This window comes from Streptomyces sp. 840.1 (assembly GCF_003751445.1).
Lineage (GTDB): Bacteria > Actinomycetota > Actinomycetes > Streptomycetales > Streptomycetaceae > Streptomyces.
Map to the genome: position 1 here is coordinate 1,813,693 of NZ_RJUU01000001.1, position 461,373 is coordinate 2,275,065.

The following is a 461,373-nucleotide window of genomic DNA, read 5'->3' on the forward strand; positions in this document are numbered from 1 at the left end:
GTCAGCCCGAACCCGTACCCCGCCAGCAGCGACGACACGATGAGCAGCCGGCGCGGGTCGCGGTGCTGGATGAGGCGGGTGACCGGGATCTGGAGGACCACGATCAGCACACCGTTGACGGCGATGGCGGTACCGAAGTCGGAGCTGCTGAACCCGTCCGTCCCCATGGCCACCGGCAGCCCCACGTACCCCTGCTGGAAGATCAGGGCGATGACGAAGGACAGCCCGACGACCCCCATGAACCGCCCGTCGCGCAGCACCGTGGCGAGCCGCACGCCGTCGGCGTCCGGGACTCCCGGCGCACCGGCGGCAGTGGTGGGCGAGGCGGCCTTCTCCGGGCGGGACTCCGGCACCTTCAGGAAGACGACGACGGCGCAGAACAGGGTCATCACCGCCTCGGCGACGAAGCCGGCGCGATAGCTGTACTCCGCGATGAACCCGGCACCGGCCGAGGAGACCGCGAAGCCCAGATTGATCGCCCAGTAGTTGAGCGAGAAGGCCCGGACCCGGTCCTTCGCCGGGACGATGTCAGCGATCATCGCCTGGACGGCGGGCCGGGAGGCGTTGCTCGACATGCCGACGAAGAAGGCGACAGCGGCGATGGCCACCGGATGGACCATGAAGCCGAGCACCGCCACCGAGACGGCCGTCGAGACCTGCGCGGCCAGCATCGTGGGCCGCCGCCCGAACCGGTCGGCCATCACCCCCGCCCCGAGCGAGGACACGACCCCGCCGAGCCCGTGCAGCGCGGCGACCAGCCCGGCGTACGAGGCGGAGTAGCCCCGGTCCAGGGTCAGGTACAGGGCCATGAACGTGGCGACGAAGGCCCCGAGCCGGTTGACCAGGGTGCTGGTCCACAGCCACCAGAACTCCCTGGGGAGCCCGGAGACGGTGTCACGGGTGGCCCGTCTCAGCGCGGTGACAGACATGCGGGTTCCCCCCGGGACGTAAGAAAGCGCATCGGCGACGTCAGGTATCGGATCAGCGACGCAAGGAATCGGATCGGCGGCGGCCACCGGCACACCGGGCCGTTCCACCACCGAGCCGAACACTACGAACCCCGGATTCAGCCCTGCCACTCAATTGACGCCTGCCGTCAATCGAAGCCGCGCCCCCCTCGCGGCCCCCGTCCGGCTGTCCGCTCCGTGGCCGGGCGCGCGCGGCCCGCACGGGTTCGATTACGCTCGGACGCATGGCCGACGCACCGTACAAGCTGATCCTCCTCCGCCACGGCGAGAGCGAATGGAACGCGACAAATCAGTTCACCGGTTGGGTGGACGTCAACCTGACCCAGAAGGGCGAGAAGGAGGCGGTCCGCGGCGGTGAGCTGCTCACGGAGGCCGGCCTGCTTCCCGACGTCGTGCACACCTCGCTCCAGAAGCGCGCGATCCGCACCGCCCAGCTCTCGCTGGAAGCCGCGGACCGCCACTGGATCCCCGTGCACCGCTCCTGGCGGCTGAACGAGCGCCACTACGGCGCCCTCCAGGGCAAGGACAAGGCCCAGACCCTCGCCGAGTTCGGCGAGGAGCAGTTCATGCTCTGGCGCCGCTCCTACGACACCCCGCCCCCGGAGCTCGCCGACGGCGCCGAGTACTCGCAGAGCGGCGACGCCCGCTACGCGACGATCCCGCCGGAGCTGCGCCCGCGCACGGAGTGCCTCAAGGACGTCGTCGTGCGCATGCTGCCGTACTGGTACGACGGCATCGTCCCGGACCTGCTGGCCGGCCACACGGTCCTGGTCGCCGCGCACGGCAACAGCCTCCGCGCCCTGGTCAAGCACCTCGACGGCGTCTCCGACGCCGACATCGCGGGCCTGAACATCCCGACGGGCATCCCGCTCGCCTACGAACTGGACGCGGACTTCCGCCCCTTGAAGCCGGGCGGCACCTACCTCGACCCGGACGCGGCGAAGGCCGCCATCGAGGCTGTGAAGAACCAGGGCAAGAAGAAGTAAGCACACTCGAAGCAGCCCCCCGCCTTGCGGTTTCTCCGCGAGGCGGGGGCTTTTTGCAAGCAGGGAACGCCGGTTGGTCCGCGCGCATACCCTCGCGAGATGACGGTCGAGGAAGGCGCGGGGGAAGCCCGGCAGGCGAGTATCGGCGGCTTCGCCACTCAACTGGCGGGCCGCGCAAGCGGTCTGGTGAGCTGGGTGGGCGCGCTGGTCCTGCCGGCGTTGTCCGTCTTCGGCACTCTCCACTGGGCCTGGTCGCTCTTCTCGCCGCTGCTGGTGCTGACAGGCCTCCTCGTGTGGGCCGAGGCCGTCAGGACCAGGCAGGACACCTCACGGCTGCGGCGGTCGGGGCGGCCTGCGGTGGCGGAGGTCGTCGGCACGGAACGGACCGACCCCGGAGACGGATCGCCGGACGTTGCGGTGCTCACCTTGCGGATCAGCGGCGCGGGCGTCCCGTCCTTCGGGGCGACGTACCGGTGCGACCACGATGCCCGCTTCAGGGCCGGGGCGCGGTTCGTGGCTGTCGTGGATCCGTCCGACAACCTCTTCACCCTGCGGCCCCTGCGAACCGGACGAACCGCACGAACACCGCGAACCCCGTGAGCCACGCGCGCCGTTCGAGCCGCACGCGCCCTGCTCGCCGCGCGAGTCCCGCGAGATTCCGCCCGTCCCGCAGACCACGCACCGCGCCGCAGCCACTAACGTGGCACGAGAGCAAGGAGAGCGGGGAGAGCAACCATGGGTGAGCCCCTGAAGACCTTTGTCGGCGGCGCCGAGGTCGAGGTGCCCAACAGCATCCCGGCCATCCGCGCCGCCCTGCCCGAGGCGAGACGCGAGGAGTTCGACGGTGCCATCAACGGGGCCGGGGTGCATGAGATCCACGCCGTGATGCGGCACTGGATGCTGGAGGCCGTACCCGATCCGGAGGCCGAGCGGATCCTGGACCGGCTGGCCCGGGACGAGGCCGAGAGGCGGAGCGTCGCTTGAGCTTCCGTATCTCCTATGCGCCACCCGCCGATGACACCCTGGCCAAGATGCGGGACGGCGACATCTTCCGTCAGCAGATGGCGCGTTCGCTGGGGCGCGAGCCTTACGGGCACGGGTCCTCGGCCGTCAAGGAGGAGCACGATCGCCGTGAGGCCACCGTCGCCGGGGCGATCGTGCTCTATTACGTCTCCGGGTCGGTCCTGACCGTCACCGTGGTGCGGCTCGTCCCGCTGCCCTGACCTTGCGTCAGGCCAGCTTGGCGACCTGCGCGTCGATCACGGCGGTCGGCAGCTCGAAGTCCTTGCCGGACGCGGCCGCGGCCAGGTTGAGCGCCGTGAACGAGGCGACCGTGGAGCCCTGCCGGACCTGCACGAGCTTCATCGTCATCCGGTCGCCGTCCGATTCGGTGTTCACCGTCCAGCCGGCGGCCTCCTCGCCGCCCTCGACCTTCGCCTCCGTGATCTTGACGATCTTCTGCTTGGAACCGGCGGCCGTCAGCGTGAAGCCGGACGCGCACCCGCTCGCCGCGGTCCGCAGGCCGGCCACCGACTCCTCGGCGCCCTTGCCCTCGTAGGAGGAGAGCGTGGTGAGCGTCGTCGTGATGTCGAAGGCGGCCTCGAACGCCTCGTCGGCGTCCGCGCTGTTGTCGTCGACGCCCTTCTTCGGCTCGCTGGTCACCTTGCGCTTGGTGGACGCGGCGGGGGTACCGGTCGCGGCGCCCATCAGCGCGTCGGCGAAGACGTCGCAGGCGGCCTTGTCCGCGGTGATGTCATCGGCGGAGACGGAGTCCTCGGGGCCGGCCTTGGCGACCTTGTGGCCCTTGACCTCGCCCTGGACGAGCGCGACGTCCTCCAGCTCGGCGGCGCTCAGCACCTTCGCGGCGGAGGGCTGGGCCGAAGAGGTGCCGGCCGCCTTGCCCTTGTCGCCGCCCTCCTTGTCCGCGACGTCCGAACCGCAGGCCGCGGTGAGCAGGGCCAGGGACATCACGGTCGCGGCAACAGCGGTACGGCGTATGGCAGTGGGTCGCATGGCCCATCCTTCTGTGTCAAAGTCGTTCCGCCCGCACGAAGGCAGCCCTCGCCGGGTTCGGCGCGGCCGGGAGATCGTGGGGGTGCACCAACTCTATGAGCCCGCAGGGGTTTGGCAACGGGTCAGACCGGGCATCGCCCCTGATCGTGACTACGTCGTGATCACTCCGAGCGCGCTCTGAGCTGGGCCTTCCCCCGGCGGCCGCCACCGCACGCACCGGGGTGACCGCCCGAAGGGGGCCCGCAGATGCCGGTCGATTCCGTTCTGTCCGCAGTGTTCGGTTGCATAGGTGTGCCGCCGGAGCTGATCGCCTCGTGCGAACCGCTCACCGGCGGCACGTACAACGCCGTCACCCGGGTCGAACTCACCGACGGCCGCGCGTGGGTGGTGAAGACGCCGCCGGCTGCGAAGGCCGGAGCGCACCTCGGTTACGAGCGCGACCTGCTGGTCAACGAGGTCGCCTTCTACAGCGCGGCGGCCGCCCTCCCCGAGGAGGCCCCGGTCCCCCGCGTCGTGCACAGCGGGCTCGACCCGGCCGCCCCCGGCGGCGCGTACGTGGTCATGACGGCGTGCCCCGGGCTGCCCTGGCACGAGGCCGGCCCCACGATGGCCGACGGCGAGGAGCAGCGGCTGCGCGGGGAGCTCGGCCGGGCCGTCGGCCTGCTGCACACCGTCGCGGCGCCCGGCGGATTCGGCTACCCGTCGGCGGCGCTCGCCCCGTTGGCGCCCACCTGGCGGGCCGCGTTCACCACGATGACCGACGCCGTGCTGGAGGACGCGCTGGGATATGCGGCGAGGCTGCCCCGTAGCGTCCAGGACATCCGTGCGCTGCTCGGCGCAGCCTCGTACGTACTGGACGACGTCACGCGCCCCGCCCTGGTCCACTTCGACCTGTGGCAGGGCAACATCCTGGTCGCCGGGGAGCCGGGGTCGCGGCGGATCGGCGGGATCATCGACGGGGAGCGGATGTTCTGGGGCGACCCGGCCGCCGACTTCGTCTCGCTCGCCCTCTTCGGGGACATCGAGGAGGACAAGGACTTCCTTGCCGGTTACGGGAGTTCGGCGCCGGGCGGGCCCGTGGCGTTCGACGGCTCCCTGCGGCTGCGGCTCGCGCTCTACCGCTCGTACCTCTACCTGATCATGCTGGTGGAGACGGTGCCCCGCAAGACGTCCGGGGACGACCTGGAGTGGACGTGGAACGCGGTGGCGCCCCGGCTCGAAGCGGCCCTCGCTGAGGTGGAGTCGGCGCCTCGGTCACGGGGGTGAGCGCGGCGCCGACGGCCCGGGGGTGCCGCCTCGTCAGCCGAGCAGGGCCCGTTGGGCGTCGTGCAGGTTCTGCGGGCGGACGGTCTCCGGTGTGCCGTACGCCTCCAGGCGGGTGTGCAGGTCGCCGGTGAAGTCGGGGACGTCGATCTGGTCGAACTCCGTCACCTCGCTGATTCCGACGCTCGCGCTGTAGGGGGCGAGGCCGTCGATGCGCATCAGTCCGGCCCGGCCGTTGGTCACCCGGATGTTCCAGTGCGTGAAGCGGGCGCCGAACAGGGGTCCGGCGCTCGCGTCGCCGCCGTGCCGGCCGTTGTTGTTCACGGTGATGTCGGTGCGGACGTTCGCGAACGGCATCCCCCGGTGCGAGTCGAACGTCCCCATCTCCATCACCCCGCGCGACCAGGCGTTGTAGCTGGACAGGCCCTCGACGTTGATGCCGTGCAGCTGGGTCCCGGCGGGCGCGGGGACGGTGCGCTGCTCGATGGTGAAGTCCTCGATCAGGTTGTCGTGGCTGCCCTCGCGGCAGTAGTACGGGTGGTGCGAGCCCCGTCCCGCGACCCTCGTGCGCCGCAGGGTGCAGGCGGAGGCGCCGATCAGCCCGAAGCCGTTGTCGACGTGGCGGACGGTGATGTCGTCGGCCCAGCAGTCGTACGCGCACTGGAACGCGACGCCGTTGTACCCCTTGTCCAGCAGGTGCTGCGACTGCGGGGTCTCGACCGCTTCGAGCGTGAGTCCCTCGACGCCGGAGCCGGTGAGCGGGTCGGCGAGTGTGGTCAGGCGGGGGTCCCACTCGGGGCGGACGTCGAGCGGGAGGGGGCGCTCCAGGGTGACCCTGCGGCCGTGCACGGCGGTGATGCGGACGGGCCATTCGTAGGGGACGTACGAGGTCAGCTTCGTCTTGTCGTCCCAGTAGTACGCCTCGGGGCCCGGACCGCCGCCCGCCATGTGCTCCAGCAGGGTGTGCGCGGAGTCGTCGGCGAGGCGGAGCAGGACGAGGGCGCCTCGCTTCAGCTTCCGGGTGTCGTCGACGGTGATCGTACGGTCGCCGAGGCGGGCGGGCGCGACGGTGGTCAGGGTGCGCCACTCGTCGCGCTTGTTGCCGGTCCAGCCCTCGAAGGGCCAGTCCTTCGCCTTGATGGCGTCGGTGAGTGAGGTCCAACGGGCTTCGGGGCAGAGCCAGATGAGGCCGCCGGCCCAGGACCAGCTGGACTTGTCGCCGCCGTACCGGCTGCCGTAGACGCCGATCAGTTCGGTGAGGCTGCGGGTCGCGTACAGCTTGGTGCGGCCGCTGCCCGCGCCGCGTACGACGACGTCGCTGTGGCCGATGCGGATGATGTCGTCGATGCGGTACGTGCCCGCCGGGATGAGCACCGTGCCACCGCCGCGCTCTCCGGCAGCGGCGATGGCACGGTTGATCGCGGGGGCGGCGTCGGCGGAGTTGTCGGGCTCGGCGCCGTAGTGCAGGACGTTGACGGTGCAGCCGCGGCCGGCGCGGCGGCCGGGGAGGTCGGAGCCAGCCCGGTAGCCGGCCCTGCCGATGAACGGGATCTGCGGGTGCGTGAGGGGTGCCGAGGCGAACTCCCGCCAGAGCGCGGAGGTCTGCGCTCCGCCGCCCGCACCGGCCGGGGCCGCGCCGCGGCCTGTCGCGGTGGCGTCTCCGGCCGCCGCGAACGCCGTCCCGCTGCCGGCCGCTCCGGTGACCGCCACCGCCGCTACGGCCACCGCGCTGCCGAGCAGTCCACGCCTGCTGATGTTCCCCATGGTTGCCATGAGCTCGATCCGCCTTTCATGGATGTGAACGACGTTCATGTCTGCGTCGGCGGTGAGCATGCCACGGCACCCGGTCGCGACGGAAGGGTCGTGCGCCGGGGAATTGGCAGGCGAAAGGCCTCAGTTGGCGGGTGTCAGCCAGTGGGGCGCTGAGTCAGATGTGTGAACGCGTCCAGGTTTCGGGTGGACTCGCCGCGCGACACCCGCCACTCGTACTCCTTGCGGATCGCGCCCGCGAACCCGAGCTCCAGGAGGGGGTTGAAGGCACCGTCGGCGGCCTCCAGGACCACACCCAGCAGCCGGTCCAGCTCCTCGGGCGTGACCACGGACAGCGGCAGTTTGCCGACGAGGTAGACGTCCCCGAGCGAGTCGACCGCGTAACTCACACCGAACAGACGGAGGTTGCGCTCCAGCAGCCAGCGGTGCACCGCCGGCTCGTTCTCGTCGGGATGCCGGATGACGAAGGCGTTGACGGAGAGCGAGTGCTTTCCGACGAGCAGCGAGCAGGTGGTGGAGAGCTTGCGGGTGCCGGGCAGCTGGACGACGTAGCTCCCCGGGGCGGGGCTCTCCCAGTCGAGCCCGGCATCGTCGAGCGCCGTCCCGATGACCTGCGCCACCTGATCGGCCCGCGTCACCTGGTCGGCCTGTGCCGCGTGCTCGGCCCGCGCCGTCTGATCGGCCTGCCCGGCCTGGGTCTTCGGCGCTTCCTCGGGTGCATCAGCCATGGTCCGAGCGTACGTCGCCCGGGGGGCGGCGCCACATCCGCCGGGTCATCCCGTGCCGCCACGGCCTCCGGCCGGCCCGCGCCTCACGCGTGGCGCGTGCGCACCCGTCGGCGGTGGTCCTGCATCGCCTCCGTGTACACGTCCGCCGTCGCCGCCGCCGCGGTGTCCCAGCCGAAGCGCTGGGCGTGCTCGGCGGCCGCGCCGCCCATCCGGCCGACCAGCTCGGGCGCCGCCACGAAGCGCGCCAGCGCCTCCGCGTACGCCGCCGGGTCGTGGCCGGGGATCAGGAAGCCGCTGATCCCGTCCCGTACCGCCACCGGCAGCCCGCCCACGGCCGCCGCGACGACCGGGGTGCCGGCCGCCTGGGCCTCGATGGCGACCAGGCCGAAGGACTCGCTGTACGAGGGCATGACCAGCACGGACGCGGCCCGGAACCAGTCGGCGAGCTGGTCCTGCCCGACCGGCGGCTGGAACCGTACGACGTCGGCGATGCCGAGCCGGGCCGCGAGCTTCTGGAGCCCCTCCGGCTTGGCGAGACCGCTGCCGCTGGGGCCGCCGACGACCGGCACGACGATGCGCGAGCGCAGCGAGGGGTCGCGGTCCAGCAGGACGGCGATCGCGCGCAGCAGGACGTCCGGCGCCTTCAGCGGCTGGATGCGGCCCGCGAAGAGCGGGACCAGGGCGTCCTGCGGCAGCCCCAGCCGGGCCCGTGCCGCCGCCCGCCCGTCGGCCGGGCGGAAGCGGTCCAGGTTGACGCCGGGGTGCACGACGGCGACGGCACCCGGATCGGCCTCGTAGAAGCGGACGAGCTCGTCCGCCTCCTCCGCGGTGTTCGCGATCAGCCGGTCGGCCGCGCTGACGATCTGGGTCTCACCGATGACCCTGGCTGCGGGTTCGGGGGTGTCGCCCTCGGCGAGCGAGGCGTTCTTGACCTTCGCCATGGTGTGCATGGCGTGGACGAGCGGGACGCCCCAGCGCTGGGCGGCGAGCCAGCCGACGTGGCCGGAGAGCCAGTAGTGGGAGTGCACCAGGTCGTAGTAGCCGGGGCGCTGGCCGGCCCATGCCTGCATCACGCCGTGCGTGAAGGCGCAGAGCTGGGCGGGCAGCTCCTCCTTGGCCAGCCCCTCGTACGGGCCCGCGTCGACATGGCGGACCAGTACACCGGGCGACAGCTCGACCGCGGGCGGCAGCGCGCCGGTGGTGGAGCGGGTGAAGATCTCGACCTCGATGTTGATCGCGGCGAGGCGCTCGGCCAGCTCCACGATGTAGACGTTCATGCCGCCCGCGTCGCCCGTACCCGGCTGGTGCAACGGGGAGGTGTGCACGGAGAGCATCGCGATCCGGCGGGGCTTGCGGTGGGCGCCCGGGAACGAGCCGGAGAGGCCGGCGGGGAACCTGAGACGCGGTGCGACGCGGCTGCTGCCGAGCCGGGAGACGTACTGGCTCACGTCGTCCGGTCCTCCTCGTTCAGGGCACTGGTAACCGACTCGTTCAACCAAGGCACCACTCGTTCGGGCGCGGCGCCACTCGTTCAGGCATGGCCCCGCAGGGACACCGGCACGCCGTCCCTTCGATGGGCTGGAACAGCGCGACCTCCCCTTTCATTTCCGCTTTGCCAAATCATTACAGAGGGTGCCCGGCGCGTCGCCGCGACGCCGTCGCCACATCCACCCCCCACACCGCTGCCACATCCGCTTTCACGCCCCTTCCGCTTCCGCTCCCGAGCCCCCTCTGCTCCCCCTCCTGGACTGCCTCCGCTTCCGCTCCCACTCTTCTTCCGCTTCCGCGCCCCTCCGCACCGGCGCGGCATCCGTTCCGCGCCGCTCGTTACGCTCTGTGCCATGCGCCCCATCGGCACCGCGACCCGCGGGACCACCAACCCGAACCGGCTGCGCCGCATGGACCGCTGGATCGCCGCCACCCACGGCCCCGCCCTGCGCCGCGCCGAAACCCCCGTCGCGGTCGATCTGGGGTACGGCGCCGCGCCCTGGACCGCCGTCGAGCTGCTGGAGCGGCTGCGCGGCGCGGAGCCGCGCACCTCGGTGGTCGGCATCGAGATCTCCCCGGAGCGGGTCGCCGCGGCGAAGCCGTACGAGCGCGCGGGCCTCACCTTCCGGCACGGCGGCTTCGAGATCCCGCTGCCGGAGCGGCCCACGCTGATCCGGGCGGCGAACGTGCTGCGCCAGTACGACGAGGACGAGGTCGCCGCGGTCTGGCAGCGGCTGTGCGCGCGGCTCGCGCCGGGCGGGCTGCTGGTGGAGGGCACCTGCGACGAGATCGGGCGCCGGCACGTGTGGGTGGCGCTCGGGCCGGAGGGCCCGCGCACCGTGACGTTCGCGACGCGCCTCGGCTCACTGGACCGGCCGTCCGACCTCGCGGAGCGGCTGCCCAAGGCGCTCATCCACCGCAATGTGCCGGGCGAGCCCGTCCACGCGTTCCTGCGCGACTTCGACCGGGCCTGGGCCGCCGCGGCGCCGTACGCCTCGCTCGGGGCCCGGCAGCGGTGGATCACGGCCGTACGGGCGCTGTCGGGCGAGTGGCCGCTGACGGACGGGGCCCGGCGGTGGCGGCAGGGTGAAGTCACGGTGAACTGGGCGGCGCTGAAGCCCGAGCGATAGCCCAACACGCCGGGAACAGGGGGAACTCCCCGCCCGACGGGAACGTCGGCCCGGCATCGTTCGTCCCAGATACGGGGAGCGGTGCGGGGGAGCACGGCTGCGGCACCGGTGAACGGCCGGGATCCGCCGGAGATGTGTGAGCCTCTGTTGCTTTTCGGTACGGCATGGCACGATCTCGTCGGTGCCATAAGTTACTGACGGTAAATCAGATCCGTTCGGGTCTGTCCGGAGGGGGAGCTCGTGAACCGACGCCACAGTGCCGCCGCGGCGATCACACTGGTCTGCGCGCTGGCCGTACTGGCCGCACCGGTCCAGGCCTTCGCCGCGCCCGCGCCCCCCGCGCCGGAACAGCCGACGAAGCCCGGGGAGCCCGGCGTATCCGGCCCGTCCGGCGTATCCGGTCCGTCCGGCGCGTCCGATACGTCCACGAAGAAGAGCCTCGAAGAAGTGCGGGCGGAGATCGACGCCCTCTACCGCAAGGCCGGCGCTGCGACGGACGCGTACAACCTCGCCGAGGAGCAGTCCAAGAAGCAGTCGGGCGAGATCGTCAAGCTGGCGCAGGCCATAGTCGAGGGCCAGGCGAAGATCGCCGACCTCAAGAGCAGGGCGGGCGCCCAGGCCCGCGAGCAGTACCGCAACGCCGGACTGCCGCCCGGCGCCCAGCTGATGCTCAGCGGCGACCCGCGGCTCTTCCTGGACGGAGTCAGCCGCGCCCGCCAGGGCCAGCAGGCCGCCAAGGGTGTCCTGGGCGAACTGAACAGGACCCAGGAGGACCTGGAGACGTACACCCAGGACGCGAGCACCAACTGGACCAAGCTCGAAGCCAATCGCGTCAAGCAGGCCAAGGCCAAGAAGAAGATCAACGAGCAGATCGCGGCGGCGAAGAAGCTGGAGTCCCGGCTGGAGAAGAAGGAGCGGGCCCGGCTCCTCGAGCTCGAACAGCAGGCGGAGTACAAGTCGCAGACGGCCTGGCTGAGTTCCGGCGCGCTGAAGGAGATCAACCGGGGGGCGAGCGCGAGCGGCAAGAAGGCCGTGGCCTTCGCGACCTCGCAGATCGGCAAGCCGTACGAGTGGGGTGCCGAGGGCCCCTCGTCGTTCGACTGCTCGGGGCTGACGTCGCAGGCGTGGGCGGCGGCCGGCCATCCGATCCCGCGCACCTCGCAGGAGCAGTGGCGGCAGCTGCCGCACATCGCGGTCAAGGACATGCGCCCCGGCGACCTGGTCATCTACTTCGGCGATGCCACGCACGTCGGGATGTACATCGGCGACGGCGCGATCGTGCACGCCCCGCGTCCGGGCCGCGACGTCACGATCACGGGGGCGGGATCGATGGAGATCCTCGGGGTCGTGCGCCCGGACAAATAAGCCGGTCGAACGGCGCCGGGCGCGCATCGACATCGCCACCGGCACCGGGCGCGCATCGACGTCGCCACCGGCACCGGCACCGGCACCGGCCGCGCATCGGCATCGCGCTCGTCACGGGGCCGCGGACGCGCGATGCCGCCGGGCGCCGGAGGCCGCCCGGCCGGGCAACCTTAAGAGAGCCTCAAGGGACACTTAAGGCCTGCCGGGAGCGGCCGGACGGCGGAGAACGTACGGATTTCGTCGTCACCGGCGGGCCCCGATCGGCCCGCCGCGCCGCAGCCGTGACCCGCGCCACCCGGCGCCCGCCGCAGCACGTGACCTTTGTCATGCACCGGAATGGGCCGCACCCCCGCCGCATACCGCCGGATCTGCGTCCTTCCGCGGCTTAAGGCCGTTCCCGGAACGGCGGACACGCGTCGGGCGCCATTCCGTTCCCACATCCCGTACCGCTATCGTCCCCGTCTGGCGGGTCGTCGATCGTCGCTCCGCCGCGCCCTCGGGGGGAGGGAAGGAAACCCGATTTCGATGCCCGTACCCGTACCGCAGCAGCGTTCCGCTCCCGCTGCGGAGAACAGCTATGGCGCCGACCTCACCCTCCTGGTGATCGAGGACGACCCGGCGGGCACGCTCACCGTCCCGGAGCTGCCCGCAGCGGCAGGCACCCGGGTCCGTATCCGCACCGCCCGCAACCTCACCGAGGCGGGCCGGCTCCTCACCGACGATGTGGACTGCATCCTGCTGGACCTGGCCCTGCCGGCGGGCAGCGAGGCGCGTACCGCCCCCGGCGAGGAGGCGGACGGGCTGGCCACCCTCAAGCACGTGCTGCGGATCGCGCCCCGGCACGCCGTCATGGCCCTCACGGCCCAGGAGGACGCCGAGCTGGCCGCCGAGGCGGTACGGGTGGGGGCGCAGGACTACCTCTTCCGCGACGAGCTCGACGGCAGGCTGCTCAGCCGCGCCATCCGCTACGCCGTCGAGCGCAAGCGCGCCGACGTCGCCCAGCACCAGCTCACGGAGTCCCGGCTGCGGGCCCAGGAGAACGCCCGACTGGAACGCGGCCTGCTCCCCACCCCGCTGCTCGACGGCTCCGATCTGCACTTCGCCGCCCGCTACCGCCCCGGCCGCAGCCGCGCTCTGCTCGGCGGGGACTTCTACGACACGGTCCGTACGCCCGACGGCACGGTCCACGTGATGATCGGCGATGTCTGCGGGCACGGCCCGGACGAGGCCGCGCTCGGCGTGGAGCTGCGCATCGCGTGGCGGGCGCTGACCCTGGCCGGACTCTGCGGCGACGAGCTGCTCTCCACGCTCCAGCAGGTCCTGGAACACGAACGGGAGAGCGAGGAGATCTTCGCGACCCTCTGCACGGTCGACATCGCCCCCGACGGCCGCCGGGCCGGCCTCTGCCTGGCGGGCCACCCGGCACCGCTGATCGCCCGGCAGGGGCGGGCGGCGCAGCTGCTTCCGTACCAGGACGGCGGCCCGGCGCTCGGCCTGCTGCCGCGCGCCCGGTGGCCGCGCCGGCAGGTGGAACTGGGCGGCTCCTGGAGCCTGATGCTGTACACGGACGGGCTGATCGAGGGCCGGATCGGCACCGGCACCCAGCGCCTCGGGCAGGACGGGATGGTCGCGATGATCAACCGCCAGCTGGCGGAGGGCCTGACCGGCGAGGCGCTGCTGGAGGCCGCCGTCACCCAGGTCCGTGAGCTGAACGGCGGCGAGCTGACCGACGACGTCGCGGTCCTGCTGCTCGACCGCGACGAGGACGCCGAGCGCCGCAGGGCGCACCACGGCGACCGGGGCCGGAGCTTTCCGCGCCCCCGCCCCGGTCAGGTGTCAGCCGCAGGCGCTCAACGACCGCCGTTGTAGGGCCCGTACGGGCCGTCGCTGCTGGAACCGCCGCGGCGGTTGCCACCGCCCGTGACGGCCTTGAGTGCCGGCCGCACGTCCACGAAGAACACGATGGTCGCGACCAGTCCCGCGAGCTGGATGAAGAGCATGGGCACCCAGAGGTTCACCACCACCGTGATGCCGAGAATGATCAGCCAGAAGGGCTTGGTCTTCTTGTCGGCGGCCCGGTAGGCGTCCTCGCGGACGACCGCCGCCATGATCAGGGCGACGACGGCGAGGACGAGCATCGCCGTGTAGATCAGCCCGAGGATTGAGTTGAAGCCTTCGAGCAACATGATGTGCACCGCCTAGTACGTGGGTGAGCGCCTCGCGGCCAAGGTACCGGGACAACGGCCGGGACACCCCGAAAGGTGCCCGGCCGTCCTTCCGGCACTCCCGTCGGCACTGCTGCCGGCCGTCGCGCCGGTTGAGCTACTTGGCGGTGGGCGGCGTGGTCTTCTTGGCGGCCGGCTTGCGCGCCGGCGCCTTCTTGCCGACGGCGGGCGCGGGCTTGGCCTCCGCCTTGACGGCCTTGGCGGCGGGCGCGGGCTTGGCGGCCGGTGCGGGCCTGGCGGCGGGCTTCGGCGCGGCCTTGGTCCCGGCCTCCGCCCCGACGCCCGGCTTGGCCTGCGGCTTGGACTCCTTGCGCGGCTCGACGACGACGGCGATCTCGACGATCTCCTCGGCGGTCTCACCGCGCCAGGTGCGCACGGTCTGCTCGCCGCGCTCGGCGACCTTCTCGTAGGTCTCGCGGGCCCGGACCGCGTACTCGGCGGCCACGCCCACGCTGCGCAGCGCCAGGTCCTGGGCGCTCTCGCCCAGCTTCTTCAGATCGGTGTCGAACGCCCCGATCACCTCGGTGACCTTGGCCTGGAAGCTGGCCTGCGCCTCCTTGGCCTGCCCGGTCACCTTCTCCTGCACGACCTTGGGGTCGGTGTTGCGCACGGCCTCGATGCGCTCCGGCGCCTCGGCCCGCAGCTGCTCGATCAGCGCCGGAACCTTGCGCGCCTGCTGCACGGCGAGATCGGCCGTACCGGCGGCGAAGTAGAGGGGGGTCGGGTCGGTGAGGGTCTTGCGCAGGTCATCGGTGATGGCCATGACTGTGGTCCTCCCGGATCATCAGACTCAGTGTGAGGGTTTTGAAGGCTTTGAAGCTGTATCGGCAGCACTGCCGTCGGCATTGAAGGGCGCATCCGAACCGGACGCACTCCCCTCCTCGTCCCCGGGCCCGTCCTCGAACCCGTTCTCCTTGCGGAAGGAGGCGTAGATCTGCAGCAGCACGCTCTTCTGCCGCTCGTTGATCGACGGATCGGCCAGGATCACCGCCCGCGTCTCCAGCTCGTCCGGCTCCCGCTCGTCCAGGATCCCGGCCCGTACGTAGAGCGTCTCGGCGGAGATCCGCAGCGCCTTGGCGACCTGCTGCAGCACCTCGGCACTGGGCTTGCGCAGCCCGCGCTCGATCTGGCTGAGATAGGGATTGGACACCCCGGCGGCATCGGCGAGCTGCCGCAGCGACAGCTGCGCGGTGCGCCGCTGCTCACGCAGGTACTCGCCGAGACTGCCGACGTTGAGTGATGCCATGCCCCGATGGTGGACCCTCGGCGCTAACTTTTGCAAGCAGCCGCTTGCAAAAGTGTTCCGAACCACTCGTACGGGCCTGTGCTCCAGTGACCGGTCAGGGATTCTGTGGATCAAAGAAGACGCGCGTACGGGCTGGTTCGCACTCCTATACTCGTGCGAGCTCATGGAGGGGGAGGTGGAGACGGTGAAGCTTGCCGAGGCACTGGCAGAACGTGCGGAAGCGACGCGCCGGGTAGAACAGTTGCGGGCGCGCGTCGTCAGCAGTGCGCGGTTCCAGGAGGGGGAGACTCCCGCCGAGGATGCCGCCCAGTTGCTGGCCGAGGCCGGTGATGTGCTGAGCGCTCTGGAAACGTTGATCCGACGGATCAACCGGACCAACGCCACCGTGGAGGTGAGCCCCGACGGCACGCTCACCGATGCGCTCGCCCGCCGGGATGTCCTGCGGTTGCGTCACTCCTTGGTCACTGCTGCGGCGGACGCGGCGGCGGGTAGCGGCGAGCGGGGATACGGCCGGCAGCTCCGGTCCGAGCTGATGATGCTTTCCGCACTTCCGGTAGCGGAACTGCGCGGTCAGGCGGATGTTCTCGCGCGGGAGATCCGCGAGGTCGATGTGCGGATCCAGCGTACGAACTGGGAGGTGGACCTGCTGGACTGAGCAGTCCAGCAGATCCGGGCGATGTGGAGCAGGTAGCAGCTTCGGAGGCGTGCACACACCGAGGGCCGGCGGTTTTCCGGTCCACTCCTGGCGCGTGAAGAGCAACGCGGGGGTTCGACTCCCCATCAACAGTGCAGCTCAGCACGGCGTACAGGTAAAGGTGCACAGCACACAGCACATCACCACGTGCAGATCCGAAGCGGTGAGGGCGGGTTCGGGGCTTTCCACATCGCAGCACCACGGACAACCCAGTACTGGGCCGACGCTCCCGGGGCACGGGCACGGGCACGGGAAGTCGGCCGGGGGCGACCTCACTGCGTCGATTCCAGAATGCGGTCGAGTGTCCGGCGCCCCATGCGGCTCATCGTCGGATTGCTCGCGACGTAGTACCAGACGAGACCCATCGCCTGCTGGAACGCCCAGGCCCTGCCGCGCTCCCACTCCAGGTCGTCACAGGCGAGCGCCCGCCGGAGCACTGCCCTGGGTCCCGGCCCCAACAGGTGCCAGGCTCCGACCAGATCCAGCGCCGGGTCGGCCGGGCCGAAGCCGCCGGTATCGAGTACGCCACCGAGCCGGTCTCCCGCGACCAGTACGTTGCCGGGAGTCAGGTCACCGTGGCTCATCACGTCGGCGCCGGTGCGCGGCAGCTCCCGGAAGTGGCTCCACAACCGGCGCAGCCGGGGCACGTCGAGCAGCCCCTCGCTCTCCTCGAAGCACTTCGCCATCCAGTCAGCGTGGTGGGCGAGAACGCCGCCACGGCCTTCGCCGCCGAAGTGGCGCCCCAGCGTCCCGGCGCCGCGCAGGGTTGCGATGAAGGAGGCGAGGTCCCTGGCGAACGCGTCCGACCCGCTCGGGTCGGCATCGAAGGCGACCGTTCCCGGCAGCCATGTCTGGACCGACCACGGCATGGGGTAACCCGCCCCCGGCTCTCCCAGCGCGACGGGTTGCGGGGCGGGGAACCGGGACACCTGGGCCAGCTCCGCGCTCGACCGGGCCTCCTGTTCCAGAACCGCCAGCGCCTCGGCGGCATCGGCCGGCCGCAGTGGGAATCGCGCGGAGAGGTCGTTCCCGATACGGAAGATGGCGTTGACCGTCCCGGTCGATGCCACGCGCCTGATCGGCTTGCCGCTCCACCGGGGGAACTGTTCCCGGATCAAGGCCGCGACGATCTCGGTGTTCACGTCCACCTGGTCATCGTGCATGGTCAACCCCGCAGGCCCTTCGTCTGGTTGAGAACGCCGGATGCCGAGCGGGTCGTCCGGGACGTCGGCCGGTATTCCTGCGCCAGGGCCCGGATCGCGCCGGGACGGGACGCCGGGTCCCGGCGAACCGGCCTGCCTGCACGGTCCACCGCATGACTGACGGGTTCGATGTCGCTCAGGCTCCGCGCGACGGGGCACCCGGCAGGGCGCGGCGCCCTGGGTACGCGGACACTCGGAGCTGCCGGAGCTGCCGGGCTTACCCCTGGCCCCTAATCGTCATCCTCCTCGTCTTCGTCGTCGTCCTCGTCCTCGTCGAAGGGATCGGCGTAGATCGACGACAGCGTCTCCTCGACCGGGTCGCCGACTTCGTCCTCGGTGAGGAGGATCCGGCGGAGCATGTTCAGCGGGTACAGATAGCTCTCCGGGTCGTCGGGGGCGCCGACGCAGGGGTGATCGAGCGCGGAGGTCTCCCCGGCAGCTCCGAAGAACGGCTCCAGCTCCCCGCTGACGATGTCGGGGACGTACTTCCACACCATCTTCCGGTGGCGGCAGAACACCTCTCCCACGTACCAGATCGCGCCCTGGAAGAAGGGCGTCATGCGCTGGTCGGTGACCTCCTCCATGCTGCTCGCCGTCTGCCGGATCAGCTCGTCCAGGGCCTCCAGGGAGGCCGGGGTGAAGTCCAACGCGGTCGCGAAGGCGATCTGTTCGGCCCATCCCTCGTGGGCGTCCCGGCGCTCGTCCATCCACCTGAGCAGGCCGGGGTGCCGGGTCGGGTCGTACGTCTCGTCAGGTTCGGTCATGCCGACGACGGTATCGCCAACCACGCGCGCAGAGCTGCTGAATTGGCGCTCGAAACGCCCAACAACCCCTTGTGCAGGCGGCGTTGACAGCCCCTAGTGTGTTGAACGGCGGTCGGCTAAAGCTGACACGGGGGCCCGACCAGCCGCCCGCCCGAAACACCCAGGTCCCATGGCCCCCACGACCAGGGACACGTATGCGAACACAGTTATCCATCCGTACCCGGCTCCGGCGACGCCTGGCTTCCTGCCTCGCGGTCACCTCGGCGGTCGGGATGATGCTCGTCGGCGTCACCGGCACCGCGAACGCGGCGCCCGGCGACTACGCCAAGGTCACGTCCGGCGGACGCTGCGACAAGATGCACCTCGGCAAGACGCTCCCCCGCACCCCGGACAACTCCGGAGCTCCCACCGGTCAGCAGCACTGGGTCAAGGGCGGCGCGGACGAGGAGTACTACTTCAACCTCGAGTTCAAGGGCTTCGAGAACGTCCCCGCGCCGACCCGCGCCGACCTGAACAGCGTCGGGAACACCGACGCGGACGTCAAGAAGTGGGATTCCGCCTATCGCACGTCGCGGAACCCCGAGGACATGAAGCGCGCCATCTGGTCCCGCTACGCCCGCTACATCCAGGGCAAGCCGTCCCCGAAGGCGTTCAAGTCGTGGGTGCCGCAGAACCTGATCGGCGCCCAGCACTCCCGGGAGAAGGGGGGCGTCTTCGAGCGGAAGGCCGTCCAGGACTTCAACCTCGTCGGCCCCGACTGGCAGTGCGAAGTGAAGGTCGAGATCTTCGACAGGAACGGCAACAAGATCGCGTCCCGGCGTTACGACGCCTACAACCAGCGCACCGGCGAACTGGGCGAGTTCAAGGCCGACGGCAAGCGGAAGACCAGCCAGTTCAAGAACGACAAGATCATCCTTCGCCACCGGGACGCGAAGTACGACTTCACGAAGTCAAAGTTCACCATGTTCGCCGGGGAGAAGCCCAACAGGGCCACCACCAGGGAGTACGCGGCGGAGAACGCCAAGCTCCGCGCCGAACGGGGCTCGGGCAACAACCCGATCCGGATCGCGGAGCGGCGGGCGACGGCCAAGGGGCTGTGGCCGCAGACGAAGTACACCAAGACCTACCCGGTCTTCAACCCTCGCCCGAACACCGGCACCCAGGGCCCGATCAACTCCACGGCCTACGACTCCGGGAGGAACCCGGCGCAGGCGCGGCAGATCCAGAACCAGTACAACCAGATGAACACCCGCGGCGCCCTCGGCCGGGGCCCCGGCGGCGTCGACTTCTCCACCCTGGAGCTCCAGTACGTCGGCAGCCCCGTCAAGGGCAAAGGGCTGGACTACAGCATGAAGGCCGACTTCATGCCCGACGAGGACAACAACCCCGGCTGGGGCGGGCAGGCCAAGCTCGAACTGGCCTCGGACGCCCTGTTCACCTGGCTGGCCCTCACCCCCGACCGGCAGTGGGTGAACCTGAATCCGGACCAGCCGGACAAGATCATGGACAAGGGGTTCGGGGGGACCGACGCCGGACGCGTCCTCCTGGAGGCCGACATGGAGATGAAGCGGGACTTCTCCCGCGCCATGGACCCCAAGAAGTCCCCCGGCAAGGAGTTCATGAACGCCGCCCCCAAGGTGGACGGGGTGCCGTGCTGGGGATCCGGCCGCAACTGGATCGTGCCCGGCCGGGCGAAGGTCCGCGAGCAGGACGGCGGCATCTACATCCTCGACGCCCCGCTCAAGCTCAACCACGCGGCGATGGACTTCGACACCCCTGTTCAGGGCGAGGACTGCTCGAAGAAGCTCAGCAAGGCGGAGAACGAGCGCAGCCACGAGCTGATCACCCAGTACCTCGTTCCGCACGTGGAGAAGCAGGTCAACACCGAGAAGAAGTACGCCGACCTGCGCCGCGTCTACAAGTCCCGGGTGGCCGCCGAGTGGATCCGGCAGCAGGACGCCAAGAAGGCCACCGACTTCCGGCCCATCATCAACAGCAACAGCCTCAAGCGGTGGCCGCTGCGGGGTGAGAACGCCGACTGGGACAGCCGCACCGTGTGGAAGGAGATGGTGAAGTCCTTCACCGAGGGCGACTTCACCTACGAGTGGCCCCTCGGCGACGGACGGGTCTACACCTTCTTCGTCGGCGGCGTCGACTTCTCCAAGGCCCCCAAGCGCAACGTCACCCCTGCGGAGTTCCAGCTCCAGCACCGGCGCCTTCCGCAGACGACGAAGGACAGCGTGCGGGCGCAGACCTCCGAGCGGGACGCCGAGGTGACGTTGCTCGGCGGGAGCGGGTCCGCGAAGACCGACGGCGGCAAGCCCGACCCCACGCCGTCCCCCACGGACACGGGGAAGCCGACGCCGACGGACGCCCCGTCGACTCCGGCGCCGGATCCCACCACCCCGGGCCCCGGCGACACCCCCAAGCCGACCCAGCCCACGGCGAAGGACCCTGACGGCAACCTCGCCCACACCGGGTCGGATGTCCCGGTCGGCCTGATCAGCGCCATCGCGGCCGCCGCCGTCGTGGCGGGCGGAGCACTGGCGTGGTGGATGCGCCGGCGCAAGGCGGACACCACCAGCACCAGCTGACACCAACCCGCGTTCGCGGCTGCGTCTGTTGCCGTTACGGCTGTCGCTGTTACGGCTGTCGCTGTTGCGGCGGCTGCGGCTGCGGGCGGCCCCGATGGCGCAGCGGTCGCCGCGCGGAGCGTAGGCGGAAGGCGGTGCCACCGGCTCGACCGGTGACACCGCCTTCCTGCGCGTCCTGGCGGTTTCCCGGGCGGATGCGTGTGGCCGCCGTCATGCGGGACGGCCGTGGGGCCCGCGGTCATCGCAGTCCGACGCATTCGTCGGCCAAGGCGCAGAGCCGGCGGATCAGGCTCACGTACCCGGCGGGGTCCGTGGCGGGCCGCGCATGGGGCGCCGCATCGAGCCACTCGTGCCACAGGCCGCCCGGGGCCAGGAACGGGGCGGCATGGTCCGCCCCGAGGTTCAGGCCGGTGAACACGAGGGCGCCCATGACCACGGGCTGGTCGTAGCCGAGGTCGGGGCGGCGGAGGTAGCGGTCGAGGTAGGCCGCGAGCAGCTCGGCGTCACGCGGTGTGCCGAAGCGGGCCAGGGACACGCAGTACGCCAGACCCGCGCAGCAGACCGCACTGGCCAGCAGGAGCTCCCCGAGGCGCTCACGGAATTCGGTCCGGTCGGAGACCGCGATGAGCCATGCGGCGGTCCTCCGCTCGCGCCATCCCCCCTCCAGGAGCCTGTCGATTTCGTGCGGGGTGACGCGTCCCGCGTCGCTCCCGAGATCTCGCACGAAACGGTCGCGCTCAGGGCCGTCCAGACGCAGCGCGCTGCCGCCGAGTCTCAGGTAGCGCCGCTCCGGCGTGACGTAGCGGCGTACCAGGGACCGCAGTTCGGTGTCCTCGTGGGCATGTCTCATCGCCCGATCCTGGCTCTCCGGCACGTCACCGGGCCAGCCCTTTGCCCACGTCGTGCATCACCGGGCCGGCCCCTTCCCCACGTCGTGCAGGGGGCCGGGGCCCCGCCGGTCCGGGAGCCGCCGGGCCGCTGCCCACACGGCCAGGGCGGCGAGGGCGTAGGCGGCGCCGAGCAGGCAGGAGGCCGGCCAGCCCTCGGCGGCGTAGGCCCAGGTCGTGGTGGTGGCGCCGAGGGCGGAGCCGAGCGAGTAGAAGGCCATGTAGGCGCCGATGACGGTGCTGGAGCGTTCGGGGTGCGCGGCGGTGAGGAGGTGCTGGTTGCTCACGTGGACGGCCTGGACGGCGAAGTCGAGCAGCACGACGCCCGTGAGGAGCGGCCACAGGCTCGGGGCCGTCCGGGCGGTGAGGGCCCAGGACACGGCCAGCAGCGCCAGCGACCAGCCGGTGACGGCCTGGGCGCGCCCCGCGTCGGCCCAGACGCCCGCCCGCGCGGCGGCCACCGCGCCGATCAGGCCGGCCAGGCCGAACAGCCCGATGGCCGCCGTACCGAAGTGCCACGGCGCGGCCCCCAGCGGCAGGGCCAGCCCGCTCCACAGCGTGCCGAAGGAGGCGAACAGGAAGAACGCGATCAGCCCTCGGCCTAGGAGGAGGCGGTCGGTGGCGACGAGACGCCCCGCGCCGGCCAGGACGTCCCGGTAACGGGCCCGCGCCGGACGGGTGTCGGGGTGCAGTGTCACGTGGGCGAGCAGGGCGAGCGCGAGGCAGAGCGCCGCGAGTACGGCGTAGACGGCCCGCCACCCGAGGCTGTCGCCGAGTACGCCCGCGAGCAGACGGACGCCGAGGATCCCGAGCACCACGCCCGAGGTGACCGTGCCGATGTTGCGGCCTCGCTCCCCTGCGGGCGAGGTGGCCGCGACGTAGGCGACCGTGATCTGCACGACCACCGCGAACAGGCCGGCGAGCGCCAGGCCGGCCCCGGCGGTCGCCGCGCCGGGCGCGAGGGACGTGATCGCCGCTCCCGTACCGGTGAGGACCAGGTGCCCGACGATCAGCCTGCGCCGGTCGAATACGTCCCCGAGGGGCACCAGCAGGACGAGCCCGGCGAAGTAGCCGAGCTGGCCGGCGGCGACCAGCCGCCCCAGCGCCGGCCCGGCAAGCCCGAGGTCGCTGCCTGCGGACTCCAGCACCGGCTGGATGGCGTAGATCGTGGACACCGCCACCGCGCACACCGCCGCCAGGACGAATCGCCGGCCGTTCGTCATCGTTGACGGCATGCCGCCCACCCCTCGATTGGTTTTAATATGCAACCAATGGAGAGTAAGGCGTCCCGGCGTGAGGCACAATGGTTTCAATCTGCAACTCACGCGAGGGAGGGTCCGATGACGGACGCGGTACCGGCCGAGCGGGACCGGGAGGACACGCACCGGACCGGTCAGGACTGGACCGGTCAGGACTGGACCGATCCGGCGTGTCCGGTCGCGCGCGCGGTCGATCTCGTGGGCGACCGCTGGAGCCTGCTCATCGTCCGGGACGCGATGGACGGCGCGGCGTCGTTCACCGACTTCCGCAACCGCCTCGGCGTCGCCCGCAACATCCTCAGCGACCGGCTCCGCAAGCTCACCGCGCACGGCGTCCTGGCCACGAGCACTCCGCCCGGGGCCAAGCGCCACACCTACCGGCTCACCGACGCCGGCCAGGAGCTGTTCACCGCCGTCGTCGCGCTCAGGCAGTGGGGCGAGCGCCACGCCTTCGCGCCCGGCGAGGACCACTCCGTCCTGCTCGACGACGCGGGGCGGGACGTGCCCCGCTTCCACGTTCTGGACCGGAGCGGCCGGCCGGTCACGGCGGCGACATCACATGTGCGCAAGGCCGGTGAGTGACGCGGCCGGAGCGCCCGGCCCGCACCCTCAGCCGGCCGCCGCGCCGAACCACCTGGCCAGCACACCGAGCAGCTCCCGCTGATCCTCGCCGGCCCACGCCACATGGCCGTCCGGCCGCAGCAGCACCGCGGGGACGTCCATTTCCCCGCCGCCGTCGACGACATGGTCGACACGGTCCGCCCAGCCCGCCACCGAGAGAGCACCGGTCCGGTCGAGCAGCAGCCCGCGGCCCTCGTGCAGCAGCGAGTAGAGGCGTCCGCGCCCCAGTTCCACGTCCCGCATCCGGCGGCCGAGCAGTTCGTGGCCCTCGCCGAAGTCGTAGCGGACCCCGACCGCGGTGATCATCCCGGTGATGTAGGCGTTGACCTCGTCGAAGTCCATCAGCCTCCCGAACAGCTCCCGCAGTGCGGCCGCCCCCGGGTCGGTGCCAAGCAGCGTGCTCTGCGCACGCGTGTTGACGAGCACCTGGGCGCCCACCGGGTGCCGTTCGGCGTGGTAGCTGTCCAGCAGCCCCTCCGGCGTCCAGCCGTTGACCGATGCGGCCAGCTTCCAGCCGAGGTTGAAGGCATCCTGCACCCCGAGGTTGAGCCCCTGACCACCGTTGGGCGGGTGGACGTGCGCGGCGTCGCCGGCCAGCAGCACCCGGCCGACCCGGTACCGCTCGGCCTGCCGGGTGGCGTCCCCGAACCGGGACAGGCCGCGCGGCGAGTGCACACCGAAGTCGGTGCCCGCCACAGCCCGCAGCCGCTGCCTGAACTCGTCGAGGGTCGGCACGGCCGTACGGTCCTCGGCCACGCCCTTGGCCGGGACGACGACGCGGTACGTCCCGTCCCCGTTCGGCACGGCGCCGAAGCGCAGTTGGGTCCTGCGGACCCGTGCCACGATCCCGGCGACCACCTCCGGGTCCTCGGTCATCTCCATGTCACCCAGCAGCGTCTCGGTCCTGGCGGGCTCGCCGGGAAATCCGACGCCGAGCGCCCGGCGCACCGTGCTGCGGCCGCCGTCGCAGCCGACGGCGTAGCGCGAGCGCAGCCGCGTGCCGTCCACCAGGTCGACGCGCACCCCGTCCTCGTCCTGGCTCAGCCCGGCCACCTCGCGGCCACGCCGGAAATCCGCGCCGAGTTCGACGGCGCGCTCACCGAGCAGCCGTTCGGTGACCGGCTGCAGCGTGGAGAGGCCGTACGGATGCGCCGTGTCCAGCCCGTCGGGCCACGGCTTGCGGATGCCGCCGAAGAAGCCGCCGGCCTGGAACTTCTCGCTCACCGCGAGGAACCGGTCCAGCAGTCCGCGCTGGTCCATCAGTTCGACGCTGCGCGTGTGCAGTCCGCGCCCCCGGGCCTCCCCCGTCGGCCCGGACAGCTTCTCCAGTACGACCACGCGCACGCCGTGCAGCCGCAGTTCCGCTGCCAGCATCGAACCGGTCGGGCCCCCGCCGACCACGATCACGTCGGACATCACAACCCCTGCGACCCCTCGCGCCCGCAACCCGTTCCGCTTCCCGCCCGCCGCAGCGCCCGGACGGCCCCGGCCGCCAGCGCGGCGACGACGTCGGCCGCGGGCGGCACGTCCGTGATCAGGTCGATGTCCTCACCCGCCCAGACCGGCGCGGGCGGCACCTCGCCGTCCGCCACATCGGCCTGGTACCGCTGCCGGGCCCCGGGGTCCGCCGCGAGTTCCGCCTCCCGGTCCCGCCACCGGTCGAGGTAGGGATGGCCGAGGGTGCGAGCCGTGTACTTCGCCGGCCACCGGGACCCCCGGGCGATGTCCAGGACCCGGCTGCGCTCGGTGTCCTGCCCGCGCCCCCGCACGATCGCCTCGGTGGCCGAGGGGTCGGTGAGCGCCTCCGCCGTGGCCTGGAACCGGGTCCCGACGAGCGCCCCCGCAGCGCCCAGGGCCAGGGCCGCGGCCACCCCCCGGCCGTCGGCGATCCCACCGGCCGCGAGCACCGGGACGGGCCCCGCCAGGTCCACCACGACGGGCACGAACGGCAGCGTGGACCGCCCGTGCCGGGCCCCGTGCCCACCGCTCTCGGTGCCCTGCGCCACGATGACGTCGGCGCCCAGGTCCACCGCCTGCCGGGCCTCCTCCAGGTCCGTGACCTGGATGATCAGCGCGGCACCCGCCGCACGGACCTGTTCGGTGAACGGGCCCGGATCCCCGAACGACAGCATCACCGCCCGGGGCCCGTACTCCAGCGCCCGCCCGACCCCGCCGGCGTCCACCGCCCAGCTGAGGAAGCCGACGCCCCACGGCTCCTCGACGTCCGCCATGAGCGGCAGTTCGCGCGCCAGCCAGTCCGGGTCGCCCATCCCCGCGCCGAGCAGGCCGAGCCCGCCGCCGCGCGAGACGGCCGCCGCCAGCGCGCCCCCGGCCGACCCGCCCATCGGCGCCAGTGCGACCGGGTGCCGTACACCGAGCAATTCCGTGAACGCAGTAGACAGCTCCATGCCCCAAGCATCGCTCGTACCCACCTTTTTGTGGGTACTTGGCAGCCGAACCCGCCGGGGCGAACCTGGATACGGAAGACGGCGGAGCAACGCACCGAGCGGGAAGGAGGATTCGGGAGGAGAGGGCGCGTCCGGTCAGGACGCCGAGGCGGAACCGGTCAGCCGGTCCAGGCGGCGGTGCCCCCAGTCGGACAGCGGCCCCAGCGTCTCGGACAGTTCCCGCCCGAACGGGGTCAGCGAGTACTCGGTCCTGAGCGGCAGTTCGTCGTACACCTCCCGGTGCACCAGCCCGTCGTCCGCCATCTCGCGCAGCGCCTGCGTCAGCACCTTCTCGCTGAGCCCCGGCAGCTGCCGCCGCAGCTCCCCCGGGCGGCACGGCCCCGACTCCAGCAGCCAGAGCAGGGCGGTCTTCCACTTGCCGTCGATCACCGCGATCGCGGCCGTCACTCCACAGACATTCAGGTCCTTCGCACGGCTGCGCGTCATCTCGGTCCGTCCACCGCCTTCGTCCACGTTCTCAATGATCAATGGAGTTGAACCATGTCCACGTTCTCGTCCACGTCTTCGTCCACGCCCTCCGGACAGTCTGCCGTGACCGTGCTCGGCCTGGGGCCGATGGGCCGTTGTCTGGCCCGTGCGTTCCTCGACGCGGGCCTCCGGACCACGGTCTGGAACCGGACGCCGGGCCGGGACCGCGAGCTGCTCGAACGCGGTGCGACGGGCGCCCCGTCGGCCGGGGAGGCGGTCGCCGCGAGCCCGCTGACCGTGGTGTGCGTCGTGAACTACGACGCGGCCGACGCCGTCCTGCGCGACGACGCGGTCACGGCCGCGGCCAAGGGGCGCACGGTCGTGAACCTGAGCGCGGACACCCCCGACCGGGCCCGGTCCACCGCGCAGTGGGCCGCCGGACACGGCATCCGCTACCTGGACGGCGCGATCATGACGCCGACCACCACCATCGGCACGCCGGCCGCGGTATTCCTCCACAGCGGTCCGGCGGAGCTCTACCGGGAGCACCGGCCGGTACTGGACGCGCTGGGCGGCAGCCACACCCATCTGAGCGAGGAGATCGGCCGGGCGGCCGCGTACGACGTCGCGCTGCTGGACGTCTTCTGGACCGCCATGACCGGCTTCGCACACGCCCTGGCGATAGCACGGGCGGAAGGGATCACGGCAGGCGAACTGGCCCCGTTCACCCAGGGGATCGCCGCGATCCTGCCCCCGATCTTCGAGCAGTACGCACGGGCGCTGGACGACGGGGACTTCTCCGGCGACGACAACCCGCTCACCTCGGCGGCATCCTCGATGGCGCACATCGCCCACACCTCCGAGTCCCACGGCATCGACGCGGGCGTGATGCGCGCGGCCGGGGAACTCGCGCGGCGGGCCATCGACGACGGACACGGCGCCGACGGCTTCGTCCGGGTCGCAGAACTCCTGGGCCGGGCAGCCCCGTTCACCCCGCCCGCCCCGCTCACCCCGCTCACCCCGCTCAGCCAAGGAACGCCGCGACCGACGAGGTGAACCGGCCGGCGTCGTCCAGCCACGGATAGTGCCCGGCCCCCGGCTGAACGACGAACTCCGCGCCGGGGAACAGCGCGGCGAACCCGGCCACCGCCGAAGGGGGACTGTTCAGGTCGAACTCCCCGGCGAGCAGCAGGACCGGGGAACCGAAGCCCGCGAGCGCCGCACGGGTGGCTCCGGGATCGAAGGCGCCCTCGGCCCCGAAGCCGGCGACGGCCTCCGGGTTCTGCGGCCGGCTCGCCGCGGAGTGCTCCCGCGCCGCCGCGTCCCAACGGCCGTAGAAGAACGGGGCCACGGCCTCCCGGTCACCCTCCGCGCCCCGGGTGAGCGCCTCCAGCGCGGTGATCGCCTCCGGGTACCACGGCTCGCCCTTCCGGAGCGCCGCGAGCTCCATGCGCTCCTGCCCGGTGATCTCGATGCCGACGGCCCGGGTGCTGGGGGTGATCAGGGCGAGCCGGCCGACGCGCTGCGGGAACCTGGCCGCGTACAGCGTCGCGATGTTCGTACCGGCCGAGTGCGCGAGCAGGTCCGTCCGGGGCAGGCCGAGGTGTTCGCGCAGCGCCTCGACGTCGTCGACGAGCCGGTCGCACCGGTAGGAGGACGCGTCCTGGGGGACCGCTGACCGTCCGGTGCCGCGCAGGTCCGGGACGATCAGGCGGCGGTGCGCGGCCAGGCCGCCGAGTTCGCCCAGGTAGCGGGAGTCCGCAGGGCCTCCCGGAACGCAGAGGAGCGGGGCGCCGTGCCCGTACACGCGGTAGGCGAGCAGGGTGCCGTCGGATGCGGGGAAGGTGGTCATAGAAGCGATCGTGTCACCCATAACCTGGTTATACAACTGGGTTATGGGTGGCGGATCAGGGTATATAACTTGGTTGTGGCAGGTGGAGAGAAGGACACGCGGACGACGGCCCAAGATCCCGGGAGCTCCGGGAGCTCAGCGACGCCGGCTGAGGAGCTGACCGAGGCGCAGGCGGCGCGGATGCTCGCCGGGATGAACGACGTCATCCGCGCGGGCGAGGAGATGCGGCAGCTCCGCGCCGAGATGGTCAAGGTCTTCATCGGCTTCGGCTGGACCCAGGAACGTATCGCCCGGCTCACCGGCATGAGCCAGCCCGCCGTGTCCAAGCAGGTGGCCAAGTACCGCTCCACCGACCCCGGGCCGCCGCTGGACCTCGCCCTCGGACAGGGCGACGCGGCCTGGCTCGAAGGGCGCCTGTGGGCGCTGGCCGAGGACATCTCCGAGACATACGAAGATGCCGCCCGCTGCACCTCGTACGTCAGCGCCCTCGCCCGGGGCAGGAAGCGGTTCACCCCGGAGAACGTCGACGGGCTGCGGCGGCTCGTGGAGGAGGACCTGCGGCGGAACGCCGGGGAGCCGGCCGGTAGTGGCGGGGAGCCGCTCCGGGCGCACCGGCGCGCGTACGACGAGATCAGCCGCGGCCTCGACCTGCCGTCCGGCACGGCGGCCACCCCCGCCGGTCCGGCCTCCGCGCGCCGCGCCCTCGCCCACCGCATCCAGCGCGACCGGCTCAGGGGCTCCGCCTGAGCCCTGGGCGAGGCGCGACTCAGCCACCGGCGCTGGGACCCTGGGGGCACTGCGGGCCCGGAGACTCAGCCGGCGCTGCGGGCGCGTACAGCCAGGGCGGCTGCCAGGACGCTCGGTACGAGCAGTACGCCGAAGGCCGCGGCATACCCGGCCAGGTCTGCGGAGCCGATGCCCAGGAAGAGGTTGAACAGGGCCGAGGACACCCCCATGACCGCCATCTGGCCCAGGTTCTGACTGGTCTGCATCGCACTGCTCGCATACCCCTGCCGGCCCGGCGGACTATGCGTGAGCGAGAGCAGGGTGAGGGATGGTGCGACCATGCCCATGCCGATGGCCGCGAGGACCATGGCCCCGGCGGCGGTGAGCGCGGGCGTCCCGGGGAGCGTCCCGGCCGCGGCGATCACGACCGCCGCGCCCATCACCAGCGAACCGGCCGTGATCATGCGGTGCCGGGAGACCCGCCCCTGAAGGCGGCCCTGCAGCCAGGAGGCGCCCGCCCAGGCGATGGCGGCGCCGGTGAACGCCAGCCCCGTCCGCACGGGCGGCACATGCCGGGCGGTGTCGAGGAGCAGCGGCACGAAGGCCTCCAGCGTGAAGTACGCCCCCGACGTCAGACCGCGCAGCAGCACGGCGGCGGGCAGCCCTCGCGCGGCGCGCCAGGTGCCCGGCGGCAGCAGCCGGGGCGTGAACACCACCAGCAGCGCCACCCCCGCCACCCCGAACAGCAGATGGCGCAGGTCCCAGCCCGAGACGGCGTACTGCCCCAGCGCCGCGCCCACGCTCACCGCGGCGGCGACCAGAAGCGCGGGACGCGGCACCCGGTCAGCCGGCCGCGCGTCGGCCGGGTCCGCGGGGGCCGACTGCCAGGAGCGGCTGCGCAGCAGCAGCACCACGGCCAGCGAAGGGATCACGGTCAGGGCGGCCAGGCCGTAGAACACCACCCGCCAGGACCACCAGTCGGCCACCAGCCCGGCCAGCGGCGGGCCGGTCAGCGAGGGGATGATCCAGCAGGTGCTCATCAACGCCAGGGCGCGCGCCCGCAGTCGGTCCGGGTAGGCGTGGGCGATGGCGGTGTTGATGGCCACCGCGATCATTCCGGCCGCCACCCCGTCCAGGAAGCGGCCGGCCGCGAGTTGCCAGATGGTCGTGCTGGTCGCCGACACCACCAGGGTGACCACCGCAAGCACCACACCGGCCGCCAGCGGACGCCCCGCCCCGGCGCGGTCCGCCCAGTCGCCGCCCAGCACCCCTCCGAGCAGGCTCGCGGCGACGAAGCAGCCCGCGACCAGCGGGTACAGGTGAACCCCGTCCAGCTCCCGGGCGGCCGCCGGGAGGGTGGGCACCACGGCGAGCGCGGCGAACCCGGTCAGGAACATCACGGCGGCGAAACCGATGGTCGCGGGCGCGTAATGCCGGGAGAACAGGCGCTCCTCGACAGCCGCCTCCGGCTGCACCGGGGCCTGCCCGGTCACCGCCCTCCGCCCGTCGCCGGAACGGTGGCCGACCGGGCGCGGGGCACCCGTATCAACTCGTCGCGAGACACTTCCGGATCATGGGTCACGGGCGCCAAAGCTATGCGCGCGGCGCGGCGGCCTGCCACTCCTTTTCCGCACCGCCCCGGAGGGGTTCATCTGCCGGTCACGGCCGCCTCCGCCGCCCGGAGCGCTTCGCCGCGTTCACTCATCAACAGGTCTGTGCTGTCCGCCCATTGGTCCACGGAACCGGTCAGCGGCCGGCTGCGCAGTTCCGGATCGGTGACCGAGGCGGCGAGCGGGCGGGCGAAGCGTTCGGCGTGCAGGACCAGGAACGGCCTGCCGTGGTATGGGCGAGGGGACGGGTCCACCGGTTCGACGAGGCCGCTCTCGTTCTGGCGGATCGCGACCGCCCGGTACGCGGCGCAGAGGTGCCGTTCGCGTTCCGGGTAGCCGGTCGCCGCCAGCGCGCCGCGCAGGGACGGCAACAGACTCTCCGCCGAGTCCAGTTGGGCGAAGGCGCTGCCGAGCCATTTGCTGTACGGCGCGTACCGCCGCTCCAGGAGCAGCGCGAGGCGCATCAGATCGCGCACCAGCCGGCCCGCGACGACGGCCGAGCCGAGCTCGTCGCCGACCTCGGCGCAGCGCCCGACGAAGGCCTCCTCCTGGGAGATCCGCTGCCACTGGCAGGCCAGCAGATACCGCCACACCTGTTCGGGGTACCAGGCCAGCCGCCGCCGTGCGGTGGTGAGGAGGCCGGGGCCGTCGTGGAACACCGCACCGCCGGTGATCCCGGCGAGCCGCTGCTGGGGCATCGCGAGCCAGTCCCGTACGCCCGGTTCGGCGGCCGACGCGTCGAAGCCGGTCTCCCGGGTCAGCCGGCCGGCGATGTCGTGCGCGGCCACACGGTGGTTGACCGGCCCGTCGGTCGCCTCCATGTGCCCGACCGGGTCGAGCGGGTCGTCGGCGGGACGGAAGTGGGTGGGCCAGCCGCGGATCTCCTTCGGGAGCCGGTCCGCCAGGAGCCGCCGGATCGCGTCGCCGTGGGCCGCGAGGTCCGGCGCCGTGAGGAAGAGGTCCAGCCGGGGGCCCCAGTCGTGGTCGGCGGACCGGGCCGTGTCGAAGCCGAGTACCTCGGAGCCCGGCCCGATCCGCGCGGCGGCGTAGGGCAGCCCGGGGAAGGCGGCGTCCAGGAGCGGCCGCACCGCCTCCTCGTAGAGGATCCGGGAGAGCTCCAGACCGGGCAGGAAGGCGGCTTCGGAGTGGCTCATACGGCAACTCTGCCGGGGCGGAATCCGATCGGCCAGCCAATATCCCCTGGCTGCCGAGGGGCACCTCCCGGGAAAGTCCGGTTGCGGACAATCCATCACAGACCGAATTGTTACCCTGGCGGACATGACCGCCATGGCACCCACGCGCACCGCACCGGACCTCTCCTACTTCCTGAATCACACCAGCCACGTCCTGCGGACCCAGATGTCGGCGGCGCTCGCCGAGGTCGGGCTCACGCCGCGGATGCACTGCGTCCTGGTCCACGCCCTGGAGGAGGAGCGCACCCAGATCCAGCTCGCCGAGATCGGCGACATGGACAAGACCACGATGGTGGTGACGGTGGACGCCCTGGAGAGCGCGGGCCTGGCCGAGCGCAGGCCGTCCAGCCGGGACCGCCGGGCGCGGATCATCGCCGTCACCGAGAAGGGCGCGACGCTCGCCGTACGGAGCCAGGAGATCGTGGACCGGGTGCATCAGGGCGCACTGGCCGAACTCGACAGCGGCGACCGCGCGGCACTGCTGCGCGCCCTGGAGCAGCTGGCGGGCGACCGGCTCTCCACTCCGGCCGAGACCCCCGGGACGGCCCGCCGGGCCCGCCAGAGCCAGAAGTAGCCGGTCGGCCGCGGCCCCCTCGAAGACAGAGAATAGAACCGAAAGAAATAGTCCGCAACAAAACCTTCTGTTAGCGTCTCTCCTGTCGACCCACCGTCAGGAGAGCCCGATGTCTGCCCCCTTGCCGTCTTCCGCGCCCACCTCCGCACCCGGCTCCGCACCCGCATCCGCGCCACCGGCCACCGCCCGAACGCGGGGGCTCGCCCTCGGTGTGATCGCCACGGGCCTGCTGATGACCGTGCTCGACGGCTCGATCGTCAGCGTGGCCATGCCCGCCATCCAGAACGACCTCGGGCTGTCGCCCGCCGGCCTCAGCTGGGTCGTCAACGCCTACCTGATCGCCTTCGGCGGCCTGTTGCTGCTCGCCGGCCGGCTGGGCGATCTCATCGGCCGCAGACGGATGTTCCTGGCCGGCACCGCCGTCTTCACCGCATCCTCGGTGCTGGCGGGCGCCGCCGGCTCCCCCACCCTGCTGATCACCGCCCGCTTCCTCCAGGGCGCCGGCAGCGCCATGGCCTCCGCGGTCGGACTCGGCATCCTCGTCACGCTGTTCACCGAGAGCCGCGAACGCACCAGGGCCATCGCGGTGTTCAGCTTCACCGGAGCGGCGGGCGCGTCGATCGGCCAGGTGCTCGGCGGGGTCCTCACCGACACCGTCGGCTGGCACTGGATCTTCCTCATCAACCTGCCGATCGGGGTCGCGACGCTCCTCGTCGCGGTGCGCGTCCTGCCCGCCGACCGCGGCCCCGGGCTCGGCGCCGGGGCGGACGCCATCGGCGCGGTCCTCGTCACCTCGGGAGTGATGCTGGGCATCTACTCCGTCGTCGAGGCCGGGTCGTACGGCTGGCTGTCGGCGCACACGCTCGGCCTCGGGGCGCTCGCTCTGGTCCTGCTCGCCGCGTTCGTCGTCCGGCAGGCCACCGCCCGGACGCCACTGCTGCCGCTGCGCATACTCCGGTCGCGGAGCGTCTCGGGCGCCAACCTGGTCCAGATGCTCATGGTGGCCGCGCTGTTCTCGTTCCAGATCCTGGTCGCGCTCTACCTCCAGCGGGTACTCGGCCACGGCGCCGCCGCCACCGGTCTCGCCATGCTGCCCGCCGCCGTCGTCATCGGAGCCGTGTCACTCGGCGTCTCGGCCCGGCTGAGCGCACGGATCGGCGACCGCAACGTACTGCTCCTGGGCATCGCCCTGCTGATCGCCCTGCTCGGCCTGCTCACCCGGCTCCCCGCCCACGGGCACTACGCCACGGATCTGCTGCCGCTGATGTTCCTCTGCGCGGGCTTCGGCCTCGCCCTCCCGGCGCTCACCTCGCTGGGCATGTCGGGGGCGGGCGAGGAGGACGCGGGCCTGGTGTCCGGGCTGTTCAACACCACCCAGCAGATCGGCATGGCGGCGGGTGTGGCCGTCCTCTCCACCCTGGCCGCCTCCCGCACCGACACCCTGCTCGCCGGGGGCAGCGGCCGGGCCGAGGCACTGACCGGCGGCTACCACCTCGCGTTCGCGGTCGGCGGCGGGCTGCTCACGGCCGCCTTCGTCGTCGCGCTCACGGTCCTCGGCCGGACGCGGCCCGGCGTCCACCCCCGCGGCTGACGTCCCGGCTCCGCTGCCTGGACAGACGGCGGTATGACGACAGGCTCTAGGATCCCGCCCATGGCACCCGGACCCGGCTACACCTGCTCCCGCTGCGGCGGACACCACACGGAACTCCCGATGGGGTACTCGACCATGGCACCCGATGTCTGGGACGCGAGCCTGGAGAACGACCCCGACAGCATGCTCTCGACGGACCAGTGCATCGTCAGGCACGAGCACTACTTCATCAAGGGCCTGGTCGAGATCCCCGTGGCGGGCAGTCAGGAACCCTTCTCCTGGGGCGTCTGGGTGTCACTGAGCCGGGAGAACTTCGGCCGCGCCCTCGATGTGTGGGAGACCCCGGGCCGGGAGTCCGAGAAGCCGTACTTCGGCTGGCTGACCACCGAGCTGGGGCTCTACTCCCCCCGTACGACCAACCTGAGGACCAACGCGCACACCCGCGCGATCGGCCGGCGCCCGCTCATCGAGCTGGAGCCCACCGACCATCCGCTGGCAGTGGAACAGCGCAACGGCATCACGTTCGACCGGGTGCGGGAGATAGCCGAGGCGGTACATCACGCCGAGGACGGCCGCTAGGCGACGTCCTCCGGCACCGGCCCGAGCCCTGACCGCAGCTGCGCGAACCCCAGCTCGGCCGCATCGACCGCGTCCCCGTACACCTCGTCCGCGCTCTGCCCCTCGCTGATCCGGCGCCAGTTGTCCAGGGCCAGGATGCGCAGCACCGCGATGATCTGGCCCGCCGCCAGCCGGCCCGGCACCCCGTCCCCCAGTGCGCGGGCAAGGGCCGCCTCGGAGCGGCCCTGGTAGGCGTAGAGCCTGGCCACCAGGGACGGCGTCCCGTACAGCAGCCGGTGGAACGCCAGTACCGCGGGCACGTCGCACAGGCCGGTGACCGGGTCGCGGCGCTCCAGGCCGTCCAGGAAGTGGCGCCGCAGCGCGTCCAGCGGGGATTCGCCGTCCGCGCGAGCGACGACCACCCTGGCCGACTCGTCCTCGTGATCGGCGAACCGGTGCAGCGCCAGGTCCTCCTTGGACGGGAAGTACCGGAACAGCGTCGGCTTGGAGATGTCCGCGGCGGCCGCGACCTCCGCCACCGAGACCCGGTCGAAGCCGCGCTCCAGGAACATGGCGATCGCGGCGTCGGAGACGGCCTGGTACGTCAGCTGCTTCTTCCGCTCGCGCAGGCTCATCGGCGCGCTCGGCCCACGGGGCGCGTCATCGTCCGCCGCCTGGCCCGACCTGGGCTTCTCTCCGCTCATGAGCATGCAGCGTACGCTCTTGGCCCCAGCCGGACCCGATGTCCGCCGCTACGCCCCGCCGCCCTCCCCGCGCTCCTCGCGGGCCCGTTGGCGGATCAGCGCGTCGATTCCGTCCAGCACCCGTTCGAGGCCGAACCGGAACTCGTAGTCGGGCTCGTCCGGGACCCACATCACGTCGGTGGCCATCAGCCGGGAGAGCGCGGGGTGGCGTTCGGGGTCGACGAGCCGGGTCAGCGTGCGGGCGTACCCGTCCATGACCTCCCGCGCCGGTACGCCGCGCGCCTCGACGGCGGCGTCGAGGTCGCCCATCAGCAGCGCCTCGTTCCGCACGAAGCCGCTGACCAGGAGGATGACGGAGACCGCGTCGCCCGGTCCCAGGCCGCTGCTCCCGAGCGCCTGGAGGCCCTGTTCCCACCAGGCCACGGAGTGCGGGCTCGCGGGCGGTCCCGAGATGGGGATGCGGAGCATCCAGAGGTTGCGGTGGTAGACCCGGCGCTGCGCCCAGGCCCACTGCGAGAGCGCCTCCCGCCAGCCGGCGCCCTCGTCGAGTGCGGGCAGCGGGGGCGGCGGGCCCATGGCCGCCTCCTGCATCAGCACGTAGAGCTCGTCCTTGGCGGCCACGTACCGGTACAGCGACATCGTCGAGGCACCCAGGTCCTTGGCTACCCGGCCCATCGACACCCCGCCGAGCCCCTCGGACGCCGCCACCGCCACCGCCGCGTCCACGATGCGCTCCAGACTCAGCCCGGGTTTGGGCCCCTTCACCGGGCGGGACCGCAGCCCCCAGGCGGCCTCGATGCTGGCCGGCAGGCCCGTACCGCCCGGCGAACCGTTCTCTTCCGTCACCTGAAACCGCCTTCCCTTGACGGCCATCCTAGTTATGCGTAACCCTTACACAGTAACGCGTACGCCATACGCAGAGAGTGCACGGAGAGGCGCACCCATGCCACCAACCACACGCACACCACCAGCCCCGGCCGCCATGATCGAGGCCCACGGCCTGACCAAGTCCTACGGAGGATGCGCGACCCCCGTCCTGGACGGCGTGGACCTGCGCGTCGACCGCGCCACCGTCTTCGCCCTGCTCGGCCCGAACGGCGCGGGCAAGACCACCGCCGTGCGCGTCCTGGCCACGCTCACCACCGCCGACAGCGGCACGGCCCGCGTAGCCGGGTACGACGTCGTGGCCGACCGGAGCCGGGTACGCCGCGCGATCAGCCTCACCGGGCAGTACGCCGCCGTCGACGAGACACAGACCGGCGAGGAGAACCTGCGCATGATGGCCCGGCTCACCGGCCGGTCCCGGGCGGACGCGCGCCACCGGGCCGCCGAACTCCTCGAACGCTTCGGCCTCACCTCGGCCGCCCGCCGCACCGTCCGCACGTACTCCGGCGGCATGCGGCGCAGGCTCGACCTGGCGGCCGGTCTGGTCGGCAGCCCGCAGCCGGAGGTCTTCTTCCTGGACGAGCCGACGACCGGCCTCGACCCGCGCAGCCGCCAGGAGCTCTGGCAGGTGGTCCGCGACCTCGCCGCCGAGGGCGCCACGGTCCTGCTCACCACCCAGTACCTGGAGGAGGCCGACCGGCTGGCCGACCGCATCGCCGTACTCGACCGGGGCCGGAAGGTCGCCGATGGCACGGCTGACTCGCTGAAGTCACGCGTCGGCGGACACCGCCTGGACCTGGTCATGGCCGACCGCGCGAGCTACCTCCGGCTCACCCACCGCGCCGTGCACCACTCACCCGCCACCCTCACCCTCGGGCTCCCCACGGACGGCTCGGCGGCTCAGGTGCGGGCACTGCTCGACGAGGTGGACCCGGGCCGCGACGCGGTCGAGCGGTTCACCCTGCACAGCACCACGCTCGACGACGTGTTCCTGGCCCTGACCGCGACGAAGCCGAAGGAGGCATCGGCCGCCCATGTCTGAAGCGCCCGCCATCACCCGCACCGCCCGGCCCCCGGCCGAGGCTCTCGCCCCCGTCGCCCGCGCCCTCACCATGACCGGCCGTTCACTGCGCATCAGCAGACGCAACACCGACGCCCTGGTCACCTCGCTCGTGCTGCCGGTCATGCTGATGCTGATCTTCGTCTACTTCTTCGGCGGCGCGATCGACACCGGGATCCCGCACACCGCCTACGTGACCTACGTCGTCCCCGGCGTGCTGCTCCTGTGCGCCGGCTTCGGCTCCGCCACCACCGCGGTCGCCGTCAGCGAGGACATGAAGGGCGGCATCATCGACCGCTTCCGCACCCTCGACATCGGCGGCACCCCGATCCTCGCCGGCCACGTCGCCGCGAGCACGGCCCGCAACCTGGTCTCCACCGCCCTGGTCCTGGGCATCGCGCTGCTGATCGGCTTCCGCCCCACCCCCACGCTCACCGGCGTCCTCCTCGCCCTCGCCGTCCTGATCGCGTACATCGTCGCGCTGTCCTGGCTGTCAGCAGCGATCGGCCTGCTCGCCAGAACCCCGGAGGCGGCCGGCGGGTTCACCTTCCTGATGATGTTCCTGCCCTACCCGAGCAGCGCCTTCGTCCCGGTCGAATCGATGCCGGCCTGGCTCCACGGCTTCGCCGAGCACCAGCCGGTCACCCCGGCCATCGAGTCCCTGCGCGGCCTCCTGCTCGACCAGCCGGTGGGCAACTCCCCCTGGATCGCGCTGACCTGGGCCGGCGGCATCCTGCTGGCCGCGACGGCGCTGTCGGGTGTGCTGTTCGGGGTGCGGACGCGGTGACCGCGAAGCGCCGCCCGGCTCCAGGGGCTCAGAACACGTCCGGACACCAGGCCCGCCGCCCCGCCCGGAACACCCCGTCGGCCAACGCGGCCGCGCCCGGGGTCAGTTCCTCGACCCGGCCCAGCGCCGCCAGCCGCAGGACCGACTCGTCGCCGAGGTAGAGCGTCCCCAACTCCCGCACGTCCAGCGCGAGGTCGGCGCTGCGCGTGGTCGGGACGCAGGTGGCGCCGGACGGGGAGGCGTCCAGCTGGAAGCGGCCGGCGGTCAGGCCGGTGGCGTCGTGGACGTCCAGGACCAGTGAGCCGGGCACCGCGTAGGTGCGGGCCTCCAGCGCGCGTACGGCGTCCAGGAGGCGCACCCACAGGAAGTCCGCGTGCGTCACCACGCGGGCCGCGCGCGGGTCCGGGAGGAGCAGCGGGAGCAGGTCGTCGGGGGCGCGGTGGCCGGTGCGGATCGTGGTGACCCAGTCGACCGAGCAGAGGAAGTGCCACAGCGCCCGCTCCGCCGCCGGGTTCGTCGCGATCATGCTGCGTACCGTCGCCCGGTTCAACGGCTGCTTGGCATCGCCCCAGTTGTCATCGACGCGGTAGACGAGGAGGCCGTCCACGGTCCCCCCGGCATCGCGGTGGACGGCTTGGAACGGCTCGGTCCAGGGGTCGTTGGGGAAGAGCGCGTTTCCGGTCGTCAGGTCCCACCAGCGGTCGCCCCGGCTCACCGCCCCGTGCTGCAGGGCCCGCAGCCGGTCGTGGAGGGCCGGCCCGAGCTTGCGCACCTCGGCGCCGTCCACCAGGTCGATCCGGCCGCCGTCCCCTGCGGACGCGCCGGACAGCCGGGGGTCCAGGCCCGCCCGGGGGACGTCGATCTCCCACTCGGTGGTCCAGGCGGCGGGGCCGAAGCCGTACCGCCCGTAGATCGGGTACTCGGCGGCGATCAGGGTGGCGGCCACATCGCCGCGCTCCCTGGCCGCCGCCAGGTCGTTCGCCATCATCCGGGTGAGCAGCCCCCGGCGGCGGTGGGTGGGCGTGACGGTCACGTTGGTGATCGCGTCGGCCGGCACCGTCGCGCCGCCGACGACCGTCAGCTCCTGCGCGAACGAACGGAACGTCGCCACACACCTCCCGGCGTCGAACACCCCCTGGACGCGCGGCAGATCCATATGGGGCAGCCTCCCTGCCACCTCCTCGTCCGACGGGGTCGGCGCGCGCAGGAATCCGGTGTTCAGGGCCCGCAGCCAGTCGGCGAACTCGGACTCGGTGACGGGACGGACCTCAAGGCTGTTCATACGCTCCACGCTAGACACGGCTGTTCGGGTTGTCGCCCGCATTTCCGGTGCACGGGACGCCCGCGCGGTACGGGGCCGGCTCCCGCCCGCCCCGTACCGCGCCGGGTCAGAACGCCGCCCGGATCTCCCCCACCTCGGCCGCGCCGCCCAGCAGCGGGGCCCGGCCGATCCGCGAGACCACCGGGGCGTCCACCCCGAGCAGGCCGAGCGCTCGGGCCAGGACCGGGCCCAGCGCCCGGGTCGAGCCGTCGTCGATCTTGAAGGCCAGTGCCCTGCCGTCCGCGAGGGCCACCGCCTGGACCGCCTCCGCACCCATCTTGGACAGCGTGCCGGGCAGCTCGCGCATCAGCCAGGTGTCGGGGCGGCGGGTGCCCGCCACGTACTCGGGGTGCGCCCGCATCGCGTCCGCCACCCGGCGCTCCGCCGTACCCGGTGCCGCCGTGACGAACGTACGGAACGCCCGCGCGAGGCCCACCAGCGAGATCGCCATCAGCGGCGCCCCGCAGCCGTCCGTGCCGACCGAGGCGACCGGTTCGCCCGCCGCCTCCTCGACGACCCGGTGGACGAGGAGCTGGAGCGGGTGCGCCGGGTCGAGGTAGCCGGCCGGGTCCCAGCCGTTGCGCAGGCACACCGCGAGCATCGCCGCGTGCTTGCCCGAGCAGTTCATGGTGATCCGCTCCCGGACGTGGCCGGCGGCGAGGTACGCCTCCGCCTCGACCGGGTCCAGCGGAAGGTCGGGCGGGGTCTGCAGGTCGTCGGGCGACAGGCCGTGCTCGGCGAGCATCTTGCGTACGAGATCGAGGTGGAAGCCCTCGCCCGAGTGGCTCGCGGCGGCCAGCGCCAGCCGCTCCCCCGACAGGTCGAGCCCGGCCCGCAGCACGGCCGCCGCCTGCATCGGCTTGTTCGACGACCGGGGGAAGACCGGTGCCGCCGGATCGCCCAGGGCCAGCTCCACGCTGCCGTCGGCGGCCAGGACGACCAGCGATCCGCGATGGTGGCCCTCGATGAAACCGGACCGCACGATCTCGGCCAGTACCGGTGGGGCGGGCGGGCCGGGTATGGCGTCGGGCCGGGCGGACGGGGCTGCGCTGGAGGTCATGGTGGCCTTCCGGGGACGGGCGGGACCCGCCCCCGGAGGGGTTGCCTCAGGCGAGCAGGTCGTCTACTTGTGCTTCCCCGTCACGGTACCTGCGGGCGATCTCCGCGCTGCAGTCGTCCGCGGTGCGCTGGAGCCGGTGGCGGCGCCGGGAGACCTGCTGCTCGTAGCGGACCAGGCGCCCCATGGCGGCGTGCAGCTCTTCGTCCGTCCGGGCGTCGAGGTCGGACAGCTCGACCTCCGCGAGCGTCTCGGCCGCCAGCTGCCGGTACTCGTCGCTGCGCGGGGTGCTCAGCGTCACGTGCCGGGCGGAGGAGCGGTGCAGCGACGGGGCGTCCGCGAGGATCTCGGAGAGCCGGTCCACCACCGGCGACTCGGGGTCCCGCCGCCGGGCCAGCTCGGCCCGCAGGATGTCGACGCGCCCCTGGACCAGCCGCCGCACATAGCTGAGGTCGGCCTCGTCGCGCTGCGAGTCGCGGCGCAGGGTGCGCAGCTCCGGCAGCCGCAGGGCGCCCAGTTCGGGCGGGGGTGCGGCCGGACCCTCGTCGGAGCCCTGCCCGGTCCGCTGCACAGGCGGGCGCATGGTGCTCGTGCTCGCAGCCGCACTGCTGTTGACGCCGGCACGCGTGACCGGCACGGTGCCCGGGGAGTGCCCGGTTCCATGGGTGCTCATGCTTGTGTCCATCCCCTCGACCGGTGCGTCGGCGCACCGCCTCCGAGCATCGTGCCACCTGGAGGGTGCCGGTGGAGGTGCTCTGTACCCGTTCAGCCCAAGATAGGTTGGTCTGTATGCGTGCAGTGATACAGAGGGTGAACGGCGCGAGCGTCACGGTGGCCGACACCGACGGCGAGGGCGGCGGACCCGCGGTGGTCGGCGAAATCATCGGCGAGGGCCTGTGTGTGCTGGTCGGAGTCACCCATGGGGACACCCCGGAGAAGGCGGCACAGCTCGCCCGGAAGCTCTGGTCGGTCCGCATCCTGGAGGGCGAGAAGTCCTGCTCCGACGTGAATGCGCCGCTTCTGGTGATTTCGCAGTTCACTCTCTACGGGGACGCCCGCAAGGGCCGCCGGCCCACCTGGAACGCCGCAGCGCCCGGCGACATCGCCGAGCCGCTGGTCGACGAGGTGGTGGCGCGGCTGCGGGCGCTGGGAGCACGGGTGGAGACGGGCCGGTTCGGGGCGGACATGCGGGTCTCGCTCACCAACCACGGCCCGTTCACCCTCGTCGTCGACGTCTGACCGGGGCTTGGCCACGTCTGACCGGGCGGCGGGGGCTAGGGCCCTACGGCTCGACGACCGTCTCCTGGGCGGCGGCCGTGTTCTCGCCGGCCAGCAGCTCCGCGTCCACCGGCACGTTCCGCTTCACCAGGGCCAGGGCGATCGGCCCCAGCTCGTGGTGGCGGGCGGAGCTGGTGATGAAGCCGAGCTGACGGCCCTCGGCCCCGTCCGCCGCGAGCCGGATCGGGGTGCCGTGCCCGGGGAGCGTCACCTCGCTGCCGTCCAGGTGCAGGAAGACCAGGCGACGGGGCGGCTTGCCCAGGTTCTGCACCCGGGCCACGGTCTCCTGGCCCCGGTAGCAGCCCTTCTGGAGGTGGACCGCGCTGCCGATCAGGCCCAGCTCGTGCGGGATGGTGCGGTGGTCGGTCTCGAAACCGAGCCGGGGGCGGTGGCCCTCGACGCGCAGCGCCTCGTAGGCCAGCACCCCGGCGGCCGGGCCGTGCTGCGCCGCGTACGCCTCCAGGCCGGCGCGCGGCAGGAACAGGTCGCGGCCGTACGGCGTCTCCCGTACGGCGGCACCCTCCGGCGCCGGGGCGATGGAACCGGCCGGCAGGTACACGACCGCGAAGTCCTCGGTGCGGTCGGCGACCTCGACGCGGTAGAAGAACTTCATCGACTCCAGATAGGCGATGAGCTCGCCCTGGGTGCCCGGCTCGACGTGCATCCACAGGGTCTCGCCGTCGTCGACGAGGTACATGGCGTGCTCGATGTGCCCGTTCGCCGTGAGGATCAGGGAGTCGGCGGCCTGGCCCGGCGCGAGATCGGTGACGTGCTGGGTGATCAGGAGGTGCAGCCACGCCAGCCGGTCGCTTCCGGTGACGGTGACGACACCGCGGTGCGAGAGGTCGACGAGGCCGGAGCCGTCGGCGAGGGCACGCTGCTCGCGGAACAGGTCACCGTAGTGCGCGGCGACGCCTTCGTCGCGGCCCTCGGCGGGGACGGCACCGGGCAGGGACAGCAGGGGGCTCTTCATGCGACCAGCGTACGACTAGGGTCTTTCGTTTGGATCAGGCCGGATCAGGGAGCGGTGTCCGGTGCGTGCGGCTGCAAGGCGGAGGAGGGAGTGAATGCGGAGCATTGGCGACCGACGACAACGCCGCAGATGTGCGTGCCGGACACCGCGAGCCCGGCATGATCCAAACGAGAGGCCCTAGGGTCTTTCGCGTGCGCCCGCCGGGGATTACGGGACAGCCCTCAGGCGCCCCGGGCCGGATTCGCGGACCGCTCAGGCCGGATCGGCGGGCTGCCCGGCCGCCTTCGCCGCACAGTCCGCGCAGCGGCCGAAGATCGCGAAGTGCTTCATGTCCGTCTCGAACCCGAAGGTGCCGCGCAGCTTCTCGGTGAACTCCGCGACGACGCCGACATCGGCCTCGATGACGTCTCCGCAGTCCCGGCAGACCAGGTGGATGTGGTGGTGGCGGTCGGCCAGGTGGTACGTCGGTGCCCCGTGGCCCAGATGGGCGTGGCTGACCAGACCGAGCTCCTCCAGGAGCTCCAGGGTCCGGTAGACGGTCGAGATGTTCACGCCGGAAGCGGTCCGGCGCACCTCGGAGAGGATGTCGTCGGGCGTCGCGTGCTCCAGCGCGTCGACGGCTTCCAGGACAAGCTGCCGCTGCGGCGTCAGCCGGTAACCACGCTGCCGAAGATCGGTCTTCCAGTCGGTGCTCACCACAGGCCCCAGTCTAGGTCCTGTCCGGGTGCCGTCCCCAGCGGAATGCGGGACGGCACGCGACCGGCTACTTGAAGAACGCGATCCCGTCGTCCGGCAGGTCGCCCAGGCTCTTCGCCATCGCGGCGACCTCCTCGGGCGTGACGACCTTCTTGAGGTGCGCCGACATGTACGGCCGCAGCTCCACCTCGGGCGTGGACTTCTCGCCGACCCACATCAGGTCGCTCTTCACGTAGCCGTAGAGCCGCTTGCCACCGTTGTACGGGCCGGAGGCCGCGGTGCGGGCCACCGCGTCGGTGACCAGGTCGATCTGCGGCTTCTGGTGGGCCAGCTCGCCGTACCAGATCTCGATGACGCCCTGGTCGCGGACCATCACGACCTCGACCTTGCGGTCCTTGTCGATGCGCCAGTAGCCGGACTCGGACTCCAGCGGCCGGACCTTCTCGCCCTCGGCGTCGAGCACCCAGCTGTGCGAGACGTACTCCAGGAAGTCCCGGCCGTCGTGGCTGAAGGTCACTTCCTGGCCGAAGTTGCACTTCTCGGCGCCGGGGAAGTCGGACACACCCGCGCCCGCCCAGTTGCCCAGGAGGAATGCCAGCGGGACGAGGTCCGGGTGGAGGTCGGACGGAATCTCGATCATGAGCGGCTCAGACGATCTGTGAGGCGGGGGAACAGGGAGGGCGCGCGTGGAGCTGAGGGGTCAGCGCTGACCCTGGTACAGCTTCTTCACGGTCAGACCGGCGAAGGCGAGGGTGCCGACACAGACCAGGACCAGCAGGGTGGTGAAGAATGCCTCAAGCACGGGAGCTCCTTGAACGAGCGGTATGGCAGCAGTACGGGCCGGGTCCCAGCCTAATGGGTGGAGGCCCGGCCCGTCGGTTCGGGGCTTGCCGCGGGGCGGCTCGGCCCAGCAGCCGGTTCCGCGGGATCACCGTCCGGTGGAGGGGAACGCGCGGCACCGAAGGGCTTCGGCTCCATGGCCGGGTACGCCGGGCCCGGCTGCGGGAGGGCGCCCGGCGGGGGCGGTGCCCGCCGGGCGCCCGAGGATTACAGTTCCGCATATGCCGAAGAAGCTCGTGATCAAGGTGACCGCAGGTGCCGACTCCGCCGAGCGCTGCTCGCAGGCGTTCACGGTGGCCGCGGTCGCCGTCGCCAGCGGCGTGGAGGTCTCGCTCTGGCTGACCGGGGAGTCCGCGTGGTTCGCCCTGCCGGGGCGGGCCGCCGAGTTCGAGCTGCCGCACTCGGCGCCACTGCCGGACCTGATCGAGTCGATCCAGGCGGGCGGCCTGATCACGCTCTGCACGCAGTGCGCGGCCCGCCGCGACATCACCGAGCAGGACGTCCTGGACGGGGTACGGATCGCCGGGGCCCAGGTCTTCGTCAGCGAGATCATGGCCGACGGGGTGCAGGCGCTCGTCTACTGACGGAGCCGCCCGCTCACCGGCGGCGCTTCTTGCCGTCGAGCTCGTCCCACCACTCGTCCGACTCCGGATCGCCGGTGGGGCGCCCCTTGCCTGCCTGCTGCCGGGGGCGCTCCTTGCCCGGCCGCTGCGCCGGGTGCTCCTCGACCGTCCGCTGCCGGGGGTCCGGGGGCGGGTCGTCCCACCAACGGTCCTCCGGACCCTTCCGGTTGGCCACGATCGCCGCGACGGGCGGGATGACCATGGCGATCACGCACATGCTGATGGCTGCGGGAATCGACCAGAGCCGCACGAAGGCCCAGGACGAGATGAAGAGGACGAGACATCCGCCCATCATCAGAAAATAAGCGCGACGGCGTCGGGCGTACATAAGTCCAGCGTAGGCCTGATTCGTCCGCCCAGCCGGTCCTGGGCGGCGGGCTCCTCCGCCCGGACGGCACGAAGGGCCGTACCCCGGTTCAGTAGGGCGTCCAACCCCCTGGGGTACGGCCCTCCGGCCGGTCTTCGTGCCTCGTGCTAGACCGCGATGGCCACCTCGGACAGACCGCCCGTCTGTGCCACGACCGTGCGGTCGGCGCTGCCGCCCGGAACGAGCGCGCGCAGCGTCCAGGTGCCCTCGGCCGCGTAGAAGCGGAACTGCCCGGTCGCGGACGTCGGGACCTCCGCGGTGAACTCACCGGTCGAGTCCAGCAGGCGGACGTAGCCGGTGACGGGCTCGCCGTCGCGGGTCACGCTGCCCTGGATCGTGGTCTCACCGGGCTTGATCGTCGAAGCGTCGGGGCCGCCGGCCTTTGCTCCACACATGGCGTTCTGTCCTTCTGGTCGAGGGGCGTGCTGGTCCGGATGGTGCGGAGTTACTTGTTGGCGCCGAGCTCGATCGGCACGCCCACGAGGGAGCCGTACTCGGTCCACGAGCCGTCGTAGTTCTTGACGTTCTCCTGGCCGAGGAGCTGGTGCAGCACGAACCAGGTGAGCGCGGAGCGCTCACCGATGCGGCAGTACGCGATGGTGTCCTTCGCCAGGTCGACCTGCTCGGCCTCGTAGAGGGCCTTCAGCTCGTCGTCCGACTTGAAGGTGCCGTCGTCGTTGGCGTTCTTCGACCACGGGATGTTGCGGGCGCTCGGCACGTGGCCGGGGCGCTGCGACTGCTCCTGCGGGAGGTGGGCCGGGGCGAGCAGCTTGCCGCTGAACTCGTCGGGCGAGCGCACGTCGACCAGGTTCTGGGTGCCGATCGCCTTCACGACGTCGTCGCGGTAGGCGCGGATCGACTCGTCCTGCGGCTGGGCCTTGTACTGGGTGGCCGGGCGGGACGGGATCTGGTCGCCGTCGACCAGGTCGCGGGAGTCGAGCTCCCACTTCTTGCGGCCCCCGTCGAGCAGGCGGACGTCGCTGTGGCCGTAGAGCTTGAAGTACCAGAACGCGTAGGACGCGAACCAGTTGTTGTTGCCGCCGTACAGGACGACCGTGGTGTCGTTGCCGATGCCCTTGCCGGACAGCAGCTCCTCGAAGCCCGCCTGGTCGATGAAGTCGCGGCGGACCGGGTCCTGGAGGTCCTTGGTCCAGTCGATCCGGATCGCGTTCTTGATGTGGTTCTTCTCGTACGCGGCGGTGTCCTCGTCGACCTCGACGATGGCAACCTTCGGGTCGTCGATGTGGGCCTCGACCCAGTCGGCGTCTACCAGGACGTCACTGCGGCTCATTGTGTTCTCCTCCGGGGCAGTCTGCGGCGAGATGATGCGAATTGGTGCGTGATGCGGATGTACGGGGCGCGGGTTCGGCACGTGCACAGAGGCATCAGATGGCCCCGACGCGTGGTCGGAGGGCCGGGAATGCGGGAGTCGAGGTCCCGCTCAGACAGTGCGACAGAGCATGGCGGCGACGCGGCACAGGTCCACTGCCCGCCGCTTCGTGAGATCCGCCCGTCCCCGCTGCGGGAGACCGCTAATAGAGCACTGCATGGGACCGATCGTAGGGACGTACGGGCGGACATGTCACCGTCGTGTCGCCCATTGAGACGCGATCGTCCATTAAATGAGACTGGAGAGGGGTCGGGCCTTCCTCGCGGCCGCTCCCCGGAGCGCCGCGCACGTCGGACATCTGCGGAACGGACACGGCCGTCTCAGTATGTGGCGCACGGCTTCCGGACGCCGCGGGACGCGCCCGACGGTGGCGGGGGCTGTCCGGCGGGTGTCAACAGGCGGGTGTCAACAGGCGGGTGATCAGGCCAGCGATCAGGCGAGCGATACGTCGGTGCCGGTCACCGAGATCTCCAGGCCTGCGGCGGTCGGCTGGATCTTCTCCAGCTTCAGCCCCTTGGGCAGTCCGCCGACCTCGCGCTCGAAGTCGGTCTTCTTGCGCACCAGGCCCTCGAGGCCGGGAATGCCCTCGCCCGGCACCTTGTCCGCGTGCACCCGCACGGTGTGGCCGTCGACCAGGGTGACGGTGGACAGGACGGAGCGCGAGATCTCGCGGCCCAGGCCGGGGACCTCGACCGCGCCGGTCACCTTCACCTTGCCGTTGCCGCCGTACTCGACGGCGACGTCCGCGCTGGCCGCCTTCGTGAGGTCCGCGTACGACACCACGGCCGTTCCGCCCGCCCGTGCGGCGACGGCGCCGGAGAAGCCGTCGGTCAGCCGGACCTGGTGCAGGTCGGCGTTCATCTCGCTGATCCGGAGCGTGCGGCCGTTCGCGCTGGTCTCCAGGCCGGTGATCTTCACGTCCACCTCGTCGAGCTCCGACCCGGCGAGCTGCGTCAGGAACGGGAAGCCCTTGATCGAGACGTCCGTGGAACCGATCTCCGCCCCGGGCACCTGCACCCGCTCGGCGGCCTGGGACTCGGCGAAGTACACCGCCGCGCGGTCGACGGCGATGAACACACCGGCCAGGACCACCACGATGACCAGCAGTATGCGCAGTGCACGCATGCCTTGTCCTCCCCCACCCGCATCCGTTCGGACCCCTCGGCGCCCGTGAGCCTACTGCGGCCGCACATCACGCTCCGGGTGATCGACGAGAGAAAGCCCCCCATCGGTTCCCCGTGGAGGGCTTCGGCATCTCTGTGACGCGTGAGGCGCGACGGTCACGAGTGACGTGTCGCGGGCGACCGGCTACGAGATCGCGCGGCCGATCAGATACACGGCGGGCGCGGCCGCGGTGAGCGGCAGAGCCACTCCGGCGGTCATGTGCACGAACCGTGAGGGGTAGTCGTAGCTGGCCACCCGCAGCCCGATCAGCGCACAGCCACCGGCGGCGAGGCCGAGCAGCGCGCCCTTGGCCCCCAGGTCGGTGACGGCCCCCGCCGCACCACCGGCGGCCGAGGCGACGACCAGCGCCGCCACCACGGAGACCGGCCCCGGCAGCGGAAGCGCCCGTACGAGCACCGCGACGGCGACGGCGACCCCGCCGGCCGTCACCGCGTCCGGGACCGCCGCGAGGTGCCCGGCGGCCAGGACCGCGAGCGCGGCCGAGGCGACGGTCGCCATCAGCCCCTGCATCCGCTCGTCGGCGCCCGCCCGGCTGCGCAGCTGGAGGACGACGGTGAGCAGCACCCAGACGCCGAGTGTGCCGAGGATCGCGGCCGGACCGTTCTCCCGGCCGGCGGCCAGCAGCACCACATCGGCGACGAGCCCGCCGGCGAACGCGAGCGCGATGCCCTGCCTGGCCGGCCACATGCCGTTGAGCCGGAACCACCCGGCGGCGGTCACCGCCTGGAGCAGCACCAGCGGGACGACCAGGGCGTACGAGCCGATGGCCGCGGCGAGCGCGAGCAGCAGCCCGAGCCCCGCGGTGATCGCGGCGGGCTGCATCCCCGGCGCGATGATCGGCGAACGGCCCTCGGCGCGGGCGCGCTGGGCGTCGGTGATCCGGCTGTTGCCCAGCGTGGTGGGCGAGCTGTAGCCGTCCTCGTCCGGCGCGGCGCCCGCGGGCTCGGGAGCGGCCGGAGCGGCCGGAGCCGTCCGGACCTCCGGCGGCAGCGGATAGGCGCCGGAGGCGGACTGCACCGGCTCTGCGGGCTGCACCGGCTGTACGGGGTGTGCGGGCTGCTGCGCCGGGCGGAGGGTGGGCTGGTACTGGGTGTCCCAGGTCTGGCCCTCCCAGGTCTGCGCGACACCCTGCTCCCCGGCCTGCCAGCCGCCCCCGGTCTGCTGAGCCTGGTAGGGCTGCTGAGCCTGGTAGGGCTGCTGAGCTTGGTAGGGCTGCTGAGCTTGGTAGGGCTGCTGGGGCTCGTGCGGCTGAGGAGCCTGCTGAGGCTCGTAGGGCTGAGGGGCCTGCTGGGGCTCGTACGGAAGCTGTACGGCCTGGTGCGTCGGTTGGGCGGACGCGTACGGCTGCGGGGCGGCCTGTGGCGGCTCGTACGTGCCCTGCGGCGCCTGCGGCGCGTACGGGGCGCCCTCGCCCGCGTAGGGGGCCTGCTGCCCGTACTGCGCGTACGCGGGGTCCGGGTAGCCCTGGTCCGCGTACGGCTGGTTCCCGTACTGCTGCGGCTCCTGGCCGTACGGCTGCGGCTCCTGGCCGTACGGGCGCTGCGGCTGGTCCGGGTACGGATGCTGCTGATCGCTGCTGCTCATGTTCTGCGGTTCACCCTCCTGCGAACGGCGGGAGCACCTCGACCGTGCCGCCCTCGGCAAGGCGTACGGTCTCATGGCTCCGGGTCCCGACGGGGTCACCGTCTATGAGGAACGAGCACCTTTGCAGCACTCGGGTCAGCTCACCGGGGTGCCGCACGCGTGCCGCGTCGAGCGCCTCCTTGAGCGTCGCGGCGGTGTACGGCTCCTCGGCCGTTCCGGCAGCGGCCTTGGCGGCTGCCCAGTAACGGATCGTTCCCGCAGGCATGGCGGCGGCTCCTCTCGTCTCGCGTCGGCTCACGCTCGGCTGTCCATCATCGTGCACCCGGGTCACCGGTCCGCCGCCCAGTCTGCGATGCGGCCGAGCAGGGCAGCGTCCGACGCGTTCTCCGCGTGCCCCATCCCGCGCTCCAGCCACAGTTCGGCGGCCCCGTCCGCCGCGTCGGCCAGCATCCGGGGGTGGTCGAGCGGGAAGTACGGGTCCCTGTCCCCGTGCACGATCAGCAACGGGGCCGGGGCGATCGCCGGGACCGCCGCGACCGGCGAGAGCGGGACCGGGTCCCAGTCGTTGCGGTCGATCCGGGTCCGGAAGCCGTACCGCCCGACGAGCCGGCCGGCGGGCCGGGTGACCACCCAGTGCAGACGACGCATCGGAGCCGTACCCCGGTAGTACCAGCGCGCCGGGGAGCTCACGGACACCACCGCATCGGCGTACGCCCCCAAACGCGCTTCCGTGCGCCCCCCGCGCACCGGAACGGGCCGGACGCCCTCGCGCTCCGCCGCCGGATCCGTATACAGCGCCCCGTGCCGGAGCACCACGGAACCGCCCATCGAGAACCCGACCGTAACGACCCGCCGGTGCCCGAGCGACCGCGCCCAGGCCACCGCGGCCGCCAGGTCCAGCACCTCGCGGTCGCCCACCGTGGACCGTCCGCCGGAGCCGCCGTGCCCCCGGAACGAGAACGTGATCACGGCCGCACGCTGGGAGAACACCTCCACGGCGCGCCGCACCGCAGGGCGGTCGGCCGAACCGGTGAATCCGTGCGCGACGACGATCGCCGTGCCGGTGTCGTCCGCACCCGCGAGTGCGCCGTCATCCGCCGTACACGGGTCGTACACCGCCTCGATCGGCACGCCGTCATCCGCCCGCAATGTCGCTCGTGACGGCCGGCGCGTGATCAAGGGAACAGAGGAACTCCGAAATCGCCCCTCGGACACAGAACTCATGTGGGCTATTCTGCTGGGAAGAGGATCCGGGCAATGCAGCCCCCGGGTCCTTTTGTGCTTTCCGCGCGTTGTTACGGAGACGTTTCAACAAGCTCAGCGGCCCTGGGCGCGGGGCCGTACCCGTAAAACCCGTATGACGAAACGTTGTACGGCACAACACGAATAAGCGTACGAAGCAGTGCCGCATACTCCCCCGGGCCGGGCCCGGGAGTGCCCCTCTCGCAGGGAACGAGGAGGACCGACGTAATGGGCGAGCCAACCGTGCACGATCATCGACCGACGACCCAGGCAGGTGGGCGGCGATGAGTTCACTGCTGCTCCTGACGAATGCCCTTCAACCGTCGACGGAGGTGCTCCCCGCCCTCGGTCTCCTGCTCCACAGCGTGCGGGTGGCGCCCGCCGAAGGCCCCGCTCTCGTCGACACCCCCGGTGCCGACGTCATCCTCATCGACGGACGGCGCGACCTGCCCCAGGTGCGCTCGCTCTGTCAGCTGCTGCGGTCCACCGGACCCGGCTGTCCGCTGATCCTCGTCGTCACGGAGGGCGGTCTCGCGGCCGTCACCGCGGACTGGGGGATCGACGACGTCCTGCTGGACACGGCGGGACCCGCCGAGGTCGAGGCGCGGCTGCGACTGGCCACCGGCCGGCAGCAGATCACCTCCGACGACTCCCCGATGGAGATCCGCAACGGCGACCTGTCCATCGACGAGGCGACGTACAGCGCCAAGCTCAAGGGCCGGGTCCTGGACCTGACGTTCAAGGAATTCGAACTGATCAAGTACCTGGCGCAGCACCCGGGCCGGGTCTTCACCCGGGCCCAGCTGCTCCAGGAGGTCTGGGGCTACGACTACTTCGGCGGCACGCGGACGGTCGACGTACACGTCCGGCGGCTGCGCGCCAAGCTCGGCCCCGAGCACGAGTCGCTGATCGGCACCGTCCGCAACGTCGGCTACCGCTTCGTCGCACCCGAGAAGGTGGAGCGGGCCGCGGCGGAGGAGGCCAAGGCCGCAGCCGCGAAGGCGGCCGCCGAAACCCTCACCCGTTCGGAGCAGTCGGAGGCCGTCGAGGTTCCGGAAGAAGCCCCGGTCCGGCCTGCCAAGAGGTAGGTCGATCCGCGTAGACTGCCGCGCGTGGCCAAGGTGACGCGGGACGATGTGGCGAGACTGGCGGGGACGTCGACCGCGGTCGTCAGCTACGTCATCAACAACGGACCCAGGCCGGTCGCCCCGGCCACGCGCGAGCGGGTACTCGCCGCGATCAAGGAGCTGGGCTACCGGCCCGACCGGGTCGCCCAGGCCATGGCCTCGCGACGGACCGACCTCATAGGGATGATCGTGCCGGACGCGCGGCAGCCGTTCTTCGCGGAGATGGCGCACGCGGTCGAACAGGCTGCCGCCGAGCGCGGGAAAATGGTGCTCGTCGGCAACTCCGACTACCGCGACGAGCGCGAGGTCCACTACCTGCGGGCCTTCCTCGGCATGCGGGTCTCCGGGCTGATCCTGGTCAGCCAGGGCCCCAGCGAGCGGGCCGCCGCGGAGATAGAGGCCTGGGACGCCCGGGTCGTGCTGCTGCACGAGCGGCCCGAGGCGATCGACGACGTCGCGGTCGTCACGGACGACGTCGGCGGCGCCCAGCTCGCCACCCGCCACCTGCTGGAGCACGGCAACGAGTACGTGGCGTGCCTGGGCGGCGTGGAGTCGACCCCGGCGGTCGGTGACCCGGTGGCCGACCACGTCGAGGGCTGGCGCCGGGCGATGCACGAGTCCGGCCGCTCGACCGAGGGCCGCCTCTTCCAGGCCCCGTACAACCGGTACGACGCCTACCGGGTGGCGCTGGAGCTCCTCGCGGGCCCGGACCGTCCCCCGGCGATCTTCTGCGCGACGGACGACCAGGCCATCGGGGTGCTGCGGGCCGCGCGCGAGCTGCGGATCGACGTGCCGGGCGAGCTGGCGGTGGCGGGCTTCGACGACGTGAAGGAGGCCGGGCTCACCGATCCGCCGCTGACCACGGTCTTCTCGGACCGCCCGGCGATGGCACGGGCGGCCGTGGACCTGGTCCTCGACGACTCGCTCCGGGTGTCGGGCTCACGGCGGGAGCGGCTGAAGCAGTTCCCCTCGGCGCTGGTGGTGCGGCGCTCCTGCGGCTGCGGTGAGCCCCCGGCAGCCCGGCGCGGCTGAAAAGTCCAGGGGGCGGGCTCGGTCTGTCCCCCTACCTCCGCTTTCACGTAACGGGGCGTCGACCCGCGTGTCACAGCGGGGTCTTGATCCAACTCCGGCCGCAACGGCCCGCCCGACGACAGATGTCCTATGAAGCAACAACGCCCGCTCAGCCGGAACGGGCGTTCCCCCCACTGCTTCCCGGGAGTCCCCATGCGCGTCAAGAAGATCTCGGCCCTCGCCCTCGTCGTCGCCGCCGCCGGCCTCTCGCTGACCGCGTGCGGCGGCAGCGACGGATCGAGCGCTTCCGCCGACAGCAGCACGTCCACCTCGGCGAGCAGCTCCACCGGCGGTCAGGACGCCGGCTCCGGCAACGCGAGCGACTCCACCGAGGACGAGAGCTCAGCCTCGGGGCCGTCCTCCTCGTCCGAGTCCAAGTCCAAGTCCAACGCCTCCACAGGCTCCGGCTCCGGCAAGGACACCGGCCTCGGCACCGAGACCTCGGCATCGGCCGCCATGTGCCGGACCGACGATCTCGCGTTCAGCACCGCCTCCGCAGGGGTCAAGAACCAGCTGGTCGTCAACCTGAAGAACACCGGCTCCGGCAAGTGCAGCATGCACGGCTTCCCGGGCGTCGAACTCGTGGGTCCCGACGGACTGGGCGACACCGGCCCGGAGGCCGCCCGCACCGACGCCGAGGCGTCCACCGTCACCATCGCGCCCGGCGAGGAGACCCGCTTCCTGCTGCGTTACATCCCGGCCACCGACGGTTCCGGCAAGACCTACACCCGGCTCTCCGTCACCCCGCCCAACGAGAAGGTCTCGGCCATCGCGAACCTCGACGGCCTGACGATCACGGTCCCGTCCTCCGCCGGCTCCCCCGACGTCTTCGTCGACCCGATCGGCTACCACACCGGCTCCGGCAAGTAGCGGCGGAACAGCCCCGCCGGCGGGGCCGAGGGCGCACACGAGGGGCCTTTATATCGGGCATACGAGGTTCTGCCGGGCTTCTCAGGGCGTACTCACGCTCCTCTCATCTTCGCTGGACACTCTTCTAGACATGACAGAGAGCCAGCGCCCGAGCGGCGAGTACCCGATGTACCCCTCGTACGGCAACGGCGACGCGGCCTACCCGCCGCCGCCGTCATACCAGCCCGCGCAGTCGGCGGGCCCGGCCGGCGGTGACCCCGTGTGGCCGGCCCCCGAGCAGCAGCCGGCGCCCGAGTCGTCCGCTCCCCGGCGCCGGGCCCGCCGCCCGGTCGCGCTCCTCGCGGCGGTGGCCATCGCGGCGGCGATCGTCGGCGGCGGCACGGCCACCGTGATCGGGCAGCTCACCGACCACGGCACGAACAGCACCGGCAGCGGCATCATCCCGGGCACCACCGTCTCGCAGAGCAGCAAGGGCACCGTCTCCGGTGTGGCGGCGGCCCTGTCACCGACGATCGTCGAGATCAGCGCGTCCTCGAACGCGGGCCAGTCCACCGGCTCCGGCGTGATCATCACGTCCGGCGGCGAGATCGTCACCAACAACCACGTCGTCGCGGGCGCGTCCTCGGTCAAGGTGACGCTCAGCACCGGCAAGACGTACACCGCCGACGTCGTCGGGACCGACCCCGACAAGGATCTCGCGCTGATCAAGCTCCAGGGCGCGAGCGGGCTGAAGACGGCCACGCTCGGCGACTCCTCCAAGGTCGCCGTCGGCGACCAGGTCGTCGCCATCGGCTCGCCCGAGGGCCTCACCGGCACCGTTACCAGCGGCATCGTCTCCGCGCTCGACCGGGACGTCACGGTCGCCAAGGAGGGCGACAGCGGGCAGGGCCAGAGCCAGGGGCAGGGCCAGGGGCAGGGCGGTCAGGGTGACGGACAGCAGTGGCCGTTCGAGTTCGGCGGCAAGCAGTTCAACGGCGACACCGGCGACTCGACCACCACGTACAAGGCCCTGCAGACCGACGCCTCACTCAACCCGGGCAACTCCGGCGGTGCGCTGATCAACATGAACGGCGAGATCATCGGCATCAACTCCGCGATGTACTCGGCGAGTTCCGCCGCAGGCTCGGACAGCTCCGCCGCGGGCAGCGTCGGCCTCGGCTTCGCCATCCCGGTCAACACCCTCAAGGCCGACCTGGACACCCTGCGGGCCGGCGACAGCTCCTGACCCGAGCCTCAGCACCTGGACCGTGCGAGGCTGAGAAGCTGGACGCCAGCGCCCGGCCCCGTACGGATGAGAAGAGGACGAAGCAGCGATGAGCCCCGCCGAAGACGATCCGCAGCGCATCCTGATCGTCGACGACGAGCCCGCCGTGCGCGAGGCCCTGCAACGCAGTCTCGCGTTCGAGGGGTACGGCACCGAGGTCGCCGTCGACGGTCTCGACGCCCTCACCAAGGCGGAGTCGTACGCCCCCGACCTCATCGTCCTCGACATCCAGATGCCCCGGATGGACGGGCTGACCGCCGCCCGCCGCATCCGGGCCACCGGCACCACCACGCCCATCCTGATGCTCACCGCCCGCGACACCGTCGGGGACCGGGTCACCGGGCTCGACGCGGGCGCCGACGACTACCTCGTCAAGCCCTTCGAGCTGGACGAGCTGTTCGCCCGCATCCGGGCCCTGCTGCGCCGCAGTTCGTACGCGGCCACTTCGGGCGCCGAGCTCCCCGACAACAACGTGCTGGCCTTCGCCGACCTCCGGATGGACCTCGCGACCCGCGAGGTCCACCGCGGCACCCGCCTCGTCGAGCTGACCCGCACCGAGTTCACCCTGCTGGAGATGTTCCTCGCGCACCCGCGCCAGGTACTGACCCGCGAGCAGATCCTCAAGGCCGTCTGGGGCTTCGACTTCGAGCCGAGCTCCAACTCGCTGGACGTGTACGTGATGTACCTGCGCCGCAAGACGGAGGCGGGCGGCGAACCCCGCCTCGTCCACACGGTGCGGGGCGTGGGGTACGCGCTGCGGGCGGGCGGGGGCGAGGCGTGACCGGCCCGCTCCGGCGGATCCGCGCCCTGCCGCTCCGCTCCCGGCTGGCGCTGCTCGTCGCGACAGCGGTGGCCGTGGCGGTGGCTGCGGTGGCGGCGGCGTGCTGGTTCGTGACGAGGGCGCAGCTGGAGCACCAGGCGGATGCGACGCTGCGCAACTCCAACATCGACGAGCGCTATCTGACCAACCTGTACAACTACTGCCTGGGCAACGCCCAGATTCAGCCCAGTCCCTACTCCGGGCTCACCGTCCAGCTCATCGACGCCCAGGGAACGGTCTGCCTCGCCCCCGACTCGTCGAAACTCCCGGTGACCGAGGCCGACCTCGCGGTGGTCAACCGCGAGGGGAGCGGGGCGCTGCACACGGAGACCGATGCCGACGGGGTGACGATGCGTGTCTTCACCTACCGGGTCACGGTGTTCGGGTCCGGCCTGCCGCGTACCGACCTCGGCGTCTCCGTCGCCCGCCCGCTGAGCGAGACCGGCAAACCCCTCTCCACCCTCGCCTGGGTCCTCCTTCTCGTGTCCGGCATCGGCGTCATCGGAGCCGGCGCCGCCGGTCTCTGGGTCGCCCGCTCCGGACTGCGCCCGGTCGACGAGCTGACCGAGGCCGTGGAGCACGTGGCGCGCACCGAGGACCTCACCGTCCGCATCCCGGTCGAGGGCGAGGACGAGATCGCGCGCCTCTCCGAGTCGTTCAACTCGATGGCCGCCTCGCTCGCCACCTCCCGGGACCGCCAGGCCCAGCTGATCGCGGACGCGGGCCACGAGCTGCGCACCCCGCTCACCTCCCTGCGTACGAACGTGGAGCTGCTCGCCCGCAGCGACGAGACGGGCCGCGCGATCCCGCCGGACGACCGCAAGGCGCTGATGTCCTCGGTCAAGGCCCAGATGACCGAGCTGGCCTCGCTCATCGGTGACCTCCAGGAACTGGCCCGCCCGGACGCAGCCCAGCCGGGACCGCTCCAGGTGGTGGCCCTGCACGACATCACCCGCACCGCCCTGGAACGCGCCCGGCTGCGCGGCCCCGAGCTGACGATCACGGCGGAGCTGGCCCCCTGGTACGTACGGGCCGAACCGGCGGCCCTGGAGCGGGCGGTCGTCAACGTCCTGGACAACGCCGTGAAGTTCAGCCCGCAGCGCGGCACGATCGACGTCGTCCTGCACCGGGGCGAGCTGACGGTGCGGGACCGCGGCCCCGGCATCCCCGCCGACGAACTCCCGCACGTCTTCGAGCGCTTCTGGCGCTCCCCGTCCGCCCGCCAGCTCCCCGGCTCGGGCCTGGGCCTCTCGATCGTCGCGCGTACGGTCCAGCAGGCGGGCGGCGAGATCGCCCTGCTCCCGGCCACGGGCGGCGGGACGGAAGCGGTGATCCGGCTGCCGGGAGCACCGCAGCCGCCGCCGGACGCGCCACGGACGTAGGGACGCGGACGCAGGTCAAGCCGACGGTGGAGGCGCTCGAGAAGGCCGCTACCGAAACGCAGAAGGCCTACGACAAGGCTAGTAGCTCCGCTACGAGACCATGTCCGCGCCTTGCGATCGCACGCACCAGACGCCGCCGGCCCGCCCTCCGGGCGGACGACGCTACCTTCAAAACACGCCCTAGGCCTGGTATCAGCCACGCTGGGGCGAAGAGGTGTCACTGCGGATGGTGATGGTGCACGGGCTTCTGGGGTACGGCCGCCACAACGGGCACGCAGACCTTCTGCGTGAAGGCGTCGACGGGATCACCGCGGGGTCCTGTCCGGCCCTGTTCCCGCCGCCGGAAAGATCGTTGCTCTGCCCCGCCTCCGCATTCCATACTGAGTGCCGCCGCCAGAGATTCTGGCGGTGTTCAGGGGGGTAATCATGCGTATTGCTCGTAAGGCAGGCGTCGCGCTGACCAGTCTCGTGATGGCCGGGGGCCTCGCCACCGCGGCATCCGGTTCGGCTTCCGCCGCGGCGGACGAGATCTGCGGGTACCCGGCCGTCGATGTCTACAACAGCGCCGGCAAGTGGGCCGGCTCCGCCCAGTGGAGCGCGGACCCCGGCTGTGGCGTGACGGGGGACACCCTCGGCGCCTTCGATGCCACCGCCGACGGATACGGCGTCGTCGCCCACCTGAGCGCGCCCGACGGCAGCATCGCCGAACGTGTGGTCAGCACCTCCGGCCACAACTCGCCCTACACCGCGTGGAAGAGCGGCAACCTGCCCGAGGGCCATCAGTACGTCATCTGGGCCTGCCTGACAAAGGGCGGCGTCGCGTCCCACTGTACGAAGACGAAGACCGTGACCTCCTGACGCCCGAGTCCGCCGAAGGCTTGCGCCTGACGGGTCGCGTGCTCCTCGCCGGGTGAGCCCCGGCCGCCGCGGTGGATTCCGCGGCGGCCGGGGCTTTCGGCCGATCGGCGCAGAGACATCGCCGGGCTGCTGGAGGTGCCGCGGCCTGCGGTGGGCCGCTGAAGCGCCGTTATACGGGTTCGGGTTCGCCGCCGGACAGGCATCCCGGTGCGCACGGAGGACGACCGCCCCCGGCTCTACGCGTGGGGCCGGTGGTACGAGGTCGCCGCCCACCACCACGCGATCCCGGCAACGCCCTGGACCTCTACGGGCCCGGCCGTGCGCCTACGCCGTCAAACCGGCCGGCGGCCCCGCCGGGGGCCGCACGGTGATGCGGAATGACGGCTCAGCCCGCCGGGTTGTGCCGGATCAGCGATTCCACCAGCCCGGACCGGGTCGCCGGGAAGTCCAGCGGGACGATGCCGAGACCGGTCCAGCCGGATGCCTGCGAACTGTCGAGGAGCGACTGGACCTGCGGGTTGAGCCGGTCCGCGTTGGAGCGGACCGGGAGAAGGGCGGCGGTCGAGACGTAGTTCATGTAGAACTTGCCCGGCTGCCCGGCCGCCTTGCGGAACTGGGCCTCGATCTTGGGGTACTTGGCGAACGGCTCCGCCATGTAGTCGTCCTGGATGTCGAAGAGGGTCGGATCTGCGTAACGCACCCCGGGAAGACCGCCGTTGTCCGCGAGCAGGACGACCTTGCCGCGCGCACCGCCCAGCGTGGGCAGGGCGGAATCGATGTGGAACAGCGGCCGCCAGCCCCTGTTGTCGAGGTAGTCGTCGAAGACCGCCCGGAACGCCGCGTCGCTCTCCTCCGAGTACTCCTGCTTGACCCGCATCAGCACGGTCTCGGTGGGCCGCTCGGCCAGGAAGTCCCAGCACGCGCCCAGCACATCGCCGAACATCAGGTTCTGGAACGAGGCCCCGTGGTGGATCGCGAAGGATCCGCCGGTGATCCGGCACCGTACGTCGAGGAAGCGCAGCCCGCTGTTCAGCTGCTCGGCGATCGTGGTGTTCTGGCACTCGGTCCAGGGCCCGCCGTAGCGGGCGCCGGAGTCGTGCGAGCCCGGAATGGTGAGCCGCCGCAGCTCGGTGGGGTCCGCGATGCCACTCATCCAGTCCTGGGTGGTGAGGGCCCGGCGGGCCGAGGCGCGCGCGGGAGCCGTGCCCAGGACGGCGGTGGCGGAGACGGCCAGTGCGCCGGCCAGGAAGTTCCGGCGGTTGGCTGTGTACGGGCTCATGCGGGGACGCCTCCGGGTGCCGTGTGGGGGTCAGCGTGGTACTGGCGTACGAGTCGGGTCCATGGATTATGTCGGGTGCGCGCCACGGCAGGAAGAGGCCGTCTCCGGAGCATCCGGACACCGGTGGTCCGGTTCCGGACAGAGTGACTCAAGCACTGCGGCAGGCTGCTGACACGTGGTTAGAAATGAGCTCCCACAGAGGAGGAGCAGCTGATGAAGCTCGGAACAATCGGGATATGGAGCCTGGCGTTCACGCACGGGGACCGCGGGGAAGCCAAGGAAGCTGCCGCGGAGCTGGAGGACCTGGGGTACGGCACGCTCTGGCTCGGCGGCGACCCCGGCGGCAACCCGAGCGGGGACCTGGCCACCGCCGCCGACGTGCTGGACGCGACCGACCGGGTCACGGTCGCGACCGGCTGCGTGTCCATCTGGGACCGGCCCGCTACGCGACTCGCCGCCGCCTACCACGCACTGCCCGAGCACCAGCGGGCCCGGCTGCTGGTCGGACTCGGCGTCAGCCACGCCGAGTGCGTCGACCGCTACCGGCGCCCCTACGCGGCACTCGCCGGGTTCCTGGACGAGCTGGACGCGGCCTCGCCTCCGCTGCCCGCCTCCGCACGGATCGTGGGCGCCCACGGGCCCATGATGACCCGCCTCGGCGCGGCCCGGTCCGTCGGAGTGCACCCGTACCTCGTGGACGTCACCCACACCGCGCGGGCCCGGTCCGAGCTGGGTACCGCGTCCCTGCTGGCCACGCAACAGACCGTCATCCTCACCACGGCCCCCGCGACCGCCCGGTCCCGGGCCCGGACGATGCTCGCCCCGTACCTGAGGCTCGCCAACTACCGGGAGGCCTGGCTGCGCATCGGCTTCGACTCCGGCGATCTGGCCGACGGCGGCAGCGACCGGCTGGTCGACGCCCTGTTCGCCTGCGGGACGCCCGACGAGATCGCCGCCCGGATCACCGAGCACACGAAGGCGGGCGCCGACCACATCGCGCTCCAGGTAGTCACCGCCGACCGCAGTCACTTCGCCCGCGCCGCCTGGCGTGAACTCGCCGCAGCGCTGTGCTGAGACGGCAGGACGCGAGCACGGATGCGGGGGCGGCAGGCTCTCCCGCCCACCGCCCCCGCATCCGTGCCGCGTGCGTACGCCCTACTGAACGACCGTGATCCGGTCCGTCGCCGGCGGGGCCAGCGGCGCGGCGGCCGTGGAGTGCGCGGCCAGGTAGGCGTTGAACAGGTCCAGGTCGGAGGCGCCGACCAGCTTGTTGGTGCCCTGGCCGAGCGCCGCGAAGCCGTCGCCGCCGCCCGCCAGGAACTCGTTCATCGCGACGCGGTACGTCTTGGCGGGGTCGATCGCCTCGCCGTTCAGCAGAATCGTGTCGGCGACCACCCGGTCCGCGCCCGACTTCGTCATGTCCAGCGTGTACGTGAGGCCCTTCGACACCTGAAGGATCTTCGGGCTGGCCTCGTTCGCACCGCTGACCTGCTGCTTCAGTGCGCTGACGAGCTGCGCACCGGTCAGGTCGAGGACGTTCATCATGTTGGTGAACGGCTGCACGGTGAACGACTCGCCGTACGTCACGACGCCGTCGCCCTCGCTGCCCGTCGCCTTGTAGACGAGGTCGGCGCGGATACCGCCCGGGTTCATGAACGCGACGACCGCCCCGCCCTTGTCCGCCGGGGCCAGGCCCTCCAGCTGCGCGTCGGCGATCAGGTTGCCGAGCGGCTTCTCCGGGGCCGTGGAGCCGCGGCCGTTGATGTCTGCCGAGATGTAGCCCTGCGGCCGGTTCGCGATCGGCGCCGCGAGGGTGTTCCAGCGCGCGATGAGGGCCGTCATGTCGGTGGCCGGTGCCTGGTCCCGGTCGACGATGTGGTTCGCGGAGACCGGGTTCGCGGGCGCGGGGTGCGGGTGGTGCTTCGACGGCTTCGAGCCCTTCGTCCCGCTGCCCTTCACCGCCGTGCGCACGATGTCGCCGGTGCGACGGTCGTAGGTGAGCGTCGTGTCCGTGTACAGCTTGCCGAACGACGAGGCCGAGGTGACCAGGCGCGGGTTGCCCGCCGGGTCGGGGATGGTGCACACGTACGCCTGGTGGGTGTGGCCCGTCACCAGCGCGTCGACCTTCGGCGAAATGCCCTTGGCGATGTCGGTGATCGGCCCGGAGATGCCGTCACCGGCGGCCGGGCTGTCGCAGTCGTAGTTGTACGACGACGAGGCGGGCAGGCCTCCCTCGTGGATCAGGGCGACGATGGACTTGACGCCCTGCCGGTCCAGCTCCTTGGCGTACTTGTTGACCGTCTCGATCTCGTCGTGGAACTTCAGGCCCTTGACGCCGTTGGCGGTCACGATGTTCGGGGTGCCCTCCAGGGTCACGCCGATGAAGCCGATCTTGACGCCGTTCTTCTTCCACACCGTGTACGGCTTGAGGATCGGCTTGCCGGTCTTCTCGCTCGTCACGTTGGCGGCGAGGTACGGGAAGTCGGCGCCCTTGAACTTCTTGCCCTTCTCGTAACACCCCTCGACCGGGTGGCAGCCGCCGTTCTGGAGGCGGGCCAGCTCGGTGGCGCCCTCGTCGAACTCGTGGTTGCCGACGCTCGTCACGTCGAGGTCGATCTTGTTGAGCGCCTCGATGGTCGGCTCGTCGTGGAAGAGCCCCGACAGCAGCGGGCTCGCACCCACCATGTCGCCGCCGGCCGCGGTGATCGAGTACGGGTGGCCCTTGCGCGCGGTACGCAGCGAGGAGGCGAGGTACTCGACGCCGCCGGCCGGGACGGCCTTCACCGTGCCGTCGGCCTGCTTCTCGCTGACCGTACCGGCCGAGCCGGCCGGTGGCTCCAGGTTGCCGTGCAGGTCGTTGAAGGACAGCAGTTGTACGTCGACGGTCCGGTCCGGCGCGTGATGGCCGTGGTCCTTGCCGTGCCCGTGCCCGCGCTCCTGCGCGCCGGCCGGCATGGCCGCGACGAGCGCTCCGACGGTGGCGAGCCCGGCCGCGGCGGCGAGCACCCGCCGGGATGCGCGGTTCTTCTGTGGTGTCGCTGACATCGGTCCCCTTGTGAGTTCAGCGGAGGTTCGAGAGTGGTGACGAGTCTGGAGACTGCGTGCCGCAGCCTAGAGTCAACGCGCGTAGCGCGACAGGTGTTCGGGGTTACGAACTGGTTGCCGCCCGGTCGGAACGGGGCCATTCGCCCATATGGCGCCGCGCCCCGGAGCGCGGGGTTCCGTCCTCAAGCGCCGGACGGGCTTGATCGGCGCGGGTGCCCCACGCCCCGGACAAGGGCGAGGCCAGGGACAAGGCCAAGGCCGAAGAACCTCACGGCCGCCCGCCCGAGGGCCACGTACGCTCGTACACATGACGACTGACGTACCCCTCCCCGCCCCCGGACGCGAGATCCAGACGCTCGACGCCCTCTCCCCCGAGCAGGCGGAAGCCGTCTCCGGGCTGCTCGCCGAGGCGGCCCGGTCCGACGGCAGGCAGGCCGTGTCCGAGCAGGGGCGGCTGCAGCTGCGCGGCGGGCACCGGGAAGGTGTGCGGCACTTCCTGCTGACCGCCGGGGGCGTGCTCGTCGGGTACGCGCAGCTGGAGGACACCGACCCCGTGGAGGCGCCGGCCGCCGAGCTGGTCGTGCACCCCTCGCACCGCGGGCACGGGCACGGGCGGGCGCTCGGGGCGGCGCTGCTGGCCGCCACCGGGAAGCGGCTGCGGGTGTGGGCGCACGGCGGCCGGTCCGCGGCGCGCCACCTCGCGCAGGTGCTCGGGCTCTCGCTCTTCCGCGAACTGCGCCAGCTGCGGCGCCCGTTGAGCCCGTTGAACATCGCGGAGCCGGTGCTGCCGCCGGGCGTCACCGTCCGCACGTTCGTCCCCGGTCAGGACGACGCGGCCTGGCTGGCCGTGAACCGCGCCGCCTTCGCCCACCACCCCGAGCAGGGCTCGCTGACCCAGCGCGACCTCGACGACCGCAAGGCCGAGCCCTGGTTCGACCCGAAGGGCTTCTTCCTGGCCGAGCGCGCCAACGGCGCCGACGGCGCCGAGCTGATCGGCTTCCACTGGACGAAGGTGCACGCCGAGGACCAGCTCGGCGAGGTGTACGTCGTCGGCATCCGGCCCGACGCGCAGGGCGGCGGCCTGGGCAAGGCGCTCACCGCGATCGGGCTGCGCCACCTCGCCGCCGAGGGGCTGCCGACCGCGATGCTCTACGTCGACGCGGACAACACCGCGGCCGTGGCGGTCTACGAGCGCATCGGCTTCACCACCCACGAGGTCGACCTGATGTACCGCACGGAGTCCTGAGCCCTCGCAACTCAGCAGGGAGGCGGCGTCGGTTGACGCCGCCTCTTTTTTACGCCACCCTTTCACTACTCAATTAGTGAAAGGGGTGAACATGGCACAGTCCGCAGCGGTCGAGTTCCGCATCGACCGGCGCAGCGGCGTCGCCACGTACCTCCAGATCGTCCAGCAGACCAAACAGGCCCTGCGCCTGAATCTGCTCAGGCCCGGCGACCGGCTGCCGACCGCACGCGAGGTCGTGGAGGCCACCGCCATCAACCCGAACACCGTGCTCAAGGCCTACCGGGAGCTGGAGCGCGAAGGGCTCGTCGAGGCCCGGCGCGGGCTCGGCACCTTCGTCACCAGCACCCTCGGCGGCGCGGCGGCCGCCGACGACGCCCCACTGCGCGCCGAGCTCGCCGACTGGGCCCGCCGCGCCCGCACGGCCGGACTGGACAAGGACGACGTGAGCGCACTCTTCACCGCCGTACTGAACAAGACCTTCGAGGGAGAACAGGCCGGATGACAGGCGCTGCGATCGAGGCCGATGGCCTCGGCATGAAGTACCGGGGCAGGGGCGGGGGCTGGGCCCTGCGCGACTGCTCGTTCCGGCTGCCCGCCGGACGCGTATGCGCCCTCGTCGGCCCCAACGGCGCGGGAAAGTCCACCCTCCTGAGCCTGGCCGCAGGCTTCCTGCGACCGGCCGAGGGCACCGTGCGCGTGCTGGGCTCGACTCCGGGGGACGCCCGTGCGCGCATGGCCTTCGTGGCCCAGGACAAGCCGCTGTACCCGCAGTTGACGGTCACCGAGACCCTCTGGGCGGGCGCCGAGCTGAACCCGGACACCTGGGACCAGGACGTCGCCGAGCGCATCACCGAACCGCTCCCCGGCGACGCCAGGGTCCGCAACCTGTCCGGCGGCCAGCACACCCGGCTCGCCCTGGCCCTTGCCCTCGGCAAGCGGCCCGAACTGCTGCTCCTGGACGAGCCCATGGCCGACCTGGACCCGCTCGGCCGGCACCAGCTGATGGGCGCACTGATGGCCGAGGCCGCCGAGCGGTCCACCACCATCGTGATGTCCTCGCACATACTCGCCGAGCTGGAGGGCGCCTGCGACTACCTCCTGCTCGTCGACGGCGGCCGCGTCCGCCTCGGCGGCGAGACCGACGACCTGCTCACCGCGCACACCCTGCTCACCGGCCCGGTACGGGACCTCGCCCCGCACACCGTCGTCGAGTCCCGCACCACGGGACGGCAGCTGACCGCACTCGTCCGGAAGGAGGGCCCGGTGGACACCGACGACTGGGAGACCGCCGCACCGTCACTGGAGGAGCTGCTGCTGGCACACCTGCGCTCCCCCGACGCACCCCCGCTGCTCACACCGAGCGCGGCCACCGGGACCCTGGCGGCGGTGAGCGCCGCATGAGCGCCCTCGCCCTGCGCGGCCCGGCCCGCGTCGTCGTACTCCAGCACCGCCGCGCCCTGTGGATCACCGGGGCGGCCGCACTCGTCGGGATCGCCCTGATCGGCGTGGCCTGGTGGGTGACGTCGGCCGCCGCCACCGACTTCGACGACACCGGCTGCTCGGTCCGTCACACCGTCCGCGGCTGCGGTATCGAGGTCCGCCACGTCCTCAGCGTCGAGCTGTACTTCAACCGCCTGCTCGAGTACGCGGGCGCCGCCATGATGGTCCTGCCCGCGGTCATCGGCCTCTTCGTCGCCGGGCCCATGATCGGCCGCGAGCTGGAGGACGGCACCTACCGGCTCTCCTGGAGCCAGTCCGTCACCCCCGCCCGCTGGCTGGCCGCGAAGCTCGCCGTCCCCGCCGCCCTCACCGTGGCCGGCGTCTGCGTCCTGTCCGCCGTGTACGCCTGGGCCTGGATCCGGGCACGCGGCACGAACTACCCGGCCCAGTGGTTCGAGCCACAGGTGTACGGGGCGATGGGCCCCGCCCCCGTCGGCTACGCCCTGCTCTGCCTCGGACTCGGGGCTCTCGCCGGGGTGGCGCTGCGGCGCACGCTGCCCGCCATGGCCCTCACGGCGGCCGCCTACGCCGTCGTGGCCCTCGTCATGAACTACGTCCGCAGCGGTCTGTGGCCGATGCGCACGGACACCACGGCCCTGGGCAGCGAGCTCCGCTACCCGTCGGCGGCCTCCGACGTCCACGTCGGCTGGATGACCGGCGACGGGACCCGGCTGGGCGACGCCACCTGCATCAACGCGGACGACGTCGACGCGTGCATGGCCCGGCACGGGGCCACCTCGCAGTACATCGACTACCACCCGGCCGGGCACTTCTGGCCGCTCCAGCTGGTCGAGACCGGCATCCTGCTGCTCCTCGCGGCCGCCGCGGCCGCCGTCGCGTTCCGGGTGCTGCGCCGCAGCCACGGCTGAGCGGCCGCGAGGTCACCCGGTGGCCGTGTCCGGGGGCTCCATCCGCCCCCGGACACGGCCACACCGCTTCCTGCATGTCATGTCGCCGTTACCGGGCATTCAGACGCCCTTGCGACCCTCTCAGGATGCAGCCAGCTGTGCCGTCCCCCCGCAACGGGAGAATTCCCGGCAGAGAACGCGCCGACCGTGCGATCTCCGCGATCTCACCCCCCTCCGACGCGCCCCCGGAGCACTCCGCGCGGAAGAATGGGCCCATGAGCCAGCAGCCCAGCTCCGAGGTCCCGGTCCAGCCCGCCGCTCAGCCGTCCGTCGGCTCCCTCGCCGCACACCGGCCGCACGCCGTCGCCGCCCCCGCATCCGCCGGCTCCGCCCTGTCCACCGCGGCCGATCTGGACCCGGACATCGACGCCGACGCCGACGCGTACGAGCCCGATGTCGACGGGGACGAGCTGCCGCAGGGCCGGTTCCTGGACCGCGAACGCAGCTGGCTCGCGTTCAACGAACGCGTTCTGGAACTGGCCGAGGACCCCGCGACCCCCCTCCTCGAACGGGCTAATTTCCTCGCCATCTTCGCCTCGAACCTGGACGAGTTCTTCATGGTCCGGGTCGCGGGTCTGAAACGCCGCATCGCGACCGGCGTCGCCACCCGGTCCGCCTCCGGACTCCAGCCCCGCGAGGTCCTCGACCTGATCTGGACCCGCTCGCGCGAACTCATGGCCCGGCACGCCGCCTGCTACCAGCAGGACGTCGCCCCCGCCCTGTCCGACGAGGGCATCCAGCTGATCCGCTGGCCCGAGCTGACCGAGAAGGAGCAGGCCCGCCTGTTCACCTTCTTCCGCCAGCGCGTCTTCCCCGTACTGACCCCCCTGGCGGTCGACCCGGCGCACCCCTTCCCGTACATCTCCGGCCTCTCGCTCAACCTCGCCGTCGTCGTACGCAACCCGGTCAGCGGCCACCGCCACTTCGCCCGGGTCAAGGTCCCGCCGCTGCTGACCCGCTTCCTGGAGGCCTCCCCGCAGCGCTACGTCCCCATCGAGGACGTCATCGCCGCGCACCTGGAGGAGCTCTTCCCGGGCATGGAGGTCCTCGCGCACCACATGTTCCGGGTCACCAGGAACGAGGACCTGGAGGTCGAGGAGGACGACGCCGAGAACCTCCTCCAGGCCCTGGAGAAGGAGCTCATGCGGCGCCGCTTCGGCCCGCCGGTCCGCCTGGAGGTCGAGGAGTCCATCGACCCGTACGTGCTGGACCTGCTGGTCCGCGAGCTCAAGGTGTCCGACGCGGAGGTCTACCCGCTGCCCGGACCGCTCGACCTCACCGGACTCTTCGGCATAGCGTCGCTGGACCGTCCGGAGCTGAAGTTCCCCAAGTTCATCGCCGGCACCCACCGCGACCTCGCCGAGGTCGAGTCGGCCTCCGCGCCCGACATCTTCGCCGCCCTGCGCGAACGCGACGTACTGCTGCACCACCCGTACGACTCCTTCTCCACCTCCGTCCAGGCCTTCCTGGAACAGGCGGCGGGCGACCCGGACGTCCTCGCGATCAAGCAGACCCTGTACCGGACATCGGGCGACTCCCCGATAGTGGACGCCCTCATCGACGCCGCCGAGTCCGGCAAGCAGGTCCTCGTACTCGTCGAGATCAAGGCCCGCTTCGACGAGCAGGCCAACATCAAGTGGGCGCGCAAGCTGGAGGAGGCGGGCTGCCACGTCGTCTACGGGCTCGTCGGCCTCAAGACGCACTGCAAGCTCTCGCTCGTCGTCCGCCAGGAGAGCGACACGCTGCGCCGCTACTCGCATGTCGGCACCGGCAACTACCACCCCAAGACGGCCCGGCTGTACGAGGACCTCGGCCTGCTCACCGCCGACCCGCAGGTCGGCGCGGACCTCTCCGACCTCTTCAACCGGCTCTCCGGCTACTCGCGCCGCGAGACCTACCGCCGCCTGCTGGTCGCCCCCAAGTCGCTGCGCGACGGACTGATCTCCCGGATCAACAAGGAGATCGCGCACCAGCGGGCCGGCCGGCCCGCCTACGTACGCATCAAGGTCAACTCGATGGTCGACGAAGCGATCATCGACGCCTGCTACCGGGCCGCCCAGGCGGGCGTCCCCGTCGACATCTGGGTACGCGGTATCTGCGCGATCCGCCCCGGCGTCACCGGGCTCTCCGAGAACATCCGGGTCCGCTCGATACTGGGCCGCTTCCTCGAACACTCCCGGGTGTTCTCCTTCGGCAACGGCGGCGAACCAGAAGTCTGGTTCGGCAGCGCCGACATGATGCACCGCAACCTCGACCGCCGCATCGAGGCCCTGGTCCGGGTCACCGACCCCGCCCACCGGGCCGCGCTCAGCCGCCTCCTGGAAACGGGCATGGCCGACACCACCTCCTCCTGGCACCTGGGCCCCGACGGGAACTGGACCCGGCACGCCACGGACGCGGAGGGCCGGCCACTGCGGCACGTACAGGAAATGCTCATTGACGCCCGGAGGCGCCGGCGTGCGACGCCCTGACCACCAGACCCAGACGGACGTGACCGCGGGGGCGGTGCTCGCACCGTATCTCCGGTCGCAGGCAGCGGACTTCCTGCGGAGTCTGCGGCTGCACCGCGAGAACAGTGCCCCCACGGACGCCGGGCCGCAGGCCGCCGAACAGGCCGCCGGAGCGCTGCGCCGCTCCTCCCGCCGGATCGGCGGCACCCTGCACACCTTCCGCACCGCGCTCGACCCGCTCTGGGCCGAGCAGCTGCGCACCGAGCTGGCCTGGCTCTCCGGCACCCTCGCCCGCGAGCACGCGTACGCGGACCGGCTGAACCGACTCCTGGAAGCGCTGCACGGCCTCTCGGGGACCCCCCTGCCGGCGGCCCGCACCTCCTCCGGCGGCGCCGGCGCGAAGGAACGCGCCGGACTCGGCGTCGGTGCGGCGCGCGCCGGCGCACTGCTGGAGCGACAGCTGACCCTCGCCCGGACCCGCGCGCACTCCGCCGCGCTCCAGGCCCTCGGCTCCTCCCGCTTCCACGCGGTGGCCGACGCCGTCGCACTGCTCGCCTCCGAGGTCCCGCTCGCCCCCTCGGCCGCCGCCCCCGCCGCCGAACTGCTGGCCGAGCCCGCCGACCGGGCCGAACAGCGGCTGCTCGGCGCGGTCACGGCCCTCGCGTCGGACGAGTCGGCCGAGCCGTACAACGAGGCGCAGGACGCGCCCTGGCACCGGACCCGGCTGCTGCTGCGCCTGCACCGGTACGCCCACGAGGTGGTGCGCGGCGCCCCCGATCCGGTCCTGGCCGGGCCGGGGCACGCCCTCGACCTGCACCGGGACGCGGCGGAGGCGGCCGCAGCCGCGGCCTCGGCCGCCCGTACGCCCAGGATCGCGCCGGCGACCGCGTACGCCCTGGGGGTGCTGCACGCCGACCAGCGCCACGAGGTGGCGGCGGCGCGTTCGGTGTTCCGGGAGACCTGGCCGTACGCCGCGGCCGTGACCTCGCGATGAACGGCACGGTGCGGGCGGCGGGGTGCGTGCTCTGGCGCCGCCCGCCCGCGTCCGCCGTCGGTGTCGAACTCTGTCTCGTGCACCGGCCGCGTTACGACGACTGGTCCTTCCCCAAGGGCAAGCTGAAGCGCGGCGAGTCCCTCCGGGACGCGGCTCTGCGCGAGGTCCTGGAGGAGACGGGCCACCACTGTGTGCCGGGCGCCGTGCTGCCCATGGTCCGGTACCTGGCGAACGGGCGCCCGAAGGAGGTCACGTACTGGTCCGCCGAGGCCACGGCGGGCGCCTTCGTCCCGAACCGTGAGGTGGACGCCGTGCTGTGGCTCCCCTTCGACGCCGCCCGCGCCCGCCTGACCCAGCCGCGTGACCGTGCCCTGCTGGACACCGCCCTCCCGGTGATCCCGACGGCCTGAGGCGCAGTACCGCAGCGCTCCGGCCCGCGACCGGTGCCGGACCGCCCGCGCACGTTCCGGAACCGTCCGCGCCCATGCCGAACCGCCCGCAGCGGTTGCGGACCGTGCGGCCCCTGCGGACGACGGGGTGCCTGGACCCCGCTCCGCCGCCCGGAACCGGGCCGCCCGACACGGTTCACCTTCCGTTCACTCACCCCCGCAAACCACGTCACCTGTTCTGCCTAATTTCGGCAGTACACGGTGCGAGGCACAGACCGCACCGGTCACGACTTCGCACCACCCAACACCTCGCACGCCGTCGTAGAACGTCATCAACCGCGGCGGCTCCTGGAAGGAACACCCGAAAGTGAAGCTTCAGCGCAAGAACCGGCTTCGTGCCACCGCGCTCGGTGCCCTCGCCGTCTCCGGCGCCCTGGTCCTCACGGCGTGCGGTTCGGACAACAACAGCGGCGGCGACACCGGCGGGAGCGGCGGCAAGACGAAGGCCGCCTCGAACGTCAAGTGCGACGGCGCCAAGGGCCAGCTGCGCGCCTCCGGCTCCAGCGCCCAGAAGAACGCCATGGACCTGTGGGTCAAGGACTACATGGCCGCCTGCTCCGGTGTGGAGATCAACTACAACTCCTCCTCGTCCGGTGAGGGCATCGTCGCCTTCAACCAGGGCACCGTCGGCTTCGCCGGCTCCGACTCGGCGCTGAAGCCCGAAGAGGTCGCCGACTCCAAGACGGTCTGCAAGACCGGCCAGGGCATCAACCTCCCGATGGTCGGCGGCCCGATCGCGGTCGGCTTCCACCTCGACGGTGTCGACAGCCTGACGCTGGACGCCCCCACCCTCGCCAAGATCTTCGACACGAAGATCAAGAAGTGGAACGACGAGGCGATCGCCAAGCTCAACCCCGGCGCCAAGCTCCCGGACAAGGCCATCCAGGCCTTCCACCGCTCCGAGGACTCCGGCACCACGCAGAACCTCGGCAAGTACCTCGGCGCGGCGGCCCCGGCCGACTGGAAGTACGAGGCCGAGAAGAAGTGGCCGGCCCCCGGTGGCCAGGGCGCGACCAACTCGTCCGGCGTCGCCGCACAGGTGAAGCAGGTCGACGGCTCGATCGGTTACTTCGAGCTCTCCTACGCCGCCTCGCAGAAGATCACCACGGTCGACATCAACACCGGCGGCACCACCCCGGTCAAGGCCTCCTCGGAGAACGCCTCCAAGGCCATCGCCGCCGCCAAGGTCGCGGGCACCGGCAAGGACCTGGCGCTCGACCTCGACTACACCACCAAGGCCGAGGGCGCCTACCCGCTCGTCCTGGTGACGTACGAGGTCGTCTGCGACAGCGGCAACAAGGCCGACACCCTCGGCACCGTCAAGTCCTTCCTGACCTACACCGCCTCCGCCGAGGGCCAGCAGCTCCTCACCGAGGCCGGCTACGCCCCGATCCCCGAGGCGATCAACGCCAAGGTCCGCGAGACCGTCGCCGGCCTCTCGTAACCCGCACCACACGCACAACAGGCAACCCGCAACGCACGACACGTACCACGTAGACGCAACAGGCGGGCCGGTCCGGTACACCCCTCCGGACCGGCCGGCCACCACCACCCCCATCCGGTGCACCGCCGCCAGGGGAGCCTCCGCTCCCCCACACAGACCGGAAAGACCATGGCTTCCACCACACAGACAGAGACACCACCGGCCCGGCCGGGCGGGCGAACCCGCCCCAGGCCGACCGGGCGCCTCGGCGACCGGATATTCCTGGGCCTGTCACGAGGCTCCGGCATCCTGCTGCTCGCGCTCATGGCGTCGATCGCCGTGTTCCTCAGCTACCGGGCCGTCATCGCCGTCTCCAAGGACGAAGGCAACTTCTTCACCACCTTCGACTGGAACCCGGCAGGCAACCCGCCGGTCTTCGGCATCGCCGTCCTGCTCTTCGGGACCGTCGTCAGCTCGATCATCGCGATGGTCATCGCGGTTCCGATCGCTGTCGGCATCGCCCTCTTCATCTCGCACTACGCACCGCGCAGACTGGCCGGCCCGATCGCGTACGTCGTCGACCTGCTCGCCGCGGTGCCCAGCATCGTCTACGGCATCTGGGGCGCGCTCGTCCTCGTGCCGTACCTCGAGGGCCTGAACCTCTGGCTCGACCAGTTCTTCGGCTGGACGTACATCTTCGAGAAGACCGAGGTCGGCGTCGCCCGCTCGCTCTTCACCGTCGGCATCCTGCTCGCGATCATGATCCTGCCGATCGTGACCAGCGTCAGCCGCGAGGTCTTCCTCCAGGTCCCGAAGATGAACGAGGAAGCCGCGCTCGCCCTCGGCGCCACCCGCTGGGAGGTCATCCGCCTCTCGGTGCTGCCCTTCGGCCGCTCCGGCGTGATCTCCGCGTCGATGCTGGGCCTGGGCCGCGCGCTCGGCGAGACGATGGCCGTCGCCACGGTCCTGTCGCCGAGCTTCCTCATCTCGCTGCACGTGCTCAACCCGGGCGGCGGGACGTTCGCCCAGAACATCGCCGCGAAGTTCGGCGAGGCCGACGCGTTCGGGCGCGACGCCCTGATCGCCTCCGGCCTGGTCCTCTTCGTCCTCACCCTGCTGGTCAACGGCGCCGCGCGGCTCATCATCGCCCGCCGCAAGGAGTACTCGGGGGCCAACGCATGAGCCACGCATCCACCAGCGTCCAGGACCGGCCGACGCCGATCCCGCCCGCGCCGGACAACAGCCTCAGCAGCCGTACGCTGCCCCGCCTGGCACCCCTCGGCTTCGCCGCCGTCTCGATCGCCCTCGGCGTCGGCATCGGCGCGGCCGCCGGCTGGCACAGCCGCGTCCAGTGGGGCCTGATCTCCGCGCTGCTCTTCCTGGTGATCTCGTACGTCGCGACCAGCGTCGTGGAGAACCGGCGACAGGCCAAGGACCGGCTCGCGACCAGCCTGGTGTGGGTCTGCTTCCTGATCGCCGTCGTCCCGCTGGCCTCGCTGCTCTGGACGACCGTCAGCCGCGGCTCGGGACGCCTGGACATCTACTTCCTGACCCACTCGATGGCCGGTGTGCTCGGCTCCGAGGACAGCGGCGGTGTCTACCACGCGCTGATCGGCACGCTGGAGCAGGTCGGCATCGCCACGGTGATCTCCGCCCCGCTCGGCCTGCTCACCGCGGTCTACCTGGTGGAGTACGGCAAGGGCTCGCTCGCCAGGGCCGTCACCTTCTTCGTCGACGTGATGACCGGTATCCCGTCCATCGTGGCCGGCCTGTTCATCCTCTCGATCATGCTGATCGCGGGCCTCGAGCCCTCCGGCCTGATGGGCGCGCTCGCCCTGACGATCCTGATGATCCCGGTCGTGGTCCGCTCCACCGAGGAGATGCTGAAGCTCGTACCGAACGAGCTCCGCGAGGCCTCCCTCGCCCTCGGCATCCCGAAGTGGCGCACCATCCTGAAGGTGGTCCTGCCGACCGCGATCGGCGGCATCGCCACCGGCGTCATGCTCGCCATCGCGCGCATCGCGGGCGAGACCGCCCCGATCATCCTGCTGGTCTTCGGCAGCCAGCTGATCAACCCGAACCCCTTCGAAGGCGCCCAGTCCTCGCTGCCGTTCTACATCTACGAGCAGTACAAGATCGGTGAGACCGCGTCGTACGACCGCGCCTGGGCCGCCGCCCTGGTCCTGATCGCCTTCGTCATGATCCTCAATCTGGTGGCCCGCGGCATCGCCCGCTGGAAGGCCCCGAAGACCGGCCGCTGAGGCCAGCAGAAAGCAGTGATTCAGATGGCCAAGCGCATCGACATCAGCGGCCTCTCGGCCTACTACGGCAGCCACAAGGCGATCGACGACATCTCGATGACCGTGGAACCCCGCTCGGTGACCGCCTTCATCGGCCCGTCCGGCTGCGGCAAGTCCACCTTCCTGCGCACCCTGAACCGGATGCACGAGGTCACCCCCGGCGGCCGCGTCGAGGGCAAGGTGCTGCTGGACGACGAGAACCTGTACGGGGCGAACGTCGACCCGGTCACCGTGCGCCGCACGGTCGGCATGGTCTTCCAGCGCCCGAACCCGTTCCCCACCATGTCGATCTTCGACAACGTCGCGGCGGGCCTGCGGCTGAACGGCAGCTACCGCAAGAGCGCCCTGAACGACATCGTGGAGAAGTCGCTGCGCGGCGCGAACCTCTGGAACGAGGTCAAGGACCGGCTGAACAAGCCCGGCTCCGGTCTCTCCGGCGGTCAGCAGCAGCGGCTGTGCATCGCCCGCGCGATCGCGGTCGAGCCGGACGTGCTGCTGATGGACGAGCCGTGCTCCGCCCTCGACCCGATCTCCACCCTCGCGATCGAGGACCTGATCGGCGAGCTGAAGGAGCGCTTCACGATCGTCATCGTGACGCACAACATGCAGCAGGCGGCCCGGGTCTCGGACCGCACCGCGTTCTTCAACCTGGCGGCGGTCGGCATGCCCGGCAAGCTCATCGAGATAGACGAGACGGAACGCATCTTCTCCAACCCGTCGGTCCAGGCCACGGAGGACTACATCTCCGGCCGCTTCGGCTGAGCCCGGACGACGGCTCCACTCCCACAGACGGCCTTGGGGTGCTGCATGGCGGTGCCACCACAAGGCGAAGGGTCCGCCCCGCTCTCCACAAGAGAGCGGGGCGGACCCACATCAAGCAACGGACCAGGCCCGGAGCCGGCCGCATCAAGCCCGTCCGGCACCATCAAGCCCGTCCGGCGATTGAGGACAAAGCGCACGCCGGGCGCACCCGGCACCCGACCCAGTGGGGCCTCACCACCGTCAGCCGAACAGCAGCACGACGACCCCGTAGCTCGCCGCAGCGACCAGCGCCGCGGCCGGCATCGTGATGAACCAGCCCAGGATGATGTTCTTGGCGACACCCCAGCGGACCGCGTTCACCCGCTTCGTGGCGCCCACACCCATGATCGCCGAGGTGATGACGTGCGTCGTCGAGATCGGCGCGTGGAACAGGAACGCCGAGCCGAACATGATCGACGCCCCCGTCGTCTCCGCGGCGAAGCCCTGCGGCGGGTCCAGCTCGATGATCTTGCGGCCGAGCGTGCGCATGATGCGCCAGCCACCCGCGTACGTTCCCAGCGACAGCATCAGCGCGCAGACGAGCTTGACCCAGACCGGGATCGGGTCGCTGTACGTCTCGTGGCCGGAGATGACCAGGGCCATCACCACGATGCCCATCGTCTTCTGCGCGTCCTGCAGACCGTGACCGAGCGCCATGCCCGCGGCCGAGACCGTCTGCGCGATCCGGAAACCGCGCTTGGCCTTGTGCGGGTTGGACTTCCGGAACATCCACATGATGGCGACCATCACCAGATAGCCGACCACCAGGCCGATCACCGGCGAGATGAACATCGGGATGACGACCTTGTCGAGCACTCCCATCCAGTGCACCAGCGTGCCGCCGGCGAGCGCCGCACCGACCATGCCGCCGAACAGGGCATGGGAGGACGACGAGGGCAGCCCGAAATACCAGGTGACCAGGTTCCAGATGATCGCGCCCACCAGCGCGGCGAAGAGGATTCCCATCCCCTTGTCGCCCTCGGGCGTCGCGATCAGGCCCTCGCTGACGGTCTTGGCGACCCCGCTGCCGAGGAACGCGCCGGCGAGGTTCATCACCGCCGCCATGGCCAGAGCCGCACGAGGCGTCAGCGCCCGGGTGGAGACCGAGGTCGCGATGGCGTTCGCGGAGTCGTGGAAGCCGTTCGTATACGTGAAGCCGAGCGCGACGCCGATGGTCACGACCAGCACAAAGGTGTCCACGTGGTTCAGGACTCCTTGACCGCGATGGTCTCCACCGTGTTCGCGACGTGCTCGAATGCGTCGGCAGCCTCTTCCAGCACGTCCACGATCTGCTTCAGCTTCAGCACCTCCATGGCGTCGTACTTGCCGTTGAAGAGCTGCGCGAGCAGCTTGCGGTGGATCTGGTCGGCCTGGTTCTCCAGGCGGTTGACCTCGATCCAGTACTCGGTGAGGTTGTCCATGGTCCGCAGGTTCGGCATGGCCGCGGCGGTGAGCTCCGCCGCCCGTGCCAGTACCTCGACCTGCTGCTCGACACCCTTGGGGAGCTCGTCGACCTGGTACAGAACGACCAGGTCGACCGCCTCCTCCATGAAGTCCATGATGTCGTCGAGCGACGATGCGAGATTGTAAATGTCCTCGCGGTCGAACGGCGTAATGAAGGAGGAGTTCAGCTGGTGGAAGATCGCGTGGGTGGCGTCATCCCCCGCGTGCTCCGCTGCCCGCATACGCTCCGCGATCTCGACTCGGGAGGCAGAATCCGCCCCGAGCAGTTCCATCAGGAGTTTCGAGCCCGTGACGATGTTGTCCGCAGACGCGGAGAACATGTCGTAGAAGCTCGTCTCCCTGGGGGTCAGACGAAAGCGCACGTGGGGTCCTCGGGGTGCTTTGGATTCGGTCAGGCTGATGCTAGGCGCATCATCCGGCCACGGCTAACCGGCATTCTTCAGTGTCGCGCATCAGGCACAGTGATCAGCACGGGACCCCGGTCACGTTTCAGCTGAATTCGTTAAGATATACCCACCAGGGGTATATAAACGGCAGGGTATAGGGATAACGGGAGGCAGCAATGACCACCACCGAGGCCACCGGGGCGGACCGGTCGCCGGACACCGCCGACGCCACGACCCCGGCGGACACCGCCGTTCCCGCAGTCGAGATCGTCACCGATCACGACCGGGGCATACACGGCTACCACCACCAGAAGGCGGAGCACCTCAAGCGCCTGCGGCGCATCGAGGGCCAGATCCGAGGCCTGCAGCGCATGGTCGACGAGGACGTCTACTGCATCGACATACTCACCCAGGTGTCCGCCTCCACCAAGGCGCTGCAGTCCTTCGCGCTCCAGCTGCTGGAGGAGCACCTGCGCCACTGCGTCGCGGACGCGGCGGTCAAGGGCGGCGAGGAGATCGACGCGAAGGTCGAGGAAGCCACCAAGGCCATCGCCCGGCTGCTGCGCACCTGAGCCGCCGGCCCCCGCTCGCTGCTCCCATCCCCGGCCGGGCCCCGCCGGGGAAGCTGCCGCTCCGTCCCGGTCGGCCCGTTCCCGTCAGCCAGCCCCCGTAGACCCGTTCCCGCCTGCCCGCCGCCGTCAGCCCCGGTGTTCTCCCTGCCGGGGGACGGTGGTGCGTTCAGTGATCACCTTCACATCGAGCACCTCGTCGATACGGTCCGCACTGAGCCGTTCCCCGATCGCCGCCGACGCCGCGATCATCAGCTCCCCGCACAGCTCGATCTCGGCGAGTGCCACATGGTCCGATACGGTCCGTGCGCTGAGCGTCACCACGTCACTCACCTCTCACTGCCGTCGCCGACTTCCTAGGGTAGGGAGCGCACCACACACCGCGCATGGCACGGACGGACCATTTCGCCTCGGCCAGATGCCTACGCCCCAGCCCGAAGCCGGGCCGTCCGCGTCGGTTCCGCCCGCAGGACCGGCCCACGACGTCCCCTGTCGTGGCGGTTGCTCCCCTGGCGGTCACGGCTGCTGCCCCTGCCGGATCTCACCGGTGTAGATGTCGCGCCCGGCCGGGAGCGGTACGGAGACCGGCGACCCGAACCCGTACAGCAGCGTCGTGGACACCACCTCCACCGCAGGCCCCTCGTTGGCGAAGCTGAACCGGTGCCGCACCTTGCGCAGCCGGCCCTGCTCGTCCAGATACGCGTCGAACGGCACGGTGTCCGTACGGAACCCCTTGGCCGCCGCCGTCAGCGCACCCCGCGAGGGTGCCGGGGCCTGCCGCGCGGCCCGCCCGATGTCGGTGGTCCCCCGGTAGTGCCGCACCGTCACCCCGGCCAGATCGCTCTCGCCCAGATACGTCACGTCACGCGCCCCGAGCAGCAGCTCGGCCGCGGCCATCGGGTCGGTCGCCCCGCCGGTCACCAGGTTGCCGTCCGCCAGGGACGTCGTGTCGATCCGGACCCACTTGCCCTTGGGCACCCCGGCGCCCCGGTTCATCATGTAGAGCGCGCCGGGGGTGAGCAGTTCCGTGATGGGCAGGTGCTCCTCCTTGCCCACGGCGTCCTGCGGCAGCACCACGCGGAGCCGGCCGGACCGGCTGCGGAAGTCGTACGCCCCCCGGCCCCTGATCGTCACCCGGGTGCCGCCCGCCGCCGTCTCCATCGACGTGCTCACCTTGGCGGTGGTACCGGGGTCAGAGGTACGGGGGGTGCCGGAGGTGCGGGGGGACGCGCTGCCGGGGCCCGTCCCGGTGAGCACCGAGGCCGCCCGCCGGACCGCCTCGACGGCTCCGGGGCCGGCCCGGTCGTCGGCCGAGGCCCGGTCACCGCCACCACCCGAGCAACCGGCGGCCGCCGCCATCACGCCGATCGCGGCGAGGGCGCACACAGCGCGCGCCCCGCCTCCGGATCTGTGCTGCTGCACCACCATCGCCTGCCAACCCCCAACGCCGTGCCGCTTGCCCGAGCCCCCCACCCGTTCCGGATAACGACAGCCCCTGTCCCCCGTAACGCCGCCCGCCCACCCCTCACCACCGGACGGCCCCGCCCAGTACCGTGGACGCGTGTATGACCAACACACCGCAGAGGTTCCGCCGGCCGTCCCGCCGGCCGGGTCCGCCCACGAACCCACCACCGTCGAACGCGGCTCGTTCTGCACCGCCCGCTGCGGCTGCGGCTGGTCCGGACCGGCCCGCAGATCCCGCGACCTGGCCCGCTCGGACGCCGACGCGCACCGCAGGGCCCCCTGACCGGACCGCCGGCCACACCCCACGAGGACCCGCTCCCCCACCCCGGAGGTCCGATGACCCTGCCGAACCGGCGCACCGTCCTGACCGCGGGCGCCGCAGCCGCACTCACCGCGGTCACCGCCACCGCCTGCGACGACACCGGCTCCGGCACACCCACCGGCGGCTCGACCCCGGCCACGACGGGCGGGCCGACGCCGACCGGGGCGTCCGCGTCCGCCTCCACGGCCGCACCGTCCGGCCCGGCGGACTGGCCGGCGCTGGCCAAGAGCCTCGACGGCTCCCTCGTACGCCCCGACGACGCCGCCTATGCGACGGCCCGTCAGCTCTACAACACACGCTACGACAAGCAGAAACCGGCCGCGATCGCCTACGTCCGGCACGAGGCGGACGTCCGCGAGTGCCTGGCCTTCGCCCGGCGCAGCTCCACGCCCGTCGCCATCCGCAGCGGCGGCCACTCCTACGGCGGCTGGTCGAGTGGCGACGACCGGCTCGTCATTGACGTCTCGTCACTCTCGCGCGTCGGCGGGGACGGCACGATCGGCGCGGGCGCCCGGCTCCTCGACGTCTACCAGGGACTGGCCGCGCACGGTGTGACCATCCCCGGCGGCTCCTGTCCGACGGTCGCCATCTCCGGCCTGACCCTCGGCGGCGGCCACGGGGTCGCGGCCCGCGCCTACGGCCTGACCTGCGACAGCCTCACGGCCGCGACGATCGTCACCGCCGACGGCAAGACCCTCACCGCCGACGCCAAACACCACTCGGACCTCTTCTGGGCACTGCGCGGCGCGGGCAACGGCAACTTCGGCGTCGTCACCGAACTCCGCTTCCGCACCCGCCCGGCCCCGCAGACCGTCACCGCGTACATGTCCTGGCCCTGGTCGCGCGCCCGGTCCGTCGTCACCGCCTGGCAGGAGTGGGGACCGGACCAGCCGGACGAGATCTGGTCATCCGCGCACCTCGCGGCGGGCCCCGGCGGCGGAAACCCGACCGTGTCGGTCGCGGCCTTCAGCCTCGGCACGTACGGCGATCTGCAGAACGCCGTCGACCGCCTCGCCGACCGGATCGGCGCCCCGGCCTCCTCCGTCTCGCTGCGCCGCCGCAGCTACCAGGAGGCGATGCTCGTGTACGCGGGCTGCTCGGGCATCACCGACGCGCAGTGCCACCTGCCGGGCACCACGCCCGGCCGCACCTCGCAGGGCACGCTCGGGCGCGAGACGTACGCGGCCGCGTCCGACTTCTACGACCACTCGCTGCCCCCGGCCGGCGTCCAGGCCCTCCTCGACCGCACGGAGGCCTTCACCCGGCTCGACGCGTCGGGAGGCGGAGGCGGATCGATCGCGCTCACCGCGCTGGGCGGAGCCATCAACCGGGTGGCCCCGCAGACCACGGCGTTCGTCCACCGGCGCTCACGGATGCTCGCCCAGTACATCGGCGCCTGGCGCCCCGGCACATCGGGCACCTCACAACAGAACTGGCTGAAAAACACCCATTCCACGCTCCGCCGCTACGCATCCGGAGCGGCGTACCAGAACTACGCGGACCCGGCACTGACGGACTGGCGGGACGCCTACTACGGCACGGCCGCCACCCGCCTGGGCGACGTGAAGAAGCAGTACGACCCGGACGGGCTGTTCACGTTCCCGCAGTCGCTCTGAGCGGGTGACGGGCGGGCGGGTGACGGCCGGGCGGGCGGGTGACGGCCGGGCGCGGGCGGTCCGCCGGGCGCGGGCGGTCCGCCGGGGGCGGGGCCGGCCCGCCGGAGGCGGTGGGGCTGGCAGGTGCGGGGGCGGCGGGCGTACGGCGGGGCCGGCAGTGCCATGCGCTGCCGGCCCCGCCGTACCTGCGGTACCTCCTGGGCGTCCCCCGTGCCCCTAGGCCTCCGCGTCCCTACGCCGCGAGCCCTTTCTCACCGTCACCGCCGCCGCCCGAACCGGGCCTCGGCTCGGGAATCCCGAGGGCCTCGCCCCGGCTCCCGGAGCCGGCCGCGGACAGCGCCCGCCGCGACCGTACGAGCCGGCCCACCCGGGGAGACCGTGAGACGGCGCCCACCAGAGGCGTCAGCAGCATCATCGCGAGCGGGGCGAGCAGCAGCGCCGCGGCCGTGCCGAGGGCGAATCCGCCGATGACGTCGGTCGGGTAGTGAACGCCCATGTAGATCCGGCAGAAACCCTCCAGCAACGCGAGCCCGATGGCCGCGATACCGAACTTGCGGTTCGCCACGAAGAGCCCGACGCCGAGGGCCATCGCCATCGTGGCGTGGTCGCTCACGAAGGAGAAGTCGTTTTTCCCGTCCACCAGGACTTCCAGCCCCTGGTGGTCCTTGAACGGCCGCGGCCGTTCGACGAAACCGCGGATCGGGATGTTGATCAGCAATGCGATGCCCGCGGCGAGCGGCGCCCAGACGATCCCGGAGACAGCCGTCACCGAATCCTCGGGTGTGCCGCGCCGGCGGGCACTCCACCAGCACCACAGGACCACCAGGACCATGCCGAGCATGATCCCGTACTCGCCGATGAACTCCATGACCCGGTCGAACCAGGTGGGAGCGGACTTGGCGAGCCCGTTGATGTCGTAGAGCAGGCTGACGTCGGGGTTCGACCCATCCAGTGCGAGTCCAGCCATCTGCCGCGGCCCCTTGCCTTGTCTGCTGTTGGTACTGCGGCACACGCCCATGTGCACCGCTCTGACGAACCCCCGTGTTCGGTTCGATCACGTACGTGGGACGACGCTAGGTCAGTGGCTGCGGCGCCGGTCCAACCAGAGAACGACGCGTTCCGCGCGTACGTTCCACTCTCCACCGAATGATCACCATGACGTTATCGAAGAGTGACTCATCGTCGCAGCTCAGGGCCCAGGCTTCACAGAGAGTTCCGGCCACCGCCGCCCTCCGGTCAGGCGGCGGGCCGCGTGGTCGGAAGGGCTGCGGCACCGTCTTTGGTGACGCGTGTCGCACCGAAGTAGTCGGGCGAGTCGATCTTGTCGAACCGGATCACGGCGCCGGTGTACGGAGCGTTGATCATGTACCCGCCACCAACGTACAGGCCGACGTGGTGGATGGCGCGTGAGTTGGCCAGGTCGTCGGAGAAGAACACCAGGTCACCGGGGAGAAGTTCGTCACGTGACGGGTGCGGTCCGGCGTTGTACTGATCGTTCGCCACCCGCGGCAGCTCGATGTCCACGGTCCGGTACGCGGCCTGCGTGAGCCCGGAACAGTCGAACCGCCCGCCCTGCTCCACCGTCCCGTTGCCGCCCCACAGGTACTTCGTGCCGAGCTTCTTCTGTGCGAAGTAGATGGCGCCGGCGGCCTGCTGCGAGGGCTGTACCCGGCCAACCGGTTTGGCGAAGCTCTTCTCCAGGGACCGGATGATCTTGACGTAGTTCTCGGTCTCCGAGATCCCGGGGACCCCGCCGGCCTTGATGACCCGGTAGGCGCCCGCGTTGTAGGCGGCCAGCATGTTGTCCGTCGCGTCGCCGGGAACCTTCTTCACGTACCCGGCCAGTTCGCAGTCGTACGACGCGGCGGACGGAATCGCGTCGGCGGGATCCCAGACGTCCCGGTCGCCGTCGTTGTCCCCGTCGATGCCGTGTCCGGCCCAGGTCCCGGGGATGAACTGCGCGATGCCCTGCGCGGCAGCCGGGCTCTCGGCACCCGGATCCCAGCCACTCTCCTGGTACAGCTGAGCAGCCAGGAGGGCGGGGTTGATGGCGGGACAGAGATTGCCCCACTTCTCGACGAGCGGCTGATACTTGGCCGGCACAGCCCCCTTGGCCAGCCCGACGGCCCCACCGCCGCCGCCCCCGAGGCCGGCGGCGGCGGAGTACGTACCGACAACGAGCAACGCCACGAAGCACATGGCGGCCCCGACGCCGATCCCACCCACCATCCAGAATTTCCGCACCCCTCAACCTTCCCCCATCGGGGACGGGTTCATGGGTGTTTTCGACGGTGTGTGCGAGTCATCGGGGTCACTGATGGAGCATCAGGACGCTCCGGCGGACCAGAAGTCGGAGCGGACGTTGGGGGTTGGGACCGGCTCCCCCACATGCTCCGCCCCGCCGGGCGGCGGCGCAGGCATCGATACCTGAGACCTGTACACGCACGGCGTGGCCACTTCGAAGAAGGCTTGCCCACCTCCCCCGATGAGGAGTCTTACCCGAAATCCATCCGATGTCTCGAAATATGTTGCCGGACTGACCGCATTTGCATTAACGCCGATATGCCGATAGCCGGCGTCCGTCCACTCGCGTTCCACAACTCCAAGGAAGCTGCCCCTCCGCTTCTCGGAAATGACCGTAGTTACGGCCCTCCGACGAGAAACATCGCAGCTCCCCTCCGTCGACTCACCATGCACCCATTGAACCGGCGGCTTGATACCGGAGAGCGTATCGTCAAGAATTTCGTCCGCTCGATCGGCAGCTTCCTGCATATTCATATTCCGTCGACCTCCTCTATCCCCTGGACCATCTGACTTGATCGTCGAAGCGCATCCTGAGAGCAGAAGCACAGCGACCAACACAGCATGAGCCTTCACCTAAGACGCTCCCGTTCAATTTCCCCCGACCTGCCTGCCACGATTCGCGCAATGTTGTCCGCCGACCTCTGATCCTTGGCTGGGTCAAAATAGTTTGAGTGTGCCTCAGTCGGGCTATGGCCTCGCTCTAGTAGTCGAGGACCGTCACTGACTGCGAAACGATTGGCTCCAAAATCTCGATGCGCCGGGTCTGTGCCAAACCAGACATCACTCTCGTTGCTCTGAAGGTCCTGAGCTGTGTAACCAGCTGCCCCACCAGCAATACCCCCTGCGGCCCCTCCAATCACGGCACCAACAGGTCCGGCCCCTATCCCCAGCACAAATCCTGCGGAGGCACCGCCTGCCGCCCCACTCCCGAGGCCGCTCGCCTCCTGACTGTTAGGCAACTTGGTCACGGGATCATTCTCGGCCGCTCCGACAAATACGTGTTCCTTACCGACACCCAGGTCTGCTGCGGAGTGCGCGCCTGTGCCCGGACTTCCCACCAAGACCACATCGTCCGCCCCCGGGATTCCGCCTCTCTGCTGAGCAGCAAGACCAACGGTCAACGACCCATAGGAATGCCCAATCGCCGTCACATGCGGGTCCCCCTGCTGGTTCGTTGCAGAAATACCATCCATGAAACGGTTATACGCTGAAGCCCCAGCTCTGGCATTCGACTCACTCATTACATCCAAGTTTCCCACGAGATCGTCAGATGACGTTTGTGGCGCATCGTAGCCAAGCCACACGATTGACGCTGTGGGGGAACCAGGATCCATCTCCTTTGCTCCAATAGCGGTATCCCGAGCACGCTTGAGGTCATTCCGCGCGAAGTCCTCATCCAGCGACGTATTCAGCCCCGGGACATAGGCCGAAACATTTCGCGCCGTATCCGGGTTCCCGAACGAGACAATCGCACGGCCGTTCCCCTCCTCCCCGATACCGAGCAGGAACATGGGCGGCTGCCGGCCCGCACTGAGCTGCCGGTCGATCTCCCGGAGTCCCGCCAGCTTCGTCTCCGCCTCCTCGTCGTCCAGCCCGTCCAGCTTGCCGATCAGCAGCTGAAGGTTGTCGCGGTTGGCCGCGTCGCGGACGAGGGCCGGGATGCCGTCCAGGTTGCCGATCTGGTCCGGGTAGACCGCGAGGTACTCCTCGCGCTGTTCGTCCGTCAGGCCCGCCCACCACGCCTTGCGCGCGGCCGGGCTCGCGTCGAGGGGGATGCCCGACTTCAGGTAGCTGCGCGCCGCGTCGCGTACGTCTGCGGCGTCGCCCGCCGCGTCCGTCCACGTCCGGTCCGGGACCTTCAGGCCCTCCTCGGCCTTCAGCTCCCGCAGGATTCCGGCGAACCGCCAGTCGATCTCGGCAGCCGTCCGTACGGCTTTCGTCACCCGGTCCGCGATGTCCTGCGCCTTGGCCGTGTTCGGGTTCGGGGCCACCAGCCCGGACGGCGACAGGAGCCCCGGGGCCGACGTCACCGACGCCGTGCCGCCCGCCAGCGGTTTGCCGTCGATCAGGCTCTCCCCGGCCTCCGGGTACGTAACCGAACCGTCGGCGTGCACGGTGAACCGCAGCGCCTCCGCGTCGTCCAACGCGTCCCGCAAGGCCCGTTGCTGGGCCCGCATCTCGTGGGCGAGGCTGTTCAGGGCCGTACGGACCAGGCCGCACTCCGTGTACACGTACTGCAGGTTCTTGCCCAGTTGCCGGAGCCTGCCCACCGCAGCGTCAGCCGCGGCGCCCCGCTGGGTCTCACGCAGGCCGGTCAGCAGTTGCTTCTCGATCCGGTCCCGTCCGGCGTCCGCACGGTTGCTGGCCTTTCCCCATCCATCGGCCGCGCCCTCCAGCTCGGCGCACTTCAGGTCCCGTAACCGGGCCCAGGTCAGCGAGGCGCCCGGCGGGGTCAACGCAGGACTCCCCGCTCCGGCCTCGCCACGGGCATGAAGGACGACCTCACGGTCTCGTTCGTCTCGCCATGGGCTCGTGCGACGCCCCGCAGGTCCCCCGCCAGGGAACCGCACTCCCGGCGCGCGCACTCGAAGCGCCGCACCCACGACTCCCGTACGCTCCCCAGTTCCGCGAGCGCGCTCAGCCCCGCCGTGCCGGCCAACAGACCCTCGTGCGCAGCCGCGAGCTCCGCCTTCACCGGCCCGAGGTGCACGGCCATCCCCTCCGCACCGCCGGCGGCCCGTACCCACGCCTCGTCGCTGTGCCGAAGCTGATCCCCGGCAGACCCACCAGCCGCACCCGGCCCACCCGGCCCACCGGACCCACCCACCAGGTCCCTCAGCCTCTGCTGCCCCCCGGGCTGCCCCACAACGGCCACACCGCTCACCCCGCTCACCCCGTTCCTTGATCGTGGAGCGGCACTGTGCCAAACAGGGTGGCCGCGACACGCCGCACGCCCGGCGGCAGGAAGCGCACGGGCAGCCCGTTCCCCGGGCCCCCCAACGGAGTCCAATCCCGCACGGATCACCCGAACGGTGGACCGGTGCACCACACGCCGGCTCGCCCGGCAGGAAGAATGCGAGCCCATGAGCCATTCGCAACCCGTCCGCAACGAGTCCGCGTGGCACCGGCCGATGGTCGCCCGCCTGGCCGATGAACAGCACCGCACCGCGACCATGCTGGAACTCTTCTTCGACCTCTGCTTCGTCACTGCCGTCGCACAGGCGGCGCAGGCGTTCGAGCACGAACTGGCCGAGGGGCGCATCGGCCACGGCGTGCTCGGCTACTCGATGGTGTTCTTCGCGATCTGGTGGGCATGGATGAACTTCACGTGGTTCGCCTCCGCGTACGACACCGACGACGTGCCCTACCGGCTGCTCACCCTCGTACAGATCACCGGCGCACTCGTCCTGGCCGCCGGTGCGACCGAAGCGGTGCAGCACGAGGACTTCACGGTCATCACCTGGGGCTACGTCATCATGCGCCTCGCCATGGTCGCCCAGTGGCTGCGCGCCGCCCACGCCGACCCCGAACGGCGTCGCAGTTGTCTGCGTTACGTCGTGGGGATCCTCGTGGTGCAGATCGGCTGGGTGGCCCGCCTCTCCCTGCCCGAGGGAAGCGGGCTGGTGACGTTCGCGGTCCTCGTGGTCGGGGAGATCGCCGTGCCCGCCTGGGCCGAGCGGGCGGCCGTCACCACCTGGCACCCGCACCACATCGCGGAGCGGTACGGCCTGTTCACGCTGATCGTCCTCGGTGAGTCCATCACCGCCGCCACCGGTGCCGTACGCGTCGCGCTCGACACCCACGCGCCTCTCGGCGACCTCGCCGCGCTCGTCGTCGGAGGGCTCCTGACCGTGTTCGCCCTGTGGTGGCTGTACTTCGCGCAGAGCGCGCCCAAGCGGCTCACCACCCTGCGCGGCGCACTCCTCTGGGGCTACGGGCACTACTTCGTCTTCGCCTCCGCAGCCGCCGTCGGCGCCGGCCTGGCGCTCAACGTCGCCCACGCCACGGGCCACGGACACCTCTCCGACCACGCGGCGGCTGCGGTCTACACCGTTCCCGTCGCGATCTTCATCACGCTCGTGTGGCTGCTGCACCACCCCACTCCGGTACGGCTCGACGCCGCCGACGCCGTGCATCCCGTCGCGGTCGTAGCCGTGCTCGCCGCGACGTTCGCGCCCTCGCCCGTCCTCGTCACGGGCATCCTCACCGCACTCCTCATCGCGGCGAAGCTGACCCTCTCCGCCCGCGGCGCCAGGACGGCGTCACCCGCCCCCTCGATCAGTGATCACTGATCACTGATCGGCTGTCAGCGGGTGCTGCGCGCCGCCTGCCCCGGCAGGGCGATGCCGTTGGCCTGGGCGACCCGCCCCGGGCGCAGGGTCCACGGCACCGGTGAGGTGTCGGTCAGCCAGTCCTCGGCGACGATCCGGTGGACGACGAAGCCCCGCAGCGACCGCGACAGCTTCCAGCCCAGGCCCTTGCACAGCTGGCCGTAGCTGGGGCCGTGACCGTGTTCCGCGCGGAAGGCGGCGGCGAAACCGGCGGCCTGCGGTCCGCGGTCGGGATGCCCGTCCTCCCAGGCGTCGTAGGCGGTCAGCACGGACCGGGGGGCCGGGATGTCGGCCGGGGGGTACATGAACGCCTTGGCCACCCGCCCCGTGGAGAACCGGCACAGCGGGCAGTGCTCGACCGCCTCCACGTGCCGCCGCAGAGCCGGAGTGGTGCCGGACTTCCACGCGTCCCACGCGGCCGGGGTGATCTGCTCCGGCTCGGGGACGGCGGGCGGACGGTTCGCCTCCGCGCGCGCCTCCTCCGCGATCTCTTCGGGCGTACGGAACCTGCCCGCGAGGTGGCGCACCACCGGGGCCAGCCGGTACGCGTCGCCGGAGAGGTCCGCGAGGAACCCCTTGACGGCGAGCTCGGGCACGGCGGCGCGGCAGGCCTCCGGCAGTTCCCCGGGAATCCGCCCGTCGAGCCCGGACGTGCTGTGGGCCGCGAGGAACAGGGCGGCCAGCCGGGTGGCCGGCGGTGTCTTCCTGACCGGCTTCGCGATCCGGGCACGCATGACCCATCCGGACACCCGCGACCGGGTGCCCTTGCCCAGCGGCAGCGGGTGGTCCGCCTCACGGCTCAGGTCCGGCACCCTGATGCCCACCGGGACGTCCTGGTCCCCGTCGACCAGCGGACCCGGCACCTGCCATCCGACGGCCTCCAGATCGGCCACGGCCCGGCTCGGGTCCTCCAGCTTGAGCGAGCGCACGTCGGTTCCGGTGACGTTGCCAACACCGCCCCGCGCGGCCCGGATGGCCACGACGACGGCAAGGAGCTGCGCATCGGCGGAAGCGAGCGGCAGTCCGGCGACGTACGACAGGAGCGCACGCGCCCCCTCACCCTGACGCGTGGTCAGCAGAAACGGCGGCGGAGCGGGTTCGACGGGCGGCGGCGAAGCGGCGGTCTCTTGCGAGATGACAGTCTTGGGCACATCTCTCCTAACGCGGGTCGGCCGTCGAGGTCACGGGCAACGCCGTCACGGGCAACACTGCCACCGGCCGGGCCGGCCGGCCTGGTTGCATGGTGCCCCATAGACCGGCACGCCCGCCCACCCGCCGAGTCACGCCACCGGGCCATGCCTCGCCGGCTCCACCCGGCTCAACCGATAGCGATGCGTGCCGACCCGAATAAACGAATCGAACCGACCCAAGCGGCACCACGCTGCGCCTTCGCGCTGCTCCCCATACGACCCATCTCGGCTACCCCTACTATCCCGACCATCCCGACTCGGAAGTTCCTCTTCCTCAACTCACGCAATCCTTATACCCATTCGAGGGCTATGCCGCCTTCGGCGTCTCTGCCACAGTGACAAGGGTTGGACACCGCGTGCCGAACGGCACGTGTCCGAACGGGGGGATGAAGCGAGATGAGGAAAAGACAACGCATTGCGGGACTGGTCACCGGAACGGCGATGCTGGCGGGGGCGTTGGCCGGCACGGCATCACCGGTCCAGGCCTACAGCCCGAACCCGACGGTCAAGACGTACTACCGCGACACGGGAAGCTGCCCGTGCAGCGGCGGCACGCTCAGTGACCCGTTCGACGGCACGTACTTCCAGCGCGATCCCGGCGGTTTCGCCGTCAAGATGGAGCTGTCCGCCGGCGGCCGGTTCATCGGCAAGGTCGAGTTCCACCCGTACGACGAAAAGCTCTACGTCTACGACACCAAGAACGACGGCGACACCGTTTACGTGCACATCCAGTACTCGTACAAGGGAATTACGCACAGCCTCGGTACGCATGCGGCTCCGGGTACGTCGGCCGTGGTGGATTACGGCGTCTGGAACTTCGACATTCCCGAGGGCGCGTACGTGGACCTCACCGTCTACGACGGGGCGGGCTTGACCGATTACATAGGCGGAGCGGCCGGCACGGGCGGAGCAATAGCCTGAGGGCCGTCCCGTAGTAGCCGGTCCGCACGCCGATCCGGGCCTCGGAGCCGTGCCGGGAACGGGCCTCGGGCCGGCCGCCGGGGGCCTGTCACCGACCCGGAGCCAGGGTCAGGCGCCCCCGGCTCCGGGTCGGTATCCGGTGGTTCGGTTACGCGGACCGCAGCCGGTACGCGTAGGTGTACGTGCGCCCGGCGTGCAGCAGGTACGCCGCGAGCGGCGGGGCGCCCCAGGAGTCATTGCCGCCGACCCCCATCTGCCGGTGGTTGACGCCCAGGATCGTCTCGTCGCGCCGCTTCACCTCGTACGGGTGCTTCGGACCGTCCAGGTCGAACGGCGAATGGTGCAGGACGCTCGTCTCCAGCATCGGGCCGTCCTCGTCGGGATCGGCCCGCACGAGAAGTCCGGTACCCGTCCGGTCCGTCACCGACAGATGGCGTACGTCGGTCATGTTGCCGGTCTGCTCGGGACGGACGTACGGCGCGACCTGCTCGTCGACGGTGGAGCGGTATCGGCCCACGAACGCGCCGGTGTGCCGGTCCCAGTAGTTCTCCTGCGGGCCGCGCCCGTACCAGTCGATCCGCTCGAAGCCTTTCGGGAGCGTCAACAGCGCCCCCACCATCGGGAGATCGGGCAGTCCGGCGGCGGCCTCCAGGGTGTGCCGCACCCGGATCTCGCCGTCCCCGCGGACGGTGAACACGGTGGTCCAGGTGGAGGCCGTGGGGGCGGTGGGCAAGGTGCACGCCACTTCGACGGTGACGACCCCGGGCGACGGCCGGCCGGTCCTGACGGAGGTGACCTCGCGGTCGGTACCGGCGTTCCGCCAGGTCCGAAGGGAGTTCTGGGCACCGCGGCCGATGTCGTTGTCGGTGGGCCCGCGCCAGAAGTTCGGCACCGGGCCACCGACCAGCAGCAGCCGTCCCTTCACCCGGTACGACGCCAGCGTTCCGGTGGACTTGTCCAGGACCACCTCCATGTCGCGCCCGCTGATCCGGACACGGGCGTCGGTCTCGTCGAGGCCGAGGGCGGGCAGGGTGTCCGGGGCGGGGTCGGCGGGGGCCGGGGCGTGCCAGTCGAGGCCGAGCTGTTCGGCGGCCACGGTGTGCCCGGCATCGGCCCAACTGGCCGCCTTCCGCAGCACGAAGGCGACGTTCAGCCAGTACTCGGCACCCGGCTCGGGCTTCTGCGGCTTCCGCCAGGGGATGCGCACGGTCCCCTCGCCGCCCGGCGCCACCTTCGGCGCCGCGAGCGTGCCGTGCTGCACGCTGCGCCCGTCGCAGGTCACCTCCCAGTGCAGCTCGTACGCGTCCAGGCCGCTGAACAGGTGCTTGTTGCGCACCGTGACCGTCCCGGCCGCGAGGTCCGCCGCGGCGACGGCGACCGGCTGGTAGACCTTCTTGAGCTCCAGCAGGCCAGGGTGCGGGGTGCGGTCGGCCGCGACCAGACCGTTGCAGCAGAAGTTGGCGTCGGTCGGATAGCCGTCGTGCCAGTCGCCGCCGTACGACAGGTAGGTGCGCTTCGGGTCGCCCGGCACGGGGAGGCGGATCGCCTGGTCCACCCAGTCCCACACGAACGCGCCGTGCAGATTCGGGTAGCGCTCGAAGATGTCCCAGTACTCCTTGAGGTTGCCGCTGCTGTTGCCCATGGCGTGCGCGTACTCGCAGAGCATGAAGGGGGTCTGCTTGCCCGACTTGCCGTACGCCTCCACGTCAGCCGGCTTGGTGTACATCTCGCTGTGCAGGTCGGCGACCTCGTTCATACCCTCGTAGTGCACGGGCCGGGAGGCGTCGCGGGCGTGCACCCAGTCGGCCATGGCCTGGAAGTTGGAGCCCCCGCCGGCCTCGTTGCCCAGCGACCAGACCACGACGCTCGGGTGGTTCTTGTCGCGTTCGACCATGGAGCGGATCCGGTCGACGCAGGCCTCGGTCCACTCCGGCAGGGAGGCCGGCACGGTGTCGCGGACGCCGTGGGTCTCCAGGTTCGTCTCGTCGATGACGTACAGGCCGTACTCGTCGCACAGTTCCAGCCAGCGCGGGCTGTTGGGGTAGTGCGAGGTGCGCACGGCGTTGATGTTGTGCTGCTTCATCAGCCGGATGTCCTGGAGCATCCGCGGTTCGCGGACCGCCTGACCGTGGTCGGGGTCGGACTCGTGGCGGTTGGTGCCTCGGAACATGACGGGCTTGCCGTTCACGGTGAACCTGCCCGGTCCGTACTCGACCTCGCGGAAGCCGGTGCGCGTCCGCTGGACGTCGACCGCCCGCCCCGAGCCGTCGGTGAGCGTGACGACCACGGTGTACAGGTTCGGGTCCTCGGCTGACCACAGGGCGGGTGCGGAGACGTCCGCCTTCAGGGTGACCTCCGCGTCCCCCGAGCCCTGTGGGACCACGTCGCCGGTGAGCGGCCGGCCGACCCGGCGCCCCCGCCCGTCGTACAGCACCGCCTCGACCCGGTGGCGGCCGGCGCCGGCGGCGCCGCTGCTCCGGTCGCGCACCGTGGCGGTGACGGTGAGGACCGCGTCGCGGTACGCGTCGTCCAGCGCGGTCCGCACGAACAGGTCCTGCACATGGACCGGCGCGACCGCGTAGAGGTAGACGTCGCGGAAGATCCCGGACAGGTCGATCATGTCCTGGTCCTCCAGCCAACTGCCGTCGGACCAGCGGTAGACCTCGACGGCCAGGGTGTTGTCACCCGGCCGCACATGGTCGGTGATGTCGAACTCGGCGGGGGTGTAGCTGTCCTCGCTGTAGCCGACCCGCTTGCCGTTGACCCAGAGGAAGAACGCCGACTTCACGCCCTGGAACGAGATCAGCGTGCGCCGGCCCGACCAGTCGCGCGGCACGGTGAAGGTGCGGCGGTAGGAGCCGACCGGGTTGAAGTCGTGCGGAACGGCCGGCGGATCGGGCGTCTCGTAGCCGATCCACGGATAGCGGATGTTGAGGTAGATCGGCTCGGGGTAGCCCTCGATCTCCCAGTTGGACGGGACGGGGATCCGGTCCCAGCCGCCGTCGTCGTAGTCGGGCGCCTCGAAGCCGGTGGGTCGGGCGTCGGGGTTCCTGGACCATTTGAAGCGCCAGGTTCCGTTCAGGGAACGGAAGTACGGCGACTTCTCCATCTCTCCGTGCAGGGCGTCGGAGCCGCTCGCGTACGGCACGAGCCGGGCCCGCGCCGCCTCCCTGCCGACCTGGAACACCCTCGGCTCCGCGTCCCACTCGGGGCCGTCCGCGGCGAAGGCCTGTCTCTGCGCGGAGAAGACGGCCCAGCCCGCGAGGGCTGCTCCGGTGGAAAGGACGGAACGACGGCTCGGACGGTATGCGCTCATGAAGCGACTCCGAACGGAAGGCAACAAGAACCACCACCATCAGACGGAATCACTCAACACGCAAGACTCCGCGCGGGATCGCCGCGCGTGGCGGCCGACGCGGCCCCGACATCAGGGGCCCGACCACCTCAAAGGGCGTAACGGCATGGCTGAAGGTGGCCGGATTCGCGCGCCGCAGAGACAACTGCCGGACTCAGCCCTCGGCCACCGCCGGCTCTTGACCGCTGACCGCTGACCGCTGACCGCCGCCGACTGTTGACCGTCGGCCGCCGGCTGTTGACCGTTGACAAAACGGAACGGTGTTCCGTATTTTAAATGGAACGTCGCTCCGCTTTCGGTGCGACCGAACCAGTCCGACCCGCCCAGGCCACTGAGCCCGCGAGCGGCTGCCAGTCCACCCCTCACCCACTCGAAGGACCCGCCCGATGAGCGCACCCACTCGCACAGCCGGTACCGAAGCCGACACCTCCGCTTCCCCCGCCCCCGGCCCCACCCCCGCCCCCGTTCTCTCGGTCAGCCCGGTCGTGCTGCCGGCCCCCGGCCGGGCCGTGGACCTGGAGATCCGGGTATCCGCGCCGGTGACCGGGGGCGAGCTGCCGGTCATCCTGCTCTCGCACGGCCAGGGCCACTCGAACCACCTCTCCTCCCTCAACGGCTACGCCCCTCTCGCCAACTTCTGGGCGGCACACGGCTTCGTCGTGATCCAGCCCACCCACCTGAGCTCCAGCACCCTGAACCTGCCCCCCAACACCCCCGGGGCGCCCCTGTACTGGCGCTCACGGGCCGAGGACATGACGCGCATCCTCGACGGGCTGGACGCGGTCGAGGCCGCCGTCCCGCAGCTCCTCGGGCGCCTGGACCGGGACAGGGTCGCCGTGGCCGGGCACTCGATGGGCGGGCACACCGCGAGCCTGCTGCTGGGCGCCCGGCTCACCGATCCGGACGACGGCACGGAGGTGAACCTGACCGAGCCCCGCATCAGGGCGGGCATCCTGCTCGCCGCGCCGGGCCGGGGCGGCGATGCCCTCACCGAGACCATGGCCACGAGGCTGCCCTTCCTCTCGACCACGGACTTCTCCGGAATGGCGACGCCCGCGCTCGTGGTCGCCGGCGACAAGGACGCCTCCACCCATCTGACGGTGCGGGGCCCGGGCTGGCACGCCGATCCGTACTCCCTCTCCCCGGGCCCCAAGTCCCTGCTCACCCTGTTCGGCGCGGAGCACGGACTCGGCGGGGTCTCCGGGTACGACGTCGGCGAGACCACGGACGAGAGCCCCGAACGCGTCGCGGCGCTCCAGCGGCTGACCTGGGCCTACCTGCGCAGCACGCTCTACCCCGGCGACCCCGCCTGGCAGACGGCGCGCGACGCGCTGGCAGCCGGCACCGGGCCGCTCGGGCGGATCGAGTCCAAGTAGGCCACGAGCGACCGGGATCGCGCCCTGCCCGAAGCCGCCCGGCAGGCTGGGGAGCCCTGGAGCCGAGCGAGTGGGGCGCTGGACCGCCGGGCGGGACCGGGCACGTGTCCGAAGTCCTCAGCGCGGGCATGATCAATCGCATGAAAGCGGGCAAGAAGGACGTCGCGAGCAACAGCACGAGAGTCGACACGATCAACCGCGCAGGCAACAGCAGCGCGAAAACCGAGAAGACCCCGGCCACCACCTCGGCCCCCGGGGCGGGCAACGGCGCGGGCGACGCCACGGGCAACAGGCCAGGACAGATCCTGCGCTGGAACTTCTTCATAGGCGGCCATCTGAGCGCGTCCGTACCCGTGCGCCTCGTCGAACGTACGACCGCCGGTCAACTGGTGTGGATGGAGACCGGCACGCCGATGTGGCGCACCGTCCTGCCACGCGGCGCCACGCACCTACGGGACATCGCCCCGCACGAACGCCCCGCCGAGGGCTACCCCGTGGTCCCCGACCGCTGGCCGATGGGCAACGCCCTCTTCTACCAGCCGGCCGGTGCGGCCCACTCCGTCCTGTGGCTCTTCGGGCGCAGACAGAAGTTCCGCGGCTGGTACGTCAATCTGGAACGCCGGGTCCACCACGGCGAGGACATCGACATCGCGGACCACGAACTGGACCTCAACGTGGCGCCGGACCGCACCTGGCGGTGGAAGGACGAGCAGTCCTTCGCCGAGAAGACCGGTCATCCCGCGTACTGGACCGCCGAGGAAGCAGTCGCCATTCGCACCGAGGGAGACGCGGTAGCACGGCTCGCCGAGGCCGGATCGTTTCCCTTCGACGGCTCCTGGTGCGATTTCCGGCCACCGTCGACCTGGACAACACCACCCCGTCCGCCCAGCCCCCGCCGCTCGCTCCTCTGAACGGCATAAGCCCCCACCTGGCCACACATGTGCCGACGGGTGAGGTGCGGGCATCGATGTCAGTCTCGGCCAGGGTGGCGCGATGGCGATCATTGCCCGGCGTCACCCTCCGTGATACACAGAGTAACGATGTGCAATTCGCTCACACACCGATTCGATCCGCAGGTCAGGGCGGTCAGACCGGTCAAATGTGCGAGATCCGGGTAAAGAGAGCCGCCAAGTCGTCGTGCGAACGCAGTTTCATCAGCGAAGATAGAGGGTGACTCGTGCCGTGCGGTACGGGCACCGAACTACCCAGCAAGGGCGGTGACTTAAATGATCCTGGCAGCTGAGAAGGGCGACATCACCACCATCATCGGCGGAATCGCCCCGAACTGGGGCCCGTTCGGGACCTTGGGCAACGAGGCCCGCGTAATGATCGAGGTAGTGATGGCGATCGCCATCCTGCTCTGCCTCGGCATCGCGATCTGGGGAGCGGCGAAACAGCGGATCGGCGCGACGGCTCTGCGCGACACCTTCAGCGCGGAGCAGGGCAAGGGGCTGATCGTCGCCGGTCTCACCGGTGTGTTCATCATCGGATCGCTGGGAACCTTGTTCACCATCGTCTACGGGATGGCCGTCTAACCAGCCGTCAGCCCGCGTCCGGGGGCACTCCAGCCCCGCCCCCACCATCCGTCCGTCGTGCCCACCGGCAGAGGTTGCGTCTCCCTGATGTCGAGTCACCACACCGCGCCCGCGCGGAAACCAGCACGGCTACCGTCGTACTACGACGCGGTTCAGGCAACGGTTGAGGGGGCGTACGCGGCATGAGTCCCGGCGACGAGGACGGCTACGGCAACGACTCCGGCCGTTCGAACGACGGCTACAGCACCCTCGGCGGCACGCGCCAGACCCGCACCCGCCTCCCCGACGGCCAGGGCGGCGACGGCTACGGCCCCCGCCGCCCGGCCCGCAACTCCCGCTCGCTCTTCACCGTGCTCGGCGTGGTGGTCCTGCTGCTGGCCGCTATCGCCTTCGCGAACATGGGCGGAGGCGGCGGTGACGACGGCGGCGGCAACGGCACGCCGGGAAGCGGCGGCAAGAAAGCCGGCTCGGCACCGACCGCAGCCACGGGGACGAAGCCGGTGGCGGGGAAGAACGGCTCGATTCCCTCGGGGTTCGCACATGACGAGCAGGGGGCGCAGAGCGCGGCGGCGAACTATTCCGTGGCGCTTGGTTCCGCGGACATGTTCGACAAAAACCGCCGCCGCGCGATCGCCACGGCTGTATACGCACCAGCAGTGGCTTCCGCCCGCCAGGATGCCCTCGACAAGGTCTACTCCGGTGAGGCTTTCCTGGCGAACATCGGCCTGAACACCGACGGCACCGCCCCTGCCGGCCAGACCTTCATCTCACGTTCTAATCCAGTCGGAACCAAGGTGGAGAAGTTCAACGGCGATACGGCGAGCGTCTCTGTCTGGTACTCAGCGTTGTTCGGCCTGGCCGGTGAAGGGTCGAAGAACCCGGTCTCCGAGAGCTGGTTCACCAACACCTTCGCCCTCACCTGGATCAACGGAGACTGGAAGGTAACCGACTTCACGCAGAAGGACGGCCCGGCTCCGGTCGGCCGTGACCAGGCTGCCTCCCCTGCCGGAGAGATGGCCGATGCAGTGGAACAGTTCGGAGGGTTCACGTATGCCCGGTAAACGACAGAGTCGTGTCCTCTCGTTGTCAGCCCTTGTGGGCACTGTTCAGGTCTCTCTCGTCCTGCTGACCACTCGTGCATTCGCGGCGCCCTCACCGAGCCCAACACCCAGCAAGGGCAGCAATGCCTGTGATCTGATCCGTGGCCCCGCCAAGGACTACTGCGAAGGCGGCGCAGGCACCTCCAAATCCAACGCCCCCAAGAGCACCGACCCCGCCCTGGACCCCCTCACCTCACTGGGCCGCGGCTGCGCCGACGCCGCCGCCTGGATCGTCGGAAAGCTCAGCGACGCCGTCAAGAGCACCGCCAACGTCGACTTCACGAACACCCGGTTCCTCCAGCAGTACGCGATCGTCTTCGCGGCCTCCACCGTGCTCACGCTCGTCCTGTGGCTGCTGGCCGTCGCCAAGCGCGCCATCCGCGGGGTGCCGCTCACCACAGCCATCTCCGAGGCCATCGGGTTCCTGTGGCTGACGGTCCTCGCGTCCGCGTTCACGCCGCTGATCCTGTACACGATCGTCTCGGCCACCGACGCGGTCACCGAGGTCATCGCCTCGTCCTCCGGCGGGCAGACGGACGTCTTCTTCGGGTCGTTCGCGGACGCGCTCAAGAAGGACTCCGATATTGGCGGCGGGCCGATCATGCTGATCGTCGTCTCGCTGGTGTCGATCCTGGCCGCAGGCATCCTCTGGCTGGAACTCGTGATCCGGGCCGCCCTGCTCTACGTCGGCGCCCTCCTCGGAACCGCCGTGTACGCGGGGCTCGTCGACAAGAACATGTGGGGGCACGTACGCCGCTGGGCAGGCATCATGATCGCGGTGATCATGGTGAAACCGGTCATCGTCATCGTGCTCGGCCTGGCCGGCGCGCTGTCGTCGGACGACGGGCCGAACGCGTTCTCCGCCGTCGTGTCCGGGCTGGCCATCATCCTGCTCGCGATCTTCGCCTCCGGCATGATCTACCGCTTCGTCCCCGGCTTCGGCGACGAGATCCAGGGCGCCCGCACCAACCGCAAGCAGGCCACCGACGGCTCCCAGGCCGCCGCGATGATCAGCTCGCCCGCCGCACTCGTCTCGCAGGGCATCAAGACCCACAGCAGCCGCGGTGGCGGCCCGGACGGCGGCAACAACAACAGCGGCGGCGGACGCCCCGCCAATCCGGTCAGCGGCGGAGTCGCCGCCCACAGCTCCCGCAACTCCGGGAGCGGGGTCGGCGGCGGATCTGTCCCCTCCGCCGCACCTCCGCCCCGCAGCGGGTCGGGTCCCACCTCCGGTACCCCGCACAGCAGCCGCGGCCCGCGCCGCGGGTCAGGCAGTTCAGGTAGCAGCAGCACAGGAGGTGGCGGGCGTTGAGCACGCAGTCCCATCCGATCGCGCCCCGCCGTACGTACCTCATCGGCCGGGCCAGGCCCAACGCCATGGTCGGCAAGAACCGCGAGACCGGCGAGATCGCCCTGATCATCGGCGGGGCGTTCCTCGGCATGATGAGCGGGCTGCTCGTACCCGTGCTGTCCATGCGGATCCTGCTGCTCACCGGCTTCCCGATGCTGGCCCTGGCGATCGTCTACGTGCCGTACAAGCACCGGACCTTCTACAAATGGTTCGAGATCAACCGCAGCTACAAGCGCTCCCTGCGCCGCGGCGCCACCTACCAGTCCGCCGCCATGGAGGCGGGCACCAGCGCAGACGGGCGCGAGGTCGAGATCGGGCCACCCCCCGGCATCGGCCGGATCAACTGGCTGGCCGCACCCTTCGGGCCCGACGAGATCGCCGTCCTGCTGCACGCCGACCGCCGCACCGTCACCGCCGCGATCGAGATCGAGGGGCCCGGCGTCGGGCTGCGCGACAGCGAGGACCAGGAAGCGCTCGTCGACCGGTTCGGCACCCTGCTCAAGCACGTCGCCAACGGCGACGGCTTCGTGACCCGCATCCAGATGCTGGCCCGCACCCTGCCCGCCGACCCCGACGCCCACGCCAAGGACGTCGCCCAGCGCGGCGACAAGGCCTCCCCGGGCTGGCTGCAGGAGTCCTACGACCAGCTCCAGTCCATGGTCTCGACTTCCAGCGAGCAGCACCGCGCCTACCTCGTCGCCTGCATGGAGTTCGACCGCGAGCTCGCCGCCGAGGCCAACGCCATGGCCCGCGCCGCCCGCCCGCACGGCGGCCGCAAGCTCGACCGGGACGCCGGCCTCGCCGTCGTCATGGCCCGCGAGCTCACCGACATCTGCGCCCGCCTCGCCGAGGCCGACATCCGGGTACGGCAGCCGCTCGGCCAGAGCCGCCTCGCCTCGCTCGTCCACTCGATGTACGACCCCGACCACCCCATCGACCACATCCAGGCCATGACGAAGCGCAACGCCTGGCCCGCCGAACTGGACGCGGTCGAGCCGACGTTCCTCCAGGCCAAGACCCGCGAGTCGTCGACCCGCGCGCCCTGGTGCCACTCCACGGCCTGGGTGAAGGAGTGGCCGATGACACCCGTCGGCGTCAACTTCCTGGCCCCGCTCCTCGTCCACACGCCCGATGTGATCCGTACGGTCGCGGTCTGCATGGACCTCGAACCCACCGAGATCGCCATCGAGCGGATGCTCACCGAGAAGACCAACGACGAGGCCGAGGCGAGCCGCCAGGCCAAGATGAACCGCACCGTCGACCCCCGCGACATCGCCGCCCACGGACGGCTCGACCAGCGGGGTGAAGATCTCGCGAGCGGCGCGGCCGGGGTGAACCTGGTGGGGTACATCACCGTGTCGTCCCGTTCGCCCGAGTCCCTCGCCCGCGACAAGCGGACGATCAGGGCCTCGGCCGGCAAGTCGTACCTGAAGCTGGAGTGGTGCGACCGCGAGCACCACCGCGCGTTCGTGAACACTCTGCCGTTCGCCACCGGCATCCGCCGATAGCCCCACCCGCCCGAGAACACCACCCGCCCGAGGGCACCCGAGACAGCACCCCAGAACACCGAGAGAGCACCGAGAGAGACGAAAGGGAGGTCGGTCACGCCATGCGAGATCCGCTGTCCGCGTTGTCGGACGCCTTTACCGCCTTCCTCTTCGGGAAGGTGGAGACGACCCGACTGCCCGTCCGCACCTCCACCGGACAGGCACAGGCGGTCTACCTGCCCACCGCCGCCCCCGGCCTCGGTGACTCCGGCGTGATCATCGGCCGCGAGGTGTACTCCGGCAAGGGCTACATCTACGACCCCTTCCAGCTGTACGGGCAGCAGCTCCCTGCCCCGCACTGGCTGGTGCTCGGCGAGTCCGGCAACGGCAAGTCCGCGCTGGAGAAGACGTACGTGCTCCGCCAGCTCCGCTTCCGCGACCGCCAGGTCGTCGTCCTGGACGCCCAGGGCGAGGACGGCGTCGGTGAATGGAACCTCATCGCCCAGGAACTGGGCCTGACCCCCATCCGCCTCGACCCCACCTCCGCGCTCAACGGCGGCATCCGGCTCAACCCGCTCGACCCCGCGATCACCACGACCGGGCAGCTCGCCCTGCTCCGCACGATCATCGAAGTCGCCATGGGCCACGGCCTCGACGAGCGGTCCGGCTTCGCGCTCAAGGTCGCGCACGCCTTCGTGAACGAGACGAAGACCAACCGTCAGCCCGTTCTGATGGACATCGTCGACCAGCTGCGCCACCCGGAACCCGAGTCGGCCGAGGCGATGAACGTCGACATAGACGACGTACGGGCCTGGGGCCTGGACGTCGCCCTCGTCCTGGACCGGCTCGTCGACGGCGACCTGCGCGGCATGTTCGACGGGCCGACCTCGGCCGACATCGACCTGGACGCCCCACTGATCGTCTTCGACCTCTCCCACATCGACCGCAACTCGATCGCCATGCCGATCCTGATGGCGATCGTCGGTGTGTGGCTGGAGCACACCTGGATCAGGCCCGACCGGAAGAAACGCATCTTCCTGGTGGAGGAGGCCTGGCACATCATCAACTCGCCCTTCGTGGCGCAGCTCTTCCAACGCCTGCTGAAGTTCGGCCGGCGGCTCGGCCTGTCCTTCGTCGCCGTCGTCCACCACCTCAGTGACGTCGTCGACGGAGCCGCGGCGCGGGAGGCGGCGGCCATCCTCAAGATGGCATCGACCCGCACGATCTACGCCCAGAAAGCCGACGAGGCCAGAGCGACCGGCCGGGTGCTCGGGCTGCCCCGATGGGCGGTCGAGATCATCCCCACGCTCACCCCGGGCATCGCCGTCTGGGACGTCAACGGGAACGTACAGGTCGTCAAACACCTGATCACCGAGGCCGAACGCCCCCTCGTCTTCACCGACCGTGCCATGACCGAGTCCTCCGCGATCGACCTGCTCCCGGAAGACGTACGCGCCGCCGAACTGGAGGCGGAGCAGCGCGCGGCCCGGATCGAGAACCAACAGCGGCTCAACGAGTCGTCCGAGTCAACGGTGGCATGACATGGCACGGCGCGGCGCGGCACGTTCCGGCGGCAGCGAGGACGGGAACGGCGGCATCTCCGACGGGCTGCTGATCGGCCTGCTGGCCTTCCTGCTCGGGCTGACGCTGCTGGCCTGGACGGCCACCGGTCTGTCCGGGCTCCTCGCGCACGGCGCCTGGCCGCACGGCGTCACCCTCGCCGAGACCCCGCTGGCCATGCGGCGCCTGGTGGAGGCCCCGCACGACCTGCCGGCCGCCTGGCCGACCACACCGGCCGGCGCGCTCTCCGGATACGGGCTGTTCTGGGGGCTGTTCATCGGCGAACTGCTGGTGCTGGTGGTGCTGAGCATCTTCGTGATGGGTGTGGTCGCACGCTGGCGCGGCGTACGGTCCAGGCAGCGCGACCAACGGCGCGAAATGCTGCACCAGCTGAGGGAAGGCCAGCCGGAACAGGCAGCCACCCGGCAGCTCCCCGGCCTGGAAAAGCAGCAGGAGTACGGCCACCAGCCCTCGCCCCCCACAGCCGAAACCGAACCCGGACGCGGCCCCGCACCCGCAGAACACCTCCCCGAACCAGAGCAGCACCCCCGGAGCACACCCCAGGCCACCACAACCATCGCCACCCCCGTCCCCACCCCCACCCCCACTACCGCATCAACACCAACATCAACCAGCATCACCACCGAGCTGCTGGCGACCGCCGCCCCGCTCACCGTTCCCTCGCCCCGCGCACCCCTCGTCGTCTACGGCCCCGCCGCCACCCGCCGGCCCACCGTCGTCCAGGCCATCAGCGAAGCCGACGGCCCCGTGCTGGTCGTCACCTCCGACCCCACCGTCTGGGCGGAGACCAAGGACGCCCGCGCCAAGCTGGGCCCCGTCCTCATCTACGACCCCGGCCACCTCTGCGACACCCCGGCCAGGCTCCACTGGGCCCCCACCACCGGCTGCGAACAGCCCGACCAGGCCGCCGCCCGCGCCGCCGCCCTCCTCGCCCCGGTCCGCCCGCAGGCCCGCATCGACGCGGCGACGGCCGACACCGCCGAGACGCTCCTCCAGTGCTGGCTGCACGCCGCGGCCATCGACGGCCGCCCCTTCCGCCAGGTCCACCGCTGGGCCCTGGGCGGCACCGGCCACGAACCGGTGCGGCTGCTCCGTACCCACCCCAAGGCCGCGTCCGGACTCGCCGGACTTCTGGAGTCCGCGCTCACCGCTCACCCCGAACGCCGCGAGATGGCCCAGGAACTGACCGTCCGGGCCCTCGGCGCGCTCTCCTCGGTCCACATCCGCGACGCCTGCACCCCGAACCGGGCCGATGCACTCGCGCTGGATTCTTTTGCGGACGAGGGGGGCACTCTTTATGTGGTGGGTGAACCCATCGAGAATCCCCGATCGGGCCCCGGAGCCATGCCCCTGCTCACGGCGCTCGCCTCAGACGTGGTCGAGCACGGCCGCCGCATGGCCGCACGGTCATCCGACGGTCGGCTCGACCCACCAATGACGCTCGTCCTCGACGACGTCGCAGCCGTCGCACCGCTGCCCCGGCTGCCCGAGCTGCTGGCGACCGGCAAGAAGCTGGGCCTGCCCACCGTCGCCCTGCTTCGCTCCCCCGAACAGGCCCGCGCCCGCTGGACCCAGCAACTCCAGACGCCGAGCGCCCCCTGACCGAGCACGCCACCACCCCCCGGACCAAGAACCCCAGCCCGCTCCCCCGCGGCCCGTTACGGCCGGGCCACCGCGTACTCCAGTTCAAGTGTCGCCGGGTCGCCCTGCATCGGCACCGTCTCCCCGGTCGGCACGAACCCGATCCGGCGGTAGAACGCCGAGGCCCTCGGGTTGTTCTCGTGCACGTGCAGCCGTACGCGTTCGATCAGCGGCTCGCCCAGCGACCACGCCCAGTCCATGCCGGCCCGAAACAGTTCCCCGGCGACGCCTCCGCCCCGGGCCTCGGGGCGCACGAACACCCCCACCACGTGTGCCTGGTGGATATCGGCCCCCGCACCGAACCGCACCTCCGCGCCGGGCCGTTCGACCAGCACGGTCAACGAACCCGCCCAGCTCCCGTCCGGTGCCTCGGCGATGAACTGCCGCGCCTCACCGCCGCCGGTCTCCGAAGAACCGGCCGTCCGCTCCTGCCAGAACGCGTCGGGCCGCTCCACGGCCTGCTCGTACGTCTCCAAGAACGCCACCGGCGCCACCGGATCCTGCAGCGCGGCCAGCCTGAGCACCTTCGCCGACTGCCATTCATCGGCACGCACAGGCCGTATCACGTAGTCCATGCGCCGATCCTCACCTGCCGCCGACAGCCGTGCAAACGAGTTCCCGTCGCGACCCCGGCGTCGTACCCGGTACTACGCGCACCGCCACCTCCCGCCCCGGTCCGACGCCCCGCGCCCGCCCGCTCGCGAGCGACTTCCTGATCAAGGACGCCTTGTCGGAGGAGCTGCTCTCCGGTGTACGGGCGGTTGCCGGCGGCGACGCGGTGGCGGACCTGCCTCATCGGACCCCCGTATCACGCGCCTCACGGACCGGGAGCGGGAAATCCTCACCATCATCGGCCAGGGCCGGCGCAACTCCGAGATCTCCGAGGGATTCCATCTCGCCGAATCGACTGTGAAGACGTACGTCTCCCGCATCCTCGCGAAGACCAAGGCCCGGGATCGTGTGCAGGCAGTCGTCCTGGCGTATGAAACACACCTGGTCGGCCCGTCCTGACGGCCCGTTCGGGCTTTCCGATCGGGACCGGTTCTGGTCGGGAACGCAGAAAAGCCCCGTGCCACAAGGGCACGGGGCTTAACCATTTTAAAAGGAGTTCGGCGGCGTCCTACTCTCCCACAGGGTCCCCCCTGCAGTACCATCGGCGCTGAAAGGCTTAGCTTCCGGGTTCGGAATGTAACCGGGCGTTTCCCTAACGCAATGACCACCGAAACACTATGAAATTAACCAACACCGGAACACAACACGGCCGTTCGTTATTTCAGAACTAACACAGTGGACGCGAGCAACTGAGGACAAGCCCTCGGCCTATTAGTACCAGTCAGCTCCACCCGTTACCGGGCTTCCACATCTGGCCTATCAACCCAGTCGTCTACTGGGAGCCTTAACCCTTCAAGAGGGTGGGAATACTCATCTCGAAGCAGGCTTCCCGCTTAGATGCTTTCAGCGGTTATCCTTTCCGAACGTAGCCAACCAGCCATGCCCTTGGCAGGACAACTGGCACACCAGAGGTTCGTCCGTCCCGGTCCTCTCGTACTAGGGACAGCCCTTCTCAATATTCCTACGCGCACAGCGGATAGGGACCGAACTGTCTCACGACGTTCTAAACCCAGCTCGCGTACCGCTTTAATGGGCGAACAGCCCAACCCTTGGGACCGACTCCAGCCCCAGGATGCGACGAGCCGACATCGAGGTGCCAAACCATCCCGTCGATATGGACTCTTGGGGAAGATCAGCCTGTTATCCCCGGGGTACCTTTTATCCGTTGAGCGACAGCGCTTCCACAAGCCACTGCCGGATCACTAGTCCCGACTTTCGTCCCTGCTCGACCCGTCGGTCTCACAGTCAAGCTCCCTTGTGCACTTACACTCAACACCTGATTGCCAACCAGGCTGAGGGAACCTTTGGGCGCCTCCGTTACTCTTTAGGAGGCAACCGCCCCAGTTAAACTACCCATCAGACACTGTCCCTGATCCGGATCACGGACCCAGGTTAGACATCCAGCACGACCAGAGTGGTATTTCAACGACGACTCCACAACCACTGGCGTGGCCGCTTCAAAGTCTCCCACCTATCCTACACAAGCCGAACCGAACACCAATATCAAACTATAGTAAAGGTCCCGGGGTCTTTCCGTCCTGCTGCGCGAAACGAGCATCTTTACTCGTAGTGCAATTTCACCGGGCCTATGGTTGAGACAGTCGAGAAGTCGTTACGCCATTCGTGCAGGTCGGAACTTACCCGACAAGGAATTTCGCTACCTTAGGATGGTTATAGTTACCACCGCCGTTTACTGGCGCTTAAGTTCTCAGCTTCGCCGACCCGAAAGTCAGCTAACCGGTCCCCTTAACGTTCCAGCACCGGGCAGGCGTCAGTCCGTATACATCGCCTTACGGCTTCGCACGGACCTGTGTTTTTAGTAAACAGTCGCTTCTCGCTAATCTCTGCGGCCACCCCCAGCTCACGGAGTAAATCCGATCACCAGTGATGGCCCCCCTTCTCCCGAAGTTACGGGGGCATTTTGCCGAGTTCCTTAACCATAGTTCACCCGAACGCCTCGGTATTCTCTACCTGACCACCTGAGTCGGTTTAGGGTACGGGCCGCCATGAAACTCGCTAGAGGCTTTTCTCGACAGCATAGGATCATCCACTTCACCACAATCGGCTCGGCATCAGGTCTCAGCCTCAATGTGTGACGGATTTACCTACCACACGGCCTACACCCTTACCCCGGGAACTACCACCGCCCGGGTTGGACTACCTTCCTGCGTCACCCCATCGCTTACCTAGTACAAGTCTGGTTCGTCGGCTCCACCACTACCCTCAACTCCGAAGAGATCGGGCCGGCTTCACGGACTTAGCATCGCCTGATTCAGTATTGGGCGTTTCAAAGCGGGTACCGGAATATCAACCGGTTGTCCATCGACTACGCCTGTCGGCCTCGCCTTAGGTCCCGACTTACCCTGGGCAGATCAGCTTGACCCAGGAACCCTTAGTCAATCGGCGCACACGTTTCTCACGTGTGTATCGCTACTCATGCCTGCATTCTCACTCGTGAACCGTCCACAACTCGCTTCCGCGGCTGCTTCACCCGGCACACGACGCTCCCCTACCCATCCCAGCCCCCGTTGGGGGTATGTGCTGGAATGACACGACTTCGGCGGTACGCTTGAGCCCCGCTACATTGTCGGCGCGGAATCACTTGACCAGTGAGCTATTACGCACTCTTTCAAGGGTGGCTGCTTCTAAGCCAACCTCCTGGTTGTCTCTGCGACTCCACATCCTTTCCCACTTAGCGTACGCTTAGGGGCCTTAGTCGATGCTCTGGGCTGTTTCCCTCTCGACCATGGAGCTTATCCCCCACAGTCTCACTGCCGTGCTCTCACTTACCGGCATTCGGAGTTTGGCTAAGGTCAGTAACCCGGTAGGGCCCATCGCCTATCCAGTGCTCTACCTCCGGCAAGAAACACACGACGCTGCACCTAAATGCATTTCGGGGAGAACCAGCTATCACGGAGTTTGATTGGCCTTTCACCCCTAACCACAGGTCATCCCCCAGGTTTTCAACCCTGGTGGGTTCGGTCCTCCACGAAGTCTTACCTCCGCTTCAACCTGCCCATGGCTAGATCACTCCGCTTCGGGTCTTGAGCGCGCTACTAAATCGCCCTATTCGGACTCGCTTTCGCTACGGCTTCCCCACACGGGTTAACCTCGCAACACACCGCAAACTCGCAGGCTCATTCTTCAAAAGGCACGCAGTCACGACTGCATGTGCAAGCACATACAGCGACGCTCCCACGGCTTGTAGGCACACGGTTTCAGGTACTATTTCACTCCGCTCCCGCGGTACTTTTCACCATTCCCTCACGGTACTATCCGCTATCGGTCACCAGGGAATATTTAGGCTTAACGGGTGGTCCCGCCAGATTCACACGGGATTTCTCGGGCCCCGTGCTACTTGGGTGTCTCTTAAACGAGCCGTTAATGTTTCAGCTACGGGGGTCTTACCCTCTACGCCGGACCTTTCGCATGTCCTTCGCCTACATCAACGGTTTCTGACTCGTCTCACAGCCGGCAGACCGTGAAAAAGAGATCCCACAACCCCGCATGCGCAACCCCTGCCGGGTATCACACGCATACGGTTTGGCCTGATCCAGTTTCGCTCGCCACTACTCCCGGAATCACGGTTGTTTTCTCTTCCTGAGGGTACTGAGATGTTTCACTTCCCCTCGTTCCCTCCACACTGCCTATGTGTTCAGCAGCGGGTGACAGCCCATGACGACTGCCGGGTTTCCCCATTCGGACACCCCCGGATCAAAGCTTGGTTGACAGCTCCCCGGGGCCTATCGTGGCCTCCCACGTCCTTCATCGGTTCCTGGTGCCAAGGCATCCACCGTGCGCCCTTAAAAACTTGGCCACAGATGCTCGCGTCCACTGTGCAGTTCTCAAACAACGACCAGCCACCCATCACCCCACCCTTACCGGGCGAGTTCACTGGGGCCGGCAACCGAAGGACGACCATGACGGCCGTACCTTCAGATACCCAACAGCGTGCCCGACCCGATCAACCAATTCCCATTTTCCACGCCGAAGCAGTACTCACGAAAACCAGCCAACCGTGCCGAATAGTCAACGTTCCACCCATGAGCAACCAGCACCGAACATTCGCCGGTGTACTGGCCTCTGACCAAAGCCCGTAGACTCTGGTAAGAAATGCTCCTTAGAAAGGAGGTGATCCAGCCGCACCTTCCGGTACGGCTACCTTGTTACGACTTCGTCCCAATCGCCAGTCCCACCTTCGACAGCTCCCTCCCACAAGGGGTTGGGCCACCGGCTTCGGGTGTTACCGACTTTCGTGACGTGACGGGCGGTGTGTACAAGGCCCGGGAACGTATTCACCGCAGCAATGCTGATCTGCGATTACTAGCAACTCCGACTTCATGGGGTCGAGTTGCAGACCCCAATCCGAACTGAGACCGGCTTTTTGAGATTCGCTCCGCCTCGCGGCATCGCAGCTCATTGTACCGGCCATTGTAGCACGTGTGCAGCCCAAGACATAAGGGGCATGATGACTTGACGTCGTCCCCACCTTCCTCCGAGTTGACCCCGGCAGTCTCCTGTGAGTCCCCATCACCCCGAAGGGCATGCTGGCAACACAGAACAAGGGTTGCGCTCGTTGCGGGACTTAACCCAACATCTCACGACACGAGCTGACGACAGCCATGCACCACCTGTATACCGACCACAAGGGGGGCACCATCTCTGATGCTTTCCGGTATATGTCAAGCCTTGGTAAGGTTCTTCGCGTTGCGTCGAATTAAGCCACATGCTCCGCTGCTTGTGCGGGCCCCCGTCAATTCCTTTGAGTTTTAGCCTTGCGGCCGTACTCCCCAGGCGGGGAACTTAATGCGTTAGCTGCGGCACCGACGACGTGGAATGTCGCCAACACCTAGTTCCCAACGTTTACGGCGTGGACTACCAGGGTATCTAATCCTGTTCGCTCCCCACGCTTTCGCTCCTCAGCGTCAGTAATGGCCCAGAGATCCGCCTTCGCCACCGGTGTTCCTCCTGATATCTGCGCATTTCACCGCTACACCAGGAATTCCGATCTCCCCTACCACACTCTAGCCTGCCCGTATCGACTGCAGACCCGGGGTTAAGCCCCGGGCTTTCACAACCGACGCAACAAGCCGCCTACGAGCTCTTTACGCCCAATAATTCCGGACAACGCTTGCGCCCTACGTATTACCGCGGCTGCTGGCACGTAGTTAGCCGGCGCTTCTTCTGCAGGTACCGTCACTTTCGCTTCTTCCCTGCTGAAAGAGGTTTACAACCCGAAGGCCGTCATCCCTCACGCGGCGTCGCTGCATCAGGCTTTCGCCCATTGTGCAATATTCCCCACTGCTGCCTCCCGTAGGAGTCTGGGCCGTGTCTCAGTCCCAGTGTGGCCGGTCGCCCTCTCAGGCCGGCTACCCGTCGTCGCCTTGGTAGGCCATTACCCCACCAACTAGCTGATAGGCCGCGGGCTCATCCTTCACCGCCGGAGCTTTTAACCTTCCCCCATGAGAGGGAAAGTATTATCCGGTATTAGACCCCGTTTCCAGGGCTTGTCCCAGAGTGAAGGGCAGATTGCCCACGTGTTACTCACCCGTTCGCCACTAATCCACCCCGAAGGGCTTCATCGTTCGACTTGCATGTGTTAAGCACGCCGCCAGCGTTCGTCCTGAGCCAGGATCAAACTCTCCGTGAATGTTTTCCCGTAATCGGGACCACACCACGAGAGCGGAACAGTCGAGTCGGAATAAGACCGACTGTTCACTGTGTCCTCGCTATGTGCATTGCCTGGTAGAACCACTAGTGTGGTCTGCCAGGACTTTCAAAGGAACCTCGAACCTACCGAAGTAGGTCGGGGTATCAACGTATCTGGCGTTGACTTTTGGCACGCTGTTGAGTTCTCAAGGAACGGACGCTTCCTTTGTACTCACCGCAGAACATTTTCTGCGACTTTCCTCCGGGCGCTTCCCTTCGGTCTTGCGTTTCCGACTCTATCAGACTCTTTCGTGTCCGATTCCCGGTCGAAGCGGGTCTCGCATTTTCGCTTTCCAGTTCTTCGCTTTCGCGTTTCCCTTTCCGGCGAGTCCGACTCTATCAGATCCTTTCGGGCCTGATTCCCAGTCAGTGGGGCTTGTCTTCCCGGCTGTTGGGCCGTTCTGACGTCTCAAACTCTAGCGGATCTTCCCGGTGACTCATAATCGAGTCCTCGAAATGAATTTCGGCATACCGAAATTCTCCCGGGTGGGAGATCGTGCTGAGTTTTGGTTGCCGCATTCGCGGCGGGATCGGTTGTCGTAGAACCGTTCCGGCTCCGTGACAACTCGAAGAACCTTACGGATCGCGGTGGGGTGTGTCAACCCCTCCCCGGGCCGGTCCGCAACCGGTTTTCAGTCCAGGTCGGTGAGGCGGCCGCCGGCGTCCGGCTGGGCATGCTCCACGCGGCGCAGCAGCCGGATCAGCATCTCGCCGAGGACCCCGCGCTCGTCGCCCGAGAGGTCCTGGAGCAGGTCCTCCTCGAAGTCGGCGGCCATCCGCATCGCCTCGAGCCACTTCGCCCGCCCCTCGTCCGTCAGCTCGACGATGACGCGGACCCGGTTGTTCTCGTCGCGGTCGCGGGTGACGAGGCCCTCGCCCGCCATCCGGTCGATGCGGTGGGTCATGGCGGCCGGGGTGAGTCCGAGCCGCTTGGCCAGCTCCCCCGGGCCCAGCCGGTACGGGGTGCCGGCCAGCACGAGGGTCTTCAGGACCTCCCACTCGGTGTTGCTGATGCCGAGCGCGGCGACCTGGCGTCCGTACGCCACGTTCATCCGGCGGTTCAGCCGGCCGAGTGCCGATACGACCTGCTCCACCTGTGGGTCCAGGTCCCGGAACTCGCGCTGATAGGCGGCGATCTGCTCGTCGAGGCTCGGCTCCTGGAGACCGGGCTCGGTGGTGTCAGACATGGCGCGCAGTATGGCACGCCGCCAGTAGGCGTCGAAGTCCTTCGATCTGTATTGTTGACGTTCTAACTTTAGTGCTAAAGTCTTCGGGTTCGAGTCGTTCAGATCGCTCGATCACATGGCTTCGAGACCTTGAGGTAGGTGAGTGTGACCAGGGAAATGGGTGCAGCACTGCGGCGGATCCAGCTGGGGAGCGCGCTGAGCGCGTTCGGGCTCGGGTTCACCGTTCCGTATCTGTACGTCTATGTGGCGCAGGTACGGGATCTGGGTGCCGGTACGGCGGGAGTCGTGCTGGCGGTCTTCGCCATGGCGGCGCTCGCCGTCCTGCCGTTCACCGGGCGGGTCATCGACCGGCGCGGGCCGCTGCCCGTGCTGCTCGCCGCCTCGGTCGTCGCTTCCCTGGGCGCCGCTGCCCTCGGCTTCTCCTCACAGGTGACCGCCGCCGTCCTGTCGGCCGCGGTCCTCGGCGCGGGAACGGCCGTCATGCAGCCCGCTCTCGCCACGATGCTCGTCCGGTGCTCCGACACCGGCACCCGCACCCGTGCCTTCGCCATGCAGTTCTTCCTGCAGAACCTGGGCCTGGGCATCGGCGGACTGGTCGGCGGGCAGATCGTCGACACGGAGCGACCGGCGTCCTTCACCCTGCTGTTCCTGATCGAAGCGGTGATGTTCCTCGTGCTCGGCGCCATCACGGCGACCGTGCGGATGCCTCGTACGCCTGCCGTCGTGGCGGGGGTTTCCGGTGCCGGTGACGGCGCGCCGGGCGGCGGGATGCGGGCGATGCTCTCGCACCGGGCCATGGTGCAGCTGTGCGTGCTGGGGTTCGTGGTGTTCTTCGCCTGCTACGGACAGTTCGAGTCCGGGCTCGCTGCGTACGGCACCGAGGCTGCCGGGATCGAGCCCTCCACGCTCGGGATCGCGCTGGCCGCCAACACCGCGGTCATCGTCGTCGCCCAGTTCGTGGTGCTGCGCCTCGTGGAGCGCCGCCGTCGCAGCCGGGTGATCGCCTCGGTCGGCCTGATCTGGGCCTTCGCCTGGATCGTGGCGGGCTACGCCGGGCTCGGGCACGGCAGCCAGACCATGGCGACGGCCGCGATGATCTCCACGTACGCGCTGTTCGGGCTCGGTGAGTCGATGCTCTCGCCGACCGTCGCACCGCTGGTCGCCGACCTTGCGCCGGAGTCGATGGTCGGGCAGTACAACTCGGCCTTCGCCCTGTGCAAGCAGCTGGCGCTGGCGGTCGGCCCCGCCGTGGGCGGCCCCATGGGGGCCTCGCTGCACGGGCCGTACATCGTGACGTTCGTACTGTTCTCGCTCGGGATCACGGTGCTCGCGCTGCGGCTCGGCCGGCGGCTCACCCCCGTACAGGACCAGCCCTCGCTCGCGGCGGTGCCGTCGCGGGTGGTGGCGGTGTCCTTGCCGGAGAGTACGACCGCCGAGGTGCCGGCCCCGGTCGCCGCCGTCCACTGACGGCCGGGGCCGCTCGCCCTGCCGTCTAACGCGGCAGGGCGAACTCGCACCAGACGGCTTTGCCGCCGCCCGGGGTGCGGCGGCTGCCCCAGGACGTGGCGATCGTCGCGACGATGGAGATGCCCCGGCCCGCCTCGTCCGCCGGTTCGGCGCGGCGGCGGCGCGGCAGGTGGTCGTCGCCGTCCGTGACCTCGATGATCAGCCGGCGGTCGGTGCGCCGCAGGCCCAGACGCATCGGCGGTGTGCCGTGCTGGAGGGAGTTGGCGACCAGCTCACCGGCGGCGAGAACGCCCAGGTCGCACAGTTCCACCGGGAACCGCCACGACGTCAGGACGCCCGTCGCGAAGGCGCGGGCGCGCGGCGCCGCCTCGATTCCGCCGAGCAGATCGAGCGAGGCGTTGTGGAAGAGCTCCGCGGTCGAGCCGGTGCGGGCGGGGTGCTGCACCACCAGGACCGCCACGTCGTCATCGTGCTCCGCGGTGATGTTGAGGGAGCGCATCAGGCGGTCGCACACCACCTGCGGTGCGCCCTTCGCGCCGGACAGCGCCCGTTCCAGGGCGGCCACGCCCTCGTCGATGTCCTCGTTGCGGCGCTCGACCAGGCCGTCGGTGTAGAGGACGGCGGTGGAGCCGGGCGGCAGCGCGATCGTGCCGGAGGTGTGGGTCCAGCCACCGGTGCCGAGCGGAGGACCGGTCGGCCCCTCGGCGCGGTGCACCGTGCCGTCCTCGTCGCGCACCAGGATCGGCAGGTGGCCGGCGGAGGCGTAGACGAGCAGGCCCTCGTTGGGATCGTGGACCGCGTACGCGCAGGTGGCGATCTGGCTGGCGTCGATCTCGGCGGCCAGTCCGTCGAGCAGCTGGAGCACCTCGTGCGGCGGGAGGTCGAGGCGGGCGTAGGCCCGGACCGCGGTGCGCAGCTGTCCCATCACCGCGGCGGCGCGCACTCCGCGCCCCATCACGTCCCCGATGACCAGGGCGGTGCGGCCCGCGCCGAGGGTGATGACGTCGTACCAGTCGCCGCCGACCGCCGCGTCCGTGCCGCCCGGCTGGTAGGTGGCGGCGATCCGCAGGTCGTCGGGCTGTTCCAGCTCCTGCGGGAGCAGTGAGCGCTGGAGGGTGACGGCCGTTTCGCGGTGGCGTCTCTCGCTGGTGCGCAGCCGCTCGGCCGCTTCGGCGTGGTCGGTGACATCGGCGGCGTAGACGAGCACTCCGCCCTCGTGCCCCTTGTCCTTGTCGTGCTGGACCGGGGTGCAGGTCACGGTGTAGGAGTTGCCGCTGCCCGCCTTGCGGGACTTGACCGTGCGGGGTGTGCCGCTGCGCAGGACCTGGTCCATCAGGGGCAGCAGGCTGAGCTCGGTGAGCTCGGGCATCGCCTCGGCGGCCGGGACGCCCGCCGGGCGGGGGCCGAAGGCCGCGGCGTAGGCGTCGTTGACGTACGCGACGCGGTGTTCGGGGCCGTGCACCAGGGCGACGAGGGCGGGCAGCTGGCCGAGGATGTCGCGGGCGGAGAGGTGCTCCAGCGCGGGCGCGGGGGGCCGGGTCGCGGGCCCGTCCGGCTCGCCCTGCGGCGGGCCGGATCCGGTCTCGTCCTGTGCGTACTCGGCGCGGGCCGCCGGTACGGCACTGTGGTCGTCCCGGGCGGCTCGGCGCTGCGTACCGGGTAGGCGGGCGCTCCAACGCGTGAAGTTCACGGAATTTCTGGCCTCGTGTGTCGGTCTGGTCCGCTCGGGCGGGCTGCTTCCTCTGCCGGGTCCTGTGCTGCCTGTTCTTCCTGCCGGTCTGTTCTTCCTGCCGGTCCGCTCCGACGGTCCGGGCCGGACCTGCGGAGAGTGCAGCCGGAGCCCGTCGCTGCCGGTTACTGTCGGTCGCCGCCTGCCGGGTCACTCTGTGCAGATGTGAGCCCACCTATGGTCACACGTCCAGTGTGACGGACCCTACTGACAGTCGTCGCCGTCGCCCCCGGGGCGCCTTCCTGCGGCGATTTCGAACTCGGCCCTGGGGTGTTCCAGTGAGCCGAGGGAGACGATCTCGCGCTTGAACAGGCCGGCGAGCGTCCATTCAGCGAGCACCCGGGCCTTGCGGTTGAACGTGGGGACCCGGCTCAGGTGGTACACGCGGTGCATCAGCCACGCAGGGTAGCCCTTGAGCCTGCGTCCGTAGACGTGCGCGACGCCCTTGTGGAGGCCGAGCGAGGCGACGGAGCCCGCATAGCTGTGCCGGTACTCCTTGAGCGGTTCGCCGTTCATGGACGCGACGATGTTCTCCGCGAGGACCTTGGCCTGGCGGACTGCGTGCTGCGCGTTGGGCGCGGTCTCCCGTCCGGGCTCGTCGGAGGTCAGGTCGGGGACGGCGGCCGCGTCACCGGCGGCCCAGACGTGCCCGGCCCCTTCGACGGTGAGCTTCGCCGTGCAGATGAGCCTGCCGCGTTCGTTGAGCGGGAGGCCGGTGGCGGCGAGCAGCGGCGCGGGTTTCACGCCGGCCGTCCACACGAGTGTGCGGGTCGGGAAGCGGGAGCCGTCGCTGAGCACGGCCACCCGGTCCTCGCAGGAGTCCAGCCGGGTCTCGAGGCGTACGTCGATGTTGCGGCCGCGCAGCTCCCGTACGGCGTACTTGCCCATCGCTTCACCGACCTCGGGCAGGATGCGGCCGGTGGCCTCGACGAGGATCCATTTCAGGTCCTCGGCCTTGATGTTGTGGTAGTACCGCGCGGTGTAGCGGGCCATGTCCTCCAGCTCGGCCAGCGCCTCCACACCCGCGTAGCCGCCACCGACGAAGACGAAGGTCAGGGCGGCGTCGCGGATGGCGGGGTCGCGGGTGGCGGAGGCGATGTCCATCTGCTCGATCACGTGGTTGCGCAGCCCGATGGCCTCCTCGATGGTCTTGAAGCCGAAGCCGTGGTCGGCGAGGCCGGGGACCGGGAGGGTGCGCGAGACGGAGCCGGGCGCGATGACGATCTCGTCGTACGGGATCTCGACGGCTCCGGTGCCGTCCTCGCCCGTGGCGAGCGTGGTGACGGTCGCGATGCGCTTGACCGGATCGACACGTTGCGCCTCACCGATCACGATCGTGCAGTGCGGCAGGACCCTGCGCAGCGGGACGACGACATGGCGCGGTGAGATCGAGCCGGCGGCGGCTTCGGGAAGGAACGGCTGATACGTCATATAAGGATCAGGGGTGACGACGACAATCTCGGCCTCGCCGCTTCTCAGCCGCTGCTTGAGCTTCCGCTGGAGACGCAGCGCGGTGTACATCCCGACGTAGCCGCCACCGATGACGAGAATGCGCACGCCCGGCGGGGGGCCGGGGGGTGTTCCCCCGGAATCTGAAGCCATCACCACCCCATGACGCAACGCGCTCCGGAGTTTGTCCACAGCCCCGGCAAATTGTGTGACCGGAGCTTCCGAACGGGCCGCTCCGGTTGATCGCCGGCGCAATACGGAAGCCCCGCAGGTCAGGGGTTGCGGTGAGGGGTACGGACGTAGGACGAATCGGTGATCAACCGGTCCTTGTTCCGATCGGGGGGCGCTCCGGGCGGAACTGCCCCCTTCTGAATTGACCCCGGCTCAACTATGTTCGTGTGTCGTCGGGGTGACGGATGGGACCATCGCTCAACCCGGCAGACACGGCGGGAGTCTCCGGGGGGAGACGTCATAACCGGGGGAAAAGTTATGCATATTCAGGAATCGCATTGGCCAACTGCTGCTGTCACGCCCGAAGGAAACGGGCGAATCGGCGCAGTCGGTACAGTCAGCGCGGTCGGAACGGTCGGAACGGTGAGCGGAATCGGGTCGTCAGGGACCTCCGCGGCACCGGGAGCGGTGAGCACGCTGAGTGCCGCACTCGGCTCGGGCGCGGTCAACGCCGGAGCGCGGGGCCGCTCGGCCCCGCTGCGGGTCGACGCGCAGCGCAATCTGGAACACGTGCTGCGCGCGGCACGCGAGGTGTTCGGTGAGCTCGGCTACGGCGCTCCGATGGAGGACGTGGCACGTCGTGCCCGGGTCGGTGTCGGCACGGTGTACCGGCGCTTCCCCAGCAAGGACGTGCTGGTGCGGCGGATAGCCGAGGAGGAGACCTCCCGGCTGACCGACCAGGCCAGGTCCGCGCTGGGGCAGGAGGAGGAGCCGTGGTCGGCGCTGTCGCGCTTCCTGCGGACCTCGGTCGCCTCGGGCGCCGGGCGGCTGCTGCCTCCGCAGATACTGCGGGTCGGCGTGGACAGCGACGACTCGACGGTGGCCGGCGATCCGGGCGCCGCCCGGGACGAGGCGCGGGTGCCGCAGCAGCGGCAGGAGACGGGCCAGGGCGGGCTGCGGGTCGTGGAGCCCCGGCAGGAGCCGGAGACGGCCGAGTCGGAGTTCGAAGCGGGCAGTGGAGCGGCCGAGCTGCTGGAGGTCGTGGGTCGTCTGGTCGACCGGGCGCGGACGTCGGGTGAGCTGCGCCGCGATGTGACGGTGGCCGATGTGCTGCTGGTCATCGCGACGGCGGCGCCCTCGCTCCCCGACGCGGCTCAGCAGGCGGCGGCTTCGGCCCGGCTGCTGGACATCCTGCTGGAGGGGCTGCGCTCACGGCCTGCGTGAGCGCGGCGCCCGCGGCCTGGGTGAGTGGCGGGGCGGGTGCGGCCTGCGTGAGTGTCGCGGCGGGGCGGGCATGATCCGGCCCCGCTGCTGCGGCCTCGTTGCCGCGAGGGCGGGCCGGCCGGGCGGCCGTGGCCGCCCTCCGCCGTCGCTTTCGGCATGACCGGATTCAATGACGCCCGACTGCCGCGTCCGCCCAACTCGCTACCCCTTCCCCGAACTGGTGTCCGCTAGTGCTGATATTCGGGAGAACGCCCCGGATGAGTGGTTGCCAGGGCTGAGGGGTGGCCGCTCCTGCCCTCTGTGGCACGCTTGCCCGGTATTCGGGGTCCGAAAGCGCATACGGGGGCGTCCGCGATGAGCGGTGACGGGCAGCAGGAAGAGTCGTTCGACGGTGTCTCCACCACGGGCGGCGGGGCCGGCACGGGCGGCCGGCCGGCCGAGCAGGTGCCGAGCCAGGCGGGGCCCGGACGCCAGGGCGCCGACGAAGAGGGCGGCGGCACGGTTCTGCCCGGACCCTGGCCACCCGCACCGGTCGAGAACCCGGCGCCGTCGGACTCGGACACGGACCTGGGCTCGGACGCCGACACCCCCGCCGATGCCATCGATGGCGCGGCAGCGGCGGCCGCGGTCCCCATGCAGCGGGTGGGCGGCGGCACGAACGCCGCCGGGCCCGCCGGACCCGCCCTCTCCGACGCCCAGTTGATCCAGCAGATGCGGGACGGGGACGACCTCGCGTACGACGAGTTGTTCCGCCGGCACTCGGACGCGGTGCGCAGGTACGCGCGCACCTGCTGCCGGGACGCGCACACCGCCGACGACCTGACGGCCGAGGTCTTCGCCCGGACACTGCAGGCGGTACGGGGCGGCAAGGGGCCCGAGGAGGCGGTGCGCGCCTACCTGATGACAGCGGTCCGGCACGTCGGCGCCGCCTGGACGAGGACCGCCAAGCGGGAGCAGCTGGTCGACGACTTCGCCGCGTTCGCCGCACAGGCGTCACGCTCGTCGGAGGTGTCGGACGCGGACACCCTCGATCTCGGCGCCGATGTGATGGCGATGCACGAGGCCGAGCAGTCGATGGCCATGCAGGCCTTCCGCAGCCTCCCGGAGCGCTGGCAGGCGGTCCTGTGGCACACCACCGTCGAGGAGGAGTCGCCCAGCGACATCGCCCCGCTGTTCGGGCTGACCGCCAACGCCACCTCGGTGCTGGCCAGCCGGGCCCGCGAGGGGCTCAAGCAGGCCTACCTCCAGGCCCATGTGAGCCAGGCGCTCACCTCCGGCGGCGACTGCGCGCGCTACGCCGACCGGCTCGGCGCCTATGCCCGTGGCGGGCTGCGGATGCGGGCCGAGCGCGGCCTGCGCGGACACCTGGACGAGTGCGCTCAATGCCGCCTGGCCGCCGGTGAACTGGCTCATGTGAACGCCGGGATTCCCGCGCTGCTCCCGGTCGCCGTCATCGGCTGGTTCGCCGCCGGATACGCGGTCAAGGCCGCCGGGATCGTCGCGGGCGGCGCAGCGGGTGCGGCGGGCGCGGGGGCCGCGGCCGCCGCGACCGGCGGAGGTTCGTCCGCGTCGTCGGCCGGTGGGGCCGCCGCCTCCGAGGGGCTCGGCGCTCCGGCGAAGGCCGGCATCGCGGCGGCGGTCGCCGTCGCGGCCGCGGCCGGACTGGTGTGGGCACTGGTCGGCGACGACCAGCCCCGGCCCGAGGCGAAGCCGGTGGCCAGGCCGCCGGCCGTGGCGCCCGCGGTGCCGTCGCCCGCACCCCCGAAGCCGAAGCCGGCGCCGCCCGTTCCCGTACCGCCGAAGCCGGCGCCCACCCCTACGCCCACGCCCACGCCGCCCGCGAAGCCCACCCCGCCGGCTCCCGCGCCCCCGCCGCCCGCCCCGAAGCCGACTCCTACGCCCACCCCGACTCCGACCCCGACGCCCCCTCCGCCGCCCGCCCCCGCACCGGCGCCGGAGGTCTACCAGGTCAACGAGTTGAGCTACAGCCTCCTCGGCGACCACACCGGCCCGGAGGTGGTGCTCGGGGAGAGCAGCTGGGTCTGGCAGCGTTCCGGGATGTCGATCGGCGACACGCGGTACGACCACGGGGTGACGGTCCACAGCCGCTCGTCGGTCGTCATCGAGCTGAACCGCCGGTGCACCCGTTACGAGGCGATGGTCGGCGTCGACGACCTGACCATGGGCCTCGGGTCCGTGCGCTTCTCCGTGTTCAACGGTGACGGGGCGCGGCTGTGGCAGTCGCCGGTGATGAACGGCGACGATCCGGCCGTGCCGGTCGGCGTCGGCATCGAGGGCCAGGACCGCATCCGGCTCGTCGTGGAGCCGACCACCCCCTTCGGCGGGGTGGCCCTCGCGAACTGGGCGGAATCCCGGATCAGCTGCCGCTGACCTCCGGCCCCTTGATCACCGGGCCGCTCGCCTCCGAACCGGTGACGTACGACCCGCTCGCCTCCGAACCAGCGAGCTACGACCCGCTCGCCTCCGAACCAGCGAGCTACGACCCGCTCGCCTCCGTACCAGCGAGCTCCGCGAGCAGTTCGACGACGTCGTCGAGGGTCAGTGCGCGGCCCGCCGCGCGCTCCTTCTCGTAACTCCGCTCCCCCAGCGCCTCGCGGGCCAGCTGCCCGGCCTCGTCGACCGCCGCCTGCTCCACCGCGGTCCTGGGGCCGGAGAGCCGCCAGCTGTCGGCGGCGGCCAGGACGCGCACGGAGGCCGCGTGGTGGCCCAGCTTCGGCAGCACGGTCCCGAGGCCGTCCGCCAGCTGTCCGGTGATGACCTCGGCGTACTGCGCGTCCCTCGCCGCTGCCAGGGCCGAGGCCAGGCCGCGCAGGGCTACGGCCGGGCCGCCGCGGGGCTCCGGCTCGTACGCGGCGATGCGGGCCGACAGCCCGTCCAGAAGTGCGGGCATCTGCGTGGGCGGGTTGCTCTCGTCGTTCCTCCCCTGCGCCGCGGTGAGGCTCTCTCTGGCGGCCGCGATGTCGCCCCGGTCCAGAGCGATGACGGCACGGAGGTAGTGGACGTACGCGGTCGCTTCGTGCGTCTGGTAGCGGTCGGCCTCGGACTCCGACCGGTCCAGGCCCCGTTCGGCGGCGGCCACGTCGCCGGTGCGGTAGGAGAGTTCGGCCAGCCGGGCCAGGAGGAACGGGGCCTCGGCGTGGGCCCCGACCTCGCGGGCGAGCAGCAGCGCCTCCTCGTAGGCCGGACGCGCCTCCTCGTACCGCCCGCGCATCATGCCCGCCTCGGCCGCGGCGCTCTCGACCTGTGCGCGCATCCAGCGGTCCCCGACGCGGCGGCTCAGCACCCGCAGTTCCGCGAGGTCGTCGTCGACTCCCGGCATGCCGCCCGGCATGTCGACGACCATGTGCGTGCGGAACATCAGCGAGACGCCGTACTCCCAGGCGTCGCCGTGGATGCGGGCGTTGTCGACGACCGCGTCGATCTTCTCGCGTACGTCCCGCATGTCCGACGTGCCCAGCGTGATGAACGAGGTCATCGGCCAGAGCAGCCCGGGGAAGCGTGCGGCGTGGGGTCCGGACGAGACGAAGGCGTCGGCCATCCGTCGCACCAGCCCCTCGTCCGGCCGCCCTTCGTGGTCCGCGTCGGGCGCACGGCTCTCCGCCGCCAGGAAGAACCGCAGCATGTGCAGATTCATCCAGGGCCAGTAGCGCGGGTCGGTGGCGTCGGCGGGCTCCGGGCCGAACGTCAGCGCCCGCGCGGTCCAGCCGAGACCCTCGACGCGGTAGTTGCGCAGCCACCAGAACCAGCCCATGCCCAGCACCAGACGCGCCGCGTCCGACTCGGAGGAACCCGACGACGGACCGACCCGGCCCGCGGAGGCGGTGGTGCGGTGCAGCGCGGCCCTGATGTTGTCGAGATCCGTCTCCAGGCGCTGGATCCAGGAGAGCTGTTCGGCGGAGCGCAGCTTCGGCTCCGCCTCCTCGACGAAGGCCAGGAAGTACGCGGTGTGCGCCCGCCCGGCCTCGGCCCGTACCTCCGGGGTCTCGGCGCAGCGCTCGATGGCGTACTCGTGGATGGTCTCCAGGAGGCGGTAGCGCATGCCGCCGTCGGCGGCCGGGGTGGCGACGACGAGGGACTTGTCGATGAGCGCCCCGACGAGGTCCGCAGTGTCGGCGGCGGTGTGCCGGGCGGGGCCGGACGCCGTGGTGAGGACCGCCTCGGCGGCGGACAGGTCCCAGCCGCCCGCGAAGTCCGAGACCTGGCGCAGGGCAGTGCGCTCGTCCTCGTCCAGGAGGTCCCAGGACCAGTCGACGACGGCGCGCAGGGTCTGCTGGCGCGGCAGTACGGTCCGGCTGCCGCCGGTCAGCAGGCGGAATCGGTCGTCCAGCCGGTCGGCGATCTGGCGCGGGGTGAGCATCCGGAGCCGGGCGGCGGCCAGCTCGATGGCGAGCGGCAGCCCGTCGAGGCGGCGACAGATCTCGGCGACGGCGTCCGCGTCGTGCGCCGCTTCCCGCTCGGGGTCGAACCCGGGCCGCACGGCGCGGGCCCGCTCGGTGAAGAGCCGGTGGGCGAGACCGGCCGGGAGCGGGTCCACCGGCCGGACGGATTCGCCGGGCACGCCGAGCGGTTCGCGGCTGGTGGCGAGGATGCGCAGCCGGGGACAGCGGGTCAGCAGGGTCTCGGCCAGCGCGGCCGCCGCGCCGATGACGTGCTCGCAGTTGTCGAGGATGAGGAGGAAGGGGCGGGATCGGGAGGAGTGCGCGAGGTGGTCGGTCAGCAGGTCGACCGGCTCGGTGCGCGGATACGTTCCTTCGTGACCGCTGTCCCGCAGCAGGGCTGTCTCGCGGAGCCCGAGCGCGGAGAGCACGGCTCCCGGGACGGCTTCGGGATCCTCCACCGGGGCGAGTTCCGCGAGCCAGACCTCACCGGCTGCGGCAGGGCCCCCGTGCGCTGCGGACTCCTCGGCCAGCCGGGTCTTCCCCGAGCCTCCCGGACCGGTGAGGGTGACCAGCCGGGAGCGGGTCAGGTCGTCCCGGATGGCGCGGAGTTCGGGCTCGCGCCCGACGAAGGAGGTGAGCCGGGGGCGGAGGTTGCCCCGGTGTTCCGGCCCCTCGGCGCCGGGCGCGGACGGTGCGGGGCTGAGCAGTGCGCGGTGGAGGGCGGTCAGCTCCGGCCCGGGGTCGGTGCCGAGCCCCTCGGCGAGGCCGCGGCGCGCGTCCTCGTACGCGGCGAGCGCGTCGGCCTGCCGGCCCGCCGCGCGCAGGGCGCGGATGAGCTGGGCCCGGAAGCGTTCGTCGTACGGGTGCGCCGCTGTCAGCTCCACCAGTTCGGGGACGAGAGCGGCGGGCGGGAGCGTGGCCTCGGAGGGAGGAGGTGTGGTGGCCGCCGGTCCGGCGGGCACCGCGCAGCGCAGGTCGGCCTCGATGCGGTGCTCCAGTGCGGCCAGCCGGTGGGCCTCCGGGCGCAGTGCGTGGCCGTGGTCGCGGTCGGGCAGGTCCGCCAGGGCCGGTCCACGCCACAGGGCGAGTGCCGTACGGAGCGTGCGGGCGGCCTCCTGTGGCGCGTCCGCCTCCAGCTCGGCCGCGCCCTGCCGGGCGAGCCGCTCGAACACGTGCAGGTCGACGTCCTCCGGGCCGGCCACCAGGCGGTAGCCGCCCGGGGTGCTGGCGAGCGCGTCCCTGCCCAGCGCCCGGCGCAGCCGGCCCACCAGGGCCTGGAGCGCGGCGGGGGCGTCCGCCGGAGGGTCGTCCGCCCACACGTCGTCGACGAGCTCGGCGATCGGCACGGACCGGCCGGGCCGCAGCGCCAGGGCCGCGAGGAGGGACCGCAGCCGCGTCCCTCCGAGGGGCAGCACCCCGCCCCGCCCGTCTCGCGCCTCCGTGACGCCCAGGATCAGATACCGCACACCGCCATTGTGTCCCGCCGGTCCGACAACGGAAGGCGGACCGCGGCGGACCGGCGCCGGAGTACGGCCCTCGGGTACGGCTGCGGAGTACGGCCTACGGCTGGAGCGTCCGCCGGGCCGGGACCACTCCGCCGGCGACGGCTCGCTGACGCGGTGCCGCCGTGCCCGTCCAGCAGGTGCCGCGGCGCGACACGAGGCGGCGCAGCCACAGTTCGGTGGAGGCGAGGTCCGCGAGGCCGTCCAGCGGGAGGGGCTCGCCCTCGGCGGCCGCGCGCAGGGCCTTGCGTACGACGCGGGCCTCGACCAGGCCCGCGTCGGCGAGCAGCGGGGCGTCGAAGAGGGCGATGAGCTCGGGCAGCGCGGCGCGCAGGCCGGTGCGGGTGACCTCGGTGGAGGTGGCCTGCGACGGCGCGCCCCAGCCGGGCGGCAGCTCGTGGATGCCGGTGCCCGCCAGGACCCGGCGCAGGACCGCCGCGCGGGCGCCCGGCTGGACCCTGAGGGACTCGGGGAGCGCGCGGGCGGCGCGTACGACCTGGTTGTCGAGGAAGGGTGCGTGCAGCCGCTGGCTGCGGACCTCGGCGGCCTGCTCCAGGATCCGGTGGTCGGCGGCGTTCCGGGCGAGCGCGGCTCTGGCGCGGGCCTCGCCGGGGCGTTGGACGGAGGTGGGGCGGATCGCCGCCTCCTGAAGGCGAACCGATACTTCAGCGAGCGCCTCCCCGGTCAGCCAGCGGGCGGCGGGACCCGGGCGCGACCAGGTCAGGGCGGCGAGCGAGGCGTCGGTGGGACTGTCGAGGTCGGGGGTCAGGCGGTTGGCGTCGGGAAGGCGGTCGGCGGCCGCTTCGAGACCGGTGCGGTACGACGTACGGGCGAGGCGCCGCGCCGCCCGGTACACGGTCAGCGGGACGAACAGGGAGTGCGCGGAGGGCCCTTCGGCCTTGGCCAGCGCGGCGACCGGGCGCACGAGATGGCGTCGGCGGCGGTCGATCAGCAGGTCGGCCAGGCGGGCCGGGTGGGCGTCGAGCACCTGCCGGGCTCCGTCGCCCACGAAGTGGTCCGCGCTGCCCGCGGCGAGCCGGCGGCGATGGCGTTCGACGACGACGAGGGAGGGGGCCGGCTCGTCGGTCAGCGGGCCGTTCTCCAGCTCCGCGTACGGCAGGGCCTCCTCGCCCGCGGCGACGACCACATGGTGGAGCCGGGGGTTGGCGGCGATGACACGGGCGCGTTCGAGCTCGTCCTCGTGGTCGCGGGTGGTCAGGTCGTTGAACGTGACGGCCAGCAGCCGTTCGCCCGCTCCGGTGCCGTGGCCCAGGAGCGTGCCGGGCAGTCCGGGAAGCCCGGCGGCGAGCAGGGCGAGGGTGGCGGACGCGCTGCCTCCGGAGAGGTCGGAGCCGATGCCGGGCACGGGCGCCCCTCGTGCGGCACGGCGTTCGGCGGGGCCCATGCCGGGGACCGGGCCGGGGTCGGGCGGCAAGGTCTCCGGGGCGTGGCGGGGCGCCAGCAGCCGGGCACGCACGGCTTCGACCAGGGCGTCGCGCACCCCGTCGACCGCGCTCACCGGATCGAGCTCGGGCGCGGCCACCGCGAGGGAGGCCACGGCCTCGTACCCGGTGATCTCCCGTGAGCCCTCGCGGAGGATCAGCGCGTGTCCGGGCGGGATGCGTTTCACCCCGGCGTACGGGGTCCCGTCGCGCAGCGCCTCCGGGGTCTCGGGGCAGGCGAGCAGGGCCGCGAGGTGGCCGATGTCGAGCTGCGCCTCGATGAGGTCCGCGAGCGGGAGCGCGGCGGTGGCGTACGCCGTGCCGCCGGCCCACGGTGTGTAGAAGACGGGACGGGCTCCGGCGAGGTCACCCACCACGGTGATCCGTCGCCCTATCTGGACGACCGCCGTGTAGCTGCCCGTCCACGCGGTGAGGTGGCGCAGGGCTCCGCCGCGGGCGGCGAGCAGCCCGACGCGCAGCTGTTCGTCGCTGGCGCCGCAGCAGCCGAGCACGGCGAGCCGGACCGTGGGCGCGCCCTCGGCCGTGTCCACCCGGACAGTGCGGATCTCGTCGGGCCGCCAGTCCCCGACCGCCCAGAGCGGATCCGGGTCCCCCCAAAGGAGTTGGGAACCCACGGGGTGCATCGTGCGCCCCTCGTCACTCGCGCCGACCACTCCGGCCGTGCCGAAGCTCGCGGCGATACTGCTCCAGCCCACCAACCAACGCATCGCCGCCTCCACAGGCTGTGGACAAAACGGCGCGGCTGGGCGTTATCGGGAGAACTCCGGTAACGCGCGGCGCCGTTGCGGACATGCTGCCACGACAAAGGCGTGCAGGAGTGGCTACGGACGGCGCACGTCGTGAGCGCATGCGCCCCTGGCAAAGGCCGGAGCGGGACTGCCGGCCGCACCGACGGGCAGATCGCCCGCGCGCGTCGTACCCGGCAGCAACGGAGTTACGGATGCCGCCTGTTGCCTCCTTCCGCGCGTACCGCCGACGGGACCCCGATCCGGCCACGGCGCGTACCCTCGCCCCGGCAGCCGACGCGATGTCCGCGAACCCGCCGGCCCAACCTCGCCCGACGGGCGACATTCGGCCAATCTCAGGACGCCTTGGAACCGGATCACCGGAAGTCCATGACCGCCTTCATCCGCATATCTCCCATTCTGTTCCCGCCCTCATCGGACAAGATCACGGGCCGCCGCAGGCCACCTCAAGGTCCGGGAACGGTTCGGCGGAGCCGCACGCGTCCCCGAGCGGGCTCCCGCCGGGGCTCTCACCGGGATCCCGAGCGGCCGCCCGCACGAACTCCCGCCCGAACCTCCCACGCGAGCGCGCGCGTGGGTGTGTTTCGACCGGCTGCCTCATGACCCCCCGCGCGGGCCACGCCGGACACCCCGGCACCGATTCTCGCCCCGCCCGACGCAGGTTCCGCCGCGCGGCCCGAGGCGGGGCCGGCGTCCAGTCCGGGAGGCACGGTTCGCCTCCCGGACCTGTCCACCGCCTGCGGGGAATGAGACGGCGGTTTCCCCCAGCCCGAAGCGTCCAGCGCGACGGGCCGACCCACGCAGCACCCATGCAAGCGCTTCCGTACGGACCCGGCCAGAGCGCACGGCCGGGCGCACGGCCACACGCCAGGAGCGCGGCGGAAGGCCCGGAACGGGACCTCCACAAGGGCCGGCCCGCCCCCGCGAACCATGCGTCGTCCGACCGTCCGGCACCCGGACAACGCCTGGTCAGAGCGGAGTTCAGGGATGCGGACGACGGATCGGCGCCCGCCCGCGCGCCCCGTGCACGCCTCCCCGCCACCCCCGTCCGCGCCTCCCCGGCACGCCGCCCGCGCCTCCTCGACACCCCGCCCGCACCTCCCCGGCCCGCCCCTGCCCGCGCCTCCCCGGCGCCCCGTCCGCGCCCCTCCGGCCGCCATCCGGGCCCGCCCCCGAACGCCGCTCCCCCGGCTCGTCCCTGGACGCTTCCCCAGGTGCGCACGGCGGACCACACCCCTCCTCCACCTCCCCCCGCATTCCCTCCGCCCGGCCTTCACTTCTCCTCCGCCTGCCGCCCACCACGTCCGCCCCGCCCGCTCCTCCCACCTCAGGAGCCCCCCGGTTCGCCGCTGTCCGCCGTCGCCCGACGCACTCGGCAGCCGAAGGCGCCGGGCGGGCAACAATCCCGCCATACGGACGTCCGCCCCTTAACGGTAGGGATGCGGCGAACTACGCTGGGTTTACTGATGTTCTCAGCAGAGCGGCATATTCCTCGGGGCTCGGCCAAATGCGTGTGCGGTCGGAGTGCGAGGGTTCGTCCCTGGGGAGAACACGGTACGAATGCCGCGCGCCGCAACGGTGTCGCGGCTGCCGTCTGTGTGTCGAGGGGTGGCGCATGTCCAGGGAGCAACGCGGACCGAACGACAAGCTCGGAACCGTTCTCGCCCTCGCGGGAATCAGCAACGCCGGGCTCGCCCGGCGGGTCAACGACCTCGGGGCGCAGCGCGGACTGACACTTCGGTACGACAAGACGTCGGTGGCCAGGTGGGTCTCCAAGGGCATGGTGCCGCAGGGCGCCGCGCCCCATCTCATCGCTGCGGCGATCGGCGCCAAGCTCGGCCGGCCGGTCCCGCTGCACGAGATCGGGCTCGCCGATGCCGACCCCGCGCCGGAGGTCGGTCTGACGTTCCCGCGCGATGTGGGTGAGGCGGTGCGCTCCGCGACCGAGCTGTACCGGCTGGATCTGGCCGGGCGGCGGGCCGGCAGCGGTGGCATCTGGCAGTCGCTCGCGGGCTCGTTCTCGGTGAGTGCGTACGCCACTCCCGCGTCGCGCTGGCTGATATCCCCCGCCGACCCGTCGGTGGCCCGCGCCTCGGCGGCCGCCGAGGCGGCGGTGCTCGGCACGCAGGGCGCACGGGGCGCAGCGGGGGCGCAGGGCGCGCCCGGTGCCGCGGCGCCGCCCGGCGTACCCGGGCAGCACATCCTGACCGGGACGCCACTCGTACCCGGTCAGGCGGGGGCGCCGCCGGTCCACGGGCACGGTGCGCCGCCGGTGCCGGGGCACAGCGTGTCGATCCCGGCCCAGCCGGGGCCGGAGTCCGCGCACGGGGTCTCGCCGCTGCGGGTCGGCCACAGCGATGTGTCCAAACTGCGCGAGGCCGCCCAGGACGCCCGGCGCTGGGACTCCAAGTACGGCGGCGGGGACTGGCGTTCGTCCATGGTGCCGGAGTGCTTACGGGTCGACGCCGCACCGCTGCTGCTGGGTTCGTACAGCGACGAGGTGGGCCGCGCGCTCTTCGGAGCCGCTGCCGAACTGACCAGGCTGGCCGGCTGGATGGCCTTCGACACCGGCCAGCAGGAGGCCGCGCAGCGCTACTACATCCAGGCGCTGCGTCTGGCGCGCGCCGCGGCCGACGTACCGCTCGGTGGCTACGTCCTCGCCTCCATGTCCCTGCAGGCGACCTACCGCGGCTTCGCCGACGAGGGGGTCGACCTGGCGCAGGCCGCCGTGGAGCGCAACCGGGGGCTCGCGACGGCGCGCACGATGAGCTTCTTCCGCCTGGTGGAGGCGCGGGCCCACGCGAAGGCGAGCGACGCACCGGCCGCGGGGGCCGCGCTGAAGGCCGCCGAGGGGTGGCTGGAGCGCTCCCGGGACGGGGACGCGGACCCGTCCTGGCTGGGCTTCTACTCGTACGACCGGTTCGCGGCCGACGCGGCGGAGTGCCACCTCGACCTGAAGGCGCCGAGGCAGGTGCGGCGCTTCACCGAGCAGGCGCTGTCCAGGCCGACCGAGGAGTTCGTCCGCTCGCACGGGCTGCGGCTCGTGGTGTCGGCCGTCGCGGAACTGGAATCGGGGAATCTGGACGCGGCCTGCGCGGCCGGCACCCGCGCGGTGGAGGTGGCGGGCCGCATCTCGTCGGCGCGGACCACCGAGTACGTGCGCGACCTGCTGCACCGGCTGGAGCCCTACGGGGACGAGCCGCGCGTCGCCGAGCTGCGGGAACGCGCCCGCCCGCTGCTGGTGGCACCCGCGTAGGACCCCTCTCGCCGGGTGCCGGGCCCGCGGGTCCGGCACCCGCGCCGCCGGAATCCCGGGCGCCACGCTGGCCCCGCGGGGTTTGAGTGCGTTGTCAGTGGGTCAGTGCACTATCGGGGTGGGAGGTGGCGTGATGATGACGCACGCGGCGTACGACTGCGATGTGCTGGTGATCGGCGGCGGGATCGTCGGTCTGTCGACCGCGTACGCGATCACGCGGACCGCTCCCGGCACCAGGGTGACCGTGCTGGAGAAGGAGTGGGGCCCCGCGCGCCATCAGACGGGCCGCAACAGCGGAGTGATCCACAGCGGCATCTACTACCGCCCGGGTTCCCTCAAGGCACGGTACGCGCTGCGCGGCGGCGCCGAGATGGTCGAGTTCTGCCGGGAACACGGCATCGCGCACGCGGTGACCGGCAAGCTGATCGTCGCGACCGGGCGCTCCGAGCTCCCCCGGCTGCACGCACTGGTGCAGCGCGGCCGCGAGCACGGGCTGCCGGTGGCCGAGCTGGGACCGGCGCAGATCGCGGAGTACGAACCCCGGGTGCGCGGCCTCGCCGCGATCCGGGTGGGCACGACGGGGGTGTGCGACTTCGGAGCGGTCACCGAGCGGTTCGCCGCCGAGGTCCGGGCCGGCGGCGGGCTGATCAGGTTCGGCGCCGAGGTGACCGCGATCGACCGGCGCCCCTGGGGCGTCGCGGTGCGGACGGCGGACGGCCTGGTGGTGCGGGCCCGGGTGCTCGTCAACTGCGCGGGGCTGCACTGCGACCGGGTGGCCCGGCTGGCGGGCGACGACCCGGGGATGCGGATCGTGCCGTTCCGGGGGGAGTACTACGAGCTGGCCCGACCCGATCTGGTGCGCGGCCTGGTCTACCCGGTGCCCGATCCGGCGTTCCCGTTCCTCGGCGTGCACCTGACCCGCGGCCACGACGGCGGTGTGCACGTCGGACCGAACGCGGTGCCCGCGCTGGCCCGCGAGGGCTACGGCTGGCCGGTCGTGCGCCCGCGCGAGCTGATGGACACGCTGAGCTGGCCGGGCTCCTGGCGGATCGCGCGCAGACACTGGCGGTACGGGGCGGGCGAGGTGCACCGCTCGCTGTCGAAACACGCCTTCACGACGGCCGTGCGACGGCTGCTGCCCGAGGTCACGGAGGCCGATCTGCGGCCCGCGCCGGCCGGGGTCAGGGCCCAGGCGGTCCTCCGGGACGGCACCCTGGTGGACGATTTCCTGATCCGCGAGGCGCCGCACACCGTGCATGTGCTGAACGCCCCGTCGCCCGCCGCCACGGCCTCCCTGCCCATCGGGCGGGAGGTCGCGCGCAGGGCGCTGCTGAGAGCGCAGGGGACGGGGTGGAAGCCGCCCGCCGTAGAATCGGGGCATTGTGTCTGAGCCCATGAACCCCTCCCCCGCGACGCCCGGCGACGCCGCGCCCGGAGCCGAACCTGCGCCGACCGCCTCGTCCGCCACCGCCGGAATCCCGGACGAGCTGCGCGCCGCGGCCCTGGACCGCCAGCGCAGGCTGCGTCAGGCGCCCCGCTTCCCCGGGGGCCCGGCGGCCGATCCCGCCGGCTCGCACCACGAGCGCCGGATCCGCAGCTTCCAGCCGCGCCGCAGCCGGGTCTCGCCCGGCCAGCAGGACGCTCTGGAGCGGCTCTGGCCGAAGTGGGGCCTGGACATCGACGGGCTGCGGGTCCTCGATCTGCCCGAGCTGTTCGACGGGCTGCCGGTGGTGCTGGAGATCGGCTTCGGCATGGGCGAGGCCACCGCGCAGATGGCAGCCGACGACCCGGGCACCGGCATCCTCGCCGTTGACGTGCACACCCCGGGCCAGGGCAACCTGCTGCGTCTCGCTGACCGGAACGGCATGTCCAACATCCGGGTCGCCAACGGCGACGCGATCATCCTGCTGCGGGAGATGCTGACGCCGGACTCGCTGGACGGGCTCCGGGTGTACTTCCCCGACCCGTGGCCCAAGTCCCGCCACCACAAGCGCCGGCTGATCCAGCCGGAGTTCCTCGACCTGGTGGCGCAGCGGCTGAAGCCCGGAGCGGTGCTGCACTGCGCGACCGACTGGGAGCCGTACGCCGAGCAGATGCTGGAGGTGCTGAGCGCGCACCCGGGCTTCGAGAACACGGCGGCGGACGGCGGTTACGCGCCTCGGCCGGAGTTCCGGCCGCTGACCCGGTTCGAGGGGCAGGGCCTGGACAAGGGCCACGTAGTGCACGACCTGCTGTTCGCCCGCCGCTGACCCCGTCGCTGACCCCTCAGCCACCCGGGCCGCCCCGGCCGCGGCAGCCTGGGCCACGCCGCGACAGCCGTGGCCAAGAAGGCGTCCCGGTGGGCGGGACCCGGCCGAACGCCATGGCCGTTGTCAGTCCTCCTCGTTAGGGTCAAGGGGTGTCCGACGGTTCTGTCCAGCATCAGCGGCAGTCGCAGCCGGCCGTCCCGGTGCTCGAGGAGCAGCGGGTCGGCGAGATCCTGGCTGCCGTGCCGGAGCACGGCCAGTGGCGTTACCACCCACGCCGCGTCGGCATGCTGTGGCGGAGCAAGACGCTCCGCGTCGTCGCCGTCTTCACCGCGCTGGCTCTCTGCGGCCTGGTGATCCTCGCTCTGGTCCGGGATCAGACGGGCACTCAGGGGCTCCTCGTCGGACTGGGCCTCGCGGTGCTGCCGGTCCCGTTGCTGATGACGGCGTTCCGCTGGCTGGACCGGGTCGAACCGGGCCCGTGGCGCAACATGCTGTTCGCCTTCGCCTGGGGTGCCTGCGCGGCCGCCCTCGTCGCGATCCTCGCCAATTCCTTCGCGACCCAGTGGATCGCCACGGCCACCGCCGACCCGGGCAGCGCGGACACCCTGGGCGCCACCGTCATAGCGCCCGTCGTCGAGGAGAGTGCCAAGGCCGCGGCCGTACTGCTGCTCTTCCTGTTCCGAAGACGCGACTTCAACGGGATCGTCGACGGTCTGGTCGTCGCCGGATTCGCCGCGACGGGCTTCGCCTTCACCGAGAACATCCTCTATCTGGGCAACGCCTTCGGCGAGGACCAGCAAACGGGCTCGGGGTTCGCGTCGGTGACGGTAGCGACGTTCTTCGTACGGGCGGTGATGTCGCCGTTCGCGCATCCGCTGTTCACCGTCATGACCGGCATCGGTTTCGGGCTCGCCGCGAGCAGCGCACACCACCAGCGGTTCCGCCGCATCGCGCTGCCGCTGCTCGGCCTGGTCCTCGCGATGGGCATGCACGCCCTGTGGAACGGCTCGGCGACGTTCGGCCCGTACGGTTTCTACGTGGTGTACGGCGTGTTCATGGTGCCCGCCTTCGGCCTGGTGACCTGGCTGGCCATCTGGTCCCGGCTGCGCGACCTGCGCACCCTGGCCGTCGAGCTGCCCGCCTACGCAGCGGCCGGCTGGCTCTCCCCCGCCGAGCCCCTGGCCCTGTCGTCGATGCGGGCACGCGGCATGGCCAGGGACACCGCACGCCGGTGGCAGACGACGGGAGCCGGCCCGTACGGCCACCGGGGCTACGTACCGGCTCCGGTCACCCCTCAGGCCAGGGCCCATGCCAAGGCCCGGGGGAAGGCGGCGGCCCGTGCGGTCGCCGAGTACGAGTCGTTCGCGACGTCACTGGCCTTCCTGCGCCGGCAGGCCCGCCGCGGCACGGCCGGCCCGGATCTGGCAGAACGCGAGCTGGAGCTGCTGCACCATCTGTGGCAGCGCCGCGAGGTCGCCGGGCCCGCCCTGGCGTACGCGGCGGGCCGCCTGCGCCCCCGGCACACCCGTCCGACGCGCCCGTCCTACCCGGGCTACGGGGCGCACCAGCCCCACGGCGCCCCCGCCCCGCACCCGGGCCCGGTCCCGTACGGCCAACAGCCTTACCCCGCGTACCCGTACGGCCAGCAGCCCTACGGCCCGCAGCCGTACAGCCCGCCGTCCTACGACCCGCAGTCCTACAACCCACCGCCGTACGGGCAGCAGCCCTACGGCCAACAGCCGCACGGCCAACAGCCTTACGGCGGGCCGCAGTCCTAGGCGGATGCCTCGGTGAGCGTGGTCAGCTCCTGGTCCGTCAGACGCAGGTCCTGGACGGCCAGCAGCGCGGGGAGCTGCTCGACCGTGCGGGCGGAGGCGATCGGCGAGACCACGGTCGGCCGGGAGGCCAGCCATGCCAGCGCCACCGTGGCGATCTCCGCGTCCCGCTCCCGCGCGATCTCGTCGAGCGCGGCGAGGACCTTCTGGCCGCGCTCCGTCTCCAGGTGCTGGGCGGCGCCGCCGGCGCGGGCACTGTCCACAGTCGTGCCGGGGCGGTACTTGCCGGTCAGGAATCCGGAGGCCAGGGCGAAGTACGGGACCGAGGCCAGTCCGGCGCTGGCGGCCGTGTCCTGGAGCTCGCCCTCGTAGGTGTCGCGCGAGACGAGGTTGTAGTGCGGCTGGAGCGCCACGTAGCGGGCCAGCCCCTCGCGCTCGGAGAAGTCGATCGAGGCGCGCAGCCGCTCCGGGCTGATGTTGGAGGCGGCGATCTCGCGGACCTTGCCCTCCTTCACCAGCTGGTCGAGGGCGGTGATGATCTCCTCGACGGGGACGGTCTCGTCGTCGTGGTGGGTGTAGTAGAGGTCGATGTAGTCCGTGCCGAGCCGGCGCAGCGATTCCTCGGCCCCGGCCTTGATGGTGGCGGCGGCGAGCCCCTTGTACTCGGGGTGCGAGCCGACCTTGGTGGCGAGGACGACGTCGGAACGGTTGCCCCGCGCGGCGAACCACTTCCCGAGGATGGTCTCCGACTCGCCGCCCACGTTGCCGGGAATCCAGGAGGAGTACGTGTCAGCCGTGTCGACGAAGTTGCCGCCGCCCGCCGTGTACGCGTCGAGGACGGCGAAGGACTGCGCCTCGTCGGCGGTCCAGCCGAAGACGTTGCCGCCGAGGGAGAGCGTGGAGACCTGGAGATCGGAGGAACCGAGCTTGCGGAGAGAAGTCATGCATGGAACAACCCGCCGCACGGTGCCCACTATTCCATGGCAGCTACAGGTATACCCCCGCATCCCGGACAGGACCGGCAGCCCTGACGTCGGGGGTGAGCGTCAGGGCTGCCGGGGTGGATGGGCCGCAGAACGGCACGGGGCACGGGCGGGCGCGACACGGCCGGAGCTGCGGGCCGGAGCCCCCGGCTCCGGCCGTGTGCGGTGGAACTCAGACCGTCAGGCCCCGGGCGCGCAGCCAGGGCATCGGGTCGATGCCGGTGCCGTCCGGGGTGTGGACCTCGAGGTGGAGGTGCGGGCCGGTCACGTTGCCGGTCGCGCCGACGCGCCCGATGGTGTCCCCGGTGGTGACCTTCTGGCCCACACTGACGCCGATCGAGGACTGGTGGCAGAACCAGAGCTCCGTACCGTCCTCCAGTTCCAGGACCGTGCGGTAGCCGTACGCGCCGGACCAGCCGGCGGACTTGATGGTGCCGCTGTGGATGGCCTTGATCGGGGTACCGGTCGGCGCCGCGAAGTCGAGGCCCGTGTGGTAGCCGGAGGACCACATCGAACCGGCCTCGCCGAAGGTCGAGGTGATCGTGTACGAGGAGGTGGGGATGGCGTAGCTGGCGGCGAGCTTGGCGAGCCGTACCGCCTCCGCCTTCTTCTTCGCCTCTTCCGCAGCCTTCTTCTTCGCCGCGGCGGCCTTGGCCTCCGCAGCGTCCTGCTGCTTCTTCGCCTCGGCGGCGGCCTTCTCCGCAGCGGCCTTCTCCTCGGCCGCCTTGACCTCGGCGTCGGCGGAGTTCTGCTGCTGCTCGGCCTGCTGGAGGATGCGGGCGCGGAGCGCCTCGCCGGCGTCCGTCGTGCCCTGCTCGGCCTCGGTGGTGGTGATGCCGGCCGTCGTCAGCGGGGCGGAAGCGGTCGCGACTTCGGCCTTCTGCGCCTCGGACTCACCCGAGAACAACGCACCGACGCCCGGCAGGGACTTGGCCTCGGGGAGTTTGTCCGAGATGGCGTCGGGAAGAGAAATAGACACGGGCGGCTTGCTCTGGGCGGAGGCCATGCCACCCGCGCCGACGGCCGCGATGACGCCGACGCCGAGAACGGTGGAGCTACGGGCGAGACCGTTGCGCTGCTTGGCGACGCGGTGCTTGCCGCGTACGGGGCGGACGGACTCCTCGGTGGGGTTCCATTCCTCCCACGCCCTGTCGGCCTCGGCTTCGTCGGCGCGGAAGCCGTTGCCGAACTCGCTGCCCCGATCGGTCCCGAAAGCGGTTCCGTAGGCGGTCCCGTGATCGGTTCCGTAAGCGGTTCCGTGGTGGGTGCCGTAGGGGGCACCGGGCCCGGTTCCGAAGTCATTTCCGTGTTCGGGAACGAACCGGGAGGGGGCTTCGGGGGCAGGCTTGTTGGACGCCACTGGGGCGCGCTCCTTTCCTTCCTTCTCGCCTACCGGGTTAGCTGACGGGTTCGGAGCAGGAAGGTCTCCTACGGGTTCCTCCGTCTCTCGACGAGACAGAGATGCCCGATTCACCCCATGTAGGTGGTTCCCCGGTTCCCTTGCGGAATTCGGCGCTCGCGCACGGTGCCGCCTCTGACGGCGGCTGGGACAACCGCGCTGCGTTATCGAACGTTAATAGACACACGGGTCCGATTCCAAGCTGTTCCAACTGATCGTTCCGGTCCTTGGCCTGGACTTTACGGGACACAACCGGGTGGAATCGGGCGAGTTGATCGCCCCTCAATCGTTATCTGTTTTCTGACATTGCGTCAAATGTTATGCGGAGGGGTTCCTTACGGTTACGCACGGTGGCAACAGCCGCACCCTTCCCCCACAGCCGCACACACCCTCCCCCGTCCGGCCCCTCGCCTTCACTGGGCGCCGCCCTCCAGGCCCACGATCTTCACGGTCGTGCGCCGGTCCGGCTGCCCCTCGGTCGGGCGCACCACCGCGAGCAGCGCCATGTCATCGGTCGTCACCCCGCCGGTGTGCAGCCGCACATCATCGGCCAGCGCCGACAGCAGCTCCTCGGGGCCCGGGAAGATGCGTCCGCGCAGCCGCTCGGCGGGATCGTAGAAGACCCCTGCGGCGTCACGCGCCTCGGAGAGGCCGTCCGTATAGAGCAGGAGCGTCGACCCGGCGGGCAGCTCCCACTCGTCGGAGCGGTCCGGCCACACCCCCAGGTCCATCCCCAGCGGCAGCGCGGGCAGCGTGGGCCGCAGCACCTCCAACGCCCCGTCCGAGTGCAGCAGCAGCGGTTCGGGGTGACCCCGGTTGACGACGCGCACCCGGTTGGAGCCCTGCGGGATCTCCGCCAGCGCGGCGGTGACGAACCCCTCGACCGCGTCGAGACCGCCGCGCCTGCTCGATTCCCGCGCCAGCGCACGCTCCAGCCGCTGAGCCACCCCCTCCAGCGACCGTTCCTGCTCGGCGGCCTCCCGGAACGCGCCGATGATCACCGCCACCGCCTCCACCGCGTCCAGACCCTTCCCGCGCACGTCCCCGACGACCAGCCGCACCCCGTACGGGGTGTCCGTGACCGAGAACAGGTCGCCGCCGACGAACTCGTCCGCCTGCGCCGCCTCGTACCGCGCGGCCACGTACAGCCCGCCGATCCTGTCCGACGGCGTCGGCAGCACCGCGCGCATGGCGGTCGCCGCGATGACCCGTGCGGAGGCCAGCTGCTCGTTGCTGCGCCGTACGACCCCGTTGATGAAGACCGCGAGGACCGAGACGGTGAGAATGGTGAGCAGCTCGATGAACGGCACGACGCGGATCAGCGTTCCGGAGGAGAGCCGCAGCCCGGCCACGCACAGCAGCGCGCCGACCCCGACCCGGATCGTGCCGGCCCGGGAGAAGAACGGCGCCGCGATCAGCGGAGCCGCGGCGAAGAGGGGTACAGCCGTGAAGGCGGGCGGGGTGAAGAGGTCGAACGCCAGCCCGCCGATGAGCATCAGCCCCGGCAGCGCCCGGACGAACCGGCGGTTCCGGATCTCGTCCGGACTCCTCCCCCGCCGCTGCTCCCGCTTCCCCACCTGTGGTCTCCTGCCCGGTGCACTCACGGCCGCGGACGGTACCGCGCACCACTCCCAGACTTCCCGGGGCAGGATCGCGGGGCGAGTCCTCGACGGCCAATGGGAGTACGTGCGCGGCGAGGCGCGGCCCGCACCGATCGGTTGCCCCGGGCCCCACGAACGTACACACGTACATACATGGACACGTACAGAAACGAATCAGACCCGGCACGCTGCATGCGTGCCGGGTCTGATTCTTCAGTAGCGGGGACAGGATTTGAACCTGCGACCTCTGGGTTATGAGCCCAGCGAGCTACCGAGCTGCTCCACCCCGCGTCGGTAAACACAACTCTACGGCATGTTCGACGCACTCATGACCACCCCGCGCGCCCCACCCCCACGACGGGCCCCACGGCGAAACCCACGCACGCCCCCGGGGCACCAACGTGCTGCAAACGAGAAGGTGTTGCCCGGGGCCAGTCCGCCGGTCACTCCGCCGGGTCACTCCGTCCGATCATTCCGCCAGGTCACTCCGCTCGGCCACTCCGTCCGGGCGGAGACGACGACCGGGCTTCACTCCGAGCCGGCGATCCGGGGCGTCCTGTCCCCGTCCTGGCCCTGGTCCCGGCTCCCGTCCCGGCGCAGGTCCTCACCCAGGTCCTCGCCCAGGTCCTCACCAGCAGCCCGGTTCCCCGTACCGCGCTCCGGAGCCGCCCCCGTGTCCGTACCGCGTTGGAGCGACTGGAGGATCGCCAGTCCCTGGCCGACGACGCCCGCCGCCATCTCGTTGACGCCGTCGGTGCCGTTGAGGACGGTGAGGCTGGCCCCGGACATCCCCCGGGCTGCGGCATCGGCCAGCGCCGGCAGGTTCTCCACGATGCGGTTGGCCGCGATGAGCTCCTGGTTGCCCTCCCGCAGCGAGACCGCGCGGGCCGTGTTGGCGTCCGCCTGGGCCTGGGCGAGGGTCCGTTCGGCGTACGCACTTCCGTCCGCCTGGAACTTCGCCTGGTCACGGGCGGCCTCGGCCAGCGTGCGCTGCCGGTAGGCCTCGGCGTCCGCCGGGCGCCCGACCTCCGCCTCCAGGCGCTGGGCGGCCAGTCCCGCCTGGCGCTGGGCCAGCGCGGTCTGCTCGTCGATGACCTCGTGCGAGGCCCTGGCCTGCGCGAGCGGCCCCGCCTGGGCGGCACGGGCGTTGTACTGCTCGGTCTCCGCGAGGAACCCGGCCCGCTTGATCGCCGTGTCCCGTTCGTACTCGGCCTTGAGCGCGGAGGCCTGCTGCTCGCGTTCGGCGGCCTCCTGGTCGGCCTTGGCGCGGGCGATCCTGGCCTGGCCCGCGACGGCGGCGGCGTGCGGGGCGGAGAGGTTGTCGATGTACCCGGTGGCGTCGTCGATCTCCTGGATCTGGAGGGCGTCCACGACGATGCCGAGCTTCTCCATCTCGCCGTGGCTGCCGGCGATGACCTCCTGGGAGACCCGGCTGCGTTCCCGGATGATCTGCTCCACGGTCAGTCCGCCGACGATGGAGCGCAGGTGTCCGGCGAAGATCCGGCCGACGAGCTCCTCCATCTGGTTCTGCTCGGACAGGAACCGGCGCGCGGCGTTGGCGATGGACACCGCGTCGTCTCCGACCTTGAAGACGGAGACGGCCCGGACCGTGAGCCGGATGCCCTGCTGGGTGACGCAGTCCTCGGTGATCTCCGCCTCCCGGAGCGCCAGGGACAGCATCCGCGCCTTCTGCTTGATCGGGAGGACGAAGCTTCCGTGACCGGTGACGATCCGGAACTGCGTGTCCTGCGTCTGCCGCTTGGAACCCGATATGAGCATCGCCTCGTTGGGGGCGGGAACGTGCCAGAACAACATGAGAGGACTCCTGTCAGACGTCACTTCTCGGGTCAGGACGGCAAGCGCTCCACCACCACGGTGCGTGCCGAGACTGCCTCGACGACCACGACGCGCACGTCCCTGCCGATCGACGTGGACGACCACGCGGTGTAGGCCTCGGACCCGCCGCGTACGGCGACCAGCACTTCGCCCGCCCCGTCCGGCGGGATCGGCACGGTGACACGCCCTACCGTCCCGACCGGGCTCCGGTCGGACTCATCGGCCGCGCGCACGCGCGCACCGCCCGAAGTCCCTGCACGGACACGTCTTCACAGCCACGAGGCGAACCGCCTCCCGGAGGCCCACGCCTCCCTCGACACGTCAACCGTACTCCTCGCGGCCCCGTCGGCATCGTCTCCGGAGCCCACCGCGCGGGGGGTGAATTGCGATGGTATGACTTATTTCGTATTCACCCATTCGACGCGGCTCCCTGGAGTGGACGATGGACGACTACCCCTTGCTCAACCTCTTCTGGACCATGCTCTGGTTCTTCCTCTGGATCATGTGGCTGTTCCTGCTGTTCCGCGTGATCATGGACATCTTCCGCAGCGACGACCTGGGCGGATGGGCCAAGGCGGGCTGGCTGATCCTGGCCCTGGTGCTGCCGTATCTGGGCGTCCTGATCTACGTGATCGCCCGCGGCAGGTCCATGGGGTCGCGCGACGCGAAAGAGGCGAAGGAGCGGGATGCGGCGTTCAAGGCGTACGTGAGAGACGCCGCGGGCACGGACGGCGCGGGCGGCGGGTCGAAGGGCAGCCACGTGGATGACCTGGCGAGACTCGCCGACCTGAAGGACAAGGGCGCGATCACGGACGAGGAGTACCAGCAGGCGAAGACGAAGCTCCTCGTCTGACCCCGGGCGCCGCACGGCTGCCCCCGGCGCCGCACCGCGTGTGCCGGGGGCAGCACCCATGCCCGGATTGAGCACGGTGACATCGATACCTGTGCCTGTGCCCGTCCCTGTGTCTACGCCCGTACCTGTGCCTGTGCCTGTGCCTGTGCCGTACGTGGCGTAGCTCCGGGCGTGCGGCCCCGGGATGAACGGGTAGGCGCCGGGCGCGCTGGTGTCCCTGAGGCCCAGCGGACGGATGATGCGGTCCTGCAGCTCTTGCGCCCAGCTGTGGCCGGTCACCTCACGGATGACCGTCGCGGCGAGAACGTAGTTGGTGTTGGAGTACGACCAGTCCGTGCCGGGCTCGAACTCGGGCGCGTGCCGCATGGCCGGCCCCACCAGCTCCTGAGGCGTGTACGTACGGAACCGCTCGGCCCGGTAACCGGCCGCGCTGTTCAGCGCCGGTATCTCCGGACGGCCCGATACATTCCGCGTGGGACGCAGCACTTCAGGGGTGAACGAAAAACTCGAAAAGGCTCAGGGCGTGACATACAGACGCAAGAGATGTCTTTGTGGCCGGATCAGTGCCGTCCGCCAAAACGGAGTCATCCCGGCGGGAACCTCGGGCCGGTTGCCGGACACGACTAGAGCATGGAACTGAACGACGCCGGCCCCGCCGCACCGGTCGGAGGGATATCTGACCGAGAGCTGTGGGCGAGAGCCGTCGACGGTGACCGCGAGGCGTTCGGCCGGATCTTCGACCGCCACGGCAAGACCGTCTACAACCACCTGTTCCGGCGGACCGCCGACTGGTCCGAGGCCGAGGACCTCACGTCGACCGTGTTCCTGCACGCCTGGCGGCGGCGCTCGGAGACGGTACTCGACCGCGACTCGGCCCTGCCGTGGCTGCTGGGCATCGCCGACCGCCTGGTCTCGAACACCAGACGACGGCTGAGACGGGCCGAGTCGCTGCTGCGGCGGCTCGTCTCGCACGACGAGCCGGTGGGCGACCATGCGGACCGCGTCGCTGTCATGGTCGACGACGAGCGCCATATGTCGGAGATCCACCGGGCGTTGGCCCGGTTGCCGCGCCACGAACGCGAGGTCGTCGAGCTCTGTGTGTGGTCGGGCCTGGACCAGCAGGCGGCCGCGGCAGCGCTGCAGGTGGCGGTCGGGACCGTGAAGTCCCGGCTGCACAGGGCGCGGCGGAGGCTGGGCGCCGACCTCGTCGGCGGAGCCTCGGGACCGGCGTCGTTCAGTCCGATGAATCCCGTCAATGCGGAAGAGGTCGCACGATGAATGACACGCAGGGCATTCCTGCGGCTCCTTCCGATCGTGATCTGCCGAACCACCGGCGGACCCGAGAGGAGCTTCTGATGAAGATCGATCCAGAGGACAACCGTGCTTCGCTGCGCCGCAAGTGGGGAGTGCCGCTGGGGGTCGCCACCGGCGTCGCGGCGCTGAGCGTCGCGGCAGTGGCGGTCTTCAGCGGGGTGGGGGACGCCAAGCCGCTCCTCGCTTCCCCCGCCGGAAACCCGGCGGGCACCGGCTCACCGAGTCCGAGCCCGAGCACCCCGAGCACCCCGCACGGCTCCAAGTCGGCCGGGGCCGGCTCGTCCCCGTCCTCGGCTCCCGAGGCTCCCGCCCCGGACGCCTTCTCCATCACCAGCAGCAGGACGACCCCGATCGACGCCGGGACCGTCGCCAAGATCCTGTCCTCCTGCCTGGGCGCGGACGCGTCGCGCTACCACGCGGTGGTCGCGGTCCGCACCCCCATCGCCTCGCCGGACTGGGACGGCGTGGTCGTCGCCGTCAACTCCGCAGACCAGTACGTGCAGTGCGAGTCGAAGGGCGACAAGGGCAACAGCCCGGACTCCCCGCCCACGTTCATCAACAATCGCCTCTGGGGCACCGGCCGCACGATCGAGTACTTCGACTCCGTCAGCCAGCCCGACGGCAAGGGACAGCACCTGATGCTGGGCGCCGGGCACTACGCGTCCGGCATCGCCAAGATCACCATCAGCTACGGCGACGACCCGAAGGAGTACCCGGCGCGCATGGCGGGCGGCGCGTTCGTCTACGCGGCGGCCGTGTCCCCCGGCACACCGAAGCCCGACCCGCACTACTCGGGACCGAACCCCTACGTCCACGCCTACAACGCGGCCGGCAAGGAGATCTACAGCCAGAAGAAGGACCCGCAGTTCGTCGACGAGAGCTGAGAACCGGACGAGACCGAGCGGGCCCTCTCGACCGCCCGCACCGCTGCCCCGGCGATCACCGGGGCAGCGGTGGCTTCGGCGACCGGCCGCGCAGGACGAGCCGGCTGACGCCCCCGCGCGCGTGAGCCCGTCATGCGGCCCCTGCCCTCGCCTCGATCCACGTGCGGACATGGCCTTCGCCTGCTGGACCCGTCTCGTCGTAGAGCGTGAGCAGCACGGCCCGCCTTCTCTTCTTTTCTTCCTCGGCCGTCGCACGGCTATCGGTCGAAGACGAACCGCAGGTTCTCGTCGTCCAGGTACCGGATGTTCACTTCTCGGCCCGCCAGCACCTCGGCCTCACGGCGGACGGGGACGGTCTCGGTGCCGGTGACGCGCTTGGGCCCGCCGTTCTCCGACCACGAGAGCGTGTATCGGATGGTGACCGAGTCGCTGTCGTTGCGCGCGATGACACCCACGTCCTCGACGAGAGCACGGACATCGCGTCCGTGCACCGCGATCCGATGGTCGCGGACGAAGAGGGTGACGATCCAGCTGACACAGATGACCCCGCCCACGATCCCGATCGCCACACCGACCATCATGGCCGCCGCCTCATGACCGAGACCGAGACCGAGACCGAGACCCGCCCGGCTGGCCCGCCGCTCGCCGTCACCGCAGCGATTCCCGGTGCGCTTCTCACGGGTCCCCTCTCATCGAGCCTCTTCGGCGGTACCGCTCGGGGTCGAGGATAGGGGACTTGGTTCACCCGCCGAGTACGGCGGTCCTCCGCTTCCTCACTGAGCCGTTCCAACCTGTCGGGCGGTCCGAAACGACGCCCTGGTGCACGCGGCCGGCCTCATCGTCTTCCGGTGTTCCGGTGTTCCGGTGTTCCGGTGTTCCGGTGTTCCGGTGTTCCGGTGTTCCGGTGGGGACAGCGCTCTGTTGGCCACTGGGTCCGCTCTGTGAGCCGTCAGGGGGGTTGGCCCGGGGTTCCAGTTCCTCCGTTGCCCGGAGCGGCGAACGGCTGATGAGCTCAGCGTTCGCACACAGGGCCCGCGCAAAAGAGCGCCCCGGCCGGCCAAAGCCGGTCGGGGCGCTCCACCGCAGGTAAAAGGGTTGCCCCTCCCCCGCTCCCGGTAGGCCGTGTGGGACTCGAACCCACAACCAACGGATTAAAAGTCCGCTGCTCTGACCAATTGAGCTAACGGCCCCTGGCAGATCACTCCCCGAGCATAGCCCGCCGCGACCCGGCCGCCGATCGGGTATCGGTTGCCGGGCCCCGTCATGGTGGAGGCGTTTCGGTCAGCGCGGCGTATTGCGGGCGATCGTGCGCTTGTGATCCGGATTGAGGAACCAGTGACGGGCCGAGGCGAGCCACCAGGTGGCGGCGAAGCCGAGGACCACCAGGACGGCGATCGGGGCGTAGTTGAAGGTCTCCCAGGTGACGGGCGAGACCTGGGGCAGCATGAAGAGCACCGTGATGACCGCCACCCACACCACCGCGACGATGCCGATGGGGCGGGACCAGCGGCCCAGGTGCCAGGGGCCGCGCCGGAAGTCGTCGCCGCGCAGGAGGCGGAGCAGGGTGGGGATGACGTAGGCGATGTAGAGGCCGATCACCGCGATGGAGGTGACCGCCGCGTACGCGGTGACGTTGATCAGGTACGGGAGGCCCAGCACCAGCGCACCGGCGGCGGCCAGCCAGACCGCTGCCACGGGGGTGCGGGTGCGGGGGCTGACCGTGTGCCAGACGTGGGAGAACGGGAGGGCGCCGTCCCGGGAGAACGCGTAGATCATGCGGCTGTTGGCGGTCACGGACGCCATTCCGCAGAAGAGCTGGGCCCCGATCACCACCAGGAGCAGCAGCTTGCCGGTGGTGGCGCCCAGGGCGTCCAGGAGGATCTGGGCCGGCGGGGCGCCGGTCGGGGAGGCCAGGGCGCCGTCGTAGGACTGGATGGCGAAGGTGAAGCCGAGCAGGAGGACGAAGCCGGCGATCCAGGAGGTCCAGATCGACTGGACGATGCCGCGCGGGCCCGCCGTCGCGGCGTCGTGGGTCTCCTCCGTCATATGGGCGGAGGCGTCGTAGCCGGTGAAGGTGTACTGGGCCATCAGCAGCCCGATCATCACCACGTAGAAGCCGCTGCCCCAGCCGGTGTTGTTCACGAACTCCGTGAAGACGAACGACGCCGACTGGTGCGAGTCCGGTACGAAGGTCAGCGCGCCGACGATGACCGCGACGCCGAGCACGTGCCACCACACGCTGACGCTGTTGAGGATCGCGACGATCCGGACCCCGAAGGTGTTCAGCAGCCCGTGCAGGAACAGGATCGCGGCGAAGAGGAGGATCGTGCGGCCGGGCGTGATCCCGAAGTCGAACTGGAGGTTGAGGTAGGCGCCCAGGAACGACGCAGCCCCGAAGTCGATCCCGGCGGTCACGGCCACCTGGCCGAGCACGTTGAACCAGCCGGTGAACCACGCCCACGCCGCCGCCGAGCGCGGCGGAGCCAGCCGGTGGGCCCAGAAGTAGAGGCCTGCGGAGGTCGGGTACGCCGAACAGATCTCGGCCATCGCGAGCCCGACGAACAACGTCATCAGCCCGACGCCGACCCAGCCCCAGGTGATCAGGACCGGGCCGCCGGTGTTCATGCCGAACAGGTAGAGCGTCAGGCAGCCGGAGAGCACCGAGATGATCGTGAACGAGACCGCGTAGTTGGAGAACGCCGACATCCGGCGGGCGAGCACCTGCGTGTAGCCGAGCTCGGCCAGCCGCTCCTCGTCCGAGCCGGGGGCGGCCGGCGAAGACGGCGGGGCCTGCGCGGACGACGACTCCGCCCGGCCGGGTCGCCCGGACGGGGCACTGCGGGGATTGTTTGTCATGCCCCCAGCGATTCCCTCGCCGGGGGCACGACATGCACCGCTCGCCGCCCCCTCGGGGGCGAGGGCCCGTCAGCCCCTCAGAAGATCCCCTTGTACGTCCACCCCGTGGCGATCTGCGTACGGGCCCCGAACGAGCCCTTGCCGTTGCCGTTGTTGCGGTACAGCTTCCCTGCCGTGTCGCGTACGACGAGGTCGTTCCTGCCGTCGCCGCTCAGGTCGCCGACGCCCACCATCAGGTTGTACGAACTCCCCCAGCCCGAGAACACCTTCACCCTCGGCGCGAAGCGGCCGTTGCCCAGGCCGTTGTAGCGCCACAGGCCGCCGCTGCGGTCATGGCCGAGCAGGTCGGGACGGCCGTCGCCGGTGATGTCGCCGACGCCGGTGATCTGGGAGTACGTCTTCCAGTTGGTGAAGATCCTGACCTTCGGCGCGAACTTGCCGCCGGCCGCGCCCGCGTAGAAGTACATGTCGCCGGTGGACGTCTGACGGGCCACGAGGTCGGCCCGGCCGTCCCCGTTCAGATCGCCGGGCGAGGTCAGCACGTCGTACTGCTGCCAGCCCCCGCTGATCACGGTGTGGCTGCCGCCCGGCGTGTAACCGGACCTGCCGCAGCGGCCGGCGTACTGGCGCAGTTCGCCGCCCGGCATCCGCACGATCAGTTCGGAGCAGCGGTCGCTGCCGGTGTCCGCGAGCGGCACGGCGAGCGTGCCGGCCGGCCAGCCGGTACCGGTCGTCTTGCCGTCGAAGGTGCCCGGGGCCTTCCCGAACTGGACGGTCAGCCCGCCGGAGGAGTTGAGGGTGACGAGGTCGCCGATGCTGTACCGGCCCTGGTCGTGGAAGCCCGCCTTACCGCCGCCCACCCCGATGGAGCCGCTGGTGGTGTACGTCCCGGACCCGTCCTCGGCCGTCGCTTTCAGGCTCCAGGTGTGAAGGCCGTTGCCCGTGTATCCGCCCGCGTCCGTGCGGCCGTCCCAGGCGACGTCCGCCTCGGTGCCGGAGCCGGTCCCCTTGAGGGCGCGTACCGTGCGGCCGGCCCAGTCCTTGACGGTGTACGTCCAGGTGACGGGTTTGTTGAACTGCCAGGTGCTGAGCCACGCGTCCAGGCCGTCCGTTCCCTTGAGGTCGATGGACGTGTCGCCGACGTCGGAGGCGATCCTGGCGAGGGGCTGCGCGGGTACACCGCTGGGCACGATGTGGACGGAGTTCGCGGCGTCGACGTACGCAATGTCCCCGCCGAATTTGTCCACCGCCCAGGTGAGCCGCCGCTGGTCTGCGGTCTTCCCCGCCGGCAGGTCAGCCACCGCACGGGGAGCTGCGGCCTTGCCCGTGTGGAAATCGGTCAGCAGCAGCTTGCCGGCGGTCCTGTCGTGCCGGACGAGGTACCCGTCGCCGACGAGGGCGGGCCCGGACGGCACGGTGAACGACTTCTTCGCCGTCCGGTCGTACACCCCGGCCGCGCCGGTCGTCCCGCAGTTCCAGTAGACCCAGCGCCCGGCCGCACGGACCTCCTTGATCACGCAGGGGGCGCCGGTGGCGGCCTTCTCCACGACCTTGTTCTTCGTGATGTCGGTCGCGGTGAGCGCGCCGGTCGTGGAGGTCGCCGCCCAGAGCGAGGTGCCCCAGACGGAGGCGGCGGTCGCGGTACGGACGAGAGGAGCGGCGGTCGAGTAGTAGCCCGGGTACATCCCGGCCCGCTGCTTGACGGGTGAGCCGCCGTTGACCACATAGGCGCGGGCCGTCAGGTCCACGATCTTCGCGGTGCCCGCGGGGTAGCGGACATCGCCCCCGCTGTACGAGTTGCCGGGCCCCCAGAACTGGACGCTCTCGGTGCCGGCGCCGTCGCCGTTGACGAACACGGCGCCGAAGTCCCCGTGGCCCGAGGCGACCAGCACCACACAGGAGCCCATGTCGCAGGGCACCGTCCTGAAGTGCGCGCCGTTGGCCATGGGCCCGGCGTACGCCCGGCTCTCCCGCTTCCCCACGGTCGCGCCGTCGGCGGACACCCGGCGCTCGAAGATCATCGTGTCCCCACTGAGGCTTTGCTCCGCGGTGACCAGCCGCCCGCCGGCGAAGTCGAGGCCCTGGACGCCGGTGGTCGCCACGGTGGCCGGAGCCCCGGCGGCGCCGGCCGCGAGGGGCACGAATCCCGCCCCGATTCCAAGTGCCGCCATCATCGCGACAGCACCGCGTACAACAGTGTGGCGTCTCACAGCCAGACCCTCCCGGGAACTACCAAAAGAGCATGAGGAGGACGCGGCAGATTGCCGCGGTCTGTGCGAAGTGTGAAAGCCCCCCGGCCCCGACCCCTCATGCGAGGGGGCCGACTTTAACAGCATTCGCACAGGCGGTGACAGGGAGATTCGAACCGGTTCAAATGAAACAGGGCCCGCCCAGCACCGAAGTGCTGGGCGGGCCCTGATCAGCAGTCAGGCGATCGGACGATCAGCCGTTGCGCTTCCAGCGCGGCTTGTCGTCGCGGCGGCCGAAGGAGCCGGTGCTCGTGCCGGTTCCCGTGGAGCGGTGGTCGTCGCGGCGGCCGGTGGGACGGTCACCGCCGCCCGAGCGGAAGCCGCCCGAGGGACGGTCGTCACGACGGTCGCGGTTGAACGGGCGGTCGCCGCCACCGGAGCGGAAGCCACCGGAGGGACGGTCGTCACGACGGTCGCGGTTGAACGACGGGCGGTCGTTGTCGCGGTTGAAGGACGGACGGTCGTTGTCACGACGCTCGAAGGAGCGGCCGCCCCGGTCGTCACGACGGTCGTTGCCACCGGAGCGGAAGCCGCCGGAGGGACGGTCGTCACGACGCTGGAAACCACCTCGGTCGTCGCGGCGGTCGTTGCCGCCGGAGCGGAAACCGCCACCGACCGGACGGTCCTCACGGCGGTCGTTGCTGCCGCGGAAGGACGGGCGGTCGCTGCTGCCCCGGTAGCCGTTGCTGCCGGCGGGACGGCCGCTGCGCTCGCCGGTGCGGTCGTTGCCGCCCCGGTAACCGCCGCGGTCGCCGCCACGGTTGTCCCGGCGCTCGAAGTTGCCACGGTCGTCGCGGCGCTCCTCGCGCGCGGCCTGCTGCTCCGGCACGGAGGCGGCGGCCAGCAGCGCGGCCTCGGCCTCGGCGGCAACCTCGGCCACCGCTGCCTCGGGGTCGTCGCCCCGCTCGCGGGCGGCACGGGCGACCAGGCGGTCGGCCTCCTCGCGCAGCTCGACGGCGCGGCGCTGGATGCGCTCCAGCTGCTTGGTCAGGTCGGCGGCCTCGCGCTCGGCCTGCTTGGCGGCGTTGTTCGCGGAGTCGGCCTGGACCTCGGTGAGCGAACGGGCGCCGGTGATCTCGGCGACCTCGGGCTCGAAGACGCCCGCGCCCTGCACGATGTGGCGCGAGGCGTCGACGCCCGCGTCCTCCATCAGGCGGAAGATCTGACGGCGCTGGTGCGGCAGCGCCAGCGAGACGACGACACCGGACTTGCCGGCACGGGCGGTACGGCCCGAGCGGTGCAGGTAGTCCTTGTGGTCACCGGCCGGGTCCACGTTCAGGACCAGGTCGATGCCGTCGACGTGGATGCCTCGGGCGGCGACGTCGGTGGCGACCAGGGCGTTGACGTAGCCCTTCTTGAAGTCCTCCAGGACGCGGGTACGAGCGCCCTGGGTCATGCCGCCGTGCAGCGCGTCCGCCTTGACGCCCGCCTCGACGAGCTGCTCGGCGATGCGGTCGGCGCCCAGCTGGGTGCGGACGAAGATGATGGTGCGGCCCTTGCGGGCGGCGATGGCGGAGGTGACCGGCGCCTTGTCCTTCGGCTTCACGACGAGGACGTGGTGCGACATGGTCGAGACGTTGCCCTGGGCGGAGTCGACCTCGTGGGTGACCGGGTTGCTCAGGTAGCGCTTGACCAGGGTGCCGATCTCGTTCTCCATGGTGGCGGAGAAGAGCATGCGCTGGCCGCCGCCGGGGATCTGGTCGAGCAGCTCGGTGACCTCGGGCAGGAAGCCCAGGTCGGACATCTGGTCGGCCTCGTCGAGGACGGCGACCTGGACGTTCTCCAGGGAGCAGGCGCCCCGGTTGATGATGTCGCGCAGCCGGCCCGGGGTGGCGACGAGGACGTCGACACCGCGCTCCAGCGCGTAGATCTGGTTGCCCATCGACGTACCGCCGCAGACGACCTTCATCTTCAGGCCGAGCACGTCGCCGTACGGCTGAAGCGCGTCCGCGACCTGCATCGCGAGCTCACGGGTCGGGGTGAGGATGATCGCGCGGGGCTTCTTCTTCTCGGTGTGCCCACCGGCCAGCGAGGCCAGGGTCGGCAGACCGAAGGAGAGGGTCTTGCCGGAGCCGGTACGGCCTCGGCCGAGGATGTCCTTTCCGGCCAGGGCGTCCGGGATGGTCGCTGCCTGGATCGGGAAAGGCGCGGTCACACCGTTCTGCGCGAGCTTGCGGACGATGCCGTCCGGCAGGCCCAGGTCGGCGAAGGTGACGGTCGGCTCGGCGTCCGCCTCGTCGGCGGCGGAGTCGGCGTCGGCCTGCTCGGCCCGGGGGGCCTCGGTCACGGCCTGCTCGGCCGTCTCGGCCTGCTCCGTCTGCTCGCCCTGAGGAGCCTTGATGTAGTCCTCGATGGAGACGGCGGACTCGGCCACAACGGCCTCGGCGGCCACGACGAGCTCGTCGTTCTCGATGTTCTCGGGCAGCACGGTGTGGTCAGAACTGGAAATTGACATGCGAAATGCGAAACCTTCCGGAGTCTCGGCACGCGCCCGTAACTCCGTGTTTTCGCAATTTCGACCGCCTCAATGCGGTCCAGCCACGGCAAGGGAGAGTACGCGCCACACGGCGCTCTTCTGTGTCGGCGCCGGGCAATGGATCAAACGATCTACTACCATACGCACTAACCCCACCATCGCGCAAGCCGGACTCCTGGCGGCACCCCGTCAAGCCGGTCCCACCTGCGGCGATGCCTCCGGAGTCCGCATCTCCTCCACCTGGCCCGGCGCCCCCATCGCCTCATTGCGGAGCTGCGCCGCAGGCGACGCCGAAGGCACCTCCGGCGGCGCCGAGGGCTCCGGCTCGGGTTCCACCGGCGGAGCCGGCGGCTCGGGGGTCTGCGCCTCGGAGGGAGCCGGAGGCTCGGGCTGCTCCGGAACCCCCGGCTCCGCCCGCGGGGGCGGCGGGGCCGACACATGACCGCCCCGGGCCCGGCCGGGCCCGGCGGACTTCGTGCCGGAACTGCGCGAGGGGCCGGCGGAGGCGCTCGGGGCGCCGGACTCGGCGGCCACCCGGTCGGAGTGCGCCTCGGAGCCGCCGGTACGGCCCGACCGGCCGGTGCCGGTCACCGTGGAGCCGTCGGGGCCGACCAACGCCTCCTTCGATGCGGCGGACCGAGAGGGCGCCGGTTTCCCACTGTCGTCACCGACGCTCATACAGCCGGCGGACGCGGCGATCGTCACGACGGTGACGGCCGCCCAACGGACGGGGGCGGGTACGGACAACTGGCGCACGGGGGCACCTCCGGGGGCGCGAGGAAGGACGTGGCGGTAGGGAAACGAGCCGGGGAGCGCTGTGCCCAACTCCCACCGCCCCGCCGGGGACACGCCCACGGGCCCGGCCCGCACACCTCATTCACACCACGCCGCCCCGGGCGCCTCACCCGTAACCGAGTGCGTGCAGCCTCTCGTCGTCGATGCCGAAGTGGTGCGCGATCTCGTGGACGACGGTGATCTCCGTCTCCGCCACCACGCGCTCGCGGGACTCGCACATCCGCAGCGTCGGCCCGCGGTAGATGGTGATCCGGTCCGGCAGCACGCCCGCGTACCACTCACCGCGCTCGGTCAGCGGCGTGCCCTCGTAGAGCCCGAGCAGATCCGGATCACCGGCCTCCGGCTCGTCCTCGACGAAGACCGCGACGTTGTCCATCAGCCGGGTCAGCTCCGGCGGGATCCGGTCCAGGGCCTCGCCCACCAGTTCCTCGAACTCTTCCCGCGTCATCTCCAGCACCCCGTCATTGTCACGTACCACCGCCGGAAGCGCCCGGACATCCCGCAAGCACCCACGAGCACCCGGAAGCTCCCGGGAACAGCCGGCAGCGCCTGTGAGCACCCGGGAGCGCCAGGAGCGCATACCCGCCTGCGGACCGGGGCACAGTCGCCCAATGGCCCGCGACCCGTTCCGTGCCGCAGCAGCCCGCGTCCGGCACCGCCTCCGCCCTCGCCCCCGGCCGCGCACCGGCGGCCGGGTCCGTCGCTCGGGCGGCGCGCTCGCCGTCTCGCCGCGGCCGTTCGCCCGCGCGCTGGGGCTGGTGACCGTGGTGCTCTTCGGCGCCTGGCTCGGACTGCTGGCCGTGGGCAGCGTCCGTACGTCCGTCGGCCCGATGGACACGACGATGACCCTGCGCCCCTCCCTCACCGGCGGCACCAAGATCAACGTCTCGCCGCTGGGCGCCCTGGAGCTGGATTCGCACCACGCCCCGGTCCGGCTCGACGTCGATGTCGACCGCCTCGACCCGGTCCGCTCCGAGGCGCTGGTCCAGCACCCCGAACGGCTGTCCGGGCTGGAGGACGAGGTCACCGGCGACGTCAGCGCCGGCACCCGCGAGCTCGCCGTGCGCTCGTGCGTCGCGGTCGTCTCCGGGGCCACCGCGCTCGGCCTCGCCGTCTACCGCAGGCCCCGCCGCGCCCTCGCCGCCGGCGGGCTCGCACTCGCGCTGCTGGCCGCCTCCGGGGTCAGCGCGTACGCCACCTGGAACCCGAAGTCGGTCCTGGAGCCCAAGTTCTCCGGCCTGCTCTCCAGCGCCCCCTCCGTCGTCGGGGACGCCCGCTCGATCGTCACCGACTTCGACGTCTACCAGCAGGAGCTGGCCCGGCTGGTCACCAACGTCACCAAGCTGTACGACGCCACATCGACGCTCCCCGTCTACAGCCCGGACCCCGCCACGCTCCGCGTCCTGCACGTCTCCGACATCCATCTCAACCCGGCGGCCTGGCACATCATCGGCTCGCTCGTCGAGCAGTACGACATCGACGTGATCATCGACTCGGGCGACACGATGGACCACGGCGCCGCCGTCGAGAACAACTTCCTCGACCCGGTCGGCGATCTGGGCGCCCCCTACGTCTGGGTCCGCGGCAACCACGACTCCGCGACCACCCAGAAGTACCTGGCGAACGCCAAGCGGTTCAGGAACGTGCACGTGCTGGACGAGGGCCGGGCGGTGAACGTCGGCGGACTTCGGGTGGCCGGCATCGGGGACCCGGAGTTCACCCCCGACCGCACCGGGCCCGAACAGGCCGAGGACGTCGAACGGACGGCGGGCCTGCGGCTGGCGGCCGCCCTGCGCGAACAGCAGCGCGCCGGCACCCCGGTCGACATCGCCGTCACCCACGAGCCGGCGGCGGCCCGGGAGACGGACGGCACGGTCCCGCTCGTGCTGGCCGGTCATGTGCACCACCGGCAGAACGAGGTCATGAAGCACGGCACCCGGCTGAAGGTCGAGGGCTCGACGGGCGGCGGCGGGCTGCGCGCCGTACAGAACAAGAAGCCGGAGCAGGTGCTCGCCTCGGTGCTCTATCTGGACCGCTCCACCCGCCGGCTGCAGGCCTGGGACGAGATCACGCTGGGCGGGCTCGGCCTGACGACGGCCGAGGTCAGCCGCCATCTGCCCCAGGGCGACCCGGCCCTCCCGGCCCCGCCTCCGACGTCTTCCACCCCCTCCCCGTAAACCGTTTTGGCGATAGCCGCCGCCATCCCATATGCTTCTGACGTCCCCGACGCGCTGGAAAGCGCGCAGGTGGGCCCTTAGCCCTCATCGTCTAGTGGCCCAGGACGCCGCCCTTTCAAGGCGGTAGCACGGGTTCGAATCCCGTTGGGGGCACGCTTTAACGTGTGCGAGACTTGTTCTCGCACATTGCTTGGTCCTGTGGAGCAGTTTGGAGTGCTCGCCACCCTGTCAAGGTGGAGGCCGCGGGTTCAAATCCCGTCAGGACCGCTGCAGCCCGTATGAGCTGCGTGGCTGGGTAGCTCAGTTGGTACGAGCGATCGCCTGAAAAGCGATAGGTCGCCGGTTCGATCCCGGCCCCAGCCACCACCCGAAGGCCCCGTCCGATGGACGGGGCCTTCGTCGTGTCAGGCACCCTCCCGGTCAGCGGTGTTCGCCTCGTCAGCGCCGGTCCCGGCCCCGGCCCGGCGGCGAGCGGCCCGTACCGCGAGCACCAGCAGGACCACGGCCACCACCGCCACCAGCGCCGCCGCGTCCGGCACCCGCTCACCGACGCCCTGGGCCCACTGCTCCACGGCGAACGACTGGTCCACGTCCAGCAGCCCGGGAAGCGCGGTCGTCCCGTCGTACGCCAGGAACATGGCGCCGAGCCCGATGAAGAAGAGCCCCGACAGCAGCGACGTCGTGTGCAGCTCGAAGCGGCCGAGCCGCAGGACGCGCCCGCGCAGCCAGGCCCGGCGCCCCAGCTCGAACCGCTCCCAGAGCAGCGCGAGCAGGAAGAGCGGCACCGCCATGCCCAGCGCGTAGACGGCGAGCAGCAGTCCGCCGTACGCCGGGCTGCCGCTGACGGCCGCCACGGTGAGCACGCTCCCGAGGATCGGCCCCGCGCAGAAGCCGGCCAGTCCGTAGACCGCGCCGAGCGCGTAGACCGATACGGCGGTCGTGGGACGGATCCGGCCGCTGAGCGCGGCGATCCGCCGCGAGGCGAAGCCGAGCCCGACGATCTGGGCGACGCCGAGGACGATGATCAGCCAGCCCGCGCCGAGGACGAGGGCGTCACGGTGGCCGTAGAACAGCCGCCCGGCGTACGAGCCCGCCGCGCCCAGCGGGACCAGGGTGGTGGCCAGCCCCGCGTAGAAGATGCCGGTCCGGGCGAGCAGCCGCGAGGTGGAGTTGATGGAGTACGCGAAGAAGGCGGGGAGCAGCAGGGCGCTGCACGGGCTGAGCAGGGCCAGCAGCCCGCCGAGAAGCGCGGCGAAGTAGCCGATACCGGCCGTCACTTCGCGGCGCCCTCGGGGCTGGTGGGGGCTGCCGGGCCCTCAGGGGCCGTGGAGCCCTTGGCGTCCCCGGCCGGTTCCGAGCCCTTGGCGTCCCCGCCCGCACTGCCGGTGTTCTTCGCCCGCTCCGCCGCCTGTTCGATGGCCTGGGTGAAGGCCCCGGTCGGCTGCGCCCCCGCGATCGGGCGGCCGTTGATCAGGAACGAGGGGGTGGACGTCGCGCCGATCCCGTACCCCTGCTCCTGGTCCTTGCTCACCGCGGCAGCGGCCGCCGCGCCGTCCGCATCGGCCTGGAATCGGTCCAGGTCGGCCACCCCGGCCTGCTGGGCGAGCGCCTTCAGCCGGTCCTTGCCGAACCCCTGCTCCTTGACCCCTTCGGCGTAGGCGGCACGGTGGAACTGCCAGAAGCGGCCCTGCTGCCCGGCGGCCCAGGAGGCGCGTGCGGCGGCCTCGGACTCGGCGCCGAAGATCGGGAAGTTGCGCCACTCGATGCGCAGGGTGCCGTTGTCGACGTACTTCTCCACCAGGGCGGGTTCGGTGTCCCGGGCGAACTTCGCGCAGTAGCCGCACTTGAAGTCGGCGTACTCGATGAGGACGACGGGCGCGTCCGCCCGGCCCTGCGCCAGCTTGTCCCCGGCGTCGCGCCGGGCCAGCTCCGCCAGCTCGGGGTAGACGCCGGCCTCCGGGTCCGCGGTGACGTCGGCGACCGCGGAGGATCCGGAGTGCGGGGCGTCGGGGGCGGTGGCCCGGTAGGAGACGTAGCCGAACAGTGCGGCGGCCACGACGATCCCGGCGCCGTAGACGAGCGGCTTTTTGGAGCGGGACGGCCGGACGGACTTGCGGGCACTGCCTGACTCGGGGGACGGCTTGGGGGTGGATTTGGGCGTGGGCATGCGGAACTCCGTGCTGGTGTGCGGGAGGGATGAGGGGACGGCCGTGGGGATGCGGCCGTCTACACCCTCAGTACGGAGAGTTCCACCGGGCTCGGCGCGGTCACGTCGGGGCCGCGCAACGCCGCAGGGGCGGGCGGCCGCACCGGTCCCGGTCCGGTGGCGACGGGCAGGCCCCATCCGGCGAGGCCCGGCGCCTGGTCCTGGGCCGCCGCCCGGGTCCGGCCGGGAACCGCCGGCTCGCCGCCCTCGCGCTTCCCGCCCCTGCCGCAGCCCGGAACGCCGTCCCCGCTGTCCACGGTGACCGCCACGGCAGGGGCCGGGTCCGACGACGCGGCCACAACCACTGCCGGGGCCGGGGATGTCACCGGGGCGGCCGCGACCGAGGCCCGGCCCGCCGCCGACTGCCCGCAGAACAGCCCCAGGACGACCGCGAGCACGGCCGCCAGGCAGCACCACTGCGAACGGGACACGGACACGGGCCTTCCGGGAGGGGACCGAAGCAATCCAATGGAATCGAGAGAGACCGAGAGGGATCGACAGGGATCGCGGGGATGATCGACTGTCCGGAATGGTACGTGCTGTGACCGCGCAGCCCCTCACCGTGCGGGCGCCGCACCCCACCGGTCCTGTGCCGTGACGGACCCCGCGCGAAATAGGTTCGCCGTTCCCCGGGCCCGGGTGAGATCCTGGAACCCGTATGTCTACTTCCTTTGCCGATCTCCAGTCCCAGCTCGGGCAGCTCTCGCTGCGCGACGCCCACCGGCTCGGCCGACGTCTCGAAGGCGCCCGCCGCATTCGTAAACCCGAGGCCCAGCAAGGCGTGCTGGACGAGATCGCCGCCCAGGCCACCAAGGCGGCCGGGCGGCTCGCGCTGCGGGCCGGGCGGCTGCCTGCCCTCTCGTACCCCGAACAACTGCCGGTCAGCCAGAAGAAGGACGAGATCCTGGAGGCGATACGCGACCACCAGGTCGTGATCGTCGCGGGTGAGACCGGCTCCGGCAAGACCACCCAGATCCCCAAGATCTGCATGGAGCTGGGCCGTGGCGTCCGGGGCATGATCGGGCACACCCAGCCCCGCCGGATCGCGGCCCGCACGGTGGCCGAGCGGATCGCCGAGGAGCTGAAGACCCCGCTGGGCGAGGCGGTCGGCTGGAAGGTCCGGTTCACCGACCAGGTCAACCAGGACGCGACCTTCGTCAAGCTGATGACGGACGGCATCCTGCTCGCCGAGATCCAGACGGACCGCGAGCTGCTCGCGTACGACACGATCATCATCGACGAGGCCCACGAGCGGTCGCTGAACATCGACTTCCTGCTCGGCTACCTGGCCAGGCTGCTGCCCAAGCGCCCGGACCTGAAGGTCGTCATCACCTCGGCGACCATCGACCCGGAGCGCTTCGCCCGCCACTTCGGCGAGGCGCCGATCGTCGAGGTCAGCGGCCGTACCTATCCCGTTGACGTGCGCTACCGGCCGCTCCTCGAAGAGGACAGCGAGGACTCCGACCGCGACCAGATCACCGCGATCTGCGACGCCGTCGACGAGCTCCAGTCGGAGGGGCCCGGCGATGTGCTCGTCTTCCTCTCCGGCGAGCGCGAGATCCGCGACACGGCGGACGCGCTCGGCAAACGCAACCTCAGACATACCGAGGTGCTCCCCCTCTACGCACGCCTGTCGCACGCCGAGCAGCACCGCGTGTTCCAGCGCCACACCGGACGCCGGGTCGTCCTCGCCACCAACGTCGCCGAGACCTCGCTGACCGTCCCCGGCATCAAGTACGTGATCGACCCGGGCAACGCCCGTATCTCCCGCTACAGCCACCGCACCAAGGTCCAGCGGCTGCCGATCGAGCGGATCTCGCAGGCCAGCGCCAACCAGCGCAAGGGCCGCTGCGGCCGTACGTCGGACGGCATCTGCATCCGGCTGTACTCCGAGGACGACTTCCTGACCCGGCCGGAGTTCACCGACCCGGAGATCCTCCGGACGAACCTGGCCTCCGTCATCCTCCAGATGACCGCGGCCGGCCTGGGCGAGATCGAGAAGTTCCCCTTCATCGACCCGCCGGACCACCGCAACATCCGCGACGGCGTGCAGCTCCTCCAGGAGCTGGGCGCGCTGGACCCGGAGGAGAAGGACCCGAAGAAGCGGCTCACCCCGCTGGGACGCAAGCTCTCCCAGCTGCCGGTGGACCCCCGGCTGGCCCGGATGGTCATCGAGGCCGACCGCAACGGCTGTGTCCGCGAGGTCATGGTCATCGCCGCCGCGCTCTCCATCCAGGACCCGCGCGAGCGGCCGTCCGAGAAGCAGACGCAGGCCGATCAGCAGCACGCCCGCTTCAAGGACGAGACGTCGGACTTCCTGGCGTTCCTGAACCTGTGGCGCTACATCCGCGAGCAGCAGAAGGAGCGCGGCTCCTCCAGCTTCCGCCGGATGTGCAAGCAGGAGTACCTGAACTTCCTGCGCATCCGCGAATGGCAGGACATCTACGCCCAGCTGCGCACGGTCGCCAAGCAGATGGGCCTCGATCTGGAGGAGTCCTCGACGGGTGCTGCGGCGCCGGAGCAGTCGGTGCACACCGCACTGCTGTCCGGTCTGCTGTCGCACATCGGCCTGAAGGACACCGAGAAGAACGAGTACGTCGGCGCCCGCAACGCCAAGTTCGCGATCTTCCCCGGATCGGCGCTCTTCAAGAAGCAGCCCCGCTTCGTGATGTCGGCGGAGCTGGTGGAGACGTCCCGGCTGTGGGCGCGGGTCAACGCCCGGGTCGAGCCCGAGTGGATCGAGCCACTGGCCCAGCACCTGCTGAAGCGCACCTACAGCGAGCCGCACTGGGAGAAGGACCAGGCCGCGGTGATGGCGTACGAACGGGTCACGCTGTACGGCGTACCGATCGTGGCCCAGCGCAAGATCAATTTCGGCCGCATCGACCAGGAGGCCTCGCGGGACCTGTTCATCCGCAACGCCCTGGTCGAGGGCGACTGGCGCACCCATCACCAGTTCTTCCACGACAACCGCAAGCTCCTGGGCGAGGTCGAGGAACTGGAGCACCGCGCCCGGCGCCGCGACATCCTCGTGGACGACGAGACGCTGTTCGACTTCTACGACCAGCGCATCCCGGAACACGTCGTCTCGGGTGCGCACTTCGACTCCTGGTGGAAGCACAAGCGCCGGGACGAGCCGGACGCGCTGGACTTCGAGCGCTCGATGCTCATCAACGAGAAGGCCGGGAGCGTCACCAAGGACGACTACCCGGACTCCTGGCGGCAGGGGAAGCTCAAGTTCCGGGTGACGTACCAGTTCGAGCCGGGCGCGGACGCGGACGGCGTGACCGTCCACATCCCGCTCCAGGTGCTCAACCAGGTCACCTCGGAGGGCTTCGACTGGCAGATCCCGGGGCTGCGCGAGGAAGTGGTCACCGAGCTGATCCGCTCGCTGCCCAAGCCGATCCGCCGGCACTACGTGCCCGCGCCGAACTACGCGGACAAGTTCCTGGACCGGGCCGTGCCCCTCCAGGAGCCGCTGCCGGTCACCCTGGCCCGCGAGCTCCAGCGGATGGTCGGCGTCCCGGTCACGGCCGACGACTTCGACCTGACGCGCATCCCGGACCACCTCAAGATCACCTTCCGCATCGTCGACGAGCGGCGCCGCAAGGTCGCCGAGGACAAGGACCTGGAGGCGCTCCGCGTCCAGCTGCGCCCCAAGGCCCGGCAGGCGCTCTCCAAGGCCGCCGCGGCGACCGCGGGGCCGTCGGGGGAGTCCATCGAGCGCTCGGGCCTCACGGACTGGACGATCGGCGCGCTGGACCGAGTCTTCGAGACGCGGCGGGCCGGCCAGCCGGTCAAGGCCTTCCCGGCCCTGGTCGACCAGGGCGAAACGGTGGCCGTGCGGCTCTTCGACACCGAGGCCGAGCAGCAGCAGGCGATGTGGCGCGGCACCCGGAAGCTGATCCTGCTGAACATCCCGGTGAACCCGGCGAAGTTCGCCTCGGACAAGCTCACCAACCAGCAGAAGCTGGCCCTGTCCCGCAACCCGCACGGCTCCGTCCAGGCGCTCTTCGACGACTGCGCGACGGCGGCCGCCGACCGCCTGATCGCCGCGCACGGCGGCCCTGCCTGGGACGAGGCGTCGTTCCGGAAGCTGTACGACAAGGTGCGCGCCGACCTGGTGGACCTGACCGTCCGCACGGTCGGCCAGGTGCAGCAGGTGCTGGCGGCCTGGCAGGCGTGCGAACGCCGGCTGAAGGCCACCAACAGCCTGGTCCTGATCAACAACGTCACCGACGTACGGGAGCACCTCGCCCGGCTCGTCCCGCCCGGCTTCGTCACCGCGACCGGGCTGCGCAGGCTGCCCGATCTGATGCGCTACCTGGTCGCGGAGGACCGCCGGCTCCAGCAGATGCCGACCAACGTCCAGCGCGACACCGCGCGCATGGAGAAGGTCCACGAGATGCAGGACGAGTACGCCTGGCTGCTCGAACAGCTGCCGAAGGGCAGGCCCGTTCCGCAGGAGGTCCTGGACATCCGCTGGATGATCGAGGAGCTGCGGGTCAGCTATTTCGCGCACGCGCTGGGCACCGCGTTCCCGGTCTCCGACAAGCGGATCGTGAAGGCGATCGACGCCGCGGCCCCGTAGGGCCTGTCGCGGCCGTCCACCGGTGGCCGGGTGACCGTCCGGCCACCGGAAGTGAGGTCGACCGCACCCTCTGACCTCCTGTACAGTCTGTCTTCGCAGCCAGCCGCAAGGCAGCCGCGAAAACCTGGTCCTGTGGAGCAGTTTGGAGTGCTCGCCACCCTGTCAAGGTGGAGGCCGCGGGTTCAAATCCCGTCAGGACCGCAGTAACGAAAGCCCGGATCCCCTGGATCCGGGCTTTCGCGCGTATTGACTCCGGCGCCCGCCGACGAGTACTCAGAAAACAGGGGCTGTCCCTGATTTCTCGGCAGGGGACGGCGCGCATCCACCGGGAGGTGGCGCGGATGACGGCATCCACGGGCGAGGGGCTCCGGGTCGACGAGGGGTTCCGGGCCGACGAGGGATTCCGGGCCGGCACGTCGGGCACACCAGTCACACCGGGCACTTCGAACATGCCGAGCACGTCTGCCACAACGGGCACGCCCGCAACGCCCACCGCGGCCGCCGCGGTCGCCAGGACCGCCACAACTGCCACGACTGCCACGACTGCCACGACTGCCACCCGCGAACCGGTCCGGCGCCGGACGGTGGCGCGGAGCGCTCCCCGACACGAGATCCGCGCCCTGTTGCGCGCCCATCTGGCGGCCGCCACCGGCTACCGCCACCTCACCCGGCACTGCGCGGTCTGCGCCCGGCTGCTGCGGCTGGCCATGGAGCCCGTGACGGCGCCTGTGGCGGGCGGAGCGACCGAAGACCCGGCCGGTCCGCCCGGGGCGCCCGCAGGGCCTCAGAAGGGCGCACCGCGGGCCGCCGGGGAGCCGTACAGGGAGGACCCGTCACCGCCGCCCGCCGACGCACCGTCACCTGAAGGCTCCGGCCCGGCCCGTGGGCCGGGCGTCGGGCAGCGCGTCGGGCCGGGCGTCGGGCCGGTCCGTGACGGCCGGTCCTCCGCCCGGCGGGCGGAGGACGAAGGTCCTCCCGCCACGTGACCAATGGCGCGCTCCCACGCCCCTATGCAGTGGCAGGCTCGTACTTGGCAAGAGTCATGCCATGTGACGGGAGTCACCGAATCAGTTTTGAGAAGGGGTGGCCTTACACCCTTCCTACAACTGGCGAATTTAATATGTGCAATTGCACCACTCCGACGGGACCCGCCCAGGAGCCCCCGAACCGTCCCGGCACGGCCTTCCCGGGACGAGGTCGCACAGTCCCGCACAGACCCGAGCAAGCCCGCACGAGACCCATCGGGAGCCAACCGGGCGTCCGGTTTTCCCACGCCCGAACGGGCAGGGACTCGTGGACCGGTGCCCGGAACACGGCCGCCCCCGTAGGCACAAAAAAAGATCGCGCTGGACCCGGCGGAGTCCAGCGCGATCTGACGACGTGACCTGCTTGACACAGGTACGGCGCCCGTTGGGGCGGGCGCCCGTCATATGGAGCTATGGGTGGGCTATGCGGGTTGGGGGACCCAAAAGCCCAGTTGTGCTGCGGCGACAGGGGTTTTTCAGGCCTCGCTGCGCTGCTGCGGAATACCCGCAAGCAGTGCGCGGACCTCTGCCTCGCGGTACCGGCGATGTCCACCGAGCGTGCGGATGGACGTGAGCTTGCCTGCCTTGGCCCAACGGGTAACCGTCTTCGGGTCCACGCGGAACATCGTGGCAACCTCAGCCGGGGTCAGCAGCGGCTCGGCATCAGGGGTGCGAGCGGTCATGAGCGGCCTCCTCGGGAGAACCGAACCATCTCGGTTCTTTCCTCTAAATTCTGCACCTTGACCCACGTTGCCCGAAATGGCGGACGCGGGCCGAGTCGGTTATAGGACGAACGGCTTGTCCTCGGCACTACAACTACACCATCCGTCCAGCCACGTCGGCCAAACCGATGGAATTGCCCTCCCAGGTGTTCATCAGCGACGGAAGCCGATGGACCATGCCATAGCGGACAGTCACACCACCGTGACGATCAGTCACAGAGCGATCAGGAGTCGTCAGACCCCCCATAGAGCGCAATGCAGAGCACTTCGCCCATAATTGGACGAACAGAGTCCTCCCCGGACTCCTTGTCCTATTTTGGCACGAGGAGTAGGTAAGGGCGCAAGGGCCCCGTAAGTGCTATCCATCACGCTTGAGGCAAAGGCCCGGTTCGGGACGTAGGTCCTAAGACAACAGGAGTACGCTTCCGCCTCTTCACCCTCACGTGTCACACAGGACGCAGGTTCATCGAGTATCAGTTCGCGAACTGACGATCCCTTACGGACCTCCAGCGCTCCGAAAGACGGGCGTACGCCTCGCTCGCGCCCTCGGCGTCACCGGCGCGCAGCGCCGAGATGCTCTCGGCCACATCGGCGGCGCTCCGGTCCTCGGCCAGATCCTTCGCCGGCAGGGCGTGCACCAGCCCGCCGTAGTCCAGCTCGACCAGCGCTCGCGGATGGAACTCCTCCAGCCAGCGGCCGACATCCACCAGGCCCTCGGTGAGCGGTCCTTCGTCCATCGTCTCGCGCAGCGTCTTCAGTGCCCGCGCCAGCCGGCGCCGCGCCTGGACCATCGGCGTCCGGTACCGCAGGACGGCCGGCTCGCCGTCCTCGCCCGCCGCCCGGTGCTCGCGCTCCTCGTCCGAGACGAGGACGAACCAGCGCACCGGGACCTGCCACACCGCCGTCCTGATCCAGGGCCGGGCGTCCGGATTGCGCTCCGACCAGCGTTCGTGGTCGGCGACGGCCTGCCCGCGCACCACCGGCGGCAGCACCGCGTCGAGCACCGGCCCGGGGAACATGTCCGCCAGCCCGTCCAGCGCCAGCCAGCCGCGCAGCCGGGTCCGCCACGGGCAGACGCACACCACACCGTCCACCTCGGCGACGAACGCGTCGGCGCTCTCGTGGGCCGGCACGCCGGTCGGCGGGGTCGCCGCCAAGTCGGCCAGCGAGCGGCGCAGTTCGTCCTGGGCCGTGGGAAGCAGGTCGCGACCGGCATAGCGCGACCAGTGGGCGCGTTCGGCCTCCGGGAAGGCCGCCAGTGGCTCGTAGACCCGGAGGTAGGACGCGTAAGGGACGAGCACCGAAGACACCACCGACATGCAGTGATCGTGTCACGCCCGTACTCCGGTCGTGGGTGATCCGCGGCACTGGATCAGATCTCCGCCGGTGCGGGACCGACGGCCTTAAGCTCTTGCCACGGGCTGTCCGCACCGGACGGCCCGCGGCTCTCCCCACCTTCAGGAGGGCCTCTCCGCCGCTTCGTAATTGGGAGTCACCACCGTGACCGATGTGACCGGCGAGCCTGTCGACGCACTGCACACCCTGTTCCACTCGGATCAGGGTGGCCACGAACAAGTCGTGCTCTGTCAGGACCGTGCCAGCGGCCTCAAGGCCGTCATCGCCATCCACTCCACCGCCCTGGGCCCGGCCCTGGGCGGTACCCGTTTCTACCCGTACGCCTCCGAGCAGGCCGCCGTCGCGGACGCGCTGAACCTCGCACGCGGCATGTCGTACAAGAACGCCCTGGCCGGGCTCGACCACGGTGGCGGCAAGGCCGTCATCATCGGAGACCCGGAGGCCTTCGAGGGCGACCGCAGGACCGAACTGCTCCTGGCCTACGGCCGGTCCGTGGCCTCGCTCGGCGGCCGCTACGTGACGGCCTGCGACGTCGGCACGTACGTCGCCGACATGGACGTCGTGGCCCGCGAGTGCCGCTGGACCACCGGCCGCTCCCCCGAGAACGGCGGCGCCGGCGACTCATCGGTGCTCACCGCGTTCGGCGTCTTCCAGGGCATGCGGGCCTCGGCCCAGCACCTCTGGGGCGACCCGACGCTGCGTGGCCGGAAAGTGGGGGTCGCCGGAGTCGGCAAGGTCGGCCACCACCTGGTCGAGCACCTGCTGGCGGACGGGGCCCAGGTCACGATCACCGATGTGCGCGAGGAGTCCGTGCGCCGGATCACCGAGAAGCACCCCGGGGTCGCCGTCGCGGCGGACACCGAAACCCTGATCCGCACCGCGGGCCTGGACATCTACGCCCCGTGCGCCCTCGGCGGCGCACTGAACGACGACACCGTTCCGGTGCTCACCGCCTCGGTGGTGTGCGGCGCGGCCAACAACCAGCTCGCCCACCCGGGTGTGGAGAAGGACCTGGCCGACCGCGCGATCCTGTACGCACCCGACTACGTGGTGAACGCCGGCGGCGTCATCCAGGTCGCGGACGAGCTGCACGGCTTCGACTTCGAGCGGTGCCGGACCAAGGCGGCGAAGATCTTCGACACGACGCTGGCCATATTCGCACGTGCGAAGAGTGACGGCATTCCGCCGGCCGCCGCGGCCGACCGGATCGCCGAACAGCGGATGGCCGACGCCGCCGCCGGCCTCTGACCGTGGCCGGCCTCTGACCGTCGCCGAACGCGCAGGGGGCCCTACAGGGCGTCATCCCCCGCGCACGGCCTGCCGCACCCGCCGGTCGGGGAGACATGCCTCACCCCGGTCGGCGGGTCGCATGCCGAGAAGAGGTTAAAATCGCAGTTGACCAGCGAGGAGATGGCTTCTCGCGGGTCCTCTTCCGGGGCATGTGACGCGGGCGGCGTACCGTATGGCCGCGGAAGCAGGTACCGTTAAAGCTCTACAGGCACGGTCTCTCTGCCGAGAGTCCGTCCTGAAACATGAACGCGTGTCAAGACTCTGGGGCCGTCGAGCCCCGTCACCGAGGGGGTCGAGCCATGGGGCGCGGCCGGGCAAAGGCCAAGCAGACAAAGGTCGCCCGTCAGCTGAAGTACAGCAGCGGCGGGACTGACCTGTCGCGTCTGGCCAATGAGCTGGGCGCATCACCTTCGAGTCAACCACCGAACGCCGAGCCGTTCGAGGATGACGACGAGGAGGATGACCCGTACGCACAGTACGCGGATCAGTACAACGACGACGATGACGAGGACGAGGACGATCAGTCCGGTCCGTCGTCACAGCGCCGCGGCGCTTGACCTCGCGCTGACACATCAACCCGGTCCGGGCCTGCCCCGGACCGGGTTCTGTGCTGTCCCGATCCGGAGCGTGTGCCGTCCCTGGCCGCCGGGCGGGCCATATCGACCCGCCCGGCGTCCGGGACCGTGTGCCTTGTCCGCGCTTCAGCGCGCGTACCCGCCCACGAGCTCCGCGCCCGTCGTATGCGCGCCTCGGTCGGTGATCTCGCCGGCGATCCAGGAGTCGACGCCTCGGTCGGCCAGTGTCGTCAGGGCCGCGTCGGCCGACTCGGCCGGGACGATCGCGATCATGCCGACGCCCATGTTCAGCGTCTTCTCCAGCTCCAGCTGCTCGACCTGACCGGCCTTGCCGACGAGGTCGAAGACCGCGCCGGGCGTCCAGGTGGAGCGGTCCACCGTCGCGTGCAGCCCGTCCGGGATGACCCGGGCCAGGTTGTTGGCCAGGCCACCGCCGGTGACGTGGCTGAAGCCGTGCACCTCGGTCGTACGGGTCAGCGCCAGGCAGTCCAGGGAGTAGATCCTGGTGGGCTCCAGGAGCTCCTCGCCGAGCGTCCGGCCGAACTCCTCGACCTGGCGGTCCAGCGTCCAGCCGGCCCGGTCGAAGACGACGTGGCGGACGAGCGAGTACCCGTTGGAGTGAAGCCCGGACGACGCCATCGCGATGACGGCGTCACCCTTGCGGATGCGGTCGGGGCCCAGCAGTCTGTCGGCCTCCACCACGCCCGTACCGGCGCCGGCGACGTCGAAGTCGTCCGGGCCGAGCAGGCCGGGGTGCTCGGCGGTCTCGCCGCCGACCAGGGCGCAGCCCGCCAGCACACAGCCTTCGGCGATGCCCTTGACGATGGCCGCGACACGCTCGGGGTGCACCTTGCCGACGCAGATGTAGTCGGTCATGAAGAGCGGTTCGGCACCGCAGACGACCAGGTCGTCCACGACCATGCCGACGAGGTCGTGGCCGATCGTGTCGTACACGCCCATCTGGCGGGCGAGGTCGACCTTGGTGCCGACGCCGTCGGTGGCGGAGGCGAGCAGCGGACGCTCGTAGCGCTTGAGGGCCGAGGCGTCGAAGAGTCCGGCGAAGCCGCCGAGGCCGCCGAGGCCCGCGACCTCGGGGCGCTGGGTCTTCTTCACCCACTCCTTCATCAGCTCGACGGCACGGTCGCCGGCCTCGATGTCGACGCCCGCTGCCGCGTAGGAAGCACCTGTTGTCTCAGACATTGCCTGGGATCTTTCGTGTGGAGATACGGGGCTGGTGGGAGGGCCGGCGGACGGTCCTGGTCACGGACGGCGCAGCGCGTCGGCCGCGGCGGTCGCCGCAGGGCCTGCCGCCAGCTCGGTCTCCAGCAGCTGCTTGCCGAGCAGCTCCGGGTCGGGGAGCTCCATCGGGTACTCGCCGTCGAAGCAGGCGCGGCAGAGGTTCGGCTTGTCGATCGTCGTCGCCTCGATCATCGCGTCGATCGAGATGTACGAGAGCGAGTCGGCCCCCATCGACGTGGCGATCTCGTCGACGGACATGCCGTTGGCGATCAGCTCGGCGCGGGTCGCGAAGTCGATCCCGAAGAAGCAGGGCCACTTCACCGGGGGGGACGAGATCCTGATGTGGATCTCGGCGGCGCCCGCCTCGCGGAGCATCCGGACCAGCGCGCGCTGGGTGTTGCCGCGGACGATCGAGTCGTCGACGACCACCAGGCGCTTGCCCTTGATGACTTCCTTGAGCGGGTTCAGCTTGAGCCGGATACCCAGCTGCCGGATCGTCTGGGACGGCTGGATGAAGGTCCGGCCGACGTAGGCGTTCTTGACCAGTCCGACGCCGAACGGGATTCCGCTGGCCTCCGCGTAGCCGACGGCGGCAGGAGTGCCGGATTCCGGGGTCGCTATGACCAGATCCGCCTCGACCGGGGCCTCGGCGGCCAGCTTGCGGCCCATCTCCACGCGGGAGAGGTAGACGTTCCGCCCGGCGATATCGGTGTCGGGGCGGGCCAGGTACACGTACTCGAAGACACAGCCCTTGGGCTTCGCTTCCGCGAACCGGGAGGTGCGCAGGCCGTTCTCGTCGATGGCGATGAGCTCGCCCGGCTCGATCTCGCGGACGAAACTGGCACCGCAGATGTCGAGGGCGGCGGACTCGGAGGCCACCACCCAGCCACGCTCGAGGCGGCCGAGCACCAGCGGGCGGATGCCCTGCGGGTCACGGGCGGCGTAGAGGGTGTGCTCGTCCATGTAGACGAGGGAGAAGGCGCCCTTCACGTCGGGAAGCACCTTGGTGGCGGCTTCCTCGATCGTGAGCGGCTTGCCCTCGTCATCGGTCTGGCCGGCGAGCAGCGCGGTCACCAGATCGGTGTCGTTGGTCGCGGCGACCTGGGTGGCGCGGCCGTCCTTGCGCGGGAGGTCTGCGACCATCTCGGCGAGCTGGGCCGTGTTCACCAGGTTGCCGTTGTGACCCAGGGCGATCGAGCCGTGCGCGGTCGCACGGAACGTCGGCTGCGCGTTCTCCCACACCGAGGCACCGGTGGTGGAGTAGCGGGCATGACCGACCGCGATATGGCCCTGGAGCGATCCCAGGGAAGTTTCGTCGAAGACCTGCGAGACCAGTCCCATGTCCTTGAAGACCAGGATCTGGGACCCGTTGCTCACTGCGATGCCCGCGGACTCCTGTCCACGGTGCTGCAGGGCATACAGTCCGAAATAGGTGAGCTTGGCGACCTCTTCGCCCGGAGCCCAGACACCGAAGACGCCGCAAGCGTCCTGGGGGCCTTTCTCTCCGGGGAGCAGGTCGTGGTTGAGTCGTCCATCACCACGAGGCACGCCACCGAGTGTAGGCGAGATCGACCACTGGTCCGAATGGGGACACCTGGCCGCAGCCCGGGTCGGACGCCCCCGCAGCCGCCTCCGAATGCCGCAGGGCCGGTGACGCAGGGTGATGGGCGCGCGGGGCCGACGACGGGCGGCGAGGGCCGCAGGGCAGTAGTCGCCCGGATCACCGGCGGATTACCGACCGGTTCCGGCCGGCGGGCCGAGCCTCCGACAGACCGGATCGTGGCACTCCGTTAGCTGACCCCCAGCACCGTCCGGCGGGGTGGCCGAACGCTCGTTTCGTGGTGAGCCTCACATCGTCCGGCAGCCATGACGACCGGCACGACGACCGGTATGCGGTATCTGGGGGGGGAGCGGAAGGGGCGCTGGGCTGACGTGTGATGCGCGCGGGGCCGGGGCTCGCGGGTTCATGGGATCGAGGGTTCGAGGGTTCGCGACTTCGGGGCTTCGGGGCTTCGGGGCTTCGGGGCTTCGGGAGTGGTCCTGCGGTGGCGGCGGTACAGACCGGGCGGTCGGTCTCGAACCGGCCCTGAACAGTCTCGAACCAATCCCTGCCGACCCCGATTCGATGCCGGACGGTCTCGAACCGATGCGGTCGGCCCGGGTGAGCTGGTTCTCGGCCCCCAGCCCGTCCACCCCTCAGCGCATCCGCCCCTCAGCGCATCCGCGGCTCAGCTCATCTGCGGCTCAGCTCATCAAGGGAAGCAGTGCGGCGAGGTCGGCTCGCTCGCCGCTGGCGCTGACCTTCGCCGCGTCGAGTGCCTGCGCCCACTCCGCCCGCCCGGTGGCCAGCCGGAACCAGGTGACCGGGTCGGTCTCGACGACGTTGGGCGGCGTGCCCCGGGTGTGCTTCGGGCCCTGGACGCACTGGACGACGGCGAACGGCGGGACCCGCACCTCGACCGAACCGCCCGGCGCCTTCTCCGCCAGCGCGTCGGCGAGCAACCGGGTACAGGCGGCGAGGGCCTGGCGGTCGTACGGGATGTCGAGCCCGGCCGCCTCGTTGAGGTCGTACGTGTGGACGACCAGCTCCACGGCCCGGGTGACCAGGAAGTCGCCGAGCCGCATGACACCGACCCGGGTGGGCAGCAGGCGGTCCTGGGAGGCGCCGGCCACGACCGCCTCGAAGCGGTCGGCCACCTCCCCGTACAGCGCGCCCAGATCCTGGTGACCTGCGGCGGCCGACTCCGCCACGTCCTCCGCGATGCGTCCGGCCCGCCCGGCGGTGGAGAACGGCCACTCCAGCAGCGTGACCTCGGGCTTGGCGAGGGCCGGCTCGGGGAGCTCCAGGTTCTGACTGACGTGCGAGAGCGCCATGGTCAGGTGGACGGCCAGCTCTCGCACCGTCCAGGTACCGAGACCGCTCGGCCCTTCGAGCTGCCGGTCCGTCAGGGCAGCGACGGCTGCTCGGACATGGGCGAACTGCGCCAGGACCGCGGTGCGGGTCCTGACCGGGTCATAGCGGCGGACGCGCTTCTGGGACGGCGGCATGACCAGGAGCCTACGGCTTCGCCCCCGGAGCCTTTCAGTCGTCGCCCCGAGCCCGGGTCGCGTAGTCGCCCAGCCCCTTCTCGAGCAGGTCGAATCCGCGCCCGGCGATCGCCACGGCGTCCGCCGCGATCTCCTCGGCCGACTCCCCCGCCAACAGCCGGCGGTGGTTCTCGGTGATCAGCGCGTTGCGAGTGCCGATGAGCTGGGAGGCCACGATGCGCGCAATGGCCGACTCCTCACCCTCTTCGACCAGGACATCGGTCAGCTGATCGAAGGTGAGCACGAAGAAGGCATGGGCCCGGGTGAGCAGGGCGGGCGTCTGCTGGATGAGCTGAAGAATCCCGAGCGCCAGCGGCGAATCGCTCATACCCACCGAGGCGTCCCGGTCCTCGACGGCGGTCAGGAAGTGGCGGCGCACGGCGGCCACGGCGGACTCACCGGGCTGCCGGTCGCGCACCACCTGAGCGACGTCACCGATGTGTTCCTCCATCGGTGCGAAGACCAGGTCCTCTTTGCTGTCGAAGTAGTTGAAGACCGTCATCTTCGACACATCGGCCGCTTCAGCGATCTCCGCGACCGAGACCTGGTCGAAGCCACGCTCGGTGAAGAGCGTCATGGCCTCACTCAGCAGACGCCGTCGCGTCTGGATCTTCTTGCGCTCGCGCAGGCTCAGCCCCTCAGTCATGACATCACTGTACCAGGATGAAATTTAAGCCTGGATGAAAATTTGACTCAGTATACTTAGATCGGGAGAGTGGGTCGGCACCGTACTGAGCCGGGTGTACGCAGCCCGCGGACCGGGCGGGCCCTCCGGCTAGATCGGTCAGCTGACGGGAGCCGCCCACCAGCAGGCGCTGCACGCCTTCACCTCGTCGGTCAACGTGGTGTTCTGCTGCGCCACCGCCGTGATGACCGTCGCCGTTTTCCTGGCCACCCGGCTGCCCGGGGCCGTCCGGACTCAGGTGGCCTGAGCACCTCTCGGCTCCTCGGCCGGACTTCCGTGAACTGCTGCCCCGACCGTGAATATCTCGCCGTTGCCCGGCACTCCCGCCCCCCGCCAGGTAAATGGAATTCCCACCGCCACATCCAGGTCCGGATCGTCCATCAGCTGGAAATGCACATGCGGTTCGGTGGAATTCCCGGAGTTTCCGCACTCGGCGAGCTGCTGCCCGGCCCGGACCCTCTCCCCCGCCCGTACCCGGAGCGACCCGTGTCGCAGATGGGCGTACATGGCATAGGTGCCGTCGCCCAGGTCAAGCACGATGTGGTTTCCGACGACGGCGCCGGCACCGCGCATGTCCCGCACGGACGCCTCGATCAGCATCAAGTAGACGAGCGCCGGGAAGGAGTTGCGGCTGAGGTGGTCGCGGCTGTCGTGCGAGGCGTGCACGACCGTGCCGTCGGCCACCGCGAGGAGCGGCGCCCCGAAGGCCGGGAAGTGGTGGTTCCGCCGGGCTATCGGCCACACGGCGCGGAACTTCGGGCGGGAGGGCGGAGCCGGCTCGCCCTCGGGCACCGCAGGGGACTCGGGCGCCGCAAGGGACTCAGGCATCGCAAGGGACTCGGGTGCCGCGACAGGCTCGGGCCCCGTCGCGGGCCCCGTCCCGGGCTCCGCCACGATGTCGATCGCGTACGTCTGCCCGTAGGCGTGCACCCCGTGGCTGGGCACCTTGTCCGCAGGGCTGTTCAGGGCCTTCCAGCGCCCCGTCACCGGCGGCCCGACCTCCACCGCGGACGGCGGGTCCGCCATCGCGGCCCGGCCCCTGCGCCCCGTCGTCAGGCCGAGGGCGACCGCGGCGGCGGCAGGCACCCAGGTCAGCCAGTACGGGAACGGCGGCCGGGGAAAGAGGCTGATGACCACCATCACGAAGAAGGCGATCCAGCAGACCCGGTACAACACCATGACAGCTTTACGGACGGACATGACTTCCCCCTGGATTGCCTGTTTCGTCGTACGCGTTCATCGAATTGCTCTTGGCACGCGTTGCTCGAATTACTCGTCGCCCTCGGTCGCGTCGTCGCCCTTGGTCGCGTCGTCGCCCTCGGTCGCGTCGTCGCCCTCGGTCGCGTCGTCGCCCTTGGCCGTCGTCGCCCTTGGCGCTCGTCCTCGTGCGCGTCCCTCAGGGCCTGGCCGCCGTGAGGACCACCAGCAGCGGCACCACCCGTACGCCCGGGACCTCGTACCGTCCCCGGCCCGTCGTGTGCAGCCAGCCCGCGCCGGTCAGCTGACGCAGATGGTGGTAGATCTGCCCCGTCGTACCGGTCTCGTCGAGCGCGGCGAGCTCTGCGGCCGTGCGCCGACCACCGAGGATCTCCCGCAGCAACCGCAGCCGCACCGGATGCCCGAGCGCGGCGAACGACTCGGCGGCATCCGACCAGTCGGCACCCGAACCCCCGCCACCAGGCCTACCGGGCCCACCAAGACCGCCAGGTTCACCGGAATCACCCGGACCAGCCGGGCCACCCGCCTCGTCCGCCTTTCCGTCGGAGCCGGCTCCCAGCAGCTGCTCCGTGAGCGCGCCGTACTGCCACTCATACCGCTCGCCCGTCGGCAGCCGGACCGCACCGGTGTACATCACCCCGCCGTCGGCCGCACCGGCCTCGGAAAGCTGCTGCTTGAGCCCTTCAAGGGCCCAGAAGTCGGCCCCTGTCGGACGCGGCACATCTCTGTGGTCACCCATGAGCGCCTCAAGCCGACGCTCCAGTTCCGAGACCCGCTCCTCCAGCTCCATTCCTCAAAATTACGTAACTACGTAATCCCCGTCAAGCACGCACGGCAAACTCGCGGCACGGAGCGCAGAGCGCAGAACGCACAGCACGCGCACAACGCACGCAGAAGCCCCCGACCGGTCGGACCGGTCGGGGGCTTCTGCGTGCGTTCCGTGCTCTGAGTTCCGTGCTCTGAGTTCCGCGCTCCGCGCTCGCGAACCTACGCGAGCAACGCCGGGATGGTTCCCTCGTGCGCCGTGCGCAGCTCGCTCAGCGGAATGCTGAACTCGCCCTGGACCTCGATCTCCTCGCCGTCCACGACACCGATCCGGACCACGGGCAGACCCCGCGCCCCGCACATGTCGTTGAAGCGGAGCTCCTCGCTGCGCGGGATCGAGACGATCGCGCGTCCCGCGGACTCGGAGAACAGGAAGGTGAACGCGTCCAGGCCGTCCGGCACGACCAGCCGGGCACCCTTGCCGCCGCGCAGGCAGGACTCGGTGACCGCCTGGATCAGGCCGCCGTCGGACAGGTCGTGCGCCGCGTCGATCATGCCGTCGCGGGATGCCGAGATCAGGATCTCGCCGAGCAGCTTCTCGCGGCCCAGGTCGACCTTGGGCGGCATGCCGCCGAGGTGGTTGTGGATGACCTCGGACCAGGCCGAGCCGCCGAACTCCTCGTCCGTGTCGCCGAGCAGGTAGAGGAGCTGGCCCTCTTCCTTGAAGGCGACCGGCGTACGCCGGGTGACGTCGTCGATCACACCGAGCACGGCCACGACCGGCGTCGGGTGGATCGCCGTCTCGCCGGTCTGGTTGTACAGCGAGACGTTGCCGCCGGTGACCGGGGTGCCCAGCTCCAGGCAGCCGTCCGCCAGACCACGGGTGGCCTCGGCGAACTGCCACATGACGTCCGGGTCCTCGGGCGAACCGAAGTTCAGGCAGTCCGAGATGGCGAGCGGCTTGGCGCCGGAGGCGGCTACGTTGCGGTACGACTCCGCCAGCGCGAGCTGCGCGCCGGTGTACGGGTCGAGCTTGGCGTACCGGCCGTTGCCGTCGGTCGCCATGGCCACGCCGAGGTTGGACTCCTCGTCGATGCGGACCATTCCGGCGTCCTCGGGCATCGCGAGCACGGTGTTGCCCTGCACGAACCGGTCGTACTGGTCCGTGATCCAGGACTTCGAGGCCTGGTTCGGGGAGGAGACCAGCCGCAGGACCTGCTCGCGCAGCTCCGCGCCGTTGGCCGGACGGGCCAGCTTTCCGGCGTCGTCGGCCTGCAGCGCGTCCTGCCAGGACGGGCGGGCGAACGGGCGGTGGTAGGTCGGGCCCTCGTGGGCGACGGACCTCGGCGGCACGTCCACGATCTGCTCGCCGTGCCAGAAGATCTCCAGCTGGGAGCCCTCGGTCACCTCACCGATAACGGTGGCGATGACGTCCCACTTCTCGCAGATCTCCAGGAAGCGGTCCACGTGCTGCGGCTCGACGATCGCGCACATGCGCTCCTGCGACTCGCTCATGAGGATTTCCTCGGGCGAGAGGGAGGAGTCGCGCAGCGGCACGGTGTCCAGCTCGACGCGCATGCCGCCCGAACCGGCCGAGGCCAGCTCGGAGGTGGCACAGGAGAGCCCGGCGCCGCCGAGGTCCTGGATGCCCGCGACGAGCTTCTCCTTGAAGATCTCCAGGGTGCACTCGATGAGGAGCTTCTCCTGGAACGGGTCGCCGACCTGGACGGCCGGGCGCTTGGCCGGACCGGTCGAGTCGAAGGTCTCCGAGGCCAGCACCGAGACGCCGCCGATGCCGTCGCCGCCGGTGCGGGCGCCGTACAGGATGACCTTGTTGCCGGGCCCGGAGGCCTGGGCGAGGTGGATGTCCTCGTGCTTCATCACGCCGATGCAGCCGGCGTTGACGAGCGGGTTGCCCTGGTAGCAGGCGTCGAAGACGACCTCGCCGCCGATGTTCGGCAGGCCCAGGCAGTTGCCGTAGCCGCCGATGCCCGCGACGACGCCCGGCAGGACGCGCCGGGTGTCGGGGTGGTCGGCCGCGCCGAAGCGCAGCGGGTCGACGACCGCGACCGGGCGGGCGCCCATGGCGAGGATGTCGCGGACGATGCCGCCGACGCCGGTGGCCGCGCCCTGGTAGGGCTCGATGTACGAGGGGTGGTTGTGCGACTCGACCTTGAAGGTGACCGCGTAACCCTGACCGACGTCGACCACACCGGCGTTCTCGCCGATGCCGACGAGCATCGCTTCGTTCTCGGGGACCTTCTCGCCGAACTGCTTGAGGTGGACCTTGCTGCTCTTGTAGGAGCAGTGCTCGGACCACATCACGGAGTACATGGCGAGCTCGGCGCCGGTGGGACGGCGGCCCAGGATCTCGCGGATCCGGGCGTACTCGTCCTCCTTGAGGCCGAGGTCCTTCCAGGGCTGCTCGGTGTCCGGGGTTTCGGCCGCGTGCTTGACCGTGTCCAGGCTCATGCGTTGACCAGCTTCTTGATGATCGAGGTGAAGAAACCGAGACCGTCGGTGCCACCGGTGCCGATCAGCGGCTCGACGGCGTGCTCCGGGTGCGGCATCAGGCCGACGACGTTGCCCGCGGCGTTGGTGATGCCGGCGATGTCACGCAGCGAGCCGTTGGGGTTGACGTCCACGTAGCGGAACGCGACACGGCCCTCGGCCTCCAGCTCGTCGAGCGTGTGCTCGTCGGCGGTGTAGCGGCCGTCCATGTTCTTGAGCGGTACGGAGATCTCCTGGCCCTCGGAATAGTCCGAGGTCCATGCGGTACCGGCGTTCTCGACGCGCAGCTTCTGGTCGCGGCAGATGAAGTGCAGGTGGTTGTTGCGCAGCATCGCGCCGGGCAGCAGATGCGCCTCGGTCAGGATCTGGAAGCCGTTGCAGATGCCGAGAACCGGCATGCCCGCCTTCGCCTGCTCGATCACCGTCTCCATGACCGGCGAGAACCGGGAGATGGCTCCGGCCCGCAGATAGTCGCCGTAGGAGAAACCGCCCGCCAGGATGACCGCGTCGACCTGGTGCAGGTCCTTGTCGCGGTGCCACAGCGATACGGGCTCGGCGCCGGCGACCCGTACGGCCCGAAGGCTGTCCTGGTCGTCGAGGGTGCCCGGAAAAGTGACGACTCCGATACGAGCAGTCACTTCGACTCCTCGGCCTTCTCCACCTTCACGGTGAAGTCCTCGATCACGGTGTTGGCGAGGAACGTCTCGGCCATCTCGTGAATACGGGTGAGGGCGGCCTCGTCGACCGGTCCCTCGACCTCCAGCTCGAAACGCTTTCCCTGACGTACGTCCGCGATTCCCTCGAAGCCGAGACGGGGCAGCGCACGCTGCACAGCCTGTCCCTGCGGGTCGAGGATCTCGGGCTTGAGCATGACGTCGACTACGACGCGTGCCACTGGCACTCCCGGTGTGGTGGTGTGGTGCGGCTGTTTCTCCGGGGGGTTCCCCAGGACCCCCGCGGGTCCACTCAGCGTACCTGTCCAGAAATTCTACGCGGGTAGATATCGGACGGCAGAGATCACATCGGGATTTCGACCGCGCCGGCGAAGGCGGCGGGGACACAACTGCGGATCTACTGCGGATGCCACATGGGATGCAAAAATCCCTGCGCAAAAATCCCCACCAGCCGCACAGATAGCGGGCTGACACGCGCAGGTAATTGGGTGGGCTTCACAATGCGGTGCCCATCGCTGTACAAATGATTACCGGGGAAAGCGGCATTGCCCCGGAACGGCCGACAACAGTCGGCCCTCATCCGCGCTCACAGCCGGAAGGCCGGCATCCGCGCATGTCAGGCGCGCCGATGCCGCAGGAAAGGACCGATATCCGTGGCTCAGCGCGTAGTGGTCACACTCTCCGACGACATCGACGGGGGAGCGGCAGCGGAAACGGTCACCTTCGCGCTGGACGGGAAGTCGTACGAGATCGACCTCAATCCGTCCAATGCAAAGAAACTGCGCAAGGCCCTGGCTCCGTACATGGCGGCCGGCCGTAAGCAGACAAATGCCGGCAAGCACGGCAAGGTTCCCGTCTCGTACCGGCACACCTCGCTCGCACCCGACCCGGCGGCCGTACGCGCCTGGGCCCGGTCGCACCGGATGGAGGTGCCGGCCCGCGGCCGGATTCCCAAGAAGGTCTACGAGGCGTTCCAGGAAGCCAGTTGAGCGGAAGCTCCGGGCGGCCGGTGCCGGACGGGGGCCTCACACCGTCCGGCACCGGCCTCTTCGACGACACCTCGCGGGAGCCGACTTGCGCGACACCCCCGCAGGTCGGCTAGAGTCTGGAGCACGCCGAAGGGCAAGGCCGAAAAGCCGGACCTCAAGCAGCGTGCGGGTGTAGTTCAGTAGTAGAACATCCCCCTTCCAGGGGGAAGGCGCAGTGTGCAATTCCTGTCACCCGCTCTGCATCACTCTTCCTCAACCACTCCGGTGGATCGGGTAGAGTAGTGCTCGCTCCACCGGTGAAAGCCGAGTGGTTGCAATGCGGACGTAGCTCAGTTGGTAGAGCGCAACCTTGCCAAGGTTGAGGTCGCCAGTTCGAACCTGGTCGTCCGCTCGTCAAGCAAGAAGCCCCCGGCCTTTCGGCCGGGGGCTTCTTCGTGTGCCGTGAGACTCCCTCGTATTCGATCTCGGTCATATCCGCCTCCCCGCACGGCGTTCGCTCCCCTCACGGCGTTCGCTCCCCTCATGACGTCCGGTACCTCACGGCGTTCGCTCCCCCATGACGTCCGGTACCCCATGACGTTTGTCATGTACTGCGATGACAGCTCGCACTGCTCCCGGCACCGTCCGGGAGGAAGTCTTGACTCATGACCTTCGACGAAAATCCCCATGAGTGCGTGATCGAGGCGGCCGATGTCCGACGCAGTTATGCGGGCGGCTTCGAGGCCGTGGCCGGCGTCTCCTTCTCCGTGGCACGCGGCGAGCTGTTCGCCCTGCTCGGCACGAACGGCGCCGGCAAGACCTCCACCGTCGAACTGCTGGAAGGCCTGGCCCGTCCCGACAGCGGCACGGTGCGCGTGCTCGGCCACGACCCCTTCGCGGAACGCGCCGCCGTCCGCCCGAGGATCGGAGTGATGCTCCAGGAGGGCGGCTTCCCCTCCGACCTGACGACCACCGAGACCGTACGGATGTGGGCCGGCTGCACCAGCGGGGCCCGGCCCACCGGCGAGGCCCTGGACCTGGTGGGGCTCGGCCACCGGGCGCGCGTCCGCGTCAAGCAGCTCTCCGGCGGTGAGCGGCGACGGCTGGACCTCGCGCTCGCCCTGCTCGGCCGGCCCGAGGTGCTCTTCCTCGACGAACCGACCACCGGGCTCGACGCCGAGGGCCGGCGCGACACCTGGACGCTGGTGCGCCGCCTCCAGGAGGGCGGCATCACCGTGCTGCTCACCACGCACTACCTGGAGGAGGCCGAGGCGCTCGCCGACCGGCTGGCGATCATGCACCGGGGACGGGTCGTGACCTCGGGCACCACCGCGGAGGTGACGGCCGAGCGCCCGTCCCGGATCCGGTTCGAGCTCCCCGCCGGAACGGCGCCCGGACAGTTGCCGCTGAACCTGCGCGCGGCGGCCGACGGACCCCGGATCGAGATCCGTACCCACCGCCTCCAGGACTCGCTTGCGGAACTGCTGCGCTGGGCAACGGAGTCCGGCATCCAGCTGATCGGGCTCGACGCCCGGTCCGCCTCGCTCGAGGAGGCCTTCCTCGACATCGCGAGGTCGGCGGCGGAGAACGAGCCCACGACCCGCTACGGAACCAGGAACGCAACCGAGTCCGAGACCGAAGAGGTGGCTGCGGCATGACGACCGCGACAACGCGTGCGAACACCACGACGACCGGATCCCCGACCGCCACCACCACGGCCCGGGGGCGGCTGACAGCCCTCGGCCGGGCCGAACTGACGCTGCTCCTGCGCAACCGGACGGCCGTCTTCGTCGCCCTGTTGATGCCCGCCGCCATGGTCATGGCCATGAAATCGACGTTCGAACAGATCGATCTCGGCGGGACCGGACTGACCGTTGCCGGAGCGGCGCTCACCGGCGGCATCGGAACGGTCCTCATCCAGGCCGTCTACATGAACATGGTCGCCGCCTATGTGGCGCGGCGCGAGGAACTGGTGCTGAAGCGGCTGCGCACCGGCGAGGTCACCGACGGGGAGATCCTGACCGGAACCGCGCTGCCCGCGGGCGCACTGGCCCTGACACAGACCGCGTTGATCATCGTGGCCGGTACCGTCTTCCTCGGACTCGGCGCACCCGAACGCCCCGAGCTGCTCCTGCTGGGGCTGGTGATGGGCCTGGTGCTGCTGACGGCACTGGCGGCGGCCACCGCGGTGATCACCCGTACCGTCCAGACCGCCCAGCTGACGACCCTCCCGCTGTTCTTCGCCTCCATGGCGGGCTCCGGGCTCTTCGTGCCCCTGGAGGTGCTTCCGGACCGGCTCGCGTCGGTGTGCGAGCTCCTGCCGCTGACCGGCGTGATGACGCTCGTACGGGCCGGCTGGCTGGGCACCACCGAGGGCACGGACCTGCTGGGCGCCGCGCTGACCGGGTTGGTCTGGACCGTGGTCGCGGTGTTTGCTGTCAGGCGATGGTTCCGCTGGGATCCGCGACGCTGAGGGGTGTGGTGGCGTGCTGACGCGCGTACGTGGCTGGCGCCGCGGCTGGCAGGAACGCAGCAAGCTGGAGCGGATCGACCTGTACACCCGGCTGACCATGTCGGTGATCCCCTGGATCTTCACCCTGTCGTGGCAGCTGACCCCGTTCGCCTCGGGCATCCGCCACGCGCCGCTCCCGCTGGCGCTGGGACTGGCGCTGCTCCTGGTCTGCGTGGCCCAGTGCGTGCTCAGCAACCGCAATGTGCGGCCTTCGTACGCCGTCTACAACGGCACGGCCGAGTTCCCCCGGCGGCGGTTGATCGCACCGGCGGCCCTGCTGCTGGTCGGACAGGGCCTGCTGGCGGCGCTGGCCGCCGTGGACGGGGTCGACCCCCCGGGGCTGCTGATGATGGCGATGAACGTACCGCTGGCGCTGGTGATGACGCAGGTGCTGCTGGTCCCGGTCCGTACGTTCCTCTTCCAGTCGCTCGGCCTCGTCGCACTGACCGTCGGCGCCCTCGCGGCGGCCGGGGTGCGCGGCGGCCTGCTGGCCGGTGTGGTGCCGGCCACGCTCTTCGGCTGTCTGCTGGTGCTGATCTCCATCCGGCCCAGCGCCTGGAGCCTGAGCGTGATGTGGCAGGCGGAGGAGGCCCGCGACGTGCAGGCCAGGCTCGCGGTCGCCGAGGAGCGGCTGCGGTTCGGGCGGGACATGCACGACGTGCTGGGCCGCAACCTCGCCGTGATCGCGCTCAAGAGCGAACTGGCGATGGAACTGGCCCAGCGCGGCAGGCCCGAGGCGGTGGACCAGATGGTCGAGGTGCAGCGGATCGCCCGCAGCTCCCAGCAGGAGGTGCGCGATGTCGTACGCGGTTACCGGGAGGCCGATCTGACCACGGAACTGGCCGGGGCGAAGGGCGTGCTGCGGGCGGCCGGCATCGAATGCGCGGTGGTGGGCGACAGCGGGGCCGAACTCCCCGCGCCCGTCCAGGCCGCCCTCGGCTGGGTGGTGCGTGAGGCGGCCACCAACGTGCTGCGGCACGGCGACCCCCGGCGCTGCACGATCCGGCTCACCGCGTCGGCGCACGAGGTGGTGCTGGACGTGGAGAACGACGGCGCGCAGACGGCCACCGCCACCGGGGACAGCGGTTCCGACGGGACCTGTTCCGGCGCGAGCGGATCCGGGCTGCCCGGACTGCGCGAACGGCTCGTCCAGCTCGACGGCTCACTGGACGCGGGACCGGCCGGCGACGGGCTCTTCCGGCTGACGGCGAGAATCCCGCGTACGGAATCCCGTACCGCCCTTCTGAAGGAGCGACGATGACCGCGGTACGGGTGCTGCTCGCCGACGACGAGCACCTGATCCGGGGCGCGCTCGCCGCGCTGCTCGCCCTGGAGGACGACCTGGTGGTGGTCGCGGAGGCGGCGACCGGGCCCGAGGCGCTGGCCATGGCCCGTGCGCACCGCCCCGACGTGGCGGTCCTGGACCTGGAGATGCCGGGCGCGGACGGTGTGAGCGTCGCCACATCGTTGCGGTCCGAACTTCCGGGCTGCCGCACCATGATCGTGACCAGTCACGGCCGGCCGGGGCACCTGAAACGGGCCCTCGCGGCGGGCGTGCGGGCGTTCGTCCCGAAGACCGTGAGCGCCCGCCAGCTGGCCGGGATCATCCGCACCGTGCACGCGGGCAACCGTTACGTGGACCCGGAGTTGGCGGCCGACGCGATCGCGGCCGGGGACTCGCCGCTGACCGTGCGCGAGGCCGAGGTGCTGGAACTGGCGGCGGACGGGGCGCCGGTCGCGGAGATCGCGGAGCGGGCCTCGCTGTCGCAGGGAACGGTACGGAACTACCTCTCGTCGGCCGCCTCGAAGCTCGGGGCCGAGAACCGTCACGCCGCGGTGCGTCTCGCACGGGAGCGGGGTTGGGTATAGTGGTCTTCGCGCTCAGGCGCTTGCGGACGTAGCTCAGTTGGTAGAGCGCAACCTTGCCAAGGTTGAGGTCGCCAGTTCGAACCTGGTCGTCCGCTCGGTTCAGCAAGAAGCCCCCGGCCTTTCGGCCGGGGGCTTCTTCGTGTGCCCCGGTGCGGCTACTTCCAGGACGTGCCGGTGAGGAGTTCGTACGCCTCCAGGTACTTGGCCCGGGTCGCGTCCACGATCTCCTGCGGCAGCGCCGGCGGCGGCTGCTCGCTCCTGCGGTCCCAGCCGGACGCCGGGGACGTCAGCCAGTCGCGCACGAACTGCTTGTCGTACGAGGGCTGGGCGTGACCCGGCTCCCAGGTGGCGGCCGGCCAGAAGCGCGAGGAGTCCGGGGTCAGCACCTCGTCCGCGATGATCAGTTCCTCGCCGCCGTCGGCGGTGGGGGCGAAGCCGAACTCGAACTTCGTGTCCGCCAGGATGATGCCGCGCTCGCGCGCGATGTCACGGGCCCGGCCGTACACGTCCAGCGTCGTGCGGCGCAGCTGCGCCGCCGTCTCGGTGCCGACCTGGCGGGCCACTTCCTCGTAACTCACGTTCTCGTCGTGGTCGCCGACGGCCGCCTTGGTGGCCGGCGTGAAGATCGGCCCCGGCAGCTCGGAGCCGTCGGTCAGGCCCTCGGGGAGACCGATGCCGCAGACGGTGCGCGAGGCGTTGTACTCGACCAGGCCGGAGCCGGTCAGATAGCCGCGCGCGACGCACTCGACCGGCACCATCCGCAGCGACCTGCAGATCGTGGTGCGGCCGGCCCAGTCGGCGGGGGCGCCGGCGGGCAGCTCGGTGGACAGCACGTGGTTCGGTACGAGATCGGCGAGCTGGTCGAACCACCACAGCGAGAGCTGCGTCAGCACGCGGCCCTTGTCCGGGATCTCGGTGGGCAGCACCCAGTCGTACGCGGACATCCGGTCGCTGGCGACCATGACGAGGTCACCGGCCTCGTTCCGGTACAGGTCGCGCACCTTGCCCGTGTGCAGGTGGGTGAGCCCCGGAACCTGCACGGGCTCGGGCTTTTCTACAAATCCGGACACGCTGCCTCCGCGTAGGTTGATCCAGGAGTCGTTCCGATTGTCCCGTATCCGGGTACGGACGGCCGCGCAGGGGTGCGGAAGGGGCGCGGGGGCGCTGAGGGGCGGCCAGGGGGCTTGCCCCGGGTCTTGGGCGCGCTTGGCCCCGGGTCTCGGGGGCGGCCGGCTCCGGGCCTCAGGCGCGCTTGCAGATGCGGTCGAGGAGGTTGGCGGTGGCCCGCTGGATGCGGGGATCCACATGTCCGGGGCGGTCCAGGGCCGGGGACCAGGCGAAGGTGCCGGAGGCGAAGACGAGCGCGCCGGACGGGGCCCGGTAGAGGGACGTCTCCTGGTGGCGCGTCACCCCGTCGCCGTCCTGGTACGGGGAGTGGGCGAGCAGGATGCGGTTGTCGTGCTCGGGAAGCGTGGTGCGCGGGAAGTAGCGGTCGGCCTCGCCCGCGACCAGGCCGTCGATCTCGTCGCCCTCGCCCGCACCGGTGGCGTCCCAGAGCCAGTGCTCCGCGTTCCGCACGACCAGCGGGTGGGGGTCCGGGACCCGGCCCGCGTACTGGATGCCGAGGAGCTGCTGCTCGGCGCGGTCGACCTCGCGCCAGAGGGCGGGCTTTCCCGGGCCGCGCCGCTTGCGGCAGGTGAGCAGCCGGTCGGGGACGCCGGAGGCCGACGGTGTGAGGCTGACCTGCCAGTACATGGTGTTCGCGGAGAGGAAGACCAGGGACGTGCCGTTGTCGCGGGCACGTTCGGTGGTGCGCCGCATGGGCACCGACCAGTACTCGTCGTGGCCGGGGAAGACCAGGCCCCGGTAGCGGGTCGGGTCGATCCGGCCGGCGTGCAGATCGCGGGTGTCGGCGTAGGCGATGTCGTAGCCGTAGCGCTCGGCCCAGCGGATGAAGTCGTAGGCGTGACCGACGTGCAGCGGGAGGCCCGCGCCCGCGTAGGGGCGGTCGAAGGAGACGGTGACCGCCGCGTCCTCCTCGCCCAGCAGCCGGCCCTGCTCGTCCCAGGCGTGGTAGAGGCTGGCGCCGGTGCGGCCGTCCTCCGGGTACAGGTTGTACGCCTGCCAGGTGATGTCCGGGAGGATCAGGAGCAGGTCGGCAGGCTGGTTGTCGCGGACCGTGAACGGGATGTGGGAGCGGTATCCGTCGACGGTCGTGAGCACGGCGACATAGGCGCCGATCGACCAGTAGGCGGGGATCTGGAGCCGCCAGGACTGCCACCAGTGGTGGCAGGACACCGTGCGGTCGGCGGTGAGGGGCGCGGGCTGGACGATGCCGGAGAGCCGCGGACTCGTGGTGATCTTGGCCGCGCCGTCGCCCCCGTAGTGGCCGATGCGGTAGATGTCCACGGAGAACTGCTGGGGTGGGTCCACGGTGATGTGGAAGTCGATCGCCTCACCGGGGGCCGCGGCGCCGGTGGAGCTGAAGCCCTTGATCTGCCGGTGCACGTCGTCGGCGGTACGGGTGCCGCCGCCGGTCGAGCCTCGGGGCAGCGTCGGATCGGCGTACCAGGGCACCACTTGGCCGGTGTCGTCGAAGTAGTTCTCGCTGCCGCGCAGCCAGGGGAGCGGCCCCTGCCCGAAGGGGTCGGTGACCGCGTGCGCGAGGGCACCTGATTCCCAACGACGAATCTGCTCCGCCCCCATAACGCGCTTCCCTCTCTCGGCCCCCGGAACAACATGTGATGCGCCGACTGTCAGCGCCGGTCCCCAGCACATCACATAACGCATCCACTCCGTCACCGTTCGTCGCGAATTAACGTTAACGGAACCTGATCTTCCGGGTATTGAACGCCGTAGACCAGCGATACGCCCCGATATCAGCCGAGTTGTGCACGCGAAGCTCCCGGAATCGGGCCGGAGAACCGCTCGAGGGCCATGGATCCCCCGGGCCCTTTCGGCCACACCCGGGTTCGGACCTGTTTCAGACGAGGCGCACGGGTTTGTCGGTGCGCACGCCGACCGAGGCGAGCCAGGAACGCAGCGGGCCCGCGTCGCCGTCCTCGACGAGGCTGAGCACCGGAGTGCCGAGATCGGACCGGCGCTCTCCGTCGACCAGCAGCGTGGGCCCGTCGAGCCAGTCGAGGCCGGGGGCCGCGCCCGCCGTGTCGACGGCGGCGCAGCAGACCATCGCCGCGACGTGGTCCGCGAGCAGCTCGGTGCCCGTACGGGGCGGCTGGAGCGGGAACAGCGGGAGGGGGTCGGGCCCCCAGAAATCCAGCACGTCCCCGCCTGAGCCGCCGGAACCGTGGGAGCTGTGGGAGCCGGGGGCACCGCCGGTGTTGCCGGAGCCCTGGGCGTTGCCGGAACCGTTGGCCCCGCCGGAAGTGGTGGCCCCGCCGGATGGCGGCTGGGCGTTCTGGCCCTCTGCGTGCGCCCCGTCGTCGGCGCGGCTCCGCGCCTGTTCCTGGTCCCGGCTCTCGTCGCGGGCCACCGCGGCACTGATCCCCGCCGCGAGCTCCTCGCCGCTGTCGTTTGCCGCGGACAGATGCTCGACGACGCGGGCCAGGGTGGGCACCGCGGCACCCGCGGCATCGGATGTGCCGGCGGAGGCCGCGGGCGGTACGCCCATGTCGTCCAGGACACGGTGCAGACGGGCCGCCTCGGTGCGCCACTTCCGGTCGACGACTTCTTCCGGGTACTGCTGCCAGTCCACCGGAGCCCAGCCGGGCCCCGGCTCCGCCGGACCGCCGTGGAACAGCCGTGCGGCCAGCAGGGAGGCCGCCTCGTCGGCCGCTCCCGGCTCCTCCAGGAGGTCACAGGCGGGCCGCTCTCCCAGCCGGGAGGTGAAACCGTCGGCCAGCCGGTCGCGGCGGGACAGCTCGGTGAGGGCGGAGACGACTCCGGCGTCCAGCCGGGACGGCCAGCGCCCCATCCGCCAGGCGGGCAGCGCGACCCGGGTGAGCAGCCGGTCCCAGCCCGCGTACGCGAGCCCCACCTGCTCCTGGGCGACGATCCGCAGCCCGTAGTCCACCGACTGGGCGCGGGTGGACGCGGCTGCGGCCACGCCGCGCTCCATCTCGGCGGCGTGGGTGTGACAGCTGCGCAGCAGCAGCCGGGCGATCCGGCCGATGAAGGCGTGCGGCAGCCGCAGTACCTTGCGCACCGGCCCCTGGGCGGGGACTGCCGCGTCGGCGACGACCCCGTCGAGTCCCCGGACGAAGCGCCGGGCGGCGGCTATGTCGGGGTGGGCGGCGGGACCGGTGCCCGCGACGACCGGGGCGAGCACGGCGCGCAGCTCCGCGACCCGCATCCACCAGAGGAACGGCGAGCCGATCACCAGCACGGGCGCGGCCTGCACTCTGCGGCGTCCCGGACCGGCCCCCGGCCCGCCCGGATCGCGGCGGGCGGCTTCCCTGGCCGCACGGTCGGCGGCCGGGTGGGTGCGGTCCTCCAGCCAGCTGTCGCAGTCGGGCGTCAGCGCTATGGCCGAGGGCGCGGGCACGCCGAGGCGCTCGGCGAGATCACGGACCAGCCGGTAGAGATCGGGGGCCGCCTTCTCGCTGAGCGGGACGGTCGGGCTGACCGCCGGCCTGGCCCGTACGACCGCGACGGCGACGGCGGCCGCGATCAGCAGGGCGAGGACGGCGCAGGCCGTCACGGCCCAGCTCACCGCCGCCCAGCCACCACCGTCGACGAATCCGCGCGCACCTGCGGCGAACAGCACGACGGCGACGGCCGCGGGCAGCAACGCCACTGCCGTTGCCCTGCTGCGGATGCGCAGCAGGGCCAGCGCGCGGGCGCGCGCAGCCTGCGCACCCAACTCCTCACCTGTACCGGTAACGGACACGGCTGGATGTCACCCCCTCTGCCCTCGCGACGGTGTTGCTCACTCCCCCACTGTGGCACCCGTCACTGACATCGCAATGCCGGTGGGCCAAGTGCCGGAAAGCTTGCGCCGCACCCTAGTTGGGGCTTCGGCGGGCGTCATCCGGATGGCTCAGCCGTCACTCGATGGAATGGCTTTGGGTAAAGCTGCTGACGCGCCGCCGCCCATGGGGCAACGGCGCGTCGGCAGAGCTCGGACCTCGGCCGGAACAGCAGGGTGCGGGCCGTCGCCCCCGCTGCGGCGGCTCCCCTCCCGGTGGGCGGATCAGGCCTCGGCGGCCTTCTTCGCGATGTCCGTACGGAGCTGGGAGCCGTCGAGCCGGATCCGGGCCGCCGCCGCGTAGGCGCGTTCGCGGGCGCCCGCGAGGTCCTTGGCGGTCGCGGTCACGGAGAGCACCCGGCCGCCCGCGCTGACGACCGCGTCGCCGTCCTGCCGGGTCCCGGCGTGCAGGACGTACGCATGCGGGGCATCCTGTGCCGCGACCTCGTCGAGGCCCTCGATCGGGTCACCCGTTCGCGGGGTATCCGGGTAGTTGTGCGAGGCGATGACCACGGTGACCGCGGCGTCGTCGCGCCACTTCAGCGGCGGCAGCTCGTCCAGGGTGCCGTTGGCGGAACCCAGCAGGACACCGGCCAGCGGGGTCTTCAGACGGGCCAGGACCACCTGGGTCTCCGGGTCGCCGAAGCGCGCGTTGAACTCGATGACCCGTACACCGCGCGAGGTGATCGCGAGACCCGCGTACAGCAGCCCGGAGAAGGGCGTACCGCGGCGGCGGAGCTCGTCGACGGTGGGCTGGAGGACGGTCTGCATGACCTCGTCGACCAGCTTGGGGTCGGCCCACGGCAGCGGGGAGTACGCGCCCATGCCACCGGTGTTCGGGCCCTCGTCGTTGTCGAGAGCGCGCTTGAAGTCCTGGGCGGGCTGCAGGGGCAGCACGGTGGTGCCGTCGGTGATCGCGAAGAGGCTCACCTCGGGGCCGTCGAGGAACTCCTCGATGACCACGCGGTCGCAGGCCAGCGCGTGGGCGCGGGCGGCGTCGACGTCATCGGTGACGACGACACCCTTGCCGGCGGCGAGACCGTCGTCCTTGACGACGTACGGCGCACCGAACGCGTCGAGGGCCGTCTCGATCTCGGCGGCCGTGGCGCAGACGTAGCTCCGGGCGGTCGGGACGCCCGCCCCGGCCATCACGTCCTTGGCGAACGCCTTGGAGCCCTCCAGCCGGGCCGCCTCGCCGGACGGGCCGAAGCAGGGGATGCCCGCGGCGCGCACGGCGTCCGCGACCCCGGCGACAAGCGGTGCCTCCGGGCCGACGACCACCAGCTCGGCACCCAGCTCGGTGGCGAGGCGCGCGACGGCAGCGCCGTCGAGGGCGTCGACCGGGTGCAGTTCGGCCACCTCCGCGATGCCGGCGTTGCCGGGGGCGCAGTACAGGGCGGTGACGTCGGGGTCGAGGGAAAGAGAGCGGCACAGGGCGTGTTCGCGGGCGCCGCCGCCGATGACGAGAACCTTCACGGGGTGGAGCCTAGCCGCCGGGGCAGTGCGCCCTTGACGGGCGTCCGTGGACACCGGGGCGCCCTGCCTACTCGTTGTTGAACTCCTCAACGACCGTGGCACCCAGCTCGCGGACGATCAGCTCGTGGCCGGAGAGGGCGGAGTCGACCATGTCCGGGTCGTCCGCCTCGGGGGTGTCGTCCTCGGGCGCCACCGAACGGGGCGGTGCGGGAGCGTTGTACTGCGGGGGCGCGGGCTCCCCGGCGGGGTCGCCGCCGCCCTGCTGCTGCCGCTCCTGGGCCGGCCGGGGCTCGTACTGCTGCTGCGGCGCGGCAGGCGCCGGCCTCTGCGGTGCGGGCGGGGCCGCAGGACGGCCGCCGAGGGGCTGCGGGGGCTGCCCGGCGCCACCCGACGGGTCGACGATCGCCTCGATCTTCCACTGGGCGTTGAACCGCTCGGCCAGCGCCTGCTTCAGCACGTCCTCGCTGCCGCTGCTCGTGAAGTTGTCGCGGGCTCCCGAATTGAGGAAGCCGATCTGGAGGGTGGCGCCGTCGAAGCCGGTCACCTGGGCGTTCTGGCTGAGCAGGATCCAGGTGAACCTGCGGCGGTTCTTGACGGCCTCCAGGATGTCGGGCCACATGGTGCGCACCTGTCCGGCGCCCTGCGTCACGCCCGGGGCCGGTTCGGGGGCGGCGGGCCCGGGAGCGGGCGCGGACGCGGCCGGTGCGGCCGGTGCCGGAGCGGCGGCCTGTGGGGCCGGTGCCTGGCCGGGGGTGGAGGCGGTCGGCCAGCCTCCGGGGCGGCGGCCCTGCTCGGGCGCGGCCGCGGCGGGCCAGGCACCGGGCCGCTGACCGGCTGCCGCGGCGGGCGGCGGCTGGACGGGCTCGGCAGGCGGGGCCGCGTGCACCGGGGCGGAGGGCTGGGCCGGGGCGGACGGCGGGGCCGGCGGCGGGGCGTCCCCGCGAGCGGCGGCACGCGCGGCGGCGGGCCCCGGCCCGGCGTCCGGCTGGGTGGGGGCGGGGGGCTGCGGGGCCTGTGCGGGCTGCGGGGCGACGGGGGCGTGGGCCAGGGCCTCGGGCCCGGGGGCGTACCCCATGGCGGGCCCCGGTCCGGTGGTGGCGAAGGACGCGCCGCGCTCCAGCCGGTCCAGCCGCGCCTGCAGTGAGCGCTCGTCGTCGAAGGCCGCGGGCAGCAGGACCCGGGCACAGATCAGCTCGACCTGGAGCCGGGGCGAGGTCGCCCCGCGCATCTCGGTGAGCCCCTCGTTGACCAGGTCGGCGGCGCGGCTCAGCTCGGCGGCCCCGAAGACGGACGCCTGCGCCTGCATCCGCTCGACGACATCGGCGGGGGCGTCGATGAGCCCCTTCTCCCCGGCATCCGGCACCGCGGCCAGGATCACCAGGTCACGCAGCCGCTCCAGCAGGTCGGCGACGAAGCGCCGGGGGTCGTTGCCGCCCTCGACCACCCGGTCCACGACCTCGAAGGCCGCGGCCCCGTCACCCGAGGCGAAGGCGTCCACGACGGAGTCGAGCAGCGAACCGTCCGTGTAACCGAGCAGCGACGTCGCCATGGCATACGTCACACCGTCATCGGCGGCACCGGCCAGCAGTTGGTCCATGACCGACATCGAGTCCCGCACGGAGCCGGCACCGGCGCGCACCACCAGCGGGAACACCCCGTCCTCGACGAAGCTCTCCTCCTTGGCGCACACCTCCACGAGGTAGTCGCGCAGCGTCCCCGGCGGCACGAGCCGGAACGGATAGTGGTGCGTACGCGACCGGATGGTCCCGATGACCTTCTCGGGCTCCGTGGTCGCGAAGATGAACTTGAGGTGCTCCGGCGGCTCCTCGACCACCTTCAGCAGGGCGTTGAACCCCGCCGACGTGACCATGTGCGCCTCGTCGATGATGTAGATCTTGTAACGACTCGACGCGGGCCCGAAGAACGCCTTCTCCCGCAGATCACGGGCATCGTCCACACCACCGTGCGAAGCGGCGTCGATCTCGATCACATCGATCGATCCCGGCCCGTTGCGCGCGAGGTCCTGGCAGGACTGGCACTCCCCGCAGGGTGTGGGCGTGGGCCCCTGCTCACAGTTCAGACAGCGGGCGAGGATGCGCGCACTGGTCGTCTTGCCGCAGCCGCGCGGACCGCTGAACAGGTACGCGTGATTGACCCGGTTGTTCCGCAGGGCCTGCTGCAAGGGGTCAGTGACATGCTCCTGACCGATGACCTCGGCGAACGACTCGGGGCGGTAGCGGCGGTACAGCGCAAGGGACGACACACATACGAGGCTATAGGGGCGGACCGACAACCGGTCCCGGGCCGGGCGCACCACCGGCTCCGAGGGCCCAGCCACCGCGAGAACCCGGGCGCCGCACGTACCGGAAGACCCCGGAAACGTAAGGACCCCCCACGCACCCGCCAGAGCCAACCTACCCTTGCTGCCTTCCGGCCCTGGGGGAGTTCAGTCAGATAGCGCCACGTGAGGGGCTGACGCCCACCTTAGCCGATCCCCGCCCCCGCAAGTCCACCTCCCCACCCCTCACGACCCGACCGGAACCGCCGCCGGCAGCTCGAAGGGGAACGGGTTCGCGAGCACTCCTCAACGTCTTGTATTGTTTGCCCCGGAGGATTCGCCTAGTGGCCTAGGGCGCACGCTTGGAAAGCGTGTTGGGGGCAACCCCTCACGAGTTCGAATCTCGTATCCTCCGCCATTGCTCTCACCGGGCAATACGTCGAAGGCCCCCGCAGCTTGCTGCGGGGGCCTTCGACGTTGGCGGCGCAGTCCTCACCAACGGGCTGCCGACAGCTACAGCCCGTTCAGGGCCCCACGGCACACGCCGCAGAACATAGCCGTGCGGCGGCCGTACCGGCGCATCATCGGTGTCTGCAGCAGCGGGCAGAATCGCCGCGCGCGAACTCGGTGATTCCGGGTATGACCCGAGCATTGACGCCAGTTCCATGGACACAGCTCGGTCCCCAAGATCACTCGCTCGGGACAGCTTCCCTGACCGAAGCCCGCTTGCCGGCGTCGGCGAAGAGGAGCGTGGGCTCGGCCAGGATGTCCCTGCCGGCCTCGCTCTTGTAGATCTCGTCGACACTGCCGAATCGTGCCTCGGTGTAGTCGAGGTCGAGCAGGACGGCTGCCTGGCGGACCGATGCCTCGTCGGGTCCTTCGATCTCGACGAAGGTGGGGAGGTCCGGCCAGGTGTCGAAGTCGAAGGCGACTTCGCCCAGGCGCCACTCCTCGCGGTAGTTCTCCTGGTAGCGGACTTCGCGCAGGCCGACGTTGCGGAGGATCTCGGCCATGGCGTGCAGGTCGGACACCTCGGTCTCGATCTCGGTGGTGCCGTCGATCGTCGTGGAGTCGGTGACCTGCTTCAGCGTGAGAGTGGAGCGGGTGGCCTCGTCCCTCAGGCGGACCCAGGCGCCGCCTTCGAGGGCGTCGTTCTCGAAGATCTTCCGGGTGAGGAGGGTGCGCGGAAATGCCTGGACGGCTCCGAGCGCCGTCAGTTTGGCCTGGAGGCCGTCGACGTCGACGGCGAGGAACTTGGCCTCGTACTCGTGCTTCATATGTCCTTCTTCCCGTAGCTCTAGGAGGGGGTGGACGCGCGGGCTGCGAGGAGAAGGCCCATGCGGTGGTTGTGGTCCTGCAGCTGTCCGACGTGCGCCTGCTCGGTGAACTCGTTGGTCCGCAGTGTGAGCAGGACGTCCCAGTCCCCGATGAAGTAACGCCGCAGTTTCTCGGGGGATGTGTAGTGCTCCAGCACGTGGTGGCGTTGCGTGAGGGGCATCATGAACTCCGCGCCGAACAGACCGCCGGGCCGGACCAGGCGCTGCATGCGGTCGACGAACTCGCCCAACGGCCGGTGGTGGTTGGCACTGTAATGCCACGAGCAGCTCGTCCAGACGGCATCACAGGGGGCGGTGACGGGTTCGGAGGCGAGGAAGTCCTCCTCCACGACCTGGACACGGTCGTGAAGCCCTTCCTGCTTCAGCCGCTCGATCATGCCCGTCGCGTGACCGGTTCTGCCACCCGGGAGTTGGACCTCGCCGCCGTGGAGGGCGAGCGGGTCGCGCTCGATGGCGATGACGCGGTAGCCGGCCGCGGCCAGCGGTACGACGAGTCTGCCGTCGCTCGCGCCGACGACCGTCACGGTGGAGTCAGGCTCCGTGCGCTCCTTCAGCGCTGCGAGGAACTGCGGAAAGAAGGTGAGGGTGTGCCGCCACATGCTTGGTGTCTCCACTGGCTTGCTCTCCTAGCGGGTGGGTGCTCAGGACGGCTCGGAGTACCTCGTCAGGGGTGAGACCGGTGGTTTTCACTCGGTGCATCGGGAACGAGGCGTAGGCGTCGGTGATCTTGTCTGCGGTGATCTCGGCGAAGGCGTCCCAACGCGAGACAGGCTTGTCGCGCCTGGCGAGTCGGCGCTGACGCTCGTCCTCCGCGCAGACGAGGTAGTAGGTGACGGGACGCGGGATGCCCGGTGGCAGGGACACGGAGAGGTTGGTTCCGAAAGCGCGGTGGTTGGCCAGGCACCGCGCGAAGTAGCTTTCGACCACGACGGGGATGCCGGCAAACAGGTGCCGCTGGATCTGATCGGCCGCGGTGAACAGAGCCGAGAGGTAGAAGCACATGCGGGCCTCTACATTGGCCAGCCGGTCGACCTCCTGCCGCAGTGCCTGGTAGGTAGGCGGCACGGTCGGGACCAGCACCGCGCCACGGGCGGCCGCGAGCATGGGAGCGAGCGTCGATTTACCGGTGCCGCGGAGCCCTTCGACGCTCTCGAACGACGCCGGGTCAGACACGTCCGTACACCACGTCCGGCACCGCGAGGGTGAGTTCGTCGGTGGCGGACGGCCGGTGGTCGATGTGGTCGGTGAGCTTGTCGTACCAGAAGGCGTGCGAGTCCTTGCCGACAGCCTTGCAGGACATGGTGAGCGCGCCGCGCGGGTCGGCTTCGATCCGCTCGATCTCCACAGGGCCCCCGGCGGGGAGGCAGGCGTCCGGCGCACCGAGCTCGGACAGGTCCTCGTCGAGGATCACCTCGATGTCCAGCTCGGCCGAGGCCAGGCCCTCCCGGAGACGGGTGTAGGACGTGGCGTCGTTGACGAGGAGCTCGGGGTGATCGGCTGCGTTGCCGACCGGGCGGAGGCAGTGGAGTTTCAGCTGCTCCACCCCGTAGTGCTGTAGTGTGCGGGCGAGCGGCACGACCTCGTCGATGTTGCGTGAGGTGACCGTCATGGTCGCGCCGGCGCGGACGCCGAGCTGCTGGGCGATTTCGAGTGCGCTCAGAGCACTTCGGTAGCTTCCGAACTTCCGGATCTTGTCGTTGGTCGTACCGATGCCCTCCAGCGACACCCGGAGCAGGTCCAGGTCGGGGGCGATCTCGGCGAGCCGGCGCTCGATCCGGTAGCCGTTGGTACAGACCTCGACCTGCATGCCCAGGTCCCGCTTGGCGTACCGGACGACCTGGGCGAGGTCCCGGTAGACGAACGGCTCGCCGCCCAGCAGGGTGACGGCCTCGGTGCCGTACTCGTCACGCATCAGCGTGAGGAGGTTGACCGCCTCGTCCGTGGTGAAGGCGTCGGCGTGCTGGAGCCGTTTGCCGTGGAAGCAGTGCAGGCATTCGAAGTTGCAGCGATAGAGCAGCTGCAGGTACAGCATCCGGATCCTGCGGATCCCGGTGACTTCGCTGATCACGAGGGTCTCCTTCGAGGCGCTTGCCTGGTGGGAGACCTGATATTGGCGGGACACGCACGGACCCCGTCACCGCGTATAGGGACGCTCCGAGGACGTCCTGGGACGTTTTCAGCGTGCGGAGAGCGCCTCCAGGATCCCGAGCACACGGCCGGTGTCCGTCAGATCGGGCAGAACCGTACGGGCACCGGCTTCTGCCAGCTCTTCGGTGCTGTGGACGCCGGAGGCGACCGCGATGATCTCGGAGCCCGTGGAGAGCGCGGCCTCCACGTCCCTCGGGGTGTCTCCGACCAGCACGACGGGCACGCCATCCGGGGCGCCCCGCAGCCGCTGGGCCCGCTCCCGGGCGACAGCGACCAGGTCGGGGCGCTGAAGTGCATCGGCCCCGTAGGCGCCGACCGGCAGGTCGAGGAGGGGATCAAGGCCGAAGGCCGCGACCTTCACGCGGGCGTTGTCCGCGATATTGCCGGTGAGCACCGACGACACCCAACTGTTGCGCACAGAAACCTCCTTCAGGACCTCCCGCACGCCGGGCAGGGCCGTCCCCCGCTGGCTGAGGGCGTGGAGACGCGCCTCACCTGCACCGGCAAGCGCCTCCTCGACCGCTGCCCAGTCCGGCTCGACCAGGCCGTTCCGCTCGAACATGTCGCGCATGATCAGCCGGTCCGTACGCCCTTCCGTCCGCGCCGGCCCCGCGGGCGCCCTTTGCGCCAGGGCCGTGAAGGCGGCGGCGTAGATCTCCTTGCTGACCCCTGAATTCTCGATGAGGGTGTGGTCGATGTCCCACAGGACGATGAGCTCCATGCATCCAGCGTAAATACAGCGGTCACGGCCTCTTCCTTCTGTGGAACGTCCCGAAACGTCCTTGCCGCTCCTGACCGTCTCGGCTTGTATGGCGCCTGTGAACGAGCGATTGCACTCCGTGCTCGCCCAGCGCGGCATCCCACCCGAATCACTCGCCGAAGTCTGCGAGGTGGACCCCAAGACCGTTGGCCGGTGGCTCGGCGGACGCGTTCCCCATCCTCGCCACCGCTTCCGCGTCGCCAAGCACTTACGGGTCGAGGAACTGTTCCTCTGGCCCGCGCCGGCGCCGAGCACGTCGCAGCAGCTCACCGATTCAGGGCAGGAGCTGGTCGGGACCTACCAGAACCGGGCGAGCGTCCCGCGCGACACGTGGCTGTCGCTGCTCAACGGCGCCCAGGAGCAGATCAGCGTCCTCGTCTTCTCCGGCACCTTCTTCGCCCAGTCCAACCCGCACGTCGCCAAGATGCTCGCCGAACGCGCATCAACCGGGGTGCAAGTGCGGCTCTGCTTCGGCGACTCGGAGGGACGGGCCGCAGCAATCCGGGGCCACGAAGAGGGAATCGGCGACACACTCGCCGCCAAGATCCGCGCCTCCCTGACCTACTACCGGCCCTTGTTGTCCGAGACCGGCTGTGAGGTGAGGCTGCACGACACCACGCTCTACACCTCCATGTTCCGGTACGACGATGATCTTCTGATCAACCCGCACGTCTGGGGCCAGCCGGCCAGCGCCAACCCCCTTCTCCATCTCCGCAGAGCAGACACGACGGGCTGGTTCGACAACTACGCTCAGAGTTTCGAAGCTGTCTGGGCCACCGCACGGCCCTGGACACCAGACCAGGAGGGGCCCTCGCCACATGGGCAGGACTGAGTACTACAACGACCCCAAGGCCCCCAAGGCGAACACGCTCATCCCCGCCAACAACCTGCTCGTCGTCGACGACAACGGCGCCATACTCCTCCAGCGCCGCCGGGACACCGGCCAATGGGCCCTGCCGGGCGGCGCACAGGACATCGGCGAGACGGCGGCCCAGTGCGCCGTGCGTGAATGCCTGGAAGAGACCGGAATCATCGCCGAGGTCACGGGCTTTCTGGGGGTCTACACGAACCCGAAGCACATCGTGGCCTACACCGACGGCGAGATCCGCCAGCAGTACGAGAACACCTACATCGGCCGGCCCGTGGGCGGCGAGCCCACGATCAACGACGAGGCCGACGGCGTCCGCTACGTCCAGCCGACCGACCTGGACCAGTACGACATCCACCCCAGCATGCGCCAACAGATCGGCGACTACCTCGCCGGCACGTACCCCTACCTGGGCTGAGCAACCAATGCCGCTTCCACCCGGCCGACGGCTGCACGGATGTCCGGCTCCGCCCTGCGAATGAACCGCCCCACGAGGCTGTCCACCCCGTAGCGGCTCACGATCTCCGCCACCCGCTCAGCTGCAGTGGTTCTCTCGCCATCGGGCGTCGTTGTCATGTCGCAGTACACGAGCGCGTCCACAAGTAGCCCCTCATGCAGCAAGGGGAACTCGCGTACCAGTACCTCCATCAGCCCGCGCTCCTCGGCTTCCAACAGCGCAAACGAATGGTTCGCCACCAACCGGACCAAGCGCTCATCAGCACCGTGCTCGTCCCGGAGGAACCGGGCCCCGTCGAGCGGATGGAAACCCGTCTCGGCCAGCCGAGGTGCGTAGCCCACGTCGTGCAACACCGCCCCAGCAATGAGCAGCTCAGCGTTCCCTGCCAGGGCCGGACTGAGCACTGCGGCACGCGCCGCCACACCCTGCGAATGGGCCCAGCGTCGAGGAAGCACGTCACAGAGCTCCTTCTCAGCTACCTGCGTCGCCCACTCCAGCATCGTTTCGTCCATGGCTCGTTCGATGCCCAGCAAGGACCAAGATCAGTCACTGGCATCGAACACCACAGCGCGAATCATGCTCGGCACGGTAATGCGCCGCGCAACGCCCTGTACGGATGGGCTCCCGAAGCCGCGGCGACGCGGCCGAGGAAATCTGAGCTCCGTAGCCCAAGGTAGTCGGCCGGGATGAGCCCCCTGAACTGGCAACGAGTATGGCCGAGTTGCGTTCTATCTGCGCCCTTGTGTTCCTGCTCCCATAGCAAGGGGACACCATCAAGCCGAGGGGGTCGTTGGCATGGGCACATCCACACGCTGGCTGGGTCCGGGGGGCCGGTCAGGTACGGCAGCCGAGTGGAGCGCCATAAGCAGTCGGCTGTCCAGATGGAACAGCGAAGGACCGCAGGCCGAACGGCTTCTCGACAAGATCCTCGATGACTATCTGGATGTACTGCACCGAACCATGCGCGAAGACCATTCCGCCTTCGGCCTCGTCGACGCCGCGACCGAGGCCGGCTACCGCCTTGCCGACGCCATGGCCACGATGGCTCACGACGGCCCAAGGGCTTCTGCGGACGACTTCCTGGCCCGATTCACCGACGAAGTAGGCGGGAGCGGCAGCACGATCACCGACGCAGCGATACGTCGGGCCGCGACGGACACGGCCGAGCGGCTTTTGGAGCGACAGAACGCAGAAACCAGCGGAGGGGAAGCAGCGGGCGGACGTCTCACCGGGGATCTGCTGTGCCTGCTGTACCAGTGGTTCTTTGCGGACATCGTGACCGAGTTCCTACGTTCGGTCATTGCCGAGAAAGTCAAGCTCGTCGTGCCTGTCCTGCACGTTCTCGACCCTGGTGATCACGTGGCCGACTGGGCCGCCGACAAGGTCGTCTCGCTGGTACCGAATCTTTGCGAGGAGGAGGCCGAGTCCGCGGAGACAGTGATCGCAGACCCTGGCGGCTCCCTACCCGACATCGCCCGGAGCCTGGTCCCCGGCACGGTGGGCAAAGTGCTGGGTCTGGTCGTCGAGGACGTACGGGAACACCAGGAAGGCGCCCAGGAGGCATCCGTATGACGGCCACCCATCGCCCCTACTTCTGGATCGAGCCCGGCGGGGCAAAGTCACCCGCCGGATGGCAGCCCCTGAGCGACCACAACTACTGGGAGGCAAAGTCCCGCGCCCCGCAATGGCAGTCCTTCCTGGGCTCTGCTCCTTCCTGGGCGGACGACCTGCACCGAGTCGGCCGTGCGGTCTTCGCAGCAGACAAACATTCCCGCCGTGATGCCTCCTTCGACCGCTGGACTCGCCACATGCGGCTCTCCATACCCGTCGCCGCATACGAACGCTGGCAGTCCGTCCGACCGCTTCTCACTTCCCTGCTGCGAACCATGACCGCCGACCGGTGGGATGTGGAATTCCGTGAAGCCGACTTGGCCACCAACGTGCCCTTCACCTTCGACCCGGACTCCAGGGCCGGAGAGGTCGCCTTGTTTTCCGGAGGTCTGGACTCCCTGAGCTGGGCGGCTCAGCGCGCCTCTTTCCGTACATCCGAAGAGCTGCTGCTCATCTCCTTCGGTGAACAGAACTTCGGGCACCTTCAGGACTCCGTATATGACGGCATCTACAGGCGCCGCGCCCGCCCGGTCCGCCGCATCCCCCTGAGCCAGAACGTACGCATCCAGGACAGGGAAGAGGGAGACCCGGCCCCGGAGCGCACCACCCGCTCTCGTGGCTTTCTCTACGCGACCGCCGCCGTCCGCGCGGCAGCCGCCGAGGGCGTCCCCTTCGCGCACATCCCCGAGAACGGCCAGCTCTCCATCAATCCGCCCCTGACCCCCGCCCGTGCCGCCGCCTGCTCCACGCGATCCGTCCACCCCTGGACGCTGCATCTGCTGAACCGGCTGATCGCTGCCGTGGCAGACGGAACTGTCGTACACCTCCAAAACCCGCTCGCCCACCTCACCAAGCGCCAGGTCTGCCAGTCCGCGCTCGATGCCGGCCTCACCCCCGCCGACCTCGCCGCCACCCTGAGCTGCGGCACCCCTCCCAAGCACCGCCCGCATGGCTCCGGCCTCGCCAACTGCGGTCATTGCTACCCCTGCCTGGTGCGCCGCGCGGGCCTGTTCGGCATGGACCACACTCCGTACGACTACGACCCCTGGGATCCGAGTCTCAGCTGGGACCAAGCGGAACACTGGCACGCCCTGCAGAGCTGGCTCGCTGCCTCCTACTCCCTCCGAGACCTGATAGCCGACACCCCGCTCCCTCCGGACACGGATACGCAAGCCACGCTGGCCGTTATCAAGCGGGGGCGCGAGGAGCTATCGGAATTGGGGGAGATCGAAGGCAAGGCTTGATGCCGGCGCCGATCCCGCGCTGCGTACCTTCGTGATCACCATCGCGTCCGTGAGCAACTGCTTACAAGAAGCGTAATTCGCGCTCGCCACCAGGGGGCACCGACCTCTGAGGTGAGGTCGGTGCCCCCGGTCGCGGACGGGCCGTGCGCTGCTGACAAATCAACCCGACCCACTGGCAAGGCAACTCCTCTCGATCTCCTGCTCGGTGAAGGTGGGTGTCCGCTGTCATATTTGGCACCTACCTGAACCCAGGGCTGCTACGGCCTCGGCCGTCCGCGGTGCTTCCGACGCGGGCAACCGACGCAGTCACAGGGCTCAACCTGGTGTCAGACCCGTTCTGTAGCCTGGCTGATGGTCGCGACCAACGCTGAACGGGGTGCCATGGCCGAGCTAGTGAAGGAAGCAGCGCGATTCTATTGGGCTGCGCGCGAGAGGCGCATGCAAGGAGCCATTCGCGGGGACGCCTCTGCCAATGGGATCTCAGCGATCAGAACAGGCGGCAGGTTCGATGACCTGGTGACAGCTTTGATCGGTGCCCTTACTGAGCACGGAATCGACCAATCATGGATTCGGGTCGGTCGGGCTGCCGAATTCCCAGGCTCTTACGGTCTCGGCCGTTCGGCATGGGACGTAGCCATATTCAGGGATGATATCCCCCTAGCTGCCATCACCATTAAAACGCTCGGCGGCCCCGGCTACGGAAATAACTTCAACAATCGCATCCAAGAGCTGACCTCAAACGCTTTCGCAGTCAGGCAGCACGACGGCCAGAGCATCGAGAGATTTCGCCCATACCTTGGCATCTTCTTCCTTCTCGAAGAGGGAAAAGGCGCAAATGCCCCCCTACGGATACCCCAGGGAATCTCCTACAAGGAGCGACTGGGTGAAACATTCGCCCAGTTTCATAGCGACGGTCTTTACGATGGCGTCGCCTACGTGTCTGCGAGCAAAGGCGAAGACCCTTCGTTTGAAGAGCCCCGTCCAGACATGTCAGTTAAGGGCTTCGTCGACGGTCTGAGCACGCGAGTACTGTCGTACTCTGCGGCGCTGTCCGCGGCAGGCTCGACCACGAGCACTACCGGGACACACACACCTTCCACACCGTCAACGCGCTTCCCGGAGGGCCTCAGCCGCTACAAGGAAATTCTCCTAACTGCGTCCGGAGATCGGAACGCATACGCGCTCGATCGCCTGCCGATGGGAGAGGGGGGCCAGGCTCAAGTATTTCGCGCCGTTCACAAGCATTCAAAGACGGAGGTAGCCTTCAAGCGTCGCCGATCCAAGCGAGACCTTGCTGTTGCTCGAATGCAGCGCGAGATTGAGATATCTCGCCTACTGAGCACCCATCCGCACGCTATGCCAGTTCTCGACGCCGAGCCGGACGGCGCCTGGTTTGTAATGCCCGTGGCTGATGCGACGGCAGAAGACCGTCACGAGCAGCTCCGAGACCCTGATCAGCTCCGCGACCTAGTGCATTCCATGACATCCGTGCTAGCTGAGGCACACAAACGGGACTGGGTGCACCGCGACATAAAGCCCTCCAATATCCTCCTTCTCCAGGAGCGCTGGGTCCTCGCCGACTGGGGAATCGGGCGCAGACCTCGGGGGCAGACAACTATGCCTGGTCGGACAGGCCACTACATCGGTACCGAGGGATTCGCTGCACCTGAACTGTCCGTGGACCCTCATGACACCACCACTCATGCAAGTGACATCTATAGCCTTGGGCGCGTGATCGCTTGGGCGCTCACCGGCAAGACGCCCCAGGCGAACGTGGTCCTGCTCCCACCCGCCGGCCCATGGCGCAGCATCGTCAGGGCTACCACGCAGCCTGACCCCGCACAGAGGCCCCAGAGCATCGAACAACTACTCACTCTGATCGCACGGGAATTCAGCGTGCCTCAGAGCCCACCCGTCGAACAGGCGGCAGCGCTGTTGGCCTCCGCCAGTACAGGCGACTCCGCCTCCATCGGCGCATTCCTCGTGCTCATCTCGGACTATCCCGACGACTACGACCTGTATCTGAACGTCCTGACCCAGCTCCCTCCCGCGCTCGCGGCGCCGCCCCTGTCCCGCGCCCCCCAGCAAGCCAACGCACTAATGCACGCATTCGCTGAACATGTGGGTGGAGATGGCACGCGGCTGGTGCAGTTCGGTGAGGCAGCGCGTGCTGTCTCCTGGCTTCACGCTGTATCTGCACACGCAGCCGAGCGGAGCGAATGGGACCTGCTAGATGAGGCCGTTCGTACGATGTGCAAGTGGGATGAGTCCTGGAATCAGTGGGACCCTCAGGGCGCGATCCGACCTTGGTTGCGCTCGCTCGACGGAGACGCCGCAAGCATCGTGGCATCCGCGTTCCGAGACCATCCGGATTCAGCAGGCCACTTCGCAGGGCTTGCTGACGAGCAGGGAGTCGACCTGGGCATAAGGCAGGCCATCCGGACCGCCGCTGGAACGCGTCGCAAAGCGTGACCAGCCGGGTCGGCCGTCGCTCGATGCGGGTCGGCATCCGCACAGTGGTCCGCTTCTGCGGTCTCAGTCCTGGTCTCATTCACCTCCGTCCGAGACTGTTCAGACAGGGCTGGTTCGCGCACTCCACCGCAGGTCAGGACAGGCGCAGCCTCCCCCGAACCCCCAGACGAACATTTGGAAAGCGTGTTGGGGGCAACCCCTCACGAGTTCGAATCTCGTATCCTCCGCCATTGCTCTCACCGGGCGAGGGCGAACTTCTGGGCGGCCGGGCCGTCGCAGTCCTCGCATCCTCCGCAATGGCCCACCCGTACCCGCAGTTGCCCGGCACGGCTGACGTCGGCCCGGACAGCGTCCCTGTCCGGGCCGACGTGGTTACAGGGTTGCGGTTCGGGTCGCCTGCCATGATCCGGTACCCCCTATCCTCGCCGGGTGATAACCGTCAGTCGCACTCGCCAGCTCGGGACCACGCTGCGCCGCTGGGCGCTCCTGCCCTCCGGCGACGGGGGCGCGGAGCAGAGCCTCGCGGCGCGGCCCGTGCCGCGCTCGCCCCGCCTGCCCGCGCGCGCCGTGGATCTGGTGCTGACGGCCGTCGCGATGCTGCTCGCGGTGTGGATCAGCGTCCAGAACCCCTCCATGGGGCCGGCCGCTCCCTGGGCGAATCTGCTGATCGCCGCGGTGAGCGCGCTGCCGCTGCTCGCACGGCGCCGGGCGCCCGAACTGGTCCTCGCCATGGGGCTGGCCGCCAAAATCCTCCAGGTCTCGGCTTTCGCGGCGCCGCTCGCCTACTACGCGGAGGGCGCCTATCGCGGCCCGCACAGCCGCCGGGCCGTCTGGACTTCGGCCGGTATCGGACTGGTGGCCCTCGCACCCTGGAATGCGGCAGCATGGTCCAATTCCCGGACTGTGGTGACCTGGTTCGCGGTGAACTTTGTCTTCTCCTGCCTGGTACCGCTGCTGCTGGGGCTCTACGTGGGCCAGCGGCGTGCCGTCGTCGCCGGTCTCGTCGAACGGGCGGAGCGCGCCGAGCGGGAACAGCGGCTCGTCGCCGAGGCCGCGCGGGAACAGGAGCGCCGGCGCATCGCCGGAGAGATGCACGACGTGGTTTCCCACCAGGTGAGCCTGATCGTCGTACACGCCAACGCGCTCGGCGCTGTCGCCCACGACCCGGAGGTCACGGGCGAGACCGCGCAGATCATTCAGACGGCCGGCCGGCGCGCGCTCACCGAACTCCGCGAGATGCTGGGGCTGCTGAGGAACGGCCCGGACACCGGGGCGGGGGAACCGCCGGCATCCGCTGGAAGCGACGCTGCGGAGGGTGGATCAGCGGCCACCCCACACGATCCTGCCGCGTCGGCCGAGCGGCGGCCCGTCCCCGGCACGGCCGTCGACAGGATCGCCGAGCTGGCCGACGGCTCACGGACCGCCGGGCTGCCCGTCACCGTGCTCGTCGAGGGCGCGCCGCAGCCTCTGGCAGAGCCGGTCGAGCGTGCCGCACACCGGGTTGTGCAGGAGGCTCTGACCAACGTGCACAAGCATGCACCGGGCGCCACGACGCAGATTCGCCTCGCCTTCAGCCCGAGGACCGTACGGGTTCGGATCGTCAACGGCCCGCCCGAAAGGCCCGCCGAACCGGCTGCCGACGGTGGCCCTCTGCTGCCCAGCGGCGGACACGGGCTGATCGGTCTGATGGAGCGGGTCCGCTTGGCCGGAGGCACCATGGGGTCCGGACCCACCGGTGACGGCGGCTTCCGGATCGATGCCGCTCTGCCCACCTCCGCGCCCGGAGCGTCCACAACCGGAGCGTCCACAACCGGAGTGTCCACAACCGGAGCGTGACTCTGCCCGTGATCGTGGCGTTCCGCCGAGCAGGCGCCTCTCCGGCTGCCGCACGCCGTGTCCCGCGAGCCGCAGCACTCGGTGATCGAGCCGGCCCCGTACGCCCGTAGCGCTCATCGCTGCCACCGCCGCCGTCCGAGCCATCCGTTCGGTGACGTCGCGGACGGGTCAGACGTTCAGATCAGTCCGGCGTCGTGGGTGATGAGCGCCACCTGGGTGCGGTTGGCTGCGTCGAGCTTGGTCATGATCCGGCTGAGGTGGACCTTGACCGTGGACTGGCTCACGGACAGGTCGGTGGCGATCCGGGAGTTGCTGTGGCCCTGGGCGACTGCCAGGGCGACCTCGCGCTCGCGAGCGGTCAGCTCCGCCATCCGCGATCGCGTCTGCGGGGCGCCCGCCCCCGTGGCGAAGACGGACAGCAGCTTGGTGGTGATGCGCGGTGAGAGCATCGCCTCGCCGCGCGCGAGAACCCGTACCGCGTCGGCGAGTTCACGCGGCGAGGTGTCTTTGAGCAGGAAGCCCGCCGCGCCGTGCTGGAGTGCGGTGTAGACGTATTCGTCGACGTCGAAGGTGGTGAGCACCGCGACGGCCGGCGGATCGGGCAGCGCGGTGAGCTGCCGGGTGACCTCCAGGCCGCCGACGCGGGGCATCTGGATATCGGTGAGCACCACGTCCGGGCGGTGCCTGGCCACCAGTTCCACTGCCACCGAGCCGTCATCGGCCTCGGCGACCACCTCGATGTCCGGCTCGGCGTGGAGGATCATCCGGATGCCCTTGCGCACCAGTCTCTCGTCGTCGAGGAGGACTACCTTGACGGTCACTCACGCCACCACCTCGTCCGCGTACGGGCAACATCGCCTGCACACGGTATCGGCCATCGCCGGTGCTTCCGGCACCCGATGATCGTGCCGTGGTCGGATCAGCCCGGCATCAGCCCTCGCGGCGCCGCCGCTGTCGACCGGTCGGCCCGTGCCCCCGGTGGGGGCGTCGGCACCTCGGCGATGGCGGCTTCCCCGTCACCGAGCGGTCGTCCCCCAGCACGATCCGGCGAGTGTGCCGTACGACTTTCGGGCAAGTCCACCCGGGCGGAAAGGGTGACGCGCCGAGCGTGCCGGCCGGGACAGGCTGGACGGTGTCGGGCCCGGCCGGGTCCGACGTGGAGGTCCGGATCCAGAAGTCCGGGCGGACTCCGAGAGATCTCCAAGAGGGCTTCACCGAGACGCAGGAGGACAGATGACCAAGCGCGGCAAGGCGGCACTGTGTGCGGCGGCGGGCGCGATCGCACTCACCATGGCGGCGGCACCGTCGGCATCGGCGATCATCGGGGGGCACGATGCCACCTCGCCGTACCCGTTCATGGTGAGCATCCAGAAGGACGGTCACCACTACTGCGGAGCCTCCCTGATCAAACCGGACTGGATCGTGACCGCCGGGCACTGCACCGTGAATGTCAAGCCCGAGCAGCTTTCCGTGCGGGTCGGCGACCACGATCGGACGAAGGGCGCCGAAGCCGAGGTCATCAAGGTCATCGCACACCCGGACTTCTCCTACGAGCCGTTCCGCAACGACGTGGCCGTCATGAAGCTGGACCACCCCGTGGACGCGCAGCCCATCGGGCTGGCAGCGACTTCCGGGCCGGTGGGCACCGGTACTCGGATCCTCGGCTGGGGAATGACCTGCGAGGACGGCAGCGAGTGCCCCAACCCCCCGATTCGCCTGCAGGAACTGGACACCGAGCTCGTCGCCGACGACCGGTGCAGCGAGAACTACAGCGCGGACAACGAGCTGTGCACCGACAGCCCCACCAAGAACGCGCAGGCGTGCATCCTCGACTCCGGCGGGCCGCAGATCAAGGGCCGCCCCGGGCGGTGGGAACTGATCGGAGCAACCAGCCGCGACGGTGACGCCGATCCGGAGTGTGCCACCGGTCCCGGCATCTACACCGACCTGACGGCCCACCGCGCATGGATCGAGCGGGCCACCGCGAAGTGACCGGCGACGCCTCCGTCCGCCTCGCCGGCCGGTACCTCGTCCCCGCTGCCCGGCGCCGCTTCCCGCCGCCGACCGCCGGTCACGTAAAGCGCGAGGGCACTGCGTACCGGCTGGTGCCGCCCGCCCCCGGGGGCACGACACTCCGCGGCTGAACCGAGGGCCGGGGCCGGCGCCGGACCGGCGCGTTCCACTTCTTTCCGGCTCCTGGAAGCCGGCCGAGACCATAGACCGGGAGCGGCCGGAGAACGCGTCGGTGGCCCAGGGCGCTCTCCGGCCGCACGTGCCGCGGAGGCAGCCCCGTCGGGGTTGTGGTGCGACGGCTGTGCTCGGACGTGCCCGTCGGCCCGACGTCGTCTCTGACCTGCAGGCACGGAACGGCCCCCGCGGGGGCTCAGCGGCACAAGGCGGTGTCCACCGCGCGTTCGAGACTCCTCCGGGCCGCCTCGCCGGTGAGCTGCGTGGTGACCGCGACGCTGGTGGCGCGGCCGTCCTCGGTGACGCCGCCACGGGTCTCGTACCCCGGAAAACTGCCGCCGTGCCCCCAGGCCAGGCCGCCGCACGGCAGCGGCCGGCTGACGAGTCCCAGACCGTAGCGGGCACCCGGGCCGAAGGTCGCTTCGGCCGGGACGGTGGAGCGCATCTGGGCAAGCTGGGCCGCAGGCAGGAGGCGGCCGGCCAGGAGTGCGGTGAAGAAGCGGTTGAGGTCGGAGTTGGTGGAGATCATCTGTCCTGCTGCCCAGCCCCAGGAAGGGTCCATCTCCGTGATGTCGCGCAGGGGCGTCCGCGCCGACTCCTGGTAGTAGCCGTGCGGGTGGGGCTCTCGGATGCTCGCGTCACCGGGAGCGGGGAAGTAGGTGTGGCGCAGCCCGATGCGCTTGATGATGCGCCGGTCGATCTCGTCGGCGAGAGGGCGGCCGGTGACCTTCTGGACGATCAGGCCCGCGAGCACGTAGTTGGTGTTGCTGTACTTCCAGCTCCTCCCGGGGGCGAACTCGGCCGGGTGACGGAGAGCTTTGGCGAGCAGTTCACGAGGGTCGTAGTACCGGACGTCGTCCCCCAGGTCGTCGGTGTAGTCGGGTAGTCCGCTGGTGTGCTGGAGGAGCCGGCGGACGCTGATGCGCCGTCCGTCGATGCCCTCTCCGCGGACGAGGCCGGGCAGGTAGGTGTCGACGGTGGCGTCCAGGTCCACTCTCCGCTCCGCGACGAGCTGGAGAACGACGACCGAGACGAAGGTCTTGGTGTTGCTGCCGATCCGCACCTGCCCGTCGACGGGTACCGGCGCGCCTGTGGCCAGGTCACCGACCCCTGCGGTGTAGGTCCGGTCGCGGCCGCCGGGACCCTTGACGCTCGCCAGCGCGGCGGGCGTCCCACCGTCGCGCACCAGCGCGTTCAGGCTCTGCTGGACGGCATCCGGCCCGGCGGCCGAGGCGACGGGCGGGACCGGGCCGCCCAGTGTCATGAGACCGATGGTCACCGCGACCGCGGCGGGCAGGGCCTGTCGCCGCGTGCCGTGCCGCCGGCCCGCCGAGCTGGATACTCGCCGCTTCTGTCCACGCATGAATGACTCCTGAGTAATCGTCGGATCGTCGTTCGGGTTGCCGGTTGCGTGGTTCAGCCGCACAGGGCCCTGTCCACGGCCTCGTTCACGTGCCGTGCGGCCGCCTCGTCCGCCGGGATGCTGGTGACCGCGACGTTGGCAGCGCGGCCGTCGTCCGTGACGCCGCCCCGGGTCTCGTATCCCGCGATGTCACCGCCGTGGCCCCAGTAGACGCCGCCGCACGACAGTGGCCTGCTCGTGAGTCCCAGCCCGTAGCGGAGGCCGGAGGTCCCGGCGGGGACGGTCGTGCGCATCTCGGCGAGCTGGGCCGCCGGGAGGAGGCGGCCGGCAAGGAGCGCGGTGAAGAAGCGGTTGAGGTCGGAGTTGGTGGAGATCAACTGGCCTGCGGCCCAGCCTGCGGAGGGGTCCATCTCCGTGAAGTCGCGCAGCGGTCCGTCCGCCGGGCTGCGGTGGTAGCCCCGAGGGTGCGGCTCTCGGACGGTCATCTCGCCGGGGGCGGGGAAGTACGTGTGGCGCAGCCCGATGCGCTTGACGATGCGCCGGTCCATCTCCTCGGCGAGAGGGCGGCCGGTGACCTTCTGGACGATCAGGCCGGCCAGGACGTAGTTGGTGTTGCTGTACCCCCAGGTCTCCCCCGGAGCCGCGTCGGCCTGCTGCCCGAGCGCGAGGTCAAGCAGCTCGCGGGGCTCGAAGTACCGGTTCCTGATCTCGCCGTCGTCGAGGTGGACGCCGTAATCGGGGAGTCCGCTGGTGTGCTGGAGGAGCTGGCGGACCGTGATGCGGCGCCCGTCGATACCCTCCTCGCGGACGAGGCCGGGCAGGTAGGTGTCCACGAAGGCTTCGAGGTCGATCTTTCCCTCGCCGACGAGCTGCAGCACCACAACCGCCGTGAACGTCTTGGTGTTACTGCCGATCCGCACCTGGCCGTCCCGGGGCACCTTCGAGCCGGTGGTCAGGTCGCCGACTCCCGCGGTGTAGGTGCGGGCGCGGCCGTTCCGGTCCCTCACGCCGGCCAGCGCGGCGGGCATCCCGTCATCGCGCACCAGGGTGTTCAGGGCCCGCTGCACGGCGTCCGGCCTGGCGGCAGCATCGGCGGAAGCGGCGGGCGGGGCGAGGGCGCCCAGGGTCATGGCGCCGATGACCACCGCGGCAGCGGCCGACACGGCTCGTCGCCGCCGACCGCCCTGCCCGGTCGAGGAACGAAGGCTCTGTCTTGTCCGAGCACGCATGAGTCAACTCCTGGGAGATCGTTTCGCCGAGGCACGATCGTTGCTTCCAGGGCCCCCTGACCACATCGCGGGAAAGCGGGAGAAGTCGCTCCCCCGATCGGGGGAGGCCGCGTGTGGGCCGCCCGGCGATACTGACGATCATGAACAGGGGAATTCGGCTGCTGCTGCGCGGCTCCACGTACTCAGGTGTGCTGTTCGCCTATTGCGGCGCGTTGGCGAGCCTTCCGCTACTGCCTTTCGCCCTGTTGCCGGCGCTGTCGTGGCGATCCGCCCCCGAGAGCGTGCAGATCGTCGTGGTGCTGCTGGTCTGGGCGGCGCTGGTCGGCGTGGTCGGACTGGCGCGTCCCGTACGGCGAGCCCTGGTCGTGTCCGCCCGCCGGCTGCTACGGGTGCCGCTGCCGAACCCGGCGGCCGGTCGCCGGACCTCCGGTCCGCTCGGCCTCGACCGCTGGCGGACCCCGCTCTGGCTTGTGCTGCACGCGGCCGTCGGGTGGACGGGGGCACTGGCGAGCGGGGTGCTGTTCATCATGGGCCTCTCCCTGCCCATGAACTGGCTCGGCGGCGAGGTGCGGGCGAGCCTGTTCGGCACGTCGGTCCGGGTGTCGGGCGGGTGGAGCTGGGTGGCGGCTGCCGCGTGCGTCCTGCTGGCGGCAGCCGTCTGCGTACTGGTCACGAAAACCCTGCGGTGGTCGGCGCCACGGTTGCTGGGGCCGTCGGCGGCCGAACGGCTGGCGCTGGCTGCCGAGCGAGAGCTGCTGCTGGCCGAACGCAACCGGATCGCCCACGAGTTGCACGACTCGATCGGGCACACGCTGACGGCGGCCACCATCCAGGCGGCGGTGGCCGGCGAGGTGCTCTCCACCGACCCGGCTGCGGCGCGGGCCGCCATGCGCAGCATCGAGGACTCGACGAGGGCCGCGTTGGAAGACCTGGACTACGCGCTCGGAGTGCTGCGCGAGGAACAGTCGGGAACGGCACCGACCCGGACCCTGACCGACCTCCCCGAGCTACTGGAACGCCTGCGGCACACGGGGGCAGTGGTGGAACCGAAGCTGTCGGGCGACCTGGCGCGGGTACAGGGGACGCTCTCCCGGGCGGCCTACAGGATCCTCCAGGAGGGGCTGACGAACGCGCTGCGCCACGGGGCGGGCGGCCCCATCGAGGTCCGGGTGGCGGCCGGACCGGACGGACTGGACCTCGCGGTGGTCAACCGGACCGGAGCGCGGACGGGGCCGAACCCGGGATCCTTCCCGACGTCCGGCCACGGGCTGCCCGGACTGGCCGAGCGCGTCCGGCTGCTGCACGGTGAGTTCGGGTCCGGCCCGGACGGGACGGGGCACTGGCGGCTGACCGTCCGGCTGCCGGTACGGGCGTCGGCGTGAGTGGATCCGACGCCGACGTGGACATGGCCCTCCCCGCAGGAGCCGGCCCCGCCGTCACCCTCCTGGTCGCGGACGACGACGAGGTGACCCGCAGCGGTCTGAGCATGCTGCTCGCCGCGCAGCCGGGGATCTCGGTGCTCGGCCAGGCCGCCGACGGCCTTGAGGCGGTCGACCGTGCGCTGAGCCTGCGGCCGGACGTGGTCCTGATGGACGTGCGCATGCCACGTTGCAACGGGATCGACGCCACACGCCAACTGCTGGCCGAAGCGGCCGACCCGCCGAAGGTCGTGGTGATCACCACCTTCGAGAACGACGGCTACGTCACCGCCGCCCTCAGCGCCGGCGCCAGCGGCTTCGTCCTCAAACGAGTCCCGGTCCGCCGGATCGCCGAGGCGGTCCGAGTGGTGGCGGCCGGCGAAGCGGTTCTCTTTCCGGCCGCACTGGGCCGCATGGTCGCCGCCCGCCCGCTGGGCTCCGCCAAGGCCCTGCCGCAAGCCGCCCTGACCGGCCGGGAGGAGGAGGTACTGCGCCTGATGGCCACCGGGCTCTCCAACCCGGAGATCGCAGAGTTCCTCACGGTGAGCCTGGAGACGATCAAGACCCACGTCGGGAACGTGCTGACCAAGCTCGGCGCGCAGAACCGGACCCATGCGGTGGTTATCGCCTACGAGTCCGGCCTGGTGGTCCCGGGCTTCGCCGGCTGACCGGCTCCGCTCCTCTTCACGGTCGCCCGCACGGAACTCCGCTCTCAGTCCCGGTCTCGTTCGGCCCTGTCCGTCTCCCCGGCTCCCCGCGACGGAGCCTCGGAGAACCGGCCCGTACCTGGGACGGGACAGGCCGCCACGCCTGAGACATATCGACGTGCGCACCGCGTTTCCGCACGCTCCGGATGAGCCGATGTCACAAGCCGGGGCGCTGACTCGTCCCAGGTGCGGGTGTCCTCGATCAGGGAGTTGATGATGAACGTCGCACTGTGGATCACGTGGCGAGAGAGTCACGATCATCAGCGGCCTGATCCGCCCCGTTCCGGCCGCCTTCGCCGCCCAGTGCCGCTTCGGCTGGCGTACTTCAGCGGCTGACCACCGGGGCGTCGGTCGTGGCCGTGGCCGTGGCCGTGGCCGTGGTCGGCGTGAGGGGGATGCGGGTGAGGTCGGTTCCCGCGTAAAAGACCGTCAATTCGTGCTGTTCCTAAAGAAAGATCACTGGCATGGAGACTCTTCGGTACGTGTTCCTCGTGTTCCATCTCTTCGGGTTCGCCGCGCTTCTGGGCGGCATCTTCTACCAGCTGCGCGGAAAGGACCTGGTGACTGGCGGTTACATGGTGACCAGCGCGGTCGTCCAGCTGGTCACAGGTGCAGGACTCATATGGACCCGCTCGTCGCTGGACCTGCCGGTGATCGACGCGAAGATGGGGGTGAAGCTCGCCCTCGACGCCTTGGTGGCCGTGGCCGCGCTGATGGGCATGCGCGACAAGAAGCCCTGGGCCTTCTACTCCGTGGGGACGTTCACGGCGGCCGCGGTCGTCGTGGCCGTCGCGTGGACGTAGGCCCCCGTCACGCTCGGGTCTCCGCCACCGCGCCCGCCGGGTGATACGTCGAAGGGCCCCGCAGGTCGCTGCGGGGCCCTTCGGCTTCGGCGGGCCCGGTCGATGGATTCGGGTCGATGGATTCGGGTCGATGGACTCGGGTCGACGCCTGCCACCCTCGCCCGGGGCGTCACGCCTTGCGGGCACGCCCCAGGCGGAGGGCGGAGACGAGGAAGAAGACGCCGCCGAGGAAGGCGTAGCCGGCCAGGTTGTTCAGGGAGGCGCCGTCCTTGCCCGCCTGGGCGATGAACGAGGCGCCGGCGAGCGTGGAGATGGCCCCGCTGGCCATCATCGCCCACTGGCCGCCGAGTTGACGCCGCAGGGCGCCCACGACGAGCTGGACGATGCCCGCGGTGACGGCCCAGGCGCCCCAGACCCGCAGGACGGCGGGGATCCCGGAGGTGGCGGCGGCAGCGAGGCCGATGCCGGTGAGGGCGCTGAGCGTGATGTTCACGTACAGGCCGCGCACCGGCTGATCGTTCACCCGGGCCGACCTGATGTCGGCGATCGCGCAGGCCACGTCGAACAGGGGGTAGACCACCAGCAGTACGACGGTGAGCGGGCCCAGTTCGCCGGCCGTCACGAACAGCAGGGCCGCCCATACCGCGGCGAACGCGAAGCGCAGGAAGTACAGCTTGCGCAGGGCAGCGGGAACGCTGGTGGGAGCGGTACCGACGAGGGTGTCCACGGTGGTTCCTTTCACGGAAACGAGCTGGTCCCGGATCTCGGAACGGATTGGTCCCGGCCGGCCGAGCAGCGAGGGAGAACGTTCGGTCTCTTTAGATAGTCGGGGCACGGCCCTTCACTGTCAAGACCGAACGTTCTCCCTCGCGAGTGGGGGTAACCTGGCCGCATGAGTGAGGGCAAGGGCGGGGGCGGCACGTCGGCGGCGCGGGCGCGGCTGCTCGACACGGCGACCAGAATCTTCTACGCGGAGGGCATCCACTCCGTCGGCGTCGACCGGATCATCGCGGAGGCGCAGGTCACCCGCGCCACGCTGTACCGGCACTTCACCGGCAAGGAGGAACTCGTCCTCGCCTATCTCGACCAGGCCGACCGGGGAATCCGGGCGGGGACCGAGAGCGCGCGGACGGGCCCGGAGTCGGCGGCCGACGCGGTCCGGGCGGTCTGCCGGTTCATCACCGGAGGCATCCAGAGCCCCGGCTTTCGCGGCTGCGCCTTCCTCAACGCGGTGGCCGAATACCCCGACCCGGCCCACCCCATCCACCAGGCCGTCCTGGCCCACCGCCAGTGGTTCCTGGACACGGTCACCGAGATGCTGGCGCAGGTCGGCGACGAGCCCGCCGACGAGGCCGGCCGGCACCTCGTCATGCTCCGCGACGGTGCCATGGCCGCCGGCTGCCTCTTCGACCCGAAGCTGATCGCCGAGACCTTCCTCCTGGGCGTCGAAGGAATCCTGCGCTCACGCGGCGCCTGAGCGGCTTCGACCCGGCGTACAGCAGCGCACAGTACGTCTTCTGCCTGCTGCACCACAGGGACAAGGGGACGCTCGATCCGCTCGATCTCGGCCATGGACCTTCTACGTGCTGCCCACCCGGGTCCTGGACGCACACTGCCCGGTCCAGAAGACCATCAGGCTGTCCGGCCTGGAGCGTCTCGGCCCGCTGAGGACGGATTTCGCGGGGCTGCCGAGGGCGGTGTCGGTGTGCGCCGAAGGCCCAACGGCAGCCCTGGTCCGGCGGCCGCCGCGTGCCGGATGATGGGAGGAGCGGACGGACGTGAGGGGCAGCGAAGTGACAGACAGCGGATCCATCGGCGCGGAGCCGGGCCTTCGGGCGGAGGCCGGTGGGCCGGAGTCCGGTGGGGGCGGAGCGCGGACTGAGGCCGTGGGGCATTCCGGGGCTCAGGACGGGGCTTCGGACGGGGCTCAGGACGGGGCTCAGGACGGGGCTTCGGACGGGGCTCAGGACGGGGCTCAGGATGGGGCTTCCGGCGGGAGTACGAGTCCTCGGCGGCGTTTTCCGGGGCGGCGGGTGGCCGTGGTGCTGCTCGTCCTCATGGTTCTCTGCCTCCCGCCCTGGTGGACGCTGTTCGCCTCCGGCGCCGACTGGCCGTTGCCGGTCTTCCTGACGGGGACGGTGGTACTCGCCGCCTGGATGGTCTCGTTCCCCTTCCTGATGATCGCGGGCCACGGGTCCCGGCACTCGGACCGGTCCGCTCGCATCGCGGACACCAGTCTCGGGATGATCTGGGTGCTCTTCACCTGGTCGGTACTGGGCGCCCTGGTGAACCTGGTGCTGATGGGGCTCGATGTCGGTGGCACCGGCCGGGCCAGGGCCGTTTCCGTGGCCGTCGCCGCGGTCTCGGCCGGGCTGCTGGCCTGGGGCCATTACGAGGCCATGCGCGTACCCCGGGTGAAGCGGCTGGACGTCCACGTCCCGCGGCTCGGGGACGGTCTGGACGGGACGCGGGTCGTCGTGCTGGCCGATACGCACTACGGGCCGATCGACCGGGCGGGCTGGTCGGCCAAGGTCACCGAGGCGGTCAACGCGCTCGACGCGGACGTCGTGGTCCACGCCGGTGACATCGCCGACGGCACCCCGGTCCAGCGCCGGGAGCAGTCCGCGCCGCTCGGCGAGGTCCGGTCGCGGCTGGCCAAGGTCTACGTCACGGGGAACCACGAGTACGGCAGCGAGGCCCAGGGCTGGCTGGACCGCATGGCGGAACTGGGCTGGGAACCGCTGCACAACCGCCACGTGGTGGTGGAGCGCGGTGGGGACTCCCTCGTGCTGGCGGGCGTGGACGACGTGACCGCGGAGTCCTCCGGTCTGGCCGGTCACAGCGCGAACCTGCTCGGCGCGCTGGCCGGGACGGGCCCGGACCAGCCGGTCCTGCTCGTCGCCCACCAGCCCAAGTTCATCCCGCAGGCCGCTGCCGCCGGCATCGACCTGCAGATCTCCGGGCACACCCACGGCGGCCAGATCTGGCCGTTCAACTTCCTCGTCCGGATCGACCAGCCGGTGGTGAGCGGCCTGAGCCGGCACGGGGAGCGGACCCAGCTCTACACCAGCCGGGGCAGCGGTTTCTGGGGGCCGCCGTTCCGGGTCTTCGCGCCGAGCGAGATCACGGTGCTGACGCTGCGGTCGGGCGGCGGGCCGACGGCCGCGTAACGCTTGGCCCCGGGCGGAACTGCCGTTGAGGGCCTGGCGTCGTACGGATCATGATTGCCGATGCGCGGGAACTGGCCGACGACTGGGAGTCGATCCGGCAGGGGTACTACCTGGGGGAGCACGACGAGACCGTGCTGAGCTGCGTGGAGCGGCTCGGCCGGGCGCGAGCCGCCGTGCCCCGGGACCCGGACGCGACGATGTTCTTCACGCTGGGGCTGGTGCTGATGTACGGCCACGCGGTCTGGGACGCGGAACCCGAGGTCGCGGACCGGGCCTCGGTGGCGCTGCTGGACGCTGCCTCGGATGCGGAAACGGCCGGAGGTCCGTGCGGCCACGACGCCCATCCGTGCGACGACGACGATCTCGACGGCCTCCTCGAATCCTTCGAGATGCTGCTGTCGCTGGTCGCCGGCGATTCGGAGTACCGGTGGGAGGACCTCGACGAAACGGGCGAGGGCACCGGCGCGGAGGCCCGCTGGCGCTGCCCGCGCAACGTGGCGGGCCTCGCCCGGTGGGCGGGGACGGCGGTACGTGACAGGTCCCGCTCCCCCGAGGCGAGCCACTGAGGGCCGGCCCTGCCCGGACACCCGGTGCCTCCTCCGCCCGGCATGTGCCGGACGGGGCGCGCCCGGCGTCTGCGCCGCGACGGGCACGCGGCCGCGTGGCCTGCGGCGCCCCTCCCGTAGGCCCCCGCCGTAGCGCCGCTCATACGGTTCGGGCTTACGCGTCGCGGCAGGCGGCCAGGAGTGCGGCGAGGCGTCGGGCCGGGGCATCCGGGCGTACGGCCAGGTACGTCTGCAGGGCCAGGCCCGGAGGGGCCAGGGGCCGGAAGACGGTGCGCCGGGTCCGGGGCAAGACCTCGGCCTGGGCCGCGTAGTAGACGGTCCAGCTCGCCCGGCCCGTGCCGATCGCCGCGAGGGTGTCCTGATCGGTGGTGAACGCGGGCCCCATGACCGGCTCGAAGCCGGCCGCCCCGCAGGCGGCTCCGACCGTGTCGAACAGGTGGGGATTGGCCCCCCGCGCGACGATCCGCAGCGGCAGCTCCGCGAGAGCGGCCAGGTCCACCACCGGACCGTCGGCCAGCGGGTGGGCGGCCGGAATCGCCACGACCAACGGGTCCTCCCAGACCGGGATGAGTTCGAGCCCGGGACTCCCGCTCCCGCCCCGGACGAAGGCGGCGTCCAGATCGCCGTCGCGCACGCCTCGCAGCCGGGCCGCAGGACCCGCGCTGATCAGTTCGACCGTGATCCCCGGGGCGTCCGTCGCCAGCACGTCGAGCACGCGTTCCAGCCGCGCACCGAGTCCCACGTTGGTCCCGATCCGCAGCGTGGCCGCCCCCTCGGAGCGCAGGGCGGCCATCGTCTCCAGGCCGGCCCGCTCGGCGTCGAGCAGGGCCCGCGCATGCGGCAGGAAGGCGCTGCCGGCCGCGGTGAGCGTCACCCTGCGGGTGGTCCGGTCGAAGAGGTCCATGCCCACCTCCCGCTCCAGGCGCCGCACTTGCTGACTGACGGTCGGCTGGGCGATGTGCAGCCGCTCGGCAGCCCGCCCGAAGTGCAGCTCCGCCGCTACCGCGAGGAAGTACCGGACCTGCCGCAGTTCCATTCCGCCCCTCTCCGCACTCCTCCGCGTGGCTCCACAGGGCCACGGCTTCACAGCTCCACAGCCCGCGCAGCCTGCGGTCATTCATTGCTGTTCCCTATGAGTGTACGAGCGAACCGCCCCTTGGTCGCGAGGACTTATGGAGATGAACTGGTCTCACACCGACCGAGGAGCAGCGATGACTTTCGCCCCTGTCAACGGCATCGACCTCTACTTCGAGGAGACCGGCACCGGCCGGCCCGTCCTCTTCCTGCACGGCTGGGGAACCAGCGGCCGGGCCTGGGACTCCCAGGTCGCCGGCCTCGCCCGCGACCACCGTGTGATCACCGTCGACTGGCGCGGCTGCGGCCGGTCGGACCACCCGGCGACGGGCAACGACACCCCCGGCAACGTCGCCGATGTCCTCGCCCTGATCGAGGTACTCGGCCTGGAGCGCCCGGTACTCGTCGGAAGCTCGATCGGCGCCACCTTCGCGCTCGAAGCCGCTCTGGCGGCCCCGGAGCGCGTCGCCGGCGTCATCTCGGTCGACGGACCGGGCTACTGGCCGAGCCAGGCGATGGGCGAGCAGCTCGGCAGCCTGCTCCACGCCTTCGCCACCGACCGCGCGGCCACGGTCGCCGCCTGGGTCGCCAACTGGTTCGGTCCCGCGGCCACCGCCGACATGGTGGCCGGGACCGTCCGCCAGATCCTCGACTCCGGAACGGCCATCGACGCGCTCTTCACCGAGGCGCTCGGCCACGACCCACGTCAGGCCCTGCGCGCCCTCGCGGTCCCCGCCGTCTTCCTGCACGGCCGCCTGGACGCGGAAATCCCCGTGGAGGTCTCCGAGACCCTCGCCGCACTCGCCCCGGACGGCGAGGTCCACATCATCGAGAACGCCGGGCACATGCCCCACCAGGAACAGCCCGCCGCCACCAACGCCGTGCTGCGCGCCGCCCTGCGGCGCATGTCCCCGGTCCCCGCCCGCTGATTCCACGACGGCTGTGCGGGCGGGCGGCCGAAGGGCGTTCCGGTCACGACCGGCGGGTGCGCGGGGTCAGTTGCCGCCGGTGAGTTCGCCGCTGAGCTTCTCGTGGATCCGGGCGCTGGGCTGGTTGAGGCCGATGATCTCGACGGTCTTGCCGCGTTGGGCGTACTTGGTCTCGATCGCGTCGAGCGCCGCGACGGAGGAGGCGTCCCAGATGTGGGTGGCCGTCAGGTCGATGACGACCTTGTCGGGGTCGGTGGCGTAGGCGAACCGGGTGACCAGGTCGTTGGACGAGGCGAAGAAGAGTTCGCCGGTGACCGAGTAGACGACCTGGGTGCCGTCGGGGTCGACGACGGCGGTGACGTCGGCCAGGTGGGCGACGCGCCTGGCGAAGACGACCATCGCGGTGACGGTGCCGACGACGACGCCGATCGCGAGGTTGTGGGTGGCGACCACGCAGGCCACGGTGACGGCCATGACGGCGATCTCCCCGGCGGGCATCCGCTTGAGCGTCTTCGGGGCGATGGAGTGCCAGTCGAAGGTCGCGAAGGACACCATGACCATGACGGCGACCAGCGCGGCCATGGGGATGTCGGAGACGACCGGGCCGAAGACGATGCACAGCACCATCAGGAACGAGCCCGCCAGGAACGTGGAGAGGCGGGTGCGGGCGCCGGAGACCTTCACGTTGATCATCGTCTGGCCGATCATGGCGCAGCCGCCCATGCCGCCGAGGAAGCCGGTGACGATGTTGGCGATGCCCTGGCCGATGGACTCGCGGGTCTTGGAGGAGTGCGTGTCGGTGATGTCGTCGACCAGCTTGGCCGTCATCAGCGACTCCATCAGGCCGACCAGCGCCATCGCGAGCGCGTAGGGGGCGACGGTGGTCAGCGTGTCCGGGGTGAAGGGCACATCGGGCAGGCCCGGCACGGGCAGCGCGGACGGCAGCTCCCCCTTGTCGCCCACGGTCGGCACCGCGATCCCCGCGGCGAGCGTGATCACGGTGAGGATGACGATGGACACGAGCGGGGCCGGGACCACCCTGGTGACCTTCGGGAAGAACACCATCAGGGCCAGTCCGCCGGCGATCAGCGGGTAGACGGGCCAGGGCACGTCGTGCATCTCCGGGACCTGGGCCATGAAGATGAGGATGGCCAGGGAGTTGACGAAGCCGACCATCACGCTGCGGGGCACGAACCGCATCAGCTTCGCGATGCCCAGCGCCCCGAGGACGATCTGGAACACCCCGGCCAGGATCACCGCCGCCACCAGGTAGCCCAGCCCGTGCTCGCGGTTGAGCGGGCCGATGACCAGGGCGACGGCACCCGTCGCGGCGGAGATCATCGCGCGGCGGCCGCCGACGACCGAGATGGTCACGGCCATGGTGAAGGACGCGAACAGGCCGATCGCGGGGTCGACCCCCGCGATGACCGAGAACGAGATCGCCTCCGGGATCAGCGCGAGCGCGACCACCAGTCCGGCCAGCACCTCGGTGCGCCAGACCTTCGGGTCGGACAGCCAGTCGGGACGCAGACCGCGCAGCCGCGCGGCCGGGGACAGTGCGGAGGAAGTCAAGGGAGGCGGAACCTGTCGTGCTCGGGCCCACCCGGCGTCACCAGGGGGCGTGCGGAACGGTACGGACGGCCGGGGCGGCAGTCCGCGCAGCCCGCGACCGGCGGACTGGAGCCGGAGAGGGGCTGGGGGTCGATCGGGCCGGGGCCGATCGGGCTGGGACCAGGGGGCTGCGGTGGCACCGGGCCGCTCCGGGGACGCCGTCGGTCCCGGCACGGCTTTTGGCGACCGGTGGACCCGTCCCGCACCATGAACACGCAACGGTGGTGGTTCAACCCTGACAGCCGCTCACTCTACTCTAACGTTACGGTAGAGATGGGCGCAGGCCGCACCCGGCCCCGACGACAGACGAGGAAGGCGCCCGCGTGAGCAGCGAGCACATGCAGATCGGCGAGGTCGCCACGCGGACCGAGCTGTCGCTGCGCACCATCCGGCACTACGAGGAGACCGGCCTGGTCATCCCCTCGGCCCGCTCCCGGGGCGGCTTCCGCCTGTACACCGAGACCGACGTGGCCCGTCTGATGGTGATCCGGCGGATGAAGCCGCTCGGCTTCACCCTCGACCAGATGCGGGACCTCCTCGACGCCACCGACCACCTGGACGCGGTCCCGCCGCCGACGGGCGCCGAGCGCGAGGAACTCCTGGACCGGGTGCGTCACTTCGAGCAGGCCGCCGCCGGGCGCGTCGCCGACCTGCGCAAGCAGCTGGGGCGGGCCGAGGAGTTCGCCGGCACCCTGCGCGAGCGGCTGGGCGAGGACGCACCCACCCGCCCCTGAAGCGCACCGGGCGAGCGGCCTTCCGCCGCACCGGACAAGCGGCCCCGTCGCCGTGGCGGACGAGCAGCCTCCCCCGCCGCCCCGGACGAGCCGGCCCGTCGCCGTACCGCACAAGCAGCCCCCGTACCGGACAAGCGGCCCCGTCGCGCCGGGTGGGCGACCTCTCTTCGTACCGGGCGCGGAACGCCACCCCTGGCGGAAACCCGAGTTTTCGCCAAGTCCGCCTCTCACGCCCCTTCGTGCACCAATGAGCCCCGCCCTGCCCGTATGTGGGCCCTGACGGGCCCTGACCTCACGGTCAACGCCGGTCGACGCCGCGTGAGGGGGCGGCGCACGCACGTGCCGGGGCGGACGGGTGAGGAGGGTGCGACAGAGAGTGGCGGCGCTTCAGGCCGTCCAGCTGGCACTTCTGTCCCTACCGGCCGGTACCCGCGATGTGGCGCGAAGCACACCCCTGAAAGTGACGCTCTGGGACCATCAACGCCTATCAAATCCAGCCGTCCGGACCTGCCGCGGGGGGAGTGGCCATGGGGCTGCTCGGCAACGACCTGGCCTTCGCACGCGCCCTGACGGCCCACGAGCACGAGAACGTCATGGCGCTCGGGAACCGCAAGCTCTACGCGGCCGACACCCATCTCCTGTCGGAGGGGGACCGGTCCGGTCACGTCATGATCATACTTCAGGGGTGGGTGACCGTTTCCGTGGCAACGGACCGAGGCGCCACCCGGCTGATACTCGGCCTGCGCGGCCCCGGTGAACTCATCGGCGAAATGGCGGCGTTGGACAACCACCCCCGCAGCGCCACCGTCCGGGCGCTGGGCCCCGCGGCGGCGCAGGTCATCCCGGGGGACGCGTTCCGCCGCTTCCTCGCCCAGCACCCCCGCGTCAGCGGACTGGTGATACGTCAGCTCACCTTCCGGCTCCGCAGCGCCGACCAGGAACGGTCCGCGCTCGCCTCGCTCACCGTTCTGCAGCGGCTGGCCGTGCGGCTCACCGAACTCTCCCGCGCCGAACCCGCCGGCCCCTACACGCCGTCCGCGCCACGGCCCGCGCCCCTGCCCGCCGGCACCGTCGTCCACCTGGCCCAGGACGAGCTGGCCGCCACCGTCGGAGCCACCCGGGAGGCCGTCGCCAAGGCGCTCCGGCTGCTGCGGGACCAGCGCATCGTGCGGACCGGGACCCGGCAGGTGGAGATCCTCGATCCGGAACTGCTCGCGCTCCTCGCGGACGGCCATCAGGAGTAACTCCCCTCCTGTCGTGTGTAAACGACTACAGACGGCCCTCGTCCCGGGCCCGAGGCTGATGGGGGACGGCACAGCGACCAGGACAGGGGCACGAGGTGGACCACGACGTGACGGATGTCGCCGAGGCGCGCTACGAGCTGGTGATCAGCGTCGACGCCAGACGTTCCGGCGAGTACGACGACATCGAGAAGACCCGCATGCGTGCCCGGATCTACCGGGTACTGGAGACGGCGTTCACCCACACCAAGATCGCGCGGGACTCCCTGCACCTGGAGGACCGCGGCGACGGCGTGCTCGTCTCGGTGTCCGGCCAGGTCCCGGTCGCCCGGCTGCTCGGCCTGTGGATGGTGGAGGTGCACGAGAAGCTGCGGGACGAGAACCGCGCCCTGCGCGTACCGCTGGGGCTGCGGGTCGGCATGCACGTCGGGCCGGTCCGGCACGACGACCGGGGCATCGCCGGACGCGCCGTCGACCTCGCCTGCCGGCTCGCCGACTCCGCCGTCGCACGGCAGCTGCTGGACGCCGAGCGGGCCGATCTGGTGCTGGTCGTCTCCGGTTCGCTGTACGAGGACGTGGTGAGCGGCGGCGGCAAGTTCATCGAGCCCGCGCGCTACTCCGCCGCCCGCCTGGAGCTCAAGGAGGGCGCGGTCACCGCCTGGTGCCACCTCCCCGGACGGCCCGCGCCGGCCATTGGGCCCCGGGGCCCGCAGCCGGCCACCCGCGCCGGCGCCCACGACGTGAACGGCATGGACGAGGCGGACGACGTGAACGACGAGACGGACGCCGACGTCACCGCATCGCGCGACTCCGGCGAGGCCGACGCCCGCTACCACGTGCAGGGCGACATGTCCCAGCACTCGCAGAACATCTACCAGCAGCCCGTGCACATCGGCCGCACCACCGGCGACGCCGGCCGCCGGAAGGGCTGATCACCATGGGCGACGAGGAACAGGCGGGCGGTCCCCCGGACGTCGCTCCGCCCGACGCCGGCGACAAGGACGGCGGCCGGGGCAGGGAGCGGGAGCAGGGCAAGGAGAGGGACCGGGAACGAGGCAGGGACCGGGAAGGCGAACGGGACCGCGACCGGGACAAGCGCGGGGAGAAGGAGAAGGGCAAGGACCGCAGGCCCTCCTCCGACGAGCCGAAGAACGCCGCCGACGACGAGGACGACGACGGCCGGTCCGACGACAAGGACGCGGACGACCGGGAGTCGGAACGGGAGCGGGCCGCCGGGCGGTTCAGGGAGCACACCCGCAACCCGCTCGCCGAGGAGCAGAGCGAGGACGGCCCCACCAGCCTCGCCGCCGCCTCACGGGCGCACGGCGACGCCCGGCTGCTGTTCAACACCGGCCGGGACCTGCACAACTTCGACCGTACGCACATCGGCCGCGCCCATATCGGTGACACATACGTCCAGTTGGACGCGCGTCGCCCCGGTGCGGGCATGCGCAGCGGACCCGTGCCCGCCGACGAGCTGCGCAGGCTCCGCCGGGCCCACGTGGCGCCCGCCGGCTACGTACGGCTGCGCAACGCGCTCAGCGCCCGGCGGCTGCTGGTCCTCGGCGCCGCGCCCGGCACCGGCCGTACCGGTACGGCGCTCTCGCTGCTCGACGACATCACCAACTCCGCGGTGACGGACGCGGACAGGAACACGGGCGGGGACAGGGACACCGGTAGGCGTACCGGCACCGGGTCCCCGGCCGAGGACCGGGTGTGGCGGGTCGATCCGGACGACGGGGTGCGGCAGCTGGCCGAATCGCTGAGCGGCGAGGAGGCGCGCCGGGGCACGGGATACCTGCTGGAGCTGTCCCTCACCCGGCCCGGTGTGCTGCCGCCCGACGAGATCGACCTGGACCGGCTGGCCGCGGCCCTGGCCGGCTGCCGGGCCTTCGCGGTGATCGTGGTGACGGTCGGCTCGGCGGCGAACCCACTGCTGGCGGGCCGGTACGGGATGCTCTGCCCGCCCGCACCCACCCAGGAACTCCTCACCACCCGGCTCCGGGAGCGGCTGGAGGACCGGCCCGAAGCGGCCGCCGACGGCGCCGCGCCGACCGCCGAACTGCTGGCGCGCGCGGAGGAGCTGGCGGAGCGCGAGGAGGTCAGGAACGCGGTCGGGCTGGCGGACCTGCGCCCCGCCGAGGCCGAGCTGTACGCCGCGCTGCTGGCCGGACACGTGCTGGGGAACGTCTCCTACGAGGAGTTGCTGGCAGGGTGCCGGAGCCTGGCCGCCGAACAGGCGCAGGAGTGGTTCGCCGGGGTGGACCGGGCACTCGCCGTGCTCCCGGCCGACACGGAGGAGAACACAGGGCGGGCGGCGGCGCTGTTCCACCCGGTGGCGTTCCGTATCGCGCTCGCCGTGCTGGGCGGGGCATCGCACAGCGCGGTCGCCGCCGCGGCCCACCTGCTGACCTGGGAGCTGTCCGTACAGAGCGACCCGGACAACACCCCGGCCCGGCCGCTGTTCTGCGACGACCCGGACTCCGACCTGGCGCTCTCGCGCGCCGAGCTGAAGACCGGCCGGGTGGAGGTGGCCGGGGTCGACGTGGCGGCCCGGCTGATCTGGTACCGGGGAACCGCCCTGCCCGGCGCGGTGCTGACCGAGCTCTGGGACCGGCACTTCCCGGCCCGCGCCCCGGTCGTGCGCTGGCTGCGGCTGCTGGCGGACGACCCCAGGCCGCAGGTGTGGATGCGCGCCGCGGTCGCCGCCGGGGAGCTGTGCGTCCAGGACTTCGACCACGGTTACGTGGAGCTGGTCCGTCCGCTGGCCGAGGCGTCCTCGACCCGCCGCCGGTTCTTCGCGGCCACCATGATGGACCAGGCCGCCGGACACGCCTCGCACCGCAAGGCCGTCCGCAAGCTGGTCGACGACTGGGGCCGGCACGGGACGGACGCGCTGCGCTGGTCCGCTGCGATGGCCCTCGGATACGGCAACGCCGCCGCCTCGACCGGCGCCGCCCTGGACGCCCTGGCCCGCATCGGGGTCCGGGACGAGGGCGAGCAGATGGCGGTCGCCTCGCTCAACGTCGTACGGCTGCTGGCGCTTCCGGACGGGCCCGAGGTGCTGCGGCGGATGGCCGAATGGACGGGCCACAAGCTGGTGACGTACCAGGACCTCGGTCTGGTGACCACGGTCCGGCTGATGCTCACCTCCGTGGAGGAGGTGCTGTTCGACGCCGCCGGATCGCCGCTCGGCGACCTGGGCGACCGGGGTGACGGCGGCGACCGGCCGCTGGCGCTCGCCCTCGCCGCCGCACGCCCCGAACTGGTGCGGCCGATGGCCGACTTGATGTGGACCGCACTGAACACCGCACGGTCGAGGGACGTGGCGATGGACGCTCTGGAGTCCTTGCTGCGCTCGGCCGTGCGCGAGAACGGCTCCGAACGGGCACGACCGGGCCTGGCGGCACTGCTGCCCGTGCTCATGGCCGGGGAGCAGGACAAGCGGCGGCTGGACTGGCTGCTGCGCCGGATGATGAACGACCCCGAGAACCGGCTCCCCGACACGCAGGCGCGCGACCTGTGGTGGCTCGCCGTGCCGGCGCGGGGCCGGACGGGCGAGGAGGAGAGAAATGGCTGAGGACGAAGGCCCGGCACCGGCGGGCCCGCTCCTGCGGGAGTACACACCCACCGGGATCTTCCGGCAGACCAGTGCCCGCACGGCATCGGTGCTGTTCTACCGGAAGGGCGGCTACAGCGTGGCCACCGCCTCCGGAATCGAGCACTACAACAGACGACCGCTGGCCCGCGCGCACACCGTGTGCGAGATCGCGCTCGGCACGTACGGGACGACGCTGGAGATGGAGCTGCCCGCCAGGGGCGGCGCCTCGTTCTTCAAGGTCGAGATCGACATCCACTGGACGGTGACCGATCCGCACCTGGCCGCCACCGAGGTGGTGACCGATGTCGCCAAACGGCTCACCGCCCCGATCCTGGAGCGGCTGCGCGAGGTGTCGTCGGACTTCCCGGTGGCCGAGGCCGAACAGGCCAACCGGGCCATCACCAGTCACTGCGCGGGCGGGCGCTGGGCCGATCTGGGCGCCGATCTCGGCCTGCGGGTACGGCTGTACGTCCGGATGCGGGTGGACGACCGCACGATCAACCACATGGACGACATCCGGGCGGCACACGCCTCCGCCGAGGTGACGCGGGTGCACCAGGAGAAGTTCCGGGCCATGCTGCAGGGCGGCGAGCTGGACCAGCTCAGCTACATGCTGGCGGCCGAGCCCGAGGCGGCCAAGGACTTCCTGGAGAAGATCCGCCAGGAGGGCAGGCAGGACGAGAAGGAGCGCGTCGAGCGGCTCTTCGACATGGTCGACAGCGGCCAGATCCAGTCCAACGACCTGGAGACGCAGGCGCTCGCCCTCCTCAACCGGGGCCGCCGCCCCGTGCAGGGGCCGGTCGGCACGCTGCCCGCCCACCGCAGGGCCCCGGAGCTGGAGCCCGGGGCCGATGAGCCGTACGCCCCCGACTGGCTGGCGGACGGGCCGCCCGCCGGGGCGGGCCGCGGGACCGGGCCGAGGGAGCCCGAGGACCGGGCACCGGAGCGTCCCCGTCGGCGCCGGGACGCGGACGACGGATGGTCCTGGGCGGAGGAGGACTGATGACTGCCGACGGCGGGGCACGGACCTCCCCCGATCCGGTCGTAACCGTGCAGGGCGGGGGGCCGCACGGCTACGACCGGACGGGGGAACGCATCGCCGAACGGCTGCTCGGCACGGTCCGGGAGGACCTCGGCCGGGCCGACTCCAAGGCGGCGGTGCTCCTTTCCGGGGCACTGGCGCTGCCGGCCTTCCTGATCGGGCGGCACGGGGCGCCCGACTGGCACGGGCCGGCCGACGCCACGCTGATCGCGGCGGGGGCGCTCTGGATCGTCGCGGTGACCGCGCTGGTCCGGGCGCTCATGCCACGTACCGGCACGGTCCGCAGCGGGCGCGGGGTCACCTACTTCGGCGATCTGCTCGCCCCGTACGACCTGGTGCGGCTGTCCGCCGAGGTCGCCGAGGCCGGGCGGGACCCGGCCAGGTGGCTGCTCATCCAGGCCGTGGACGTCAGCTCCATCCTGGCCGCCAAGTACCGGGCCATCCGCTGGGGCGTCGGCACGCTGGCGCCCGCGGCGGCGCTCGCCATGGGCTGGAGCCTGATCGCACGCTGAGCCGCCCGCGACGACGCCGCACGGGCGCGCACCACGGCCCGTCACAAAGAACCGCAGAGCCACAGAGACTGAATAAGGGGACGGCCGTGGGAAGAGTCAGGGCAGGACGGCGGACGGGAAGGGGCCGGCTGCGCCGGAGCGCGCTCTGCGCGCTGGGCGGCGCCGCCGTGCTCGCGGCCCTGTTGTCACCCGCCGGTCATGATCCGGTGCCGGTGGCGGCGTCCGAACCGGCCTCCGCCGCGGTCAACTACGCCGTCGGCGTGGACGAGTCCGCCAGTCTCGCGCCCGCGGACATGAAGGCGGAGAAGGCCGCCGCCTCGCGGATCGCGATCGGTGACGTCTCCGAGGCCTCGAACGTCACCGTCTTCGGCTTCGCCGCCGCCGAGACCGGTGACCAGCGGGCGGTCGACCCGGTGTGCCCGCGCACCCAACTGGACGCGGCCGGGCGCGAGTCGATCGGCGGGTGCGTCGGCAGACTGCGCAGCCGCAAGGCGGACGAGGGCACCGGCACGGACTTCCCGAGCGCGATACGCCAGGGGGTGCACGATCTGAGCACCGGCACCGACCCCTCGGTGCCCCGGGTGCTGTTCCTCCTCACCGACGGCCGGATGGACGTCACCGACAGCGAGAAGTACGGCGGCGAGGCGCACCGCGCGGCCGAGGGCGAGCGCCAGCTGACCGCGGCGCTCAAGGAGGCCGCCGCCCAGCAGGTCCAGGTCTGGCCGCTGGGCTTCGGGTCCGCCCCGGACAAGGCGCAGCTCGACCGGATCGCGGCCGGCGGCTACCAGAAGGGCTGCGTCGAACTGCCCTCCGCGCGCCCGAAGGCCGGCAAGGTCTCCGGCGCGAAGGACGTCGGCCCGATGCTGGAGAAGATCTTCGCCGCGGCCCACTGCCTGCGCTACAGCCGGGGCCCCAGTGACCGGCCGCCCACCACGCTGGAGATCGGGGTCTCGCCGCTGGCGACCGTCGGCAGCATCGTGGTCGACAAGGGCGACCCCGAGGTGACCGCGACCTACTTCGACCCGAGCGGCCACAAGGTGCCCACCTCGGGCACGTACCGCAGCTCGAAGTTCGAGCTGGCGGGGGCCGGCGGCACCGTCGAGGCGCTGAAGATCACCGACCCGGTGCCCGGCGTCTGGAAGGTGAAGGTCGAGGCCCCGGAGGGGCACCGTTCGCTGCCCGTCGGCGTCAGCGTGCTCTGGCACGGCGAGCTGCGCGGAGCCATCACGATGGACCCGCCGTCGCCGCAGGCCGGCCAGAAGACCAAGGTGTCCATGCGGCTGCAGACCCGCGAGGGCTACGAGATCAAGGACCCGCGCGACTACGCGGGGCTGCGGGTGTCGAGCACGCTGACCGGGGACGGGTTCGAGCCGCTGGAGCTGAGCCTCACCGACGACGGCACCGGCGCCGACCCGGAGAAGGGCGACGGCTCGTTCACCGGGACCGTGCAGATCCCCAAGGGGGCCGGGGGCGCGCTGAAGGTGACCGGCACCCTGACCGCCTCGGGGCTCACCGCCGACGTGCGCAGCGAGAGCGGCGAGGTCCCGCCGGGCGAGCCGGCCGTCGTCGCCGGGCTCAACCTGCCCGCCGCCGACGTCCATCCCGGCGCCACCGTCGAGGGCACCCTGTCCGTCCACAACACCAGCAACGCCCCGCACACCCTTCGGCTGTCCGTCGCCGACATCGGCCGCGACATGCTCACGGCCGGCCCGGCGCAGATCGTGCTGAAGCCCGGCGAGACCGGCACCCGGAAGGTGAGCGTCGAGGTCGCTCCCGCCGACGTCTTCGGCGACCGGCTCGGCGACGACGGGCTGCGGCTGGGCGGCACCCTGCGGGTCGTCGACGCCACGGACTCCGACCGTCCGCTGGTGGGGTCCCCGCTGTCGGTGCGGGTCACGCCGGAGCCCGGGATCTGGGAAAGGTACTGGTGGGCGTTCATGGCCGGCGCCGTGCTCGCCGTACTCGCCGCCGTGGCGGTCGCCGCCTGGCGCAGGCTGCGCCGGCGCCGCCGCGACCCGTTCGGTCTGGTGCTGCAACTGGTCTCCGAGCAGGGCGACATCCTCAGCGAGCACCCGGCCGGGCACGGGCACAAGCAGTGGTACGAGTTCGCCGTCGTCGAACCCCACCGCAGCCCGCGCATCGAGCGCCGCGCCCACGGCCAGTACGCCGTCCAACGCAGCCCCGAGGGCGGCGCCGTACTGCGCACGCGTGGCGGCGGGCGGACCCGGCTGCCCGTGCAGGGCCGGGTCGAGCTGACGGACTCGCTGAGCCTGTCCCTCGGCGCCCAGCCGGGCGCCCCCGCCGCGGGCCCGTCCGCGCCGACGGCCGCGGACGGGGGCGCGAGCACCTACGACGAGACGTACCTGTGACGGGCGGGGGCGGGCCGGTGCGCCGGAATCCCGCCCCCCGTGCACGGGCCCGGGGCCGCCGAGCCAAGGGGGCCCGTGGACGCAACGAGGACGTACCGAGGACGAACCGGCCGTCGACACGGCCGTAAGCGGGGAGGAACCCATGAAGATCTTCCAGCCGATGCTCTTCGTCGGACTGGGCGGCACCGGTGGTCTGGTCGGCGCGGAACTGGAGCGCAAGCTGCGCGCCGAACTGTGCGGTCCCGACGGTGTCGCGCTCAGCCACCTGGGCGGCCACGCCCCCTACCAGCTCCCGGACTGCCTGCAGTTCGTGTACGCCGACTACAGCGAGTCCGATCTGCAGCGGCTGCCGCAGTTCAATGTGGACCCCTCGCTGCGGGCCGCGTACGCCCGCACCTCGCGGGCCACCCACAACCTGCTGCCGAACTTCGACAGTTCGCCGGAGGTGACCAAGATGCTGCGGGCGAGCCTGCGCGAGGAGGTCTCCGACTGGCTGCCGCCGCGCACCGACGAACCGAAGGTCACCCCGCTCCACAACGGTGCGGGCCAGCTGCCCACCGTCGGGCGGGCCGCGCTCTTCGCGACGCTCCGGCACAGCCTGGCACCGGTCCTGGAGCCGCTGCTGCAGGCGATCGACGCGATCGCCAGGGCCTCCGGCGAACTGAGCGAACTGGGCGGCGGCAAAGCCACCGGCTGCGATGTGTTCGTCGCCTTCTCGGTGGCCGGGGGGACCGGCGCCGGGATCTTCCTGGACTACCTGCACCTGATCAACTACGCCTTCCAGCTGCGCCGTTTCGACGGGGTGAAGATCTACCCGCTGGTCGTGATGCCGTCCTCGTTCTCCGCGTCCGGCGGCGGCGGCCGGGAGGCCGAGCTCAACGCGGCCCGCGCCCTGGTCGACCTGTTCCGCCTCGTGGACGGGCAGAACGCGCCGACCGAGGGCGAGGAGATCGGCGACCTGGACCACAGCCCCGGGATCGGCATCCGCTACCCGGGCATGACGCCGATCCGGCTGCGGACCGGCATCCTGCCCACCGCGTTCCTGTTCAGCCCGACCGCGGGCATCCGCCAGGACGACCTGCGCCGCTCCATCGTCTCCCTGGTGATGTCGCTGATCGGCACCGAGTTGGGCGACGGGCGCTCACGCGGCCGGGTGACGGCGGCCGACGACGACTTCCAGACCTTCGCCGCGAGCTTCATCAACCGAGGGGTGCAGCGCAGCGCCGTGTCCCCGACCGGGATCGGCAGACAGGGCGTCTCCACCAGCCTGGTGGCCTCGATGACCGCGCCGATGGACCAGCTGGCCGATCTGGTGGCCGGCCGGCTGCTGCGCAAGGCGGTCACGGATCTGGTGGAGCGGCCGCGCGCCACGCTGCGGGAGAGCGCCGTACCGATGATCCGCCAGCTGTTCACCGACGCCCAGCTCGAAGAACTGTGGGAGCGTCGGCAGTTGGACGTGCCGGAGCCCGATCCGCTGCCGCGCGGCAGCAAGGCCATCGAGCAGGCGCTCGCCGAGCGGAGCGCGGACATGCAGCGGCTGCTGTCCGACCTCCAGTTCAAGGCCGACCGGCAGGCCGCCTCGATGGCCGACCGGTTCTCGCCGCGCCCCGCCATCGACAAACTCCTCCAGACCGTCGACCCCTTCCTCGCCGAACGTGTCGTACGGGGTGTCCCCGGGAGCGACGAGCAGATCGCCCGGCTCGGCTTCCTGGGCATGCTCAACAGCCGGGCCGGCGCGCCCCAGCGCCCGCCGGGCGTGACGGAGCAGCCGCCGAAGAACCCCCGGATCAAGGGCCGGCTGGCGGGGATGTCGCCGGCCCGCTGGGGCGACGACGACGTGCAGGCCGCGCTCCGGGCGCAGGACAGCTGGTACCAGTGGCGCAGCCGCTCCGTCTGGCACGAGGCCTGGCGCGAGCAGCAGCAGCGCTGGCAGTCCCACGCGGACACCGCCGGCACCGATCTGGGCCGCCTGGTGAACGCCTTCCGCAAACACTCCGACCAGGAGCGCAAGATCTCGGCGCAGAAGGGCCTCGAACTGTACGAGGACCGCACCGGAATCTCCTACCTGCTGCCGCCCCAGCGCACCCTCAACCACTTCTACGAGGACCTGGTCACCCGGCTGATCCGCCGGGAGGGCCTGCGGGAGCACGACGACGAGGCGGCGCTCCTGCTGAAGATGATCGACGGGGACACCTGGCGCAACGTCCACACGCTCAGCCGGCGCAGCCCGGACAGCGCCGTCGCCGTCGTCAAGGCGCAGTTGGAGGGCCGCATCACCCGGCTGTTCGCGGAGAGCGGCGAACAGCTGGAGGAGCGACCGCTGCTGCCGCCGATGGGCACCCTGCTGGCCGCGGCGGCGGGTGACGCGGACGCCGCGGACCAGGTCAGCAAGGAGGCCCTGGACCTGTTCGGCCGCAAGCTGACCGGGCTGCTGCCGGTGGGGTTCACCCCGGAGGGCACCGGCCCCCTGCGGGTCCTGGTCACCCACCCCCGGGTGCAGGCCGTGGACGAGGTGAAGGAGTACCTCGGCAAGACGCTCCGGCTGCCGTCCGACGCGAAGAACTCGGTGGACTACCGGGGCGTGGAGAGCGACTCGATCACCGTCGTCCTGTTCCGCAGCGAGATGAGCCTCACCCAGGTGCCCGAGGCCCGCAAGGTGCTGCGGCAGTGGGCCAGGGCGAAGGAGTCCGAGCAGGCCCAGGACGTGCTGCGCTGGCGTCAGCGGCTCGGCTACCGCGACAGCTGGATGGTGAGCAGCGAGGAGGACCGGCGCACGATCCTGCACCGGCTGCTGTGCTGCATGTGGAACGGCCAGGTGGACGTCGTGGACGGTGACCCCGCGTCGCCGGACCGGGTGCGGCTGCGGCTGTTCCCCGAGACCGGCCCGAGTGTGCCCGGGGTCCGGCTGCGGCTGGGCGACTTCCCCGGTGGCGTGTCGAGCTGGGCGGAGCTGCTGCGGGCGTACGAGCGCTGGACCGTGCTGGACGACGAGCGGACCGTCGAGGACTACTGCCAGGGGCTGATGGGTGCCCAGCCGCTGGGGCTGGCCAGGACCGGCAGCGATCCGCATCCGCTCTTCGTCGAGCTGGTCGAGAAGATCGCCCCGCGCCAGCTGGAACTGCTGGCCGAGCGCAGGGAGCGGGGCGGCGAGCGGGTCGAGGGCTGGGTCCGGCCGCTGTGGGAGTTCTGGGCGGAGACGCTGCCGGCCGCGCTGGACACCGAGTTCGGGGACCAGCGCGCGGTGCAGCCGACCCTGCGCACCCTGCTGGAGCACGTGCGCGGCGGTACGCCCGAGCCCCGGGCCCGCAAGGAGTTCCCGGAACCCCGGCGTCCGGTCGCCGATGACGACGACTTCGGCACCGCACCGGGCGCCTCCAGCGGCTACGCGGCCTCCCGGAGCGGTGACGGCGGGGGCGGCGGCGCGTACCGCTCGCGCGACCCGTACCCGGAGCCGGAACGCGGCACCCGGGGCGAGCGCGGGCGCGAGGCGTATCCGGAGCCCGAGCCCGAACCCGTCGCACGGCGGGAGCGGGAGGCCTACACGGACCGCGAGCGGCACACGGACCGCGAGGGATACAGGGACCGCGAGCAGCACGGGGAGCGCACGGCGTACGACCCGTTGGGGGCGGACCCCGACGACGATCCGTTCGGCGGCGGCCCCCGGCGGTCCGCGCCCGGGGAACGCGCCGACAGGCCGGCGCCCTGGGACGACGACTCCGGCGACCGGGACCCGTACCGCGACAACGGCGACAACGACCGCTACCGGCGCGGCCCCCTGGACGGTGATGCGGAGTGATCACGCGCGAGGACGTCGCCACCGTCATCCACCTGGACCTGCGCAGCGGCGCCGCGGCGCTCGACGCCGCCGCTCCCCTGCGGGCCAGGATCGCCCGGCAGCTCGGCCTCGCCGGGCTGCCGGAGCCCGACTACCCGCTGTTCCTGGTGGTCGACACCCCGGCCGGACTGACCGACCACCAGCGGCAGTACGAGCTGCTCACCACCTACCGCGCCGTCGGCGAGGTGCGGATGCTGGTCCTGCTGGTGGGCAGCGCGCCCGGCTCGTACGCCGGTGAGGACGAGGCGTTCCAGCCGGACCGGCGGCTGGAGCGGCCCTCGATACTGCGGTCCTCCGGCATCGCCCTGCTGTGGGCGGGCGACCTGCGCTCCGCCCGCACCGCGCTGGAGCAGCCCGCGCCCGACGACCCGGACGCCCTGGCCGTCCTGGTGGACCTGCTGTCGGTCCCGGACGTCTTCCTGCGGGTGCTCGACGACCTCGGCTCCCTGCCGGAGGCCGTCGCGACGCCCGGGGTGCGGCTGCTGGAGCAGGACCTGCCTCCGGAGGTACGGGAGCGGGCCTGGCGCGACGCGCTGCGCCGGTTCGCGGGCGAGGACACCGAGCCGGCGCCCGACCTGCCGGTGGCCACGTGGTCCGGCGCCGATCTGCCGGAGCCGCTGCGCGGGCTCGCCACCGGCCGCTCGGGGCGCGACCAGCGCCACCGGGAGCCGGGCGGTCTGGCGGACAGCGCGTACGGCTCGTGCGCGCGGGCCCTGGACCAGGCCCGCTCCACCCTGGCCGGGCTGCGGGCCCTGACCGGGCTGCTGCGGGCCTCGCACCGGGAGGCGTTCGAGGCGGATCTCGACCAGGCCCGCGAGGCGCTCGGCCAGTACCGGGAGCTCGTCACCACCGCCCTGCACAGCGACGGCGGTTCCGGCGCGGCGCCCTCGTCCGCCGAGGCCGCGGCCAGGCTCGCGGCGCTCGGGCTGCGGGTGCCATCGGCCGAGGGGGTGGGCGAGCGGATCGGTGAGGGGCTGCGGGAGTTCGCCAAGAAGCTGATGGGCCAGAAACTGGCGCTGCGCGCGGTGGCCCAGCGCTTCACCGGCCTTGCCGGTCAGGTGGAACCCGTGCCCGGTTCCGCGCTGCTGCCGAAGCTGGCCGACCACTCCGCCGAGGCCGTGGCCCGGCGGTCCGGCACGCGCGGCGGACCGCTGCCCGACTTCGTCACCGGTCCGGCGGCGACCGCGCTGGCGGCCGCGGCGGGGGCACTCGGGGCGCTCTGGCAGTGGCCGCTGGCGCTGCTCGCGGTCATCGTCCCGCTGGTGTTCTTCGGCGTGGCGGGGCTCGGCGCGTCCCGGCTGCGCGACGAGCCGGCCGCCCACCGGTCGGCCGGCCCCCGGATCGCGGCGGTCGGCGGCGCGGCGGCCGGGCTGGCCGTCGCCTACACGACGGACCCCCCGGCCTGGCTGAGCACCGCCGGACTGCTGGTGGGGGCCGTCCTCGCGGTGGAGACGGCCCGCAGGCTCTGGGACGCGGCGGCCGCCTACTGGGCCGCCGGCCAGGGCGCGACGGCCCTGCGCCGGGCGCTGGACGGGCTCGACGGCCTGCTGGCCGAGGTGGTCCGTGAGCACTGGGCGGCGGAGGAGCGGCTGTACTGCGCCGACGCGGCACGGTCCGTCGCCGGGATGCTGCGGGCCACGGCGGCCGCCGCGGACGCCGAGGCGGTACCCGCGCCGGAACAGGTCCCGGTGCACGCGGGGCCGGTGGCCGACCCGCTCGCGGCGGAGAGCTGGCTGGACAACCCCTCGGCCCTGGAGGGCGACGCGTTCGCCGCCTCCGACGACGTGGACGACGAGGACGCCGGCTGGGCGAGCGCGTACACCCGGCAGGGGGAGCGGTCCTGGGACGAGCCGGCGGACGGGTGGCACCCCGCCGCCATGCCCGCCGACCCGTGGGAGGACCACACATCCGCGACGCCGCGCTGGCTGGACCGCGAGAGCGGCGAGGGCGGGTCCGAGCTGGTCGCCACCCTGGCCGACGACCTGACGGACGCCGCGATGGTCGCGATGAACCAGTACTGGGGCGCCGTCGAACGCGGCCAGGCCGGTACCCGCGCCATCCACAACACCGAGGTGCGGGTGCGAGAGCTGCTGTCCTCGGCCCGCCACCACCTCCGGCGCAACGGCGTACTGGCGCCACCGCCGTTCGCCGCCGCCCACCGCACCCGCACCGGTTCCGCGAACCTGCTGGGCACCGACCCGCACGGACTGGCCGAACTGGTCGGCGCCGAGACCGACCGGCGGGCCGTGGTGCAGCTGTCCTCGCCCGAGCAGGGGACGCTGCTCAGCCGCGACCCGGACGCGGCGGTATGGATCCGCTTCGCACCGCAGGCCGTCCGGGGCGAGGTCGAGACGGCCTGGCGGGCCGGCGGTTCGCCGCAGCCGGAGGACGTGCTGTGGACCTCCTCGGGCCGCTACGCCGGCCTCATCCGGCTCACCCCGCTGCGCATGGGCGTGGTGGAGAACGTCCGGCCGTACCAGAGCCCCCAGCAGAACCCCGGGGGCGACTGGCTGGAGTACGAAGCGAAGGACGGCGACCGCTGGTGACCAGCACCTCTCACTCGCACCTGGCGGACGGCCCGCAGAGCCCCCGGCGGCTCACGCTCACGTTCAACACACCCTCGGGCCTGCGCCGCACCACGCCGGCCCGCTTCGGCGCGCGGGTGTCCCGACGCGATCCGCAGCTGCCGCAGCTGATCCGCAACACGCTCCTGGAGGACCAGGGCCAGAACTGCGTCCAGGTGCGGCTGACCGCGCCCGACGCGGCGAACCCGGCGGCCCGCGCCCTGCTGGACACGGAGGTGGGCACCGCCCTGCGCCTGCACCGGGCCTTCGGCGGCTCACCGGCGGGCGCGGCACTCTTCCCGAAGATCATCGGTCATGAGCTGGACACGGCCGAGCCGTACCTCCTGTACGAGCCGCCGCGCGGATTCGCCGCCGCCCACACCCATGTGATGTCCGCGACCGACCAACGGCCCCTGGCCCACGGCCTGATGCGGGCGCTGTGCCTGCTGGGCAGCCAGGGCCTGGTGCCCCGCGGCATCTCGCCCTCCACCGTGCTGTGGGACGGCGAGACGCTCCAGCTCTGGGGCCTGGAGGCGGTGGCCCGCGCCGGGCGGCCGCGGACCCGCTGGGGCCGGGCGCCCTACTGCTCGCCCGAACAGCGCCGCGCGGAGGGGCTCATCGACCCCCGGGACGCGGTGTGGAGCGCCGCCCAGGTGCTCTACCAGCTGGTCACCGGCCGGCCGGGCCCCGCCGACCGGGTGCCCGCCGACCTCGCCTCGCACCGGGTGCTGGCCGAGACGCTGCGTGGCGCCTTCGCCCCGCTCGCCCGGGACCGGCCGACCCCCGCCCAGCTGCTCGAACTCCTGGACCCCGGCGCGTCCCGGCGCCTCGCGCTCGACGTGCCCGCCGACGAGGCGCAGCCGCACCGGGAGGCCTTCGAGCAGACGCTGCGCCTCAAGCGGCAGGCGCCCGCCGCCGAACCCCACGACGAGCCGGACGGGCCGGGAGCCGGCCAGGTGGTCTGCCCGTACTGCCTGGAGAACATCCAGCTCGACCTCGGCTCGCTGTTCGTCACCGACAGCCGGATGCAGTACCAGCCGCTCAACCCCTCGGGCATCGCCAACCCGTTGCGGCGCCAGGACGTGATGCGCGGCGCCGTACAGAAGTGCACGGCCGACCCGGAGTTCCCCGAGCACTTCATCCCGGTGCCCTATCTGACGTACGGGAAGCCGCTGACCATCGCGATGGTCGGCCAGTCCTCCACCGGCAAGAGCCATCTGCTGACCCAGATGATCGCGGCGATCACCGACGGCGGCCTGGAGCCGTTCGGACTGAAGTGGCAGTCCGTCAACCCGGAGCAGCACGCCCGGTTCGTACGGGAACGGGTGCAGCCGCTGCGCAACGGCAAGGTCCTCGACCACACCAGCGGCGTCGGCCTGGACGGCTTCGCCCGCTTCGTGGAGTCCCTGCTGATCACCGACGCGCAGGGACAGGTGCGGCCGGTCGCCTTCTTCGACCTGGGCGGCGAGGACCTCGTACGGACCGACTCCGCGCTCCGCTTCCTGCTCGGGGTCGACGCCATGGTCTTCGTCGTCGACCCGGCGCTCGCGCTCCCGCTGCCGCAGCTGGACCACGCCAGGGAGCACCTGGGCCTGGAGGTGAACCGGGACGGCGATCTCGCCTTCGCCACGGTTCTGGACCGGCTGCCGAAGAACGGCCCGTACCTGGACGTGGCGGCCGCGATGGTGCTCGGCAAGGCCGACCTGCTGCGGTTCCAGCCCCCCGTCGACCGGTGGCTGGACGAGGCGGCGCCGACCGCGCTCGACCCGGCGCTGGCCCGGGAGGAGAGCGGGGACGTGTACGCGTTGCTGCGCCGGCTGGCCGGACAGGCGTGGCTGCGCCCGTTCGACTCGATCCGCCGGTGCACCCTGCACGTCTCCTCGGCCACCGGTGGCCAGGAGGCCGAGGGCCGCTACCCGGTGGGGGCGGGCCCGCGCCGGGTGCTGGAGCCGCTGCTGTCGCTGCTGGCGATGCACGGACTGATCGAAGTACCCGGCGGCGCCGAGGCGTTCGCGGTGGGCGGGGCGACCGCGATGGAGGCGGTACCGCTGCCGGAAGCGAGTGATTCCCCGAGAGAGGAAACGATGTGAGCGACTTCCAGGACCGGAGGCCCGCTCACCGGGACCCGGCCGGACCCCGCCGCCGGGACGGGCAGCAGCCCCGGCGGCGCGGCGACGACCAGGGCCCGGTGCACCAGGCGGTCTTCCGCTGGGAGGGCAACCAGGGCCGCCAGGGCACCGGCATGAAGGCCGTGGCCCACTCCTGCCCGGCCGAACTCGCGGACGAGCTGGGCCGGGAGCTGGGCCGGTTGCTGTGGGTGTCCGGTACGGCGGCCCCGAGGCAGAGCGTCGTGCGCACCCGGACGGCCGACGGGCGGATCATGCTCGTACGGCGCTGGCCCACCACGGACCGGGGCGGCCGGCCCAGCACGGTCAGCCACGCCCTGATCGGTGACGCGCGGACCCTGGGGACCGAGAAGTGCCTCGGCCTCACGCACGGCGGCTGGGGCAGCACCCGGGAGTCCGCCGAACGGGCTGCCGGTGAACTGAAGCTGGTGGATCTCGCCCGGCTCGAACCGCGGGTGTCCCAGTGGCTGAGCGGCATGACCGGGCAGCTTGAGACCGTCCGGCGCACGCTGATCCTGGTCGCCGCGGAGTGGCTGCGCGATCCGGAGCAGCGGGTGTCCCTGCTGACGGACGAGGTGGACCCGGGCGGCGGACTCGGCCCGGACGACGTGCCGTTGGTGTACCTGGGCCTGTACCGGCTGTTCGGTTCCTGGCTGGGCCGGGACTGGACGTTCGCCACGTACGACACGTCCGACACGCATCAGCTGCGCCTGATGTGCGTGTCGCGCTGGGAGCCGGACGCGGGCGGCTCCGGCCCGCTGGCCCGGATCACCGGGCGGATGGCGGGCGAGCGGAAGTTCGAACACCTCGCGGCCGCCCGGCTGGTGGACCACCTCCTCGCCCACCCGGCCGCCGCCCCGGGCGTACCGCAGCTGACGGACCTGCTGAGGGACGGTGCGGCCCTCGGCTGGCAGCGCCGGCGCGTCCTGCTGAACGAGATCCTGGAGGCCGAACACCGCCGCGGCGCCCGCGCCACCGCTCCCCCGCAGCGCCACCTGGACACGGACCACGACCCGGAGGAGACGGACCGCCTCCCGGAAGAACCGCCCCGCGCCCCGGACCGGGCAGCGGCCGAGGGCCCGTCGGACCCATGGCCCGAGCACCCGGCCGCGACCCCGGCAGCCGAACGCCCCGCCCCGCCCCCCGAACCCCTGACACCACCGCCCCCGGCCGTACCACCGGCACCCGCATCTCCGGCACCCCCCGCATCCCCCACGCACCGCTCCGGGCCGCCCGCAGCCGGATACACGAGGGCCGACGACAGTTACGCGGCCGCACCGGCCGCACCTGCGGCCAGGCTCGAAACGGCGCTCCACGAGGAGCTCCTCGACCACCGGCGCGGTGACACCGTCGGGCGCGGCGTGCTCGCTGAGCGGATGCGCGCTGTCCCCGACGAACTGCTGCTGGCCGAACTGCGGGCCGACGGGATGCCGCAGGAGTCCGTGGAACTGCTGCTCGACGAGCTGGGGAGCGTCGGCCGGGTCTCGACGCGGCCGGAGTCGATGCGCCACGAGCTGTGCGCGGAAGCGCTGCGCAACGGCCTGTACTTCGCACCGAACAGGCCGGGCGCGGACTCCGTCTCGCGGACCGTCCTCGCCGAACAGTCGGCCGCGCTGTTCACCTGGGCCGTGGCTCCGCTGGCCCGGGACGGACGCTATCTGCGCGATCTCCAGGAACTGCTGCACCGCATGAGCCGGGACCGCAACCCCGCCGCGGGCAACTGGCTCCGGCAGAGCATCACCGACCCTCCCCTCGGCAGCGCACCCGATCTCCCGCCCGTCCTGTGGCAACAGCTCCTGCGGGACAGGATCACCCAGACCCCGGTGACCTACCCGGCCCCCCGCACCCAGCAACCACCCCCGTCCCCGCTCGCCCCCGCCCCGGCCCCCGTCCCCGCACCCGATTCCCCGTCGGCCACGCGGGAACCCCCGACCTGGCTGGACCGGCTCACCGAACGGACGAACCAGGTCGGCTGCGTGGTGGGGTCGTCCCTCGGCCTGGTCCTCGTGGCGATCGCGGCCGTGCTCATCTTCGGGTGACGGCCCCGGCCGTAGTGGGGCTTCGGAACGGGGCGCAGCACCGCATCCGGAGTTCACGATTCCTTCACGTCTGCCACATATCAGCGCTACCGTTCCCCTGGTGTGCAGCGAGTTGCGCTGCGTAACGAATCACCATGTGGCCGCCGCCAGGGCACGTCCCCGACGCGGTGGCGCGTTTTCTGGGGGGCGGGAACCGTATGCGGGAGCTGAGCAAGGGCGCCAATGTAGGCCTGGCGGAGCTGAGTGCCGATGCCGGGTCGGTCATCGCGAGTCTGAGCTGGAGCAGCAACGCGGGGGACGGCGACGCCGATGTCTCCGTGCTGCTGCTGGACGCCAACGGAAAGGTCCGCAGCGACGCCGACTTCTTCTACTACAACAACCCGGCGGCGGACGACGGCAGCGTGCACCTGCTGGGCAAGACTCCGACGGACAGCGGGAGCGAGGACCGCATCAGCCTCGACCTGACCGCGGTCCCCGCCGACGTGGAACGTCTCGTGGTCGCCGCGAGCCGGTACGGCGGCTCCCGGTTCGGCGAACTCGACGATCTGCGGATGACGGTCGCCGACCGCGCCGGGGAGGTGCTGCTGGGCTTCTCGATCGGCGACGCCGGGGTGGAGAGCGCCTTCATCTTCGGTGAGCTCTACCGGCGCGGCACGGAGTGGAAGTACCGGGCCATCGGCCAGGGGTACGAGACCGGACTGGCCGGCCTGGCCACGGACTTCGGTATCGATGTCGACGACGAGGGCGAGCACGAGGAGGAGAGCGGCGAGCAGAGCGGGGAGCAGCACCTGGAGGGCGGCGCCGACGGCGGGACCGCGAACGCGCCGGAGCTCGTGGAGCGGCCCCCGTCTCCGGCCGATGAGCCCCTCGCGCCGGCCTCCGCGCCGCATGCCGTCCCGCCGCCTCGCCGGCCGGCCGGCGAGGCCGTAGCCGTAGCTGATCGGGGTACGGGCCCGGCGGCAGCGCCGCCCAGGCGCACACGCGGCCCCAGGACCGCGAAGAAGAAGGTGACGCTTCCGGCTGTGGCGAAGAAGACGCTCGCCGAGAACGACACATGGAGGTCCGCGCGGCTGTTTCCCGCGCCGTCGCTCAAGAGCGACAAGGAGCGGGAGGTGCGGGCCACCTCCGTACTGCTGTCGGTGATGGCGCAGGTACCGGAGTTCGGGCGCAGGCTCACGGCTGCGTTCGGCGCACCGGCCGGCCGCATGGAGACGTTCACCGAGGTCTCGCTCCCGCACGGGGACACCCCCAAGCGCCCGGACGGGGTGATCCGGGTGGAGCGGGCCGGCAAGCTGTGGACCGCTCTCGTCGAAACGAAGACGAACGGGAACGGACTGAAGTCGGAGCAGGTTCAGAACTACATGGACATCGCCGCCCGGCGTGGTTACGAGGCCGTCATCACGCTGTCCAACGACGTTGCCCTGGAGGGCAGTCCACTCGTCGACGTCAAGACCGACGGGCGGCGCAAGCACAAGGTCGCCCTCTGGCACCTGTCCTGGGCCGAGGTGACTCATCAGGCGCACATGCTGATCCGGCACGAGGGTGTCGGAAACGCCGCACACGCCTGGCTCCTCCAGGAACTCCTGCACTACCTCCAGCACGAGAACTCGGGCTGCCACGGCTTCCAGAACATGGGCGCGTCGTGGGTGCCCGTACGCAACGGCATCGACACGGAGACGCTCGGCCAGGACGATCCACGCGCCGTCGAGGTCGTCGAGAGCTGGGAACGGCTCATCCGCCAGGTATGTCTGCGGCTCGGTGGACAACTGGGCCAGAAGGCCCTCCCCGTGCAGCGCGCCCCGCGCGGCACCACCCCGCAGTCCCGGCGGGCGGCGCTCGCCGCACAGCTCTGCGAGGAAGGGCGCCTCACCGCAGGCCTGCGCGTCGACGGTTCGCCCGGCGTCATCACGATCACCGCGGACCTCCGGACCGGGAAGCTGCGCACCTCGGTGGAAATCCCTGTGCCGGAGGGCGCGTACCCGCTCACCTCGGCCAAGCGGCTGATGCGTCAGCTGGCCGAGGCACCCGCCGATCTCCACGTCGAGACGCTCATCGAGGGGCACAGCGGCCCGCGCGGGACCCTGGAGCGCCTGCGGCCCGAGCCGGGCGACATGCTCCCCAAGGACGGCAGCCGGATCGCAGGCTTCCGGCTCTCCCTCTTCAAGGGCATGGGCGGCTCACGCGGCAACGCCGAGTCCGGCTTCATCCGCAGCGTCGACGACGCGGTGGACCGCTTCCACGCACACGTCGTCGCGCACCTTCCGCAGGCCGAGCGCCGCACCGCGCGCCGGTCCCCGGAGCAGGTCTCCGCACCGGCTGCCGCATCAGATGCGCCGGTGCCCGTCTGAGCACGCGACGTGCCCGCGCGGGGGCCGCCCGGGAGATTCCCGGGCCGCCCCCGGTGGGCTGTTCCGGGAACTTTTCGGGTTCTCGCGAGAAATCTCCGGCGCGGTGTCGAGGACCGTCCCGCGGTTCCGACGTCCCCTGTGAAAGCCGCCCACGAGGGGCGGCGGGGACACAAGGAGCGCAACGATGAAGTACATGGTGATGGTGCAGGGCTCGCAGGCCGGCTACGAGGCGATGCGCGGCAACGCGAGCGCCGGTGTTCCGGCCTGGAGCGAGAAGGACGTGCAGGCCATGTTCGCGTTCATGGGCGCGGTCAACGACGATCTCGCCGAGAGCGGTGAGCTCGTCGACGCCAACGGACTGACCGAACCGGCCAGGGCCCGGTTCGTCCGGGCGGGCGAGGACGGCCGTCCGGTGATCACCGACGGTCCGTACGGGGAGACGAAGGAGCTGCTCGCCGGGTACTGGATCCTCGACTGCGAGAGCCTGGAGCGGGTCACCGAGATCGCCGCGCGCGTCGCGCAGTGTCCGGCGCCCGCCGGAACCCCCGACAGCGCGGTGGTCATCCGGCCCGTGGACGACCTCGGAGGCGATGTGTGAGACGTACGAGCGAGGTCGAGGACCTGCTGCGGCTGCACGCCCCGCAGGTCCTCGGCGCGCTGGTACGCCGGTACGGGCATTTCGACCCGGCCGAGGACGCGGTGCAGGAGGCGCTGCTCGCCGCAGCGCGGCAGTGGCCGGAGCAGGGGGTGCCGGACAATCCGCGCGGCTGGCTGATCAGGGTGGCCTCGCGGCGGCTCGTTGACCGGCTGCGCAGCGACGAGGCGCGGCGGGCACGTGAGGAGACGGCGGCGGCGCTCACGCCCAGGGACGCGTTCACCACGCCGCCGCCCGACGAGCCCGCGGCGGGCGGCGGCCGGGCGCCGTCCGAGGACGACACCCTCACCCTGCTCTTCCTGTGCTGCCATCCGGAGCTGGCCCCGGCCGCGCAGATCGCGCTCACGCTGCGGGCGGTCGGCGGACTGACCACCGCCGAGATCGCCCGCGCGCATCTGGTGCCGGAGGCGACGATGGCGCAGAGGATCAGCCGGGCGAAGCGGCGGATCCGGGGCGCGGCCTTCGTCCAGCCGGGTCCGGCGGACCGCGACGGGCGGCTGGGCGCCGTGCTCCAGGTGCTCTACCTGATCTTCAACGAGGGGTACACGGCGACCTCCGGCCGCGCCCTGCACCGCGCCGAACTGGCCCGGGAGGCGATCCGGCTGACCCGTTCGGTGCGCCGGCTGCTGCCCCGGGACGGTGCGGTGACCGGGCTCCTGGCCCTGATGCTGCTGACCGACGCCCGCAGCGCCGCGCGCACCGGGCCGGACGGGGAGCTGGTCCCGCTCGACGAACAGGACCGCACCCGCTGGGACCGGGCGGCCGTCGCCGAGGGCACCGCACTCGTCGAGGAGGCGCTGCACGAGGGCCCGGCCGGGCCGTACCAGGTGCAGGCGGCGATCGCGGCACTGCACGACGAGGCACCCCGGGCCGAGGACACCGACTGGCCGCAGATCCTCGCGCTGTACGACGTCCTGGTGCGCCTCGCCCCCGAACCGATGGCCGAACTGGGACGGGCCGTCGCCGTCGCGATGGTGCACGGCCCTGCGGCCGGACTGGCCGAGGCCGACGCGCTCGCGGACCGGCTCGCGGGCAACCACCGGCTCGACGCGGTCCGCGCCCACCTGCTGGAGCGGGCCGGTGACCCGGCCGGGGCCCGCGCCGCCTACCTGGCGGCGGCCGCCGCCACGCTGAGCCTCCCGGAGGCCCGCTACCTGCACGGACGGGCGGACCGGCTCGGCGGCTGAGGGCTCGTCCCCCGTCCGGTCCCGCGCCGATGTCACACTCCTGCCCCCGGCAGCGCTCTCAGGGTGTAACCGCGACAGGAGGCACCTGATGTCCGACCCCGCCCCCGGCCACCGGCCCGGAACCGACCCGGACCCCGGTCCCGACGGCGCCACCGATGTGTTCGTCGACCATCGCGAGCTGCTGTTCTCACTCGTCTACAACATGCTCGGCAGCGTCACCGACACCGAGGACGTGCTCCAGGAGACCTGGCTCTCCTGGACCGCCCGCCACGAGGCGTCGGACGCCGGACCGATCGAGAGCCCGCGCGCCTACCTCGTACGGATCGCCGTGAACAAGGCCCTCTCACGCCAGGCCGCCATCAGCCGCCGCCGCGAGACGTACGTCGGTACGTGGCTGCCCGAACCCCTCGTCTCGAACGCCGACACGCCGCCGCCCCCGGACGACGGGACCGCCGAGCGGGCGGAGCAGGCCGAGTCCGTGTCGATGGCGATGCTCGTCGTGCTGGAGACGCTGAGCCCGCTGGAGCGCGCCGTCTTCATCCTCCACGAGGTGTTCGGCTACGCGCACACCGAGACGGCCGGGATCCTGGGCCGCAGCCCCGCCGCCGTACGGCAGCTGGCCCACCGCGCCCGCGACCACGTCCAGGCCCGCCGGCCGCGCCACCGCCCCGATCCGCTGCTGCACCGGCGGGTCACCGAACGCTTCCTGGACGCGGTGTTCGGCGGCGACCTGGCCGCGCTGATGCGGCTGCTCGCCCCCGACGTCACGCTCTGGGCCGACGGCGGCGGGAAGTCCCCGGCGGCCGGGCCGCTCCCGGTGCACGGCAGCGACAACGTCGCCCGGCTGCTGATCTCCCGCGCCTCGCACCGCGAGGGCCTGGAGATCGCCTACCGGCAGGTCAACGGCGACCCTGCGGCAGTGCTGTTCAGCGGCGACACCCCGTTCGCCGTGATGGTCCTCGACCTGGCACCGGACGGTGAACGGATCAGCGACATCTACAACGTCGCCAACCCCGACAAGCTGCCGCCCGCCGCCCACGGCTGAGCACCCCGACAACGAAAGACGGGAGAAACACCATGCTGTTCGTCCTCTACGCCGTGGTCACCGCGCTGACCGCCGCCATCAACCTCATGTCCGCGATATTCGACTTCCGCCGCTACGAGCCGATCCTCGTCAACATGGAGAAGGCGGGAGTGCCCGCCTCCTCGCTGTTCGGGCTGGGTGTGCTCAAGGCGGCGGGGGCCGTCGGGCTGCTCGTCGGCTTCGGCGTCCCGCTGATCGGCACGGCCGCCGCCGTGGGGCTCGCGCTGTTCTTCACCGGGGCCATCGCCGTCCATCTGCGCGCCCGCGACCACGGGTACTGGCTGCCCGCCGCCTTCCTGCTGCCGGCCGTCGCCTCCCTCGTCCTGGGGGTGGCCCACCACGGTGCCTGGTGACGAAAGCAACGGAAAGTGGCGGCAAACGGCTGCAATCGGCGGCGAACCGCTCCGCCCACGGTGATGGTGCTGGCCGTCGCACCCCGCTCTCGCGATGATCGGGCCATGACCAAGAGCGACAACGGACGAGACATCACCCTCCGGATCGCCCAGGAGCCGGAGGCGGACGAGTTCCTCGCGCGCAGTCCGCTCGCGGCCCTGGTGGGCATGCTGCTGGACCAGCAGGTGCCGATGGAGTGGGCCTTCTCGGGCCCGTACGCCCTGGCGCAGCGGATGGGCGGCGACGATCTGGACGCCCACGAGATCGCCACGTACGACCCCGAGGCGTTCGCCGAGCTGTTCACCGCGAAGCCCGCGCTGCACCGCTATCCGGGCTCCATGGCCAAGCGGGTGCAGCAGCTGTGCCAGTACCTGGTGGCGCAGTACGACGGTGTGGCGAGCGCGGTGTGGAGCGATGCCGCCACCGGGGCCGAGCTGCGCAAGCGGCTGAACGCGCTGCCCGGGTACGGCACCCAGAAGTCGCAGATCTTCCTGGCGCTGCTGGGCAAGCAGTTCGGCGTCCGGCCGCCGGGCTGGCGCGAGGCGGCGGGACCGTACGGGGAGGACGGCTCGCACCGCTCGGTCGCCGACATCACCGGCCCCGATTCGCTCGCCGAGGTCCGTGCGTACAAGCAGGAGGCCAAGCAGGCGGCCAAGGCGGCGAAGGTCGCCGCCAAGGGGAAATAGGCGCACCCGTCCGATACACGAAATCCCGCCATAGCCGCTTATATGCCTTGTGACCGGTGATGCAGTCCAGCCCCATGGCTGCGCCCGGAGGCCCTTGGCCGGTAGGCTTTCCGTGTGATCTTCAAGCGCATCGGAAATGGGCAGCCTTATCCAGACCACGGCCGGGAAAGCACCCGGCAGTGGGCGGATGTCGCGCCGCGCCCGGTCCGCCTCGACCAGCTCGTGACCACAAAGGGCCAGCTGGATCTGGAGACCCTCCTCGCCGAGGACTCCACCTTCTACGGTGACCTGTTCGCGCACGTCGTGAAGTGGCAGGGCGACCTCTACCTGGAGGACGGACTGCACCGCGCGGTCCGGGCCGCGCTCCAGCAGCGCCAGGTACTGCACGCCCGCGTGCTCGAACTCGGCTGAGCCACCACACCGCCGCACCGGCCACGCCGGGGGCCCGTCCGCCCAGCGACCGTTCGAGCTCGTCCGGGGCGTGTTCGAAGCCCGTCCGGGGTCCGTTCGGGGTTCGTTCGGGTGCTTTCCCACTCGGACGGGTGCGATCCATTGATCATTTAGTAGGCATCATCACCGGGTCGCACTACGCTGCGCCCATGAGCATGCTCACTCCCCCAGGCATGGGCGGAAAGTACCGCATCACGGGTGACAAGTACCCGCGCATGCGGCGCCCCCGCCGCCGCAGCAAACTGGTCCTCGCGACCGCCGCCTCCGTGGTCGCCCTGGCGGTGGCCGGATGGGGCACGCTGCAGCTCATCGATGTCTTCACGGGCGGCGACAAGACGGCCAGCGCGGCCGACCGCAAGGCGGACTGCCCGTCCGCCAAGCCGTCCGCGCCCGCCGTGGCACTGCCGAAGCCCGGGAAGATCAAGGTGAACGTCTACAACGCGACCCCGCGCGGCGGGCTCGCGAAGTCGGCGGCCGATGAGCTGAAGAAGCGCGGGTTCGCGATCGGCAAGGTCGGCAACGCCACCGCCACGTACGACAAGAAGGTCTCCGGGACCGGCATACTGCTGGGCTCTCCGACCTCGCTCAACGGCACCTTCCCGGTGCTCGGCACACAGCTGCCGGGTGCCGCGACGAAGACCGACGCCCGCAAGACCGCGGACGTCGATCTGATCATCGGTACGAAGTTCAAGGCGTTCAGCACGCCCCAGGCGGCCTCCACCGCCCTGACCGCCCTGCTCAAGCCCTCCCCCGCGCCGTCCTCCTGCTGAGCAGGAGGAGGACCGCGCGGGGCGGGCGCCCCCAGGGCCTGTCTTCAAGCTGCTAGTCGGCGGTGCCGTACATCCGGTCACCCGCGTCGCCCAGGCCCGGCACGATGTAGCCGTTCTCGTTGAGGCGCTCGTCGACCGAGGCGGTGACCACGGTGACCGGCGTACCCGCCAGCTCGCGCTCCATCACCTCGACGCCCTCGGGCGCGGCGAGCAGCACGACGGCGGTGACGTCGTCCGCGCCGCGCTTGATCAGCTCCTGGATGGCCGCGACCAGGGTGCCGCCGGTGGCCAGCATCGGGTCCAGGACGTACACCTGGCGGCCCGAGAGGTCCTCCGGCATCCGGGACGCGTACGTGGACGCCTGCAGCGTCTCCTCGTCGCGGATCATGCCCAGGAAGCCCACCTCGGCGGTCGGCAGCAGCCGCACCATGCCGTCGAGCATGCCGAGGCCGGCCCGCAGGATCGGCACGACCAGGGGCCGGGGGTACGAGAGCTTCACACCGGTGGTGGGTGTCACCGGGGTCTCGATGTCGACCTGCTCGGTGCGCACATCGCGGGTCGCCTCGTACGCGAGCAGGGTGACCAGCTCGTCGGCGAGGCGCCGGAAGGTCGGGGAGTCGGTGCGCTTGTCGCGCAGGGTGGTGAGTTTGTGCGCGACCAGCGGGTGGTCGACGACGTGGATCCGCATGGGTCCCACAGTAGCCGCGCCTCCCGCACCCGTGCGCTGGCATCAACCACACGTTCGGGGGGAAGGTGGGGGCATACGGACCCAGCCTTGGGGTGATGAGCCGATGCCGGACGGGGCACAGCGGAAACGGGACGGGGCGGACCCGCCCGGCCTCAGGGATGCGCGGAACCCGCAGGACGTACGGAACCCACAGGACGTACGGAACCCGCAGGACGTACGGGACGCGCAGGACGTACGGGACGCGCCGGACGCGCCGGACACCGACGCGCAGGAGAACGACGCGCAGCGTCGCAGGCGGCGCGCCCAGTTCCTCCGCGAGCTTCACGAGGCCAAGGCGCTGCGCGACCGGGTCCAGCCCCGGCGCGTCAAGGCCGCCCGAATGCGCCAGGCCATGCGGATGCGGACGTTTCGCTGGTAGCCGTCCGGCCTGCGGAAGAACCCCCTGGTGGCCGCCCCGGACAGAACTGATGGCCGACGCAACGTCCGAACTGCTCTCGCGAAGCCCTCGTTTCTGCCACGATTCCGATGGGCGGGACACAGGACAGCCGGACCACCGACTGCCCTCCCGCCGGACCGACACCCCTATGACCAGTGGGAGAGTCACGGTGTACTTCGCCGCACTGCTCGCGCGCACCGAAGACGGGTGGGAAGCGAGCGACACGGATCTCGACGATGTGGAGACCCTGTCCGATCTGACGGATCTGGCCCGTGAGGCCTCGGTTGACGAGGACACGGTGCTCGTTTTCATCGAGCAGGAGGACGCCTGGTTCGGCGTCATCCGGGTGGACGGTGAGGAGGACCCGCGTATCTACGTCTCGAACGCCTCCGCCGCCACCCGCTCCTCGTACGGGGAGATCCTGCTCACCGATGAACTGCTCGGCCGCGAACCCGGGGCCGAGGACTCGATTGCCGCCCTCGAAGAGCTCGTCGGACTCGACGGTACTGAGGACGACGAGCCGGACAACACCCCCGACAACGACAACGACACCGCCGACCACGACAACGACGACGACGGACTCGACGCCGTACCGGCAGGCCCACTCGGTGACACCGGGCTCCTGTCCGACCTCGGGCTTCCCGAGGCGGAGCTGCTGATGCTGCGGTCGGACGCACTGGTGGAGATCGCGGACGCGCTGGGAGCGGCCGAGGTCCTGGAGACCGTCCGTTAAGGTCCGCGGGTGACCGAAGCACCGCACCCGCAGGACCCGCCCCAACCGCTCGACGCACCGCGCGATCCCGTACGGGACCCGTGGCGGGTGGCCATGCGCCGTGCCCTGGACGAGGCCGACCGGGCGGCGGCGACCGGCGATGTGCCGGTCGGCGCCGTCGTCCTCGCCCCGGACGGCACGCTGCTCGCCGCGGGACACAACGAACGCGAGGCGACCGGCGACCCGACCGCCCACGCCGAGATCCTCGCCCTCCGCCGGGCCGCCGCCGCGCTCGGCGAGTGGCGGCTGTCCGGATGCACCCTGGTGGTCACCCTGGAGCCCTGCACGATGTGCGCGGGCGCCCTGGTTCAGTCCCGGGTGGCCCGGGTCGTCTACGGGGCCCGGGACGAGAAGGCCGGCGCGGCCGGATCGCTCTGGGACGTCGTGCGCGACCGCCGGCTCAACCACCGCCCCGAGGTGATCCCCGGAGTGCTGGAGGCCGACTGCGCGGCCCCTCTCACCGCCTTCTTCCGCCACCGCTGACCTGGCATCCCCACCTCGGGGCAGTCCTGCGGGGAATCGGATTTCGACGCACGGCCGAGATGGTCTAAGCTCTCTCTCGGTAGCGTGTCCGAGCGGCCGAAGGAGCTCGCCTCGAAAGCGAGTGTGGGGAAACTCACCGAGGGTTCAAATCCCTCCGCTACCGCCGCATGAAATCGCCCCCGACCTGTCACGACAGGCCGGGGGCGATTTGGTTGCTCAGACGATCCAGTGGTCTCCGACACCGCACGGGGCGATTTCGAGCCGGGCGTCGTTGCCGGCGGAGGCACCGCCGGTCGGGCGCAGGCACAGGTCGTTGCTGACGACGTTACGGATCCAGTTCGTCCCGTCCCCGCGGGGGTCGAGCCACCAGAGCTGGTTGTCGCCTGCCGGGCGGCAGTTGAACTCGCTGACCTTCGAGCCGGCCGGCCTGGCGTCGTAGTAGCCGACGTCCAGGCAGAGCCCGTCCTTGCTGTTGCGGATCAGGAAGACGGGGGCGTTCTGTGGCCCGCCGCTCTTGCGCACGATGTCCAGACTCCACAGCTGGTTGTCGGCGGCCGTGGAGTTGCACGGGTACTGGTTGACCGGATCGGTCGGCTTGCCCTTGCCGTAGTCCGCGATGTCCACGCACTGGGACGTCGACGCGTTCTTGATCACCGTGTTCTGCACGCCCGAACGGCCGTTGGCCCACCGGCGGAGCTTCTCCGCCCCGGTCAGCCCCTTCGGCTTGGGCTTCGTCCTGGGCTTGGGCTTGACCTTGACCTCGGCCTTCTCGGACGCGCTCGGGGAAGGCGTGAGCGTCTGCTGCGGGGCCGGCGGCACGGCCTGCTTCTCCTTCTCCTTCTCCTTCACCTTCTTGCTCGGCTTGACGGAGGGGGTCGGCGACTCGCTCGTGTACGTGTCCGGAACGGCTGAACGCTCGCTGCCCAGGACCGTGCCCGCCGCGTTCTGCGTCCGGGTCCGCTCGGGCTCACGGTCGTCCTGTCCGGCTACGAGGAACGGGACCGCGATCAGGATCGCGCCGGCGATCGCCGCAGCCGCCAGCATCGGCTTCTTGGGGCGGCGGCCGGGCGGCTCACCCTCCGCGTGGGAATTCGCGCCCGCGCCACCGCTGCCGGCCGCTGCCGCAGCCACGGCCGCGGCCGGTGCGTCGGGCGCGTCGGGCACCGCGCCGACCGTTCTGACGGCCGGCGGCGTGCCGGTCTCCGCGGCGGACGCGGAGGACGCCGACTCGGAGGACTCCGCAGACTCCGCGGACTCCGCGGACTCCGCAGGCTCGGGGGAAGCCGCTGAGGTGGCGTCGGGCGCGGCGGTGGCCGACGGGGCCGGGGCGCCGCCGACGGTGCCGGCGCCTGCTCCGTCGGTGCCGGTCGTCGCCTCGCCGGCGCCCGTGCCCTCGGAGGACGGGGACGGGGACGGGGACGACGGGGACGTGGACGGGGCGGTCGGACGCCCGCCCGGCGTCAGCGCACCGCCCGGGTCCCCGGCCGCTCCTCGCATCGTCACGGCCCGGCGGACCGACACCGGCGAGTTGCCGGACGTTCCGGACGCACCGGCGGACGGGCCGGACGGTGACGGTATTTCGTTGGAAGGATCATGCTCACGCGCCATGCAATTCCCCTACTCGTCTATGGGTGTGGGTGTCGCGTCACGGCCCGGCGCCCACGGATCCGACGCAGCGCTCCGGCCAGTGGCCGGTGCTCTCGGGAGCCGTCGGGAGCCCGCGCACGGCTTCGTCCAGCCGGGCGAGTACGGCACGATCCGCGTCGGGATCGGGCGCGGTCGCCGTGGCAGGACCGGTCATTTCACGCAGGAAGATCTGTACGGACGGGCCGTCGCGGCGGACGTCCAGCACCCGGAAGAGGGTCCCCGGGGCGAACACCACCTCCTCGGGCCCACGGCTGTGGTCGGCCAGCTGCCGGACGCGCCGGCCCGCCACCGACCAGATGACGTAGCTCCCGCCCGGCGTCACGGCCGTGCGGGTGGAATCGAGCGGCGTGGTGCTCAGCACGCCGGCATCGCGCAGCAGCGTCCCCGGACGGGGCAGCGCCGCGCCGGCTGCCGGGTCGCTGCCCGTGCCGCGCAGCACGGCTCCCCGGTAGGACGGCAGCCTGTTCAGCGCCGAGGCCACACAGGCGCCGTATGGGAGCATGTCGGGCTCGTACTCGCGCAGCGCCCGGACCACCGCGCCATGGCTCAACGGGCCTTCGGGGGTGAGCAGATACATCCGCAGCGCGATCAGATCGGCGCGGGCCGCCTCCTGTTCCTTGCCGCGCAGCGCGGGCAGCCGGGCGAGGGACCTGGCGACGGCCGCGCCGTGCCGGTCCCACCCCCGGTCCGCGAGCGCGCGGAAGGCGGTCCGTTCGGCTTCGGTGCTGCGGTGTCCGGGGTCCAACGGGACGGGCGCCAAAGGTGTGTCGGGGACCTCGGCCGGGGCCGGGCCCTCCGGGGCACCGGGGTTCGCCGGGGTGGCCGGGGCGTCCGGGGTCGCCGGGGCGTCCGGGGCGTCCGGGGTCTGTGCCGCCTCGTCCCCTGCGGTTCCGGTCCCGTCCGGCTCCGTCGGCGCCTCGGCCGTCACGTCCCGGGATGCCGTGGCCACCGGGGACGCGGGGGCAGGGTCGGCCGGTGCGGCGGATTCCACGCGCACCGGTTTCGCCGGGAGCACGTCGTCGGGGAGATCCGGCGCCTCGGTCACGCTCGGCGTGGGCTCGCTCGGCGTGGGCTCACTCGGCGTGGGCTCACTCGGCGTGGGCTCACTCGGCCTCGGCTCACTCGGCCTCGGCTCGGTCGCGGGCTCCTCGGACGGGCTCCGCCCGGCGAGCGGCTCCGGGCCGTCCGCCGCTGCCGGGTTCTCCTCCGCCGCAGGCTCGGCCTGATCGTCGCTTCCGTCGGGTGTGTCGGCTGTGTCGGCTCCGGCGCGGGCGTCGCCTGTGCCGCCTGTGCCGCCTGTGTCGCTTCCATCGTCCGGGTCGGGTGCGGCGGCTGCGGCTTCTCGCGGTTCATCCGAACCGGAGCCACCGGGACCGGGGCCGGGACCATCGGGCCTCTCGGACCGGCCCGGCCCGGTTGTCGGCGGCCCGGCGGGCTCGCTCTGTTCCGGCAGGGGCGCGGTGCGGCCCGGCGTGGTGCCGGACGCCGCTCCCCCGGCCGCTTCGGCCCGCCTCCTGGCGCGCCCCAGCGAGCCGATCGGGACGCCGTCGTCCGATCCGTCGAGCTCCTCGGGCTCCGGGCCGGCGCCGGTCCTCCGGGGCGTCCCCGGCTTCCCGGTTGCCGGCTCGGCTACGGGCCTCCGGGCCGCACCGGGACCGGAAGGCCGTCCGGGTGTCCCGGCACCGGCCCCTGCCCCAGCGCTCGCCGCGGCTCCCGCTCCTGCTCCTGCTCCTGCCCCGGCGCTCGCCGCCGCCCCCGTGGCCATGGCTTCGCGGAGCTGCCCGGCGCGCTCGGCACGCGCCGTGCGCCCGGCGCCCTCCGACGGGCGGACGGGGGCCGATCCCGTGGTCCGGCCCTGCGGTCCCGGTCGCGACGGCTGGGGCGGCAGCTCGGGCCTCGACGACTGCGTCTGCGGTCCCGGCACCGCGCCCGGCCGGCTCACCGGTGCGGGGGCCGGGCGGGCCGGAGCCGGCGGCCTGGCGCGGGCCGGGGCCGGCGCCGGGGCGGCGTAGCGCAGGGTGCGCAGGCCGTGCTGGGCGGAGAGCCGGCGCAGTTCGAGGCCGCCGTCCAGGGACACGCCGTGCACGTGCAGCGTCGCGCGCGCACGCAAGGCCGGTGCCAGGGCACCCAGCAGACCCGACAGGGCCGGCCACAGCGACGCGTCCATGACTTCGCCCGGCATGCCCAGCTCGATCACCGGTCCGCCCGGGTCCACCTGACGTGCCGTGGGGGACAGCGAGGGGCCGCCGCGCGGGCCGACCCACAGGCCCGCCCTGGTGACGGTGACCTGCCAGCGGTCGGTCAGGCCGACCACGCCCTCCTCCGGACGTGCGGGACCCGGCAGCGGCGGGGTCCAGCGCAGCACCCGGGGCGGTCGCGCACGGCCGCTCTCGTCGGGCGGCCGGCAGACGACGGCGTCCACGAACGGCATCCACGTCGGCGTCCCGTCCGGTGCGGCCAGCACCGAACGCACGGAGTACGTCCCCAGCGGGCCGCCCGCCGCGACGAGCGGCAGGCCGGTCAGGACCTCCACATCGGCGTCCGTCCGGTCGGACACCGACTGGGCCAGTGACAGCAGGTCACGCCGGCCGCCGGGCACGAGCCGCGCACTCGATCTGGCCTCCTGCGGCAGGGAGTCGAGGACCTCGGCGACCTCCTCGGCCGAGACATCCTCCCCGTACGGCACACCGATCACCACGGCCGCGCGCCGGGGGTCGACCGGCACGGCGTGGTAGAGATCGCCCGGCTGCGCGGGAGCCGCCCCTGCGGGCCGCACCAGCAGCCCGGCCGGGATCTGTTCCACCACGCAGCCGCCGGCCGTGCCCGAAGGCACACCGCGCAGCGCGGACTGCCAGGACGGCTCCGGGCTGCGCGGGCCCAGCGGCTGCGGCTTGGCGCCGGGGGCGAACCGCCACCAGCCGCCTGCGGCCGCACCCCCGTTGGATGTGGACGCGACGGGGACGAAGAGCGAACCGCCCGGTACGACGAGGGGCGGCCCGTCCGGGGCCCTCACCTCGAACCCCCAGGCGTCGGCGATCCGGCGGGCGGTGGCGGGCCGGTCCTCGGCGTCGTGCCCGGCGCCGGCCATGACCAGTTGCACGGACTCGGTGCCCGAGTCGCGCAGCGAGTCGAGCAGTTCGCTCAGCCTCGGCCAGAAGGAGCGGGCCTCCGTGCCCCCGGCGCCCGCGATGACGGTCACCGTGCCGTCGTCCGTGCGCATGCTGCGCGCCAGATCGGCGACATCCGCAGGGGTGAGCGTGTCGTCCGACGGGGTCCGGAGCAGCAGCAGGCCGTCGTGGTCCTCCACCACGAGACCCTCGGGTGCCGCTTCCGGCAGGTTCGTGGCGGCCCGTTCGACGGGGGCCGGGGAGCGGTCGCCCCGGCGCCGCGCGAAGGGACCACCCCAGCGAGTCACTTCTGCGGCCTTCCGCCGGCCGGCGCACCGGTCGTGCCGGTGCCCGGGACCTGGGCAACCGCCGGGTCTTTGACCCGTGTCGCGTGGATGCGCGGCGTTCCCGCCCCGCCCGGCTCCCCGGGCCGCACCGGGCGGGCCTCACCGCGTTCCTGGGCCGCGATCTCCTCGGCCAGCGCCTCGGTGTCCATGACCATCCCGGCCGGGCCGGTCGGGTTGACGTAGAGCGAGTGGCCCTCGGGCAGCCCCTCGACGACGTCGGCCACCGGGACCACCCGGGCCGCGAACGTCCCGACGACGCGGTAGTAGGCGGGGGCGGTGAATACGGGGACCACGGGCTCGCCCTCCGCCGACCGCACGGCCAGCGGATCGCCGTCGGGGCCGAGGAGCACCGCGACCTTCGCGGCGGCCAGCGTACGAAGCACCTCGCCGGGCGGGCCGTAGCCGGTCACGGCGCGCTGGACGGCGGACTCGACCGGGTCGGTGGCCCTGGGCCAGCCGCGCGCCTGAGGGGAGGGGCGGTACTCCGCGCTGTCCTCCCACGCCACGATCGTGCCCGTGGAATCCGTACGCCAACGGCCCGGGACCGCCCAGTCCGGCGGCACGCCCGTACCCGACCAGGCGGGATCGGGCACGCTCAGCCACCGGTCGGGAAGGCCCAGGGCGGCCTCGGTCACCTCCGAGGGCGGTTCGGGGAAGGGCTCGGTGACGTCAGCGGATTCGGTGACGTCAGCGGGCTCCGTGTCCCCGGTGGGCTCCGTACCGGCGGTGAACTCCGTAGCGGCGGTGGCCCCGGTGATGGCCGTGGACTCGGTGACCGGTCGGGCGTACGCCGGTATCGCCCCGGCGTCCTCGTCGGCGGGGAAGGGCTCGGGCTCGGGCGGAGGGGGCATCGTGGGAAGGGGCCCGTTGTCGTACTCAGTCACCGGCGGGCACTCCCGACACAGAAGACACGGTCCATCCCTTCGAACTCACCCTCATCGTTTGACAGTCTGGTGGTGCCGACCCCGAAATCCGGTTTCCCCGCGATGACATACCGGGGTCCGAAGTGTGAACCTCCCATGACATCGCGGTACGCGACCCCACAGCACCATGGCCCCCACCCCGACGACAACGTTGTTCCCGGCCTGCCCGGCGGCATCCGGATGCCCGGTTCGTACTCCTGGAGAGACACCGTGCTCCGCCCCCGCGTTCCACCGTTCAAAGGTCAACCGTACCCGCACAACACCTCAGGCCGGCCACTCGTCGGGGGGCTCCTGCGCCTCGTACTCCTCCAGTTCGGCCACGCCCGCGCGCAGTTCGGTCACCGTGACGAGCTGCCCCACCGGGGCGGACGAGCTGAGGAACAGCACTTCCCTCCCGGGTGGCAGCCGGTCCAGGAGTTCGGGCACGAACATCACCTCGTGCGGTGGCAGTTCGCCCGCCGCCGGCTCCGGCGCCGCCGAGAAGACGGGCACCGCCTCCGTACCGTCCTGCGCGTCGGTCACCGTCAACCCGCCGCTCCCGTCGACGCACACGGCCAACTCGGCGTCGGCGAGCATCAGGGCGAACAGCTCCTGCGACGCGTAGCCGGTGGCGACCAGTTGTAGGGCGGCGTCCACCGGGCTGACCGGCGGGGCCCAGCCGTGCGCGTCGGGCGAGGGGCGGTAGCCGGGGTTCTCCTCCCACTCGACGATCTCCCCGTTCCCGTCGCTCCGCCAGCGTCCGAGCCTGGCCCACGAGGGCGGGGGCTCGTCCTCGTCACCGCTCCAGTGCCGGTCGACCACGGACATCCAGTGGCCGGGGGCCTCCCTGGCCGCCCTGACGTAGTCCTCGGGCGGCTCGCGGAACCCCGGCCGGCCCCTCAGCACGGCGGTCGGACCGCCCAGGGTCCCGGAGGGGCCCGCGCCCACGCCTTCGTCCGGGGTGCCGGAAGGGCTCGTCATGCGGGGCCCGTCCCGTCCCGCGAACCGTCCGCCCCGCGCGCCGCCGCGTCGACCGCCTGCCGCAGGGCGTCGGTCTCCACGGTCATGCCGACCGGTCCCGACGGGTTGAGGTAGAGCACGTGGCCGTCCGGTATCCGGTCGACCACCTCGGCCACGGGCGCCAGTTCGTAGCCGAAGCGCCCGGCCGCCTGCAGATAGCCGGGGGACGTGAAGACGGGCACCACAGATGCCCCGTCGGGAGAAGTGGCCGACAGCGGGCTGCCGCCGGGGCCGAGCAGGACGGCGACCTCCGCCCCGGCCAGCGCCCTCGGCACCGCCTCACCCGGGCCGTACCCGGTGGCCGCGAGCTGTACCGCCTCGTCCACCGGGTCGGCCGGTGCGGGCCAGCCGAGCGCCTGGGGCGAGGGGCGGTACCCCTCGTTGGCGCGCCACTCCTCGATCTCACCGTCCGGGCCGGACCGCCACTGGCCCACCACCGCCCAGTCCGGCGGTTCCCCCTTCCCGGACCACGCGGGGTCGACCATGCCCAGCCAGTGGTCGGGAGCCAGTCGGGCGGCTTCCTCGATCTCCGCGGGGACCGGCGGCGCGGTGTCGTCGACGGGCCCGGGTCCCGCGGTGGGCGCACCGGCGGCGGTGTTGTCGTTCATGAGCTCCTCGCTGGGAAGTTATGCGCGGTCGTCCAGTATGCGGCGGAGCTTTCCGGCCAGGGAGCCGGACGTGTCCAGGCCCCGCGCGCGGAGCCAGGCGTCGATCAGCTGCTCCAGCCGGTCGTCGGTCAGGACCCCGTCGCCGGGTCCCGACAGGATGTCCGGGCTCAGCGCCTCCAGGATGCGGAGGACGTCCGCCAGGAGGTTCTGATGGGCCGCCAGCCACGCGATCACGGCCGGGTCGCCCGGCAGATCCAGCGCCTCCGGGCCGCCCGGGAGGTCCGGCGCCGTGCCGGCCGGACCGCCGGTCGTGCCCAGCGCGTGTTCGTCGGGGAACCGGCCGTCCGTGGCGACGTGTTCGCGCAGCTCCGCCTCGGTCAGCGGGGCGATGCGCCAGTAACGGCCCCAGTTGTCGGTGTAGTCGAGCTCGGCCGCCTCCGCGCTGCCGCTCCGCCGCAACCGGTCCAGGACGAGCTGGGAGCCGCGCATGATCTCGTCCAGCGAGTGGTGCTCCGCCTGCAGCATCTCGGCCATCACCCCGAGCCGCACCAGGCCCAGATCGACGTCCAGGCCCCATGCCTCACGCATCTTCGCGGCCTGCGACATCAGCCGGTGGGCCGATCCCGAGGTGCCGGCCAGGACCAGGCTGCCGTCCGCTTCGGCGTCGGACTGCACGGGGGTGCTCATCGCGATGTGGAAACGGTTCATCCCCGGGATCCACGGGACGGACTCCTGCCCCATCAGATCCCGCTCGGCCTCACTCAGCGGCGGCGAGAGGTCCTCGGGACGCACCGCCGTGCGCAGCGTCCGCCCGGCCTCGTCCATCAGCGTCCGCTCGCCGGGGGTCAGGGCCGGCTGCCCGCTGAGCGCCGTATAGGCCGTCATCGCCTCCGACTGCGGCCTCGACGACCGGTATTCGGCGGTGATCACCTCGGGGTTCGGGTCGGGGCTGCCCAGCAGGTCCGAGATCAGTCCGCCGTGCCCGTCCGGCGACTGGGCGCCGATCCACAGCATCCCCATCCGCTCCCGCAGGTTGCCCGACTCGACCACCGCCAGGAGCCGTTCCCGGCCGGTGCCCACCGCCCCGTCCACGGTGGGGTCGTCCGAGCCCAGCTCCGACCAGCGGCCCACCGCCTCGGCCCGCTCCCACAGCTCGCGCACCATCACGCCGAGCTGGGCGTTCGCCGCCTCGTGACCGCCGAGATACCGGCCGAGGCGCTGCTCGAAACGCTGCGCCTCCCGCGCGTAGCGGACGCGGGCCATGACCCACTCCGGGGCCGGACGGGCCGTCAGCAGGTCCCGCACCGCGAGCGGCGCGCCGGACAGGGCGTCCGCCACCCGGCGGGCCCGCGCCTCGCTCCCGGTGGCGGGGGCGCCCGGCCCGTCCGGCAGTCCGGCGAGCAGGCGGTCCCCGTCCCGGACCAGGAGGGCGGCCGGTGTGCTCGCGTCGGGTTCGCCGTGGAGCGTCGTCGTGCCGTCCGGGCCCGCCACGGCCACCGCGACGCCGAGCCCGCGGGCCGCCGCCGCCACGAGCGGCCCCATCGGCACGTCCACGCCCTCGCCCCCGTAGGAGGGGTCGCTGAGCAGCGCCCGGAGACGCTGGACGGGGTCCGGTGAGATCCGTGCGGCCGGGAACCGGTCGCCCAGCAGCATCGCCTCCGCACGCTGGTCGGTCGCGAGCGCGACGCCGATCCTGTCGAGGAGCCCCAGCGGAAGGCTCCGGCCCCCGTCGAGCGGTGGCACCGTCACCTCGGACACGTCGTCGGCGGTGAGGGTGCGGTCCAGCCAGTCGCGGAAGTCCCCGGCGGTCTCGAGGCCCCCCGAGCGCAGCGCGTCGGTGGCCACGTACCGGAGGGCGAACAGCACGGTGTCCACGGTCCGGTCGCCCTCTCCGGGCGACTCGTGGAGCGCGAACACGGTGCCGCCGAACTCGGCGGAGTCCGGTCCGGTACGCCGGTAGCCGGGCGCGGGCTCCTGCGCGGGGGCCGTCCGCGCTGTCGTCGTACCGTCGGCGGACAGCTGCCCGGTTCCGAGGTCGAACAGGCCCTCGGCCGGGTCCGCGAACTCGGCGGGAGTGAAGGGGAGCGGGACGTCCTGCGGCAGCGCGGCGAGGCTGTCCGGCACCGGGGTCGCCTCCTCCACCAGCTCGCTCAGCATCGGGGGCCGCTTCTCGGTGTGGACGAGCCGCCGGCTGACGACGTCGAACCGCATGCCCGGCGGATACAGCGCCTCCCCCTCCGACAGGTGCTTGAAGAAGGGCACGCCGTCGCGCGCGGTCGAGTCCCTGATCTCGATCAGCTTGCGGTGCGAACCCGAGGGAACGGACTTGTCGCCGAGTGCGAACTCGACCGCCTCCCCGACCACGAGGGAGGCGCTGCGGAAGAACGCCACGTCGATCGTCTCTTCGCCGTACATGGGGCCGCTCACATCCGGCGCGTCCACGGGGCCGGGCGCCCCGCGCTCGCCCCACCAGGCGGTCCGTCCGACGGGCGGCAGGATGTCCAGCGCCTCGATGGCCATGTCGATGTGCAGCTTCAGCTCACCGTGCAGCCGGTCCGCCATCATGTCGACGCGGCGCCGCAGCCGGGCCAGCTCCGGGCTCGGCGCATCGAGATCGGGCAGGTCGCTCAGCGCGTCGTACAGCTCGGTGAACTCCGGCCGGCTCACCAGGGTGAGCGGCGGCATGTCCAGCTCCTCCTCGCGCGCCGAATCCAGGATGTAGCGCCAGGTGTGGAAGCGCACCAGATGACGGCTGACGCCCTGGCCGAGCCGCTCGCCGTTGAGCAGCGCCTTCATCAGCCGGTAGTCGTACGAGCTGTAGAGGTACAGGGCCGTCATATGGGCCGGGGTGAGCCGGCGCAGCGCCTCGGCGCCGCGCTCGCCGTGCCGGTCCAGCCACGCGGACATGGCCAGGAGCCTGCCGGTGGGCCGGGGCGGGAGTGCGCCGTCGAGCGCGGAGTCGGCCATCGCGACCAGCGCGTCGGGCACGTCCATCGTCCCGGTGACCTCGGACGGGAACGACATCCGCTGCTGGTACATGACCTGGTGCGGCGGGGCCAGGCCGTCGAGCGCGCCGCTGTCGGGGTCGGCCGGCAGCAGCCCGCTCCCCAGGAAGTGGCCCACCGCCCAGGTGTGCAGCGAGGCGCCGTCCCGGGCGGCGGCGGCGCGTTCGTCCGCGGCGCCCATGCCGATCAGGTGGGAGGCGCGCAGCACCTCATGCAGCGACTGCAGGTCGCCCGGGATCATCCAGGCGGCCAGGGCGGCGCGGAACGCCGGCAGTACGGCGGGCGGCAGTTCGAGGGCGGCGGCCATCCGCAGCAGGCGCAGCGCGGGGCCGCGCTCGCCGCCCACCCGGCGGAAGCCGCGGCTGTCGTGCACGGCGCGGTAGGCGCTGTCCCCGGCGAACCGGCCGAAGCCGCCGCCGGTCCCGGCCAGGGCCTCCTCGACCTGGCGCGGCAGCTCCCGGCCGGCGTACGCGGCGCGCAGGAGGACCCGCATCAGGCCGTCCAGCGCCTCCGGGCCCGCAGGCGTGCCGAGCAGCTGCTCCAGCTCGGCGACCGGGTCCTGGGGCGCCTGGTCCGGCGCGAAGAAGGCGTGCTGTGCGGCCTCCTCCCCGTGCCGCTCGGCGAGCGCCGCGTACAGCTCGCGCACCACGTCCCCGACCGCCTCGGCGAGTTCGGGCGCCTCGCTCAGCGCCTCGGCGAGGGAGTCCTCCCAGTCGACGGCGGCCTGCCGCCACTCGCGCTCCCGGTACAGGCCGGTGAACCGGGCGGTCTCCGGGGCCCCGGCCGGCTGCCAGGACGACACCGCCCAGGGCGCTTCGGCGGACTGCTCCGGGACGGTGTCCGGCGTACCGCCCGTGGCGTTGAAGTGGTCCCGCGCCGGACGGGCGAACGCGGCGCGATTGCCGGTTCCCGCGTCCGGGGCCGGTGTCCGGGGGCCCTGCCGGCCGCCGGGGTACTCGGTCACCCATGCCGTTGCTTCCCCCTCGGCGTCCTCCAGCAGGTGCGGCAGCCCGTCGGACACCGCCGAGCGGCCCACCGGCATGTGGACCGGCAGCCCGGACCCGTCCGCCATCCGCCGGGCCCGCGCACGGGCCTCGGCCTCGCTCCTCGGCACGTCGCCGGGGCCGCACGCGAGCACCGTCACACTGCGGGCGCCACTCTCTCGCGCCGACCGCAGCAGCCGCCCCGCGTACGTACCGTCGTCCCGCCGTACCCCGCCGTCCTCGGTGACCAGGGCGAGCCCGTCGGGGCCACCGTGCGACGCGAAGAAGAACGTGCCCTCGGCCGTGCCGCCGCCCGGCAGCGCCCGCTCGGCCGCGACCGGCCGGTCCTCGCCGTCGCGCTTCCACGACACGAAGCCCCTCGCACCGCCGAGCCGGGCGTACTGCTCCTGGCGCACCGCCCAGTCCGCGTCGTCGAACGAGGCCACGCCGATGAGTTCGCCGTCCTGCCCGTGGATGGACCGCAGCACCGGCGCGGGCAGCTCCCCCGACTCGGCGGCGCCGGCCGAGGGGCCGATGCCGAACAGCTCGTCCACCGGTCCGGCTTCCGCGATCCGCCGGCCGGCGCCGGGCATCCGGTGACGTGTGGTCACCTCCGTCGCTTCCACGGACTCGTAGGGCTTGGTCTGCGAGCCGCCCGGAACGACCGTCCGGGTGGAGACGCCGAAGGAGGCCCCCGGCGGGTACAGGGCCTCCGTCTCCTTCGGCCGGACCACGAACGGGCTGACCTCCCGCGCCGTCGAACCCGCCACGTGCACCAGCCCCCGGTGGGCGTCCCCGGGAATGCCCTTGCTCCGGTGCATGAAGCCGAGCGCTTGGTCGCGGACCAGCGCCGTGCTGCGGAAGAACGGCATCGTCATCCCGTTCCTGCCGTACACCGGCCCGTCCGCGGGCGGCTCGCCCAGCGCACCCGGCATCCCCCGGTCGCCCCACCAGACGTCCTGGTTCAGCGGGGGCAGGATCTCCAGGGCCTCGATCGCCATGTCGACGTGCAGCGGAAGGTCCGCGTACAGCGCGTCGGCCATCGCGTCCAGGCGCCGCCGCAGGCCGGCCACCTCGGGCGTCGGGTCCTGGAGGTCGTCCACCTCCCACATCGCGTCGAACAGGGCGGTGAAGTCGGGCTGCTTGCGGAGCGTCATCGGCAGCAGGTCGGGGGCGCCGACCTCCGCCATCTTCCGGGTCATCGTCCAGGTGTTGAGGCGCACCAGCCGGCGCCCCATGCCAGGGCCGAACCGCTCGCCGTTGAGGAACGCCTTCATCTGCCGGTAGTCGGCGCCGCTGTAGAGGTGTACGGCCGTCAGATGGGCGGGGTGCAGCCGCTCCAGGGCCTTCCTGCCCTCGTCGCCGTAACGGTTCAGCCAGGTCCCGAGCGCCCGGCCCCGGTCGGTGTCGGGGAGCGGGTCCCCGGCGAGCGCGGCTTTGGTCAGGGCCACGAGGCCGCCGGGGAGGGCGAGCCTGCTGGGTGTGATGTCCTGGCCGAACTTCATCCGCTCGGCATACAGGGCGCGATGCGGTGGTTCGAGCGGCCCGGCGGGCGGGGCGTCCGGGTCGGCAAGGGGCGCGTCGGTCGTCGCCGCGGTGTCCGCCGCCCAGTTGTGGAGGCCGGCGCCGTCGCGCAGCGCGACGTCGCGTTCCTCATCGGTTCCCAGGCCCAGCCGGTGGGAGGCGCTCAGGATCTCCGGCAGCGACTGCAGATCGGCCGGGACCGCCCAGGCGATGACCGCGTCGCGGAACGCGAGCAGCTGTGCGGGCGAGGCGCCGAGCGCGGCGTAGGTCCGCAACAGCCTCAGCGCGGGCCCCCGGTCACCGCCCACCCGGCGCAGGCCCCGGCTGTCGTGCACCGCCCGGTACGGGCTGCCCGGCGCGAACCGCGCGCGCCCGCCGGCCGGCCGGGACAGGGCTTCGGCCACCTCGCGCGGCAGCCCCGGACCCGCGTACGACGCGTACGTGAGCGCGCTCATCAGTTCGTCGACGGCGAGCGGCCCCGGGGGCAGCGCGAGCAGCCGCTCCAGGCCGGCGGCCGGGTCCCCGGCGACCGCGTCCGGGGCGAAGAACGCCCGCCGGGCCGCGGCCTCGCCGTGGCGCTCGGCGAGCTCCCCGTACATGCGGCGCACCGCGTCGCGGACGGACTCGGTGAGCCCGGCGGTCCGGCTCAGGTGCCCGGCGAACGCGAGCTCCAGGGCCACCCCGAGCCGTCGCCACTCACGGTCCCGGTACATGCGCGCGAACCGCACCGCGCCCGGCGATCCGGCGGGCCGCCAGGACCGCACCGCCCAGCCGGGACCGGTGTCGGAGGCGGTCCCGGGGTCCGCCTCCGGGGCGTTGTCCGGGGCGCTCTGCGGGGCGTTCTGCGGTCCGGCCGGGGACACCGGGGCGGCGTTGATCCGGGCGGGGGACGGATAGCCGATGCCGGACCGCCCGTCCCGCTCACCGGGGCCGGTGCCCGTGCGGACGGCGCCGTCCGGGACGGTTCCGGGAGCGAAGTGGTACGTACCGACGCCGGACTCCCGCCGGGCCTGCGGCGCCGGCCAGGACGGGCGGGACGGGTCCGGGGCAGCGCCCCCGGGGCCCGGGAGCGGCTCCGCCTCCTGCGGGGCGGAGGTGGCTGCCGCGGTGCCGAAGAGGGTGAGTGCGGCGTCGGTGGTGGCGCCGGGGGCGGCGAACTGCCGGACGGTCCCGGTCCACTGGCCCGGGTTCTTGGTCGCCGGGTCGAGGAGGGCGAGGATCACGAGAGGGGTGGCGGCATCGGGCGCGTTCAGCATCATCGGCGCGTCGTAGCCGAAGGCCGGACGTCCGGTGCGCTGGGAGAACCGCTGCAGCATCCCTTCGGGCAGCGCCCCGGGGCCGGTGGTCAGGAACAGCACCGGGAGGTTCAGCGGGACCGTGCGCAACGCCGGGTCCATCTCCATCAGCGCCAGGAACTCGCCCTCCGAGACCTCGACGGGGGCGCGGCCCGGCAGGTGCAGCACGATGGAACCGGCCCAGTCCACCTCGACCACGTTCAGCAGCGGCATGGGCCGGCCGGGACCCGTCCAGACCGGCTGGACCGGCTGTGTGACCGTCCCGTTGGGCCCGTGCGCGATCCGCCGCACCCGGGCCCAGTCGACCCCGGCGGGCGCCGGCGTACCCGACCAGTTCACACCCTGGACGTTCGGCCCCTGCCGCAGCAGAGCCGCCGGGCCGAAGGCGCCGTTCTCCTGCAGATGACGCGCGGCCAGCAGATCGTGGTCGGAGGCGTCCGCGCCCTCCGCGATCGCCTTGGCCATCAGCTTCCACAGGGTCTCCTGCCCGGCCCGGTCCCACACGGCGTTCACACCCAGATGGAGAACCTTGCGGCCCATCGTCTCCCGGTCGGCGGGCGGCATCGACCGGAAGATCTGGGCCACACGGGCCATGGCCCAGAGCGTGGAGGCCGCATGCCTCGGAGTGAACGGCACGCCGGGCGCGAGCGACTGCACGTACCGCATCTTGTCCATGCCGTTCTCACCCATGTGCTTGAGGGTGAGCTCGAGCACCGGCGCGGGTATCTCCTGCGTCAGCTGCGCGTCCGGATCGGCGGCGATCCGGGCCGCGGCGAAGTCGAGCAACGCCACGTACCCGGCCGGAGCCGGAGCCTTCCCGCTGTGCTCCTGGACGAAGAAGGCCCACATGTCCAGGCGGAACGGCGTGAGCCCGCTGATCGCCGGATCGTTCGCCCGCATCCGCTCCAGCGCGCCGATCCCCTTCAGCACCCGCTCGTAGCGGCCCCCCACCACGCCGCGGTGATCCTCGATCTGATTGCCGAACACCTCCCGCAGCGCCCGTACCAGCCGCAGCGTCGTGGCCCGGACCTCCAAGGACGCCTCACCCGGGCCGCGGTGCAGTCCCGCCTCGCGCGCCAACTGGTCCAGCTCGTGATCCAGCGGCTCGGGACGGGCGACGACCCGGCGGCCGCGCTCACCGTCGGCGGCCTCCAGAGCCACCCGCATGGTGTTGTCCATGCCGGTCTGCCTGGTGCTGCCCTCCGTCTCCATCCGGCTCAGATTCGCGACGTGCCCGATGAGCGAGACGTCCTCCAGCGGATCGTCGATATGCGGCGCGGGCGTGTACGAGCGCTGATGCTGCCTCGGGTCGCCGTCCGACGCGCTCCAGCAGATCTCCAGGTGCATCCGGTGCCCCGGCGGCAGCTCCCGCACCTCGCGCAGGCCCGTGATGTACGCGGCGGCGTCCCGCTTCTCCAGCACCACCGTCCGGCCGTCGAGGAGCGGAAGCCGCATCCGGCCCGGATAGCCGTGCGCGGCGAAGAGGTACACCGCCGAAGCCATCGACACCGGCTCCGTACCGGTGTCCTGGTAACCGGTGTCGGCGGATGTGCGATGCACGAGGCGGCGCATCTTCCGGAAGATCCGGAAGCGCTCCTCCCGGGCCCGCAGCGCGTCCCCCTGCGCGACCGCCAGCCGGCCGTACCGCTGGTGGCTGTCGTCCGCCAGCGGCCGCGTGTCCACCTCGCTGTCGCGGAACACCGTCCCGTCCATCGCGGTCCACTGACGGTCCTCGTACGACGTGTTCGTGGACGGGTCGACCGAGATCCACAGGCCGACCGGCGCGTCCGGATCGCGGTCGACCATCACCACGACGTGCGCGTCCCCGGAACTGTCGGCGATCAGGCGCCCGTCACCGCTGGGGCCCCACACCCTGCGCCCCAGCCGGTCGGCCACCGTCCGCAGCGTCCGCTGGTACTGCGCCCCCGCGAACGGCACGGCCAGCACCACCGGCACGTCCTTCGCCAGCTTGCTCAGCTCGGGATCGGCCTCGAGCGCGTCGGCCAGCCCCTCGGCGTCCAGCACCCGGCCGTCCGGCAGGCGCACGCGCCCGCTCTCGCCGTCCGCCGACACCACGTACGCGTCCTGCGGCCACGGCGCCGCCTCACTCGAAACCTGCTTGGGGACCACGCCGGCCCGGGTCTCGATGACCCGTACCTCCGGCAGGACCCGGCTCACGGACGCCTTCTTCCAGCTGCGGCCCCGCGAAGGACCGGCGGACGCGGCGGACGCGGCGGCCCCGGAGAACGCGGCAGGTCCGGCGATCATGGTGCGCGCCGAGAGCATGTCGTCATTCGGCCCCGTGAAGCCTCCGGTCACGGCCGGGGGCGCGGCGGGGGTCACCGCGGGCGTCTGCGTCGTGGGTCCCGGCGGCGGCCCGAAGAGGGACATCTCCGCGTCCGGCGCCGCCCCGCCGACAGCGTTCGCGGTTGCCCCGTCCCAGGCCCGCACGCTCTGGTACCGAGGAGTGAGCCGGAGTCCGGACAGCTCCAGATCGGCGCCCACCGAACCCGCCGCCTCGACCAGCAGGAACTGCAGAGCCACCGGCAACGGAGGCATCGGCTGCCCCCGGTCGGCGAAGTACGCGCCGGCCGCCGAGCGCAGAGCGCTCCAGGTCAGCAGGGACGCCGAGCCGTTGGCCGCCCGTACCCGGTCCAGCGCCCAGAACCCGCCCAGCAGCGCCTCGAACGCCGCACGGTCGTCCTCCAGCAGCGGACCGTAGACCAGCCGGATCGCCCGCACCCAGCGGAGTACGGCCGGAGCGCGCCCGCGGTCGCCGGTCACCCGCTCCGCCAGCCGGGCCAGCTCCGCGGTCGACGGCTCGCTCCGGAAGCCGACCCACCAGTCCCCCTCCGCCAGCTGCCACCGCGCCGGCGCACCTCCCTCACCCGGGACGAGGACCGGCTCGCGCCCGCTCCCCGTCCCCCACACCCAGCGGTCGAAGCCGTCGGAGAGCACCTGGCCAGGGAGCGGGGCCTCCAGCGGATCGGCCACCGGCGGACCCGCCAGATCGGCCCCCGCCACCACCACGGCCGTCTCGGGCAGCGCCGCCGTCAGATCGCCGTCCACGGCGAACAGGAGGTCCACGATCCGCGCGTAGTCGAAGGCCGCGTCGCTGCCGTCCGACAGCGCCAGCACCGCGCCCCGGGCATCGCCGCGAAGGCCCACCAGCCGCGCCCTGCCGAACGGCAACGGCTGCAGCGGGCTCTCCAGCGGCACCGGCCCCCGCCGCACCAGCGTGAACCCGCCCGCCTCCGGCATCGCCCCGTAGGCGTGCCGGTGAGCGTCCTGCCAGTCCTGCACCGGACGCGAGGACAGCCCCACCGACCGCCCGTCCGCGTCCCGGTGGGTGACCGTCAGCACCCGCTCCAGCAGGACCCGGGACCCGTCGAGCGCGACGATCTCCGCCTTCCACTCCAGGACCGGCGGCGTCCGCCCGGGATCGGCCAGGATGCCGAGGGCGCCCCGCGCCCCGTCGACGAGCGCCCGGAGCCTGGGCTGATGCTGCGCGGGAAGGCCGTCGATGGCGTCGGACGCCTGGTCGACGGCCGCCCGGAGCGCCCGGTGCACGGGGTCGTCGGCGGGCAGCGGGGTGCCCAGGGCGTAGGCGCCCAGCGCGCGGGCGGTCCGCTGGCTGTCCTCCACCGACATCAGCCTGTTGGCTCCGCCGCCGGCCCGGGGCAGACCGGCCAGCAGGGCCATCTGCACGAAGGCCGCCAGCCCCCGGACCACCGGGTTCTCCACGATCCGCCCGATGGACTCGCGCAGGACGTCCTCGGGCAGCGGGGCCGCGTACTTCTGCGCCCGCCGATAGGCCTCCCGGCTGAGCTGCGACAGCTCGGCGACGGCCCGCCTGATGTCCTCGGACGTCATCAGCGCACCGTCGTAGCCGAAGTGCCGCAGTTCCGTGAGGACCAGCGGGATCGCCAGCCTGCCGTCGTCGGTGTCCAGGGTCGGGTACTGGTCGTCGTCCATGTCGACCATCTGCTTCTGCGTGACGGTCCTGCCCTCGGAGGTGCGTCCCGTCAGCACGGAGGTCAGGTGCTCGCGGGGGGAGGGCACGTCGCCGATGGTGGCGTCGAAGAACCCCGGGAAGAACGGCTCCCCCGGTGTGACGGCCTTCCGGTAGAGCTCCAGGAGTCTCGCGAGCGTCGCGGCGACACCTGCGCTGATGGCGTCGTGGTGCTGGTCGAGGAGGCGCCGGCTGCGCGGCCGCAGAGCCCGCAGGACACGGTCCAGCGAGGGCCGGGACGCCACCGCCAGGGCGTTCTTGACCATGAACGGGGACGGGCCCCGGTTGAGGATGACGCCGGTCGGCCTGGCCACGGTGTGGGCGAAGCCGAACCGCAGGTAGCCCCACATGTCGTCGACGTCCGGGATGACCGCGAGGAAGGGAACGGCCACGTCGGGCACGTCGTCGCGGCCGGTGAAGTCACGCAGGACCTCCGAGAGGGCCTTCATCCCGAATTCCCGGCTCGACCCGTCCACCGACCCGAAGGGCCCCGGCGGCAGCCGGTCCGCCGCCTGGTCCTGGAGCACGCTCAGGCCCAGGGCGGGCAGTCCCGTGGTGGGCTGGACGTAGGAGAGGCTCGTCCTGACCGGGGTCCGGCCGACCAGGATGCTGTCACCCAGGTCGGTGGTGGTCCAGCCGTCGCCCGCGGGGAAGAGCTGGGCCAGGGGGACCCGCTCGGGCGCGCCGGGCTCGTCCCTGGCGTCCAGCGCCCGCTCCATCCTCCCCAGCTTCGCCAGCGCACTCTCCTGGGACTGCCTCCGCTCGCCCGGCAGCACCGCCATCGGATCGATGACCATCTCGCCGATGAGATAGGAGCTCTGAGTGGGCTTCGGCGCTCCCGGCGGCAGCGCGGGGTACATGAGGTGCAGCCGCCCGTCGGCGGTCCGCCAGAACCCGCCGTGATCGGTAACGATCTTGAAGCCGGGGGCAGTGGCCAGCACCAGCTTGGCGGGAAGGTCGCCGCCCCCGCTGATGAGGAAGACCTGACGCTTCTCGACCTCCAGGCCGATGGCTCCGTAGACGCGCCCGGGTGCCGGGTCCAGCAGCGCGGCCGCCGTCGACGACGACTGCGCGAACACCGGCAGCGCGTGCTCCACCGCCTTCCCGGCGGGGTCGATCACCAGCGCCTGCCCGTCGGACGGCACGACCCTGGGCGGGAACGCCGACACCTGGCGGTCGGCACGGGCCGACACGTCCACCCACACCACACCGTCCCGCCCGCCGAGGTGGTACGCCGCCCACGCGTGCCCCGGCGCGTCGCTCTGACTCCGCGCCAGGACGAGCCCCACGGCGCCCGGCCCGGCCGCGCGGACCGCGTCCGCCACCGCGCCCCACGACTCCACCCCGCGCCACCCGGGCCCGGCCACCAGCGAGGACGGCGGGCCGGGGCGGATCGCCGAGCCGTCCAGCGTGACGGCCGGACGCACACCCCGCGGATACAGGCTGTCCCGCAGGTCCGCCAGCAGCGTCAGGCACCGCTCGACGGACATGCGCCCCGCCGGCTCCCGGCCCGCCACCTCGCGCACCTTCCGCGTCAGCTCCGCACGGCTGAGCACCGGAAGGGGCGTGAGGGGAGCCGTCAGGGCCGCGCGGGCACGCTCCCGCGCCTCGGCGCTCGCCGTCGCGGCGGCGGGCCCGACCGGGTGTCCGGGCGCCGGGGCAGGGCCGTGGGGCTGCGGCACGAGCGCGTCCCCGGCCGGGTCCCACATCGCCCGGAAGCCCGCCCAGACGTCCTCCTCCTGCCGGGGGTTGGACTGCCAGGGGTGGAAGCCCCTCGGGTCGGGGCCGTACAGCTCCCGCAGCAGCGGCAGCAGCTTCGGCTCGTGCTTGCGGACCCACTTGGCCCCGTTGTTGCGCGGCAGGCCGGTGTACGGGTCCGTCCCGGCGTTCGTCGAGAGGTAGACGTTGGTGAGCTGGGCGAAGTACTCGAACTCGTCACGGGAGGAGTAGTTGCGGTGCGTGCCGGATTCGTCGTACAGGGACCCGTCGGGCCAGTCCGTGAAACTGCCCTTCCGGGTCTTCTCGCGGAACGCCTCGGTGATCAGCCGCCGCTGGCTGCCGGTCAGCCCGTAGCGGTGGACGGCGTGCGCGAACTCGTGCGTCGTCGCGGAGTAGCCGTCGTGGTGCAGGCCCGCCCCCGGCACGCTCGTGGTGCCCCCCAGCAGGTTCTCCTCGGCGGCCGCGACACGCAGGCCGACCTGGACGCCGCGTTCGGTGTCGAAGGGGCGCGAGTCCTCGGTCGACTCGCCCTGGAGGGTGCGGAACGCCTCCAGCGAGGTCATGGCCGCGTCCTTCGGGACGACGATCATCCGCGCGCCCTCGTTCAGCATCCGCTCCGCCGCGGCGGGCGAGCGCAGCATCCGCGCCACCTGTGCCCGCGCCTCGATCCCCGCCGAGACGTTCAGCTCGGCACCGGCCGGGACATCCACCATCAGCAGCGCGGCCGTGCGCGCGAACTCGTCGGCGGGCAGGCCCCGGCGCAGGGCCGCCACCAGCTCCCGGTCGGCGGCCAGGGTCTCGCGGTCCCGCTGTGACAGCGGCAGCAGCCGGGCGGTCCGCTCCGGCCCGGCCATCGTGGGCAGGAGGCCGGCCAGTGCCGCCAGTTCCGCCGCCGGCAGCGAGGGCCGCACCGTCGTCCCGGACGGCGGCGCCGCGGCGGGCGCGGCGGTGGCGGCCGCCGCCCGCTCCCGCGCCGGCGGCGCGGGCAGGGGCTGCCCGCCGAACCGGCCGGAGCGGGTCGGCCGGGCGGGCGCCGAGGACATGGAGCTGAGCAACGACGGCCCGGTGCCGCTGCCCTCCGCGCGGCGGCCGGTCTCCAGGGTGCCCACGAGGCCGGGCAGCCGCCCCCACGCCTCGGTGTGACGGCGCGCCTGCTCGCTCAGGTCCTGCCGGGCCTCGGTCAGGTCCCGCTCGATGGACCGGATCTGGGCCCGGATCGCTTCGCGGGTCGTGGTCGCGCGCCGCAGGGCAGCGTCCGCCCGCAGCAGCGCACGCGCCGCCCGGGTCACGTCCGCGTCGGCGCCGGCGAGCTCCTGAACGAGGCGGCCCTCCTCCTCGCGGGCCGCGGCGAGGGCCTCCTGGGCCTCGGCGGCCGCCTCGCGGGCGGCGGTGACCGCGCCGGCGTACCGCAGGCGCTGGTCCCGGGCGGCGATCCCCTGCTCCCGGATGGCGTCGGCGCGCTCCTCGGCCGCGTCCAGGGCGCTCTCCCGTTCGGCGGCGGCCGGGCCGGTCACCGGGGAGGTCTCGTCGAGCTCTTCGAGGCGCTCCACCTCGGCCAGCGCCTGCCGCCACTGCTCCTGCAGCCGCCGTTCCTCCCCGGCGGCGGTGTCCTGCCCGGTCTGCGCGTCGCGCCCGGTCTGCTCCAGCCGCGCGATCTCCGTCCGCGCGTCGGTGATCCGGTTCCGGACGCCGTCGAGCTCCGCGCGGGCGGCCTCGGCGGTCCGGACGGCGTCGGCGCGGGCCAGGTCGGCAGCCCGGTGCGCGGTGGTGGCGGTGTCCACGGCACGGCCGGCGGACTCCAGGGCCCGCAGAGCGCCGGGCTGCCGCCGTGCCGCCACGCCTTCCCGGTGCCGTGCCGTCGCCTCGGCCCGCACCGCGCGGAGGTAGTTGCCGACGTCGTCCCGTATCCCCTCCCAGGCGCCCCGGGTGGCGTCGGTCGCATCGGCGAGGGAGCCGTCGGCGGCGAACGGCCAGTGCCGCAGCCCCTGGTCGGTACGGACGACCAGTTCGACCGGCCGGCCGGCCAGCGCGGCCGTGCGGGAGCCGGTGAACAGGGCGCGGGCCAGGCGGGTGCCGTCCGGGTCGGGTCCGAGCGCGAGCCACAGCTCCGCCGTCGTGTCCTGCTCGTCGATGCCGCTCGCCAGCACCCCGGGCAGGTCCGTGACCGGGTGCCGCGCCCAGTCCCGCAGGTCGTCCGCGTCCTGGTCGGCGAGCATCGCGGGCACGTCGTAGATCCGGGGGCCCGGCCTCGGCCGGGTGACACCGAAGCCCAGCACGTCGCGTTCCCACAGCCGCACGGTGAGGCTGCCGGTGACGTACCGGGTGCCCTCGGGACCGGTCACCGTGATGACAGTGTCGACCAGCGTCTCGTGGGCGGGCGTGCCGCGCCCGTCGGCAGGGGCGGCGGCGGTGCCGGTCCGCACGCTGGTGAACCGGGAGACGGTGGCGTTACCGCCGGAGGTGTTGGTGTGGGGCTGCTGCGCCAGCAGCGGGAAGGTCAGACCGACCAGCTGGGAGTTGCCCTTCGGCAGGCCGAAGTTGCTCTGGTGGTTCAGGTTCAGGGCGAAGGAGCTGCCGGCCGACGAGGTCGTCGCGGAGGTGCGGACCTGCCTGCGGACCCGGTCGACGGCGCCGTCGCCCGATTCCGATGCCGAGCGCGGGTTGTACAGGGCGATCTGCAGGGACGGCGCGGTGCCGGGCGCCTGCAGCGGCCAGCTGCCGGGCATCGTGGTGGTCAGGCCGGCCGCCGTGCGCGCCGGGTCGAGGCTGACCTCCCCGGACTGGATCAGCTCGCCCAGGCGGACGGCGACGGCCTCCGCCGAGGCGTTCGCGGGCAGGCCCCAGGACGCGGCCGTGTGCGGGGCGACCTGGAGCAGCGCCTGCATCAGCTGCGGTACGGCGTTGGCCTCGTGCACCGGCGTCGGCCCGGTCGGCAGCAGGCGCGCGTCGCCCGCGAACGGCAGTGTGCCCAGAGCGGCGGCGTCGGCCGCCGACAGCCCCAGCGGGTGGCGCGTGAGCAGGGCCGGGGGCCGGGGCCCGGCGTGCTCACGCGGCGCCGTGGCCTCGGAGGCGACGAAGCGCACTTCGGTCGCGACCGGGACCGTGATCGAGCGCTCCGGCCGGCCGTTCAGCAGCCGGGTGATCCAGGTGCGCACCTGCTGGACCGCATCCCCTTCGAGGCCGGACAGGTTCAGGAGCCCGCCCTGGAAGATGCCGCCGGGGATGTTGGCCGGCCACTCCCAGATGAGCTGGGAGCGGACCGTCCCGGTGACCCGGTAGTCGAGCTCGAAGTCGGCGCCGAGTGCCGTACGCGTCCAGAACCGGTCCTCCGTCGCCGTGTCGTTCCGGGCGGTGCGGGCCCTGACGCTGGTCAGCGCGAGGGCCGGGCCCTCGCGGTCGGTGCGCCCGGTGGTGCCGGGCCTCGGGTAGCGGGAGATGACGTTGACCGCGAGCTGACGTGACCTGGTGACGCCGGAGGCCGTGGCCCTCGCCTGCGGGGTGTGCGTGTCGACCTGCTCCAGGCCGCCGCCCTCTCCGGCCGGCCGGCCGCGTACGGCGCGCAGGGCGGGCGTCTGGAGGATCGGCTCGGCGCGCAGGGTCACCTCGACCAGCCGCACCCCGCCGAACGCGCTGTGCAGGAAGTGGAGGCGCGAGCGGCCGCCGGGGCCGCGTCCGGGCAGGGCGCGCAGCCCCACGGGGCCGGTGCGGCGGGCGATCTCGCTCTCCACACCGGGCAGGTGGGCGGCGTGTCCCGGCTGGAGGGAGCCCGTCGCCTCGCTCTCCACCAGCACGGTCAGCTCCCGGCCCAGCCGGTCGCGCCGCTCCCTGCGGTTCGTCGTGTCGTCGAGCTGGGTCACGGAGAGCACGCCCGCCTTGCCCAGCTGCCGGCTCCGGACGAAGCGGGCGGGCAGGGGGACGCCGGGCCCCGGCGGTGTCAGGGCCGGGATGCCCGCCATGCCCTGGAACCACTGCGCCGCGCGGGCCACGCTCTGCGCGGGAGCCAGGTACGTGACGCCCCGGGCGAGGTCGATCGCGACGGTCACCGGGGCGTAGCTGCCCAGGCCCACGGCGTTCCCGGCCACGTTGCGCACGCCCCACTTGACCGTCACCAGCAGCGTCACGTCGTTGACGATCCACAGCTTGTCGCCCGTCTCCTCCAGGGCGTGCGTGACCTTCGTGGTGGAACTCACCGTGCTGGTGTCGTCGGCCCGGCGGGAGTGGGCGTAGCGGCCGATCGGGTTGGCCTGGTGGACCAGTTGCTGGGGCGGCGGAGGCGGCGCCTGCACCGCGGTGACCTGGAAGCTTCCCTGGTGGACGCGCCCGACGGCGCGCTGCCGGCCTGCGGTGTCACCGGAGTTGACGTCCTGCTCGGAGTAGAGCGACCCGGAGCCGAGGGGCCGGGGGTTGGTCAGATAGCCCCTGATCTCCAGCGTCATGGTCCGGTCCGCAGCCATGCCCGGCAGGGTCAGGCCCTCCACCACCTGCACGCCGTCCAGGATCTGCGCGGCGCGGGCGATGAGCTGGGACGGCCGGATCGCGCCCTGCCGTGCCTCGGTCGCCAGGGTGCCCTGGTCGTTCAGCGAGGCTCCCGCCACGGCGACGGACGTCCACTTGTAGCTCGCCGCCGCCCCGTCGGCGGAGGTCCTCGCCGCCCAGGTCACCGGCGTCGCGGCCCAGCCGACGGCCGCGCCGACCCGGTTGACGGCACCGGTCAGGCTCGCGGGCAGCGCCTCCTTGACCGCCGATCCCCGCCTGGCGGTCTCCGTGGCGAGGTCGTTCAGCTGCGCGGAGGCACGCCGTACCGCACGCCCCACCGCCCCCTGCTCGGGGCGGCCCGGGTAGGTCCCCGCGATGATCTGCCCCAGCGCCTCCGTCAGGGCGGCGGTGCCCCGGAAGGTGTCGACGAGCGCGCCCACCGGCAGCTTGGTCAGCCCCGGCAGCGGGTTTCCCTCGTTGTCGACCCGGTCCAGGCGGCGGTAGTCGTCCGTCGCCCCGCCGTCGGTGACCGGTTGCCGGATCACGTGTCCCGCCCTGGGCGTGGCGGGCACGGGGGCCGCGTCCGGGACGCGGGTGCGGTAGTTCGGGACCAGCACGGTGACGGTGCCCGGCACGGTGTGCGGGATGGCGCCCGGGACCCGCAGCACGATGCCCTCCGCGTCCTCGGCGCCGTCCTCCGCGTCGGCGCCCGCGTCGTCGGCGAACCGGACGAGCGGGTCGTCACTGGCGCCCTCGTACACGTCGAGGGCGAGCCTGGCCGGTATGCGGAAGAGTTCGCTGCCGTTCGCGCTGGTGAGGATGAACTGGTCGTACGCGACCGAGTCACCGGTGTTCGAGGCGTCCGTGAGCTGCTTGGTGCCCAGGTACTCCGGGCCCGGGTTCATCGCCCAGGCGCCGTCCGCCACGGGGATGCCGAGCGCTCCGCCGCCGCCCAGGGAGCCGCTCAGCGCGGTGCCGCGCTGCCGCCCGCCGGTCGCCTCGTGCGACGTGAGTCCGACGTGGTGGACCTCGGGCAGCCTGCGCTCGTGGACCGAGGGGCGGGCGGTGTCCCCGGCGGCGGAGAACCGCAGCTGCACCCGCCGGGTGCCCGTGAGGGTGTTCGGCCGCTCGAACCACACCGGCTGCCCGCCGTCCACCGCGTCCGCCAGCGCCGTGGCCAGGCCGAACCGTGAACGCATCTGCGCCAGCCGCCGCACGTTCTCCAGCTGCGCCAGGACCAGCGGCTCGTCCAGCCGGAACGGGTTCGTCCTGCTGCGGGGTTCGGTGGGCGGCAGGAACCCTTCCTGCCGCAGCCAGGCCTCCGCCCGCGCGAACATCTGATCCGCCCCCTCGACCTTCAGGGGGGTCTCGGCGTATCCGACGCTCTCCAGGTTCTTCAGGTGCTCGGGAGGTTCACGGAGTTCCTCGGCCGACGGCACGGTTCCGCGCATCGTCGTCCGCTGGGCGATCCGCAGCCGCAGGCCGTCGTCCCACGGCCCGAACGTGCCGGTGACCCGCCCGCCGCCGGCCCGGTGCAGCGTCACGTCGTAGGTGACGCGGCCCGAGGTGAGCACATGGCTGCTCTTGGAGCGCAGCCCGTGCGTCATCGTCGTGCTCTCGACGGTGTTGAGCGCCTCGTTCACCTGCCAGGCGACCCCGGCCCTGCCCAGGAAGTTCCCGCCGAACGACTCCGTGGCACGGGGGTGACCGGCGCCGCGGTCGGTGGTGAACGTCGGCCCGCCCGAGATCTCGGCCCCCAGGCCCGAGGTGAGCTTCGCCGACCGGTCCAGGGTGGAGGTGTGCGTGAGCCATGTCTCCAGCAGGGCCTTGCCCTCGGGACTCTTGCGCAAGGCCTCACCCGGTTCGATCCGCGCGGTGAGCTGGAGCATGCCGATCGCGTTGCCGTCCTTGTCCAGCAACGTCGAGGAGGACACCCCGCCGTCGATCTGGAGCTGCGGAGTTCCGCGCAGCATCTGCTCGTGCAGGAAGTTCTCCAGCGCCCGCTCGGAGTCCGCGGGCAGGTCGCGCAGATCCGCGAAGTCGTCGTCGGCCAGGATCTCGGTCAGCAGCCGGCGCGGTTCGGCGACGCTGTCGACACCCCACAGCGGCAGATCGCCCAAGTCCCCCGGCTCCGGCAGGTCGCCGGTCTCGGAGCCGTCGAACGCGAGGTGCTCGTGGAACCAGATGGTGAGGGCGCCGTGCGACTGCTCGGGCTGCCAGTTGCCGGCCACGTCGTCGCGGTCCGTGTCCACCTGGACCTGCCACTGCCCGTCGACGTCGATCGGGTGGGCCGGGTCCTCGGCCTGCTGCTTGTTCAGGACGAGGAACGTCTCGCCGACGGTGACGGACTCGGCCAGCTGGTTGTGCGTCGCGGTCACGTTCAAGGTGCCGTCCAGCCAGCGCAGCGGGCCGGCTCCGTCGGTCGGCAGGACCGCGGTCCAGGGGACCGAGCCGGTACGGAAGGTGCCCGAGCCCTCCGCGTCCGAGGACATCTGCCCGCCCGAGGCCCGGTACTCGACCTGCATGCCGGGCAGCGTCGCCGGGAGCTGGTCGCCGCTCTGCCCGTACTTCGCCGACCGCACGGCACCGGTGTAGGCGAGCCGTACGTCTACCGACCGGTCGCGGCCGTTGTGCCGGACGGTGATCCGGTGGCCCTGCCGGCTGCGCAGGTAGGGCCGGTTCAGCTCGATCTCCTCGGCGCTCAGGACATCGCTCAGCCGGGTCCGCAGCTCCTGCCCGGCCGTGCTGTCCGGGTCGGCCCCGAGCGCCAGGATGACCTGGCGGTGCAGCCCGTCCAGGACGGGGTCCGGGGTCGGCTCGTGGATGACGAGGCCGATGTGCCCGTCGTGCCGGGTGCCGTGCGTGCGCAGGTACTGCGACAGTTCGCGGTTTACGTTCGCCTCGGCCGGCGGTGCCACCGCAGGCGGGGGCACGACCGTGCCGGCGGTGCGCGAGCTCTCGGCGACGACAGCGGGCACCGGCACGGCCGGGCGGTCCCCTCCGGCGAAGGTGTGGATGGTGCCCTGTTCGTCGGAGGTGCCGGGCAGTAGGGCGGGCTGCCCGGTCTGCCAGTGCGCCGCCGGCTGCGCCGGGTCGCCCGCCAGGACGATGACGTTCTCGTTGCGCGCCGTGTCGAGTACCGGGGCGCTCGGGAGCTCGGAGAGGGCCGTCGTCCGCGCCGTGCCCGACCGGCCGGCGACGTGCCGCGCCAGCCCGACGGGGTTGGTGTGGGTGCCGACCATGAGCAGCGGGACGGACAGCTCGAGCTGCCGGTGCACCCGGTCGTGGCGCAGCAGCGCGGCGATCTCGCTGCCCGGCACCCACCGGTTCGAACCGTCGGGGAACGGCATCGACACGTGCCCGTTCGTGCTGTCCGCGTAGATCACGTACGCGGCCGCCGGGGAGCCGGCCGGGGAGCCCGGCCAACCCGGTGCGTACGGCGTGCCGTTGTGCACCGAACCGTCCGGCGAGACCACGTAGCCCTGGGTGGAGATGTCGCCGTCGACCGGCCGGCGGGTCCAGTTGCGGCCCATCGGCACACCGCGCGTCATGAGCCGGGTGTTGTCGTCCAGCATTCCCTGGCGCACGAGGTCCCACGCGGCCAGATCCGCCGGGTCCGAGGGATCGAACCCCGTGACGGCGGCGCCCGCCATCAGCCACAGCAGCCGGTCCCCGGCCTCGTCCGCCGACAGCTCGGCCGACGCCGGCAGGTGCAGCACCTTCCTCGCGTGCGCCACCGGGTCCGCGACACCGCGCAGTGCCTCCGCGCCCTTGACCGTGCCCCACACCAGCCGGCTCACGTCCGCCTGCGTCACGGCCTGCCCGGGAGGCAGCCGCAGCACGTCGGCGGCGAGGGCGGAGAGGTCCTGCCCGCCCAGCCGCCTCAGGGCCCAGTCGAACGAGGGCAACTGCGTGTACCCGTGCAGCGTCAGCTGCCCGGCTGCGGCCTCGTCCGCCCTGCGCGCGGCGTCGTGGAGCACGGCCCGGATCTCGTCGGGCGTGGGTGCGTCGTTGCCGGTGCGCTGATGGCGCGCGTGCACGACGAGGTGCAGATGGTGCAGGGTGAACGGGCCCGCCACCCGCAGGTGCCGGTCGGCCCGGCGCATGTTCTCCAGCGCGCCCGCGCCCCGCAGCAGCGTCCGGAACTCCGGGTCCGCCGCCACCTGCCCGCCGAACGACCGGCGCAGCGCCCGCACCAGCCGCGTCGTCGCGTCCGCGTCCTCCGGCGACACGGACCCCGCCCCGGAGTGCAGTCCGCTCCACCGCGCCGTCCGCGCCAGGTCGGCGCCCCGGGGCTCCGGGGGAAGCAGCACCTGCGCCCCCTGCTCGCCCGAGGGCCCGGCCATCGCGCCCGTCTTCGGGCCCGCGGCGCTCCGCTGGTACGCGTGGACACGGTCCACCGCCAGCACACCGGCGGTGCTGCCGTTCGCCACCCCCTGGGCGTACGACGTCATGCCCAGCACATCGAAGACGTACGGGGGTGTCGCCGCGTCCGTCAGGTACGGCAGGTCCTCCGCCAGTGCGTCGGCCCAGCACGAGCCCAGATCGATGACCGCGCCGGGGCCGAGCTTGCGCATGCTCGGCCGGCGGCTGATGAAGCGGCCCGTCTCCACGCCGTCCACCTGGATGGGCGGACGGCCGTCCGTCACCTCCATGACGCCGCGCATCGGCATGCCGTGCTGCGAGAAGTGGTAGACCGGCAGCCCGTCCTCCAGGAGCGGCACGGCGGTGCCGATCTCCCGTGACGTCACCGGATCGAACTGCGAGAACCCGGAGATCTCGTCGAGGGCTTCGAGGACGGGTTCGTTGATCACGAGGTCGGCGTCCGACATCGTGACGCGGCCGACCGACCGGCCCTCGTCGCCGATCGTCCGCGACTTGACCGCACGGTCCGGGATCACCGTCCCGTCCAGGGCGGTCACGAAGCCCTCGTCCACGATGCCGTCCGGCCCGAGGTCGTCCGCGTCACTGCCGAACCAGCCGCCCAGCGGCACGTTCCGCGCACGCTGGTTCTCGACGACGATCCTGCTGAACCCGGTCTCCGCGTCGAGGACCAGCCCCACCTGGCCGCTGTGCGCCCAGATCCCGTTCCGGCCGGTCCTGAACGCCAACGACCTCGGCATGACCAGCCCCTGGTCGCCGCCGTGGTTCAGCACCAGCACCACCGGAACGCCCGGCGGAAGCCCGGCCAGCCCCGGATCACGGGCCACCAGCTCCACGAACTCGCCCCACGGGACCGACAGCTCACCCTGGCCCCAGGGGATCAGCACCTGTTCGTGATCACCCGTCACCGCGACCACGTACGCACCCGAATCCGTGTCCCACAAGGGTTCGATGGGGCCCTGGAACCGGCCGTCGCGCCGCTGCCACACCTCCGAGGTGTTCACCACACCCACCGGCCGGCCCGTCAGGTTCAGCCCCTGGTACGAGCCGTCCGCCAGCACGATGTGGCGCCCGTGGTCCAGGGCGCCCCCGGCCGCCAGGTGGTAGGCGCCCAACGACGTGACGCTGGTGGACCATCCGGCGGCCATCGCGTTCTCCACCAGCGCGAACAGCTCGGCGTGGAGGGCGGCGGACACCTGGACACCCGCCGGGACGTGCAGCACGCGCCGGACCAGGCCGTCCGCGTCGAAGTCACCACGGGGATCCTCCAGCAGCGCCAGCCGCTCCAGCTCGGCGGCGGCCCGGGAGTGGTCCGGCGCCGCCGGGGAGAACCCGGGCGCACCGCCGGGCAGCCGCGGCGTGAGCCCCAGCTCACGCCGTGTCCGACTCGCCAGGTCGGCGCCCGAGACGGCGTCCGTGCCGTGTACGGCGAGGTGTTCGGCCACCTGCCGCACGGCAGCGCGCAGTTCGGCGTCCGTGTGGCGGGAGTCGGCGAGCACCGGGTGCAGCTCCAGCGGCAGGACCAGCGACACCGCCCGCCGCCAGGCGTCGGCCGGGTCCGTGCCGGCCGGCACTCCGGACGCCCGGAACGTCGCGAGCGCGAAGTCCTCGTAGGCGGAGCGCCAGGTACGGCGTGCGGCGCGGGCCGCGACGGCGTCGAGCGCCTCGCTCCAGGGGCCGGGCCGGTTCATCAGCACCCGGACGTGGCCGACGGGGTCCAGCCCGCTGTCCTGGACCTGCACGGATCCGTTCAGCGCGGCCTGGAGTGCGGGGCCCTCGCCCAGCGTCACCCCGCCGGCGGTCAGCTCCGCAGTGGTGACGGTGCCGTCGGACGGCAGCCTGGGCGCACCTGCGGTCAGGTCGTCGGCGGTGATCAGGGCGGCGGTGCGCCGCCGTTCGGCGTCCGTACGGCCGACCCGTGGCACGATCGCGGCCAGCGCCGCGTCGGCGGCGGCGTCCGCGCCGAGGTCGCGCAGCCGGTCCACGGCCGCGTCGAGCCGCCGCTGGGTCCGCTCGACGTCCAGCTGGGCTTCGTAGAACCTACCGGCGTCGTCGTTGCCGCCCCGGCCGCTGCCGACCCGCCTGCCGAGCAGGTCCGCGGTCCGGGCGGCCCGGTTGAAGGCGGTGAGGGCGTCGTCGTGGTCCCGGCGCGCCTCGTCGATGGCGAGGGCGACCGGGAAGATGTCGCCGATGCCGTCCGGGGCCTGATCGGAGGCGAGGTCCGTGCCCCGGTCCACGCCCTTGCCCTTGGGGCCGGGCTCCTGCGCCTGAGCGGCCCCGGATTCGGTCTCCGCCCCGGTCCCGGTCTCTTCGGGAGCCGGCGGCGTCGCCGTCTCCGGCCGCCCCTCGTCCTGCCCGGTCACCAACGGGACGTCCGTGCCCGAGGTCGTCCGGACCGGGGCCGGCGGCGCGATCGGACCGGGTGCGTCCGGGACACCCCGGGCCGGGCGCCCCTGCCCGGGACGGGCGTCGGGCCCGGCTTCGGAACCGGCCCGGCCGGTCGACGGCGGCTGCGCGGAGGCGGGCGACTGTGCGGCGGCGGCCGTCTGTGCGTTCGGAGCGGCCGGCGCGGGCGGGGGCGGCGTGGTCGCCAGGGGCGTGACCGGTCCGGTGGCTGCCGAAGGATCGCCGGAGGAGGTGCGGAACCCGCCCGGCCCGGCGGGCAGCGGCTCCGGCACGGAGTTCCCGGGCACGGTGGCCGCGTCCCCGTCGGCATCGGTGGAGAGCGGTTCCGCGCCGTTCTGCGGTGGTGTGCCCGGCTGCCCGGGACCGTCGCCGAGGCCCGTCCTGCCGTCCTGCTCCGTGCGGCCGTCCTGCCCGGTGCGGCCGTCCTGCCCGGTGCTGCCGTCCTGCTCCGTGCTGCCGTCCTGCTCCGTCAGGTCCGTTCCGCGCTGCTGACCGTTCTCGTCCGCCGGACCGGACGACCGCTGCGACTGGTTCCCCGTACCGGACGTGCCCTGCGAGGCCCCGGGCGCGGGCGCGCTCGAACCGGGGGGCGTGCCCACGGGCGTCACCTGCGGGGCGGCCCCCGCGTCGGCGTCCGCATCGACGTCGTCATCGGCGTCCACGTCGCCATCGACATCGACGTCCGCGCCGGAGGACGCCGGTGCGCCCTCCGGCGCGGGCGAGCCCTTCGGCGTCGTGAGTCCCTGCTGGAGGTCACCCTGCGAACCCGGAACGTCCGAAGTCCCGTCGGGTGCCGTACCGGGCGCGAGGTCGGGCGACAGGTCCGGCCTCTGCTCCGGCGACAGGTCCGGGCTCAGGTCCGTGTTCAGGTCGGGCGACGTGAGGTCGGTGTCCGTGCCGTACGGGGACCCGGACGTGCGCCCGGTGTTCGACCCGGACGTCGACCCGGGCGGCAGCGATGAGAGGTCGGGCTGGGACGAGGCCGGGAGCGTGAAGGGGGAGGTCGTCGACGGAGAGCTGGACGGGGAGGGCGGCGACAGATACGGAATCTGTGACCCGCTCGTGCCGGTCACGCCGGTCACGCCGTTCAGGACGTCCGGACTGTTGAACCCGCCGATGCCGCCCGTGGCCCCTGTGCCGCCCGGCGAGCGCGTGCCGGGTCCGGCGGACCCGGAGGTGCCGGGGCCCCCGGTGGTCGTCGGGTTCAGCACGGCCGGCGGCTTGTACGGCGCCGGCGGCGGCGCCGTGTTGATGCCGCTGCCTATCCCGCCCGGGAACGCGGACGAGACGGTCGTGTTGGGAAGGGGGACCGCCGGACCGGGGGTGAGCGGAGTGTTGTTCACCGTTGCCGGAGCGGGGACGGCCGGGCCGGGCGAAGACCGCACATTGGAGCCGGGAGTCCCGGAGGGCCCCGAACCGCCGCCGCCGAGCGGGCTGTCAGGTGCGGGCGGGTTGTTGAGGTCGGTGAACTGGTTGTTGTTGTTGAAGTACTTGTTGAAGATGATCGCGGCCCCGCCGCCGATGGCAAGCCCCGCGCCCACGTCGAACAGGCCACTGGTGCCCGACCCGACGAAGGTCTCCCACTTGAAGCTCCAGTTGTCGTAGAAGGCGCCGTTGATGATGACCTCGGCCGTGCTCTCGGCGGCGCCCGAGACGACGAAGACGGTGACGACGGTCGGCGGACCGTTCACCAGCCCCTTGAACAGCAGCCCGTCCGGCTTGAAGTTGAACTTGGTGAACACGTCGTCCAGCAGGTTCTTGAAGTAGTTCGTGATCGGCTTCAGGAACGTGTCGAAGATCCCCATGAAGGCGCCGGTCAGCGCACCGAACGCGCCCGCGACCCCGACGTCCTTCCAGTCGATGCCGCCGGGCCTGCGGCCACCGGTGTTCAGACCGATCTGCGCGAGGCGGACCGCCAGCGTCTGGATGGCCTCCTCGATCGCCTCGCTCAGGCTCGGCGCGATGTGCGTCATCCGCAGCAGCCGGTCGATGATCATCAGAACGGCGAGCTTGCTGCGGGCCCTGGCCAGGAACATCTGCGACACCGACGCACCGCCGGTGAACGCCATCAGTGCTGCCAGCAGCGCCAGTTCGGCGAGCAGCATGATGATCTCGGAGATGATCTCCCACTTCGATCCCTGGATCGACTGCGAGTAGGTGACCTGCCCGTTGGCGAGCTCGTCCAGCTGGAAGAGCAGTTTCTGGACGGGATCGTTGCCGCCGGGCTCATCGGTGAGCATGCGCACGCTCTCGATGTACGGCTGGGCCACCTCCGGCGGCAACGACTCCTCGACCAGCTGGATGGTCTCCCGCGCGGCGGAGCGCAGGTCCATCAGCCCCTTCTGCAGGGCCAGGTAGAGATGACGGCTTTCCCACGCCAGATTCTCCCTGGCCTGCAGGGGCATCTCCCCGAGCAGGATCCAGAGCATCGTCTTGACGTCAGGTGGAAAGTCGATCTCGTCCACTTAGTGCTTGCCGCCCCCGCTGGAGTCCCCGTCGGGGCCGTCGAGGCTGGACATCTGGCGCCCGATCTGTTCCTTCGCGTAGGACTGGACACCCTCGATGTGCTGCCCGTTGGCCCAGACCGCTTCCCGGAGCCCTACGAACGCGGAGCCCAGGGCCGTGACCAGCTCCAGGCACGAGGTGTTGTTCGCCTCGTACTTGGGCAGCACGCCGTGGGCGAAGTCATCCGTGTATCCGGCCCAGCCCCGGTAGGTCTGCGAGTCGCGGATGAAGTCCTCCCGGATCTTCTTCGTCCGCTCCGGCAGCGACTCCATCATCTCGTCGCTCCGTCGCAGACCACCGGGGTTCGCCACGTACTTGCCCGTTGCCATGAGTACCTCCCTGGTTCGCTTCCTGGAGTCAGTCGGTGTCTTCGTGGATCTCGTCGTGCAGCCGGGCCGAGGAGCGCCTCCGCCCGTCGGCCGGATCGTCCAGTGCCGAGCCGAAGGCCCGGTCCCAGTCGATGTCAACGCCCCTGAGGCCGGTCGCGCCACCGCCCGACCGCGTCAGCGGCTCGAAGACCTCGATCACTCTACGGGCCATCCGGGAACGCCCCTCCTGGACCGCCTCCATCACGGAGGCGGCCAGTTGAGGTCCCGTCATGTTCAGGTACTTGTTGTCCGGGAACTTCAGCGCCGTCAGCTCACCCTGCGGGCCCACGGTGACCTCGACCGCGCGGTCCCGTGAACGAGTGGTGGCCGAGGCCTGGCCGAGTTCTCCCTCGGCCCGCACGACGGCCTCCTGCACCGCCGTCAGTTCGGCCATGGCCTGGGCCAGCTTCGCTTCCATCGACTCGCTCAACGGACACCTCTCCGAATGCTGCTGTGGATACGTTCGCGCCGGGGGCCCGCCCCGGTAGCGGTCATCGTCCGATCACCGCGGGGGCGCCGCCCTCGTCCGTGCCCCATACGTCCTCGTCCTCCGGGACCCACGAGTCACGGGCACGCTCACCGCTCTCGGTCTGGGTCCGGCCGGAGTCGCCGCCCGCCCCGGCGCCACCGCCCATCGGCGCGAGGAAGGGGGTGCGGCCCGCGGTGGGGCCGCCGGCCGCCACGCGCACCTCGTCGTCCGCGTACCGGCCGCCGCGGGGAGCGCCCGCGCCGGGACGGGGGCGGCGGTTGTTGACCACTTCGCCGTCGATCACGTTACGGACGCGCTCGCCGGAGTCGGACTGGCCGCCGCCCTTGCCGCCCATGCCACCTCCCATACCGCCGCCCATACCGCCGCCCATGCCGCCACCGCCGCCCGTCGGCGAGCCGGCCGCGCCCGTGCCGCCACCGGCCGCCGCGCCCGAGCCGCCCATGCCGTCGGCGGTGGGGCCGGGGAACGGGCCGCTGTTCAGGAACGGGCGGTTGTGGCTCGGCGCGGCCGCCGCGTCCGCGCCCCCGCTGCCGCCCAGGGGCGATTCGTAGGGGTTCTCGTCGAACAGCTCCTCCTCGTAGGAGGGGGAGTCGTACGAGGGGGCCGTGAAGTCGAGCGAGCCGTTGTTGAGGTGGCCGGAGCCGAAGGACGAGCCGGAGTCGTCGAGGTATCCGGAGGTCGTCGAGCCGTCCGGGTGGGTGACCGTGGTGGTGCCGGTGTCCGGGTTGACCGTCTGGGTGGAGCCGTCCGGGTAGTCCGTGACCACGTTGCCGCCGGGGTCCAGGTGGGTGGTGCTGCCGCCTGGGTTGGTCAGCAGGTCGCCGGTGTTGAGCGGGCCCGAGGTGGTCGAACCGTCGGGGCTCGTCACGGTCGAGGAGTGCGTGACCGGGTCGATCGTGGTGGTGGAGCCGTCCGGGAACTCGGTGATCACCCGGCCGCTGGAGTCGATGTGCGACTCGCCGCCGCCGGGGATGTCCAGCGCGCCGTCGTTGACGGGACCGGAGATGTGGGTGGACGACAGATCGGGCAGATCGCCGCCGTTGAGGGTTTCCCGGCGGGTGTTGTCGTACTTGGCCTCCGCCTCGGCCTGCTTCTTCTCCTGCTCCTGCCGGACCTGGTCCTGCTTGGTCTCGGCCTCCTTCTGCCGCTGCTCCTGCTCGGACCGGTACTGGTCCTCCTTGGCCTCCTGCTCCTTGCGGATCTGGTCCTGCTTGGCTTCCTGCTCCCCCTGCTTGGCCTCCTGCTTGGCCTGGGCCTCGGCCTGCTTCTGCTCGGCCTCCTTCTCCTTCGCCTCCTGCTTGGCCTCCTGCTCCGCCTGCTTCTTCTCCTGCTCCTCCTGCTGCTGCTCCTGGCGCTCCTCCTGCTCGGTGCGGATGCGGTCCTGCTTCTTCTCCTGTTCGGCCTGCTTGGCCTCGGCCTCCTTCTCCTTGGCCTCCTGCTTGGCCTCCTGCTCCTTCTCCTTCGCCTCCTGCTTGGCCTCCTGCTCGGCCTGCTTCTGCTCCGCCTCCTTCTCCTTGGCCTCCTGCTCCGCCTTGGCCTGGGCCTCCTTGGCGTCCTGCTCCTTCTTCGCCTTCTCCTGTTCGGCCTTGGCCTGGTTCATCTGGAGGATCTGCATGTTCTCCGAACGAGCCTGTGCCGCAGCCTGCTTGGCCTCCTGCTCCTTGCGGATCTCCTCCTGCTTCTTCTCCTGCTCGGCCTGCTTGGCCTCCTGCTCCTTCTCCTTGGCCTCCTGCTTGGCCTCGGCCTCCTGCTCCTTGGCCTCCTGCTTGGCCTCCTGCTCCTTCTCCTTCTCCTCCTGCTTGGCCTCCTGCTCGGCCTGCTTCTGCTCGGCGGCCTTCTCCTTGGCGTCCTGCTCGGCCTTGGCCGCCTTCTCCTTCGCCTCCTGCTCGGCCTTGGCCTTCGCCTCCTTCTCCTCGGCCTCCTTCTCCTTGCGCTCCTGCTCCTCCTTGGCCGCCTTCTCCTTGGCCTCCTGCTCGGCCTTGGCCTTGGCTTCCTTGGCCTCCTGCTCGGCCTTGTCCTTCAGCCGCTGCGCCTCCGCCTTGGCGGCCTGGTCCTTCTGCCACTGGATGAACGCCGCCTGCTTGGCCGCGGCGTCAGCGGCGGCGGCCTTGGCGTCGGCATCGTCCTTCGCCGCCTTCTCCTCCGCGACGTCGGCCTTGTCGTCCTTGTAGTCCGACTCAAGCGTGCCGCTGGTGCCCCGGGACTTCACTTCCCCCAGGTCGAAGCTGCTGTTGCTCCAGCTGTTGCGCACCTTCTCCATGGCGGCGATCGCGGCCTTGTCGAGCTGGTCGATGACCGTCTGCTGCCACATCTCGACAGCCTTGTTCCCAATGTTCAGCCAGGTCCCGAGCTCCTTGAGCTCACCGAACTCAGCCGCCGGGACGACCAGTTCCCCGTCATAGGACGAGATCTTCTCGATGGCGGCCTTGTTGTCGAAGCCCGCCTCGGCGATGTAGTTCGTGTAGTAGGACTCCCCGGCAGGCTCGATCTCATAAGTGATCTTCGTTATGTTGTTGTCCCACACATGGTTCATCACCGCGGTGAGCAGCTGGTTCAGCAGGATCAGCGGGTTCCCGTACCTCCATTCCCACTTCATCCACGCGTTGTGCAGATCTACGACGGCATCGCTGAAGTCCTTCTTGGCCGCCCTGATCTCGTTGCCCTGCTTCGAATAGCCGGTACCCGAGGTCATGTCCTCGGCATAGTCCGAGTACTGCTTGTTCACCTTGTGGACCAGGTCCCAGAAGACACCTGCGGCCTTGCCGCGCCAGGCGTCGTTCTTCTCCTTGCCGACCCTGCTCTGCCACTCCTCGACCAGCTTGTGCTGACTGGCGAAGAACTGGGCGACCCGGTCGAAGGAGCCGGCCACCACGTCGAAGTTGCCGAGGGTGACGGAGTCGGGGTCGTCCACCGACTTGCCGCCCCAGCTGAAGCCGTAGGTGCCGTACTGCTCGTTGTTGCGCAGCTCCTCCAGCGCCAGTCCAGTGCCGAAGGCGTACTGGGTGACCGGCGTGGTGTCCCAGGTGGGCTTGCCGTCCATTCCCAGGTGGCCGTCGATGTGGCTGGAGAACTGCCCGCCCTCGAAGTACCCCTGGCTCGGGCTCTTTCCGCCGCCCGAGTTGCCGAGCATCGTGATCCGCGCCTTGTGCATCGTCACGTCGGATCCCTCACCACCGGAGGAGTGGTAGAAGGGGATGACGAAGTCGGTGCTCTCGATCTTGTAACCGGCGTTTTCCGTCAGCCAGTTCATGTCCTCGGTGTCGACGTAGTCGACATAGCCGACGTCGGAGATCTCCACCTTCATCAGCGGAATGCCCTCGTTGCCGACCAGGGTGTCGAAGAGGTCGCTCCTGGCCGGCGCCTTGTATCCCGTGAAGAAGTGGGCCGCCTCGGCCCACTTGTCGTTGGCACTGGTGAGTTTGTTGGTGATCTTGCTGGAGTCGAGCGCCATGCCAGGATGCCTTTTCGGTCAGGGCGGATGATGAGGAGAACGGGCCGGGCGGTTCCGCCCTGCGGGACAGCCTTGGGGCAGCGCGCCGCAACGACCCCGCGCATCACGCGGTCATGACGCCTTCACGGGGAATCCGCGGCGGGCAGCGCGGGCCGGCGTTGCCGCGGGGACTCGGTCGTCGTCATCAGTCGTCGTCATCGTCGTCCCCGCCGCCCTTCGAGTCACCGGTGCCTTCGGAGAGAATGTCGTCCACGCCCTCGAAGAAGTTGACGAACTTCTTCCCCTCGATCTTCTCCATGTTGTCGTCCTGGGTCTTGAACATCTCGTCGATGGTGTCCTGGAGGTTGTCCTCGATCTCCTCGAAGAGCTCGATCTGGAACTTGAGGATCTCGTCGATCTGATCGACCATCGCGTTCAGGGACTTGATCAGGTAGCCGCCGTTGGTCCGGCCGTCCTTGTCACCTGCCATCACGCCGATGGCCAGCGGCACCTTCTGCCCGTCGTAGAAGCCGTGCGCCTTCTTCGAGCCGTCGTCCCCGCCCTGGAGGTTGGGGATACCCGGCACCAGCACCCCGTCCGGGGCGTTCCCGTCCTCCCTCACCTTCTTGATCGAGGCGAGGAACGGAACGACGTCCTTGTCGAGAAAGCTCTGCAGCCAGGCCTTGTTGAGATTGACTGCGGGTTTGTCGGCCATTGCGCACTACTCCTGTTTTCCTTGGGTTTCCACCGGCTTCGGGGCGTTTCGCGGATCTCCGTGGGGCATCGGCGCACCGCCCCACGGAAGCGGGCGGCCGCTCGCGTGACGCACACGCGGGCGGCCGCCCGAAGAGACACAGGGGGCGTGTCGCCCTACGACAGTCCCTGGGTCAGCTGCCGATGCGCACGCTCTCCCACAGCGAGGTCAGGGACTTCTCGCTGTACTGGTAGGTGTCGGAGACGTCGTTCAGCAGGGCCGAGTTCTCGGCGAGGATGCGCTTCATCTCCTGGACCGCGTGGTCCCAGGCCGCCTGCTTCTCGCCGTACACCGCCTTGTCGTCACCTTCCCAGGTGCGCTGGAGCTCCTGGAGCTCCGCCTCCAGGTTGGTGAGGATGCTGTCGATCGCCTTGGTCTGGTGGACCATGTCGTCGGCGGCGTTCTGCATGTGGGAGTAGTCGACGTAGATCTGGCCGTCGGTGAAGTCAAGCGGGGGGGTCATGGTCGTCCTCGTCTCGCGGCGGTTGCTTCGGGTAGGGGGTCGTGCCGAGCCCGGGTGGCGGTCACAACGCCCGGTGCGGGGGCGGTCGTCAGCTGCCGGCCGTCGAGCCCGCCAGGGCGTTGAAGATCTCCTCGGCGCGACTCTGTGCCTGCTGGATGGACTCGTTCGCGGTGGACTGCTGGATGCCCTGCGCGCGCATCGTCTCCTCCAGCGTCCCGATCATGTCGCGAAGGTTCTTGGAGATGATCTCCGCCTGCGAGTCCCACCGGTCGAGCAGGTTCTGGAACGCGCCACCGTCGCTTCCCGCGTATCCGGAGGACAGGTTGTGCTTCATGTTCTCCACGTCCTGCCGGCTGTTCTGGACGCCGCTGAAGGCCATTTCCAGAGCCGTGACACCGTTCTGTGTCGCTGACGCCAGTGACTGCTGTCCGCCTGTACCTGCCATATGCCTGTGCCTCCTGGAGTGTCACGCCGCCGGTCACAAGATCCGGGCGGCGCGATGCGTGTACGGACGCGGCCGGAGGACCGGCGTCCGGACGGGATGGACAAAGGGAGCCTAAGGACAGGTGAGTTGACAGCTCAATGGCCTGAGTCACCCTTTCCGCTCCAACCCGGTGTTTCGGCCGATTCGTGAGAGGGATTCGGCCTCGACGTCAGTTGTGTCCCTTTACGTGGGCGTAGTTGTGCTTTCACCTACCAGGACGCCCATCGTGCACGTCCCGTTTCGCCACCGCGGGGACTTTCTCTCGCGTCACACGATGTTCATCTCCCCCGCCACCACGATGTGCCACTCGCGCGTCACGGTGCGGTGCGCCGTGCGACGTTCCTGTTTCCGGGTGCTCACTTGCGCTCGCAGCGCGGCGTCGTGTTCGCGCTCCGGCCCATCGCGGCGGCCTCCTTCGTCAGGTCCGGGCCCGTCGGCAGCATCGCGAGCAGCGGCGCGGGCAGTCCGCGCGCCTGGGCCTGCGAGTAGCCGAGCGCCGTGAGCGCGTCCACCGTCCCCACCCGGTACTTCATCCCGGTGTCCGTCACCAGGTAGACCGTGGTGCCGAGCGGGCTCCCGCCCGCCCCGAGCGCGCGCACCAGGGATCCGGCGCCCGGCTGCACGGCGACCGTGCCGACCGGCATGCACGCCGGGGTGAGCCCCTCGGGCGGCGCCTGCGAGGCCGGGCCCAGGGCGCCCGGCGCGGTCATGGCCACGCTGATCCGGGGGCCGCGCTCGCCGGGCTCGACCCGTACGCAGACGGTGCGGTCCTCGCCGAGGGCCACCGCTTCCGGCGGCGCCGCGGGCAGGTCCGGGTCCTGTGCGCTCTCGCCCGCGCCCGGGGCCAGCCGGCCGCTCAGCACGTCCGCGCCCAGCGCGGTCACCTTGGCCGCGCCGCCCCCGTACACCTTCTGGCGGGTCTCCGGGTCGCCGAGCACGAGCGCGGCGCCGGTCGCGGTGAGGGGGCTCAGGCCCTCCTTGCGGAGCAGGTAGTAGCGGTCGGCGGAGCCGGGCACGGTGACCCGGAACACCTCGCCGACGCGGGTCTTCCGGCCGCCCAGCGAGGGCCCATCCTGCCCCTTGCCGGGCACGTCGGGCGCGCTGAGGTCGGGCCCCGAGGGCAGGGCGTTCAGGAAGGGCGCCGAGACGGGGATCCTCGGGGTGGTTCCGTAGCCGAGGGCCTCGCGGGCGCGGCCGTCCGCGTCGAGCCGGAGCTTGCTGCCCCGCCACACCAGATAGCCGGCCTTGTCCGGGCCCGTCACCAGCATCGCCTGGTCGGTGGGCAGCCCCGCCGCGTCGGCCTCCACGCCCACCGCGACGGTGGTGGCCGTCGACGCGGTCGCACCGCCCGAGCAGACCTGCCACGGTCCGGTGTCCAGGTCCGTGCTCGCGGGCAGCGCGTCCGGCGCACCGCTGATCCCGATCGGCGCCCCGTGCGGCGTACCGCTCAGGGAGCCGCTGCCGACGGACGTCGCCTTCATGTCGGCGCCCCCGAGCAGCCGCGCGGAGGCGTAGTTGCGCACCGGGCGCAGCCGGCCGTCCAGGTAGAGGTAGCGGGAGCCGGTGTCCTTGTTCACGACGAGGGTCCCGGCCGTGCGCCAGGAGTCCGTGCTGCCGGGCTTGAGCAGACCGAGGACGAACGACCCCGCCGTCAGCAGGACGGCGATGACGATACCGATCACCACGCCCCGGTTGGTCCGGCCCTGCGGGCTCTCGGGGGCGTCCGGATCCGCGCGCAGCATGCCGGAGGTGAGCCGGCCCATGACGAACATGTGCGCCTGGACCTGGTCGCGTTTGGACTGCATCGCAGCGTGTCTCCCTTCCGGTCAGCCGTTGATGGACCGCAGGGCGCTGTACACGCCGAGCACCCAGAGCGCGAGCGGCAGCATGCTGATCGCGAGCGCCGAGTGCAGCAGTTCCCCGGCACGGCCCCAGTACGGCACGAGCCGGCGCCCGGGGACGGTCCAGGCGGCGATCGCGACCGCCGCCGTCACGGCGAGCAGCCCCGCGGCCGTCACCAGCCGGTTGGCGGGCGAGGCGGCCGGGGCGGCGACCAGCACCAGCAGGATCAGTCCGCTCACGCCCGGGACCACCAGCGACATGCGCTGCCAGATGTTGCCCAGTCCCCGTGCGTGCAGGATGAGCAGCAGGGACAGGGCCACCGTCATGATGATCTCGGCGAGTTCGTCCTCCCGGCCCAGTACGACGACGCAGCCGAGGCCGACGACACCCACCGCCCCGTACAGCGCGGTCATCCAGCCGTCGGCGAGCACGGCGCGGGCCGAGACCACCGAGGTGGCGTGCGGCTCGATGCCCTCCTGGAGCTGCTGGGCGTTGGTCGGCAGCGGTGGCATCCGCATCCCGGACATCCGGAAGGCCAGTGAGGGCACGAACGCGCCGAGGATCACCGCCAGGACGGCGACGATCCCGGCGGCGTGCACGGGTGCCAGGTCCGTCACGATGAGCAGCACGGCGACCAGGGCCGCGAACGCCGAGACGACGGCGACGCCCAGGAACAGCGCGGCGAACGCGGCCACGACGGCGAGGGCGAGGACCGCCCCGCCCGCCGCTGCGGCGCCCGCGGCGAGCAGCCGCGCGCCCAGCGTCTCGTACGCGTGCGGCCCGCTGAGTTCACCGCCCGGCAGCAGCCAGCCGGCCAGCGCCAGGTAGGGCGCCACCATGAAGCCGAGTGCGGCCCCGGCGCCGGCGTCCCCGACCGCCCGGCTCGCCGCGCCGGCGCCCGCGAGCAGCAGCAGGCCCGCCGCGGTGGCGAACACGGCCCGGGTCAGCGCGGAGCCGCCGGGCCACGCGATCACCACCATGCCGCCGACGAGCACCGCGACCGCGATGCCGAGCAGGACCCAGCGGCTGACCTTGGGGGTCCAGCCGTAGGGGTGGTCCCGCATCGTGGTGGAGATGCCGTCGACCAGGTCGTCCAGGTGCACCTCGGGCAGGGCGTCGGTGCGCGGTCTGAGGTAGAGGGTGTCGCCGTCGCGCAGGCCGTAGGAGTCGAGGGTGCGTTCCTCGTCCAGGGGTTCGCCGCCGAGCCGCTGGAGTACCCAGCCGCCGTGGTCGATGCCGGCCTCTTCGAGGTTGTCGCCGGCGTATCCGAGCACCGCCGGCAGCAGGTCCGACACGGGGACGTCGGCGGGGACGGCGAGATCGATGCTCCTGGCCGGGGCTCGTACCGTCAGACGGCACAGCTCGGCCACCTGAGTGTCAGTCATCGGGATGGCTCACGCTTCTCCGGTTACTGCTGAGAACGGGCAGGGGAACGCGGACTGACTGACCGCCGGAATTCACTGGTGCCGGGCGCGTCCCAAAGCCCCGGGAAAGGGCCGGTTGTTGGCGGTCGCCGTAATGATCGTAGTATCAGCCGCCTGTTGTGGGCGATGTGGCCCATGGCACCGGATGTGATGTGACCGTCGGCGCACCAGGTGTCCGACGCTGAATTCGGCGTGGCGAATGGCACGGGAGGCCGCGTGACAAATTCGCCGCGTGACAAGGAAACCGGCGTGGTCCGGACGGTGCCCCGGCCTGCGGTACGACGTGGCGCCGGTCTGCCGGCCGGTGGCCGCACGACCCGGCAGGGCCGTGATTCGGCCCGGACGGGTTGCGGCGAGACTGTGACAGAGCGCCGCGCCGACATGGCGGTGCGGGATGCCGGGTGCCGGTCGTACCCGGCCCGGCACCGACGAGGGGCGACACCGGCGCCGTGCCGCCCGCGCTCCACCCCTGCCCCGTAAGGAGACGGTTCCTTGAGTGTGGTCCTGTTCCGCCGACCGGCCCGACGCCGGGGCCCGGAGATGCCCGGCGGGGAGCTGAATCTCCAGGAACCGCCGGTCCTCCCCGAGACGGTGCCCGACACCTCCGCCGTGTGGACGTATCTCCCCATGGCGATGATGTCGGTCTCCATGATGTTCATGTTCATGCGGCCCGGTATGACGCGGGGCAGCGGCGGGTTCATCTACATAGCCCTGGGCATGATGGTGCTCGGCGCCGCCGCGATGTTCATCGGCCAGTTCATGCGCAAGGCCGCCGAACGCAAGCAGAAGCTGAAGGGCGAGCGCCGCGACTACCTGCGCTATCTCACCCAGATCCGGCGCAAGGTGCGCGGCGCCGTCGTGGACCAGCAGCGGGCCCTGGCCTGGCGCCACCCCGAGCCCGCAGCCCTGTGGTCGATGGTCGGCACCACCCGGCTGTGGGAACGCCGTCCGCGCGACGAGGACTTCGGCGAGGTCAGGGTGGCGGTCGGCGAGCAGAAGCTCGGCCTGAAGCTGAATCCGAACTCCAGCAACCCCGTCGAGGACCTGGAACCGCTCAGCGCGCACGCCCTGCGCAGCTTCATCCGCGCCTACTCCACGGTCCCCGAGCAGCCCATCGCGATCTACCTGCGGGCCTGGGCCCGGGTGCTGTTCCGGGGCGACGAGGAGCGCACCCGGGCCGTGGCGCGGTCCCTGGTCGCCCAGCTGGCCACCTTCCACTCGCCGGACGACGTGTGGATCGTGCTGTGCGTCTCCGACGAGCGGCGCCCGGACTGGGAGTGGACGAAGTGGCTCCCGCACAGCCTCCACCCGCACGACACGGACGGCGCGGGCCCGACCCGGATGACCGTCTCCGCCCTGGGCGAGCTGGAGGACCTGCTCGGACCGGAGTTCATGGAGCGGCCCCAGTTCGACCCGGACGCCGTACCCGGGCGCGAGGAGCCGTTCACGGTGATCGTGGTGGACGGCGGCACCGTCCCGGCCGGTCACCGCGCGGACGGTGCAGGCTTCCGCAACACCGTCGTACTGGACCTGGGCGGCGCCCTCACCTGGCGGCCCGGCCGCAGCACGCTCCGCTTCACCGTCGCCGAGGGCGACCTGGGGCTGGTGCGCACCGACCGCGAGCGCAAGGAGCAGACCACCACGCTCGGCAGCCCCGACAGCCTCGGGCTGGTGGGCGCCGCCTCGCTCGCCCGGCGCCTCGCCCCGTACCGCATGGGCCTGGGCACCGCCTCGGACTCGTCCGAACCGCTGTCCGCCAACGTCGAGCTGACCGCCCTGCTCAACATCCCCGACCTGCACCGCCACGACCCGGAGACGCTGTGGCAGCAGCACACCGGCCCCAACCGGCTGAAGGTGCCGATCGCGGTCGGCGCGGACGGCGAGCCGGTGGAGCTGGACATCAAGGAGTCCGCCCAGGGCGGCACCGGACCGCACGGCATGCTGATCGGCGCCACCGGCTCCGGCAAGAGCGAACTGCTGCGCACCCTGGTCCTCTCGCTCGCCCTGACGAACTCCTCGGAGACGCTCAACTTCGTCCTCGTGGACTTCAAGGGCGGTGCGACCTTCCTGGGCCTGGACGAACTCCCGCACACCTCGGCCGTCATCACCAACCTGGCCGGTGAGGCCGCGCTCGTCTCCCGCATGCAGGACGCCCTGCACGGTGAGCTGATGCGCCGCCAGGAACTGCTGCGGTCGGCGGGCAACTACACCTCGGCGCTCGACTACGAGAAGGCCCGCGCCTCGGGTGTGCCGCTGGAACCGCTGCCCAGCCTGTTCGTCGTCGTCGACGAGTTCAGCGAGCTGCTCGCCGCACACCGCGAGTTCATGGAGCTTTTCGTGATGATCGGCCGCCTCGGCCGGTCCCTCGGGGTGCACCTGCTGCTGGCCTCGCAGCGTCTGGACGAGGGCCGGATGCACCAGCTGGAGAGCCATCTGTCGTACCGGATCGGTCTGCGCACGTTCTCCGCGATGGAGAGCCGCGGCGTCCTCGGTGTGCCGGACGCCTACCAGCTCCCGCCGCAGCCCGGCAGCGGCTACCTGAAGTCGGGCGTGGAGGCGCTGACCCGCTTCCGGGCCGCGTACGTCTCGGGCTCCTACCAGCAGCGCCGAGGCAGCGCCAACCAGGCGCGGGTGGCCAGCCAGACCGTGCCGTGGACCAACAGCTACGTCGTGCCGCGCCAGTTGCCGGACGCCCCGGAGCCGGAGCCCGCGCCCGACCAGGAGGAGACCGCCGACACCCTGCTGTCCGTGGCCGTGGAGCGGCTGCTGACCGCCGGGCCGCCGGCCCACCAGGTCTGGCTGCCGCCGCTGGATCTGCCCGCCACCCTGGACCAGGTGCTGCCGCCGCTCACCCCGGACCCCGAACTCGGCCTCACCTGCGCCGGATCACCCAACCGGGGCCGGCTCACCATCCCCATCGGCATCATCGACCGCCCCTTCGACCAGCTCCGGGACCTGCTGACCGTCGACCTCTCGGGCGCGGGCGGGCACATCGCCATCGCGGGCGGCCCGCAGAGCGGCAAGAGCACGATGGTGCGCACGATCATGGCCTCGCTGGCGCTCACCCACACCCCGCGCGAGGTGCAGTTCTACTGCCTCGACTTCGGCGGTGGCACACTGGCCGGGCTGGCCGGACTGCCGCACGTCAGCGGGGTCGCGGCCCGCCTGGACACCGAGCGGGTCGGCCGTACGATCGCCGAGGTCACCACGCTCCTCGCGGAGCGCGAGCGGTTCTTCCTGGACAACGGCATCGACTCGATGGCGAACTTCCGGCGCCGGCTGGCCGCCGGGGAGTTCCCCGAGCACCGGCACGGCGACGTGTTCCTCGTGATCGACGGCTGGTCGACCGTGCGCCAGGACTTCGACCGCTACATCCAGACGTTCGGCGCGATCGCCGCCCGGGGTCTCAACTACGGCATCCACCTGATCGTCACCACTGCCCGCTGGGTGGAGCTGACCTCGTCCATCCGGGACCAGGCGGCGACCCACCTGGAGCTGCGGATGGGTGACCCCATGGACTCCGAGATCGACATGCGGCGTGCCGCGACCGTACCGAGGCTGCCGGGCCGGGGCCTGACCCGGGACGCCAAGCTGCACTACCTGACCGCGCTGCCGAGGATCGACGGCGCGGAGTCGGCGGACGACCTGTCCGACGGCGTGGCGGGTCTGGTGGCGGCGGTACGGGAGAGCTGGCTGGGCCCGCCGGCCCCGCCGGTGCGGATGCTGCCGGCCAAGCTCCGGCTGGCCGACCTCCCGGCGCCCAAGGGCGACTTCAAGATGCCCATCGGCCTGGAGGAGGAGCGGCTGTCCACGGTGTGGCACGACTTCTCCGAGACCCCGCACATGATCGTGGTCGGCGACACCGAGAGCGGCAAGACCAACATGCTGCGGCTGACGGCCAAGGCCATCATGGACCGGTACAGCCCGGCCGAGGCCCGGATCATGGTCGTGGACTACCGGCGCGAGCTGGTGGAGGCGATCCCGGACGAGTACCGCCTGGGCCACGCGGTGTCGATGGACGCCCTGAAGGAGCTGATCGCGGGCGCCGCCCGCGCGGTCGCGGCCCGCGTGCCGGGCCCGGAGATCAAGCCGGCCCGGATGCGCACCTGCGACTGGTGGGACGGGCCACGGCTGTTCATCCTCGTGGACGACTACGACATGCTGGGCACCAGCGCGATGAACGCCCCGTTCGACCCGCTGCTGAACCACCTCGCCCTCGGGTACGAGGTCGGCCTGCACCTGGTCGTCGCCCGCTCCGCCGCCGGCGCGGGCCGGGGCCTGAACGAACAGATGCTGCGCCGCATGCAGGAGGTCAACACCCCGACACTGCTGCTGTCGTGCCCCCCGTCGGAGGGCTTCATCATGGGCAGCGTCAAGGGCCGCAACCTGCCGCCCGGCCGGGGTACGCGGGTGACGCGGCGCAAGCAGATCCAGGTGCAGACAGCGGTGCTGGAGGACGACACCGCGTCATAACGGGGCCGCGAGGACGGGGCCGGCCACCGGGCCGGCCCCGTCAGCTGCCCGCCGGCCGCCAGTTCCGGGCCCGGCCGCGCGGGATGATCACCGCACCGGCCGCCACCAGCAGCACCAGACCGCCGCCCACACCCGCGATGACCAGGGCCCGGGTGCGGGGCTGGGTCGGCGGCGGGGGCGGGAGCACCGCCCGCTGCTGCTTGGGCGCCGCGCCCTTGGCCTCGGTCAGTACGGCCGTCAGCGCGGCGTACGGGTCGAGCCGGGGCGGCGTCGCCGGGTAGGCCGCCCCGGTCAGCCGGCGCGAGACCTGGGCGGCCTTCAGCTCCGGGTAGCGGGCGCGCACCTGCGCCGCCGCGCCCGCGACGTGCGCGGCGGCGAACGAGGCGCCCGAGCCGATGAAATGGCCCGAGCCCTTCGGCCCGATGCTCACCACCACGTCACCGGGCGCGGCCAGGTCCACCCCGCTCACCACCGGCGCGTTGGTGGGCCGCCCCCCGTCCGGGCCGTAGTCCGTCACGGACAGCGCGCCGGGCGCCGCCGCCGGCCAGTACCAGGGCGCCGGCTCCGTGTTCCTCGGCAGCGCGTCCGGCGCCGCCGGGGCCACCACCAGCGCGTCCTTGCCGCTCGCGTACGCGACGGCGTCCGTCAGCTGCGCCTTGCCGCCGTCCAGGGCCACGGCCACGTAGATGACGGAGACCCCTTCGTCCGCGGCTTGGCGTATCGCCTCGGCGACCCGGGCGGCCGTCGTGACGCCACGCTCGTCCGTGCCCCGCACGGCCAGGATCCGGGCCTTGGGCGCCAGCCCCGCCGGGCCGCCGTCCCCGCCGGGCTTCGCCGCGATCAGACCGGCCGCGAAGGTGCCGTGCCCGACGCAGTCCTCACCGGCCGCACCCAGCGCGCTCACCCGTCCCGACAGCGCGGGCGCCGCCGTGGCGACGCCCGTGTCCACGACCGCGACCGTCGTCCCCGCGCCCTGGGAGAGCGGCCGGGCGCGGGAAGCGCCCAGGACTCCCATCGTCCAGGGCTCGGCCTGGGCCTTCTTGCCGGAGGCGACGGCGCAGGTGTCGTCCTCCGCCAGGACGGACCGCACGACGGGCAGCCCCACGGAGTCGGCCGACGCGGGCGCGGCCGGCACGACACCGACGACGCCCAGCGCGGCCGGGATCACGGTCATCAGCAAGGTGGCGGCCACGGCCGATGCGCGGGGGTGACGGCGGAGGCGAACTCGGGCACGGGGCATGGCGCGCATGATAGGCGCCGGAGGCCGGGTCGCGCGGACCGGGACATGGCCGGCGGCCGTCCACCGGGTGCGCGGCCTGGCGCCGCCGCCGGCGGATCCGGTCCGAACGGGGCTGTCCCTCCTGGAACATCGCGCCACCGTTCCCGTAGCCTTCAGCGCGTGCGCACAGCCGTACGTACCCCGGACGCGAACCAGTCCCCGGCCGGTCCCCTGGGTGGGAGAGGCACGCGGCGGCGGCACCACAGCGAGGAGGACCGAGCGTGTCACGGCAGTTGCTCAGGGTCGGGTCGGAACAGCCGGACGGCTTCCGGACGATCGGTGATGCCCTGGACAAGGCGCGCACGGGTGCGGTGATCCGGGTCCACCCCGGCCGCTACCCGGAGAACCTCGTCGTCAGGACGCGGGTCACCATCGTCGCCGACGGCGATCCGGGCAGCGTCGAGATCTGCCCGCGCCGGGGCACCGCCGTGGTCCTCGTCGCCGACGCCGTCATGCTCACCGACCTGACCCTGCGCGGCGGGAGCGACGACCTGCCGGTGGTCGACGTGCCGCGCGGCCAGGTCGCGATGGACGGCTGCACGGTCATCGGCGCCGGCTGGACGGCCGTGCTGGCCCGCGAGGAGGGCTCGCTCGCGATGCGCGACTGCCGGGTCAGCAACCCGAAGGGCGCCGGGGTCGTGGACTCCGCGCCCACGGGCAGCGTCATCGCCGGCTGCCTCATCGAGAACCTCGGCACCTCCGGCGTCGTCATCGGCGCCGAGGCGCGAACGACCGTACGGGACTGCCGGATCCGCGACGCCCGCGCCAACGGCGTGCTGACCTCCGACGAGGCGCAGGGCGTGGTGGAGGACTGCGACATCTCCGGCACGGACAAGCCGTCCATCGCGCTGGAGGGCCGCAGCGGCACCAGGGTCCTTCGCACCTCGGTGCACGACACCTCCGTCGGCGTCTACATCACCAGCTCCGCCCGTCCGATCCTGGAGCACGTCGCCGTGTCCGGCACCTCGGGCCCCGGCATCATGCTGGCCGCGAGCGCCGACCCCGAGTTCCTGAACTGCCGCACCGCACGCACCGGCGGCAGCGGACTCGCCGTCACCGAGCGTTCCCGGGGCACCTTCCAGGACTGCGAGTTCGACTCCGCGGCCGCTCCCGCGATCCGGGTGATCAATTCCAGCGCGCCCACCCTGACCGGCTGCGCGGTACGCGACTGCGCGGACACGAGCGGCGCCGTGCTGCTGGAGGAGGATTCCTCCGCGGAGTTCGACGACCTGCTGGTCGCGGACGCGGCCGGGGCCGGCATCCGGATACTCACCGGCGCCAACCCGCTGCTGCGCCGCGCCCGGGTCACCTCGCCGGGCGGCCACGGCGTCGAGGTCGCCGAGGACGGGCGCGGCCGGCTGGAGCACTGCGAGATCGACCGGGCGGGCGGCTCCGCGGTACGGATCGCCTCCGGCGGCAACCCCGAGATACGCGACACCGTCATGCGGGCGGCGACCGACACCACCGTGTCCGTCGGCTCGGAGGGCCTGGGCGCCCTGCGGGACTGCCGGATCGAGTCCGCCGTGGCCGGCGGCATCACGGTGGACTCGGGCGGTGAACTCACCGTGGTGCGCGCGCACATCACCGACTGCGGCGCCCACGGCGTCATGCTCTCCAACGGCTCCCGCGCCACGCTCACCTCCTCCCAGGTCATCGGCAGCGTCGGCGACGGCATCCGGATCGACAGCGCCGAGGCGATCACCGTCACCGGCTGCACCGTCCGCGACAACCGGGGCGCGGGTCTCAAGCAGACCCGGGTGAACGAGCGGCTCACGGTGGAGGACCTCAACAGCGCCGGCAACGTGGCCCCGGACGCCTGGGGCGACACCCTCCCGCCGGACGCCGCGAGCGGTGGGCCCGGCGAGCCGGCCAAGGGGCCCAGGGGCCCGCTGGAGGAGCTGGAGTCGCTGGTCGGCCTCGCCGAGGTCAAGAGCCAGGTGCGGACGCTCGTCAACCTCACCCAGCTCAACGAGCGCCGCGCCCAACTGGGCATGCCCGTTCCGCAGATGAGCCGCCACCTGGTCTTCTCCGGCCCGCCCGGCACCGGCAAGACGACGGTGGCCCGGCTGTACGGCGGCATCCTGGCGGATCTGGGCGTACTGCGCTCCGGTCACCTGGTGGAGGTCTCCCGGGCCGACCTGGTCGCGCAGGTCATCGGCGGTACGGCCATCAAGACGACCGAGGCGTTCAACGAGGCCATCGGCGGCGTCCTGTTCATCGACGAGGCGTACACGCTGCTCTCCGACAGCAAGGGCTCCGGCGCCGACTTCGGCCGGGAGGCCGTGGACACGCTGCTGAAGCTGATGGAGGACCACCGCGACGAGGTGGCCGTCATCGCCGCCGGCTACACGGGCGAGATGGCCGCCTTCCTCTCCTCCAACCCGGGACTGGCCTCCCGCTTCACCCGCACCATCGAGTTCGCCAACTACGAGGTCGGCGAACTGGTGACGATCACCGAGAACATGTGCGCGGCCCACCGCTACGCGCTGGACCCGCGGACCCTGGACACCCTCGCCTCGCACTACGAGCGGATGCCGCGCGACGCCTCGTTCGGCAACGGCCGCGCCGCGCGCCGCGTGTTCGAGGAGATGGTGGACCGGCAGGCGCTGCGGCTGAGCTCCATGAAGAACCCGGCGGAGAGCGACCTGACCCTCCTGCTGCCCGACGACGTGGGGCCGGACGCCGGAACCCCGGCGGACACCGGCCCCGGCTCCGAGGAACTGCTCGGCCGGCTCCACGCCATGATCGGTCTGACGGCGGTCAAGAACGAGGTGACCGCCCTGGTCAACCTGCTCAGTGCGACCAGGCAGCGGCGGGCCGCCGGACTGCCCACGCCGAAGATCAGCCAGCACCTCATCTTCTCCGGCCCGCCCGGCACCGGTAAGACCACGATCGCCCGGCTCTACGCCGACCTGCTGCGCTCCCTGGGCGTCCTGCCCAAGGGCCAGCTCGTCGAGGTGGCCCGCGCCGACCTGGTGGGCCGCTACGTCGGGCACACGGCCCAGCTCACCAAGGAGGCGTTCGAGAGCGCGCTGGGCGGTGTGCTGTTCATCGACGAGGCGTACACGCTCACCCCGGAGGGCGCGACCTCCGACTTCGGCCGGGAGGCCGTCGACACGCTGCTGAAGCTGATGGAGGACCACCGCGACGAGGTCGTCGTCATCGCCGCCGGCTACACGCGCGAGATGCGCCGCTTCCTCGACTCGAACACGGGTCTGGCCTCGCGGTTCTCGCGGACGGTGGAGTTCGAGAACTACTCCACGGACGAGCTGCTGGAGATCCTGTCCAAGCAGGCCACCGGCTACGGCTACGACTGCGACCCGGAGGCGCTCACCGCGCTGCGCGGCTACATGGACGGCCTGACCCGCGACCAGTCCTTCGGCAACGCGCGCACGGCCCGGCAGATCCTGGAGACGATGATGACCCGGCAGGCCGGCCGGATCGGCGCGATGCCCGCGCCGGACCTGGACGACCTGCGGCTGCTGCTCCCGGAGGACCTGCCGCCGGAGACCGCCGGCACGCTGCGCTGAGCGCGCGGGCGGGGGAGGAGTCAGGTCGGGGGAAGCGGCATCGGGGGGACAAGCCGCTCCCCCCGATGAGAACAGGGCCTTACAGTCCTCGCCGCGATCGGGGGGTATGCCGCGGCGAGAACCCCACAGAGGGGCCCTGTTCCTCGCCCTGCGGATCTTCTGCCACATCCGCCGGGCTCGTCATCCATGCTGCCTCGTGCCGGGGGCCACATGGGCGGGCGAAGGGCCCCGGTCACCGGGTCCTTGGTCCCTAAAGTCCGGATGAGTGATCGGAAACACCACGTGGATACGGCCATTCGTGCGGATAGACTCGCCCGACCGCGCAGGGGATCGAAGGGGTGTCAGGGGCCGATGGTGCAAGCGAAGAAGATCGCTCTCTACTTGATAGTCGTCTTCGTGCTCTACACGATCATCACGTCCCCGGCCCGTGCCGCGGACCTCGTCCAAGTAGGCTTCGAGGGCGTTTCGAGTGCCGCGCAGAGCGTCGGTGACTTCATGTCCGAGCTCGTGAAGTAGGAGTACCCCCATGATCCGCCATCTGGTCCTGTTCAAGCTGAACGACGGCGTCGAGCGGGACGACCCCCGGGTCGTCGCGGGGGCCAGGGCCTTCCAGGAGCTGGCGGGCAAGGTCCCCGGCCTCGAGTTCTGGGAGTGCGCCTGGAACATCACCGACCGGCCGATCGCGTACGACTTCGCGATCAACTCCGCCGTCGCCGACGAGGCCGCGCTGAAGAGCTACATCGAGCATCCGGCCCACCAGGCGGCCGCCGGTCAGTGGCGCGAATTCGCCACCTGGGTGATCGCCGACTACCCGTTCTGACCCCTTCGGCCCTGCGAGCCCCTCACCACAGCGGTGAGGGGCTTTTCTTTGTGTTTAAACCGATTCGATGTCAACACGGCGCAATAGGGTGCTTGCACATAGTGGACATGTCTTGTGATGCTATGACCGCTTTTGACGGATGAGTTGACCGAAGTTGACCGCAAAGGGGTGGCGTCACCGTGCCGGCCAGTACAGCGCCTCAAGTGCCTCCCCAGACCGCCCAGCCACCGCAGCAGCAGGCACTGGCGCAGTCACCGCAACAACCGCCTGCACAGTCACCGCAGCAGCCGGTGCCGCAGTCGGTGCAGCAATCACCGCAGCCGTCGGCGCAGCAGGCGGTGCAGACGATCGAGACCGAGACGCCCGACGACACCGTCACCCCCGCCAGGACCAGGGGCGCGGACACCAGGGCGCTCACCCAGGTGCTCTTCGGGCAGCTCAAGGGGCTGGAGCCGGGCACCGCGGAGCACGGCCGGGTCCGGACGGCACTGATCGAGGCGAACCTCCCCCTCGTGCGCTACGCGGCGGCCCGGTTCCGCAGCCGCAACGAGCCGATGGAGGACGTCGTCCAGGTCGGCACGATCGGCCTGATCAACGCCATCGACCGGTTCGACCCCGAACGGGGTGTCCAGTTCCCCACCTTCGCCATGCCCACCGTGGTCGGCGAGATCAAGCGGTACTTCCGGGACAACGTGCGCACCGTCCACGTACCGCGCCGGCTGCACGAGCTCTGGGTCCAGGTCACCGGCGCCACCGAGGACCTGACGACCGCCCACGGCCGCTCGCCCACCACTGCGGAGATCGCCGCCCGGCTGAAGATCTCCGAGGACGAGGTGCTGGCCTGCATCGAGGCCGGGCGCTCGTACCACGCGACCTCGCTGGAGGCCGCCCAGGAGGGTGACGGGCTGCCCGGACTGCTCGACCGGCTCGGCTACGAGGACCCCGCCCTGGCCGGTGTCGAGCACCGCGACCTGGTCCGTCACCTGCTCGTGCAGCTGCCCGAACGCGAGCAGCGGATCCTGCTGCTGCGCTACTACAGCAATCTGACGCAGTCCCAGATCAGCGCGGAACTGGGTGTGTCGCAGATGCATGTGTCAAGGCTTCTTGCCAGAAGTTTCGCCCGACTTCGATCCGCAAACAGGATCGAGGCGTAACCGGAACGGGTAGACCGTTCCTTGGGCATTCCCGCCCCGCCACATGCGGCAAACCCCTTGTTAACTGCACAGACTCACCCAAGACTTGTCGACAAGTCACTACAGCGTGTTGCCGACATGTGACATTCTGCGGGAACCGCGTTTGCCGCCGCCTCGCTTCCGGTATTCAGGTGGAGGCTGCGTTCCTCCGATGGTCGCGGCCACCGCGACCGTCCGCGACCTCAAGGGGGTGGCATGTCCGCAGAACAGGGCAGCTCGAAGGTGCTCACGCTCACCAAGAGCGCACCCGCACCCGTTGTGCTCACCAGCTCGTCGGAAGCCATCGACACCCGCACGCTGTCCCGCTCGCTGTTCGTGCGGCTCGCCGCACTCGGCCCCGCACCGGGGCCCGATGGAACGGACAGCCCGGAGCGGGCCTATGTGCGGGACACACTCATCGAGCTCAACCTGCCGCTGGTGCGTTACGCCGCGGCGCGGTTCCGCAGCCGCAACGAACCCATGGAGGACATCGTCCAGGTCGGCACGATCGGCCTGATCAAGGCGATCGACCGGTTCGACTGTGAACGCGGCGTGGAGTTCCCGACGTTCGCCATGCCCACGGTCGTGGGTGAGATCAAACGCTTCTTCCGCGATACCTCGTGGTCGGTACGGGTGCCCCGCCGGCTCCAGGAGCTGCGGCTCGCCCTCACCAAGACCAGCGACGAGCTCGCCCAGAAGCTCGACCGCTCGCCGACCGTTCCGGAGCTGGCCAAGGCGCTCGGGGTCTCCGAGGAGGACGTCGTCGACGGCCTCGCCGTGGGCAACGCCTACACCGCCTCCTCGCTGGACTCCCCCTCGCCCGAGGACGACGGCGGCGAGGGCTCGCTGGCCGACCGGCTGGGGTACGAGGACTCGGCCCTGGAGGGCGTCGAGTACCGCGAGTCCCTGAAGCCGCTGCTGGCCAAACTCCCGCCCCGGGAGCGGCAGATCATCATGCTGCGGTTCTTCGCCAACATGACCCAGTCGCAGATCGGCGAAGAGGTCGGCATCTCGCAGATGCACGTCTCGCGCCTGCTGACCCGGACGCTCGCCCAGCTCAGGGAGGGGCTCATCGCCGACTGATTCCGTGTGCGGCCGCACACGGGTTTCGATTTGACGGGCCGTCAGCCACACTGACGCGATGCGACGTCAGACATTCGGTCCGCACGGCCGCCGGGGCACCCTGATCGCCGCCTCGGCGGCCGTGCTGTGCCTGGGCGGCTCCCTGGCAGGCTGCGGCGACGGAACGGGCGGCGAGGGCTACACGGCGGTCGGCGCGGCACAGTCGGGCCCCGGAAGGACCCCTTCGGGGGCGGTGGCGCCCTCGGGGAAGGTCACGCTGGTCCCGCTGGACGGGGACCGGCGCGGGGGCGGCGACGGGAGACCGGGGAGCACCGCACCCTCGGGCTCACCGGGCTCACTGCGCTCACCGGGCTCATCGGCCAAGGGACGCGGCACCGGAGGGCCGGGCGCACCCGGTACGCCCGGCCGTACGGCGGACGGCACCGGCTCGGGCACCGGCACCGGCTCGGGCGGAGGCGGCACGGGCCCCACAGGCGGCTCCGGCGGCTCCAACGGCTCCGGAAGCGGCGGCTCCACCCCGTCCGGCTCCAACGGCCCGGGAGACTCCGGCAGCTCGGGAGGCTCCAACGGCTCCGGCGGCTCCACCGCCCCCGCCACCCCGCCCGCGCCCGGCTCCACCGCCCCCGCAGGCCCAGCCGTGCTGAAGGTCGGCGCTCCCGGCCGGGCGGCGGCGGACCACCGCTGGTGCGAGAAGGTGACCGTGGAGTTCCGCAACACCGGTGGCTCACCGGTGCGTTCGGGCACCGTCACCTTCGCCACGCACATCATCGGCGGTCTCGGCATCGACTGGGCGACCCGGGAATCGACAGCGCCGCTGCCCGCGCCGATCGACGCGGGAGCGGCGCGGAAGAAGACGTACACCGTCTGTATGGACGACTGGCGGGTGCCCCTGGGCATGCATGTCGAGACCCGGGACGTCACCGCCGTCTGGAAGTGACGGGCTGGAAGTGACGGATGGGACGGGGTGACCGGAGGGCCGGTCAGCCCAGCGCGAGCCAGGCGACCGCGCCGAGAACGATGATCACCGCGACGACGGCGGCGATCAGTCCGGTCCTCGGGCCGGACGACACGGCCGCGGGCTGCTGCCGGCGCTGCGGCTCGCCCTCGTCGACGAAGGCGCGGAACATCTGCGTGTTGCCTGCCGGGTCGCTTGTGCCCTCGGGACCCTGCGGGGCGTGGGGGTTGTGTGCCATGTCGCAGGACCCTAGCGAACTCGGCGCGGGCGCCCAACCCCCGGGGCATTGAAGGCGCGAGGCCGCAGCGGGGCAAACGGTGCGCAAGCGCCGGGTGGGACTCGGGCGAGGACCGCGCGAGGGGCGGGGACGGCACGGGTGTGCGACGGGGAATCCGCCGGGCCCACCGGACCCCGCACCGCGCCCCGAACCGCCCCCGGCCCCTCCCCCGGCGCGCAACACCGCTGCGTCCCGGGCCACTTGGGCGTCACGGCCGTCCCCGCCCGCCCGCCTTCCCGTATATACGCGCGAAGGACGACCGCGCACCGTTCGCCGGCCGCGCGGCAGCGCCGGAGGGGTGTCCCGGCCCACCCGGAATCCGGGTCGCGGACCGCGTCACCCGAGCCCCTGGTGTGGCAGGAGACACATCCCGTTCCTTACACACCGCAGACGCTGGGGCTTTGACTTCGCCCCTACTCAGCCTTTTGGGTTCCTTTACTTATGCAAGCCCTATTTCGTTTGCCTGCAGCAACCAACGGCTTCTATGGTTGCCCTAAGCAACAAGATGACCGGTGTGATGATGTCTGGGGGTCCCGTGGCCGCACGGAGTCAGTACGAAGAACTGGCCCGGCAGCTGAGCGCCATCGGCGCCGTGAAACGAGGACTCGCACGCACCCTGCCGGCCGAGTGTCCTGCGGGCTCAGCGGCCGTACTGGCTCTGCTGAGCCGGCACGGCGAGATGCGGATCAGCAGTCTGGCCGAACTGCTCGACGTCGACATGTCGGTCACCAGCCGACATGTCGCCCATGTAGCGGAGCGCGGCTGGATCGAACGGTCCCCCGACCCGGCGGACAAGCGTTCCCGGATCCTGCGGCTGACCCCTGCGGGCGTGGGCGTGCTCTCCGACCTGAACTGCCGGACCACCGAAATGTTCGCCCACCACCTCCAGGATTGGTCCGACGAAGAGGTCGGGCAGCTCAACTCCTTGTTGGCCCGGCTGCGCGACAGCTTCTCCTGTCGCGGTTCCGGCGGGTGCGCCCCCGGAAGGCACAGCGGCGACTGCCGCTCCCGGCCGGCCGACAACAACGACGGCTCGTACACCCGTACACCCGTGTAACAGAAGCAAAGACAAGGATTTAAATGGCTACGACCACACCAACCGGTGTGCGGGGCGGCCACGCCAAGCACGGAGGGCACGACTCCTCCGACGGCACGCCGATGACACACCGGCAGATCATGGAAGCACTCACCGGGCTGCTGCTCGGTATGTTCGTCGCGATTCTGTCGTCCACCGTCGTCTCCAACGCCCTGCCGGAGATCATCTCCGACCTCGGCGGCAGCCAGAGCTCGTACACCTGGGTCGTCACGGCCTCGCTGCTGGCCATGACGGCGACCACCCCCCTGTGGGGCAAGCTCTCCGACCTGTTCAGCAAGAAGCTGCTGGTCCAGATAGCCCTGATCATCTACGTCCTGGGCTCGGTCGTCGCCGGTCTCTCGACCAGCAGCGGCATGCTCATCGCCTGCCGTGTGGTGCAGGGCATCGGCGTCGGCGGTCTCTCCGCCCTCGCCCAGATCGTGATGGCCGCGATGATCGCCCCGCGCGAGCGCGGTCGCTACAGCGGCTACCTCGGCGCGGTCTTCGCCGTCGCCACCGTCGGCGGCCCGCTGCTCGGCGGTGTCATCACCGACACCAGCTGGATGGGCTGGCGCTGGTGCTTCTACGTCGGCGTGCCGTTCGCGGTCATCGCCCTCATCGTGCTCCAGAAGACCCTGAAGCTCCCGGTCGTCAAGCGCGAGGTCAAGGTCGACTGGACCGGCGCCTTCTTCATCAGCGCCGCGGTCTCGCTGCTGCTCCTCTGGGTGACCTTCGCGGGCGACAAGTACGACTGGATGTCCTGGCAGACCGGCGCCATGCTGGTCGGCTCCCTGGTTCTGGTCCTGCTCTTCATCTTCACCGAGTCCCGGGCCAGTGAGCCGATCATCCCGCTGCGGCTCTTCCGCAACCGCACCATCACGCTGGCCTCGGTGGCCTCGCTGTTCGTCGGTATCGGGATGTTCGCGGGCACCGTCTTCTTCAGCCAGTACTTCCAGCTGGCGCGCGGCAAGTCGCCGACGATGTCCGGTGTGATGACGATCCCGATGATCACGGGTCTGTTCCTCTCCTCCACCATCTCGGGCCAGATCATCACCAAGACGGGCCGCTGGAAGATCTGGCTGGTCAGCGGTGGCTTCCTGCTCACCGCGGGGCTCGGCCTGCTCGGCACCATCCGGTACGACACCACGTACTGGCACATCGCGATCTTCATGTTCGTGATGGGTCTCGGCATCGGCATGATGATGCAGAACCTGGTGCTCGCCACGCAGAACCAGGTCGACCCCAAGGACCTCGGTTCGGCCAGCTCCGTCGTCACCTTCTTCCGTTCCCTCGGTGGTGCCATCGGTGTCTCGGCACTGGGCGCCGTCCTGGCGAACCGTGTCACCCACTACGTCAAGGACGGCCTGAGCGACCTCGGTCCCCAGGGCGCGTCCATGGGCACCGGCGGCGGGGGCATCCCCGACCTGGACAAGCTGCCCGCGCCGCTGCGTACGGTCGTCGAGGCGGCCTACGGACACGGCGTCGGTGACGTCTTCCTTTACGCGGCCCCGGCCGCACTGCTCGCCTTCCTCGTCACGATCTTCATCAAGGAGGTTGCGCTGCGGACGAACGCGGGGAACGACGCCCCGGCCCCGGCCGAGGCAGCACCCGTCGAGGCCGTCCCGGCACAGGCAGCGGCCCCGGTCGACGCGGCGGCCCTCGCCGACGCCACGTCCGGTACCACCGCGCTGGTCTCCGAGGGAACGGCCGGGGTCACCTCGGTCGACACCCACCAGGACGCTCCGGTGGCGACGCTGCAGGGCACCGCGGTACGCGGTGTGGTGCGCGGCGCCGAGGGCGCGCCCGTCGGGCACGCCGCCGTCACGCTGATCTCGCTGGGCGGCCGGCAGCTGGGCATCTCGGCCGCGCAGGCCGACGGCAGCTACGGCCTGGCCGCCCCGGGCGCCGGCTCGTACGTGCTGATCGCCTCCGCCGACGGCTTCCAGCCGCAGGCGTCCACCGTGGTGGTCGGCGAGGAGCCGCTCAGCTACGACATCCTGCTCGCGGGTACGAGCGGGCTGGCCGGAACCGTGCGGGCCGCCGAGGGCGGTGCGCCGGTCGAGGGCGCCATGATCATCGTGACCGATGTCCGCGGCGACGTGCTGGCCACCGGCAAGTCCGGCGAGGCGGGCGAGTTCGCCTTCGGTGAGCTGGTCCCCGGTTCGGTGACCGTCGCGGTCAACGCGGCCGGCTTCCGCCCGATGGCCCTGCCCGTCGAGGTCGGCGGCCAGGGTGTCACCCGGGTCGACGCCGCACTGCGGGCCGGCGCGCTGGTCCAGGGCGTTGTGCGGGCCGGCTCCGGCCGGCGGCCGCTGCCGGACGCGCGTGTCACGCTGATCGACGCGGCGGGCAACGTCATCGCCAACTCGACGACCGGGGAGGACGGGGCGTACGCCTTCACCGACCTGGACGCGGGCGAGTACTCGGTCATCGCGACCGGCTACCCGCCGGTGGCGGGCGCCCTGACCGTGGCCGGTCGCGGGGTCGACGGCCACGACATCGAGCTCGCCCACCCCGGCGAGTAACCGGTCCGGTCACGGACGCGCAAGAACGCCCGGGAAATCGGGGGGTGGGTGAAGGAGCGGGGGCGCTTACCCACCCCCACGACGCCGCCCCCTGATTTCCCGGGCGGACCAGACCCCTGGCCGGACAGCACTTCGAGCGGAGAGGCTGTCAGGGCCGGTGGAAATGGGCCCCGGTGCGGGGACGGCAGGCAGGGGACGGCCTGCCGCGTCCGCCCCGGGGCCCGACTCATTGAGTGACCCGTACCGGGAGCGGATGGGCCATTGAGCAAGGACGCAAGGAGAGAAAACGGGATGGGACTTCGCGCACAGGTACGGACGCGGGACGGCTGGGCCGTCCAGCACGCGGTCGTGACGGTCACCGACATGACCGGTACGCAGGTGCTGCGGGCCGCCGCCGACGAGGACGGGGCCGTACGGGCCGACGCCCGGCTGCCCGCCGGCGCCTACACGGTCATCGTCACCGCGGTCGGGTACGCCCCCGCCGCATCCACCGCCCTCGTCACGGCGAGCGGCCGGGTCGAGGCCGGCACGGTGGTACTGGCCCGCCAGGGTGGTGTGGAGCTGCCGCCGCCGGGCGTCTGGTCGCTGGACCCGGCGCACTCCTCGGTGGGCGCGGTCGCCCAGCACCTGGGCATCTCCAGCGTGCACGGCCGGTTCACCGACTTCGGCGGCCGGATCGAGATCGCCGAGGACGTGCAGCGCTCCCGGGTGGACGCGGTCATCAGCGCGCCCAGTATCGACACCGGCAACGGCATGCGGGACAAGCACCTGCGGTCCCCGGACTTCCTCGACACGGACCGCTTCCCGGAGATCACCTACCGCTCCAGCGGGCTGACCCCGGCCGGACCCGACCGGTGGACCGTGCACGGCGAGCTCACACTGCACGGCGTCGCGCGCTCCGTCGACCTCGACCTGAGCTACCTCGGCACCGGCCCCGACCCGTGGGGCGGCGTGCGCGCGGCCTTCCGGGCCACGGCCGAGCTGCGCCGCGAGGACTTCGCCATGAACTACAACCAGGTGATCCAGGCGGGCATCTCCGCGATCGGCACGACCCTGCGCGTGGAGCTCGACATCCAGGCCGTGCAGGGCGATTCCGTTCCGACGGCCTGACCCGCACGGTCGTAGGGTCTGTTCCATGGCATCCAACATCGCGACCAACACCGCCGTGGAACTCGATGAACTGCTGGCGTTCGTACGGCCCCGGCACCGGGCGATCCTGCTGACCACCCGGTCCGACGGCCGCCCCCAGGGCTCCCCGCTCACCTGCGGCGTCGACGACGCCGGCCGGATCGTCGTCTCGACGTACCCCGAACGGGCCAAGACCCGCAACGCCAAGCGGGACGAGCGGGTCAGCCTGATCGTGCTGTCCGACGAGTGGAACGGGCCCTGGGTACAGATCGACGGCTCGGCCGAGGTGATCGACTCACCGGATTCGGTCGAGCCGCTCGTCGAGTACTTCCGCAACATCTCGGGCGAGCACCCCGACTGGGACGAGTACCGGGCGGCGATGCTCAAGCAGGGCAAGTCCATCATCAGGATCACCCCCGAGCGCTGGAGCCCGGTGGCGACGGGCGGCTTCCCGGCCCACCTGGCATCCGGTGGCTGAGGGCAGGCCCGGCCGGGCGACCGGGGGCGCCGGGGCCGCCCGGTGAACACGCCCCCGGTCAGTACCGAACTCCTCGCACGGGCAAGGCTGCTGGCCGCGCCCGGCCTCGCCGCGCCCGTGGCCCGCTCGCTGGAGCGGATCGCGGGCCGGCCGGTGGAGCGGGACGGCGGCGTACCGCAGGAGCCCTACGTGTACGTGGGCGCCACCCTGCCCGAGGCCCTGCGCGGGGACGGGCTGCTCTGGTTCCACAGCGTGAACGCCGGTACCGACGCCCTGCTGGACGCCGGACCGTGGCCGCCCGGGGCGCTGCTCACCCGGACAGTGGGGCGGATGGGCGAGCGGATCGCGCAGTACGTGCTGGCCTGGGTGCTGGCCGACTGCCAGTCCGTACCGGAGTTCGCCGCACAGCACGGGCGGGCCGAGTGGCGCCGCATCCCCTCCGAACTCGCCTCCGGGCAGACCGCGTTGATCCACGGCACCGGCCGGATCGGCTCGGCCGTCGCCGCGCTGCTGCGGGGCTGTGGCATCCGGACGGTGGGCGTGGCGCGCACCCCGCGCGAGCTGCCGCCCGGCTTCGACGCGCTGGCCGGGCCGGACGAGCCGGTGGACGCCCGCTGGGTGGTCGCCGCCCTTCCGCTGACCGGGACGACGGCCGGGTACTTCGGCGCCGAGCGGTTCGCGGCCATGGGCGGCGCCTCGTTCATCAACGTGGGCCGGGGCGCGACCGTGGACCTGGCGGCGCTGGAGGGAGCGCTGCACGCGGGGACGGTGGGGCGGGCGGTGCTCGACGTGCTGGCGGACGAGCCTGCGGGACCGGGCGACCGCTGCTGGCGGCTGCCCCGGACGGTGGTCACCTCGCACTCGGCGGGCATCACGGCGGACGAGGACATCGTCACGGACTTCGCGGCGTGCCTGCGCGACCTCACGGCGGGCCGCGTCCCGGCGCTCGCGGTGGACCCGGCGCACGGTTACTGATCCGCTGCCGCCCCGGAAGAAGCCGCCTGCGTACCGGGAACGGTCTGCCGGAAGGTGCTTCCGGCAGACCGCCTCACCGACCGACACTTCCCGCGCGGGTCAGCGTGTGATGTCGAACGTGGCGGCGCGGGGCACGAACGTCGTGCCCCCGTCCTCGGCCGTCGCCAGGGCCGAGAGGTGCCAGGTGCCCTTGTTCAGGTCGGCCTCCCGCTTCGTCACCTTCAGGGTGTAGACGCAGCGGGCGCTCCCCTCCGATGTGCTCCGGCACTTCGCCCTCTCCGCCGGGCCGAGCTCCGCCTCGGTCGGGTCGAGGTGCGAACTCGCGGGCCATGCCAGAACCTTGAGGCTGCGGATACCCGATTCGTCGCGTACGTCCACGGTGTAGGTGAACGAGCCCGCGCTGCTGCCGGACGGAGCCGTATAGCGAGCCGATCCGTGTTCCAGGGCCGGCTCCGTGGGGGTCGAGGCCAGGGCGAGGCTGCCGTAGGCCGTTGCGCCGAGGGCGACCGCGGCGATGAGCGAGGAAAAGAGAATGCGCTTGGACATGGGAGACCCTCCTGAGTGCGCCTGATGGCGCGGGAAAGCTGGACTGGATGCGTGCAAGAGCGTGGAAACACCGCCGGCAGGGACGGTCCTGGAAGAAGTCGCAGAAGCGGTGGCCGACCGCGTTCTCGATGTGATCGAGCCTATGACCGGGACAACCGCGTCGTCCTCGCGCTCCAGGACGACTGGCGCGTCGAACCACAGGCAGAGGCTCTCCAACCCAGGTAAGAGGCCGTCATCCGCCTCCAGCCGGAGGCGGGCCCCGCGCCTGCGGTCATAGCCTTGATCCGACATGAACCGAACCGACGACCGGCTGCTTCCGGTCCTGCTGCTCTGCGCCCAGGCCGTGGTGTGGCCCGGGGCGCCGCTGCTGCGCGGAGACGTGCCGCCCGCGTCCGCTCTTCTCGCGGCGGCCATGGTCGCCGGTGTGGTGACGGCCGCGCTCGTCCTGCGGCGTAGCCGCCCGGTGGTCACCCCGGTCGTCGTCGCCGCCGCCTGCGCGCTGGGCGCCGGGCCGCTGCCCGCCGGGGCGACGGCGGTGCTCGGGACCGCGGGTGTCGCGCTGGCACTGTTCACCGTGGCGACCGGAACCGACGCCTTCACCGCCGTGACGTGCGTCGTGGCGCTTGCCGCCTGGCAGCTCCTGCAGGGGATCAGCCTGCACGGACTCAGCGACCGTAACGGGCTGGACGTCGTCCTGACCGCCCTGCTGTACGCCGCCGTGTGCGGCGCCGGGCTGCTCGTGCGGCGAACCCATCGCGCACGGCGGGCGGCCGAACAGCTACTGAAACGGGCCGAGTTCGAGCGCCATCGGCTTCCCTCGGCCGAGCAGCGCCGCATGGAGCGGGAGCTGCACGACGTGAGCGCCCACCATCTGACAGCCGTGGTGGTCACGGCGGGGGCGGCCCTCGGGTTGCGCGACCGCCGTCCCGAGCTCGCCGGGCAGGCACTGGAGTTCGCGGTCGAGACCGGCAGCGAGGTCACCCGCGCACTCGGTGCGGTACGAGCGCCGTCCCCTTCCCACGGGAGTGCGCCGTCGCCGCAGGAGCGGCTCCTGGACCTGGTCGCGGGGTTCCGGCGCCTGGACCAGCAGGTGGACTGCGAGATCGCCCCGCTGCCGGAAGGCGCCGTCGCGGACGCGGCGTACGGCATCGTGCGCGAGGCCCTGACCAACGTGGCCCGGTATGCCCCCGGCGCGCAGACGAGGGTGCTGTGCCGGTACGGCGACACCCGCACCGACGTCGTCGTCACGAGCACGCGTTCGCCGGCCGGTGCGGTGGCGCACGGTGCGGGACTCGGCAGCGGCCGCGGGCAGGGATTCCTGCGCTCCCGCGCCCGGGAAGCGGGCGGCACGGTGCACAGCGGCCCGACGGCCGACGGCGGTTGGGAGGTCAGGGCGGAACTGCCGGGCCGGACGGCCACGACGGCGGAGCCGTCCGCGCCGAGGTCCTACCGCGTGGCACAGGTGGTGGCGGCGATGGCCCTGGTCACGCAGCCGCTGCTCCCCACCCTGGTCATCCGGTCCCAGGACGCGTCGAGCGGCACGCCGTCCGCGGGTGTCCTCTTCGCGCTGCTCGCTGCGGGCCAGGCGATGGCCCTGCTGTGGCTGGGGAGGGCTCCGCGGACGGTGTACGGGACGCTGCTGGGGCTGGCCCTGTTGTGGCCGGTGGCGATGGCGGCGGGGAACTACGGGGGCCCGGTCCTGCTCCCTCCCGCGTTGAGCCTGCTGGTCACGAGCGTGGCCCTCGCGATGGAACCGACCCGGATCGCAACGCCCCGCAAGGGGCGCGGAGCCGTACCGAAACCCCGCCCCGCCCCGATGCGGGTCCCCCATGAGTACGGGGGCGACGAGCCCCCACCGGCCCGCGGCCACGTCACGGCCACTCTCCTCACGGTGCTGGTGCACGCCGCGGCCGCCACCGCCGCAGTTCTGCACCGGGGTACGGCCGCTCCCGTCTGGACGGTCGTCGCGGGGACCGCGGTGGGCGCGGCCCTCACGGGCACCGCGGCTCACCTCACCGGACGCCGCCGCGCCCGGTGCCGGCGCCACGACCGCCGCGCCCACGACGAACGCGTCGCCGCCTGGACCGAGGAGGCCGTCCGCGACGCATGGACAGAACGCCGCCGGATCGCCGCCGGTCTGGAAACGACGGTACTGGCCCGCACCGCCGACATGGTCACCGATGCGGAGGCGGGCCGGCTCGACGCGACAGCGACCCGCGCCCGCGAGGCCCTGTCCGCGATGCGCGCCCTGCTCGACACCGTCCGGGACGGCGAGACAGCGCCCGGACTGCGGCCGCAGCCCACCCTCCAGGCGCTCGACCTCCTCGCCCACCAACTCCGTGCCACCGGACGCGACATCGAGATACGGCTCACCGACCGGGTACCCGAACGACTGCCCATCGCCGTCGACCTGGCCGCCTACCGCGCCGCCGAGACAGTGCTGACGGCCGGCGGCGAGGAGCCCGCGACGCTCGAAGTCGATGTGGAGAGCGATACGCTGACGCTCACGGCCACGGGGGTGCCCCGGGCCGCCGGCTCCGCCGTACGGGAACGGCTGACCACGCGGATCGCGGCGGTCGGCGGCACCCTGACCACCGGCCCGTGGGGGACGGTCCGCCTCCGGCTGCCACTCGCCGTTGTGCAGGACAACGAGGAGAGAAGCCGATGAGCCTCAACGTGCTGGTCGCCGACGACCAGGGCATCGTGCGGGCGGGGTTCGCCGCCGTGATCGACGCCGAGGAGGACATGACGGTCGTCGGCGAGGCCGCCGACGGCGCGGCCGCGGTGCGACTGGCCGAAGAGCTGGCCCCCGACGTGGTCGTCATGGACGTACGCATGCCGGAACTGGACGGCATCGCCGCCACCCGCATCATCACCGGACCGGAGAACGCGCCCCGCGTTCTCGTTCTGACCACCTTCGACCTCGACGCGTATGTCCTGGAGGCGCTGCGCGCCGGGGCGTCGGGTTTCCTCCTCAAGGACGTACACGCTTCGCAACTGCTGGAGGGTATAAGGCAGGTGGCGGCAGGCGAGAGTGTGCTGGCCCCCTCCGCGACCCGCCGCCTCATCGGCCACTTCGCAGCCGGGCCGCCCGCCGCGGTCCCGGCCGGGAGCTACCCCGCACTGGACAGCCTGACCGGCAGCCAGCGGGGCGTCCTCGCTCTGGTCGCGGCCGGACTCACCAACGCGGAGATCGCCGGCCGGCTCGGCATCACCGTGGGCACCGTGAAGTCCCACGTGAACGCGCTGCTCCGCAAGCTCGGCCTGCGTGACCGCGTGCAGGCGACGATCCTCGCGTACGACCTCGGCCTCGCCCGCCCGAACCCGCCCGGCACCCACCTCTGACCACCGAGGCGTACCAAGGAGCTGATCCCATGACCGATACCGATACCGGCCGGTCCGTCCCGCGCCGGCTGCGCGACCGCGTCGGCGTCGTCGGCCTCGTCTACCTCGGTCTCTGTGCCGTCCTGCTCGTGTGGGCCCTGGTGGTGACCGCCATGGACAGCTCGGACGAGTCCATGGCCGGTGTCATCCCGGTTCTCGCCAGCGCCCCCGCCAGCCTCGTGTTCCTCGTGCTGCCGGACAACAACGCCATGTTCATCACCGCCATCGCCCTCGGGGCGGCGGCGAACGCGGCGATCATCGGCTGGTGCACCCGCGCACTGCGTCGCGGCGGTCGCACGGACCGGTAGTGCTTGATTCAGGCCGGGCTCGCGCCGCGTGCGCGCATCGCCTCGATGCCGGCGATCAGCAGGTCGAGGGCGAAGGTGAAGTCCCGCTCGCGCATCTCCTCCACGGTGTCCCCGCCGCGCGCCTCGATCAGGCTCTGCGAGGCCGCCATCAGCTCCTTCAGCTGCGGCTGGGTGCGGATCGTGCCCAGCGCCTGCCGGTAGAACTCGTCCTGGCTGAGTCCCGCGTCCGCCGAGCGCTGCACGACGTGGCCCTCGATGGTGCCGAATCCGTACACGAACTGGAAGACCGCCGACATCGCGCCCGTCTGATGCCTGAGCGGCAGCCCGGTGGCGCGGACGGCGTCCTGCATGGCGTACGAGAAGAGCAGCGAGTGCGGGCCGATGTTCAGGTAGTTCCCGGCCAGCGCGGAGGCCCAGGTGTGCCGGACGAGCATGCTCCGGTAGCTGGTGGCCAGTTCGCGCAGCCGCTCACGCCAGTCGGCTTCTGCGGGCGGGGGCGCGATCTCGGCGAAGACCGAGTCCAGGGCCAGTTCCAGCAGGTCGTCCTTGGTGTCCACGTACCAGTAGAGGGACATCGCCGTCACGTTCAGCTCGGCGGCGAGGCGGCGCATGGAGAATTTGGCGAGGCCCTCGGCGTCCAGCAGCCGGACCGACGCCGCCGTGATCCTCTCCCGGTCGAGACCGTCCGGCTGGTCGGCCTTCCGGCTGCGCGTCGGTGACCTGCCGTCGAGCCACACACTGGTCCTGGCAGGGTTCTTCACGCGATCGGCCGCGGACACCATGGCGCACTCCCTCGTCTCGCCGGCGGGACGAACCGGATACGTACTCCATGCCCACTCCGTGCCCAAAAACCGGAGTCGTACGGTCCGCAACGTCCCGCCCGATGCTATGCCGCTGCCGCGGCCGGGTCAGCCCGAGCCGATTCTCCTCGCTCCGCACGGCGCAGCAGCACCGCGGCCAGCACTCCGCCCGCCAGCACCGCCACCGCGCCGGTCAGCTGGCTCGCCTCAAGACCCGAGGCGAAGGCGTCCGTGATGCGCTGCCGCTCCCCCGCCCCGCTCGCCGCGGCCAGTGCCGCGGGCAGCGAGGCCGCCCCCACGGCCGTCGGGACGAGCGTGGAGAAACGGGAGTTGAGCACCGCGCCGAGCACCGCGACCCCGAGGCCGTTGCCGCATTCGGCGAGGGTGCCGTTGACGCCGGCGCCGACGCCCGCCCTCGCAGGCGGGATCGCGCTCATGATCGCGTTGGCCATGGCGGGCGCGGCGAGCGAGATGCCCGCGCCCATCACGACCAGGCCGAGCAGCATGCCCCCGTACCCGCTGCCGCCGAGCAGCGCGATCGAGGCCAGGCCTGCGGCGAGCAGGCCCATGCCGGAGGCGATGGTGACGGGCGTGCCGAGCCTGGGCAGCAGCCGGGCGCCCAGCCCGGCGAGGTTGAGCACGATGACGCTCACCGCCAGCGGAGCCGTCCGCAGACCGGTCTCCAGCGGGCCGTAGCCGAGGACGAACTGGAGCTGCTGGGTGAGCAGGAAGAGCGAGCCGCCCATCCCGAACGCGACCAGGATCGCGCCCGCGACCGCGCCGACGAACCGCTGGTTCCGGAAGAAGTGCATGTCCAGCATGGGGTAGGGGATGTGCAGCTCCCACAGCACGAATCCGGTGAGGACGGCGACCCCGGTGAACGCGGTCAGCAGCACCTGGCCGGAGGTCCAGCCGTGCCCGGGTCCGGAGATGATCGCGTACACGACCGAGGCCATGCCGATGGTGGAGAGCAGCGCGCCGAGCAGGTCCGGGCGGTCCCCGGTGCGGCTCTTGGACTCCGGCACCAGCCGCGCCACGGCCACCAGGCCGAGGAGTGCGACCGGGATGTTGACCAGGAAGATCGCGCCCCACCAGAAGTGGTCGAGCATGACCCCGCCGATCAGCGGGCCGACGGCGAAGCCGAGCGAACCGACGGTCGACCAGACGCCGATCGCCTTCACCCGCTCGGTGTCGTCGAAGATCTGGACGACGACGGCCAGCGTCGTGGTCATCAGCAGGGCGCCGCCGATGCCCATGCCGGCCCGTGCGGCGATCAGCTGCGCGGAGGTCTGGGCGAGCCCGGCCACCAGCGAGCCGACGCCGAAGAGGGCGAGCCCGGCGAGCAGCATCTTCTTGCGGCCGTAGCGGTCGGCCGAGCTGCCGGCGGTCAGCAGCAGACCCGACTGGACGAGCGAGTAGGCGTTGATCATCCACTGCACGTCGGCGGTGGAGGCGTCCAGTTCCCGGGTGAGGGAGGGGATCGCGATGTTGAGGACGGTGTTGTCGAGCACCACGGTGAGCTGGGCGAGGCAGATGACACCGAGGATCAGCCAGCGCTGCGGATGGCTCGTCTGCGTGAGGGGGTTCTGCTCGGCGGCGGACGCCGTCATTCGGACTCCCGGGCGTTCGGTCATGAGGCCCTATACGGTGTACAGGGAAACTGTTGTACACCGTATAGCCAGCTCTTCGCGGCCTACAACCGACTTTCCCGCGGTACGGTGCCGATCGCTGATCCGACAAGGGCTGGAGTGGTATGTCACTGCGTCGCCGTACGGTGGAAGTCCTGGTTGCCGCAGGCCTGTTGGGGGCGGCACTCGCGCCTCCGGCGACGGCTGCGGGGCACGGGCCGCAGGGGTCGGTACCCCTGCGTGTGGCCACGTACAACATCCATGCGGGTGCGGGCATGGACAACGTATTCGACCTCGACCGGCAGGTGGCGGAGCTCCGCTCGCTGCACGCGGACGTCATCGGGCTGCAGGAGGTCGACGTCCACTGGGGCGCGCGCAGCGAGTGGCGGGATCTGGCGGGCGAGCTGGGCCGGCGGCTCGGCATGCGGGTCTCGTTCGCCCCGATCTACAGCCTCGATCCGGCCACGCCGGGCGCGCCGCGCCGCGAGTTCGGGGTCGCGGTGCTGTCCCGGTACCGCGTGGTCGGCGCCGAGAACCACGACATCACCCGGCTCTCCACCCAGGACCCGAACCCGGTCCCGGCCCCCGGACCCGGCTTCGGTGAGGTGGTGCTGCGGGTGAAGGGGCTGCCCGTGCACGTCTACGCCACGCACCTGGACTACCGCGGCGACCCGTCCGTCCGGATCGCCCAGGTGGCCGACACCCGCGGGATCATGGCCGAGGACCGGAGGCAGGAGCGGGGCCCGGTGCGGCAGATCCTGCTCGGCGACTTCAACGCGGCCCCGGCCGCTCCGGAGCTGGCCCCGCTGTGGGAGGAGCTGACGGACGTCGAACCGGGCGGGCCCACCTTCCCGGCGCAGGACCCGGTGCAGCGGATCGACTACGTGGCGGTGTCGAAGGACACCGTGCGGGTACGCGGCGCGGCGGTGGCCGGGACTCTCGCCTCGGACCACCGCCCCGTCGTCGCGGACCTGTTGCTGCGGCGCTGAGTCTCAGCCGCTCGTCTGCCGGGTCAGGTCGTAGAAGGTGGCGCTGCCCGCGGTGACCTTCTCGAAGTTGGCCGCCACCCAGGCGGAGATCTTCGACGAGGTACCGCTGTTGCCGCCCATGCCGCCTCCCTCTCCGCCGGAGATGAAGTAGTGGATGCGGCCGTCCTCGACGTACTTCTTGAACTGGGAGAGCGTCGGGGACGGGTCGCTGCCGTTGAAGCCGCCGATCGCCATCACCGGGTCACCGGTGGCGAGCTGGTAGCTGGCGGCGTTCTGCGAGCCGATGGCCGCGGCGCTCCAGGTGTAGTCGTCGGCGTTCGCCGTCAGCAGTTTCTCGGCCGCCGCGTCGACGGTGGCGCCGTTGAGCAGTCCGCCCATGCCACCGCCGCCGCCCCGGAAGCGTTCCCCCGCGCCGGGCATACCGGTCATGCCACCGGGCTGCTGCCCCTGCTGCTGCCCTTGTCGGGAGGCGCCGGGCCCGCCCTGCTGCTGTCCCTGTCCCTGTCCCTGCTGTCCGCCGGTGGGCGGCAGCCCCATGCCCGCGCCCCGCTGGTTGCCGGTCGGGGGGCGCATGCCACCGCCCGGACCGCCGCGGCCGCCGCCACCGCCGAATCCGCCCATCCCGCCGCCCGACGGACCGGCCGTCACGATCGAGCCCTGGTGCCCGGTGTTCAGCGTGTTCAGGGTGTACGCGACCGGCCCGGCCAGTGACGCGGCGAAGCCGAGTCCCACGGCGACGAGAGCCAGTTGACGCCCCAGCCGGGCCGCGAGCACCAGGCCCACCGCCCCCACAAGGCCGGCGGCCAGGACCGCCTGGCGCAGCCACGGCAGGTAGTCCGGGGTCCGTCCCAGCAGCACGTACGCCCACCACGCCGTCACCGCCACCGTCAGCGCGAGCGCGGCCCCCGCCCACCAGCGGGAGCGCTCCTCCCACAGGACCGTGACGCCCATGCCGACCAGCGCCGCGATGTAGGGGACCAGGGCCACCGTGTAGTACTGGTGGAAGATCCCGGCCATGAAGCTGAACACGCCCGCCGTCATCAGCAGCGAGCTGCCCCAGGCGAGGAACGCCGCCCGGACCGCGTCCGTTCGCTTCGCCCGCCAGGTCAGCCACACACCCGCGACCAGCAGGATCAGCGCGGCGGGCAGCAGCCAGGAGATCTGGCTGCCGATCTCGGAGTTGAACATCCGGCCGATGCCGGTCTCGCCCCACTGACCGCCTGCCCCGCCGCCGGGGCCGCCCCCGCCGCCGACGCTGCCGGTCTCGTCGCCGTTGATCCGGCCGAGCCCGTTGTAGCCGAAGGTCAGCTCCAGGAACGAGTTGTTCTGCGAACCGCCGATGTACGGGCGTGAGGAGGCGGGCCACAGCTCGACGATCGCCACCCACCAGCCGCCCGCGACCAGCATCGCCAGCGCGGAGAGCCCCAGTTGGCCGAACCTCCGGCGTACGGAGACCGGCGCGAACACCGCGTACAGCACGGCCAGCGGCGGCAGGATCAGGAACGCCTGAAGGGTCTTGGACAGGAACGCCAGACCGACCGCGGCACCCGCCCACACCAGCCACTTGGTGCGGCCGTCCTCCATCGCGCGCAGCACGCAGTAGACGGTGACGGTCATCAGCAGCGCGAGCAGCGCGTCCGGGTTGTTGAAGCGGAACATCAGCGCGGCGACGGGCGTCAGCGCGAACACCGCCATCGTGATCAGCCCGGCGGCCGCGCTGAAGCGGCGCCGCACGGAGGCGTACAGCACCCCGGCCGTCGCCGCGCCCATCAGCACCTGCGGGAACAGGATCGCCCAGGAGCTGAGGCCGAACACCCGCACCGACAGGGCCATCGGCCACAGGGTGGCCGGGGGCTTGTCGACGGTGATGGCGTTGGCCGAGTCCAGCGAGCCGAAGAAGAAGGCCTTCCAGCTCTGGCTGCCGGCCTGCGCGGCGGCGGAGTAGAAGGAGTTGGCGTAGCCGGAGGCGCTGAGGTTCCACAGGTAGGCCGCCGTGATGGCCAGCAGCATGCCGAGGAAGGCCGGCCGCGCCCACCCGGGGTCCTCGGGCCGCCCCCGCCACACGCGCTGCGGGAGTGAGCGGGCCGAGCGCGCGTGTCCGGTCGCGCCCCGGGGCGGTGCCGGGAGGTGGTCGAGCGTGGTCATCGGGTGTTCCTCAGTTCGTGGTGGGTGTCGTCGGCCGGCTCGGCGGACGGGCGGGGCGCCGGGGTATGCACCGGGCCGCCCGCGTCTCCGCCCCGGTCGCGGTCCGGGAAGACCCAGGCGCGGAAGAGCAGGAAGCGCAGCACCGTCGCCGCGAGGTTGGCCGCGATCAGCACGGCGAGTTCGGTGGAGTGGGACGGCGATCCGGCGGCCGCTCCCAGCGCGGCGAGCGAACCGCTGGTCAACGCGAGGCCGATGGCGAAGACGACGAGCCCCTGCGCCTGATGGCGTACGGCCCCGCCCCGGCCCCGTACGCCGAAGGTGAGTCTGCGGTTGGCCGCCGTGTTGGCGACGGCCGACACCAGCAGCGCACCGCCGTTCGCCAACTGCGGTCCCACGCCCAGCCGGAAGAGCGAGTACAGGGCCAGGTAGGCGAGCGTCGACAGCGCGCCCACCACGCAGAACCCGACCAGCTGCCGGGCCAGTCCGCGCGGCACCCCGCCGATGCCCCGGTCGCGCGGATCGTCGCCGAAGGGCCGGGCCAGCCGGTCCAGCGGCAGCGCGCCCACGGCCAGCGCCCGCCCGACGCGCCAGACGCCCTTCAGGTCATCGGCCGCGGTCCGCACGAGGTGCACGGTCGAATCGGGGTCGTCGACCCAGTCGACCGGCACCTCGTGGATGCGCAGCCCGGCCCGCTCGGCCAGCACCAGCAGCTCGGTGTCGAAGAACCACCCGGTGTCCTCGACCATCGGCAGCAGCCGCTGCGCGACGTCGCGGCGGATCGCCTTGAACCCGCACTGCGCGTCGCTGAACCGGGCGGCCAGCGACGAGCGCAGGATGATGTTGTACGCCCGCGAGATGAACTCCCGCTTCGTCCCCCGCACCACCCGCGAACTGCGGGCCAGCCGCGAGCCGATGGCGAGGTCGGAGTGACCGGAGATCAGCGGGGCGACCAGCGGGAGCAGCGCGTTCAGGTCGGTGGAGAGGTCCACGTCCATGTAGGCGAGGACCGGGGCGTCGGAGTGCGACCAGACGGTCCGCAGGGCCCGCCCACGCCCCTTCTCCTCGAGGCGGTACGAGCGCACCCCCGGGAGGGTCCGCGCGAGCCGCCGCGCCACCTCGGGCGTCCGGTCGGTGCTGGCGTTGTCCGCGACGGTGATCCGGAAGGCGTACGGGAAGGTGCGTGCGAGATGGCCGTGCAGCCGCAGCACGCACGGTTCGAGGTCCTTCTCCTCGTTGTAGACGGGTACCACCACATCGAGCACGGGGGCCCCTGCCGCATCGGCCTCGCCGGCCAGGAGGTGGTCCCGGGCCGGCAAGGCGCTCCAGGGAGTGTCGGTTCGCATGCCACGACACTCGCCAACCGCGCTGTCACGCCTGTGTGCTGAGCCTGTGGTCCCGCTGTGAGTGCACCGGGTTCGTGTCTGCGCGGACTGGGTTCGCATACGGGTGGGCCGGATGAGCGTCCGCACGGACCGGGTGCGCGTCCGTGTGGGCCGGATGAGCGTCCGCACGGACCGGGTGCGCGTCCGTGTGGGCCGGGTGCGCGTCCGTGTGGGCCGGATGAGCGTCCGCACGGACCGGGTGCGCGTCCGTGTGGGCCGGGTGCGCGTCCGTGTGGGCCGGGTTGGCGTCCGCACGGACCGGCTCCGCCGGCAGGTGTACGGCGAACACCGTGTCGCCCGGCACCGACCGCACCTCGACGACACCGCCGTGCGCGGCGACGACGGCCTGCACGATGGCGAGTCCGAGCCCCGTCGACCCGGCGTGCCGGGAGCGCGAGGCGTCCCCGCGCGCGAACCGCTCGAAGACGTGCGGCAGCAGCTCCGGCGGGATGCCGGGCCCGTCGTCGCAGACCTCCAGTGTCACCCAGGAACTCCCGGCCCCCGCGCGCACCCGGGCCGTGACCGTAGTCCCGGGCGGGGTGTGCGTACGGGCGTTGGCCAGCAGGTTGACCAGCACCTGCTGGATCCTGGGCGGATCGGCCCGCACGGTCGCGGGCGCCTCGGGCAGCTCCAGGCGCCAGTGGTGGGCCGGGCCCGGGTCACCCGGGTCACCCGGTCCTGCGGCCGTCGCGCCCGCGACCCGGGCATCGCTCACCGCGTCCACGACGAGCGGCGAGAGATCGGTGCTCTCGTGGGAGAGCGGCCGTCCGGCATCCAGCCGGGCGAGCAGCAGCAGATCCTCCACCATGCCCGTCATACGCTCCGCCTCCGACTCGATCCGGCCCAGCGCGTGCCGGGTGTCGGTGCCGGTCTCCTCCCGGCCGCGCCGGGTCAGTTCGGCGTAGCCGCGGATCGAGGCGAGCGGGGTGCGCAACTCGTGACTGGCGTCCGCGACGAACTGGCGGACCCGCACCTCGCTCTTCTGCCGCGCGTCCAGGGCCGAACCGACGTGGCCCAGCATCCGGTTGAGGGCAGCGCCGACCTGCCCCACCTCGGTGCGCGGATCGGCCTCGGCCCCCGGGACCCGCTCGAACAGGGCGACCTCGCCGCTGTGCAGCGGTATCTCGGAGACCCGCGTCGCGGTGGCGGCCACCCGGCGCAGCGGGCGCAGGGCGACCGTGACCATGGCAGCGCCCGCGATCCCGGCGGCGATGAGCCCGGCCGCGGTCACGCAGACCTCGACGAGGATCAGGGTGCTGAGCGCCTTGCTCACCTCGGCGGTGGGGATCCCGACCAGCACGGTCGTGCCGTCGTCCATCGGGACGGCCTCCACCCGGTAGCCGCCGAGTCCGGGCAGCTCGACATCGTGCGCGTCCCGGTCCGCGCGGATCCCGGCCGCCTCCAGGACGTCCTGCTGGGCGCCGGTCAGCGGCTCGTTGCCCGGCTGCGCGTCAAGCCTGCCCGCCTTCACGACCAGGGAGGAGGTGACGGCGCCGTCGCTGAGGACGGCGCCGAACGTCTTGAGCGGCTGGCCCCCTCCACCTATGAAGCCGAGCGGCTCCTTGTTCTTGAGCCCGCCGGGGACGGGCGCCCCCGGCAGGTGCTCGGCCCGGACCGCGATGTCGCGCAGCTGGTCGTCGAGCTTGCCGTACATGTAGCTGTGGAACGCGATCGCGGTGACCGAGCCGATGACGGCCGCGACGACCGCGATCAGCGTCACCGCCGAGACGACGAGCCGGGTCCGCAGCGTCCACGGCCCCTTCCGCAGCCACCGCACCGGGTCACTCACCCGGCTTGATGAGGTATCCCGCCCCGCGCCGGGTGTGGATCATCGGTGTCCGGCCCGCGTCGATCTTCTTGCGCAGGTAGGAGATGTACAGCTCGACGACATTGGCCTGGCCGCCGAAGTCGTAGTTCCAGACCCGGTCCAGGATCTGCGCCTTGCTCAGCACCCGGCGCGGATTGCGCATCAGGAAGCGCAGCAGCTCGAACTCGGTGGCCGTGAGGTGGATGTTGGCGCCGCCCCGGCTCACCTCGTGGCTGTCCTCGTCCAGCAGCAGGTCCCCGACGGCGAGCGTCGACTCGCTGCGCACCGCCGCCGTACCCGAGCGCCGGATCAGCCCGCGCAGCCGGGCCACGACCTCCTCCAGGCTGAACGGCTTCGTGACGTAGTCGTCGCCGCCCGCCGTGAGCCCGGCGATCCGGTCCTCGACGGAGTCCCGGGCGGTCAGGAACAGCACCGGTACGTCGGACAGCTCCCGGCGCAGCCTGCCGAGGACGGCGAGCCCGTCCGTGTCGGGCAGCATCACGTCCAGGACCACCGCGTCGGGCCGGAAGTCCCGGGCGGTACGGACGGCCCCGGCACCGTCCCCGGCGCTGCGCACCTCCCAGCCCTCGTAGCGCAGCGCCATGGAGAGCAGCTCCGCCAGCGGGGCCTCGTCGTCCACGACCAGGACCCGGACGGGGCTGTGGTCCGGCCTGAGCAGTTCGCTGCGCCCCTGGGGCGAGATCGTCGTCGTCATGGCCCCACCCTGTGAGACGCCCCTGAGAGAGTTCTTTTCCGATTCTGTGAATTCCCTGAGAAAGGCGCGCAAACGTGTGACCGCACCGCCTCAGAGGTCGAACAGGGCCTTCGCGTTGTCGTGGCAGACCGCCCGCAGCCAGTCGTCCCCGAGCTCCAGCCGCTCCAGGGCGTGCAGCTGGTGGGCGTACGGATAGGGGATGTTCGGGAAGTCCGTGCCCAGCAGGATCCGGTCCCCGAGCGCGGCGAGCCGCCCCCGCTCCACCGCCGGGAAGGGGGTGAAGCGCTCGGTGAAGTCGGTGAACGCCATCGTCGTGTCGAGCCGCACCTGCGGGTACGTCTCCGCGAGCGTCAGGAACTCCGCGTACTCCGGCATCCCCATGTGGGCCACGATCAGCGGCAGCCGGGGGTGCCTGGCGAGCAGCCGGCCGACGGGCTGCGGCCCGGTGTGCTTGCCCGGCGCGGGCCCGGAGCCGCAGTGCATCACGACCGGGACGCCCGCGTCCGCGAGCAGCCCCCACACGGGGTCGAGGAGCGGGTCGTTCGGGTCGTACGCGCCGACCTGGAGGTGCGACTTGAAGACCCGCGCCCCGGCGCCGACCGCCTCGGCCACGTACCGCTCCACGCCCTCCTCCGGGAAGAACGTGGCGGTGTGCAGGCAGTCGGGCACCCGGTCCGCGAAGCCGGCCGCCCAGCCGTTCAGCCAGTCAGCCATCCCCGCCTTGTGCGGGTAGAGCATCGAGGTGAACCGCAGAACGCCGAACGAACGCAGCAGCGCGAGCCGTTCGTCCTCGTCGTGCCGGTAGGCGATCGGCCACTCCATGCCGGTCAGCGGACCGACGGCGTCGAAGTAGGCCCAGACCTTGCGGAGCACCTGCTCCGGCATGAAGTGCGTGTGGACGTCGATCAGTCCTGGCAGCCCGAGCCGTTCCCAGAACCGCACCACGTCCTCGCGGCCGCCGAGTTCGCCGTCACTCATCCCGCACCCTCTCCGTCCGTCCGCCCGCCGGCCGCCCGGTTCTCCCCGGCCGTCCGTACCCGCGCCCGACGATCTCAGAACAGCCCGTCCTGCGAGACGCCGCCCCCGATACCGAGGGTCGGCACACTCACCCCGGCCTCCGGACCGGCCGCCGCCAGCGCCCAGCCGGTCATCAGCCGGGTGTCCACCACGACGACACCGTCCGCGCCGGTCTCCAGATGCAGATCCGGCCCGGCCGCCGCGACCAGCCGCCCGGCGACCACCCCGCCATCCACCAGCCCGGTCACCGCCCGCACGGTCCCACCGCCCCCGCCGCCTCCACTGATCCCGAAGATCCCCGCGTGGTCGACGGCCTCGAACGGCAGCCGCTCCAGCGCCTCGGGCCAGCCGCCCCCGTCGAGCGCCGCGAGCGCCGCGGCACGCCCGTACAGCTCGGCCACCTCACCGGCCCGCTCGGCCGCCCCCGGGAGCTCAGCCCGCACCGCCCGCTTTTTCGCGTACGGAATCCGGTCCGGCACCCCGAGCGCGGCCCGCAGCAGCTCCTCCGCCCGGCGCGCCGCCATCAGCGGCCCCCGCCCCAGCCAGCTGAAGACCACCGCGCCCTGCTCCCGCAGCCGGGCCGCGCCACGCTCCTGCGCGGTGATCCCGACCTTCACCATCCCGGGCCCGAACCAGGCCAGGTACACGCGGTAGGTGCGCGGATCATCCGGAATCGTGTCGGCCGCCACCGAGTGCGCCCGGTCCAGCCGCCCGCACTCCGGGCACCGCCCCCCGGTGCTCCGCGCGGGCACCACCGCGCCCACCGGGCACGCGTTCCCCCGGGCCCCCGAGCAGCCCCGCTCCCCCTCGGCACGGAACCCGAACCCGGCCCCGTACGCCAGCGCGCTCCCCCGGACCTCGCGCCCCCTGCGCCACCCGAGCACGGGGCCGCCCCGCTCCTCGGGCCAGCGGAGCCCGGTGCATTGCCATTCCACGCGGGAAACCCTACGACCGGACACTGACAGCGGACACCGACAAGGGCGCTGCTGATCAGACAGGCCCTAGGATTCGGGCCATGCCCCTGAGCGCGAACGACGTGGCGCGGTTCGAGGCCGCCAGGCCCCGCCTGGAGGCCATCGCCTACCGCCTCCTCGGCTCCGCGAGCGAGGCCGAGGACGCCGTGCAGGACACGTTCCTGCGCTGGCAGGCCGCCGACACCGGCCGGATCGAGGTCCCCGAGGCCTGGCTGACGAAGGCCCTCACCAACCTCTGCCTCAACCAGCTCACCTCGGCCCGCGCCCGGCGCGAGACCTATGTGGGCCAGTGGCTGCCCGAACCGCTGCTCGCCGGGGACTCGATGCTCGGCCCCGCCGACACCGCCGAACAGCGCGAGTCTCTCTCGTACGCGGTGCTCGTCGTCATGGAACGCCTCTCCCCCAACGAGCGGGCCGTGTACGTGCTCCGGGAGGCCTTCGGCTACCGGCACCGCGAGATCGCGGAGATCCTCGACATCACCGAAGCCTCCTGCCAGCAGATCCTGCACCGCGCCAAGAAGCACGTCGCGGACGGCAGGACCCGCACCGAGGTCGACGAGGAGACCGCCCGGCGGATCGTCGGGGAGTTCCTCGCCGCCGCCACCAGCGGCCGGACCGAACCGCTGGTGCGGCTGCTCACCGCGGACGCCGTCTCCGTCGGTGACGGCGGCGGGAAGGTCCCGGCCCGCGCCAAGGCGTTCGAGGGCGCCGTCGCGGTCGCCACGTTCATGCGGGGCCTGTTCAAGCCCGGCAAGGCCAAGCGCAATCTGGTCGGCGGCTCACCCGGTGTCCACGTCACCACCGCCAACGGCGCCCCCGCCGTCGTGGCGGTCTTCGAGGGCCGGGTCATCGGGATCATGTGCCTGGACATCACCACCGACGGCATCACGGCGATCCTCAACCAGGTCAACCCCGACAAGCTCGAACGCGCCACCCGGCACTGGGCGGCCGCCGGGGACCACGGGGACCCCCTGTTCAACACCTTCTAGCGCCATGTGACGCACGTCACATTTCACCCCTGTCAGGAAACGGCGGGCTGCCCGGTTCAAGGGGCGAACCCGCGTGAGACAGGAGCAGGGAAATGCAGCACCGAATCATCGTTCTCGGAGCCGGCTACGCCGGAGCCGTCGCTGCCGGGCGCCTCGCCAAGCGCCTGCGCCGCGAAGACGTCGCCATCACCCTCGTCAACGCCGAGCCCGACTTCGTCGAGCGGGTCCGGATGCACCAGCTGGCCACCGGCCAGAACCTGAGGCCACGCCCCTTCCGCGAGATGTTCGCGGGGACCGGGGTCGAGCTGAAGCTCGCCGAGGTCACCGCCGTCGACGTGGACCGCAGGACGGTCACCGTCACGGACGCGGACAGCGCCGAGGCGCAGGAGCTGGCCTACGACAGCCTCGTGTACGCCCTCGGCAGCCACTGGAACACCCACGGCGTCCCCGGCACCGCCGAGCACGCCCACGAGATCGCCGGCCGCCCCGGAGCCCTCCGGCTGCGCGAACGCCTGGCCCGGCTGGAGGCCGGAGAGCCCGTGGTCGTCGTCGGCGGCGGCCTCACCGGCCTGGAGGCCGCGACCGAGATCGCCGAGGCCCGCCCGGACCTCGACGTCGCCCTCGCCGCCCGGGGCTCCCTGGGCGACTGGCTCTCGCCCAAGGGCCGCGGCCACCTGCGCGACGTCTGCGCCGGACTCGGCATCACCGTCCACGAGAACACCGCCGTCACCCGCGTCGACGCCGACCACGTGACCACCGCCGACGGCACCTCCGTCCCGGCCGCGGTCACCGTGTGGACCACCGGCTTCGCCGTCCACCCGATCGCGAGGGCCACCACCCTGGAGGTCTCCGACACCGGCCAGATCGTGGTCGACGCGACCATGCGCTCGGTCTCCCACCCGGACGTCTACGCCGTGGGCGACGCGGCGATGGCGATGGGCCCAGGCGACAAACCCCTGCGCATGTCCTGCGCCTCGGGCACCCCCGCCGCCTGGCACGCCGCGGACACCCTCGCGGCACGCCTGACCGGCGGCAAGCTCCCGAACGCCTCGCTGCGCTACTTCAACCAGTGCATCTCCCTGGGCCGCAAGGAGGGCCTGATCCAGTACGTCACCGCCGACGACCGCGCGGTCCGGGCAGCCCTGACCGGACGGCTCGCCGCCCTCTACAAGGAACTGGTCTGTAAGGGCGCGGCCTGGGGCGTCGCCAACCCCACCCTCGGCATGCCGACCCGCCGCCGGCCGGTCGTCGGGTCGGGCACCCGCGCCCAGGAACCCTCGGCCGTCGACGCGGAGGCCTGAGCTGCGGCGCGGCGGGCCCGTGCCGGGCCCAGGGGCTCCAACGCCTCTGCGCCCGGCATCACCCGCCGGCCCGAGGAGCTGTCGCTGTCGACGTCCGGGCTCCGCACCGGTCAGGTCAGGTCAGGTCAGGTCAGGTCAGGTCAGGTCAGGTCAGGTCAGGGTCGCGCCGAGCACCGGTACGCCCACGCTGCGCCCCGGTGAACTCGTACAGCAGCACCTCGTCCACGAGCCGGTTCGTGTACAGACGGCGGGTGTCCCTCTCCCCGAGGTTCTCCAGGGCGGCGAGCACCAGCCCGGGGTCCGTCGCGGCGGCCGAACGCAACTGGACGACCTCCTCCCGGGTCAGCCCTTCGACGCCGTACGACGGACCGTCGGCGCACACCACGGCCCACGGCTCCCCCGCATCGGCCACAGCGCGACGGAAGGCCCCGGGCGGGTCCGTACGCCCATGAGCCACCGGCTCCTCCCGGTCACGCGCCAGAGCGACGGTGATCCAGGCCGCCGGGCGGACCGGCCGCCATCCGGGGGCCAGACCGCAGAGCTCGGCGGCGATGTCACGGGCGTCGAGGCCGCGGTCGATGAGCGGGCGCAGCGCGTACGCGAGGCGGCGCAGCCCCTCGTGCTGGGTCCAGGCGACGAGCGGCCGCACCTGCCGGGCGACGGCGATGTCACGGGCGACCCGTAACGGGGACCGCCGCGTCGCGCGGCCGGGCGTCGCGCGCCCGCGCGAGGTGTGGTTCGTGCGCGGGGTGTAGTTCACCCTCCCACTCACATCAGCCGTGCGTACGTTGTGGCGGGGCCCGGAAGAATGGGGCGCACGCCCGCCTGGACTGCGGTTTTCCACAGGCGAGTTGCCCACGGGCCGGGAGTCCACCCGCGCCGCCTCCACCGCACGCTCCCGGCCGGCGTCCGTCAGCCCGCACACCCGCGCCTCATGACCGGCGCCCTCCAGGCGGTGGCCCATCGCCGAGTCGTACACGGGCGGAATGGTCGCGGCGTAGACCGTCGCCGTGCCCGCGTACCGACGCCCGGACAGGTGCAGATTCCGTTTCGACCCGTGCCGCCGCCAGACCAGCGCCCCCAGCTCTCGCAACACGCGGACGTGCCGCTTCACCGTGGCCACCGACACCCCGCACCGGGTGGCGGTGCCCTCCAGGTCGTACAGCACGAAGCCGAGCCGGTAGTCCATCCGCCCGGCCAGGTCGCGCGCGACGGCCAGCGTCGTCGCCCCCGCCCGGCGGTGCAGGCCCGCCTCGACGAGCCACACCACCGCACGCAGCCACGCAGGCGGCCGGGCCCTCCGGGAGGGCGTCGTATCGAGCTCCTGAAGGATGCGGGGTACGGGGATCCGGTCCGGATCAGGGCATGACGGAGAAGCGCAGCACGAAGCCGCGCCGTTGGGGTGGCGCATCACAGTCCGTGGGGTGAGGGGCGGCCGGAGGGGCCGCAGAAGGTCACAGCTGGGCGGGGCCGTTCGGCCGGCTCAAGGCGTGGGAGTGGTCACCACGCGGGGGTTGGCCCTACGATCGAACGCGAATCCTTCTCTTCACATGGGTGGATTTCGGATCGGCGGGGTGATGACCCGCTGGTCACCACGGCCGGGCGGTCTCTACACCGCTCGGCCGTTCTTATCCGGCGGCAGGCCCCTGTGCTTCCCGATCGGCCCTGCGCCGTTGCGCTCCGCTCTGGCCCTTGCCGATCTGCTGGGCACGGGCGGCCGAGACCCCTCCGAGGAGTTGCCCGATTTCCCTCCATGTCCTGCCTTGCTCCTTCAGGGCGTTGACACGCTGCTGCCGCAGCTCTCGCAGCTTCGTCTGATAGCCGGGCCAGCTCTCCAACGCCCGCGACACGGCCAAGGCGCAAGCCTCGTCGTCCTCGATGTCCTTGAATGCCGCGATGGCTTCCATCAGGCGTTTCACCTCCTTGACCTGCTCGGAGTCATTCGCCATCCCCGCGCTCCCTCCTGCGGTGCGGCCCACACGACTGTAAACCCCGGGCTTGACGCAATCAACCCCGGGGTTTAACTTCGTTCTCGCGAGGCCGACCAACGGTCCCGTAGCAACAGAACGGCCCCGGCCCGGAGTTCGCACCTCCATGTGGCCGGGGCCAGTCAGAAACCTGAGATCACCAGGAGACCGACCATGCGCCATCCTTCCACCCCGGACCCCGCACCCGACAGGCGGCTCGTCACGCTGCCTCCACTCCCCACGCTGTCCACCGAGCAGCAGCGAGGCGTGCACTGCGTCTTCTGCGGTACGAGCCTGCACACAGGCGCGGTCCGCGACCTCGGTCCACGACTGGTCGAGGCGCACGGATCGGTGGTCCGCTGGTTTCCGCGCAGCTGTCCGTCCTGCCCGGGGGAGCAGGAATGCCGCTGATGTGCGACCGGTGCGGGAAGCCGATCGCCGCCGGAGAGGAGGAGCGCGCAGCGATCCACGGGGCGTCGGGGCCGGGCGGCACGATCATCGTGCACGCGGCGTACTGCCTCGCCCCACGGTCACGCCCAGCCACTGCGCATCGCGCATAGGACACGACAGCGGACGGGGCGACAGGACTGGTCGCCTCGGGCTCCGAGGCAGCCCATGTCCACCACCGGCCCTGTAACTCTGCTGAAGGAATGGCCCTGTTCTCCGTCACCGGCGCGGTGCTCGCCGATGCCGGCCCCTCCGCGCCACCCGAGCCTCGGACCGACCGCGTCCCACACCCCGCCATCGCCACCAGCACTACAGCCGTCAGGCCCGCTGCACGCACCACCCCGGCATAGCAGCCGACGCGACATGAGCGGACGCCTTATCCACGGGTATGGAACCAGGCGGGCAACGCGAGAGGCCCCCAGGATTGCTCCTGGGGGCCTCTCGCCTGCTGTGCACTCGGCAGGATTCGAACCTGCAACCTTCTGATCCGTAGTCAGATGCTCTATCCGTTAAGCTACGAGTGCTTGGCGTCCTGGGCTTTTCTGCCCCGTCGGCGTTGCGAGAACAACATTACATGACCTGCGGCGTCACGCGAAATCCATTAGCCGTACCGCTGCTGAGCTGCGAGAACACCGGTTCGAGGCGTCCCCGATCGACCTCGCCGCAAGCTGTTCCGGCCCGGGAACGACCGAAGCCCCGGCCAGTGGCTCGGGGCTTCGGTGATCACGCGGAGGCGGAGGGATTTGAACCCTCGATGGGCTTTAAGACCCAAACCGCATTAGCAGTGCGGCGCCATAGACCGGACTAGGCGACGCCTCCAGCACACCCACGCGAGCGCGGGTGGTGCGTGCAGATGATGACACAGCTGCTCGCCGTGTCACCAATCGGTGCCTACGGTACTAGGCAGTCGGCCGCGAGGGCAAAGTGCCTGCGGTTGCGCAACGCCGTGGCGTGCGAAGCGTTAGTCATGCGGGGGCGCCGCCCCCTCCGTTCCCCTCGGTCGCCGGCCACCGCCGCCGGCGTGCACGACCACAGGAGCCCGCATGCTGCGTCGCCTCGCCCTCACCACTGTCGTGTCCCTCGCCGTACTGTCCGCAGCCGCCCCCGGCGCCCTGGCTTCGGAGGGTCCGCTGCCCCGGCCGTTGCTGCCGCTGCCGCTGCTCCAGGGCGCGGACGGCCCGACGCACCTGACCGTGGTCGTCTCGGGGTCCGGTGACCCGGCGGCGGACGGCAGCTACGAGCTGGAGTGCGAGCCGGCGGGCGGCAGCCACCCCGTGGCGCAGCAGGCCTGCGACCGGCTGGCGCAGCTGCCCGGCGAGCGCACGGACCCGTTCACGCCGGTGTCCCGGGACGCCATGTGCACGCAGCAGTTCGGCGGGCAGGCCACCGCCCGGATCACCGGTAGCTGGCGGGGGCGAAGCATTGATGCCGCGTTCGACCGGAGCAACGGGTGCGAGATCGGGCGCTGGAACAACCTGCGTCCGGTGCTCCCGAACGTCCGCTGAGCAGCGGCTGCACGGGGCGCGGGAGGGCGCGCGGGGGCACGTAATGGGCCAGAGTCGTGCACCGTATGTACAGAACCTTGGTGAGAGCTCCCCCTCATCCGCCGCCCCTTGCCCCTCCCCTGCCTTTAGACTCCTTCAGTGACAGCCTGAGGCCCGAGGGGCAAGATGGGGCCGCTGTCGGCAAGGTGCAGTAATCAGGGAGGAAGCGTCGTCGTGAGCAGCAGGCCATCCCGAGGCGCTGCTCGCCTCGCAGCCATACTCGACGCCCTGCCGGACGGGCTCCTGCTCGTCAACTGCAACGGCACGGTCGTCAACGCCAACACCATCGCCCTCGAAATGTTCGAGACGCCGGGCACCGCGCTCGTCGGACGCGGACTGCTCGATCTGCTGCCGGAGTTCGACTCCAAGCTGATCCCGGGGTCGATGCGGAGGCCAGAGGCTGCGGACGAGCGGGGCCGTACCAAGCCCACGCGGATGACCGCGCGGCGGACCGACGGCAACGAGTACCCCGTCGAGGTGACGAGCGCCAGCCTGGAGGACGGGCAGGCCGCGTACAACGACGTCCAGGTGAGCTACAACGGCACCTATACGGGTGACGAACTGCTGATGCTCGTCGTGCGCGACCTCTCGGGCACCGTCGACACCGAGGCCGAGCTGGCCCGCTCGCAGCGGCAGACCGAGATGATCCTGCGGGCCGCGTCCGAGGGCGTCGTCGGTACGGACACGGACGGCCGGGTCGTCCTGGTCAACCCCGCCGCCGCCCAGATCCTCGGCTTCCGCGCCACCGACCTCGGCGGCCAGGAGCTGCACCCGCTGATCCTGCACTCGCGGGCCGAGGGCGAGCCGTTCCCGTACGAGGAATCGCCGCTGGCCGACACCCTCAAGTCCGGGCGCAAGCACCGGGTGCGCGGGCAGGTGCTGTGGTCCAAGAGCGGCGCGCAGGTGCCGGTCGACCTGACGACGGCCCCGGTGCGGGACGGCGACCAGCTGGTCGGCGCCGTGATGACGTTCACCGACCGCCGGCCGTACGAGGAGCTCGGCGAGCAGCACGCGGCCGAGCTCGCCGCGCTGAGCGCGAACCACACCGGCGCGGTCACCGAGCTCACCGCGAACCACGCCGCCGAGATCACCGGGCTCACGGAACAGCACGCGGCCGAGCTGGCCGACCGGACCGAGCGCTACGCCTCCGCGCTGGAGGAGCAGGCCGACCGGATGCAGGAACAGGCCGGACGGCTGGCGGAGCTGTCCGCCCGTCACACCCAGCTGACCGCGGTGCTGGGCGAGTCGCTGCGCGGACCGCTGGAGGAGCTGCGCGGCGAGCTGTCCACGCTCGCCGCCGACCCCGCGGGCCAGCTGTGGCCCGAGGCCAACCAGATCCTGCACCACCTGGCCGCCGGCTACGCACGGATGACGACACTCGTCGACAACGTACTGAGCTACCAGCGTCTGGACGGCGGTGCCGAGGCGCTCGTCAAGACGAACGTGCTGCTGGACGGCGTGGTGACCGCCGGTATCGACGCCGCCGTCGAGCTGATCGGCCCCGGCCGCGCCCAGTTCGCCGTCCACGCCCCGCCGATCGAGGCCGAGGTCGACGCGGGGCGGCTGGTGACCGCGCTCGCGCACCTCGTCGCGGACGTCGCCGGGGTCGACTCGACCGGCAAGGCCCGGCTGGTGCCGGGCGGCGGCTACGTCGACTCGACGGTGGTCGTCGCGGCCGCACAGCGTGGTGACGTCGTACGGATCGAGGTACGCGGACCGTTCGCCGGGGGAGACCCGGTGCACGAGCCGATCGTGCGCGGGATCGTACGGGCGCACGGCGGCGTGCTCCAGACCCACGAGATGCCGGGCATGAGCGGGAGCGCGTACGTGCTCGAGGTACCGCTCGGCGCGGGCTCGGGCACCGTAATGTCTCCCATGGCCCCGGCGGCTCCGGAGGTTCCGGGAGTTCTCGACGGTCCGGGAGCTCTCGACGGTTCGGGGGGTCTGGACGGTTCGGGAGTGCTGGACGGTCTCGGGGGGCCGGCGAGCTCCACCGGGCTGGAGGTGGCTCAGGCACCTCAGAACGCTCAGGTTCCTCAGACGCCTCAGGTACCCCAGGCTCCTCAGACGCCTCAGGTTTCCCAGGCGCCTCAGGTTCCTCAGACGCCGCACGTTCCTCAGGTCGACGCGGCTCCCGGGGGCGCGGGTGTTCAGCAGGGCGGCGGGGGGCGGCGCCGGGCGCGCAGGGGCTCCACCGACGCCTTCCTGGAGAGCCCCGGGGGCGGTTCCGAGGGTGCGGGCGAGCCCGGGGCCGCGAGCGGGGACACCGGGGCGGCCGAACCGACCGGCCGGCGGCGGGCCCGGCACCGGCCTGCGGCCGAAACCGTCGACGAGTCCGCGGCCCAGGCCATGGACCCGTCCGCGACTGCCGCAGCCGTGACCTCGGCCGCGGCCGTCCTCGACCACGACGGCCAGATCCCGAACGAGATGGTTCCGGCCGAGCGGAGCGGGGGCTCCGGGCGCAGGCGCGGCCGGCCCAGTCCGGCGGAGACCGGTGCCCAGGCAGCCGACGGGCGGCAGGGGCCGGGGCAGGCCCTGGCGCTGCCCGCTGCTTCCGGGGCGCCGTCGGAGGGGTCCGTAGTGACGGCCGCCGAGGGCGCTCAGGGGGCAGGGGGCCGCCCGCAGCGCGGGCAGACCGTGCCGCCGCAGGGCGTTCCGGCCGAGGCGCCGACGCCCGTACCGGCCGGCGGACACCGGGCGCGCCGGGGCGGCGCGAACCAGGGCGGCGAGAACCGGCTGGCCCTCCCGGCCGCCATGCCGTCGGTGAACGCCGTCGCGTCCGAGGGCTCCGGCGCCTTCTCCGACCTGGACGACGCCGCCCGGATGCAGGCCCCGGCGCAGGAGGCCCGTCCCGCGGCGCCCGCTCCGGAATCCGCCCCCGTACCCGCGCGGCAGCAGCCGACCGGGCGACGGGCCCGGCGCGCGCTCTCCGCCGCGCAGGACCGGGCAGCGCAGGCCGAGCCGACGGGCCCCCGGGTCCCCTTCGCGCTGCCGCCCGCCGCCGCCGACCGGCTGCCGTCGCCCGCCGAGGCCGACGCCTCGCTGCCGGGGCGGCACGACACCGTGTCCGGCCCGGTGGACCACGACCACACCCCGCCGCAGGCCCACCCGCTCCCGACCGGACGCCGCCGCGCCCGCCACTCGGACGCGACCGCCGGCCCGGAGGCCGCAGCGGCGACGGCAGGGGCACCGGAAGCAGAGCCCCCGGCCGTCCCGGCGGCCGCCGGGCCCTCCGGGGAGCAGTCCGACCGCGACGCGGAGTGGCCCGGGACGGGTCACACCACGCACACCACCGGCACGACCACGGCCGCCGGCCACGCGCGCGGCTCCGGCCCCGACGACGGCTCCGCAGGTCACGGCGGTCACGTGGGGCCCGAGGAGACCCGTCCGCGGCCCCTCGTGCCCGGACCCGACGCGCGAAGGCAGCCGTTGCCCGCCGAGGCGCCGATGCCCGGAGGGTCCTCGGACTCGACGCACGGGCGCGCGTTCAGCGTGCGGACGCTCGGACAGGGGGTGCCGTTCGCCCAGCACATCGCGCACCAGCAGAACCAGACGCTCGGCGGCGCCGGCCGGCGCCGCAAGCTGGCCGCACCGCCCGAGACCGACCTGGCTGAACAGGCCGCCCTGCCGGCGTCCGCCGCCCCGGCACCGCAGCAGACGAACACGCAGTCCGGTGCGGCTACCGGCGGCCCCGGCCCCGGCGGCACCGGCGGCACGGTGCAGGGTTCGGGATCGGGGACGCTGCTCCCCGCTCAGGCGGCCGAAGGACGCGCGTACGCCATAGGCGCGCCCGACGAGGGAGCAGCCGAGGGCCCGGAGCCGCTGGACGGCCCCGGTGGCGCGGTCGAGGTCGCCAACCGCCCCTCCCCGCAGCCCGTGGACGACGAGCTGCCCCCGGAGCCGCTGGACAACCCGCGCCGGCTGCTCGTCTGGCCGGCGCCCGACGTCTCCACCCAGCAGGCCCTGAGCGACCGCGGCTACCGGCCGGTGATCGTGCACTCGCGCGAGGAGGTCGACGCCCAGATCGCGGCCTTCCCCGCCGCGCTCTTCGTCGACCCGCTGACCGGCCCCATCACCCGCAAGGCGCTCCAGTCGCTGCGCCAGGCGGCGGTGGCGGCCGAGGTGCCGGTGCTGGTGACGGCCGGCCTGGGGCAGGCCTCGCGGGAGGCCGCGTACGGCGCCGACCCGGCCGTGCTCCTGAAGGCGCTCGCCCCGCGCGACAGCGAGCAGCACCCGCCCCGGGTCCTCCTGATCGAGGAGCACGAGGACATCGCGCACGCGCTGACGCAGACGCTGGAGCGCCGCGGCATGCAGGTCGCCTGTGCCGCCACGGACAGCGAGGCGGTCTCGCTCGCGACCCGGATGCGGCCGAACCTGGTGGTGATGGACCTGATGCAGGTACGCCGCCGCCGGGCCGGGATCGTCGACTGGCTGCGCGCCAACGGCCAGCTGAACCGCACCCCGCTGGTCGTCTACACCTCGGCGGACATGAGCCAGTCGGATCTGCCGAAGCTGAGTTCGGGCGAGACCGTGCTCTTCCTCGCCGAGCGTTCGACGAGCGACGAGGTGCAGGCCCGCATCGTCGACCTGCTCGCGAAGATCGGCACGAACTGACCGCCGTACGGTGACGAAGAGGGCCGGCGCGGGATCACTCCCGTACGGACCGGAAGAGGGCGCACGGGAGTGATCCCGTACGGACCGGGAGAGGGCGGCACGGGAGTGGTCCCGTGCCGCCCTCTTCGTCTGAGCCCCGCGGGGCTCAGAGCTGGGTGATGTCCAGCTCGCCCTGCGCGTACTGCTTGCGGATCACCTTCTTGTCGAACTTGCCGACGCTCGTCTTCGGTACGGACGCGATGACCGACCAGCGCTCGGGCAGCTGCCACCTGGCGATGCCCTGCTCCGCGAGGAACGCCTTCAGCGCCAGGTAGTCGGCGCTCGCGCCCTCCTTGAGGACGACGGTGGCCAGCGGACGCTCACCCCACTTGTCGTCCGGGACCGCCACGACCGCCGCCTCGGCCACATCCGGGTGCGCCATCAGGGCGTTCTCCAGCTCGACACTGGAGATCCATTCGCCGCCGGACTTGATGACGTCCTTGGCGCGGTCGGTGAGCGTGAGGAAACCGTCGTCGCTGATCACACCGACGTCGCCGGTCTTCAGCCAGCCGTCCTCGCTGAACTTGTCCTCGGGCCGCAGCGCCTCGCCGTCCGCGCCGCCGTAGTACGCACCGGCGATCCAGGGGCCCCGCACCTCGAGCTCGCCGGCCGACTCGCCGTCCCACGGCAGGTGCTCACCGCCGGGCCCGACCAGCCGGGCCTCGACACCGGCCGGGAACCGGCCCTGGGTGACGCGGTAGGGCCACTCCTGCTCCTCGGTCAGCCCGGCGGGCGGGTTGGCCATGGTGCCGAGCGGCGAGGTCTCCGTCATGCCCCAGGCGTGACAGAGCCGGACGCCGAGCCTGTCGTACGCCTCCATGAGGGAGGGCGGGCAGGCGGCGCCGCCGATGGTGACGCGCGCCATGGAGGTGAGGTCGCGCGGGTTGGCGGTGACCTCGGCCAGCAGTCCCTGCCAGATGGTGGGGACGGCGGCAGCGTGGGTCGGCCGCTCGCGCTCGATCATGTCGGCGAGCGGGGCGGGCTGCAGGAAGCGGTCCGGCATCAGCATGTTGACGCCGGACATGAACGTCGCGTGCGGCAGGCCCCAGGCGTTGACGTGGAACTGGGGGACCACCACCAGGGTGGTGTCCTGGTCGGTCAGGCCCATCGACTCGGACATGTTGACCTGCATCGAGTGCAGGTAGACCGAACGGTGGGAGTAGACGACGCCCTTCGGGTCCCCGGTGGTGCCGGAGGTGTAGCACATGGCGGCGGCCTGGCGTTCGTCCAGCTCGGGCCAGTCGTACGTGGTGGCCCGGCCGGCGATCAGCTCCTCGTACTCGTGCACCCGGGGCACGGCGCCGTCCAGGACGGAACGGTCACCCGGCCCCGCCACGACCACGTGCTCCAGCGACGTCAGCTGGGGCAGCAGCGGCGCGAGCAGGGGCAGCACGGAGCCGTTGACGATGAGGACCCTGTCGTCGGCGTGCTTGACGATCCAGACCAGCTGTTCGGCGGGGAGCCGCAGGTTGAGGGTGTGGAGCACGGCGCCCATGGACGGGATGGCGAGATACGCCTCCACATGTTCGGCGTTGTTCCACATCAGCGTCGCGACGCGCTGGTCCCCGTCGATACCGAGCTCGTCGCGCAGGGCATGGGCGAGCTGGGTGGCCCGCCGGCCGATCTCGGCGAAACTGCGCCGCTGCGGCTCGGGCTCTCCGGTCCAGGTCGTTACCTGTGACTTCCCGTGGATGGTCATCCCGTGGTGCAGGATGCGGGTGACAGTCAGCGGTACGTCCTGCATGGTGCTGAGCACGGCGTCCTCCCGGTGGGCGCTACGCGGCAGTAAGGTTCCGCTGATTCTGCGCACATACCGAGCGGTATGTCACTACTCCTGGATGTACGGATCGGTGTGGCCCGACAAAATCACACCATCCGTACGCTTTCCCCCGCCCCGTACGCTCTCCCCGGCCCGCAAGCCCTCCCCCGGCGCCGGCGCATCACCTGACCGGCGTCAGCTCCGGGTCCTGGCGCAGCTTGCCGAGCGCCCGGGACACGGCACTCTTGACCGTGCCGATGGACACTCCCAGCACTTCGGCCGTCTGCGCCTCGCTGAGGTCCTCGTAGTAGCGCAGGACGACCATCGCCCGCTGGCGGTCGGGCAGCTTCAGCACCGCCCGCCACATGGCATCGTGCAGGGACTGCTGCTCCGCGGGGTCGGGTCCCGGGGCCGTCTCCTGCTCGGGCACCTCGTCGCAGGCGAACTCGTCGACCTTGCGCTTGCGCCACTGCGAGGTCCTGGTGTTCAGCAGCGCCCGGCGGACATAGCCGTCGAGAGCCCGGTGGTCCTCGATCCGCTCCCAGGCGACGTACGTCTTGGTGAGGGCGGTCTGCAGCAGGTCCTCGGCGTCGCTGGGGTTCGCGGTGAGCGAGCGCGCCGCGCGCAGCAGCACGGGCCCCCGGGCCTTCACGAAGGACGTGAACGACGGATACGGGACGTACGGAGCGCGTGCACCGTACGAGGTGCGCGCGGCGGCCGACGTGCGCGGCACCGCGTACGGAGCGGCGGACGTCTGTGGAGCACGCGGGGCCGTCGATGCGTGTGTCGGTACGTCCGTCGACACGAGCGTCGACCCGTGTGCCGATACGTGTGCCGATACGTGTGCCGATACGAGTGGCGGATGTCCGGCGAGCGGCGCATGCGGGTTGTGCGGCGTGCGTCCGGCGCCGGCAGCGGCTCCCCTGAAGGTGTCCGTGCAGACTGGCGTGGTCATGCCTCCACGCTAGGAGCGGGCGCCGCCCCGGGGATCGGCCCCAGGTCCCGACCCCGGGTCCGCCTCAGGGTGTAGGGCCGGTCCCCCCTCCACCTCCTGTAGGTGGAGGGGCCGCACGGCGGTACTCAGGGTCGCCCCGGACACCGCGCTCCGCGGGCCCGGCCGCGCCCCTCACTCCCCCCGGCCCAGGACCAGGCCCGAGGTGGGCACCCCCGTGCCGGCCGTGACCAGGGACCGGGCCGCGCCGGGTATCTGGTTCACCGAGGTGCCCCGGATCTGCCGGACCGCCTCCGCGATGCCGTTCATGCCGTGCAGGTACGCCTCCCCCAACTGGCCGCCATGGGTGTTCAGCGGCAGCGCGTCCGCCGCCACGAAGTCGGCGGCCTCGCCCGGTCCGCAGAAGCCGAACTCCTCCAACTGCATCAGCACGAACGGGGTGAAGTGGTCGTACAGGATCGCCACGTCGATGTCGGCGGGGGAAAGGCCGGAGTTCCGCCAGAGCTGGCGGGCGACGACATCCATCTCCGGCAGCCCGGTCAGCCCGTCACGGTAGAAGCTGGTCATCTGCTCCTGTGCCCGCCCGGCCCCCTGAGCGGCGGCGACGATCACCGCGGGCGGCTGCCGAAGATCCCTGGCCCGTTCCGCGCTGGTGACGACGATCGCCTGGCCGCCATCGGTCTCCTGGCAGCAGTCGAGCAGCCGCAGGGGCTCGACGATCCAGCGGGACGCGGCATGCTCGGCGAGAGTGATCGGCTTCTCGTAGAAGTACGCCGCCGGGTTGCGCGCGGCATGGCGCCGGTCGGTGACCGCGACATGGCCGAAGGCCTCCGGCGTCAGCCCGTAGGTGTGCAGGTACCGCTGGGCGGCCATGGCCACCCAGGAGGCCGGGGTGAGCAGTCCGAAGGGCAGGTTCCAGCCGAGCGCCGCGCCCTCGGCGGTGGGCTCCCGCTGCTGCACCCCCGAGCCGAAGCGCCGCCCCGACCGCTCGTTGAACGCGCGGTAGCAGACGACCACGTCGGCCACCCCGCAGGCGACGGCGAGGGCCGCCTGCTGGACGGTGGCACAGGCCGCCCCGCCGCCGTAGTGGATGCGGGAGAAGAACGACAGCTCACCGATGCCGGCCGCCTGGGCGACGGTGATCTCGGGGCTGGTGTCCATGGTGAAGGTGACCATCCCGTCGACGTCGGCGGGGCTGAGCCCCGCGTCGTCGAGCGCCGCCCGCACCGCCTCGACGGCCAGCTTGAGTTCGCTGCGGCCCGAGTCCTTGGAGAACTCCGTCGCGCCGATCCCGGCCACGGCCGCCCGTCCGCCGAGCGAATCGGCTCTGCGCACGCTCATGCGGGCCCCTCCGGAAGGCTGACGGTCACCGTGCCGGTGACATGGCTGCCGAGCCCGTTGGCACCGACCACCGACACCTCGGCCGTCCCGTCGCCGGCGAGGGCGGTCACCTTGCCCCTCAACACCATCGTGTCGCCGGGATAGTTCGGAGCGCCCAGTCTGATGGCGACCCTTCTGAGCACCGCCGAGGGCCCGAAGTGGTCGGTGACGTACCGCCCGACCAGGCCGTTGGTCGTCAGGATGTTCATGAAGATGTCCGGGGAGCCCTTCTCCCGGGCCAGCTCCGCGTCATGGTGCACGTCCTGGTAGTCGCGGGAGGCGACCGCCCCCGCCACGATCAGGGTGCGGGTCACCGCGATCTCCAGCGGTGCCAGCTCTTCTCCGACCTTCAGCACTCTTCCGGCCTTCGTTCCTTCTCCGACCTTCGTTCCTTCTCCGGCCTTCATCGCGATCCCTCCTCCACGAGCAGTCCGCCGAGTTCCTGAAGCACTTCGCTGCCGCAGCCGAGGTAGGCGTCGAGCTGGCGTCCCCAGAGGAAGTGCCGGTGCACGGGATGGTCGAGGTCGGCGCCCGTGCCCCCGTGCAGATGCTGGGCCGCGTGCACGACCCGCCGCCCCGCCTCGGACGCCCACCACGCGGCGGTCAGTGCCTGCGCCGCACGGGGCAGCGACCGGTCGTGCAGCCAGGCCGCCTCGTAGGCCGTGACCCGTATCGCCTCGGTGTCCATGTGGGCGTCGGCGGCGCGCAGCAGCACGCCCTGGTTCGTCGAGAGAGGACGCCCGAACTGCTCACGTGTGCCGGTGTGTTCGACAGCGCGCGCCACCGCGCCCGCGCACACCCCCGCCTGTAGACCCGCGAACGCCGTCCGGGCCGTCGCCAGCACCTCCTCGTACGCCGCCGCCCCGCCGAGCCGCTCGCCCGCCACCCCGTCGAGCACGAGCCGTCCCGCCGCCCACGGGGCGGTCGTCTCCACGGGCTCGGTGAGAACCCCCGCGTCGGCCGTCCGCACCATCCACAGCGAGCGGTCCGCGGCCGCCACCAGGACGTGGGTGGCCTCCCGCAGCCACGGCACCAGCGGCACCGTGCCGCTCAAGCCCCCCTCGGGCCCGACCCGCACGGCGCCGGCTGCCGGGAAGGCCCCCGTCGCCACCGCCGTGCCGTCCCGGAACCGTGACAGCAGCCGCTCGCGCTGTTCGTCCGTACCGTGTCCGGCGACGGCGAGCAGCCCATACACGCAGCTCGCCGCGAGGGGCACCTGCGCGGTCGTCCGGCCCTGTTCCTCCAGCAGAAGAACCAGGCCGAGGAGTCCGATCTCCTCGACCGCCCCCGGCAGTCCGGCCGCGCAGAGCTCCTTCCAGAGCTCGGAGTCCGTACCGGTACCGGCCGCGACCAGGCGCTCGTGCGTCGACAGATCACCGAAGATCCGGGCGGCGAGCCCCTGTGCGGCGGCCTGCTCCTCAGTGGGTGTGAAGTCCATGTCAGCCCTCGCTCCCCCGGAAGACCGGCAGTTCCAGTTCAGGGTCCGCTCGCAGGAATTCCAGCCGGACCGGCATCCCCACCCGCACCTTGTCGTACGGCACCCCGATGACGTTGCTGACCATCCGGACCCCCTCCGCGAGCTCCACCAGCGCCACCGCGTACGGCCCGGCCTCCTCGGACGTGCTGAACGCGGGGAAGGGCGGGTGGTGCATCACCACGTACGAGAAGACGGTGCCCTCGCCGGATGCCTCGACCGTCTCCCACTCGGACGAGCCGCAGGCGTTGCAGCCGGGCAGCCAGGGGAAGCGGAGCGTGTCGCATGCCCGGCAGCGCTGGATCAGCAGCCGGTGCGACGGGATGCCCTGCCAGAAACCGGCGTTGTCCCGGTTGATCACCGGCCTCGGCCGCAGGCTCCTGCCGCCCCGCGTCTCCCCGGACCGCTCGGCCCCCCTGCCCCGGCCCGCCCCTCCGGCCCGCGCCGACTCCTCGGCCGGGGCCCCTGCATCGAGCGCCTCCTGCGGCTTATGTGGCTTATGCAGCTCCTGTACCTTCTCCGACTCCTGTGACTCCGGGCCGCCGGTGCCACTCGTTGTCACTGCCCTCGCTGCCGCCCTCGCCGCAGGCCGGTACTTGAGGATCCGGAAGCGGTGCGTCCCCGCCGGCTCGTCCTGTGCCCGGACGTCCATACGCGTGGTGATGAAGTAGCCCGTCCCCAGCTTCGTCGTCTTCCGCTCCGACACCGCCTCGATCACCGCGTCGAAGGTGATCCGGTCACCGGGCCGCAGCGGCCGCAGGTACTCCTGCTCGCAGTCGGTCGCGACCACCGAGGCGTACCCCGCCCCGTCGAGCAGGCCGAACAGCTCGTCGTAGGCCTCGCCCCGGTCCGTGTGCCCCGAGAGCCCGCCCATCGTCCAGGCCTGCAGCATGGCCGGAGGGGCGATGGCGCCGGGTCCGGTGTATGCCGGGTTCGTGTCTCCCATCGCCTCGCACCAGTGTCTGATCATGGGCTCGTTGACCAGGTCCTTGCCGCTGCCGGCGATGGCGGCCGGCTGCCCCTCGTACGCCCTGAGCCGCTCGTACAGTTCGTCCCGCACGCCCTGCCCGCCCATCACCGTTTCCCCCTCTTCATCCCGAGCCGCATCGTCGCGACGATCTCCCGCTGCACCTCGCTCACCCCGCCCCCGAAGGTGTTGATCTGTGCCGCCCTGTTCATCCGCTCCAGCTCCCCGTCCCCGAAGGAGCCGGACGAACCGGCCCGGATCATTCCGGCCTGCCCCGTGATTTCCTGGCACATTCGGTACACCTCCACAGCGCTCTCGGTTCCCACGAACTTCACGCCGCTCGCGTCGCCGGGGGCCAGCGCACCGGCCCCGACATCCCCCACCAAGCGCCAGCTGAGCAGGCGTGTCGCCGCCAGCCGGGCATAGGCCTCGGCCAGCCTGGACCGAATCCACGGCTCGTCGGCCGGTCGCCGTCCAGTCAGCGGATCGGGCGTACGGGCGAAGGTGAGCGCCGCGTCGTAGAAGTCCTCGGCCTGCATCCCGATCGCGGCCAGCGCGACCCGCTCATGGTTCAACTGGTTGGTGATCAGCCCCCAGCCGCCGTTCTCGGCGCCGACCAGCCCGGTGGCGGGTACCTGCACGCCGTCGTAGTACGTGGCGGTCGTGGTCAACCCGCCGACCGTCTCAATGGGTGTCCAGGAGAAGCCGGGCGCGTCCGTCGGTACCAGGATGATCGAGATGCCCCGGTGCTTGGGCGCCTCCGGATCCGTGCGGCAGGCGAGCCAGATCCAGTCGGCGTTCTGCGCGTTGCTGGTGAAGATCTTCTGCCCGTCGATGACCCACGAGTCGCCCTGCCGCACCGCCCTGGTCCGCAGCGCCGCCAGGTCGGTTCCGGCCTCCGGTTCGCTGTAGCCGATGGCGAAGACGATCTCCCCGGCCAGGATCCGGGGCAGGAAGTAGTCCTTCTGCGCCTCGGTCCCGTACTTCATCAGGGTGGGACCCACTGTGTTGAGGGTGACCATCGAAACCGGGGCGCCCGCCCGGTAGGCCTCGTCGAAGAAGACGAACTGTTCGTCCGCGCCGCGTCCCTGGCCGCCGTACTCGACGGGCCAGCCGAGTCCCAGCATCCCGTCCGCACCGATGCGGCGCAGCAGCCGTCGCTGCTCGGCCGGACTGCCGGCCGTCGGCCCGGTCCGGTCACCGGGCTCCGGCATCACCTCGCGGAAGTACGTGCGGAGTTCGGCGCGCAGCTGTAGCTGGCGGTCCGTAGGGGCCAGATGCACGACGGCTGCCTCCCGGGAAAGGCCTGCGGATCAGGGTTTCTGACTGTCCGTCAGATTCCGTTCACCTGTCAAGCCACCCGACAGCTCACCGCTCCTGTCGCTCCCCGTTTCGCCCCTTCCGTCCCGGACCCGGCCCACCACCTCCGCCCCGCCGCCGATTCCCTTTCACAGACCCACCACTGCGTCGTCCTCGCCCGAGAACCGAGAACGACGAACGGCCCGCGCGCCGCCACCGAAGTGACGCCGCGCGGGCCGTCGTTCCCCCCGACCGCGGCCCGGCCCCCCGACCGGCCCGCGGCAGGCGCCGGATCACCAGAGATTGGTGAAGTTCACCGCGAGGTTGTGGCTGGACTGGTCGATGGCGGTGAACGCGGAACCGTTCACCTGGGCGGAGTTGCTGTGATTCGACGCCCCGTCACCGATGGCCTGCTGCTGCGAGGTGGACGAGTTGCCGAGGTTGGCCCCACCGACGCCACTGCCGCTGATGGCGGCCACACCGGCGTTCGATCCGTCGTTCGCGAACGAGCCGTTGTCGGCCTGGGCCACACCACCGAGGAGAGCGGCGGCGAGGGGCAGAGCGGCAACAATGGCGAGGGCACGAGCGGTACGGATGCTTGCCATGTCTATTCCTCCAGGAACCGAAAGTAAGGCCGGCCCCGGGCCGGTTGGCCGACCGCCCGGGTGATGGTCACGACGTCGCGAGCTCAAGGCTGCCCACCGCCGCCCCGACGAACCACCCATGCATTTCGATTCCCTCGCAAGCGTGAGGAAGAGCCGATAAACCCCTGAACAGCACAGACCGCCGGGTTAGCCCGACGCATGCCGACAACCCTTGCCCCGCAGGAGAAGAAGCGTTCCGCCACAACGCTCCGCACCCCGCCCGCAGACCCGCCCCCTCTTCCTTTATTCGAACATTCGTACGAACATAGAACCATGGCCATCCACGATCGTCGGACCTTCACCCTGGCCCTGGCCCACGCACTGTCGGCGGCCGAACACGGGCTCCCCGTGATCCCGCTGTCCGCCACCAAGCTCCCCGCCCTGCGCTCCCCGCACCGCGACGACGACCGGCCGAGCCAGTGCCGAGGCGCCTGCGGCCTGCCCGGACACGGCGTCCACGACGCCACCACCGACCCCGTCGCCGTCCGCGCCCTCTTCGAAGCCGCCCCCTGGGCCAGCGGCTACGGCATCGCCTGCGGCCGCGCCCCGCACCACCTCATCGGTATCGACCTCGACATCGACACCACCGGCCGGAACGACTCCGTGGCGGCCCTGCGACAGCTGGCACTGCACCACCTGTTCACCATCCCGCCGACCGTCACGGTGCTCACCCCCAGCGGGGGCCGTCACATCTGGCTGTCCGGACCACCCGGAGTGGCCGTACCGAACTCCGCGGGACGCCTCGCCCCCGGCATCGACATCCGCGGCACGGGCGGCTACCTGGTGGGCCCCGGCTCATCCACCACCCACGGCTCCTACCGGCTCGTCCCGGGCACCGGCAGCCTCCCCCCGGCCCCCTGCCCCGACGCCCTCCTCCAACTGCTGACGCCCCCGCCCCGTACGCATCGCCGCCTCGACCACTCCGACGACCGGGGCCGGGGGCTGGTCCGGTTCGTCCTCGCGGCAGCCGAGGGCCAGCGCAACACGCGGCTCTTCTGGGCCGCCTGCCGCGCCTACGAACACGGCTTCGGCGACAGCCTGGCGAACGCCCTCACCGAAGCCGCCGTCCGCACCGGCCTCCCCGAACACGAGGCCCGCGCGACAATCGCCTCGGCGGCCCGCCTCACCACGACCCGCTGCGAACCCCCGGGCTAAAACGGGAAGTTCCCGTCACCCTCTCGCACTTCTGGACATCTGGACATCTACACATCCGCACTTCCGCACTTCTGCACATCGGTAGGAGGGAGGCGTCTCAGCAGCGCGACGGACTGACCCGTCCGAGATCGGGGGGGGCTGGCAATATACGGCGACGACGAGGCATTCGAAGCCTCCTGTCGACGGGGGAAATGACATGACGACGCACACCGTGGAAGCTCAGCAGAACCAGTCGCCCCGTCCCGGGCAGACACGGAAGCGCCGCGCCGGACGGCAGGCCCTGCTCCTCACGGTGACAGCGCTCGTCGCCGGCGCCACCGGAGTGGCGGGCACCCTGCTCCAGCAGCGGACCGCCGCTCCGGACACATCAGCCGTCGACGCCCAGGCCGCCGAACTCGCCCAGGACCTGCGCCACGACCTGAACGCAGGCTTCTTGTCACCGGGCAACACCTTCGGTGGACAGTTCACCGAGGGCACGCTCGTCTCCCACGCCGAGGCGCACGGCGGAGCACTGCTGAGCGTCGGCTCGGAGGAGGGGGAATCGGCCGCCCGCACCCACACGGCAACCGTGATGCTGGGACTGCTGCCGCCGTCCGGTACGAAGACGCTGGCCGCGAACGCGTACCCCGTTCGCTGCTACCGCTACACCTTCGCCCTCGGCGCTCACAGCGTGCATCAGTCCACGACGGACTGCCCCACCTCACGCACCGACGACAAGCCCGGCAGCCTCGTGGCACAGCTGGGCGCACTCCTCGCGCGGCAGCCCACCGGAACAAACCTGTACCGGCAGACCCCGACCACAGGCCACCCGCATACCCCGGCAGGCGCCGCCGACTTGCTCAAGGACAAGCGGCTGGCATCGGCCGAGGACACCGTGCGCGTGATCGCGGGCAAGGCAGCCGGCAAAGACGTCTACGTGCTCGCGCTGCGCATCAACGGCAGCTGCCACTACCTGCGCATGGACTCCTCGCCCTCCGCATCCCGCCTGATACCCCTGTGGCTCGCCCCCGCCTCCGAGCAGGAGCCCTGCGGCGCGGACCAGGCGGCGACCGCTTCCGCCCTGTACGGAATCGACCCGGCCAAGGCCGGATAACGGCAGGCGCCGGGGAACTCGGCGGCGAGCGGGCGTGACCAGGAACGGCCCCCGACCATACGTACTGGTCGGGGGCCGTTCACCTGCGGTGGGTGTGGGATTTGAACCCACGGTGACATCGCTGCCACGACGGTTTTCAAGACCGTTCCCTTAGGCCGCTCGGGCAACCCACCTCGTGCCGGCGGCGGGCAGCTGCCCGCTTTCGACGCGAGGACAGCCTAGCCGGTCAGCTGTCGCCCTTGCGCTCGCCCAGGGTGACTTCGGCGGTCGACGTCTTGCCGTCGCGCTTGTACGTCAGCGTGACCTTGTCGCCCGGCTTGTGGGTCCAGATCTCACCGATCAGGGTCGGGCCGCTGTCGACCACAGTGTCGTTGAACTTCGTGATGACGTCGCCCGGCTTGAGGCCCGCCTCGGCCGCGGGGCCGCCCTTCGTCACCGCTTCCGTGCCGCTCGCGCCCTGGTCCGAGATGACCGCGCCGCCGGTCTTCTCGTCCATGGTCACCGTGGCGCCGATGACCGGGTAGACCGGCTTGCCGGTCTTGATCAGTTGCTCGGCGACGTTCTTCGCCTGGTTGATCGGGATCGCGAAGCCGAGGCCGATGGAGCCGGCCTGGCTCTGGCCGGTGCTGCTGCCGGTCGACTGGATCGCCGAGTTGATCCCGATGACCGCGCCGCCGGCGCTCAGCAGCGGACCGCCGGAGTTGCCCGGGTTGATCGAGGCGTCGGTCTGCAGGGCGCTCATGTACGAGTTGCTGCCGCCGGAGCCGTCACCGGAGGCGACCGGGCGGTTCTTGGCGCTGATGATGCCCGTGGTGACCGTGTTGGACAGGCCGAACGGGGCGCCGATCGCGATCGTCGAATCGCCCACCGCCACCTGGTCCGAGTTGCCCAGCGCCAGCGGGGTGAGCCCCTTCGGCGGGTCCTTCAGCTTCAGCACCGCGACGTCGTAGCCCTCGGCCCGGCCGACCACCTCGGCGCCGTACTTCTTGCCGTTCGAGAATGTCGCCGTGAGCTGGCCGTTGTCCGCTGCGGAGGCCACCACGTGGTTGTTCGTGAGGATGTGGCCCTCCTTGTCGTACACGAAGCCGGTGCCGGTGCCGCCCTCGCCGTCGCCGCCCTGCGCGTCGATGGTGACCACGCTCGGCAGCGCCTTGGCCGCCACACCCGCGACCGTGCCCGGGTCGCGCTTGAGGTCCTGCGGGTTGGCCGACGCCGCGACGGTGGTCGAACCGGACGAGCCGGAGCTGTCGTTGCTGTCCGCGGCCCAGTAGCCGAGGGCTCCGCCGACTCCGCCCGCCACGAGCGCTGCCACGACCGCCGCCGCCACCAGACCGCCCGCCCCTCGCTTACGGGGAGCGTCGGGGGTCTGCAGCTGGCCGGGCGGGCCCCACACCGGGCCGCCGCCGTGGCCTCCTTGGGCTCCATGGGCACCGTGGGCGTAGGCGGGAACTGCGGGCGGCGGCGGGGGCCAGCCGGCGTCCGCCGCCGACTGCGGTACGGGGGGAGGCGTGTGCGGCTGCGGCGCCGGGGGGACCTGGGCCATGGGCGTGGTCGCCGGGTCGTGCGCAGGCGGGACCTGCGGCTGCGCGGCGGTCACGTCCGGCTGCGGCGGTGCCGGAGGCGTGCTTCCAGGAAAGCCCTGGGGAGCATCGGCCGGCACTGGAGGTGCGGACGGAACGGACGGGGCGGCCTCGGCCGCGTTGCCCTCGTTGTCCTCGTTCTCTGTGCTCACAGCTCTATACTCCTCGGTTCCACATCATCATTCGGCAAGAGATCCGCTGTGTACGTGTCTGGAGTCAGCTTTTCCCACAGCACGTCAGACCACTGTAAGCAGGACCTGTGCATCCGCGCACGCGTCTTTACATCGGGCAAAACGGCCTCCCTCCGCAGGGTTCGCGCACCCGGGCCCGCCGGTGACACCATGACGCGGTGACCCAAGCACGGCAGCAGCACACCACGCAGCATCCCATCCAGGTCATCGCACACCGAGGCGCGTCCGACGACGCCCCCGAGCACACCCTGGCCGCGTACCGGAAGGCGATCGAGGACGGCGCCGACGCCCTGGAGTGCGACGTACGGCTCACCGCCGACGGCCACCTCGTATGCGTGCATGACCGTCGGGTGAACCGTACGTCCAACGGTCGCGGCGCCGTCTCCGCCCTGGAGCTCTCCGAGCTCGCCGCACTCGACTTCGGCTCGTGGAAGGACCGCGACGAGTCGGAGTCCCCGGACTGGGACCCGGTGCCGGGCGAGCTCACCTCCGTACTGACCCTGGAACGGCTGCTGGAACTGCTCGTCGAGACGAGAGCGGCCGGGCGGCCGCTGCAGCTGGCCATCGAGACCAAGCACCCGACCCGCTGGGCCGGGCAGGTCGAGGAGCGGCTGCTGCATCTGCTGAAGCGCTTCGAACTCGACGCACCACCGGCCGAGGGCCCCTCACCGGTCCGCATCATGAGCTTTTCGGCCCGCTCCCTGCACCGCATCCGGGAGGCCGCACCGAGTCTGCCCACCGTCTATCTGATGCAGTTCGTCTCGCCGCGGCTGCGTGACGGACGGCTGCCGGCCGGGGCCCTGATCGCAGGTCCCGGCATGCGGATCGTGCGCAGCCACCCCGGCTACATCGACCGCCTGCACCGCGCGGGCCACCGGGCCCACGTCTGGACGGTGAACGAACCGGAGGACGTCGACCTCTGCATCCGGCTCGGAGTCGAGGCGATCATCACCAACCGCCCGAAGCAGGTCCTGTCCCAATTGGGCCGCTCTTAGTATCAGTAACAGGGAGTACACCGGCGCATTCGAGGTGTACTCGATCGTTGCGAGTGCGTCACTGTCAGACCACTGGCCGGTTTCCGGCCCAGCCCAGGGGGGCATCCACACCGTGGCGTGGGGCAAAGGAGGTCTCGGGGGTGGCGTTGGTGGTGGCACAAGAAGTGCCCACGTCGTCGAGCATGGCCGTACCCCATGGCCCTGCGGGCGTGGGTCAGGCACGACACCGGATGCGTGAGCAGTTGCGCACCCACGGAGTGTCGGATTCGGTCGTCGACGATGCTGTATTGATCCTTTCCGAACTGCTCAGCAACGCCTGCCGTCACGGCAGGCCACTGGGCCGGCACAGCGACGTGGGCGAGGGCGACGTGCGCGCCGCCTGGCGCGTCGACAGAACAGGCGGGCTGACCGTCGAGGTGACGGACGGAGGCGGTCCGACCCGACCGGTTCCGGCCACTCCATCGGTAACCGCCCGCGGCGGCCGGGGGCTCAACATCATCAGCGCGCTCGCCAAGAAGTGGGGCGTACGCGACGACTCCTCCGGCGAGGTCACGGTCTGGGTGCTGGTCGACGAAGGAGCCGACGAGAGTGCCGGCGGCGGCGTCGGTGGAGGACTCGGCGAGGGAGCCGGCGGACGGGTCGGCGACGGACCGCAGCGCCCCGGCGGACGGGGCAACGGCCGGGTGACGGGCGCATCCGCGCTGCCCGTCGTACCGGGGCTCGACGGGCTGGATCTCGCCGACGCGTTCGACGACGCGGGCTGACCCGGGGGCAGAGCACTCCGCCCGGCCCCCGGTGAAGCACGCCGCGGTAGCGGGAGCGCGACACCGGGAGCGCGACACCGGGAGCGCCATACCGGCAGAGCCATACGGCAGCGCGATAGCGGGAAGGCCCAGCCGTGCAGGTGCCTTCGGCCGGCCGCCTTCCCCGCGCTCCGTGGCTGTCGGCGGCCGGTGCGGCCGGGCAGCTGCGCAACGGGCACCGTAAGGACGGCTAGGCTCGCGGCCCAGACCGCACTGTCGCAACCGTCGCAACCGGGAGAAAGCCCACCATGGCCAAGAAGCGCCCTCAGACCAAGGCCGGGAAGCAGCAACTCAAGGACGGCGAGATCCCGGTGGTCGGGGCTCGCGAGCCCTGCCCGTGCGGTTCGGGCCGCCGTTACAAGGCCTGCCACGGCCGCGCCGCCGCCCAGGCCGTGACCGAGCTGGTCCAGCGCCCCTTCGAGGGGCTGGCCGGCGAATGCGACTGGGTCGCGCTGCGCGAGCTGGTCCCCGCAGCCACGGTCGAGCTGACGCTGAAGGGCGGGCTGCCCTCGGGCGTACCGTCCGTCACGCTCGCGACCGTGCTCCCGATGGCCTGGCCCGCGCTGCGCCGTGACGACGGCTCGGTCCTGCTCGCCCTGCAGAACGACACCTCCTCCGGCGACCTCAGCCGGGACCTCGCCGACACCCTGCAGCGGGCCCTGGAGACCGAGCCCGGTTCGCCGGTCGCCGCCCGCCGCGTCCCGGCCGACGGCCCCCGGCTGCAGGATGTACTGGACCCGGACGCGCCGTTCGCGCCCGCCGTGCACTCCGGCTTCGAGTTCTGGGTGCCGGACTCGGAGAACGCCACGGCCGAGGTGTCCGCCTCCCTGGAGCGCGCGAACGAAGCCGCGATCCCGACCGTCCTGCTCACCGGGGTCGACGCCGCCTACTGGTGCGAGACGCCGGACAAGAACCACCTCCGGTGGGTCATGCCGCACCCCGAGGAGCAGCTCCTCGACGCGCTCGCCCGGCTGCACGCCGCCGGCGTCTCGTCCCTCGGCGAGGGCACCCGGCTGGTCGGCTCCTTCCGCGCGCACGGCCTGATGGTCCCGGTCTGGGATCTGCCGAGCGCGATGGGGGCCGAGGAGTGCGAGAAGCCCGCAGCGGTATTCGCCGAGCGGCTGGCAACGGCGCTCGCTTCGGACGCGCCCCTCACCCCCGAGGAGCGCCGGGCGCGCGGCGGGCTCACCAACCGCCAGGTGACGCTCAGCTGACAGTGACCACTACCCGGGCCGTACGGTGACTCGCGTCACAACTCGCCGTACTGACAGGTAAATCGCTGTCCGAATACGTGAGATCGAATTTGCGAACGGCAGATCTCTTGTTACCGTTCTAGAAGCCCGGTCGCTGGTGCATCCCCCGTCGCCAGCGATCGGGCATCCTCATTTCCGGGTACGGCGCCCACCGGCGCATCACGCGGCGCGCGCGCCGCGCACAGACCTGATGCAGGTCCCCGGACGAGCCCCCCGGAAACACCGGCCCCGCGCCGCCCTTTCCCCTGGCCCCGCCACGTCTCACAACGCCCCCAGCAGCCCGGACAGCCGGGGCGGGCAAGCAGGACCGCAGGTAGGCAGCGCAGCCGTGGCCTCGGGGCCTGCGCCAACCCGACGCGGGCGGCAGGGCGCAGTCGCGTTCCAGCACGTGCCCGAAGGTCCGGACGGCGCCGGACAACTACCGGCGCGGTCCCCCTAAAGAGAACCTCGAACATTCCTCGAACGTGTTTCGCGTGAAGTGTCGGACGGAGCATCGGATGACACATGGGACCAGGCATCGGATGAGGCACCGAGCGAGGCATCGCGCGAGTTCGAATGAGGCATCAGAAAGCCCACCTTCGAACGGCTTTGTAGCGGCGGGCTTTGCGCACAGCCGTTACGAGCCCGGCCGGCGGCCGATGAGAGCCGAAGGCCCGGCAACGCACCGTTCCGGGCGCCGGGCAATTCCCGGCGGGGCGCCCGCTTCCCCGGCCCGAGGGAATTTCTGACGGTGCGCCGGGAATTGCACCCCGCCCCCGCACCACCGCCGCCCCACGCCCCCGGCTCACGCCTCGAGCCCCCGCCCCGTTCCCCGTCCCCCCGTCCCTCGTCAGTAGGCGAGCCGGCTTCCGCCGTCCGGTGCACCGTTGCTCGCCTCGACCAGCGCGTCCAGCACCGTCCCCACATCCGGCAGCCACGGCGAGGCGGCCGCCGCGACGGGCGCTCCGCCCGTCAGGCGCAGCCGGGAGACCCGGGCCGGCGCCCGCACCCAGCGCACCTGCCCCGCGCCGGTTCCGGACGGCGGAAGGACGAGGTAGCCGCCCTCACCGTGGAACCGCAGCGAGCTGGGCACCCAGTCCTGTGCGTGCAGCAGTTCCCCGAGCCGTTCGAGGGTGTACGGGGCGACCAGCAGCGACCACCGGGTCGGCGTCGCCACCACGGGGCCCAGCCGCACCCCCATCCGGTCGAGTTCGGCCAGCGCTCCGGCGCCGACCGCCGCCGGCAGGCTCAGCGCGCACGGCGCCCGCCCGCCGGTGGCCAGTACGACCGGCGCGGTCGGCCGGTTCGTCCACCACCAGCGGACCATTCGCGGGTCGGTGGTCGCCGCGAGCAGTCCGGGGTCGAAGGGGTGTGCGCCGGGCACGGCGCACTCTGGATCGGGGCAGGCGCAGCCGCGCTCACCGCGGCCGTCGGCCGCCCGCAGCCCCGCTCCCGGGAGTACGGGCCACTGCCACTCGGTAGCACAGGTCAGGGCCGCGTCGAGCTGGGCGGGCCCGTCCCGGAACCGGAGCCTGCGTCGCCTTCCGAGGATCTCGCGCATGAGCGCTCGTTCCTTTCCGTTGAACGCCGAGGGTCCACATCACACCACGCGTGCGTCACATCGCGTGTGCGGAATTTCACTGTGTGTACGTGCTCGTCGAGCCTGCGGTACGGGTTGGTCGTCGCTACCGAGCGTGAGCCGTGCTGAGCCGAATCGAGCCGGTTCCAGTCGAAAATCGTGGCCAGGCGCAGAGCGCGTATCGCGCCTGCCGTCCGTGCGTACAACCTCGCCACTCGGGGGTGGGGCGTGGCCGTCACAGAAGAGGACGTCCGGGCCCGCTGCCAGGTTCCGGGGGCGGTGGGAACCACCCCTGGCCATCTATCGATTACGTACCCAGCATGCCCGCAATGACGCTCCCCCCGGGACTTCACCCCGAGAGCACCCCCTGCCGAGCAGCCCCAGTCGACCGCAAATGGCTACAGCTGGGTGCATTTTTTGGCCAAGTTCACTATCACTTGGACACCACAAATCCCGTGGGGACAATGCTGGACATCACGTTACTTGTGCGTGTACATGTGGATGCACTGATAGCGGCGCAGAATGACATGGGGGTTTGCGATGCTATTCGACGAAACACACCAGTCGGAAAGCCGGCAACCATGAGCGCCCCACACCTTCCGAAAGTGGCTGGAATCGATCCCACAGTTCCGGTTTCGACGCACACTGACGGGCCTCTCTCCGAGGTTCCCGCCGCCCCCAGCGCGTTCCTCCAGGACCGTCTGGCGGGCTGGGTCTCCGACCTCACCACGCTGCACGAGCTCACCGAGCGGCTGGCCAGAACCAGCACCCTGGACGACGCACTTCACGAGCTGCTCGACGCCGGTGCCGCTCTGGTGGGCGCCCGCCGCGGGCTGATCGTCTTCGAACCGTCCGACCGCCGTGGCCCCGTCAGCACCATCGGCCTCGGCCTGGCCCACGCCGAGCTCGGCCAGATCGAGACGGTGCCGCGCAGCGCGACGTCCTACGGGCGCATCCTGGAAGGTCTGCCCAACCCCGAGGGCCCGCTGACCACCCCCGACCTGCTCGGCGACACCGGTCTCGACCCCCGCAGACGCGAGGTGGCCGCCCGGCTCGGCTACGCCGCCAGCTACGCACTGCCGATCACCACCGACCGGACCGGCCGGCTCGCCGCCGCCGTCTGGCTGTACGACGAACCCGCCGAACCCCTGGAGCGCCAGCGCCACCTGGCAGGTCTGTACGCCGGATACGCCGCCGAGCACCTGGCCCGGCTGCTGGAGCTGGAACGGGCCAGGGCCGATGTCGCCACCGTCACCGAGGAGCTCCTGCCCAGCCGGATGCCCCGGGTCCCCGGCGTGGAACTGGCGGTACGCCACCACGCGGCCCCGCAGGGCGGCAACGACTGGTACGACGCGCTGGCCCTGCCGGAGGGTGCGCTCGGCCTCGCCGTCGGCTCGGTGAGCGGTTCCGGGCCGAGCGCCCTGGCCGCGATGGGCCGGCTGCGGGCCGGTCTGCGGGCGTACGCGGTGATGGAGGGCGAGGACCCGGTCGCCGTACTCTCCGATCTTGAGCTCCTGCTGCGGCTCACCGAACCCGCCCGGTCCGCGACCGCTCTCTTCGCCTACTGCGAGCCGGCCCGGCGCAAGATCCTGCTGGCCGGGGCCGGGCACACCCCGCCGCTGATCATCGGTGAGCGGCGCACCGAGTACGTCGAGACGACCCTGTCCGCGCCGCTGGGCATGCTCGCCTGCTGGGAGGCGCCGAGCGTGGAGATCGAACCGGCGCCCGGCGAGACCGTACTGCTGTACACCGACGGCCTGCTGCGCCGGGCCGGGGACTCGATGGACCGGGCGTTCACCCGGCTCCACTCGGCGGCGGCGAGCGTCCCGAGGGCGCTGCGCCATGACGCCGCCTCGGTTGCCGACCATGTGCTGCGCACCGTGCTGCCCGACGGGCCCGAGCAGGGTGACGACACCGAGGACGTGGTCCTGCTGGCGGCACGGTTCGGCTGAGCCGCCCCGCGCGCCCCGGACGCTCCCGGTACGGGACCTTCCGGTAAGAGGTCTTCCGGCCCTGGGCCCCCTTCCGTACGCCCGTACGATGGTGGGGGTCCAGTGTCGTATCAAGGAGAGACAAGTCGTGTCTGAGGAGCTCACCCCGGAGAACCCGGAGACCGAAGAGGCAGAGCCGGTCAAGCAGCGGAAGAACGGCCTGTACCCGGGCGTCTCCGACGAGCTCGCCGCGAGCATGAAGTCCGGTTGGGCCGACACCGAGCTGCACGGGCTGGAGCCGATCGCTCAGGCCGGGCACACCGCCGACCGCCGCGCCGCGCTCTCCGCGCGCTTCCCCGGTGAGCGGCTGGTCATTCCGGCAGGCAGGCTGAAGACCCGTTCCAACGACACCGAGTACGCCTTCCGCGCCTCCACCGAGTACGCGTACCTCACCGGTGACCAGACCCAGGACGGCGTCCTCGTACTGGAGCCGAAGGACGGCGGCCACGAGGCGACCGTCTACCTGCTGCCGCGCTCCGACCGTGAGAACGGCGAGTTCTGGCTCGACGGACAGGGCGAGCTGTGGGTCGGCCGCCGTCACTCCCTCACCGAGGCCGAGCAGCTGCTCGGCATCCCGGCGAAGGACGTACGGGAGCTGCCCGCCGCGCTGACCGAGGCCACCGGCCCGGTCCGCAGCGTCCGCGGCCACGACGCCGTCATCGAGGCCGCGCTGACCGACAAGGTCACCGCGGAGCGCGACGAGGAACTGCGCGTCTTCCTCTCCGAGGCACGCGTGGTCAAGGACGCCTTCGAGGTCTCCGAGCTGACGAAGGCCTGCGACATCACCGCGCGCGGCTTCGAGGACGTCGTGAAGGTCCTCGACAAGGCCGAGGCGACGAGCGAGCGCTACATCGAGGGAACGTTCTTCCTGCGCGCCCGCATCGAGGGCAACGACATCGGCTACGGCTCGATCTGTGCCGCGGGCCCGCACGCCACCACCCTGCACTGGGTACGCAACGACGGCGCGGTGCGCTCCGGCGAGCTGCTGCTGCTCGACGCCGGCGTGGAGACCAACGACCTCTACACCGCCGACGTGACCCGCACCCTTCCCATCAACGGCACATTCACGCCGCTGCAGCGGAAGATCTACGACGCGGTGTACGAGGCCCAGGAAGCCGGTATCGCCGCGGTGAAGCCCGGCGCGGCCTTCCGGGACTTCCACGACGCCGCGCAGCGCGTCCTGACCGAGAAGCTCGTCGAGTGGGGCCTGCTCGGCGACCGGACCGTGGACGAGGTCCTGGAGCTGGGGCTCCAGCGCCGCTGGACCCTGCACGGCACCGGCCACATGCTCGGCATGGACGTCCACGACTGCGCCGCCGCGCGGACGGAGTCGTACGTCAACGGAACGCTGGAGCCCGGGGTGTGCCTCACCGTCGAGCCCGGTCTCTACTTCCAGGCCGACGACCTGACCGTCCCCGAGGAGTACCGAGGCATCGGCGTCCGGATCGAGGACGACATCCTCGTCACCGAGGACGGCAACCGGAACCTCTCGGACAAGCTGCCCCGGCAGGCCGACGAGGTCGAGGCGTGGATGGGCCGGCTCAAGGGCTGACCCGCCGCCGGCCGGTCACGGCCGTCGACGCGCGCCGGAGGGCGCCCTGCTCAGGAGACCATGAGCAGGGCGCCCTCCCGCCATTTCAGGATCTTGTCGAAGCTCACCACGGCACCGCCGCGCCCCGGCCTGTTGCCGAAGTGGACGTGATCGGCGAGCTCCTCGATCAGACAGAGCCCGCGCCCGCTCTCTGCGGCCGGCGGCGGATGCCCGGCCTGCTTCGGCTGGCACTGCCGAAGTTGGTGCTGCGGCTGCTGCTGCGACTGCTGTTGGTGCTGCGGTTGGTGCTTGTTCTGCTGTTGCTGAGGTTGCTGCTGCTGTTGCTGTGCGGCGTCGCGAAGCGTGCGTCGCGCGGGGAAGCCGGGGCCCGAGTCCGCGACTTCGATACGGCACTTCTCGCCGTCCAGATACGCGGTGACCCGGTACTGCCCGCAGGCCGTAGCGGACGGCTCCTCCCAAGCGTCCCAGTGATCCCCGGCCTCGTCCGTGCCTCCACGGGCCCCGTCGCGCGCACCGCCGTGCTCGACGGCGTTCGCACAGGCCTCGCTGAGCGCGACCGACAGGTCGAAGGAGATATCCGGGTCCACGCCTGCGGATTCCATCGTGCCCAGCAGGAAACGACGGGCGAGCGGAACGCTCGCAGCTTCGCGCCGCAGATGGAGTGACCACCAAATGCTCATGCTCCAGCCTCCTGGCTGCGGCTCGACATACCGATACGTATTGCCGCCCTGTGCCATTCGTAAGCACGGACGGGATGTGAGACCGCTCATTCGGCGGATACCCGGGCTCACCACACCTGTGCATGCCCGGCCCACAGGACCTCTCCTACCCCGTCCGCAACCGTCCCCAACAGCGCGGTGTGCAGCCAATCGGGCGGAAGGTGACCTTCCGGACCTGCCGTACGGCGGACGGGGGCGCAGTGCGATGATGACCCCGCCATGTCTACGTCTGTGGGACGCGCCGGAGCCGGTCTGCGGCTTTTGAGGGCCGCGGTGTTCGCCGCGGTCTGCGTCGCGTTGTCCGCGGCCGGACACGCGATGGCGGCCTGCGCGGCGGTACCCGGGTGGACCCTGCTCGCCGGGTTCCTCGGGATCCTGGCGGTGGCGGTGGCACTGGCCGGCCGCGAACGCTCACTGCCGTCGATCGCCGCGGCCCTGGCCGGCGGACAGATCGCCCTGCACACGCTCTTCGGTGTCGGTACGCACGCCGCCGCGCCGCAGACCGCGGCGGCCGGTGACGACTCGCTGATCCGGTTCGCGGCGAGCCTCGTCTGCGGTGCGGGCCCCGCCCAGTTGAACGCGGCGGACGCCCATCGCATCGTCACCACCGCGGGCATCGACCCGGCATCGGTCACCGCGCAGGCGCATCAGCACATGGCCGCCGCGCCCTCCGACGGCATGACCGGCTCCGGTGCGGCCGGCCTCGCCGGAATGTTCCCCAGCCTGCCCATGCTGCTCGGCCACCTGCTGGCGGCGCTGGCCACCGGCTGGCTGCTGCGGCGCGGCGAGATCGCCCTGTTCCGGCTCGCCCGGCTCTCGGCGCACGGCGCCCAGCAGGTCGCGGCCGGAGCCCGGCTGCGGGCGCTGCGCGCGGCGCTCGTCCTCGTATCCGCGCTGCACACCGGCCTTCCGGACGGGCCCGCGAACGGGCCTCGCACGCTGCGCACGGCGGTGGACGCACCGGCCCCGGCCACCGGGGATCCCCTGCAGCACATGGTGATCAGGCGCGGGCCGCCACCCGCATTCGCTCTCGCAGCCTGACGCGACACCCGCCACCTCCACACGACGCACGCGCAACCCTCGCAGGCACCTCACCGGTGCGGGCGCGGGGCGGCGCGCACGCGCCGCTCGTGAGGGGAAGAGGTGTCGCGATGCCGCCGCGCACCCGCGTGGCGGAGCACCTCTCCTTCGTGCTTTGTGGAGTGATCCCTGACATGAACGTTTCCCGCATCGCCCTCGCCGGCGGCGTCGCCGCGTCCACCGTGCTGATCCTCGCCGGTACGGCCTCCGCCCACGTCAGCGTCCAGCCGCAGGGCGAGGCCGCCAAGGGCGGTTACGCCGTCATCAACTTCAAGGTCCCCAACGAGCGCGACGACGCCGCGACGACCAAGCTCGAGGTCAACTTCCCGACCGACCACCCGCTGGCCTCCGTCATGCCGCAGCCCGTGCCCGGCTGGAACATCAAGGTCACCACGAGCAAGCTGGCCAAGCCGCTCGACATGCACGGCAAGAAGATCAACGAGGCCGTCTCCAAGGTCACCTGGACCGCGGACGGCGGCAAGATCGAGCCCGGCCGCTTCCAGCAGTTCCCGCTCTCCGTCGGCCAGCTCCCCGAGGACGCCGACCAGCTGGTGTTCAAGGCCATCCAGACGTACGACAACAAGGAAGTCGTCCGCTGGATCGAGGAGCAGAAGGACGGGGCCGAGGAGCCCGAGAGCCCCGCTCCGGTCCTCAAGCTGACCGCCGCCACCGACGACGCGCACGGCGCGGCCGCCGGCTCCGAGGACAAGAACGCCGCGGCGGAACAGTCGAAGGACGAGAAGACGACGGCCTCGGCGTCCTCCTCCGCGAGCGACACCACGGCCCGCGTTCTCGGCATCGTCGGCATCGTCATCGGCGTCGCCGGTGTCGCCTTCGGCGTTCTGGCCGGCCGGCGCCGTACCGCCTGACCATCTCCACAAGCCCCACCCGCCACACCCACCCTCAGGAATCAGTGCTCCATGGTTAAGAAGTCTGTGCTGGCCGCGGCGCTCGTCGCCGCGGCCGCGCTCACCCTGTCCGCCTGCGGCGGCAGTGACAACGAAAGCAAGAAGCCGATCGCCGATGTCTCGACGGAGGCGAAGACCAAGGCCGCGACGGTGCTCGACGATCCGTTCACCAAGCCGAATCTCGTCCTCACCGACACCCACGGCAAGAAGTACGACCTCCGCGAGAAGACCAAGGGCAAGCCGACACTCATCTACTTCGGCTACACCAACTGCCCCGACGTCTGCCCGCTCATCATGAGCAACATCGCGATCGCCAAGAAGTCCCTCCCGCAGGCAGAGCGGGACAAGCTCCAGGTCGTCTTCGTCACCACCGACCCGGAGCGGGACACCCCGTCCTCGCTGGGCAGCTGGCTCAAGTCCCAGGATCCGTCGTTCATCGGTCTCACCGGCGACTTCCCGACCATCCAGGCGGGCGCCCGGCAGATCGGCATCGGTATCGACGCGCCGAAGAAGGAGAAGGACGGCACGATCGTCTCGATGCACGGCTCGCAGGTCATGGCGTTCTCGCCGAAGACCGACAAGGGATACGTGCTGTACAGCGAGGACACCACGCCCGACGACTACACCAAGGACCTCCCCAAGCTTCTCAAGGGGGGGACTCCGTGAACCGCCGCACCGTCCTCGCCGGCGTCCTGGCCCTCTCCACGGGCCTGGCGCTGGCGGGGTGCTCCTCCCCGGACAGCAAGCCGGAGCTGAAGGTCACCGGCGCGTTCATGCCGCAGCCCGTCAACGACATGGCGGCAGCCTTCCTCGTCGTGCAGAACAGCGGCGGCAGTTCCGACCGGCTGACCTCTGTCACCAGCCCGCTCTCGGACAACGTCACGATCCACGAGACGAAGAACCAGGCGATGCGCATGGTGACGTCCTTCGCCGTGCCCGCAGGCGGTGAGCTGGACCTCGAACGCGGTGGAAACCACATCATGTTCATGAAGCTCAAGCAGCAGCCGAAGCAGGGCGAGAAGGTGTCCATGGAGCTGCACTTCGAGAAGGCCGGCCCGATCAAGGTCGACCTTCCCGTGAAGGAGACCACCCACAACCCGAAGAAGCAGTGAGGGACTGACACACCATGACAGCCACCGCCCCGCCCTTCGGGCCGCCCCCGTCCGTACCCGCCATACGCAGGCCGCTCGCCGCGGCCGGACTCCTCGCCGCGCTCGTCGGCGTGGTGTTCGGCCTGCTGCTGGCGGTCGCGGGTCCCGCGTCGGCTCACGCCGCACTCACAGGGAGCGATCCACAGGACGGGGCGGTCGTCGCGACCGCCCCCGAACAGGTCACGCTGACCTTCTCCGAGCAGGTCGCCGTGGGCGAGGGCTCCATCCGGATCCTGGACCCGAACGGCAAGCGCGCCGACACCGAGGCCGCCCCGCTCGACCTGCACAGCGGCTCCACCGTGAAATACGGCGTCGCCCTGCACACCGGTCTGCCCGACGGCACGTACACCGTCGCCTGGCAGGCCGTCTCCGCCGACAGCCATCCGGTCTCCGGCGCCTTCACCTTCTCCATCGGAGCCCCCTCCAAGACCGCCGTCGCCCTCCCCGACAGCGAGGCCGGAGGCGGCCTCGTCGGCACGCTCTACGGCATCGCGCGCTACGCCGCGTACGCCGGCTTCATCGTGCTCGCGGGCGGCGCGGCCTTCGTCCTGGCCTGCTGGCAGCGCGGGGCGGGCGCCCGCCCGCTGCAACGCCTCGTGGTACGCGGCTGGATGACCCTCACCGCGGCCACCCTCGCCATGCTGCTGCTGCGCACCCCCTACACCGGTTCCGGGAAGCTCGCGGACGCCTTCGACCTCGACGGACTGCAGGCGGTCCTCGACACCAAGCCGGGCGCAGCACTCGTCTCACGGCTGCTGCTGCTCGGCGCCAGTGCGCTGTTCATCGCCGTCCTGTTCGGGGCGTACGCGAAGCGCGAGGACGCGCGCGAGAAGGCGGACCTCACCTTCGGCCTCGCCGCCGGCGGCGCGGTCATCGCCGCCGGGATCGCCGCGACCTGGGCGCTCGCCGAGCACGCGTCGACCGGCATCCAGTCGGGGATCGCCATGCCGGTCGACGTACTCCACCTGCTCGCCGTGGCCACCTGGCTGGGCGGGCTCGCGGCGCTGCTGGTCGCCCTGTACCGCACCCCCGATGTCACCGCCGACGCCGTGCGGCGCTTCTCCCGGATCGCGTTCGGCAGTGTGCTCGTGGTCGTCGCCACCGGGATCTACCAGTCCTGGCGCCAGCTCGGTTCCTGGTCCGCGCTGACCGACACCGGATACGGGCAGCTGCTGCTCGTGAAGGTGGGGCTCGTCGCGGTCCTGGTCGGGGTCGCGTCGTTCTCCCGCCGGTGGACGGGGAGGCTGGCGTCGGGCGGGAGCGCGGGTACGGCACCGGCGGCTGCGGCTGCGGCTGCGGCTGCGGCTGCGGCTGCGGCTGCGGCTGCGGCTGACAACGAAGGCGCAGCGGCGGCGGGGGCAGTTGGGGAGGCCGAAGCAGAAGTAGAGCCCCAGGCCGCGCTCAATGTCGCGGCCCAGGCCGAGGCCCCGTCGGTGCCGACGTCGTCGTCGGACGGCCCTACGCCGTCGTCGGACGGCTCGGCGTCGCAGGACCCCGCGCGGGCCGTCCAGCTCGCACGGCAGAAGGCCGCCGTGGCCACCGCCGAGAAGAAGCGGGTGCGTGACGCCGACCCCGACCGCTCCGGCCTCCGCCGCTCGGTGCTGGCCGAAGTCGGCGTCGCGGTGGCCCTGCTGGTGGTAACCACCATCCTGACGTCGACCGAGCCGGGCCGTACCGAGGAGGAGGCGGCCCGTGCGTCGAACGCGGCCGCCGCCCCGGCCGCGAGCGGTCCCGTCAACCTCACGCTGCCGTTCGACACCGGCGGCAAGAACGGCAAGGGCACGGTCGAGGTGGACATCGACCCGGGCGGTACCGGGGCCAATGCGGTCCACGTCTGGATCGAGGGCGCCAGCGGGAAGGCCATGGACGTCCCCGAGGTGAAACTCGCCCTCACCCTGAAGTCCAAGGACATCGGCCCCCTTCCGGTGGTTCCGGTCCGGCTGACCGAGGGGCACTGGACCGCCACCGGCCTCCAGATCCCGATGGCGGGCGACTGGACCGTCGCGGCGACCGTACGGACGTCGGACATCGACCAGACGACGGTCGAGAAGAACGTGAAGATCGGCTGAGCAGGACCGTGAGCAAAGACAGTTCGAACATCGCAGGCAAGACAGCCAAGGCAGGCAGCCGCGGCGGCTCCGGCACCGCAGGCCGCTCCGGCAGCGGAAGCAGCGCGGCCGGCGGCGCCGGTTCACAGCCGCCCGGCGCCCTCTCGCGGCGGCGGCTGCTCGGCACAGCAGGCGCGGCCGGGGCCACCGGGCTGGTGCTCGGGGCCGCCGGTGGGGCGACCGGCTACGCCGCGACGCGGGACGAGGCGCCCACCGCCCTGACCTCCGTGGGCTCCTCCGAGGTGATGTTTCACGGGAAACATCAGCCGGGCATCACCACCCCGCTCCAGGCGAGCGGCCATCTCATCGCCTTCGACCTGGCCCCCGGCACCGGCCGGAAGGAGGCGGCCGCGCTGATGCGCCGCTGGTCAGCCGCCACGCAGCGACTGATGGCAGGCGAGCCCACCGCCGGTGGCGCGGCGGACGGCACGGGGCACGACACCGGTATCGCACTGGATGCCGGGCCGTCATCGCTGACCGTCACCTTCGGCTTCGGCGCCACCTTCTTCGAACGCACGGGCCTGGCCGACCGCCGGCCGCCGGGGCTCGACCCGCTGCCGCCGTTCTCCGCCGACCACCTCGACAGCGCCCGTTCCAACGGCGACCTCTGGGTGCAGATCGGCGCCGACGACGCGCTCGTCGCGTTCCACGCACTGCGGGCCGTGCAGAAGGAGGCCGCTTCGACGGCCACCGTGCGCTGGCAGATGAACGGCTTCAACCGCACACCCGGCGCCACCGCCAAGCCGATGACCGCCCGCAATCTGATGGGCCAGATCGACGGCACCGGCAATCCGAAACCGGCCGACAACGACTTCGACCGGCGCATCTTCGTCCCGTCCGGCGCCGCTGACACGAAGTACGAATGGCTGGCCGGCGGCTCGTACGCGGTCGTCCGGCGGATCAGGATGCTGCTCGACGACTGGGAGAAGCTCCCGGTGGAACGCCAGGAACGGGTCATCGGCAGACGCAAGGCGGACGGGGCCCCGCTCAGCGGCGGCACCGAGACCACCACCATGGATCTCGACAAGGCGGGCCCCGACGGCAAGCTCCTGATCCCCGACAACGCGCACGCCCGGATCTCCTCCCCGGAGCGCAACAGCGGAGCGGCCATGCTCCGCCGCCCGTTCTCGTACCACGACGGAATCGCCACCGACGGCACCCCGGACGCCGGGCTGCTGTTCATCTGCTGGCAGGCGGATCCGCTGCGGGGCTTCGTACCGGTGCAGCGCAAACTCGACCGGGGAGACGCCCTGTCGCCCTTCCTCCGTCACGAGGCGAGCGGCCTCTTCGCGGTGCCGGGCGGTGCGGCGGCCGGGGAGTACGTGGGGCAGCGGTTGTTGGAGTCCTGAGCCACCCCGGCGCATTAGGGTGACGGTATGTCCGCCACGCGCTACGCCTATCTCGGCCCCGAAGGCACCTTCACCGAGGTCGCCCTCCGTACGCTCCCGGAAGCCGCCACCCGCGAACTCGTCCCGATGGTCTCCGTGCCGGCGGCGCTGGACGCGGTGCGCAACGGCACGGCGGCAGCGGCACTCGTACCGATCGAGAATTCCGTCGAGGGCGGCATCACCACCACCCTGGACCAGCTCACCAGCGGCGAACCGCTGATGATCTACCGCGAGGTGCTGCTGTCCATCACCTTCGCGCTGCTGGTGCGCCCCGGTACCAAGCTGTCCGACGTCAAGACGGTCACCGCGCACCCGGCCGCGCAGCCGCAGGTACGCAACTGGATGGCCGCCCATCTCCCGCAGGCCGTATGGGAGTCGGCGGCGTCCAACGCGGACGGTGCCCGGCTGGTGCAGGAGGGCCGGTACGACGCCGCGTTCGCCGGTGAGTTCGCCGCGGCGACGTACGGGCTCGAACCGCTCGTGACCGAGATCCACGACGCGGAGAACGCCCAGACCCGGTTCGTGCTGGTGGGCCGCCCGGCCCGGCCGGCGGCGCCGACGGGTGCGGACAAGACATCGGTGGTCATCTGGCTGGGCGACGACCACCCCGGTGCGCTGCTCGAACTGCTCCAGGAGTTCGCGGTGCGCGGGGTGAACCTGATGCTGATCCAGTCCCGGCCGACGGGTGCGGGCATCGGCAACTACTGCTTCGCCGTGGACGCCGAGGGCCATATCTCCGACCGCCGGGTGGGCGAGGCCCTGATGGGGCTGAAGCGGATCTGCCCGAACGTCCGCTTCCTCGGCTCGTATCCGCGGGCAGGCGTGACGGCGGCGGACGTAGGTCCGTTGCGTGCGGGTACGTCGGACGCGGAGTTCACCGTGGCCTCGGACTGGCTGGCCCGGAACCAGGACGGGCGGGCCTGACGGTCCGCAGCCCGTCGGCGCCCTGCGCCCGACAGGCTCGGTGCGCCGACGCTTCCGCCCTTCCACACTCCCGCACACCCGCCCTTCCTCACTTCCGCACGTCCACAGGTCCGGTGCGATCAGCGGATTGTCATCAACGAAAAGTTATCCACAGGCACACGTCTCGACCTGGGGACAAGTCGACACCGCAATGCGACATGGTCGACAAATCTCCCCAGTCCACTCAGACCCGTCCACAGACCAGCAGGACGCCCGGTGTCACCCCAATTCCATTGATCAACTCTTTAGGGCGAGGAATTCCCACCCGAACGAGCGTGCAGGAGGGGTTTGAAGGGGGATTCCGCGAGCCCTCGCACCGCTTTCGGAATGATCTACCTCGCGTCCACAGATCTTCTTCACAGCCTGTGGATAACTTTTGGAAGCCGCTCACCCCTGTGGACAAGCGGGCGCCAACTCCCCTTCCAGGCAAGGCCGATACGTCAAGAGCCGCGAACCCTTCTGCCCCATTTAGGGGAATAGGGCCTCTTTATTGACGATGGCGCCCAAACACTCGCGACGGATTCCCCTTCAGCATTACCAATACCGGCAATTCGGGCAAAGTGACACGCTCGTCAATATCGGTTCGAGCTACGGAAGCCGACACCGGTAGCCTGGAGGGGTGATTGACCTTCGCCTGCTTCGTGAGGACCCCGACCGTGTTCGCGCCTCCCAGCGCGCCCGTGGAGAGGACGTCGAGCTCGTCGACGCCCTGCTCTCCGCCGACGAACGGCGCAGGTCGTCCGGGGTTCGGTTCGACGAGCTCCGTTCCGAGCAGAAATCGCTCGGCAAGCTCATCCCCAAGGCCTCGCCCGAGGAGCGCGCCGAGCTCCTGAAGAAGGCCGAGCAGCTCAAGGTCGACGTCAAGGCGGCCGACGCGGCGCAGGGCGAGGCCGACGAGGAGACCAAGAGCCTGCTGCTGCGGCTCGGCAACATCGTCCACGAGGACGTGCCGGTCGGCGGCGAGGAGGACTTCGTCGTCCTGGAGACGCACGGCACCATCCGCGACTTCGGCGCCGAGGGCTTCGAGCCCAAGGACCACCTGGAGCTCGGCGAGGCGCTCGGCGCGATCGACATGGAGCGCGGCGCCAAGGTGTCCGGCTCGCGCTTCTACTACCTGACGGGCGTCGGGGCACTGCTGGAACTCGCCCTCGTCAACGCCGCGATCGCCCAGGCCACCGAGGCCGGCTTCATCCCGATGCTCACCCCGGCGCTGGTCCGCCCGCGCGCCATGGAGGGCACCGGCTTCCTCGGCCAGGCCGCGGAGAACGTGTACCACCTGGAGAAGGACGACTACTACCTGGTCGGCACCTCCGAGGTACCTCTCGCGGCGTACCACATGGACGAGATCATCGACGCGGACAAGCTGCCGCTGCGCTACGCGGGCTTCTCGCCGTGCTTCCGCCGCGAGGCCGGTACGTACGGCAAGGACACCCGCGGCATCTTCCGGGTCCACCAGTTCGACAAGGTCGAGATGTTCTCGTACGTCGACCCGGCGGATGCCCAGGCCGAGCACCAGCGGCTGCTGGACTGGGAGAAGCAGTGGCTGACCGCCCTCGGGCTGCCCTTCCAGGTCATCGACGTGGCCACCGGCGACCTGGGCTCCTCGGCCTCCAGGAAGTTCGACTGCGAGGCATGGATCCCGACCCAGGGCAAGTACCGCGAGCTGACCTCGGCATCCAACTGCGACGGTTTCCAGGCGCGCCGGCTGTCCGTCCGGATGCGCGACACACGCGACGGCAAGAAGGTGCTCCAGCCGCTGTCCACGCTGAACGGCACGCTCTGCGCCGTCCCGCGGACCATCGTGGCGATCCTGGAGAACCACCAGCTGGCCGACGGTTCGGTACGGGTGCCCGAGGTGCTCCGCCCGTACCTGGGCGGGCGTGAGGTCCTGGAGCCGGTCGCCAAGTGACCTTTCCCTACAAGCTCGTCGCGACCGACCTGGACGGCACGCTGCTGCGTGGCGACGACACGGTCTCCGGGCGCACCCGTGACGCACTGGCCGCGGTGACCGCGGCCGGTGCGGCGCACATCATCGTCACCGGCCGCGCCGTCCCGTGGACCCGGCACATCCTGGACGACCTCGGCTACGAGGGCCTCGCGGTCTGCGGGCAGGGCGCGCAGGTGTACCACGCGGGCGAGCGGAAGCTGCTGACCTCGCTGACCCTGGACCGGCAGCTCGCCGGTCTGGCGCTGTCCAAGGTCGAGGCGGAGGTCGGTCCGCTGGCTCTGGCGGCCAGCCGCGACGGGCTGGACGGCGAGGTGCTGGTCGGGCCGGGCTACCGCGTGCAGGAGGGCCCGCTGCCGGCCGTCTTCGTGCAGGACCCGGCCGAGATGTGGGCGGCCCCGCTCAACAAGGTCTACATACAGCACCCGGATCTGGACGACGACGCGCTGGCGAAGGCCGCGCGGGCGGCGGTCGGCAACCTGGTCGACGTGGTCATGGCCGGCCCGGGGGTCGTGGAGATCCTGCCGCTCGGGCTCAGCAAGGCCACCGGCCTCTCGCTGGCCGCGCGCCGGCTCGGCGTGAAGGCGGCGGACACCATCGCCTTCGGTGACATGCCGAACGACATCCCGATGTTCGCCTGGTCGCGGCACGGTGTGGCGATGGCCAACGCGCACGAGGATCTGAAGGCCGTGGCCCACGAGGTCACCGCGTCGAACGAGGACGACGGGATCGCAGTGGTGCTGGAGCAGTTGCTCCAGGAGCCTTCGGGGCCGGCTGCCTGAGGCGGAGGATGCGCGGATCGAACGCGCGCGGGGCTCGCACCCCGACGACGGCTTAGCAAGCCGCTGCCTTACCACTCGGCCAATCCTCCAGAGGGTGGGCGGCCGCGCGCGATGCGCGTGAAACGGCCGCCCCGGCGTGCTGCTCGAAGCGGCTCGGCGGAGGCAGTCGCTGACTACTCCGCGGCCCGCTCGGCCACGCCTTGCCGGGAGCTCGACGGACTCGGACTCTCGGTCATCGCCGCGCTCCTCTCCCGGTCCGTGGTGCCGTTGCCGGCGGGTGCTGTTCCCAGCGGGTGCTGTTCCCGGCAGGTGCCGTACCGCCACTGTGCCGCGCGCCCGATGTCCGGTGCCACTCATTTACGGGCGGCGGGCGGCCGGGTGGTACCCGCGTGGCCAGGTGGTACCCCACGTGGCCGAGTGGCACCGGACATCAGGGCTGTCTCAGGACCCTCAGCGGCTCCTGTTGCGACGGTTCAGGTCCTTCAGGTTCCGCGCGAACCCGTCCATCCGCCCGTCCAGCCCGACGATGTCCTGCGAGACCCCGCCCAGCCGCACGCTCATGGATCCGATCACCTGCTGTGTGACCTCCAGCCTGCGGTCGAGGCTGTCGAGCCTGAGCGACATCCGGTTGAGGACCGGTCCCAGCTCCTGTAGAGCGCTGCCGACTCCGGACAGGCAGCTCTCGACCCGGGTGACCCGGTGTTCGAGCGAGGCGTACCCCGCCCGCAGGTCGTGCTCGGCGTCGAGCAGGTACGTACGGACGCAGCGCGCGATGTCGCTGTCGCGAAGAAGCATCGCGACGTTGAGGACGGTCCTGCGGGTGAAGAGCGTGAGCTGCGCAGGCGCCTGTGGATAACTTTCACCCTGCCCCTCACCCAATAGGGACATCATGTCCCTATTGAAAACCCGCAGGTCAGAGCCGCGAAGCAGCCGAAGACCGTTCTCCTCCATCTCCGCGCGGTGGCGCTGGATCACCTTCTTGACGACCTCTGTGGATACTTCGAAGTAACGAGCCACATCCTCGGTGCGCACGTGAATTCCGTCCGGGAGCATGGCGAGACTCTTCACCTTGTCGAGGGCGTCTACGCGCCCCATCTGTTCGACGCGCAGCGCGCGTGATTCGAGCAGGGCGACTTCCGTGGGCATGGGCATGCCTTCCGATCGGGAGAGTGACAGGGACAGCCCTCTCCCCGGGCTCCAGGGGCGGAGGGCGCTCACGTTTGCCACTTGCTCTATGACCGACCCGGCGGAGGGGTGTCGCCCGTAGGCGTGCCCCGCCGGCATCGGCGATCCCCGAATTCACGAAAGCTCGACGTATCGGATTCCAGTTGCCTCCACGCATCCGGAACAACGAACCGATATCCGTACAGTCACGCGTAATACTGTCCGACATGCGACAACCCCTGTCCGCAGGACCGCGGACAGGGGTTGTCGCATCAGAGGATGTGCGTGCTCACTCCTCGCCGGCGAGCTTCAGGGTGCGCAGCTTCTGGCCCGCGTACCAGGTCGCCGCCACGGTGACCGCGATCAGCAGCACCGTCGCGACCGGCAGTCCGACGTCGGAGCTGATGGCGTCGCTCCCGCCGACCTTCTCGGCCAGCGCGAGAGACCACTGCTGGACGCTGAGCGTGCGCGCACCGGGGACCAGGCTGCCGAAGAGAGCCTCCCAGACCAGGGCGTAGACGAGTCCGAGGACCACCGCGTGCCGGCTGACCGTGCCCAGCAGCAGGAACAGCGCACTGTAGGCGATCGAGGCGACCAGGGCGGCGATCGTGTAGGCCACCGCGATCTGCTGGCCGTTGCCGTTGAGGATCAGGCCGGCGATCATGGTCGGCACCGCCGAGAAGACCATCGTCACGGCGATCGCCACGATCAGCTTGGTGAAGATGATCGTCGGCCGGCTCACCGGCTTGGCCAGCAGATAGACGATCGAGCCGTCGTCGATCTCCGGCCCGATCGCTCCGGTTCCGGCGATCACGCCGATCAGCGGCACCATGGTGGCGATCGCGAAACCGCCCAGCACGTCCGAGGCGACCTGGTCATCGGCCCCGGCGAACATCCGTACCGCCACCGCGATGACCAACAGCAGTGCGGGCAGGATGAAGAGGATTGCGGCCCGGCGCCGGCCGAGCAGGGCCCGGTAGGTGAGCCGGGCGACTGTGGGGTCGTACATGACGCTTCACAGCTCCTTATCGGCCACTACTCAGGCCGCTACGAGATAGGAAAAGACCGATTCGAGGGATTCGTCGGACGGCGAAACGGTCAGCAGCCGGATGCCCTGCTCGCGTGCGACCTTGGGCAGCAGCGTGGTGAAGCGTCCGAAGTCGACCGCCTGGATGCGCAGGGCGTTCTCGCCCAGGTCCACTTCGATGCCGGCTGTCGACGGGTCCGCGATGAGCGCGGCAGCGAGCGCCCGGTCGTCGCTGGACCGCACGAGATAGCGGTGCGGGCGGTCCGTCATCAGCCGGCGGATCTTGCGGAAGTCACCGGACGCGGCGTGCCGGCCGGCCACGATCACCTCGATGTGCGAGGCGAGTTGCTCGACCTCTTCGAGGATGTGGGAGGAGAAGAGGACCGTGCGCCCCTCCGCTCCCATCCGTCGCAGCAGCTCCATCAGCTGCATCCGCTGACGCGGGTCCATTCCGTTGAACGGTTCGTCGAGCAGCAGCACGGACGGGTCGTGGACCAGCGCGGAGGCCATCTTCACGCGCTGGCGCATGCCCTTGCTGTACGTGGAGATCTTGCGGTCCTGCGCGTACTCCATCTGGACCGTGGCCAGCGCGCGGGCCGCCTCGGCGTCACCGAGGCCGTGCAGCTCCGAGTTGGCCACCACGAACTCGCGGCCGGTCAGGAAGTCGTACATGCCCTCCCGCTCGGGCACGATGCCGATGTGCCGGTAGACGGCCTCGTTGCGCCAGATCGCCTTGCCGTCGAGCGTGACGGTCCCCGTGGACGGGGCGAGGAACCCGGCCATCATGTTGATCAGCGTGGACTTGCCGGCCCCGTTGGGACCCAGCAGACCGGTGACGCCCGGCCCCACGGTCATACTCACGTCGTTGACGGCGACCACGTTGCCGAACCAGCGGGAGGTGTGGTCGATCTCGATGGTGGTCACAGCCCGACCCTCCGGTAGCGGCGCATCAGTACGGCGTACGAGCCGGCGACGAGCGCGAGGACAACGATCAGATAGACCACTCCGGCACCGGCCCCCGGGCCTTCCCCTCCGGGGAAGGCGGAGGTGGCGCCGAGGAACGCGGTCTGTACGCCGTCGATCAGCGTGATCGGCGAGAAGAGGCCCAGCCACGGGACGGCTCCGGTGGACCCCGTCGACCAGGCGATGCCCTGGACGGTGGAGACCGCACCGTAGGAGATGGTGAGCACGGCGATCACCGCGGCGACGCCGAAGCCCCGGCGCGGGGTGAGCGCGGCCATCACGAGGCCGAGCCCGGCGAAGAGGACGGAGAGCAGCGCCACCGACACCATTCCCTGTGCGAACCACTTGGTCTGGTCGCCGAAGTCGAACTTCCCCAGCAGGGCGCCCACGTAGAGGATGACGAGCGGAGCACCGGTGAGGACGAACAGTGCGGAGGCCATGGCGGCGAATTTGGCGATGACGTAGTCGCCACGCTCGATGGGCCGCGAGAAGTACAGCGGCACGCTCTTGAAACGAAGGTCCCTGGAGACCGACTGAGGTGCCTGCGAGGCGAGGAACAGGCCGATGACCGCCTGCAGGTAGACCGCGTACGAGGTGTACTTGACCGGCAGCTTCGTCGAGTCGGGGATGTTGATCGCCACCGCCACGATGATCGCCGCGACCAGGCACATCACGCCGAAGAGCAGCATGGGCAGCACCTTGGACTTGGCGGAACGGCCGAGTCCGAAGGAGCCGCGCAGGGACTGCGAGTAGAGCGAGCGCCGGGCGTACGCCCGGCCGAGGCGGGGCCCGTCGTAAGCGCGGTAGCCGATGTTGTGGATCCGGGAGGTCTCGCTCCCGGTCGCGGCGCCGGTCTCAGTGCTCATCGCTACCGCTCCCCTTCTGCTGTACGGACCCGGCGGCCACGGGCGCGTGCTGTGCCGCGGCCTGCGCTGCCGGTGCCTCTTCGGTACGGAAGACCTCGGCGATGTGGTGGCGGCGCTGTTCCATCCGGACGAGGCCGAGGCCCAGGCCGGCGACGCTGTCGCGGACGATGTCGTACGTCTCCTCGCCGGTCGCCTCGATCAGCAGGATGTGGCCCGCCCCGGGCAGCCCTTCCGCGTCCAGCCCGTCGAGGCCGACCAGCTTGATACCCGTCGCCGTGAGGGCCCGGCGCAGCGCGTCGGTGCCGTCGGGGTGGGTGTCGCTGTCGGTGACCTCGACCGCGAGGGTCGTGGTGGTCTGGGTGAAGTCGCTGGTGGAGCTGGAACGCAACAGCGCTCCGCCGTCGATGACGACGACGTGGTCGCAGGTGCGCTCGAGTTCGCCCAGCAGGTGCGAGGTGACCAGGACCGAGATGCCGAAGTCGGTGTGCACTCGCCGGATCAGGGCGAGCATCTCGTCGCGGCCGACCGGGTCCAGCCCGTTGGTCGGTTCGTCGAGGAGGACCAGCTGCGGGTCGTGGACCAGCGCCTGGGCCAGTTTCACCCGCTGCTTCATGCCGGTCGAGTAGCCGCCGATGGGGCGGTAGCGCTCCTCGTACAGGCCGACGTGGCGCAGAGTGTCCGCGGTGCGCTCCCGGGCGGCGGTCGGCGGGAGGCCGGACATTCGCGCCATGTGCACGACGAACTCGGTGGCCGAGACGTCGGGCGGCAGGCAGTCGTGTTCGGGCATGTAGCCGACCCGTTCCCGGATGGCGGCGCCGCTGGTCGAGACGTCGAGCCCGAGCACCGCGGCCCGGCCCTCGGTGGCGGGAGACAGACCCAGCAGGATCTTGATCAACGTGGACTTGCCGGCTCCGTTGGCGCCCACCAGCCCGGTCACGCCGGGGCCGATGTCCAAGGAGAGCCGGTCAAGCGCGGTCACCCGTGGGAACCGCTTGCTCAGGCTTTCGGTCGCAATGACAGTCACGTAAGCGACGTTAGTGGCGCGGGCCACAACGGTCGTCAGACCTGGCGGCTGGTTTCCCCTCAGACTCCAGATGTACAGACCCGTAGGGGGACCCCAGGAAGGAGGAGGCCGGCGGTCCGGTTTCCGGTTGCCGCTCCGGGTGGTGTGCGGCCACCGCGTACTGCGCGGTCTCGGGATGGTGCGCGGGGTTGTCCACAGGTCCGGCGGACCTCTTGACGTAGCCGCCGGACATTGTCACATTCATCAGTGTCACGTTACGGGCACGTACCGCACACGGCAGGGAACGGACGGTGGCATGGGTACGCGAGTGAACAGCCAACTGACCCCGGAGCTTCGTGGGTTCAGAGAGGTGCAGCGTCTCGCGTCCGCCTGCGCGGAAGCGGTCGCAGCCCGCCTGCGGCCGGGGGTGACCGAGCGGGAAGCGGCCCGGATGCAGCGCGAGTGGCTGACCTCGCGCGGGGTGCGGGACTGGTTCCACCTGCCCTTCGCCTGGTTCGGGGACCGCACGGCGTTCACCGGATTCAAGGTGCCGCTGCAGTTCTTCCCGACCGACCGGCGGCTGGAGCCGGGGATGCCGTTCATCCTCGACATGGCGCCTGTGTACAAGGGGTTCACCGCGGACATCGGCTATTCGGGCTGCCTGGGGCTGAACCCGCTGCACGACAGGCTCCTTGCCGACCTGGAGGCCCACCGCGACCTGATCCTGCGCGAGGTGCGCGAGCGGCGCCCGCTGCGCGAGATATACGAGGACGTCGACCGCCTGATGATCAGGCAGGGTTACGCCAACCGGCACCGCGCGTATCCGTTCGGCGTGATCGCCCACAAGGTCGACCGCGTCACCGAACGCCGTTGGTCGCCCCGCGTGTTCGGGTTCGGCAGCCAGTCGCTCAAGGGGCTGTTGAACGATGCGGTCCACGGGCACCGGGACGGCTGGTCGCCGCTGTGGAGTCCGTACCGCTTCTCCGACCATCCCCCTCAGCCGGGGCTGTGGGCGGTGGAACCCCATATCGGATTCCGGGGTACCGGCGCGAAGTTCGAGGAGATCCTGGTCGTCACCGACTCACGGGACCCCGAGCAGAGCGCCTTCTGGCTGGACGACGATCTGCCGCACGTGCGGCGCTGGGCCGAGGAGAGGGTGGCGGCATGAGTCTGCTGGATCTGCCGGGGGCGCGCGAGCGCCGGGTGGCCACGGGCGGTATCGAGCTGTGCGTCGTCGAGCTGGGTGAGGCGACGCGTCCGACGATCGTGCTCGTGCACGGCTATCCGGACAGCAAGGAGGTCTGGACGCAGGTCGCCCGGCAACTGGCCGAGCGGTGGCACGTCGTGCTGTACGACGTGCGCGGCCACGGCAGCTCGACGGCGCCCGTCCCGCTGCGCGGCGGCTTCACCCTGGAGAAGCTGACCGACGATTTCCTGGCCGTCGTCGACGCGGTGAGCCCGGACCGTCCGGTGCACCTGGTCGGGCACGACTGGGGCTCGGTCCAGGCATGGGAGTTCGCGACGGTCAGCCGTACCGAGGGCCGGATCGCCTCCTTCACCTCGATGTCCGGCCCCTCCCTCGACCACTTCGGGCACTGGATCAAGCAGCGGATGGCCCGGCCCACTCCGCGCCGGGTCGGCCAGCTGCTGGGCCAGGGCGCCAAGTCCTGGTACGTGTACATGCTGCATACGCCGGTCCTGCCGGAGCTCGCCTGGCGCGGGCCGCTCGGCAAGCGGTGGCCCGGCATCCTGGAACGGCTGGAGAAGGTGCCGCCGGGCGACTACCCGACGGCGTCCCTGCCCGAGGACGCGGCGCACGGGGCCTGGCTCTACCGCGACAACGTCCGGACCCGGCTGCGCAGGCCCCGCACCGACGCCTACGCACACGTGCCGGTCCAGCTGATCACACCGACGGGCGACATCTTCCTTTCGGAGCAGCTCTACGACGGACTCGATTCCTGGGTGCCGCAGTTGACCCGTCGCTCGCTGCCGGCCAAGCACTGGGTGCCGCGCACCAGGCCGGACCAGCTGGCCTCCTGGATCAATGAGTTCGCCGCCGCCAACGAATCGGCCGGGCAGGGCGGCGTCCCGGTGCGGGACGCCGCGCCGAAGGGTGCGCACGCGGACCGCTTCGGCGGACAGCTCGTCCTGGTGACGGGCGCGGCCGGCGGCATCGGGCGGGCCACCGCCTTCGCCTTCGCCGAGGCGGGCGCCCGGGTGGTGGCCGTGGACCGGGACGCGGAGGGTGCGGCCCGGACCGCGGAGCTGGCCAGGCTGATCGGGGCGCCGGCCGCCTGGGGTGAGACGGTCGACGTCAGTGACGAGGCGGCCATGGAGAAGCTGGCCGAGAAGGTCGCCAGCGAGTACGGGATCGTCGACGTGCTGGTCAACAACGCCGGGATCGGGCTGTCCGGTTCGTTCCTGGACACGACCGTCGAGGACTGGAAGCAGGTCCTCGACGTCAACCTCTGGGGTGTCATCCACGGCTGCCGCCTCTTCGGCAAGCAGATGGCCGAGCGCGGACAGGGCGGCCATATCGTCAACACGGCCTCCGCCGCCGCCTATCAGCCCTCGCGCGCCCTCCCGGCGTACAGCACGTCGAAGGCCGCCGTGCTGATGCTCAGCGAATGCCTGCGCGCCGAGCTGGCCGAGAAGTCGATCGGGGTCAGCGCGGTCTGCCCCGGCATCGTGAACACCAACATCACCGCGACCACCCATTTCGCCGGGACCGACGCGGCGGAGGAACAGCGGCTGCGGAAGCGGACGAGCAAGCTGTACGGGGTCCGCAACTACCCTCCGGAGAAGGTCGCCGAGGCGGTCCTGCGCGCGGTCGTGCGCAACCAGGCCGTCGTCCCGGTGACGCCGGAGTCGCATGCCGCCCGGTTCCTGTCCCGGCTCAGCCCCGGGGCGCTGCGTGGCATCGCCCGGCTGAAGCCGCCGCTGTGAGCGGCCAAGGGCGCTCGTCCGGGCGGGCGGTGGCGGAGTACCGGATCGAGGACCTCGCGCACGCCAGCGGTGCCACGGTCCGCACGATCCGTGCCTACCAGGACCGGGGGCTGCTGCCGACGCCGGAACGGCGGGGCCGGGCCAATGTGTACCGGGACACCCATCTCGCCCGGCTCCGGCAGATCGCGGACCTGCTCGACCGCGGCTACACCCTGGCCAGCATCAAGGAGTTGCTGGAGGCCTGGGACACCGGTCGCGGCCTCGGCGGGGTGCTCGGGCTCGTCGCGGAGGTGCACGGGCCGTGGACCGACGAGCGGGCGGACCGGATCACCCGGTCCGAGCTGGACGCGAGGTTCGGCGGCACCCAGGACGAGCAGGCCGTCGCGGAAGCGGTGGACCTCGGGGTGCTGGAGCGCATCCCGGGCCGCGAGGACGAGTTCCTGGTGCCGAGCCCCCAGGAGCTTTCGGTGGCGGTGGAGTTGCACGCGGCGGGCGTTCCGTTGAGCGCGATCTCCGGTCACCTGAGGGAGCTTCGGGGACAGGTCGAGCAGATAGCGTCCCGTTTCCTGGAGTTCACCACGGAGCACGTATTCGCCCGCTATCTCGGCCATCGGCCGCCGACCGACGCCGACGCGGCAGAGGCCGCGTCGCTGGTACGCAGACTCCGTCCGCTCGCCCAGCAGACGGTGGACGCCGAACTCGCCCGTGCCATGCGGACGTTCGCCGCGCGCCATCTTGAGCACCATCTCACCGCCGAGGAACCCTCCACCGCGGGTGTCACCGCACATCCGCCGGCGCCGGTGACTCTGGCGCGCGGGACAATCGCCGCCGTGGAGCGGCTGGTTGGCCGGGAGAACGCCGTCGCCTTCATCACCGCAGCCACCGAACGTGAGCTACAGGCAAGGACATTGAACGCACTTGCTTCATCTCACCTCAATGCGGACTAACTTCACCAATTACCCTAAATCTTACGCCACTTGTCCACAGAACCAGCAAATTACCTGTGGATAACCCGAGTTGGCTGTGGATCAAACCTGTGTACAGGAATTGCCCCTGTGAATCGCGTACGAAATCCGGATGCGCGGGAGGAGACGCCGCGGGCACCCTGGACCGATGGACGAAAGACGCACCGTCAAGGTGTCGAAGTACCTCTCGAAGCACCTGCGGCACCAGCCGGAACGGATCGGCCTCCAGCTCGACGCACACGGCTGGGTCGCCATCGACGACCTGCTCCGGGCCACGGACCGCCACAACTTCCCGCTCACCCGGGCCGAGCTCGACCAGGTGGTCGCCTCCAACGACAAGCAGCGATTCGCGGTCGAGGGCGGCCGCATCCGGGCGAGCCAGGGGCACACCGTCGACGTGGACCTGGACCTGCCACCGGCCGAGCCGCCCGCGTACCTCTATCACGGCACGGTCGGCCGGTTCCTGGACACGATCCGGAGCGAGGGGCTGCGGCCGATGGACCGCACCCACGTGCACCTCTCGCCGGACCGTGAGACGGCGACCCGCGTCGGGGCCCGGCGCGGCCGGCCCGTCGTGCTGTCCGTGGACGCCGGCGCGATGCACCGGGCCGGTCACACCTTCTGCGTCAGCGCCAACGGGGTCTGGCTCACCGCCGGGGTACCCCCGGAGTTCCTGCGCCTGCCCGGCTGACCCGGGAGCGGGACGGCGACGCTCCCGGTGCCCCGGAGCCGGCCACCCGCGCTCCGGCCGGAGACGAGGGCGTGGCGGGCTCAGCCCAGCTGCCGGAGGGCTTCCGTCGCGATGCGCTCGAAGACGCCCTGATCAGCGGCGAAGTCGGAGTCGGGGATCGGCCAGTGGACCACGATCTCGGTGAAGCCGATCTCGCGGTGCCGGCCCGCGAAGTCCACGAAGGCGTCCACCGAGGCAAGCATCCCGGAGCGGTCCGGCGTGAACGCGGTGAGCAGGACCTTGTCCAGCTCGGCCGCATCCCGCCCGGCCTCCCCGCACGCCGCCGCGATCCTCGCGACCTGCCCGCGCAGCGCCTCGTCCGACTGAGCCGGCGTGCCCTCCTCGTAGAGCTTCGGATCACCCGTGGTCACCCACGCCTGCCCGTACCGAGCGGCGAGCCCGAGCCCGCGCGGGCCGGTCGCGGCGACGGCGAAGGGCAGCCGGGGCCGCTGCACACAGCCCGGGATGTTCCGCGCCTCGACCGCCGAGTACAGGGACCCCTCCTGCGTCACCGCGTCCTCGGTGAGCAGCCGGTCCAGCAGCGGCACGAACTCGCCGAAACGGTCCGCCCGCTCACGCGGCGTCCAAGCCTCCTGCCCCAGCGCCGTCGCGTCGAAGCCGTTCCCGCCGGCTCCGATCCCCAGCGTGACCCGGCCGCCGGAGATGTCGTCGAGGGAGATCAGCTCCTTCGCGAGCGTCACCGGATGCCGGAAGTTCGGCGAGGTGACGAGGGTGCCCACCCGGAGGCGGGTGGTAACCGTCGCGGCGGCGGTGAGGGTGGGCAGGGCACCGAACCAGGGGCCGTCGCGGAAGGTGCGCCACGAGAGGTGGTCGTAGGTGTACGCCGTGTGGAAGCCGAGCTCCTCGGCGCGCTGCCACTTCGCCCGGCCCCCCTCGTGCCAGCGGTCGACAGGGAGGATCACGGTGCTCAGGCGCAGGCTCATGACCCGAGCCTACGTGTCGCCGCCTCGGTAGGCCGCGCCGTCACCCCTAGGGCCTGTCTTCAGACTGCCGTCGTCGCCCGAAGGGCCGCCCGGCAGACGGCAGTTTGAAGACAGGCCCTAAAGGTTGTTGCACAACGGCGATCACGCCCGGATTCGGCCATCTCGGGCATGATCAACTGCCCGTTTGTGCACCGTTTTCCACCGGCCTGGGCGGCGACCGCAGGCTGGCCCTGGAGATCGTTCGGGCCTTGTGCAACAACCTTTAGCCCTGGGCTTCGCCCGTACCCGTCATCCAGCGGTTCACGTCTCCGTAGGGCGGGGCCTGGGCGGCGAATTCGAAGGTCCCGTGGTCGAGCACCTCACGGGCCGCCCGGACGAATCCCCCCAGCGCCGCCCGGGACAGGGTCGATCCGAGGCTGATCCGGCGCACCCCGCAGTCCGCGAGCGCGGACACGTCCAACGCCGGCTGCGGGCCCCCCGCAAGGACGTTGACCGGCCGCCCGACCGAGGCGCACACGGTACGCACGGCCTCGGCCGACGGCAGTCCGGGCGCGTACAGGACATCGGCGCCCGCCTCCTCGTAGGCCTGCAGCCGACGGATCGTGTCGTCGAGGTCGGGGCGCCCGTAGAGGAAATTCTCGGCGCGTGCGGTGAGGGTGAACGGAAAGGGCAGGGCCCGCGCCGCCTCCACCGCCGCCGTCACTCGGTCCACCGCCTCCGCGAGCGGACGGACCGGGTCGCCGGGCAGCCCCGTGGCGTCCTCCACCGAGCCACCCACCAGTCCCGCCTCCGCAGCCGCGCGAATGGTCTCGGCCACCCCCTCCGGATTCTGCGCGAAGCCGCTCTCCAGATCGGCGGAGACCGGCAGCGGCGTCGCGGCAGCGATCTCCCGGGCGTTCGCGAGCACCGTGTCACGGTCCAGCAGATTGGAGCCGTCCGGCAGGCCGAGGGCCACGGCGAGACCGGCACTGGTCGTCGCGAGCGCCGGGAAACCGAGCCCGGCCAGGATCCGGGCAGTGCCCGCGTTCCACGGGTTGGGGATCACGAAGGGGCCGGGCCCGTTGTGCAGTTCGCGGAACACGGCGCCCCTGGACCGCAGCTCACTCAAAGACAGTCGCACTTTCGCTCTTCCCATCACGTAGTCGGAATCGGGTACTCGTACCGCCTCGGCGGGATGTCCGGCCGGTGGCGGCACGCGCGCCGCCACCGAGCGATGAAATCAGCACATCGGCCGGCCGGCGGGCAGGTCCGGAAAGCGGCTGTGCCGGTGTCCGGCGGACGATCCAGCGGGTGCGCCGCAGGTGACACGCACGGCATATGCCAGCGGAATGTCCTCCTGTTCAGGAGCGTGCGTACTCAGATGTGCGCCCCTACGCACGCCCGTGCACCCTGGTACGCGAGAATGGAGCGGTGACCTCAGCTACCGACCGCCCTCTCCCCGCCGCTATCCGGCTGATCGCCACCGATCTGGACGGCACCCTCCTGCGCGACGACAAGACCGTCTCGGACCGTACGGTCGCGGCGCTCGCCGCCGCCGAGCAGGCCGGGATCGAGGTCTTCTTCGTCACGGGCCGCCCTGCCCGCTGGATGGGCGTCGTCAGCGACCACGTCCACGGCCACGGCCTGGCGATCTGCGCCAACGGCGCCGCCGTCGCGGACCTGCACGACGGCGGGCGGCTGCTGAAGGTCCGCGCCCTGGACCGGGCCACCGCCCTGGACGTCGTGCAGACCCTGCGCGCGGCCGCCCCCGGCACCTCGTTCGCCGTCGAGCTGGCCACAGGCATCCACTACGAGCCGAGCTACCCGCCCTTCCACCTCGATCCCGGCGCGACCGTGGCCATCGCGGAGAAGCTCCTCCACGAGGAGACACCCGGCACCGGCGCCCCCGTGCTGAAGCTCCTCGCCCACCACGGGGAACTGGCCCCGGACGACTTCCTCGCCCTGGCCCGGACGGCCGCGGGCGACCGGGCGTCCTTCACCCGGTCCAGCCCGAGCGCCCTCCTGGAGGTCAGCGGTCCGGGCGTCTCCAAGGCCAGCACGCTGGAGCTCTGCTGCGCCGAGCGCGGCGTCTCCCCCGCCGAGGTCGTCGCGTTCGGTGACATGCCCAACGACGTGGAGATGCTGAGCTGGGCGGGTACCTCCTACGCGATGGGCAACGCCCACCCGGCCGCTCTGGCGGCGGCCACCGGCCGTACGTCGACCAACAACGAGGACGGCGTCGCGGTCGTCATCGAGCGGATCATCGCCGAGCGGGCCGTCGCGAACCGCACTGCCCCGGACCGCACTGTCCCGGACCGCACTGTCCTGGACCGGACAGTCGCGGAGCAGGCGCCGTCCGGCACGGAGCTCTGAAACGGCGCGAGCCGGTACCGGGCCACCCGGGCACGCGGGCAGGGGCCCGTCAGAGCGGTGCTTCCCACACCACCGTCGTGCCCCCGCCGTCCTCCCCGAGGCCGGGCCCGAACCAGCTGGCCCCGCCCAGCGACTCCGCCCGGCGGGCCAGGTTCCGCAGCCCGCTGCGCCGACCGCCCGGCGGGATGCCCACACCGTCGTCGGCGACCGTCAGCCGTACCGCGTCCCGCCCGTCGGGGAGCGTGGCGGTCGCGTCCACGACCACGTCGATCCGGGATGCCACGGCATGCCGGAAGGCGTTGGACAGCGCCTCCCGCAGCGCCGCGATCAGGTTCTTCCCGGTCAGCTCACCGACGACCGCGTCGACCGGGCCGAGAAAGCGGTGTGCCGGCTTGAAGCCCAGCGGGACCGCCGCCATGTTGATCTCGCGCAGCACCCGGGTCCGCAGCCCCGACGGCGCCTCGGCCGGCTCCTGCTGCAGCGCGAAGATGGCGGTACGGATCTCCTGGATGGTCACGTCCAGCTCGTCGACCGCCCGGCCGACGCCGGTCTGCACCTCCGGCACGTCCGAGCGGCGCTGAGCGCTCTCCAGCATCATCCCGGTGGCGAACAGCCGCTGGATGACCAGGTCGTGCAGATCACGGGCGATCCTGTCCCGGTCCTCGTAGACCGCGAGCCGCTCCCGGTCCCGCTGTGCCTCGGCCATCATCAGCGCCAGCGCGGCCTGCGAGGCGAACTGGGCGGCGAGGGTCCGCTCCGTCTCCGTGAACGGCCGGTCGCCCCGGGCACGCGGGGTGGCGAGCGCGCCGAGCACCCGGCCTCCGCTGTGCAGCGGAAGCAGCATGCTCGGACCGAACCGGTCCGCCAGCGTGGTGATCATGCGGGGGTCGGTGGCGGAGTCGTCCACGAAGACGGCCTCGCCGCCCAGCAGCATTCCCACCACCGGGCTCTGTGCCGGGATGATCACCCCGAGCGCGCCGGTCGGTTCCGTCTCGGACACGGCGACGATCTCCAGGCCGCCGTCCTCGGCGGGCAGCAGCACGATCCCGGCGGCGGATGCGGCGAGGTGGCGGGCCTGTTCGGCCACGACCGCGAGGGCGTCGTCGGCGTCCCCGCCGGAGAGCAGGGCGGTGGTCACGGCCACCGAGCCGTCGATCCAGCGCTCGCGCTGCCGGGCCGCCTCGTACAGCCGGGCGTTGCCGATGGCGATGCCGGCCTCGGTGGCCAGCACCCGCACCATGTGCAGGTCGTAGTCGGTGAACTCGCCCCCGCCGTCCTTCTCGGAGAGATAGAGGTTGCCGAAGATCTCGCCCTGCACCCGGATCGGCACGCCGAGGAACGTGCGCATCGGGGGGTGGCCCGGCGGGAATCCGGCGAACCGGGGATCGGCCGTCAGATCCGCGAGCCGCACGGGGCGGGGGTCGTGGATCAGCGCGCCGAGCAGGCCCCGGTGGCCGGTCGGCCGGTGGCCGATCTCGCGCGCCACCGGCCCCGGAACCCCGTAGGTGACGAAGTCCGAGAGGCCCTTGCCCTCCTCGTCCACGACTCCGATGGCCGCGTAGCGGGCGTGGGCCAGTTCGGCCGCCGTCTCGCAGATCCGGTCCAGGGTGGTGTGCAGTTCGAGCCCGGTGCCGACGGAGCGCATGGCTTCCAGCAGCTGCGGCACGCGGGCGGTGAGCTCGGTGGACAGGCCGCGCAGACTGCGGGTCGCCTCCGTCGCGGCCTGGAGCGACTCCTCCGGACGCGCGGGGTCCTCGGTGCCATCGGGGTGTTCCGGGTGCTCCGGGTGCTTCGAATCCTTCGAGTCCTTCGGACCCTGCTCTGACATACCCAGAGCGTAGTTAGTCCCTTTTGTTGGGGAAAGTCGAAGACCGACTTGTCCCCGTCAGGCCGGTACCCCTCAGCCGCGCCCGCCCGGCGTCGCCGCCTCCGGCTCCCGCACGGTCTCGCGCTCGCGCGCCAGCATCCGGCTCAGCGGCCCGTCCACCGCCACGAGTGCCGCGTACGGACCACGCTGCACCACCGCACCCGCATCCAGGACCACCACCTCGTCGACCGCGTCCAGGCCTTCGAGCCGGTGGGTGATCAGCACCGTCGTACGTCCTCGGGTCGCCGCCAGCAGGTCGGCCGTCAGGGCGTCGGCGGTCGGCAGGTCGAGGTGCTCGGCGGGCTCGTCCAGAACGAGCACGGGGAAGTCCGCCAGCAGCGCACGGGCCAGCGCGAGCCGCTGCCGCTGGCCCCCCGAGAGGCGGGCGCCGTGCTCGCCGACCAGGGTGTCGAGGCCCTCCGGCAGCGCCTCGGCCCAGTCCAGCAGCCGGGCCTGCGCGAGGGCGTCGCGCAGTTCCGCGTCGGTCGCTCCGGTACGGGCGAGACGCAGGTTCTCCCGGATGGAGCTGTCGAAGATGTGGGCGTCCTGGGCGCAGAGCCCGACGAACCGCCGGACCGTGTCCCCGTCCAGTGCGGACGCCTCCACACCCCCGATCCGGTACGTCCCCGCCCGCGCGTCCAGGAAGCGGAGCAGGACCTGGGCGAGCGTTGTCTTCCCGGAACCCGACGGGCCCACGACCGCGATGCGCCGGCCGGCCTCCAGCGTGAGGTCCACGGAGTCCAGGGCGTCCTGCCGTGCCCCCGCGTACCGGGCGGACAGCCCCCTTACCTCCAGCGGGAAGGGCGAGGCCGGTGCCTCGGCCGGGGTGGCGGGTTCACTCACGGGCACCGGGGCGTCCAGCACCTCGTACACCCGCTCCGCGCTCCGCTTGACGCGTTGCCGGTACTGCACGGCGAGCGGGAGACCGGTGACGGCCTCGAAGGCGGCCAGCGGGGTGAGGACGACGACGGCGAGCTCCACTCCGGCCAGCCGTCCGTCGGCCACAGCGGGGATGGCGACGAGTGCGGCGGCGACCACGGTGAGGCCGCCGATCAGCGCGGTCAGTCCGCCGCCGAGCGCGGTGACGGTCGCCGCCCCGGAGGCGATCCGGGTGAGGACGCCGTCGGCCTCCCGGGTCCTGGCCGAGCGTCCGGGCAGGGCGCCGGCCACGGTCAGTTCGGCCGTCCCGCCGAGCAGGTCGGTGATCCGGGTCGCCAGCTCGGCGCGGGCGGGCGCCAGCCGGCGCTCCGTGCGCCGGGCACAGGCGCCACTGACGAGCGGGACCCCGACCCCGGCGAGCAGCAGTCCGGCGGCGAGCACGACGCCCGCCTCCGGCAGCAGCCAGCCGGTGAAGCCGGCGGTCGCCGCGCCGACGACGACCGCGGTCCCGGCGGGCAGCAGCCAGCGCAGCCAGTAGTCCTGCAGTGCGTCCACATCGGCGACGAGCCGCGAGAGCAGATCCCCGCGCCGGGTCCGGCGCAGGCCTGCCGGCGCGATGCGCTCCAGGCCCCGGTAGACATCGACGCGCAGCGCGGCGAGCATCCTGAGCACCGCGTCGTGCGAGACGAGGCGTTCGGCGTAGCGGAAGACCGCCCGTCCGATGCCGAAGGCGCGGGTCGCCGTCACCGCGACCATCAGGTAGAGCACGGGGGGCTGTTCGGAGGCGCGGGAGATCAGCCAGCCGGAGACGGCCATGAGGCCGACCGTCGAGCCCAGCGCGAGGCTGCCGAGCAGCAGGGCGAGCGCGAGCCTGCCGCGCTGGGCCCCGGCGGCCTCCCTGACCCGGGCCAGCACGTGTCCGGTCCGGACGGCGGTGTCCCGCAGCGCCTCGGGCTCCCGCGCCTCGGGGCCGCCGATGAGGTCGTCGGGGGCGCCGGCGGGATGCGGCACGGCGAGGGGGGCGGCCGGGGCGGCGGGCCCGGCCGGTCCGGCCGTCGCGGCCGGCTCCAGCGCCACCACGCGGCCGGCGACCGAGAGGAGGGCCGGCCGGTGCACCACCAGCAGCACGGTCCGCCCGGCCGCCAGCCGGCGTACCGCCTCCACGATGCCCGCCTCCGTCTCGCCGTCCAGGCTCGCGGTCGGCTCGTCGAGCAGCAGCACCGGCCGGTCGGCGAGGAACGCACGGGCGAGCGCGAGACGCTGCCGCTGCCCGGCGGAGAGGCCCGCACCGTCCTCACCGAGGAGGGTCGCGGCACCATCGGGCAGGGCCGCAACGAAGTCGTACGCCCCGGCGTCGCGCAGTGCGGCCGCCACCGCGCTGTCGTCCGCCTCCGGCCGGGCCAGCCGTACGTTCTCCGCGATCGTGCCGGCGAAGAGGTGCGGGCGCTGCGGGACCCAGGCGATCCGCTCCCGCCAGCGTTCGGGGGAGAGGTCCGCCAGGTCGGTACCGCCGATCCGCACCCGCCCCTCGTCCGGTGCCGCGAAGCCCAGCACCACGTTCAGCAGGGTGGACTTGCCCACGCCGCTCGGGCCGACCAGGGCGACGGTCTCCCCCTCCTCCACCACCAGTGAGGCCCCGGCGAGCGAGGGCTCGGTGCGGCCGGCGTGCCGGACGGTCACCCCGTCCAGCTCCAGCCGCAGCGACTTCGGGACCTCCCGCGTACCGCCCGCACGCGGCTCGGTCTCCAGGACCGAGAAGATCTCCTCGGCGGCCGACAGTCCCTCGGCCGCGGCGTGGTACTGCGCCCCGACCTGCCGGAGCGGCAGATAGGCCTCCGGCGCGAGGATCAGCACCACCAGGCCGGTGTAGAGGTCGAGTTCGCCGTGAACCAGCCGCATGCCGATGGTGACGGCGACGAGTGCCACGGAGAGCGTCGCGAGCAACTCGAGGGCGAAGGAAGACAGGAAGGCGATCCGCAGCGTGCGCACGGTCGCCAGCCGGTACTGCGAGGTGATGGTGCGGATGGACTCGGCCTGGGCCTTGGCGCGGCCGAAGACCTTCAGCGTGGGCAGCCCGGCGACCACGTCGAGGAAGTGGCCGGAGAGCCGCGAGAGCAGCCTCCACTGGCGGTCCATCCGCGACTGGGTCGCCCAGCCGATCAGAATCATGAAGAGCGGGATGAGGGGGAGCGTGACGACGATGATCGCCGCCGAGATCCAGTCCTCCGTGACCACGCGGGCGAGCACAGCCACCGGCACCACCACCGCGAGCCCGAGCTGCGGCAGATACCGGGCGAAGTAGTCGTCGAGTGCGTCGATGCCCCGGGTGGCGAGCGTCACCAGCGAGCCGGTGCGCTGCCCGCTCAGCCATTCCGGGCCCAGCGCAGCCGCCCGGTCGAGCAGCCGCCCGCGCAGCTCCGACTTGACGGCCGCACCGGCCCGGTGAGCGGCCAGCTCGGTGAGCCAGGAGACCAGGGCCCGGCCGAGCGCGACCACCGCGAGGAGCAGGAGCGGCGTACGCAGTCCGGACCCGGTGAGCCCGTCCTCGAAACCGCCCACCACCACTTCGGCGACGAGCATGGCCTGGGCGATGACCAGCCCCGCTCCGGCCACTCCGAGTACCACCACGGCCACCAGGAAGAGGCGGGTGGCACGGGCGTGGCGGAGCAGGCGCGGGTCGATCGGTTTCACGTGAAACACCCCATGGGACTCGGCTCGGTCAAGGCAGTGCTCAGTGCGCGTCGGCGATGTGGTGCGTACCGATCCGCTTGCGGAACACCCAGTACGTCCAGCCCTGGTACAGCAGCACCACGGGGGTGGCGATCCCGGCGCACCAGGTCATGATCTTCAGCGTGTACGGCGTGGACGAGGCGTTGGTGACCGTGAGGCTCCACGCATCGTTCAGCGAGGACGGCATGACGTTCGGGAAGAGCGTCAGGAAGAGCATCGCGACCGCGGCCGTGATGGTCACACCAGAGAGGGCGAAGGACCAGCCCTCGCGCCCCGCCGCGACGGCGCCGATCGCTCCGACCAGGGAGACCACGGCGATGATCATCGCGATCAGGCTCCAGCCGTCACCGTTGTCGGCCTGGGTCCAGATCAGGAAGCCCAGGGCCAGCACCGCGGTGACCGCGCCCAGCTTCAGGGCCAGCGCGCGTGCCCTGACCCGGATGTCGCCGACCGTCTTGAGCCCCGCGAACACCGTTCCGTGGAAGGTGAAGAGGGAGAGCGTGACCAGCCCGCCGAGGATCGAGTACGGGTTCAGGAGATCCCAGAAGTTGCCCACGTACTCCATGTCCGCGTCGATCTTCACGCCGCGCACGATGTTCCCGAAGGCCACGCCCCAGAGCAGGGCGGGGATCAGCGAGGTCCAGAAGATCGCGTTCTCCCAGTTGTTCTGCCACTTCTCCTCGGGCCGCTTGGCCCGGTACTCGAAGGCGACACCGCGCACGATCAGGCAGAGCAGGATGATCAGCAGCGGCAGGTAGAAACCGGAGAACAGCGTGGCGTACCACTCGGGGAACGCGGCGAAGGTCGCGCCGCCGGCGCTGAGCAGCCAGACCTCGTTGCCGTCCCAGACGGGCCCGATCGTGTTGATCAGGACCCGTCGTTCCTTGCGGTCGCGGGCCAGCAGCTTGGTGAGCACACCGATCCCGAAGTCGAATCCCTCCAGGAAGAAGTAGCCGGTCCAGAGGACGGCGATGAGCACGAACCAGACGTCGTGGAGTTCCATCTCTCGGCTCCTGCGCTCTCAGTAGGAGAAGGCCATGGGCCGGTCGGCGTCGTCATGGTCGCCGCCGATCCTGGTGGGCGGGTTGAGGTCGTCGTCCGTGAGCTCCGGAGGTCCGGCCTTGATGTACTTCACGAGCAGCCTGACCTCGACCACGGCGAGCGCCGCGTAGAGCAGGGTGAAGAGGATCATCGAGGTGAGCACCTCGCCCTGCGAGACGCCGGGGGAGACCGCGTGGCGGGTCTGCAGCACGCCGTAGACGACCCACGGCTGCCGGCCCATCTCGGTGAAGATCCAGCCCCAGGAGTTGGCGATCAGCGGGAAGAGCAGGGTCCACAGGGCGACGATCCAGTAGCACTTGGCGAGCTTGGGACTGAGTGCCTTGTTCTTGAACAGGACCAGATGCGGGACTTCGTCCTCACCGGTCCGCATGCCCGGTGGAAGCATGAACTTCTTCCGGGTCAGCCACAGTCCCAGGATGCCGAGGGCGAAGGACGCCATCCCGAAGCCGATCATCCACCGGAAGCTCCAGAAGGCGACCGGGATGTTGGGCCGGTAGTCGCCGGGCCCGTACTTCTCCTGCTCGGCCTTGTTGATGTCGTTGATGCCGGGGACGTAGGAGTTGAAGTTGTCGTCGGCGAGGAAGGACAGTATTCCGGGGACCGAGATCTCCACGGAGTTGTGCCCCTGGCTGACGTCTCCGTACGCGAAGATCGAGAAGGGCGCGGAGTTCTGCCCGTCCCACAGCGCCTCGGCCGCCGCCATCTTCATCGGCTGCTGCTTGAACATCACCTTGCCCAGCTGGTCACCGCTGATGGCGGTGAGCAGACCGGCGATCACCACGGTGATGAGCCCCAGCCGCAGCGAGGTCCGCATCACCGGGATGTGCTTCTTGCGGGCCAGGTGGAAGGCGGCGATGCCGACCATGAACGCCCCGCCGACCAGGAAGGCCGCCGTGATGGTGTGGAAGAACTGGGCGAGCGCGGTGTTCTGGGTGAGCACGTGCCAGAAGTCCGTGAGCTCCGCGCGTCCGCGTTCCTTGTTGATGCGGTAGCCGACCGGGTGCTGCATCCAGGAGTTGGCCGCCAGGATGAAGTACGCGGAGAGGATGGTGCCGAGCGAGACCATCCAGATGCAGGCGAGGTGGATCTTCTTCGGCAGCTTGTCCCAGCCGAAGATCCACAGGCCGATGAAGGTCGACTCGAAGAAGAACGCGATCAGCGCCTCGAAGGCCAGCGGGGCACCGAAGATGTCCCCGACGAACCGCGAGTAGTCCGACCAGTTCATACCGAACTGGAACTCCTGGACGATGCCGGTGACAACGCCCATCGCGATGTTGATCAGGAAGAGCTTTCCCCAGAACTTGGTGGCCCTGAGGTACTTCTCGTTGTTCGTCCGCACCCAGGCGGTCTGCAGGCCCGCGGTGAGCGCGGCGAGCGAGATCGTCAGGGGAACGAAGAGGAAGTGGTAGACGGTGGTCGTTCCGAACTGCCATCGCGCCAGGGTCTCCGGCGCCAGAGCTAGCTCCACGTCGTCTTCTCCTTACGTCGCCGTAGTTGCACCGGCATTTTGTCCTTTGAATCCGACTCATCTTGGGAGGAACCAGGACACGCTTGTGAACGCGTTCACATTCACAAGCAATTATGGCGCACAGACTTTCGGGATCTTCGAGGGGGGTACCCCCTTCGGGACAGGATGAGCATTCACCCCGAAGCGGACACGTCCGCACCGGGCGGAACACCGTCCCCGCACCAGGCCGGGAGCCCTCACCGCCGGGAGCGCTCACCCCCGGCCGGGCACGCTCGCACCCCGCCGGGCACGCGAACGGGCCCCGTGTCCCGCGCGCTGGATCGCACACGGGACACGGGGCCCGAGGGGCCGACTCCGACAGGCCGGTCGGCTCCGGGAGCTACAGCTCCTTGCGGTACGACTCCGTCACCTTCAGGAACAGGTCGTTCGCCTCGTTCTCACCGATCGTGACCCGGACACCCTCGCCCGCGAACGGCCGGACCACCACACCGGCCTTCTCGCAGACCGCGGCGAAGTCGGCGGTACGGTCCCCCAGCCGCAGCCAGACGAAGTTCGCCTGGGACTCCGGCACCGTCCACCCCTGCCGCACCAGCGCCTCGTACACCCGCTCCCGCTCACACACCAAGGACCCCACCCGGCCCAGGAGTTCGTCCTCGGCGCGCAGCGAGGCCACCGCGGCGTCCTGCGCGAGCTGGCTCACACCGAACGGCACCGCCGTCTTGCGCAGCGCGGCCGCCACCGGCTCGTGGGCCACCGCGAAGCCGACCCGCAGCCCCGCCAGCCCGTAGGCCTTGGAGAACGTCCGCAGCACCGCCACATTGGGCCGGTCCCGGTAGATCTCGATGCCGTCCGGCACGTCCGTGTCGCGGATGAACTCCTTGTACGCCTCGTCCAGCACCACGAGCACATCGCCCGGCACCCGGTCCAGGAAACGTTCCAGCTCGGCCCGGCGCACCACGGTGCCGGTCGGGTTGTTCGGGTTGCAGACGAGGATCATCCGGGTCCGGTCGGTGATCGCGTCCGCCATCGCGTCCAGGTCGTGGACCTCACCGTCGGTCAGCGGCACCTTCACCGACGTCGCACCGCTGACCTGCGTGATGATCGGGTACGCCTCGAAGGAGCGCCAGGCGTAGATGACCTCGTCGCCCGGTCCCGAGGTGGCCTGGAGCAGCTGCTGCGCCACCCCGACCGAGCCGGTGCCGGTGGCCAGGTGCGAGACCGGCACGCCGAAACGGTCGGACAGCTCGTTCATCAGACCGGTGCAGGCCAGGTCCGGGTAGCGGTTGAAGTGCGCGGCCGCGGCCATCGTGGATTCCATCACGCCGGGCAGCGGCGGATACGGGTTCTCGTTGGAGGACAGCTTGAAGGCGACCGGTCCGTCAGCCGCGGCCGGCTTGCCCGGCACATAGGCGGGAACGCCGTCCAGCTCGGCACGCAACTTGGGGCTCGTCTCGCTCACCGCGGGTCCTCCTCGACCGTCCGTACACATCAATACTGCTCACCTTATGAGGATTGAGGGCCGCTGCGAACGGCAGCACCGAGGATTCGTCCGGTGGGCCCCGGAATGAGGGGGAGCGCTCCTCCCCCTGGCGCGCGCCGGTGGCTCACTCCGTGGCGCGCGTCCCCCGAAGAGGTGAGTTGAGACCTCTTCGAGACCTCACCCCTACGACAGGCCCATCAGGTCAGACACCCGACACACGATGGTCCTGGCCGCCAACACCATTGCTTCCCAAGGGCATTGAGGCTAAATGATCATGCAGAAACGTGCCTGTCAACGCGTGCATATGCGATCGGACCAACTGCCCGTGCGAGCCCTACTATCGGCTCGCCATGACAGCAGCAGGGAAGCACCAGGTGAGCCGGACGGAGACCCCCCGGCGCGGCGGCAGGCGGGGCCGAGCAGGAATCCGGGATGTGGCCGCCGCCGCCGGAGTCTCCATCACGACTGTCTCCGACGCGCTCAACGGCAAGGGCAGGCTCCCGGACGCCACCCGCCGCCATGTCCGCGAGGTCGCCGAGCGCCTGGGCTACCGCCCTTCCGCCGCGGCCCGAACCCTCCGTACCGGCAAGTCCGGCCTGATCGGCCTGACCGTGACGACCTACGGGGACGAACCCTTCACCTTCACCGAATTCGCCTACTTCGCCGAGATGGCCAGAGCGGCCACCTCCGCCGCGCTGGCCCGCGGCTACGCCCTCGTCATCCTGCCCGCCACCTCACGCCACGACGTCTGGTCGAACGTCGCCCTCGACGGCACCGTCGTCATCGACCCGTCCGACCAGGACCCGGTCGTCACCGAACTCGTCCGCCAAGGGCTGCCCGTCGTCTCCGACGGCAGGCCGGCCGGGACCCTCCCGGTCACCGCCTGGGTGGACAACGACCACCGCGCCGCCGTGCTCGACCTCCTCGACCACCTCGCCGCCGCCGGAGCCCGCCGCATCGGGCTGCTCACCGGCACCACCACCGACACGTACACCCGGCTCTCCACCACCGCGTACCTCCACTGGTGCGAGCGGGTGGGCCAGGACCCGGTGTACGAGTCCTACCCCGCCCACGACCCGTGCGCGGGCGCGGTGGCCGCCGACCGCCTGCTGGCCCGCCCGGACCGCCCCGACGCCGTCTACGGGCTCTTCGACCCCAACGGCACCGATCTGCTCGCGGCGGCCCGCCGGTACGGCCTGCGCGTCCCTGAGGACCTGCTGCTGGTCTGCTGCAGCGAATCCACGGTCTACGCGACGACCGAGCCGCCCATCACCACGCTCTCGCTCAAACCCCGCAGAATCGGCACGGCGGTCGTACAACTGCTCATCGACGCCATCGAAGGCGTCGACCAGGACGGCCCGGTGGAGCAGGTGATACCGACGGAACTCATCGTCCGGACCTCCTCCCAACGCCGTCCACCCCGCACCACGGTCAGCGCACCGCGCTCACCGGCAGGGGATTGATCAGACCAATTGGGATCAATCGGCCGACGAACCCGGGGTGCGTTCGGATTCACCACCCCTGGTGCGTCACAGAGCACGATTCGCATTCCTATGATGGGCGGACGACACCGCGGACCGCCCCGACCAGCAGGGCCCGTCAGGTGTACGGCGGCGCGACGGTGGTGGAGGGGTCGATGACACAGGGGGCCGGTCAGGAACCCGCGGTGCGGACGGCGACGTTGCGCGACTTCCGCGTACCGCCCTATGCGCAGTCCCCGGCACCGCCGGCGTCTCCGCACCCGGGCAACGCCTTCCCGGAAGGTGAGGCGCCGGAGGGGTACACCCCCACCGCGCGGGACCTTCCGGTGATCACCCGCGAGAAGACCGTCCAGGTGCGGGCCGTTCCCGAACCCCGGCCCGCACAGGATCCGGAGCTCGGACCCCTGTACGTGGTCGGGGACGTGCACGGATATCTGGACGAGCTGCACGCCGCGCTCACCGAGCAGGGCCTGATCGACGGCGAGGGCAACTGGTCCGCGGGCAACGCGCGGCTCTGGTTCCTCGGCGACTTCACCGACCGGGGACCCGACGGCATCGGCGTCATCGACCTCGTGATGCGGCTGTCCGCCGAGGCCGCAGCCGCCGGCGGCTACTGCAAGGCGCTGATGGGCAACCACGAGCTGCTGCTCCTGGGCGCCAAGCGGTTCGCCGACACCCCGGTGAACTCGGGCGCCGGCACCGCCACCTTCCAGGCCGCATGGCTGCTCAACGGCGGCCAGAAGAGCGACATGGAGCGCCTCCAGGACGTCCACCTCCAGTGGATGTCCCGACTCGACGCGGTCGTCGAGGAGGACGGGCATCTGCTGATGCACTCGGACACCACGGCCTACCTCGACTACGGCTCCACCATCGAGGACGTCAACGACACGGTGCACGCCATCCTGACCCGTAACGACGCCGACGAGTGCTGGGACCTCTTCCGCAAGCTCACCAAGCGCTTCGCCTTCCGCGACGAGTCGGGCCCGCAGGCCGTCCAGCAGCTGATGGCGGCCTACGGCGGCCGGCGCGTCGTCCATGGTCACAGCCCCATTCCGTATCTGCTCGGTGAGGTCGGGTCCGAGGACGGCGAGGACAACGCCGGCCCGCTGGTGGACGGCCCGCACGTGTACGCGGACGGGCTCGCCATCGCCATGGACGGCGGAGTGACCATGGCCGGAAAGCTACTGGTCGTCCAACTCCCCCTGCATGACTGACGTTCTTCGGGGAAGACGCATCAACGACCTGACCGTGCCGACCACTGGGCCTATTTCCGGAAACCCCCTGTCACCCTGTGCCGTGGGCGCTCTACCATCGGCGTACCAGTAGCAGGCTCTCCTCCGTTTCCGCCCGACTGCCCGGTGAATCGGGCACGCAGGCCCTACGGAGCATCGGGGGATGCACACATGAACAGCGCTCCGCACCTGCTGACCGAGGACCGCCCCGAGTACGAGCGGATCCTCGACGACGCGCTGCGTCACGCCCATGAACGACCAGATCTGGCCGCAGTCGGCGAACGGCTCAACCCGGTTCAGCTGCGCACCATGGCGATGGCCGCCACCGCCCTGATCACCGCCACCGCGGCCACCGAGTACGAGCACTACGTGAAGGCCCGCGACGAACTGCGTACCGGTGCGGCCGCCTCCGACCAGGACTCGGCCACGGCCACGGGCGCCGACGATCCCAACGGGTCGGGGGCCGGCATAGGAGCCGTCGTCACAGTCCTCGCCCCGGTGCTGGCGGGCACGGCCGCGGTGATCTTCCTGCTGGTCGGCTACATCCTGAAGATGCTGAGCCCGCCGCCGTCCTTCGCGGGGACCATGGTCGGCGCCGGCTGGGTCTTCACGGCCCTCACCGCGGCCGCCATCCTGATCGCCGCCGTCGGCCTGCTCCTCACGGCCCTGCGCAACGGCTCCACGTCGCTGGCCGCCGACGACCCCGGCGAGGAACTGCCGGAGGACGTGGCGCGGGCCCGGGAGGCCTGGCGGCACGCGCTGCTGGAGCGGGGCATCCTGCCGTTCCTGCGGGACGCGCTGGCCGACCCGGGCGCCGCGCCCGCCGCCCGTACGCCCTATCCCTCGGCCAACCGCATCCCGAAGATCGGCTACAGCAGGCCGGACTTCTCCAGCCCGGACGACGGGCCGGCGGCCGCGCCCCGGCCGACCTTCACCAGTCCGGACTTCACCAGCCCCGACTTCGGCGGGCCGGAACACGAGATGGACTGACCGGTTCCGCGTCCGGGTTCCGGCCGGAGGCACGGTCAGGAGCTCTGCGGTTCGCCGTCACGGCCGGCACTCAGCCCCAGCAGCGCCTCACCGGTGGCATAGAGCTCGATCAGCAACGGCCGCAGCGTCCGTCCCCCGTCCGTCAGCGCGTAGCGGGTGCGCACCGGAAAGCCGCGCAGCCGCTCGGCCGACACCAGGCCGCCGTCCCGGAGCTCCCTCAGCCGCTGGCTCAGCACCTTCGCCGACAGCTGCGGCAGCCGTTCCCGCAGCTCCGTGAAGCCGAGCGGGCCGCCCATGAGTTCACGCAGGACGAGCGTCGTCCAGCGTCCGGAGACCGCTGCGAGCGCCACCTCGACGGGGCAGCCGGGATCGGGACGGCTGGTGCGGCCCCGCTCGGTCGGCGCCAGTTCGCGATCCGGCCCCGCGAGGGTTTCCGCTTGGTGACCCACGTCAACGGACTGTTGTCTGAAGGTATGACGCATTCCACCAGTGTGCAGCTCGCCACGGATGCCGCCGGGCATCCGCACGCCCTCGCGCGGGCGTTCAACACGTTCGACCCCGAGATCCTCGACCTCATGTACGAGCCCGGCTCGGTCTTCGTCCCGCGCCCCGGCGAACCGACGACGGGGTCGCAGCGGCTGCGCGCCAACGGCGAGTTCCTCGCGCTGCGGGTCCCGATCAGAGTGACGCCGCGCCGGACGTACCAGGCGGGCGACATCGCGCTCCTGATCGTGGACTGGCTCGTCGAGGGAGTCGCCGTCGACGGAAGCGACGTCCGTATCGCGGGCACGGCGACGGACATCGCTCGCCGCGGGGCGGACGGTTTCTGGCGATACGTCGTCGACAACCCGTTCGGCGTGGCTCCCCACCCGGGCTCCGGCGCCTGACGCACGCTCAACCGCAGCCGTGAGCATGCCCATCGCGCTGACCGACCGGTGGCGCGAACACGCCTGGCCACCGAGCCGCGCCCCCGACCGCCCCCCGGCTCCCGACCGGGCCGGACCCGGTCGGGAGCGCGGGACGCGCACCGTGGGCGTCAGTCCGCCAGCGGCAGGTACACCCGGTTCCCGCTCGCCGCGAACTCCTTGGACTTCTCCAGCATCCCCGCCTCGATCTCCTCGTCCGAGGCCGAGGCGACCAGGTCGGGAGCGAACTGCTCGGTGATGCTCCTGCTGATCTTCATGGAGCAGAACTTCGGACCGCACATCGAGCAGAAGTGCGCCGTCTTCGCCGGCTCGGCCGGCAGCGTCTCGTCATGGAACTCCCGTGCCGTGTCCGGATCGAGCGCCAGGTTGAACTGGTCCTCCCACCGGAACTCGAACCGGGCGTCCGACAGCGCGTCGTCCCACTCCTGCGCCCCCGGGTGCCCCTTGGCGAGGTCCGCCGCATGGGCCGCGATCCGGTAGGTGATCACACCGGTCTTCACGTCATCCCGGTTGGGCAGGCCGAGGTGCTCCTTGGGCGTGACGTAACAGAGCATCGCCGTCCCCCACCAGGCGATCATCGCGGCGCCGATGCCCGAGGTGATGTGGTCGTACGCCGGTGCGACATCGGTGGTCAGCGGGCCGAGCGTGTAGAACGGCGCCTCCTCGCAGATCTCCTGCTGAAGGTCGATGTTCTCCTTGATCTTGTGCATCGGGACGTGCCCGGGGCCCTCGATCATCGTCTGGACGCCGAGCCGCTTGGCGACCGTGTTCAGCTCGCCGAGCGTGCGCAGTTCGGCGAACTGCGCCTCGTCGTTGGCGTCCGCGATCGATCCGGGCCGCAGCCCGTCACCCAGCGAGTACGTCACGTCGTACGAGGCGAGGATCGTGCAGAGCTCCTCGAAGTGCTCGTACAGGAACGACTCCTTGTGGTGTGCGAGGCACCAGGCCGCCATGATCGAGCCGCCCCGGGAGACGATGCCGGTCTTGCGGCGGGCGGTCAGCGGCACGTACGGCAGGCGCACGCCGGCGTGGACCGTCATGTAGTCGACGCCCTGCTCGGCCTGCTCGATCACGGTGTCCTTGTAGATCTCCCAAGTCAGCTCCTCCGCCCTGCCGTCGACCTTCTCGAGGGCCTGGTAGAGGGGCACGGTGCCGATCGGCACGGGGGAGTTGCGAAGTACCCACTCACGGGTGGTGTGGATGTTGCGCCCGGTGGAAAGGTCCATGACCGTGTCGGCGCCCCACTTGGTCGCCCAGGTCATCTTGTCCACCTCCTCCTCGATGGAGGACGTCACCGCGGAGTTGCCGATGTTGGCGTTCACCTTCACCAGGAACCGCTTGCCGATGATCATCGGCTCGATCTCCGGGTGGTTGACGTTGGCCGGCAGCACGGCCCGGCCTGCGGCGATCTCCTCGCGCACCACCTCGGGCGCGACGTTCTCCCGGATCGCCACGTACTCCATCTCCGGGGTGATCTCGCCGCGTCGGGCGTACCCGAGCTGGGTCACCGGGTTCCCGTCCCGGCTGCGCCGCGGCTGGCGCGGGCGGCCGGGGAAGACCGCGTCCAGATTGCGCAGCCCGCCGCGCGGCGAGGTGTGCTTGATCCCGTCGTCCTCGGGACGGGCGGCGCGGCCCGCGTACTCCTCGGTGTCGCCGCGGGCGATGATCCAGTTCTCGCGCAACGGGGCGAGTCCGCGGCGGACATCGGTGTCGACACCAGGATCGGTGTACGGCCCCGACGTGTCGTAGAGCGTCACGTCCTTGCCGTTGCTGAGGTGCACCTGACGGACCGGCACCCGGAGGTCCGGGCGCGAGCCCTGGACGTACCCCTTGTGCCAGCCGATGGACTTCCCGGCCTCGTCGCTCTGATTGGAGGCAGGCATACGTGCGTCCGCTGTGGTCATGAGACCTACTCCCTACGCCGGCATTACCCGGTAACAGGTTCGGCGGTCGGCGCAGCTTGTCCCGTACGGACGTACGGAGATCAGCGCCCTCTCAGCCCGGTGCTCCGAGCTCCCGCGTGTGCAAAGGTGCCACCACGCTAACGCCCTCGCGGGTGTGCTGAACAGTGGGCCTCGCTCGTCTTGCGATGATCGGCCGGTGACGTCCCCCCATATCGTTCCCGAGCAGCCGTCCCATCAGCACGCCCACACGCACTCGCACGGACCCGCCGCTCCCGTGTCCAAGCACCTGCGCAAGGTGATCGCCGCCGTGCTGATCCCGTTCGCGGCCGCGGTCGCCGTCGGTCTCGTCGTGCTCTGGCCCGGTGGTGCGCCGGCGCACGAGCGCACCGGTGTCGGTTTCGACCGGCAGACCCAACAGGCCAAGGTGGTGAACATCGACAAGGTCGACTGCAAGGACGTGAACGCGGCCCAGCTGCCCGTCGACGGCGAGACACCGCCGGCCAAGGACCCGGCCACCGGCGGCGGGGCCGCGGACTGCGAGAAGGCCACGGTCGAGGTCACAAGCGGCGACGACAAGGGGCGCACCTTCATCGAGGTGATCCAGCCCGGCGCACCGCGACAGCTCCGCGAGGGGCAGGAAGTCGTCGTCGCGTACGCCCCCGACGCGCCCCACGACCTCCAGTACTCCGTGACGGACGTGAACCGGAAGTTCCCGATGGCGCTGCTGGCCGGGATCTTCGCAGTCGCGGTGGTCGTCGTGGGCAGACTGCGCGGGGTCATGGCGCTGGTGGCGCTCGCCCTGTCGTTCGGCGTGCTGACCCTGTTCATCCTTCCGGCCATTCTGCAGGGCTCGAATCCGCTGGTCGTGGCAGTGGTCGGGGCGAGCGCCATCATGCTGATCGCCCTCTACATCTGCCACGGGCTGACCGCCCGCACCTCCGTCGCGGTCGTCGGCACCCTGATCTCGCTGCTGCTGATCGGGCTGCTCGGCTCACTCTTCATCGGCTGGGCGAGCCTGAGCGGGAACACCGACGACAGCACGGGCCTCATCCACGGCCTGTATCCGCACATCGACATGAGCGGTCTGCTTCTGGCCGGCGTCATCATCGGTTCCCTCGGGGTGCTCGACGACGTGACGGTCACCCAGACCTCGGCTGTCTGGGAACTGCACCAGGCGGACCCGACCATGAGTGCGAAGCAGCTTTACCGGGCAGGTATCAGAATCGGAAGGGATCACATCGCCTCGGTGGTCAACACCCTGGTGCTCGCCTATGCGGGCGCCGCGCTTCCGCTGCTGCTGTTGTTCTCGATCGCCCAGAGCAGCGTGGGCACGGTGGCCAACAGCGAGCTGGTGGCGGAGGAGATCGTTCGGACACTGGTCGGCTCGATCGGGCTGGTCGCCTCGGTGCCGGTGACCACCGCGCTCGCGGCGCTGGTCGTCTCCGCAGACCGTACGGGGGTCGGCGCGGAAGCCGGAGCTTCGGCACCCGTACGGAGTGGCAGAGGACGCCGGCGACGGGCGAAGGCCTGAACAGGTGCACACGGAGAGTGATTCACCCGTTCGGCAGGTGTGGTGTTCGACCGGCACCCGGGGCCGGAAGGGCGGTTCCCCGTCAGCCGGCGTTCTGCTCCTCGGCCAGAATTCGCCCCAATGCCTCTTCCAGATTGCCCTCGAAGTCACCCAGCGTGCACTCCTGGCCGAGCGGGACGAGCTTGTCCGTCCGGTCGAGAAAGGCCACAAGAGGTGCTGTGCCCGCCCTGAAGAGGGCACGATCCGCCCCCACCTGGAGCCGGATGTGGACGTCGCACAGCCCTTCGGGCTCGGTCGGCCCGATGTGTACGTCGCCGTCGCCACTGGGGCTGTTCAGGCCATCGAGCAGCAGCTCACGGCCAAAAGCCCAGGTGACGGGGGCATCGCCGGGGAGATGGAAGGTCATCCGGATCGCGTACGGATCGCACACTTCGTACCGGAGCTCCACCGGGATACGGAATGAGAGCTCCTCGGAGACGAGGAAGCTCATCATGACCTCAGCTTGAACCGACTCGCGCATCGTTCAACCCCGCAGTAGATGAATCTGGCCAGGAATGATCCCCCATGGCCCTATTGACGCCATCGTGGTGCACGCGATAGCAGATCACAAGGAGTGATTTTTCAGATACTGATAGAGAACACGAACGAACGCAAGAGGCTGGCCACTTCGCCACGTAGTCGTTCGACTGCGGGGAGCAATCGTTCTTCCTGATCCAGGGGTACCGAAATGGCCATCGCCGCTGCCGTGAAGCCGGCCGCGATCGGGATGGCCGCGCAGACCGTCCCGAGGGCGTACTCCTGCCGCTCGATGACGGGTTCCATTCGCTCCAGCGACCGCAGCCGTTCAAGGAGCTCCGGACGGTCGCGTACGGAGTACCGGGTCAGCGGACGGACCGGATGGCGGTCGAGGTGGTCCTCGAGGGCCTTCTCGTCGAGCTGGCTCAGCAGACACTGGCCGATCGCGTGGGCGTGCCCGGTCTCCTGGAAGGCGGCCCATTCGTCCACCGCGGGCGCGGCCGGGGTGTCGGCGACCGCGAGGAGTTCGATCTCGCCGTCGCGGTAGACGGCGCAGTAGACCGGGGCGCCGACGATGTCCCGCCAGCGGCCCAGGGACTGGGCCATCCGGCTGCGCCGGTTCTGCAGAGCGCCGTCGCCCACCAGCCGCTCGGCGGCGGCACCGAAGAGGAAGACGCCGTTCTCACGGCGGAGATATCCCTCGTGGGTGAGGGTGCGAAGCAGGTGGTAGGCGGTGGGCAGTGGAAGCCCCGCCTCACGTGCGAGCTGTTTGGCCGGCGCCCCGTCGCGATGGGCGCCCACTGCCTCCAGCAGCCTCAGCGCCCGCTGCACCGATCCGATCAACGTCGGCACAGCGGTACTCGATGCCGTGGTCAACGGTCACCCCCAGGCATGGTGACGGGCGGTCAGCCCGCCTGTGGAGGCCGCCCCCACATGTCTGCCGCAGGTTCGGGTCCGGAGGCCGGATGCCCTGCCCACCACTGGTCAGGTGGTGACTGACGGTGCTCTCCCAGACGGCGGCAGCGGATTTCCACTGTATCGGCAGCGTCCGGAAGGGTTGCTGTTTCGTCCTCCGCTTCGCTCACCTGGGCTAACCGTGCTACCGGTGGTGCGGCCACCGGTCACCACCGGTCTCCTACCAGTCGCCGCGCGAGGAGGAGGACGACGACATGAACTTCCGCACGAGGAAGACGATCCCGCCGACCAGGACCACGACGATCAGGATCTTGAAGAGCAGCCAGACGACGAAGCCCACCACGCTGGCGATCAGACCACCGAACACGACGATCGCGATGACGGGCACCGCGATCCACTTCACCCACCAGGGCATTCCCGCGAATATCTCCCGCACCGCCATCTGTCCTACCTCGTCTCTGTGAGTTCCTGCTCCGATGCTAGAGGGGCGGCGGTGATCTGCGGGGGCCTCGCATCCCTTGAACTCCCCTGATCGAACCCTTAGGGATCCCCGAGAGACCGCTCCGTCTCCCGGCCCCCTCAGCCCTCGGGCGGCGAGAAGACCACCATCACCCGCAGGTCCTCGGTGATGTGGTGGAACTTGTGAGCCGTGCCGGCAGGTACGTACACGACGCTTCCTCTGCCCACCTGCGTGGTTTCCATGCCCACGGTGATCGACGCGCGTCCGCTGACGACGAGGTAGACCTCGTCCTGCTTGTGCGGCTGCTGCGGGTCGAGCTCGCCGGCGTCCAGCGCGTACAGGCCTACAGACATGTTCCGTTCACGCACGAACTGCAGATACGCGCCGTCGTTGGCGGCCCGTTCCGCCTCCAGCTCGTCCAGTCTGAATGCCTTCATGGCCTGTCCGTCCCTTACATATACCCGGCCGGTGTCCGCCACCGATCATGTCTGCCACGATCAGACACATGAAGAATTTCGTAGTCAAGACGATCGCCAACGCAGGTGCGCTGGCAGTGGCCATCTGGCTGCTCCAGGACATCACGCTGACCGGCGGCAGCACCGGCCGCAAGGTCCTGACCCTGATCGTGGTCGCGCTGATCTTCGGCCTGGTCAACTTCTGCGTGAAGCCGGTCCTGAAGCTGCTCACACTGCCGCTCTTCATCCTCACGCTGGGGCTGTTCACCCTGGTCGTGAACGCGCTGATGCTGATGCTGACCTCCTGGCTGGCCGACCAGTTCGATCTGAGCTTCCACGTCGACGGCTTCTGGACCGCCGTCCTCGGCGGACTGATCATCTCGATCGTCTCCTGGGCGCTGAACGTGGTCCTGCCCGACGAGGACTGATCCGCGTACACCTGGAACAGTGCAGGCAGTACCGGCGACGGACCGGGGAGAGAAGCGAGGACGCAGTATGAGCACCATGGGCGACGGAACCCGCGCGGTACGTGCCGGCCTGCCGGAACCGGAGCAGTACGAGCCGACTCTGCCCGGCCCGGTCTTCGCCGCACACTTCCATCTCTCCGGCGAGCCGGTCGGCCCCTACACCTACGGCCGCGACACCAACCCGACCTGGACCCATCTGGAACGGGCCATCGGCGAACTCGAAGCGCCGGGGAAGAGCGTCGAGACCACGGTCTTCGCCTCCGGCATGGCGGCGGTCTCGGCCGTACTGCTGTCCCAGGCGCGCAGCGGTGACGTGATCGTGCTGCCCGACGACGGATACCAGGCGCTCCCGTTGGTACGGGCACAGCTGGAGGCGTACGGGGTCGAGGTGCGGACCGCCCCGACCGGGGGCGATGCCCAGCTGGACGCCCTGGAGGGCGCCAGGCTGCTGTGGATCGAGACCCCGTCCAATCCCGGGCTCGACGTCTGTGACGTGCGGCGGCTCGTCGAGGCCGCGCACGCGGGCGGGACGCTGGTGGCCGTGGACAACACGCTCGCCACCCCGCTCGGCCAGCGCCCGCTTGAGCTGGGCGCCGACTTCTCGGTGGCCAGCGACACCAAGGGCATGACCGGGCACGGCGACATCCTGCTCGGCCACGTGGCCTGCCTCGATCCCGAGCTGGCGGCGGGGGTACGGCGCTGGCGCAAAGTGGTCGGCGCGATCCCGGGGCCGATGGAGGCGTGGCTCGCACACCGCTCGCTGGCCACCCTGGAGCTGCGGATCGAGCGCCAGTGCGCGAACGCCCTCGCTCTGGCCGAGACACTCACCGAGCGCCCGGAAGTGACCGGGCTGCGCTACCCCGGCCTGCCCGCCGACCCGTCGTACCCGAAGGCCGTCCGGCAGATGCGGCGCTTCGGCTCCGTGGTCTCGTTCGTTCTGGCCGACCGGGAGACCGCCGAGCGCTTCCTCTCGGCGCTCCGGCTGGCCGAGGACGCGACCAGCTTCGGCGGGGTCCGTTCCACAGCCGAACGACGGGCCCGCTGGGGCGGCGACGCGGTGCCGGAAGGCTTCATCCGCTTCTCGGTGGGCGCCGAGAACCCGGCGGACCTGCTGGCCGACGTGACACAGGCCCTGGCAGAAGCTGTCGCCGGGAGCTGAGGCGGACGACCGGGGCTGCTGCGGACGGCAGGGGCTGAGGCGATCGCGACGGGGCCGGCCGCCGTGCCGACGGCAGCAGGAGCGGCCGACGGTCGAGCGGCCGCGGCAGCAGAGGCTGTACGGACGGCCCGAACCTCCCCCCTCGTGGCTCGGACCGTCCCGGCCCTCCGCGTTCTTCACGCGAAGCACCGTCTCGACAAGGCTAGTTGACTCTGAGTCAGTGTCCAATCACAGTAGCGGCAGCGGCCTATCGCCATATTTATGGTTGTCCGGGCCCGAGACGTCGCACGGGGTGGGAGGGACAGGACATGGACCTGGCCCTGCTGCGCACGTTCGTCACCGTGCACCGGGCCGGTTCGTTCACCCGGGCCGCCGCGCTCCTCGGCCTCTCCCAGCCCGCCGTGACCTCGCAGATACGCACGCTGGAACGGCAGCTGGGCCGCCCGCTCTTCCTGCGCCGGGCCCGCGGCGTGACCCCCACCACCATCGGGGACGAACTCGCGCACCGGGCCGCTCCCCATCTGGACGCGCTGGTGGAGATCGCCGAGACGGAGCTGGACGAGGAGTCGGGCGTCCGGACCCTGCATCTGGCCGGGCCACCGGAGTTCACCTCGCTACGGGCGCTGCCCGCACTCACCCCGCTGATCGCCCAGGGCCTCGCCCTGCGCAGCTCGTTCTCCGCGGACACCGACGAGACGCTGGATGGTCTGGCCGCCGGACACCACGACCTGGCCATCGTGACGGCCCGCCCGCGCGGCGGTCTGCTCACCGCGACCCCGCTCTGCGACGAGGAGCACGTCCTGATCGCCGCGCCCCGCTGGGCCGGGCGGCTCGGCCCGGGGACCCTGCGGCGCAACGGCCCGGTCGTCCTGGAACAGCTGCCCGTGGTGGAGGTGCACGAGAGCCTGCCGCTCGTCTCCCGCTACTGGGCCGCGGTCTTCGACGCCCGGCCGGCTGCCGCCGGAGCCGTCATCGCACCGGATCTGCGGGCCGTCCTGGAGTGCACGGCGGCCGGCGCCGGGCTGGCCGTCCTGCCCCGCTACCTCTGCGAGGGCGCACTGGAGCGGGGCGAGGTGGTGGCACTCCTCGACCCTCCGGTGCCCCCGCTGCGCACCTACTTCCTCGCCGCACGGACCGGCACGCTCGCGCTGCCGCATCTCGCTCGCGCGCACGAGTGGCTGGTGCGCGCCGCGGCCGACTGGTGACCGCAGAACGCTCCGGCAGCCCTCAGGTGTTTCAGAAGGGGTCCAGCGGGCCACTCTCTTGCCATGACCGAACGCCCTGTGGTCAAGCGCACCGCACGCGCCATCCTGCTCGACGGCGACGACCTCATCCTGATCAAGCGGACCAAGCCTGGGGTCGACCCCTACTGGCTCACGCCGGGCGGCGGGGTCGAGCCCGAGGACGCGACCGTCGTCGACGCCCTGCACCGCGAGGTGGACGAGGAGCTCGGGGCCAAGATCACCGATGTGGTCCCCTGCTTCGTCGACACCGTGGAACACATCGAGGGCAGTGGGGTGAAGGGCGTCAAGGTCCAGCACTTCTTCGTCTGCCGGCTCGACTCGATGGACCTGTCCCTGCGCCACGGACCCGAGATCGACGACCCCTGCGGGGAGTACGACGTCGTCCGCGTGCCGTTCAGCAGGGTCGGAATCGCCGCCGTGCACCTCGTGCCGCTGTCGCTGCGGCACTACCTGGACGGCAACATCGAGGGCGTCCGGGCGATGCACGCGACCGACCTGGGCTGATCCGGGGCGGACGGGACGGCTGAGCCCTCCCCGACTACCCGCTCCGAGCAGCACCTACGTCGGGGCAGTGCCTACGTCCAGGGCGGTGCCTGCGCCGGGGCAGTGGCTACGCCGAGGTCAGTACGGACGGATACTCCCCTCGGCAGATGACCGGGCGGACGGCTCCCGGCACCGTGTTTCACGTGAAACCACTCAGCCGCCGCCCCCGCCGAAACCTCCTTGCCGCACACGTCGCGGTATCCGTCAGCTGGCTCGGACTCACCATCGGTCTGCTGACGCTGGCCATCGCCGCCCTCGCGACCGGGGACCCGGCCACCGCACGGGCCGCTACCCGGGCCATGAAGATCTTCGGTGACTGGCTCGTGGTGCCGGTCGCCCTGCTCTCCCTCATCAGCGGTCTGATCCTGTCGCTCCGCACCCCTTGGGGACTGGCCAGGCACCGCTGGGTCTGGACGAAGTTCTGGCTCACCCTGATCACGACGGGACTGTCGGTCCTCTCCTTGCGCCCCGGCATCAACGAGGCCGCAGAGCTCGGCAGGGCCGACATCAACCTCGTCGTCGCTCCGGCGGTGGCCACGGCGGCCTATCTCTTCATGACAGCCATCTCGGTACTGAAGCCGTGGGGTCCGACCCGACGTGGCCGGCGCCTGCGGATCTCGGCCAGTTCCGTTAAAGCGGTGGACGAGCGATCACCACGTCGGACAGCCTGACCCTCATGCCCAGCTCACTGCCCCGCCCACTCGCCGATCTACCCGTCCGGCGTCTCACCCGGGACGATCTGGTCCCCTGCGCCGACCTCAGCGAGAACCGCGGCTGGCCGCGTGACGAGCACCGCTGGGGGCTGCTCCTCACGGCGGGAACGGCTTTCGGTATCGACGATCCAGACGGCAAGGGCCTGATGGCAACGTGTGTGGTGACCTCCTACGGCCCTCGTATGGCCGCCATCGGCATGATGCTGGTCGCCGAGCGTTATGCCGGACAAGGAGTCGCCCGGTACCTCATGCAGCAGACGATCGAATGGACCGGGGGCGCCCCGCTCAGCCTCTACGCGACAGCATCGGGGCGCCCGCTCTACGAGAAGTTCGGGTTCGCCGCGGTGGGCACCGCACAGCGGATGGGCGGCCGTTTCCGGCCGACTGCCGAGCCCGGCGGCGGTCCGGAGGCGCTCGCTCGACCGGACCGCACCGTTCGTCCCGCAACGGCCGGGGACCTGCAGGCCATGCTCCGGCTGGACGCGGACGCGTTCGGCCTCGACCGGACACATCTACTGACCCGTCTCCCGGCCTTCGCCGATCATCTGCGGGTGGCCGAGGACAGCGGGGAGCTCGTCGGTTACGGGGCTCTCTGGCCGAGCGCAGGCAGCCAGGTAGTCGGTCCGCTGATCGCTCGGGACACCGCTACGGCGAAACTACTGGTGGCCTCGCTGGCCGGGGCGACCGACCTGCCGTTGCGGGCCGACATCGATGCCCGCCACCACGAGCTCCTCGACTGGCTCGGGGAGCGCGGCCTCCAGCCCGGCTCCGAGACCACGGTGATGGCCCTGGGGGACCGGCAGCCGGGGAACTGGACACACTGCTTCGCGCCGCTGAGCGTGGCGACGGGCTGAGACTCCGGCCGGTACACGGACCCGGGAACCGGGTCCAGGACACGGGCCCGGGAACCGGGTCCGGAGCGGCGCTCGCGCCGGGATGTTGTCGAACCGGACGTCAGTGGTCGAGCCGGACGTTCTCGCTGCCGTGCACCGCTGCAAACCGGGAGCTCCAGACCGCTTCGGAGACGAGGCACCAACCGCCCTCGTCAATGGCCCCGGACCACAGGGCTTTCGGGTCCGCCCACCGATATCGGCATTCGACGAACCCATGAATGTCAGCTCCCATGTGCCCCAATGCTGCGGCCACATGGGAGTCGGCACCGACGAATTGCCTTCGCCCTCAAGGAAGAAGCGGACTCAGACGAGGCCGTCCACGGCGCTGGTCGCGAACCCGTGGTCCTGCTCGGGCGCCCCGCCACCGACGCCGATGGCGCCGATCAGCCGACCTTCGCGGTGGACCGGAACGCCGCCGGCGATGAACAGCAGCGGCCGGTCCAACGCGGTGGGCAGGGTGTGGAAGAGGCCTCCCGGCTGGACGGCATCGACCAGGTCGGCCGTGGGGGCGTTGAGCTGGAGTGCCGTGTAGGCCTTGCGGGTGCTGGTCTCGCCGGCGATGAGGACTGCGCGGTCGTCGCGGCGGAAGGCCAGGAGATGACCGCCCGCGTCGAGGACCGTGACCGCCGCAGCGACGCCCGCGGCCTCGGCGGCCTGACGGGCCGCGGCGATGAGCGCCTCCGCGTCCTGGGTGGTCAGCGGGGCGACGGCTGTGGTGAGGTTGCTCATGGGATGACTCCTTGGTGCGGTGCGGGGAACGTGGGGCGCGGGGGTCAGCGCCGGGCGGCGGTTGCGGCGGCCGGCTCCGGGACGTGGGCGGCGACGGGGCGGCTCCGGGTGGCCGTGCGGCGCTCCAGGGTGCTGGAGACGACCGCGAGGACCAGGGCGGATGCGGCGAGGACCGCGCCGACCCAGTTGGGCGCGGTGTACCCGAGACCGGCGGCGATGACGACGCCGCCGAGCCAGGCCGACAGCGCGTTGCCGAGGTTGAAGGCACCGATGTTCACGGCGGAGGCGAGGGTCGGTGCGCCCGCCGCCTGGTCGAGCACCCGCTTCTGCAACGGGGGCACGGTGGCGAAGCCCAGGCCACCGATCAGCACGATGGTCACGGCTGCCGCGATCTTGTTGTGCGCGGTCAGCGTGAACAGCGACAGCACCACGGCCAGCGCCCCCAGCGACACGTACAGCAGGGGCATCAGGTGGCGGTCGGCGAACTTGCCGCCGAGCAGGTTGCCACCGACCATGCCGAGCCCGAAGAGGACCAGCAGCCAGGTGACCGAGGAGGCCGAGTAGCCGGCGATCTCCGTCATCATCGGCGTGATGTAGGTGATCGCCGCGAACACGCCGCCGAAGCCCAGCACCGTCATCGCCATGGCCAGCAGGACCTGCACGTTGCGGAACGCGGCCAGCTCGTGGCGGAGCCGGACGCCTTCGGCGCGGGGCTGGTCGGGGACGAGCCTGGCCACTCCGAGGAGGCCGACGACGCCGAGGGCCGCGACAGCGAAGAACGTGGCCCGCCAGCCGGCGCTCTGCCCGACATAGGTGCCGAGCGGGACACCGACGACGTTGGCGACGGTGAGCCCGGTGAATATCATCGCGATCGCACCGGCCTTCTTGTGCGGCGCGACCAGGTCGGCCGCCACGACCGATCCGATGCCGAAGAAGGCACCGTGGGCGAGGGACGCGATGACCCGGCCCACGAGCATGACCTCGAAGACGGGTGCGGTCGCGGACACCACGTTGCCGACGACGAACAGCCCCATCAGGATCATCAGCATGCGTTTGCGGGTGACCCTGGTACCGAGCACGGTCATCAGCGGGGCGCCGAGGACGACCCCGAGCGCATAGCCCGTGACGAGGAAGCCGGCTGCCGGGATCGACACCTGGAAGTCCGCGGCCACCTCGGGGAGCAGTCCCATGATCACGAACTCGGTGGTTCCGATACCGAATGCCCCGATGGCGAGGGCGAGGAGCGCGAGCGGCATGGGTTACACCTTCCCTGGAGATTGCGTCTGCGCCTTACGAGCGTTCACAATAATTGCATGCGCTGGTTAATTGCAAGCGCGGGCTATTGCGTACGTCGCCTATCCTGTACGTAAGCAGCTCCAGCACGGAGGAGAGACACCCATGACAGCGACGGACCCGGCACTGACCGCCCTCTCCCAGGGCTGGTGCGCGCTTTCCCTGCTCCACGGGAAGATCGAGGCCCACATCGAGCGTGCCCTGCAGAGCAGGCACGACCTCAGCGTGCGGGAGTACTCGCTGCTGGACGTGCTGAGCCGGCAGCACAGCGGACCGGGCGGACATCTGCAGATGAAGCAGGTGGCCGACGCCGTCGTACTCAGCCAGAGCGCCACCACTCGCCTGGTCACCCGCCTCGAGGACCGCGGTCTGCTGACCCGCTATCTCTGCGACACCGATCGCAGGGGCATCTACACCGACGTCACCGAAGCGGGTCTCACCCTGCTCGCCGAGGCCAGGCCGACCAATGACACCGCCCTGCGCGCCGCACTCGACGAGGCCGCCAAGGACCCCGAGCTGGTGCCGCTCGTGCGCGCGGTCGAGGAACTGAAGGTCCCCGTGTAGACCGGTCCGCAGGCCGAATGCCACCGCGTGGCCCGTGGCCACTGCGTAGGCTGCTGATCATGAGCGATCTGGAAATACGTGCTGCGGGCGTCGACGACCTCTCGGAGATCGTGGCCATGCTGGCCGACGATCCGCTGGGTGCGGAGCGCGAGTCTCCGGACGACCTCACGTCGTACCTGGCTGCCTTCCGGCGGCTGGCCGGGGATCCGAACCAGCACCTGATGGTCGCCGTGCGCGCGGGCCGGATCGTCGGCACGCTCCAGCTGACGGTGATCCCGGGCCTGTCCCGGCGCGGCTCGACGCGCTCCGTCATCGAGGGCGTCCGCGTCCACAGGGACGAACGCGGCAGCGGGCTCGGCACCCTGCTGATCCGGTGGGCGGTGGACGAATCCAGGCGCCAGAAATGCCAGTTGGTACAGCTGACCTCGGATGCGAGCCGGACCGACGCACACCGTTTCTACGAACGGCTCGGCTTCGTCGCCAGTCATGTGGGTTTCAAGCTCGCTCTCTGACCGCACATCGGCATCCGAGGGGAACGACGATGCACCACGTCAGCGACGGGCAGCGCCGCATCAGGCTGGCCGGACGCCATCTGCTGGCACCCGCCACGCGGACCGATTCCCCGGTGGCCGTGGCCGACGCCCTGGTCGCTCTGCACGCCACCGACGCGTCCACGGTCTTCCTGTCCGTGTGCGCCCGACTCCGTACCCCGGGCGTCGCCGCGGTGGAGAAGGCGCTGTACGAGGACGTCTCGCTGGTCCGGCTCCTCTCCATGCGCAACACGCTCTTCGTCGTGCCTGAATCGCTCGCCCCGCAGATCGAGGCGACGAACGCGCGCGCGGTGGCGGCCAAGGAGCGCAGGACCTTCCTGAAGCACCTGGCGGAGGACGGCCAGGGCCTGGACGAGCGCTGGCTGAACGCGGCGGAGAAGGCCACCCAGGCGGCTCTGACCGCCTGCGGGGCGGCCACGGGCAGCGAACTCTCCGCCGCCGTGCCCGCCCTGCGTACGAAGATCACGGTCTTCCCCGGCAAGAAGTACGAAGCGGTACAGGGGGTGGCCTCCCGCGTCATCCGCATCATGGCCGCCGAGGGGCGGATCCGCCGGGACCGGCCCCGGGGCTCCTGGACGTCCAGCCAGTTCCGCTGGACGGCAGCCGAACCGAGGCAGGCTCCCGCCACCGCCGAAGCGCAGGCGGAGCTGGCCCTGCGCTGGCTCCGCTCGTACGGGCCGGCTTCGGAGGCCGACCTCAAGTGGTGGACGGGCTGGGGGCTCGGCCAGGTCCGCAAGGCGCTGGCGGCCGCCGAAGCCGAGGAGGTGGGGCTCGATGACGGCTCGACCGGCTGGGTCGCGCCGGGAGACACCGCGCCCGAGCCGGCGCCGGAGCCGTGGGCGGCGCTGCTTCCTGCGCTCGACCCGAGCGCGATGGGCTGGGCCGACCGCGGTTTCCACCTCTCTGCCGAACACCGGGCGGCCCTCTTCGACCGCTCCGGCAACATCGGCCCCACTGTGTGGTGGGACGGCCGGATCGTCGGCGGCTGGGCACTGCGCGCCGATGGCGAACCGGTATGGCGGCTCCTGACGAACGCCGGCCGGGATGCCACCGCGGCGATCGAGGAAGAGGCATCCCGGCTGGCCCGCTGGGTGGGGGAAGCGCGGGTCACACCGCGCTTCCGCACCCCGTTGGAAAGGGAGTTGACCGCGTGAGCGGTCCGCTGGCGTGTTTCACGTGAAACACGACGCTCAACCTCCCAGGCCACGCCACCCGTTCTCGTCCACGCCGCCCGGTACGGCTGCTGCGGGATCGTACGGCTCACGAGTGAGGACGAACGAGCCCAGGTCCAGATGGTTCACGCTGCCGTCGTCGTTGCGGACGATCCGCAGCGTCTCCCCCGCGTAATAGCCGTCCAGCCCGATCCAGGTGCCGTCCGGCCGGGCAGTGAATCGAGCGCCTCGTCCGTCGCCGCGGAGACCGCGCAGTTCCAGTCCGCGATCGGCTTTCAGGCGCAGGATGTTGGCACGCGTGCCCCAGTACCAGGGGCCGGTCAGCGCGAGCAGTTCGGCGTCCACCTCGGGCAGCGGGCGCCACGGCTCCGGGATGCGGGGCTCGGCCTCCGCGACGATGTCCACGAGCTCAGCGGCCACCTCCCCGATCTGCGGCCCGGAGGTGGCGTTGGCGAGCACCACCGCTGCCACGTCCTCCTCGGCGCAGAACCACAGGGTGGCCAGGAATCCGGGCAGCGACCCGGTGTGACCGACGAGCGTGCGGCCCTCCCTGTGGATCACCTGCAGTCCCAGACCGTAATTCCCTTCCCAGTCCCCCGACTCGGGCGGCGCGGACGGCTCCTTCATCTCCGCCACGGACGCGGCGCAGAGCACCCGGTCGTCCCCCTCGGCAAGGAAGACGGCGAACCGGAGAAGATCGGCGGTGGTGGACCAGAGCTGGCCGGCCGGCGCCATCAGTCCGAGGTCCTCGGCCGGCTCGGGCAGCATGGCGTCGGCCCACGGGTGAACGGCCCAGCCTCCGGCATGCGGTGCCTCCGGGCCGGTGCTCGTGCGGTGCATGCCGAGGGGCTCCAGGACCTCGCGCCGCAGAACCTGCTCCCAGGACGCTCCGCGCACGGCTTCGATCAGGGCTCCGAGCAGCGTGTAACCGGGGTTGGAGTAGTGGTGACGCCGGCCGGGCGTGTGCATCCGGGTCTGCTCACCGAGCACATCGGCGAGCTCGGGCCGCAGGCTTCCCGGCGTCCGCTCCCACCACGGAGCAGGCGCTTCCGCACTGAGCCCCGCGCTGTGACCCAGCAGCTGATGAATGGTCACCTCGCCCACTCCGGTGCCGGGGAGGTGCTTCTCGAGCGGATCGGCCAGATCCAGCAGGCCCTCGTCACGCAGCCGCAGAACCAGCACCGCGGTGAACATCTTGGTGAGGGATCCGATCCGGAACTGTGTGTCGGAATCCGGGGCATGGCCGTCGACACAGCTGCGGGCGCCGTGCCAGACGGGCTGGCCCTGACGCTGCACAGCGGCTACGAAGGAGGGTGAACGCCCATCGGACTGGGCGATGGCGATGCGGCGCAGCAGAGCGCGCTGCGTAGTCGGAAGCAACTGTTCGGCAGGAGTGGTCATCGTCAACAACTACCGCCCGGAACCTCCGGAGGCCACCGGATTCTTCGGGCCGCCCGACCGGCCCGCCCGACCGACTCGGTGCCGGGAGCCACTGCCGCCCGATGGGCCCGGCCGGGCGGACCTCCGGCCGACGGGCCTTCGCCGGGCGGATATCCGGCCGAGTTCCGCCGACGGTGAAGACCCGCCCACCCGGGTCCGCCGATCACTACAGTCCAGTTGCATGACGACGATTACCACGCGCACGGTCGAGTACCCGGCCGACGGCCTGACGATGATCGGTCACCTCGCGCTCCCGGCCGGTGCAGACCGCGCGCCCGCGGTCCTACTCGGGCCCGAGGGCCTCGGTCTGAACGACCTCCAGCGCCGCCGGGCCGACGCCCTGGCCGAGCTGGGGTATGTGGCGCTTGCCTTCGACATCAACGGCGGACGCGTGTTGGCCGACCCCGAGGAAATGCTGGCGCACGTGACTCCGCTGCTCGCCTCGCCCGACCGGATGCGGGACATCGGGCACGCGGCCCTGGACGTGTTGCGCGCAGAACCACGGACCGACCCCGAACGGATCGCCGCCATCGGGTACGGCACCGGGGGCATCATCGCGCTGGAACTCGGACGCGACGGCGTAGACCTCCGCGCGATCGGAACGATCAACGGCCTCAACACGGGCCGGCCGGGCGAGGCGGCACGCATCAACTGTCCGGTATGGGCCGGCGTCGGTTCGGAAGATCCCATCATGTCGCGCGCCCACCGCGAGGCGTTCACCTCCGAGATGCAGGCAGCAGGCGTCGACTGGCGCTTCGTCGTCTACGGCGGGGCCCTCCACGCCTTCCACCACCCGACGGTCGACCACACCGTGCTCCCCGGCGTCGGCCACCACCCCCTGCATGCTGAGCGGGCCTGGCGCGATTTCCTCGATCTGCTCGCCGAGTGCCTCCCCCTGGGAGAACCGGCCGCAGCGGCGGCACAACCGTCTTCATGACACGGCAGGCGGGGCGCCCGTCCCGCCGCACCGACCGGGAAAGGACCCCGCGACCATGGCTCGTGCCATCACCCTGATCCGCTCCGACTCCCTCTCCGATGTCGCCGAGTACGCATACGCTGCCACGGCACCCGCCGACTCCCGCCTGATCTTCCTCGCCGGATCATGTCCGCTGAACAAGGACGGCTCCACGGCGGCGATCGGGGACTACGCGGGCCAGGCGGCGAAGGCGATCGAGAACATGCGAACCGCTCTCTCCGCCGCAGGCGCGTCGATCCAGGACGTCATCAGCACCCGGGTCCTCGTCGCGTCGTCCCGGCAGGAGGACCTGGTGACCGCCTGGCAGGTGGTCCGCGACTCGTTCGCCGACCATGACGTCCCCAGCACCTTGATGGGCGTCACCGTGCTCGGCTACAAGGACCAGCTCGTCGAGATCGAGGCCGTCGCCGCCGTACTCGACTGAGTCACCTCTCCCGTCCGTCGCGGCCCCTGGCACCGCGTCACTTCGAGAGGCGCGCCTCGATGCCGTCGAGCAGGAAGTCGAGGCCGAGCGTGAACGTCTGGTCCGCGTCCAGGTGGGCGGCGTCACGCACCACCGCGGCCAGGGCGGGGAAACGGCCGGTGGCGAACGTCCGCACCAGGTAGGGCCCGAGCTCGGCCTGCCAGCGCTTCTCGTCCATTCCAGTGGCCCGTTCGGCACGCCGCTCGGCGTTCTCCCGACGCACCGCGCCGATCACGTACGCGTTGACCGCGCCGACCACCGGCATGGCGGCGTCCACATCGACATCGCCCAGCGCGGCCACCAGGATCTCCCCGTTGGCCAGCGCGTTCGGTCCAAGCTGGGGCCGCCCGCCCAGCAGATCGGCCAGCCATTCGTGCTCGTGGGCGGCGCGCCGGGTGGCCTCGGCATGAGAGCGGAGCACCTCACGCCAGCCGTCCCCGACCGGGTGGATCCCGGCGTAGGCGGCGTCGACCATCAGGTCGAGCAGCTCCTCCTTGCCGGCGATGTAGCTGTACAGCCGCATCGGACGCACGTCCAGCGCGGCGGCGACCTTGCGCAGTGACACCGCGCCCAGGCCGTCCGCGTCGGCCAGCTGGATCGCCGCTCGCACGATGCGCTCCCGGCTCAACGGGACGGGCACGGGGCGATTCGGGGGCTCCGGCCTCTCCCACACCAACATGCCGCTCACAATACATCGCATGGAGCGATACAGTGTTTCGGCCAATACAGTGTCTCGGAGGAACGCTCATGACCGTCGCCATCGCCGGGGCCGGCCCCGGCGGCCTGGCCCTTGCCCGGGTGCTGCACGTGAACGGGATCGAAGCCACCGTGTACGAGCGGGAACCCTCCCGCGACGCACGCGGTCAGGGCGGCATGCTCGACATCCACTCCGGTCAGCAGGCGCTGCGCGAGGCCGGTCTGATCGACCGGTTCCACGCGATGGCCCGGGGCGAGGGCCAGGACATGCGCCTCCTGGAGCCGGACGGCACCCTGCTCCTCCAGGAGGACACGCCCGATGACGCCCCGCCCGACCGCCCCGAGATCGACCGCGCCGACCTGCGCGACCTGCTGCTGGACTCCCTCCCCGACGGTGCGGTGCGCTGGGGGCACACCTTCGAATCCGCCAGGAACGGCCTGCTCCACTTCTCCGGCGGCGGCAGCGCCACGTACGACCTGCTGGTCGGCGCGGACGGCGCGCACTCCCGGGTCCGCGCGCTGCTCACCGACGCCCGCCCGGCGCACATAGGCCAGAACGTCGTCGAGATCGGCATTCCCGACATCGACCGCACGCACCCCGGCCTCGCGGCGATGGTCGGGCGCGGCAACTACTGGGTGCTCGGCAACGGGATCTCCCTGGCGGCGCAGCGCAACGGCGACGGCCGCGTTCGCATCGGCCTCAGCTTCTACAACACCCCTGAGGACTGGTTCGCGACCAGCGGGATCCCGTTCGACGACCCGGCCGCCGCCCGAGCCCGGCTGATCGACCTGCTCCCCGGCTGGGACCCGCGGATCACCGCACTGATCAGGGCCTGCGACGACACCGTCGTACCTCGGTCGCTCACCACGCTCCCGGCCGGACTGACCTGGCCGTCGGCGCCGGACATCACGCTGCTCGGCGATGCCGCGCACCTGATGCCGCCGGTGGGAGAGGGCGCCAACATGGCACTGCTCGACGGCGCTCTGCTCGGCCTCGCGCTGGCCGCGCACCCGGACGACGTCCCCGCCGCCGTCAAGGAGTACGAACGCGAGATGTTCGAACGCACCGGCGCCGCCGCCCGGATGTCCGCGAAGATGCAGGAACTGCTGATGTCACCGGACGCCGGCCAAAGGATGCTCGAGTTCTTCCAGCCCGGCTGACGGCCGAAAGCGCGGCGTTCCGGCGGGCATTCGTCCTCGCGACGACATTTGTACAAGACCGGCAGCCGGTGGCGCGGGCATCGTCTCGTGCATGGGACATGAAGACGTCACACACCCGCACGGAATGCACGTGGTCCGCCACGGTCCGCGCCAGGCGCCGCCGCTGGTGCTCATCCACGGGTCGGGGTCCTCCGGCAGCTCCTGGGACCCGGTGGTATCGGCACTCGCCAACCGGCACCACGTCGTCCGGATCGACCTCCCGGGTCACGGCCAGTCCCCGCCCTCACCGTCGTACGACGTGCCTGAACAGGCCGACCGCCTGGCCACGGTGCTCGACGGGCTCGCCCTCGGCCGGGTCACCGCGATCGGCCACTCCAGCGGTGGCTACATCGCCACCGCGCTCACCTAACAGCGCCCCGAGCTGGTCGGTTCGCTCGCACTGATCAGCAGCGGCCCGAGCCCGGACGCGCTGCTTCCGCAGCCGGCCCTCCTGCGGATGCTGATCGCCCCGCCGCTGGGCCCGCTCCTGTGGCCGGTCCGCTCGGACGCGATGCTCCGAAGAGGGATGACCGCGGTATGCAAGCGCCCGGTGGACATCCCCGACAAGCTGGTCGCCGAGGCCCGGGGCATCGGCTACCGCACGTTCAGGGCGGTGCTGCGCCGGAACACCGCGTACATCGCCGAACGAAGCGTCCCCGAACGCCTCGCCGCCCTCGACGTTCCGGTCCTGGTGATCTTCGGCGCTGCGGACCCCCGCTGGGAACCGTCCTCGGCACACCACTCCGGGTATCAGCATGGCCGGGTTCGACCAGCGTGTACCGGCTCTCGTGGACATCAGCATGGTCGCGCACCCATCGCTCACCCTGCTCGTGGACCTGAGCGAGGGGGCCGGCCCCGTCCACGACACCGACGGCGGGCGCGTTCACGGCAGTGTGGCCGTCGGACTGATTCCGGGCGGCCTTCGAGTCAGCGGCCCTACGGCCGAACGGTGCCGGTGCCTCCAGATCCGGCTGTCGCCGGTCGCGGCCGCCACGGTGCTCGACGCATCGACCGAGCTCGTCGGGACGGTGGTCACCCTCACCGACGTCTGGGGTCGCGACGCCGCGCGAACCGAGAACAGGCTGCGCGCCGCCACCTCGTGGAACGAACGGTTCACGATCGCGGCGGATGTCCTGGGCCGACGGCTGAACGCCCGCCCACCGCTCGATCGCGAGGTGGTTGCCGCCTGGGGGCGGATCCAGGCCGTCCGCGGACAACTGAGGGTCGGCGATCTGGCGTCCGAGGTGGGCTGGAGCCGAAAGCGCCTCTGGTCCCGCTTCCGGTCCCAGATCGGCCTCACCCCCAAGCACGCCGCCCGGCTGGTGCGCTTCGACCACGCGGCTCACCTGCTCGCGGCGGGTGACGCCACCGCCCGGGTGGCGGCCGTGAGCGGCTATGCAGACCAGTCCCATCTCCACCGCGAGATCAGGGCGTTCACCGACGCCACGCCCGCAGCCCTGGCCGCCGCGCCGTGGCTGGGGTTCGACGACATCGCATGGCCGGCTTCCTCCGGCCCGCCGTCGTCGCGCGATTCACCGTAGGAAGCGGGCTGGGGGTCCCCCTCCGTCGGATCCTGGCGACCGCCCGAATCCGGGACGTGCACGGCACCGGTCAGGTCTGCGCCATGTCCACGAAGCGCGAGTAGTGCCCCTGGAAGGCGACGGTGATCGTCGCCGTCGGGCCGTTACGGTGCTTGGCCACGATCAGGTCCGCCTCGCCGGCCCGCGGTGACTCCTTCTCGTAGGCGTCCTCGCGGTGCAGCAGGATCACCATGTCGGCGTCCTGCTCGATGGAACCGGACTCACGGAGGTCGGAGACCATCGGCTTCTTGTCCGTCCGCTGCTCCGGGCCACGGTTCAGCTGGGAGAGCGCGATGACCGGCAGTTGGAGTTCCTTGGCGAGGAGCTTGAGGTTTCGGGACATGTCCGAGACCTCCTGCTGACGGCTCTCGGCACGCTTCGAGCCACCGGACTGCATCAGCTGCAGGTAGTCGATGACCACCAGCTTGAGATCGTTGCGCTGCTTGAGGCGACGGCACTTCGCCCGGATCTCCATCATGGAGAGGTTCGGGGAGTCGTCGATGTAGAGCGGGGCGGCGGAGACGTCCGGCATCCGTCGGGCCAGCCGGGTCCAGTCCTCGTCGGTCATGGTGCCCGAGCGCATGTGGTGGAGCGCCACCCTGGCCTCGGCGGACAGCAGACGCATCGCGATCTCGTTGCGGCCCATTTCCAGGGAGAAGATCACGCTGGGCAGGTTGCTCTTGATCGAACAGGCTCGGGCGAAGTCCAGTGCGAGCGTGGACTTACCCATGGCGGGCCGGGCCGCGATGACGACCATCTGGCCGGGGTGGAGGCCGTTGGTCAGGGCGTCGAGGTCGGTGAATCCGGTCGGTACCCCGGTCATCTCCCCGCTGCGGGAACCGATCGCCTCGATCTCGTCGAGCGCGCCCTCCATGATGTCGCCGAGCGGCAGGTAGTCCTCGCTGGTCCGCTGCTCGGTGACGGCGTAGATCTCGGCCTGTGCGGAGTTGACGATGTCATCGACATCTCCGTCGGCCGCGTATCCCATCTGCGTGATCTTCGTACCGGCCTCGACGAGACGGCGGAGCACCGCGCGCTCATGAACGATCTCCGCGTAGTACGAGGCGTTGGCCGCGGTCGGCACCGACTGGACCAGCGTGTGCAGATACGGGGCTCCGCCGACCTTGGTGATCTCGCCGCGCTTGACGAGTTCGGCCGCCACGGTGATCGGGTCTGCCGGCTCGCCCTTGGCATAGAGGTCGAGGATCGCCTGGAAGACGGTCTCGTGGGCGGGGCGGTAGAAGTCGTGGCCCTTGATGATCTCCACGACGTCGGCGATGGCGTCCTTGGACAGGAGCATGCCGCCGAGGACCGACTGTTCCGCGTCGAGATCCTGGGGCGGCACCCGCTCGAATCCCGGGGAACCGCCCTCCCAGCCGTTGCTCTCCCGGCCGCGGTCGTGCTGCTCACCTCGGTCACGGCCCTCGCCCCGGCGCTGGCGGGAAACGGGCAGCCGGTCGCTGGGGCCGGTGTCGGCCCAGGGGTCGTCCAAGGGCTCGGGGATACTCATCCGGCCGCCTCCTCCCGTCCGCTCCGCGGACCTAGCCGTGCCACTCTTTCTTACGGCACGGCACCGACAAACAAGACGCCCGACTCCGGTTGCGGTGTGTCGGGTTCTGCCGGTTTCCAGGGCCGAAACGGGGTGGGGGCGCCGCACCACGGTAGGCCTCCGAGCACCGTCAGCCAATCTGGTTATCCACAGGGCATGTGGACGACGGACCAGATGCTGTGGAGAACCACGCAGAACCTGTGCACGGACCGGGGGACAGCACTGTGGACAAACTCATAGCACCCCCGCCATCACGGCCCTGACCTGCACGTTTCCCATCCACCGGCTGTGGGGGAGAAAAACTTTCCGAGTCGGCGCAAGATCACGGCAACACACGCGCAGCAGAACACCGAACTCCCACAGATGTAAGGATCAATAAGGGATTGCATCTGTTACCTGTGGAAGATTAGATTGGCCCCCATGACCCAGGCACCGGCGAGCCCGCCGCCCAGCCGCCGTCGGCACGACCGCGAGATCATCGCACTCGCGGTTCCCGCCTTCGGCGCGCTCGTGGCCGAGCCCCTTTTCGTCATGGTCGACAGTGCCATCGTCGGCCATCTCGGGACCCCGCAACTGGCCGGCCTGGCCGTTGCGGCAGCCCTCCTGACGACCGGCGTGAGCATCTTCGTCTTTCTCGCGTACGCCACCACAGCAGCGGTCGCCCGACGCGTCGGTGCCGGAGACCTGACCTCCGCGATCCGTCAGGGCATGGACGGCATCTGGCTGGCCATCGCCCTCGGCCTGGCGGTCATCGCCCTGGTGTTCCCGCTGGCCCCGTGGCTCGTGGAAATCTTCGGGGCATCGCACACCGCGGCCCCGTATGCGACCACCTATCTGCGGATCTCCAGTCTCGGCATCCCCGCCATGCTCATCGTGCTGGCCGCGACCGGTGTGCTCCGGGGTCTGCAGAACACCCGTACCCCGCTCTATGTCGCCATCGGCGGTTTCACGGCGAACGCAGCCCTCAATGTGGGGCTCGTCTACGGAGCCGGCCTCGGCATCGCCGGATCGGCCTGGGGAACGGTGATCGCCCAGATCTCAATGGCGGTGGCCTATCTCGTCGTGGTCGTCCGGGGAGCCCGTCGGCACGGGGCCTCACTGCGGCCCGACGTCGCAGGCATCAGGGCCAGCGCCCAGGCAGGCGTCCCCCTCCTGGTCCGTACGCTGTCGCTCCGCGCCGTCCTGCTCATCGCCACCGCTGTCGCCGCCCGACTCGGCGACACCGACATAGCCGCGCACCAGATCATCCTCTCGCTGTGGAGCCTGATGGCCTTCGCGCTGGACGCCATCGCCATCGCCGGGCAGGCCATCATCGGACGGTACCTGGGAGCCGATGACACAAGGGGCGCGCGTGAGGCCTGCCGCCGCATGGTGCAGTGGGGCGTCGCCTCCGGCGTGCTGTTCGGAGTGCTGATCGTCCTCGCCCGACCGCTGTTCGTGCCGTTGTTCACCAGCGACCAGTCCGTCCAGGACACCCTCTTCCCCGCCCTGCTGGTGGTGGCCCTGACCCAGCCGGTCGCCGGGGTCGTCTTCGTCCTGGACGGCGTGCTGATGGGCGCCGGGGACGGCCCGTATCTGGCCTGGGCCATGCTCGTCACCCTGGCGGTCTTCGCCCCGGTGGCCCTGCTCGTTCCGACCCTCGGCGGTGGGCTGACCGCACTGTGGTGTGCGATGACCCTGATGATGGTCGTTCGCATGGCGACGCTCTGGCTACGGACCCGCTCGGGCAAGTGGCTGGTCACCGGCGCCGCTCGCTGAGCCACCTGGTCCGGGGCGTGTTTCACGTGAAACACGCCCTAGACACGGCGAAGGGCCGCACCTCAAGAGGTGCGGCCCTTCACTGTTCTGCTGAGATGCGGCCTGATCAGGCAGCAACAACCTCGACGCCGAGCTTCGCAGCGACCTCGGGGTGCAGACGCACGGACACCTGGTGTCCGCCGAGCGTCTTGATCGGCGAGCCGAGCTCGACGCGACGCTTGTCGACGTCCGGACCACCGGCGGCCTTGATCGCCGAGGCGATGTCGGCCGGGGTGACGGAGCCGAAGAGACGGCCGGCGTCGCCGGAGCGAACGGCCAGACGGACCTTCACGGCCTCGAGCTTGGACTTGATCTCGTTGGCCTGCTCGATCGTGGCGATCTCGTGGATCTTGCGGGCGCGGCGGATCTGCGCCACGTCCTTCTCGCCGCCCTTGGTCCAGCGAATGGCGAAGCCACGCGGAACCAGGTAGTTACGGGCGTACCCGTCCTTGACGTCAACGACGTCGCCAGCAGCACCGAGGCCGGAGACCTCGTGGGTGAGGATGATCTTCATGATTCGGTCACCCTTCCCTTATCGCGCGGTGGACGTGTAGGGCAGCAGCGCCATCTCACGGCTGTTCTTGACAGCCGTGGCGACGTCACGCTGATGCTGCGTGCAGTTGCCGGTGACGCGGCGGGCACGGATCTTGCCACGGTCGGAAATGAACTTCCGCAGCATGTTCGTGTCCTTGTAGTCCACGTACTGGGTCTTGTCCTTGCAGAACGCGCAGACCTTCTTCTTAGGCTTGCGCACAGGCGGCTTCGCCATGGTGTTTCTCCTGTGTGATCAAGAAGTGGGGGTACGAGCTGCCCTAGAAGGGCGGCTCGTCCGAGTAGCCGCCGCCAGATGAACCAGAACCGCCGGAACCGCCGGAGCTTCCGCCCCAGCCGCCTCCGCCGCCCTGCTGGCCCCCGCCCTGCTGGCCGCCGGCCGGCGCGCTCGTGGCCCACGGGTCGTCGGCGGGAGCACCGCCACCGCCCTGCTGGCCACCAGCACCGGGACCGCCGCCCCAGTTACCGCCACCCTGCTGACCGCCGCCGTATCCACCCTGGCCCTGGCCGCCCTGGCCACCGCGACCGGTGGTCTTGGTGACCTTGGCGGTGGCGCTCTTGAGACTGGGGCCGACTTCCTCGACGTCCAGCTCGTAGACCGTGCGCTTGACGCCCTCGCGGTCTTCGTACGACCGCTGCTTCAGCCGGCCCTGCACGACAACGCGCATGCCTCGCGTGAGCGACTCGGCGACGTTCTCCGCCGCCTGCCGCCAGACCGAGCAGGTGAGGAACAGGCCTTCGCCGTCCTTCCACTCATTGGTCTGCCGGTCGAAGATGCGGGGAGTGGACGCGACGCGGAACTTCGCGACCGCCGCACCGGACGGGGTGAAGCGCAGCTCGGGGTCGTCGACGAGATTGCCGACGACCGTGATGACGGTCTCGCCTGCCATGGGTGAACCTCTCGGCGGGGATTGCTTCTGGCTGCTTGCTGCTACTCGAACCCGATGACCACTGAGCTAGAAGCTCAGTGGATCTCGGGACGGAGGACCTTGGTCCGGAGGACCGACTCGTTCAGGTTCATCTGGCGGTCGAGCTCCTTGACGACCGCAGGCTCGGCCTGCAGGTCGATGACCGAGTAGATGCCCTCGGGCTTCTTCTTGATCTCGTAAGCGAGCCGACGACGGCCCCAGGTGTCGACCTTCTCAACCTTTCCTTCGCCCTCACGGACGACGGAGAGGAAGTTCTCGATCAGCGGGGAGACTGCTCGCTCCTCGAGATCGGGGTCGAGGATGACCATCACCTCGTAGTGACGCATGTGGAACCCACCTCCTTTGGACTCAGCGGCCACGGTCGTTCCGTGGCAGGAGGGTCGTGATGCGTAAGCAACAGTGTCTCCGAGTAAAACAGCCGCCACTGACAACGCCCTCCCTCGAGGAGGGGCTGATGTGGGGTGGCCTGGGCAGACACCGGTGCAGACCGTCCAGAGTACCCGCAGACAGGCTTCCGGTTGAAATCCGGTGGTCAGGAGACGCAATCTGTACACATCGGGTGTGAGCGGCGCCACGATGCGCCGCCTTTCGGCCAGGAGGTACTCCATGGCACACGCAGTGCGACCCCGCTCGTCCGTCTCCCTCTTCGCCACGGACGGAAAGGCTCATCCACTCCAGGACGCCCTGGTGGCGGTGACGCTGGCCCTCGGCATCCTCGCGTTCGTCACGGCGTGGTTCCACGGCCTGCATCTGATCAGCTCGTGGGCCGGGCTCGTCGGAATTCTCGTAGGCGCGTACGGGCAGTACATCTCCGTGACGACGCGGGAGAGGTTCCCGCTGATCCTCGGTATCGGAGCCTCTGCCATCGGGTTCTTCCTCGGCATGGCCCACGGCGGCCTCTTCGGCGGCGTGGTGGGCTGAGTCCGCCCGTATCCGGCGGCCCCGGCACGGGCCCGGGGCGGCGTCGCAGCCCGGCGCCGCCCCCCGCACCACCTGCCGGAACCGTCCCGGTACGACAGGGCCAGACCGCGCGCTTCCCGGTCACAGTAGGCTTCGGCGCGAGAGCCGGAGCCCCTGACCGATGGGGACACACCTGCCGAGGAGCGCCCCGCATGAGCCTGACCCTGAGGACCATCAGCCGAGAGCAGCATCTGGCATACATCCAGAGTCTGCCCGCGGCGAGTCACATGCAGGTCCCGGCATGGGCGGATGTGAAGGCCGAGTGGCGCTCGGAGAGCCTGGGCTGGTTCAAGAGCGGCGGGGGGTTCGACAAGGGCGAGGAGCTCGTCGGCGTCGGCCTGGTGCTCTACCGGCAGCTGCCCAAGATCAAGCGGTACCTCGCCTACCTGCCCGAGGGCCCGGTCATCAACTGGTACGCCCCGAACCTGGCCGACTGGCTGCAGCCGATGCTGACGCACCTCAAGCAGCAGGGCGCCTTCTCCGTGAAGATGGGTCCGCCGGTCGTCATCCGCCGCTGGGACGCACACGCGATCAAGGCCGGTATCCAGGACCCCGAAGTGAAGCGCCTGCGCGACGTCGAGGCCACCCACATCGAGCCCCGCGCATTCGAAGTCGCGGACCGGCTGCGGAAGATGGGCTGGCAGCAGGGCGAGGACGGCGGTGCCGGCTTCGGTGACGTACAGCCTCGCTACATCTTCCAGGTGCCGCTGGCGAACCGTTCGCTCGAAGACGTCCACAAGGGCTTCAACCAGCTCTGGCGGCGCAACATCAAGAAGGCCGAGAAGGCCGGCGTCGAGGTCGTCCAGGGCAGCTACGCCGAGCTCGCCGAGTGGCAGCGGCTGTACGAGATCACGGCCGAGCGCGATCACTTCCGGCCGCGCCCGCTCGGCTACTTCCAGCGCATGTGGACGGCCCTCAACAACGAGGACCCCAACCGGATGCGGCTGTACTTCGCCCGTCACGAGGGCGAGAACGTCGCGGCCGCGACCATGCTGATCGTCGGCGGTCACGTCTGGTACTCCTACGGTGCCTCCGCCAACCACAAGCGTGAGGTCCGGCCCTCGAACGCGATGCAGTGGCGGATGCTCCGCGACTCGTACGCCATGGGCGCCACCGTCTACGACCTGCGCGGCATCTCCGATTCGCTGGACGAGACCGACCACCTCTTCGGACTGATCCAGTTCAAGGTGGGTACCGGCGGCCAGGCGGCGGAATACCTCGGCGAGTGGGACTTCCCGCTCAACAAGCTGCTGCACAAGGCCCTAGACATGTACATGTCCCGCCGCTGATCCGTGGCGCAAGGCTGACGAAACCGGCTTCATTCGTTTCAATGGGTTCTTCAAGTAGCTCTTCACACCGCTGATACACCGCAGCCACCAGAAAGGTTCCGGACCGGCCATGGCGCTCTCCCTGTACGTCGACACCGCGCGCTGGCGGGCGCACCAGAAATCCGTGCTCGATCAGTTCCCCGGGCTCGTACCGGTCTGCAAGGGCAACGGGTACGGCTTCGGTCACGAACGGCTGGCCGACGAGGCGATCCGTTTCGGCTCCGACACGCTCGCGGTCGGCACCACCTACGAAGCGGCCCGGATCAAGGACTGGTTCAGCGGCGATCTGCTGGTGCTCACGCCGTTCCGGCGGGGTGAGGAGCCGGTACCGCTGCCCGACCGGGTCATCCGTTCCGTCTCGTCCGTGGACGGGGTGCACGCCCTGGTGGGCGCCCGGGTCGTCATCGAGTGCATGAGCTCGATGCGGCGGCACGGCGTCAAGGAGGAGGAGCTCGGGCAGCTGCACGCCGCCATCGAGGACGTACGGCTCGAAGGCTTCGCCCTGCACCTGCCGCTGGACCGCACGGACGGCTCCGACGCCGTCGAGGAGGTCATCGCCTGGATGGACCGCCTCCGGGCGGCCCGGCTGCCGCTGCACACGATGTTCGTCAGCCACCTGCGCGCCGAGGAACTGGGCCGGCTCCAGCAGCAGTTCCCGCAGACCCGCTTCCGCGCCCGCATCGGGACCCGGCTCTGGCTCGGCGACCACGAGGCGACGGAGTACCGGGGCGCGGTGCTCGACGTCACACGCGTCGTCAAGGGCGACCGGTTCGGCTACCGGCAGCAGAAGGCCGCGTCCGACGGCTGGCTGGTGGTCGTCGCGGGCGGTACGTCGCACGGGGTGGGCCTGGAGGCCCCGAAGGCGCTGCACGGCGTGATGCCGCGCGCCAAGGGCGTCGCCCGCGCCGGCCTGGCCACCGTAAACCGCAACCTGTCGCCGTTCGTCTGGTCCGGCAAGCAGCGCTGGTTCGCGGAGCCGCCGCACATGCAGGTGTCGATCCTGTTCGTGCCCTCGGACGCCGAGGAGCCGAGGGTCGGCGACGAGCTGGTGGCCCACCTGCGCCACACCACCACGCAGTTCGACCGCCTCGTCGACCGCTGAGCCGCCCGGGGCCGCCGCGAGAGCCGCGGCCCCGAGCCCCTCGCTCAGTCGGCGGCCGGCGTGCCCCCGGTGCCCCACTCCACGCGTGGCCCCTGGACCGTGAGTGCGGCATGGCGCGGCGGATACGCGGCCGTGCGGCCCAGCACGAAGGCGTCCGGCGCCCCGTCGAGCACCCCGCCCGACGGATCGTCCGACCCGTCGTTCCGTACCCCGTCCCGCTCCGGCATCAGGATGTCCCGCACGACCACCGCGCAGAGGTACAGCGTGCCCAGCAGGTGCAGGGCGATGGCGAGCTGGTAGCCCTCCGTCGGCAGGCCCTGGTGCTTGTCGCCGCTCGTCGTGTAGGCGAGGTACATCCAGATCCCCAGGAAGTACATGACCTCGCACGCCTGCCAGATCAGGAAGTCCCGCCAGCGCGGCCGGGCCAGCGCGGCGAGGGGGATCAGCCAGAGCACGTACTGCGGTGAGTAGACCTTGTTGACGAGGATGAACACCGCGACGACGAGGAACGCGAGCTGTGCGAACCGAGGCCTGCGCGGCGCCGTCAGCGTCAGCGCGCCGATCGCGGCGCACAGCGCGACCGTCGCCAGCGTCGAGACGGTGTTGACCGTGCTGACGTCGATCGATTCACCGGTGCGCTGAGTGATGATCAGCCAGAAGGAGCCGAAGTCGATCGAGCGTTCCTCGCTGAAGGTGTAGAACTTCTTCCACCCGTCGGGAGCGAACAGCATCACCGGCAGGTTGACGACCAGCCAGGAGGCCGCGGCGCCGAGCGTAGCCACCCAGAACGCCCGCCACTTCCCGGCCCGCCAGCACAGCACGAAGGCCGGCCCCAGCAGCAGCACGGGATAGAGCTTGGCGGCCGTTGCCAGCCCGACCAGGATGCCGAACGCCAGCGGCCGGCTACGGGACCACATGAGCATCGCCGCGGCCGTGAGGGCGACGGCCAGCAGGTCCCAGTTGATCGTGGCGGTGAGGGCGAAGGCGGGGGCGAGGGCGACCAGGAGGCCGTCCCAGGGACGGCGCCGGTGCGTGCGCGCGACACAGACGGCGATGATCGCGGTGCAGATCATCAGCATGCCCGCGTTGACCAGCCAGTAGACCTGCTCCTGGTGCTGGATCGAACCACCCGGGGTCAGCCAGGCCGCGATCTGCATGAACACCCCGGTAAGGACCGGGTACTCCAGGTACTGCATGTCGCCGGGCAGCCGGTCGAAGTAGGGCACCAGACCGTCGGAGAAGCCGCGCCCGGCGTAGAGATGCGGAATGTCGGAGTAACAGGCGTGGGTGTACTGGGAGCCGGCGCCCTGGAACCAGGCCCAGTTGTAGCAGGGCAGCTTCTGCACCATGCCGAGCGCGAACATCCCCAGTGCGACCAGCGCGACCGCACCCACGGGGGTGAGTGCGGTGGTGCCGAGCCGCGACCAGCGGCCCGACCTCCCGCCGATCAGCTCGCTGCCCGCCGCGGCGATCTCGTCCTCACGCGTGGGCCGTACGACGGGCCGTTCCTGCTGCACGCTCGTGTCCTCTGCACTTGGCATGCCGCACATCCTGCCGTACCGGACTGTGCGAACGACGAGGGCCGCCGCACCGTGTGGTGCGGCGGCCCTCGTCGTGGCTGTCGGACTCCCTCGCGCCGGCCTGCCGGCCGGGCTCAGGCCGCTTCCCGGACGCTACCCGGGCGGCCCACCGAAGATGTCGCCGTTGCCCCCGTCGGGGGGCGGACTGGTCCCGCCGGGATCACCGTTGCCCGCCGTCGTCCCGTCCGAGGTGCCGGGCGTACCACCGTTGTCCCCGCCGGTCGTGGTGGGATCGGTGCCGCCGGTCTCCCCGCCGTCGGACGTACCGCCGTTGTCGTTCTGGCAGTTCCAGTCCCAGGTGCCGCAGCTCTCCGTCGGGTCGGGCGTTGTCGACGGCGTGGACGAAGGGCTGGGCGGGGGCGTGTCGGACGGGGTCGTGGACGGGCTCGGCGGCGGTGTGTAGCTGGGCGTCGGCTTGGGGCTGCTCGCGCCGCCTCCGTAGACCTTCTCGCCGATCGGCTCCGCCTTCGGGAAGTCCACGACCTTCTGGCCCTTCATGGCCTCGGCCATGTAGTCGTGCCAGATCTGGGCCGGGAACGAGGCACCGTGGATCTTCTCCTCACCGCCGGTGCCGTACATCTTCTCGAACTTGCGGCCCTTGTGCTTCTCGTTGTCGTCCAGCCGGTACATGCTGATCGCCGTCGAGAGCTGCGGGGTGTAGCCGACGAACCAGGCGGAGAGGTTGTCGTCCGTCGTACCCGTCTTGCCCGCCACATCGCGGCCCGGAATCTTGGCGGGCGTACCCGTACCCTTCTCGACGACGTTCTTGAGCACGTCGGTCACGTTGTCGGCGACGACATTGTCGAAGGCGCGCTTGGTGACCGTCTCGTGCTGGTAGATCACCTTGCCGAGCTTCTTCACCTGCGTGACCGAGAACGGCTCGCGCTGCTGGCCGCTGGCCGCGAACGTGGCGTACGCGCCGGCCATCCGGATCACGCTCGGCGAGGACGTACCGATGGAGAACGACGGAACGTTCGAGTTCGCCATCTGGTCGTCGTCCTTGAGACCGGCCGCCATGGCCGCCTTCTTGACCTTGTCGGTGCCCACGTCCATGCCCAGCTGGACGTAGGGGGAGTTGGCGGACACCTCCATCGCCTTACGAAGGGTGACGTTGCCCTCGGAGTGGTTGCCGTCGTTGGTCTGCAGCCACTCCTCGCCCTTCTCATTGGTCCAGATGTCGCCGTTGTACTTCTTGATCTTCAGCCTGTTGTTGCCGTTGTAGATGCTCAACGGCGAGACCTTCTCGCGCTCCGAGTCGTCCTGGTCCGGGCCGAGCTTGGGGTCCCGTTTGCCGTACTCCATCGCGGCCGCCAGCACGAAGGGCTTGAAGGTCGAACCCACCGCGGCGCCGGTCGGGTTGGCGTTGTTGGTGTAGTGCTGGGTCGCGTCCTTGCCGCCGTAGATCGCCTTGATGGCGCCGGTCTCCGGATCGACGGACCCACCACCGAACTGGACGTGCGTGTCCTTGTCCGGGCGCTTCTTGGGGTCGATGTTCTTGTCGTAGACCCGCTTGACCGCCTTGTTCAGCTGCCCGACCTTCTCCCTGTCGAAGGTCGTGTGGATCTCGTAGCCGCCCTGGTTGAGCATTTCGGGGGTGACGCCTTGGTCGTTATTGGCCAGGAAGTACTTCCTGGCGAGCTCGACCATGTAGCCGGTCTGGCCGCCCAGCTGGGCGTCCTTCTTCAGCGGCTTGGGCATCGGGAACTTCTGGTACTTGTCGTGATCGGCCTTCGACAGCCGGCCGTCCTTGAACTCCTCGTCGAGGATCCACCGCCAGCGCTTCTTCGCCCGGTCCAGGTTCTTCGCCGGCGTCGCCTGCTCCGCGTCGACGTCCGGAGCACCTGCCGGGTCGTAGTAGCTGGCGCCCTTGAGCAGGGTCGCGAGGAAGGCGCACTCGCTCGGGTCCAGGTCCGTGGCGTCCTTGCCGTAGTACGTACGGGCCGCCGCCTGGATACCCGAAGCGCCACGCCCGTAGTACGAGACGTTGAGGTACCCGGCCATGACCTCCTTCTTGTTCCCCTGCTCGCCGACCTTCAGCGTGATGAAGAGCTCCTCGACCTTCCGGCTCAGGGTCTGTTCCTGGGAGAGCCGCGAGTTCTTCACGTACTGCTGCGTGATGGTCGAGCCACCCTGCGTCTGGCCGCCCTTGGCCATGTTCCACACGGCCCGGCCGATACCCATCGGGTCGATGCCCTTGTCGTGCTCGAAGGACTTGTTCTCCGCCGAGATGACGGCGTTGCGCATCGCCTCGGGAATCTGCTCGTAGGCGATGACCTGGCGGTTGGCCGCACCACCGGTCGCGACCATCTGCGTGTTGTCCGACCAGTAGTAGACGTTGTTCTCCGCCTTCGCGGCATCGTTCACCTTGGGCATCGTCACCATCGCGTACGCGATGCTGGCAACGCCCAGCAGAAGGCCCACGAATCCGATGCACAGGCCGGAGACGAGCTTCCACGACGGCATCCAGCGACGCACACCGCGCTTACCCGCGCGCGGGTAGTCGATGAAGCGCTTCTTGGCCGGGCGCTGGCTCCCGCGCCCTCGGCCCCTGCCGGGGCCCTCGGCCCCGTCGTCGCCACCGCCCCGGCGCCGCCCTCCGCCGTCGGAACCACCGCGCCCGCCGGAGCCGCGCTGGGCGGCCCGTCTCGCGGCGGCACGTCCGCCGTACGGGGTGTCCCCGTCGTGCGCATCGGAAGGTGACTCCGCAGTGACGCTGCGTGACGGTTCCGCGCGGCGTCCTGAGGACTGCTGGGTGGCTCGTCTGGTCGCTGCACGCCCGCCACCTTGCGGCTGCGGCGTTTTGCGACGGTGCTCGCTCATCGAACGACTACTCCTCGGGCAGGCGAGAACGCCTGGAAGCGGCAGTTGAGATCCGGTCCCCCCGAATTACGGACCAGCCCTGCGACGGGCACGTCCGCAGCGCGTCCGGTCAGTCCGCGAAGACTGACGCGGTCGGGCGTCACACGGTTCCCGGTGGTCTGCATGCCGGACAGACTACGCACGGTCAAAACCCTCCTTGGACCGAACTTCACCTCAAATTACGCAAGTCGGTTCCTAAGAATTAGTGATGTGACGCCGTTCACTAAGGCCCCCCTTGCCCCAGCAGAGACTCCGATCTATCGTGCTGATGTATCGAGTCGATACATCAGCTCGGTACATCGGCCCGGCATACCAGCCCGGCGCAGGGACGGACGAGGCACTCGGAGAAGGAGGAGGCGAGGTTGAGCAGACGCTCCGGCATCCTTGAGTTCGCTGTCCTCGGACTGCTCCGCGAGTCCCCGATGCACGGCTACGAGCTGCGTAAACGCCTCAACACATCGCTGGGGATCTTCCGTGCCTTCAGCTACGGGACCCTCTATCCCTGCCTCAAGACGCTGGTCGCCAACGGCTGGTTGATCGAGGAGCCGGGAAACGCTCCACCGGACCTTCCGACCGGCTCCGGCCGGGCGGCGGCGCCTTCCTCTTCTCTGGCAGGGCGCCGCGCCAAGATCGTCTACCGATTGACGGCGGAAGGTAAGGAGCACTTCGAGGAGCTGCTCTCGCAAACCGGCCCCGACTCCTGGGAGGACGAGCACTTCGCTGCTCGTTTCGCCTTCTTCGGACAGACGGAGCGCGAGGTGCGGATGCGGGTGCTGGAAGGCCGTCGCAGCCGGCTGGAGGAGCGTCTCGAGAAGATGAGCGCCTCTCTGGCCCGCACCCGTGAGCGTCTCGACGACTACACACTTGAGCTTCAGCGACACGGCATGGAGTCCGTGGAGCGCGAAGTGCGCTGGCTGAACGAGCTCATCGAGAGCGAGCGGTCGGGACGGGATCAGCGACGATCCTCGCCCGAGGGCTCAGCTCAGCAGAACACCGCAGGAGAGCCGGACGGCCTGCCCCGGCGGGGTAACAACCCGCCGGATCCGTCCGGCGACACCGCCAAGTGAGGTCCCCGCAGATCCGCGGGGACCTCATCAGGAACATCCATTACACACAGGGAGCAACCGGAATGGGTTCGGTTCGCGTAGCCATCGTCGGCGTGGGCAACTGCGCCGCCTCGCTGGTCCAGGGCGTCGAGTACTACAAGGACGCCGATCCGGCCGGCAAGGTGCCCGGCCTGATGCACGTCCAGTTCGGCGAATACCACGTACGGGACGTCGAGTTCGTCGCCGCCTTCGACGTCGACGCGAAGAAGGTCGGCCTCGACCTCTCGGACGCCATCGGCGCCAGCGAGAACAACACCATCAAGCTCTGCGACGTGCCGAACGCCGGACTGACCGTCCAGCGCGGCCACACCCACGACGGGCTCGGCAAGTACTACCGCGAGACCATCGAGGAGTCGACCGAGGCCCCGGTCGACATCGTCCAGATCCTCAAGGACCGCAAGGTCGACGTCCTGGTCTGCTACCTGCCCGTCGGCTCCGAGGTCGCTGCGAAGTTCTACGCGCAGTGCGCCATCGACGCCAAGGTCGCGTTCGTCAACGCCCTCCCGGTCTTCATCGCCGGCACCAAGGAGTGGGCGGACAAGTTCACCGAGGCCGGTGTCCCGATCGTCGGCGACGACATCAAGTCGCAGGTCGGCGCCACCATCACGCACCGCGTGATGGCGAAGCTGTTCGAGGACCGGGGCGTCGTCCTGGACCGCACCATGCAGCTGAACGTCGGCGGCAACATGGACTTCAAGAACATGCTCGAGCGTGAGCGCCTCGAGTCCAAGAAGATCTCCAAGACGCAGGCCGTCACCTCGCAGATCCGTGACCGCGAGCTCGGTGCGGACAACGTCCACATCGGCCCGTCGGACTACGTGGCCTGGCTGGACGACCGCAAGTGGGCGTACGTGCGCCTCGAGGGCCGCGCCTTCGGTGACGTTCCGCTGAACCTGGAGTACAAGCTCGAGGTCTGGGACTCCCCGAACTCGGCCGGTGTCATCATCGACGCCGTCCGCGCTGCGAAGATCGCCAAGGACCGCGGCATCGGTGGCCCGATCCTCTCCGCGTCCTCGTACTTCATGAAGTCCCCGCCGGTCCAGTACTTCGACGACGAGGCCCGCGAGAACGTCGAGAAGTTCATCCGGGGCGACGTCTCCAACTGACGCCGCCTGCGTAGGGCCTCCTCTCCGGTTCAGGCCGAATCCGGCCAGGAGGCCCCGGTTGCGCCGGCGCGGCACAGCCGGGAGCGGTGACGCTCCCGGGCTCCGCACCGTTGAGGGTCCCCGGGCAATCCGCCCGGGGACCCTCAACGTATGTGACCCTTGCTCCCATGCCCGTCGTGCGCGACCTGCGCGTTCTCCTGCGCCTTCGGAACTTCCGCCGCCTGCTGGCCGTACGGGTGCTGTCCCAGTCGGCCGACGGCGTCTATCAGGTGGCGCTCGCGACACACGTGGTCTTCTCCCCGGAGAAACAGACATCGGCGGGCGCCATCGCCTCCGCCATGGCCGTGCTGCTGCTGCCCTACTCGCTCATCGGGCCGTTCGCCGGAGTACTCCTGGACCGCTGGCCCCGCCGCCAGGTCTTCCTCTACGGCAACCTGCTGCGCGCCGGACTCGCGTGCTGCACGGCGCTCCTGATCCTCGGCTCCGCACCGGACTGGCTCTTCTACGCCTCGGCCCTGTGCGTCACCGCCGTCAACCGCTTCGTCCTGGCCGGCCTCTCCGCCGCGCTGCCACGCGTCGTCGACCGGGAACGGCTGGTCCTTGCCAACTCCCTCTCCCCGACCGCGGGCACCCTCGCCGCGACGGCGGGCGGCGGCCTCGCCTTCGTCGTACGGCTGCTGCTGGCGGACTCCGACGCGGCGGTGGTGCTGCTGGGCGCGGCTCTTTACCTCGCCTCGGCGGTGGCGTCCCTGACCCTTGCCGCCGGACTCCTCGGACCGGAGCGGGGCAGCAGCCCGCTCCCGCTGCGCAGGGCTCTGGCCACGACCGCCCGCGGCCTGGGCGCCGGGCTGCGCCATCTGGCGGAACGCGAGCACGCCGCACGGGCGCTGGCCGCCATAACGGTGATCCGCTTCTGCTACGGGGCGCTGACGGTGACGGTCCTGATGCTGTGCCGGTACGCCTGGGCGGACACCGAGTCGCACGGACTGGCGCTGCTCGGGCTCGCGGTGGGGGTGTCGGGTGCGGGGTTCTTCGCCGCGGCGGTGCTGTCTCCCTGGGCCGTGGCACGGCTCGGCCGCTTCCGCTGGATGACGGTGTGCTCGGCGGCCGCAGCCGTCCTCGTGCCGGCGCTGGGACTGTGGTTCACCCCCACACCGATGCTCGTCGCCGCCTTCGTGCTCGGGCTCGTCACCCAGGGCGCGAAGATCGCGACGGACACGGTGGTGCAGACCTCGGTGGACGACGCCTTCCGCGGCCGGGTGTTCTCGCTCTACGACGTGCTGTTCAACGTGGCCTTCGTCGGCGCGGCCGGCGCCGCCGCCCTCATGCTGCCTCCTGACGGCAGGTCGGCCGCAGTCGTGATCGGAGTGGCCGCGCTCTACGCCCTGGTGGCCATGACCCTGTTCCGCTGGAGCCGAGCCGGTGAGGTCGTATAGCGTGCGCGCGTCAAAAGAAAACTGTGCATGATTCACGGGGGAACGCGCATGACCTATCCGCCTCAGCAGGGCCCTGGACCATACGGGCAGCAGCCTCCCCAACAGCCCTACCCGCAGCAGCAACAGCCCGGATACGGCTACCCCCAGCAGCAGCCGGCGTACGGCTCGCCGCAGCAGCAGGGATACGGCTCGCCACAGCAGCCCTACCCGCCGCATCAGGGGCAGCAGCCCTGGGGCGGCCAGCCCGGCGGCCCGGCCCCACAGGGTATGCCGCCCCAGGGGATGCCCCCGCAGGGCCCGCCGCAGAACATGTCCGGCGGCAAGAAGGCCTTCCTCGCGGTGCGCAACATCATCATCATCGTGGTGGCCCTCGGCGCGCTGGCAGGGCTCAAGTTCGGCTGGGACAAGATATTCGAGTCCGACGCCAAGGCCGCAGCGGTCGGCGACTGCCTGGAGAACAAGGGCACCAACCTCAGCCCGGACATGGAATCCGCTGACTGCGATTCGAATGCCGCCGAGTTCAGGGTTGCCGCAGTGCACGACGACTCCTCCGACACCGATCTCTGCGATGCGGAGAAGTACGTCGCGTACACCGAGACCTCCGGCAGCCGGAAGAGCCGGAGCAGCGTGGTGCTCTGCCTCATGCCGATCAAGCCGGGGGGCTGATCCTCCGGTTCGGGAAGCGAGACGGATCGAGGGGCGCTGTTTCACGTGAAACAGCGCCCCTCGACATACGCTTCGCCGGTCATGTTTCACGTGAAACATGACCGGCAGCCATCACAGCCATAGCGGCTTCGCGAGGCTCAGCTCTGCGATTCCCACCACTTCTTGAGCTCCGCGACCGCCTCGTCATGTTCCATGGGGCCGTTCTCCAGGCGCAGTTCCAGCAGAAACGCATACGCCTTGCCGATGACCGGTCCGGGTCCGACGCTCAGGACCTGCATGATCTCGTTGCCGTCCAGGTCCGGCCGGATCGCATCGAGCTCCTCCTTGTCCTGCAGTTGCGCGATGCGTTCTTCCAGTGCGTCGTAGGTCCGCGAGAGAGCAGCCGCCTTGCGCTTGTTCCGCGTGGTGCAGTCCGAGCGAGTGAGCTTGTGCAGCCGCTCCAGCAGAGGACCCGCATCACGCACATAGCGGCGGACCGCAGAGTCGGTCCACTCCCCGTCTCCGTACCCATGGAAGCGCAGGTGCAGCTCCACCAGCTTCGAGACGTCCTTGACCATGTCGTTGGAGTACTTGAGGTCGGTCATCCGCTTCTTGACCATCTTGGCGCCCACCACCTCGTGGTGATGGAACGAGACCCGCCCGTCCTTCTCGAAGCGCCGGGTCCTCGGCTTGCCGATGTCATGAAGCAGGGCGGCAAGACGCAGAACCAGGTCCGGGCCGTCCTCCTCCAGGTCGATCGCCTGCTCCAGAACGGTCAGGGAGTGCTCGTACACATCCTTGTGACGGTGATGCTCGTCACTTTCGAGCCGGAGCGCGGGGAGCTCGGGAAGGACTTGCTGCGCCAGTCCGGTGTCGACAAGAAGCGCCAGCCCCTTCCGGGGGTGCGAGGAGAGCAGGAGCTTGTTGAGCTCCTCGCGGACCCGCTCGGCGGAGACGATTTCGATCCTGCCCGCCATTTCCGCCATCGCCGTGACCACATCGGAAGCCACTTCGAAGTCCAGCTGCGCGGCGAATCGTGCCGCCCGCAGCATGCGCAGCGGATCGTCGGAGAAGGACTCCTCAGGGGTGCCAGGGGTACGCAGGACGCGCTCCGCCAGGTCCTCGATGCCACCGTGGGGGTCGATGAAGTCCTTCTGCGGCAGTGCGACAGCCATCGCGTTGACCGTGAAATCACGGCGTACGAGGTCGTCCTCGATCGAGTCACCGTAGGAAACTTCCGGCTTGCGCGAGGTTCGGTCGTACGCCTCGGACCGGTATGTGGTGACTTCGATCTGGTACCCGTCCTTCTGGGCGCCCACCGTGCCGAAAGCGATCCCGACCTCCCACACCGAGTCCGCCCACGGCCGGACGATCTTCAGGACGTCCTCGGGGCGGGCATCTGTCGTGAAGTCCAGGTCGTTCCCGAGCCTGCCCAGAAGTGCGTCCCGGACCGAGCCACCGACCAGGGCGAGACTGAATCCGGCATCCTGGAATCGGCGGGCGAGATCGTCGGCGACCGGGGACACCCGGAGCAGTTCACTGACTGCGCGGTGCTGCACCTGGGTCAGGGCACTGGCGTTGTCTTCATTGGCATTCGGCACAACAGAAAAGGGTACGTGCCCGGACCGGCCCGGACGTCATGGTTTCCTTCAGCCCTGCGAGACTCCCGATCATGTGCCGTACTCCCCAGCACTTAGCCCCCGCGCACATCGTTACCATGCGTGGACGCAGCAACGGACGACGATCGACAGCAGCTCACGACGACGAGGGACGGGTAGGCGCGTGGCCGAGGCGGCAGACTTCCAGGGGATGAATCCCTCTCCTGCCCGCCGGTGGCTCCGGCGCACGGCCGCCGTGCTTGCAGGGGCGCCACTCATCGCCGCCCTGCTGGCCGGGGCGGCCGCCCCGGCGGCGCAGGCCGGCGTGGCGGACAAGGCCCCGACGGGTTCCGGCACGAAGGCTCCGACGGGGTCCGGCACGGTCGCGGTATCCCTGGACACGCTGACCCCGAGCGCCCCGGTGAAGGGGGACACCCTCACCGTCTCCGGCACTCTGACCAACAAGAGCAAGGAAACCGTCACCGCGGCCCAGGTGGACCTGCGCGTGGGGCCCCGGCTCTTCAGCAGGAGCTCGATCGACGGGGCCAACCGGCGCACGGGATACCTGCCCGGCGCCGATCCGTCTCCGGTCGGCGGCAAGTACACGGTCAAGATCGCCAAGCTTCCCCCCGGGATCAGCCAGGACTTCACCCTGTCCGTACCCGTCAGCAAGCTGGGACTCGGTGACGACGGCGTGTACCAGCTCGGCGTCACCCTGTCGGGCCGGACACCCCATGCCCTGTACGACCAGGTGCTCGGGATCAAGCGGACGTTCCTCCCCTGGCAGAGCGAGGACCGCGACTCCAAGCCCCGGATCAGTTACGCCTGGCCCCTGATCGCAGCGGCGCACCTCACCGCGGAGACGGGCTCCGACTCCCAGCAGACCCCGGTGTTCGCCGATGACGACCTGGCCGCCGAGATCGCTCCGGGCGGTCGCCTGGAGCAGATGGTTTCGCTGGGCAGCCAGCTGCCGGTGACCTGGGTCATCGATCCGGACCTGTTGGCCAGTGTCGACGCGATGACACGGGACTACCGGGTCAAGTCGGGTGACACCACGATCGCCGGTACGAATCAGAACGTGGCCAAGCAGTGGCTCACCTCGCTCGAAGCGGCGGTGACCGAGGGCAAGGTCATCGCGCTGCCGTTCGGGGATCCCGATCTGGCATCGATCGCGCACCGCGGCAAGAACGTGTCGGGCACCCTGAGCCATCTCCAGAACGCCAGCGAGGTGGCCGTCACGACGGTGCAGACGATCCTGCACCTGAAGCCGTCCACGGACTTCGCATGGCCGGTCGACGGTGCCATCGACCCGTCCATCGTGGATGTCGCCACCTCAGCCGGTGCCCACAACGTGATCGCCCGCAGCGACAGCCTCCAGGAGAACGGCGGCCTGGTCTACACGCCCACCGCTCCCCGGCCGATCGGCGGCGGCACGACCGCGGTGGTCTCCGACTCCCGGCTCTCCACCGCCTTCCAGGGCGATATGACGAAGGCCGGGGACTCCACGCTCGCCGTGCAGAAGTTCCTCGCCCTCACGCTCTCCCTGGCCGAGCAGGACACGGACAAGGACCGAAGCGTCGTCGTCGCGCCCCAGCGGATGCCGACGGTCGCCCAGGCCCAGACGATGGCCCGCGCCCTGCACGCCCTCGACGACGACCGCTGGACGCAGTCCCAGGGGCTGGTCCAGGCGGCGGAGGCCAAGCCCGACGCGAAGGCGACCACACGGGTACCCCCGACGTCCCGGTACCCGAAGAAGCTGCGCAGCCAGGAGCTGCCCACCCAGGCCTTCCAGGACATCAAGTCCACCCAGGCCTCGCTCAACAACTTCCAGGTCATCCTCACCCAGCCCGAGCGAGTGGTGACCCCCTTCGGCAACGCGGTCAACCGCTCCATGTCGACCTCGTGGCGGGGCAGGCCCCCGGAGGCCCAGCAGTACCGGGACTCCGTGCGCACCTACCTGCAGGGCCTCGTCAACGAGGTCCAGCTGATCTCGAAGTCGGATGTCACGCTGTCCGGCCGGAGCGCCACGATCCCGGTGACGGTGCAGAACAGACTGCTGCAGGACGTCGACCACCTGGTGCTGCGGCTGAGGTCGGAGAACGCGACCCGTCTCAAGCTGAACGACGACGGTGCCGTGTCGGAACAGCCCATCCAGATCGCCGGTGGTCACAGCCAGTCCGTGAAGTTCGACGCCGCGGCCAACATCAACGGCCAGGTCCAGATGACCGCCCAGCTGTACACCGAGGACGGGACACCGTACGGCGCGGAGATGAACTTCACCGTGAAGGTGTCCGAGCTGACGCCGACCGTACTTCTCGTCATCGCAGGCGGACTGCTGCTGCTGGTCCTCGCCGGCATCAGGATGTATGCACACCGCAAGCGTGCCAACGCGGGCGGCGCGGCGGGCGACGACGGCAGTGAACCCGAGCAGCCGAGTGACCCGACGCCGGACACCGGTCCCGAAAGCACGGAGCCGTCGGGCACGGGTGAGAAAGTGGACCGTTGAGCGATGTCTGTCGTGGCCGGTCGGCCGGGGACGATGAGGTGGGGTTTCGATGAACGCGCCGTACGACGGTGACCGCGGTCAGGGTACGGGCGGAGCTGGGTCTTCCGGCGGTCCTCCGGTGCCCCCTGGGCCGGAGCAGGTGCCACCGGCACCCGATCCGTATCTGCAGGCCGCGTACGACTACGACCCCTACCGGGCCCAGGACCTCTCGGCGCAGGATCCGGTGGGTGAGGCCCTGTACGACCGTGCGGCGCATCCGCCGCCGCCTCCCGGCACCTACCAGCAGCCCCAGCCGCTCTACCAGCAGCCTCCTGCCGCCCCGTACGCCCCCGACCCGCGGATCTGGGCGCAGACCCCGCCGCCCGAGCCCGACGGCCCGTCCCGGCACCTGCCGTACGGCGACGACGCGGCGACCACCCAGTTCGTCGGCGTGGACGACCTCGTCACCCAGGCGTCCGCGGGGCGCGACGAGCCCGACGCGTTCGCCCACCTCTTCAGGGACCAGGAGGGTCCTGCCGCCTCCCCCGGCCCTGCCCGGCCCGAGCCGGCCCCTGCTCCCGTCCCGCCGAAGTCCGGCGGCGGCCGGGCCTCCGGCCTGCTGAAGTCCAGTGCGGTCATGGCGGCCGGCACCCTCGTCTCACGGCTGACCGGATTCGTACGCAGCCTGGTGATCACCGCGGCGCTCGGTGCCGCCCTGCTCGGTGACAGCTTCACCATCGCCTACACGCTGCCGACGATGATCTACATCCTCACCGTGGGCGGCGGCCTCAACTCGGTGTTCGTCCCCCAGCTCGTCCGCTCCATGAAGGACGACGAGGACGGCGGCGAGGCCTACGCCAACCGGCTGCTGACCCTCGTGATGGTCGCACTCGGCGTGATCGTCGCCCTGGCGGTCTTCGCCGCGCCCTGGCTCATCCGGCTGATGTCGGACACGATCGCCAGTGACCCGGCCGCGAACAACGTGGCCATCACCTTCGCCCGGTACTGCCTGCCCACCATCTTCTTCATGGGTGTGCACGTCGTGATGGGCCAGATCCTGAACGCCCGCGGGAAGTTCGGCGCGATGATGTGGACCCCGGTCCTCAACAACATCGTCATGATCTTCACCTTCGGCATGTTCATCTGGGTCTACGGCACCTCCCACGAATCCCACATGGGCGTTCAGACGATCCCGCCGGAGGGCGTCCGGCTGCTGGGCATCGGCACCCTGCTCGGCCTGATCGTCCAGTCCCTCGCCATGATCCCGTACCTGCGCGAGGCCGGATTCCGGTTCCGCCCGCGTTTCGACTGGAGGGGTCACGGGCTCGGCAAGACGGTCAAGCTGGCCAAGTGGACGGTCCTGTTCGTCCTGGCCAACCAGGCCGGTGTCCTCGTCGTCACCCAGCTCGCGACCTCGGCCGGCAAGGAGTCCGGGCGCAACGGCGCCGGCTTCCTCGCCTACTCCAACGCCCAGCTGATCTGGGGCATGCCCCAGGCGATCATCACCGTCTCGGTCATGGCCGCTCTGCTGCCCCGTATCTCCCGTGCCGCCCACGACAACGACCCGGGCGCGGTCCGCGACGACATCTCGCAGGGCCTGCGCAACTCCGCCGTGGCCATCGTGCCGGTCGCCTTCACCTTCCTCGCCCTGGGCGTACCGATTTCCACCCTGCTGTACGCCTCCACCGGCCCTGAGGCCGCCCGTTCCATGGGCTACATCCTGATGGCCTTCGGCCTCGGGCTGATCCCCTACTCGGTGCAGTACGTGGTGCTGCGAGGGTTCTACGCCTACGAGGACACCCGCACCCCCTTCTACAACACCGTGATCGTCGCGCTGGTCAACGCGGCCGCTTCGGCCATCTGCTACGTCGCCCTGCCCGCCCAGTGGGCCGTGGTCGGCATGGCGGCCTCGTACGGCCTCGCCTACGCCGTAGGGGTCGGTATCGCGTGGCGCCGGCTGCGGAACCGTCTGGGCGGCGATCTGGACGGCGCCCACGTCCTGCGTACCTACGCCCGCCTCTGCCTCGCCGCGATCCCTGCGGCACTGCTCGGTGGCGCTGTGGGCTTCGGTCTGCTCCACGCGCTCGGCGACGGCGCCTCGGGCTCGCTTCTGGCGCTGGTCTGCGGTGGGATCGTGCTGCTGGGAGTCTTCGTCGTCGCGGCGAAGCGGATGCGGATCGAAGAGATCAACGGCATGGTCGGCATGATCCGGGGACGGCTCGGCCGCTGAAGATCACCGGCCCGCACAACCATCTCCGGTCTCTGCGTGTCGTGCATGGTGCCGGAGTATGGGCACAATTGGCGTGACTGTGCAGAGCTGGCTGGCATCGCGCAACGGATGGGGAGGCAGGAACGACGGTGGCGGAACGTAGCACGGCTGCCGTTGACGTGGCCGACAACAGCGGTGACAAGCCGCTGTCCGCCAAGGCGGACGAGGCCACGACCGACGGCACGGCAGAAGCTCAGGACTCAACGGGCGCAGGCCCCCAGGAAGCGGTGGACGAACCGGCGGACTCCGACGTCACCATTTCTTCCCCCGATCTGCACAGCGGTCACAAACTCGCCGGACGCTACCGGCTGGAGGAGTGCGTCACTCGTCTGGACGGGTTCAGCAGCTGGCGTGCCGTCGACGAGAAGCTGCGTCGCGCGGTGGGTGTCCATCTCCTCCCCGCCGACCACCCACGAGCCCGCTCGGTGCTGGCCGCGGCCCGTTCCTCCGCACTGCTCGGCGACCCCCGCTTCGTGCAGGTCCTCGACGCCGTGGAGGAGAACGACCTCGTCTACGTCGTCCATGAGTGGCTTCCGGACGCCACGGAGCTCACCGCCCTGCTGGGCGCGGGGCCGATGGACGCGCACGACGCCTACCAGCTCGTCAGCCAGATCTCCCAGGCCATGGCGGCCGCGCACCGCGAGGGGCTCGCCCATCTTCGGCTCACCCCCGGCGCGGTGCTCCGCAGCTCCTCCGGTCAGTACCGGATCCGAGGCCTCGCGGTGAACGCCGCACTGCGCGGCATCACCTCCGAGGGCCCCCAGCGCGCCGACACCGAAGCGATCGGCGCCCTGCTCTACGCGGCGCTGACCCAGCGCTGGCCCTACGAGAGCGACGCCTACGGCCTGACCGGGCTCCCCAAGGGCGTGGGTCTGATCGCACCCGACCAGGTACGGGCCGGCGTCCACCGCGGCCTCTCCGAGATCGCCATGCGGGCGCTCGCCAACGACGGTGCCACGGCCTCCCGCCAGGAACAGCCGTGCACCACCCCGGACGAACTGGCCAAGGCCGTCGCTGCGATGCCGCGCATCCGCCCGCCAGAGCCCACGTTCACCGCACCGCCCGAGTACCAGCGGACCACCTACCAGCAGGGCACCTACGGCCGTCCTGCCGGCCCTGGCTCCATGCCCACCCAGTCCGTGCACGCCATACCGCCTGCCCCGCTCCAGAGCCGCACGGGCAAGGCGCTCAAGTGGGCCGTCTCCGCCCTGCTCATCGCGGCACTGGGCCTCGGCAGCTGGCAGCTCGCCGAGACCCTCCTGGACCACGACAACAAATCGGGCGACCCGGGTACCACGCAGAGCAACCCGGAGAACGGCGAAGCCCCGCCGGTCGAGAAGAACGAGCCCGTCCAGATCGTCAGCGCCAAGGACTTCGACCCGCTCGGCGACGGGTCCGAGAAGCCCCAGGACATAGATCACGTCTACGACGGCGACGCGAGCACGTACTGGCACACCGACAGCTACTACACCGCCGACTTCGGCAGGCTGAAGAAGGGCGTCGGGGTTCTGCTCGACCTCGGCAAGGTGCAGCAGGTCAGCAAGGTGGACGTGACGTTCCTGGGCGGCACCACGTCGACCGAGTTGCGCACCTCCGGCGACGCCACGGCACCGACGATGCCCGACAGCTTCACCAAGGTTGCCGAAGGTTCGGGCACAAACGTGGCACTCAAGCCTGGCGAGCCCGTTCAGGCGCGGTACCTTCTGGTCTGGCTCACCCAGCTGCCACCTAGCAGCGAGGGGAACTTCCGGGGCAAGATCTCGGACATCAAGGTCACCGGCTGACGGCATCAGGGGAGGGGGCTCACCGTTGGACGACACCAGATTCACCGACTCGACTGATCAGGACCTCCTGGCCAGCCACGTAGCCGGTGAACCCGACGCCTTCGGTGAGCTCGCACGGCGGCATCGCGACCGGCTGTGGGCCGTAGCACTGCGCACGCTGGGCGACCGTGAGGAAGCGGCCGACGCCGTGCAGGACGCCCTCGTCTCCGCCTTCCGCGCCGCCCACACCTTCCGCGGCCAGTCCGCCGTGACCACCTGGCTGCACCGCATCACCGTCAACGCCTGCCTCGACCGGGTCCGCAAGGCCTCTTCCCGGAAGACCTCACCCGTCAACGACCCGGAACGGCTCGACCAGCTTCTGGAGCCGCACGAGTCCGCCGAGGCGCCGGCCGAGCGGCAGGACCTGCACCGCGAACTCTTCGCGGCCCTCGCCACCCTCCCTGCCGAGCAGCGCGCGGCCCTCGTCCTCGTCGATATGCAGGGGTACCCCGTGGCAGAGGCGGGTCGCATCCTCGACGTGCCGGTCGGCACCGTGAAGAGCCGTTGCGCCCGGGGCAGAGCCCGCCTGGCTCCGCTGCTCACCCATCTCCGCAGGGATGCCGGGGGCAGTGCGGCGGGGACGGCCGAAAGGAACCGGACGGCGAGAACATCCGTCCCACCGGCAGCGGGGCCACGAGACGCGGGAACAAGCGATCCAGCTGGTGTGAAGGGCGGAGGCGGGCGCACATGACATCGACAACCGACACGACCCAGCACCCGGACGTCTCAGAGATCTCAGACCTCACCGAAGGCGTGCTTTCTCCGCCGCGCACCGCTGAGGTCCGCCGTCATGTGGACAGCTGCGAGCTCTGCTCAGACGTGCGTGCCTCACTGGAGGAGATCCGCAGTCTGCTGGGTTCCATGCCGGCCCCGCAGGCCATGCCCATCGACATAGCGGACCGCATCGACGCCGCCCTGGCCGACGAAGCCCGTGCCGTTGCCACCGCATCCGACGGAGACGCGGAAGACTCACGTGCGGGGGCAGATGTTTCACGTGAAACAGAGCATGCCGCCACTGTGCAGGAGCTCGCGGACCGCCCCGCCGGACACCCACGTGCCGCCACCGGACCCGGCCGCCGACCTGTGCGGCGTCGTCGCAGGGCGGTGCTCGGCGCCACCCTGGGCGCCGCCGTCGTCGGTGTGAGCGTCTTCTTGCTGCAGAACGTGCCCACGTCTCACAACTCCGCCGACGTCAGTGCCGCAGACCACGGAGTCAGCGCCAAGAAGTCCGACTCGCAGGCGTTCTCGCAGTCCACGGTCGAAGAGCGTGTCCACAGCCTTCTGAGTTCCGGCACGGCCCCGTCGAGCCCGGAGAGCTCAGCCGGCCGGAATGAGGCACCGTCCATGGATACGAAATCCTCCCCGGAGACGAATCCTCCCGCGTCCGCGTCACCTCAGGCACCGCTTCGCGCTCCCGTTGTGGCCGTCCCCTCCTGCGTTGAGCAGGGCATAGGGCGGAACGCCGCCGTCCTCGCTGTCGAGAAGGGCACCTACCAGGGCGCCGATGCCTTCCTTGTCGTCCTTCCGCACCCCACCGACACGAGCCGTGTGGAGGCCTACGTCGTCGATGCCGCATGCGTCGGTGCGGAGCCCGCGGCCAAGGGGAAGCTTCTGCTGACCCACGCCTACGCCCGCCCCTGAGCATCACGGCGGATGCCGCCCCGGCACGTCGGGAATGCATCCCCCGTAGGATCCGTTGGGTGGGGTGAGAGTCGTTGAACCGGCCCCAGTAGGCGTGGACAGTAGGCAGTCTGCAGAGACGAGGAAGAAACCCGTGAGCGACGTGCGTAATGTGATCATCATCGGCTCTGGCCCCGCGGGCTACACAGCCGCCCTCTACACCGCGCGCGCCTCGCTGAAGCCGCTGGTCTTCGAGGGTGCCGTCACCGCCGGTGGCGCGCTGATGAACACGACCGACGTGGAGAACTTCCCCGGATTCCAGGACGGGATCATGGGCCCGGAGCTCATGGACAACATGCGCGCCCAGGCCGAGCGGTTCGGTGCCGAGCTCGTTCCCGACGACGTGGTCTCCGTCGACCTCACCGGTGACATCAAGACCGTCACTGACACCGCCGGCACGGTGCACCGCGCCAAGGCCATCATCGTCACCACCGGGTCGCAGCACCGCAAGCTGGGTCTGCCCAACGAGGACGCCCTCTCCGGACGTGGCGTCTCCTGGTGCGCGACCTGCGACGGGTTCTTCTTCAAGGACCAGGACATCGCTGTGGTCGGCGGCGGTGACACCGCGATGGAGGAGGCGACGTTCCTCTCCCGCTTCGCCAAGTCGGTCACCATCGTCCACCGCCGCGACTCGCTGCGGGCCTCCAAGGCCATGCAGGACCGCGCCTTCGCAGACCCGAAGATCAAGTTCGCCTGGGACAGCGAGGTCGCCGGGGTCCACGGCGAGCAGAAGCTCTCCGGTCTGACCCTGCGCAACACCAAGACCGGTGAGACCTCCGAGCTCCCCGTGACCGGCCTGTTCATCGCAGTCGGCCACGACCCGCGCACCGAGCTCTTCAAGGGGCAGCTCGACCTCGACGACGAGGGCTACCTGACGGTCCAGGCGCCCTCGACGCGCACCAACCTCACCGGTGTCTTCGGCGCAGGCGATGTCGTCGACCACACCTACCGGCAGGCCATCACCGCTGCCGGCACCGGCTGCTCCGCAGCACTCGACGCCGAGCGTTTCCTTGCCGCGCTCGCCGACGACGAGAAGGCTGCCGCAGCCACCGTCTGATCCAAGCCTCACCCCCACACCCCGCGAAGTTAAGGAGGCCGCCGTGGCCGGCGCGCTGAAGAACGTGACTGACGACTCGTTCGACGAGGTCGTCCTGAAGAGCGACAAGCCCGTACTGGTGGACTTCTGGGCCGCCTGGTGCGGTCCGTGCCGTCAGATCGCCCCCTCCCTGGAGGCCATCGCGGCTGAGCATGGCGACCGGATCGAGATCGTCAAGCTCAACATCGACGAGAACCCGGCCACCGCTGCCAAGTACGGCGTCATGTCCATCCCGACGCTGAACGTCTACCAGGGCGGCGAGGTCGCCAAGACCATCGTCGGCGCCAAGCCGAAGGCCGCGATCCTTCGCGACCTCGAGGGCTTCATCGCCGAGTAAGGCAGAACCTCTGCCCGATGTTTCACGTGAAACGGGCCCACCCCGAGGGGTGGGCCCGTTTCACGTTTTCCGGCACCAGCAACAGTCGAATCACAGCGGTCGCAGGACCGGCTCCTTCTGGACCACACCCAGCAGCCGGTCCAGGGCCAGCTCCACGTCCTCTTTCCACGAAAGGGTCGTACGCAGCTCCAGCCTCAGCCGTGGATGAGACGGATGTGTGCGTACGGTCTTGAAGCCCACGGCCAGCAGATGATCTGCGGGCAGCACACAGGCAGGTTCCTTCCAGCGGGCGTCCGCGAACGCTTCGATCGCCTTGAATCCGCGGCTGAGCAGATCCTTGGCAACTGTCTGCACCATGACGCGGCCGAGACCCTGCCCCTGGTACCCCGGCAGGATCAGGGCAGTCATCAGCTGAACGGCGTCGGGGGAGACCGGGCTGGTCGGAAAGGAAGCAGCCCGCGGAACGTAGGCCGGTGGGGCGTAGAGAACGAAGCCGACCGCCACATCATCGACATAGACAACGCGGCCGCAGGATCCCCACTCCAGCAGGACACTGGATATCCAGGCCTCCTTCTCCGCCTCGGGCCGGCCGGCCTTGACCGCGGCCGCCCCACGCACCGGATCAAGTTCCCAGAACACACAGGAGCGACAACGCTCGGGGAGATCAGAGAGGTTGTCCAGCGTGAGCGGTGCGAGCCGACGCCCCATGAAGGCTGTTCCTCACTTCCCTCGCCCGCCGCATCGCGCGACGGGCGGTGCACTCCGTTCGCGGACACGGATCAACTGGATGTGGCCTACCAGAACGCATCGTATCCACGACGGGATCAAGCTGACACCGAGAGAAAGCAAAGGGCGGGCTGTGTTCCGTTGTTCCGGAACACAGCCCGCCCAGCGTCGCTCGGAGCGGTCAGCTCTCGTCGTCCTCTGCCGGCTCCTCCGCCGGGCTGCGGTCCAGCACACGGCCCTCACCGGGAGCGAGACTGCCGAGGATGCGGTCCAGATCCTCCATCGAGGCGAACTCGACGACGATCTTCCCCTTCTTCTGACCGAGGTCGACCTTCACCCGGGTCTCGAAGCGGTCCGAGAGCCTGGATGCCAGATCGGTCAGGGCCGGCGACAGCCGACCGCCCGCCCGTGGCCCCTTGGCCTTGGAGGCGCTCGCCGGCTTGGCGCCCATCAGCTGCACGATCTCCTCGACCGCACGCACCGAGAGCCCCTCGGCCACGATCCGATGCGCCAGCTTGTCCTGCTCCTCGGAGTCGTCCACCGAAAGCAGCGCACGCGCATGGCCCGCCGAGAGCACCCCGGCCGCAACCCTTCGCTGCACCGGAGGCGACAGCCTCAGCAGGCGCAAGGTGTTGGACACCTGCGGCCGCGACCGCCCGATGCGGTCGGCCAGCTGATCATGCGTGCACTTGAACTCCTTGAGCAGCTGGTCGTACGCCGCCGCCTCCTCCAACGGGTTGAGCTGAGCCCGGTGAAGGTTCTCCAGGAGCGCGTCCAGCAAGAGCTTCTCATCGTCCGTGGCACGGACGATGGACGGGATCCGCTCCAGACCGGCTTCACGGCAGGCCCGCCAGCGGCGCTCGCCCATGATGAGCTCGAAGCGGTCGGAGCCGGTCTGCCGCACGACGACGGGCTGGAGAAGACCGACCTCCTTGATGGAGGTCACCAGCTCGGCCAGCGCATCCTCGTCGAAGACCTCGCGAGGCTGACGCGGGTTCGGCGTGATGGAGTCGAGAAGGATCTCAGCGAAATACGCTCCTGCCACCTCGCTCGGCTCGCCGGACCCGATCGAATCCGAAACAGGAGCACTCGGCTCCGGCACGGCCCCGAGCGAGGTCACCTTGGCGGCGGCCACTCCCCGCTCGGCCGTCAGAACCGGAGCCGACCCGGCAGAGGACGCACCCGTGCCGGCCGACGGAACCTGCTTCTCCTGCGGAGCGGCGGGGATCAGGGCACCGAGCCCTCGCCCCAACCCTCTACGACGCTCACTCACTGGATCCCCTCCGAAGTGTTCTGCTGGCTGTTCCGGCTGCCCGTGTGGGCCGGCTGCGCCTCGTAATTCAACCCGACCCCACGCAGAGCGATCTCACGTGCCGCCTCAAGATACGACAAGGAACCGCTGGAGCCGGGATCGTACGTGAGCACGGTCTGCCCGTAGCTCGGCGCCTCGGAGATCCGCACCGAGCGCGGAATGCTGGTGCGCAGCACCTCCTTGCCGAAGTGGGTGCGCACCTCCTCCGCGACCTGCGACGCGAGCCTGGTCCGGCCGTCGTACATGGTGAGCAGGATCGTCGACACATGGAGGTCGGGGTTGAGGTGCCCCCGTACCAGGTCGACGTTGCGCAGCAGCTGGCCGAGCCCTTCCAGCGCGTAGTACTCGCACTGGATGGGGATCAGCACCTCGGCGCCGGCCACCAGGGCGTTGACCGTCAGGAGACCGAGTGACGGCGGGCAGTCGATGAGGATGTAGTCCAGCGGCTGCTCGTAGGCCTGGATCGCCCGCTGGAGTCGACTCTCCCGCGCCACCAGCGACACCAGCTCGATCTCCGCACCGGCGAGATCGATGGTCGCTGGGGCGCAGAAGAGACCTTCGACGTCCGGGACGGGCTGAACCACGTCGGAGAGCGGCTTGCTCTCCACCAGGACGTCATAGATGGAGGGGACCTCGGCGTGGTGGTCGATCCCCAGCGCCGTGGAGGCGTTTCCCTGCGGGTCCAGGTCGACCACCAGAACACGGGCACCGTGCAGCGCCAGTGACGCGGCAAGGTTGACCGTCGAGGTGGTCTTGCCCACCCCGCCCTTCTGATTGGCCACCACCATGACGCGCGTCTGGTCAGGTCGCGGCAGACCCTCGCCGGCGCGGCCCAGGGCCTCCACCGCCAGCTGGGCCGCTCGGCCAATGGGTGTGTCGTCCATCGGTGGCGGTGTTTCACGTGAAACACCGTCCACCGCCGATTCGGATCGGGGACCGGGGACCGGATCGGTCATCGGTCCCGCGATGTTGGCGTCGGACCGCAAGGATTCACTCTCCTCGACTTCAGGCTCGCAATGAGCAGAGCCTGCCATGCTTTCAGGGTCGCGAACCAGCGAGGCCCGCTCTTCTGTGGACGAATCCACTTCTGTGGACAACTCCGTAGCCCTAACGGGCCTGCGATGGCGAGGCGTGGCAGCCGCACGACCGCGGCTGATAATTCCATGCAGCAGAGAGCGACGTTTCACGTGAAACACGATGCCCCTGCAGCGTAGCTACAGGGGCACGACACTCCGCGCGGGGTCCGCACACCTCCCCGCACGAAGCATCTCCGATACACACACCAAACGGTGCGTAACGGTCATGCGCACAGCGTGATCGGTGAATCAGCGACGTCGGCGTGTCCGGCTGACCCTGGCAGCCTTGGCCCTCTTTGCGGCGAACCTCACACCACCGGGGCTCTCACCCACCACCACACGCACCACGGTGGACATCGGATCCACGACGCCCTCGCCCACCTGAAGCACCTCGGTCTCCAGCACACCGAGCTTGCTCAGGGCCGCACGCGCGCCGTTGATCTCCTCCTCGGCGGTATCGCCCTTGAGCGCCAGCATCTCGCCGTACGGGCGAAGCAGCGGCACCCCCCAGCCCGCCAGGCGGTCCAGCGGGGCCACCGCCCGAGCCGTCACCACGTGCACCGGCTGAAGCGTCCCCAGGACCTCCTCGGCCCGGCCACGGACGACCGTCACATGATCCAGGCCCAAGAGCTCGACGACCTCCTGGAGGAAGTTCGTCCGCCGCAGCAACGGCTCAAGCAGGGTGATCTTCAGATCTGGCCGCACGAGCGCCAGCGGGATACCCGGAAGCCCCGCTCCCGAGCCCACATCGCAGACCGTTACGCCGTCGGGGACCACCTCGGAGAGCACCGCACAGTTCAGCAGGTGCCTCTCCCAGAGCCGCGGCACCTCGCGCGGACCGATCAGCCCCCGCTTGACCCCCGCATCGGCCAGCAGTTCCGCGTATCGGACGGCCTCAGGGAAGCACTCACCGAATACCTCCCGGGCCTCGTCGGGCGCCTGGGGAAGTTCTACTTCCTCCGTCACGGGAACCGTCCTTCCATACCGCATTACCGCACCATGGTGGCTGACTATCAGGCTGACAAAGATCGGCCCCGCCTGCGAACAGACGGGGCCGACAGTAGAAGGGCCGGTCAGGCCGGAAGGACGACGACGAAGCGCTGCGGCTCCTCGCCCTCCGATTCGCTGCGCAGACCCGCGGCCGCGACCGCATCGTGCACGACCTTGCGCTCGAACGGCGTCATCGGATCCAGCTTCATCGGCTCGCCGGAGCTCTTGACCTCGTCCGCGGCCTTGGCACCCAGCTCGGCGAGCTCCGTGCGCTTCTGCGCCCGGAAACCCCCGATGTCGAGCATCAGACGGCTGCGGTCACCGGTCTCCCGGTGCACGGCCAGGCGCGTCAGCTCCTGGAGCGCCTCCAGCACCTCACCGTCGCGTCCCACGAGCTTCTGCAGTTCACGTGCCGACTCACTGATGATCGAGACCGCGGCCCGATCGGCCTCGACGTCCATGTCGATGTCGCCATCGAGGTCGGCGATGTCGAGCAGGCCCTCAAGGTAGTCCGCTGCGATCTCCCCTTCCTGCTCAAGGCGGGTCAAGGTGTCGCTGCCCTCAGCGGCCGTGGAGGTGGTGCCTTCCGTCACGGATGGACTCCTTCTTACTTCTTGGACGGGTGCTTGGGCCGCTGCGGGCCCTTGCGCTGTCCGGACTTGGCTTGGCGTGAGGAGCCGGACGCGGGCTTGCCGCCCGCCGGCTTGGGCTTGTCGTCCTGCGGTGCCTTCTTCTGCAGGGAGGGAGCGGTCTCCGACGCGCTGGAGTCGGCTTCCTTGGTCCCGCTCGGCTGAGCTGCACCGGTGTGACGCTTCGCCTTGGTCTGGCGCTTGGGCTGCTGACGCCGCTGCGCGGCTCCGCCCTCGGCGTCGGCGACCGCGGTGTCGCTCTTGGCGACCGAGCCGTCCTCCTGCGGAGCGAGGCCGAGCTTGGCCAGTCCCGTGACGAACTTCCGCTCGATGTCGTTGCGGTCCGGGCCCTTGGACACGATCCGCTTGACCGTGTTGCGTCGGGTACGACCGCGCACCTCACCATGCGTGGTGACGCTCTTCAGCAGACGTCCCAGGTACTGGTCCTGCGCCTTGCTGCCCGGCGTGGGGTTCTGGTTGATCACGTACATCTGCTGACCCATGGTCCAGACGTTGGTGGTCAGCCAGTAGACGAGGACACCGACGGGGAAGTTGATGCCCATGACGGCGAAGATCAGCGGGAAGATGTACATCAGCATCTTCTGCTGCTGCATGTACGGCGTCTTGACCGTCAGGTCCACGTTCTTCGTCATCAGCTGGCGCTGGGTGAAGAACTGCGAGGCCGACATCATCACGATCATGACCGCGGTGACGACCCGGACATCCACCAGCGAGGCGCCGAGCGCCTCGACCTTGTCCGCGCTGTCCATGAACTTGGCGGCCAGCGGAGCACCGAAGATGTGTGCCTGACGCGCGCTGTCCAGCAGCGACTGGTCGATCACACCGATCTTCTTGTTCGACGCGATGGCCGAGAGCACGTGGTACAGGGCGAAGAAGAACGGTGACTGCGCCAGGATGGGAAGGCACGAGGACAACGGGTTGGTACCCGTCTCCTTGTACAGCTTCATCATCTCTTCGGACTGACGCTGCTTGTCACTCTTGTAGCGCTCCTGGATCGCCTTCATCTTCGGCTGGAGCACCTGCATGTTCCGCGTCGACTTGATCTGCTTGACGAACAGCGGAACGAGACAGATACGGATCAGCACCACGAGGGACACGATGGACAGACCCCAGGCCCATCCCGTGTCGGGGCCGAAGATGGCCCCGTACAACTTGTGGAACTGGACGATGACCCAGGAAACGGGCCACGTGATGAAGCTGAACAGACTGGCAATCGTGTCCACTAATCAGGCTCCTTGAGCATTGGGCGAAGTCTCTGCGGCCGAGCTCGGGAGATCGGTGGCCGATCCCCCGGGAGGCACATCAGCGGCGGAGTCCCCGCCCTTACCGCCGCGGAAGAGATCTCGCAGCAGTTCGTGCCAACGCGGACGTTTGCGTGGTGGTACGTAATCCACGCCGCCGGGTGACCACGGATTGCACCGCAGGATGCGCCAGGCTGTCAGCGCCGTTCCCTTGATCGCTCCGTGCCGGTCGATCGCCGTATATCCATAGTGGGAACACGACGGGTAGTAACGGCAGACAGGCCCGAGAAGTGGGCTGATCGTCCACTGGTACAGCTTGATGAGAGCCAGCAGCGGGTACTTCATCGCGCGCCCCCTCCCAGTAGCCGCTGGAGGGCGGCATCCAGGTCTCGGGCCAGCTGTTCATGATCGGCGTCGCCCGCACCGGGCAACGCACGTACGACAACCAGGCTACCGGGGGGCAGCAGGGACAGCCGTTCTCGGACCAGATGGCGAAGCTTTCGCTTCACCGCTGTGCGGACGACCGCGCCACCCACGGCTTTGCTGACAACGAAACCCGCACGCGGCGGGGGAGCAGTCTCCCCAGTCACGTGCGGGTCCGTTGCACCGCTGCGTAGATGGACGACGAGGAGCGGGCGGCCGGCCCGGCGTCCTCGTCGTACCGCGGTCGCGAAGTCCTCGCGCCGCCTCAGCCGATTCTCGGTAGGCAGCACGTCATGACGACCTGTACGCGATCAGGCGGACAGGCTGGCGCGGCCCTTGCCACGGCGGGACGCGAGGATCGCGCGGCCGGCACGGGTCCGCATACGCAGACGGAAACCGTGGGTCTTCGCGCGACGACGGTTGTTCGGCTGGAAGGTGCGCTTGCTCACTCGGGGGCTCCAGTAATGATCGTGTGTTGGCGGGACATCGCCTGGCTGTCACCGTGCGCCCACGAGAGACTCGCGTAAACGCCCTAGTTGCACCGCTTCACAATCACAGATCGTGATCTTTGCCCATCGGAGGCAGGCGGCAGCAGCCATCGACAACTCGACCTGGTCACGGTACGCGCGGCTACGCCATCCGGTCAAACCGACCCTGTCGGGCCCCCCATTGTGCACAGCCTGTGGACAACGACTTGAACCGCACGGGTCGGCCCGCCTACCGTGGCCGAACCCCGGTTCTTTTTCTTCCCGCCTGCCGGTCCTCACCCATCCCGACCCATACGTCCCGAGAAACACACATTCGTGGGACCAGCGAGAGAGCGTGCCTTGTGGCTGACGTACCTGCCGATCTTGCCGCAGTGTGGCCACGAGTGCTGGAGCAACTCCTCGGGGAGGGCCAGCAGGGGATCGAGCCGAAGGACAAGCAGTGGATCGAGCGCTGCCAGCCGCTCGCCCTGGTGGCCGACACCGCGCTGCTCGCCGTCCCCAATGAATGGGGCAAGCGCGTCCTGGAGGGCCGGCTAGCTCCGCTCATCAGCGAGACGCTGAGCCGCGAGTGCGGCCGCACGATCCGGATCGCGATCACGGTCGACGACTCCGCGGGCGAGCCGCCGAACCCGCCGGCGCCCCCGATGCACCAGTCGCAGCAGCACCAGCCCCAGCAGCACCGCTACCAGGGGCCGCAGCACGACGAGCGTCAGCACAACGACTCCTACGACGGCTACGGGCACCGGCCCTCGGACGACGGCATGCCGACCGCCCGGCCCGCCTACCCCGACTACCAGCAGCAGCGCCCCGAGCCCGGCGCCTGGCCGCGCACCCAGGAGGACCTCTCCTGGCAGCAGCCCCGGCTCGGCGGATACCAGGACCGCGACACCTCCGGCGAGCACTGGCGCGAGCCGTACGGCGGCGGCCGCTCCCAGCAGCAGCCCCAGCACGACTACCGCCAGCAGCCTCCCGAGCACCAGGGCTACGAGTCCCAGCGGCCCGACCGCCACGACATGCAGGAGCCCCAGCACCGGCAGGGCGGCGGAACCGGCCGGCCCGGCGGTGTCCCGGGACCGATGGGCGCCCAGCCCGCGCCCGCCCCCGGCCCGGGTGAGCCGCACGCACGGCTGAACCCGAAGTACCTCTTCGACACCTTCGTCATCGGGGCGTCGAACCGGTTCGCGCACGCCGCGGCCGTCGCCGTGGCCGAGGCCCCCGCCAAGGCGTACAACCCGCTCTTCATCTACGGGGAGTCCGGGCTCGGCAAGACCCACCTGCTGCACGCGATCGGGCACTACGCCCGCAGCCTCTACCCGGGCACCCGGGTGCGGTACGTGAGCTCGGAGGAGTTCACCAACGAGTTCATCAACTCGATCCGTGACGGCAAGGGCGACACCTTCCGCAAGCGGTACCGCGATGTCGACATCCTGCTCGTCGACGACATCCAGTTCCTGGCGAGCAAGGAGTCGACGCAGGAGGAGTTCTTCCACACCTTCAATACGCTCCACAACGCCAACAAGCAGATCGTGCTGTCCTCGGACCGGCCGCCCAAGCAGCTGGTGACCCTGGAGGACCGGCTGCGGAATCGTTTCGAGTGGGGTCTCACCACCGATGTGCAGCCGCCGGAGCTGGAGACGCGCATCGCGATCCTCCGTAAGAAGGCGGTGCAGGAGCAGCTCAACGCTCCGCCGGAGGTGCTGGAGTTCATCGCCTCCCGTATCTCACGCAACATCCGGGAGCTGGAGGGCGCGCTCATCCGGGTCACGGCCTTCGCCAGTCTCAACCGCCAGCCGGTGGACCTCGGGCTGACCGAGATCGTGCTGAAGGATCTGATCCCGGGTGGCGAGGACGCCGCCCCGGAGATCACGGCGCCGGCCATCATGGCGGCGACCGCCGACTACTTCGGCCTGACTGTGGACGACCTCTGCGGATCCTCGCGCAGCCGCGTACTCGTGACTGCGCGCCAGATCGCGATGTATCTGTGCCGTGAGCTGACGGACCTCTCGCTGCCCAAGATCGGGGCCCAGTTCGGCGGCCGCGACCACACGACCGTGATGCACGCGGACCGGAAGATCCGCGCGCTGATGGCGGAACGGCGCTCCATCTACAACCAGGTCACCGAACTCACCAACCGCATCAAGAACGGCTGACGGGCCGCCACCGCGCGCAGAGCGCCACGGAGTCGCAGCGGTTCCGTGGCTCAGCTGCCCAGCGCCACGGAACCGCGCAGCCTCGCCTCCGCGAGCACCGAGAAGGGTGCTCCGGGACCCGCATCAGGTCCCGGAGCACCCTTTTTCGTCTCGTCCGGGCAGCTGTGTACGACGTTCGCGGGGCGTGGTCCCCGTCCTCGCTGTTCGAATACCTGCCGCGGACGGGCCGTTCTCCACAGATCTGGGCACAATCTCCCCTCCACAGCCTGGGGATTGAAAAGTTGTCCATACTGCTTCCACAGGTACGGCAGCCGATACTCCATCAGGCCAGCTCAGAGGCCTGGGGATTTGTGGTCAACAATGATCCACAGCCTGTGGACAAGTTTTTCGTCCACAGGGGCACGTCAACGTTGTCCACCGGCGGCCCACAGGAGAGACCTTCTTGTCCCCAGCTTCTGCGGGCTTCTCCACACCTCTGTCCACTGTTCGGCAACGCGACACCCGCTTTCACCGCCCCGAGTGAAAGGCGTCACACCAAGAGGGTCGGTTGGGCTGTGGGGAAGCTGGGTAAAGCTGGGGACAGAGCTGGGGAGAAACCCCCCTGCCCTGTGGGTCGGTTGTGCAGAACTTTCGGGTGTCCACAGAAACCCCGGGTTTTCCACCGGTGCCACCCACAGGGTCGGTGGACAAAAAACAGGGCCTGACCTGCGGAAACGACGTTATCCACGGTTTCCACAGGCCCTACTACTACTACTACCTCTAGTTAGCCCGGAATCCGCTTCGAAGTGGGGCCTGTGCACAACTCGGCGCCGGAGCTCCGCGAACCGCTTGTCGCGACTTGACCCCGAGCAGCACCGAGTGTCGGTGCCGTACGTCAGACTGGTCCCCGGCGTCCTCCCCGTCCCATCGGTGGAGCGACCCGACCAGACGACGAAGGCCAGCAGGGCGAGCGAGCAACAGCAGGAGGCGGTTCCGGTGAAGATCCGGGTGGAGCGCGATGTACTCGCGGAGGCTGTGGCCTGGGTGGCCCGTAGCCTCCCGGCCCGGCCGCCGGCGCCCGTTCTTGCGGGCCTGCTGCTGAAGGCCGAGGACGGCGCACTCAGCTTCTCCAGCTTCGACTACGAGGTCTCGGCCCGGGTCTCGGTGGACGCGGAGATCGAGGAGGACGGCACGGTGCTGGTCTCCGGCCGGCTGCTCGCCGACATCTGCCGCGCCCTGCCCAACCGGCCGGTGGAGATTTCCACAGACGGTGTACGGGCGACGGTGGCCTGCGGCTCCTCGCGGTTCACACTCCACACCCTTCCTGTGGAGGAGTACCCCGCACTGCCGGAGATGCCGACGGCGACCGGGACGGTCCCCGGCGAGGTCTTCGCCTCGGCCGCCGCCCAGGTGGCCATCGCGGCCGGCCGCGACGACACGCTGCCCGTCCTCACCGGTGTGCGCATCGAGATCGAGGGCGACACCGTCACCCTGGCCTCCACCGACCGCTACCGCTTCGCGGTCCGCGAGTTCCTCTGGAAGCCGGAGAACGCGGACGCATCCGCCGTCGCCCTGGTCCCCGCCAAGACGCTGCTGGACACCGCCAAGGCGCTCACCAGCGGCGACACGGTGACGCTGGCGCTGTCGGGCTCCGGCGCGGGTGAGGGGCTCATCGGCTTCGAGGGCGCCGGCCGGCGGACGACCACCCGGCTGCTCGAGGGCGACCTGCCGAAGTACCGCACGCTCTTCCCGACCGAGTTCAACACGGTCGCGGTCATCGAGACCGCCCCGTTCGTCGAGGCCGTCAAGCGCGTCGCGCTGGTGGCCGAGCGGAACACCCCGGTCCGGCTCAGCTTCGAGCAGGGCGTGCTGATCCTGGAGGCGGGTTCCAGCGACGACGCACAGGCTGTGGAGCGCGTGGACGCGGTCCTGGAGGGCGACGACATCTCGATCGCCTTCAACCCGACCTTCCTGCTGGACGGTCTGAGCGCGATCGACTCCCCGGTCGCCCAGCTCTCCTTCACGACGTCCACCAAGCCCGCGCTGCTCAGCGGCCGCGCGGCCGTGGATGCCGAGGCGGATGACGCGTACAAGTACCTGATCATGCCGGTCCGCCTCTCCGGCTGATCCGGCCACCGGTCCTGTCACGGCAGGCCACGACGGGCACGCTCAGCGCCGAGCATGCCCGTCGCCCTGTCCCCGGCCGGGCGTAGGCTCGGTCCTGGGTACGAATCGGCACAACGCTTAAGGAATCTCTGATGGAGATCGGTCTCGTCGGCCTCGGCAAGATGGGCGGCAACATGCGCGAGCGCATCCGCCGCGCAGGCCACACCGTCATCGGTTACGACCGCAACCCGGACGTCGCCGATGTCCACAGCCTCGAAGAGCTTGTGGGCAAGCTGAAGGGCCCCCGGGTCGTATGGGTGATGGTCCCGGCCGGCGCCGCGACCCAGTCCACGATCGACGAGCTGGCCGAGCTCCTTTCGGCCGGTGACGTCGTCGTGGACGGCGGGAACTCCCGCTGGACCGACGACGAGAAGCACGCTGTCGAGCTCGGCATCAAGGGCATCGGCTTCGTCGACTGCGGCGTCTCCGGCGGTGTCTGGGGCCTGGAGAACGGCTACGCGCTGATGTACGGCGGCGACGCCGACAACGTCGCGAAGGTCCAGCCGGTCTTCGACGCGCTGAAGCCCGAGGGCGACTTCGGTTCCGTCCACGCGGGCAAGGTCGGTGCCGGCCACTTCGCGAAGATGGTCCACAACGGCATCGAGTACGCCATGATGCAGGCCTACGCCGAGGGCTGGGAGCTCCTGGAGAAGGTCGACTCCGTCACCGACGTGCGCGAGGTCTTCCGCTCCTGGCAGGAGGGCACGGTCATCCGTTCCTGGCTGCTCGACCTGGCGGTCAACGCGCTGGACGACGACGAGCACCTGGACCAGCTCCGCGGCTTCGCCGCCGACTCCGGCGAGGGCCGGTGGACGGTCGAGGCCGCCATCGACAACGCCGTCCCGCTGCCCGCGATCACCGCGTCGCTCTTCGCCCGCTTCGCCTCGCGCCAGGACGACTCCCCGCAGATGAAGATGATCGCCGCGCTGCGCAACCAGTTCGGCGGCCACGCGGTCGAGAACAAGAAGTAGCAGCGACGAGGTGCGGGCCGGGAGCCCGCCCGCACCACGGAGCACACAGCAGAAAGCACGGAGCAGGAAGCCGGGAAGGTCGGCGTACACCATGCATGTCACGCATCTGTCGCTGGCCGACTTCCGCTCGTACGCCCGGGTCGAGGTGCCGCTCGACCCGGGCGTCACCGCTTTCGTGGGGGCCAACGGCCAGGGCAAGACGAATCTGGTCGAGGCCGTCGGCTACCTCGCGACGCTCGGCAGCCACCGGGTCTCCTCGGACGCGCCGCTGGTACGCATGGGCGCGGAGCGGGCCGTCATCCGGGCTGCCGTCACCCAGGGCGAACGTTCGCAGCTGGTCGAGCTCGAACTGAACCCGGGCAGGGCCAATCGTGCCCGCATCAATAGATCGTCGCAGGTCAGACCCCGTGACGTGCTCGGCATCGTACGGACGGTGCTGTTCGCTCCGGAGGATCTGGCGCTGGTGAAGGGCGATCCGGGTGAGCGCCGCCGCTTCCTCGACGAACTGGTCACGGCACGCTCGCCGCGGATGGCCGGGGTCCGGTCGGACTACGAGCGGGTGCTGAAGCAGCGCAACACGCTCCTGAAGTCGGCGGCGATGGCGCGCAGGCACGGCGGCCGTTCGATGGACCTGTCGACGCTCGACGTGTGGGACCAGCACCTGGGCCGGGTGGGCGCCGAGCTGCTGGCGCAGCGGCTGGACCTGATCGCGACCATGCAGCCTCTGACGGACAAGGCCTACGCGGACGTGGCGCCCGGCGGCGGCCCGGTGACGCTGGAGTACCGCAGCTCGGTGGGCGCCGAGGTGGGCGCGGCCGCGGGCGCCGACCCCGCCCGGACCCGGGAGGAGCTGTACGGGCAGCTCATCGCGGCCCTGGCCGAGGTGCGCAAGCAGGAGATCGAGCGGGGCGTGACGCTGGTCGGCCCGCACCGCGACGACCTGGTGCTCGGGCTGCGCGGCATGCCGGCCAAGGGGTACGCGAGCCACGGGGAGTCGTGGTCGTACGCGCTGGCCCTGCGGCTGGCCTCGTACGACCTGCTGCGCAGCGAGGGCAACGAGCCCGTGCTGGTGCTGGACGACGTCTTCGCCGAGCTGGACGCGCGACGCCGTGAGCGGCTGGCCGAGCTGGTGGCCCCGGGCGAGCAGGTGCTGGTGACGGCCGCGGTGGACGACGACGTGCCGGGGGTGCTCGCGGGTACCAGGTACGCGGTGTCGGCGGGCGAGGTCGAGCGGCTGTGAGCGGCGCTGCGGAGAGCCCGGAGCCGCTTCCGGACGGCCCGGAGACACCGCGGGAGCCGTCGTCCGGGGCGGCGAAGCAGCCGGAGCCCTCAGGGGTGGACCTGGCGCGGGTGGCCCTGCGGGCGGCGAAGGAGCAGGCGCGGGCCCGCGGTGCGGCGGCGCAGCAGAAGAAGCAGGCCCGGCGGGGCGGCGGCCTGCGGTCCGGGGCGCGGGCGGACGGCCGTGATCCGCTGCCGCTGGGGGCGGCGATCAACCGGCTGATCACCGAACGCGGCTGGGAGGCGCCTGCGGCGGTGGGCGGTGTGATGGGCCGCTGGCCGCAGATCGTAGGTGATGATCTGGCCAATCATTGTGTGCCGTTGCGTTACGACGAGGATCCCGACGAGCGCGTACTGACGGTGCAGTGCGACTCGACGGCGTGGGCGACCCAGCTGCGGCTGCTGGCGCCTCAGCTGGTGGCCCGGCTGAACGCGGATCTGGGACACGGCACCGTACGGATGATCAAGGTCCTCGGGCCGGGAGGACCGCAGCGCAGGTTCGGCCCGCTGCGTGCGCCGGGCAGCAAGGGCCCCGGCGACACCTACGGCTGACCTGCACTTTTACCCCTTCTCCAGGCCGTTGCGGCCGCACTGCCCCAGGGGGCGGCGGTGAGGTGTGCCCCGGTTGTCCCCGATGCCTTCGGACTCCGTGTTGTGCGGGTCTGCGGTGGTTGAAACCGCGGGGTGCCGAGCGGACGTCCCTCACCGTAGCGAGAGGTTGACAGCTCGAAGCGCTCAACGCCCGTGTGAGCCGCTTGAGGCCCCTTCCCGAATATGGGGAGTCGTCAGCCGTGGATTCAGGGCGGCACATGCGGACTCAGGTACCGGCAAACCCCCATTCGGGTCGGCGCTACCGGTAGACTGGTGGACAATCCCGCGTCCTTGCGGGATTCGTCGATACAAGCCGAACGACGCAGCCGCTCCCGCCTGCCCGGAGAACGGCCTGTGCTGTGCCAGAAAGGGCGCTTCGTGGCCGATTCCGGCAACCCCAACGAGAACATTCCGTCCACCCCCGGCGTGAGCGGCGCCGCTCCCGCCACGGGCGAGGTGACAGCCTCGTACGACGCCAGCGCGATCACCGTGCTGGAGGGCCTGGACGCGGTCCGCAAGCGACCCGGCATGTACATCGGCTCGACCGGTGACCGAGGTCTCCACCACCTCGTCCAAGAGGTCGTCGACAACTCCGTCGACGAGGCGATGGCCGGCCACGCGGACACGATCGACGTCACGATCCTCGCCGACGGCGGCGTGCGCGTGATCGACAACGGCCGTGGCATCCCGGTCGGCATCGTGCCGTCGGAAGGCAAGCCGGCCGTCGAGGTCGTGCTCACCGTGCTGCACGCGGGCGGAAAGTTCGGCGGTGGCGGCTACGCCGTCTCCGGTGGTCTGCACGGCGTCGGTGTGTCCGTCGTCAACGCCCTGTCCACCCGGGTCGCCGTCGAGGTCAAGACCGACGGCTACCGCTGGACCCAGGACTACAAGTTCGGCGTCCCGACCGCCCCGCTGAAGCAGAACGAGGAAACCGACGAGACGGGCACGTCCGTCACGTTCTGGGCCGACGGCGACATCTTCGAGACGACCGAGTACTCCTTCGAGACGCTCTCGCGCCGCTTCCAGGAGATGGCGTTCCTCAACAAGGGCCTCACGCTCAAGCTGACGGACGAGCGGGAGTCCGCGAAGGCGACGGCGGGCGCGGACAGCGTCGAGGCGGCCGACGTCCCCGAGGAGGAGACGACCCGCACGGTCACGTACCACTACGAGAACGGCATCGTCGACTTCGTCAAGTACCTCAACTCCCGCAAGGGCGATGTCATCCACCAGTCGGTGATCGACATCGAGGCCGAGGACAAGGACCGTCTCCTCTCGGCCGAGATCGCCATGCAGTGGAACACGCAGTACAGCGAGGGCGTCTACTCCTTCGCCAACGCGATCCACACGCACGAGGGCGGTACGCACGAGGAGGGCTTCCGTGCGGCGCTGACCTCGCTGGTCAACCGGTACGCGCGCGACAAGAAGCTGCTGCGCGAGAAGGACGACAACCTCACCGGCGAGGACGTCCGCGAGGGCCTGACGGCGATCATCTCGGTCAAGCTGGGCGAGCCGCAGTTCGAGGGCCAGACGAAGACCAAGCTGGGCAACACGGAGGCCAAGACCTTCGTGCAGAAGGTCGTCCACGAACAGCTCACCGACTGGTTCGACCGGAACCCCAACGAGGCCGCCGACATCATCCGCAAGGGCATCGCCGCCTCGACCGCCCGCGTGGCGGCCCGCAAGGCGCGTGACCTGACCCGTCGCAAGGGGCTCCTGGAGAGCGCCTCGCTGCCGGGCAAGCTGAGTGACTGCCAGTCCAACGACCCGACGAAGTGCGAGATCTTCATCGTCGAGGGTGACTCCGCCGGCGGCTCGGCGAAGTCCGGCCGTAACCCGATGTACCAGGCCATCCTGCCGATCCGGGGCAAGATCCTGAACGTCGAGAAGGCCCGGATCGACAAGATTCTTCAGAACACCGAGGTCCAGGCACTGATCTCGGCCTTCGGCACCGGGGTCCACGAGGACTTCGACATCGAGAAGCTCCGCTATCACAAGATCATTCTGATGGCTGACGCCGACGTCGACGGCCAGCACATCAACACCCTGCTGCTCACCTTCCTCTTCCGCTTCATGCGGCCACTGGTCGAGGCCGGGCACGTCTACCTCTCGCGCCCGCCGCTCTACAAGATCAAGTGGGGCCGGGACGACTTCGAGTACGCGTACTCGGACCGCGAGCGCGACGCCCTCGTGGCGCTCGGCAAGCAGAACGGCAAGCGGATCAAGGAAGACTCGATCCAGCGATTCAAGGGCCTCGGCGAGATGAACGCCGAGGAACTGCGTGTCACCACGATGGACGTCGACCACCGCGTCCTCGGCCAGGTCACGCTCGACGACGCGGCGCAGGCCGACGACCTGTTCTCGGTGCTGATGGGCGAGGACGTCGAGGCACGGCGCTCGTTCATCCAGCGCAACGCCAAGGACGTCCGCTTCCTCGACATCTGAGTCGGCCGTACAAGGAGGAGGGTCCGGCGATTGGGAGGCGGCGTCACGGGTCTGGGCACGCACATCTGCGGCGTTGTCGTCAATCACCATGGCTCCGCCATGGCTCAATCCTCCGCCTTGCAGCTGCACGCACCCAGACCCGCTCCTTCACCCACCTCCCAATCGCCGGACCCTCCAAGCCGCAGCCGCAGCGCGAAAGGACTTTGACCAGCAATGGCCGACGAGAACACCCCTGTCCCCGTGACGCCCGAAGAGGTTCCGCCCGTCGAGGGCGTGGGCATGCGTGTCGAGCCCGTCGGGCTCGAGACGGAGATGCAGCGCTCCTACCTCGACTACGCGATGTCCGTCATCGTGTCGCGTGCCCTGCCCGACGTGCGGGACGGCCTGAAGCCCGTCCACCGCCGGGTGCTCTACGCGATGTACGACGGCGGCTACCGGCCCGAGAAGGGCTTCTACAAGTGCGCCCGCGTCGTCGGTGACGTCATGGGTACGTACCACCCGCACGGCGACTCCTCGATCTACGACGCACTGGTGCGCCTGGCGCAGCACTGGTCGATGCGCATGCCGCTGGTCGACTCCAACGGCAACTTCGGTTCTCCGGGCAACGACCCGGCCGCCGCCATGCGGTACACCGAGTGCAAGATGATGCCGCTGTCCATGGAGATGGTCCGGGACATCGACGAGGAGACCGTCGATTTCAAGGACAACTACGACGGCCGCAACCAGGAGCCGGTCGTGCTGCCGGCCCGCTTCCCGAACCTGCTGATCAACGGTTCGGCGGGCATCGCGGTCGGCATGGCGACCAACATCCCGCCGCACAACCTGCGCGAGGTGGCGTCCGGCGCCCAGTGGTACCTGGAGCACCCCGAGGCCTCGCCGGAGGAGCTGCTCGACGCTCTCCTCGAGCGGATCAAGGGTCCGGACTTCCCGACGGGTGCGCTCGTCGTGGGCCGCAAGGGCATCGAGGAGGCGTACCGCACGGGCCGTGGCTCGATCACGATGCGCGCGGTCGTGGCGGTGGAGGAGATCCAGAACCGCCAGTGCCTGGTCGTGACGGAGCTTCCGTACCAGACCAACCCCGACAACCTCGCGCAGAAGATCGCCGACCTGGTGAAGGACGGCAAGGTCGGCGGGATCGCGGACGTCCGGGACGAGACCTCCTCGCGTACCGGCCAGCGCCTGGTCGTCGTGCTCAAGCGCGACGCGGTCGCCAAGGTCGTCCTGAACAACCTGTACAAGCACACCGATCTGCAGACCAACTTCGGCGCCAACATGCTGGCGCTGGTGGACGGGGTGCCGCGCACCCTGTCGATCGACGCGTTCATCCGCCACTGGGTGACGCACCAGATCGAGGTCATCGTCCGGCGCACGCGGTTCCGGCTGCGCAAGGCGGAGGAGCGGGCGCACATCCTGCGCGGCCTGCTCAAGGCCCTGGACGCGATCGACGAGGTCATCGCCCTCATCCGGCGCAGCAACACCGTGGAGATCGCGCGGGAGGGCCTGATGGGCCTCCTGGAGATCGACGAGATCCAGGCGAACGCGATCCTGGAGATGCAGCTGCGCCGGCTGGCCGCGCTGGAGCACCAGAAGATCACCGCCGAGCACGACGAGCTCCAGGCGAAGATCAACGAGTACAACGCGATCCTCGCCTCCCCCGAGCGGCAGCGGCAGATCGTCAGCGAGGAGCTGGCGGCGATCGTCGACAAGTTCGGCGACGACCGGCGCTCCAAGCTGGTGCCTTTCGACGGTGACATGTCCATCGAGGACCTGATCGCCGAGGAGGACATCGTCGTCACGATCTCCCGCGGCGGCTACGTGAAGCGCACGAAGACGGACGACTACCGCTCGCAGAAGCGCGGCGGCAAGGGCGTGCGCGGCACGAAGCTCAAGGAAGACGACATCGTCGACCACTTCTTCGTCTCCACGACGCACCACTGGCTGCTGTTCTTCACGAACAAGGGCCGCGTCTACCGGGCGAAGGCGTACGAGCTCCCGGACGCCGGCCGGGACGCGCGCGGTCAGCACGTCGCCAACCTGCTGGCCTTCCAGCCGGACGAGCAGATCGCGCAGATCCTGGCGATCCGTGACTACGACGCGGCGCCGTACCTGATCCTGGCCACGAAGGGCGGTCTCGTGAAGAAGACCGTGCTCAAGGACTACGACTCGCCCCGCTCCGGTGGCGTCATCGCCATCAACCTGCGCGAGACGGCGGACGGCTCGGACGACGAGCTGATCGGTGCGGAGCTGGTCTCGTCCGAGGACGACCTGCTGCTCATCAGCAGGAAGGCCCAGTCGATCAGGTTCACCGCGACGGACGACGCGCTGCGCCCGATGGGCCGTGCCACTTCGGGCGTCAAGGGCATGAGTTTCCGCGAGGGAGACGAACTCCTCTCGATGAATGTCGTCAGGCCCGGTACTTTCGTGTTCACTGCCACTGACGGCGGGTACGCGAAGCGGACCCCTGTCGACGAGTACCGCGTCCAGGGTCGCGGCGGCCTGGGCATCAAGGCCGCCAAGATCGTGGAGGACCGGGGCTCACTGGTCGGTGCGCTGGTGGTCGAGGCTACGGATGAGATCCTTGCCATCACGCTCGGCGGCGGTGTGATTCGTACGCGAGTCAATGAAGTCAGGGAGACGGGCCGTGACACCATGGGCGTCCAACTGATCAACCTGGGCAAGCGCGATGCCGTTGTCGGGATCGCTCGTAACGCCGAGGCGGGTCGTGAGGCCGAAGAGGTCGACGGTCTGGTCGACGCCGACGGCGAGAC

Annotated in this window: 362 protein-coding genes, 15 tRNA genes, 3 rRNA genes, 1 other RNA gene, 4 pseudogenes and 2 riboswitches (2 of these 387 cut by a window edge); of the genes and pseudogenes, 202 read left to right on the plus strand and 183 right to left on the minus strand. The window is 71.0% G+C overall.

Going from position 1 to position 461,373, the window contains the following annotated elements:
- Window positions 1-929 carry the 5' portion of an MFS transporter gene (locus tag EDD93_RS08450; protein ID WP_123524572.1) on the minus strand. 397 nt of this gene lie to the left of the window's left edge, so the window shows 929 of its 1,326 coding nt (coding positions 1-929); it begins with the start codon at window positions 927-929; its stop codon lies beyond the left edge, outside the window.
- 263 nt (window positions 930-1,192) lie between these two features.
- Between EDD93_RS08450 and EDD93_RS08455 the strand changes: the two genes are divergently transcribed.
- From EDD93_RS08455 to EDD93_RS08470, 4 genes are all read left to right on the plus strand, one after another.
- The gene (locus tag EDD93_RS08455) at window positions 1,193-1,954 is read left to right on the plus strand and encodes a phosphoglyceromutase (protein ID WP_123524573.1); all 762 of its coding nucleotides are present in this window, start codon (window positions 1,193-1,195) and stop codon (window positions 1,952-1,954) included.
- Between the two features lie 99 nt (window positions 1,955-2,053).
- A complete protein-coding gene (locus EDD93_RS08460) occupies window positions 2,054-2,554 on the plus strand; it encodes a hypothetical protein (protein WP_123524574.1) in 501 nt (166 codons plus the stop codon).
- 135 nt (window positions 2,555-2,689) lie between these two features.
- On the plus strand, window positions 2,690-2,938 hold the full coding sequence (locus EDD93_RS08465; protein WP_123524575.1) for a hypothetical protein: 249 nt from the start codon (window positions 2,690-2,692) through the stop codon (window positions 2,936-2,938).
- Window positions 2,935-3,177 (plus strand): hypothetical protein, encoded by a 243-nt coding sequence (locus tag EDD93_RS08470; RefSeq protein ID WP_123524576.1) that lies wholly within the window; start codon window positions 2,935-2,937, stop codon window positions 3,175-3,177. The genes EDD93_RS08465 and EDD93_RS08470 overlap by 4 nt, the downstream gene beginning before the upstream one ends.
- Before the next feature lie 7 nt (window positions 3,178-3,184).
- Here EDD93_RS08470 and EDD93_RS08475 read toward each other — a convergent pair whose 3' ends face one another.
- On the minus strand, window positions 3,185-3,967 hold the full coding sequence (locus EDD93_RS08475; protein ID WP_185092248.1) for a hypothetical protein: 783 nt from the start codon (window positions 3,965-3,967) through the stop codon (window positions 3,185-3,187).
- 246 nt (window positions 3,968-4,213) lie between these two features.
- On the opposite strand from EDD93_RS08475, the gene EDD93_RS08485 reads away from it, so the two are divergent.
- Complete coding sequence (locus tag EDD93_RS08485) at window positions 4,214-5,233, plus strand: phosphotransferase family protein (RefSeq protein ID WP_123524579.1); 1,020 nt, start codon at window positions 4,214-4,216, stop codon at window positions 5,231-5,233.
- 33 nt (window positions 5,234-5,266) lie between these two features.
- Here the strand turns inward: EDD93_RS08485 and EDD93_RS08490 are convergent, their stop codons facing one another.
- The 3 genes from EDD93_RS08490 to mshA all read right to left on the minus strand — a co-directional run bounded on the left by EDD93_RS08490 (window position 5,267) and on the right by mshA (window position 9,176).
- Window positions 5,267-7,003 carry a glycosyl hydrolase family 28-related protein gene (locus EDD93_RS08490; RefSeq protein ID WP_123527653.1) on the minus strand — a complete coding sequence of 579 codons (1,737 nt, stop codon included), beginning with the start codon at window positions 7,001-7,003 and terminating at the stop codon, window positions 5,267-5,269.
- A 134-nt stretch (window positions 7,004-7,137) separates the two neighbouring features.
- Window positions 7,138-7,728, minus strand: coding sequence for a YbjN domain-containing protein (locus EDD93_RS08495; protein ID WP_123524580.1), 591 nt, complete (start codon window positions 7,726-7,728; stop codon window positions 7,138-7,140).
- An 83-nt stretch (window positions 7,729-7,811) separates the two neighbouring features.
- Window positions 7,812-9,176 carry a D-inositol-3-phosphate glycosyltransferase gene (gene mshA / locus EDD93_RS08500; protein ID WP_123524581.1) on the minus strand — a complete coding sequence of 455 codons (1,365 nt, stop codon included), beginning with the start codon at window positions 9,174-9,176 and terminating at the stop codon, window positions 7,812-7,814.
- A 393-nt stretch (window positions 9,177-9,569) separates the two neighbouring features.
- Between mshA and EDD93_RS08505 the strand changes: the two genes are divergently transcribed.
- From EDD93_RS08505 to EDD93_RS08515, 3 genes are all read left to right on the plus strand, one after another.
- Window positions 9,570-10,346 (plus strand): trans-aconitate 2-methyltransferase, encoded by a 777-nt coding sequence (locus EDD93_RS08505; protein WP_123524582.1) that lies wholly within the window; start codon window positions 9,570-9,572, stop codon window positions 10,344-10,346.
- Window positions 10,347-10,586: 240 nt separating this feature from the next.
- Complete coding sequence (locus tag EDD93_RS08510; RefSeq protein ID WP_123524583.1) at window positions 10,587-11,711, plus strand: C40 family peptidase; 1,125 nt, start codon at window positions 10,587-10,589, stop codon at window positions 11,709-11,711.
- 525 nt (window positions 11,712-12,236) lie between these two features.
- A complete protein-coding gene (locus EDD93_RS08515; protein WP_123524584.1) occupies window positions 12,237-13,580 on the plus strand; it encodes a PP2C family protein-serine/threonine phosphatase in 1,344 nt (447 codons plus the stop codon).
- Here the strand turns inward: EDD93_RS08515 and EDD93_RS08520 are convergent.
- From EDD93_RS08520 to EDD93_RS08530, 3 genes are all read right to left on the minus strand, one after another.
- Entirely contained in the window at window positions 13,562-13,897 is a 336-nt protein-coding gene (locus EDD93_RS08520; RefSeq protein WP_123527654.1) for a DUF2516 family protein, read from the minus strand. The genes EDD93_RS08515 and EDD93_RS08520 overlap by 19 nt on opposite strands.
- Window positions 13,898-14,033: 136 nt before the next feature.
- Window positions 14,034-14,699 carry a hypothetical protein gene (locus tag EDD93_RS08525; RefSeq protein ID WP_123524585.1) on the minus strand — a complete coding sequence of 222 codons (666 nt, stop codon included), beginning with the start codon at window positions 14,697-14,699 and terminating at the stop codon, window positions 14,034-14,036.
- A 27-nt stretch (window positions 14,700-14,726) separates the two neighbouring features.
- The gene (locus tag EDD93_RS08530; RefSeq protein WP_123524586.1) at window positions 14,727-15,182 is read right to left on the minus strand and encodes a helix-turn-helix domain-containing protein; all 456 of its coding nucleotides are present in this window, start codon (window positions 15,180-15,182) and stop codon (window positions 14,727-14,729) included.
- A gap of 184 nt (window positions 15,183-15,366) precedes the next feature.
- On the opposite strand from EDD93_RS08530, the gene EDD93_RS08535 reads away from it, so the two are divergent.
- On the plus strand, window positions 15,367-15,837 hold the full coding sequence (locus EDD93_RS08535; protein WP_123527655.1) for a DIP1984 family protein: 471 nt from the start codon (window positions 15,367-15,369) through the stop codon (window positions 15,835-15,837).
- Window positions 15,838-16,148: 311 nt separating this feature from the next.
- On the opposite strand, the gene EDD93_RS08540 is transcribed toward EDD93_RS08535, so the two are convergent.
- Window positions 16,149-17,039 (minus strand): aminoglycoside phosphotransferase family protein, encoded by an 891-nt coding sequence (locus tag EDD93_RS08540; RefSeq protein ID WP_123524587.1) that lies wholly within the window; start codon window positions 17,037-17,039, stop codon window positions 16,149-16,151.
- 269 nt (window positions 17,040-17,308) lie between these two features.
- Window positions 17,309-17,842: a hypothetical protein gene (locus EDD93_RS08545; protein WP_123524588.1), complete on the minus strand. Its 534-nt coding sequence runs from the start codon at window positions 17,840-17,842 to the stop codon at window positions 17,309-17,311.
- A gap of 194 nt (window positions 17,843-18,036) precedes the next feature.
- On the opposite strand from EDD93_RS08545, the gene EDD93_RS08550 reads away from it, so the two are divergent.
- Window positions 18,037-20,436 (plus strand): hypothetical protein, encoded by a 2,400-nt coding sequence (locus EDD93_RS08550; protein WP_148083843.1) that lies wholly within the window; start codon window positions 18,037-18,039, stop codon window positions 20,434-20,436.
- 238 nt (window positions 20,437-20,674) lie between these two features.
- Here EDD93_RS08550 and EDD93_RS08555 read toward each other — a convergent pair whose 3' ends face one another.
- Both EDD93_RS08555 and EDD93_RS08560 read right to left on the minus strand, forming a co-directional pair.
- The gene (locus EDD93_RS08555) at window positions 20,675-21,286 is read right to left on the minus strand and encodes a DUF6000 family protein (RefSeq protein ID WP_123524590.1); all 612 of its coding nucleotides are present in this window, start codon (window positions 21,284-21,286) and stop codon (window positions 20,675-20,677) included.
- A gap of 57 nt (window positions 21,287-21,343) precedes the next feature.
- On the minus strand, window positions 21,344-22,558 hold the full coding sequence (locus EDD93_RS08560; RefSeq protein ID WP_123524591.1) for an MFS transporter: 1,215 nt from the start codon (window positions 22,556-22,558) through the stop codon (window positions 21,344-21,346).
- Window positions 22,559-22,663: 105 nt separating this feature from the next.
- Here EDD93_RS08560 and EDD93_RS08565 point away from each other — a divergent pair, with 105 nt between their 5' ends.
- A complete protein-coding gene (locus tag EDD93_RS08565) occupies window positions 22,664-23,164 on the plus strand; it encodes a helix-turn-helix domain-containing protein (RefSeq protein ID WP_123524592.1) in 501 nt (166 codons plus the stop codon).
- Window positions 23,165-23,191: 27 nt separating this feature from the next.
- On the opposite strand, the gene rox is transcribed toward EDD93_RS08565, so the two are convergent.
- The 3 genes from rox to EDD93_RS08580 form a co-directional block, all read right to left on the minus strand.
- Entirely contained in the window at window positions 23,192-24,619 is a 1,428-nt protein-coding gene (gene rox, locus EDD93_RS08570; RefSeq protein ID WP_123524593.1) for a rifampin monooxygenase, read from the minus strand.
- Complete coding sequence (locus tag EDD93_RS08575; protein ID WP_123524594.1) at window positions 24,619-25,611, minus strand: nitronate monooxygenase; 993 nt, start codon at window positions 25,609-25,611, stop codon at window positions 24,619-24,621. Before EDD93_RS08575 ends, rox begins: the two co-directional genes overlap by 1 nt.
- A gap of 135 nt (window positions 25,612-25,746) precedes the next feature.
- Window positions 25,747-26,097 (minus strand): helix-turn-helix domain-containing protein, encoded by a 351-nt coding sequence (locus EDD93_RS08580; RefSeq protein WP_123527656.1) that lies wholly within the window; start codon window positions 26,095-26,097, stop codon window positions 25,747-25,749.
- Between the two features lie 54 nt (window positions 26,098-26,151).
- Here EDD93_RS08580 and EDD93_RS08585 point away from each other — a divergent pair, with 54 nt between their 5' ends.
- Window positions 26,152-27,135, plus strand: coding sequence for an NAD(P)-dependent oxidoreductase (locus EDD93_RS08585; RefSeq protein ID WP_123524595.1), 984 nt, complete (start codon window positions 26,152-26,154; stop codon window positions 27,133-27,135).
- Here EDD93_RS08585 and EDD93_RS08590 read toward each other — a convergent pair.
- A complete protein-coding gene (locus EDD93_RS08590) occupies window positions 27,104-27,931 on the minus strand; it encodes an alpha/beta fold hydrolase (protein WP_123524596.1) in 828 nt (275 codons plus the stop codon). The genes EDD93_RS08585 and EDD93_RS08590 overlap by 32 nt on opposite strands.
- A 192-nt stretch (window positions 27,932-28,123) precedes the next feature.
- Between EDD93_RS08590 and EDD93_RS08595 the strand changes: the two genes are divergently transcribed.
- Complete coding sequence (locus EDD93_RS08595; protein ID WP_260255667.1) at window positions 28,124-28,678, plus strand: sigma-70 family RNA polymerase sigma factor; 555 nt, start codon at window positions 28,124-28,126, stop codon at window positions 28,676-28,678.
- 65 nt (window positions 28,679-28,743) lie between these two features.
- Here EDD93_RS08595 and EDD93_RS08600 read toward each other — a convergent pair whose 3' ends face one another.
- A complete protein-coding gene (locus tag EDD93_RS08600) occupies window positions 28,744-30,150 on the minus strand; it encodes an MFS transporter (RefSeq protein WP_260255668.1) in 1,407 nt (468 codons plus the stop codon).
- Between the two features lie 155 nt (window positions 30,151-30,305).
- Complete coding sequence (locus EDD93_RS08605) at window positions 30,306-31,421, minus strand: DUF4037 domain-containing protein (RefSeq protein ID WP_123524598.1); 1,116 nt, start codon at window positions 31,419-31,421, stop codon at window positions 30,306-30,308.
- A 124-nt stretch (window positions 31,422-31,545) separates the two neighbouring features.
- Between EDD93_RS08605 and EDD93_RS08610 the strand changes: the two genes are divergently transcribed.
- From EDD93_RS08610 to EDD93_RS08620, 3 genes are all read left to right on the plus strand, one after another.
- Window positions 31,546-32,034: a MarR family winged helix-turn-helix transcriptional regulator gene (locus tag EDD93_RS08610; protein ID WP_123524599.1), complete on the plus strand. Its 489-nt coding sequence runs from the start codon at window positions 31,546-31,548 to the stop codon at window positions 32,032-32,034.
- A 109-nt stretch (window positions 32,035-32,143) separates the two neighbouring features.
- Complete coding sequence (locus EDD93_RS08615; protein ID WP_185092250.1) at window positions 32,144-33,625, plus strand: MFS transporter; 1,482 nt, start codon at window positions 32,144-32,146, stop codon at window positions 33,623-33,625.
- Window positions 33,626-33,685: 60 nt separating this feature from the next.
- Window positions 33,686-34,204: a DUF2199 domain-containing protein gene (locus EDD93_RS08620; RefSeq protein WP_123524601.1), complete on the plus strand. Its 519-nt coding sequence runs from the start codon at window positions 33,686-33,688 to the stop codon at window positions 34,202-34,204.
- Here EDD93_RS08620 and EDD93_RS08625 read toward each other — a convergent pair.
- On the minus strand, window positions 34,201-34,893 hold the full coding sequence (locus EDD93_RS08625) for a TetR/AcrR family transcriptional regulator (protein ID WP_123524602.1): 693 nt from the start codon (window positions 34,891-34,893) through the stop codon (window positions 34,201-34,203). The two genes, EDD93_RS08620 and EDD93_RS08625, sit on opposite strands and share 4 nt — an antisense overlap.
- Window positions 34,894-34,935: 42 nt before the next feature.
- Window positions 34,936-35,733, minus strand: a complete 798-nt coding sequence (locus EDD93_RS08630; protein ID WP_123524603.1) for a TetR/AcrR family transcriptional regulator — start codon at window positions 35,731-35,733, stop codon at window positions 34,936-34,938.
- Window positions 35,734-35,830: 97 nt separating this feature from the next.
- Between EDD93_RS08630 and EDD93_RS08635 the strand changes: the two genes are divergently transcribed.
- Both EDD93_RS08635 and EDD93_RS08640 read left to right on the plus strand, forming a co-directional pair.
- Complete coding sequence (locus EDD93_RS08635; RefSeq protein ID WP_260255669.1) at window positions 35,831-36,814, plus strand: ATP-binding cassette domain-containing protein; 984 nt, start codon at window positions 35,831-35,833, stop codon at window positions 36,812-36,814.
- 70 nt (window positions 36,815-36,884) lie between these two features.
- Window positions 36,885-37,619, plus strand: coding sequence for an ABC transporter permease (locus EDD93_RS08640; protein ID WP_123527658.1), 735 nt, complete (start codon window positions 36,885-36,887; stop codon window positions 37,617-37,619).
- Between the two features lie 28 nt (window positions 37,620-37,647).
- Here the strand turns inward: EDD93_RS08640 and EDD93_RS08645 are convergent, their stop codons facing one another.
- From EDD93_RS08645 to EDD93_RS08655, 3 genes are all read right to left on the minus strand, one after another.
- The gene (locus EDD93_RS08645; protein ID WP_123524605.1) at window positions 37,648-38,901 is read right to left on the minus strand and encodes a GNAT family N-acetyltransferase; all 1,254 of its coding nucleotides are present in this window, start codon (window positions 38,899-38,901) and stop codon (window positions 37,648-37,650) included.
- Window positions 38,902-39,007: 106 nt separating this feature from the next.
- On the minus strand, window positions 39,008-40,000 hold the full coding sequence (locus EDD93_RS08650; protein ID WP_123524606.1) for an asparaginase: 993 nt from the start codon (window positions 39,998-40,000) through the stop codon (window positions 39,008-39,010).
- Window positions 40,001-40,046: 46 nt separating this feature from the next.
- Window positions 40,047-40,670, minus strand: coding sequence for an ABC transporter substrate-binding protein (locus EDD93_RS08655; protein WP_185092252.1), 624 nt, complete (start codon window positions 40,668-40,670; stop codon window positions 40,047-40,049).
- A gap of 116 nt (window positions 40,671-40,786) precedes the next feature.
- On the opposite strand from EDD93_RS08655, the gene dtd reads away from it, so the two are divergent.
- The gene (dtd, locus tag EDD93_RS08660) at window positions 40,787-41,236 is read left to right on the plus strand and encodes a D-aminoacyl-tRNA deacylase (RefSeq protein ID WP_123524607.1); all 450 of its coding nucleotides are present in this window, start codon (window positions 40,787-40,789) and stop codon (window positions 41,234-41,236) included.
- Window positions 41,237-41,279: 43 nt separating this feature from the next.
- On the opposite strand, the gene EDD93_RS08665 is transcribed toward dtd, so the two are convergent.
- The 3 genes from EDD93_RS08665 to EDD93_RS08680 form a co-directional block, all read right to left on the minus strand.
- Window positions 41,280-42,248, minus strand: a complete 969-nt coding sequence (locus tag EDD93_RS08665; protein ID WP_123524608.1) for a folate-binding protein YgfZ — start codon at window positions 42,246-42,248, stop codon at window positions 41,280-41,282.
- Window positions 42,249-42,500: 252 nt separating this feature from the next.
- A complete protein-coding gene (locus tag EDD93_RS08675; protein ID WP_123524609.1) occupies window positions 42,501-42,947 on the minus strand; it encodes a Fur family transcriptional regulator in 447 nt (148 codons plus the stop codon).
- A gap of 64 nt (window positions 42,948-43,011) precedes the next feature.
- Entirely contained in the window at window positions 43,012-43,584 is a 573-nt protein-coding gene (locus EDD93_RS08680) for an FABP family protein (protein WP_123524610.1), read from the minus strand.
- Between the two features lie 421 nt (window positions 43,585-44,005).
- Here EDD93_RS08680 and EDD93_RS08690 point away from each other — a divergent pair, with 421 nt between their 5' ends.
- On the plus strand, window positions 44,006-44,368 hold the full coding sequence (locus EDD93_RS08690) for a DsrE family protein (RefSeq protein ID WP_024489658.1): 363 nt from the start codon (window positions 44,006-44,008) through the stop codon (window positions 44,366-44,368).
- A 13-nt stretch (window positions 44,369-44,381) separates the two neighbouring features.
- Here EDD93_RS08690 and EDD93_RS08695 read toward each other — a convergent pair whose 3' ends face one another.
- The 8 genes from EDD93_RS08695 to EDD93_RS08725 all read right to left on the minus strand — a co-directional run bounded on the left by EDD93_RS08695 (window position 44,382) and on the right by EDD93_RS08725 (window position 50,157).
- Window positions 44,382-44,735 (minus strand): DUF3099 domain-containing protein, encoded by a 354-nt coding sequence (locus EDD93_RS08695; RefSeq protein WP_123524611.1) that lies wholly within the window; start codon window positions 44,733-44,735, stop codon window positions 44,382-44,384.
- Window positions 44,736-44,881: 146 nt separating this feature from the next.
- The gene (locus tag EDD93_RS08700; protein WP_018490348.1) at window positions 44,882-45,169 is read right to left on the minus strand and encodes a DUF1416 domain-containing protein; all 288 of its coding nucleotides are present in this window, start codon (window positions 45,167-45,169) and stop codon (window positions 44,882-44,884) included.
- A gap of 50 nt (window positions 45,170-45,219) precedes the next feature.
- Window positions 45,220-46,065 (minus strand): sulfurtransferase, encoded by an 846-nt coding sequence (locus EDD93_RS08705; RefSeq protein WP_123524612.1) that lies wholly within the window; start codon window positions 46,063-46,065, stop codon window positions 45,220-45,222.
- A 150-nt stretch (window positions 46,066-46,215) separates the two neighbouring features.
- Window positions 46,216-46,323 carry a putative leader peptide gene (locus tag EDD93_RS40795; RefSeq protein WP_353962123.1) on the minus strand — a complete coding sequence of 36 codons (108 nt, stop codon included), beginning with the start codon at window positions 46,321-46,323 and terminating at the stop codon, window positions 46,216-46,218.
- Window positions 46,324-46,596: 273 nt separating this feature from the next.
- Window positions 46,597-47,289 (minus strand): DUF2993 domain-containing protein, encoded by a 693-nt coding sequence (locus EDD93_RS08710; RefSeq protein ID WP_123524613.1) that lies wholly within the window; start codon window positions 47,287-47,289, stop codon window positions 46,597-46,599.
- 183 nt (window positions 47,290-47,472) lie between these two features.
- Window positions 47,473-48,933 (minus strand): hypothetical protein, encoded by a 1,461-nt coding sequence (locus tag EDD93_RS08715; RefSeq protein WP_123524614.1) that lies wholly within the window; start codon window positions 48,931-48,933, stop codon window positions 47,473-47,475.
- A gap of 10 nt (window positions 48,934-48,943) precedes the next feature.
- Window positions 48,944-49,198, minus strand: coding sequence for a MoaD/ThiS family protein (locus EDD93_RS08720; protein WP_123524615.1), 255 nt, complete (start codon window positions 49,196-49,198; stop codon window positions 48,944-48,946).
- Between the two features lie 62 nt (window positions 49,199-49,260).
- Entirely contained in the window at window positions 49,261-50,157 is an 897-nt protein-coding gene (locus tag EDD93_RS08725; RefSeq protein WP_123524616.1) for a S9 family peptidase, read from the minus strand.
- A gap of 302 nt (window positions 50,158-50,459) precedes the next feature.
- Between EDD93_RS08725 and EDD93_RS08730 the strand changes: the two genes are divergently transcribed.
- From EDD93_RS08730 to EDD93_RS08765, 8 genes and pseudogenes are all read left to right on the plus strand, one after another.
- Window positions 50,460-51,263, plus strand: a complete 804-nt coding sequence (locus tag EDD93_RS08730; RefSeq protein WP_123524617.1) for a response regulator transcription factor — start codon at window positions 50,460-50,462, stop codon at window positions 51,261-51,263.
- Between the two features lie 24 nt (window positions 51,264-51,287).
- The gene (locus EDD93_RS08735; protein ID WP_123524618.1) at window positions 51,288-52,334 is read left to right on the plus strand and encodes a LacI family DNA-binding transcriptional regulator; all 1,047 of its coding nucleotides are present in this window, start codon (window positions 51,288-51,290) and stop codon (window positions 52,332-52,334) included.
- 192 nt (window positions 52,335-52,526) lie between these two features.
- Window positions 52,527-53,243, plus strand: coding sequence for a DUF4232 domain-containing protein (locus tag EDD93_RS08740; protein ID WP_123524619.1), 717 nt, complete (start codon window positions 52,527-52,529; stop codon window positions 53,241-53,243).
- Window positions 53,244-53,373: 130 nt separating this feature from the next.
- Entirely contained in the window at window positions 53,374-54,468 is a 1,095-nt protein-coding gene (locus EDD93_RS08745) for a S1C family serine protease (protein ID WP_123524620.1), read from the plus strand.
- Between the two features lie 88 nt (window positions 54,469-54,556).
- Window positions 54,557-55,288, plus strand: a complete 732-nt coding sequence (locus EDD93_RS08750) for a response regulator transcription factor (protein WP_123524621.1) — start codon at window positions 54,557-54,559, stop codon at window positions 55,286-55,288.
- On the plus strand, window positions 55,285-56,709 hold the full coding sequence (locus tag EDD93_RS08755; protein ID WP_123524622.1) for a HAMP domain-containing sensor histidine kinase: 1,425 nt from the start codon (window positions 55,285-55,287) through the stop codon (window positions 56,707-56,709). Before EDD93_RS08750 ends, EDD93_RS08755 begins: the two co-directional genes overlap by 4 nt.
- 190 nt (window positions 56,710-56,899) lie before the next feature.
- A pseudogene (locus tag EDD93_RS40135) lies at window positions 56,900-57,013 on the plus strand (DUF664 domain-containing protein); the annotation flags it as partial.
- Window positions 57,014-57,135: 122 nt separating this feature from the next.
- Complete coding sequence (locus tag EDD93_RS08765; protein WP_148083844.1) at window positions 57,136-57,567, plus strand: hypothetical protein; 432 nt, start codon at window positions 57,136-57,138, stop codon at window positions 57,565-57,567.
- Between the two features lie 385 nt (window positions 57,568-57,952).
- Here EDD93_RS08765 and EDD93_RS08770 read toward each other — a convergent pair whose 3' ends face one another.
- The gene (locus tag EDD93_RS08770) at window positions 57,953-58,846 is read right to left on the minus strand and encodes a phosphatidylinositol-specific phospholipase C (protein WP_123524624.1); all 894 of its coding nucleotides are present in this window, start codon (window positions 58,844-58,846) and stop codon (window positions 57,953-57,955) included.
- A gap of 213 nt (window positions 58,847-59,059) precedes the next feature.
- Between EDD93_RS08770 and EDD93_RS08775 the strand changes: the two genes are divergently transcribed.
- On the plus strand, window positions 59,060-59,920 hold the full coding sequence (locus EDD93_RS08775; RefSeq protein ID WP_123524625.1) for a TIGR03620 family F420-dependent LLM class oxidoreductase: 861 nt from the start codon (window positions 59,060-59,062) through the stop codon (window positions 59,918-59,920).
- Window positions 59,921-60,001: 81 nt separating this feature from the next.
- On the opposite strand, the gene EDD93_RS08780 is transcribed toward EDD93_RS08775, so the two are convergent.
- On the minus strand, window positions 60,002-61,891 hold the full coding sequence (locus EDD93_RS08780) for a bifunctional UDP-sugar hydrolase/5'-nucleotidase (protein WP_123524626.1): 1,890 nt from the start codon (window positions 61,889-61,891) through the stop codon (window positions 60,002-60,004).
- Between the two features lie 307 nt (window positions 61,892-62,198).
- Between EDD93_RS08780 and mshD the strand changes: the two genes are divergently transcribed.
- The 11 genes from mshD to pstB all read left to right on the plus strand — a co-directional run bounded on the left by mshD (window position 62,199) and on the right by pstB (window position 73,923).
- Complete coding sequence (gene mshD, locus EDD93_RS08785) at window positions 62,199-63,137, plus strand: mycothiol synthase (protein ID WP_123524627.1); 939 nt, start codon at window positions 62,199-62,201, stop codon at window positions 63,135-63,137.
- 91 nt (window positions 63,138-63,228) lie between these two features.
- Window positions 63,229-63,639 carry a GntR family transcriptional regulator gene (locus EDD93_RS08790; RefSeq protein ID WP_123527660.1) on the plus strand — a complete coding sequence of 137 codons (411 nt, stop codon included), beginning with the start codon at window positions 63,229-63,231 and terminating at the stop codon, window positions 63,637-63,639.
- Window positions 63,636-64,538, plus strand: coding sequence for an ABC transporter ATP-binding protein (locus EDD93_RS08795; protein ID WP_123524628.1), 903 nt, complete (start codon window positions 63,636-63,638; stop codon window positions 64,536-64,538). The genes EDD93_RS08790 and EDD93_RS08795 overlap by 4 nt, the downstream gene beginning before the upstream one ends.
- Entirely contained in the window at window positions 64,535-65,506 is a 972-nt protein-coding gene (locus EDD93_RS08800) for an ABC transporter permease subunit (protein WP_123524629.1), read from the plus strand. The genes EDD93_RS08795 and EDD93_RS08800 overlap by 4 nt, the downstream gene beginning before the upstream one ends.
- 254 nt (window positions 65,507-65,760) lie before the next feature.
- Complete coding sequence (locus EDD93_RS08805; RefSeq protein WP_123524630.1) at window positions 65,761-68,016, plus strand: RNA degradosome polyphosphate kinase; 2,256 nt, start codon at window positions 65,761-65,763, stop codon at window positions 68,014-68,016.
- Window positions 68,003-68,989, plus strand: coding sequence for a CHAD domain-containing protein (locus EDD93_RS08810; protein WP_260255670.1), 987 nt, complete (start codon window positions 68,003-68,005; stop codon window positions 68,987-68,989). The genes EDD93_RS08805 and EDD93_RS08810 overlap by 14 nt, the downstream gene beginning before the upstream one ends.
- On the plus strand, window positions 68,986-69,399 hold the full coding sequence (locus tag EDD93_RS08815; RefSeq protein WP_123524632.1) for an NUDIX hydrolase: 414 nt from the start codon (window positions 68,986-68,988) through the stop codon (window positions 69,397-69,399). The genes EDD93_RS08810 and EDD93_RS08815 overlap by 4 nt, the downstream gene beginning before the upstream one ends.
- Window positions 69,400-69,745: 346 nt before the next feature.
- Window positions 69,746-70,882, plus strand: coding sequence for a phosphate ABC transporter substrate-binding protein PstS (gene pstS / locus EDD93_RS08820; protein ID WP_123524633.1), 1,137 nt, complete (start codon window positions 69,746-69,748; stop codon window positions 70,880-70,882).
- 168 nt (window positions 70,883-71,050) lie between these two features.
- On the plus strand, window positions 71,051-72,043 hold the full coding sequence (gene pstC / locus EDD93_RS08825; protein WP_123524634.1) for a phosphate ABC transporter permease subunit PstC: 993 nt from the start codon (window positions 71,051-71,053) through the stop codon (window positions 72,041-72,043).
- Window positions 72,040-73,122: a phosphate ABC transporter permease PstA gene (gene pstA / locus EDD93_RS08830; protein WP_123524635.1), complete on the plus strand. Its 1,083-nt coding sequence runs from the start codon at window positions 72,040-72,042 to the stop codon at window positions 73,120-73,122. Before pstC ends, pstA begins: the two co-directional genes overlap by 4 nt.
- Before the next feature lie 24 nt (window positions 73,123-73,146).
- On the plus strand, window positions 73,147-73,923 hold the full coding sequence (pstB, locus tag EDD93_RS08835) for a phosphate ABC transporter ATP-binding protein PstB (protein WP_123524636.1): 777 nt from the start codon (window positions 73,147-73,149) through the stop codon (window positions 73,921-73,923).
- Window positions 73,924-74,163: 240 nt separating this feature from the next.
- On the opposite strand, the gene EDD93_RS08840 is transcribed toward pstB, so the two are convergent.
- On the minus strand, window positions 74,164-75,162 hold the full coding sequence (locus EDD93_RS08840; RefSeq protein WP_123524637.1) for an inorganic phosphate transporter: 999 nt from the start codon (window positions 75,160-75,162) through the stop codon (window positions 74,164-74,166).
- Window positions 75,163-75,167: 5 nt separating this feature from the next.
- Entirely contained in the window at window positions 75,168-75,788 is a 621-nt protein-coding gene (locus EDD93_RS08845; protein WP_024493297.1) for a DUF47 domain-containing protein, read from the minus strand.
- 200 nt (window positions 75,789-75,988) lie between these two features.
- Here EDD93_RS08845 and EDD93_RS08850 point away from each other — a divergent pair, with 200 nt between their 5' ends.
- Window positions 75,989-76,384, plus strand: coding sequence for a metal-sensitive transcriptional regulator (locus EDD93_RS08850; RefSeq protein ID WP_123524638.1), 396 nt, complete (start codon window positions 75,989-75,991; stop codon window positions 76,382-76,384).
- A 126-nt stretch (window positions 76,385-76,510) separates the two neighbouring features.
- Here the strand turns inward: EDD93_RS08850 and EDD93_RS08855 are convergent, their stop codons facing one another.
- Together EDD93_RS08855 and EDD93_RS08860 are read right to left on the minus strand one after the other, a co-directional pair.
- The gene (locus tag EDD93_RS08855; protein ID WP_123527661.1) at window positions 76,511-76,705 is read right to left on the minus strand and encodes a hypothetical protein; all 195 of its coding nucleotides are present in this window, start codon (window positions 76,703-76,705) and stop codon (window positions 76,511-76,513) included.
- Window positions 76,706-76,897: 192 nt separating this feature from the next.
- Window positions 76,898-77,809: a hypothetical protein gene (locus EDD93_RS08860; RefSeq protein ID WP_123524639.1), complete on the minus strand. Its 912-nt coding sequence runs from the start codon at window positions 77,807-77,809 to the stop codon at window positions 76,898-76,900.
- Between the two features lie 133 nt (window positions 77,810-77,942).
- Here EDD93_RS08860 and EDD93_RS08865 point away from each other — a divergent pair, with 133 nt between their 5' ends.
- Together EDD93_RS08865 and EDD93_RS08870 are read left to right on the plus strand one after the other, a co-directional pair.
- Window positions 77,943-78,128: a hypothetical protein gene (locus EDD93_RS08865; RefSeq protein WP_123524640.1), complete on the plus strand. Its 186-nt coding sequence runs from the start codon at window positions 77,943-77,945 to the stop codon at window positions 78,126-78,128.
- Between the two features lie 53 nt (window positions 78,129-78,181).
- Window positions 78,182-79,783 (plus strand): FAD-binding oxidoreductase, encoded by a 1,602-nt coding sequence (locus tag EDD93_RS08870; protein ID WP_123524641.1) that lies wholly within the window; start codon window positions 78,182-78,184, stop codon window positions 79,781-79,783.
- A 232-nt stretch (window positions 79,784-80,015) separates the two neighbouring features.
- Here the strand turns inward: EDD93_RS08870 and EDD93_RS08875 are convergent, their stop codons facing one another.
- The 4 genes from EDD93_RS08875 to EDD93_RS08895 form a co-directional block, all read right to left on the minus strand.
- Window positions 80,016-80,750 (minus strand): phosphatase PAP2 family protein, encoded by a 735-nt coding sequence (locus EDD93_RS08875; RefSeq protein WP_123524642.1) that lies wholly within the window; start codon window positions 80,748-80,750, stop codon window positions 80,016-80,018.
- A gap of 269 nt (window positions 80,751-81,019) precedes the next feature.
- On the minus strand, window positions 81,020-82,012 hold the full coding sequence (locus tag EDD93_RS08880; protein ID WP_123524643.1) for a bifunctional lytic transglycosylase/C40 family peptidase: 993 nt from the start codon (window positions 82,010-82,012) through the stop codon (window positions 81,020-81,022).
- Window positions 82,013-82,656: 644 nt separating this feature from the next.
- Window positions 82,657-84,543 (minus strand): alpha/beta hydrolase, encoded by a 1,887-nt coding sequence (locus tag EDD93_RS08890; RefSeq protein WP_123524645.1) that lies wholly within the window; start codon window positions 84,541-84,543, stop codon window positions 82,657-82,659.
- The gene (locus tag EDD93_RS08895) at window positions 84,540-84,803 is read right to left on the minus strand and encodes a hypothetical protein (protein WP_123527662.1); all 264 of its coding nucleotides are present in this window, start codon (window positions 84,801-84,803) and stop codon (window positions 84,540-84,542) included. The genes EDD93_RS08890 and EDD93_RS08895 overlap by 4 nt, the downstream gene beginning before the upstream one ends.
- A gap of 367 nt (window positions 84,804-85,170) precedes the next feature.
- On the opposite strand from EDD93_RS08895, the gene EDD93_RS08900 reads away from it, so the two are divergent.
- On the plus strand, window positions 85,171-86,379 hold the full coding sequence (locus tag EDD93_RS08900; RefSeq protein WP_123524646.1) for a low temperature requirement protein A: 1,209 nt from the start codon (window positions 85,171-85,173) through the stop codon (window positions 86,377-86,379).
- A 14-nt stretch (window positions 86,380-86,393) separates the two neighbouring features.
- On the opposite strand, the gene EDD93_RS08905 is transcribed toward EDD93_RS08900, so the two are convergent.
- On the minus strand, window positions 86,394-87,569 hold the full coding sequence (locus tag EDD93_RS08905) for a hypothetical protein (RefSeq protein ID WP_260255671.1): 1,176 nt from the start codon (window positions 87,567-87,569) through the stop codon (window positions 86,394-86,396).
- A gap of 435 nt (window positions 87,570-88,004) precedes the next feature.
- On the opposite strand from EDD93_RS08905, the gene EDD93_RS08910 reads away from it, so the two are divergent.
- A complete protein-coding gene (locus EDD93_RS08910; protein ID WP_123524647.1) occupies window positions 88,005-88,529 on the plus strand; it encodes a hypothetical protein in 525 nt (174 codons plus the stop codon).
- 148 nt (window positions 88,530-88,677) lie between these two features.
- On the opposite strand, the gene EDD93_RS08915 is transcribed toward EDD93_RS08910, so the two are convergent.
- Window positions 88,678-91,845, minus strand: a complete 3,168-nt coding sequence (locus EDD93_RS08915; RefSeq protein ID WP_123524648.1) for a glycoside hydrolase family 2 TIM barrel-domain containing protein — start codon at window positions 91,843-91,845, stop codon at window positions 88,678-88,680.
- A gap of 425 nt (window positions 91,846-92,270) precedes the next feature.
- On the opposite strand from EDD93_RS08915, the gene EDD93_RS08920 reads away from it, so the two are divergent.
- The 8 genes from EDD93_RS08920 (at window position 92,271) to EDD93_RS08955 (ending at window position 101,916) form a co-directional block, all read left to right on the plus strand.
- On the plus strand, window positions 92,271-93,260 hold the full coding sequence (locus EDD93_RS08920; RefSeq protein WP_123524649.1) for an alpha/beta fold hydrolase: 990 nt from the start codon (window positions 92,271-92,273) through the stop codon (window positions 93,258-93,260).
- A 140-nt stretch (window positions 93,261-93,400) separates the two neighbouring features.
- On the plus strand, window positions 93,401-94,171 hold the full coding sequence (locus EDD93_RS08925; RefSeq protein WP_123524650.1) for a DUF402 domain-containing protein: 771 nt from the start codon (window positions 93,401-93,403) through the stop codon (window positions 94,169-94,171).
- 315 nt (window positions 94,172-94,486) lie between these two features.
- Window positions 94,487-94,795: a hypothetical protein gene (locus tag EDD93_RS08930; protein ID WP_024493027.1), complete on the plus strand. Its 309-nt coding sequence runs from the start codon at window positions 94,487-94,489 to the stop codon at window positions 94,793-94,795.
- A 182-nt stretch (window positions 94,796-94,977) separates the two neighbouring features.
- Window positions 94,978-95,856: a hypothetical protein gene (locus EDD93_RS08935; protein ID WP_123524651.1), complete on the plus strand. Its 879-nt coding sequence runs from the start codon at window positions 94,978-94,980 to the stop codon at window positions 95,854-95,856.
- Window positions 95,846-97,207: a hypothetical protein gene (locus tag EDD93_RS08940; protein WP_185092253.1), complete on the plus strand. Its 1,362-nt coding sequence runs from the start codon at window positions 95,846-95,848 to the stop codon at window positions 97,205-97,207. The genes EDD93_RS08935 and EDD93_RS08940 overlap by 11 nt, the downstream gene beginning before the upstream one ends.
- Complete coding sequence (locus tag EDD93_RS08945; protein WP_123524652.1) at window positions 97,204-98,754, plus strand: SCO6880 family protein; 1,551 nt, start codon at window positions 97,204-97,206, stop codon at window positions 98,752-98,754. The genes EDD93_RS08940 and EDD93_RS08945 overlap by 4 nt, the downstream gene beginning before the upstream one ends.
- A 101-nt stretch (window positions 98,755-98,855) precedes the next feature.
- Window positions 98,856-100,274, plus strand: coding sequence for an ATP-binding protein (locus EDD93_RS08950; RefSeq protein ID WP_123524653.1), 1,419 nt, complete (start codon window positions 98,856-98,858; stop codon window positions 100,272-100,274).
- 1 nt (window position 100,275) lies between these two features.
- Complete coding sequence (locus EDD93_RS08955) at window positions 100,276-101,916, plus strand: type VI secretion protein (protein ID WP_123524654.1); 1,641 nt, start codon at window positions 100,276-100,278, stop codon at window positions 101,914-101,916.
- Window positions 101,917-101,972: 56 nt separating this feature from the next.
- Here the strand turns inward: EDD93_RS08955 and EDD93_RS08960 are convergent, their stop codons facing one another.
- Window positions 101,973-102,530: a GNAT family N-acetyltransferase gene (locus EDD93_RS08960; RefSeq protein ID WP_123524655.1), complete on the minus strand. Its 558-nt coding sequence runs from the start codon at window positions 102,528-102,530 to the stop codon at window positions 101,973-101,975.
- Window positions 102,531-102,655: 125 nt separating this feature from the next.
- Between EDD93_RS08960 and EDD93_RS08965 the strand changes: the two are divergent.
- A pseudogene (locus EDD93_RS08965) lies at window positions 102,656-102,966 on the plus strand (response regulator transcription factor); the annotation flags it as partial.
- A 96-nt stretch (window positions 102,967-103,062) separates the two neighbouring features.
- Here EDD93_RS08965 and rrf read toward each other — a convergent pair.
- The 4 genes from rrf to EDD93_RS08990 form a co-directional block, all read right to left on the minus strand.
- Window positions 103,063-103,179 (minus strand): 5S ribosomal RNA (gene rrf / locus EDD93_RS08970).
- Window positions 103,180-103,258: 79 nt separating this feature from the next.
- Window positions 103,259-106,384: ribosomal RNA gene (locus EDD93_RS08975) — 23S ribosomal RNA — on the minus strand.
- 307 nt (window positions 106,385-106,691) lie between these two features.
- A 16S ribosomal RNA gene (locus EDD93_RS08980) occupies window positions 106,692-108,217 on the minus strand.
- The 16S, 23S and 5S rRNA genes sit together here, the layout of an rRNA operon.
- Window positions 108,218-108,908: 691 nt before the next feature.
- Window positions 108,909-109,463, minus strand: a complete 555-nt coding sequence (locus EDD93_RS08990; protein WP_123524656.1) for a MarR family winged helix-turn-helix transcriptional regulator — start codon at window positions 109,461-109,463, stop codon at window positions 108,909-108,911.
- A 156-nt stretch (window positions 109,464-109,619) separates the two neighbouring features.
- Here EDD93_RS08990 and EDD93_RS08995 point away from each other — a divergent pair, with 156 nt between their 5' ends.
- On the plus strand, window positions 109,620-110,930 hold the full coding sequence (locus tag EDD93_RS08995) for an MFS transporter (RefSeq protein ID WP_123524657.1): 1,311 nt from the start codon (window positions 109,620-109,622) through the stop codon (window positions 110,928-110,930).
- A 25-nt stretch (window positions 110,931-110,955) separates the two neighbouring features.
- Here the strand turns inward: EDD93_RS08995 and EDD93_RS09000 are convergent, their stop codons facing one another.
- Together EDD93_RS09000 and EDD93_RS09005 are read right to left on the minus strand one after the other, a co-directional pair.
- On the minus strand, window positions 110,956-112,620 hold the full coding sequence (locus tag EDD93_RS09000) for a SpoIIE family protein phosphatase (protein ID WP_123524658.1): 1,665 nt from the start codon (window positions 112,618-112,620) through the stop codon (window positions 110,956-110,958).
- Between the two features lie 243 nt (window positions 112,621-112,863).
- Complete coding sequence (locus EDD93_RS09005; protein ID WP_123524659.1) at window positions 112,864-114,261, minus strand: NAD(P)/FAD-dependent oxidoreductase; 1,398 nt, start codon at window positions 114,259-114,261, stop codon at window positions 112,864-112,866.
- 336 nt (window positions 114,262-114,597) lie between these two features.
- On the opposite strand from EDD93_RS09005, the gene EDD93_RS09010 reads away from it, so the two are divergent.
- Window positions 114,598-115,503 carry a TetR/AcrR family transcriptional regulator gene (locus tag EDD93_RS09010; protein ID WP_123524660.1) on the plus strand — a complete coding sequence of 302 codons (906 nt, stop codon included), beginning with the start codon at window positions 114,598-114,600 and terminating at the stop codon, window positions 115,501-115,503.
- 354 nt (window positions 115,504-115,857) lie between these two features.
- Window positions 115,858-117,894, plus strand: coding sequence for a sigma-70 family RNA polymerase sigma factor (locus tag EDD93_RS09015; protein WP_123524661.1), 2,037 nt, complete (start codon window positions 115,858-115,860; stop codon window positions 117,892-117,894).
- Window positions 117,895-118,000: 106 nt separating this feature from the next.
- On the opposite strand, the gene EDD93_RS09020 is transcribed toward EDD93_RS09015, so the two are convergent.
- Both EDD93_RS09020 and EDD93_RS09025 read right to left on the minus strand, forming a co-directional pair.
- A complete protein-coding gene (locus tag EDD93_RS09020; RefSeq protein WP_123524662.1) occupies window positions 118,001-121,369 on the minus strand; it encodes a BTAD domain-containing putative transcriptional regulator in 3,369 nt (1,122 codons plus the stop codon).
- A gap of 94 nt (window positions 121,370-121,463) precedes the next feature.
- Window positions 121,464-123,575 (minus strand): asparagine synthase-related protein, encoded by a 2,112-nt coding sequence (locus tag EDD93_RS09025; RefSeq protein WP_123524663.1) that lies wholly within the window; start codon window positions 123,573-123,575, stop codon window positions 121,464-121,466.
- A 1,654-nt stretch (window positions 123,576-125,229) separates the two neighbouring features.
- Between EDD93_RS09025 and EDD93_RS09030 the strand changes: the two genes are divergently transcribed.
- The 4 genes from EDD93_RS09030 to EDD93_RS09045 all read left to right on the plus strand — a co-directional run bounded on the left by EDD93_RS09030 (window position 125,230) and on the right by EDD93_RS09045 (window position 130,897).
- A complete protein-coding gene (locus EDD93_RS09030) occupies window positions 125,230-126,870 on the plus strand; it encodes a sporulation protein (protein ID WP_123524664.1) in 1,641 nt (546 codons plus the stop codon).
- 133 nt (window positions 126,871-127,003) lie between these two features.
- Window positions 127,004-128,260, plus strand: coding sequence for an L-2-hydroxyglutarate oxidase (lhgO, locus tag EDD93_RS09035; RefSeq protein ID WP_123524665.1), 1,257 nt, complete (start codon window positions 127,004-127,006; stop codon window positions 128,258-128,260).
- 4 nt (window positions 128,261-128,264) lie between these two features.
- On the plus strand, window positions 128,265-129,119 hold the full coding sequence (gene trmB, locus EDD93_RS09040; RefSeq protein ID WP_185092472.1) for a tRNA (guanosine(46)-N7)-methyltransferase TrmB: 855 nt from the start codon (window positions 128,265-128,267) through the stop codon (window positions 129,117-129,119).
- A 149-nt stretch (window positions 129,120-129,268) separates the two neighbouring features.
- Window positions 129,269-130,897, plus strand: coding sequence for a PrsW family intramembrane metalloprotease (locus tag EDD93_RS09045; protein ID WP_123524667.1), 1,629 nt, complete (start codon window positions 129,269-129,271; stop codon window positions 130,895-130,897).
- Here the strand turns inward: EDD93_RS09045 and EDD93_RS09050 are convergent.
- The 6 genes from EDD93_RS09050 to EDD93_RS09075 all read right to left on the minus strand — a co-directional run bounded on the left by EDD93_RS09050 (window position 130,894) and on the right by EDD93_RS09075 (window position 136,889).
- Window positions 130,894-131,838: an aldo/keto reductase gene (locus EDD93_RS09050; protein ID WP_123524668.1), complete on the minus strand. Its 945-nt coding sequence runs from the start codon at window positions 131,836-131,838 to the stop codon at window positions 130,894-130,896. The two genes, EDD93_RS09045 and EDD93_RS09050, sit on opposite strands and share 4 nt — an antisense overlap.
- A gap of 211 nt (window positions 131,839-132,049) precedes the next feature.
- Entirely contained in the window at window positions 132,050-133,237 is a 1,188-nt protein-coding gene (locus tag EDD93_RS09055) for a M23 family metallopeptidase (RefSeq protein WP_123524669.1), read from the minus strand.
- 11 nt (window positions 133,238-133,248) lie between these two features.
- Window positions 133,249-133,402: riboswitch (cyclic di-AMP (ydaO/yuaA leader) on the minus strand.
- Window positions 133,403-133,689: 287 nt separating this feature from the next.
- On the minus strand, window positions 133,690-134,853 hold the full coding sequence (locus EDD93_RS09060; RefSeq protein ID WP_123524670.1) for a PP2C family protein-serine/threonine phosphatase: 1,164 nt from the start codon (window positions 134,851-134,853) through the stop codon (window positions 133,690-133,692).
- Between the two features lie 241 nt (window positions 134,854-135,094).
- Window positions 135,095-135,168: transfer RNA gene (locus tag EDD93_RS09065), tRNA-Met, on the minus strand.
- A gap of 237 nt (window positions 135,169-135,405) precedes the next feature.
- A complete protein-coding gene (locus EDD93_RS09070; protein ID WP_123524671.1) occupies window positions 135,406-136,692 on the minus strand; it encodes a flotillin family protein in 1,287 nt (428 codons plus the stop codon).
- A gap of 32 nt (window positions 136,693-136,724) precedes the next feature.
- Complete coding sequence (locus tag EDD93_RS09075) at window positions 136,725-136,889, minus strand: hypothetical protein (RefSeq protein WP_260255672.1); 165 nt, start codon at window positions 136,887-136,889, stop codon at window positions 136,725-136,727.
- 266 nt (window positions 136,890-137,155) lie between these two features.
- Here EDD93_RS09075 and EDD93_RS09080 point away from each other — a divergent pair, with 266 nt between their 5' ends.
- On the plus strand, window positions 137,156-137,566 hold the full coding sequence (locus EDD93_RS09080; RefSeq protein ID WP_123524673.1) for an SHOCT domain-containing protein: 411 nt from the start codon (window positions 137,156-137,158) through the stop codon (window positions 137,564-137,566).
- Between the two features lie 165 nt (window positions 137,567-137,731).
- Here the strand turns inward: EDD93_RS09080 and EDD93_RS09085 are convergent.
- Window positions 137,732-138,052: pseudogene (locus EDD93_RS09085) on the minus strand (serine hydrolase domain-containing protein); the annotation flags it as partial.
- A gap of 144 nt (window positions 138,053-138,196) precedes the next feature.
- Here EDD93_RS09085 and EDD93_RS09090 point away from each other — a divergent pair.
- Window positions 138,197-138,844 carry an RNA polymerase sigma factor gene (locus tag EDD93_RS09090; RefSeq protein ID WP_123524674.1) on the plus strand — a complete coding sequence of 216 codons (648 nt, stop codon included), beginning with the start codon at window positions 138,197-138,199 and terminating at the stop codon, window positions 138,842-138,844.
- A gap of 77 nt (window positions 138,845-138,921) precedes the next feature.
- The gene (locus EDD93_RS09095; protein ID WP_185092254.1) at window positions 138,922-139,764 is read left to right on the plus strand and encodes a hypothetical protein; all 843 of its coding nucleotides are present in this window, start codon (window positions 138,922-138,924) and stop codon (window positions 139,762-139,764) included.
- A 257-nt stretch (window positions 139,765-140,021) separates the two neighbouring features.
- Here EDD93_RS09095 and EDD93_RS09100 read toward each other — a convergent pair whose 3' ends face one another.
- From EDD93_RS09100 to EDD93_RS09130, 7 genes are all read right to left on the minus strand, one after another.
- Window positions 140,022-140,342: a hypothetical protein gene (locus EDD93_RS09100; RefSeq protein ID WP_260255899.1), complete on the minus strand. Its 321-nt coding sequence runs from the start codon at window positions 140,340-140,342 to the stop codon at window positions 140,022-140,024.
- Between the two features lie 538 nt (window positions 140,343-140,880).
- A tRNA-Lys gene (locus EDD93_RS09105) sits at window positions 140,881-140,954 on the minus strand.
- A gap of 91 nt (window positions 140,955-141,045) precedes the next feature.
- Entirely contained in the window at window positions 141,046-142,620 is a 1,575-nt protein-coding gene (locus tag EDD93_RS09110; protein ID WP_260255673.1) for an amino acid permease, read from the minus strand.
- Between the two features lie 77 nt (window positions 142,621-142,697).
- Entirely contained in the window at window positions 142,698-144,791 is a 2,094-nt protein-coding gene (locus EDD93_RS09115) for a VCBS repeat-containing protein (protein WP_260255674.1), read from the minus strand.
- Window positions 144,792-145,062: 271 nt separating this feature from the next.
- Window positions 145,063-147,324, minus strand: a complete 2,262-nt coding sequence (locus tag EDD93_RS09120; RefSeq protein ID WP_123524678.1) for a DEAD/DEAH box helicase — start codon at window positions 147,322-147,324, stop codon at window positions 145,063-145,065.
- A gap of 210 nt (window positions 147,325-147,534) precedes the next feature.
- Entirely contained in the window at window positions 147,535-148,101 is a 567-nt protein-coding gene (locus EDD93_RS09125) for a hypothetical protein (RefSeq protein WP_123524679.1), read from the minus strand.
- Window positions 148,102-148,246: 145 nt separating this feature from the next.
- Complete coding sequence (locus EDD93_RS09130) at window positions 148,247-148,597, minus strand: metallopeptidase family protein (protein WP_185092255.1); 351 nt, start codon at window positions 148,595-148,597, stop codon at window positions 148,247-148,249.
- A 154-nt stretch (window positions 148,598-148,751) separates the two neighbouring features.
- On the opposite strand from EDD93_RS09130, the gene EDD93_RS09135 reads away from it, so the two are divergent.
- The 4 genes from EDD93_RS09135 to EDD93_RS09150 all read left to right on the plus strand — a co-directional run bounded on the left by EDD93_RS09135 (window position 148,752) and on the right by EDD93_RS09150 (window position 150,683).
- Window positions 148,752-150,317 (plus strand): metallophosphoesterase, encoded by a 1,566-nt coding sequence (locus EDD93_RS09135; protein WP_123524680.1) that lies wholly within the window; start codon window positions 148,752-148,754, stop codon window positions 150,315-150,317.
- A gap of 80 nt (window positions 150,318-150,397) precedes the next feature.
- Window positions 150,398-150,470 (plus strand) — tRNA-Glu (locus EDD93_RS09140).
- A 39-nt stretch (window positions 150,471-150,509) separates the two neighbouring features.
- Window positions 150,510-150,584 (plus strand) — tRNA-Asp (locus tag EDD93_RS09145).
- Between the two features lie 22 nt (window positions 150,585-150,606).
- Window positions 150,607-150,683, plus strand: a tRNA-Phe gene (locus EDD93_RS09150).
- Window positions 150,684-150,721: 38 nt separating this feature from the next.
- On the opposite strand, the gene EDD93_RS09155 is transcribed toward EDD93_RS09150, so the two are convergent.
- Genes EDD93_RS09155 through EDD93_RS09165 form a run of 3 tightly spaced genes read right to left on the minus strand, consistent with a single transcriptional unit; the run spans window position 150,722 to window position 152,954 of the window.
- Complete coding sequence (locus EDD93_RS09155; RefSeq protein ID WP_123524681.1) at window positions 150,722-151,594, minus strand: cytochrome c biogenesis CcdA family protein; 873 nt, start codon at window positions 151,592-151,594, stop codon at window positions 150,722-150,724.
- Window positions 151,591-152,484: a thioredoxin domain-containing protein gene (locus EDD93_RS09160; protein ID WP_123524682.1), complete on the minus strand. Its 894-nt coding sequence runs from the start codon at window positions 152,482-152,484 to the stop codon at window positions 151,591-151,593. The genes EDD93_RS09155 and EDD93_RS09160 overlap by 4 nt, the downstream gene beginning before the upstream one ends.
- 59 nt (window positions 152,485-152,543) lie before the next feature.
- The gene (locus EDD93_RS09165) at window positions 152,544-152,954 is read right to left on the minus strand and encodes a hypothetical protein (RefSeq protein WP_123527667.1); all 411 of its coding nucleotides are present in this window, start codon (window positions 152,952-152,954) and stop codon (window positions 152,544-152,546) included.
- Between the two features lie 227 nt (window positions 152,955-153,181).
- Here EDD93_RS09165 and hrpA point away from each other — a divergent pair, with 227 nt between their 5' ends.
- From hrpA to EDD93_RS40800, 3 genes are all read left to right on the plus strand, one after another.
- Window positions 153,182-157,114: an ATP-dependent RNA helicase HrpA gene (hrpA, locus tag EDD93_RS09170; protein ID WP_123524683.1), complete on the plus strand. Its 3,933-nt coding sequence runs from the start codon at window positions 153,182-153,184 to the stop codon at window positions 157,112-157,114.
- A 126-nt stretch (window positions 157,115-157,240) separates the two neighbouring features.
- Window positions 157,241-157,315: transfer RNA gene (locus EDD93_RS09175), tRNA-Asp, on the plus strand.
- Between the two features lie 140 nt (window positions 157,316-157,455).
- A complete protein-coding gene (locus EDD93_RS40800; protein ID WP_148083845.1) occupies window positions 157,456-158,100 on the plus strand; it encodes a DUF6274 family protein in 645 nt (214 codons plus the stop codon).
- 515 nt (window positions 158,101-158,615) lie between these two features.
- Here the strand turns inward: EDD93_RS40800 and bldC are convergent.
- Both bldC and EDD93_RS09190 read right to left on the minus strand, forming a co-directional pair.
- Entirely contained in the window at window positions 158,616-158,822 is a 207-nt protein-coding gene (bldC, locus tag EDD93_RS09185; protein ID WP_003949541.1) for a developmental transcriptional regulator BldC, read from the minus strand.
- Window positions 158,823-159,334: 512 nt separating this feature from the next.
- On the minus strand, window positions 159,335-160,180 hold the full coding sequence (locus EDD93_RS09190) for a hypothetical protein (protein WP_123524685.1): 846 nt from the start codon (window positions 160,178-160,180) through the stop codon (window positions 159,335-159,337).
- 181 nt (window positions 160,181-160,361) lie between these two features.
- Here EDD93_RS09190 and EDD93_RS09195 point away from each other — a divergent pair, with 181 nt between their 5' ends.
- A complete protein-coding gene (locus EDD93_RS09195; protein WP_123527668.1) occupies window positions 160,362-161,465 on the plus strand; it encodes a Glu/Leu/Phe/Val dehydrogenase dimerization domain-containing protein in 1,104 nt (367 codons plus the stop codon).
- 341 nt (window positions 161,466-161,806) lie between these two features.
- Window positions 161,807-162,064, plus strand: coding sequence for a DUF3073 domain-containing protein (locus EDD93_RS09200; RefSeq protein ID WP_123460581.1), 258 nt, complete (start codon window positions 161,807-161,809; stop codon window positions 162,062-162,064).
- 144 nt (window positions 162,065-162,208) lie between these two features.
- Here the strand turns inward: EDD93_RS09200 and purM are convergent, their stop codons facing one another.
- The 9 genes from purM to purS all read right to left on the minus strand — a co-directional run bounded on the left by purM (window position 162,209) and on the right by purS (window position 172,488).
- Complete coding sequence (gene purM, locus EDD93_RS09205) at window positions 162,209-163,282, minus strand: phosphoribosylformylglycinamidine cyclo-ligase (protein WP_123524686.1); 1,074 nt, start codon at window positions 163,280-163,282, stop codon at window positions 162,209-162,211.
- A gap of 60 nt (window positions 163,283-163,342) precedes the next feature.
- Entirely contained in the window at window positions 163,343-164,869 is a 1,527-nt protein-coding gene (purF, locus tag EDD93_RS09210) for an amidophosphoribosyltransferase (RefSeq protein WP_123524687.1), read from the minus strand.
- A 696-nt stretch (window positions 164,870-165,565) separates the two neighbouring features.
- Window positions 165,566-166,369, minus strand: a complete 804-nt coding sequence (locus EDD93_RS09215; protein ID WP_123524688.1) for a maleylpyruvate isomerase family mycothiol-dependent enzyme — start codon at window positions 166,367-166,369, stop codon at window positions 165,566-165,568.
- A 34-nt stretch (window positions 166,370-166,403) separates the two neighbouring features.
- Entirely contained in the window at window positions 166,404-167,054 is a 651-nt protein-coding gene (locus tag EDD93_RS09220) for a TetR/AcrR family transcriptional regulator (RefSeq protein WP_123524689.1), read from the minus strand.
- Between the two features lie 273 nt (window positions 167,055-167,327).
- Window positions 167,328-168,293: a M23 family metallopeptidase gene (locus tag EDD93_RS09225; protein ID WP_123524690.1), complete on the minus strand. Its 966-nt coding sequence runs from the start codon at window positions 168,291-168,293 to the stop codon at window positions 167,328-167,330.
- Window positions 168,294-168,489: 196 nt separating this feature from the next.
- Window positions 168,490-169,101: a helix-turn-helix transcriptional regulator gene (locus EDD93_RS09230; RefSeq protein ID WP_123524691.1), complete on the minus strand. Its 612-nt coding sequence runs from the start codon at window positions 169,099-169,101 to the stop codon at window positions 168,490-168,492.
- Window positions 169,102-169,298: 197 nt separating this feature from the next.
- Window positions 169,299-171,548 (minus strand): phosphoribosylformylglycinamidine synthase subunit PurL, encoded by a 2,250-nt coding sequence (gene purL, locus EDD93_RS09235; protein WP_123524692.1) that lies wholly within the window; start codon window positions 171,546-171,548, stop codon window positions 169,299-169,301.
- The gene (gene purQ / locus EDD93_RS09240; RefSeq protein WP_123524693.1) at window positions 171,545-172,225 is read right to left on the minus strand and encodes a phosphoribosylformylglycinamidine synthase subunit PurQ; all 681 of its coding nucleotides are present in this window, start codon (window positions 172,223-172,225) and stop codon (window positions 171,545-171,547) included. The genes purL and purQ overlap by 4 nt, the downstream gene beginning before the upstream one ends.
- Entirely contained in the window at window positions 172,222-172,488 is a 267-nt protein-coding gene (purS, locus tag EDD93_RS09245) for a phosphoribosylformylglycinamidine synthase subunit PurS (RefSeq protein ID WP_078617732.1), read from the minus strand. Before purS ends, purQ begins: the two co-directional genes overlap by 4 nt.
- 426 nt (window positions 172,489-172,914) lie before the next feature.
- Here purS and EDD93_RS09250 point away from each other — a divergent pair, with 426 nt between their 5' ends.
- The 8 genes from EDD93_RS09250 (at window position 172,915) to EDD93_RS09285 (ending at window position 177,705) form a co-directional block, all read left to right on the plus strand.
- Window positions 172,915-173,250 carry an Lsr2 family protein gene (locus tag EDD93_RS09250; protein WP_185092256.1) on the plus strand — a complete coding sequence of 112 codons (336 nt, stop codon included), beginning with the start codon at window positions 172,915-172,917 and terminating at the stop codon, window positions 173,248-173,250.
- A gap of 165 nt (window positions 173,251-173,415) precedes the next feature.
- Window positions 173,416-173,487, plus strand: a tRNA-Gly gene (locus tag EDD93_RS09255).
- Between the two features lie 81 nt (window positions 173,488-173,568).
- Window positions 173,569-173,641: transfer RNA gene (locus tag EDD93_RS09260), tRNA-Gly, on the plus strand.
- Between the two features lie 253 nt (window positions 173,642-173,894).
- Window positions 173,895-174,887 (plus strand): ABC transporter ATP-binding protein, encoded by a 993-nt coding sequence (locus EDD93_RS09265; protein ID WP_123524695.1) that lies wholly within the window; start codon window positions 173,895-173,897, stop codon window positions 174,885-174,887.
- On the plus strand, window positions 174,884-175,702 hold the full coding sequence (locus EDD93_RS09270; protein WP_123524696.1) for an ABC transporter permease: 819 nt from the start codon (window positions 174,884-174,886) through the stop codon (window positions 175,700-175,702). Before EDD93_RS09265 ends, EDD93_RS09270 begins: the two co-directional genes overlap by 4 nt.
- A gap of 13 nt (window positions 175,703-175,715) precedes the next feature.
- Complete coding sequence (locus tag EDD93_RS09275; protein WP_260255675.1) at window positions 175,716-177,002, plus strand: sensor histidine kinase; 1,287 nt, start codon at window positions 175,716-175,718, stop codon at window positions 177,000-177,002.
- Window positions 176,999-177,610 (plus strand): response regulator transcription factor, encoded by a 612-nt coding sequence (locus EDD93_RS09280; protein WP_123524697.1) that lies wholly within the window; start codon window positions 176,999-177,001, stop codon window positions 177,608-177,610. The genes EDD93_RS09275 and EDD93_RS09280 overlap by 4 nt, the downstream gene beginning before the upstream one ends.
- Before the next feature lie 22 nt (window positions 177,611-177,632).
- Window positions 177,633-177,705, plus strand: a tRNA-Gly gene (locus EDD93_RS09285).
- Between the two features lie 60 nt (window positions 177,706-177,765).
- Here the strand turns inward: EDD93_RS09285 and EDD93_RS09290 are convergent.
- From EDD93_RS09290 to ffs, 6 genes are all read right to left on the minus strand, one after another.
- A complete protein-coding gene (locus EDD93_RS09290) occupies window positions 177,766-178,680 on the minus strand; it encodes a phosphoribosylaminoimidazolesuccinocarboxamide synthase (protein WP_123524698.1) in 915 nt (304 codons plus the stop codon).
- A gap of 172 nt (window positions 178,681-178,852) precedes the next feature.
- Window positions 178,853-180,316, minus strand: coding sequence for a N,N-dimethylformamidase beta subunit family domain-containing protein (locus EDD93_RS09295; protein WP_123524699.1), 1,464 nt, complete (start codon window positions 180,314-180,316; stop codon window positions 178,853-178,855).
- Between the two features lie 277 nt (window positions 180,317-180,593).
- Complete coding sequence (locus EDD93_RS09300) at window positions 180,594-182,459, minus strand: hypothetical protein (RefSeq protein WP_123524700.1); 1,866 nt, start codon at window positions 182,457-182,459, stop codon at window positions 180,594-180,596.
- Window positions 182,460-182,762: 303 nt separating this feature from the next.
- Window positions 182,763-184,013 carry a phosphoribosylamine--glycine ligase gene (gene purD, locus EDD93_RS09305; RefSeq protein WP_123524701.1) on the minus strand — a complete coding sequence of 417 codons (1,251 nt, stop codon included), beginning with the start codon at window positions 184,011-184,013 and terminating at the stop codon, window positions 182,763-182,765.
- A 67-nt stretch (window positions 184,014-184,080) separates the two neighbouring features.
- The gene (locus EDD93_RS09310; protein ID WP_123524702.1) at window positions 184,081-186,276 is read right to left on the minus strand and encodes a DNA polymerase III subunit gamma and tau; all 2,196 of its coding nucleotides are present in this window, start codon (window positions 186,274-186,276) and stop codon (window positions 184,081-184,083) included.
- Between the two features lie 117 nt (window positions 186,277-186,393).
- An RNA gene (gene ffs, locus EDD93_RS09315) (signal recognition particle sRNA small type) lies at window positions 186,394-186,490 on the minus strand.
- A gap of 131 nt (window positions 186,491-186,621) precedes the next feature.
- On the opposite strand from ffs, the gene EDD93_RS09320 reads away from it, so the two are divergent.
- Window positions 186,622-186,709 (plus strand) — tRNA-Ser (locus tag EDD93_RS09320).
- Window positions 186,710-186,980: 271 nt separating this feature from the next.
- Here EDD93_RS09320 and EDD93_RS09325 read toward each other — a convergent pair.
- The 5 genes from EDD93_RS09325 to EDD93_RS09345 all read right to left on the minus strand — a co-directional run bounded on the left by EDD93_RS09325 (window position 186,981) and on the right by EDD93_RS09345 (window position 190,497).
- A complete protein-coding gene (locus tag EDD93_RS09325) occupies window positions 186,981-187,568 on the minus strand; it encodes a class IV adenylate cyclase (protein ID WP_123524703.1) in 588 nt (195 codons plus the stop codon).
- A 20-nt stretch (window positions 187,569-187,588) separates the two neighbouring features.
- Window positions 187,589-188,242 (minus strand): bifunctional 2-polyprenyl-6-hydroxyphenol methylase/3-demethylubiquinol 3-O-methyltransferase UbiG, encoded by a 654-nt coding sequence (locus tag EDD93_RS09330; protein ID WP_123524704.1) that lies wholly within the window; start codon window positions 188,240-188,242, stop codon window positions 187,589-187,591.
- Entirely contained in the window at window positions 188,160-188,801 is a 642-nt protein-coding gene (locus EDD93_RS09335; RefSeq protein WP_260255676.1) for a hypothetical protein, read from the minus strand. The genes EDD93_RS09330 and EDD93_RS09335 overlap by 83 nt, the downstream gene beginning before the upstream one ends.
- The gene (locus tag EDD93_RS09340; protein ID WP_123524705.1) at window positions 188,794-189,696 is read right to left on the minus strand and encodes a radical SAM protein; all 903 of its coding nucleotides are present in this window, start codon (window positions 189,694-189,696) and stop codon (window positions 188,794-188,796) included. The genes EDD93_RS09335 and EDD93_RS09340 overlap by 8 nt, the downstream gene beginning before the upstream one ends.
- A 108-nt stretch (window positions 189,697-189,804) precedes the next feature.
- On the minus strand, window positions 189,805-190,497 hold the full coding sequence (locus EDD93_RS09345; protein ID WP_123524706.1) for an HAD family hydrolase: 693 nt from the start codon (window positions 190,495-190,497) through the stop codon (window positions 189,805-189,807).
- A gap of 97 nt (window positions 190,498-190,594) precedes the next feature.
- Here EDD93_RS09345 and EDD93_RS09350 point away from each other — a divergent pair, with 97 nt between their 5' ends.
- Together EDD93_RS09350 and EDD93_RS09355 are read left to right on the plus strand one after the other, a co-directional pair.
- Complete coding sequence (locus EDD93_RS09350) at window positions 190,595-191,368, plus strand: XRE family transcriptional regulator (RefSeq protein WP_123524707.1); 774 nt, start codon at window positions 190,595-190,597, stop codon at window positions 191,366-191,368.
- Window positions 191,355-191,822, plus strand: a complete 468-nt coding sequence (locus EDD93_RS09355; protein WP_123524708.1) for an NUDIX hydrolase — start codon at window positions 191,355-191,357, stop codon at window positions 191,820-191,822. Before EDD93_RS09350 ends, EDD93_RS09355 begins: the two co-directional genes overlap by 14 nt.
- Here EDD93_RS09355 and EDD93_RS09360 read toward each other — a convergent pair.
- Window positions 191,810-192,373, minus strand: a complete 564-nt coding sequence (locus EDD93_RS09360; protein ID WP_123524709.1) for an HD domain-containing protein — start codon at window positions 192,371-192,373, stop codon at window positions 191,810-191,812. The genes EDD93_RS09355 and EDD93_RS09360 overlap by 13 nt on opposite strands.
- A 283-nt stretch (window positions 192,374-192,656) precedes the next feature.
- On the opposite strand from EDD93_RS09360, the gene EDD93_RS09365 reads away from it, so the two are divergent.
- From EDD93_RS09365 to EDD93_RS09380, 4 genes are all read left to right on the plus strand, one after another.
- Window positions 192,657-193,433, plus strand: coding sequence for a hypothetical protein (locus EDD93_RS09365; RefSeq protein ID WP_148083846.1), 777 nt, complete (start codon window positions 192,657-192,659; stop codon window positions 193,431-193,433).
- Window positions 193,430-194,716 (plus strand): 7-cyano-7-deazaguanine synthase, encoded by a 1,287-nt coding sequence (locus EDD93_RS09370; protein WP_123524711.1) that lies wholly within the window; start codon window positions 193,430-193,432, stop codon window positions 194,714-194,716. Before EDD93_RS09365 ends, EDD93_RS09370 begins: the two co-directional genes overlap by 4 nt.
- Before the next feature lie 438 nt (window positions 194,717-195,154).
- Complete coding sequence (locus EDD93_RS09375) at window positions 195,155-197,188, plus strand: protein kinase domain-containing protein (RefSeq protein ID WP_260255901.1); 2,034 nt, start codon at window positions 195,155-195,157, stop codon at window positions 197,186-197,188.
- A gap of 429 nt (window positions 197,189-197,617) precedes the next feature.
- Complete coding sequence (locus EDD93_RS09380; protein WP_123524713.1) at window positions 197,618-199,024, plus strand: sensor histidine kinase; 1,407 nt, start codon at window positions 197,618-197,620, stop codon at window positions 199,022-199,024.
- Between the two features lie 176 nt (window positions 199,025-199,200).
- Here the strand turns inward: EDD93_RS09380 and EDD93_RS09385 are convergent, their stop codons facing one another.
- Window positions 199,201-199,845 carry a response regulator transcription factor gene (locus EDD93_RS09385; RefSeq protein ID WP_123524714.1) on the minus strand — a complete coding sequence of 215 codons (645 nt, stop codon included), beginning with the start codon at window positions 199,843-199,845 and terminating at the stop codon, window positions 199,201-199,203.
- Window positions 199,846-200,257: 412 nt separating this feature from the next.
- On the opposite strand from EDD93_RS09385, the gene EDD93_RS09390 reads away from it, so the two are divergent.
- On the plus strand, window positions 200,258-201,016 hold the full coding sequence (locus EDD93_RS09390; RefSeq protein WP_123524715.1) for a trypsin-like serine protease: 759 nt from the start codon (window positions 200,258-200,260) through the stop codon (window positions 201,014-201,016).
- A gap of 391 nt (window positions 201,017-201,407) precedes the next feature.
- Here EDD93_RS09390 and EDD93_RS09395 read toward each other — a convergent pair whose 3' ends face one another.
- Complete coding sequence (locus tag EDD93_RS09395; protein ID WP_123524716.1) at window positions 201,408-202,574, minus strand: serine hydrolase; 1,167 nt, start codon at window positions 202,572-202,574, stop codon at window positions 201,408-201,410.
- 53 nt (window positions 202,575-202,627) lie between these two features.
- On the minus strand, window positions 202,628-203,737 hold the full coding sequence (locus EDD93_RS09400) for a serine hydrolase (protein WP_123524717.1): 1,110 nt from the start codon (window positions 203,735-203,737) through the stop codon (window positions 202,628-202,630).
- Window positions 203,738-203,943: 206 nt separating this feature from the next.
- Between EDD93_RS09400 and EDD93_RS09405 the strand changes: the two genes are divergently transcribed.
- From EDD93_RS09405 to EDD93_RS09415, 3 genes are all read left to right on the plus strand, one after another.
- Window positions 203,944-205,185 (plus strand): sensor histidine kinase, encoded by a 1,242-nt coding sequence (locus EDD93_RS09405; protein WP_123527672.1) that lies wholly within the window; start codon window positions 203,944-203,946, stop codon window positions 205,183-205,185.
- Window positions 205,186-205,208: 23 nt separating this feature from the next.
- Window positions 205,209-205,889: a response regulator transcription factor gene (locus EDD93_RS09410; protein ID WP_123527671.1), complete on the plus strand. Its 681-nt coding sequence runs from the start codon at window positions 205,209-205,211 to the stop codon at window positions 205,887-205,889.
- 503 nt (window positions 205,890-206,392) lie between these two features.
- A complete protein-coding gene (locus tag EDD93_RS09415) occupies window positions 206,393-206,731 on the plus strand; it encodes a hypothetical protein (RefSeq protein ID WP_123524718.1) in 339 nt (112 codons plus the stop codon).
- A gap of 169 nt (window positions 206,732-206,900) precedes the next feature.
- On the opposite strand, the gene EDD93_RS09420 is transcribed toward EDD93_RS09415, so the two are convergent.
- The gene (locus EDD93_RS09420; RefSeq protein WP_123524719.1) at window positions 206,901-207,458 is read right to left on the minus strand and encodes a hypothetical protein; all 558 of its coding nucleotides are present in this window, start codon (window positions 207,456-207,458) and stop codon (window positions 206,901-206,903) included.
- Window positions 207,459-207,623: 165 nt separating this feature from the next.
- Between EDD93_RS09420 and EDD93_RS09425 the strand changes: the two genes are divergently transcribed.
- The 3 genes from EDD93_RS09425 to EDD93_RS09440 all read left to right on the plus strand — a co-directional run bounded on the left by EDD93_RS09425 (window position 207,624) and on the right by EDD93_RS09440 (window position 210,467).
- Complete coding sequence (locus EDD93_RS09425; RefSeq protein WP_123524720.1) at window positions 207,624-208,208, plus strand: TetR/AcrR family transcriptional regulator; 585 nt, start codon at window positions 207,624-207,626, stop codon at window positions 208,206-208,208.
- Window positions 208,209-208,788: 580 nt separating this feature from the next.
- Complete coding sequence (locus EDD93_RS09435) at window positions 208,789-209,901, plus strand: metallophosphoesterase (protein ID WP_123527673.1); 1,113 nt, start codon at window positions 208,789-208,791, stop codon at window positions 209,899-209,901.
- Window positions 209,902-209,951: 50 nt separating this feature from the next.
- On the plus strand, window positions 209,952-210,467 hold the full coding sequence (locus tag EDD93_RS09440) for a hypothetical protein (protein WP_123524721.1): 516 nt from the start codon (window positions 209,952-209,954) through the stop codon (window positions 210,465-210,467).
- Window positions 210,468-210,621: 154 nt separating this feature from the next.
- Here EDD93_RS09440 and EDD93_RS09445 read toward each other — a convergent pair whose 3' ends face one another.
- A complete protein-coding gene (locus tag EDD93_RS09445) occupies window positions 210,622-211,503 on the minus strand; it encodes a LysR family transcriptional regulator (RefSeq protein WP_123524722.1) in 882 nt (293 codons plus the stop codon).
- Window positions 211,504-211,678: 175 nt separating this feature from the next.
- On the opposite strand from EDD93_RS09445, the gene EDD93_RS09450 reads away from it, so the two are divergent.
- Complete coding sequence (locus tag EDD93_RS09450; protein ID WP_123524723.1) at window positions 211,679-212,470, plus strand: alpha/beta fold hydrolase; 792 nt, start codon at window positions 211,679-211,681, stop codon at window positions 212,468-212,470.
- Window positions 212,471-212,536: 66 nt separating this feature from the next.
- Here the strand turns inward: EDD93_RS09450 and EDD93_RS09455 are convergent, their stop codons facing one another.
- Window positions 212,537-214,042 carry a SulP family inorganic anion transporter gene (locus EDD93_RS09455; RefSeq protein WP_123524724.1) on the minus strand — a complete coding sequence of 502 codons (1,506 nt, stop codon included), beginning with the start codon at window positions 214,040-214,042 and terminating at the stop codon, window positions 212,537-212,539.
- A gap of 362 nt (window positions 214,043-214,404) precedes the next feature.
- Between EDD93_RS09455 and EDD93_RS09460 the strand changes: the two genes are divergently transcribed.
- The 19 genes from EDD93_RS09460 to EDD93_RS09550 all read left to right on the plus strand — a co-directional run bounded on the left by EDD93_RS09460 (window position 214,405) and on the right by EDD93_RS09550 (window position 241,717).
- A complete protein-coding gene (locus tag EDD93_RS09460; RefSeq protein WP_123524725.1) occupies window positions 214,405-214,815 on the plus strand; it encodes a MerR family transcriptional regulator in 411 nt (136 codons plus the stop codon).
- A 527-nt stretch (window positions 214,816-215,342) separates the two neighbouring features.
- Window positions 215,343-216,059, plus strand: a complete 717-nt coding sequence (locus tag EDD93_RS09465; RefSeq protein ID WP_123524726.1) for a Crp/Fnr family transcriptional regulator — start codon at window positions 215,343-215,345, stop codon at window positions 216,057-216,059.
- A 95-nt stretch (window positions 216,060-216,154) separates the two neighbouring features.
- The gene (locus tag EDD93_RS09470) at window positions 216,155-216,988 is read left to right on the plus strand and encodes a hypothetical protein (protein ID WP_123524727.1); all 834 of its coding nucleotides are present in this window, start codon (window positions 216,155-216,157) and stop codon (window positions 216,986-216,988) included.
- A 5-nt stretch (window positions 216,989-216,993) separates the two neighbouring features.
- A complete protein-coding gene (locus EDD93_RS09475) occupies window positions 216,994-219,636 on the plus strand; it encodes a hypothetical protein (protein ID WP_185092257.1) in 2,643 nt (880 codons plus the stop codon).
- Window positions 219,629-220,660, plus strand: a complete 1,032-nt coding sequence (locus EDD93_RS09480; protein ID WP_123524728.1) for a hypothetical protein — start codon at window positions 219,629-219,631, stop codon at window positions 220,658-220,660. The genes EDD93_RS09475 and EDD93_RS09480 overlap by 8 nt, the downstream gene beginning before the upstream one ends.
- Window positions 220,660-221,211 (plus strand): Pycsar system effector family protein, encoded by a 552-nt coding sequence (locus tag EDD93_RS09485; protein WP_123524729.1) that lies wholly within the window; start codon window positions 220,660-220,662, stop codon window positions 221,209-221,211. The genes EDD93_RS09480 and EDD93_RS09485 overlap by 1 nt, the downstream gene beginning before the upstream one ends.
- Window positions 221,212-221,297: 86 nt before the next feature.
- Window positions 221,298-223,580 carry a VWA domain-containing protein gene (locus EDD93_RS09490; RefSeq protein WP_185092258.1) on the plus strand — a complete coding sequence of 761 codons (2,283 nt, stop codon included), beginning with the start codon at window positions 221,298-221,300 and terminating at the stop codon, window positions 223,578-223,580.
- 142 nt (window positions 223,581-223,722) lie between these two features.
- Window positions 223,723-227,376, plus strand: coding sequence for a tubulin-like doman-containing protein (locus EDD93_RS09495; RefSeq protein ID WP_123524730.1), 3,654 nt, complete (start codon window positions 223,723-223,725; stop codon window positions 227,374-227,376).
- Window positions 227,373-229,961 (plus strand): hypothetical protein, encoded by a 2,589-nt coding sequence (locus tag EDD93_RS09500; protein ID WP_123524731.1) that lies wholly within the window; start codon window positions 227,373-227,375, stop codon window positions 229,959-229,961. The genes EDD93_RS09495 and EDD93_RS09500 overlap by 4 nt, the downstream gene beginning before the upstream one ends.
- Window positions 229,958-232,069, plus strand: coding sequence for a hypothetical protein (locus EDD93_RS09505; RefSeq protein ID WP_260255677.1), 2,112 nt, complete (start codon window positions 229,958-229,960; stop codon window positions 232,067-232,069). Before EDD93_RS09500 ends, EDD93_RS09505 begins: the two co-directional genes overlap by 4 nt.
- Window positions 232,066-234,144, plus strand: a complete 2,079-nt coding sequence (locus EDD93_RS09510; protein ID WP_123524732.1) for a hypothetical protein — start codon at window positions 232,066-232,068, stop codon at window positions 234,142-234,144. The genes EDD93_RS09505 and EDD93_RS09510 overlap by 4 nt, the downstream gene beginning before the upstream one ends.
- 197 nt (window positions 234,145-234,341) lie before the next feature.
- Window positions 234,342-236,492: a TerD family protein gene (locus EDD93_RS09515; RefSeq protein WP_185092259.1), complete on the plus strand. Its 2,151-nt coding sequence runs from the start codon at window positions 234,342-234,344 to the stop codon at window positions 236,490-236,492.
- Between the two features lie 184 nt (window positions 236,493-236,676).
- On the plus strand, window positions 236,677-237,090 hold the full coding sequence (locus EDD93_RS09520; RefSeq protein WP_123524733.1) for a YciI family protein: 414 nt from the start codon (window positions 236,677-236,679) through the stop codon (window positions 237,088-237,090).
- Window positions 237,087-238,334 carry an RNA polymerase sigma factor gene (locus EDD93_RS09525; RefSeq protein WP_123524734.1) on the plus strand — a complete coding sequence of 416 codons (1,248 nt, stop codon included), beginning with the start codon at window positions 237,087-237,089 and terminating at the stop codon, window positions 238,332-238,334. Before EDD93_RS09520 ends, EDD93_RS09525 begins: the two co-directional genes overlap by 4 nt.
- Before the next feature lie 88 nt (window positions 238,335-238,422).
- Window positions 238,423-239,379 carry an RNA polymerase sigma factor SigJ gene (gene sigJ / locus EDD93_RS09530; protein WP_123524735.1) on the plus strand — a complete coding sequence of 319 codons (957 nt, stop codon included), beginning with the start codon at window positions 238,423-238,425 and terminating at the stop codon, window positions 239,377-239,379.
- A 32-nt stretch (window positions 239,380-239,411) separates the two neighbouring features.
- Window positions 239,412-239,771 (plus strand): DoxX family protein, encoded by a 360-nt coding sequence (locus EDD93_RS09535; protein ID WP_123524736.1) that lies wholly within the window; start codon window positions 239,412-239,414, stop codon window positions 239,769-239,771.
- 105 nt (window positions 239,772-239,876) lie between these two features.
- The gene (locus EDD93_RS09540; protein ID WP_123524737.1) at window positions 239,877-240,497 is read left to right on the plus strand and encodes an HhH-GPD-type base excision DNA repair protein; all 621 of its coding nucleotides are present in this window, start codon (window positions 239,877-239,879) and stop codon (window positions 240,495-240,497) included.
- A gap of 114 nt (window positions 240,498-240,611) precedes the next feature.
- A complete protein-coding gene (locus EDD93_RS09545; protein WP_073736427.1) occupies window positions 240,612-240,908 on the plus strand; it encodes a type II toxin-antitoxin system VapB family antitoxin in 297 nt (98 codons plus the stop codon).
- A gap of 212 nt (window positions 240,909-241,120) precedes the next feature.
- Window positions 241,121-241,717 carry a LytR C-terminal domain-containing protein gene (locus EDD93_RS09550; RefSeq protein WP_123524738.1) on the plus strand — a complete coding sequence of 199 codons (597 nt, stop codon included), beginning with the start codon at window positions 241,121-241,123 and terminating at the stop codon, window positions 241,715-241,717.
- Window positions 241,718-241,769: 52 nt separating this feature from the next.
- Here EDD93_RS09550 and upp read toward each other — a convergent pair whose 3' ends face one another.
- On the minus strand, window positions 241,770-242,405 hold the full coding sequence (gene upp, locus EDD93_RS09555; protein ID WP_123524739.1) for a uracil phosphoribosyltransferase: 636 nt from the start codon (window positions 242,403-242,405) through the stop codon (window positions 241,770-241,772).
- Window positions 242,406-242,508: 103 nt separating this feature from the next.
- Between upp and EDD93_RS40145 the strand changes: the two genes are divergently transcribed.
- The 4 genes from EDD93_RS40145 to EDD93_RS09575 all read left to right on the plus strand — a co-directional run bounded on the left by EDD93_RS40145 (window position 242,509) and on the right by EDD93_RS09575 (window position 244,259).
- Window positions 242,509-242,823, plus strand: coding sequence for a hypothetical protein (locus EDD93_RS40145; protein WP_260255678.1), 315 nt, complete (start codon window positions 242,509-242,511; stop codon window positions 242,821-242,823).
- A gap of 187 nt (window positions 242,824-243,010) precedes the next feature.
- The gene (locus EDD93_RS09565; RefSeq protein ID WP_123524740.1) at window positions 243,011-243,574 is read left to right on the plus strand and encodes a hypothetical protein; all 564 of its coding nucleotides are present in this window, start codon (window positions 243,011-243,013) and stop codon (window positions 243,572-243,574) included.
- 9 nt (window positions 243,575-243,583) lie between these two features.
- The gene (gene tadA / locus EDD93_RS09570) at window positions 243,584-244,096 is read left to right on the plus strand and encodes a tRNA adenosine(34) deaminase TadA (protein WP_123524741.1); all 513 of its coding nucleotides are present in this window, start codon (window positions 243,584-243,586) and stop codon (window positions 244,094-244,096) included.
- A 78-nt stretch (window positions 244,097-244,174) separates the two neighbouring features.
- Window positions 244,175-244,259 (plus strand) — tRNA-Ser (locus EDD93_RS09575).
- Between the two features lie 53 nt (window positions 244,260-244,312).
- Here the strand turns inward: EDD93_RS09575 and EDD93_RS09580 are convergent.
- From EDD93_RS09580 to eccD, 14 genes are all read right to left on the minus strand, one after another.
- A complete protein-coding gene (locus tag EDD93_RS09580) occupies window positions 244,313-245,593 on the minus strand; it encodes an RICIN domain-containing protein (protein WP_260255903.1) in 1,281 nt (426 codons plus the stop codon).
- Between the two features lie 148 nt (window positions 245,594-245,741).
- The gene (locus tag EDD93_RS09585) at window positions 245,742-249,158 is read right to left on the minus strand and encodes a hypothetical protein (protein ID WP_123524743.1); all 3,417 of its coding nucleotides are present in this window, start codon (window positions 249,156-249,158) and stop codon (window positions 245,742-245,744) included.
- Entirely contained in the window at window positions 249,155-250,081 is a 927-nt protein-coding gene (locus EDD93_RS09590) for a type VII secretion system-associated protein (RefSeq protein ID WP_260255679.1), read from the minus strand. Before EDD93_RS09590 ends, EDD93_RS09585 begins: the two co-directional genes overlap by 4 nt.
- A gap of 303 nt (window positions 250,082-250,384) precedes the next feature.
- Window positions 250,385-251,080, minus strand: coding sequence for a type VII secretion system-associated protein (locus tag EDD93_RS09595; protein ID WP_123524744.1), 696 nt, complete (start codon window positions 251,078-251,080; stop codon window positions 250,385-250,387).
- Window positions 251,077-251,727, minus strand: coding sequence for a type VII secretion system-associated protein (locus tag EDD93_RS09600; protein ID WP_123524745.1), 651 nt, complete (start codon window positions 251,725-251,727; stop codon window positions 251,077-251,079). Before EDD93_RS09600 ends, EDD93_RS09595 begins: the two co-directional genes overlap by 4 nt.
- A gap of 18 nt (window positions 251,728-251,745) precedes the next feature.
- Window positions 251,746-277,995 carry a lonely Cys domain-containing protein gene (locus EDD93_RS09605; RefSeq protein ID WP_123524746.1) on the minus strand — a complete coding sequence of 8,750 codons (26,250 nt, stop codon included), beginning with the start codon at window positions 277,993-277,995 and terminating at the stop codon, window positions 251,746-251,748.
- Window positions 277,996-278,364 (minus strand): hypothetical protein, encoded by a 369-nt coding sequence (locus tag EDD93_RS09610; RefSeq protein WP_123524747.1) that lies wholly within the window; start codon window positions 278,362-278,364, stop codon window positions 277,996-277,998. It abuts the gene before it with no gap.
- A 28-nt stretch (window positions 278,365-278,392) separates the two neighbouring features.
- Entirely contained in the window at window positions 278,393-278,821 is a 429-nt protein-coding gene (locus EDD93_RS09615; RefSeq protein WP_123524748.1) for a YbaB/EbfC family nucleoid-associated protein, read from the minus strand.
- 73 nt (window positions 278,822-278,894) lie between these two features.
- Complete coding sequence (locus EDD93_RS09620) at window positions 278,895-282,344, minus strand: AAWKG family protein (RefSeq protein WP_123524749.1); 3,450 nt, start codon at window positions 282,342-282,344, stop codon at window positions 278,895-278,897.
- Between the two features lie 184 nt (window positions 282,345-282,528).
- The gene (locus EDD93_RS09625) at window positions 282,529-283,038 is read right to left on the minus strand and encodes a type VII secretion system-associated protein (RefSeq protein ID WP_123524750.1); all 510 of its coding nucleotides are present in this window, start codon (window positions 283,036-283,038) and stop codon (window positions 282,529-282,531) included.
- A 172-nt stretch (window positions 283,039-283,210) separates the two neighbouring features.
- Window positions 283,211-283,540, minus strand: coding sequence for a WXG100 family type VII secretion target (locus EDD93_RS09630; RefSeq protein ID WP_123524751.1), 330 nt, complete (start codon window positions 283,538-283,540; stop codon window positions 283,211-283,213).
- Window positions 283,541-283,628: 88 nt separating this feature from the next.
- On the minus strand, window positions 283,629-283,985 hold the full coding sequence (locus tag EDD93_RS09635) for a hypothetical protein (RefSeq protein WP_123524752.1): 357 nt from the start codon (window positions 283,983-283,985) through the stop codon (window positions 283,629-283,631).
- A gap of 395 nt (window positions 283,986-284,380) precedes the next feature.
- On the minus strand, window positions 284,381-285,829 hold the full coding sequence (eccB, locus tag EDD93_RS09640) for a type VII secretion protein EccB (RefSeq protein ID WP_123524753.1): 1,449 nt from the start codon (window positions 285,827-285,829) through the stop codon (window positions 284,381-284,383).
- 21 nt (window positions 285,830-285,850) lie between these two features.
- Window positions 285,851-287,251 carry a type VII secretion integral membrane protein EccD gene (gene eccD / locus EDD93_RS09645; protein ID WP_123524754.1) on the minus strand — a complete coding sequence of 467 codons (1,401 nt, stop codon included), beginning with the start codon at window positions 287,249-287,251 and terminating at the stop codon, window positions 285,851-285,853.
- Window positions 287,252-287,788: 537 nt separating this feature from the next.
- Here eccD and eccCa point away from each other — a divergent pair.
- Window positions 287,789-291,763 carry a type VII secretion protein EccCa gene (eccCa, locus tag EDD93_RS09650; protein ID WP_123524755.1) on the plus strand — a complete coding sequence of 1,325 codons (3,975 nt, stop codon included), beginning with the start codon at window positions 287,789-287,791 and terminating at the stop codon, window positions 291,761-291,763.
- Window positions 291,764-291,803: 40 nt separating this feature from the next.
- On the opposite strand, the gene EDD93_RS09655 is transcribed toward eccCa, so the two are convergent.
- The gene (locus tag EDD93_RS09655; RefSeq protein WP_123524756.1) at window positions 291,804-293,012 is read right to left on the minus strand and encodes a S8 family serine peptidase; all 1,209 of its coding nucleotides are present in this window, start codon (window positions 293,010-293,012) and stop codon (window positions 291,804-291,806) included.
- Window positions 293,013-293,263: 251 nt separating this feature from the next.
- Between EDD93_RS09655 and EDD93_RS09660 the strand changes: the two genes are divergently transcribed.
- The 6 genes from EDD93_RS09660 to EDD93_RS09680 all read left to right on the plus strand — a co-directional run bounded on the left by EDD93_RS09660 (window position 293,264) and on the right by EDD93_RS09680 (window position 300,584).
- Window positions 293,264-296,572, plus strand: a complete 3,309-nt coding sequence (locus EDD93_RS09660; protein WP_123524757.1) for a right-handed parallel beta-helix repeat-containing protein — start codon at window positions 293,264-293,266, stop codon at window positions 296,570-296,572.
- 351 nt (window positions 296,573-296,923) lie between these two features.
- The gene (locus EDD93_RS39555; protein ID WP_185092260.1) at window positions 296,924-297,088 is read left to right on the plus strand and encodes a hypothetical protein; all 165 of its coding nucleotides are present in this window, start codon (window positions 296,924-296,926) and stop codon (window positions 297,086-297,088) included.
- 10 nt (window positions 297,089-297,098) lie between these two features.
- Window positions 297,099-297,392, plus strand: a complete 294-nt coding sequence (locus tag EDD93_RS09665; RefSeq protein WP_123524758.1) for a Dabb family protein — start codon at window positions 297,099-297,101, stop codon at window positions 297,390-297,392.
- Window positions 297,393-297,694: 302 nt separating this feature from the next.
- Window positions 297,695-298,546, plus strand: a complete 852-nt coding sequence (locus EDD93_RS09670; RefSeq protein ID WP_123524759.1) for an RNA polymerase sigma factor SigF — start codon at window positions 297,695-297,697, stop codon at window positions 298,544-298,546.
- Between the two features lie 234 nt (window positions 298,547-298,780).
- Entirely contained in the window at window positions 298,781-299,647 is an 867-nt protein-coding gene (locus EDD93_RS09675; protein ID WP_024489092.1) for an RNA polymerase sigma factor SigF, read from the plus strand.
- Window positions 299,648-299,705: 58 nt separating this feature from the next.
- Window positions 299,706-300,584, plus strand: a complete 879-nt coding sequence (locus EDD93_RS09680) for a hypothetical protein (RefSeq protein ID WP_123524760.1) — start codon at window positions 299,706-299,708, stop codon at window positions 300,582-300,584.
- A 43-nt stretch (window positions 300,585-300,627) separates the two neighbouring features.
- Here EDD93_RS09680 and EDD93_RS09685 read toward each other — a convergent pair whose 3' ends face one another.
- Window positions 300,628-300,840 (minus strand): hypothetical protein, encoded by a 213-nt coding sequence (locus tag EDD93_RS09685; protein ID WP_123460542.1) that lies wholly within the window; start codon window positions 300,838-300,840, stop codon window positions 300,628-300,630.
- Between the two features lie 574 nt (window positions 300,841-301,414).
- Here EDD93_RS09685 and EDD93_RS09690 point away from each other — a divergent pair.
- The 5 genes from EDD93_RS09690 to EDD93_RS09710 all read left to right on the plus strand — a co-directional run bounded on the left by EDD93_RS09690 (window position 301,415) and on the right by EDD93_RS09710 (window position 307,060).
- Complete coding sequence (locus EDD93_RS09690; protein ID WP_123524761.1) at window positions 301,415-301,936, plus strand: MarR family winged helix-turn-helix transcriptional regulator; 522 nt, start codon at window positions 301,415-301,417, stop codon at window positions 301,934-301,936.
- A gap of 23 nt (window positions 301,937-301,959) precedes the next feature.
- Window positions 301,960-304,479 carry an MFS transporter gene (locus tag EDD93_RS09695; RefSeq protein WP_123524762.1) on the plus strand — a complete coding sequence of 840 codons (2,520 nt, stop codon included), beginning with the start codon at window positions 301,960-301,962 and terminating at the stop codon, window positions 304,477-304,479.
- Between the two features lie 291 nt (window positions 304,480-304,770).
- On the plus strand, window positions 304,771-305,589 hold the full coding sequence (locus EDD93_RS09700) for a YceI family protein (protein WP_123524763.1): 819 nt from the start codon (window positions 304,771-304,773) through the stop codon (window positions 305,587-305,589).
- A gap of 25 nt (window positions 305,590-305,614) precedes the next feature.
- Window positions 305,615-306,085, plus strand: a complete 471-nt coding sequence (locus tag EDD93_RS09705; protein WP_123524764.1) for a PPOX class F420-dependent oxidoreductase — start codon at window positions 305,615-305,617, stop codon at window positions 306,083-306,085.
- Between the two features lie 42 nt (window positions 306,086-306,127).
- Entirely contained in the window at window positions 306,128-307,060 is a 933-nt protein-coding gene (locus EDD93_RS09710; RefSeq protein WP_123524765.1) for an NAD(P)-dependent oxidoreductase, read from the plus strand.
- A gap of 99 nt (window positions 307,061-307,159) precedes the next feature.
- Here EDD93_RS09710 and EDD93_RS09715 read toward each other — a convergent pair whose 3' ends face one another.
- Window positions 307,160-307,606, minus strand: a complete 447-nt coding sequence (locus EDD93_RS09715; protein WP_123524766.1) for a DUF5707 domain-containing protein — start codon at window positions 307,604-307,606, stop codon at window positions 307,160-307,162.
- A gap of 289 nt (window positions 307,607-307,895) precedes the next feature.
- Here EDD93_RS09715 and EDD93_RS09720 point away from each other — a divergent pair, with 289 nt between their 5' ends.
- Genes EDD93_RS09720 through EDD93_RS09730 form a run of 3 tightly spaced genes read left to right on the plus strand, consistent with a single transcriptional unit; the run spans window position 307,896 to window position 311,298 of the window.
- Window positions 307,896-310,274, plus strand: coding sequence for a histidine kinase (locus EDD93_RS09720; protein WP_123524767.1), 2,379 nt, complete (start codon window positions 307,896-307,898; stop codon window positions 310,272-310,274).
- A complete protein-coding gene (locus tag EDD93_RS09725; RefSeq protein WP_123524768.1) occupies window positions 310,271-310,951 on the plus strand; it encodes a response regulator transcription factor in 681 nt (226 codons plus the stop codon). The genes EDD93_RS09720 and EDD93_RS09725 overlap by 4 nt, the downstream gene beginning before the upstream one ends.
- A 29-nt stretch (window positions 310,952-310,980) precedes the next feature.
- Window positions 310,981-311,298: an SCO4225 family membrane protein gene (locus EDD93_RS09730; RefSeq protein WP_123524769.1), complete on the plus strand. Its 318-nt coding sequence runs from the start codon at window positions 310,981-310,983 to the stop codon at window positions 311,296-311,298.
- An 8-nt stretch (window positions 311,299-311,306) separates the two neighbouring features.
- Here the strand turns inward: EDD93_RS09730 and EDD93_RS09735 are convergent, their stop codons facing one another.
- Window positions 311,307-312,080 carry a TetR/AcrR family transcriptional regulator gene (locus EDD93_RS09735; protein ID WP_123524770.1) on the minus strand — a complete coding sequence of 258 codons (774 nt, stop codon included), beginning with the start codon at window positions 312,078-312,080 and terminating at the stop codon, window positions 311,307-311,309.
- Window positions 312,081-312,184: 104 nt separating this feature from the next.
- A complete protein-coding gene (locus EDD93_RS09740) occupies window positions 312,185-313,708 on the minus strand; it encodes an MFS transporter (protein WP_123524771.1) in 1,524 nt (507 codons plus the stop codon).
- Between the two features lie 143 nt (window positions 313,709-313,851).
- Here EDD93_RS09740 and EDD93_RS09745 point away from each other — a divergent pair, with 143 nt between their 5' ends.
- Window positions 313,852-314,715 carry an endonuclease/exonuclease/phosphatase family protein gene (locus tag EDD93_RS09745; RefSeq protein WP_123524772.1) on the plus strand — a complete coding sequence of 288 codons (864 nt, stop codon included), beginning with the start codon at window positions 313,852-313,854 and terminating at the stop codon, window positions 314,713-314,715.
- A gap of 3 nt (window positions 314,716-314,718) precedes the next feature.
- Here the strand turns inward: EDD93_RS09745 and EDD93_RS09750 are convergent, their stop codons facing one another.
- From EDD93_RS09750 to EDD93_RS09775, 6 genes are all read right to left on the minus strand, one after another.
- A complete protein-coding gene (locus EDD93_RS09750) occupies window positions 314,719-316,860 on the minus strand; it encodes a glycosyltransferase family 39 protein (RefSeq protein ID WP_123524773.1) in 2,142 nt (713 codons plus the stop codon).
- A complete protein-coding gene (locus EDD93_RS09755; protein ID WP_123524774.1) occupies window positions 316,857-318,203 on the minus strand; it encodes a bifunctional glycosyltransferase family 2/GtrA family protein in 1,347 nt (448 codons plus the stop codon). The genes EDD93_RS09750 and EDD93_RS09755 overlap by 4 nt, the downstream gene beginning before the upstream one ends.
- Before the next feature lie 25 nt (window positions 318,204-318,228).
- A complete protein-coding gene (locus EDD93_RS09760; RefSeq protein ID WP_185092474.1) occupies window positions 318,229-320,019 on the minus strand; it encodes a HAMP domain-containing sensor histidine kinase in 1,791 nt (596 codons plus the stop codon).
- A gap of 4 nt (window positions 320,020-320,023) precedes the next feature.
- Window positions 320,024-320,764, minus strand: a complete 741-nt coding sequence (locus tag EDD93_RS09765; RefSeq protein ID WP_123524775.1) for a response regulator transcription factor — start codon at window positions 320,762-320,764, stop codon at window positions 320,024-320,026.
- 90 nt (window positions 320,765-320,854) lie between these two features.
- Window positions 320,855-321,742: an amidohydrolase family protein gene (locus EDD93_RS09770; protein WP_123524776.1), complete on the minus strand. Its 888-nt coding sequence runs from the start codon at window positions 321,740-321,742 to the stop codon at window positions 320,855-320,857.
- A 74-nt stretch (window positions 321,743-321,816) separates the two neighbouring features.
- Window positions 321,817-322,716, minus strand: a complete 900-nt coding sequence (locus EDD93_RS09775; protein ID WP_123524777.1) for a DUF2797 domain-containing protein — start codon at window positions 322,714-322,716, stop codon at window positions 321,817-321,819.
- Window positions 322,717-322,796: 80 nt separating this feature from the next.
- Between EDD93_RS09775 and EDD93_RS09780 the strand changes: the two genes are divergently transcribed.
- Both EDD93_RS09780 and EDD93_RS09785 read left to right on the plus strand, forming a co-directional pair.
- Window positions 322,797-323,744 (plus strand): RNA polymerase sigma-70 factor, encoded by a 948-nt coding sequence (locus EDD93_RS09780; protein ID WP_123524778.1) that lies wholly within the window; start codon window positions 322,797-322,799, stop codon window positions 323,742-323,744.
- Between the two features lie 92 nt (window positions 323,745-323,836).
- Complete coding sequence (locus EDD93_RS09785) at window positions 323,837-325,045, plus strand: NAD(P)/FAD-dependent oxidoreductase (RefSeq protein ID WP_123524779.1); 1,209 nt, start codon at window positions 323,837-323,839, stop codon at window positions 325,043-325,045.
- Window positions 325,046-325,190: 145 nt separating this feature from the next.
- Here EDD93_RS09785 and EDD93_RS09790 read toward each other — a convergent pair whose 3' ends face one another.
- The gene (locus EDD93_RS09790; RefSeq protein WP_123524780.1) at window positions 325,191-326,315 is read right to left on the minus strand and encodes a cell wall protein; all 1,125 of its coding nucleotides are present in this window, start codon (window positions 326,313-326,315) and stop codon (window positions 325,191-325,193) included.
- A gap of 358 nt (window positions 326,316-326,673) precedes the next feature.
- Window positions 326,674-326,994, minus strand: coding sequence for a hypothetical protein (locus EDD93_RS09795; protein WP_123524781.1), 321 nt, complete (start codon window positions 326,992-326,994; stop codon window positions 326,674-326,676).
- 192 nt (window positions 326,995-327,186) lie between these two features.
- On the opposite strand from EDD93_RS09795, the gene EDD93_RS09800 reads away from it, so the two are divergent.
- Window positions 327,187-327,423: a hypothetical protein gene (locus EDD93_RS09800; protein ID WP_123524782.1), complete on the plus strand. Its 237-nt coding sequence runs from the start codon at window positions 327,187-327,189 to the stop codon at window positions 327,421-327,423.
- Between the two features lie 487 nt (window positions 327,424-327,910).
- Here the strand turns inward: EDD93_RS09800 and EDD93_RS09810 are convergent.
- Together EDD93_RS09810 and EDD93_RS09815 are read right to left on the minus strand one after the other, a co-directional pair.
- Window positions 327,911-327,983: transfer RNA gene (locus tag EDD93_RS09810), tRNA-Arg, on the minus strand.
- A gap of 204 nt (window positions 327,984-328,187) precedes the next feature.
- A tRNA-Ser gene (locus EDD93_RS09815) sits at window positions 328,188-328,278 on the minus strand.
- Between the two features lie 224 nt (window positions 328,279-328,502).
- Here EDD93_RS09815 and EDD93_RS09820 point away from each other — a divergent pair.
- Complete coding sequence (locus EDD93_RS09820) at window positions 328,503-328,964, plus strand: SSI family serine proteinase inhibitor (protein ID WP_123524783.1); 462 nt, start codon at window positions 328,503-328,505, stop codon at window positions 328,962-328,964.
- A gap of 213 nt (window positions 328,965-329,177) precedes the next feature.
- Window positions 329,178-333,617: a PAS domain-containing protein gene (locus tag EDD93_RS09825; protein ID WP_123524784.1), complete on the plus strand. Its 4,440-nt coding sequence runs from the start codon at window positions 329,178-329,180 to the stop codon at window positions 333,615-333,617.
- A gap of 145 nt (window positions 333,618-333,762) precedes the next feature.
- Here EDD93_RS09825 and EDD93_RS09830 read toward each other — a convergent pair whose 3' ends face one another.
- From EDD93_RS09830 to EDD93_RS09865, 8 genes are all read right to left on the minus strand, one after another.
- Window positions 333,763-335,412 carry a long-chain fatty acid--CoA ligase gene (locus tag EDD93_RS09830; RefSeq protein WP_123524785.1) on the minus strand — a complete coding sequence of 550 codons (1,650 nt, stop codon included), beginning with the start codon at window positions 335,410-335,412 and terminating at the stop codon, window positions 333,763-333,765.
- Between the two features lie 184 nt (window positions 335,413-335,596).
- Window positions 335,597-336,148, minus strand: coding sequence for a SigE family RNA polymerase sigma factor (locus tag EDD93_RS09835; RefSeq protein ID WP_123524786.1), 552 nt, complete (start codon window positions 336,146-336,148; stop codon window positions 335,597-335,599).
- 393 nt (window positions 336,149-336,541) lie between these two features.
- Complete coding sequence (locus tag EDD93_RS09840; protein WP_123524787.1) at window positions 336,542-337,708, minus strand: lipid-transfer protein; 1,167 nt, start codon at window positions 337,706-337,708, stop codon at window positions 336,542-336,544.
- Entirely contained in the window at window positions 337,705-338,100 is a 396-nt protein-coding gene (locus EDD93_RS09845; protein WP_260255904.1) for a MaoC family dehydratase, read from the minus strand. Before EDD93_RS09845 ends, EDD93_RS09840 begins: the two co-directional genes overlap by 4 nt.
- A gap of 50 nt (window positions 338,101-338,150) precedes the next feature.
- Window positions 338,151-339,185 (minus strand): acyl-CoA dehydrogenase family protein, encoded by a 1,035-nt coding sequence (locus tag EDD93_RS09850; protein ID WP_123524789.1) that lies wholly within the window; start codon window positions 339,183-339,185, stop codon window positions 338,151-338,153.
- A 1-nt stretch (window position 339,186) separates the two neighbouring features.
- Window positions 339,187-340,296, minus strand: a complete 1,110-nt coding sequence (locus EDD93_RS09855) for a bifunctional MaoC family dehydratase N-terminal/OB-fold nucleic acid binding domain-containing protein (protein ID WP_123524790.1) — start codon at window positions 340,294-340,296, stop codon at window positions 339,187-339,189.
- Window positions 340,296-341,471, minus strand: a complete 1,176-nt coding sequence (locus tag EDD93_RS09860; RefSeq protein ID WP_123524791.1) for an acyl-CoA dehydrogenase family protein — start codon at window positions 341,469-341,471, stop codon at window positions 340,296-340,298. Before EDD93_RS09860 ends, EDD93_RS09855 begins: the two co-directional genes overlap by 1 nt.
- Window positions 341,472-341,780: 309 nt before the next feature.
- A complete protein-coding gene (locus tag EDD93_RS09865) occupies window positions 341,781-342,092 on the minus strand; it encodes a hypothetical protein (RefSeq protein WP_123524792.1) in 312 nt (103 codons plus the stop codon).
- A 312-nt stretch (window positions 342,093-342,404) separates the two neighbouring features.
- On the opposite strand from EDD93_RS09865, the gene EDD93_RS09870 reads away from it, so the two are divergent.
- Window positions 342,405-343,286: a bifunctional DNA primase/polymerase gene (locus EDD93_RS09870; RefSeq protein ID WP_123524793.1), complete on the plus strand. Its 882-nt coding sequence runs from the start codon at window positions 342,405-342,407 to the stop codon at window positions 343,284-343,286.
- 196 nt (window positions 343,287-343,482) lie between these two features.
- Window positions 343,483-344,379 (plus strand): hypothetical protein, encoded by an 897-nt coding sequence (locus EDD93_RS09875; protein WP_123524794.1) that lies wholly within the window; start codon window positions 343,483-343,485, stop codon window positions 344,377-344,379.
- 86 nt (window positions 344,380-344,465) lie between these two features.
- On the opposite strand, the gene EDD93_RS09880 is transcribed toward EDD93_RS09875, so the two are convergent.
- Window positions 344,466-344,552 (minus strand) — tRNA-Ser (locus EDD93_RS09880).
- A 53-nt stretch (window positions 344,553-344,605) separates the two neighbouring features.
- Window positions 344,606-346,111: a S1C family serine protease gene (locus EDD93_RS09885; protein WP_123524795.1), complete on the minus strand. Its 1,506-nt coding sequence runs from the start codon at window positions 346,109-346,111 to the stop codon at window positions 344,606-344,608.
- 197 nt (window positions 346,112-346,308) lie between these two features.
- On the opposite strand from EDD93_RS09885, the gene EDD93_RS09890 reads away from it, so the two are divergent.
- The 3 genes from EDD93_RS09890 (at window position 346,309) to EDD93_RS09900 (ending at window position 349,162) form a co-directional block, all read left to right on the plus strand.
- Window positions 346,309-347,145, plus strand: a complete 837-nt coding sequence (locus EDD93_RS09890) for a glycerophosphodiester phosphodiesterase (protein ID WP_123524796.1) — start codon at window positions 346,309-346,311, stop codon at window positions 347,143-347,145.
- A 53-nt stretch (window positions 347,146-347,198) separates the two neighbouring features.
- Window positions 347,199-347,909, plus strand: coding sequence for an ATP-binding protein (locus EDD93_RS09895; protein ID WP_123524797.1), 711 nt, complete (start codon window positions 347,199-347,201; stop codon window positions 347,907-347,909).
- 287 nt (window positions 347,910-348,196) lie between these two features.
- Window positions 348,197-349,162: a DUF5926 family protein gene (locus EDD93_RS09900; protein WP_123524798.1), complete on the plus strand. Its 966-nt coding sequence runs from the start codon at window positions 348,197-348,199 to the stop codon at window positions 349,160-349,162.
- 868 nt (window positions 349,163-350,030) lie between these two features.
- On the opposite strand, the gene EDD93_RS09905 is transcribed toward EDD93_RS09900, so the two are convergent.
- A complete protein-coding gene (locus EDD93_RS09905) occupies window positions 350,031-350,741 on the minus strand; it encodes a bifunctional DNA primase/polymerase (RefSeq protein WP_123524799.1) in 711 nt (236 codons plus the stop codon).
- Between the two features lie 482 nt (window positions 350,742-351,223).
- On the opposite strand from EDD93_RS09905, the gene EDD93_RS09910 reads away from it, so the two are divergent.
- The gene (locus EDD93_RS09910) at window positions 351,224-352,711 is read left to right on the plus strand and encodes a PP2C family protein-serine/threonine phosphatase (RefSeq protein ID WP_185092262.1); all 1,488 of its coding nucleotides are present in this window, start codon (window positions 351,224-351,226) and stop codon (window positions 352,709-352,711) included.
- Between the two features lie 127 nt (window positions 352,712-352,838).
- A complete protein-coding gene (locus tag EDD93_RS09915) occupies window positions 352,839-354,302 on the plus strand; it encodes an aminopeptidase P family protein (protein WP_123524801.1) in 1,464 nt (487 codons plus the stop codon).
- A gap of 50 nt (window positions 354,303-354,352) precedes the next feature.
- Here EDD93_RS09915 and EDD93_RS09920 read toward each other — a convergent pair whose 3' ends face one another.
- Window positions 354,353-354,982 (minus strand): ATP-binding protein, encoded by a 630-nt coding sequence (locus tag EDD93_RS09920; RefSeq protein WP_123524802.1) that lies wholly within the window; start codon window positions 354,980-354,982, stop codon window positions 354,353-354,355.
- Window positions 354,983-355,240: 258 nt separating this feature from the next.
- Here EDD93_RS09920 and EDD93_RS09925 point away from each other — a divergent pair, with 258 nt between their 5' ends.
- The 9 genes from EDD93_RS09925 to EDD93_RS09965 all read left to right on the plus strand — a co-directional run bounded on the left by EDD93_RS09925 (window position 355,241) and on the right by EDD93_RS09965 (window position 365,346).
- A complete protein-coding gene (locus EDD93_RS09925; RefSeq protein WP_185092263.1) occupies window positions 355,241-356,062 on the plus strand; it encodes a hypothetical protein in 822 nt (273 codons plus the stop codon).
- A 173-nt stretch (window positions 356,063-356,235) separates the two neighbouring features.
- Entirely contained in the window at window positions 356,236-356,970 is a 735-nt protein-coding gene (locus EDD93_RS09930) for a YcnI family protein (RefSeq protein ID WP_123524804.1), read from the plus strand.
- 51 nt (window positions 356,971-357,021) lie between these two features.
- A complete protein-coding gene (locus EDD93_RS09935; RefSeq protein WP_123524805.1) occupies window positions 357,022-357,675 on the plus strand; it encodes an SCO family protein in 654 nt (217 codons plus the stop codon).
- The gene (locus EDD93_RS09940) at window positions 357,672-358,121 is read left to right on the plus strand and encodes a copper chaperone PCu(A)C (RefSeq protein ID WP_123524806.1); all 450 of its coding nucleotides are present in this window, start codon (window positions 357,672-357,674) and stop codon (window positions 358,119-358,121) included. Before EDD93_RS09935 ends, EDD93_RS09940 begins: the two co-directional genes overlap by 4 nt.
- Window positions 358,122-358,135: 14 nt before the next feature.
- Window positions 358,136-360,229 (plus strand): copper resistance CopC/CopD family protein, encoded by a 2,094-nt coding sequence (locus EDD93_RS09945; protein WP_123524807.1) that lies wholly within the window; start codon window positions 358,136-358,138, stop codon window positions 360,227-360,229.
- Window positions 360,230-360,237: 8 nt separating this feature from the next.
- On the plus strand, window positions 360,238-361,617 hold the full coding sequence (gene efeB / locus EDD93_RS09950) for an iron uptake transporter deferrochelatase/peroxidase subunit (protein WP_260255681.1): 1,380 nt from the start codon (window positions 360,238-360,240) through the stop codon (window positions 361,615-361,617).
- Window positions 361,618-361,644: 27 nt separating this feature from the next.
- A complete protein-coding gene (gene pheA, locus EDD93_RS09955; protein WP_123524808.1) occupies window positions 361,645-362,580 on the plus strand; it encodes a prephenate dehydratase in 936 nt (311 codons plus the stop codon).
- 658 nt (window positions 362,581-363,238) lie between these two features.
- Window positions 363,239-364,528 carry a serine--tRNA ligase gene (gene serS, locus EDD93_RS09960; RefSeq protein ID WP_123524809.1) on the plus strand — a complete coding sequence of 430 codons (1,290 nt, stop codon included), beginning with the start codon at window positions 363,239-363,241 and terminating at the stop codon, window positions 364,526-364,528.
- Window positions 364,525-365,346, plus strand: coding sequence for an HAD family hydrolase (locus tag EDD93_RS09965; protein ID WP_123524810.1), 822 nt, complete (start codon window positions 364,525-364,527; stop codon window positions 365,344-365,346). Before serS ends, EDD93_RS09965 begins: the two co-directional genes overlap by 4 nt.
- A gap of 2 nt (window positions 365,347-365,348) precedes the next feature.
- Here EDD93_RS09965 and EDD93_RS09970 read toward each other — a convergent pair.
- From EDD93_RS09970 to EDD93_RS09995, 6 genes are all read right to left on the minus strand, one after another.
- Window positions 365,349-365,435, minus strand: a tRNA-Ser gene (locus tag EDD93_RS09970).
- Between the two features lie 361 nt (window positions 365,436-365,796).
- Window positions 365,797-366,492 carry a hypothetical protein gene (locus tag EDD93_RS09975; RefSeq protein ID WP_123527678.1) on the minus strand — a complete coding sequence of 232 codons (696 nt, stop codon included), beginning with the start codon at window positions 366,490-366,492 and terminating at the stop codon, window positions 365,797-365,799.
- 307 nt (window positions 366,493-366,799) lie between these two features.
- A complete protein-coding gene (locus EDD93_RS09980) occupies window positions 366,800-367,519 on the minus strand; it encodes an ABC transporter permease (protein WP_123524811.1) in 720 nt (239 codons plus the stop codon).
- A gap of 30 nt (window positions 367,520-367,549) precedes the next feature.
- The gene (locus tag EDD93_RS09985; protein ID WP_123524812.1) at window positions 367,550-368,461 is read right to left on the minus strand and encodes an ABC transporter ATP-binding protein; all 912 of its coding nucleotides are present in this window, start codon (window positions 368,459-368,461) and stop codon (window positions 367,550-367,552) included.
- Window positions 368,458-369,366 carry an ABC transporter permease gene (locus EDD93_RS09990; RefSeq protein WP_123524813.1) on the minus strand — a complete coding sequence of 303 codons (909 nt, stop codon included), beginning with the start codon at window positions 369,364-369,366 and terminating at the stop codon, window positions 368,458-368,460. Before EDD93_RS09990 ends, EDD93_RS09985 begins: the two co-directional genes overlap by 4 nt.
- On the minus strand, window positions 369,356-370,345 hold the full coding sequence (locus EDD93_RS09995; protein ID WP_123524814.1) for an ABC transporter ATP-binding protein: 990 nt from the start codon (window positions 370,343-370,345) through the stop codon (window positions 369,356-369,358). Before EDD93_RS09995 ends, EDD93_RS09990 begins: the two co-directional genes overlap by 11 nt.
- Before the next feature lie 340 nt (window positions 370,346-370,685).
- Between EDD93_RS09995 and EDD93_RS10000 the strand changes: the two genes are divergently transcribed.
- The 4 genes from EDD93_RS10000 (at window position 370,686) to EDD93_RS10015 (ending at window position 374,971) form a co-directional block, all read left to right on the plus strand.
- Window positions 370,686-371,537 carry a M24 family metallopeptidase gene (locus tag EDD93_RS10000; RefSeq protein ID WP_123524815.1) on the plus strand — a complete coding sequence of 284 codons (852 nt, stop codon included), beginning with the start codon at window positions 370,686-370,688 and terminating at the stop codon, window positions 371,535-371,537.
- Complete coding sequence (locus EDD93_RS10005) at window positions 371,534-373,315, plus strand: SDR family oxidoreductase (RefSeq protein ID WP_123524816.1); 1,782 nt, start codon at window positions 371,534-371,536, stop codon at window positions 373,313-373,315. The genes EDD93_RS10000 and EDD93_RS10005 overlap by 4 nt, the downstream gene beginning before the upstream one ends.
- Window positions 373,312-374,262, plus strand: coding sequence for a MerR family transcriptional regulator (locus tag EDD93_RS10010; RefSeq protein ID WP_123524817.1), 951 nt, complete (start codon window positions 373,312-373,314; stop codon window positions 374,260-374,262). Before EDD93_RS10005 ends, EDD93_RS10010 begins: the two co-directional genes overlap by 4 nt.
- A 166-nt stretch (window positions 374,263-374,428) precedes the next feature.
- Window positions 374,429-374,971, plus strand: a complete 543-nt coding sequence (locus EDD93_RS10015) for an RNA 2'-phosphotransferase (protein WP_123524818.1) — start codon at window positions 374,429-374,431, stop codon at window positions 374,969-374,971.
- A gap of 80 nt (window positions 374,972-375,051) precedes the next feature.
- Here EDD93_RS10015 and EDD93_RS10020 read toward each other — a convergent pair whose 3' ends face one another.
- Window positions 375,052-375,954 (minus strand): LLM class flavin-dependent oxidoreductase, encoded by a 903-nt coding sequence (locus EDD93_RS10020; protein ID WP_123524819.1) that lies wholly within the window; start codon window positions 375,952-375,954, stop codon window positions 375,052-375,054.
- Window positions 375,955-376,216: 262 nt separating this feature from the next.
- The gene (locus EDD93_RS10025; protein WP_260255682.1) at window positions 376,217-377,074 is read right to left on the minus strand and encodes an oxaloacetate decarboxylase; all 858 of its coding nucleotides are present in this window, start codon (window positions 377,072-377,074) and stop codon (window positions 376,217-376,219) included.
- A gap of 290 nt (window positions 377,075-377,364) precedes the next feature.
- Between EDD93_RS10025 and EDD93_RS10030 the strand changes: the two genes are divergently transcribed.
- Window positions 377,365-378,306: a Cof-type HAD-IIB family hydrolase gene (locus EDD93_RS10030; RefSeq protein WP_123524821.1), complete on the plus strand. Its 942-nt coding sequence runs from the start codon at window positions 377,365-377,367 to the stop codon at window positions 378,304-378,306.
- 49 nt (window positions 378,307-378,355) lie between these two features.
- On the opposite strand, the gene EDD93_RS10035 is transcribed toward EDD93_RS10030, so the two are convergent.
- The 5 genes from EDD93_RS10035 to hisC form a co-directional block, all read right to left on the minus strand.
- A complete protein-coding gene (locus tag EDD93_RS10035) occupies window positions 378,356-380,134 on the minus strand; it encodes a GAF domain-containing sensor histidine kinase (RefSeq protein ID WP_260255683.1) in 1,779 nt (592 codons plus the stop codon).
- 72 nt (window positions 380,135-380,206) lie between these two features.
- A complete protein-coding gene (cydD, locus tag EDD93_RS10040; protein WP_123524822.1) occupies window positions 380,207-383,743 on the minus strand; it encodes a thiol reductant ABC exporter subunit CydD in 3,537 nt (1,178 codons plus the stop codon).
- A gap of 40 nt (window positions 383,744-383,783) precedes the next feature.
- Window positions 383,784-384,785: a cytochrome d ubiquinol oxidase subunit II gene (cydB, locus tag EDD93_RS10045; RefSeq protein ID WP_123524823.1), complete on the minus strand. Its 1,002-nt coding sequence runs from the start codon at window positions 384,783-384,785 to the stop codon at window positions 383,784-383,786.
- Window positions 384,786-384,803: 18 nt separating this feature from the next.
- Complete coding sequence (locus EDD93_RS10050; RefSeq protein WP_123524824.1) at window positions 384,804-386,312, minus strand: cytochrome ubiquinol oxidase subunit I; 1,509 nt, start codon at window positions 386,310-386,312, stop codon at window positions 384,804-384,806.
- 379 nt (window positions 386,313-386,691) lie between these two features.
- On the minus strand, window positions 386,692-387,771 hold the full coding sequence (hisC, locus tag EDD93_RS10055) for a histidinol-phosphate transaminase (protein WP_123524825.1): 1,080 nt from the start codon (window positions 387,769-387,771) through the stop codon (window positions 386,692-386,694).
- Window positions 387,772-388,142: 371 nt separating this feature from the next.
- Between hisC and EDD93_RS10060 the strand changes: the two genes are divergently transcribed.
- The 3 genes from EDD93_RS10060 to EDD93_RS10070 all read left to right on the plus strand — a co-directional run bounded on the left by EDD93_RS10060 (window position 388,143) and on the right by EDD93_RS10070 (window position 391,495).
- Window positions 388,143-389,255: a LacI family DNA-binding transcriptional regulator gene (locus EDD93_RS10060; RefSeq protein ID WP_078617615.1), complete on the plus strand. Its 1,113-nt coding sequence runs from the start codon at window positions 388,143-388,145 to the stop codon at window positions 389,253-389,255.
- Between the two features lie 173 nt (window positions 389,256-389,428).
- Window positions 389,429-390,487: a metallophosphoesterase gene (locus EDD93_RS10065; protein WP_123527680.1), complete on the plus strand. Its 1,059-nt coding sequence runs from the start codon at window positions 389,429-389,431 to the stop codon at window positions 390,485-390,487.
- Window positions 390,488-390,676: 189 nt separating this feature from the next.
- Window positions 390,677-391,495 carry a hypothetical protein gene (locus EDD93_RS10070; protein ID WP_123524826.1) on the plus strand — a complete coding sequence of 273 codons (819 nt, stop codon included), beginning with the start codon at window positions 390,677-390,679 and terminating at the stop codon, window positions 391,493-391,495.
- A gap of 35 nt (window positions 391,496-391,530) precedes the next feature.
- Here the strand turns inward: EDD93_RS10070 and EDD93_RS10075 are convergent, their stop codons facing one another.
- On the minus strand, window positions 391,531-391,944 hold the full coding sequence (locus EDD93_RS10075) for a helix-turn-helix domain-containing protein (RefSeq protein ID WP_260255684.1): 414 nt from the start codon (window positions 391,942-391,944) through the stop codon (window positions 391,531-391,533).
- Window positions 391,945-391,968: 24 nt separating this feature from the next.
- Here EDD93_RS10075 and EDD93_RS10080 point away from each other — a divergent pair, with 24 nt between their 5' ends.
- A complete protein-coding gene (locus EDD93_RS10080) occupies window positions 391,969-392,382 on the plus strand; it encodes a DUF4440 domain-containing protein (protein WP_123524827.1) in 414 nt (137 codons plus the stop codon).
- A gap of 149 nt (window positions 392,383-392,531) precedes the next feature.
- On the opposite strand, the gene thiC is transcribed toward EDD93_RS10080, so the two are convergent.
- Entirely contained in the window at window positions 392,532-394,325 is a 1,794-nt protein-coding gene (gene thiC, locus EDD93_RS10085; RefSeq protein WP_123524828.1) for a phosphomethylpyrimidine synthase ThiC, read from the minus strand.
- Window positions 394,318-394,451: riboswitch (TPP riboswitch) on the minus strand. It overlaps the preceding gene by 8 nt.
- Window positions 394,452-394,521: 70 nt before the next feature.
- On the opposite strand from thiC, the gene EDD93_RS10090 reads away from it, so the two are divergent.
- A complete protein-coding gene (locus tag EDD93_RS10090) occupies window positions 394,522-395,856 on the plus strand; it encodes a YibE/F family protein (protein WP_123524829.1) in 1,335 nt (444 codons plus the stop codon).
- 82 nt (window positions 395,857-395,938) lie between these two features.
- Here EDD93_RS10090 and EDD93_RS10095 read toward each other — a convergent pair whose 3' ends face one another.
- The 4 genes from EDD93_RS10095 to EDD93_RS10110 all read right to left on the minus strand — a co-directional run bounded on the left by EDD93_RS10095 (window position 395,939) and on the right by EDD93_RS10110 (window position 398,184).
- Window positions 395,939-396,376 (minus strand): SsgA family sporulation/cell division regulator, encoded by a 438-nt coding sequence (locus EDD93_RS10095; protein WP_024489558.1) that lies wholly within the window; start codon window positions 396,374-396,376, stop codon window positions 395,939-395,941.
- A gap of 101 nt (window positions 396,377-396,477) precedes the next feature.
- The gene (locus EDD93_RS10100) at window positions 396,478-397,248 is read right to left on the minus strand and encodes a helix-turn-helix domain-containing protein (RefSeq protein WP_311318305.1); all 771 of its coding nucleotides are present in this window, start codon (window positions 397,246-397,248) and stop codon (window positions 396,478-396,480) included.
- 259 nt (window positions 397,249-397,507) lie between these two features.
- The gene (locus EDD93_RS10105) at window positions 397,508-397,729 is read right to left on the minus strand and encodes a DUF5326 family protein (protein ID WP_123524830.1); all 222 of its coding nucleotides are present in this window, start codon (window positions 397,727-397,729) and stop codon (window positions 397,508-397,510) included.
- Between the two features lie 137 nt (window positions 397,730-397,866).
- Window positions 397,867-398,184 carry a cupin domain-containing protein gene (locus tag EDD93_RS10110; RefSeq protein ID WP_123460477.1) on the minus strand — a complete coding sequence of 106 codons (318 nt, stop codon included), beginning with the start codon at window positions 398,182-398,184 and terminating at the stop codon, window positions 397,867-397,869.
- A gap of 68 nt (window positions 398,185-398,252) precedes the next feature.
- On the opposite strand from EDD93_RS10110, the gene EDD93_RS10115 reads away from it, so the two are divergent.
- From EDD93_RS10115 to EDD93_RS10140, 6 genes are all read left to right on the plus strand, one after another.
- Window positions 398,253-398,630, plus strand: coding sequence for a phage holin family protein (locus EDD93_RS10115; RefSeq protein ID WP_123524831.1), 378 nt, complete (start codon window positions 398,253-398,255; stop codon window positions 398,628-398,630).
- 67 nt (window positions 398,631-398,697) lie between these two features.
- Window positions 398,698-399,828, plus strand: a complete 1,131-nt coding sequence (locus EDD93_RS10120; RefSeq protein WP_123524832.1) for a cystathionine gamma-lyase — start codon at window positions 398,698-398,700, stop codon at window positions 399,826-399,828.
- Window positions 399,829-400,136: 308 nt separating this feature from the next.
- Entirely contained in the window at window positions 400,137-401,033 is an 897-nt protein-coding gene (locus EDD93_RS10125) for a LysR family transcriptional regulator (RefSeq protein WP_123524833.1), read from the plus strand.
- A 63-nt stretch (window positions 401,034-401,096) separates the two neighbouring features.
- Complete coding sequence (locus EDD93_RS10130; RefSeq protein WP_123524834.1) at window positions 401,097-401,576, plus strand: NUDIX domain-containing protein; 480 nt, start codon at window positions 401,097-401,099, stop codon at window positions 401,574-401,576.
- A gap of 182 nt (window positions 401,577-401,758) precedes the next feature.
- Window positions 401,759-402,286: a DUF2269 domain-containing protein gene (locus EDD93_RS10135; protein ID WP_123527683.1), complete on the plus strand. Its 528-nt coding sequence runs from the start codon at window positions 401,759-401,761 to the stop codon at window positions 402,284-402,286.
- Window positions 402,287-402,291: 5 nt separating this feature from the next.
- The gene (locus EDD93_RS10140) at window positions 402,292-403,182 is read left to right on the plus strand and encodes a GNAT family N-acetyltransferase (protein ID WP_123524835.1); all 891 of its coding nucleotides are present in this window, start codon (window positions 402,292-402,294) and stop codon (window positions 403,180-403,182) included.
- Window positions 403,183-403,524: 342 nt separating this feature from the next.
- Here the strand turns inward: EDD93_RS10140 and EDD93_RS10145 are convergent, their stop codons facing one another.
- Complete coding sequence (locus tag EDD93_RS10145; RefSeq protein ID WP_123524836.1) at window positions 403,525-403,950, minus strand: heme-binding protein; 426 nt, start codon at window positions 403,948-403,950, stop codon at window positions 403,525-403,527.
- Window positions 403,951-403,994: 44 nt separating this feature from the next.
- Window positions 403,995-405,206, minus strand: coding sequence for an MFS transporter (locus tag EDD93_RS10150; RefSeq protein WP_123524837.1), 1,212 nt, complete (start codon window positions 405,204-405,206; stop codon window positions 403,995-403,997).
- 142 nt (window positions 405,207-405,348) lie between these two features.
- Between EDD93_RS10150 and EDD93_RS10155 the strand changes: the two genes are divergently transcribed.
- The 3 genes from EDD93_RS10155 to EDD93_RS10165 are packed head-to-tail and all read left to right on the plus strand — an operon-like array spanning window position 405,349 to window position 407,512.
- Window positions 405,349-405,807, plus strand: coding sequence for a MarR family winged helix-turn-helix transcriptional regulator (locus tag EDD93_RS10155; protein WP_073733208.1), 459 nt, complete (start codon window positions 405,349-405,351; stop codon window positions 405,805-405,807).
- Between the two features lie 59 nt (window positions 405,808-405,866).
- Window positions 405,867-406,319 (plus strand): GNAT family N-acetyltransferase, encoded by a 453-nt coding sequence (locus EDD93_RS10160; protein ID WP_123524838.1) that lies wholly within the window; start codon window positions 405,867-405,869, stop codon window positions 406,317-406,319.
- Between the two features lie 29 nt (window positions 406,320-406,348).
- A complete protein-coding gene (locus EDD93_RS10165; protein WP_123524839.1) occupies window positions 406,349-407,512 on the plus strand; it encodes a winged helix DNA-binding domain-containing protein in 1,164 nt (387 codons plus the stop codon).
- Window positions 407,513-407,548: 36 nt separating this feature from the next.
- On the opposite strand, the gene EDD93_RS10170 is transcribed toward EDD93_RS10165, so the two are convergent.
- Window positions 407,549-408,931, minus strand: a complete 1,383-nt coding sequence (locus tag EDD93_RS10170) for a serine hydrolase (RefSeq protein ID WP_123524840.1) — start codon at window positions 408,929-408,931, stop codon at window positions 407,549-407,551.
- 220 nt (window positions 408,932-409,151) lie between these two features.
- On the opposite strand from EDD93_RS10170, the gene EDD93_RS10175 reads away from it, so the two are divergent.
- Together EDD93_RS10175 and EDD93_RS10180 are read left to right on the plus strand one after the other, a co-directional pair.
- Window positions 409,152-409,907: a dienelactone hydrolase family protein gene (locus EDD93_RS10175; RefSeq protein ID WP_123524841.1), complete on the plus strand. Its 756-nt coding sequence runs from the start codon at window positions 409,152-409,154 to the stop codon at window positions 409,905-409,907.
- A 55-nt stretch (window positions 409,908-409,962) separates the two neighbouring features.
- On the plus strand, window positions 409,963-410,370 hold the full coding sequence (locus EDD93_RS10180; protein ID WP_123524842.1) for a RidA family protein: 408 nt from the start codon (window positions 409,963-409,965) through the stop codon (window positions 410,368-410,370).
- 37 nt (window positions 410,371-410,407) lie between these two features.
- On the opposite strand, the gene EDD93_RS10185 is transcribed toward EDD93_RS10180, so the two are convergent.
- Window positions 410,408-411,088, minus strand: a complete 681-nt coding sequence (locus tag EDD93_RS10185) for a TetR/AcrR family transcriptional regulator (RefSeq protein ID WP_123524843.1) — start codon at window positions 411,086-411,088, stop codon at window positions 410,408-410,410.
- Window positions 411,089-411,156: 68 nt separating this feature from the next.
- Between EDD93_RS10185 and EDD93_RS10190 the strand changes: the two genes are divergently transcribed.
- From EDD93_RS10190 to EDD93_RS10200, 3 genes and pseudogenes are all read left to right on the plus strand, one after another.
- A complete protein-coding gene (locus EDD93_RS10190) occupies window positions 411,157-412,266 on the plus strand; it encodes an NAD(P)/FAD-dependent oxidoreductase (RefSeq protein WP_123524844.1) in 1,110 nt (369 codons plus the stop codon).
- A 91-nt stretch (window positions 412,267-412,357) separates the two neighbouring features.
- Window positions 412,358-413,047: pseudogene (locus EDD93_RS10195) on the plus strand (alpha/beta fold hydrolase); the annotation flags it as partial.
- Between the two features lie 13 nt (window positions 413,048-413,060).
- Window positions 413,061-413,846 (plus strand): AraC family transcriptional regulator, encoded by a 786-nt coding sequence (locus tag EDD93_RS10200; RefSeq protein ID WP_123524845.1) that lies wholly within the window; start codon window positions 413,061-413,063, stop codon window positions 413,844-413,846.
- Window positions 413,847-413,916: 70 nt separating this feature from the next.
- Here EDD93_RS10200 and dnaB read toward each other — a convergent pair whose 3' ends face one another.
- Window positions 413,917-415,395 carry a replicative DNA helicase gene (dnaB, locus tag EDD93_RS10205; RefSeq protein WP_123524846.1) on the minus strand — a complete coding sequence of 493 codons (1,479 nt, stop codon included), beginning with the start codon at window positions 415,393-415,395 and terminating at the stop codon, window positions 413,917-413,919.
- A 459-nt stretch (window positions 415,396-415,854) separates the two neighbouring features.
- On the opposite strand from dnaB, the gene EDD93_RS10210 reads away from it, so the two are divergent.
- On the plus strand, window positions 415,855-417,192 hold the full coding sequence (locus EDD93_RS10210; protein ID WP_123524847.1) for an MATE family efflux transporter: 1,338 nt from the start codon (window positions 415,855-415,857) through the stop codon (window positions 417,190-417,192).
- A gap of 106 nt (window positions 417,193-417,298) precedes the next feature.
- On the opposite strand, the gene rplI is transcribed toward EDD93_RS10210, so the two are convergent.
- From rplI to rpsF, 4 genes are all read right to left on the minus strand, one after another.
- Window positions 417,299-417,745, minus strand: coding sequence for a 50S ribosomal protein L9 (gene rplI / locus EDD93_RS10215; RefSeq protein WP_073733221.1), 447 nt, complete (start codon window positions 417,743-417,745; stop codon window positions 417,299-417,301).
- Between the two features lie 18 nt (window positions 417,746-417,763).
- Complete coding sequence (gene rpsR, locus EDD93_RS10220) at window positions 417,764-418,000, minus strand: 30S ribosomal protein S18 (RefSeq protein WP_003967857.1); 237 nt, start codon at window positions 417,998-418,000, stop codon at window positions 417,764-417,766.
- 43 nt (window positions 418,001-418,043) lie between these two features.
- Window positions 418,044-418,673: a single-stranded DNA-binding protein gene (locus EDD93_RS10225; RefSeq protein ID WP_123524848.1), complete on the minus strand. Its 630-nt coding sequence runs from the start codon at window positions 418,671-418,673 to the stop codon at window positions 418,044-418,046.
- Between the two features lie 74 nt (window positions 418,674-418,747).
- Window positions 418,748-419,038, minus strand: a complete 291-nt coding sequence (gene rpsF, locus EDD93_RS10230) for a 30S ribosomal protein S6 (RefSeq protein ID WP_018101872.1) — start codon at window positions 419,036-419,038, stop codon at window positions 418,748-418,750.
- Window positions 419,039-419,318: 280 nt separating this feature from the next.
- Between rpsF and EDD93_RS10235 the strand changes: the two genes are divergently transcribed.
- The 3 genes from EDD93_RS10235 (at window position 419,319) to EDD93_RS10245 (ending at window position 422,102) form a co-directional block, all read left to right on the plus strand.
- Window positions 419,319-419,633, plus strand: a complete 315-nt coding sequence (locus EDD93_RS10235; protein WP_123527684.1) for a hypothetical protein — start codon at window positions 419,319-419,321, stop codon at window positions 419,631-419,633.
- Window positions 419,634-419,824: 191 nt separating this feature from the next.
- The gene (locus EDD93_RS10240; protein ID WP_123524849.1) at window positions 419,825-420,961 is read left to right on the plus strand and encodes a peptidoglycan bridge formation glycyltransferase FemA/FemB family protein; all 1,137 of its coding nucleotides are present in this window, start codon (window positions 419,825-419,827) and stop codon (window positions 420,959-420,961) included.
- A gap of 109 nt (window positions 420,962-421,070) precedes the next feature.
- A complete protein-coding gene (locus EDD93_RS10245; protein ID WP_123524850.1) occupies window positions 421,071-422,102 on the plus strand; it encodes an alanine racemase in 1,032 nt (343 codons plus the stop codon).
- Between the two features lie 44 nt (window positions 422,103-422,146).
- On the opposite strand, the gene EDD93_RS10250 is transcribed toward EDD93_RS10245, so the two are convergent.
- Both EDD93_RS10250 and EDD93_RS10255 read right to left on the minus strand, forming a co-directional pair.
- Window positions 422,147-423,643 (minus strand): glycosyltransferase family 87 protein, encoded by a 1,497-nt coding sequence (locus EDD93_RS10250; RefSeq protein WP_123524851.1) that lies wholly within the window; start codon window positions 423,641-423,643, stop codon window positions 422,147-422,149.
- Window positions 423,644-423,775: 132 nt separating this feature from the next.
- Window positions 423,776-426,502, minus strand: a complete 2,727-nt coding sequence (locus EDD93_RS10255; protein WP_123524852.1) for a transglycosylase domain-containing protein — start codon at window positions 426,500-426,502, stop codon at window positions 423,776-423,778.
- 401 nt (window positions 426,503-426,903) lie between these two features.
- On the opposite strand from EDD93_RS10255, the gene EDD93_RS10260 reads away from it, so the two are divergent.
- From EDD93_RS10260 to EDD93_RS10275, 4 genes are all read left to right on the plus strand, one after another.
- On the plus strand, window positions 426,904-427,608 hold the full coding sequence (locus EDD93_RS10260) for a PadR family transcriptional regulator (protein WP_123524853.1): 705 nt from the start codon (window positions 426,904-426,906) through the stop codon (window positions 427,606-427,608).
- A 62-nt stretch (window positions 427,609-427,670) separates the two neighbouring features.
- Entirely contained in the window at window positions 427,671-428,753 is a 1,083-nt protein-coding gene (locus EDD93_RS10265) for an inositol-3-phosphate synthase (RefSeq protein WP_123524854.1), read from the plus strand.
- Between the two features lie 167 nt (window positions 428,754-428,920).
- Window positions 428,921-430,189 carry an MFS transporter gene (locus EDD93_RS10270; protein ID WP_123524855.1) on the plus strand — a complete coding sequence of 423 codons (1,269 nt, stop codon included), beginning with the start codon at window positions 428,921-428,923 and terminating at the stop codon, window positions 430,187-430,189.
- A 48-nt stretch (window positions 430,190-430,237) separates the two neighbouring features.
- The gene (locus EDD93_RS10275) at window positions 430,238-430,855 is read left to right on the plus strand and encodes a hypothetical protein (RefSeq protein ID WP_123524856.1); all 618 of its coding nucleotides are present in this window, start codon (window positions 430,238-430,240) and stop codon (window positions 430,853-430,855) included.
- Between the two features lie 137 nt (window positions 430,856-430,992).
- On the opposite strand, the gene EDD93_RS10280 is transcribed toward EDD93_RS10275, so the two are convergent.
- Window positions 430,993-432,435, minus strand: coding sequence for a CCA tRNA nucleotidyltransferase (locus EDD93_RS10280; protein WP_123524857.1), 1,443 nt, complete (start codon window positions 432,433-432,435; stop codon window positions 430,993-430,995).
- 181 nt (window positions 432,436-432,616) lie between these two features.
- On the opposite strand from EDD93_RS10280, the gene EDD93_RS10285 reads away from it, so the two are divergent.
- The 7 genes from EDD93_RS10285 (at window position 432,617) to trxA (ending at window position 442,122) form a co-directional block, all read left to right on the plus strand.
- Window positions 432,617-434,938, plus strand: a complete 2,322-nt coding sequence (locus tag EDD93_RS10285; RefSeq protein ID WP_123524858.1) for a DUF6049 family protein — start codon at window positions 432,617-432,619, stop codon at window positions 434,936-434,938.
- Window positions 434,939-434,987: 49 nt separating this feature from the next.
- Entirely contained in the window at window positions 434,988-437,147 is a 2,160-nt protein-coding gene (gene murJ / locus EDD93_RS10290) for a murein biosynthesis integral membrane protein MurJ (RefSeq protein ID WP_123524859.1), read from the plus strand.
- A 128-nt stretch (window positions 437,148-437,275) separates the two neighbouring features.
- Entirely contained in the window at window positions 437,276-438,970 is a 1,695-nt protein-coding gene (locus EDD93_RS10295) for a protein kinase family protein (RefSeq protein ID WP_123524860.1), read from the plus strand.
- Between the two features lie 25 nt (window positions 438,971-438,995).
- Window positions 438,996-439,700 (plus strand): RNA polymerase sigma factor SigM, encoded by a 705-nt coding sequence (sigM, locus tag EDD93_RS10300; protein ID WP_123524861.1) that lies wholly within the window; start codon window positions 438,996-438,998, stop codon window positions 439,698-439,700.
- Entirely contained in the window at window positions 439,697-440,650 is a 954-nt protein-coding gene (locus EDD93_RS10305; protein WP_123524862.1) for an anti-sigma factor, read from the plus strand. Before sigM ends, EDD93_RS10305 begins: the two co-directional genes overlap by 4 nt.
- Before the next feature lie 133 nt (window positions 440,651-440,783).
- Window positions 440,784-441,746 carry a thioredoxin-disulfide reductase gene (gene trxB / locus EDD93_RS10310; protein WP_123524863.1) on the plus strand — a complete coding sequence of 321 codons (963 nt, stop codon included), beginning with the start codon at window positions 440,784-440,786 and terminating at the stop codon, window positions 441,744-441,746.
- Window positions 441,747-441,789: 43 nt separating this feature from the next.
- Window positions 441,790-442,122, plus strand: coding sequence for a thioredoxin (trxA, locus tag EDD93_RS10315; protein ID WP_073733236.1), 333 nt, complete (start codon window positions 441,790-441,792; stop codon window positions 442,120-442,122).
- A gap of 90 nt (window positions 442,123-442,212) precedes the next feature.
- On the opposite strand, the gene EDD93_RS10320 is transcribed toward trxA, so the two are convergent.
- From EDD93_RS10320 to rpmH, 9 genes are all read right to left on the minus strand, one after another.
- Window positions 442,213-442,830, minus strand: a complete 618-nt coding sequence (locus EDD93_RS10320) for a GNAT family N-acetyltransferase (RefSeq protein WP_123524864.1) — start codon at window positions 442,828-442,830, stop codon at window positions 442,213-442,215.
- Between the two features lie 199 nt (window positions 442,831-443,029).
- Window positions 443,030-444,121, minus strand: coding sequence for a ParB/RepB/Spo0J family partition protein (locus EDD93_RS10325; protein ID WP_185092266.1), 1,092 nt, complete (start codon window positions 444,119-444,121; stop codon window positions 443,030-443,032).
- Window positions 444,118-445,194, minus strand: a complete 1,077-nt coding sequence (locus tag EDD93_RS10330) for a ParA family protein (RefSeq protein ID WP_123524866.1) — start codon at window positions 445,192-445,194, stop codon at window positions 444,118-444,120. The genes EDD93_RS10325 and EDD93_RS10330 overlap by 4 nt, the downstream gene beginning before the upstream one ends.
- A gap of 291 nt (window positions 445,195-445,485) precedes the next feature.
- Window positions 445,486-446,202, minus strand: a complete 717-nt coding sequence (rsmG, locus tag EDD93_RS10335; protein ID WP_185092267.1) for a 16S rRNA (guanine(527)-N(7))-methyltransferase RsmG — start codon at window positions 446,200-446,202, stop codon at window positions 445,486-445,488.
- 107 nt (window positions 446,203-446,309) lie between these two features.
- Window positions 446,310-446,819, minus strand: coding sequence for a R3H domain-containing nucleic acid-binding protein (locus EDD93_RS10340; protein ID WP_024489508.1), 510 nt, complete (start codon window positions 446,817-446,819; stop codon window positions 446,310-446,312).
- Between the two features lie 14 nt (window positions 446,820-446,833).
- On the minus strand, window positions 446,834-448,099 hold the full coding sequence (gene yidC / locus EDD93_RS10345; RefSeq protein ID WP_123524868.1) for a membrane protein insertase YidC: 1,266 nt from the start codon (window positions 448,097-448,099) through the stop codon (window positions 446,834-446,836).
- 3 nt (window positions 448,100-448,102) lie between these two features.
- A complete protein-coding gene (gene yidD, locus EDD93_RS10350) occupies window positions 448,103-448,462 on the minus strand; it encodes a membrane protein insertion efficiency factor YidD (RefSeq protein ID WP_078617610.1) in 360 nt (119 codons plus the stop codon).
- A complete protein-coding gene (gene rnpA, locus EDD93_RS10355; protein WP_123524869.1) occupies window positions 448,459-448,830 on the minus strand; it encodes a ribonuclease P protein component in 372 nt (123 codons plus the stop codon). The genes yidD and rnpA overlap by 4 nt, the downstream gene beginning before the upstream one ends.
- 21 nt (window positions 448,831-448,851) lie before the next feature.
- Window positions 448,852-448,989 (minus strand): 50S ribosomal protein L34, encoded by a 138-nt coding sequence (gene rpmH / locus EDD93_RS10360; protein ID WP_010985740.1) that lies wholly within the window; start codon window positions 448,987-448,989, stop codon window positions 448,852-448,854.
- A gap of 380 nt (window positions 448,990-449,369) precedes the next feature.
- Here rpmH and dnaA point away from each other — a divergent pair, with 380 nt between their 5' ends.
- The 7 genes from dnaA to gyrA form a co-directional block, all read left to right on the plus strand.
- Window positions 449,370-451,178, plus strand: a complete 1,809-nt coding sequence (dnaA, locus tag EDD93_RS10365; protein ID WP_123524870.1) for a chromosomal replication initiator protein DnaA — start codon at window positions 449,370-449,372, stop codon at window positions 451,176-451,178.
- A 975-nt stretch (window positions 451,179-452,153) separates the two neighbouring features.
- A complete protein-coding gene (dnaN, locus tag EDD93_RS10375; protein WP_024489504.1) occupies window positions 452,154-453,284 on the plus strand; it encodes a DNA polymerase III subunit beta in 1,131 nt (376 codons plus the stop codon).
- Between the two features lie 131 nt (window positions 453,285-453,415).
- Window positions 453,416-454,294 (plus strand): phosphogluconate dehydrogenase (NAD(+)-dependent, decarboxylating), encoded by an 879-nt coding sequence (gene gnd, locus EDD93_RS10380; RefSeq protein WP_123524871.1) that lies wholly within the window; start codon window positions 453,416-453,418, stop codon window positions 454,292-454,294.
- Between the two features lie 91 nt (window positions 454,295-454,385).
- On the plus strand, window positions 454,386-455,534 hold the full coding sequence (gene recF, locus EDD93_RS10385) for a DNA replication/repair protein RecF (protein WP_123524872.1): 1,149 nt from the start codon (window positions 454,386-454,388) through the stop codon (window positions 455,532-455,534).
- Complete coding sequence (locus EDD93_RS10390; RefSeq protein WP_123524873.1) at window positions 455,531-456,124, plus strand: DUF721 domain-containing protein; 594 nt, start codon at window positions 455,531-455,533, stop codon at window positions 456,122-456,124. The genes recF and EDD93_RS10390 overlap by 4 nt, the downstream gene beginning before the upstream one ends.
- 393 nt (window positions 456,125-456,517) lie before the next feature.
- Window positions 456,518-458,605 (plus strand): DNA topoisomerase (ATP-hydrolyzing) subunit B, encoded by a 2,088-nt coding sequence (gene gyrB / locus EDD93_RS10395; RefSeq protein ID WP_123524874.1) that lies wholly within the window; start codon window positions 456,518-456,520, stop codon window positions 458,603-458,605.
- Window positions 458,606-458,818: 213 nt separating this feature from the next.
- Window positions 458,819-461,373 carry the 5' portion of a DNA gyrase subunit A gene (gyrA, locus tag EDD93_RS10400; RefSeq protein WP_123524875.1) on the plus strand. It continues 97 nt past the right edge of the window, so 2,555 of the gene's 2,652 nt are visible here — the first part of the coding sequence; it begins with the start codon at window positions 458,819-458,821; the stop codon falls past the right edge of the window.

Excerpts from the sequence above, each read along its gene's own strand:
- EDD93_RS08455 (WP_123524573.1), top strand. The coding sequence starts at position 1,193 with ATGGCCGACGCACCGTACAAGCTGATCCTCCTCCGCCACGGCGAGAGC.
- EDD93_RS08460 (WP_123524574.1), top strand. The coding sequence starts at position 2,054 with ATGACGGTCGAGGAAGGCGCGGGGGAAGCCCGGCAGGCGAGTATCGGC.
- EDD93_RS08465 (WP_123524575.1), top strand. The coding sequence starts at position 2,690 with ATGGGTGAGCCCCTGAAGACCTTTGTCGGCGGCGCCGAGGTCGAGGTG.
- EDD93_RS08475 (WP_185092248.1), bottom strand. The coding sequence starts at position 3,967 with ATGCGACCCACTGCCATACGCCGTACCGCTGTTGCCGCGACCGTGATG.
- EDD93_RS08485 (WP_123524579.1), top strand. The coding sequence starts at position 4,214 with ATGCCGGTCGATTCCGTTCTGTCCGCAGTGTTCGGTTGCATAGGTGTG.
- EDD93_RS08490 (WP_123527653.1), bottom strand. The coding sequence starts at position 7,003 with ATGGCAACCATGGGGAACATCAGCAGGCGTGGACTGCTCGGCAGCGCG.
- EDD93_RS08495 (WP_123524580.1), bottom strand. The coding sequence starts at position 7,728 with ATGGCTGATGCACCCGAGGAAGCGCCGAAGACCCAGGCCGGGCAGGCC.
- EDD93_RS08505 (WP_123524582.1), top strand. The coding sequence starts at position 9,570 with ATGCGCCCCATCGGCACCGCGACCCGCGGGACCACCAACCCGAACCGG.
- EDD93_RS08515 (WP_123524584.1), top strand. The coding sequence starts at position 12,237 with ATGCCCGTACCCGTACCGCAGCAGCGTTCCGCTCCCGCTGCGGAGAAC.
- EDD93_RS08520 (WP_123527654.1), bottom strand. The coding sequence starts at position 13,897 with ATGTTGCTCGAAGGCTTCAACTCAATCCTCGGGCTGATCTACACGGCG.
- EDD93_RS08525 (WP_123524585.1), bottom strand. The coding sequence starts at position 14,699 with ATGGCCATCACCGATGACCTGCGCAAGACCCTCACCGACCCGACCCCC.
- EDD93_RS08530 (WP_123524586.1), bottom strand. The coding sequence starts at position 15,182 with ATGGCATCACTCAACGTCGGCAGTCTCGGCGAGTACCTGCGTGAGCAG.
- EDD93_RS08540 (WP_123524587.1), bottom strand. The coding sequence starts at position 17,039 with ATGCACGATGACCAGGTGGACGTGAACACCGAGATCGTCGCGGCCTTG.
- EDD93_RS08545 (WP_123524588.1), bottom strand. The coding sequence starts at position 17,842 with ATGACCGAACCTGACGAGACGTACGACCCGACCCGGCACCCCGGCCTG.
- EDD93_RS08550 (WP_148083843.1), top strand. The coding sequence starts at position 18,037 with ATGCGAACACAGTTATCCATCCGTACCCGGCTCCGGCGACGCCTGGCT.
- EDD93_RS08555 (WP_123524590.1), bottom strand. The coding sequence starts at position 21,286 with ATGAGACATGCCCACGAGGACACCGAACTGCGGTCCCTGGTACGCCGC.
- EDD93_RS08560 (WP_123524591.1), bottom strand. The coding sequence starts at position 22,558 with ATGCCGTCAACGATGACGAACGGCCGGCGATTCGTCCTGGCGGCGGTG.
- EDD93_RS08565 (WP_123524592.1), top strand. The coding sequence starts at position 22,664 with ATGACGGACGCGGTACCGGCCGAGCGGGACCGGGAGGACACGCACCGG.
- rox (WP_123524593.1), bottom strand. The coding sequence starts at position 24,619 with ATGTCCGACGTGATCGTGGTCGGCGGGGGCCCGACCGGTTCGATGCTG.
- EDD93_RS08575 (WP_123524594.1), bottom strand. The coding sequence starts at position 25,611 with ATGGAGCTGTCTACTGCGTTCACGGAATTGCTCGGTGTACGGCACCCG.
- EDD93_RS08580 (WP_123527656.1), bottom strand. The coding sequence starts at position 26,097 with ATGACGCGCAGCCGTGCGAAGGACCTGAATGTCTGTGGAGTGACGGCC.
- EDD93_RS08585 (WP_123524595.1), top strand. The coding sequence starts at position 26,152 with ATGTCCACGTTCTCGTCCACGTCTTCGTCCACGCCCTCCGGACAGTCT.
- EDD93_RS08590 (WP_123524596.1), bottom strand. The coding sequence starts at position 27,931 with ATGACCACCTTCCCCGCATCCGACGGCACCCTGCTCGCCTACCGCGTG.
- EDD93_RS08595 (WP_260255667.1), top strand. The coding sequence starts at position 28,124 with ATGAACGACGTCATCCGCGCGGGCGAGGAGATGCGGCAGCTCCGCGCC.
- EDD93_RS08605 (WP_123524598.1), bottom strand. The coding sequence starts at position 31,421 with ATGAGCCACTCCGAAGCCGCCTTCCTGCCCGGTCTGGAGCTCTCCCGG.
- EDD93_RS08610 (WP_123524599.1), top strand. The coding sequence starts at position 31,546 with ATGACCGCCATGGCACCCACGCGCACCGCACCGGACCTCTCCTACTTC.
- EDD93_RS08615 (WP_185092250.1), top strand. The coding sequence starts at position 32,144 with ATGTCTGCCCCCTTGCCGTCTTCCGCGCCCACCTCCGCACCCGGCTCC.
- EDD93_RS08620 (WP_123524601.1), top strand. The coding sequence starts at position 33,686 with ATGGCACCCGGACCCGGCTACACCTGCTCCCGCTGCGGCGGACACCAC.
- EDD93_RS08625 (WP_123524602.1), bottom strand. The coding sequence starts at position 34,893 with ATGCTCATGAGCGGAGAGAAGCCCAGGTCGGGCCAGGCGGCGGACGAT.
- EDD93_RS08635 (WP_260255669.1), top strand. The coding sequence starts at position 35,831 with ATGCCACCAACCACACGCACACCACCAGCCCCGGCCGCCATGATCGAG.
- EDD93_RS08640 (WP_123527658.1), top strand. The coding sequence starts at position 36,885 with ATGACCGGCCGTTCACTGCGCATCAGCAGACGCAACACCGACGCCCTG.
- EDD93_RS08645 (WP_123524605.1), bottom strand. The coding sequence starts at position 38,901 with ATGAACAGCCTTGAGGTCCGTCCCGTCACCGAGTCCGAGTTCGCCGAC.
- EDD93_RS08650 (WP_123524606.1), bottom strand. The coding sequence starts at position 40,000 with ATGACCTCCAGCGCAGCCCCGTCCGCCCGGCCCGACGCCATACCCGGC.
- EDD93_RS08655 (WP_185092252.1), bottom strand. The coding sequence starts at position 40,670 with ATGAGCACCCATGGAACCGGGCACTCCCCGGGCACCGTGCCGGTCACG.
- dtd (WP_123524607.1), top strand. The coding sequence starts at position 40,787 with ATGCGTGCAGTGATACAGAGGGTGAACGGCGCGAGCGTCACGGTGGCC.
- EDD93_RS08665 (WP_123524608.1), bottom strand. The coding sequence starts at position 42,248 with ATGAAGAGCCCCCTGCTGTCCCTGCCCGGTGCCGTCCCCGCCGAGGGC.
- EDD93_RS08680 (WP_123524610.1), bottom strand. The coding sequence starts at position 43,584 with ATGATCGAGATTCCGTCCGACCTCCACCCGGACCTCGTCCCGCTGGCA.
- EDD93_RS08690 (WP_024489658.1), top strand. The coding sequence starts at position 44,006 with ATGCCGAAGAAGCTCGTGATCAAGGTGACCGCAGGTGCCGACTCCGCC.
- EDD93_RS08695 (WP_123524611.1), bottom strand. The coding sequence starts at position 44,735 with ATGTACGCCCGACGCCGTCGCGCTTATTTTCTGATGATGGGCGGATGT.
- EDD93_RS08700 (WP_018490348.1), bottom strand. The coding sequence starts at position 45,169 with ATGTGTGGAGCAAAGGCCGGCGGCCCCGACGCTTCGACGATCAAGCCC.
- EDD93_RS08705 (WP_123524612.1), bottom strand. The coding sequence starts at position 46,065 with ATGAGCCGCAGTGACGTCCTGGTAGACGCCGACTGGGTCGAGGCCCAC.
- EDD93_RS40795 (WP_353962123.1), bottom strand. The coding sequence starts at position 46,323 with ATGCAGTGCTCTATTAGCGGTCTCCCGCAGCGGGGACGGGCGGATCTC.
- EDD93_RS08710 (WP_123524613.1), bottom strand. The coding sequence starts at position 47,289 with ATGCGTGCACTGCGCATACTGCTGGTCATCGTGGTGGTCCTGGCCGGT.
- EDD93_RS08715 (WP_123524614.1), bottom strand. The coding sequence starts at position 48,933 with ATGAGCAGCAGCGATCAGCAGCATCCGTACCCGGACCAGCCGCAGCGC.
- EDD93_RS08720 (WP_123524615.1), bottom strand. The coding sequence starts at position 49,198 with ATGCCTGCGGGAACGATCCGTTACTGGGCAGCCGCCAAGGCCGCTGCC.
- EDD93_RS08725 (WP_123524616.1), bottom strand. The coding sequence starts at position 50,157 with ATGAGTTCTGTGTCCGAGGGGCGATTTCGGAGTTCCTCTGTTCCCTTG.
- EDD93_RS08730 (WP_123524617.1), top strand. The coding sequence starts at position 50,460 with ATGAGTTCACTGCTGCTCCTGACGAATGCCCTTCAACCGTCGACGGAG.
- EDD93_RS08740 (WP_123524619.1), top strand. The coding sequence starts at position 52,527 with ATGCGCGTCAAGAAGATCTCGGCCCTCGCCCTCGTCGTCGCCGCCGCC.
- EDD93_RS08745 (WP_123524620.1), top strand. The coding sequence starts at position 53,374 with ATGACAGAGAGCCAGCGCCCGAGCGGCGAGTACCCGATGTACCCCTCG.
- EDD93_RS08750 (WP_123524621.1), top strand. The coding sequence starts at position 54,557 with ATGAGCCCCGCCGAAGACGATCCGCAGCGCATCCTGATCGTCGACGAC.
- EDD93_RS08765 (WP_148083844.1), top strand. The coding sequence starts at position 57,136 with ATGCGTATTGCTCGTAAGGCAGGCGTCGCGCTGACCAGTCTCGTGATG.
- EDD93_RS08770 (WP_123524624.1), bottom strand. The coding sequence starts at position 58,846 with ATGAGCCCGTACACAGCCAACCGCCGGAACTTCCTGGCCGGCGCACTG.
- EDD93_RS08775 (WP_123524625.1), top strand. The coding sequence starts at position 59,060 with ATGAAGCTCGGAACAATCGGGATATGGAGCCTGGCGTTCACGCACGGG.
- EDD93_RS08780 (WP_123524626.1), bottom strand. The coding sequence starts at position 61,891 with ATGTCAGCGACACCACAGAAGAACCGCGCATCCCGGCGGGTGCTCGCC.
- mshD (WP_123524627.1), top strand. The coding sequence starts at position 62,199 with ATGACGACTGACGTACCCCTCCCCGCCCCCGGACGCGAGATCCAGACG.
- EDD93_RS08790 (WP_123527660.1), top strand. The coding sequence starts at position 63,229 with ATGGCACAGTCCGCAGCGGTCGAGTTCCGCATCGACCGGCGCAGCGGC.
- EDD93_RS08795 (WP_123524628.1), top strand. The coding sequence starts at position 63,636 with ATGACAGGCGCTGCGATCGAGGCCGATGGCCTCGGCATGAAGTACCGG.
- EDD93_RS08800 (WP_123524629.1), top strand. The coding sequence starts at position 64,535 with ATGAGCGCCCTCGCCCTGCGCGGCCCGGCCCGCGTCGTCGTACTCCAG.
- EDD93_RS08805 (WP_123524630.1), top strand. The coding sequence starts at position 65,761 with ATGAGCCAGCAGCCCAGCTCCGAGGTCCCGGTCCAGCCCGCCGCTCAG.
- EDD93_RS08815 (WP_123524632.1), top strand. The coding sequence starts at position 68,986 with ATGAACGGCACGGTGCGGGCGGCGGGGTGCGTGCTCTGGCGCCGCCCG.
- pstC (WP_123524634.1), top strand. The coding sequence starts at position 71,051 with ATGGCTTCCACCACACAGACAGAGACACCACCGGCCCGGCCGGGCGGG.
- pstA (WP_123524635.1), top strand. The coding sequence starts at position 72,040 with ATGAGCCACGCATCCACCAGCGTCCAGGACCGGCCGACGCCGATCCCG.
- pstB (WP_123524636.1), top strand. The coding sequence starts at position 73,147 with ATGGCCAAGCGCATCGACATCAGCGGCCTCTCGGCCTACTACGGCAGC.
- EDD93_RS08850 (WP_123524638.1), top strand. The coding sequence starts at position 75,989 with ATGACCACCACCGAGGCCACCGGGGCGGACCGGTCGCCGGACACCGCC.
- EDD93_RS08860 (WP_123524639.1), bottom strand. The coding sequence starts at position 77,809 with ATGGTGGTGCAGCAGCACAGATCCGGAGGCGGGGCGCGCGCTGTGTGC.
- EDD93_RS08870 (WP_123524641.1), top strand. The coding sequence starts at position 78,182 with ATGACCCTGCCGAACCGGCGCACCGTCCTGACCGCGGGCGCCGCAGCC.
- EDD93_RS08875 (WP_123524642.1), bottom strand. The coding sequence starts at position 80,750 with ATGGCTGGACTCGCACTGGATGGGTCGAACCCCGACGTCAGCCTGCTC.
- EDD93_RS08880 (WP_123524643.1), bottom strand. The coding sequence starts at position 82,012 with ATGGTGGGTGGGATCGGCGTCGGGGCCGCCATGTGCTTCGTGGCGTTG.
- EDD93_RS08895 (WP_123527662.1), bottom strand. The coding sequence starts at position 84,803 with ATGGCCGTGCACCTCGGGCCGGTGAAGGCGGAGCTCGCGGCTGCGCAC.
- EDD93_RS08900 (WP_123524646.1), top strand. The coding sequence starts at position 85,171 with ATGAGCCATTCGCAACCCGTCCGCAACGAGTCCGCGTGGCACCGGCCG.
- EDD93_RS08910 (WP_123524647.1), top strand. The coding sequence starts at position 88,005 with ATGAGGAAAAGACAACGCATTGCGGGACTGGTCACCGGAACGGCGATG.
- EDD93_RS08915 (WP_123524648.1), bottom strand. The coding sequence starts at position 91,845 with ATGAGCGCATACCGTCCGAGCCGTCGTTCCGTCCTTTCCACCGGAGCA.
- EDD93_RS08920 (WP_123524649.1), top strand. The coding sequence starts at position 92,271 with ATGAGCGCACCCACTCGCACAGCCGGTACCGAAGCCGACACCTCCGCT.
- EDD93_RS08925 (WP_123524650.1), top strand. The coding sequence starts at position 93,401 with ATGAAAGCGGGCAAGAAGGACGTCGCGAGCAACAGCACGAGAGTCGAC.
- EDD93_RS08930 (WP_024493027.1), top strand. The coding sequence starts at position 94,487 with ATGATCCTGGCAGCTGAGAAGGGCGACATCACCACCATCATCGGCGGA.
- EDD93_RS08935 (WP_123524651.1), top strand. The coding sequence starts at position 94,978 with ATGAGTCCCGGCGACGAGGACGGCTACGGCAACGACTCCGGCCGTTCG.
- EDD93_RS08940 (WP_185092253.1), top strand. The coding sequence starts at position 95,846 with ATGCCCGGTAAACGACAGAGTCGTGTCCTCTCGTTGTCAGCCCTTGTG.
- EDD93_RS08950 (WP_123524653.1), top strand. The coding sequence starts at position 98,856 with ATGCGAGATCCGCTGTCCGCGTTGTCGGACGCCTTTACCGCCTTCCTC.
- EDD93_RS08955 (WP_123524654.1), top strand. The coding sequence starts at position 100,276 with ATGGCACGGCGCGGCGCGGCACGTTCCGGCGGCAGCGAGGACGGGAAC.
- EDD93_RS08960 (WP_123524655.1), bottom strand. The coding sequence starts at position 102,530 with ATGGACTACGTGATACGGCCTGTGCGTGCCGATGAATGGCAGTCGGCG.
- EDD93_RS08990 (WP_123524656.1), bottom strand. The coding sequence starts at position 109,463 with ATGTCTGACACCACCGAGCCCGGTCTCCAGGAGCCGAGCCTCGACGAG.
- EDD93_RS08995 (WP_123524657.1), top strand. The coding sequence starts at position 109,620 with ATGGGTGCAGCACTGCGGCGGATCCAGCTGGGGAGCGCGCTGAGCGCG.
- EDD93_RS09005 (WP_123524659.1), bottom strand. The coding sequence starts at position 114,261 with ATGGCTTCAGATTCCGGGGGAACACCCCCCGGCCCCCCGCCGGGCGTG.
- EDD93_RS09010 (WP_123524660.1), top strand. The coding sequence starts at position 114,598 with ATGCATATTCAGGAATCGCATTGGCCAACTGCTGCTGTCACGCCCGAA.
- EDD93_RS09015 (WP_123524661.1), top strand. The coding sequence starts at position 115,858 with ATGAGCGGTGACGGGCAGCAGGAAGAGTCGTTCGACGGTGTCTCCACC.
- EDD93_RS09025 (WP_123524663.1), bottom strand. The coding sequence starts at position 123,575 with ATGCGTTGGTTGGTGGGCTGGAGCAGTATCGCCGCGAGCTTCGGCACG.
- EDD93_RS09030 (WP_123524664.1), top strand. The coding sequence starts at position 125,230 with ATGTCCAGGGAGCAACGCGGACCGAACGACAAGCTCGGAACCGTTCTC.
- lhgO (WP_123524665.1), top strand. The coding sequence starts at position 127,004 with ATGATGACGCACGCGGCGTACGACTGCGATGTGCTGGTGATCGGCGGC.
- trmB (WP_185092472.1), top strand. The coding sequence starts at position 128,265 with ATGAACCCCTCCCCCGCGACGCCCGGCGACGCCGCGCCCGGAGCCGAA.
- EDD93_RS09050 (WP_123524668.1), bottom strand. The coding sequence starts at position 131,838 with ATGACTTCTCTCCGCAAGCTCGGTTCCTCCGATCTCCAGGTCTCCACG.
- EDD93_RS09070 (WP_123524671.1), bottom strand. The coding sequence starts at position 136,692 with ATGTTGTTCTGGCACGTTCCCGCCCCCAACGAGGCGATGCTCATATCG.
- EDD93_RS09080 (WP_123524673.1), top strand. The coding sequence starts at position 137,156 with ATGGACGACTACCCCTTGCTCAACCTCTTCTGGACCATGCTCTGGTTC.
- EDD93_RS09090 (WP_123524674.1), top strand. The coding sequence starts at position 138,197 with ATGGAACTGAACGACGCCGGCCCCGCCGCACCGGTCGGAGGGATATCT.
- EDD93_RS09095 (WP_185092254.1), top strand. The coding sequence starts at position 138,922 with ATGAAGATCGATCCAGAGGACAACCGTGCTTCGCTGCGCCGCAAGTGG.
- EDD93_RS09100 (WP_260255899.1), bottom strand. The coding sequence starts at position 140,342 with ATGGTCGGTGTGGCGATCGGGATCGTGGGCGGGGTCATCTGTGTCAGC.
- EDD93_RS09110 (WP_260255673.1), bottom strand. The coding sequence starts at position 142,620 with ATGACAAACAATCCCCGCAGTGCCCCGTCCGGGCGACCCGGCCGGGCG.
- EDD93_RS09115 (WP_260255674.1), bottom strand. The coding sequence starts at position 144,791 with ATGGCGGCACTTGGAATCGGGGCGGGATTCGTGCCCCTCGCGGCCGGC.
- EDD93_RS09120 (WP_123524678.1), bottom strand. The coding sequence starts at position 147,324 with ATGTCAATTTCCAGTTCTGACCACACCGTGCTGCCCGAGAACATCGAG.
- EDD93_RS09135 (WP_123524680.1), top strand. The coding sequence starts at position 148,752 with ATGGCCCGCGACCCGTTCCGTGCCGCAGCAGCCCGCGTCCGGCACCGC.
- EDD93_RS09160 (WP_123524682.1), bottom strand. The coding sequence starts at position 152,484 with ATGCCCACGCCCAAATCCACCCCCAAGCCGTCCCCCGAGTCAGGCAGT.
- hrpA (WP_123524683.1), top strand. The coding sequence starts at position 153,182 with ATGTCTACTTCCTTTGCCGATCTCCAGTCCCAGCTCGGGCAGCTCTCG.
- EDD93_RS40800 (WP_148083845.1), top strand. The coding sequence starts at position 157,456 with ATGACGGCATCCACGGGCGAGGGGCTCCGGGTCGACGAGGGGTTCCGG.
- bldC (WP_003949541.1), bottom strand. The coding sequence starts at position 158,822 with ATGACCGCTCGCACCCCTGATGCCGAGCCGCTGCTGACCCCGGCTGAG.
- EDD93_RS09190 (WP_123524685.1), bottom strand. The coding sequence starts at position 160,180 with ATGTCGGTGGTGTCTTCGGTGCTCGTCCCTTACGCGTCCTACCTCCGG.
- EDD93_RS09200 (WP_123460581.1), top strand. The coding sequence starts at position 161,807 with ATGGGGCGCGGCCGGGCAAAGGCCAAGCAGACAAAGGTCGCCCGTCAG.
- purM (WP_123524686.1), bottom strand. The coding sequence starts at position 163,282 with ATGTCTGAGACAACAGGTGCTTCCTACGCGGCAGCGGGCGTCGACATC.
- EDD93_RS09215 (WP_123524688.1), bottom strand. The coding sequence starts at position 166,369 with ATGCCGCCGTCCCAGAAGCGCGTCCGCCGCTATGACCCGGTCAGGACC.
- EDD93_RS09220 (WP_123524689.1), bottom strand. The coding sequence starts at position 167,054 with ATGACTGAGGGGCTGAGCCTGCGCGAGCGCAAGAAGATCCAGACGCGA.
- EDD93_RS09225 (WP_123524690.1), bottom strand. The coding sequence starts at position 168,293 with ATGTCCGTCCGTAAAGCTGTCATGGTGTTGTACCGGGTCTGCTGGATC.
- EDD93_RS09230 (WP_123524691.1), bottom strand. The coding sequence starts at position 169,101 with ATGGAGCTGGAGGAGCGGGTCTCGGAACTGGAGCGTCGGCTTGAGGCG.
- purL (WP_123524692.1), bottom strand. The coding sequence starts at position 171,548 with ATGAGCCTGGACACGGTCAAGCACGCGGCCGAAACCCCGGACACCGAG.
- EDD93_RS09265 (WP_123524695.1), top strand. The coding sequence starts at position 173,895 with ATGACCTTCGACGAAAATCCCCATGAGTGCGTGATCGAGGCGGCCGAT.
- EDD93_RS09270 (WP_123524696.1), top strand. The coding sequence starts at position 174,884 with ATGACGACCGCGACAACGCGTGCGAACACCACGACGACCGGATCCCCG.
- EDD93_RS09280 (WP_123524697.1), top strand. The coding sequence starts at position 176,999 with ATGACCGCGGTACGGGTGCTGCTCGCCGACGACGAGCACCTGATCCGG.
- EDD93_RS09295 (WP_123524699.1), bottom strand. The coding sequence starts at position 180,316 with ATGGGGGCGGAGCAGATTCGTCGTTGGGAATCAGGTGCCCTCGCGCAC.
- EDD93_RS09325 (WP_123524703.1), bottom strand. The coding sequence starts at position 187,568 with ATGAAGCACGAGTACGAGGCCAAGTTCCTCGCCGTCGACGTCGACGGC.
- EDD93_RS09345 (WP_123524706.1), bottom strand. The coding sequence starts at position 190,497 with ATGGAGCTCATCGTCCTGTGGGACATCGACCACACCCTCATCGAGAAT.
- EDD93_RS09355 (WP_123524708.1), top strand. The coding sequence starts at position 191,355 with ATGGGCAGGACTGAGTACTACAACGACCCCAAGGCCCCCAAGGCGAAC.
- EDD93_RS09360 (WP_123524709.1), bottom strand. The coding sequence starts at position 192,373 with ATGGACGAAACGATGCTGGAGTGGGCGACGCAGGTAGCTGAGAAGGAG.
- EDD93_RS09365 (WP_148083846.1), top strand. The coding sequence starts at position 192,657 with ATGGGCACATCCACACGCTGGCTGGGTCCGGGGGGCCGGTCAGGTACG.
- EDD93_RS09370 (WP_123524711.1), top strand. The coding sequence starts at position 193,430 with ATGACGGCCACCCATCGCCCCTACTTCTGGATCGAGCCCGGCGGGGCA.
- EDD93_RS09375 (WP_260255901.1), top strand. The coding sequence starts at position 195,155 with ATGCAAGGAGCCATTCGCGGGGACGCCTCTGCCAATGGGATCTCAGCG.
- EDD93_RS09390 (WP_123524715.1), top strand. The coding sequence starts at position 200,258 with ATGACCAAGCGCGGCAAGGCGGCACTGTGTGCGGCGGCGGGCGCGATC.
- EDD93_RS09395 (WP_123524716.1), bottom strand. The coding sequence starts at position 202,574 with ATGCGTGGACAGAAGCGGCGAGTATCCAGCTCGGCGGGCCGGCGGCAC.
- EDD93_RS09405 (WP_123527672.1), top strand. The coding sequence starts at position 203,944 with ATGAACAGGGGAATTCGGCTGCTGCTGCGCGGCTCCACGTACTCAGGT.
- EDD93_RS09410 (WP_123527671.1), top strand. The coding sequence starts at position 205,209 with ATGGCCCTCCCCGCAGGAGCCGGCCCCGCCGTCACCCTCCTGGTCGCG.
- EDD93_RS09415 (WP_123524718.1), top strand. The coding sequence starts at position 206,393 with ATGGAGACTCTTCGGTACGTGTTCCTCGTGTTCCATCTCTTCGGGTTC.
- EDD93_RS09425 (WP_123524720.1), top strand. The coding sequence starts at position 207,624 with ATGAGTGAGGGCAAGGGCGGGGGCGGCACGTCGGCGGCGCGGGCGCGG.
- EDD93_RS09435 (WP_123527673.1), top strand. The coding sequence starts at position 208,789 with ATGGTTCTCTGCCTCCCGCCCTGGTGGACGCTGTTCGCCTCCGGCGCC.
- EDD93_RS09440 (WP_123524721.1), top strand. The coding sequence starts at position 209,952 with ATGATTGCCGATGCGCGGGAACTGGCCGACGACTGGGAGTCGATCCGG.
- EDD93_RS09445 (WP_123524722.1), bottom strand. The coding sequence starts at position 211,503 with ATGGAACTGCGGCAGGTCCGGTACTTCCTCGCGGTAGCGGCGGAGCTG.
- EDD93_RS09450 (WP_123524723.1), top strand. The coding sequence starts at position 211,679 with ATGACTTTCGCCCCTGTCAACGGCATCGACCTCTACTTCGAGGAGACC.
- EDD93_RS09465 (WP_123524726.1), top strand. The coding sequence starts at position 215,343 with ATGGGGCTGCTCGGCAACGACCTGGCCTTCGCACGCGCCCTGACGGCC.
- EDD93_RS09475 (WP_185092257.1), top strand. The coding sequence starts at position 216,994 with ATGGGCGACGAGGAACAGGCGGGCGGTCCCCCGGACGTCGCTCCGCCC.
- EDD93_RS09480 (WP_123524728.1), top strand. The coding sequence starts at position 219,629 with ATGGCTGAGGACGAAGGCCCGGCACCGGCGGGCCCGCTCCTGCGGGAG.
- EDD93_RS09485 (WP_123524729.1), top strand. The coding sequence starts at position 220,660 with ATGACTGCCGACGGCGGGGCACGGACCTCCCCCGATCCGGTCGTAACC.
- EDD93_RS09495 (WP_123524730.1), top strand. The coding sequence starts at position 223,723 with ATGAAGATCTTCCAGCCGATGCTCTTCGTCGGACTGGGCGGCACCGGT.
- EDD93_RS09515 (WP_185092259.1), top strand. The coding sequence starts at position 234,342 with ATGCGGGAGCTGAGCAAGGGCGCCAATGTAGGCCTGGCGGAGCTGAGT.
- EDD93_RS09520 (WP_123524733.1), top strand. The coding sequence starts at position 236,677 with ATGAAGTACATGGTGATGGTGCAGGGCTCGCAGGCCGGCTACGAGGCG.
- sigJ (WP_123524735.1), top strand. The coding sequence starts at position 238,423 with ATGTCCGACCCCGCCCCCGGCCACCGGCCCGGAACCGACCCGGACCCC.
- EDD93_RS09535 (WP_123524736.1), top strand. The coding sequence starts at position 239,412 with ATGCTGTTCGTCCTCTACGCCGTGGTCACCGCGCTGACCGCCGCCATC.
- EDD93_RS09540 (WP_123524737.1), top strand. The coding sequence starts at position 239,877 with ATGACCAAGAGCGACAACGGACGAGACATCACCCTCCGGATCGCCCAG.
- EDD93_RS09550 (WP_123524738.1), top strand. The coding sequence starts at position 241,121 with ATGGGCGGAAAGTACCGCATCACGGGTGACAAGTACCCGCGCATGCGG.
- upp (WP_123524739.1), bottom strand. The coding sequence starts at position 242,405 with ATGCGGATCCACGTCGTCGACCACCCGCTGGTCGCGCACAAACTCACC.
- EDD93_RS40145 (WP_260255678.1), top strand. The coding sequence starts at position 242,509 with ATGCCGGACGGGGCACAGCGGAAACGGGACGGGGCGGACCCGCCCGGC.
- EDD93_RS09580 (WP_260255903.1), bottom strand. The coding sequence starts at position 245,593 with ATGCGAGGAGCGGCCGGGGACCCGGGCGGTGCGCTGACGCCGGGCGGG.
- EDD93_RS09595 (WP_123524744.1), bottom strand. The coding sequence starts at position 251,080 with ATGACGAGCCCTTCCGGCACCCCGGACGAAGGCGTGGGCGCGGGCCCC.
- EDD93_RS09600 (WP_123524745.1), bottom strand. The coding sequence starts at position 251,727 with ATGAACGACAACACCGCCGCCGGTGCGCCCACCGCGGGACCCGGGCCC.
- EDD93_RS09610 (WP_123524747.1), bottom strand. The coding sequence starts at position 278,364 with ATGGCAACGGGCAAGTACGTGGCGAACCCCGGTGGTCTGCGACGGAGC.
- EDD93_RS09615 (WP_123524748.1), bottom strand. The coding sequence starts at position 278,821 with ATGGAAGCGAAGCTGGCCCAGGCCATGGCCGAACTGACGGCGGTGCAG.
- EDD93_RS09620 (WP_123524749.1), bottom strand. The coding sequence starts at position 282,344 with ATGGCGCTCGACTCCAGCAAGATCACCAACAAACTCACCAGTGCCAAC.
- EDD93_RS09625 (WP_123524750.1), bottom strand. The coding sequence starts at position 283,038 with ATGGCCGACAAACCCGCAGTCAATCTCAACAAGGCCTGGCTGCAGAGC.
- EDD93_RS09630 (WP_123524751.1), bottom strand. The coding sequence starts at position 283,540 with ATGACCCCCCCGCTTGACTTCACCGACGGCCAGATCTACGTCGACTAC.
- EDD93_RS09635 (WP_123524752.1), bottom strand. The coding sequence starts at position 283,985 with ATGGCAGGTACAGGCGGACAGCAGTCACTGGCGTCAGCGACACAGAAC.
- eccB (WP_123524753.1), bottom strand. The coding sequence starts at position 285,829 with ATGCAGTCCAAACGCGACCAGGTCCAGGCGCACATGTTCGTCATGGGC.
- eccD (WP_123524754.1), bottom strand. The coding sequence starts at position 287,251 with ATGACTGACACTCAGGTGGCCGAGCTGTGCCGTCTGACGGTACGAGCC.
- EDD93_RS09655 (WP_123524756.1), bottom strand. The coding sequence starts at position 293,012 with ATGCGCGCCATGCCCCGTGCCCGAGTTCGCCTCCGCCGTCACCCCCGC.
- EDD93_RS39555 (WP_185092260.1), top strand. The coding sequence starts at position 296,924 with ATGGTGCAAGCGAAGAAGATCGCTCTCTACTTGATAGTCGTCTTCGTG.
- EDD93_RS09665 (WP_123524758.1), top strand. The coding sequence starts at position 297,099 with ATGATCCGCCATCTGGTCCTGTTCAAGCTGAACGACGGCGTCGAGCGG.
- EDD93_RS09675 (WP_024489092.1), top strand. The coding sequence starts at position 298,781 with ATGTCCGCAGAACAGGGCAGCTCGAAGGTGCTCACGCTCACCAAGAGC.
- EDD93_RS09680 (WP_123524760.1), top strand. The coding sequence starts at position 299,706 with ATGCGACGTCAGACATTCGGTCCGCACGGCCGCCGGGGCACCCTGATC.
- EDD93_RS09685 (WP_123460542.1), bottom strand. The coding sequence starts at position 300,840 with ATGGCACACAACCCCCACGCCCCGCAGGGTCCCGAGGGCACAAGCGAC.
- EDD93_RS09695 (WP_123524762.1), top strand. The coding sequence starts at position 301,960 with ATGGCTACGACCACACCAACCGGTGTGCGGGGCGGCCACGCCAAGCAC.
- EDD93_RS09700 (WP_123524763.1), top strand. The coding sequence starts at position 304,771 with ATGGGACTTCGCGCACAGGTACGGACGCGGGACGGCTGGGCCGTCCAG.
- EDD93_RS09705 (WP_123524764.1), top strand. The coding sequence starts at position 305,615 with ATGGCATCCAACATCGCGACCAACACCGCCGTGGAACTCGATGAACTG.
- EDD93_RS09715 (WP_123524766.1), bottom strand. The coding sequence starts at position 307,606 with ATGTCCAAGCGCATTCTCTTTTCCTCGCTCATCGCCGCGGTCGCCCTC.
- EDD93_RS09720 (WP_123524767.1), top strand. The coding sequence starts at position 307,896 with ATGAACCGAACCGACGACCGGCTGCTTCCGGTCCTGCTGCTCTGCGCC.
- EDD93_RS09725 (WP_123524768.1), top strand. The coding sequence starts at position 310,271 with ATGAGCCTCAACGTGCTGGTCGCCGACGACCAGGGCATCGTGCGGGCG.
- EDD93_RS09730 (WP_123524769.1), top strand. The coding sequence starts at position 310,981 with ATGACCGATACCGATACCGGCCGGTCCGTCCCGCGCCGGCTGCGCGAC.
- EDD93_RS09735 (WP_123524770.1), bottom strand. The coding sequence starts at position 312,080 with ATGGTGTCCGCGGCCGATCGCGTGAAGAACCCTGCCAGGACCAGTGTG.
- EDD93_RS09740 (WP_123524771.1), bottom strand. The coding sequence starts at position 313,708 with ATGACGGCGTCCGCCGCCGAGCAGAACCCCCTCACGCAGACGAGCCAT.
- EDD93_RS09745 (WP_123524772.1), top strand. The coding sequence starts at position 313,852 with ATGTCACTGCGTCGCCGTACGGTGGAAGTCCTGGTTGCCGCAGGCCTG.
- EDD93_RS09750 (WP_123524773.1), bottom strand. The coding sequence starts at position 316,860 with ATGACCACGCTCGACCACCTCCCGGCACCGCCCCGGGGCGCGACCGGA.
- EDD93_RS09755 (WP_123524774.1), bottom strand. The coding sequence starts at position 318,203 with ATGCGAACCGACACTCCCTGGAGCGCCTTGCCGGCCCGGGACCACCTC.
- EDD93_RS09765 (WP_123524775.1), bottom strand. The coding sequence starts at position 320,764 with ATGACGACGACGATCTCGCCCCAGGGGCGCAGCGAACTGCTCAGGCCG.
- EDD93_RS09770 (WP_123524776.1), bottom strand. The coding sequence starts at position 321,742 with ATGAGTGACGGCGAACTCGGCGGCCGCGAGGACGTGGTGCGGTTCTGG.
- EDD93_RS09780 (WP_123524778.1), top strand. The coding sequence starts at position 322,797 with ATGCCCCTGAGCGCGAACGACGTGGCGCGGTTCGAGGCCGCCAGGCCC.
- EDD93_RS09785 (WP_123524779.1), top strand. The coding sequence starts at position 323,837 with ATGCAGCACCGAATCATCGTTCTCGGAGCCGGCTACGCCGGAGCCGTC.
- EDD93_RS09795 (WP_123524781.1), bottom strand. The coding sequence starts at position 326,994 with ATGGCGAATGACTCCGAGCAGGTCAAGGAGGTGAAACGCCTGATGGAA.
- EDD93_RS09800 (WP_123524782.1), top strand. The coding sequence starts at position 327,187 with ATGCGCCATCCTTCCACCCCGGACCCCGCACCCGACAGGCGGCTCGTC.
- EDD93_RS09820 (WP_123524783.1), top strand. The coding sequence starts at position 328,503 with ATGCTGCGTCGCCTCGCCCTCACCACTGTCGTGTCCCTCGCCGTACTG.
- EDD93_RS09840 (WP_123524787.1), bottom strand. The coding sequence starts at position 337,708 with ATGAGCGTGCGCAGAGCCGATTCGCTCGGCGGACGGGCGGCCGTGGCC.
- EDD93_RS09850 (WP_123524789.1), bottom strand. The coding sequence starts at position 339,185 with ATGGACTTCACACCCACTGAGGAGCAGGCCGCCGCACAGGGGCTCGCC.
- EDD93_RS09855 (WP_123524790.1), bottom strand. The coding sequence starts at position 340,296 with ATGGGCGGGCAGGGCGTGCGGGACGAACTGTACGAGCGGCTCAGGGCG.
- EDD93_RS09865 (WP_123524792.1), bottom strand. The coding sequence starts at position 342,092 with ATGGCAAGCATCCGTACCGCTCGTGCCCTCGCCATTGTTGCCGCTCTG.
- EDD93_RS09870 (WP_123524793.1), top strand. The coding sequence starts at position 342,405 with ATGGCCATCCACGATCGTCGGACCTTCACCCTGGCCCTGGCCCACGCA.
- EDD93_RS09875 (WP_123524794.1), top strand. The coding sequence starts at position 343,483 with ATGACGACGCACACCGTGGAAGCTCAGCAGAACCAGTCGCCCCGTCCC.
- EDD93_RS09900 (WP_123524798.1), top strand. The coding sequence starts at position 348,197 with ATGGCCAAGAAGCGCCCTCAGACCAAGGCCGGGAAGCAGCAACTCAAG.
- EDD93_RS09905 (WP_123524799.1), bottom strand. The coding sequence starts at position 350,741 with ATGCGCGAGATCCTCGGAAGGCGACGCAGGCTCCGGTTCCGGGACGGG.
- EDD93_RS09910 (WP_185092262.1), top strand. The coding sequence starts at position 351,224 with ATGCTGGACATCACGTTACTTGTGCGTGTACATGTGGATGCACTGATA.
- EDD93_RS09920 (WP_123524802.1), bottom strand. The coding sequence starts at position 354,982 with ATGAGCATTTGGTGGTCACTCCATCTGCGGCGCGAAGCTGCGAGCGTT.
- EDD93_RS09925 (WP_185092263.1), top strand. The coding sequence starts at position 355,241 with ATGTCTACGTCTGTGGGACGCGCCGGAGCCGGTCTGCGGCTTTTGAGG.
- EDD93_RS09930 (WP_123524804.1), top strand. The coding sequence starts at position 356,236 with ATGAACGTTTCCCGCATCGCCCTCGCCGGCGGCGTCGCCGCGTCCACC.
- EDD93_RS09935 (WP_123524805.1), top strand. The coding sequence starts at position 357,022 with ATGGTTAAGAAGTCTGTGCTGGCCGCGGCGCTCGTCGCCGCGGCCGCG.
- EDD93_RS09945 (WP_123524807.1), top strand. The coding sequence starts at position 358,136 with ATGACAGCCACCGCCCCGCCCTTCGGGCCGCCCCCGTCCGTACCCGCC.
- pheA (WP_123524808.1), top strand. The coding sequence starts at position 361,645 with ATGTCCGCCACGCGCTACGCCTATCTCGGCCCCGAAGGCACCTTCACC.
- EDD93_RS09975 (WP_123527678.1), bottom strand. The coding sequence starts at position 366,492 with ATGCCCACGGAAGTCGCCCTGCTCGAATCACGCGCGCTGCGCGTCGAA.
- EDD93_RS09980 (WP_123524811.1), bottom strand. The coding sequence starts at position 367,519 with ATGTACGACCCCACAGTCGCCCGGCTCACCTACCGGGCCCTGCTCGGC.
- EDD93_RS09990 (WP_123524813.1), bottom strand. The coding sequence starts at position 369,366 with ATGAGCACTGAGACCGGCGCCGCGACCGGGAGCGAGACCTCCCGGATC.
- EDD93_RS10000 (WP_123524815.1), top strand. The coding sequence starts at position 370,686 with ATGGGTACGCGAGTGAACAGCCAACTGACCCCGGAGCTTCGTGGGTTC.
- EDD93_RS10005 (WP_123524816.1), top strand. The coding sequence starts at position 371,534 with ATGAGTCTGCTGGATCTGCCGGGGGCGCGCGAGCGCCGGGTGGCCACG.
- EDD93_RS10015 (WP_123524818.1), top strand. The coding sequence starts at position 374,429 with ATGGACGAAAGACGCACCGTCAAGGTGTCGAAGTACCTCTCGAAGCAC.
- EDD93_RS10020 (WP_123524819.1), bottom strand. The coding sequence starts at position 375,954 with ATGAGCCTGCGCCTGAGCACCGTGATCCTCCCTGTCGACCGCTGGCAC.
- EDD93_RS10035 (WP_260255683.1), bottom strand. The coding sequence starts at position 380,134 with ATGTCAGAGCAGGGTCCGAAGGACTCGAAGGATTCGAAGCACCCGGAG.
- cydB (WP_123524823.1), bottom strand. The coding sequence starts at position 384,785 with ATGGAACTCCACGACGTCTGGTTCGTGCTCATCGCCGTCCTCTGGACC.
- EDD93_RS10060 (WP_078617615.1), top strand. The coding sequence starts at position 388,143 with ATGACAGCAGCAGGGAAGCACCAGGTGAGCCGGACGGAGACCCCCCGG.
- EDD93_RS10065 (WP_123527680.1), top strand. The coding sequence starts at position 389,429 with ATGACACAGGGGGCCGGTCAGGAACCCGCGGTGCGGACGGCGACGTTG.
- EDD93_RS10070 (WP_123524826.1), top strand. The coding sequence starts at position 390,677 with ATGAACAGCGCTCCGCACCTGCTGACCGAGGACCGCCCCGAGTACGAG.
- EDD93_RS10080 (WP_123524827.1), top strand. The coding sequence starts at position 391,969 with ATGACGCATTCCACCAGTGTGCAGCTCGCCACGGATGCCGCCGGGCAT.
- thiC (WP_123524828.1), bottom strand. The coding sequence starts at position 394,325 with ATGACCACAGCGGACGCACGTATGCCTGCCTCCAATCAGAGCGACGAG.
- EDD93_RS10095 (WP_024489558.1), bottom strand. The coding sequence starts at position 396,376 with ATGCGCGAGTCGGTTCAAGCTGAGGTCATGATGAGCTTCCTCGTCTCC.
- EDD93_RS10105 (WP_123524830.1), bottom strand. The coding sequence starts at position 397,729 with ATGGCGGTGCGGGAGATATTCGCGGGAATGCCCTGGTGGGTGAAGTGG.
- EDD93_RS10110 (WP_123460477.1), bottom strand. The coding sequence starts at position 398,184 with ATGAAGGCATTCAGACTGGACGAGCTGGAGGCGGAACGGGCCGCCAAC.
- EDD93_RS10115 (WP_123524831.1), top strand. The coding sequence starts at position 398,253 with ATGAAGAATTTCGTAGTCAAGACGATCGCCAACGCAGGTGCGCTGGCA.
- EDD93_RS10120 (WP_123524832.1), top strand. The coding sequence starts at position 398,698 with ATGAGCACCATGGGCGACGGAACCCGCGCGGTACGTGCCGGCCTGCCG.
- EDD93_RS10125 (WP_123524833.1), top strand. The coding sequence starts at position 400,137 with ATGGACCTGGCCCTGCTGCGCACGTTCGTCACCGTGCACCGGGCCGGT.
- EDD93_RS10130 (WP_123524834.1), top strand. The coding sequence starts at position 401,097 with ATGACCGAACGCCCTGTGGTCAAGCGCACCGCACGCGCCATCCTGCTC.
- EDD93_RS10140 (WP_123524835.1), top strand. The coding sequence starts at position 402,292 with ATGCCCAGCTCACTGCCCCGCCCACTCGCCGATCTACCCGTCCGGCGT.
- EDD93_RS10145 (WP_123524836.1), bottom strand. The coding sequence starts at position 403,950 with ATGAGCAACCTCACCACAGCCGTCGCCCCGCTGACCACCCAGGACGCG.
- EDD93_RS10150 (WP_123524837.1), bottom strand. The coding sequence starts at position 405,206 with ATGCCGCTCGCGCTCCTCGCCCTCGCCATCGGGGCATTCGGTATCGGA.
- EDD93_RS10155 (WP_073733208.1), top strand. The coding sequence starts at position 405,349 with ATGACAGCGACGGACCCGGCACTGACCGCCCTCTCCCAGGGCTGGTGC.
- EDD93_RS10160 (WP_123524838.1), top strand. The coding sequence starts at position 405,867 with ATGAGCGATCTGGAAATACGTGCTGCGGGCGTCGACGACCTCTCGGAG.
- EDD93_RS10165 (WP_123524839.1), top strand. The coding sequence starts at position 406,349 with ATGCACCACGTCAGCGACGGGCAGCGCCGCATCAGGCTGGCCGGACGC.
- EDD93_RS10170 (WP_123524840.1), bottom strand. The coding sequence starts at position 408,931 with ATGACCACTCCTGCCGAACAGTTGCTTCCGACTACGCAGCGCGCTCTG.
- EDD93_RS10175 (WP_123524841.1), top strand. The coding sequence starts at position 409,152 with ATGACGACGATTACCACGCGCACGGTCGAGTACCCGGCCGACGGCCTG.
- EDD93_RS10180 (WP_123524842.1), top strand. The coding sequence starts at position 409,963 with ATGGCTCGTGCCATCACCCTGATCCGCTCCGACTCCCTCTCCGATGTC.
- EDD93_RS10185 (WP_123524843.1), bottom strand. The coding sequence starts at position 411,088 with ATGTTGGTGTGGGAGAGGCCGGAGCCCCCGAATCGCCCCGTGCCCGTC.
- EDD93_RS10190 (WP_123524844.1), top strand. The coding sequence starts at position 411,157 with ATGACCGTCGCCATCGCCGGGGCCGGCCCCGGCGGCCTGGCCCTTGCC.
- EDD93_RS10200 (WP_123524845.1), top strand. The coding sequence starts at position 413,061 with ATGGCCGGGTTCGACCAGCGTGTACCGGCTCTCGTGGACATCAGCATG.
- dnaB (WP_123524846.1), bottom strand. The coding sequence starts at position 415,395 with ATGAGTATCCCCGAGCCCTTGGACGACCCCTGGGCCGACACCGGCCCC.
- EDD93_RS10210 (WP_123524847.1), top strand. The coding sequence starts at position 415,855 with ATGACCCAGGCACCGGCGAGCCCGCCGCCCAGCCGCCGTCGGCACGAC.
- rplI (WP_073733221.1), bottom strand. The coding sequence starts at position 417,745 with ATGAAGATCATCCTCACCCACGAGGTCTCCGGCCTCGGTGCTGCTGGC.
- rpsR (WP_003967857.1), bottom strand. The coding sequence starts at position 418,000 with ATGGCGAAGCCGCCTGTGCGCAAGCCTAAGAAGAAGGTCTGCGCGTTC.
- EDD93_RS10225 (WP_123524848.1), bottom strand. The coding sequence starts at position 418,673 with ATGGCAGGCGAGACCGTCATCACGGTCGTCGGCAATCTCGTCGACGAC.
- rpsF (WP_018101872.1), bottom strand. The coding sequence starts at position 419,038 with ATGCGTCACTACGAGGTGATGGTCATCCTCGACCCCGATCTCGAGGAG.
- EDD93_RS10235 (WP_123527684.1), top strand. The coding sequence starts at position 419,319 with ATGGCACACGCAGTGCGACCCCGCTCGTCCGTCTCCCTCTTCGCCACG.
- EDD93_RS10240 (WP_123524849.1), top strand. The coding sequence starts at position 419,825 with ATGAGCCTGACCCTGAGGACCATCAGCCGAGAGCAGCATCTGGCATAC.
- EDD93_RS10245 (WP_123524850.1), top strand. The coding sequence starts at position 421,071 with ATGGCGCTCTCCCTGTACGTCGACACCGCGCGCTGGCGGGCGCACCAG.
- EDD93_RS10250 (WP_123524851.1), bottom strand. The coding sequence starts at position 423,643 with ATGCCAAGTGCAGAGGACACGAGCGTGCAGCAGGAACGGCCCGTCGTA.
- EDD93_RS10255 (WP_123524852.1), bottom strand. The coding sequence starts at position 426,502 with ATGAGCGAGCACCGTCGCAAAACGCCGCAGCCGCAAGGTGGCGGGCGT.
- EDD93_RS10265 (WP_123524854.1), top strand. The coding sequence starts at position 427,671 with ATGGGTTCGGTTCGCGTAGCCATCGTCGGCGTGGGCAACTGCGCCGCC.
- EDD93_RS10270 (WP_123524855.1), top strand. The coding sequence starts at position 428,921 with ATGCCCGTCGTGCGCGACCTGCGCGTTCTCCTGCGCCTTCGGAACTTC.
- EDD93_RS10275 (WP_123524856.1), top strand. The coding sequence starts at position 430,238 with ATGACCTATCCGCCTCAGCAGGGCCCTGGACCATACGGGCAGCAGCCT.
- murJ (WP_123524859.1), top strand. The coding sequence starts at position 434,988 with ATGAACGCGCCGTACGACGGTGACCGCGGTCAGGGTACGGGCGGAGCT.
- EDD93_RS10305 (WP_123524862.1), top strand. The coding sequence starts at position 439,697 with ATGACATCGACAACCGACACGACCCAGCACCCGGACGTCTCAGAGATC.
- EDD93_RS10320 (WP_123524864.1), bottom strand. The coding sequence starts at position 442,830 with ATGGGGCGTCGGCTCGCACCGCTCACGCTGGACAACCTCTCTGATCTC.
- EDD93_RS10330 (WP_123524866.1), bottom strand. The coding sequence starts at position 445,194 with ATGGCAGGCTCTGCTCATTGCGAGCCTGAAGTCGAGGAGAGTGAATCC.
- yidD (WP_078617610.1), bottom strand. The coding sequence starts at position 448,462 with ATGAAGTACCCGCTGCTGGCTCTCATCAAGCTGTACCAGTGGACGATC.
- gnd (WP_123524871.1), top strand. The coding sequence starts at position 453,416 with ATGGAGATCGGTCTCGTCGGCCTCGGCAAGATGGGCGGCAACATGCGC.
- recF (WP_123524872.1), top strand. The coding sequence starts at position 454,386 with ATGCATGTCACGCATCTGTCGCTGGCCGACTTCCGCTCGTACGCCCGG.